General features: G+C 40.8%; 336 protein-coding genes, 10 tRNA genes, 1 other RNA gene and 2 pseudogenes (1 of these 349 cut by a window edge). 211 read left to right on the top strand and 138 right to left on the bottom strand.

Annotated elements, in window-relative coordinates; all coding sequences use genetic code 11:
• Positions 1–464 precede the first annotated feature (464 nt).
• From pheA to yciH, 3 genes are all read right to left on the bottom strand, one after another.
• Entirely contained in the window at positions 465–1,646 is a 1,182-nt protein-coding gene (gene pheA / locus ACKLNX_RS17745; protein ID WP_412973343.1) for a prephenate dehydratase, read from the bottom strand.
• 194 nt (positions 1,647–1,840) lie between these two features.
• Positions 1,841–2,647 (bottom strand): response regulator, encoded by an 807-nt coding sequence (locus ACKLNX_RS17740; RefSeq protein WP_412973342.1) that lies wholly within the window; start codon positions 2,645–2,647, stop codon positions 1,841–1,843.
• A gap of 23 nt (positions 2,648–2,670) precedes the next feature.
• Complete coding sequence (gene yciH, locus ACKLNX_RS17735; RefSeq protein WP_411695393.1) at positions 2,671–2,994, bottom strand: stress response translation initiation inhibitor YciH; 324 nt, start codon at positions 2,992–2,994, stop codon at positions 2,671–2,673.
• 172 nt (positions 2,995–3,166) lie between these two features.
• Between yciH and ACKLNX_RS17730 the strand changes: the two genes are divergently transcribed.
• The 19 genes from ACKLNX_RS17730 to ACKLNX_RS17640 all read left to right on the top strand — a co-directional run bounded on the left by ACKLNX_RS17730 (position 3,167) and on the right by ACKLNX_RS17640 (position 20,540).
• Positions 3,167–4,186, top strand: coding sequence for a Fe(3+) ABC transporter substrate-binding protein (locus ACKLNX_RS17730; RefSeq protein WP_412973341.1), 1,020 nt, complete (start codon positions 3,167–3,169; stop codon positions 4,184–4,186).
• A gap of 4 nt (positions 4,187–4,190) precedes the next feature.
• A complete protein-coding gene (locus tag ACKLNX_RS17725) occupies positions 4,191–5,834 on the top strand; it encodes an ABC transporter permease (RefSeq protein WP_412973340.1) in 1,644 nt (547 codons plus the stop codon).
• Positions 5,827–6,927 carry an ABC transporter ATP-binding protein gene (locus tag ACKLNX_RS17720; protein WP_412973339.1) on the top strand — a complete coding sequence of 367 codons (1,101 nt, stop codon included), beginning with the start codon at positions 5,827–5,829 and terminating at the stop codon, positions 6,925–6,927. The genes ACKLNX_RS17725 and ACKLNX_RS17720 overlap by 8 nt, the downstream gene beginning before the upstream one ends.
• 266 nt (positions 6,928–7,193) lie before the next feature.
• Positions 7,194–8,993: an aspartate--tRNA ligase gene (gene aspS / locus ACKLNX_RS17715; protein ID WP_412973338.1), complete on the top strand. Its 1,800-nt coding sequence runs from the start codon at positions 7,194–7,196 to the stop codon at positions 8,991–8,993.
• 3 nt (positions 8,994–8,996) lie between these two features.
• Positions 8,997–9,431: a dihydroneopterin triphosphate diphosphatase gene (gene nudB, locus ACKLNX_RS17710; protein ID WP_412973337.1), complete on the top strand. Its 435-nt coding sequence runs from the start codon at positions 8,997–8,999 to the stop codon at positions 9,429–9,431.
• A 3-nt stretch (positions 9,432–9,434) separates the two neighbouring features.
• Positions 9,435–9,971: a crossover junction endodeoxyribonuclease RuvC gene (gene ruvC / locus ACKLNX_RS17705; RefSeq protein ID WP_411695387.1), complete on the top strand. Its 537-nt coding sequence runs from the start codon at positions 9,435–9,437 to the stop codon at positions 9,969–9,971.
• A gap of 20 nt (positions 9,972–9,991) precedes the next feature.
• Positions 9,992–10,624 (top strand): Holliday junction branch migration protein RuvA, encoded by a 633-nt coding sequence (gene ruvA / locus ACKLNX_RS17700; protein WP_412973336.1) that lies wholly within the window; start codon positions 9,992–9,994, stop codon positions 10,622–10,624.
• Positions 10,625–10,671: 47 nt separating this feature from the next.
• Positions 10,672–11,682, top strand: a complete 1,011-nt coding sequence (ruvB, locus tag ACKLNX_RS17695; RefSeq protein ID WP_411695385.1) for a Holliday junction branch migration DNA helicase RuvB — start codon at positions 10,672–10,674, stop codon at positions 11,680–11,682.
• Between the two features lie 625 nt (positions 11,683–12,307).
• Positions 12,308–12,766, top strand: a complete 459-nt coding sequence (gene ybgC / locus ACKLNX_RS17690; RefSeq protein ID WP_412973335.1) for a tol-pal system-associated acyl-CoA thioesterase — start codon at positions 12,308–12,310, stop codon at positions 12,764–12,766.
• Positions 12,756–13,448, top strand: coding sequence for a protein TolQ (gene tolQ / locus ACKLNX_RS17685; RefSeq protein WP_411695383.1), 693 nt, complete (start codon positions 12,756–12,758; stop codon positions 13,446–13,448). Before ybgC ends, tolQ begins: the two co-directional genes overlap by 11 nt.
• 33 nt (positions 13,449–13,481) lie before the next feature.
• Positions 13,482–13,904, top strand: a complete 423-nt coding sequence (gene tolR, locus ACKLNX_RS17680) for a protein TolR (protein ID WP_411695382.1) — start codon at positions 13,482–13,484, stop codon at positions 13,902–13,904.
• A gap of 3 nt (positions 13,905–13,907) precedes the next feature.
• A complete protein-coding gene (gene tolA, locus ACKLNX_RS17675; RefSeq protein ID WP_412973334.1) occupies positions 13,908–14,756 on the top strand; it encodes a cell envelope integrity protein TolA in 849 nt (282 codons plus the stop codon).
• A 115-nt stretch (positions 14,757–14,871) separates the two neighbouring features.
• Positions 14,872–16,254: a Tol-Pal system beta propeller repeat protein TolB gene (gene tolB / locus ACKLNX_RS17670; RefSeq protein WP_412973333.1), complete on the top strand. Its 1,383-nt coding sequence runs from the start codon at positions 14,872–14,874 to the stop codon at positions 16,252–16,254.
• A gap of 32 nt (positions 16,255–16,286) precedes the next feature.
• Positions 16,287–16,862: a peptidoglycan-associated lipoprotein Pal gene (pal, locus tag ACKLNX_RS17665; RefSeq protein WP_412973332.1), complete on the top strand. Its 576-nt coding sequence runs from the start codon at positions 16,287–16,289 to the stop codon at positions 16,860–16,862.
• Positions 16,863–16,867: 5 nt separating this feature from the next.
• Entirely contained in the window at positions 16,868–17,698 is an 831-nt protein-coding gene (ybgF, locus tag ACKLNX_RS17660; RefSeq protein ID WP_412973331.1) for a tol-pal system protein YbgF, read from the top strand.
• A gap of 144 nt (positions 17,699–17,842) precedes the next feature.
• Positions 17,843–17,918 (top strand) — tRNA-Lys (locus ACKLNX_RS17655).
• A gap of 156 nt (positions 17,919–18,074) precedes the next feature.
• Positions 18,075–19,133: a quinolinate synthase NadA gene (gene nadA, locus ACKLNX_RS17650; RefSeq protein ID WP_412973330.1), complete on the top strand. Its 1,059-nt coding sequence runs from the start codon at positions 18,075–18,077 to the stop codon at positions 19,131–19,133.
• A 48-nt stretch (positions 19,134–19,181) separates the two neighbouring features.
• Positions 19,182–19,271 (top strand) — tRNA-Ser (locus ACKLNX_RS17645).
• Between the two features lie 375 nt (positions 19,272–19,646).
• Positions 19,647–20,540, top strand: a complete 894-nt coding sequence (locus ACKLNX_RS17640; protein ID WP_412973329.1) for a PEP-CTERM sorting domain-containing protein — start codon at positions 19,647–19,649, stop codon at positions 20,538–20,540.
• 99 nt (positions 20,541–20,639) lie between these two features.
• Here the strand turns inward: ACKLNX_RS17640 and ACKLNX_RS17635 are convergent, their stop codons facing one another.
• Positions 20,640–21,512 (bottom strand): LysR substrate-binding domain-containing protein, encoded by an 873-nt coding sequence (locus ACKLNX_RS17635; protein ID WP_411695375.1) that lies wholly within the window; start codon positions 21,510–21,512, stop codon positions 20,640–20,642.
• A 211-nt stretch (positions 21,513–21,723) separates the two neighbouring features.
• Here ACKLNX_RS17635 and ACKLNX_RS17630 point away from each other — a divergent pair, with 211 nt between their 5' ends.
• Positions 21,724–22,854, top strand: coding sequence for an S-(hydroxymethyl)glutathione dehydrogenase/class III alcohol dehydrogenase (locus ACKLNX_RS17630; protein ID WP_411695374.1), 1,131 nt, complete (start codon positions 21,724–21,726; stop codon positions 22,852–22,854).
• Positions 22,855–22,905: 51 nt separating this feature from the next.
• Positions 22,906–23,745 carry an S-formylglutathione hydrolase gene (gene fghA, locus ACKLNX_RS17625; protein WP_412973328.1) on the top strand — a complete coding sequence of 280 codons (840 nt, stop codon included), beginning with the start codon at positions 22,906–22,908 and terminating at the stop codon, positions 23,743–23,745.
• 95 nt (positions 23,746–23,840) lie between these two features.
• Here the strand turns inward: fghA and ACKLNX_RS17620 are convergent, their stop codons facing one another.
• The 3 genes from ACKLNX_RS17620 to ACKLNX_RS17610 all read right to left on the bottom strand — a co-directional run bounded on the left by ACKLNX_RS17620 (position 23,841) and on the right by ACKLNX_RS17610 (position 26,533).
• Positions 23,841–24,569, bottom strand: a complete 729-nt coding sequence (locus ACKLNX_RS17620; protein WP_412973327.1) for a sulfite exporter TauE/SafE family protein — start codon at positions 24,567–24,569, stop codon at positions 23,841–23,843.
• Between the two features lie 112 nt (positions 24,570–24,681).
• Positions 24,682–25,581: a LysR family transcriptional regulator gene (locus ACKLNX_RS17615; protein ID WP_412973326.1), complete on the bottom strand. Its 900-nt coding sequence runs from the start codon at positions 25,579–25,581 to the stop codon at positions 24,682–24,684.
• A 97-nt stretch (positions 25,582–25,678) separates the two neighbouring features.
• A complete protein-coding gene (locus ACKLNX_RS17610) occupies positions 25,679–26,533 on the bottom strand; it encodes a pirin family protein (RefSeq protein WP_412973325.1) in 855 nt (284 codons plus the stop codon).
• 338 nt (positions 26,534–26,871) lie between these two features.
• Between ACKLNX_RS17610 and ACKLNX_RS17605 the strand changes: the two genes are divergently transcribed.
• From ACKLNX_RS17605 to ACKLNX_RS17570, 8 genes and pseudogenes are all read left to right on the top strand, one after another.
• Entirely contained in the window at positions 26,872–27,465 is a 594-nt protein-coding gene (locus ACKLNX_RS17605) for an FMN-dependent NADH-azoreductase (RefSeq protein ID WP_412973324.1), read from the top strand.
• Between the two features lie 56 nt (positions 27,466–27,521).
• On the top strand, positions 27,522–27,965 hold the full coding sequence (locus ACKLNX_RS17600; RefSeq protein WP_412973323.1) for a DoxX family protein: 444 nt from the start codon (positions 27,522–27,524) through the stop codon (positions 27,963–27,965).
• Positions 27,966–28,207: 242 nt separating this feature from the next.
• Positions 28,208–28,837: a uracil phosphoribosyltransferase gene (gene upp, locus ACKLNX_RS17595; protein WP_412973322.1), complete on the top strand. Its 630-nt coding sequence runs from the start codon at positions 28,208–28,210 to the stop codon at positions 28,835–28,837.
• A 260-nt stretch (positions 28,838–29,097) separates the two neighbouring features.
• Entirely contained in the window at positions 29,098–33,102 is a 4,005-nt protein-coding gene (locus ACKLNX_RS17590; RefSeq protein WP_412973321.1) for a toll/interleukin-1 receptor domain-containing protein, read from the top strand.
• Positions 33,103–33,236: 134 nt separating this feature from the next.
• Positions 33,237–33,377, top strand: a pseudogene (locus ACKLNX_RS17585) (uracil phosphoribosyltransferase); the annotation flags it as partial.
• 321 nt (positions 33,378–33,698) lie between these two features.
• On the top strand, positions 33,699–34,664 hold the full coding sequence (locus ACKLNX_RS17580) for a hypothetical protein (RefSeq protein WP_412973320.1): 966 nt from the start codon (positions 33,699–33,701) through the stop codon (positions 34,662–34,664).
• A gap of 1 nt (position 34,665) precedes the next feature.
• Entirely contained in the window at positions 34,666–35,625 is a 960-nt protein-coding gene (locus ACKLNX_RS17575) for a M48 family metallopeptidase (RefSeq protein WP_412973319.1), read from the top strand.
• A 14-nt stretch (positions 35,626–35,639) separates the two neighbouring features.
• Positions 35,640–36,296 (top strand): RDD family protein, encoded by a 657-nt coding sequence (locus ACKLNX_RS17570; RefSeq protein ID WP_412973318.1) that lies wholly within the window; start codon positions 35,640–35,642, stop codon positions 36,294–36,296.
• Between the two features lie 151 nt (positions 36,297–36,447).
• On the opposite strand, the gene ACKLNX_RS17565 is transcribed toward ACKLNX_RS17570, so the two are convergent.
• Complete coding sequence (locus ACKLNX_RS17565; protein ID WP_412973317.1) at positions 36,448–38,352, bottom strand: propionyl-CoA synthetase; 1,905 nt, start codon at positions 38,350–38,352, stop codon at positions 36,448–36,450.
• A 278-nt stretch (positions 38,353–38,630) separates the two neighbouring features.
• Here ACKLNX_RS17565 and ACKLNX_RS17560 point away from each other — a divergent pair, with 278 nt between their 5' ends.
• Entirely contained in the window at positions 38,631–39,578 is a 948-nt protein-coding gene (locus tag ACKLNX_RS17560) for a DMT family transporter (RefSeq protein WP_412973316.1), read from the top strand.
• 154 nt (positions 39,579–39,732) lie between these two features.
• Here ACKLNX_RS17560 and ACKLNX_RS17555 read toward each other — a convergent pair whose 3' ends face one another.
• The 3 genes from ACKLNX_RS17555 to ACKLNX_RS17545 all read right to left on the bottom strand — a co-directional run bounded on the left by ACKLNX_RS17555 (position 39,733) and on the right by ACKLNX_RS17545 (position 43,742).
• Positions 39,733–40,515 (bottom strand): hypothetical protein, encoded by a 783-nt coding sequence (locus ACKLNX_RS17555; RefSeq protein ID WP_412973315.1) that lies wholly within the window; start codon positions 40,513–40,515, stop codon positions 39,733–39,735.
• The gene (locus ACKLNX_RS17550) at positions 40,515–42,335 is read right to left on the bottom strand and encodes a hypothetical protein (RefSeq protein WP_412973314.1); all 1,821 of its coding nucleotides are present in this window, start codon (positions 42,333–42,335) and stop codon (positions 40,515–40,517) included. The genes ACKLNX_RS17555 and ACKLNX_RS17550 overlap by 1 nt, the downstream gene beginning before the upstream one ends.
• Before the next feature lie 150 nt (positions 42,336–42,485).
• Entirely contained in the window at positions 42,486–43,742 is a 1,257-nt protein-coding gene (locus ACKLNX_RS17545; protein WP_412973313.1) for a DEAD/DEAH box helicase, read from the bottom strand.
• Positions 43,743–43,878: 136 nt separating this feature from the next.
• Here ACKLNX_RS17545 and ACKLNX_RS17540 point away from each other — a divergent pair, with 136 nt between their 5' ends.
• Positions 43,879–44,550, top strand: a complete 672-nt coding sequence (locus ACKLNX_RS17540) for a nitroreductase (RefSeq protein ID WP_412973312.1) — start codon at positions 43,879–43,881, stop codon at positions 44,548–44,550.
• Between the two features lie 177 nt (positions 44,551–44,727).
• Here the strand turns inward: ACKLNX_RS17540 and ACKLNX_RS17535 are convergent, their stop codons facing one another.
• Both ACKLNX_RS17535 and ACKLNX_RS17530 read right to left on the bottom strand, forming a co-directional pair.
• Positions 44,728–47,814, bottom strand: a complete 3,087-nt coding sequence (locus ACKLNX_RS17535) for an efflux RND transporter permease subunit (RefSeq protein WP_412973311.1) — start codon at positions 47,812–47,814, stop codon at positions 44,728–44,730.
• A 79-nt stretch (positions 47,815–47,893) separates the two neighbouring features.
• Positions 47,894–49,018, bottom strand: coding sequence for an efflux RND transporter periplasmic adaptor subunit (locus tag ACKLNX_RS17530; RefSeq protein ID WP_411693432.1), 1,125 nt, complete (start codon positions 49,016–49,018; stop codon positions 47,894–47,896).
• Positions 49,019–49,205: 187 nt separating this feature from the next.
• On the opposite strand from ACKLNX_RS17530, the gene ACKLNX_RS17525 reads away from it, so the two are divergent.
• Complete coding sequence (locus tag ACKLNX_RS17525) at positions 49,206–49,820, top strand: TetR family transcriptional regulator (protein ID WP_412973310.1); 615 nt, start codon at positions 49,206–49,208, stop codon at positions 49,818–49,820.
• A 68-nt stretch (positions 49,821–49,888) separates the two neighbouring features.
• Here ACKLNX_RS17525 and ACKLNX_RS17520 read toward each other — a convergent pair whose 3' ends face one another.
• Positions 49,889–50,356 (bottom strand): c-type cytochrome, encoded by a 468-nt coding sequence (locus ACKLNX_RS17520; protein WP_412973309.1) that lies wholly within the window; start codon positions 50,354–50,356, stop codon positions 49,889–49,891.
• A 261-nt stretch (positions 50,357–50,617) separates the two neighbouring features.
• Here ACKLNX_RS17520 and ACKLNX_RS17515 point away from each other — a divergent pair, with 261 nt between their 5' ends.
• Positions 50,618–52,021: an MBL fold metallo-hydrolase RNA specificity domain-containing protein gene (locus ACKLNX_RS17515; protein WP_412973308.1), complete on the top strand. Its 1,404-nt coding sequence runs from the start codon at positions 50,618–50,620 to the stop codon at positions 52,019–52,021.
• 56 nt (positions 52,022–52,077) lie between these two features.
• Here ACKLNX_RS17515 and ACKLNX_RS17510 read toward each other — a convergent pair whose 3' ends face one another.
• The 12 genes from ACKLNX_RS17510 to ACKLNX_RS17455 form a co-directional block, all read right to left on the bottom strand.
• Positions 52,078–53,160, bottom strand: a complete 1,083-nt coding sequence (locus ACKLNX_RS17510) for a 6-phosphofructokinase (protein WP_412973307.1) — start codon at positions 53,158–53,160, stop codon at positions 52,078–52,080.
• Positions 53,160–54,152, bottom strand: coding sequence for a 2-hydroxyacid dehydrogenase (locus tag ACKLNX_RS17505; protein WP_412973358.1), 993 nt, complete (start codon positions 54,150–54,152; stop codon positions 53,160–53,162). Before ACKLNX_RS17505 ends, ACKLNX_RS17510 begins: the two co-directional genes overlap by 1 nt.
• Positions 54,153–54,318: 166 nt before the next feature.
• Positions 54,319–54,759: a universal stress protein gene (locus tag ACKLNX_RS17500; protein ID WP_412973306.1), complete on the bottom strand. Its 441-nt coding sequence runs from the start codon at positions 54,757–54,759 to the stop codon at positions 54,319–54,321.
• Positions 54,760–54,869: 110 nt separating this feature from the next.
• Positions 54,870–56,393 carry a polysaccharide lyase family 7 protein gene (locus tag ACKLNX_RS17495; RefSeq protein WP_412973305.1) on the bottom strand — a complete coding sequence of 508 codons (1,524 nt, stop codon included), beginning with the start codon at positions 56,391–56,393 and terminating at the stop codon, positions 54,870–54,872.
• A gap of 88 nt (positions 56,394–56,481) precedes the next feature.
• A complete protein-coding gene (yjjG, locus tag ACKLNX_RS17490) occupies positions 56,482–57,156 on the bottom strand; it encodes a pyrimidine 5'-nucleotidase (RefSeq protein WP_412973304.1) in 675 nt (224 codons plus the stop codon).
• A gap of 348 nt (positions 57,157–57,504) precedes the next feature.
• On the bottom strand, positions 57,505–58,071 hold the full coding sequence (locus ACKLNX_RS17485) for a sigma-70 family RNA polymerase sigma factor (RefSeq protein ID WP_412973303.1): 567 nt from the start codon (positions 58,069–58,071) through the stop codon (positions 57,505–57,507).
• 12 nt (positions 58,072–58,083) lie between these two features.
• Complete coding sequence (locus tag ACKLNX_RS17480; RefSeq protein ID WP_412973302.1) at positions 58,084–58,926, bottom strand: mechanosensitive ion channel family protein; 843 nt, start codon at positions 58,924–58,926, stop codon at positions 58,084–58,086.
• 35 nt (positions 58,927–58,961) lie between these two features.
• Positions 58,962–59,198 carry a hypothetical protein gene (locus ACKLNX_RS17475; protein ID WP_412973301.1) on the bottom strand — a complete coding sequence of 79 codons (237 nt, stop codon included), beginning with the start codon at positions 59,196–59,198 and terminating at the stop codon, positions 58,962–58,964.
• 59 nt (positions 59,199–59,257) lie between these two features.
• Positions 59,258–60,727 carry an OmpA family protein gene (locus tag ACKLNX_RS17470; protein WP_412973300.1) on the bottom strand — a complete coding sequence of 490 codons (1,470 nt, stop codon included), beginning with the start codon at positions 60,725–60,727 and terminating at the stop codon, positions 59,258–59,260.
• Between the two features lie 215 nt (positions 60,728–60,942).
• A complete protein-coding gene (locus tag ACKLNX_RS17465) occupies positions 60,943–61,446 on the bottom strand; it encodes a MarR family winged helix-turn-helix transcriptional regulator (RefSeq protein WP_412973299.1) in 504 nt (167 codons plus the stop codon).
• A gap of 206 nt (positions 61,447–61,652) precedes the next feature.
• Positions 61,653–61,922 carry a hypothetical protein gene (locus ACKLNX_RS17460; RefSeq protein WP_412973298.1) on the bottom strand — a complete coding sequence of 90 codons (270 nt, stop codon included), beginning with the start codon at positions 61,920–61,922 and terminating at the stop codon, positions 61,653–61,655.
• Positions 61,923–62,109: 187 nt separating this feature from the next.
• Entirely contained in the window at positions 62,110–62,859 is a 750-nt protein-coding gene (locus tag ACKLNX_RS17455) for a ferredoxin--NADP reductase (protein WP_412973297.1), read from the bottom strand.
• 273 nt (positions 62,860–63,132) lie between these two features.
• Between ACKLNX_RS17455 and ACKLNX_RS17450 the strand changes: the two genes are divergently transcribed.
• The 3 genes from ACKLNX_RS17450 to ACKLNX_RS17440 are packed head-to-tail and all read left to right on the top strand — an operon-like array spanning position 63,133 to position 67,864.
• Positions 63,133–65,667: an efflux RND transporter permease subunit gene (locus tag ACKLNX_RS17450; protein WP_412973296.1), complete on the top strand. Its 2,535-nt coding sequence runs from the start codon at positions 63,133–63,135 to the stop codon at positions 65,665–65,667.
• Positions 65,668–65,682: 15 nt separating this feature from the next.
• On the top strand, positions 65,683–66,543 hold the full coding sequence (locus ACKLNX_RS17445; protein ID WP_412973295.1) for an outer membrane lipoprotein-sorting protein: 861 nt from the start codon (positions 65,683–65,685) through the stop codon (positions 66,541–66,543).
• Position 66,544: 1 nt separating this feature from the next.
• A complete protein-coding gene (locus tag ACKLNX_RS17440) occupies positions 66,545–67,864 on the top strand; it encodes a hypothetical protein (protein WP_412973294.1) in 1,320 nt (439 codons plus the stop codon).
• A 110-nt stretch (positions 67,865–67,974) separates the two neighbouring features.
• Here ACKLNX_RS17440 and ACKLNX_RS17435 read toward each other — a convergent pair whose 3' ends face one another.
• On the bottom strand, positions 67,975–69,273 hold the full coding sequence (locus ACKLNX_RS17435) for a sigma-54 interaction domain-containing protein (RefSeq protein ID WP_412973293.1): 1,299 nt from the start codon (positions 69,271–69,273) through the stop codon (positions 67,975–67,977).
• A 326-nt stretch (positions 69,274–69,599) separates the two neighbouring features.
• Between ACKLNX_RS17435 and ACKLNX_RS17430 the strand changes: the two genes are divergently transcribed.
• Genes ACKLNX_RS17430 through ACKLNX_RS17420 form a run of 3 tightly spaced genes read left to right on the top strand, consistent with a single transcriptional unit; the run spans position 69,600 to position 71,723 of the window.
• Entirely contained in the window at positions 69,600–70,475 is an 876-nt protein-coding gene (locus ACKLNX_RS17430) for an MBL fold metallo-hydrolase (RefSeq protein WP_412973292.1), read from the top strand.
• Positions 70,472–71,263, top strand: a complete 792-nt coding sequence (locus ACKLNX_RS17425; protein WP_412973291.1) for a sulfite exporter TauE/SafE family protein — start codon at positions 70,472–70,474, stop codon at positions 71,261–71,263. Before ACKLNX_RS17430 ends, ACKLNX_RS17425 begins: the two co-directional genes overlap by 4 nt.
• Positions 71,264–71,276: 13 nt before the next feature.
• On the top strand, positions 71,277–71,723 hold the full coding sequence (locus ACKLNX_RS17420; RefSeq protein WP_412973290.1) for a TIGR01244 family sulfur transferase: 447 nt from the start codon (positions 71,277–71,279) through the stop codon (positions 71,721–71,723).
• 70 nt (positions 71,724–71,793) lie between these two features.
• Here the strand turns inward: ACKLNX_RS17420 and ACKLNX_RS17415 are convergent, their stop codons facing one another.
• The 5 genes from ACKLNX_RS17415 to ACKLNX_RS17395 are packed head-to-tail and all read right to left on the bottom strand — an operon-like array spanning position 71,794 to position 76,079.
• Positions 71,794–72,357 carry a CBU_0592 family membrane protein gene (locus ACKLNX_RS17415; RefSeq protein ID WP_412973289.1) on the bottom strand — a complete coding sequence of 188 codons (564 nt, stop codon included), beginning with the start codon at positions 72,355–72,357 and terminating at the stop codon, positions 71,794–71,796.
• Positions 72,357–73,397, bottom strand: coding sequence for a substrate-binding periplasmic protein (locus ACKLNX_RS17410; RefSeq protein WP_412973288.1), 1,041 nt, complete (start codon positions 73,395–73,397; stop codon positions 72,357–72,359). Before ACKLNX_RS17410 ends, ACKLNX_RS17415 begins: the two co-directional genes overlap by 1 nt.
• A gap of 3 nt (positions 73,398–73,400) precedes the next feature.
• Positions 73,401–74,714, bottom strand: coding sequence for a hypothetical protein (locus ACKLNX_RS17405; RefSeq protein ID WP_412973287.1), 1,314 nt, complete (start codon positions 74,712–74,714; stop codon positions 73,401–73,403).
• Positions 74,714–75,613: an SDR family NAD(P)-dependent oxidoreductase gene (locus ACKLNX_RS17400; protein ID WP_412973286.1), complete on the bottom strand. Its 900-nt coding sequence runs from the start codon at positions 75,611–75,613 to the stop codon at positions 74,714–74,716. Before ACKLNX_RS17400 ends, ACKLNX_RS17405 begins: the two co-directional genes overlap by 1 nt.
• Positions 75,614–75,626: 13 nt before the next feature.
• Entirely contained in the window at positions 75,627–76,079 is a 453-nt protein-coding gene (locus ACKLNX_RS17395) for an SRPBCC family protein (RefSeq protein WP_412973285.1), read from the bottom strand.
• Positions 76,080–76,539: 460 nt separating this feature from the next.
• Between ACKLNX_RS17395 and ACKLNX_RS17390 the strand changes: the two genes are divergently transcribed.
• From ACKLNX_RS17390 to ACKLNX_RS17375, 4 genes are all read left to right on the top strand, one after another.
• Complete coding sequence (locus ACKLNX_RS17390; protein ID WP_412973357.1) at positions 76,540–77,919, top strand: M20/M25/M40 family metallo-hydrolase; 1,380 nt, start codon at positions 76,540–76,542, stop codon at positions 77,917–77,919.
• 181 nt (positions 77,920–78,100) lie between these two features.
• The gene (locus ACKLNX_RS17385; RefSeq protein ID WP_412973284.1) at positions 78,101–78,772 is read left to right on the top strand and encodes an alpha/beta fold hydrolase; all 672 of its coding nucleotides are present in this window, start codon (positions 78,101–78,103) and stop codon (positions 78,770–78,772) included.
• A 92-nt stretch (positions 78,773–78,864) separates the two neighbouring features.
• The gene (locus tag ACKLNX_RS17380) at positions 78,865–79,335 is read left to right on the top strand and encodes a DUF6265 family protein (RefSeq protein ID WP_412973283.1); all 471 of its coding nucleotides are present in this window, start codon (positions 78,865–78,867) and stop codon (positions 79,333–79,335) included.
• Positions 79,336–79,435: 100 nt separating this feature from the next.
• Positions 79,436–79,870: a hypothetical protein gene (locus tag ACKLNX_RS17375; protein ID WP_412973282.1), complete on the top strand. Its 435-nt coding sequence runs from the start codon at positions 79,436–79,438 to the stop codon at positions 79,868–79,870.
• Positions 79,871–79,939: 69 nt separating this feature from the next.
• Here the strand turns inward: ACKLNX_RS17375 and ACKLNX_RS17370 are convergent, their stop codons facing one another.
• The 6 genes from ACKLNX_RS17370 to asnS form a co-directional block, all read right to left on the bottom strand.
• Positions 79,940–81,673 (bottom strand): DUF4153 domain-containing protein, encoded by a 1,734-nt coding sequence (locus ACKLNX_RS17370; RefSeq protein ID WP_412973281.1) that lies wholly within the window; start codon positions 81,671–81,673, stop codon positions 79,940–79,942.
• Between the two features lie 17 nt (positions 81,674–81,690).
• Positions 81,691–82,155 carry an Lrp/AsnC family transcriptional regulator gene (locus ACKLNX_RS17365; RefSeq protein WP_411693465.1) on the bottom strand — a complete coding sequence of 155 codons (465 nt, stop codon included), beginning with the start codon at positions 82,153–82,155 and terminating at the stop codon, positions 81,691–81,693.
• 115 nt (positions 82,156–82,270) lie between these two features.
• Positions 82,271–84,418 carry a TonB-dependent receptor gene (locus tag ACKLNX_RS17360; RefSeq protein WP_412973280.1) on the bottom strand — a complete coding sequence of 716 codons (2,148 nt, stop codon included), beginning with the start codon at positions 84,416–84,418 and terminating at the stop codon, positions 82,271–82,273.
• A gap of 215 nt (positions 84,419–84,633) precedes the next feature.
• Complete coding sequence (locus ACKLNX_RS17355) at positions 84,634–87,822, bottom strand: efflux RND transporter permease subunit (RefSeq protein ID WP_412973279.1); 3,189 nt, start codon at positions 87,820–87,822, stop codon at positions 84,634–84,636.
• A 12-nt stretch (positions 87,823–87,834) separates the two neighbouring features.
• Positions 87,835–88,992 (bottom strand): efflux RND transporter periplasmic adaptor subunit, encoded by a 1,158-nt coding sequence (locus tag ACKLNX_RS17350; RefSeq protein ID WP_412973278.1) that lies wholly within the window; start codon positions 88,990–88,992, stop codon positions 87,835–87,837.
• A gap of 239 nt (positions 88,993–89,231) precedes the next feature.
• Complete coding sequence (asnS, locus tag ACKLNX_RS17345) at positions 89,232–90,629, bottom strand: asparagine--tRNA ligase (protein WP_412973277.1); 1,398 nt, start codon at positions 90,627–90,629, stop codon at positions 89,232–89,234.
• 215 nt (positions 90,630–90,844) lie between these two features.
• Between asnS and ACKLNX_RS17340 the strand changes: the two genes are divergently transcribed.
• The 5 genes from ACKLNX_RS17340 to ACKLNX_RS17320 all read left to right on the top strand — a co-directional run bounded on the left by ACKLNX_RS17340 (position 90,845) and on the right by ACKLNX_RS17320 (position 95,495).
• A complete protein-coding gene (locus ACKLNX_RS17340) occupies positions 90,845–91,264 on the top strand; it encodes a hypothetical protein (RefSeq protein WP_412973276.1) in 420 nt (139 codons plus the stop codon).
• Between the two features lie 446 nt (positions 91,265–91,710).
• Positions 91,711–91,971: a calcium-binding protein gene (locus ACKLNX_RS17335; protein WP_412973275.1), complete on the top strand. Its 261-nt coding sequence runs from the start codon at positions 91,711–91,713 to the stop codon at positions 91,969–91,971.
• Positions 91,972–92,080: 109 nt separating this feature from the next.
• Entirely contained in the window at positions 92,081–93,526 is a 1,446-nt protein-coding gene (locus ACKLNX_RS17330; RefSeq protein ID WP_412973356.1) for a sensor histidine kinase, read from the top strand.
• On the top strand, positions 93,523–94,113 hold the full coding sequence (locus tag ACKLNX_RS17325; RefSeq protein ID WP_412973274.1) for a hypothetical protein: 591 nt from the start codon (positions 93,523–93,525) through the stop codon (positions 94,111–94,113). The genes ACKLNX_RS17330 and ACKLNX_RS17325 overlap by 4 nt, the downstream gene beginning before the upstream one ends.
• Positions 94,110–95,495: a sigma 54-interacting transcriptional regulator gene (locus ACKLNX_RS17320; protein ID WP_412973273.1), complete on the top strand. Its 1,386-nt coding sequence runs from the start codon at positions 94,110–94,112 to the stop codon at positions 95,493–95,495. Before ACKLNX_RS17325 ends, ACKLNX_RS17320 begins: the two co-directional genes overlap by 4 nt.
• A 41-nt stretch (positions 95,496–95,536) precedes the next feature.
• Here the strand turns inward: ACKLNX_RS17320 and bioA are convergent, their stop codons facing one another.
• Entirely contained in the window at positions 95,537–96,817 is a 1,281-nt protein-coding gene (bioA, locus tag ACKLNX_RS17315; RefSeq protein ID WP_412973272.1) for an adenosylmethionine--8-amino-7-oxononanoate transaminase, read from the bottom strand.
• 140 nt (positions 96,818–96,957) lie between these two features.
• On the opposite strand from bioA, the gene bioB reads away from it, so the two are divergent.
• Genes bioB through bioD form a run of 4 tightly spaced genes read left to right on the top strand, consistent with a single transcriptional unit; the run spans position 96,958 to position 101,241 of the window.
• Positions 96,958–98,076, top strand: coding sequence for a biotin synthase BioB (bioB, locus tag ACKLNX_RS17310; RefSeq protein ID WP_412973271.1), 1,119 nt, complete (start codon positions 96,958–96,960; stop codon positions 98,074–98,076).
• On the top strand, positions 98,076–99,329 hold the full coding sequence (locus tag ACKLNX_RS17305) for an aminotransferase class I/II-fold pyridoxal phosphate-dependent enzyme (protein WP_412973270.1): 1,254 nt from the start codon (positions 98,076–98,078) through the stop codon (positions 99,327–99,329). The genes bioB and ACKLNX_RS17305 overlap by 1 nt, the downstream gene beginning before the upstream one ends.
• A 3-nt stretch (positions 99,330–99,332) precedes the next feature.
• Complete coding sequence (locus tag ACKLNX_RS17300) at positions 99,333–100,466, top strand: methyltransferase domain-containing protein (RefSeq protein ID WP_412973269.1); 1,134 nt, start codon at positions 99,333–99,335, stop codon at positions 100,464–100,466.
• Between the two features lie 31 nt (positions 100,467–100,497).
• Complete coding sequence (gene bioD, locus ACKLNX_RS17295; RefSeq protein WP_412973268.1) at positions 100,498–101,241, top strand: dethiobiotin synthase; 744 nt, start codon at positions 100,498–100,500, stop codon at positions 101,239–101,241.
• 133 nt (positions 101,242–101,374) lie between these two features.
• Here bioD and ACKLNX_RS17290 read toward each other — a convergent pair whose 3' ends face one another.
• From ACKLNX_RS17290 to ACKLNX_RS17280, 3 genes are all read right to left on the bottom strand, one after another.
• The gene (locus ACKLNX_RS17290) at positions 101,375–102,589 is read right to left on the bottom strand and encodes a diguanylate cyclase domain-containing protein (RefSeq protein ID WP_412973355.1); all 1,215 of its coding nucleotides are present in this window, start codon (positions 102,587–102,589) and stop codon (positions 101,375–101,377) included.
• A 4-nt stretch (positions 102,590–102,593) separates the two neighbouring features.
• Complete coding sequence (locus ACKLNX_RS17285; protein ID WP_412973267.1) at positions 102,594–103,283, bottom strand: hypothetical protein; 690 nt, start codon at positions 103,281–103,283, stop codon at positions 102,594–102,596.
• Positions 103,284–103,419: 136 nt separating this feature from the next.
• Positions 103,420–103,863 carry an SRPBCC family protein gene (locus tag ACKLNX_RS17280; protein ID WP_412973266.1) on the bottom strand — a complete coding sequence of 148 codons (444 nt, stop codon included), beginning with the start codon at positions 103,861–103,863 and terminating at the stop codon, positions 103,420–103,422.
• Positions 103,864–104,186: 323 nt separating this feature from the next.
• On the opposite strand from ACKLNX_RS17280, the gene ACKLNX_RS17275 reads away from it, so the two are divergent.
• Positions 104,187–104,795: a PEP-CTERM sorting domain-containing protein gene (locus ACKLNX_RS17275; RefSeq protein WP_412973265.1), complete on the top strand. Its 609-nt coding sequence runs from the start codon at positions 104,187–104,189 to the stop codon at positions 104,793–104,795.
• A gap of 100 nt (positions 104,796–104,895) precedes the next feature.
• On the opposite strand, the gene pepE is transcribed toward ACKLNX_RS17275, so the two are convergent.
• Complete coding sequence (pepE, locus tag ACKLNX_RS17270) at positions 104,896–105,600, bottom strand: dipeptidase PepE (RefSeq protein ID WP_412973264.1); 705 nt, start codon at positions 105,598–105,600, stop codon at positions 104,896–104,898.
• Between the two features lie 378 nt (positions 105,601–105,978).
• On the opposite strand from pepE, the gene ACKLNX_RS17265 reads away from it, so the two are divergent.
• The gene (locus ACKLNX_RS17265) at positions 105,979–106,452 is read left to right on the top strand and encodes a low molecular weight protein-tyrosine-phosphatase (protein ID WP_412973263.1); all 474 of its coding nucleotides are present in this window, start codon (positions 105,979–105,981) and stop codon (positions 106,450–106,452) included.
• An 8-nt stretch (positions 106,453–106,460) separates the two neighbouring features.
• Positions 106,461–107,450: a FecCD family ABC transporter permease gene (locus ACKLNX_RS17260; protein WP_412973262.1), complete on the top strand. Its 990-nt coding sequence runs from the start codon at positions 106,461–106,463 to the stop codon at positions 107,448–107,450.
• On the opposite strand, the gene glpK is transcribed toward ACKLNX_RS17260, so the two are convergent.
• Positions 107,430–108,920, bottom strand: a complete 1,491-nt coding sequence (glpK, locus tag ACKLNX_RS17255; protein WP_412973261.1) for a glycerol kinase GlpK — start codon at positions 108,918–108,920, stop codon at positions 107,430–107,432. The two genes, ACKLNX_RS17260 and glpK, sit on opposite strands and share 21 nt — an antisense overlap.
• A gap of 163 nt (positions 108,921–109,083) precedes the next feature.
• On the opposite strand from glpK, the gene ACKLNX_RS17250 reads away from it, so the two are divergent.
• From ACKLNX_RS17250 to ACKLNX_RS17240, 3 genes are all read left to right on the top strand, one after another.
• On the top strand, positions 109,084–110,724 hold the full coding sequence (locus tag ACKLNX_RS17250) for an FAD-dependent oxidoreductase (RefSeq protein ID WP_412973260.1): 1,641 nt from the start codon (positions 109,084–109,086) through the stop codon (positions 110,722–110,724).
• Positions 110,725–110,860: 136 nt separating this feature from the next.
• Positions 110,861–111,604, top strand: a complete 744-nt coding sequence (locus ACKLNX_RS17245) for an ABC transporter ATP-binding protein (RefSeq protein ID WP_412973259.1) — start codon at positions 110,861–110,863, stop codon at positions 111,602–111,604.
• 104 nt (positions 111,605–111,708) lie between these two features.
• The gene (locus tag ACKLNX_RS17240; protein ID WP_411693488.1) at positions 111,709–113,058 is read left to right on the top strand and encodes a class II 3-deoxy-7-phosphoheptulonate synthase; all 1,350 of its coding nucleotides are present in this window, start codon (positions 111,709–111,711) and stop codon (positions 113,056–113,058) included.
• A gap of 17 nt (positions 113,059–113,075) precedes the next feature.
• On the opposite strand, the gene ACKLNX_RS17235 is transcribed toward ACKLNX_RS17240, so the two are convergent.
• The 5 genes and pseudogenes from ACKLNX_RS17235 to ACKLNX_RS17215 all read right to left on the bottom strand — a co-directional run bounded on the left by ACKLNX_RS17235 (position 113,076) and on the right by ACKLNX_RS17215 (position 117,994).
• Positions 113,076–113,474, bottom strand: coding sequence for a hypothetical protein (locus ACKLNX_RS17235; RefSeq protein ID WP_412973258.1), 399 nt, complete (start codon positions 113,472–113,474; stop codon positions 113,076–113,078).
• An 88-nt stretch (positions 113,475–113,562) separates the two neighbouring features.
• Positions 113,563–113,787, bottom strand: a pseudogene (locus ACKLNX_RS17230) (DUF3820 family protein); the annotation flags it as partial.
• 24 nt (positions 113,788–113,811) lie between these two features.
• A complete protein-coding gene (locus ACKLNX_RS17225) occupies positions 113,812–115,599 on the bottom strand; it encodes an ABCB family ABC transporter ATP-binding protein/permease (protein ID WP_412973257.1) in 1,788 nt (595 codons plus the stop codon).
• Between the two features lie 67 nt (positions 115,600–115,666).
• Positions 115,667–117,298: a response regulator gene (locus tag ACKLNX_RS17220; protein WP_412973256.1), complete on the bottom strand. Its 1,632-nt coding sequence runs from the start codon at positions 117,296–117,298 to the stop codon at positions 115,667–115,669.
• Positions 117,299–117,490: 192 nt separating this feature from the next.
• Entirely contained in the window at positions 117,491–117,994 is a 504-nt protein-coding gene (locus tag ACKLNX_RS17215) for an ABC transporter ATP-binding protein (RefSeq protein WP_412973255.1), read from the bottom strand.
• A gap of 513 nt (positions 117,995–118,507) precedes the next feature.
• On the opposite strand from ACKLNX_RS17215, the gene ACKLNX_RS17210 reads away from it, so the two are divergent.
• Positions 118,508–118,825 carry a DUF2007 domain-containing protein gene (locus ACKLNX_RS17210; protein ID WP_412973254.1) on the top strand — a complete coding sequence of 106 codons (318 nt, stop codon included), beginning with the start codon at positions 118,508–118,510 and terminating at the stop codon, positions 118,823–118,825.
• Positions 118,826–118,919: 94 nt separating this feature from the next.
• Here ACKLNX_RS17210 and ACKLNX_RS17205 read toward each other — a convergent pair.
• Together ACKLNX_RS17205 and ACKLNX_RS17200 are read right to left on the bottom strand one after the other, a co-directional pair.
• Positions 118,920–118,995: transfer RNA gene (locus ACKLNX_RS17205), tRNA-Val, on the bottom strand.
• A 28-nt stretch (positions 118,996–119,023) separates the two neighbouring features.
• Positions 119,024–119,099, bottom strand: a tRNA-Val gene (locus ACKLNX_RS17200).
• 208 nt (positions 119,100–119,307) lie between these two features.
• Between ACKLNX_RS17200 and gltX the strand changes: the two genes are divergently transcribed.
• From gltX to ACKLNX_RS17160, 8 genes are all read left to right on the top strand, one after another.
• A complete protein-coding gene (gene gltX / locus ACKLNX_RS17195; RefSeq protein ID WP_412973253.1) occupies positions 119,308–120,717 on the top strand; it encodes a glutamate--tRNA ligase in 1,410 nt (469 codons plus the stop codon).
• A gap of 95 nt (positions 120,718–120,812) precedes the next feature.
• Positions 120,813–120,888: transfer RNA gene (locus tag ACKLNX_RS17190), tRNA-Ala, on the top strand.
• A gap of 137 nt (positions 120,889–121,025) precedes the next feature.
• A tRNA-Glu gene (locus ACKLNX_RS17185) sits at positions 121,026–121,101 on the top strand.
• Positions 121,102–121,244: 143 nt separating this feature from the next.
• Positions 121,245–121,320: transfer RNA gene (locus ACKLNX_RS17180), tRNA-Glu, on the top strand.
• A 96-nt stretch (positions 121,321–121,416) separates the two neighbouring features.
• Positions 121,417–122,343, top strand: a complete 927-nt coding sequence (dusC, locus tag ACKLNX_RS17175; protein ID WP_412973252.1) for a tRNA dihydrouridine(16) synthase DusC — start codon at positions 121,417–121,419, stop codon at positions 122,341–122,343.
• Positions 122,344–122,679: 336 nt separating this feature from the next.
• On the top strand, positions 122,680–123,456 hold the full coding sequence (locus ACKLNX_RS17170; protein ID WP_412973251.1) for a PEP-CTERM sorting domain-containing protein: 777 nt from the start codon (positions 122,680–122,682) through the stop codon (positions 123,454–123,456).
• A gap of 368 nt (positions 123,457–123,824) precedes the next feature.
• A complete protein-coding gene (locus ACKLNX_RS17165; protein ID WP_412973250.1) occupies positions 123,825–125,237 on the top strand; it encodes an amidohydrolase in 1,413 nt (470 codons plus the stop codon).
• Positions 125,234–126,526, top strand: coding sequence for an amidohydrolase family protein (locus ACKLNX_RS17160; RefSeq protein ID WP_412973249.1), 1,293 nt, complete (start codon positions 125,234–125,236; stop codon positions 126,524–126,526). Before ACKLNX_RS17165 ends, ACKLNX_RS17160 begins: the two co-directional genes overlap by 4 nt.
• Positions 126,527–126,661: 135 nt before the next feature.
• Here the strand turns inward: ACKLNX_RS17160 and ACKLNX_RS17155 are convergent, their stop codons facing one another.
• Positions 126,662–127,312: a TorF family putative porin gene (locus tag ACKLNX_RS17155; protein WP_412973248.1), complete on the bottom strand. Its 651-nt coding sequence runs from the start codon at positions 127,310–127,312 to the stop codon at positions 126,662–126,664.
• Positions 127,313–127,757: 445 nt separating this feature from the next.
• On the opposite strand from ACKLNX_RS17155, the gene ACKLNX_RS17150 reads away from it, so the two are divergent.
• The 3 genes from ACKLNX_RS17150 to ACKLNX_RS17140 are packed head-to-tail and all read left to right on the top strand — an operon-like array spanning position 127,758 to position 129,894.
• Positions 127,758–128,240 carry an RNA polymerase sigma factor gene (locus tag ACKLNX_RS17150; protein WP_412973247.1) on the top strand — a complete coding sequence of 161 codons (483 nt, stop codon included), beginning with the start codon at positions 127,758–127,760 and terminating at the stop codon, positions 128,238–128,240.
• A 1-nt stretch (position 128,241) separates the two neighbouring features.
• A complete protein-coding gene (locus ACKLNX_RS17145; RefSeq protein ID WP_412973246.1) occupies positions 128,242–128,886 on the top strand; it encodes a hypothetical protein in 645 nt (214 codons plus the stop codon).
• A 33-nt stretch (positions 128,887–128,919) separates the two neighbouring features.
• A complete protein-coding gene (locus tag ACKLNX_RS17140; protein ID WP_412973245.1) occupies positions 128,920–129,894 on the top strand; it encodes a hypothetical protein in 975 nt (324 codons plus the stop codon).
• 3 nt (positions 129,895–129,897) lie between these two features.
• Here the strand turns inward: ACKLNX_RS17140 and ACKLNX_RS17135 are convergent, their stop codons facing one another.
• Entirely contained in the window at positions 129,898–132,015 is a 2,118-nt protein-coding gene (locus ACKLNX_RS17135; RefSeq protein ID WP_412973244.1) for an EAL domain-containing protein, read from the bottom strand.
• 338 nt (positions 132,016–132,353) lie between these two features.
• Here ACKLNX_RS17135 and ACKLNX_RS17130 point away from each other — a divergent pair, with 338 nt between their 5' ends.
• Entirely contained in the window at positions 132,354–134,498 is a 2,145-nt protein-coding gene (locus ACKLNX_RS17130) for a di-heme oxidoredictase family protein (RefSeq protein WP_412973243.1), read from the top strand.
• Positions 134,499–134,578: 80 nt separating this feature from the next.
• Here the strand turns inward: ACKLNX_RS17130 and ACKLNX_RS17125 are convergent, their stop codons facing one another.
• On the bottom strand, positions 134,579–135,199 hold the full coding sequence (locus ACKLNX_RS17125) for an arylesterase (RefSeq protein WP_412973354.1): 621 nt from the start codon (positions 135,197–135,199) through the stop codon (positions 134,579–134,581).
• Between the two features lie 49 nt (positions 135,200–135,248).
• Between ACKLNX_RS17125 and ACKLNX_RS17120 the strand changes: the two genes are divergently transcribed.
• Both ACKLNX_RS17120 and ACKLNX_RS17115 read left to right on the top strand, forming a co-directional pair.
• A complete protein-coding gene (locus ACKLNX_RS17120) occupies positions 135,249–135,941 on the top strand; it encodes an ABC transporter ATP-binding protein (protein ID WP_412973353.1) in 693 nt (230 codons plus the stop codon).
• Between the two features lies 1 nt (position 135,942).
• Complete coding sequence (locus tag ACKLNX_RS17115) at positions 135,943–138,459, top strand: ABC transporter permease (protein ID WP_412973242.1); 2,517 nt, start codon at positions 135,943–135,945, stop codon at positions 138,457–138,459.
• A 192-nt stretch (positions 138,460–138,651) separates the two neighbouring features.
• On the opposite strand, the gene ACKLNX_RS17110 is transcribed toward ACKLNX_RS17115, so the two are convergent.
• Positions 138,652–139,263: a flavin reductase family protein gene (locus ACKLNX_RS17110; protein ID WP_412973241.1), complete on the bottom strand. Its 612-nt coding sequence runs from the start codon at positions 139,261–139,263 to the stop codon at positions 138,652–138,654.
• Positions 139,264–139,408: 145 nt separating this feature from the next.
• Here ACKLNX_RS17110 and ACKLNX_RS17105 point away from each other — a divergent pair, with 145 nt between their 5' ends.
• The 5 genes from ACKLNX_RS17105 (at position 139,409) to ACKLNX_RS17085 (ending at position 145,497) form a co-directional block, all read left to right on the top strand.
• Positions 139,409–140,338 carry an ABC transporter ATP-binding protein gene (locus ACKLNX_RS17105; RefSeq protein WP_412973240.1) on the top strand — a complete coding sequence of 310 codons (930 nt, stop codon included), beginning with the start codon at positions 139,409–139,411 and terminating at the stop codon, positions 140,336–140,338.
• Positions 140,331–141,560: an ABC transporter permease gene (locus ACKLNX_RS17100; RefSeq protein WP_412973239.1), complete on the top strand. Its 1,230-nt coding sequence runs from the start codon at positions 140,331–140,333 to the stop codon at positions 141,558–141,560. The genes ACKLNX_RS17105 and ACKLNX_RS17100 overlap by 8 nt, the downstream gene beginning before the upstream one ends.
• 43 nt (positions 141,561–141,603) lie before the next feature.
• A complete protein-coding gene (locus ACKLNX_RS17095) occupies positions 141,604–141,888 on the top strand; it encodes a hypothetical protein (RefSeq protein WP_412973238.1) in 285 nt (94 codons plus the stop codon).
• A 172-nt stretch (positions 141,889–142,060) separates the two neighbouring features.
• Positions 142,061–142,603 (top strand): hypothetical protein, encoded by a 543-nt coding sequence (locus ACKLNX_RS17090; RefSeq protein ID WP_411693507.1) that lies wholly within the window; start codon positions 142,061–142,063, stop codon positions 142,601–142,603.
• Positions 142,600–145,497, top strand: a complete 2,898-nt coding sequence (locus ACKLNX_RS17085; RefSeq protein WP_412973237.1) for a prolyl oligopeptidase family serine peptidase — start codon at positions 142,600–142,602, stop codon at positions 145,495–145,497. Before ACKLNX_RS17090 ends, ACKLNX_RS17085 begins: the two co-directional genes overlap by 4 nt.
• A 421-nt stretch (positions 145,498–145,918) precedes the next feature.
• On the opposite strand, the gene ACKLNX_RS17080 is transcribed toward ACKLNX_RS17085, so the two are convergent.
• Positions 145,919–146,809, bottom strand: coding sequence for a TIGR01777 family oxidoreductase (locus ACKLNX_RS17080; protein WP_412973236.1), 891 nt, complete (start codon positions 146,807–146,809; stop codon positions 145,919–145,921).
• Positions 146,810–146,815: 6 nt separating this feature from the next.
• A complete protein-coding gene (folX, locus tag ACKLNX_RS17075) occupies positions 146,816–147,181 on the bottom strand; it encodes a dihydroneopterin triphosphate 2'-epimerase (protein WP_411693510.1) in 366 nt (121 codons plus the stop codon).
• A gap of 215 nt (positions 147,182–147,396) precedes the next feature.
• On the opposite strand from folX, the gene ACKLNX_RS17070 reads away from it, so the two are divergent.
• Positions 147,397–148,446, top strand: a complete 1,050-nt coding sequence (locus tag ACKLNX_RS17070; RefSeq protein ID WP_412973235.1) for an AI-2E family transporter — start codon at positions 147,397–147,399, stop codon at positions 148,444–148,446.
• 35 nt (positions 148,447–148,481) lie between these two features.
• Here ACKLNX_RS17070 and ACKLNX_RS17065 read toward each other — a convergent pair whose 3' ends face one another.
• From ACKLNX_RS17065 to ACKLNX_RS17005, 13 genes are all read right to left on the bottom strand, one after another.
• Entirely contained in the window at positions 148,482–149,834 is a 1,353-nt protein-coding gene (locus tag ACKLNX_RS17065; protein WP_412973234.1) for an ATP-binding protein, read from the bottom strand.
• Between the two features lie 12 nt (positions 149,835–149,846).
• Entirely contained in the window at positions 149,847–150,524 is a 678-nt protein-coding gene (locus tag ACKLNX_RS17060) for a response regulator transcription factor (protein WP_411693513.1), read from the bottom strand.
• Positions 150,525–150,585: 61 nt separating this feature from the next.
• On the bottom strand, positions 150,586–150,852 hold the full coding sequence (locus tag ACKLNX_RS17055) for a PepSY domain-containing protein (RefSeq protein WP_412973233.1): 267 nt from the start codon (positions 150,850–150,852) through the stop codon (positions 150,586–150,588).
• Between the two features lie 178 nt (positions 150,853–151,030).
• Positions 151,031–151,903 (bottom strand): mechanosensitive ion channel family protein, encoded by an 873-nt coding sequence (locus tag ACKLNX_RS17050; protein ID WP_412973232.1) that lies wholly within the window; start codon positions 151,901–151,903, stop codon positions 151,031–151,033.
• Between the two features lie 67 nt (positions 151,904–151,970).
• The gene (gene arfB / locus ACKLNX_RS17045) at positions 151,971–152,387 is read right to left on the bottom strand and encodes an alternative ribosome rescue aminoacyl-tRNA hydrolase ArfB (protein WP_412973231.1); all 417 of its coding nucleotides are present in this window, start codon (positions 152,385–152,387) and stop codon (positions 151,971–151,973) included.
• A 72-nt stretch (positions 152,388–152,459) separates the two neighbouring features.
• Positions 152,460–152,759, bottom strand: coding sequence for a YciI family protein (locus ACKLNX_RS17040; RefSeq protein ID WP_412973230.1), 300 nt, complete (start codon positions 152,757–152,759; stop codon positions 152,460–152,462).
• Between the two features lie 31 nt (positions 152,760–152,790).
• A complete protein-coding gene (gene trpA / locus ACKLNX_RS17035; RefSeq protein ID WP_412973229.1) occupies positions 152,791–153,606 on the bottom strand; it encodes a tryptophan synthase subunit alpha in 816 nt (271 codons plus the stop codon).
• Positions 153,603–154,784 (bottom strand): tryptophan synthase subunit beta, encoded by a 1,182-nt coding sequence (trpB, locus tag ACKLNX_RS17030; protein WP_411693518.1) that lies wholly within the window; start codon positions 154,782–154,784, stop codon positions 153,603–153,605. The genes trpA and trpB overlap by 4 nt, the downstream gene beginning before the upstream one ends.
• Positions 154,785–154,823: 39 nt before the next feature.
• The gene (trpCF, locus tag ACKLNX_RS17025; protein WP_412973228.1) at positions 154,824–156,242 is read right to left on the bottom strand and encodes a bifunctional indole-3-glycerol-phosphate synthase TrpC/phosphoribosylanthranilate isomerase TrpF; all 1,419 of its coding nucleotides are present in this window, start codon (positions 156,240–156,242) and stop codon (positions 154,824–154,826) included.
• Positions 156,243–156,259: 17 nt separating this feature from the next.
• Positions 156,260–157,318: an anthranilate phosphoribosyltransferase gene (gene trpD, locus ACKLNX_RS17020; protein WP_411693520.1), complete on the bottom strand. Its 1,059-nt coding sequence runs from the start codon at positions 157,316–157,318 to the stop codon at positions 156,260–156,262.
• Positions 157,302–157,934 carry an aminodeoxychorismate/anthranilate synthase component II gene (locus ACKLNX_RS17015; RefSeq protein WP_412973227.1) on the bottom strand — a complete coding sequence of 211 codons (633 nt, stop codon included), beginning with the start codon at positions 157,932–157,934 and terminating at the stop codon, positions 157,302–157,304. Before ACKLNX_RS17015 ends, trpD begins: the two co-directional genes overlap by 17 nt.
• A complete protein-coding gene (locus ACKLNX_RS17010; protein ID WP_412973226.1) occupies positions 157,931–159,565 on the bottom strand; it encodes an anthranilate synthase component 1 in 1,635 nt (544 codons plus the stop codon). Before ACKLNX_RS17010 ends, ACKLNX_RS17015 begins: the two co-directional genes overlap by 4 nt.
• Positions 159,566–159,728: 163 nt before the next feature.
• The gene (locus tag ACKLNX_RS17005; protein WP_411693523.1) at positions 159,729–159,854 is read right to left on the bottom strand and encodes a hypothetical protein; all 126 of its coding nucleotides are present in this window, start codon (positions 159,852–159,854) and stop codon (positions 159,729–159,731) included.
• A 151-nt stretch (positions 159,855–160,005) separates the two neighbouring features.
• On the opposite strand from ACKLNX_RS17005, the gene ACKLNX_RS17000 reads away from it, so the two are divergent.
• The 11 genes from ACKLNX_RS17000 to purF all read left to right on the top strand — a co-directional run bounded on the left by ACKLNX_RS17000 (position 160,006) and on the right by purF (position 170,378).
• Complete coding sequence (locus ACKLNX_RS17000) at positions 160,006–160,860, top strand: PHP domain-containing protein (RefSeq protein ID WP_412973225.1); 855 nt, start codon at positions 160,006–160,008, stop codon at positions 160,858–160,860.
• Positions 160,860–161,480, top strand: coding sequence for an L-threonylcarbamoyladenylate synthase (locus ACKLNX_RS16995; protein WP_411693525.1), 621 nt, complete (start codon positions 160,860–160,862; stop codon positions 161,478–161,480). The genes ACKLNX_RS17000 and ACKLNX_RS16995 overlap by 1 nt, the downstream gene beginning before the upstream one ends.
• Positions 161,477–162,385, top strand: a complete 909-nt coding sequence (locus tag ACKLNX_RS16990) for a segregation and condensation protein A (protein WP_412973224.1) — start codon at positions 161,477–161,479, stop codon at positions 162,383–162,385. The genes ACKLNX_RS16995 and ACKLNX_RS16990 overlap by 4 nt, the downstream gene beginning before the upstream one ends.
• A 156-nt stretch (positions 162,386–162,541) precedes the next feature.
• Complete coding sequence (gene scpB / locus ACKLNX_RS16985) at positions 162,542–163,225, top strand: SMC-Scp complex subunit ScpB (protein WP_412973223.1); 684 nt, start codon at positions 162,542–162,544, stop codon at positions 163,223–163,225.
• Between the two features lie 16 nt (positions 163,226–163,241).
• Positions 163,242–164,141, top strand: a complete 900-nt coding sequence (gene rluB / locus ACKLNX_RS16980) for a 23S rRNA pseudouridine(2605) synthase RluB (protein WP_412973222.1) — start codon at positions 163,242–163,244, stop codon at positions 164,139–164,141.
• Between the two features lie 24 nt (positions 164,142–164,165).
• Positions 164,166–164,945 carry a tRNA pseudouridine(38-40) synthase TruA gene (truA, locus tag ACKLNX_RS16975; protein ID WP_412973221.1) on the top strand — a complete coding sequence of 260 codons (780 nt, stop codon included), beginning with the start codon at positions 164,166–164,168 and terminating at the stop codon, positions 164,943–164,945.
• Between the two features lie 199 nt (positions 164,946–165,144).
• Positions 165,145–165,999, top strand: coding sequence for an acetyl-CoA carboxylase, carboxyltransferase subunit beta (accD, locus tag ACKLNX_RS16970; RefSeq protein WP_412973220.1), 855 nt, complete (start codon positions 165,145–165,147; stop codon positions 165,997–165,999).
• A 53-nt stretch (positions 166,000–166,052) separates the two neighbouring features.
• Positions 166,053–167,393, top strand: a complete 1,341-nt coding sequence (gene folC, locus ACKLNX_RS16965) for a bifunctional tetrahydrofolate synthase/dihydrofolate synthase (RefSeq protein WP_412973219.1) — start codon at positions 166,053–166,055, stop codon at positions 167,391–167,393.
• A gap of 46 nt (positions 167,394–167,439) precedes the next feature.
• Positions 167,440–168,183, top strand: coding sequence for an SPOR domain-containing protein (locus ACKLNX_RS16960; RefSeq protein ID WP_411693532.1), 744 nt, complete (start codon positions 167,440–167,442; stop codon positions 168,181–168,183).
• A 169-nt stretch (positions 168,184–168,352) separates the two neighbouring features.
• Entirely contained in the window at positions 168,353–168,844 is a 492-nt protein-coding gene (locus tag ACKLNX_RS16955; RefSeq protein ID WP_411693533.1) for a CvpA family protein, read from the top strand.
• Positions 168,845–168,857: 13 nt separating this feature from the next.
• Positions 168,858–170,378: an amidophosphoribosyltransferase gene (gene purF, locus ACKLNX_RS16950; protein ID WP_411693534.1), complete on the top strand. Its 1,521-nt coding sequence runs from the start codon at positions 168,858–168,860 to the stop codon at positions 170,376–170,378.
• Between the two features lie 128 nt (positions 170,379–170,506).
• Here the strand turns inward: purF and ACKLNX_RS16945 are convergent, their stop codons facing one another.
• Positions 170,507–171,112 carry a Yip1 family protein gene (locus tag ACKLNX_RS16945; RefSeq protein ID WP_412973218.1) on the bottom strand — a complete coding sequence of 202 codons (606 nt, stop codon included), beginning with the start codon at positions 171,110–171,112 and terminating at the stop codon, positions 170,507–170,509.
• Positions 171,113–171,520: 408 nt separating this feature from the next.
• On the opposite strand from ACKLNX_RS16945, the gene ACKLNX_RS16940 reads away from it, so the two are divergent.
• The 10 genes from ACKLNX_RS16940 (at position 171,521) to ACKLNX_RS16895 (ending at position 184,630) form a co-directional block, all read left to right on the top strand.
• Positions 171,521–172,498, top strand: a complete 978-nt coding sequence (locus tag ACKLNX_RS16940; protein ID WP_412973217.1) for a hypothetical protein — start codon at positions 171,521–171,523, stop codon at positions 172,496–172,498.
• Positions 172,499–172,506: 8 nt separating this feature from the next.
• The gene (locus tag ACKLNX_RS16935) at positions 172,507–173,067 is read left to right on the top strand and encodes a LemA family protein (protein WP_411693537.1); all 561 of its coding nucleotides are present in this window, start codon (positions 172,507–172,509) and stop codon (positions 173,065–173,067) included.
• Between the two features lie 22 nt (positions 173,068–173,089).
• Positions 173,090–173,653: a sugar O-acetyltransferase gene (locus ACKLNX_RS16930; protein WP_412973216.1), complete on the top strand. Its 564-nt coding sequence runs from the start codon at positions 173,090–173,092 to the stop codon at positions 173,651–173,653.
• A 249-nt stretch (positions 173,654–173,902) separates the two neighbouring features.
• Positions 173,903–175,030, top strand: coding sequence for an aminotransferase class V-fold PLP-dependent enzyme (locus ACKLNX_RS16925; RefSeq protein ID WP_412973215.1), 1,128 nt, complete (start codon positions 173,903–173,905; stop codon positions 175,028–175,030).
• A gap of 255 nt (positions 175,031–175,285) precedes the next feature.
• Positions 175,286–176,401: an efflux RND transporter periplasmic adaptor subunit gene (locus ACKLNX_RS16920; protein ID WP_411693540.1), complete on the top strand. Its 1,116-nt coding sequence runs from the start codon at positions 175,286–175,288 to the stop codon at positions 176,399–176,401.
• Between the two features lie 13 nt (positions 176,402–176,414).
• The gene (locus tag ACKLNX_RS16915) at positions 176,415–179,798 is read left to right on the top strand and encodes an efflux RND transporter permease subunit (protein WP_412973214.1); all 3,384 of its coding nucleotides are present in this window, start codon (positions 176,415–176,417) and stop codon (positions 179,796–179,798) included.
• A complete protein-coding gene (locus tag ACKLNX_RS16910; protein ID WP_412973213.1) occupies positions 179,791–182,862 on the top strand; it encodes an efflux RND transporter permease subunit in 3,072 nt (1,023 codons plus the stop codon). The genes ACKLNX_RS16915 and ACKLNX_RS16910 overlap by 8 nt, the downstream gene beginning before the upstream one ends.
• A 141-nt stretch (positions 182,863–183,003) precedes the next feature.
• A complete protein-coding gene (locus ACKLNX_RS16905; protein ID WP_412973212.1) occupies positions 183,004–183,474 on the top strand; it encodes an FKBP-type peptidyl-prolyl cis-trans isomerase in 471 nt (156 codons plus the stop codon).
• A 41-nt stretch (positions 183,475–183,515) separates the two neighbouring features.
• Positions 183,516–184,301 (top strand): tRNA isopentenyl-2-thiomethyl-A-37 hydroxylase MiaE, encoded by a 786-nt coding sequence (gene miaE, locus ACKLNX_RS16900; RefSeq protein ID WP_412973211.1) that lies wholly within the window; start codon positions 183,516–183,518, stop codon positions 184,299–184,301.
• A gap of 80 nt (positions 184,302–184,381) precedes the next feature.
• Complete coding sequence (locus ACKLNX_RS16895) at positions 184,382–184,630, top strand: DUF3297 family protein (RefSeq protein ID WP_412973210.1); 249 nt, start codon at positions 184,382–184,384, stop codon at positions 184,628–184,630.
• 156 nt (positions 184,631–184,786) lie between these two features.
• Here the strand turns inward: ACKLNX_RS16895 and ACKLNX_RS16890 are convergent, their stop codons facing one another.
• Both ACKLNX_RS16890 and ACKLNX_RS16885 read right to left on the bottom strand, forming a co-directional pair.
• Positions 184,787–186,628: a methyl-accepting chemotaxis protein gene (locus ACKLNX_RS16890; RefSeq protein ID WP_412973209.1), complete on the bottom strand. Its 1,842-nt coding sequence runs from the start codon at positions 186,626–186,628 to the stop codon at positions 184,787–184,789.
• Positions 186,629–187,069: 441 nt separating this feature from the next.
• Positions 187,070–188,065: a GGDEF domain-containing protein gene (locus ACKLNX_RS16885; RefSeq protein WP_412973208.1), complete on the bottom strand. Its 996-nt coding sequence runs from the start codon at positions 188,063–188,065 to the stop codon at positions 187,070–187,072.
• A 259-nt stretch (positions 188,066–188,324) separates the two neighbouring features.
• Here ACKLNX_RS16885 and ACKLNX_RS16880 point away from each other — a divergent pair, with 259 nt between their 5' ends.
• A complete protein-coding gene (locus tag ACKLNX_RS16880) occupies positions 188,325–191,768 on the top strand; it encodes a toll/interleukin-1 receptor domain-containing protein (protein ID WP_412973207.1) in 3,444 nt (1,147 codons plus the stop codon).
• Positions 191,769–191,859: 91 nt separating this feature from the next.
• Here ACKLNX_RS16880 and ACKLNX_RS16875 read toward each other — a convergent pair whose 3' ends face one another.
• The 4 genes from ACKLNX_RS16875 to ACKLNX_RS16860 all read right to left on the bottom strand — a co-directional run bounded on the left by ACKLNX_RS16875 (position 191,860) and on the right by ACKLNX_RS16860 (position 194,920).
• Positions 191,860–192,288 carry a hypothetical protein gene (locus ACKLNX_RS16875; RefSeq protein ID WP_412973206.1) on the bottom strand — a complete coding sequence of 143 codons (429 nt, stop codon included), beginning with the start codon at positions 192,286–192,288 and terminating at the stop codon, positions 191,860–191,862.
• 308 nt (positions 192,289–192,596) lie between these two features.
• Positions 192,597–193,484, bottom strand: coding sequence for a hypothetical protein (locus ACKLNX_RS16870; RefSeq protein WP_412973205.1), 888 nt, complete (start codon positions 193,482–193,484; stop codon positions 192,597–192,599).
• A gap of 195 nt (positions 193,485–193,679) precedes the next feature.
• Complete coding sequence (gene lpxH, locus ACKLNX_RS16865; RefSeq protein WP_412973204.1) at positions 193,680–194,402, bottom strand: UDP-2,3-diacylglucosamine diphosphatase; 723 nt, start codon at positions 194,400–194,402, stop codon at positions 193,680–193,682.
• Positions 194,403–194,422: 20 nt separating this feature from the next.
• Complete coding sequence (locus tag ACKLNX_RS16860; RefSeq protein ID WP_411693550.1) at positions 194,423–194,920, bottom strand: peptidylprolyl isomerase; 498 nt, start codon at positions 194,918–194,920, stop codon at positions 194,423–194,425.
• A gap of 206 nt (positions 194,921–195,126) precedes the next feature.
• Here ACKLNX_RS16860 and cysS point away from each other — a divergent pair, with 206 nt between their 5' ends.
• Positions 195,127–196,515, top strand: a complete 1,389-nt coding sequence (gene cysS / locus ACKLNX_RS16855) for a cysteine--tRNA ligase (protein ID WP_412973203.1) — start codon at positions 195,127–195,129, stop codon at positions 196,513–196,515.
• A gap of 261 nt (positions 196,516–196,776) precedes the next feature.
• Here the strand turns inward: cysS and ACKLNX_RS16850 are convergent, their stop codons facing one another.
• Entirely contained in the window at positions 196,777–198,420 is a 1,644-nt protein-coding gene (locus ACKLNX_RS16850; RefSeq protein WP_412973202.1) for a LysM peptidoglycan-binding domain-containing protein, read from the bottom strand.
• Positions 198,421–198,533: 113 nt separating this feature from the next.
• Positions 198,534–199,301, bottom strand: coding sequence for a hydroxyacylglutathione hydrolase (gene gloB / locus ACKLNX_RS16845; protein ID WP_412973201.1), 768 nt, complete (start codon positions 199,299–199,301; stop codon positions 198,534–198,536).
• A gap of 186 nt (positions 199,302–199,487) precedes the next feature.
• On the opposite strand from gloB, the gene ACKLNX_RS16840 reads away from it, so the two are divergent.
• The 20 genes from ACKLNX_RS16840 (at position 199,488) to ACKLNX_RS16745 (ending at position 215,926) form a co-directional block, all read left to right on the top strand.
• A complete protein-coding gene (locus ACKLNX_RS16840; RefSeq protein ID WP_412973200.1) occupies positions 199,488–200,240 on the top strand; it encodes a methyltransferase domain-containing protein in 753 nt (250 codons plus the stop codon).
• A 303-nt stretch (positions 200,241–200,543) separates the two neighbouring features.
• On the top strand, positions 200,544–202,754 hold the full coding sequence (recQ, locus tag ACKLNX_RS16835) for a DNA helicase RecQ (protein ID WP_412973199.1): 2,211 nt from the start codon (positions 200,544–200,546) through the stop codon (positions 202,752–202,754).
• 427 nt (positions 202,755–203,181) lie between these two features.
• Entirely contained in the window at positions 203,182–203,871 is a 690-nt protein-coding gene (locus tag ACKLNX_RS16830) for a hypothetical protein (protein WP_412973198.1), read from the top strand.
• A gap of 65 nt (positions 203,872–203,936) precedes the next feature.
• Positions 203,937–204,356, top strand: coding sequence for a hypothetical protein (locus ACKLNX_RS16825; protein WP_412973197.1), 420 nt, complete (start codon positions 203,937–203,939; stop codon positions 204,354–204,356).
• 96 nt (positions 204,357–204,452) lie between these two features.
• Positions 204,453–204,824, top strand: a complete 372-nt coding sequence (locus tag ACKLNX_RS16820) for a hypothetical protein (protein WP_412973196.1) — start codon at positions 204,453–204,455, stop codon at positions 204,822–204,824.
• Positions 204,825–205,334: a hypothetical protein gene (locus ACKLNX_RS16815; protein ID WP_412973195.1), complete on the top strand. Its 510-nt coding sequence runs from the start codon at positions 204,825–204,827 to the stop codon at positions 205,332–205,334.
• Between the two features lie 110 nt (positions 205,335–205,444).
• Positions 205,445–205,726 (top strand): hypothetical protein, encoded by a 282-nt coding sequence (locus ACKLNX_RS16810; protein ID WP_412973194.1) that lies wholly within the window; start codon positions 205,445–205,447, stop codon positions 205,724–205,726.
• Between the two features lie 76 nt (positions 205,727–205,802).
• Complete coding sequence (locus ACKLNX_RS16805; protein ID WP_412973193.1) at positions 205,803–206,438, top strand: hypothetical protein; 636 nt, start codon at positions 205,803–205,805, stop codon at positions 206,436–206,438.
• 541 nt (positions 206,439–206,979) lie between these two features.
• Positions 206,980–207,579: a DUF3885 domain-containing protein gene (locus tag ACKLNX_RS16800; protein WP_412973192.1), complete on the top strand. Its 600-nt coding sequence runs from the start codon at positions 206,980–206,982 to the stop codon at positions 207,577–207,579.
• 107 nt (positions 207,580–207,686) lie between these two features.
• Positions 207,687–208,121, top strand: coding sequence for a hypothetical protein (locus tag ACKLNX_RS16795; RefSeq protein ID WP_412973191.1), 435 nt, complete (start codon positions 207,687–207,689; stop codon positions 208,119–208,121).
• Between the two features lie 97 nt (positions 208,122–208,218).
• A complete protein-coding gene (locus ACKLNX_RS16790) occupies positions 208,219–208,740 on the top strand; it encodes a DUF695 domain-containing protein (protein ID WP_412973190.1) in 522 nt (173 codons plus the stop codon).
• A 642-nt stretch (positions 208,741–209,382) separates the two neighbouring features.
• The gene (locus ACKLNX_RS16785) at positions 209,383–209,865 is read left to right on the top strand and encodes a hypothetical protein (protein ID WP_412973189.1); all 483 of its coding nucleotides are present in this window, start codon (positions 209,383–209,385) and stop codon (positions 209,863–209,865) included.
• A 483-nt stretch (positions 209,866–210,348) separates the two neighbouring features.
• A complete protein-coding gene (locus ACKLNX_RS16780) occupies positions 210,349–210,705 on the top strand; it encodes a hypothetical protein (RefSeq protein WP_412973188.1) in 357 nt (118 codons plus the stop codon).
• 64 nt (positions 210,706–210,769) lie between these two features.
• Complete coding sequence (locus ACKLNX_RS16775; protein ID WP_412973187.1) at positions 210,770–211,276, top strand: hypothetical protein; 507 nt, start codon at positions 210,770–210,772, stop codon at positions 211,274–211,276.
• Between the two features lie 74 nt (positions 211,277–211,350).
• Entirely contained in the window at positions 211,351–211,815 is a 465-nt protein-coding gene (locus tag ACKLNX_RS16770) for a hypothetical protein (RefSeq protein WP_412973186.1), read from the top strand.
• 110 nt (positions 211,816–211,925) lie between these two features.
• Positions 211,926–212,252 (top strand): hypothetical protein, encoded by a 327-nt coding sequence (locus ACKLNX_RS16765; protein WP_412973185.1) that lies wholly within the window; start codon positions 211,926–211,928, stop codon positions 212,250–212,252.
• Positions 212,253–212,341: 89 nt separating this feature from the next.
• Entirely contained in the window at positions 212,342–212,809 is a 468-nt protein-coding gene (locus ACKLNX_RS16760) for an OsmC family protein (protein WP_412973184.1), read from the top strand.
• 201 nt (positions 212,810–213,010) lie between these two features.
• Entirely contained in the window at positions 213,011–213,655 is a 645-nt protein-coding gene (locus ACKLNX_RS16755) for a hypothetical protein (protein ID WP_412973183.1), read from the top strand.
• Between the two features lie 5 nt (positions 213,656–213,660).
• On the top strand, positions 213,661–214,068 hold the full coding sequence (locus ACKLNX_RS16750) for a hypothetical protein (RefSeq protein ID WP_412973182.1): 408 nt from the start codon (positions 213,661–213,663) through the stop codon (positions 214,066–214,068).
• Between the two features lie 310 nt (positions 214,069–214,378).
• Entirely contained in the window at positions 214,379–215,926 is a 1,548-nt protein-coding gene (locus ACKLNX_RS16745; protein WP_412973181.1) for a hypothetical protein, read from the top strand.
• A 135-nt stretch (positions 215,927–216,061) separates the two neighbouring features.
• Here ACKLNX_RS16745 and ACKLNX_RS16740 read toward each other — a convergent pair whose 3' ends face one another.
• Positions 216,062–216,475, bottom strand: coding sequence for a GNAT family N-acetyltransferase (locus ACKLNX_RS16740; protein ID WP_412973180.1), 414 nt, complete (start codon positions 216,473–216,475; stop codon positions 216,062–216,064).
• A 182-nt stretch (positions 216,476–216,657) separates the two neighbouring features.
• Complete coding sequence (gene metG, locus ACKLNX_RS16735; RefSeq protein WP_412973179.1) at positions 216,658–218,769, bottom strand: methionine--tRNA ligase; 2,112 nt, start codon at positions 218,767–218,769, stop codon at positions 216,658–216,660.
• A 121-nt stretch (positions 218,770–218,890) separates the two neighbouring features.
• Here metG and apbC point away from each other — a divergent pair, with 121 nt between their 5' ends.
• On the top strand, positions 218,891–220,024 hold the full coding sequence (gene apbC, locus ACKLNX_RS16730) for an iron-sulfur cluster carrier protein ApbC (protein ID WP_412973178.1): 1,134 nt from the start codon (positions 218,891–218,893) through the stop codon (positions 220,022–220,024).
• Between the two features lie 108 nt (positions 220,025–220,132).
• Positions 220,133–220,732 (top strand): dCTP deaminase, encoded by a 600-nt coding sequence (dcd, locus tag ACKLNX_RS16725; RefSeq protein ID WP_411693570.1) that lies wholly within the window; start codon positions 220,133–220,135, stop codon positions 220,730–220,732.
• A gap of 1 nt (position 220,733) precedes the next feature.
• Here the strand turns inward: dcd and ACKLNX_RS16720 are convergent, their stop codons facing one another.
• Positions 220,734–221,417, bottom strand: coding sequence for a 2OG-Fe(II) oxygenase (locus ACKLNX_RS16720; RefSeq protein WP_412973177.1), 684 nt, complete (start codon positions 221,415–221,417; stop codon positions 220,734–220,736).
• A 136-nt stretch (positions 221,418–221,553) separates the two neighbouring features.
• Between ACKLNX_RS16720 and ACKLNX_RS16715 the strand changes: the two genes are divergently transcribed.
• A tRNA-Pro gene (locus tag ACKLNX_RS16715) sits at positions 221,554–221,630 on the top strand.
• A gap of 224 nt (positions 221,631–221,854) precedes the next feature.
• Positions 221,855–222,319 (top strand): DUF2721 domain-containing protein, encoded by a 465-nt coding sequence (locus ACKLNX_RS16710; RefSeq protein ID WP_411693572.1) that lies wholly within the window; start codon positions 221,855–221,857, stop codon positions 222,317–222,319.
• Positions 222,320–222,348: 29 nt separating this feature from the next.
• On the opposite strand, the gene modC is transcribed toward ACKLNX_RS16710, so the two are convergent.
• The 4 genes from modC to ACKLNX_RS16690 all read right to left on the bottom strand — a co-directional run bounded on the left by modC (position 222,349) and on the right by ACKLNX_RS16690 (position 227,130).
• Positions 222,349–223,458, bottom strand: coding sequence for a molybdenum ABC transporter ATP-binding protein (gene modC / locus ACKLNX_RS16705; protein WP_412973176.1), 1,110 nt, complete (start codon positions 223,456–223,458; stop codon positions 222,349–222,351).
• Positions 223,458–224,153, bottom strand: a complete 696-nt coding sequence (gene modB / locus ACKLNX_RS16700) for a molybdate ABC transporter permease subunit (RefSeq protein ID WP_412973175.1) — start codon at positions 224,151–224,153, stop codon at positions 223,458–223,460. The genes modC and modB overlap by 1 nt, the downstream gene beginning before the upstream one ends.
• A gap of 46 nt (positions 224,154–224,199) precedes the next feature.
• Positions 224,200–225,024, bottom strand: a complete 825-nt coding sequence (modA, locus tag ACKLNX_RS16695; protein ID WP_412973174.1) for a molybdate ABC transporter substrate-binding protein — start codon at positions 225,022–225,024, stop codon at positions 224,200–224,202.
• Between the two features lie 189 nt (positions 225,025–225,213).
• Positions 225,214–227,130 (bottom strand): methyl-accepting chemotaxis protein, encoded by a 1,917-nt coding sequence (locus ACKLNX_RS16690; protein WP_412973173.1) that lies wholly within the window; start codon positions 227,128–227,130, stop codon positions 225,214–225,216.
• 323 nt (positions 227,131–227,453) lie between these two features.
• Here ACKLNX_RS16690 and ACKLNX_RS16685 point away from each other — a divergent pair, with 323 nt between their 5' ends.
• From ACKLNX_RS16685 to ACKLNX_RS16675, 3 genes are all read left to right on the top strand, one after another.
• The gene (locus tag ACKLNX_RS16685) at positions 227,454–229,367 is read left to right on the top strand and encodes a M1 family metallopeptidase (protein ID WP_412973172.1); all 1,914 of its coding nucleotides are present in this window, start codon (positions 227,454–227,456) and stop codon (positions 229,365–229,367) included.
• A 116-nt stretch (positions 229,368–229,483) separates the two neighbouring features.
• The gene (locus tag ACKLNX_RS16680; RefSeq protein ID WP_411693578.1) at positions 229,484–229,675 is read left to right on the top strand and encodes a hypothetical protein; all 192 of its coding nucleotides are present in this window, start codon (positions 229,484–229,486) and stop codon (positions 229,673–229,675) included.
• A gap of 92 nt (positions 229,676–229,767) precedes the next feature.
• Complete coding sequence (locus tag ACKLNX_RS16675; protein ID WP_412973171.1) at positions 229,768–230,613, top strand: LysR family transcriptional regulator; 846 nt, start codon at positions 229,768–229,770, stop codon at positions 230,611–230,613.
• Between the two features lie 95 nt (positions 230,614–230,708).
• On the opposite strand, the gene ACKLNX_RS16670 is transcribed toward ACKLNX_RS16675, so the two are convergent.
• Complete coding sequence (locus ACKLNX_RS16670) at positions 230,709–230,936, bottom strand: hypothetical protein (RefSeq protein WP_411693580.1); 228 nt, start codon at positions 230,934–230,936, stop codon at positions 230,709–230,711.
• Between the two features lie 196 nt (positions 230,937–231,132).
• On the opposite strand from ACKLNX_RS16670, the gene ACKLNX_RS16665 reads away from it, so the two are divergent.
• Together ACKLNX_RS16665 and ACKLNX_RS16660 are read left to right on the top strand one after the other, a co-directional pair.
• A complete protein-coding gene (locus ACKLNX_RS16665; RefSeq protein ID WP_412973170.1) occupies positions 231,133–232,596 on the top strand; it encodes a RimK family protein in 1,464 nt (487 codons plus the stop codon).
• On the top strand, positions 232,586–233,824 hold the full coding sequence (locus tag ACKLNX_RS16660) for a GNAT family N-acetyltransferase/peptidase C39 family protein (RefSeq protein WP_412973169.1): 1,239 nt from the start codon (positions 232,586–232,588) through the stop codon (positions 233,822–233,824). The genes ACKLNX_RS16665 and ACKLNX_RS16660 overlap by 11 nt, the downstream gene beginning before the upstream one ends.
• 37 nt (positions 233,825–233,861) lie before the next feature.
• On the opposite strand, the gene ACKLNX_RS16655 is transcribed toward ACKLNX_RS16660, so the two are convergent.
• The 4 genes from ACKLNX_RS16655 to ACKLNX_RS16640 all read right to left on the bottom strand — a co-directional run bounded on the left by ACKLNX_RS16655 (position 233,862) and on the right by ACKLNX_RS16640 (position 241,121).
• The gene (locus ACKLNX_RS16655; protein ID WP_412973168.1) at positions 233,862–235,361 is read right to left on the bottom strand and encodes a tetratricopeptide repeat-containing sulfotransferase family protein; all 1,500 of its coding nucleotides are present in this window, start codon (positions 235,359–235,361) and stop codon (positions 233,862–233,864) included.
• Between the two features lie 254 nt (positions 235,362–235,615).
• A complete protein-coding gene (locus ACKLNX_RS16650) occupies positions 235,616–238,264 on the bottom strand; it encodes a TonB-dependent receptor plug domain-containing protein (RefSeq protein ID WP_412973167.1) in 2,649 nt (882 codons plus the stop codon).
• Positions 238,265–238,670: 406 nt separating this feature from the next.
• A complete protein-coding gene (locus tag ACKLNX_RS16645; RefSeq protein WP_412973166.1) occupies positions 238,671–240,359 on the bottom strand; it encodes a dipeptidyl-peptidase 3 family protein in 1,689 nt (562 codons plus the stop codon).
• A gap of 144 nt (positions 240,360–240,503) precedes the next feature.
• Positions 240,504–241,121, bottom strand: a complete 618-nt coding sequence (locus ACKLNX_RS16640; RefSeq protein ID WP_412973165.1) for a hypothetical protein — start codon at positions 241,119–241,121, stop codon at positions 240,504–240,506.
• Positions 241,122–241,272: 151 nt separating this feature from the next.
• On the opposite strand from ACKLNX_RS16640, the gene ACKLNX_RS16635 reads away from it, so the two are divergent.
• The 4 genes from ACKLNX_RS16635 (at position 241,273) to ACKLNX_RS16620 (ending at position 249,766) form a co-directional block, all read left to right on the top strand.
• Positions 241,273–242,541, top strand: coding sequence for a multifunctional CCA addition/repair protein (locus ACKLNX_RS16635; protein WP_412973164.1), 1,269 nt, complete (start codon positions 241,273–241,275; stop codon positions 242,539–242,541).
• A gap of 418 nt (positions 242,542–242,959) precedes the next feature.
• Positions 242,960–244,984: a putative bifunctional diguanylate cyclase/phosphodiesterase gene (locus ACKLNX_RS16630; protein WP_412973163.1), complete on the top strand. Its 2,025-nt coding sequence runs from the start codon at positions 242,960–242,962 to the stop codon at positions 244,982–244,984.
• 292 nt (positions 244,985–245,276) lie between these two features.
• The gene (locus ACKLNX_RS16625) at positions 245,277–248,657 is read left to right on the top strand and encodes a S41 family peptidase (protein WP_412973162.1); all 3,381 of its coding nucleotides are present in this window, start codon (positions 245,277–245,279) and stop codon (positions 248,655–248,657) included.
• Positions 248,654–249,766 carry an SMP-30/gluconolactonase/LRE family protein gene (locus tag ACKLNX_RS16620; protein ID WP_412973161.1) on the top strand — a complete coding sequence of 371 codons (1,113 nt, stop codon included), beginning with the start codon at positions 248,654–248,656 and terminating at the stop codon, positions 249,764–249,766. The genes ACKLNX_RS16625 and ACKLNX_RS16620 overlap by 4 nt, the downstream gene beginning before the upstream one ends.
• Positions 249,767–249,774: 8 nt before the next feature.
• Here the strand turns inward: ACKLNX_RS16620 and ACKLNX_RS16615 are convergent, their stop codons facing one another.
• Positions 249,775–250,254 (bottom strand): DUF1456 family protein, encoded by a 480-nt coding sequence (locus ACKLNX_RS16615; RefSeq protein ID WP_412973160.1) that lies wholly within the window; start codon positions 250,252–250,254, stop codon positions 249,775–249,777.
• A gap of 213 nt (positions 250,255–250,467) precedes the next feature.
• On the opposite strand from ACKLNX_RS16615, the gene ACKLNX_RS16610 reads away from it, so the two are divergent.
• The 3 genes from ACKLNX_RS16610 (at position 250,468) to ACKLNX_RS16600 (ending at position 256,892) form a co-directional block, all read left to right on the top strand.
• Entirely contained in the window at positions 250,468–252,054 is a 1,587-nt protein-coding gene (locus ACKLNX_RS16610) for an ABC-F family ATPase (RefSeq protein WP_411693592.1), read from the top strand.
• Positions 252,055–252,449: 395 nt separating this feature from the next.
• Positions 252,450–253,328, top strand: coding sequence for an ABC transporter ATP-binding protein (locus ACKLNX_RS16605; protein WP_412973159.1), 879 nt, complete (start codon positions 252,450–252,452; stop codon positions 253,326–253,328).
• A 9-nt stretch (positions 253,329–253,337) separates the two neighbouring features.
• Complete coding sequence (locus ACKLNX_RS16600; protein WP_412973158.1) at positions 253,338–256,892, top strand: ABC transporter permease/M1 family aminopeptidase; 3,555 nt, start codon at positions 253,338–253,340, stop codon at positions 256,890–256,892.
• 81 nt (positions 256,893–256,973) lie between these two features.
• Here the strand turns inward: ACKLNX_RS16600 and ACKLNX_RS16595 are convergent, their stop codons facing one another.
• Positions 256,974–259,109, bottom strand: a complete 2,136-nt coding sequence (locus ACKLNX_RS16595) for a S9 family peptidase (protein ID WP_412973157.1) — start codon at positions 259,107–259,109, stop codon at positions 256,974–256,976.
• Between the two features lie 229 nt (positions 259,110–259,338).
• Here ACKLNX_RS16595 and ACKLNX_RS16590 point away from each other — a divergent pair, with 229 nt between their 5' ends.
• From ACKLNX_RS16590 to ACKLNX_RS16510, 17 genes are all read left to right on the top strand, one after another.
• Entirely contained in the window at positions 259,339–259,860 is a 522-nt protein-coding gene (locus ACKLNX_RS16590) for a hypothetical protein (RefSeq protein ID WP_412973156.1), read from the top strand.
• Between the two features lie 100 nt (positions 259,861–259,960).
• The gene (locus tag ACKLNX_RS16585) at positions 259,961–260,305 is read left to right on the top strand and encodes a hypothetical protein (protein ID WP_412973155.1); all 345 of its coding nucleotides are present in this window, start codon (positions 259,961–259,963) and stop codon (positions 260,303–260,305) included.
• A gap of 461 nt (positions 260,306–260,766) precedes the next feature.
• Positions 260,767–263,205 carry a bifunctional serine/threonine-protein kinase/formylglycine-generating enzyme family protein gene (locus ACKLNX_RS16580; protein ID WP_412973154.1) on the top strand — a complete coding sequence of 813 codons (2,439 nt, stop codon included), beginning with the start codon at positions 260,767–260,769 and terminating at the stop codon, positions 263,203–263,205.
• Positions 263,198–265,009 (top strand): FHA domain-containing protein, encoded by a 1,812-nt coding sequence (locus ACKLNX_RS16575; RefSeq protein ID WP_412973153.1) that lies wholly within the window; start codon positions 263,198–263,200, stop codon positions 265,007–265,009. Before ACKLNX_RS16580 ends, ACKLNX_RS16575 begins: the two co-directional genes overlap by 8 nt.
• Before the next feature lies 1 nt (position 265,010).
• Positions 265,011–266,642, top strand: a complete 1,632-nt coding sequence (locus ACKLNX_RS16570) for a hypothetical protein (RefSeq protein WP_412973152.1) — start codon at positions 265,011–265,013, stop codon at positions 266,640–266,642.
• A complete protein-coding gene (locus tag ACKLNX_RS16565; RefSeq protein ID WP_412973151.1) occupies positions 266,635–267,306 on the top strand; it encodes a hypothetical protein in 672 nt (223 codons plus the stop codon). Before ACKLNX_RS16570 ends, ACKLNX_RS16565 begins: the two co-directional genes overlap by 8 nt.
• Positions 267,307–267,325: 19 nt before the next feature.
• Entirely contained in the window at positions 267,326–268,711 is a 1,386-nt protein-coding gene (locus ACKLNX_RS16560) for a hypothetical protein (protein ID WP_412973150.1), read from the top strand.
• Positions 268,712–268,795: 84 nt separating this feature from the next.
• Positions 268,796–269,362: a hypothetical protein gene (locus ACKLNX_RS16555; RefSeq protein WP_412973149.1), complete on the top strand. Its 567-nt coding sequence runs from the start codon at positions 268,796–268,798 to the stop codon at positions 269,360–269,362.
• 175 nt (positions 269,363–269,537) lie between these two features.
• Positions 269,538–270,461, top strand: coding sequence for a hypothetical protein (locus ACKLNX_RS16550; protein ID WP_412973148.1), 924 nt, complete (start codon positions 269,538–269,540; stop codon positions 270,459–270,461).
• A gap of 20 nt (positions 270,462–270,481) precedes the next feature.
• On the top strand, positions 270,482–270,889 hold the full coding sequence (locus ACKLNX_RS16545; RefSeq protein WP_412973147.1) for a hypothetical protein: 408 nt from the start codon (positions 270,482–270,484) through the stop codon (positions 270,887–270,889).
• On the top strand, positions 270,889–271,434 hold the full coding sequence (locus tag ACKLNX_RS16540) for a hypothetical protein (RefSeq protein ID WP_412973146.1): 546 nt from the start codon (positions 270,889–270,891) through the stop codon (positions 271,432–271,434). Before ACKLNX_RS16545 ends, ACKLNX_RS16540 begins: the two co-directional genes overlap by 1 nt.
• Before the next feature lie 36 nt (positions 271,435–271,470).
• Positions 271,471–272,061 carry a hypothetical protein gene (locus ACKLNX_RS16535; protein ID WP_412973145.1) on the top strand — a complete coding sequence of 197 codons (591 nt, stop codon included), beginning with the start codon at positions 271,471–271,473 and terminating at the stop codon, positions 272,059–272,061.
• An 18-nt stretch (positions 272,062–272,079) separates the two neighbouring features.
• On the top strand, positions 272,080–273,081 hold the full coding sequence (locus ACKLNX_RS16530) for a hypothetical protein (protein ID WP_412973144.1): 1,002 nt from the start codon (positions 272,080–272,082) through the stop codon (positions 273,079–273,081).
• Between the two features lie 173 nt (positions 273,082–273,254).
• The gene (locus ACKLNX_RS16525; protein ID WP_412973143.1) at positions 273,255–274,151 is read left to right on the top strand and encodes a tetratricopeptide repeat protein; all 897 of its coding nucleotides are present in this window, start codon (positions 273,255–273,257) and stop codon (positions 274,149–274,151) included.
• Positions 274,152–274,640, top strand: coding sequence for a DUF4253 domain-containing protein (locus tag ACKLNX_RS16520; protein WP_412973142.1), 489 nt, complete (start codon positions 274,152–274,154; stop codon positions 274,638–274,640). It begins immediately after the preceding gene.
• Between the two features lie 209 nt (positions 274,641–274,849).
• Complete coding sequence (locus ACKLNX_RS16515; RefSeq protein ID WP_412973141.1) at positions 274,850–275,404, top strand: molybdenum cofactor guanylyltransferase; 555 nt, start codon at positions 274,850–274,852, stop codon at positions 275,402–275,404.
• An 88-nt stretch (positions 275,405–275,492) separates the two neighbouring features.
• Positions 275,493–277,283 carry a putative 2OG-Fe(II) oxygenase gene (locus ACKLNX_RS16510; RefSeq protein ID WP_412973140.1) on the top strand — a complete coding sequence of 597 codons (1,791 nt, stop codon included), beginning with the start codon at positions 275,493–275,495 and terminating at the stop codon, positions 277,281–277,283.
• Positions 277,284–277,318: 35 nt separating this feature from the next.
• Here the strand turns inward: ACKLNX_RS16510 and ACKLNX_RS16505 are convergent, their stop codons facing one another.
• The 15 genes from ACKLNX_RS16505 to ACKLNX_RS16435 form a co-directional block, all read right to left on the bottom strand.
• Positions 277,319–278,575 (bottom strand): ABC transporter permease, encoded by a 1,257-nt coding sequence (locus ACKLNX_RS16505; RefSeq protein WP_412973139.1) that lies wholly within the window; start codon positions 278,573–278,575, stop codon positions 277,319–277,321.
• Positions 278,572–279,789 (bottom strand): efflux RND transporter periplasmic adaptor subunit, encoded by a 1,218-nt coding sequence (locus ACKLNX_RS16500; RefSeq protein ID WP_412973138.1) that lies wholly within the window; start codon positions 279,787–279,789, stop codon positions 278,572–278,574. Before ACKLNX_RS16500 ends, ACKLNX_RS16505 begins: the two co-directional genes overlap by 4 nt.
• Entirely contained in the window at positions 279,786–280,769 is a 984-nt protein-coding gene (locus ACKLNX_RS16495) for an HlyD family secretion protein (protein WP_411693614.1), read from the bottom strand. Before ACKLNX_RS16495 ends, ACKLNX_RS16500 begins: the two co-directional genes overlap by 4 nt.
• The gene (locus ACKLNX_RS16490; RefSeq protein ID WP_412973137.1) at positions 280,762–281,736 is read right to left on the bottom strand and encodes an HlyD family secretion protein; all 975 of its coding nucleotides are present in this window, start codon (positions 281,734–281,736) and stop codon (positions 280,762–280,764) included. Before ACKLNX_RS16490 ends, ACKLNX_RS16495 begins: the two co-directional genes overlap by 8 nt.
• 39 nt (positions 281,737–281,775) lie before the next feature.
• Positions 281,776–282,438: an ABC transporter ATP-binding protein gene (locus ACKLNX_RS16485; protein ID WP_412973136.1), complete on the bottom strand. Its 663-nt coding sequence runs from the start codon at positions 282,436–282,438 to the stop codon at positions 281,776–281,778.
• 402 nt (positions 282,439–282,840) lie between these two features.
• Entirely contained in the window at positions 282,841–283,710 is an 870-nt protein-coding gene (locus ACKLNX_RS16480) for an FAD:protein FMN transferase (RefSeq protein WP_412973352.1), read from the bottom strand.
• A gap of 123 nt (positions 283,711–283,833) precedes the next feature.
• On the bottom strand, positions 283,834–285,144 hold the full coding sequence (locus tag ACKLNX_RS16475) for a DUF3570 domain-containing protein (RefSeq protein WP_412973135.1): 1,311 nt from the start codon (positions 285,142–285,144) through the stop codon (positions 283,834–283,836).
• Positions 285,135–285,329: a DUF4266 domain-containing protein gene (locus ACKLNX_RS16470; protein ID WP_411693894.1), complete on the bottom strand. Its 195-nt coding sequence runs from the start codon at positions 285,327–285,329 to the stop codon at positions 285,135–285,137. The genes ACKLNX_RS16475 and ACKLNX_RS16470 overlap by 10 nt, the downstream gene beginning before the upstream one ends.
• Positions 285,330–285,412: 83 nt before the next feature.
• Positions 285,413–285,901 carry a TlpA disulfide reductase family protein gene (locus tag ACKLNX_RS16465; RefSeq protein ID WP_412973134.1) on the bottom strand — a complete coding sequence of 163 codons (489 nt, stop codon included), beginning with the start codon at positions 285,899–285,901 and terminating at the stop codon, positions 285,413–285,415.
• A gap of 58 nt (positions 285,902–285,959) precedes the next feature.
• Complete coding sequence (locus ACKLNX_RS16460; protein ID WP_412973133.1) at positions 285,960–286,655, bottom strand: heparan-alpha-glucosaminide N-acetyltransferase; 696 nt, start codon at positions 286,653–286,655, stop codon at positions 285,960–285,962.
• A gap of 4 nt (positions 286,656–286,659) precedes the next feature.
• Positions 286,660–287,367: a hypothetical protein gene (locus ACKLNX_RS16455; protein WP_412973132.1), complete on the bottom strand. Its 708-nt coding sequence runs from the start codon at positions 287,365–287,367 to the stop codon at positions 286,660–286,662.
• Positions 287,364–288,197, bottom strand: a complete 834-nt coding sequence (locus ACKLNX_RS16450; RefSeq protein ID WP_412973131.1) for a high-affinity iron transporter — start codon at positions 288,195–288,197, stop codon at positions 287,364–287,366. Before ACKLNX_RS16450 ends, ACKLNX_RS16455 begins: the two co-directional genes overlap by 4 nt.
• Complete coding sequence (locus ACKLNX_RS16445; protein WP_412973130.1) at positions 288,191–288,562, bottom strand: cupredoxin domain-containing protein; 372 nt, start codon at positions 288,560–288,562, stop codon at positions 288,191–288,193. The genes ACKLNX_RS16450 and ACKLNX_RS16445 overlap by 7 nt, the downstream gene beginning before the upstream one ends.
• Positions 288,559–289,935 (bottom strand): ATP-binding protein, encoded by a 1,377-nt coding sequence (locus ACKLNX_RS16440; RefSeq protein ID WP_412973129.1) that lies wholly within the window; start codon positions 289,933–289,935, stop codon positions 288,559–288,561. Before ACKLNX_RS16440 ends, ACKLNX_RS16445 begins: the two co-directional genes overlap by 4 nt.
• A 2-nt stretch (positions 289,936–289,937) precedes the next feature.
• Positions 289,938–290,603 carry a response regulator gene (locus ACKLNX_RS16435; protein WP_411693624.1) on the bottom strand — a complete coding sequence of 222 codons (666 nt, stop codon included), beginning with the start codon at positions 290,601–290,603 and terminating at the stop codon, positions 289,938–289,940.
• Between the two features lie 344 nt (positions 290,604–290,947).
• Here ACKLNX_RS16435 and ACKLNX_RS16430 point away from each other — a divergent pair, with 344 nt between their 5' ends.
• The 7 genes from ACKLNX_RS16430 to ACKLNX_RS16400 all read left to right on the top strand — a co-directional run bounded on the left by ACKLNX_RS16430 (position 290,948) and on the right by ACKLNX_RS16400 (position 303,204).
• Positions 290,948–292,273: a ribonuclease J gene (locus ACKLNX_RS16430; protein WP_411693625.1), complete on the top strand. Its 1,326-nt coding sequence runs from the start codon at positions 290,948–290,950 to the stop codon at positions 292,271–292,273.
• A 110-nt stretch (positions 292,274–292,383) separates the two neighbouring features.
• Positions 292,384–294,072: a D-lactate dehydrogenase gene (dld, locus tag ACKLNX_RS16425; RefSeq protein ID WP_412973351.1), complete on the top strand. Its 1,689-nt coding sequence runs from the start codon at positions 292,384–292,386 to the stop codon at positions 294,070–294,072.
• A gap of 277 nt (positions 294,073–294,349) precedes the next feature.
• Positions 294,350–299,002 carry an EAL domain-containing protein gene (locus ACKLNX_RS16420; RefSeq protein ID WP_412973128.1) on the top strand — a complete coding sequence of 1,551 codons (4,653 nt, stop codon included), beginning with the start codon at positions 294,350–294,352 and terminating at the stop codon, positions 299,000–299,002.
• 167 nt (positions 299,003–299,169) lie between these two features.
• The gene (locus tag ACKLNX_RS16415; protein WP_412973127.1) at positions 299,170–300,840 is read left to right on the top strand and encodes an AMP-binding protein; all 1,671 of its coding nucleotides are present in this window, start codon (positions 299,170–299,172) and stop codon (positions 300,838–300,840) included.
• Positions 300,841–300,977: 137 nt separating this feature from the next.
• Complete coding sequence (locus ACKLNX_RS16410; RefSeq protein ID WP_411693629.1) at positions 300,978–301,397, top strand: phosphate ABC transporter substrate-binding protein; 420 nt, start codon at positions 300,978–300,980, stop codon at positions 301,395–301,397.
• Between the two features lie 246 nt (positions 301,398–301,643).
• A complete protein-coding gene (locus ACKLNX_RS16405; protein ID WP_411693630.1) occupies positions 301,644–302,054 on the top strand; it encodes a phosphate ABC transporter substrate-binding protein in 411 nt (136 codons plus the stop codon).
• A gap of 10 nt (positions 302,055–302,064) precedes the next feature.
• A complete protein-coding gene (locus ACKLNX_RS16400) occupies positions 302,065–303,204 on the top strand; it encodes a porin (RefSeq protein WP_411693631.1) in 1,140 nt (379 codons plus the stop codon).
• 164 nt (positions 303,205–303,368) lie between these two features.
• On the opposite strand, the gene ACKLNX_RS16395 is transcribed toward ACKLNX_RS16400, so the two are convergent.
• A complete protein-coding gene (locus ACKLNX_RS16395) occupies positions 303,369–304,022 on the bottom strand; it encodes a dUTP diphosphatase (protein WP_412973126.1) in 654 nt (217 codons plus the stop codon).
• 357 nt (positions 304,023–304,379) lie between these two features.
• Between ACKLNX_RS16395 and recC the strand changes: the two genes are divergently transcribed.
• The 3 genes from recC to recD are packed head-to-tail and all read left to right on the top strand — an operon-like array spanning position 304,380 to position 313,991.
• Entirely contained in the window at positions 304,380–308,000 is a 3,621-nt protein-coding gene (gene recC, locus ACKLNX_RS16390; protein ID WP_412973125.1) for an exodeoxyribonuclease V subunit gamma, read from the top strand.
• 2 nt (positions 308,001–308,002) lie between these two features.
• Entirely contained in the window at positions 308,003–311,806 is a 3,804-nt protein-coding gene (recB, locus tag ACKLNX_RS16385; RefSeq protein WP_412973124.1) for an exodeoxyribonuclease V subunit beta, read from the top strand.
• Positions 311,807–311,810: 4 nt separating this feature from the next.
• Positions 311,811–313,991: an exodeoxyribonuclease V subunit alpha gene (recD, locus tag ACKLNX_RS16380; protein WP_412973123.1), complete on the top strand. Its 2,181-nt coding sequence runs from the start codon at positions 311,811–311,813 to the stop codon at positions 313,989–313,991.
• Between the two features lies 1 nt (position 313,992).
• Here the strand turns inward: recD and ACKLNX_RS16375 are convergent, their stop codons facing one another.
• Entirely contained in the window at positions 313,993–314,397 is a 405-nt protein-coding gene (locus ACKLNX_RS16375; protein ID WP_412973122.1) for a hypothetical protein, read from the bottom strand.
• 216 nt (positions 314,398–314,613) lie between these two features.
• Here ACKLNX_RS16375 and ACKLNX_RS16370 point away from each other — a divergent pair, with 216 nt between their 5' ends.
• Entirely contained in the window at positions 314,614–317,016 is a 2,403-nt protein-coding gene (locus tag ACKLNX_RS16370; protein ID WP_412973121.1) for a zinc-dependent metalloprotease, read from the top strand.
• Positions 317,017–317,019: 3 nt separating this feature from the next.
• Here ACKLNX_RS16370 and hemN read toward each other — a convergent pair whose 3' ends face one another.
• A complete protein-coding gene (gene hemN, locus ACKLNX_RS16365) occupies positions 317,020–318,402 on the bottom strand; it encodes an oxygen-independent coproporphyrinogen III oxidase (protein ID WP_412973120.1) in 1,383 nt (460 codons plus the stop codon).
• Positions 318,403–318,733: 331 nt separating this feature from the next.
• Here hemN and ACKLNX_RS16360 point away from each other — a divergent pair, with 331 nt between their 5' ends.
• From ACKLNX_RS16360 to ACKLNX_RS16345, 4 genes are read left to right on the top strand one after another with little or no spacing between them, the layout of a single operon-like run.
• Complete coding sequence (locus ACKLNX_RS16360) at positions 318,734–319,405, top strand: histidine phosphatase family protein (protein WP_411693639.1); 672 nt, start codon at positions 318,734–318,736, stop codon at positions 319,403–319,405.
• A 34-nt stretch (positions 319,406–319,439) separates the two neighbouring features.
• Positions 319,440–320,663, top strand: coding sequence for an acyl-CoA dehydrogenase family protein (locus tag ACKLNX_RS16355; RefSeq protein WP_412973119.1), 1,224 nt, complete (start codon positions 319,440–319,442; stop codon positions 320,661–320,663).
• A gap of 12 nt (positions 320,664–320,675) precedes the next feature.
• On the top strand, positions 320,676–321,734 hold the full coding sequence (locus ACKLNX_RS16350) for a phosphotransferase family protein (protein ID WP_412973118.1): 1,059 nt from the start codon (positions 320,676–320,678) through the stop codon (positions 321,732–321,734).
• 1 nt (position 321,735) lies between these two features.
• Positions 321,736–322,710 (top strand): NADPH:quinone oxidoreductase family protein, encoded by a 975-nt coding sequence (locus tag ACKLNX_RS16345; RefSeq protein WP_412973117.1) that lies wholly within the window; start codon positions 321,736–321,738, stop codon positions 322,708–322,710.
• A 109-nt stretch (positions 322,711–322,819) separates the two neighbouring features.
• Here ACKLNX_RS16345 and ACKLNX_RS16340 read toward each other — a convergent pair whose 3' ends face one another.
• Positions 322,820–323,218: a DUF3718 domain-containing protein gene (locus tag ACKLNX_RS16340; RefSeq protein WP_412973116.1), complete on the bottom strand. Its 399-nt coding sequence runs from the start codon at positions 323,216–323,218 to the stop codon at positions 322,820–322,822.
• Between the two features lie 215 nt (positions 323,219–323,433).
• The gene (locus ACKLNX_RS16335; RefSeq protein WP_412973115.1) at positions 323,434–324,198 is read right to left on the bottom strand and encodes an SDR family NAD(P)-dependent oxidoreductase; all 765 of its coding nucleotides are present in this window, start codon (positions 324,196–324,198) and stop codon (positions 323,434–323,436) included.
• A 287-nt stretch (positions 324,199–324,485) separates the two neighbouring features.
• Between ACKLNX_RS16335 and ACKLNX_RS16330 the strand changes: the two genes are divergently transcribed.
• Both ACKLNX_RS16330 and ACKLNX_RS16325 read left to right on the top strand, forming a co-directional pair.
• Entirely contained in the window at positions 324,486–326,612 is a 2,127-nt protein-coding gene (locus ACKLNX_RS16330; protein WP_412973114.1) for a 3-hydroxyacyl-CoA dehydrogenase NAD-binding domain-containing protein, read from the top strand.
• A 50-nt stretch (positions 326,613–326,662) separates the two neighbouring features.
• Positions 326,663–328,462, top strand: coding sequence for an acyl-CoA dehydrogenase C-terminal domain-containing protein (locus tag ACKLNX_RS16325; protein WP_412973113.1), 1,800 nt, complete (start codon positions 326,663–326,665; stop codon positions 328,460–328,462).
• 88 nt (positions 328,463–328,550) lie between these two features.
• Here the strand turns inward: ACKLNX_RS16325 and ACKLNX_RS16320 are convergent, their stop codons facing one another.
• Positions 328,551–329,450 (bottom strand): LysR family transcriptional regulator, encoded by a 900-nt coding sequence (locus tag ACKLNX_RS16320; protein WP_411693647.1) that lies wholly within the window; start codon positions 329,448–329,450, stop codon positions 328,551–328,553.
• A gap of 144 nt (positions 329,451–329,594) precedes the next feature.
• Between ACKLNX_RS16320 and ACKLNX_RS16315 the strand changes: the two genes are divergently transcribed.
• Entirely contained in the window at positions 329,595–330,038 is a 444-nt protein-coding gene (locus ACKLNX_RS16315) for a MaoC family dehydratase (RefSeq protein WP_412973112.1), read from the top strand.
• A 199-nt stretch (positions 330,039–330,237) separates the two neighbouring features.
• Positions 330,238–332,910 (top strand): TonB-dependent receptor domain-containing protein, encoded by a 2,673-nt coding sequence (locus ACKLNX_RS16310; RefSeq protein WP_412973111.1) that lies wholly within the window; start codon positions 330,238–330,240, stop codon positions 332,908–332,910.
• 167 nt (positions 332,911–333,077) lie between these two features.
• Here the strand turns inward: ACKLNX_RS16310 and ACKLNX_RS16305 are convergent, their stop codons facing one another.
• The 3 genes from ACKLNX_RS16305 to ACKLNX_RS16295 all read right to left on the bottom strand — a co-directional run bounded on the left by ACKLNX_RS16305 (position 333,078) and on the right by ACKLNX_RS16295 (position 334,390).
• Positions 333,078–333,584, bottom strand: a complete 507-nt coding sequence (locus ACKLNX_RS16305; RefSeq protein WP_412973110.1) for an alpha/beta hydrolase — start codon at positions 333,582–333,584, stop codon at positions 333,078–333,080.
• Positions 333,585–333,766: 182 nt separating this feature from the next.
• Positions 333,767–333,843: transfer RNA gene (locus ACKLNX_RS16300), tRNA-Met, on the bottom strand.
• A 244-nt stretch (positions 333,844–334,087) separates the two neighbouring features.
• Positions 334,088–334,390 (bottom strand): 4a-hydroxytetrahydrobiopterin dehydratase, encoded by a 303-nt coding sequence (locus ACKLNX_RS16295; protein WP_412973109.1) that lies wholly within the window; start codon positions 334,388–334,390, stop codon positions 334,088–334,090.
• Positions 334,391–334,839: 449 nt separating this feature from the next.
• On the opposite strand from ACKLNX_RS16295, the gene rimP reads away from it, so the two are divergent.
• The 6 genes from rimP to rpsO all read left to right on the top strand — a co-directional run bounded on the left by rimP (position 334,840) and on the right by rpsO (position 341,320).
• The gene (gene rimP / locus ACKLNX_RS16290; RefSeq protein ID WP_412973108.1) at positions 334,840–335,298 is read left to right on the top strand and encodes a ribosome maturation factor RimP; all 459 of its coding nucleotides are present in this window, start codon (positions 334,840–334,842) and stop codon (positions 335,296–335,298) included.
• Positions 335,299–335,348: 50 nt separating this feature from the next.
• On the top strand, positions 335,349–336,842 hold the full coding sequence (gene nusA, locus ACKLNX_RS16285; protein WP_411693653.1) for a transcription termination factor NusA: 1,494 nt from the start codon (positions 335,349–335,351) through the stop codon (positions 336,840–336,842).
• A 24-nt stretch (positions 336,843–336,866) separates the two neighbouring features.
• Positions 336,867–339,476, top strand: coding sequence for a translation initiation factor IF-2 (gene infB / locus ACKLNX_RS16280; protein WP_412973107.1), 2,610 nt, complete (start codon positions 336,867–336,869; stop codon positions 339,474–339,476).
• A 95-nt stretch (positions 339,477–339,571) separates the two neighbouring features.
• On the top strand, positions 339,572–339,967 hold the full coding sequence (gene rbfA, locus ACKLNX_RS16275; protein WP_411693655.1) for a 30S ribosome-binding factor RbfA: 396 nt from the start codon (positions 339,572–339,574) through the stop codon (positions 339,965–339,967).
• A 15-nt stretch (positions 339,968–339,982) separates the two neighbouring features.
• Positions 339,983–340,939, top strand: a complete 957-nt coding sequence (truB, locus tag ACKLNX_RS16270) for a tRNA pseudouridine(55) synthase TruB (protein ID WP_412973106.1) — start codon at positions 339,983–339,985, stop codon at positions 340,937–340,939.
• A 111-nt stretch (positions 340,940–341,050) separates the two neighbouring features.
• Positions 341,051–341,320, top strand: coding sequence for a 30S ribosomal protein S15 (gene rpsO, locus ACKLNX_RS16265; RefSeq protein WP_412973105.1), 270 nt, complete (start codon positions 341,051–341,053; stop codon positions 341,318–341,320).
• A gap of 81 nt (positions 341,321–341,401) precedes the next feature.
• Here the strand turns inward: rpsO and ACKLNX_RS16260 are convergent, their stop codons facing one another.
• Positions 341,402–342,127, bottom strand: a complete 726-nt coding sequence (locus ACKLNX_RS16260; protein WP_412973104.1) for a hypothetical protein — start codon at positions 342,125–342,127, stop codon at positions 341,402–341,404.
• A 290-nt stretch (positions 342,128–342,417) separates the two neighbouring features.
• On the opposite strand from ACKLNX_RS16260, the gene ACKLNX_RS16255 reads away from it, so the two are divergent.
• From ACKLNX_RS16255 to ACKLNX_RS16245, 3 genes are all read left to right on the top strand, one after another.
• The gene (locus tag ACKLNX_RS16255; RefSeq protein WP_412973103.1) at positions 342,418–344,769 is read left to right on the top strand and encodes a putative bifunctional diguanylate cyclase/phosphodiesterase; all 2,352 of its coding nucleotides are present in this window, start codon (positions 342,418–342,420) and stop codon (positions 344,767–344,769) included.
• 136 nt (positions 344,770–344,905) lie between these two features.
• The gene (locus ACKLNX_RS16250; protein WP_412973350.1) at positions 344,906–345,412 is read left to right on the top strand and encodes a type II secretion system protein; all 507 of its coding nucleotides are present in this window, start codon (positions 344,906–344,908) and stop codon (positions 345,410–345,412) included.
• A 66-nt stretch (positions 345,413–345,478) separates the two neighbouring features.
• Positions 345,479–346,246, top strand: a complete 768-nt coding sequence (locus ACKLNX_RS16245) for a substrate-binding periplasmic protein (RefSeq protein WP_411693660.1) — start codon at positions 345,479–345,481, stop codon at positions 346,244–346,246.
• 5 nt (positions 346,247–346,251) lie between these two features.
• Here the strand turns inward: ACKLNX_RS16245 and ACKLNX_RS16240 are convergent, their stop codons facing one another.
• The 3 genes from ACKLNX_RS16240 to ACKLNX_RS16230 form a co-directional block, all read right to left on the bottom strand.
• On the bottom strand, positions 346,252–348,933 hold the full coding sequence (locus ACKLNX_RS16240) for an ATP-binding protein (protein ID WP_412973102.1): 2,682 nt from the start codon (positions 348,931–348,933) through the stop codon (positions 346,252–346,254).
• Positions 348,934–348,972: 39 nt separating this feature from the next.
• A complete protein-coding gene (locus ACKLNX_RS16235; RefSeq protein ID WP_412973101.1) occupies positions 348,973–350,253 on the bottom strand; it encodes an ABC transporter substrate-binding protein in 1,281 nt (426 codons plus the stop codon).
• A gap of 425 nt (positions 350,254–350,678) precedes the next feature.
• Positions 350,679–351,587 (bottom strand): LysR family transcriptional regulator, encoded by a 909-nt coding sequence (locus ACKLNX_RS16230; RefSeq protein WP_412973100.1) that lies wholly within the window; start codon positions 351,585–351,587, stop codon positions 350,679–350,681.
• A gap of 149 nt (positions 351,588–351,736) precedes the next feature.
• Between ACKLNX_RS16230 and ACKLNX_RS16225 the strand changes: the two genes are divergently transcribed.
• From ACKLNX_RS16225 to ACKLNX_RS16215, 3 genes are read left to right on the top strand one after another with little or no spacing between them, the layout of a single operon-like run.
• Positions 351,737–352,228: a DoxX family protein gene (locus ACKLNX_RS16225; protein WP_412973099.1), complete on the top strand. Its 492-nt coding sequence runs from the start codon at positions 351,737–351,739 to the stop codon at positions 352,226–352,228.
• Positions 352,229–352,288: 60 nt separating this feature from the next.
• Complete coding sequence (locus tag ACKLNX_RS16220) at positions 352,289–353,254, top strand: glutathione S-transferase family protein (RefSeq protein WP_412973098.1); 966 nt, start codon at positions 352,289–352,291, stop codon at positions 353,252–353,254.
• Positions 353,251–354,054: a DODA-type extradiol aromatic ring-opening family dioxygenase gene (locus ACKLNX_RS16215; protein WP_412973097.1), complete on the top strand. Its 804-nt coding sequence runs from the start codon at positions 353,251–353,253 to the stop codon at positions 354,052–354,054. The genes ACKLNX_RS16220 and ACKLNX_RS16215 overlap by 4 nt, the downstream gene beginning before the upstream one ends.
• A gap of 152 nt (positions 354,055–354,206) precedes the next feature.
• On the opposite strand, the gene ssrA is transcribed toward ACKLNX_RS16215, so the two are convergent.
• Positions 354,207–354,564: a transfer-messenger RNA gene (gene ssrA, locus ACKLNX_RS16210) on the bottom strand.
• A gap of 217 nt (positions 354,565–354,781) precedes the next feature.
• Between ssrA and ACKLNX_RS16205 the strand changes: the two genes are divergently transcribed.
• Positions 354,782–356,005 (top strand): NADH:flavin oxidoreductase/NADH oxidase family protein, encoded by a 1,224-nt coding sequence (locus ACKLNX_RS16205; RefSeq protein ID WP_412973096.1) that lies wholly within the window; start codon positions 354,782–354,784, stop codon positions 356,003–356,005.
• A gap of 211 nt (positions 356,006–356,216) precedes the next feature.
• On the opposite strand, the gene smpB is transcribed toward ACKLNX_RS16205, so the two are convergent.
• The gene (smpB, locus tag ACKLNX_RS16200; protein WP_411693664.1) at positions 356,217–356,687 is read right to left on the bottom strand and encodes an SsrA-binding protein SmpB; all 471 of its coding nucleotides are present in this window, start codon (positions 356,685–356,687) and stop codon (positions 356,217–356,219) included.
• A gap of 117 nt (positions 356,688–356,804) precedes the next feature.
• On the opposite strand from smpB, the gene ACKLNX_RS16195 reads away from it, so the two are divergent.
• Complete coding sequence (locus ACKLNX_RS16195) at positions 356,805–357,236, top strand: SRPBCC family protein (RefSeq protein WP_412973095.1); 432 nt, start codon at positions 356,805–356,807, stop codon at positions 357,234–357,236.
• On the top strand, positions 357,236–357,595 hold the full coding sequence (locus tag ACKLNX_RS16190; RefSeq protein WP_411693666.1) for an RnfH family protein: 360 nt from the start codon (positions 357,236–357,238) through the stop codon (positions 357,593–357,595). Before ACKLNX_RS16195 ends, ACKLNX_RS16190 begins: the two co-directional genes overlap by 1 nt.
• Positions 357,596–357,652: 57 nt before the next feature.
• On the opposite strand, the gene ACKLNX_RS16185 is transcribed toward ACKLNX_RS16190, so the two are convergent.
• A complete protein-coding gene (locus tag ACKLNX_RS16185) occupies positions 357,653–358,465 on the bottom strand; it encodes a pyruvate, water dikinase regulatory protein (RefSeq protein WP_411693667.1) in 813 nt (270 codons plus the stop codon).
• 200 nt (positions 358,466–358,665) lie between these two features.
• Here ACKLNX_RS16185 and ppsA point away from each other — a divergent pair, with 200 nt between their 5' ends.
• Positions 358,666–361,041, top strand: a complete 2,376-nt coding sequence (ppsA, locus tag ACKLNX_RS16180; protein WP_412973094.1) for a phosphoenolpyruvate synthase — start codon at positions 358,666–358,668, stop codon at positions 361,039–361,041.
• Between the two features lie 127 nt (positions 361,042–361,168).
• Here ppsA and ACKLNX_RS16175 read toward each other — a convergent pair whose 3' ends face one another.
• Positions 361,169–361,384 carry a PGPGW domain-containing protein gene (locus tag ACKLNX_RS16175; protein ID WP_412973093.1) on the bottom strand — a complete coding sequence of 72 codons (216 nt, stop codon included), beginning with the start codon at positions 361,382–361,384 and terminating at the stop codon, positions 361,169–361,171.
• 250 nt (positions 361,385–361,634) lie between these two features.
• Positions 361,635–361,790 carry a hypothetical protein gene (locus ACKLNX_RS16170; protein ID WP_411693670.1) on the bottom strand — a complete coding sequence of 52 codons (156 nt, stop codon included), beginning with the start codon at positions 361,788–361,790 and terminating at the stop codon, positions 361,635–361,637.
• Positions 361,791–362,188: 398 nt separating this feature from the next.
• Here ACKLNX_RS16170 and ACKLNX_RS16165 point away from each other — a divergent pair, with 398 nt between their 5' ends.
• Positions 362,189–365,299 (top strand): FAD-binding and (Fe-S)-binding domain-containing protein, encoded by a 3,111-nt coding sequence (locus ACKLNX_RS16165; protein ID WP_412973092.1) that lies wholly within the window; start codon positions 362,189–362,191, stop codon positions 365,297–365,299.
• Positions 365,300–365,496: 197 nt separating this feature from the next.
• Here ACKLNX_RS16165 and ACKLNX_RS16160 read toward each other — a convergent pair whose 3' ends face one another.
• Positions 365,497–365,781, bottom strand: coding sequence for a hypothetical protein (locus tag ACKLNX_RS16160; protein WP_412973091.1), 285 nt, complete (start codon positions 365,779–365,781; stop codon positions 365,497–365,499).
• A 219-nt stretch (positions 365,782–366,000) separates the two neighbouring features.
• Here ACKLNX_RS16160 and ACKLNX_RS16155 point away from each other — a divergent pair, with 219 nt between their 5' ends.
• From ACKLNX_RS16155 to fusA, 4 genes are all read left to right on the top strand, one after another.
• Positions 366,001–366,897, top strand: coding sequence for a transcriptional regulator GcvA (locus ACKLNX_RS16155; protein ID WP_412973090.1), 897 nt, complete (start codon positions 366,001–366,003; stop codon positions 366,895–366,897).
• A complete protein-coding gene (locus ACKLNX_RS16150; protein ID WP_412973089.1) occupies positions 366,887–367,357 on the top strand; it encodes a DUF423 domain-containing protein in 471 nt (156 codons plus the stop codon). The genes ACKLNX_RS16155 and ACKLNX_RS16150 overlap by 11 nt, the downstream gene beginning before the upstream one ends.
• 2 nt (positions 367,358–367,359) lie before the next feature.
• Complete coding sequence (rlmM, locus tag ACKLNX_RS16145) at positions 367,360–368,490, top strand: 23S rRNA (cytidine(2498)-2'-O)-methyltransferase RlmM (RefSeq protein WP_412973088.1); 1,131 nt, start codon at positions 367,360–367,362, stop codon at positions 368,488–368,490.
• A gap of 168 nt (positions 368,491–368,658) precedes the next feature.
• Positions 368,659–370,743 (top strand): elongation factor G, encoded by a 2,085-nt coding sequence (fusA, locus tag ACKLNX_RS16140; protein ID WP_412973087.1) that lies wholly within the window; start codon positions 368,659–368,661, stop codon positions 370,741–370,743.
• A gap of 199 nt (positions 370,744–370,942) precedes the next feature.
• Here fusA and ACKLNX_RS16135 read toward each other — a convergent pair whose 3' ends face one another.
• Genes ACKLNX_RS16135 through ACKLNX_RS16125 form a run of 3 tightly spaced genes read right to left on the bottom strand, consistent with a single transcriptional unit; the run spans position 370,943 to position 374,886 of the window.
• Positions 370,943–372,964 (bottom strand): transglutaminaseTgpA domain-containing protein, encoded by a 2,022-nt coding sequence (locus ACKLNX_RS16135; protein ID WP_412973086.1) that lies wholly within the window; start codon positions 372,962–372,964, stop codon positions 370,943–370,945.
• 1 nt (position 372,965) lies between these two features.
• Positions 372,966–373,964, bottom strand: a complete 999-nt coding sequence (locus tag ACKLNX_RS16130) for a DUF58 domain-containing protein (RefSeq protein ID WP_412973085.1) — start codon at positions 373,962–373,964, stop codon at positions 372,966–372,968.
• Positions 373,965–373,974: 10 nt separating this feature from the next.
• On the bottom strand, positions 373,975–374,886 hold the full coding sequence (locus ACKLNX_RS16125; protein WP_412973084.1) for an AAA family ATPase: 912 nt from the start codon (positions 374,884–374,886) through the stop codon (positions 373,975–373,977).
• Positions 374,887–375,053: 167 nt separating this feature from the next.
• Here ACKLNX_RS16125 and pgm point away from each other — a divergent pair, with 167 nt between their 5' ends.
• The 5 genes from pgm to ACKLNX_RS16100 all read left to right on the top strand — a co-directional run bounded on the left by pgm (position 375,054) and on the right by ACKLNX_RS16100 (position 382,420).
• On the top strand, positions 375,054–376,697 hold the full coding sequence (pgm, locus tag ACKLNX_RS16120) for a phosphoglucomutase (alpha-D-glucose-1,6-bisphosphate-dependent) (protein WP_412973083.1): 1,644 nt from the start codon (positions 375,054–375,056) through the stop codon (positions 376,695–376,697).
• Positions 376,698–376,895: 198 nt separating this feature from the next.
• Positions 376,896–379,469, top strand: a complete 2,574-nt coding sequence (locus tag ACKLNX_RS16115; protein ID WP_412973082.1) for a glycogen/starch/alpha-glucan phosphorylase — start codon at positions 376,896–376,898, stop codon at positions 379,467–379,469.
• A 161-nt stretch (positions 379,470–379,630) separates the two neighbouring features.
• Positions 379,631–380,947, top strand: coding sequence for a putative bifunctional diguanylate cyclase/phosphodiesterase (locus tag ACKLNX_RS16110; RefSeq protein WP_412973081.1), 1,317 nt, complete (start codon positions 379,631–379,633; stop codon positions 380,945–380,947).
• A 41-nt stretch (positions 380,948–380,988) separates the two neighbouring features.
• Complete coding sequence (astE, locus tag ACKLNX_RS16105; protein ID WP_412973080.1) at positions 380,989–382,011, top strand: succinylglutamate desuccinylase; 1,023 nt, start codon at positions 380,989–380,991, stop codon at positions 382,009–382,011.
• The gene (locus tag ACKLNX_RS16100) at positions 382,001–382,420 is read left to right on the top strand and encodes an HIT domain-containing protein (RefSeq protein ID WP_412973079.1); all 420 of its coding nucleotides are present in this window, start codon (positions 382,001–382,003) and stop codon (positions 382,418–382,420) included. Before astE ends, ACKLNX_RS16100 begins: the two co-directional genes overlap by 11 nt.
• Before the next feature lie 6 nt (positions 382,421–382,426).
• On the opposite strand, the gene ACKLNX_RS16095 is transcribed toward ACKLNX_RS16100, so the two are convergent.
• From ACKLNX_RS16095 to ACKLNX_RS16080, 4 genes are read right to left on the bottom strand one after another with little or no spacing between them, the layout of a single operon-like run.
• Entirely contained in the window at positions 382,427–382,594 is a 168-nt protein-coding gene (locus tag ACKLNX_RS16095) for a DUF2897 family protein (protein WP_411693685.1), read from the bottom strand.
• On the bottom strand, positions 382,594–383,277 hold the full coding sequence (locus ACKLNX_RS16090) for a M15 family metallopeptidase (protein ID WP_412973078.1): 684 nt from the start codon (positions 383,275–383,277) through the stop codon (positions 382,594–382,596). Before ACKLNX_RS16090 ends, ACKLNX_RS16095 begins: the two co-directional genes overlap by 1 nt.
• Complete coding sequence (gene dapE, locus ACKLNX_RS16085; protein ID WP_412973349.1) at positions 383,274–384,404, bottom strand: succinyl-diaminopimelate desuccinylase; 1,131 nt, start codon at positions 384,402–384,404, stop codon at positions 383,274–383,276. Before dapE ends, ACKLNX_RS16090 begins: the two co-directional genes overlap by 4 nt.
• Positions 384,401–384,745, bottom strand: coding sequence for an ArsC family reductase (locus ACKLNX_RS16080; RefSeq protein WP_412973077.1), 345 nt, complete (start codon positions 384,743–384,745; stop codon positions 384,401–384,403). Before ACKLNX_RS16080 ends, dapE begins: the two co-directional genes overlap by 4 nt.
• 412 nt (positions 384,746–385,157) lie before the next feature.
• On the opposite strand from ACKLNX_RS16080, the gene ACKLNX_RS16075 reads away from it, so the two are divergent.
• Positions 385,158–386,228, top strand: a complete 1,071-nt coding sequence (locus ACKLNX_RS16075) for a patatin-like phospholipase family protein (protein WP_411693688.1) — start codon at positions 385,158–385,160, stop codon at positions 386,226–386,228.
• Between the two features lie 61 nt (positions 386,229–386,289).
• Here the strand turns inward: ACKLNX_RS16075 and ACKLNX_RS16070 are convergent, their stop codons facing one another.
• Together ACKLNX_RS16070 and ACKLNX_RS16065 are read right to left on the bottom strand one after the other, a co-directional pair.
• Positions 386,290–388,092, bottom strand: coding sequence for an EAL domain-containing protein (locus ACKLNX_RS16070; RefSeq protein ID WP_412973076.1), 1,803 nt, complete (start codon positions 388,090–388,092; stop codon positions 386,290–386,292).
• A complete protein-coding gene (locus tag ACKLNX_RS16065) occupies positions 388,089–391,868 on the bottom strand; it encodes a response regulator (protein ID WP_412973075.1) in 3,780 nt (1,259 codons plus the stop codon). Before ACKLNX_RS16065 ends, ACKLNX_RS16070 begins: the two co-directional genes overlap by 4 nt.
• Positions 391,869–392,047: 179 nt before the next feature.
• Here ACKLNX_RS16065 and ACKLNX_RS16060 point away from each other — a divergent pair.
• Positions 392,048–392,124, top strand: a tRNA-Val gene (locus ACKLNX_RS16060).
• Between the two features lie 223 nt (positions 392,125–392,347).
• Here ACKLNX_RS16060 and ACKLNX_RS16055 read toward each other — a convergent pair.
• Positions 392,348–393,397 carry a DUF3080 domain-containing protein gene (locus ACKLNX_RS16055; protein WP_412973074.1) on the bottom strand — a complete coding sequence of 350 codons (1,050 nt, stop codon included), beginning with the start codon at positions 393,395–393,397 and terminating at the stop codon, positions 392,348–392,350.
• A 346-nt stretch (positions 393,398–393,743) separates the two neighbouring features.
• Between ACKLNX_RS16055 and thrS the strand changes: the two genes are divergently transcribed.
• The 8 genes from thrS (at position 393,744) to ACKLNX_RS16015 (ending at position 401,561) form a co-directional block, all read left to right on the top strand.
• Entirely contained in the window at positions 393,744–395,660 is a 1,917-nt protein-coding gene (gene thrS / locus ACKLNX_RS16050; protein ID WP_412973073.1) for a threonine--tRNA ligase, read from the top strand.
• Between the two features lie 90 nt (positions 395,661–395,750).
• Entirely contained in the window at positions 395,751–396,296 is a 546-nt protein-coding gene (gene infC, locus ACKLNX_RS16045) for a translation initiation factor IF-3 (protein WP_412973072.1), read from the top strand.
• 112 nt (positions 396,297–396,408) lie between these two features.
• On the top strand, positions 396,409–396,606 hold the full coding sequence (gene rpmI / locus ACKLNX_RS16040) for a 50S ribosomal protein L35 (protein WP_411693709.1): 198 nt from the start codon (positions 396,409–396,411) through the stop codon (positions 396,604–396,606).
• A 23-nt stretch (positions 396,607–396,629) separates the two neighbouring features.
• On the top strand, positions 396,630–396,986 hold the full coding sequence (gene rplT, locus ACKLNX_RS16035; protein WP_297347645.1) for a 50S ribosomal protein L20: 357 nt from the start codon (positions 396,630–396,632) through the stop codon (positions 396,984–396,986).
• A gap of 233 nt (positions 396,987–397,219) precedes the next feature.
• Positions 397,220–398,200 carry a phenylalanine--tRNA ligase subunit alpha gene (gene pheS, locus ACKLNX_RS16030; RefSeq protein WP_412973071.1) on the top strand — a complete coding sequence of 327 codons (981 nt, stop codon included), beginning with the start codon at positions 397,220–397,222 and terminating at the stop codon, positions 398,198–398,200.
• A 25-nt stretch (positions 398,201–398,225) separates the two neighbouring features.
• Positions 398,226–400,613, top strand: coding sequence for a phenylalanine--tRNA ligase subunit beta (gene pheT, locus ACKLNX_RS16025; RefSeq protein WP_412973070.1), 2,388 nt, complete (start codon positions 398,226–398,228; stop codon positions 400,611–400,613).
• A gap of 4 nt (positions 400,614–400,617) precedes the next feature.
• Positions 400,618–400,911 (top strand): integration host factor subunit alpha, encoded by a 294-nt coding sequence (locus ACKLNX_RS16020; RefSeq protein ID WP_411693711.1) that lies wholly within the window; start codon positions 400,618–400,620, stop codon positions 400,909–400,911.
• Between the two features lie 44 nt (positions 400,912–400,955).
• Positions 400,956–401,561 (top strand): hypothetical protein, encoded by a 606-nt coding sequence (locus ACKLNX_RS16015; protein ID WP_412973069.1) that lies wholly within the window; start codon positions 400,956–400,958, stop codon positions 401,559–401,561.
• Positions 401,562–401,573: 12 nt separating this feature from the next.
• Here the strand turns inward: ACKLNX_RS16015 and ACKLNX_RS16010 are convergent, their stop codons facing one another.
• Positions 401,574–403,901, bottom strand: a complete 2,328-nt coding sequence (locus ACKLNX_RS16010) for a penicillin acylase family protein (RefSeq protein WP_412973068.1) — start codon at positions 403,899–403,901, stop codon at positions 401,574–401,576.
• A gap of 122 nt (positions 403,902–404,023) precedes the next feature.
• Between ACKLNX_RS16010 and nagZ the strand changes: the two genes are divergently transcribed.
• Positions 404,024–404,333: the beginning of a beta-N-acetylhexosaminidase gene (gene nagZ, locus ACKLNX_RS16005; protein ID WP_412973067.1), read on the top strand. 713 nt of this gene lie beyond the right edge of the window; 310 of the gene's 1,023 nt are visible here — the first part of the coding sequence; its start codon is at positions 404,024–404,026; the stop codon falls past the right edge of the window.

The raw sequence follows: 404,333 nt of genomic DNA, 5'->3' as shown, positions 1-404,333 counted from the left end.
TTTAAATTTTCGAAAGACGATTTTAATAAAGTATGGCAATATTGTGTCTTAAACATAGTGGATCTCTTATTTGTTTTTTGGCGAAAATAATAAGATCACAATCCACTATGTTTTTCAAATTTTTGGGGAGCCCTCAGTGCGAATGCAGGAACCTCCCAAATTACCGAAAATATTAAATATTCAGCTTTTTAACCAGCTGAAAAACTTACTTTTTTTGAGTTCATCACGTTATTTAAGGGGCTCCAGCCTTCGAAAAATACTGTTCGTTTAAGCAAATTTACTGAATTTCTCAATCTTAGCATTGTGTAATTAGACGGAGATTACTGCCTTCGCAGTAAAGACGAAGGGCTTTTGAACCTTAAACGAACAGTATTATACCTTCATAGGAATGACGTGTAACAGGTATTTTATTCACCTGTTGTACTCATAAACATACAATTCAGCGCTAAACAATAAACAATAAACTATTCCATCAACGCACTTACCGCAGCAACTTTCGTTGGACTTACTTCTTCAACAGGGTAACAGCCCAACACTTTGAAATAGCGTGTCATCCCGCGCAGCGCTTCCAAGGCATTTTGCATTGGGCCATCTGAAATATTACCTTCAACATCCAAATAAAACATTTCTTCCCACGGATTGCCCGTAATTGGTCTTGATTCTAATTTGGTCATATTTATTTGGTTTTCTTTCAACACCAACAATGCTTCGACTAATGCGCCGGGCTTTTGAACGGTTGACATGATTAATGTGGTTTTGGCTGGAACTTGCAACGGCACCTTCACTGACTCACTGGCCACTACAATAAAGCGACTATGGTTTTCTTTTTGATTCGCCAAGTTCGACTTGATTGCTTTCAAACCATATAAAGCGCCGCCAGCTTCACTGCCAATTGCAGCGACTTCACCTGATTGCAGTTCATTTACTATTATCATGGCGGCAGAGGTACTATCGCATGGCTTCACTTCTACATTGCCTAACTCAGCTAAAAAGTGACTGCATTGTGCGAATACTTGTGGGTGAGCATACAGAGTTTTAATCTTACTCACTTCAACACCATCAGCAACCAATAAAGCATGTTTAATAGGGTGGGTGAGTTCGCCCACAATGCTTAGGCGAGTGTGTTGAAGTTGGTCATAAACCTCGTTAATACTGCCAGACGATGTGTTTTCAATTGGTAGAACCGCAAAGTCGGCTTCGCCTGATTCTACTTTATTGATAATTTCTACGAAACTTTGGCAACCTATTTCAAGCAATTCCCCAGGGCGACGAGAAAAGTACTTTTGCGTTGCTAAGTAGCTGTAAGAGCCTTTGTCACCTAAAAACGCCACTCGATTAAGCGGTTTCTCACTTCCAGGATTCGCCCAGCGAGCAAGCATGGCTTGTTGGTTTAATACCGAATCTTCAATAATGACGTGAAATAACTGAGTCACATAATGCGGGTCTAAACCAACTTCCTGACCTTGTTTAATCAGGCGGACTAGCAGCTGCTCTTCTCTCGCTCGATCGCGTACGGGAATATGGTTCTTAACTTTCGTTTCGGCTACTTGATTGGTTAAGCCTTGACGAGTCGCTAATAAAGAAAGCAACTGAGAGTCAAGAGAGGTAATCTTTTCGCGAATTTCTTCAAGTTCTTGTTTGGGCACTTCAGCTCCTTTTGAGTAAACGCTTTTTGCCAAATGTTTGCTCACTAAAGCTATTTGGTACATGTGTTAGGGGCTGCGCAGAATCATACGAACTAACGCCCTATATGGGAATGTATGTAAGTGCCAGCGTAGTGTCAATGGATAAAAGGAGAAACTACCTAAATAATTCGAATTGAGGTGTTAAGTATCCTATTTTAACTGCCAGAACCTAATAATCTTACTAACATTGATTTTACTTCGTCTGATTCGAAAGGTTTATCACACAGCGCATTCACGCCAGTTTGCTGAATATTTGCCATATGAGCGCTACTCGAAGATTCAGAAGTCACCATAATAATCGGAATATGGGTTGTCGCGGGATTAAAACGAATGAATTCAGATAATTCTCGGCCATCCATTTCTGGCATGTTGTAATCGGTGACGACAAGATCGAATTCATTATCTTTTAATAAGGTTAAGGCTAGCGCACCGTTTTCGGCTTCCATAAATTTAGACAAGCCCATGCCTTCAAGTACACGGCGAATGTGATTGCGGGCTAGACGGCTATCATCAACAATTAGGACTCGCACATCTTGCACATCAAATAAATCTAGGTCGATTTCTTCGGTATTTAGCAATTGTAAACTGGCATTCAGTCCGCGGGATAGATGAATCGGTTCAAATGGTTTTGGCAAAATAGCGGCAACGCCAGCTTGCTTAAATTCGTCAATCTTACTAATGCTATTTTCACTGCTTACAAGCATAAACGGGATGGAGGCATGTGCTTCGTCGTTTTTAATAAACTTCAGAATATCTAAGCCACTTCCATCAGCTAAATACATTGTGCTAACAACCATATCTGCTCCGTGAGCTTCAATAGATGCCTTTGCTTGTTCGACTGTTTTGACAACGTCAACCGTTTGCACGTCTTCTGCTAACAGAATACTTTTAATGATTTTGCTTTGTGTATCGGACGGTTCGACCAATAGTATGTGCAAATCAGATATCGAAAGTTGATGCATTGTTTATTTTTCTCTTTAAATGCTTAGCCGCCAGCCAGTTTAACGCGTTTTCCTTTCGCTTCTAAAAGTTGCTTGAGTTTATCGCGAATATCACCTTGAATCTCTATGCTGAAGCCTTTTACTGCGCCACCGCAACCACATTGTTTCTTTAATTCTTTGCACAATGTTTTCAGTTCAGCTTCATTCATTTCAAGGCCGTCGATAATGCTCATGCCCTTACCTTTGCGTCCTTTAGTTTCTTTCCTTATTCTTACAATGCCATCGCCCTTTGGGGTATTTTGTAAGCTTTCATTTTCTTGTTTTATTCTACCTGTATCGGTCGAATAAACTAATCTTGAATCATTCATTCGATAAAACGCTACTTTCAGCCTAAATAATTGCGGAGAGTATATCCTATGGTCTTTCGCAAAGCTATTTTACACTTTTTAATCAATATTTGTGATCCCTAGTTGCAATTGAGAACTATTATCAATTAACATGTAACTCTTTATTAATTAAGTCTAGAAGGTAGGTAAAAAAGTGACGACATACATTTCTCGTTTGTTTGTTTTATTCTCGCTAGTTATTTTTTCGGCACAAAGCTTGAGCGCTGAGGTCAACGTCTATTCAGCTCGCAAAGAAGCACTGATAAAACCTATTTTGGATGATTTTACAGAAGCTACTGGTATCAAAGTTAACTTGGTAACGGGTGGAGCTGATGCGCTGATCTCTAGAATGCAGTCTGAAGGGCAGTTTAGTCCCGCAGACGTTTTAATTACCACAGATGTTGGACGTTTAGTAAGAGCCAAGCAAGTTGGCGTCACTCAGGTGAATGCAGATGAAACAATTTTCTCTAACGTGCCTGCATATTTGCGTGATGAAGATGCACATTGGACAGCTTTAACCTTACGTGCGCGCCCAATAATGTATGCAAAGGATCGTGTTAAGCCTGAGGCATTATCTACTATGCAAGCGTTGACTGACGAAGAATGGAAAAACCGAATTTGCATTCGATCTTCGAATAACATTTATAACCAATCTATGGTTTCAGGCATGATCCAAAACCAAGGAGAAGTTAAAACGCTTGAATGGGCAAAAGGATTAGTCGCCAATTTCGCACGCACTCCAAAGGGTGGAGATAGAGACCAAATTAAAGCCGTAGTAGCAGGGGAATGCGATATCGCTATTGCTAATACTTATTACCTTGCAGGAATGTTGAACGCCGACGATGAAGCAACACGCAAAGTTGCTGAGCAAGTTGCCGTATTCTGGCCAGATCAAGAGTCTATAGGCGCACATGTCAATATTTCAGGTGTTAGCGTAGCTAAACACGCGAAAAATGTTGATGCAGCAAAAGCCTTAATTCGGTTTATGCTAACTGATGAAGCACAAGCTTGGTATGCAGAAACAAACCATGAGTATCCAGTTAAAGTGGGTACAAAATGGAGTGAAACACTCAAAGCAATGGGCACGTTTAAAGCACAAGATGTATCGCTCACCAAAGTCGGTGAAACCAATGCAAAAGCACTCATGTTGATGGACAGCGCGGGATGGCGTTAATCGATTGATAAAAACGGCATTTAAAGGCTCAGCCTTTACTATATATTCGGTGTCGGCAGGCCTTCTTCTAGGCTTGCCGATTTTCGTTATATTTGTCAGTTTTTTCTCATGGGATAGTGCTATATGGCAGCATCTCTCTTCAACCGTATTACCAAAATATATTACAAATAGTTTAATCCTTGCGTTTGGTGTTGGTTTTGGGGCAACCTTACTTGGCACTTACTTAGCGTGGTTAATCGTTAATTTTCAATTTTACGGCAGGCGTTTAGTGCAATGGTTAGTGCTTTTACCGCTTGCGATGCCAGCCTATATTATCGCTTACACTTACACAGGTTTGCTCGATTTTGCGGGTCCAGTCCAAACATTTATTCGAGAAACATTAGGTGCTTCTGCACAAGGGTATTGGTTTCCTGAAGTTAGGTCGCTCAGCGGTGCGATTATTTTAATGTCTTTGGTGCTTTATCCTTATGTTTATATTCTTGCCAGAACTGCGTTCTCTGAACAATCTCAAAAGTACCGTGAAGTAAGTGAATTGGCCGGAGTTTCACCAACTAATCATTTCTTAAAAGTTGCTTTACCTTTGGCGCGCCCCGCAATAATGACCGGCGCGGCTTTAACTATGATGGAAGCATTGGCTGACTTTGGCACTGTTGAATACTTTGGGGTTAGCACTTTTACCACAGGGATTTATCGAACATGGTTTGGCATGGGAGATGTTAATGCAGCGTCTCAGCTATCAGGCTTCTTATGCTTATTTGTTTTTGCGCTCATCATGCTCGAAAAAATAAGCCGCCGCGATTCACAAAATTATTCTTCCAGGCAAGGAGAATCGGCGAAAGCAAAGCCGGTAACAGGCATTGTGGCTACTCTAATCTTGTTCCTATGTTGTCTTCCCGTTACGTTCGGTTTCATCATTCCATTTGCACAATTAGCGAGCTGGGCGATAAGTTATTCCGATTTATCGAGTTTGGCTGATTACCCTGAATATGCTTTCAATTCTGCGATGTTAGCTGGTATCGGGGCGGTCGTGATTGTAGGCATGGCGTTGTTGTTCAGTTATGCAAAAAGGCTTCAGCCATCAAAGACAGTCAGTGGGTTTATTCAATTTGTGTCTTTGGGGTATGCGCTTCCGGGCACAGTGATAGCGATTGGTGTACTAGTGCCTCTTGGCTGGCTTGATATCAAACTCAATATTTTTACGAACGCTTGGTTTGAGATGCAGCCGGGCTTAGTATTCTCAGGGACTATTTTTGCGCTTATTTTTGCCTATGCTATTCGCTTTATGAGTGTTGCGTTAAATAATACTGAAGCCGGTATTCAGCGTATAAAACCCAGTATGGATGAAGCTTCGATAGTGCTAGGCGATTCCCCCTTGCAACGTTTAAAACGCATCCATATACCTTTGCTAAAGGCGAGCCTTTTAAGTGCATCGCTGTTGGTCTTTGTCGATATACTCAAAGAATTACCTGCAACTCTTGTACTTCGCCCATTTAACTTCAACACGCTAGCAGTTAAGGCATTTGAGCTAGCGTCGGATGAGCGATTGATTGACGCAGCGCTGCCCTCAATTACGATTGTGTTGGTAGGCATATTACCCGTGATATTGCTCACCAAAACGCTTGATGGAATAGAAAAACGACATGCTTGAAATTAACGATTTATCGCTCAGTTATGGCGAACAAAAAGTACTGCAAAATATCTCGATTGAACTAGAGCAGGGCGAAATAGGCTGCTTTTTAGGTCCTTCTGGTTGTGGCAAAACGACTTTGCTTCGAGCGATTGCTGGTTTCAAGTCAGTGCAAGCTGGCAACATCTGTGTAAACGGGACTGTTGTCAGTGATACGAAAAAACAACTGCCAGTGGCGCAGCGTCGAATAGGTGTTGTGTTTCAGGATTTTGCTTTATTTCCACATATGTCGGTTTTAAAAAATGTGGCTTACGGACTAAGTAAATTAGCGAAAGCAGAGGCCTTAAAACTGGCGCAAGAAGCAATTAATTTAGTCGGGCTCAGCGAAGTGCAAGATAAGTACCCGCATGAATTATCGGGTGGACAGCAGCAACGTGTCGCGATTGCTCGTGCGCTGGCACCAAAACCCGATTTGCTGCTACTGGATGAACCGTTTTCTAGCTTAGACCCCGATCTAAGAGAGCGTTTGTCCAGTGAGATTCGAGATATCATTAAGAAGCAAAATATCACCGCTTTGTTGATCACTCACGATCAAACAGAAGCCTTTGCCATGGCGGATAAAATCGGTGTTTTGCATGATCACGAATGCAAGCAGTGGGGAACGGCTTATGACCTTTACCACGAACCGGCAACCGAATTTATCGCTGATTTTGTCGGAGAGGGCGTTTTCATTCCAGCAAAAATTGTCGCTTATGAAAATGATACAGATAAGTCAATTGAGCCCAGCAGTGAAAAACAATGGTGGCTTGAAACGCAACTTGGACGATTCCTCCTTCCTGATGAGTACCTTGAAAACAATACGTTTGCCTTAGGTGACACAGCAAAAATGCTAGTTCGTCCAGATGACTTAAGACATCAAGATGAGAGCGTTTTGAAAGCCACGGTCGTCGGACGTTCGTTTCGAGGTGCACACATACTATATTCTCTGAGGTTGCACGACGGTGCTGATAAATTATTGTGTTTAGCGCCAAGTCACCATGATCATAAAATTGGTGAGTCCTTCGGTATACATCTTGAGGTTGAGCACGTCATTTGTTTTACAATGGTCAATTGATGCACAACATTTTAGGCTAATCGTCCTTAATTCTCCATTATGCGAGGTTTTAAGTTAATTAGTTACCGAATATCTTGATTCAGCCGTTTAGTATCCCCATTGTTTAGTTTATAATTTCGCGCTTTCATCAGCTTCAACACCGAAGCTTGAACAATTCAGATTGAGCTTGTGAGTTCCTGATGCCGTTTTAAGGTAGGCAGTGAAAATTCAAACAAGCTTAGTATTACAAGTTACAAAACAAAAATAGCACTATTGGGATTAAGTTTATGCGCACAGATTACTGTGGAAATATCGATGCAAGTTATGCCACTAAAGAAGTCACACTTTATGGTTGGGTGAATAAAAGACGTGATTTGGGCGGCGTAATTTTTATTGATTTACGAGATCGTGAAGGCATTGTACAAGTTGTTATCGACCCAGATACGGCTGAAACCTTCGAACTTGCTTCCACACTTCGTAACGAGTTCTGTGTCGCTATAACGGGTTTAGTTAGATTGCGTCCAGAATCGCAAGTAAACAAAGAGATGAAAACGGGTGAAATTGAAATTTTAGGAAAAGAACTTTCTATTTTCAATAGTGCACCAGCTTTGCCACTCGATTGGAATCAAGAAAACTCCGAAGAGCAGCGACTTAAATACCGTTATTTAGATTTGCGTCGTCCAATGATGACTCAGCGTTTAGTATTCCGTTCAAAAGTTACTGCCGCAGTGAGACGTTTCCTAGAAGATGATGGTTTCCTTGACATTGAAACGCCTATTTTGACGAAAGCGACACCAGAAGGCGCGCGTGATTATTTAGTGCCAAGTCGCACACACAAAGGTCAATTCTTCGCACTACCGCAATCACCGCAGTTGTTTAAGCAATTGTTAATGATGTCGGGAATGGACAAATATTATCAGATCGTAAAGTGCTTCCGAGATGAAGATTTGCGTGCTGACCGTCAGCCTGAATTCACCCAAATAGATATTGAAACCACCTTCTTAGGCGCTGAAGGTGTAATGGCAATTACCGAAAAGATGATCCGTGGTTTATTCACCAAATTATTGAATGTTGATTTAGGCAAGTTTCCAACCATGAGCTACGCTGAAGCAATGCAGCGTTACGGTAGTGATAAGCCTGATTTACGTAACCCATTAGAATTAGTAGACGTTGATGACATCGTTAAAGATATCGACTTCAAAGTATTTAGTGGTCCGGCAAATGACGATAAAGGTCGTGTAGCGGCTATTCGTGTGCCAGGTGGTTCGAGCTTATCTCGCAAGCAAATTGACGAATACGGAAAGTTTGTAGGTATTTACGGTGCAAAAGGTTTGGCATGGATTAAAGTTAATGATTTAAGCCAAGGTTTAGAAGGTTTGCAATCGCCTATTCTTAAGTTTTTTGATGAAGCTAGTATTAAGGCATTGCTTGAAAAAACCGCTGCCCAAACTGGCGATATCCTGTTATTCGGCGCGGACAGTAAAACAATTGTTACCGATGCTATGGGTGCATTACGCTTGAAACTGGGTGAAGACTTTGAGCTTCTTGAAGGTGAGTGGCGACCTCTTTGGGTTGTTGATTTCCCAATGTTTGAAGAAGTTGATGGTCAACTTTATGCCTTACATCACCCATTCACGGCACCACGCGATAGCAGTATTGAAGCCTTGAAAGCAAATCCTGCTGCGGCATTGTCAAATGCTTACGACATGGTGCTTAACGGTGTAGAACTTGGCGGTGGCTCTGTTCGTATTCATAACATGGATATGCAAGCAACAGTGTTTGAGTTGCTAGGCATTACGGATGAAGAAGCGAATGAGAAGTTCGGTTTCTTACTTGAAGCTCTACGCTACGGCACACCACCTCATGCTGGTTTAGCATTTGGTTTAGACAGAATGGTCATGCTAATGACAGGCGCAGAATCAATTCGCGATGTGATGGCCTTCCCGAAAACCACAACAGCTGCATGTCCTTTGACTAACGCGCCAGGTTTCGCAAATCCAGCACAATTAGCTGAGTTATCTATTGCTACGGTTGTGAAAGAAGATGCTAAATCAGAAAGCAAAGAGTCAGAAAAAGGCACCGATTAGCCTATGCAGCTAAAACGTCCTGAGTCAGTCTTGGTTGTGATTAGAGATGAACACAACCAAGTGCTTATCATGCAGCGTGATGATGACGCCAATTTTTGGCAATCGGTGACGGGCACAATAGAGCAGGGAGAATCACCGTTGAACGCTGCTTATCGTGAATTAGCCGAAGAAACCGGTATTGTTTTACCCAAAGAACAACATCCAATTGTAGACTGTCGTCGAATAAACCAGTTCAAGATCCGTTCAGTATGGCTGCACCGTTATCCCTCTGGTACTAAATTTAACAATGAATATGTGTTTAGTGTGCAAGTTCCCTCTGGCTCACCTATTACCCTAACGGAACACACCGACTTTTCGTGGACGAGTAAACAAGATGCAATGCAACGTGTTTGGTCCGACTCTAACCGCGAAGCTATTGCGCAATTTGTGCCGGATTAAACCATGAGTATTATTTTAGGAATAGATCCTGGTTCAAGAATCACTGGTTACGGCGTTATCAAAGTCACTGGGGGTAAAGCTAGCTACTTAGGCAGCGGTTGTATCCGCTTAACTTCCGACGAGCTTTCCACACGTTTAAAACAAATTTTTGACAGCGTAAGTGAAATTATTACCCAGTTTTCGCCAAATGAATTTGCGATAGAGCAGGTATTCATGGCGAAAAATCCTGATTCAGCACTTAAACTAGGCCAAGCTCGCGGTGCTGCGATTGTTGCCGCTACCAACTTTGACTTGCCGGTGGCAGAGTATTCAGCAAGACAAATTAAACAATCGGTAGTGGGAACGGGTGGGGCTGACAAGGCTCAAGTGCAACATATGGTAACTAGCATTTTAAAACTAAATGCAACGCCCCAAGCTGACGCCGCTGATGCATTGGCTGTCGCTTTATGTCATATTCATACATCACAAAGCTTGATAAAAATGTCGGGCAAAACAGCAAGCAAAATTTCTAAGACCGTGCGCGGTCGTTTAAGAAGATAATAAGGCAGGGTAGCAATCCAATGATCGGCAGAATTCAGGGTATATTAATTGACAAAACGCCACCAGATGTCTTAGTTGATGTGAATGGTGTGGCTTATGAAATTCAATTGCCGATGACAAGTTTCTATCAACTTCCGAATATTGGTGAACTCGCGACAATCTACACACACTTTGTTGTGCGTGAAGATGCTCAGTTGTTGTTTGGCTTTTCAGATACTTCTGAACGTGCCTTGTTTCGTGAGCTAATCAAGGCCAATGGCGTTGGTCCGAAATTAGCGTGCACAATATTATCGGGAATGTCGGCGCAAGATTTCATTCAATCTGTGATCCATGAAGATGTATCGAACCTCGTTAAGTTGCCCGGTGTTGGTAAGAAGACGGCCGAGCGTTTAGTGGTCGAATTAAAAGACAAGTTAGAAAAACTGTCACGCTCCGATGCTCATTTTGATGCAGGTACAGCAGGTAGCGTTACTCCAAACCAAATTCAACGACCCGTATTGAAAGGGGATGCCCACGCTAAGAATGAGGCATTAAGCGCCTTGTTAGCCTTAGGATATAAGCCTGTTCAAGCCGAAAAAGTCATCAAGCAAGTTTATACTGAAGGGATGACAAGCGAGCAAGCAATTAGAGAATCACTCAAGGCGATGGTGTAATAGAATGAGTTTGACGATGAATAATAAAAAAATAAGCGAGAGTCATCATGATTGAAGCAGATCGTTTAGTGCAAGCGCTTGCGGATCCTGAAGATGAAGTCATTGATCGCGCCATTCGACCAAAGATGCTCAGTGATTACACTGGACAAGATCATGTGTGCGAGCAAATGGAAATATTCATTCAGGCTGCCAGAAATCGCACAGATGCACTTGATCACTTACTTATATTCGGTCCTCCAGGTTTAGGTAAGACAACTTTGGCGCATATTGTTGCAAACGAAATGGGCGTCAACATCAAGTCTACTTCAGGCCCTGTATTAGAAAAAGCTGGTGATCTTGCTGCTTTATTAACGAATCTTGAAGAAAATGATGTGCTGTTTATTGATGAAATTCATCGTTTAAGCCCTGTTGTAGAAGAAATCTTATATCCAGCGATGGAAGACTATCAATTAGATATTATGATTGGTGAAGGGCCTGCAGCACGGAGTATCAAATTAGACTTACCTCCTTTCACATTAATTGGCGCAACCACAAGAGCGGGTTCCTTAACTTCTCCATTGCGAGATCGCTTTGGTATTGTTCAGCGATTAGAATTTTATAATGTTGCTGATCTGAGCGATATCATTGAGCGCAGTGCATCTTACCTCAATTTGAAAATGGAAAAAGAAGGTGCGTTTGAAGTGGCTAAGCGCTCACGAGGCACGCCACGTATTGCTAACCGCCTGTTGCGCAGAGTTAGAGATTACGCAGAAATTAAAGCCGACGGTAACATTAACGCTGATATCGCAGGTAAAGCGTTAAATATGCTTGATGTAGATAATCAGGGTTTTGATTTTATGGATCGAAAATTATTGCTAGCCATCATTGAGAAGTTCATGGGCGGCCCTGTAGGTTTGGATAACATTGCCGCTGCAATAGGCGAAGAAAAAGAAACGATTGAAGATGTCATTGAGCCCTACCTTATTCAACAAGGCTTTTTACAGCGCACTCCGCGCGGTCGTATCGCAACTCAACATGCTTATTTGCACTTTGGTTTAACGCTGCCTAAGCGAGATTGATTTTATCTACTGAGTACTGCGTCATTCTTGCGAAGGCATAATACTGTTCGTTTAAGACATCGACCGTCATTCCTGAGGCGTCAGGAATCTCCTTGGAACCCAGAAAATTAGGTTTAAGGGTTGTTTTTAAAGCAAATCATTGTGTTCCAAGGAGATTCCGTCCTTCGACGGAATGACCAAGTTTATGCTCAACCGAACAGCATTATGGGAAGGCAGGAATCTGCTGTGTATATCGCACTATGTCTTTAATTTTAGATGATGTTGTGGGAGATAATTGCCTTTGCGGTAAATTTTAGACAAAAAAAAGCCCACGCAAAGCGTGGGCAAAACAACAAGTAATACGGAAAAAACCGTTTTCAGGGAACATAAATAAAGCAACACAACTAATGTGTAGGAACTATTTAAGTACGTGTATTATAGACTGATCGGATGAGACATCAAACGAGAAAAATTTTTGATATAGATTAGTTTTTCTAATGTTGATTTCTTGTAATTGTTTATTAAATGTTAAAATAATCACTTAACCTGTCTGCTCTTCGCAGAGTATCCAACAAAGTTCGTACTTACTGAATTTATAATGAATGATATTTTGCTATACAAAATCTAAGCTAAAAGGAGTTGATTTTTGACCAGAACTGAACCTTTTTCCATACCTATACGTGTTTATTATGAAGATACTGATGCTGGTGGTATTGTCTACCATACTAACTATCTTAAGTTCATGGAGCGAGCAAGAACTGAGTGGTTAAGAAATTTAGGCATAGAACAGCAAAGTTTATTGGAACAATCCATCGGTTTTGTCGTCAAAGACCTAACTATGAAAAATAGTAAGGCTGCTTTGTTCAATGATATGTTGAGTATTAGCTGCCAAGTAGTAGAATTAAAGAAGGCAAGTATGCTGTTTCAACAGCACGCTTATCGTGTGAATGATTCTGCCAATAAAAATAATAATATAACTACAACGAGTAGCGAAAGAGAACTACTTGTTAGCGCTGAGGTCAGAGTAGCTTGTGTCGATTTGGGAAAAATGAAACCCATCGCTATACCTGACTTTATATTAAGGGAAATAAAAAGTGACGTCTGAAATCTCCATCCTTAACTTGTTTTTAGAAGCAAGTATTGTTGTGCAATTTATAATGCTGTTGTTGATAACCGTATCGATCGTTTCATGGGCATACATTTTTCAAAGAAATGCTGTCCTAAAAGCGGCAACAAAGGAAATGACAACCTTTGAAGATAAGTTTTGGTCCGGTGCCGACTTAAACAAACTTTATCAAGAGCTATCCGCTCGTTCTAACCTGACTGGCTTACCGCTTATTTTTTGCTCGGGCTTTAAAGAATATGTGCGCCTGCGCAAAACGTCAGGAGCCTTAAGTGAAGCAATTATGGACGGCACGTATCGCGCTATGCGCGTCACGATGTCTCGTGAAGTTGATGAACTTGAAGCCCGATTACCATTCTTAGCTACGGTAGGTTCAATTTCTCCCTATGTAGGCTTACTCGGAACCGTGTGGGGGATCATGAATTCCTTTATCGCGCTGGGTCAAGTAAAACAAGCCACATTGGCGATGGTTGCTCCAGGTATTGCAGAAGCACTTATTGCAACGGCGATAGGCTTATTTGCTGCTATCCCAGCCGTTGTCGCTTACAACCGTTTCAGCAACCGCGTTGAAAAGCTTGAGAATGCCTACGGTAACTTTATGGAAGAGTTTTCAGCTATCTTAAACCGTCAGAATATGGCGTCCTCGAATCAACAGGTTCAGTAAGCTCAGCTTATTGTCTGAATAAGGACGAAAATCATGTTTATTAGAAAACGCAGAAAGCCCGTATCAGAAATTAACGTTGTGCCATATATCGACGTGATGCTCGTGTTATTGGTGATTTTCATGGCAACCGCAACGGCTGTTACTCAAGGTGTGAAAGTTGATTTGCCTAAAGCAGACGCTAAAACGATTGAGACAGACGAAGATGACATGTTGATAGTATCCATTAACGCAGCAGGGCAGTATTTTTTAAACATTGGCGACAACCCTGATGACGAATTAACAGGCGCTGATGTTGCTACGCTTGTTCAGGCTAAGTTGGCACAAACACCGACAATACCTGTTGTGGTGAATGGTGATGGCAAAGTCAGCTATGAAAAAGTAGTTGAGTTGATGGTGTTGTTGCAAAGCGCTGGCGCGCCGTCGGTAGGCTTAATGACAGATCCGAATAAAGTCTAGTTAATGAGTGCTGAAAACAAACCTTCGCCAAGCGACAAGAAAGTGAAAAAGCCGCTGACAATAAAGCAAAAATCATTTTTGATTTCCGGTGCTGTGCATCTATTTATACTAGTGTCATTGCTGGTGAGCTTTAAATTCACAGCCAAGCCGGTGGATTTGGCGATAGGAAATAAAGATACGCAAGCGCCGGTCATTATTGAAGCCACGTTTATCGACAGTAATGTGTTGGCGCAAAATAAGCGTGAAAAAGAACAAGCAGAAGCCGCAGCGAAAAGAAAGCGTGAGCTAGATGCAGCCAATAAACGTAAAGAATTGCAGCGTAAAAAACAAGAGCGTGAAGACGCAGAAAAAGCAAAGCGTAAAAAAGCAGCGGATGATAAAAAGAAAAAAGAAGAAAATGAGCGTAGAGAGCGCGAATTGCAAGAGCAAGCACGCTTAGCTAAAGAGAAAGCTGAACAGGAACGTTTAGAAAAAATTCGCCAAGAAAAATTAGCTGAAGAACGCGCAGCACAAGACCGAGCGATGCAAGAACAAATGCAAGCCGAGCAAGCTGAACGAAATGAACGTAGGCAACGCCAAATCTTATCTGAACTAGAAATTGCAATCAGTAAGATAAGAGCGCGTATTGAGCAAAACCTTATTCAAACAGGCAGTGTTGCGGGTAAATCATGTCGATTGCAAATGCGCATTGCTGCCAATGGTTTGGTATTAGATGCGGTAGGTACAGGAGATGATTCACTGTGCTTGACTCTTAGGTCGGCGGCACTAAGAGCTGGCACCTTGCCTATGCCAAAGGATAAGGACGTGAATGATAAACTAAGAGATGTCACCTTAGTATGGGTAAATGAATAGCTTCGCATGAAATTGACTATGTGAGAATGAATAAAAGACAAAGATTTAAAATAATAGACAAACTAATAACAATTAATTTTAACCACTTTTAACGACAACGGGACTATCTAAATTTATGTCGACTTGGATACTCAAATTAGCAAGAACACAGCTTCGTATCGCGGCTGTGGCTTTACTTTTTATCGGTGCTCATGCAAATGCAGCGACAACCGAGATCATTATTACCGGCGGCGTTGATTCTGCGCGCCCAATTGGTGTAGTACCTTTTAAATACATTGGTAATTCAACCTTGCCTGAAAACGTCAGTGATGTAGTGAAATCAGACTTACAGCGCAGTGGTAAGTTTAATCCTTTAAAACTGTCAATGATGCCGCAATTCCCAACCACAGACAGTGAAATTGACTACAAAGCATGGGCAGAAAAAGGCATCGACATGCTGGTCGTAGGTAGTGTTGAAACAACGGGTTTAAATAAGTATCAAGTGACATTTGAACTAATTGACGTTTTACGTGCCCAAGCAACAGGCGGCCAAGCAAAATCATTAGTGAATGGCCAACTAGTGATGACTCGTGATCATGTTATTGAAAAACGCACTAAAACAATTGATGGTGCTGACTTCAGGCAATACGCGCACATCATTAGTGATATTGTGTATGAAAAATTGACGGGTGAAAAAGGTGCTTTTTTAACGCGGATTGCGTATGTAAAAGTCTTAGATCGTGATACGAACCCAAAACCATTTAGATTGGTGATTGCTGATTACGATAATGTTAATCCAACGACTTTGTTGTCTTCACCAGAGCCTTTAATGTCGCCAACATGGTCGCCAGATGGCAACACTCTGGCATATGTGAGTTTTGAGAATAAACGCTCGCAAATTTATTTACAGGATATTTACACGACGAGTCGTACTCGTTTAACTGATTTTCCGGGAATAAATGGTTCGCCAAGTTTCTCGCCAGATGGGCGAAGACTAGCAATGGTGCTGTCTAAGGACGGGAACCCAGAAATTTATGTGATGGATTTACAAACGCGAAATTTAACGCGAATTACACGAAATCGTTCTATCGACACAGAGCCCTCGTGGACACCAGATGGAAAAAGCTTAATATTTACGTCTGAACGGGGTGGTAAACCGCAGATTTATCGAGTAAATTTAGCAACTAACCGTAAGAAGCGAATGACTTTTGAAGGTGAAATGAATTTAGGGGGAGCGGTTACGCCCGATAATTCGCAATTAGTTATCGTAAATCGCACAAGAGGCGATTATCATATAGCTAAACAAGATTTAACAAACGGTGACATGTTGGTGCTGACAAATACTTATCTGGACGAGTCGCCTAGTATTTCCCCGAATGGAAGTATGATAATATACAGCGTGTTGGAGAATGGAAAACCTGCTTTGGCATGGGTTTCTCTCGATGGGCGCTTCTCGTTTAAAGAACCAGTGGCTGATGGGGAGGTTAAATCTCCTAGTTGGTCGCCGTTTTTACTGTAGTTAGAATTTTTAAAATATAATAAGGAACTTGTATGTTCAACAAAAACACACTTAAAACACTAATGATTGTTCTGCCTTTAGTTACACTTGCGGCATGTAAATCTGGTCCAACAGAAGCTGAAATAGAAGCAGAAGCGAATCGTGCAGCTGAAGTTGCAGCACAACAAGCTGCAGACGCAAAAGCAGCAGCAGAAGCTGAAGCAAAACGCGTTGAGCTTGCTAAAGCAGCAGAAATGAAGAGACTTCAAGATCTTAAAGAAGAAGAAAAATCGAAGTTGATGAATCAAAACGTCGTATATTTTGACTTCGACAGAGCTTCAATTAAATCTGACTTCCACTCAGTATTAGATATGCACGCTGCATTCCTAGTGAAAAACCCTGGTCAGTCAATTGTAATCGAAGGTCACACGGATAACCGTGGTACGCCAGAATACAACATTGCTTTGGGTGAGCGTCGTGCTAAATCTGTAGAAACTTACCTAATGAACGCTGGCGTTAGCTCGTCACAAGTATCAGTAGTTTCTTACGGTGAAGAAAAACCAGCAGTTCAAGGCGGATCTGAGTACGCATTTGCTCAAAACCGTCGTGGTGTTGTGGTTTATCAGTAAGCACTATGATAAAACCAATTATTACAGTTGGTCTAATTAGTTTTACAGGCGCTTGGGCTTTTGCTCAAGCGCCTGTTGTCGATTTAAACGACCCAAAACAAGCTAATCAGACACAAACAGCTAGCACGCAAACGGTTACAGCTCAAAATACAACGCCACCGCTTATTGCAACGCCATCGGATGTCGAGTCACGCTTGCTTATTTTGGAGCGTAAAGACAAGAGTCGTGTAGAAGCGCAGCAACGTGTGCAACAGCAACTTGATACTCTGCAGTCTGACGTTGATGAGTTAAGAGGTTCAATTGAACTGCATAACCACCAATTAGAGCAGATCTTAGAGCGCCAACGTGAATTGTATCTTGAACTAGAGAATCGTTTTTCTAACTTGTCACAACAAACAGCGTCGGTAGGTAACTCCGTCGGTGTCGTTGCAACAAATACTCAAGCGACAGTGCCAGCGGGTCAGTCTGAAGAGCAGGCTTATCAGTCAGCAGTAAACTTGATCCTCAAAGATCGCAATTACGACGAAGCTATTCCGGCTTTTCAAACTTTTTTAAGCAATTTCCCAAGTTCGAGTTACACCGACAATGCACATTATTGGTTAGGTCAACTCTTGTTTAATAAACAAGATTGGGATGGCGCAAGAAAGCAATTTGAAAGCGTAGTGAATAATTTTGCTGAATCACCGAAACGTGCAGATGCAATTTTGAAGCTTGGCATGGTCGAAAAATCGGTCAGTAATAAGGCAAAAGCGAAACGATTGTTTGAACAGGTTGTTGCTGAATATCCTGATTCAACACCAAGTCGTTTGGCAAATGAGCAATTAAAAAGCTTGTAGTTTTTAAACTATGGGCTTTTTGCTCACTTTACATGCAGTTTTTTAATTAAATTAAATAAATTGCATTTAAAGGTTGCACCGCGTTTCGATTTCAGTATTATATGCCGCCGTTGAGGTAGATACGCAACGCAAGAAACGCAATTGGGGTCGTTAGCTCAGCTGGTAGAGCAGTTGACTTTTAATCAATTGGTCGCTGGTTCGAATCCAGCACGACCCACCACTTCTTTCTGTTATCTTCAGTTACATCCAAATTTCAAAAAACATAATTTCGCACTAAAACCCAAGCCTGTCTTATAAAATTTATTGCTGCAACTTGTGACCTTTGTATTGCACTGCGTTATACTACGCAAACGACAACAAATTACTTACATCGCATATGACCAACGCAGTACAAGCAGAACGTATTTCTTATCCATTCCCAGCAAAACCTATTCCGATCACTTCGGATTATGCTGAGCAATTGAAATCAGAAATCAAAATACTTCTTCAGCAAAAGAATGCCGTGTTAGTTGCGCATTACTATACCGATCCTGTTATCCAAGCCTTAGCGGAAGAAACCGGTGGCTGCATTTCCGATTCACTTGAAATGGCACGTTTCGGTCGTGACGCAGAACAAAAAACCTTGTTGGTTGCTGGCGTTAAATTCATGGGTGAAACTGCAAAAATTCTAAGCCCAGAAAAGACTGTGATCATGCCAACCCTGGAAGCAAATTGCTCATTAGACTTAGGCTGTCCAGAGAAAGAGTTTTCTGCTTTTTGTGATGCACATCCAGACCATACAGTGGTGGTTTACGCCAATACCTCAGCAGCAGTAAAGGCGAGGGCAGATTGGGTAGTGACTTCAAGCATTGCACTAGAGATTGTCGAGCACCTCGACAGCCAAGGTAAAAAGATAATTTGGGGCCCTGATCGTCATTTAGGCGCCTATATTCAAAAACAAACCGGTGCAGAAATGCTGATGTGGAATGGTGAGTGTATTGTGCATGATGAGTTTTCTGCCCAAGCTTTACTAAAAGCGAAGCATTTGCACCCAGATGCAGCAGTACTTGTGCACCCTGAATCGCCAGCTAGTGTGGTTGAAATAGCAGATGCGGTTGGTTCTACTTCTCAATTGATAAAAGCATCGCAAGACCTTCCTAATCAGAAGTTTATTGTTGCTACTGATAAAGGCATTTTTTACAAGATGCAGCAGTTGTCACCGAACAAGGAGTTTATCGAAGCTCCGACAGCCGGTAACGGAGCAACATGCAGAAGTTGCGCTCTTTGCCCATGGATGGCAATGAACGGCTTAGAAGCGATGAGAGACGCATTACTGAATCATGAAGGAAAAGAAATTTTCGTTGATGAATCATTGCGCCAACGCGCTTTAGTACCCTTAGATAGAATGCTTGGCTTTGCTGCCGAGTTAAATATGCAATTGAAAGGAAATGCGTAAATCAGTACTTGAAAGCTGCCAAGCTTTTACTTACTATACGCGCCCATTGGAGAGGTGGCTGAGTGGCTGAAGGCGCACGCCTGGAAAGTGTGTTTAGGGTTAAACCTAACGAGGGTTCGAATCCCTCTCTCTCCGCCAGATAATCACTGAAGCCCCGTATATTCGGGGCTTTTTTGTATCCTAACTTAAAAACTCACTCTGCTATAAAAAAAACACAGCTTTAGAGCCTAAATGAACGAGCCGTTTCTATATCAATTGCTTACAAATGTGCCTTTACAAAAACGCAGGATGAGAAACGCTGCAAGCCCAGAATCATTGTCAGGTTTTTTTACACAATCTATATTAAAGTACGTATATTTTTTTTAAATATCTGAAAATAATAACTAATTAATTTTTGGCTAGGTTCTTGCTGTCTTGCTTACAGGTATTAATGGATAAAATAAACCTAATTAATAATCAGTGGGTTGGTGACAATGATCACAAACTCAAAACAACAAACAAATGAGAGGACCTATGAAAATTACTAACTGCCTCAAAGTGGTAGCATTTTCGATGGCGTTTACAGCGTCATCTGCGTATGCAGGTATAATTAGTTTTGTCATAACAGCAGATCAAACCTTCACAGTGCCATCAACGGTAACTACATTAAATATACTCGCAATTGGTGGCGGCGGAGGCGGTGCTAACGGCCACCAAGGTGGAGGTGGAGCTGGTTATATTGCTTCTGGAAATTTTTTAGTTAACCCAGGAGATATGTATGCCGTTGTCGTTGGCACCGGTGGGTCTGGCGCTCAAACTGACCCAAATGGAAATAGTATTATTGGCTTAACGGCTGGAACGGCCTCTTCTTTCGGTGGTTTATTGGTGGCTAATGGTGGTGGCGTAGTTAGCGGAATAAACCGAGGCGGACACAATGGTAGCTCCGGTGGTGGTGCTGCATGTAATGCAGGTTCTCAAGGTGGCGCTGGTGGCTCTTTGGGCAGCAATGGCCAATCTTGCGTATCTGGTAATTCAATGCCTATTGGTTTTGGAACAGGTGATTACTCAGCAACATTAGCAAGGTTTTTAGATAACATTTTGTCAGCTGGCGCTGGTGGTGCTGGTGGAACTGGTACACATGCTGGCGGCGGTGGCGCTGGCGGTATTTTAGTTAATGGTACAGGACCGAATGCTGGAGATGGTGCTCAATCATGGAGTGGTAAAGGTGGAGCGGGCTATGGCGCAGGTGGCGGTGCTGGAGGATATAACGGTCAAGTTTCTGGGGCGCGAGTTGCGGGCGGTAACGGTGCCAATGGCCTTGTTTATGTTGAATACTCAGTGGCCGATATACCGGAACCTCAAGCTCTTGCATTGCTAGGACTGTGTTTGATCGGGCTCGTTTTCAGCCGTAAGAAGCTCACAAAATAAGAACTACATAATTACATTGAAAAACATCAACAATTTTGTTGATGTTTTTTTATGAACAAGAAAAAGTTCTATAAACTAAACCATCTAAAACATAAGAAGCTAGCTACCCCCCAAACCCTCAACCAAATAATCCACCAACAACCTAACCTTCGGCGACAAATGCCTATTATGCGGATAAACGGCCCAAATTCCCTCATCGGGCTCTCGGTAGTTATCCAATAAAGTAATCAATGCGCCACTTTCAATATGCTCTTGCACATAATAATCGGGCAGTTGCACAATACCGAGTCCTTTTAGGGCTGCATCTACCAAGCCTAGGCCACTGTTATAGCGCAGTTTTCCTGTTACTCGAATGTTGGTTTCTTTGCCTTCACCGCGAAAGTGCCAGTAATCTAAAGTGCCGAGTAAACAACTGTGTTTATTTAACTCCGACAAAGAATGGGGAATACCATGCACTTTCAAGTATGCGGGCGATGCACAAACATAATTGGTTCTAGTCCCTAGTTTTTTTGCCATCATCGATGAATCACGCAGTTTGCCAAGGCGGATCGCTAAATCATAACCATCCTCAATCAAATCCAATGTTTGATTGCTTAAAAATGCATTCACTTCAATATCACCGTATTGCTGCATAAAACTATTCACTAAGGGTAGGATTTGTTGTTCACCATAAGTTACCGGTGCAGTGAGTTTTATTTTACCTTGTGGCTTCGATTGTAAATTTGTAATGGCGCGCTCTGCGGCATCTAAGCCATCTAGCACCCCTCTGCAATGCTGATAAAATACACGACCTTCTTCGGTTAAAGACACTTTGCGGGTGGTCCTGTAAAACAATTTTGTATTGAGTCGCTTTTCTAATGCGCTGATCTGGCGACTTACCTGGGCAGTCGAAATCGCCATTTTCTTTGAGGCTAGCGTAAAGCTCTCATTTTCAGCAACAAAAACAAACTCGCTTATTCCATCCCACTGCATTATTGTTACCATTGTGTAAAAGAGATTTGACAAAATAGCATATTATCAATTTATGAGAAATAACTATAATTGAAATCATAGTGTAAAAAAGCAGCGAGTTTAGTACTACTTACAGCAAAGTGTAAAAATTCGTAAACTAATACTAAACTCATGACGTAACAGCATAATTAGCTTGTTAGATAGCTCCTCAATTACTAGGTAAAAATTAAGAATGAAAGATAAGTTTATTAAATCAAAAGCCGCTATTGCTTGGGGGCCTAAACAGCCATTATCTATTGAAGAAGTTGACGTAATGTTACCTCGTAAAGGTGAGGTGCTCATTAAAGTTATCGCTTCGGGCGTGTGTCATACAGACGCGTTCACTCTATCAGGCGAAGATCCTGAGGGCATTTTTCCAGTTATATTAGGCCACGAGGGCGGTGGTATTGTTCAACAAGTCGGCGAAGGCGTGACAAGTGTAGAAGTGGGGGATCATGTCATTCCACTTTACACGCCCGAATGCGGTGAATGTAAGTTCTGTTTATCAGGCAAAACCAATCTTTGTCAGAAAATTCGTGAAACCCAAGGCAAAGGTTTAATGCCTGATGGTACAACGCGATTCTATAAAGATGGTAAACCAATATTTCATTACATGGGCTGCTCGACCTTCTCTGAATACACAGTTCTTCCCGAGATATCATTAGCCAAAGTAAATAAAGAAGCGCCTTTAGAAGAAGTGTGTTTGTTAGGTTGCGGTGTCACTACAGGAATGGGTGCTGTGATGAATACAGCGAAGGTGGAAGAGGGTGCAACAGTTGCTATCTTTGGCCTTGGCGGTATCGGTTTATCAGCGGTTATCGGCGCGACAATGGCGAAAGCAAGTCGCATCATTGCAATCGACATCAATGAAAGTAAATTTGAGTTGGCTAAAAAGCTGGGCGCGACTGATTTTATCAATCCAAAAGATTACGACAAGCCGATTCAAGAAGTCATCGTAGAACTTACCGATGGCGGTGTCGATTATTCTTTCGAATGTGTCGGTAACGTGAATCTAATGCGTTCAGCTCTTGAGTGTTGTCACAAAGGTTGGGGCGAATCAATCATCATAGGTGTCGCTGGCGCTGGACAAGAAATATCAACTCGCCCGTTCCAGTTAGTAACTGGTCGCGTGTGGCGCGGTTCGGCATTTGGTGGCGTTAAAGGCCGCTCTGAGTTACCAGACTATGTAGAACGTTATATGGCGGGCGAATTCAAATTAAGTGATTTTATTACGCACACAATGGCGCTAGAGGACATCAATGAGTCCTTTGATTTGATGCATCAAGGCGAAAGCATTCGTTCTGTCATTCATTTCGATAAGTAGAAATTTGGGCTCTAGCATTAGCGTGCTTTTAAGATCCTCGAGAGGAGTTTTATGTCAATTGAAAATTTAAGTGCTAATAAGGTCTTCGGTGGCTGGAACAAACAATATAGCCACCAATCGACAACACTAAATTGTAAAATGCGTTTTGCCATCTATTTACCACCACAAGTTTCGAGTGGGCAAAAAGTACCAGTGCTGTATTGGCTTTCAGGCCTGACATGTACTGACGAAAACTTTATGCAAAAAGCCGGTGCACAGCGTATTGCTGCAGAACTTGGTATCGCTATAGTGGCGCCAGATACCAGCCCTCGAGGGGAAGGTGTGGCCGACGATGAGGGATATGATTTAGGGCAGGGTGCTGGTTTCTATGTGAATGCGACCCAAGCACCTTGGGATAGTCATTATAGAATGTATGACTATGTGGTCAATGAATTACCTGAGCTAATTGAGGCTTCGTTTCCTGTAACAGACAAACGTAGTATAAGCGGCCATTCAATGGGCGGGCATGGCGCTTTGACAATCGCAATGCTAAACCCGTCACGTTATTTGTCGATGTCCGCATTTAGTCCTATTTGCAATCCAATCACTGTACCTTGGGGCAAGAAGGCGTTTACCGCTTACCTTGGCAATCAGAAAGAAGCATGGCGTAAACATGACGCGAGTGAATTAATGCGAGAAGCCAAGCATTTTCTACCTGCTAAAGTGGATCAAGGTGGCGCGGATGATTTTTTGGATGAGCAATTAAAACCTGAGGTACTTGAGGCTGCAGCAAAGGCTAGCGACTATCCTCTAGAGCTAACGATTCATGAAGGCTATGACCACAGCTATTATTTTATCTCTAGTTTTATTGAAGAGCATTTACGCTTTCATGCTAATTATTTAGCGAAGTAAACTTTCGTGCGGCAGTCGTGATTAGGCGCCGCATTTTCCTCAATAATCAATAGTTCAAGACCCTTGCTACTTTGACAAATACATGAGATTTCTCGCTATTTAAAAGCCAGCCACAGTCCCAACATTAACAACAAATAATTCATTACTTTTAGAAACAAGTCCTTATCCAGTCCTTGGTTGATGCGTACTCCCAGCCAATTACCAACGATCGCTAATGGAAAGAAAGCTGCGGCGGTAAGCACCGTCTCAACGGACAACAAGCCGAGTGAAACAACGCCAACTAACTTCATTAAATTCATAATCGCAAAAAAGGCGGCTGCCGTTGCAACAAATTTAGTCCGAGCCAATTCGATGGCGGTAAAGTAGATGAGAAGAGGTGGCCCGCCAGCATGAACTAATGTGCTGCTCACACCTGAGCTTGCAGACATAACTACTGCGCCAATAGGGTTATTAATAAAATTTAACTTTAGTTGCTTCAAGAACAAGTTTTTAAGTGCGAATAGAATGCAAATAAGCGCAATAATAATGCGAAGATAATCTGAGTTTATGTATTCTATCAGCAAGTTAGCGCTAATGATCCCAATAGCCGCGCCGGGAATTAGTGAAGCCAATAAGCGCTTATCCCATTTTTTCCAGTAACTTCGAATGCTCATGGCATCGGCAATAATAAGTAGTGGTAACATCAATGTGATGGCTTCGACAGCGGAAAATTTAAACATTAAAAGAGGCACGGCAAACACGCCAAGTGCGCCAGCAAAAGCTGATTTTGAGATACCAATAAGCAAGACCACAATTGCTATGAGTAATATTGCTGAGATTTCCATTTTCAATTATGCCTTTTGTATTTGTTGAGCTAATTGCACTTTTGTCGATCTAGATATCGTGCTTTACTATTGCTCTTAATTTCCATTCAGGTATTTACTAAACAAACACCTTTTATGAATCAGGCAAATCCATGCACAACATTCTTAGTTCGCCTAAAAAGCTCTTGGCAACGGGGCCTAAGCAATCACCATCTTTGAATGTTAGATAAAGCTGAGCAGAACGTCTTGTATGCCCATCAAGTTCTAATGGTACTAATTCGCCACTCTTCAATTGAGGCTCAATTAAACTCAAGGGAAGCCAAGCGAAGCCCAACCCTTTAGTGATCATATCAATAGAGCTTTGAATGTGACTTACCGTCCACCGTTGCTCAGCCTTCAACCAAACTTCACTGGCTTTGAGTTTGTTAGTAAGTGCTGAATCTCTTACCACTATTTGTCGATGACTTTTCAGGTCTTCCAGTCGTAGTTTTCTATCAATGCTATGCAGAGGGTGATTTGGACTAGCCACTGCATCAAAGGCGATGTAGCAAAGGCTTTCGCTAAACCCAGTTCCTTTGGAGGAAGGCGATATGGCAATCTCAACTTTATCGTTCTCAAGCATCTCGTTAGCACCGCCCAGAATGGATTCAAACAGCTCAATTTGCACTAAAGGAAACTGCTTAGATACTTTTTCAAGCACTTGGTACAAAATGGAGCGCGGAAAGATTTCATCAACAGCAATTTTAAGTCTAGTTTCAATGCCTTGGCTTAGGGTTTCGCCAATGGCCTCTACTTTCTTTGCTTCTTCAAGCAAGTAGTTTGATCGTCTAAGTATCATCTCACCCGCTTCTGTAAGAACGGTTTTTCGTCCTTCAATAGAAAACAGTTTTACGCCAAGCGAGTCTTCTATTTTCCTAACAGCGTTATGAATACTCGATTGGCTTTTGTGCACACCTAGGGATGCCTGATTAAAACCACCAAACTCAACCACAGCATGAAACATTCGCCATTGTTCTAATGAAATTCTTAGCACTTGATGCTCCTGCGCTTATTGCTTTTATCACGTTGTTGTTAAAAATAGCCCTATAAGCTTAGTCAAAGAAGGGCAAACCGATTCCCCAGTTTAAGTTTTACTTAAGAGGGATAAACTCTCTATCATCACCCGGAATCGTTGGGAAGTTACCGTTCTTCCAATCATTCTTAGCCTGCTCCATTCTCTCCTTACTATAAGCTACAAAGTTCCAATGCAAATGCGGAACATGCTCAAACTGTTCGCCGCCTAATAGGATGAATCGACCTGACTCAAGCATGGTAATTTCATTATCGCTTTCATCTAAAAGGATAAACTCGCCAGCGCCATAGCTAACACCATTGACTTCTACTTTTCCGCTTATCGGAAATATTGCTGTTTCGTGTGTTGGGTGAGGCTTGGATATTTTGCTGCCTTCACTTGCCAGCACATCTATATAAAACATGGGTGAATAGCTTTTCACCGGTGAGCTCAAGCCATAAGCATCACCAACGATAAGTCTCATCATCACCCCTTCAAACATGCTGTGGGGCAAGTCATTTCTTTTCACGTGGGTAAACGAAGGCTCAATTTCAGTCATGTTCTCCGGTAAGGCAACCCAACATTGAAGGCCACTAATAGAGTGAGGATTAGCTCTTACTTCGAACGATTCCCGTTCGGAGTGAACAATGCCTTTTCCGGAAGTCATCCAATTAACGTCACCGGGAGAGATTTCAAGATTATTTCCCAAAGAATCGCGGTGCAGTATGCTGCCTTCAAAAAGGTAAGTCAGGGTAGACAAGCCAATGTGCGGGTGAGGTCTAACATTGATGCCTTGACCAGCAGGAATATCATTCGGCCCCATTTGGTCGAAGAAAATAAATGGACCTACCATACGCTTCTCTTGGTTGGGCAAAACACGCTTTACATGTAAGCCGCCAAGATCATGTTCAATTGCACTTAGAACTTTTGCCATGTTGAATTTACTCCTTTTGCATTAAAGATGCCTTGTGATTCTGCCTTTAAATAAATTCTGTATGGCGAATGACAAGCAATGAATGGGCTTAACAATGTGAAAGCCTACATGAGTTTCAAATTAGCATTCTTTTTAAGTTAACAATATTAGTAAAAAAGTATTAAGACAATCTTTTTTAAAGAATGTTATATCGAAATTAATCAATAGAAGCTGTTTTACTATGTTCTTATTTATCGAATGATTCGTGCTTATTATAATGATTTTGTTCTGTTCATGTTTATTCAATAATGCTTCACATCGTTTTCACAAACATATTTAACTTGGTATCCGAGGTAGCAATGAACAACATATTATTTATTAAATCATCTTTAAATGGTGATCAAGGTCACTCCAACATATTAGCTCAAGAGTTGATAGCAGAGTTGAATTCAAGATCAAATAACGCAGTTATTGAAAGAGATTTAGCAAAGGATAGCCTTACACATTTAACCCAGCAGGAAATGGGGGCATGGGCAACATCAGTTGAAGAGCGCAGTGACGACCAGCGCGAACTAGCAAAGGTATCTGATACTTTAATTGAAGAAATCAATGCCAGTGACACATTGGTAATTGGGATGCCGATGTACAACTTTGGCGTTCCTTCAAGCTTTAAAGCTTGGGCAGATAGAGTAGCGAGAGCAGGCGTGACATTTCGTTATACAGAAAATGGCCCCGTTGGATTGTTGGAAAACAAGAAAGTGATTGTTGTAGCAGCGCGCGGTGGCATTCACGCCGGAACCGAACGGGATTCTCAAACACAATTTTTAACCGACTTTTTCTCCTTCTTAGGATTAGACGACATATCTTTCTTATATGCTGAAGGATTGAATATGCCAAGTAAAGAAGAGAGCTTGTCAGCGGCACGAAAAGAGATAAATAACTTCAAGGTTTAACCATTGGAACTAATTGTTCATTACATAAATAATTAACAAAGATTAAGGAAATTAAAATGAAAGCATTACTTAAAAAATTAACTCAGTCAGAAACTGGATACGCAGCATTGGCCTTGCGTTTCCCAATTGGTATCATCTTTATCGCTCATGGTGCTCAAAAATTATTTGGCTGGTTTGGCGGATACGGACTTGACGGCACTGGGCAATGGATGGAATCAATCGGTTTAGCACCGGGCGTTCTAATGGCACTTTTGGCTGGTAGCGCTGAATTCTTCGGTGGCGTATTTATTTTACTTGGATTACTGACTCGTCCAGCTGCGATTGCGCTGGCAGGAACTATGATTGTTGCTATTTTTTCTGCGCACTTAAGCAACGGACTTTTTATGTCGAACAATGGTTATGAGTTTGGTTTAGCCTTACTCGCTGCAAGTGTATCGCTAGCATTTTCTGGTGCGGGTAAATTGGCGCTCGATAGTGTGATTTCTAAAAAGTTGGTTTAGTTTCCCGTAAGTTCAACTCCGAGTTTAGTGATTAATCTCGGAGTTGAATTTAATTAATTTGATTCGTTGACTTAAGCGGAAACGGGAAAGCAAAAGCAAACGAACTACAATGAGCGATGAAGTCTTTATCACCACCAAGTTATAAAATCCCGCTTTTCATAAACCATATTTGTCAGCTTCGCTAAATAGCAGTATCCTTTCCAACGTCAATGTTTTCAGTCATTCATCCCATAGGAATTATCATGTCAGTTTACGAAATAAAACACCCCCTTATTCAGCATAAACTTGGCCTAATGCGCTCGTATGGAATCAGTAGTAAAGACTTTCGGGAGTTAGCTAGCGAAGTTGCTAACTTATTAACGTACGAAGCAACGCGCGATCTTGAAGTCGAGGAAATTACCATTAAAGGTTGGGCGGGCAATAATATTCCCGTCAATCAGATTAAAGGGAAAAAGATTACAGTGGTGCCAATACTACGTGCGGGTTTAGGCATGTTAGACGGTGTTTTAAATTTAGTTCCGAACGCTAAAATTAGCGTGGTTGGTTTGTACCGCAACGAAGAAACTTTGGAGCCGGTGGCTTATTTCGACAAAGTGGTTAGCGATATTGATTCGCGCATCGGCCTTATTGTAGATCCTATGTTAGCGACAGGCGGAACGCTAATCGCAACGATCGACTTACTCAAATCAAAAGGTTGTGAGCATATTCTAGGCTTATTTTTAGTGGCAGCGCCTGAAGGAATTAAAGCGGTACAGGAAGCACATCCAGATGTGGATATTTATGTTGCCGCTGTTGATGATCGTTTAAATGAGCAAGGTTACATATTACCTGGTCTAGGTGATGCTGGTGATAAGATATTTGGGACGCGATAGGTATTACAATGGCCAAGATATTTGCAAGTACCATGCTGCATTTCACAATATCAGACAGAAAGGGCAGGCAATTGGTATCACAATGATTATATTGAAGTAGTTAGTTTAAATATAGATTGATTTATCGTTGTGTAGATTATAACTTAGGTAAAGTTCTAAGGTTATTTGCCTAAGAGTAATCACTGAATATTCAGTTGTAGGATACGGAAGCTTTATATTCAAGAATTCAGAGTTATTACAAAATAGTTGGTAGTCTTAAAATGGAATTTGAAGAACAGAACAACAGTGCACCTCAAGAACATTCCAATGAATACAAATACCATGCGTTTATCTCTTATCGCCATGCCGATAATAAAGAGCAGGGCAGACAGTGGGCAACTTGGCTGCATCAAGCCATTGAAACCTATGAAGTACCAAGTGACTTAGTCGGTAAAAAGAATGCCCACGGAACTACAATTCCAGCTCGCATTTATCCTATCTTTCGTGATGAAGACGAGCTACCTGCTCATGCAGATTTAGGTGCATCTATTGTTAGCGCATTGGAACAAACCAACCTTTTGATTGTGCTTTGTTCCCCAAGAGCCGTTGCTTCAACGTATGTAGCAGAGGAAATCGATTATTTCAAAAAGCTAGGCCATTCCGACCGCATCATTGCCGCCATGATAGATGGTGAACCTAACAGCAGTTGGGATGAAGGAAAACAAGCATCTGGCTTTTCAAAAGAAGATGAATGTTTTCCGCTTCCACTTCAATTTGAGTACAACACAGATGGCAAACCTACCGACAAAAGAGCTGAGCCCATTGCCGCTGATTTTAGGGTTAATATTAATGGTAAATCAGAGCAAGGTTTTACAACGCCTGCGGCATACCGAGAATACTTAAGTTCAGTTGCCTTGAAAAGCGACTATTCCATAGACAACAAGGCGATAGACAAGCTAGTAAATGCGTATCAAAAACAGATACATCTGATGCTTCTGAAAATTATTGCTGGGATTCTTGGTGTGCCTTTAGGGGAGCTTACTCAGCGAGACAAAGAGTATCAGTTGGAGCAAGAGAGGCTGAAGGCTAGGAAACTACGCCAGTGGTTAGCAGCTGTTGGAGTGCTTGCACTTGTTGCTATCGGCACGGGAGGCGTTGCATATAAACAGTCGAAAGCAGCATCAGAAGCAAACACACTCGCTTTAAACGCAAAGTTTGAAGAGCAACAAGCCGTTCAAAGGGCGAGTTGGTTAAGTGAAGATAGAAGAAAGCATAGAGACATTCTTGCAACGACTAAACAGGCTCTTGTGACCAAAGAGCTGAATCTCTTGTTTATTGAATCTAGTTTGGAAAACAAGGATATTGCCGGCTCGATAAAGACGCATCAGAAATATTACAGCTTGTCCTCACTACAATTATTATCCTCTTTGTTAATTACCAAAGAGCTTCACTCAACGCCAGTTATAGATAGATTAATAAATATAAATGAGATCTTTAGCAGTCAAACTGAGGTTGCCGCTTTTCTAGGTAAAAACTGGGGCAATAAAGAAGCCATGATAAAGCTCCTTACTATAATGATAAAGAGCATCGATGTCCCAAATGTGCAAAAGCAGTTGTACCTTGAGTCTCTTGATGTTCTAGATTTGCAAGGTTTACAAAATTTATTTACTGACATTATTGGTTTTGTTGCGAAAATTGAGTCAGATGAACTAATAAGTCGACTGAGTATCATTGAATTAATCATGCCAGTATATGAAGCGCCAAATTATGAAATGGCGATTTCAATGTTAATTGAGATGGAAGAGAAAAGTCAGCGCTCGGAAAAGGCTGATGATGTCATCTCCGGCCACGATATTTATAGAGCTCTTGCGACAGCAGCACCTGATTGGGAAAGGTCAATTATTGATTTTGTGCAGGACGGTAATTATAAAATAGATAAGAATAAACTCTACACTTTTATGAATACGCATCTAAGTCTTGCGGAGTATCCTGAAAGTGAAAAAGAGAGGTTTTATAGATCTCGTGATCTCATTGTTGAAAACATTGCTGATTCAACTGTTCCTTTGTTTAAACGAATACAAACGGGTAGGTACTTTCAGAAAAGTATGTCTAAAAATACTAAAGATTCGCAAGAAGTGAGTAAAGCGGCCACCTCTTACCAATATTACTTTGTAGGGAAAAATAATTTAGATAGCGATGATTGCCTTGTTATTATTTTTGCTTTTGACAAGAATAGTAATTGTAAACATGATTTCGATTACAAAGACCCTACTATTAAAAGCATTTTCCATAAAACAAACACCTTGAAAAGAACGACAGTATTTGTAAGAGGTAAAAGTGATTTTATTACTGAAAGTTATGCTCGTCTGTACATTTTTTTGAACCCTTCTTTACAACGAAATCATTTAGCAGTGAGTGAGCTAAATAGTGATGAAAACGGAAAGTCAGAAAAAGAACAACTAGAAATGGCATTTAACGCTTTTTATTATTTGTTGGATAGAAAGTTTACGCGCGCGCAACTGACCGGTTTAGAACAATTCAAAGAGATGCAAACCTATACCGTTGAAGAGAATAAGCTAGTTGATAACTTCGATATCAGAGTCGCAAAATATATTATTTCCTCATTAATTCAGGATGGGCTTTTTAAAAATGCTTTAGCTGCTATTGAATGGTTTAGCTCTCAATCAGAAATCGAGAATATGGAAACAGAATTAATCGAGTTCAAAGTTTTAGCACTCGCATTGAATGAAGAATATGAAATGGCAAAAGAGTTCGCACTAAAAACGGATACGAGTAGCTTTTTATTGGCAAAACGAGTCTTACTAAGCACTCAGTCATTAAATGAGAATCATAAAGAATTAGTTTCCTTATTCAACATATCAACAGAGGACGTAGATTCAGAAAAGGAAGTTAACCACGCTACGCTGATAGCCATTGGACTATATACTCGCTTAGAAAAAGTAACACAAGTTCGAAATAAACTGATAGAAATTAAGCTCGCTAAGATTGAGTTATTAAATAAATTCATTACGGGAAACGAATTCGATACACTTGGTTTTGAGCTCGACTTGGTTTCAACATATTTATCTGTAGGGGAATTACTCGCAATTAGTAATGATGAAGCACAGGCCTTACATAAGGTAAAACTTGCTGAAAAAATATTACTTAGTTTAAGTGATGAAGAGCTAAGAGAAAAAGATTCACAGATCTACTCTGAGTATAAACGTATATTTGACTTTGAATTGACTTACTTAAATAAAGAAGATGTTGTATCGCATCATAGTAAAATTGCGTTCACTTATTTTGTTGAAGGAAACAATTCTATAAAGAGAGCTGTAAAGGCTTCTAGTGAGCAGGATCAAACTGCAACAAGGCGCATGGAAAAAGCATATGAAACAGCCGAAGGCTCACTCGTTATCGCCCAAAGATTACTAAGAAATATGACAAATCTTGGGTTTTCAAATAGTACAAACGAAATAAACCGATATTACATCATATCCTACCAAAAACTTGGAGATATCCGCTTTGCTCGCAACGACTCGAAAACAGCATTAAGTCTTTACAATAAGAGTCTAGAACTGTTCAAAAATGAATTACAGCTTGACCCAAATCATAAGAACTACCCACGTGACGTGCTGGTTTTGTTCAATAAAGTACTGAAAACCCTCGTTTATGAAAATCGCTATTCTGAAGCACTTGGGATTGCAGACGAAGCGATTACAACTATTGTTAGCCGTGGGCAATCTGCAGAGTTTCAGAGTTTCTTTAGACATTTTGTACACGAAGCTGCAAGTATTAGTGATAAGAACGAGCGCCCTGAAGATGCTGCTAAATATTACCTAAGCTTTTTTGATGCTTTAAACATCAATTTAATCAATGCCGATGCTAACGAGAAAAACATAGCATTGATAAGAGAAAATGCTGAATACTACCTTGGTTGGTCATGGTATATGTTGCTTACCAAAGATGTTCGGGACGTATCTACAACGCTGAATAAAGTCATTCTACTATTGGATGAAAGTTCTGAAACTAGAATTACGCTCCATACTAATTTAGCTCATGCATACTTGTTATCAGGGAATTATGATGCAGCAAAATTGGTTTATGAAAAATTTAAAGGACAAACTGTAAGCGGTAGTAAAGTTTGGGATGACATTATTGTGGATGATTTTAAATCTTTACAAGAAAAAGGTATTCAGCATGCAGACTTCAATCGGATTTCACATGAAGTATTTGGCGTCGATATGAATAAAGCTGAAGAAAAACCTGCTGACGAGGCTGCATAAATATTTCACTTCAATTAGTTGGTTTGGTAGTTATTTCAGAGGAAATATTAAATTTCCCTAAAACATAGAAATAAGGTTTTTTAAAAGTAAATGTTTGGTCAGCAATGCGGTAATGAAGCCAGCACTCAAGTTTTCCTGAGGGAATTAAAGTGGTGCAGGAAGCGCATCCAGATGTAGATATTTATGTAGCCGCTGTTGATGATCGTTTAAATGAGCAAGGTTATATATTGCCCGGTCTAGGTGATGCGGGTGATAAGATATTTGGGACGAGATAATTATAGTATCGACAAGGTGCTACCTTTTATAAGCAAGGTTCACTAACGAAGACAGAAAATAGCATGTACTGTTTTGTTGTTTATCGTAATCTTATTGTACTTAAGTATCTTAATGATTCCATTACATAAGTCTGCGGAAATATTAATTGATTTATTAGGGTGTAAAATATAACTTAGTTAAACTCCAAGAGAAATTCGAAATGGTTGGTATTCTATGCTCAAGTGTATTTATCGAAACTAACTAATCAAACGTCCAAAGTAATAGTGAAGATGGGTAGTCTTAGATGGAATTTGAAGAGTAGCAAGGAAAATTATAAGCAGATGTTGTGTCAAAAATGCGGTAAAAAAAACAATACGGAAGAATTACTTTGTCCTTCATGCGGTTCGATTAGTAATACAAAAAATGAGAAAAACAAAACAAAAGCCGCGCATCACAATTCCACGGATAACATTGAAACGTCGCATTGTGTAGAGACACCTCCGCCGGTAACAACCATGCCTCCGCCATTACCAAAAATCACCGAGATGTCATCTACAGCGACGCTATCAGAAACTCAAACACCAGTACCAGAGCCTCCAGAATTAACAGCACCAATTCAACTAACTTCAGTGGATGCATCACAAATACAAACGTCCACAGAAAATCGCTCACAAGAATCAGCGCAGCCAATACAGCCACCACCATTAAAAATAACCACAAAAACAAAAGCGCAAACCAACGTAAAACCAAAATTCAAAAAAGTTAATAGCAAACTACTTATTTCTTTTTATCTCATCTCGGTACTTGGTACATTAGGCGCCTTCGTATCAGGCCAACTAACAGCAATTTTTGATCCAAGTGGCGAGCTTTTTGCTGTTGAATCTATGTTGTTCACAATCATTTATTTTCTATTTTATATGGCAACAATTGTGATTTTTTGTATTTCTTTGTATCGCGCTTGGGAAGTGCTTCAAAACACGACGGCACGAACTTCATCAGGACTAGCAGTAGGTTTGCTTTTCGTTCCAGTGTTCAATGTTTATTGGGTTTTTCAATCTCTTTGGGGCTGGAGTAAAGACTATCAATTGTTTACGACTTACCATGAGAAAGGCACGATGCCATATGTAAATAAGCAAATATTCTTAGCGCAATGTGTGTTGTTACCTATGTTAGCCATTCCTATAGTGAATAGCGTTATTACTTATTTTATCGTCCCCACAACCCTCATTATTATTTTTCAAATGAGCAAGGCGACGAATTTTATCATTGACAATAATTTAGTCGAAAATACAGAAGTGAATACCTGATATGGCTACTTTACATTGTGCAAATTGCAATTTCTCCTTTCCAGATACAATGCTTAAATGCCCTTCATGTGGCACTTCGCAAAATACAGCACATGATGTGCTTGAGCCAAACACCAAGTCAACGATTCAGACAAATATGCCGGATTTGCCATTAAAGAATCGTGTAAGCAAAAGCTCGTATAAGGCAATTCATGAAAATTCTAATACGCATAATCGACCCAAAATACAGCGTGCTCACCCTATAAAATGGTTAAGTAAGCCCGTTGTTTATTTTATTGTCATTGCATCATTTGTTTCCGTGCTGTTAATCATTAACGCTAGCAATGGCATCACTTCATACTTAGCTTCCATAACTAGCGTAAAACTTGAACGCTCTCTCAGTGCCCCCGTAGTAATGGAGTTAGAGAGAATCAGTGACAGTAATCAGACTAGCTATCGAATACAACAATTGGGACAATCACTTGTTTCGTCAATGTATCCGCGCTCCGAGTATGAATATAAATTTTATTTGCTGAACGATTCTGATTCACAAGCCTTTGCACTGCCAGGTGGTTACATTGTTGTATATCAAGGATTGTATGACTTACTATCCGAGGGCGAACTGAAAGGTGTCTTAGCCCATGAAATACAACACGTTGAGTTAAAGCATGGCTTGAAGTCATTGTATGCAGATATGGGCTTAAGTAGTGTGGTCACTCTTATATTCAGCGCTGGAGGGGATGTAGCTTTTCCATTAAAGACATTATACGCATTAAAGTACTCTAGAGGCCTTGAAACTGAAGCTGATTTATATGGGGCTGACCTACTTATCGAGGCAGGTATCAAACCGACAAATTTAGCTCATGCCCTGTCAAAATTGGGGCGAGCCTCTGGAACCGATGGTATGCCTGAATGGCTGAAGTCGCACCCAGAAATAGATACACGGATTAATAACCTAAATCAATACATTGCAACTAAATAAAAGAAGGAAATGTAATGAACATAAATGAGCATCAACAGTGGTTCTACTCAACAGGTGATGGCGAGAAACATGGGCCTGTAAGTGTGGAGCAAATTCAAGAGTTAGCCATCAGTTACAAATTGCCGAAAGAGACTACAGTCTTGTGGGCTGAAGGTTTGAGTGATTGGGTAAACATCGAAAACATTACCGGTTTAACAGCGAATGATGAAGCTATAGTTGATGCATCTAGTACACAGAGAGTACCGAATGCACCTGTTACCCCTCATGTAGTTGTGCACGAAGAGTCTGCAAGCGTTTATCCGTCTTTTTTCGCACGACTTGGCGCGTTCCTAATAGATATGGTTATCTGCAACTTAGGAATAGTTGTATTAGCTTTAGTAGTTGGAATTGGCAGTGAACAAATGCTAAACCTTATTGGTATTCTCATTGTTTGGCTTTATTTTTCATTACAAGAAAGCAGTGCGGCGCAAGCCACATTAGGTAAAAAATGGCTTGGTATGAAAGTGTGCGATGATGAAGGTAACAAGCTATCATTTTTACACGCAACCGGCAGACATGCTGGAAAGCTGCTATCAAGCATACTGTTAATTGGTTTTATTATGGCCGCGTTTACAGAAAAGAAACAAGGCTTGCATGACATCATGGCGAAGACCTTTGTCGTGAGCAAGTAAGAAAAGGTATTTATGAGATGAAAGTGCACTGATGGGTTTTACTAAATAGTATTGCCGTGCTTTCATAGCGTGGAATTAGCATCGTGCTTTCATCTCATGTCGTCGCATATTCAGCATAATGAACGACATTCTTCGTAGTTGCGTAAGCCTATCACTTATCTGCAATCGGTTTAACCAAGCCATTACTCCGCATAATTGCTTTAATTTCGTCAACACTGGCCGGATCGTCAATGGTCGAAGGCACAATGAAATCTTGATCCTCAGCAATTTGACGCAGTAATTTACGCAATATTTTACCCGAACGAGTCTTCGGCAGTCGAGGTACTACAATCGTTTGTTTTAAGCATGCAACAGCACCAATTTCTTTTCTAACCATACTTACTAATTCTGCTTGGAGGTCAGCTTCAGAAATCGTTGCGCCATCTTTCAACAGCGCTAAACCGACAGGTACTTGACCCTTTAAACTATCGTAAACGCCAATGACACTGCATTCTGCAACGGCTTCGTGCGCGGCCAAAATCTCTTCCATTTCGCCTGTCGATAGGCGATGGCCAGCAACGTTGATTACATCATCGGTTCGGCCCATTACAAATAAATAGCCATCTTCGTCGAAGTATCCTCCGTCGCCAGAGCAATAGTAACCTGGGTATTCAGTTAAATAACCAGTGGCGAAGCGATCGAAGTCACCCCAGATGGTCGCCAAGCAGCTAGGTGGGAGAGGCAATTTAATTGCAATTGAGCCCTGTGTATTTGCGGGTACTTGTTTGCCATTGTTATCCAGTATTTGGACATTAAATCCAGGAACTGGTTTCGTCGCTGAGCCTGGTTTAGTCGGTAAATTTTCGATTCCCACTAAGTTTGCTGCAATTGCCCAACCTGTTTCTGTTTGCCACCAATGATCAATCACAGGTTTGCCAGTCTTCTCTCTTGTCCAATCATAGGTTGGCGGATCAAGGCGTTCACCGGCCATAAAAATGCTTTGCAGGCTAGAGAGGTTATAATTAGCTAACAAACTTGCCTCGGGATCTTCTTTACGAATGGCTCTGAACGCAGTGGGAGCGGCAAATATTGCATTCACGTTATATTCTTCAATGACTCGCCAGAATGCACCTGCATCAGGGGTTCTGACAGGTTTACCTTCGTAAACTAAGGTTGTGCAACCGTGCAGCAATGGGGCGTAAACAATATAAGAGTGTCCAACAACCCAGCCCACATCTGACGCAGCCCAAAATACGTCGCCTGCTTGCATGTCGTAAACGGCTGACATGGAGTATTTGAGCGCTACAGCATGTCCTCCATTATCTCTTACAACGCCTTTTGGTTTACCTGTTGTTCCTGAAGTATACAACACGTAAAGCGGGTCGGTGCCTTTCACGCTAACACACTCTACTGTTTGCGCAGTTTTCACAGCTTCAGCCCAATCAATGTCGCGTCCATTTTGCATCTCAGCAATACATTGTTCACGTTGCAATAAAATGACTTTGTTGGGCTTGTGAGTGCTTAGCTTAATGGCTTCGTCAACCATTGGTTTGTATTCAATAATGCGGTTTACTTCAACACCACAAGACGCGGTAATGAGTAACTTTGGTTGCGCGTCATCAATCCGAACAGCGAGTTCGTGAGCTGAGAATCCACCGAAGACAACTGAATGCACTGCGCCTATTCGAGCCGCGGCCAACATTGCAACTACAGCTTCAGTAATCATCGGCATGTAAATTACAACTCTATCGCCTTTACTAAGACCATTAGCTTGCATCAAGCCTGCAAATCGTGACACTTTATCAAGTAATTCTGAGTAGCTAAATTGCATTTTTGATTCGGTAACGGGAGAGTCGTAAATCAGAGCTGTTTGCTCACCACGCCCTTGTTCAACATGATAATCAAGTGCCATGTAACAAGTATTCATTTCGCCATCAGCAAACCATCGTGCAATCCCATTTTCGTCTTCTGACAGAATCTGTTGTGGTGTTTGAAACCAAGGTAACTGGGCAGCTTTGTCAGCCCAAAAAGCTTCAGGTGAATCTATGGATGCTTGATATTCTGTTTGATAAGACATGCTGAGTTACCTTTTATTATAATTTCAAATGACCGTAGCAGTGGCATTCCTGCTTCCTATCACCAGCGCTATTGATTGAATGCGCTTTAATTTAAAACATAGACTAATGCAAAGTGATGCAAGGAGATATGCGACTTCAGTTTTACATTGTTATTCTCTCGTCCTTACTGAGCGGAAATGACTTAAGGAGATAATAAATAATTTCACCGCCCGATTTAGCAATTCATAAGACTATAGTCGAGTGTCCGAGACTCAAGAATGGCTCATACGTTTGTGAAATGCATGCTAGCATCAGAACATCCATTTTCACTCACGAGATGCTTGTGCTTCTTAAACTAAAACCCCTATATCCAATAATGTTTTTGCTTGTCTGGAGCGCTGGCTATGCCATGGGGAAATTAGCACTGGAATATACTCAACCCTTAAACCTACTGGCATTTCGCTTCTTCGGTGCATTTTTGGCGCTCACGCCTTTTGTCATTTTAATGCGATTGCCTATACCAAACTTTAAACAATCTTACGCGCTTATGGGCACTGGCTTATTCTTACATATTGGCCATTTTGGCAGTATTTATGTGGGGATGAAGTTGGGTGCTAGCGCTAGCATTATGGCTTTGTTTGCTGCTTCTCAGCCTGTTTTAGTGATTATTGCTAGCGCATTATTGGCTCGAAAAATTCCTGCGTGGAACATTTGGGCAAGTCTGTCTCTTGGCTTATTGGGAGCGATGCTAATTATTGGCGTGGATATGCAAGGAAATGAAGGTTACCTATTGGGCGCAATTTTAGGCTTTACCGCGGTGGTGGGCCTGTCAATTGGTCAAGTGATAGAAAAACAACGTAAATTGGGTGTTCATCCAATTGTGGCTACATGGATCCAATACGCTTTTGCCTCTGCTGTTTCAATTCCGATTGCGCTGATATTTGAAGGCTTGGTATTTGAGAGCACGCTACCGTTTTGGGGCGCGATTTCATTCCTTGTTTTGGGAAATTCTATTGTTGGCATTTTATTGATGTTTTCAATGGTCAGGCAGGGATCGATTGCAAAAGTTGCCTCGATCATGTTTATGGTGCCTGCTGTCGGCGCGCTTATAGCTTGGTTAGTCGCTGATGAAGTGCCTAAGTTATTAGCTATTCCCGGTTTCTTACTGGCTATGTTGGGAGCGCTTTGGACTAATCGGATAGCTAACAAAGCATTGATAAACAAAGCGCATCAAAATACTAACTAGTTAGCTTAAGTCGCATGGGTATAAGTCTTGAATCAATACGCCGCTATCTTAAACAACGACGCTAAGATTTTCAGCTTATCTTTTTAGCTTATCTTCTTAGCTATAATCTAAACCTAACAGCTTTACCGTGAAGCTATATCTAGACAAAATCAGCCTATATCGCCGCACTGCAATCTCCAACAATGTCTGTACCAAGCTGCTCCTTCATCTCTGAAATGATGCTTTCATTTGGCACGCTCATCCCATTTGCTTGAGATAGCAGGGCGTTTGTTTGACTTAGTTTATTGCAAGCGATATCGCGCAGATTAGCGTCTACTTGAGCAATAAAGCCATCGCTTAATTGATAGTTGGTAATGGCTTTTTTTGTAATAATGCCAGCAGAAAGAGCGGTTTTATATTCATCAAATATTGCTTGAGCTTCTGTTTGAAGGGGTTTTAAGGCTTCCGTATCTCTTGCTTTTTTCGCGGCTTTTATGCGCATTTCCAATGAATGCACTCTGTCGGTATTTTTATCAACCGATGAAAATAAAGGGATAAATGCAAGCATGCCGCAATGCACATTCATTTCTTCTATGCCTTTCTCGCTTTGACATAATTTATGACCTTGTGTGGAAAAATCAGAGGCTTTTAAAGTTCCTGATTGCCAAGCTGCGGTGGCTGAAATACGATAGAAGGCGATACGATTCTTAACATCGCTCTCTTCATCAGCGCGTTGTTTTGTCTCGATGGCTAAATCTTGAAGGGCTAAGCTCATGCTTTCTATAATCGCCAAATTGCTCACCGTCGTTTTATCATTTTCAAATTTTTCTCGCGCACTTTCCTTGGCGAAATAATGATTAGACAAGGCTTGGTTTGCTTCACTAATTTTCAATGCATTACAGGAAGCCAGCAAGAGAACGACCGGTAAAATTAATAGCAGTTTGATTTTATTAATCATTAGTTTTGTCCTTTTAGTAAGCCAATGACGAAGTCATCTGTTAGTTGCGGGACATCGAGGTTGTCCAATGTGTTTTCAAGCAAACGACGGAATATCACCAAGAATTCTTTGCTTCCGAATTTTTCGTGCCGAGTTGACATAAACACATTTATCTTCTTCATAACTTTTTTGATTTTGCTAATTTTTGCTCGGGCGGCACTGACATTACCGGAGCAAGCGCTTAATAGTATCTCCATAGTGTCGGCGAGCACCTGTCCGAATAAAACTGACTTATTGCCTTGAGTTGTAGCGAATTCTGCTGCGGCGTCTAACATTACTTTCATCAACTCGCCAGCAAGCACTTCTTTAGGGGGGTCTGGGTCAAGGTCGAATAACCTCATTGGATTCGTAGCTGCTTCTTGAGCCGCGACAGCGACAATTTTAAGCCAGTCATCGCTGCTTAGGAGTAATTTTTTATCTGCCGACATAGCGCTTGCCATGGCGACCACAAGTCCTGAGTAAACCTCTTTATCTTTGTGCACTAACATTGAGGGGGACTTACTCATTTGGATTAGCATTATGCGCCCATATTCAAATAACTGTGCTTCCGAGAAGACATCTTTGAGAGCGCCTTTTTTACCAATGATGGGAAGCATCGTATCCATCATATTGCTGAGAATGGCGGCAGAAGTTTGTTCCCAAGGTTTGTTATTGTCGGCAAATTTAGCGAGGTTCTTACTCATTGCTGCCATTGATACTTTCGCTAGATCAACACCCGTTTGCCGGTCAAATGGATACTCTGCTTTGCTAAGTACTCCAGCCATGGATGAAAATGCATCGCTGATAAGCTGTTCTTTTGCACTGCCGTCGTTGTCAAAGAATAGGGAAGGCTGTGTTGCCACAACTTCCAAACTGGCCTTGTAAAGGCTTACTAAACCTTGCTTACTAAATTGATTATCTAAACCAATTTCTTTAGCATTTACGAAAAGCGCCTTAGTGATGGCGCCAAGTGCCTTATCTGGAGCGAAGTCGGTGCCTAGGAATGCAGATTGATGCTCGGCTAAAGTATTTAGCAAAGCATCTGCCGCGGGGCCCATTAAAACGTTTTGTAGGGCTTCGAATTCAACAACCTGAGAGTCAGTGTCGAGTGGAAATGCTTCGGTCAATGGGTCAACCGTTGATTTGATGAGAGCGACCAAGTGATCTTCATTGGTAACCCAATTCGGGTGTTTTGCAATGGTGTCAAAGCCTGCTCTCAGAAGAATGCCGCTGAGCGTTTCTCGAACCTTATCCTTTGAACTTAGGTTGCCATCGTTTGGTAATTGATCGGCCAAGCTTTTGGCATAAGCTGAAATCAATTTTGCACCGTTTCCTCCGCCCACACTGCCTGTATTATTTCCCACGTATTCAAGCGCTACATCAGCGCCAACGAGTGCAATTCTAGCCATTGGACTTAGAGGTTGATTCCCTTCTTTCCATGTTTTTACCAATATTGCCGCGGGGCCGGTTCTACTCACCATAAAGGTTTTGCCTTTCTTAGCTTCAATTTGAGTAGCGAGGATCATCAAAGCATCAAGTGATTGCGCATCTTCCTTTGGTCTTGAGTATTGACCATCAAAAAACCAGTGCTGAGAATAAGGGGCATCATCGCCTCTAACATAGTGACGGTTATGTGCTAAGTTAAAGTAGTGATCAATTGATGCGGGGAAGTCTAAGCGTATTTGTTTTAGGTTTGGAAATAGAATGTCTTCGTTTCGAGCGGCTGCATCATATGCATCCATGCCACTTTTACCTAAACGAACAAGTGAATTAATTGCAAATATTGTTAGATCGATACTCATAGTTGTCATGCTCCATTTTAAACTCAATCGAATACACAACAACTTATACGTATAACTAACTCGAAATTTTAGATTATCAACTCTTTTGTCATTATTTAATTACAATACAACGATATATTCATTTTTTCCAATTGTATTTTTTATGTACAACTATTTTCTTCTTCGGCCTTTTCGTTTCTGTCCTTTTCCTTTGCGCTTAGATTGTTCGTCAGCCTCGAAGTTTCCGTATAGCTCATTAATATAGTCCTTTGCAGGTGATACTTTTACTGCGGGTTTACTTGGCTCAAAGCCAGCAAGAATTTCGCGCTTGAAATTATGTCCCGTAACACGCTCAATAGTACGCAGCTGCTTTGATTCATCTTCACAATAAAGACTAATCGCCAAACCTAATGTACCTGCGCGACCTGTGCGGCCAATACGATGCACATAGTCTTCAGCGACGTAGGGGAGATCAAAATTCACCACATAAGGAAGCTCATTGATATCAATTCCCCTTGAAGCGATATCAGTAGCGACAAGTACATTAAGCTCACCATTTTTAAAGCCTTCTAATGCGCCGGTGCGGGCATGTTGGCTTCTGTTTGAATGTATTGACTCTGCAGTAATGCCAGCACTTTTTAGTTCTAAGGCTAAACTATCAGCCCCATTCTTGGTTTTGCTGAAGACCAATACTTGTTGCCAATTATTGTTTTTGATTAGGTGAAGTAAGACCTCAGATTTTCGTTCCTTATCTACATGGTATAAATGCTGTTTTACTGTCTTGACGGTGCTGTTCGCGGATGACACTTCAAGTAGCACCGGTTTATCCATCATGCTTTTCGCGAGCGATTTGATGGCTTTTGAAAAAGTGGCTGAAAACATCAAAGTTTGTCGTTCACTCGGCAGTAAGGTTTGAATGTGGCGAATGTCATCGATGAAGCCTAAATCCAACATACGATCGGCTTCATCTAACACCAGTACTTCGAGATGCTCAAAGTTAACGGCTTTTTGCTTATACAGATCTATCAATCGTCCGGGAGTAGCAACAAGCACATCTAAGCCTTCTTGCAGCAGCGCTATTTGCGGTTCAATTCTTACACCACCGTAAACCGCGGTTGAGCGAATATTGAGTTGCTGACTATAATTCTGAACGCTTTTCTCAACTTGAGCTGCGAGCTCTCTGGTAGGCGTTATTATCAGCGCGCGCAGTAAATGCTTATTCGAATCCTGTGTTTTTGCTAGAAGATGCACAATTGGCAAAGTAAAAGCGGCCGTTTTACCTGTTCCTGTTTGCGCGATAGCGACGGTATCGCGTTGACTCAGGATCACCGGTATGGCTTCAAGCTGAATCGGCGTGGGTATTGTATAGCCTTGTTCAGCGACAGTCTGCAACAGTGCATCACACAAGCCTAAAGTGTCAAATGACATAGCCGAGCGTCCTTCAATATTTAGCTTAATTATTGAATATTATCAAAAAAAGCAATGGTAGATATCAATCATTAACTATTAAATCGAGTAATTGTAGTGTTTACTTAAATAAAGAAACTAACGACTTAAGGTCTCTATGAACTTTGCAGAATTTGCCGCCTCTCGAAAAAGTGTTCGAGGGTTTACTAAACAGCCTGTATCCAAAGAGCTTGTTGATAGAATCATCAATACTGCCAAGTGGGCGCCGTCATCTTACAACACGCAAACGTGGAAAGTGCATGCAGTCACTGGGGATGTTCTAGACAGAATACGTGAAGACAATACGAAGAATACATTAGCTGGAAAACCACATGTACGAGACTTTCCATACAAAGAAGATTACGAAGGCATACATCGTAAACGCCAAGTCGACGTTGCTATTCAACTATTCGAAGTAATGGGAATTGGTCGAGAAGATAAAGAGAAACGCATGGAGTGGATGATGAGAGGCTTCCGTCAGTTCGACGCACCTGTTTCTCTTGTGCTCACTTACGATAAATCTTTAGAGCCAGCCGGAATTACGCAATTTAGTTTGGGCTCATTAGCATACGGCATCGTCCTAGCTGCATGGGATCTGGGTTTAGGCTGTGTGATCAACGGTCAGGGCATTATGCAATCGGATGTAGTGCACAAACATGCCAAAATTCCTGACACTGAAGCGATTATGATCTGTATCGCCTTGGGTTATCCAGATGCAAACTTCGCTGCGAATGATGTGCGCTCAGTAAGAGCTGATAATGAGGAGTTTGTGACTTATCACGGATTTTAGTGATAGTCATTATTCTAGGTTCTTTTAAATCCCTAGTTGATGAGCAGCTTGCTAAAGAAGAGCGGTTTATAGAATAACTTGGCGAAAATACGGTACTTGTTCCGTCCTAAAAAAAAGCCGCGAGCATCAGTATCTGCTCGCGGCTTTTGTGTTTATTCTTGCTAATTAATAGATAGCTTACTTCGTAATCTTTTGAACCATTACAAAAAACATAGGCACAAAGAATATCGCTAAGAATGTGGCTGCGAACATGCCACCAATCACGGCGATACCGATGGCATTCTGTGAAGCCGCGCCAGCGCCATTTGATATAGCGAGCGGCGTTACTCCAAGTATGAAAGCCATTGATGTCATTATAATCGGTCTGAAGCGTTGTTTTGCTGCAATTGAAACGGCGCTTAATACATCTACACCTTTCTCAACTTGATCTTTCGCAAATTCAACAATCAATATGGCATTTTTAGCTGCTAAGCCAACGGTTGTTAAAAACGCGACTTGCAGATAAATATCATTTGGCAGTTTGAAAATAAAGGCGGCAACAACAGCACCTAGTATCCCCAGTGGAACAACCATGAGCACTGATATGGGCACTGACCAACTTTCATATAAAGCTGCTAAACATAGGAAAACGACTAAAATCGAGAGAAGGTAAAGTTGCCCAGATTGCGAACCTGCAGCCTTCTCTTCATATGAAAGACCAGCCCAATCAACACCAAAACCGCCGTTCAATTCACTCACCATGCGTTCCATTTCCGCCATCGCCTCACCTGTGGAGATACCTTGCGCAGGGTTACCTTGAATATTCACAGAGGATATACCGTTGAAGCGTTCAAGTTTAGGTGAACCGTACGTCCATTGCGTTGTAGCAAAAGCACTAAAGGCCACCATTTCGCCATTGTTATTACGCACGTACCATTTCTGTAAGTCTTCAGGCACCATTCTGTGCGCAGCATCAGCTTGCATATAAACGCGTTTAATTCGGCCGTTATCAATGAAATCATTCACGTAACTCGAACCCCAAGCAATTTGTAAAGCACTATTAATGTCGCTCAAAGGCAAGCCAAGCGCAGAGGCTTTTTCGCTATCGATATCTATCTTGAATTGCGCTACGTCGGATAGGCCATTAGGGCGCACACCGGCCAGTTTCGGATTTTGTGCAGCCATGCCTAACAAGCGATTTCGTGCATTCATTAAGGCTTCATGACCAGCACCAGTTCTATCTACCAGTTGCATGTTAAAACCGGTCGCATTGCCTAATTCTTGAATAGGCGGCGGTAAAATAGGGAAGGCGGTAGCATCCTGTATTTGCGAAAACGCACCGTATGCCTGGTTAACAATTGCAAAAGCACTATTGGAATCGTCTCGTTTATCCCAATCAACTAAGTGAACAAAACCCATCGCTGCATTTTGTGCTTGGCCTGCAAAGCTAAAACCTACAACGGTAAACATGTCAGACGTTATGTCTCCGTGCGTATCTAAGAAGAAATCTTCCGCTTGTTTTACCGACTCTAGAGTTCGTTGTGCTGTTGACCCAGGAGGTGTGCTTAAGAGCACAAAAATACTTCCCTGATCTTCACTAGGTAAAAATGAAGTAGGTAATCGAACAAAAATAATGACCATAACGCCTACAAGTGCACCGTAAATTACGAGATAACGCTTAACTCGCTTCGCGATGTGAGAGGCGGCTTGCTCATAGCCGTCACGACCTTTGTTAAAGCTTCTATTGAACCAGCCTATGAATCCTTTGTTACGATCTTTGTTTGGATCATGAGGCTTCAACAATGTAGCGCATAAAGAGGGTGATAGAACAATCGCTACCAGTACGGAAAAGCCCATTGCGGATACTATAGTGATTGAAAACTGACGATAAATCGCACCAGCCGAACCACTAAAGAAAGCCATCGGAATAAATACGGCAGACAACACGGCAGTGATGCCGACTAACGCGCCAGTAATTTGTTTCATGGATTTTTTGGTTGCCTCTTTAGGAGATAACCCTTCTTCGTCCATTATGCGCTCAACGTTTTCAACGACTACGATTGCATCATCAACAAGTAAGCCGATCGCCAAGACCATAGCAAACATAGTTAATACATTTATACTGAAGCCAAAAGCAAAGAGCACTGAAAAAGTGCCTAGTAAAACAACGGGTACCGCAATGGTCGGGATAAGTGTCGCTCGCCAGTTTTGTAAAAACAAAAGCATTACCAGAAACACTAAAATGACGGCTTCAATGAGAGTTTGAACAACAGATTTTATAGACAACTCGATAAACGGCGCTGTGTCCAAGGGATAAACTACTTGAACCCCATCGGGAAGGGTTGTCTTAAGTTCATCAACTCTTGCTTTAACTCTCTCTATAGTCTTTAGTGCATTTGCCCCAGTAGCTAAACTGACGGCCATGCCTGATGCAGGTTTGCGCTTATATCGCACTATCGTATCGTAAGACTCAGCACCGAGTTCAATTCTGGCGACATCTCTCACTCTAACCTGAGATCCATCAGTATTCACTCTTAAAACAATTCGCTCAAAATCTTCTACAGTTTTCAGGCGCGATTGTGCTTGTATTGTAGCGTTTATTTGCTGACCTTCAATTGAAGGCATACCGCCTAATTGTCCCGCGGATACATCCGTATTTTGAACCGTAACCGCATTCCGCACATCAACAGGTGTTAAGTTAAAACTGTACAGTTTTGCAGGGTCCAACCAAATTCGCATTGAACGCTGTGCACCAAATACGCGGACGCTGCCGACACCGTTAATTCTTGAAATGGGATCACGAAATTGAGACACCAACAGATCACTTAGATCATATTGGCTTATGTCTTCATTATCAGAATAAAAGCCAATAACAAGCGCAAAGGCAGCATTAGACTTATTAACCGTCACGCCTTGTTGTTGCACTTGCTGTGGCAATAATGAAATGATGCCTTGTACTTTATTTTGCGTTTGAACTTGAGCGATGTCAGGGTCGGTGCCCGGTGCAAAGCTCAAAGTAATGTTGACAGAATTGTTGGCGCTGCTGGATGAAAAGTAGCTTAAGTTATCGATGCCTGAAAGGCTTTGTTCAATAACTTGAGTAACCGAGTTTTCAACTGTTTCGGCTGATGCTCCGGGGTAAACCGCACTGATAGATACGGTTGGCGGTGCCACTTTAGGATATTGCTCAACTGGCAGAGAAGTAATTGCAAGCACACCTGTTAGCATTGTGATGATGGCAAGAACCCATGCAAAAACAGGGCGTTCGATGAAAAAGCCAGCCATAAATTGTCTTCCTAATTCTTTTGTAAAATGAAAATAAAAACCACACTGATAAGTATCATGTGGTGACTAGCCTAGCGTGTTATTTATTAGGTTTCCAAGGCTGTGGATTTACCACAACTCCGGGTCTGACTTTCTGGTAGCCACTTATGATGAGTCTCTCGCCAGACTCAATATCAGTACTAACAGCATAGTCTGAGCCGATGGATTTAATGGGATTTATTTTCTTAGCAACAACGACGTTTTTATCATCGACCAAATAGATGACTAAGCTACCATCTGCTTGACGCATGGTGGCGCGATGTGGGATCAAAACTGCTTCCTTTGCTCCCACATGCACTCTTGTTTTAACAAAGAGTCCAGGTAGTAAAATGCCATCTGGATTTGGCACTATTGCGCGTAGAGTCACGGCGCCTGTGCTCTGATCAATGGTGACTTCGGAAAATTTTAGACGGCCTTGATGAGCATAGAATTCATTACTCGTCTCATTGATTAATAGAGTTACCGGCAACTCCTGTATTTGTTGCATTTCTTTTCGTAGCTCAAGAATTGCAGAGCCAGATTCTTGCATATCAATATAAATGGGATCTAGCTGAGTAATTGAGGCAAGTTGCTGCGCTTGGTTGCTAGTTACCAATGCGCCTTCAGTCACATATGAACGGCTAATACGACCATCGATAGGCGCGTACACTTTTGTGTAGTCAACGTTAACTTGAGCTACGTCTACCTGAGCCTCCGCTACGCTGATTTTTGCGTTTGCTTGTTCGTTTTGTGCAATGACGTCGTCATAATCTTGCTGACTTACAGCATTTCTTGAGACTAGGTCTTTATAACGAGCTGCTTTAGCTTGCATCGTTTTCTGATTAGCTACGGCACTTTTAACATCAGCAAGGGCGCTGTTTAACTGCGCCTTATAGCGTGCATCATCAATTTGGTACAACTGCTGACCTTGCTTTACTTGCGCACCTTCTTCAAAGAAACGCTTGATAATAACACCATCAACTTGAGGACGAACATGAGATTGCCTGAAAGGTGTCACACGACCAGGTAAGTCCATCGATATCTCTACTTTCTGTTTTTCTAAAGTAATAAACGAGACGCTAGGTGCAGGCTGTTGCATTTGACCCTGTGGGCTCTTGCTGGCATCTGAACAAGCATAAACTGTTGTTAACAATGCCATCACGACGCAGATTCTAAATGAATTCATATGTAAACCTTGAGAAGAAAATGATTAGGCTGGACAAGCTCTAATTAATTGATTATCGTAATATACATACATGGATGTATGTTGTCAATTTCACTCGATTAGTTTGAAAGAACTTTTTTGAGCGGAATGACAAAAAAAGTATAATTACAAAGTGACTCAAACAGAAGCCTCGGAGCAATACGTAGTAATGAGAAAAACCAAAGAAGATGCGGACATTACGAAACAATCAATCTTGGACGCTGCCGTTGTCGTTTTCAGTGAGGACGGTGTTGCAAAAAGCTCTTTAGAAAAAATTGCAAAAAAAGCTAATGTGACGAGAGGTGCTGTCTATTGGCACTTTGCGAGTAAACAGGAAATTTTCGAAGCACTTCACGAGCAATTGCATACTCCCTTTATTCAAGTGATCACAGATGGTGTTGAAGCCGTTAGCGCGAATGCAATTACTCAGTTAAAGAAGGTCTGCACTGAAGTTCTTATCGATTTAGAAAAAGACGAAAAAAAGAAAGAAATAGCAACCTTGTTTTTGTTGCGCTGCGACTACTCGGGTGAATTTGCTCAAAGTAAAGAAAGATTTAATGAAAGAAAAAAGCTTAAATTAATTGCTTTATCGAAGTACTTCGATAAAGCAATTGAGCAGGGTGTCCTTCCCAAAAATACAGATTCAATGCTTTTGGCGATTGGCATAAGTGCTTATTTGCGTGGTATAGCGATTGAATACCTCGAGGATCCCGACACATTTTCAATGCAAGATAATGCAGCGAAATTAATCAGTATGTATTTAGGGAAGTTACAAACTGCTTAGTATGCAACTCCCATCTACCTATAAAACTGCACGTTAAAAGCGTCGAATAAACTGACTCACAAGCTAATTTAATTAAGGTTGTAATATTGCTGATATTGAGTGTAACGCATAGGCTTAACCTTATACTTCGGCTGTAAATACGTGACGATATCAATCAGTTCATTCACGGTCATAACATCATTGTAAATCGGCATTGCAGAAGTGCCGTCTGGGTTCTTTATATTATCGATTCCGATAGCCTGCCCAGCTATTTTATGTGAGGGATTGATGACTGAAGTTACCAGTTGCCCGTAAGTTTTTACAATCGACGAAGTCACGCCGAGTTGAATAGGTCTTTCAAACTCTTTCTTGACCGATTCGTCTTCAAAACCTTCAACGCTATGGCAAGCAACACATTTGTGTTTCTTAAACGCTAATTCACCTTTTACCGCATCACCCTTCGGTAAACTAAATCCCTTTGGAGAATCTGCACCCTGACTGCATGCAAAAAGCAGCGAGCTGCTGATTAGAATTGCTAGTAATAATTTAATGTTCATTTTGATTCCTTTAACTTGGTGTAAATGATTAAAAATGACGCACTTTCATCTTGACACTTTGAGCAAAACTTTAATTGACGCTGATCAATCATTAACCAGATTAGCTTTGAGCTGAATATGCATTTAGCACTACATCTCGCTCAACTAAATGCATTTGCGGCTAAATACGCTCAAACATCAAACATTGATACTAATCAAGTTTTACAAAAGGCAAAGGGGCTAAGCTGACGATTAATTAGTCAATTTAATTGGGAGCAAGTTATGGCAACGATTACTTTTCACGGCGGGGCACAAGAGGTAACAGGCTCTTGTCATCTCGTTGAATCAAAGCACTTAGGCCGCTTCCTTCTTGATTGCGGAATGCATCAAGGTGGCAGTTCAGTTAAGAGAGTCCAAGACGAGTACTTTGAATTTAACCCAAAGACTATAAAAGCTGTTTTTCTATCGCACGCTCATTTAGATCACAGTGGTATGTTGCCAAGATTAGTTAATCAGGGTTTTGAAGGTGTCATTTATTGCTCTGAAGCAACGGCAGGCTTGCTCGACATTATGCTGAAAGATTCCGCGAGCTTATACCACAGTGATTTGGCCAGAGAGAATATACGCCGAGCGAGAAAGGGAAAAGAAGCCCTTGAACCCCAATACACGGAAGAAGATGTAGAGGAAGCACTCAAACTGTGTAAGGGGAAACCATACAACCAGCGAATTGAGATAATGAATGGTTTGGAGCTCAGGTTTCAAGACGCAGGGCACATCCTCGGTTCAGCCATCGTAGAACTGTTCATTGAAGAAAATGGAGAGCAAAAGAAACTGGTGTTTTCCGGAGATTTAGGTAATAAGAATGCTGTCTTAATGAAGGACCCAAGTGTTATTAAAGAAGCCGACGTCGTGCTAATGGAGGGGACTTATGGTGATCGAAATCACAAGGATATTGAAAATACTCTGGCTGAATTGAAAACAATCCTTATAGATACACATGCGCGCGGTGGAAATATCATGATCCCCGCCTTTGCAGTGGGAAGAACTCAAGAGATCCTGTTTTACTTGGGGATGCTGCATAGTCAAGGATTACTAGATGATTGGCAAGTAGCACTTGATAGCCCTATGGCAATTGAGGTTACACGAGTTTATGACAGGTGGTTTCGCTCCTTGGATCAACAGGAAATACAAGAATCGACACCCAAAGCACATTCTATCTTGAAAGACTTTATACCCAACCTCTTTTTGGCTGTGAGTGTCGATGAGTCGATTGCGATAAACCGAATACAAAAAGGTGCAATTATTATTGCAGGAAGTGGGATGTGCACTGGTGGACGCATTCGCCATCATTTTAAGCAACGCATATGGGATACGCGAAATACGATTATATTTTGCGGGTATCAAGCTAATGGCACTCTCGGTAGGCTCTTAGTTGATGGTAAGACTCATATTAAAATGTTTAATGATGACTTTGCCGTTAAAGCAAAAATAGAGACGCTAGGTGGCTTTTCGGCTCATGCGGGGCAAGATGAGTTACTTGATTGGATTCGCGGTTTTGAGACCAATCCTTGCGTTGTACTAGTGCATGGAGAGCCGAAAGCTTTAGATGTTCTTAGAGCCAAACTATGGAGCGAGCAAAACATCAGGGCAAAAGTACCACGCATTGGTGAATCGATGGTGTTTTGATTTTAAAAAACCGATTGCGATGCTAAAACAGTCCTTCTTTAACACTTATCATAGCGCTAGAAAGACTGTGATGGTAAAACAATATCTGGGTCGCCAAAACTGATGCCTAAGGAAAGTGCGTTTCTCAAGGTCATATTGTCTAGCGGTATAGAACGCGCTTTGTTTGCTGCTTGATCAAGTGGAATGTCAGTCGTTTGATTGTTCCTCATTACGACCACTCGACCAAAGCGTTTCTCAGCGACAAGGCTTGCAGCTGCGCAGCCCACGTTACTGGCGAATATTCTATCAAAGGCAGTAGGGGAGCCGCCTCGTTGTATATGTCCTAGCGCTGTTGAACGTATTTCAGAATCAATTTTTTGTTCCAACTGCAATTTGAGCATATTACCAACACCACCAAGACGCACAGTATCAGGACTCGACATGATCGTTTCGCGCACTACTGCTTCTCCACTTTTTTGCATGGCACCTTCGGCCACGACGATAATTGAAAACTGCTTTTCACTCGCACGTAAGTTGCAAATTTTAGCAACTTCATCAATATCATAAGGAATTTCAGGAACCAGAATGACATCTGCTCCGCCAGCCATACCTGATTGCAACGCAATCCAGCCTGCATAGCGTCCCATCGTTTCTAGTATCATCACTCGCTTGTGTGATTGACCCGTTGTGCGCAAACGGTCGAGGGCGTCGGTAACAATCGATACTGCAGTATCAAAACCAAAGGTTTGGTCCGTTCCTGCTAAGTCATTGTCAATGGTTTTTGGGACACCAACGATATTCATCCCAATCTTCGAAAGTTCATTTGCGATAGACATTGTGCCATCGCCACCAATCACAACCAAAGCATCAAGCCCCAGCTTCTGATAGTAAGCAAAAACTTGAACACTTAAATCCTGTCCTTTGTAATTAAGAGGACTTGCTGAGTTGCTCGTGCCTAATATTGTGCCACCCGTTGATAATATGCCACTACATTGCGAGTAAGATAAGGGTCTAACGCGTTCTTCTATCAATCCTGCAAAGCCATCTTCAATCCCGATGATTTCAGCTTTGTAGTTAATAATTAAGTTTTTAGCGACCGCTCGAATGGCCGCGTTGATACCTGGGCAATCACCGCCACCGGTCAGAATTCCAACTCTCATTAAGCTACTACCTCATTTTCTAATATGCCATCGTGTTCAAAGCGACTAATGTTTGTAAGCGTGACTTGTGCAATTTTTAGCATAGCTTCTTTTGTGAAGAAAGCTTGGTGACTTGTAATAATCACGTTTGGGAATGTGAGTAGACGCGATAATTGGTCGTCTTGCAGCACAGTTGAAGAAAGGTCTTCAAAGAAAACGTCTTCCTCTTCTTCATAAACGTCTAAACCAAGCAAGCCTATTTTACCAAGCTTCAGAGCCTGAATAATGGCTTTAGTATCAATTAATTTGCCTCTACTTGTATTAATAATAGTCACGTCATCCTTCATTAACTCAATTGCTTCGTTGTCTATCAGGTGATGTGTTTGAGGCGTCAAAGGACAATGCAGAGAAATGATGTCTGATTGCTCAAACAGCCTTTCTAGCGGCACATATTGAACACCGGATTTAATGCATTCATCATTTTCAACAGGATCAAAAGCCAATACTCTACAGCCAAAGCCCTGCATTATTCGGATAAAGGCTTGCCCAATATTTCCTGTGCCAACGACACCCACAGTTTTACCATGTAGGTCGAAACCAATTAAGTTGTGCAAAGAAAAGTCACCTTCTCTGACTCGATTGTAGGCTCGATGTATTCGCCGATTCAAACATTGCAATAGTCCAACGGCGTGTTCGGCAATTGCGTAGGGTGAGTAAGATGAGACTCTTACGACCGGCAACGAAAGTTGCTTGGCACATACTAAATCAACATGATTAAAGCCGGCTGAACGCAAGGCAATCAATTCGATGCCTTTCTTTTTCAGAGCATGCAAAACGTCTGCATCTAGGCAATCATTGATGAATGCACAAACTACTGTTTCATCTTTAATCAAAGCAACTGATTCGAGAGCAAGGTGGGTAGGGTAGTAATTAATAATGTGGCCATGCTTGGAATTCACAGAATTAAAGAACTCTAAGTCGTATGGCTTGCTGTTAAAAAATGCAATCTTCACCATTGTATTCCTAAAATATAGAGTCGAAAGTTTTTAAAGAATGTTACTTAACATGAAAACGTAGCGGTGAGCTCAAAAACCAATGCTTTATTATAAGGCATTGGTTTCTGAGAAAGAAAAATAAGCTGAAATGAGTTGAGATTTCAGGCTTTGCGGCATGATTGACTTAGCTATCGTCATGTATCCTAACGGCTAGTACATCTTGCTTCACTCCGTGTAAAACAGCATTGGCAGTTGAGCCTAAAAGCACTTTAATGCCGCTTCTTCCATGAGTACCTAACACAATCAACTCAGCGTCTATTTCGTTGGCAATCTCTTTTATCTCATCCGCCGCATCGCCAAGTCTTAAATGGACATTTTCTTTGCTAATGCCAGACACTTCGGCAATAGTTTCTAATTCTTCTCGAGCTAGTTTCAATCGACCCGAATCATCAATAGCATTGTATTCCATACCGTATAAATAGGGTTGAATATAAACCGTTGGCATTGGTATATATGCCAAGCTGAGTTTATCAGGGGATTCACATACAGATAGGGCTTTTTTAATGATACTTTTATATTCAGCGTTAATATCAATGGCGACTAAAACACGTTTGTAATTACTCATAGGATCTGCTCCATTTCGCTTACTGTTAACATTTAGTCTTAACTACGACTTATTAAGTTCAATGTAACAGCTTAAAAAAAGAACAAGTTTGACCTGAGTCAAGTATTCGCTTATTGATTACCATGGCTATTGTTTAGATGATAAAGAACAACCTTATCGAAATCAGAACCTACGCCATTTGTATCGCCACTATTACCCGTATTATTTTGCGAATATGCGCCAGCTTTAAAATAATTCCATTCTTCTATTACATCATAGCCGCTAGATTCCTGAATCATATCAACGTATTGATGACCAATAATTGGGCCGTTCAAGTCACCACGACGAATAAGTACATCTATTCGAGGACCTTGTTGATTAATTTCATAGGAGAATACTTCTCCTAATTGAATGCCTTGTTCCGGATTGCTGGTATAGATTGCTTGGTTGTTTTCGTTAGTGTGACGAGGCCCCAGCACCATCTTCCAAATATCATCACTATTCCTAATTTCATGAGCGAAATAGATATAACCACGGTCATTGTTTGGGAATTTTTTAAAATATAGGCGAATGGGTTCGTCGTTATCGGCATGAATTTGGCCGATGATAACTCGGCCTGTGTGGGATTGGCTGCCACTCGTAGTGACATGGTCGACTTTAAGCGTGGCTTTTAGCAAGCCCCCACGACCTCCGACTTGGCGCTGAGGATCGGGTTGGTATCCCAAAATCCAATTGTTCTGATTGACGCCTTGAGTACTAATTCCTGTGTTGCCACGTCGCAACATTTCCCGTAGCTCTGTTCTAGTAAAACTAGTATTCGCTGAGGTTTTCGCCCCAAAGATAGTGGCAATAAATACCATGCCACCGTCCTCGGCAGTGTAAAAGTAGTCTTCATCTACAAAGCCGTCGTCTAATTCACGTTCGCTAGCACGCAATGAGAAGCCATCATCTGGGTCGGTACGTGGTGTATCGAGAGCCCAAGTTAACAAATCGAAATTCTTGCCTGGAGCAAGGCTTGGATCGAGATTAAACTGCGAAATATCTACATTCTGTGTTTGTATTGGCGCGGCACTGACGTCTAAGGGGCAGCCAAATACCGCAGCTTCTGTTAGCGCAGTTATATTATTTGTGTCGCTCCCATAGCTGGTAATACGAACGAAGCGGGCGACTGTATCTGGAACATCAAAGCGCTCAAAGGAGTTGGTGACTTTGCTTGACGTTTCATTGCTTAAAATGCTGGTAAATGTTTCTCCACTTTCTGACACGGCGATATCAAATGTATAAGCTTGCTGTTCGCCATTAAACCAAGCCATGCCAATCTCTTTTACCAAGTGACGGTAACCTAATTCTATGGTCACTTGAGCAGCACTTTCAGTTGTTTCCCAACGACTATTTTCACTTAAACTACTATCAATAATATTGCTGTCCACGAAATCACCTTGGGTCGAGTTTTCACTCGCGGTGCTTCTTAGATGAATAAAATCTAAACCTGAACAAGTGGTAACACTGTATTTCGGAGGGTATATTGGGTCGGCAATCCCTGGCGCGGGTGGCGGTTCAGGCGGTGTTGTGGGCGCCGGAGACGGAGCAGAGGAGCCACCACCACACGAAAATAATGCGGAAAAGCTTATACCTAAAATAATTAATCGAATCACAGCGCCTCCTTAATTCAACGCGAATAAACACCTTCGCAATCGATACTAATTGAATTTTAAACCCAAGACTAATTATTTAAATTGGGGACTAGATCCCAATAATTTCGTGCAACTCATCAAGATGACTAATCGTGTATGTGGGTTTAATATCAGAAGTATTGATAACACCCGGATGTTGCAACCAACAGGTATCAATTCCCATATTTTTACCACCCAAAATGTCGCTTGTGATGGTATCACCAACCATTAGGACTCTATCGTTAGAAGGATTACCCAGTAGTGACAATGTATGCTCAAAAATAGCTTTATGCGGTTTCGCAGAACCCACTAATTCAGATATTACGACATAATCGAACACGCCGTCTAAACCAGCGCGATGTATGCGAGTGCTCTGTAAACGGTGGAAGCCATTCGTCACAATCGCTAGTTTTGCTTTGCCTTTTAGTTGTGTCAAAAGATTTACAACGCCGGGCAAGGGTTCGCAAATTTGAGCCATTGCATCTAAAAATTCGTCATTTAATTGTTTGGGAGCAATATTTAATTTAGCTCCCCATTCTGAGAAACGCGTTATTTGTAGATAGTCAGAGCTTATCTCACCGTTTTGATAGCTGATCCAGAGTTTTTTGTTACTTTCTTGATAGTGTTCATAATCGGCTTGTGTAAAGTTGATGCCATATCGAGAGAAGACGACTTTCATTCCTGCCAAAATATCAAAACTAAATAATGTCTCGTCTGCGTCGAACAGCACAAAATCATAACGCATTTTACTTCCTATTTTATTGATTTGAATACGATTACTCTAAATCGTATTTCATTGTCAGGCATTATAAACACAATTTAATAATTAATAGTCGAATAAGCACAAAAAGAAGTTTAGAAATAATTGTGACGAATTGGCGGAAAGCTGCGTCTATACATATGAACACGAAAGGTTTTGGGGAACGTTAGGGCCATGGATGGCTCTCTCACTTTTTGCCAACCACTTCGAGAGCGTAAAAGACTAATGTATTGAAGTTCACACATTTACAATAGTACTAGAAGTGGTTGGTCTTTTATTGAGAACAACTTGATAAGCGGTGAATGCTTAGGCCGAATAAGTAGAAATGATCCGCTATTCGTGTTCGACCTTATCCAAAGCACGTTTGAATCGCATTTTAACAGCACTCAATTTTAATTCTACGATTTCAGCAATCTCACTAAACTCTAAACCACCTACAACTCTAAACACCACAATACTGCGGTCTTCAATGTTAAGCGTCTGTAACCACTTATCGATGATATGTTTACTTTCCTCAATAGTGTGTTCGTCTTCTTCTATTGGAACATGCTTAGCTTCGTCCAAATCAACAAGTTCTAATTGTTTTTTACGTAACTTTGTTAAAGACAAATTGTGGGCAATCTTATACACCCAAGTTTTGAAACTAGCGCGTTGTTCAAAACGAGCAATGTTATTGAATACATTGAACATAGCATCACTTACCGTTTCCTCGGCTTCCTCAATGGAACCTAAGTAACGATAGCAAACCTTCACAAGTGGTTTGTGGTAACGATGAAAAAGTACCTCATAGGCAGTTGTCACATAAGGCAGTTGAAGCTGTGCTAAACGCACCAATTCAGCATCATCAAACTGTGACAAACGATCAGAAACACGATTCTTATCGTGCTCCGTAGGCTTCATGTTTGAATGCCTCTACGGTTTGCTGGCTAGACGGGTTATCGTAAATTTTTTCGTGAGTAATTCTTGATTTGGAATGCTCAATTGCTCACCCTCTTTATTCTCGATAAGCGTATTTACGGTACTGACGACTACAACATTTCCGACAAAGTCGTCAAACTTGATCTCGTCACCGGGTAATAACTGCTCTCTCGCGTAAATTCCAGAGACGATGCTGTTGGCAATTGACTTTGTTCCTAAGCCCAATGCCAGAGCTAATGCGATGCCAAGGCTTGCGATTAGTACCGTAAAGATAGTGTTTAATAATTGAGTCTCTAGCTCTAATTGGCCAATCACTAAAGAGAACGTAATAAACAAAACCAGCATTTGCAGCACTCTACCTACCGCAGAACCGTATTCTACGCCTAGGTTATCCAAAGAAGCTGTGACTTGGTTTTTACCTGCGTTGGCAATAAATAAACCTAGTATCGTTATAGCGACTGCGCCGAATATTTTAGGTAAGTAGAGAACGAAGTCATCTAGAATGGCTGAGAATCGGTCAAGGCCGAGTGTATCTGATGCTGCAACAAGAATAATCAGCACAAAGAATAAATGAACTATGCCTGCCAATAGCTTCGATGGTGTCGCTTTGAAGCCAAAAACCTTAAGTCCTTTCTCAACTCCCAACTTGCTACACAGCGTATTAAATCCAATTTTTTCTATCAGCTTGCCTAACCAAGTCGTCACAAGTTTAGATATGTACAAACCAATTGCTACGACAATTATTGTGGCAATAAGGTTAGGTAAAAAACCGGCTATTTCTGTCCAAAATTTTGAGAGGGCGTTGCTAAAAGACTGTGTCCATGCGCTAATGTTCATTTCTGGCTCCAATATTTGTGGTGCTTAAGTTGTGCTTAAGATCTGCTTTTTTTGTGTTGTTGATGCAGTGAGAATCGTCGTTTTGCAGAATATGCAGATGCGCCAAATCCGAGAAATATAACCCAAACCCAGCCAACAAAAAGGCTAGCAATGTCTTTTGTTGCAACTACTCTCGCCGATTTTTTTAAGACTTTATCCAACGCTTGCTTGTCACTTTGTAACTCAGGTTCATCTGACCAAATGGCTTTAAGTTTGTCTTCATCGATACTCATACTATTCTCCAAATTACATTCAGAAAGACGGCCCATTTGCATGAGCCGTCTTTGTGCTACTACTTATTGACGATTAATATCTCTACGCGTCTATTCTGCGCGCGTCCCTCAGGTGTTTCATTGGACGCAACTGGTTTATCTTTGCCATAGCCGTTGAAAGTAACTTTTTCACCGTCAATTTCACTTACTTGGGTGATGAAGTTTGCGACAACTTCAGCTCTGGCTTTTGATAAAGCCAAGTTTAGCTCTGCACTGCCTGTCGAATCGGTATGACCCGAGACAACTATATTTGCATTAGGGAAGCGTTTAATAGCGTCAGTAATTTTATTTAGCATAATAAAGTTAGATGACTCAATCTCACTACCGCCAGACTTAAATGAGAAGCCTTGTGCGCGTATTAAGACGTTGTCACGCTGACGATATACCGTTGCTTCCTCTTCTGTGAACATCGATTGCACGGCAGCAAATCGCGCGTCGTCCGCTTTCTTAGCCGCAAGTTCTTTTTCACGTAATAGTTTCGCTTGCATTAAAGCTTCAGCCGAATCACGCTCTAGCTTGCTTGCTCGCGATTGAGACGCAGCAGTAATTTCTTGAATTTGGTCCTGCGCATCATTTAACTTAGCTGTTAGCATCTCGTTATTATTAACTAATACTGAAACCTGCTGACGCAAACCAGCTACAACTTCTTTGTTAGTGTTATTGAATTGCACAGCACTGTTCATTGGTGCTACTACTGAACTCAATTGTTCCTGATACCAAAGTATTTTTTGCTCTTCGTCAAAATCCGCATTGTCAAAGTAGGCATTGATATCTGCTATACCTTCGGCTTGCTTCACCAACCAAATAGCACGATTGGAATGAATGTTGGCCTTTGCTGTATCGGTTCTGTTCGCCTCTAAGGTATTAACGGCAAGTTTTAGCTCGTCTTTCGCTTGTGCAATAGTCCTAGGTGCAATGTCATTTAGATCTTCTTTTTCTGCTTTTGCAACAGCTTGTTGAGCAAAGCTCAGCATATTCTTTTTCAGTGCTTTCAATTCAATAGCTAAGTACTGATTTTTTAAAGCTTCAATGTCTTTCTTCGCTTTAGCTTCCTGACCAAACTCTAGCTGAGCGATCGCTTTAGAAAATGATTCTTCCGCATCTTTGAATTCTTCAGGTGCAACCGAAGCCGCGTTTACTTCAAGAGCCTTTTCGCGAGCTAAAAGCACTTCTTCAAAGGTATATTTCGCCTTGTTGGATTGGACACGAGCGGCCTTTGCACGCGCAACAGCTTCAACTGCTAATTCGCTTGCATCTGCTTTACCAGCCATTGCGTCTTTCATCGCATTTTCGTAAACGCGTTGAGCTTGCTTCATTTGCTCTGGAGCGAAAAACGCTAAATCATCGTTCTTTGCTTCTTCGAGTAATATGCTAGCTTCGCGAGCATTAGGGTATTTTGCAAAAACATCACTTTCACTAATAGATGTGCTAGATGCACAACCGCCTAATAAGACCATAGCTAAACTGATACTGATAATTGATTTTTTCATTTGTGTTGCTCCATTTCCTTGAGTGCCTAAATTGGCGATTGTTGATATAGACGACAGGAGCTACGAAAAAGTCACAAAACTTTATTGAATTACTTTTTTCTTGAAGTCGGAGGTAAATTTTCTGTTGTTAATATGAATGCAAAAGTTGGAATAAAGCACGCAAGGCAGAGTGAGGCTTTTAATGAAATGACGACAACTTAGAAAAAGCCGTTCTTTTACTTTTCTTTCTTAACTTTTGGTGTGTCTTTAGAAAGGTATTTTTTTAGTAAGGAGATAAAAAGCTGCTGTTCTTCTTCATTGAACACCGACACTATTTCTTCCTGTGTTTTGACGTGTTCTAAAATCACTTTCTCTATTAATTTTAGACCCTTTTTAGTTAAAGCGACATTAACACTTCGCTTATCGTCTTTTTTTGTTTTTCTTTTTACAAGCCCTTTCTTTTCTAATTTGTCGATTCGCGTTGTCATTGTGCCTGAGGTTATCAGCATTTGATCAAGCAATTCACCGGGAGAAAGAGAGTAGGGCGGACCTGCGCGTAATAAGGTGGCAAGAACTTCAAAACTAGCATCTGTCAGCTTCTGCTTTCCAGAGCTAAGGCATAGTTCATCATTAATTTCTTTAGTGGCTTGTTGTAATCGAGAAATGAGTGCCATTGGCTTAGTGTTTAAGCTTGGCATCGATTCTGACCATTGTTGGATTTTTTTCTGAACAGCGTCCATTGGGATAATTTCTACTCGTATCCTTTGTAAATAAACAAACTGCTTGTTTGTCTTCGTTCTAAGATTAATTGCTACCCATCAATCTTACTAAGCCTTTTTGTCAGTGTTCAGGAGCTAATGCGAATTTGCCACAATTAGCATAAAAGGCCTTCATTTTAGCTTTTGTCAATTGGCCAATAATGAATTGGCCAATTCATAAGAACCGATTAGGAACTTTGTTTTGGTGCTTTACTCTTTTTTATCTTCTTGTTCTTTTTTTCGGCCTTTTTTTTACTCTTAGTTTCAAAGGTCTCAATCGTTTCCTTCGCTTCGATTTTTTCTTCGTTAGATTTCTCTTTTTCTTGCTTAGCTTCAAGCTTTTTCAGTTTAACTATATCAGCACCGAGTATACGCTCAACTGATTTCCTACCGAGAATAGCAACTGGAGAGTAAGGGTATTTCTTTTTAAAAAACTTTTTGAATGCTTTTTTAATCATTGTTGTTTATTTACGCCTCCCTTAATGTCGAGTTAAGGTTTTCTTCAAAATTCCTATGTTGTCGATGATTTCCATCATTTTTAACACAGACTTATATTACTTTTGCATAAAGGTAATATGATTTTATCTTGATGTCAAAGTATTTCTTTCGGATCGCAAGTGAAATATACGTTCTATAGGTATGTTATTACCAATAACGTTCCATACTGATCTGTCCCGGTGAACGTCTAAGGTGCTTCTTCAGTCCAAACGCAGAGAGGGCTTCAACAGCATCCTTTATCATATCTGGATTGCCACACAACATAACTTGTGAGTTTTCGGGTTCAATCTTTAGACCGCAGTGCTTTTGTATGTCCCCACTTTGAAGTAATGATGGTATCCGTCCGTTAAGCCCCGTCGAAAAAACTTCTCTGCTTGTGATTGGAACGAACTTAAATTGCGATGGACGATGTTTCACTAATGCTTCGATATCTTCTAAATAAGCTAAGTCCTGTATTTTTCTGGCCGCGTAAACTAGGATAATATGTTGAAACTTATCCCAAACAGCTTGGCTTTGAAGTATCGATAAAAAAGGACCCACGCCTGTGCCGGTAGCGAGCATGAACAATAGTTCGCTTTGCGGCACTTCCTCGACGGTTAAGAACCCAGTAGCAGGAGACATCAACTTTAAGTCATCGCCCTTTTTAAGCAAATGAAGTTTAGGAGAAAGGCTACCATCAATTACGGGTACCGCCATAATTTCATAAAAGTCCTCATTGGGGGAATTTACCAGTGAGTATGGTCGCGACAATATCTGGCCTTCGGGGGTTGGCAAACCAATTTTGACGAATTGGCCTGCAGTGAATCCTGGAAAATCTTGACAAGTAAAGCGCAAACTAAACAAATGCGAATTCCAATCAATTCGTTCTATTATATGAGCGTCGAGCCATGCAGCCATCATCATCTCCATCATCTATAAACGTTAAATAGAAAGTACTATAGTTGTGCTAATTAATGAACCCTTTTTAAACGTTCAAGCAATAGACTTTTATATGTAAGTTTATGCTAAAGCTATTGTTTTTCATCTGAAATTGTAAGAATTTTACTAATCGTTATGCATAGTGTGTATGCAAGTACACGTATAAGGTTTAGACTAAATTGAAATATCCTGTCTCAACTGGCTTGATTATTGCCTTGTTAGAGTAACTCTTGGTTAAAACTAAAAGAAAACATGAAAAATATTGCTAAAAATTTGGTCCACTTTTGTACGCAAAAGCCTAAGACGGTTTACGCTATATTGGCTGTATTGGCCTTAATTTTTACAGCGCAAATACCGCGCATAAAAATTGATACCGACCCAGAGAATATGCTTGATGCGGAGCATCCTGCGCGTGTCTTTCATAACGAGGTGAAAACGCGTTTTGCTATGCATGACGCAATCGTGGTTGGCGTAGTTGATTCGAGCAACGAAAATGGTGTATTTACCCCTAATACACTAACTGACATATATGACATTACAGAGTCAATATTGTCAATTGATGGGGTCATTTCGGCTGATCTAATGTCAATTTCAACAGTCGATAACATTACGCAGTCAGAGCCGGGAACAATCCGTTTTGAATGGATGATGGATAAAGCTCCGAGTACTTTGGAAGAAAGTACTCAAATTCGTGAATATTTGGCCAGGCTCCCTTTGTTACAAGATACGCTTGCTTCAGAAAACGGCAAAGCGGCGGCTATTTACGTACCTATTAAAGATAAGAATGAAAGCTACAATATTGCAGAGAAAATACGAGCAGATATAGATAAATTAGATGGTGGAGCAAATTGGTACATCACTGGATTGCCTGTTGCTGAGGATCAGTTTGGATTTGAGATGTTTATCCAAATGGGAATTTCAGCCCCCTTAGCCGGAGTAACAATTTTCATCCTCTTGTTTTTCTTCTTCCGCAATGTCCCATTAATCATTGCACCAATGGTAGTCGCGATGGCTACAGTGATGATAACCATGGGCGCTTTAATTGGTATGGGATACACGGTTCATATTATGTCATCAATGATTGCCATCTTCTTGATGCCAATAGCTGTGGTAGATTCAGTACATATTTTGTCGGAGTTTAGTGATCGTCATAAACCGGGTGCGGACCTAAATGAAACGATAGAAGAAGTTGTCGGGCATTTGTTCACGCCAATGCTATACACATCAGTTACTTCTTCAGTAGGTTTCTATTCATTAATGCTCACGCCAATACCGCCGGTTCAGATATTCGGAGCCTTTGTTGGTACAGGTATCTTGTTAGCATTTATAATTACCATTACTTTTATGCCTTCGTACCTCTCACGCATGAATAGCGCATCTCTTGAAAAGCTTCAATTAGTCATGCACTCCCAACAAGGTGGAAGTCGCATTGCTTCACTTGCTAAACTCTTGGGTTCAATTGCCCTGAAGTTTAAGTCTTCACTGGTAATAGGCTTTGCAATCGTATTTGCGATCTCCGTTTGGGGTGTCACTCAAATTCAAATCAATGATAACCCTGTGCGTTGGTTTAAAGAGAGTCACGAAATTCGGGTGGCAGATAAGGTCTTGAATGAGAATTTCGCTGGAACATATGATGCCTATGTTGTGCTCAAATCCACTCATGCGCTAGTACCTGTTCAGGAATTGCTAACGTCAAACAAGCCTGAGAGTTTGAATGATTGGGCAGCCAAACAAGTGAATGAGCTCTCAGAGCAACCTTTGAGTGAGCAATATCAACAACTGTTAATCAATATAGATGACAAAATGTTTTCAGATATTACTGACCTCGAGAGCGAATATTTAAATGACTTATTAGTAACAGCGGAGTCAGCATTAAGCCAGTCCAAAGCGTTCCAATCTCCTGAGTTGCTGAGCTATATCGAGACTTTACAAACATATTTAAAAGACTCTGGTCTTGTGGGTAAGTCGAACTCCCTGTCCGATGTTGTGAAGGTAGTTAATCGAGAATTGAGAAGCGGTGATGAGAAAGATTACACGCTGCCTAATTCACCACAAGCTGTTGCACAAACATTATTACAGTATCAATCATCTCACCGGCCAGATGACTTATGGCACTTCGTTACACCTGACTACCAGCAAACGTTAATCTGGTTACAACTGACTTCAGGTGATAATCAGGATATGAGCAAAGTAATTGCCTTAGTCGACGAATTTGTAGGCCAACAAGCATTACCTCCCGGTATCGAGTTAGATTGGGCTGGTAAAGCTTATTTGAATGTAGTTTGGCAGGACAATATGGTGGCAGGCATGTTGGATAGTTTAATCAGCGCCTTTGTCATTGTTTTTATTATGATGGTGTTATTGTTCCGTTCCTTCGTTTTTGGTGCTTTAGCTATGCTGCCTTTAACGATTACCATTACGTTTATCTACGGTTTAATTGGTATTATTGGCAAAAACTATGATATGCCAATAGCGGTTCTTTCAGCGCTAACCCTTGGCTTATCTGTTGACTTTGCGATCCACTTCCTAGAAAGGGCGCGCGAGCTTTACATGCAAACCCAAGATGTAAAAGAAACCTTTGCTTTAATGTTTGATGAGCCAGCAACAGCGATTACTCGCAACGCCTTGGTTATCGCATTTGGATTTACCCCGTTGTTATTTGCTCCTTTGGTTCCATACATTACTGTAGGTATATTTTTAGCAAGTATCATGGCTATTTCAGCACTAGTGACTTTATTAATTTTGCCCGCGGTAATGAGCATGGCAAAACGAATTGTATTTAGATAAAAGAGGAAAGCGAAAATGTTAAAGAAAGTATTGAATATTGTGACCTTGAGCTTACCACTGTTAATCGCAATGCCTTTAAATGCACAAACGACAGACGTCAGTAAAGTAGCAAATGGTGACGAGTTGCCTAGTCTTGCATCTTCACAAAAAATTGATGTGGCGGAATTAGTGATTAAGGCTGAGAAAGCGGCTTACTATGCAGGCAATGATGGACGTTCCGATGCACGTATGATGATTGTTGATGCGCAAGGCAGAAAGCAAATGCGTCAATTTACTATTTTGCGCAGAGACATTGCAGATAATGGCGATCAACAAATGATGGTGTTTTTCTCACGACCTGCCGATGTTAAAGATACTGTATTTCGTGTTGAAAAGCGCACGAACCTCGCGGTTGAAGATGATCGCTGGCTCTACTTGCCTGCACTTGATTTGGTAAAGCGTATATCCTCTGGAGACAAGCGTACCTCATTTGTGGGCTCACACTTTTTCTATGAAGATGTTTCTGGCCGCGCAATATCGGAGGATAACTTTGAATTAATTGAGCAAACAGAAAGTGCTTATATTTTAAAAGCGACACCAAAAGACGCTTCAAGCGTCGAATTTGAACACTTTATAGTGACAATCGACAAAGCAACATATTTGCCTGTAAAGATCGATTTTTTCAAAAAAGGCAATGATAATTACCGCAGAGTTGAGGCTGTTAAAATTGAAGACATTCAAGGCTTCCCAACAGTTGTTCGTTCAAAAGTAAGTGATTTAACAAACGGCGCTTATACTTTGATGGAATTTCGCAATATCAGCTTCGATATTGGCTTAGGTGACGATGTTTTTTCAGAGCGCAGTTTGCGCAATCCTCCTCGCGAATGGTTAAACTAATATGAAGCAAGTACTCGCAGCGTTTTTTTCAGCGTTGATACTATCAAGCTCATTTGTACCAGTCATTGCAATCGCTCAAGAAGGTGATGAATGGGATATGGACGAGTGGGGTGAGGAAGAAAAAGTATCCTATCGATACTCAGGCTTTGTTGAATTAGCAGTGGGTACGCGGCTATCTTCTGACCCAGTTATCAGCACAGATAAAACACTGGCAGACTTAAGAGCACAACTGCAATTCGATAAAGATTTTGAAGCCTCGCGTTTTAAATTTACTGCCGACGCTTACTATGACGGAGTACTTGACCAAAGCAAAATCCAAATTCGTGAGCTAGCTTGGCAAGGCAGCTTGAATTCAATTATCGATCTAGGTGAATGGAGTCAGCAATTTGATATCAAAGTTGGCCAGCAAATACTAACCTGGGGAACGGGTGACTACGTTTTCCTGAATGATTTATTTGCCAAAGATTTTCAGTCCTTTTTTGCTGGAAGGGATGATGATTATTTGAAAGCACCATCCTTATCACTGAAAGTATCTGGCTTTTTCGACTTAGCGAATGTTGATTTTGTAGTGACTCCCAAGTTTATGCCAGATACCTATATCAACGGTGATTATTTTTCGTTCTTCTCGCCATTTGCGGGTATGAATGTCGCGCCAAGTTTTGATGTCACTTCGCCTAATAAACCTAGTTCGCCGGAATTTGCCCTACGCGTTTACAAAACGATCGGTTCTACGGAGTATGCAGGCTATGCTTATAAAGGCTTTCATAAATCTCCATCTAGTTTCACGACGCTTGGTGAACCCTATTTCGCCGAATTGAACGTATTTGGAGCAAGTGCAAGAATGCCTTTCGCAAGCGGCTTGTTAAACTTCGAATTTGCCTACTATGATTCAAGAGAAGATGAAAATGGAAGTGAAGCATTGGTTCCGAACAGTCAGACACGTTGGTTGATAGCCTACGAGCAAGAACTTATTAAGAATTTAACGGCAAGCGCTCAATTGTATTTAGAGCGAACCAGTGATTATGATGCTTTGATGCAAAATTCGCTGACGCCTGAATATGAGCCTAACGAGAACAGAGTCTTAGTTACTCAACGTCTTATGTACAGAGCAATGCAGCAAACCCTCACGTTAAATTTATTTAACTTTTATTCGACAAGTGACGAAGATGGTTATTTGAAATGGAGTGCTGACTATAGCCCCGTTGATCAATGGAAGTTATCCGGCGGCTTTAATCTGTTTTATGGCAAAGATAAATTTAGTTTCTTTAATCAATTTGAAGATGCGAGTAATGCTTTCATTCGGTTTAAGTACTTTTATTAATATTTGACTATTTGCATGTCAAAATTAAGCTGTCGATGCTTATAAACATAAGCGATAGATTGTCAACTAACGGAGACTTGAGCGCAGCTTAGTAGTGCTTATTCCTGAACTTACTCGTATTTTAAGCCGTGCTTCTGTAATTTTCGATAGAGTGTTCTTGTGCTGACATTAAGTTTGCCGGCTAACTCCTCAATGTTAAATTCTCGAGCATCGCACAGTCTTTTTAGGTAATTAGCTTCAGCTTCATCTAAACTAAGCACGTCACGTTTAGAATCATTCGAATTCGAAGTGGGTATGAATATTTGCTCGGGCAAATCTTGAACTTCAATGATGTCCTCATTTGCCAGCAGGGCAGCTTGTTCAACAATGTTTTTTAGTTCTCTAATATTGCCTGGGAAATCATATTCAGATACACGCTTTAAGGCTGCTTTGCTAAACTTTTTATGACGTAATTCGGATTGCTTTAGAAAGTGCAAAACTAAAGAAGCGATGTCATCTCTGCGTTCTGAGAGTGGAGGAAGTGAAATTGGAAAACCGGCAATTCGATAGTAGAGGTCCTTGCGAAATTGACCTGCATCCACAAGCTCCAATAAATTCTTATGACTTGCACAAATGAGCCTGAAGTCTGCTTTGCGTTGCTTTAAGCCACCGACAGTGCGATAGCATTGTGTTTCAAGTAAACGCAACAACTTAACTTGCATACTCAATGGTACGTCTGCGATTTCATCGAAGAAAACTGTGCCTCCGATGGCCACGTCAATCAAGCCTCGTTTGGCGTGCGTTGCTCCGGTAAATGCGCCTTTCTCGTGGCCAAATAACTCGGATTCAAAAAGGTTTTCATTTAAGCCCGTGCATTCAATTACGACGAAAGGCTTTTCTGCTCGTCTGCTCGACTCATGCAGTGCCTTTGCGACCAATTCTTTGCCCGTTCCCGTTTCGCCATGCAACAAAACCGCAATTTCAGATTTCGCTGCGCGATTAATTTTTGTGAGCATTGCCTTGAATGGCTCTGAGGCACCAATCATTTTGTTGGTTTCAGAATCTGCGGAAGCAAACTTAATTCTATCGAGAATTTCTAAGAAACCCATCGTTATGCCGTCTGCATCCTTGATGGGTCTCATGAGAATGTCACAATAAGTTTTGCCGCGCTCAGTATTATGTATATGGACTACGCTACTTGCCCTATCGGTTTGAATACAAGATTGAATAGGGCATTCCTCGCCATGCTTGTCACACGGAGATGTGTGCCCATGAGAAATTTCGAAGCACCGACTTTTGCCAATCATAACCTCATTTTCATAGGTGTCTCGATAAGCTTTATTGACGGCCAAAATTGTGTACTGGGTGTCAATAAAAATGGCGGGCCGCTCAACTGAGTTGATCATGGCTTGAATGACGGAAATATTCATAATGTAAATGCGAGTACTCTGACAAAGTTGACTCATTATGTGACAAAAATGACGCTAACTACAAGGCGTATTCAATGATTAAGTCAGTGATTTATTTATTTACTATGTAAAACAGTGTCTTAAAGTGCTGTAACTACTGGCACGACTATTGTTAGTAAATTAGTTAAGAGCAAGAGTAAACTGGCAAAAACGAGTTTAAAACTTAAGTAATTGAATTTACTTTACTTGTAAGTTCAAGGGCGACGATAAGCTCTTGTGTAGATACTAATTAATCTCAGTATTAATCGATTTGCATTTTGAATTGTAAAGCAACTGTGGAGTAAAAAATGAGTAAACTTAATATCCAGTCCTTCTTCGATCAAGCGACGCAAACAGTGACATATGTGGTGACTGATAAGGCAACATGTTCAACAGCGGTTATTGACCCTGTTTTGGGTTTTGAGCCAAGTTCTGGAAAGCTCACTTCAGAGAGTGCAGATAAGATCATTGCGTATTTAGATGAAAATGAACTGCGCCTAGAGTGGATATTGGAAACTCACGCTCACGCTGATCACATAACTGCTTCAAGCTATATCAAAGGCAAAAGAGGCGGACAAATAGGGATCGGTGAGCATATAAAAACGGTACAAGGCGCATTTAAAAAAATATTTAACTTACATTCGGAACTTCCTACGGATGGAAGTCAGTTCGACTTTCTATTTGAAGATGGTGAAATTATTAGTCTAGGACACTTAAATATTCAGGTAATGCATACTCCTGGGCATACTCCAGCTTGTGTCAGTTACTTAATCGAAGATGCCGCTTTTGTTGGAGACACTATTTTCATGCCTGATTTTGGTACGGCACGTGCAGACTTCCCAAATGGCAGTGCAAGTACCTTGTATCAATCAATTCAAAAAATATTATCATTGCCCGATCAAACTAGAATCTTCGTAGGGCATGACTATAAAAGCGACACCCGCGATGAATATGCGTGGGAAACGACAGTATTTCAAGAAAAACGCAATAATATTCATGTGAAAACGGGCACTAGCGAAGCGGATTTCATCCGCCGACGTGAATCTCGCGATGCAAATTTGCCAGTGCCAAAGTTGCTCTTACCTTCTATCCAACTAAATATTAGAGCAGGGAAGTTACCTGAAAAAGAAGCTAACGGTGTTTCCTACTTAAAGTTGCCACTTAATATGGAGTTCGGCGGATGATATTTGATCCAGCCATTTGGGTAGGCGCAATTCTGATGGGCTTAAGCTTAGGTTTGCTTGGTTCCGGCGGGAGTATCTTAACGGTTCCCTTACTTGTTTATATTGCTCATGAACCTGAAAAGATGGCGATTGCAGAATCCCTGATGATTGTTGGTTTAGTTGCCTTAACGGGCAGTATTTCTCAGTTTATGAAGCGTTTGGTAGATATAAAGCTTGTGATGGTTTTTGGGATTCCTAGTATGTTTGCAGCCTATTTAGGTGCGTATTTATCACAATTTGTGGGCGCGCAGGTTCAAATGTTGATATTTTCTTTTGTAATGCTGGGCGCTAGTGTTTTTATGTTAAAGCCTCTCAAGGCGCCTGAAAATTCAGAGAGTACGCAAAATGAAAAAACAAACTCTCATCTAAGCTCAAGTCAATATTTGGTATTGGTTGTCGCGGGTATATGTGTGGGGACCTTAGCTGGATTAGTTGGAGTCGGTGGTGGATTTTTAATTGTGCCAGCTTTATTACTGATTGCTAAAACAACTATGAGAAAAGCTATAGCGACAAGTTTATTCATAATAGCGATGCAAAGTTTTGCGGGCTTTGCAAAATATAGTTATTTGCTGAACACACAAGAATTTACTTTTAACCTGCCACTCATGTTCTTAGTGACTGCTTGCGCCATCGCCGGCGTTTTGGTCGGAGGAAAGATTGTAAACAAATTGCCGCAAGCTCGTTTGAAACAATTTTTTGGAGTGGCGCTCATTCCACTTTCGTTGTTCATACTATTTTCTAACGTTTAATTAAGGGTAATCTATGCCAAATAATCAAGCGAATCCTCAAAGCGAAAAAGTAATTACCATTACACCTCATTTTTCAGTTTCGGGTCAGATAACGGAAAGTACATTGGAAGCCTTAGCTTTGAAGGGGGTTGATACCTTAATCAATGTAAGACCCGATAACGAAAGCGAAAATCAAATGAGAGATAAAGATTGGCGGGCACTGGCTCAAAAATTTAAACTAAACTACGTGTTTATCCCGGTCATTTCCTGCCAATACACGCAACATGATGTTGAGCGATTCAAAGCAGGCTTAGCCTTGTCTTTAAATAGTGCGCATAGTTTGTGTCGCACAGGTACTAGAGCGGCTCATCTTTGGGCATTAGCAAATCAAGAGACAATGCCGTTTATTGAAATTGAAAAACGGTTGAAGAGTGCGGGCTACGATTTAGATAAAATTTCCAGTATGTTCAAAAAACATTGAGCCTTACATAGTAAAAGAGCTTCCCTTCGCGGAATTACTAATATTGTGCATCAACTCATCAACTCATCAACTAATCAATTAAATGAACTTCTTGGTAGCTTTTTACTATTCCTATCATTGAAACCAAGGCCCATGTTACCTCGAGCGAGAAAACGGGGTAGTTTGCCTCCAGCCATAGCTGCGGTAATAGTACCAATGCCGCATAAACGTTTACCGCTAAATACGCCCTTGAAGATATTCGTTTTGCAGAAAATAGAAAGTAACTTGAACAAAAAAAGTAAGCGGCAGACCAAGCTAAAATGTCGTAGAACTGAGTTAATTCTATAAATAAAAAAGAGCTTAGTACGCTAGCAAGTAAAATGCCGGAAAAGGCAAAATATGATTTTGCGTTAATTTTGATTGAATCCATTTTCACACCGCTTAACAACAATGCGCTAATGAGCATCCAAAAACCGTTGATAGCAGCAGCCTGCCAGGATGAGAGATATACCGATTGAACGGTTAACGACGTAGCCGCTATTAGATTACCTAAAAAGTAGATTTTAGGTCGCCACTGCTTCACTAGACTAATATAAGCATGATTAGCAAGGTACAAAATCGTACCAAACCAACCAACAATTAACATCAACATCATTAATTTAACTTTATGTGCATATTACGAACCATCAGCTCTTTGCCAACGTGTGGACCATTTAAAATAACAACTTTACTTGTCAGCATCATGTTGCGATTAATATTTGAATTCGTGTTTGGATTTCGAATTGCCTCGCTCCAATCGAGAACAACAACTTTTGTGCCTATTGGTAAAGTATAATTGCGATCACTATCTTCAAGGTCTTGACCTATTATCGCTGGAAAGCCTTCTGCGGGGATTAATTCCGCGACATCCGCATCGGGTGCTTTCACTGTTCGATTGTCCTGTGGAGTAGCATTACCATACTTTAATTCAATTGCTTTATTTAGTTTGTCGATAACTTTTTTACCAAAAGCAGTCTTAGGAGCAATAACATGGAATTGCTCCGTGTCTTGAATGCTTTGAATTGGACGGATAAGCTGTCTTTGATCTAAAAAGTAAGTGTTCAAAAGTGACTCCATGACTCCGCTCGCCATTGGCAGCACATCAATTTCTCCTTTCATCAAGGCAAGTAAAGCGGCCATATCCGATTCAAACTCTTTGGCTTCTCCGAGTAAACTATCAATATTTTCGCCATAACTATAGCCGACGACTGTACCGACTCTTAGTTTGTTTAACTCCTTGATTTGACTTAACTCTGTGTATTGACGATTGAAAAATAATCGAATTGAAATATTCACAATCGGTTTTGAAAAGTAAAATTGTTCTTTTCTTGCTTCAGTAATAAAGTATGGAAAAGAGATTGCATCTTTCTTCAATTGCATAAGAACAGTTGCATCTGTGTATGGTACATAGCGGAACTCGATATCAATATCCGCGTATTCACCGAGTATTTTTAGTGTTTTAGCAGAAGTGCCCAGTTCAGCACCTTTGTCATTAATGTAAGGTGCGAAGGTATCAACGTAGACAATGACTTTTTCCGAGTCTGTAACGTTGATGTTATTAGGTGAGTTATGAGCAAAACTGAAAGATGTATTGATTACTATAGCGAAAACAATACTGCTAATAATTGTGCCTATATAATTAATAGTCCGTTTCATCATTTATCCTTTTACCTTTTTATAGGTAACAAAAATTAAACCTGCAATGACCACTGCCGCAAAGAACATGGTATCCGCGGGTATATCTGCGATCATTGTTAAGAATTCTGAAGGCCCCCCGTCATTATGATCGAGTGTTGGATTGGCCATTGCTTCTCTGCTGAATTGCGTAATAAAGAAAAAGAAATCTAAAACCGTGAATAGGCTAATACCAATTAAAATATACTCAGTTTTCGAAGCACTTATTTTAGCTTGACGACTATCAGAATCATTTATCTTATCGGCACATAAATCGAGCATGGCATTACCATTGTCAACTAAACGCTCATACTCCCAACATGCAAAAATATCTTTAATTAACCAGCTCTTACGGCGAGTTAAATGCCTTAAACATTCATTGACAGACACCTGATGTAATTTAAGCAGAACACGACTTCGTTCCAATGCTCGTTTAGCTCGTTGAATTTCGCTTTCAAGTTTTTTGTTTTCCCCTTCAAAAGCCTGCTCTATCGCTTGCCTGACTTTTCGATTACATTTTTCTTGAGCGCTATAACAATATTGAGCCAGTATCAGGGTTTCAAGGCGATAATCATCTTTTTCAACGTTGCTTTCGTCGCCGTCACTACACTCTAAAATGACATACTTTAACCATGTAATAGACTCGCTTTTTTGACCCGAAAAAATTAGTTCTGTATCCTCGGGTCGATGCGTGTCTTCGAGCCACTCTTCAACAATTGCTTTACTTTCATTTTGAGACAATTGTTCGTTTGATAGCTGTATAGCACGAGAGGGCCAATATACTTTGCCAGTGCTTTCTTTAGCCTCAAAGATAGCGTTGGTGTCTGCAAGTTTTTCCTCAAGATTGTCTAATACTTGGTTAAATACTAATTGAGCTTTATTAAGAAGAAACTCAGTCTCCATTAAGGCTACGCGATCCAGTTGCTTAGCTGAATTAGCGGCTATGTCTGTGAGTTTTATCTCAGCAACTGCAATATGATTTGGAAACACATGAAAAACGACATCAACAAGCATTTCATTTTTGTTTGCAATTTTTGCATGCCAACTAAATAGCCTTAGAGTAGAAACGTCATCAGCAATTGATACGTACTCTGAGCCTTTGAAAACATCGCTAGCGCTTACTGATTCATTTATATCGTAACGAATCGCTGAATCTAATTGGCTCATTTTTATGAGTGTTGAAATAGAGTCAGGATTGTCTTGCGTTGAGCCTAACGGAAAGCCAAATTTAATATCCATAGGACAAATTGTCGTTATATTCCATGTTAGCTCATTTGCTTGTAGATTTATTTCAGTCATTAATTATCTCGGGTCTCATTTTTTTCTATTTTTCTTATGGTGAAGCCATCATGATCAGTTCGGTAATCGTCTTCCATTCCCATGCCCTTAATTTCTCTGCCTGCTAGCTTACTTAACCATTTTAAGGGCAGGATGCGCGAAGCAATATGTGCTCTGTTCGCTTGATTACCAAAAACGATACGCGCTTTGTTGCGCATAATTGAAGTAGCGATATGTAAGGCAATTTCTCTCGGCTCAGTTTTCAAGAACAACTCTTTGAACTTCTGACTTTTTTCTAGTCTTGTGATGTTGGTATTAATGCCACCAGGATGCACCAAATGTACTTGAACTTGAGGGTACACAAGTTCTAGCTCCGCTCGCAAGGCTTCGGTATATCCTCGAATAGCAAATTTACTTGCACAATAATCAGCGGTATTTGGTGGAGCAATCATGCCAAAAACACTAGAGACATTAACTAAAGCAGCCCAAGGACGTTTGCATAAATACGGAAGTGCCGCCTTGCTGCCATAAACCATGCCATAAAAGTTCACATTCATCACTCGATGAAGCAAGGCATCGTCAGAAGCCCATGCGGGCTGTGCCGAGCCCTCAATACCAGCGTTATTAATCACAACGTCTATCTGCCCGCAGTGATTATCAGCTGCCGCTAAATAGCTGTGCCAGTCATCTTTATTGGAAACATCGAGAACACAGGAGTACACAATCAATTTAGGATGCGTCGCCTTTAGTTTTTCAACGAGTGATATAAGTGCTGCTTCATCTATGTCGCAAAGTGCAAGCTTACTTCCGAGCTCCGCAAAGACAAGCGCCAAAGCTTCGCCAATACCTGAGCCTGCGCCCGTTACTAAAACGGTCTTGTTAGTAAAAAATGTGCTTAAGGAGCTTGATTGTGAAGGCATGGCGTCATTCCTCTTAAGCTTCGTCGTTGGGCATATTGTCAATAAATTTTAAAATACTGCCAAATGCACGCTGTCCGCCTTTCTGAATTTGCTTATCAAAATACAAATCACCTAAAACAGGAATAGGAATGTGTCCTTGCGAGCGCCAATGCACATGTGTTTTACCTTCAACTTCGCTGAGTTTTACTTCACCCAATTTGTGGTCGTAGGGAAGGGGCTTAGCATGGATGATTTTGTATCCAAGTAAAAACGGGGGCTCATAGGCAACGATTTCTTCATGTAACGTAGCACCAGCAGCTTTAATTTCACGAACAGCACCTACGCCATTAATATCCGTTGCACCTTGCTTTATTAAGCTCGACTTATCAATACCCTTAAATTGTGAGTAATTAGCATGATCGCTTAAAATCTTGAAAACTTCAGCGATAGGTTTATCAATTGTGCGCTCAACTGAAATAGAAAACATAAAATTCCTTGTTTTTAGCTTATTAGGGCATTACTGCAGCGTGCGTCATTACTGCAACGCACGTCATTACTGCAACGTGCGTCATTACTGCAACGTGCGTCATTACTGCAACGCACGTCATTACTGCGAAGGCAGTAATCTCCGTCTATCTACTTCGATGCTTAAATTGTTAAACTCCGTAAAAAGCTTAAACGACAATTATTAAGGGCAACCAAGTATCTTCAATTATTAAATTTTGTCATTAATTACAACCATAATTTGTATCACAAACTTTCCCCTAAGTTTAGTGAATATCTAGATAAATTAGGTTTAACGACTAGACAAAGGCGACATTCCTGTTAACTTTCACATATTCAAAGTAAATACTTAAAAGGAAAATTAAATGCGACATAACTTAGCGGGAGCTTTCGCTTCAAAAGTGCTACGAACAAGCATAACAATAAGCGCAACAATATTATTAATGAGCTGTGCCAATAAAGCGGAAGAAGTTGAAAAGCTTCTACCTCCTGTCGCAAGCACGCCAGCATTAGCACACGCATTGAATGTTAAGCAGAACAGTGAGCAAAGTAATTTGTCGTATGACATCGTTAAATCGCTCACAGTCGAAGTAGGCCCAAGAATCCCTGGATCGCAAGGCGATAAAGCCGCGGTGGCGTGGGCGGAAGCGAAGTTCAATGAACTCGGTTTTGACAAAGTTTATAAAGAAGCTGTAAGAGTGAGAAATTGGGAGCGCGGTTTTGCTGATGCTAAAGTTGTTTCTCCTTTTCCACAGGACCTTGTCATTACGGCATTAGGCGGCTCAATCGCGACACCAGAATCAGGGCTTGAAGCTAAGGTAGTGATGTATGATTCAATAGAGTCACTTGCGGCTGCGGACAAGGCTGAGGTTGAGGGTAATATCGTTTTCCTTAATACCAGAATGGAGCGTGACAAAGCTGGTCGTTTTTATGGCAAAGTCGTTCCAAATAGAGTGAATGGTGCGGTTGAAGCGGCAAAACAAGGTGCTCATGCTGTGATCATTCGTTCTGTCGGTACAGATAATTCCCGTTTCGCGCATACCGGTGTGATGCGTTATGACGATAAGGTTGAAAAAATTCCAGCAGGGGCAATTTCAACAGCAGATGCTGATAATTTGGAAGCAATGTTCAGTAGCCAGCAAGACATTATTTTGAACATTAATATGCAAGCAAAAGATGCAGGTTGGCAGACTTCTTACAATGTTATTGGCGAGTTTATTGGCTCTGAAAAGCCAGATGAAGTCATCCTTATTTCCGCTCACTTAGATTCATGGGACGAAGGCACTGGTGCATTAGATGATGGCGCAGGTGTTGGTATTGTTACTGCTGCAGCTAAATTGGTAAAAGAAGCCGTAGGTCAACCCAAACGCACTATTCGCGTAATCTTGTATGCGGCGGAAGAAATTGGTTTAGTCGGGGGATATCAATATGCTCGCACCAACAAAGATACGCTAGGCAATATCATTTTTGCGGCGGAATCTGATTTTGGAGCGGGGCAAATTTATCAACTTGATACACGTTTCAATGAAGCGGTCCGCAATGATCCTGCTGACTTATACGCAGCTTTAGAAGCGATGGGTGTTACTTTGGGTAACAACACATCAGGCGGTGGCCCAGATGTTTCTATGCTTCCGAATTATGGCGTGCCCGTTCTATCACTGAAACAAGATGGCACGTATTACTTTGATTTTCATCACACACCAAATGATACTCTAGACAAGATCAAACCCGAGGATATTCAACAAAACCAAACAGTTTGGGCCATGATAACGGCTTACATGGCGATGTCTGACTTTGATCCTCGCCCTGCACCGAAAAAGTAGTAGGCGCTGAGAACTGTTAAATGCAGAGCGCTTAGCTGAATGGAATACCTATGGTTGTATGGGTATTTTGCAAGCTAGGCGTTTTGTCTTTCTATTTAGACGAAACTTTTGCAAATAGCGACTCACCTTATCCAATTATTATTAGCCTTTAATCGAGTTGATAAAAAGCACAGAGGATTAAATGAACATTTTATTGCTGCCAGGCATGGACGGTACAGGGGTAATGTTCGAGCCTTTTGTTAAATCACTTCCAAATTCAGCGAATGTTCAAATAGCTAAGCTCATTCAAGAAAAGGATGTCAGCTTTGCAGAGCAGGCTAGTGCATTACTGAGTAATATTAAGAAAGATACGGTAATAGTCGGAGAATCATATTCTGGCTTAATTGCACATGAAATTGGCAAACTAGCACCAGACTCAGTAAAGCATATTGTTTATGCAGCAAGCTTTTTAGAGCCCCCATCTATTTTGGCTAAGTTCGGAAATCTGATGCCGAAAACTTTGCTCAATTATTCTTTATACCCAGAAACTGTTGTGAAAGAGATTTTGTTTGGTAAATATAAATCTAAATATTTAATGGGCTTATTTCGAAGAGCAATGTCAGACGTCCCATTAGATTTGTTGGAATTCAGAATAAAGCAGATAGCAAATTTAAAACAGCTTAAGTGCAATAGCGACATTCCCGCAACTTACCTTCAGGCTAAGCAAGACAAACTGGTCTCAGAAAATGCAGCGAAAGTTTTTAAAAAGGCTTATTCCAATCTTAAGCTTAAAAGGGTGGACGGTAGTCACTTTGTTTTGCAAACTAATCCACAAGAATGTTCGCGTGAAGTGCTAGCACTGGCTGCAAAATAAGGACAATAGTAGTGTTCAGAATTTTAGGTATAGTAAAACTTCAAGTGTAATAATGTGCTGTCGTTCTCTCTCAATCAATCGAGTAAAATGTAATGTTGAAAATAATGAGTTTATTGTCATTGTGTTTAGTTTTTCAAACTGCTCTGCACGCGAAAACTTGTGATACTCTTGAGTCATTGACCTGGCTATTGGGCAATTGGAAGTCTGAAAGTAAAGAATTGCAAATTAATGAGTCATGGAAGCAGTTAAGCAGCAACACCTTTGAAGGCTCGGCGTACACTTTTTCGATTGAAAAGAATGCAATCGTCAGTTCTGAAACTATACGATTAGTTGAAATGTCTGGTGAAGTCTTTTATGTGGTTAAAGTTGCCAGTAATGATTTGCCTATAGCATTCAAATTAACAACTTGCACAGCGGAAACTGCGGTATTCGAGAATTCACTGCATGACTTCCCTCAAAAGCTAAGTTATCACATGAATAAGGAGGGAAATGTTACTGTTTTTGTTTCAGGCGAAAAGGGTAAACGTTTCTCTATTGAATATATTGCTGGAAACGCTAGTTAAAAAACATAATATTTAGTTTTTTTGCTCCGTCGAAGCTTATTCTAATCAGTTATCATCGCCTCTCTGTGAGGTGGATTACACGCCAGTTGGAGGAGTCAGCATGAAGTCTTTCATTTTCAATTTTATTGCAGTTCTTGGTGGGCTAGTTATAGGCAGTATCGTGAACATGGGTCTTATTTCATTGGGAGGTGAGTTAATTCCACCGCCTATTGGGGCGGATTTGTCCTCAATGGAGGAGTTAAAGAAAGCCATGCCTTTATTTACAGCTCAGCATTTCCTTTTTCCATTTTTAGCACATGCTATGGGTACTTTATGTGGCGCGGCATTTGCGGCAAAAGTGGCGTCGACTCACAAACTAATAATCTCGCTTGTCATTGGTGTCGCGTTTCTAGCTGGTGGTATTATGATGGTGTTTAATCTGCCTTCGCCGATGTGGTTTAACGTTTTGGACTTAAGTGCTGCTTACTTACCGATGGCGTATATTGGCTATAAGCTAATAATGAAGAAAGACCAGCCTGAAGCTCAGAGCGCATAAGAGTTCGCCCAAAATCGCATAAACATCTATTTATCGTTTTGGGCAATCTATTCTTTTTACTCAATAACTTTAGTTATTAGTTTCTATCAACACTTCGCCAATTTTGATGTTCTGCCACTTCGAGGGTGTTAATTCCACCTCATGACTTTCCAAGAGTTGAGTAATATCAACATCTTCAGGCACTCGACTATAGATAACTTTACTTTTCCAGACATCACTTTCAGAGTAATACATAGTTGAGAAACTACTCCAACGCGCTCGCCTTAGGATCAAATATTCAGCCAGTCCGTCCTCATTCGCATCTATTTTTACAATGTGAACTTCATCTTTTGGGTCAGTGTAGATATCTCTAATAATGCTATCTTTTTTTAGCTCAGAAATAAGCTCTGGCGGCACATCATCCTGAGACGGCCAATATCGTATGACGTCTGCAGGAAGTCTGTGTTTTAAGGTTGGTTCTAATCTTTCTGCATACTTTCTGTCAATTAAGGCAAGCACCTCGGGGTGTTCATCGGCAATGGTAAGTTTAAATTCTTCAAGCGCCTGCTTACCTGGTTTGTGCAATTGATATACAAAATAATCGAAGTCGAAGTCTTCTAAGCTGACTTTTCCGTCATCAATACGAGCAAGCTGACTCGAGGCAGAAATGCTGTGGAAGTTCAGAATTGGGGATTGCACTATTAAAGAAAATATCAAAACAAATAGGCCCATGGCCACGTTTATTTTGCTTTGCGCTAGTAACCAATTATCACGTAATTTAATAATGCCAATGAAGTATGAAAGCGAAAACATGGCAAAAACAAACCAGATGACCAGTGCCCAGCAACGTTCTACCGTAAAGCCATATTGATCAATACGAAGCCATAAACCGTGAGCCGCAATGATGGAGTAAATAGGTAATACAGCCACGCCAATAATAATAGCTCGGTGCAAATAGACATTGTAAGGACGTTTGTCACTGCCTTCATGATACACGGCATTGACGAAAAATAAGCTTAATGCTTGAAGGCATAAAACTAAACCTGTACCGGAACCAGTTTCCCACAACTTTTCTAGCCCCGTGAATGGTAAGGTGGAAATAAAGCCAAGTGAAACGATCACGAGTAATGGAAGCAAGAACTTCATTAAGGTTTGTAAAATTGTAGCGGCTGTATCCACGGTATGAATGATATTACGAAATACATTGATGGCTAGCGAAGCTGAAAGGGTAAGGGCAGGTACCCAAAACCATTGGTTCTCTAATAGCTCTTCAAAAAGTTGAATGCCGAGTACGGAAAATAGCTTAGCGCCTAAAAACAGAATGGCGAAAAAGATGCCGCAGAACAAAGCGGTTTCAGCGCCTAAAACGAAGTTGCGCCAAGATTGTGTAAATAATCTCGCGTAAGTCATTTCAGTCTTGTTGGCAAAGCTCTTTATATATAAGGCCGCTTTGAAGCTTGCGACAATTCCACACAGCGTAAAAATAAACAGTAGGTTTCCTACGCGATTCGCTATAATTAATGAACCGACATAGGCGGCTAACGAGGCTAGCACGATACAAAATAGCAGTAGGTATAGTGCCACCTTTTTGTAATCATGTTTACTTGAAATAAGTATGAACAGAGCAGGGTAACTTAATACAAATACTATAATTGCGTACAAAGTCGATAGGCTGGTTGCGGGCCAAAGTTGAGCCTCAACACGAGTATAAACAAACGCAAGTAAAAGCCCTTGTATCAAAGCAATCAAGGCAATGTAACGCTTGGCTAGTTGAGCTTCTTCAATTGGCTTGAATTCTTTTTCGAACTGCTGGTCAGGAGTCATTATAATTCCTTTTAAGACTATAAGTGATTGAGCGGTAGTGCGGTTTTGTTTTTGATTTTTTCCATCGCAAAGCTTGATGTCACATCGCGTAACTCTATTCCAGCTATGAAACGTTTGTAAAAATGATCATATCCTTGCATGTCTGAAACTAAGACTTTGAGCATGTAGTCATATTCACCGCTGAGTCGGTAAAATTCAAGAACTTCGTCGAATGCGTCGACATGTTCGGCGAATTTCTTAAACCAGTTGGCGTCGTGTTTTGCGACTTTTACATGAACAAATACGGTTAAACCAAGGTTTAATTTCTCTGGCTGCAGGAGAGTGACTCTTTTAAGGATAATGCCCAATTCTTGCATTCGTTGAATTCGGCGCCAACAAGGTGTTGTCGTAAGGCCAACTTGTTCTGCAATTTCGGCAGTTGTCAGGGAGGCATCTTGCTGGATAATTCGAAGGATTTCTTTGTCGATACGGTCAATATTCATAGGCTATTATACTTAAAAAGCACACTTACTAGCATAATATGCTAAATGAAGTGTGCTTTAAAGCTAAAATATTGCGTTTCTTAGCCACTATCAAATGTTGCAATTTTGCAGTAACTTAGAACTTATAGGTCATGCTCAGGGTCGCATTCACAGGCTCACCGATGCTAATGTTGTTATCGTTGTGAGCAGTAGGGTAATAATCTTCATCAAATAGATTTTCGATATTCAACTGGACCTTTGTGTTCGCTGAAATCGTATAATAAACCGCTGCGTCAAATCGAGTGAAATCAGGCAACTCAACGCTGTTATTCAATGAAGCGTATTGTTCTGATTGGTGGATAAAGCCTAAACCGAATGCCCACTTTTCGTCATATTGATAATGATTCCAGACAGTGAACATAGTTTCAGGAACTTGAGACAATGTTCGATTAGCTAGGCTACCATCAACAACACGACCAGTTTCATCAGCATCTAACTTGCTATAGCCTGCATTGATTTGCCATTCATCGTTAATATAACCCAACAACTGCAATTCAAAGCCTTTGGTTTTTGTACCTGTAATTATCGAATTCTCAGGGTTGTTAGGATCCGTTACAGTTCCGTTCTCTCTGGTCACTTCAAATAAGGCTGTTGTGAAGCTCAATTTATCACTCAAGTTCCATTTTAAACCAAGCTCTTTGTTCTCAAACTCTTCAGGTGCAAGCGCTTGTGAGCTAAGAGATAGTGATAAGAATTGATCACCTGAACGGGGTAAAAACGATTTACTTATACTTACATAAAACGATAAATCTTCGTTAGGTTTATAAATCGCCCCAAGTCTTGGTGATGTTTCTGTATCTTTACGACCTAATATCCCGTTGTTACCGTCAGTTGCACCGTTGGCTGCTTCAATCGCGTCATTTACTTCAATATCAAAGCTGTCATAGCGTAGGCCAGCAACAATAATAAATTGCTCTGTTAGTTTGACTTCATCTTGCATGAAAAGAGAGCTAAAGCTGACGTCTGAAGCTCGGTCACGCACAAAGTCAGTAAAGCCGACATTGGGAATAACGACAGGGTCGCTAAATGGGGTAGTGATCTGGTCATCATTGCTATCTGCAAAAAGAGTATCACGGCGATTATTGCTTGTGTCTTGATTACCGTGCTCTGCGCCAATCAGCACAGTATGCTCTATGCTGCCAGTATCAAATTGTCCAACAGCATTTAATTGCAATATCAAGTTTTCACGCTCAGTAGCGTCTCTGTAACCATCCAAGGTTACTGTGTTGTTATCGCCATTAAAGCTGCTAGGGTAAATATTCTGATAAAGTTTATCGAAATCAGCATATTGTAAAGTTGTATTAATCGACCAAGATTCATTTAATTGGTGGTCAAGTCTGGCACGGATTACGTGAGCTTGTAATGTCGTTTGATTCAGCTCGGTAGAGCCAAAAAACGTCTCATCAACACCTTGTAATGGCTCGTTATTCAATGAGGGTATGCCGCGGTCAACTACTCTATCATCATCAATATATTCATAGGAGAGCACTAATTGCGTGACGTCGCTCAATGACGCCGAGTAAGTTGGGTTGATAGCAAAACGTTCACCATCATACTCATCACGGTGATTATCTAAATGTTCATAAAAACCGTTGATACGAATTGCTTGGTCGCTCGACAAGGCAACATTATGGTCAACACCAAGTACGGTATTTGCAAAGGTGTCGATATTCGCATTCAGCGTCGTAAAGTTTTCTTTTGTTGACGCAGTTTTGCTAACACGGTTAACAATACCACCACCGCCGCCTCTGCCGAATAGTAGGGCATTGGCACCGCGTAAAATCTCAACTCGTTCTAAATTGTATAAAGGGCGGAAATATTGAACGTCATCGCGTAAACCGTCTATGAAAAAGTCAGCCGTTGTATTTTGTCCACGAATGGTCATTTGATCTCTGTGGCCTTCACCTTGGCCTGTAGAAGCACCGGGTGTGTATTGAAGAATATCAGCGAGTGATTGAAAGCCTTGCTCTTCAATTTGCTCGCTAGTTACGACCGAGAGAGATTGGGGAACGTCTACTAGCAAAGTTGGTGTTTTTAGCGAATCAGCGTTTTGCTTACCGAAGTATGCTCCGCGCACAGTAATGCGTTCGATATCGCCCGCGGCAGCTGCCGCTAATGTGATTGGCGTCGTAGACGATAAATTTGCCGTATTTTCCGCAGCTTCAATAGAATTAGAACTTAACGCAGCAGTGACTGCAGTACTAATAAGTAATAGTTTAAACATGTATATAACAGCCCATTTCAATTTGATGAGCGCATGATATTGCATATGCAAATGAGAGTCAATCTCATTTGCATTAAGTTTTGGAGAATCTGACTACTTCTTACTTATTGCATTTAAATCTTCTAAAAATAAAAACCCAAAGGAGCAGGCACGCCGCTTCTTTGGGTTTTTTAAAAGGTGTTGTACTAGCTTTCCAACAGATTGCGTTTTTAATTTTATAAGGGCCTGTCGACCAAGTCATTGTTATTATCAACAAGGGGACTGCTTGATTTTGGCTTAATGATACGATTCTTTATCGCAGTATAAGGTCGACCAAGATCTAGCAAGATGATGTATAAGCAAGGCACTAATATCAAGGTGACTAAGGTTGCATACATAACGGCAAAGCCTAAGGCGACAGCCATTGGTATGACGAACGCAGCCTGCAAGCTAGTTTCAAACATGATAGGCAATACACCAGCAAATGTTGTAATCGATGTGAGTGTAATTGCCCTGAATCGAGCACAACCAGACTCTATAACAGCTTCGCGCACAGAATAACCTTCTTTACGCCGCTGGTTCACATAATCCGTCATGACCAAGCTGTCATTAATGACAACCCCCATGGCTGCAATGAGGCCAAACGTACTAAACAAACTTAGGTCGAGACCCAACCAAAAATGTCCCCACACAGCGCCAGTGAAACTAAAAGGAATAACCGACATTACGATTAATGGCTGGGCGTAGCTTTTTAATGGCACTGCGAGCAAGATATAAACCATTATCAAGCCAGCAGCTGCGAACATAATTTGTTCGGCATTTTGTTCTTGTTGTTCCTTAATATCACCACCCAGTTCAGATTTTACAGAAGGGAAGCGCTCTTTCATTTGCGGAAGTAATTTTTCTTTGACAGTTTTACTGACTTCACTTGGCTCTACCATTTGTTCGTCAATCGAGCCCCAGACATATACACTTCTATAGCCGCCTTCACGACGAATATAGCTAATGCCTGGCTTTTCAGACAATTCAACTATGTCACCAAGCAAAACCTCTTGGCCGGATGGGGTTTTAATCACAGCGTATTTTAACTCAGCAAAACGTTCCCGGGTGAATTGAGGATATCGCACCATCACTCGCACTTCTTCTCCATTTCGAAGAATTCGTTGGGCTTCGCCACCGTAGAAACTGGCGCCAACTTGGGACGCAATACTGGTTAAATCAAGGCCTAAATCGTAAGCAACCGGTTTCAATGCCATTTGCACTTCTTTACTGGCCGGATCAATGGTTGAACTGACATCAAACAAGCCTTTCTCTTCCTGCAATAAAGTAATGAGGTAGCGGCCAGCATCATTCAAAGTCGCAATATCGGGCCCAAATAATAAATAACCGAATTCACCGTCACCGCCACCACCATTTACATCGTCTCTAATGGTGAATGACTTCATTCCAGCAATGCTAGGAACCGCTTCGCGCCATCTTCTTGCTAACTCAAAGGTGTCGAATGGGCGGTCATCTTCTGCAACCAATGGGACCATAACTTGGCCTTCGGTTCTTCCATTGTTGTACACCAGTATGTCACCTACCATACCGCGGCCATATTCCTTGATTATCTGCTTGTCGACGTCTTGAATTACTTTTTCAATCGTTTTCAGAGCTTCAATAGTGGTCGCATCACTAACAGTTTCCGACATCTCAATTTGAATGCTAGGGAAGTCGTGAGGAACCTTAGGATTAGGAACAAAGCGCACATAATTGGCATTGATTAGACCAAGACTGATAAACAACATTGCAACGAAAATGCCCAGTACAGGCCAGCGCCATCGAATGCATCGAATGATAAATGGTTTGTATTTACCATTCACAAATCCAAAGTACGCATCGTTGAACTTTTTCCGCCAACTATCTTCTTTCAGTGGTTTAAAGTTAGTATGGGCAATATGTGCCGGAAGAATAAGTTTTGATTCGATCAAACTAAAAATTAAGCAGAATATAACAACGGCTGCAATGTTGAAAAAGAAGCCGCCTTGTGGACCTTCACCCATTGTAAATGGAGCGAAAACTGCAATGGTAGTTAACACGCCAAAGGTTGCAGGTGTGGCTACGCGCTTCGCGCCGCGTATTACATTTTCAATGCCACCACCTTTAGTTTCAATTTCGGTATAGGCGCTTTCTCCTATAACGATGGCGTCATCCACCACAATACCCAGTACCATAATAAAGGCAAACAAAGATAAGATGTTAATGGTGATCCCAAAAATAGGCATTAACATCATTGCGCCTAAGAAACAGACAGGCAGACCTATCATGACCCAAAATGCCAACTTAAATCGCAGAAACAGTGCCAACATCAAGAAGACTAAAATCGCGCCCTGAGCGAGGTTTTTTATCATCATATCTAGGCGACCGTTAAGGTAATAGGTCATATCGACAATTATTTCTATTTCAACTGATTGTGGAAGTGTTTTATTTCTGGCTTCTATATACGCTTTAACCGATTCTGCCACTGGAATTGCACTTTGTGACTTCGTTGCGCTTACTTGCATGGAAATGGCGTTCTTACCGTTATATTTGTAGTAACGTTCTCCTTCCGTAAAGCCATCCTTAATCGTGGCGACATCTTTCAGTAATACCTTTGAACCGCCAGCACCTATCTTAATTGGGATGTCTCTGAATTCTTCGCCGTTATAAAACTGATTTTCAACACGCACAGCTATCATGCCAGATTCAGTTCTAATTTGACCTGCGCTAAAATTAGCTGAATAACGTCGAATGGCTTGCGTAACATCTGTGATCGTCAAATTATACTTGCGCAAGACTTCGGGTCTTATTTCAATGGCTATCTCGTCACTTGGCGAACGCGCATTGGCAATTTGTACATTACTTAGTTGTAATATTTCATCTTCAATAAGCTCAGCAATTGGTTTTAGTTCAGCCAGAGGTAAGTCGCCCACCACAGACAACTCCATAACTTCTTGTCTAAATTCTGCCTGTGCAATATTCACTGGTTCCATCGCAGCAGGGAAGGTGCCGATACTATCAACTCTTGCTTTTACTTTATCCAGCACATCACTTAGTGACTCGTTTTGATGTATTTCCAAGGATACACGGCCACCACCGCGCCAAGAACGCCCAACGCTTTTCTTGATCTCAGTTATGTCCTTTAATTGTTCTTCAATTTTTAATACAATATTTTCTTCAATTTCTTGTGGTGAAGCACCAGGGTATTGCACCGATATATTAATGAAGTTAATTTCAAGATTTGGGAACATTTGACGTTGAATAGTAGCGTAACTAATCACACCCATTATGATTATAAAAACCATCAATAAATTAGCCGCAACAGCGTTGTTGGCGAAAAAGGCAATCAAGCCAGTTTCTTTTTCAACTTGCGGGGCTGGTGTATTCTTGTTGTTCGAATCAGTCATCTTCAGCCCTAATTATTTACCAGTAGAAATTGAGTTAGCACCCGAATTTGCAATCACTTTCACTGCCATCCCATTTTGTGGGTATTCCGGTAGCGTCATCACTAACTTGTCGTTTTCTTTTAATCCGCTCGATATATAGAAATACGAATCTTCCTGACGAATCACTTCAACTGCATGAGATTGCAATTGGTCATTTTCATCTAGTAACCAGACCTTCCTATTATTAACTAAGGTTTGTGGCACTTTAAAAACACTTTTTAGTTCTTTCCCTTCGAAGCTAACTTCAACATAAGTACCAAACTTTAAGGGAGGTAGTTTGGAGTTTAAGCTATATGGATCATCAACACGGATTACTAAGTGATTCATTCGAGTTGCTTGATTAACTACGCCAAGATCACGCTGTAGATGTGCTTCTCGAGAAATACTGACTAACTCTTTCGTTTTCACCATCGCGGGATTATTGTCAATTACGGCTGGTAAGAAAGGGCTATCAAACCCTGCTACTGGAAATATAATCTCGGCAACTTCAATACTGTTTATTTCAGCGACCTTCATACCCACAGTAACAAATTGACCCGTGCCTATTTCACGTGAAATGACGAGTGCGTCATAAGGTGCGCGAACGACACAGTTATTTAGGTCGCGTTGAGCTATGCGGTATCGGGCTTGGGCAGACTTTAATTGTGCTTGGGCATTGAGCACTTGAGGTTTGCGTAAATATAAGTCACTTACTTGATTAGCTGGCAAGTTTCGAGACTCTTTAATGGCGACTTGTTGTCTCGCTTGTTCTTCAATAAGGCTTGCTTCAGCAAGTGTCACTTGAGCTTCAGCTTGAAGTAGGGCTGCTTCATAAGCTTCTTTCTCAATGGTTAAAAGTACGTCGCCGCGCTTCACCAAACCGCCAGCGACAAAGTTCGGATGCCAGCTTTCAACTTCGCCAGACACTTGAGCTGAAAGAGTTGTTTTCTCAAGGGCTTGAACCTCGCCGAAACTTGAAATGGAAACTTTATGATCCATTGCATTAAGTCGTTGAAAACTAACTGACGGTCTAGTATCAACTTCTTCTTTCTTTTCTGGCTCTTTTTCAGTCGCCTCAATACCTTTCATAATGCCAAAGCCGCCAACCAAAATGGCTAAGAATATTGCGAATTTGATCCAATTACTTTTCATCTAAAACTACCCTAAGTTATTTGTTGCGATAATAGTACAAATGTATGTCTGATTTATGTGCCAAATGTAACGATTTGTAATGCAAGCATCCGGTGCATCAACTTATTATTTTACCAATTGATTGTAATAGGTACGAAAACGTTCTGGCGCTAGCTCACTCTCGAAAGCTCACATATCAAAAAGGCTTAATGCGTCTATAGCATTAAGCCTTCAAATTTTACTTTAGTGAAAACGCTACTTTAATATTGAGCGTTACCTGGTGTTCTTGGGAAAGGTATTACGTCGCGCACGTTCTGCATGCCCGTAACATACGCTACTAAGCGCTCGAAACCCAATCCAAAACCAGCGTGTGGTACTGTGCCGAAGCGACGCAGATCACGATACCAAGAATAATCTTCTTGATTCAGACCCATCTCTTCCAGGCGACGGTCGAATACGTCAAGGCGCTCTTCACGTTGTGAACCACCAATGATTTCTCCGATACCTGGTGCAAGTACGTCCATTGCAGCAACCGTTTTATTGTCGTCGTTAATACGCATATAAAACGCTTTAATATCTTTCGGATAGTTTTGCATGATAATTGGCGCACCAACATGTTCTTCCGCAAGATAACGTTCATGCTCAGACGATAAATCAACACCCCATTCAACAGGGAATTCGAAAGTTTTACCGCTGTTTTTCAAAATTTCGATAGCGTCGGAATAGTCCATACGAACGAATTCTGAATTCACCACGTTTTCTAGGCGACTGATGGCTTCTTTGTTAACACGCTGCGCAAAGAAAGCCATGTCATCTGGACGTTCTTCCAAAACGGCTTTGAAGACATATTTCAGCAAGTCTTCAGCGAGTTGTGCAACTGTCGCTAAGTCAGCAAAGGCAACTTCAGGTTCAATCATCCAAAATTCAGCAAGGTGACGACTAGTATTTGAATTTTCAGCTCTAAATGTCGGCCCGAAAGTATACACTTTTGACATCGCAGTACAGTAAGTTTCTACGTTCAACTGACCTGATACCGTTAAGAATGTTTCTTTACCAAAAAAGTCTTCTTTATAGTCAACATTGCCTTTGTCATCACGCGGGATATTCATCATATCAAGTGTTGATACGCGGAACATCTCACCGGCACCTTCAGTGTCAGACGCCGTTAAAATTGGCGTACTGATCCAAAAGTAACCCTGCTCATGAAAAAAGCGATGCACAGCTTGGGATAAACAGTTTCGAACACGTGTGACTGCACCGATGATATTTGTGCGAGGGCGTAAATGTGCATGTTCTCTCAAATATTCGATACTGTGACGCTTGGCAGCCATCGGGTATGTGTCAGGGTTCTCTACCCAGCCCACCACTTCAATTGACTGAGCATCAATTTCAATACTCTGGCCTTGGCCTTGAGACTGTTTTACGGTTCCAACCACTGACACAGAACAACTAGTTGTTAGACGTGTAATTTCGTCATAATTTTCTAGAGTATTTAGTGCGATCACCTGAATAGGGTCAAAGCAGCTACCATCGTGCACATTGATAAAAGAAAGTCCGGCTTTAGAATCACGACGGGTTCTTACCCAACCTTTAATTGTCACAGTGTCATCGACACCATATTTGCCAGCCAAAACGTCGGCGACTGGTGCATATGTCATATTTTTCTCCATGGGGAATGACTGGATTTCACTAATACGCTAATTGTTGCTAAAACAACCGACTTTGCGTTAAAACTTGTATAAAAAAAACACTAGTGTCAAAGTAAGTAAAGTTGTACGCAAATTGCGCGATATTAGAGAGTTCTCATTTAGTTCTCAATATAGCCGTTAAGTATACTTAACTATGCGACGGATAACAGTAGGCAAATTGGATTATGCGGGATATTAATAAAAAAAATCAGGCTGGAAGAGAAGGTGGGGCAGAACCATTAGGATTTGTTGATCGCCGACAAACGCCAGCAAGTAAAGAACCGCTTTTTCGTGTGATGGTAATTCTTAATGTAACCGCATGGATTACACTATTGGGCGCGCTCATACTTTTTCATTATGCACGCCCCGAATTTATTAGTGGGGTGCAGAAGTTTTGGGGTGTTGAGGGTCGTATATATTGGTCAGAAGAGCACGTGAAAAGTCTACTTGCCACCTTACAAGTTTGTTTAGGCTTGAGTTTAGTCTCTATGATATTGCGCCTCCGCCGAAATAGAAGGAAGACAGATAGCTTTGGTGTAAATCTGTTTATTCTTGCCGCAATTACTGTCATTAGTTTAGTGACAATATATACAACTATGACTTAAACGATTTTTCGCCTGCCATATTCACAGCTGCCAAATTCATGTCTGCAATATTCACGTCTACCATATTGACGTCTTCGATGTTCACGTCTAAACAGTGCACATCTAAAATTAAGGCTTACTTTTATTCGTTGAGCCTTTTACTTCGTTAATCAACCATAAGACTTTCCAATAGAAAAACCGGCCCTGTATGTAAATTGCGACAGTTGGTTTTTCTAGTATAAGCTATTGAAAATATTGTAATTAAAATGGCTAGAGTAAGAGTACTTGCACGCTGTTTGAAATAGTGTTTCTAATTCGCTTCATAATTCGCATCTAAATATTCAATGCATATTTTAAGTGCATGATTTAACACACTTAAAAATATTGGCTTGTATCTTGTATAGCTTAAAGTAGCTATTCAAATAACAAATAAAAAAGCGTCATAGCGCTAACATAGGATACAAACCATGGCTGATTTTAAAAAACTAATGAAAGTTGCGTTAACAATAATGTTAGTTCAAGGCATGTTGGCCTTAATTATTTCTTCTGCTGCAAACGCTCAAGAAAGTCTTTTAAGCACTCTCGATAACGACCTAGACGGGCTTATATCCTTGCGTGAGGCTGTGGGGCACAAAACCTTACTAGAGAATTTTAATAAAATAGACAGCAATGACGACGGCTATATTAGCTTAGAAGAATTAAGAGATAGCCAAATTACAAAAGGCTAGACTCTTGTCGCATCGTGTAGGCTTTATCTATGGCTCAATACAAGGATGAGTGAGCCTCTTTCATTCTGTTATCAATCTGCAACTATTGATGCATGCTTCATGCTATGTAATGCTGTGTGAAATTATCTTGAAAATACTTCGTCACGTGCAGATACGTTCTCTCAAGCAACTTATACTCGGCAGCTTTATTGTTGCTCTTGTGCCTTTGTTCACATTGCTGTGGCAAAGCCAAAGTGATTTAGCCCAACTGAATGATAATACGGTTAAAGAAACTCAATTCTTTGTCAGCACTGCTGGTACTATCCGTAACTTAGAAAGTATTGCACTTGATATTGAAAGGTTACTACGCCAACACTTTATCCTGCCCAATGCAACGCTGAAACAATTAAACGACGATACTCTCACCTTATTCCAAGAGCGCTTAGACCCATTCTGTCAAAAATTAAAAAGCTCTGATCCCTGTGGTCAGTTGCATCGCCAGCTAATACAGCTTGGCAATTACAGTTCAATGACTGACAAATTAGTGCTTGATGCTCATTTAGCGTCATTTCGAGTTGCGGTTGAAACCTTAAGTGATGACGTGAACGAGATCGTCAATGAACGTGTTTCAATGCAACAAGACTACCTATCCGAAATGCAGCAGAAGCAGGCCTGGTCAACCGCTATATTAGCTATCTTGTCGCTCATACTTATCATCTTTGCGACAAAATTGATTGTTAAGCCAGTAAGTAAGTTAAAAAGTATTATTGGTGCTATTGCTGAGAATCAAAATGAACTCCCCGCAAAATCCTCTTCGGGGCCAAGAGAATTAATAGCAGTAGAGAAAGATTTGTTTGCATTACATCGCCGTATTCAGCAACTTGAAAAAGTAAGAACAGCATTGTTAAGGCATGCATCTCACGAGCTAAAAACGCCACTTGCAAGCTTCAAAGAAGGTTGTGCTCTGTTAGCTGAAGAAATGGTTGGCTCTTTGAGTGAACCGCAGAAAGAAGTTGTCACGTTGCTGCAAGCTTCAACCACAAGATTAAATCTGTTGATTGAAAAGCTACTTGATTACAATGCCTTACTGCAACAAGCCGAACCTTCGATAGAAGACGTAGACAGTGCTATAATTATACAAGAGTGTTTGACTCAAAACGGCTTAGCGCTGAAGCAGTCTGGCTGTGTCATTGAGCTACATTTAAGTGAAGAAGCTAAAATAATCTCAAGTGATGCTGAATTATTTAGGCGCATATTGGACAACCTAATTTCCAATGCAATAGCCCACGGTGCTTTACATACCAAGATTTACATAAATATGTCGCTTGATGCCAATAATGTCATTCTCGATGTTGCAAATCATGGTAATCAAATTTCAGCTGATGCACGAGCGACTATTTTTGAGCCCTTCAAACGAGGCGATTATATGCGGAATGATAAAGTCATTGGTGCAGGACTAGGATTATCGATAGTCGCAGATTGTGCTCGTCTGCTAGGTGGCAATGCCACTATTGTTGACGTCGATTATGCTGAAGTTTGTTTTAGAATTAGATTACCTAAAAAGGATCTTTCGTGAAAATTCTCTTTGTGCTGTTAGTTATGCTATCTCTCTCGGGCTGTGAGTTATTAAAGCCTCTAAAAAGTGAGCCAAGCGAGGTCGTTGATATAATGACGAGCAAATACTGTGAAAGCGCAGAAACAATCGAGCGTTTTAGTGACTACTGCGAACTCGACACTTGGGCGGACAAACTTATTCTAGCTTCAACTATTTCATGGCCAGAAAGAAGTGAGTTGATTGATGCCCTGGGTCAGGATCCTCAATCCATTTTAGAGAAAGTGTTATTAAGCCAAGGGGAGGACACACCATATCGAAATCGCCTACGTGCTCAAAAGTGGATAGAAGAGTTGCAGACGATGACTGATAAATCAATGACCCAAGTTCTCGATATATTAATATTCCAACCAAGCCAACAGCTATTGGAGATGGAGTCTGCGATTACTATTCTAAGTAAGGTGAATGGACGCCAAGAAAAAACGATTACGGCACAAGAAATACAAATTGCTGAAAAAAATAAAGAGATAGAAGATCAACGCAAACAGGTTGAACAATTACTCGACATTGAAGCGTCGATGGTGAATCAGAATAGGATTGATAATAAATGATCACAAGCACTGCAGAAATCCCAAACTCGAACACTAGCCAAGTTAAAAACAAACCACGTTTGTTATTAGTCGAAGATGACGAAAACCTATTGCGTCTCTTAACCATTCGACTTCAAGGCGAAGGTTATGAGGTGACTTTTTCTGAAAATGCGACAAAAGCTTTGCGCATGATGTTTAACAATAAGTTTGATGTAGTCTTAAGCGATATTCGTATGCCAGGCTTAGATGGTTTGAGTTTTTTCGATGAAATTATTCATCGTTATCCTAATCTTCCAGTTGTACTTATGACGGCGCACGGCACAATTAAAGATGCGGTAGCGGCGACACAAAAAGGCGTGTTCGGCTTTTTAACGAAACCCATCGATCATGATGAACTAAGAAAAGTCTTATCAAGAGCAACACAAAAAAATACGACTAGTGACATTGGCGACTGGTGCAAAGATATTGTTACTCGTGCACCTGAAATGCTGAAATTGCTGCATCAAGCTCACCGCATTGCCGGTAAGAATGTGAGCGTGCTGATAAATGGGGCAAGTGGCACAGGTAAAGAGCTTCTTGCAAAAGCGATTCACAAAGCAAGCGAACGTGCTGATAAGCCCTTTGTTGCAATCAATTGTGGCGCTTTACCAGAAAACTTACTTGAGTCAGAGTTATTTGGACATACGAAAGGCGCATTTACTGGGGCAGTGCAGTCGTCCACCGGTTTATTTAGAGAAGCGCATGGTGGTACATTATTTTTGGATGAGATAGGTGATATGCCTACTTCCTTGCAGGTTAAACTGCTTCGTGCAATTCAAGAGCGCACGGTTAGGCCTGTCGGTAGCGCTAGCAACATCGATATTGATGTTAGGATTATTTCCGCCACACACAAAGATTTGCAACATGAAATGGAAGAGAATCGCTTCAGAGAAGATCTCTACTATCGATTAAATGTAGTGAACTTACGCATACCCTCACTCAAAGAGCGCTTTGAAGATATTCCACTGTTAACCGACTACCTGCTGAAGCAAAGTGCTGAAAGGCATGGAGTGAAAGTAACGCGTTTTGCTACTGATGCCCTGAATCGCCTGGTGACGAGTGATTGGCCTGGCAACGTTCGTCAATTAGTGAATGTAGTCGAGCAGTGTGTTGCGCTAACACATACGCCCGTTATTCCTCTTAGCTTAGTGGAACAAGCTTTATCTGAACTTTCTCAGAATTGGCCAACGCTTACGGAAGCAAGAGATTCATTTGAACACCAATACTTGAGTCGTTTACTACAATTAGCAGATGGTAACGTTACACGTGCTTCAGACTTAGCGGGTCGAAATAGAACCGACATGCATAAGTTGCTTAAAAAGCATGGTCTAAACGCTGCCGATTTTCGTGGTAATAAAGATTAAGTAACGAGTCCCTAAATAATTAAAGGGACTCAATTATGCTTCTAATTTGGATACAAGCTTTCAATCGCACAGCTTATCGCGCTTGTTAATTTACTTAACTGCTTAGCCTCAATGATATAAGGCGGCATGATGTATATTAGCTTTCCAAATGGGCGGATCCAAACACCTTGTTCGACAAATGTTTTTTGAATCTGAGCTACATTTACTGGCTGCTTCATTTCAACAACACCAATTGCACCAAGCACCCTAACATCCGCCACGGATTTGAATTTGCGCAAAGGCAATAACTCGTCTTGAAGTTGTTTTTCTATCTGCGGAATTTGATGCTCCCAATTCCCTTCAAGAATGAGATCAATGCTGGCATTAGCCACAGCACAAGCCAGTGGATTTCCCATATAAGTTGGACCATGCATAAACACGCCTGGCTCACCGACGCATGTTCCCTCAGCCACTTCATCAGTGCAAATAGTGGCCGCCATAGTTAAGTAGCCACCTGTTAGTGCCTTACCTAAACATAATATATCTGGGCTAATTTGAGCATGTTCACACGCAAAGAGTTTGCCTGTTCGACCGAAACCAGTGGCAATTTCGTCGCAAATAAGCAAGACATTGAATTCGTCGCATAGCTGACGACAAGCTTTGACGTACTCTGGGTGATAAAGTCGCATACCGCCCGCACCTTGCACGACTGGCTCAAGAATCAGGGCTGCTATTTCGTGATGGTGCTTTTCAAGGATATCGCGCATGGGCAATATATCATCAGCATTCCATGTTTGATTAAAATGAGTTTGCGGAGCAGGTGCGAAAAAATGTTCAATTAAGCTTTTTTGAAACAAGCTATGCATACCGTTGACAGGATCACAAACAGACATCGCCGCAAAAGTATCGCCGTGATAACCATTCCGTGGTGCTACTAATTTAGATTTTTGCGAACGTCCTTGGCAAGCCCAGTATTGCAATGCCATTTTGATGGCAACTTCAACGGATACTGATCCTGAATCCGCTAAAAATACACGATTCAAACCATCTGGTGTGATTTCAACGAGTTTACGACATAAATCGATAGCAGGCTGATGAGTAATACCGCCAAACATAACATGTGAAAATGTATCAATTTGCGTATGAGCCGCCTGATTTAATACTGGATTATTATAGCCATGAACTGCCGCCCACCAAGAAGACATACCATCGACTAAAATTTCACCACTCGCTAAAGTCAATTCTACACCTTTGGCTGCGACTACCTCGTAGCAAGGGAGTGGGTTAGTTGCAGAAGTGTAGGGGTGCCATATATGGCGTTTGTCAAATTCAATATTGTTCAAAGTTTAACCTGCTGTACAGTTTTTGGTTTTTGTAAAGTTGACAAGTTTGTCGGGGGGCATAGACTAGTGGACATAATAAGAATAGTAAACCCTATATGCATGATAATACGCTATAGAACCAATAAGGGAAATATCCACACATGAATACTTCTGTGCCTTCAGCAGCCGCGCTACATAATGAATTTGAACCCAGACATGACTGGACTATTCCTGAAGTAAATGCGCTCTATGCAATGCCATTTAATGATTTACTTTTTAAGGCTCAAATGGTTCATCGCGCACATTTTGACCCAAATTATGTGCAAGTCAGCACACTATTGTCAATTAAGACAGGCGCTTGCCCAGAGGATTGCAAATACTGCCCTCAAAGTGCGAGATACGATACCGGCCTTGAAAAAGAACGTTTGATGGAAATAAACAAAGTGATTGAGCGAGCGAAGGAAGCGAAACAGGCTGGCTCAACGCGCTTTTGTATGGGCGCAGCTTGGCGCAATCCGAAAGAACGTGACATGCCGTATGTTACCGATATGGTGCGTGAGGTGAAAAAGTTAGGTTTAGAGACATGCATGACCCTAGGCATGCTAACTCGTGATCAAGCTATTGCTTTAAAACGAGCCGGTTTAGATTATTACAATCACAACTTGGATACGTCGCCTGAGTTTTATGGAGACATCATTACAACAAGAACTTATCAAGACCGTTTAGAAACCCTTGATAATGTGCGTGAAGCTGGCATGCATGTATGTTCTGGCGGCATTGTGGGCATGGGCGAAACAGGCGATGACCGTTCTAGCTTGCTAGTTCAACTTGCTAACCTAGATCACCACCCAGAAAGCGTGCCAATTAATATGTTGGTGAAAGTTGAAGGTACGCCGCTTGATTCAGTGAAAGATTTAGAGCCTTTCGAATTTATACGAACTATTGCTGTTGCGCGCATTATGATGCCGCAGTCATTCGTAAGATTATCAGCAGGTCGCGAATCAATGAATGAACAAATGCAGGCATTGTGCTTCATGGCTGGCGCGAACAGTATCTTCTATGGTTGCAAACTCTTAACCACTTCAAACCCTGAAACGCATGAAGATGTTATGTTGTTTAAAAAGTTAGGCATTAATTCGCAGCAAACCAAAGACTATTCAGATGAAGCGTTTGAAGCAGCGTTAACAGAAGAGATTGCGCAGAAGCAAAATGAGTCATTGTATGTTGATGCTTCTGCAACAACTAACTCGAGTAAAAAAGCAGAGAAATCGATAAGCTAATGCCTTTTGATTTTATTACAGCGGCACTTCAATCAAGAGCCGCTGAGTCTTTGCTTAGAAAACGTGTGGAAGTTACCAATAATATCCAAGCGATTATTGAGGTTTCTGGTAAGCACTACATAAACTTTTCAAGCAATGATTATTTAGGCTTAAGTCAACATCAAGACGTTTTGCAAAGTTTTGCGGAAGGGTTGAGCTTATATGGTGCTAGTAGCAGTGCATCTTCTGTGGTCACGGGTTACTCTCGTGAGCATAAATTGTTAGAAGAGGATATCTGCGAACATACAGGAATGGAGAATGCCTTGCTCTTTTCCAGCGGTTTTGCGGCTAATCAGGCGCTTTGCCAAGGGCTATTTCAGACATCCACTCCAACTAACAAGAAACAAACAGACTTAGCTCGCAATGTGATAGTTGATAAGTTAATGCATGCATCCTTTGTGGATAGCGCCATGCAGCTAAGTCCTGAGAAAGACAACACGGTATTTTCACGGTTCAAACATAACGATATGGCCCATTTAGCAAGCAAGCTTGTTCCCAATTCAGACACATTAATTGTGACGGAAGGGGTCTTCAGCATGGATGGCGACCAAGGCGATATTCAAGGAATTCAGTCTACCATAAGCGCTCAAAAGTCAAAGGCTTGGCTAATGGTGGATGATGCTCATGCCATTGGTTTTATTGGCAACAATGGGATGGGGAGTTGTGATTTCGCAAGTACTGAAAAAAATAAAAAGATAGATATTTTAATGGGTACCTTTGGCAAAGCGATTGGCACTCAAGGTGCGTTTTTAGCCGGAACGAATGACTTGATTGAATACATGGTGAATTTCTCAAAACACTATGTTTACAGTACTGCGATGCCCGCAGCCCAAGCGCGTGCGACTAGAACAAGCCTCCAGATTATGCGTCAAGGTGTCGAAAGAGCGGCATTGCTTGAAAATATTTCCTTGTTTAAGAAGCTCGCAATCGAAGCTGGCTTGCCAGTTCTAAATGTAGATGGCCCGATTCAAGGTATTATCATTGGTGATCCGCTGAAAGCCCTAGCGTTGAGTGAGCACCTTAAAAGTTTAGGCATTTGGGTAAACGCGATTAGAAGCCCGACAGTCCCAAAAAACACCGACCGATTACGCATTACTATAAGTGCAATGCATCAAGTCAAGGATATTGAAGCGCTTGTGGATGCTTTGCGTATCAGTATGAGTAATATCATGGGGAAAGACTTCTCTGAGCAATCCAATGAGAAGGGGCTTTAATAAATGAATCTATTATCGGAAGATGTGATTTTGCATGATGTTTTGCCGGCTGATACTGCCTCGTCTGCAGATTCAGATGTAGATTTCAATGAACATAAAAAAGACTCTGCCGACGTATTGAACACTCTAGAAGCAGGCTCTCGTTCGGCTAACAGCAACCACAAAACACTTAATGACACTCAAACACTCAATAAACATCAAGTAGCAGATCACTTTTCTGCTGCTTCAGCCAGCTACGACCAATATGCTCAAGTTCAAAAGCAAATTGCTGAAGTTAATTTAGAGCTGCTTCAACAGTCAAACTTATCCAATGCAAAACAAGCCGTGGATCTAGGTTGTGGTACTGGGATCCACACAAAATCACTCGCCGCTTTATCAGAGCGTTGTCTGGCGATTGATATTTCACATGGCATGTTAACGGCAGCAAGAGCGCTTAATTTAAATTCGAAAACTGCACAGGATAACGCGATTCAATACTGCAACGGCGATGCGGATAACCTGCCTCTTAGTTCAGGCTCTATCGATGTGCTACATTCTTCGATGGCACTGCAGTGGTGCTCTTCGCCAGAGAGTGCTACACACGAAATCGTTCGGGTATTATCAAATAATGCTTCGGCACAGCTCGCTATTATGTTGGATTCATCTTTGGGCGAGTTAAAGAACGCTTGGAAAACTATTGGCCTCGAGCCTAGAGTAAATGAGTTTTTTGGGAAAGAACAATGGCTAAATGCAACGCAAGAAGTCGTAAATAAACAGAGAAAAGTTGATTCAAAAACACAATTTACGATTGAACATCAAACTCGACGCTTTGTAGAGTACCACAAGAGTAGCTTACATATGCTTCGCGCATTAAAGAAAATTGGCGCCGCGACAAAAACTGAGGGTGAAACACATGAAGACATGCAACAGCGCAATCCCTTCAATTCATCTGAGCAAGAATGCACAAAGAGTACATCAAAGCCTATCAGTAAACATGAGCTCAAATTACTTGATAATGAGATGCGCAAGCAACTAGACGAAAATGCCAGCAAAAACGCTCATATAAACAATGAAAACCAGCTAACTAAAAATTTACCTTTAACTTATCAGATTTTATTTTTGAACATTCAAAAACACACTAGAAGTGAAGCAAAGTAAACAATGAAACGAATTTAATGAAAAATAATCAATGAAAAGCATATTTATTACCGGAACAGACACCGATGCTGGCAAAACTTATGTCAGTACTTTATTACTTAAAAGCATCAACGATGCCGGCTTTAAAACGATTGGGTTCAAGCCCATTGCCGCTGGCTGTGAACAAACGCCGACAGGCTTAAGAAACGACGACGCTTTGAAATTGCAATCGGCAGCAAACGTCAGCTTACCTTATGAACTGATCAATCCAATTGCTCTCGCTCCGCCCATTGCACCGCATATCGCAGCGGCTCAATTGGGAAATGAGATTGACATGAACTTAGTGCAAACAACCTTAAACGATCTTCAGAGCAAAGATGCTGATGTTTTGCTTGTTGAAGGGGCGGGTGGTTGGCGTTTACCTATTTCTATACCATTATCTATACCAAAGACTTTGAATAATAACGTGTCATCAAGTGACGGTGTGAGTGCCAACAAAGAAAAGGTGAAATACCTATCTGACTTTGTGGCCGACAATAAACTGCCTGTTATTTTGGTTGTTGGTATGAAGCTTGGCTGTTTAAACCATGCGGCCTTAACACTCGAGCAAATTAAGCGGGATAATTGTCACCTTATTGGCTGGATTGCGAATCAAGTCGATCCCAATATGCAATGCTATGCGCAAAACCTTGAGTCATTGCATGCACTCCTTGATGCGCCCTTTATTGGTGAAGTAAGGCACAACCAAAGCGATATTACATTGCTTGAAAAAGACTTTGAACGCTTGTTTTCATAGGGCATATTTGAGTGATACAAGAGAGAGAATATTCTGATTCGGCGCTTTAGCAACTTCCTAAATTTAACTATGCGTTGCCGCATACTTTCTTGGTGAGGATTACAGTAAGGCTTATCTAAAATTCAAATAAACCTTACTCAATAGCTTCTCTTTGGTCTTTGCTAGTGGGGCTTTTAGCTAGTACGACTTTGTCGCGGCCTGTGTTTTTACCTTCGTACAAGGCTTCATCGGCTCGTTTAAAACAAGAATTCAATGTGTCCCCTTCGGTAAATTCTGCAACACCTACAGTTACTGATACTTTATTACCAATGCTTTTTGATAAAGTGACTCTTAATTTATCGTTAATTTTTTTACCAAGAAGCTGCCCACCTTCAATGGGCGTGGCTGGCAGCAAAATTAAAAACTCTTCTCCCCCCCAACGTGCCACTTTGTCTTGCTCACGTAACACCTGTCGCATGAGTGTTGCGCCTTCGGACAATACTTGATCTCCAAACTCGTGACCTAGCGTATCATTCAGATGTTTAAATTTATCAAAGTCAATAATCAACAAACAAAAGGGGGTATTGTTTAGTTCAAATTGTACAATTGATTCCTCAATAAACTCCATCATTCCGCGGCGATTTGGTAAACCAGTTAACATGTCTTGGTGTGCTAAGAGCTCGAGTTTTTCATTCACTTTAGCTAACTCATCTGTGCGCTGAGAGACCTTTTCTTCCAATGAGTGACTAAAGTTTTGTAGCTCTAGGTTTCTCTGCTCTAGAGTTTCCGACAACAATTCATTTTGTACACCTGCCTCGATGAATCGAATATATGTTAGGTAATTTTGACAAAGCACAAAGGCAACTAAGCCAAAGCTGACCATCAATGTGGTGTCAATTAAATCTAAATGGAAGAGAATGTCATTGAGCACTAATGCAAACAAAAACACAGTGCCCAACATTAAGAGGCGAGCTCCATTGCGATGGTGACGGACGGCCTGAATGAGCCCCCAAAAAACATATGGCATGATGATAATTGAAAACCCTTGGAAATAGGGTAGCGATTGACTAAACACCGCTGGTGGACTCAATAGAACCAAAAAGGACGCCGCAATACAGACAACATAAATAAGCGCCATTACGGATTTTTTATAGTCTTTCGGAAATGTCATGTGAAAATAAGCGAGCAAAAGAGGTGTGGTGGCGTAAAATGTTAAAAAGCTAATCCGAGCACTGGTATAAAAGGACCAATCAGCCAACCGCGAAATAGCTAAAACTTGGCTAGTGCCAATTTCTCTGAGGCCCAGCATGAGACAAGTAATGGCGATAATAATAGGTAAAGGATCGACTGGACGTAAGGTAAATTGGATGAGGTTAAATAAAGCAACAATTAAAAAAAATCGCCAACAAAAAAGCGGCTCGTATTATCAGTTGATATTGCTCTTGCTGAATATTTTGAGGTTCTCCTATTCGAAGGTAGCGCCACATTCCGCTAGCGTAATAGTCGTAATTAGATACTTGAACAGTAACAGAAAAGCTCTCTGAATTTGGCTGGAATAGAACGATATTGGAATTGTAACCCGGTTCAGATGTTTCGGCTGTTTCACCGACTCGCCCACCTTCAGACATCAGTTTGTCATCAATATATAAACGATAGGCGGTACCTATTGTGGGAATTTTTAGAGACAAGTTAGCGTATTTTTTGTCGGTGCGCACATTTAGGTGATAAGTTGCGAAACCTTGAGAAGCGACTCCTTCGCCATTATCTGGAGACCTAGTCCACACTTTCGGTGCTATAATAAAGCTAGGTTCAAGTCCAGCTTCCGCTACTTCTGCTGGCGTCAGTAAGTTCTGCCAATAAAACTCCCAATTTCCTGCAAGAGGGATAGAGTTTATCGACGATAAATCTACCTCGCTTAAATCAAGCTCACCTTTTACCGCTTTCGGAGCTGACTTATCACTCAAGGCGCTCGACATCATTGTGGAGACATTGAATAGGATAATTAACAAAGCACCTACCAACAAAGTTGCTGACATTCTCGGAAGGGATTGTTTTATGCTCATGAACGGGCCTTTTTAATCGCTAATTTATCGTTGCATCGCATATTTTTATATTTAATCCTGAGTTTTGCAAACTTAAACTCAGTTGAGTTTTAGTATTTTCTTTAGTACTTCTAAGCAGACGAAGAATTGCTGACACTTATTTGTTTTGAGATTCAGCAAACTCTTTAAAACTATTCATAAATTTTAATGATTCCTTTTTAAAGGCGCCGGGCATTAAAATCATCATCAGTTTCATCATTAATTTATCGCTTTTAAATTCAGAGTGAGCAATCCATCGAGTGCTTGAATTATCTATTTCAATAAACTCATTCTTAACTTCATTCCACATGCCTTTGGTTTCGTAAGTTCCTTCGAATCTTACTGGTAATTCTCTAACAGTGACAGTTTCAATGAGCTCGCAACTACTCTTTCCATGGCTAACAACAAATTTTGATTGAGCACCAACATGCCTAGGCTCGCCACTCAAGTGCTCAAAACTGACTAGATTTGGCATCCATTCCTTTAAATTTTCAGAGTTATCAAATAAAGCAATCATTTCGTCTCTGGTAGCGTTTACCTCAACTTCAATTTGATATTTCAAAATAGTCTCTTTCTGGTTTGTAATAGATATTTAACAAAGCAACTGTACATTACATCAACGGACTAAGTAAGATAAATTGGACTATTTCAACTATACCTAATTAAAGTCGGCATATAATAAGCAAGTGCTTAAGTAATCAATGTAGCTGTCTTCTAATGACTTTTAGATAATGCTAAATCCATCATTTTGACTGTCAGAAAAATTTACATTTACTAATTTCGTATTTTGTTTTTTTTTATAACGTTATGATAATTATAGGGTTACCTGTTTGGCTTATATATTGCTTACACTAAGTTGTGTTTTATTATTCGTGAGAAGTACCTATGAAAATAACTAAAATAAAAAGCATTGTGTTCTCTGCAATGATTCTACTACTGTGTAATAGCGGTTCTGCAATGGCTACAATTATTACGCTAAACGACATCCCTTTAGATTTCAGGTCTCAAGTTTTACCCTCATACAATGAAGGGGGCTATAACATTGCCGCAAGCTGCACTAACTGCTCAAATGTTTTCAGCACAGTAGAGGCAAATGCTGGCTATGGTGCATCAACAGCCGCAGTTGGATGGGGAGCAGCAGGCCGTTTTTTAGAAACTTGGAATACAAGTGTTGTCTTTAGAGTGACAAATATTGCTGGAAATCTATTTCATTTTAAGAGTTTTAATATGGGATGGTTTGACAACGATACAAATAATGCAAATTGGAATATTCGTGCATTCGACAGTTTAGGTAATTTGGTTGCAAACGATAGCTATATTGGTAGAGGAGAGTTCAATTTCAACTACTTATATGTCTCGTCAATAGAGTTGCAAAACAACGGCGGGTTTTCATCTTTCGATAACTTAAATGTTGAAGTGTCAGAACCATCGATACTTGCATTTATGGGCTTAGGCATAATAGGCATTGCTTTTACTAAGCGTTACAAAAAATGAAAAATACTTAACGCAAAACAAAAAAAACCGTTTCAGCTGAAACGGTTTTTTGTTTTTGTCTGGTATGTAGAATATAGAAACACGCATCCTAATCCAATAATTATAAATAAACCGAGATATCACTTCCCGTTGAAATCAGTTTTCTATCTGTTCCAATAAATACAACGCCATCATGCTCGCCTATAAGTGTCAGTTTGCTTCCTTCACGGAATAAAGCACCGCCTTCTCGAATACCTATGACAGGCACGTCAGGATACAAAGTACAAAATTCAGCTAAACGTTGATCGCGTGTTTCACCATTATGATTTGGGGCTACATAGTCAGTGTAATGCGGGTTTATTTGCGCATTAATAAAACCAAAAGTTGTAAAGCTTTGTGGCTGAATAATAGGCATGTCATTTGAAGTTTTGATGCTCAAACCGCATAAGTTTGAACCTGCGCTCCACCCGATGTAAGGCATACCCTCATAAACACGTTGTTGAATTGGCTTCAGCAAGTCTTGTTTGTATATTTCATTAAGTAGGTTGAAAGTATTTCCACCTCCAACCAACACAGCTTGTGCGTTTTGAATCGCAAGTTTCGCATCAGCATGCTCATGAATGCCAGTAATAGAGAGCTCTGGGAGTGCTTCCTGTACTTTTGCAGTATAAGCATCCCAAGAAACCGTGACACCGGCATAAGGGATAAATAAAACTTCCGACACTCCGTTCAAGTGGTTTTTTATCATCTCTTTAGCATGCGTTAAGTATGGTTCATCGTTTTGTCGGGAGCTGCTAAGCATTAGAACTTTAGTCAGTTCGTGCATATTGAATAGATTCCTGCTGGGTAATTATGAATGGGGATGTTAACAAGTGAACGCTTGCTTAACAATAAAGACGCGGTTTTCAACTTCAAGCATGTATTATTTAGATGGGGTGCCTTCATATTGTTTGAAAGGTTTTGAACAGAGTTTTGGGGGCTGTTAGCTAAGTTAGACAATACAAGGTGCTATCGAATAAGTTTAGTAAGACTTTTTGTTACCAAATTTAAGGCTTTAAAAATAAGTTTTTATTTATAACAATCATGAACTCTGGCATCATTCGATATAGTAAAGTTTGTGGGCAAGCCTCACTGACTTCGCAGAGAATGCTACTTTCGTTTTAATCGCCTAAATTTGTTTAGTTGAAATATAGGAATATCCTAAGTGTCTGAAAATAAGCCAGTAACCTCCGTACTATTTGTGTGCTTAGGAAACATTTGTCGCTCGCCAACAGCCGAAGGCGTTTTTGCCCATAAAGCCAAGGATTTAGGCTTAAATTTCAAGATTGATTCAGCTGGCACAGCCGGTTATCACGACGGCGCGGCACCAGACAAGCGTTCTCAAGATGTTGCTAAAGCTCGTGGTTACAATTTATCGCGTTTAAAGTGCCGCAAAGTAACAGAACAAGATTTTCATGAATTCGATTACATTCTTGGTATGGATGCAGCTAATGTCCGAGATTTAAAACGTAAATGTCCTGAAGAGCACCATGCAAAAATACAACTGTTTTTAGATTATGCCAACGCCGAGTTTGATGAGGTGCCTGATCCATACTATGGCGGCAAGCGTGGTTTCGAGCTTGTTTTAGATCTTATTGAAGATGCTTCAGATGGTCTTTTAAAAAGCTTAACAAAGTAAGTGTATCAATGAGTCAGCGAAACGCTATTTATTGGGCTCTAGTCATATTTTTTTGCGCAGTTATCGCGTTTATTTTTGCCGGCGGTAATGACTGGCTAAGCTCAGATATTGAGCTGCATATCTTTCTTAATATCAGACTACCTGTGCTGTTAACAGCGATTGCTGTTGGTTCCGCTATAGCAATGAGCTCAGGAGCTCTGCAAATTCTTCTTCGAAATCCCTTAGCTGACCCAAGTATTATTGGCATTAGTGCTGGAGCAAGCTTAATGGCGGCGATTGTGTTGCTTACAGGTAGCTTCGCTTTGATGCCAAGTGCATTGAATTCAATGTCCTATTACATACTACCCTTAGCCTGTTTTTTTGGCGCCTTACTTAGTAGTTTCATTATTTATGCCTTGGCTAGAAAACTACAAGCCTCGATAAGTGCAGTTATCCTAGCTGGCATAGGTATTTCTACTATCGCAGGGGCCATCATTGGCTGGCTTTTCATTTACGCACCTCCGCAATCAATTAAGAACTTGAGTTTTTGGTTGATGGGAAGTTTACACAATACCAACTTCACCAGTTTAGCCTTTGCGGTGCCTATCATCGTAGTATCGATGGCCTTGTTACTAGTTCAAGCAAAGCGCCTTAATTGGCTGTATTTAGGCACTACGGCAGCGCAGTTAAAAGGCTTAGACCCGCTAAAGTTCGAACGTAGAATTCTAATATTAGCAGCATTGTTGGTAGGGACCAGCGTTTCAATTGCTGGCAGCATCGCGTTCATTGGTTTGTTAGTGCCACACTTTGTTAGACATATGGTAGGGCATGATAATCGGGTTGTATTGTCTGTTTCAGGACTCATGGGTGCGACATTACTGATATTGACAGCGCTACTCAATGAATGGCTGTTTGATATGATTGTGCCAGTATCTATGTTAACCGCGAGTATTGGTGGGCCGCTATTCATCTATAGTTTGTTAAAGCAACCTAGAGCACTAGCCGCGGCTGAACGCTAAGGTCGACTCAACGGCTTTCTGCCACAATGACAACAGCTTTTTGCGAATGCCTTTGTCGATGCTTGGTGTGAATCGCTTCTCTATTTTTTTATGTGAAGCAATATCGTCTAAACTTTTATACAAACCTAATTGTAAGCCTGCTAAATAAGCAGCTCCTATAGCCGTTGTTTCCATGTTGTAAGGGCGTTCAATGTCAACCTGTAGCATGTCCGATAAGAATTGGCACAGCCAATCGTTCTCAACCATGCCCCCATCAACTAATACTTTAGAAGAGGCAATACCGTCGCTTTCCATTGCTTGTTGCAGATCATAGGTTTGATAACAAACGGCTTCTAAGGCCGCGCGAGCGAAGTGAGCTTGTGATGTGTCTCGAGTCATGCCGTATAAACTTGCTCTGGCGTGCGGGTCCCAGTGCGGAGCACCTAAACCTGCAAATCCAGGTACTAAAAAAACACCATGATCATAATCAAGTGATTCAGCCAGTACTTTACTTTCTTTTGCGTTTTTAATAACGCCAATTCCATCGCGTAGCCACTGTATATTTGCACCAGCAGTAAATATTGAACCTTCCAGCGCGTATGTCGTTTTCCCATTCAATGTATAAGCAATGGTAGTTAATAGTTTGTGTTTCGACTTGAGCGCTTCACTGCCCGTGTTTAAAAGGGCAAAGCAACCAGTTCCATAAGTTGATTTCAAATCACCTTGGGCAAAACAGCACTGGCCGAATAAAGCAGCTTGTTGATCGCCTGCAACCCCAGCGATAGGCAATGAAGCGGAAAACATGCCTGCTTCAGTCATCCCAAAATCATCTGACGATTCCAATACCTGTGGTAAAACACTGGAGGGCACATCAAACAGCTCAAGTAACTCAGGGTCCCATTTCAAATCGTGAATGTTGAATAGATTTGTTCTCGAAGCATTGGTTGTATCGGTGACATGTTTTTTACCACCAGTTAAACGCCAAATTAGAAAGGTATCAATGGTACCAAAGGCAAGTTTGCCAGCATTTGCGAGCTCTCTTGCTCCTTCGACTTCATCTAGTAACCACTTAAGCTTAGAAGCCGAAAAGTAGGGATCTAGCAAAAGGCCGGTTTTCGCTGCTACTTTGCTTTCCTGATCTTTGATGCTGTTACAAAATTCGGCTGTGCGACGGTCCTGCCAAACGATGGCGTTATAAATGGGCTTTCCTGTTTCCTTATTCCAAACAACGCTAGTTTCACGTTGATTTGTGATGCCTATTCCAGCAACATCTACGCCTTTTTTCTTGGCCTCATGTAAGGCTGCTTTGCAGGTCTCGAGAGTGGTATGCCATATCTCTTCAGGATCATGTTCTACCCACGCATTGTTAGGATAAATTTGTGTAAATTCTTTTTGTGAAGACGCTACCTTTGTACCATCTAATGCAAAGACGATTGCTCGTGATGACGTTGTGCCTTGGTCTATCGACAAGATCCCTGATGATGCAGACATATGCTCTCGCTTTTGTTGTATTGTTGATGAAGCTCTTGTTTACAAAAAACTTGTTCAAGGTAAGCTGTGCTTTAGATTAAGCAGTTTCACACAAGCTTGCAAATGGATTGCTAACACCATCGCATATTTGTATTGAATTACCAAAGGCCAGAGGTGCTAATTTATGATGCTCAGAGAAACAAATATTGAGAAACTTTCTGCGGAAGTGTTCGATGTATTGGTCCTTGGTGGTGGCATTAACGGCGCTGTGTCGGCTGCTTCGCTCTCAAGGAAAGGGGCGAGCGTTGCTATGATCGACAAAGATGATTTCGCAGGGCATACCTCTTCTAACTCTTCTAATCTTGCTTGGGGCGGTATTAAATATCTCGAAAATAACGAGTTTCTATTAGTCAATAAATTGTGTAAAAGCCGCAATCACTTGATGCGTAGCTATCCATCGACCGTGCAAGAGATTCGATTTTTAACCACCTTGCAAGTTGGTTTTCGCTTCCCGGCGTGGTTTGTTTTCATGGGAACCATTTTGTATTGGGTAATGGGGCGCTTCTTAACTCAACGGCCTACATTCATGTCATCGCAAAAAATCAAGAATGCAGAACCTGTTATTAATGTAAGCAATGCTCAAGGAGGCTTCGAATATTCGGATGCTTTTTTACATGACAATGATGCCAGGTTTGTTTTTAACTTTGTGCGCAGTGCGATGGATAACGGCGCAATCGTGAGTAACTATGTTGAAGCCAAAGGCAGCGAAAGAATCGATGGCATTTGGCACACGAAAGCACTCGATAAGGAGAGTGGGAAGGAATTTACTATACAATCAAAGTCGATCATTAATGCCTGTGGACCTCTCGTAGACAAATATAACGATGACATTCAACAAGAAACGGAACATTGCCACTTATTTTCAAAGGGCGTGCATTTAATCGTAAATAAGCTAACGAAAGAGGAAAAAGTTCTCGCATTTTTCGCATCCGATGGACGTTTGTTTTTTGTTATTCCAATGGGGCAGCGCACCTGCATTGGCACAACCGATAATCAGGTTGAAAATCCAGAGACATCGGTTACAGAAGACGATCGCGATTTCATTCTCGACAATGTGAATTCACTTCTGGATTTGGACATACCTTTGACTCGTGACGATATTATTTCGGAGCGTTGTGGTGTGCGTCCTTTAGCCGTAAAAGATAGCGGAGGTGAGGCTGATTGGGTTCAGTTATCTCGCAAACATGCAGTGGATGTGAATAAGGAAGATAAGTATTTAAGTATTTTTGGAGGCAAATTAACTGACTGTATTAACGTGGGCGAAGAGATTGCAGATCTAGTTGAAGATATCGGCATTCCATTGCTGTACAAGGATGCTATTTGGTACGGCGAATCGTCAGACGAGATAAAGAAAGAGTTTGAATATCGAGCCGAATTGTTAGAGCTCGATAAAATGACACCAGAATATAGTTCCGAAAAACTCACCGTAAGACTATGGCGCCGTTACGATATTCATGCCTTGCAAATTTTAGACGAAATTCAACGTGATCCGGCACAGGCAGAGCAACTCATGCGTAATGCGGAATACTTGCGTGCTGAAGTTCACTATGCCGCTAGGCGTGAAATGATCACCAAACTTGAGGATTTTTTACGAAGGCGCTCGAAAATTGAGATGGTGTTAAGAAAGACGGAGATCATAGATACGCCAGGGATCATTGAAGCTTGTAAAATCCTATTCGGTGAGCAAGCAGAAGAAAAGCGCAAAGAGTATGTGGATGCTGTGCTTAAAGACTATCCAGACGCGCCAGTAGCTCAAGCTAAATAAACCGTTAAACACTTCTTTCGAACAGTCGAAGTCCGCTCATATTCGCTAGACTTTGCTTGCTTTAGCTATGTTAAATAGACAAACTAGTATCCAAGCTGATGCAGCGCTATTTTATATTTTAGGATTTTAGTTCCAAATGTTATCCGTACAACACGTCACCGTTCAAAATCGTTTAAACAATATCAGTGTTGAAATGCACTCAGGTGAGTGTTGGCACGTGCTTGGGCAGAATGGGGCCGGAAAAACGTCACTATTTGAATTAATAGCTGGGCTTGAACGAGCAGATACGGGCACTGTTATTCTTAATGGGAGAGAAATTAACGAACTCTCAATAGCGGATATCGCCAACAAGCTTGCTTATTTGCAACAGCACTTTACATTGTCATTCCCACTAACAGTGCAAGAAACTCTTGAATTCTATACTGGTAATCACCTTGTCCCCAAGCTGATTGAGCAAGCCTTATCAATTACGCCATTGTTAAAGCGTAATCTTAATAATCTTAGTGGCGGTGAACAACAACGTGTTCACATTGCGCGAGTATTGATGCAAGTTTGGCAAGGCATTGAACAAGGGGATATTTTAATCTTATTAGATGAGCCCATTCAAAGCCTAGATGTAGTCTTCCAAGAAAAAGCTTTAGCGTTATTTAGGGAGTTGGCCACATTTGGGAATTTGGTTGTATTGAGCATTCATGATGTCAATTTATCGATTTCCAATTGCGACCATGTGTTGATGATAAAAAATAGCCGAGAATTGCGCTATGGGAAAGCGAAAACGGTTATGAGCGCAGAGAATATTAGCGAGCTTTACGACTATCGTTTTGAGGAGTTAGTAAACCAGCATAACTCAGACAAATTCTTTATTAGAAGCCCACTTTAAATAGCCTTATGATATGCTTACATCATCAATATTTGTAGCAAATAATTAGTCACGAACATCGATGAAAATCGAGCAGAAACGCTAATGAATTAAAAGGAAAAACCGTGAGTCAATGGAAACCAGATAGTTGGAGATCCAAACCGATCCTTCAGCAACCCACTTACCAAGACCAAAAAGCATTGAAAGAAGTGGAAGAAAAGCTAGCGAGCTATCCTCCCTTAGTTTTTGCTGAGGAAACGCGTCAACTGTATAAGCAGCTTGGTGATGTTTGCGAAGGGAAGGGTTTTTTATTGCAAGGCGGGGATTGCGCTGAATCTTTTGACGAATTTAACGCGCCCAAGATTAGAGATACATTCAAGGTTATTCTGCAAATGGCGATTGTGCTCACTTTCGCTGGACGTTGTCCGGTAACGAAAGTTGCCAGAATGGCAGGACAGTACGCCAAGCCACGCTCTGCAGACTTTGAAACTATTAATGGTGTGACATTACCCAGTTACAGAGGCGATATCGTTAACGGTTTTGATTTTACCGAAGCGTCAAGACAACCAGATCCAAATCGTTTGGTCGATGCCTATCATCGTAGTGCTGCAACTCTAAACCTATTACGTGCATTTGCCCAAGGTGGTCTGGCTGACTTACATCAGGTGAATCGCTGGAATATGGCATTCCTAGAGAGCAATCCATTAAAAGAACGCTATAAGGATATGTCAGATCGTATTCAAGATACCTTGGCGTTTATGGATGTCATCGGGATTAATGCTCAAAATAACAATTCATTGCATGAAACATCCTTGTTTACTTCACATGAAGCTTTGTTGTTGAATTATGAACAAGCACTAACAAGAATCGATACGCTTACTGGCAAGCCATATAATTGCTCTGCACATATGCTGTGGATTGGTGAGCGCACGCGTCAATTAGATCATGCTCATATTGAGTTTTTCAGTGGCATCAATAACCCGATTGGAGTGAAAGTTGGTCCGAGTATGCAAGAAGACGAGCTCATTCGTTTGATAGATGCTTTGAACCCTAATAATACTCCGGGTCGTTTAACACTCATTACTCGAATGGGGGCTAATAAACTAGGTGATAACCTGCCTAGACTGTTGCGTCGTGTAAAAGCGGAAGGTCGTAACGTCGTATGGAGTTCTGATCCGATGCATGGCAACACAATTACTTCATCTAGTGGATATAAAACACGCAACTTTGATGCGATCCTAACGGAAATAAGGCAGTTCTTCGATGCGCACAAAGCGGAAGGAACGCATGCTGGTGGCATACATTTAGAAATGACGGGGCAACATGTGACTGAGTGCACAGGTGGCGCGTATAAGATTAGTGATGATGACTTGTCGCAAGCTTATCAAACACAATGTGACCCGCGTTTAAATGCCGACCAAGTGTTGGAAATGGCATTCTTAGTTGCCGATCATCTCAAGTCTGCGAAAGTATAAAGAATTGCAGTACGTACCTAGGGCTCTTCATTGAGCCCTTTTTCATTGTGGTTATTGATAATCACAACGCGCTCTTCCTCGCTCAATATCTGGGTAAACACGGTAGCTCTTCTTAAACTGCGCATCTTAACCGACTTCTCCAACAGAGCTTCTTTGAATTGTTCAGGTTTATCAATCAGCTCAATAATGGACAACCAGGTTAAATAAGCGCCGTATTTCATTTGTTTTGCGGCGTAGCGCATTTCTATACGTTCACTTATCGGTGCTAATAAACTAGTATCAGCTAAACACTTTTCAGCCATAGCCTCATGCAAGGCAAGTATTTGGCTATCGATGCCACGGTCTTTCACCGGCACTTTATCATATTGTTTTTTGCGCTTTCTTTTTGCGCGATGAGGGCTTTGAAATGAACTCATATTAAAAACGGTTTTGATCGCGCTTTTTCATTGCGTTGATATCTTCTGGTTTTGCAAATGCGGCTTGGCTTTTGTGTCTATTCTCATAAAGTAGCGGCTGCAAAATGGGCTCTAAGCCGTTTAGTTTTATTTCATACATCGTTGCTAGCTGCTCTCCCAATTCACCATTTGGAAAGCCTTGTTTATGAAACCAAACGAGGTAGGGCTCAGGCAAGTTCAATAGTTTAGTGCCTGCATGTTTGCCAAAAGGCATCACTGTATTCACTAGCCTTAGTAAAGCCTCTTGGGATTCGCTACCAAAATCGATGTTCATTACTGATCCTCCATAAGAGCAATGCTATTTTTCATTCTTTTGTTGAGCTTGCCATAGTTTGGTATAGATACCATTTAGCTTCATAAGTTCATCGTGAGAACCTTGTTCCGCAATCATGCCCTGGTCCATCACAATGATGCTATCAGCATCAACAATGGTGGACAGCCTGTGTGCAATCATAAAGCTAGTATGCCCTTTTGCTATCTCACGCAGGGCACTGAGTATTGCTTGCTCTGATTGTGAATCAAGTGACGACGTCGCTTCATCAAACACCATTATAGGAGGTCGTTTGAGAATGGTTCTGGCTATCGCAACTCGTTGCTTTTCTCCGCCGCTGAGTTTCAAGCCTCGCTCACCAACTTGGGTATTACCTTTATCGGGTAAACGTGTAACAAAGCTATCTAAATGGGCTAGTTTAATGGCCTCTTCGATTTCTTGTGCACTTGCATCAGGTCGGCCGTAGCGAATATTTTCATACAATGTGTCGTTAAATAAGACCGTGTCTTGAGGCACTATTCCTATATGCTTGCGAACAGAGTCTTGTGTAAGTTGCGAGATGTCTTGCCCATCTATTTTTATGCAACCTTGTGTCGGATCATAAAAACGAAAAAGGAGTTTTACTAAGGTCGATTTACCTGCGCCGCTTTCGCCGACAACTGCTACTTTTGTGCCAGCCTTAATTGTAAAGCTTACGTTCTGTAATATCTGACGTTCTTTGTGGTAGGCAAAACCAACATTTTCAAAACTAATCTCACCCTTACTTACGTGTAGTTCATTCGCGTCAGCTTTATCGACAATGGCAGGTTGCTTCTCTAACAAAGTAAACAAGTTCTCAATGTTTGTCAGTGAACCTCTAATTTCACGATACACAAATCCTAAAAAGTTTAGAGGCATGAATATTTGCATAGTAAAAGCATTCACTAATACGAAGTCACCGATGGTCATATTGCCTTTGGCCACATTAATGGCGGCTAATGCCATCATCGAAGTCATCGCACCTGCGATGATAAACGCTTGCCCGCCATTTAAAGCGAACAAAGATAAACGGTTTTTGCGCCTCGCAGTTTCCCATTGCTCAAGGTCAAGGTCGTATCGCTTCGCTTCAAATTTCTCATTGTTAAAATACTTCACTGTTTCGAAATTAAGAAGGCTATCAATGGCACGTGAAGTACTGTTGTTATCAGCCTGGTTAACTTGTTTAACGTATTTAGTGCGCCAGTCAGTGGCTTTCATTGAAAAGAAAACATATAGAATAACTGACACAAAAATGACTATCGCAAAACTCGCCCCGTAGTTGTAAAAAAGCAGTCCAACCACCATGGCAATTTCGAGCAGAGTAGGGCCTATGTTGAAAATCATAAAGCGCATTAAGAAACTAACACCAGAGGTTCCCCTTTCGATATCACGCGATAGACCACCGGTTTGGCGTGATAAATGAAAGTCTAAGTCCAACCTATGTAAATGATTAAAAACTGTCAGTCCCAAGCGGCGCATGGCTCGCTCAGTAACTCGACCGAAAAGTGTATCTCTTATTTCGCCAAACAAAACATTCGCCAAACGCAAAACACCATAGGCAACGATGAGGCCTAGCGTGGCAGCCATAATTGCTTCTTGCGTTGTGTCTAAGTTTAGGTTGTCTACGGTGTGCTTTAATACGAAGGGAAGTCCAACGCTGGCAAGTTTTGCTGCTACTAAACATGCTATGGCTAGCCAAACGCGCATTTTGAATTCAGTTAAATATGGCCATAACTTGCTAAGCACACGCCAGTTGACAGGATCGTTATTCGCTTCATTAAATCGGGAAGGGCGCATGTTATTAAAGTACTACCTTTAGTCGCAGAGACAATATTTGAATTTAAGATAGTACTCGAAAACAGCGTTAAACGTTCAAAATATTACGCAATTTTCTATACTTTTGAGATTGTTCAAAATTCAGGTTTTTAAGATCCAATACATCTATACAACGACCAATTTGGGTAGAGAGTTCAGATATCGTGTTACCGACTTCCAATTTTGAAATAACATGCAACATGTTCAAAGCAATGGCTGTATTCTTAGGCATCAATGCCGACGCTTGTGAAAACACTTCAAAGGCTTTGCTGAAATTACCTGTGTTAAAGGCTTGCACACCTGCTTTATTTAACTCTTTCGGATTCAGTGTAATTTGTTCTTTTTCTTGTTTTTCTTTGTGTACTAACTTTGAGAATAAGGAAAGGTCGGAAAGTTGGTCATCAATATAGTCGTTGCGAGTTTGCGCTCTATCATCTAAGACCTTATAAAGGGCATTTGCATCGTCTTTCAAACCAATTTCATGAAGGGCTTTCGCTTTATCAACGAGCGCTTCGTCTGACATTAAAGAATTGTCTCTATTGAATTGATCGACAATTTGCAAAGCTTTATCGTTCTCATTTTGCAAATACATAATTCGTGCTTGCATCACTTTCACTTCATCGGCGTGTTCTTCTACGGAAAACTGCTTTTTCAACTGTGTGAGGAATTGTTTGGTTGCGTTCACAACGTCTTGCAATTGCTGAGGCTCTGCGGTCATTGCATAGTCAATACCAGCACGAACTGCATTTTTATAGAGTTGTGGTGACTCTTTTACAGAATTCTTGGCAAAGGCTAACATTCGCTTTGCTATGTCAAATTCTGTCTCGTGGTCGTGTGACAGTTTAGCTAATAACCTAACTGTGTTTTGACGCTGGAAGCTTTTGGGTGACAGCTTTGACGCCATTAATGCACTTTCCAAGGCATCTTCAAATTTATCATGCTTCAGATTTAGCATCGCTAAAAGCTCATAAGCTGCGGTCTTTGTGTCGCGCTTACATGCTAGATTAAGAATTTCTTTCTCTGCTTCAGCATCTTGATCTAAGGAAATGAGTGATTTTACACGTCCTATTTTAGCCCATGAAAAGGTCTGTATCTTGAGCATCGATTGATAAAAGTCGAGAGCATCGGCATATTCCTTCGCGAGTAAAAATAACTCACCTTTCGTTTTGAGTACAACGGAGAATATATCTCGATTGTTTTGATAAGAGAGTAACTTGTTCACTTCGGTTAGTGCGGCATTGTATTTTTGCTGCTCAATAAACTCACAGGCCTGACTCATTCTTTGCTTTCTGCGAAACAAACGGTTGATGCGTTTGGATAGCTTTTCCGCATTGACTGGTTTTGCGATGAAGTCATCTGGCGGCAAGTCGACAATACTTTGTACTATCTCGAAGCTAGTTTCATGGCTAGTAAAAATGAAACCTGTATCGTGGCTCAGTAACTTTGACTGTAGAATTTGTTCGTAAAAATATAAACCATCATGCTCAGTCTGAATGCTGTAGGCACAGATGATTAGGTCAAAGGGGAGTTTCTCAATGGCAAGCAGGGCACGGCTAGTTGATTCAACGTATTGAAGGTCGACAAAACCAATTTGCTCTAAGGGTGCTTTAAGATGTTCTTTTGCACTAGCCACATTATCAACAATGAGGATGCGCATCTTTGTGATGTCTGCAAGGTCCATTTATATCTACTACTAATTCTTAAAATCGAATTTATTTTTATTATCTAGCTAATATAACCGAATTCGCGCTGATTTAGTATGTATAAATAGTGAAGTAGGGCACTGGATGACAGGAAACAGTGCATATGAAGGTCGCACTATCTCCTGCCAATTCAGGATTTGCTGGGAACTCACCTGTTCCGAATATCTGTTTTACAATTCTATTGTTTTACCAGCAAACTTCTTAGCAAATCTATTGATAGACATGTCATTACAAATGATATTACTACGTTTCATATTGTGTTTTTCTAATGCAGCATCTAATCCTAGTACAACGGCGTCTAAACAGACTTGTGATTCTGCATTTTGATCCGTAACAAATCTAACGCGTGTTGTCTCATTCTCGTTTTGCTCTTTGATGTCAAATTCTTCTGCGGCAAGCTCTTCATTATTCGCTTGTTTAAGCATTATGTTCAGTAATCGAGATGCGCGTTGAAGCGATTTACCGTTACAGCTTAATTCTTCAGTAAAGCGATTGAAGTTTACGTCACTTTCTCTTACTAAGTTGTAGGTTGAATCCAAGCCCTGAGTTGCAGCGACGTAACAAACTTTGGACTCGAATGAGCTATCCGCTGGACGAAGCTGTAGGTTGTTTGCTGAAACCGATGATGTAAATGCGATTGAAGCGATTGCGAGTGATGTGTATAACGTTTTCATAATTATTTCCCAGTAATAATGTTCTGCAACAACATTTTTGCGTGATAAATACTACTGATTTAAAAACAAAAATCTATTAAATTTGTAATTAAATTACATAAAATTGCAATTTATATCTGGTTTTAACTGTATATATGTAATTTAGTTACCGTTTATTCACAATTATTCATTGGAATTAAACGAATATTAACATCGATCACAAGTTCATCGCTATTCTTTAATGCTCTATATTGTTGTTAATGTTGATTAAATGTTATTTTTATAGGTTTATTGTTTAACATTGAATTCATATTGCAGGTTATTGGTGTTTTGTAATAAAATTACATTTTGCAGATGTTTGATCAAATTTCTTCCGAATAGTTACTGACAATGTTGTTTTAAATTCCGTCCTTTACTCGCTCTTTTGAGCCGAGCGTTTATTCTGGGCGCCCTGAATGAAAAGTGATAACTATTACTGTCTATGTAAGTATATATAATATGTAGTTAAATAATGTTTAATTAGGGAGGCGTAAGATGCAAAAATTTTACAGCGATTATAATCAAGTAAAAGTGCGTCAAGTAAAATGTCTTTTAGACGATGCCGGTATTCCTTGTTTCGTTAAGAATGAATATATTCAAGGTGCTAGCGGTGAAATACCGCCACATGAGACTTTACCAGAAGTTTGGCTGGTAGATGACAGCTGGTTACCAAAGGCTAACGAGTTATTGAAACAAATGGAACAGGACTTGAGTGAGCATTCAGAAGAAGTGTGGCAATGCGAGAACTGCCAAGAAGCTAATGAGGGCCAGTTTTTAATATGTTGGCAATGCGAGAGCTCGCGACCTCAATGAATATTGTCATATAAGGAAGTTGTGGGCGCTATAATCGACTAGCAATAAGTTAATTGAGTTGGAGTTTCAGTATTGTTTTTTCATGTAGGGGAAGTGGTGGACGCTACTGGGCTTGAACCAGTGACCCTCGCCTTGTAAGGGCGATGCTCTCCCAACTGAGCTAAGCGTCCGATGTATCTGATTTTGTTAGAGTCGAGGTGGTGGACGCTACTGGGCTTGAACCAGTGACCCTCGCCTTGTAAGGGCGATGCTCTCCCAACTGAGCTAAGCGTCCATCTTGTCTAACAAGCTTACTGAAGTGTTCCTCGGTAAGTGGAGGCGTATTATAGAGTTGAGACCGAATCTGTCAACAGCAATTTAAAAAAATAATGCTGTTCGCTCAAAATTCGCCCAAATAAACCGTTATTTTCTTTAACGTGGCTTTTTACTGGCGGCATAAAACGGTAAACTACGCGCAATTCATTTTTCGGAAAAATATTATAATGACAGTGGTAACTCGTTTTGCTCCAAGCCCTACTGGCTATTTACATGTTGGTGGTGCTCGAACAGCACTTTATTCTTGGTTGTATGCTAAGAGTCAAGGTGGTGAATTTGTATTAAGAATAGAAGATACGGATTTGGAGCGTTCTACTGAAGAGGCAAAACAAGCCATATTAGATGGTATGGAATGGTTAGGCTTACATCACGACAAAGGGCCTTATTATCAAACCGAACGTTTCGATCGTTACAACCAAATCATCGACGAAATGTTAGAAAAGGGATTAGCGTACAAATGTTTTATGTCAGTTGCAGAACTTGACGCTATTCGTGAAGAACAAGAAAAGAAGGGTGAAAAGCCGCGTTACCCAGGTACTTGGCGTGACAAAACGGATCATCCGGAAGGCCAGCCTTACGTTATTCGATTCAAAAACCCACTAGAAGGTGAGGTGGTCATTAAAGATCACGTTCGTGGTGAAATTCGAATCTCTAATACTGAATTAGATGATTTAATCATTAAACGCACCGACGGGGCGCCTACTTACAATTTTTGTGTGGTAGTAGATGACTGGGATATGGGCATTACGCATGTTGTTCGTGGTGAAGATCACATAAACAACACGCCTCGCCAAATTAATATTCTTAATGCATTGGGTGCGCCTATCCCAGAATATGCGCATGTCTCTATGATCTTAGGGGATGATGGTAAGAAATTATCAAAACGTCACGGCGCTGTTAGCGTAATGCAATATCGCGATGACGGCTATCTGCCGCAAGCAGTGTTGAATTATTTAGTTCGTTTAGGTTGGTCACATGGTGATCAAGAAATATTCAGTTTGGAAGAAATGATTGAACACTTCAGCTTAGACGCAATTAGTAAGTCGGCGAGTGCTTTCAATACGGAAAAATTAAATTGGTTAAATGAACACTATATAAAGACACTTCCGGCGGAAGAAGTTGCACCGTTCGCTAAGTGGCACTTCGACCAACAGGGCATTGACTATAGTAACGGTCCCAGTCTTGAGAGTGTAATAGCTGTGCAAGCTGATCGCGTGACAACATTAAAAGAATTAGCTGAAATTAGTCAGTATTTTTATAGCGATTTTGAAGAGTTTGACGAGAAGGCCGCTAAGAAACATTTGCGTGTCGTGGCTAAAGAACCTCTGCAAGCAGTTAAAGAAGCTTTATTAGCTGTAGATGAGTGGTCACCAGAGAATATTCAAGCAGCAATCAATTCGACAGCTGAGAAATTAGAAGTGGGTATGGGAAAAATTGGTATGCCTTTGCGTGTAGCAGCGACAGGCTCTGGTAATTCTCCGTCTTTAGATGTGACATTAAACCTCATGAATAAAGACAAAATTGCTCAAAGAATAGACAAGGCGCTTATTTACATAGCAAATAGAGAAAATTCTTAAAAAAATCGTTGACATAATTAAGTCAGATGCCTAGAATGCGCCCCGCTGTCACGGAACTGTAGCAACAAACATAGCTCGCAGGTCCAATTGGACACGGGGCTATAGCTCAGCTGGGAGAGCGCTTGCATGGCATGCAAGAGGTCGGCGGTTCGATCCCGCCTAGCTCCACCAAGCTTTACGCTGGTTTGTCGTGATAGTAAAATCCAAATGTCGAAATTTGGTCTAGGTTGAAAGTATGGAGTCATCTTGTATGATTTAGTTCTTTCAACAAAAAACTATCGAAGCTTAGCTTTGATGAAAAGTTTTTTGTCCCCTTCGTCTAGAGGCCTAGGACACCGCCCTTTCACGGCGGTAACAGGGGTTCGAATCCCCTAGGGGACGCCATTTTCCCAGTGGTAAATTTGGGAGCAGTAGTAAAAAATCCAAGCTGTCGTGGCTTGGTCTAGGTTGGAAGAGTGGAGCATCTTATATGTCTTAGTTCTTTCAACAAAAAACTATCGAAGCTTAGCTTTGATGAAAAGTTTTTTGTCCCCTTCGTCTAGAGGCCTAGGACACCGCCCTTTCACGGCGGTAACAGGGGTTCGAATCCCCTAGGGGACGCCAATTAAAGAAACCACCCAATAGGGTGGTTTTTTTATATCTGTAATATAGTCATTACGAAACACGTCAAACGAAAACAATTGAGGCATACTTGTCGCTATGAAAATTGTACTAGCCCCTATGGAAGGTGTTGTTGATCACCTTATGCGAGACATGCTAACGCGTGTGGGTGGCTTTGACCTGTGTATTACTGAGTTCGTTCGTGTAGTAGAGCAGTTGCTTCCGCCTAAAACATTCTATCGCTTGTGCCCTGAATTGCATCACGGTGCAGTAACACCCTCTGGTGTACCAGTCAGGGTTCAATTGTTAGGCCAACACCCTCAATGGTTAGCTGAAAACGCAGTTAGAGCCGTCGAATTAGGTTCGCCTGGAATTGATTTAAATTTTGGTTGCCCAGCTAAAACCGTCAACAAGAGTAAAGGTGGAGCCGTCCTATTAAAAGAGCCTGAAACGCTTTATCAAATTATTAAAGCCGTTCGTGATGCTGTGCCAAAGGATCAGCCCGTTAGCGCAAAAATAAGACTGGGTTTTGAAGATAAATCCTTAGCGCTTGAAAATGCTGACGCAATTACACAAGCTGGCGCAGATCTATTAACTATTCACGCTAGAACCAAAGTTGATGGCTACAAGCCGCCTGCTTATTGGGAGTGGATCGCGAAAATTAAAGAAGTCACATCTATCCCGATTATCGCCAATGGTGAAATCTGGAGCGCAGAGGATGCAAAACTTTGTCAGCAGCGCAGTGGATGTGATGATTTAATGCTCGGCCGTGGTGCCTTAGCCATGCCAAACTTAGCTCAAACCATTAAATTGAACCATCAAGCAATGTCTTGGGATCAAACCAAAGAATTGCTTGTGTCATATTCGGGTTATGAAATCTATTCCGACAAAGGTAGGTATTATCCAAATAGAATTAAGCAATGGTTCAACTACTTAAAAAGACAATATCCTGAAGCGGAAACGATGTTTGTTGAATTGAGAAGGCTTAAGGACGCCGATGATATCATTCGGATGTTGTCAGCTTAAGTTTCCATTAGTTCGCAATCTGCTTTTAACTAAAACTATAATTCGCAGCGGGTTAGTGGGTCTATTTTGAGCTACTATTTTTGATTGCCAGCGCTTGGTGTTCAACTACACTGAGAAATTGTCAATAGCAACCATCGAATCACTAAGCGAGAGACGATATAAAGTGTCAGATTATTTTACAAGTATGTAAATATAAAATCAAAGAAGATGTCTAACAAATTGATTTTTATGGTTATGTTTTATTGGTCTGAAACTTGCTTTGGCATATTAGTATTTATTTTTATCTGTATTAAATACAATCCTTCTTAATGAAGCGGTATAAAAAGGAAAACTCAAATGAACAAAAAATTTATAAAGAGCTTAGTTTTAAGCTTCTCTCTAGCTGTGAGTGGTTTTGCAAGCGCTGGCATGATCCTATTTGTCGATGATACAAATGGAAAAGGGACGTCTAGTACATGGTTAAATAGCTTAGACAACCTAGGTTACTCCTACGATTTCGAAGTTATCGGTGTCAATGGAAACCCTCTCTCGGTGCTTGATAATTACGATGCTGTTATATGGTCTATTGGTGATCGAGCATACCAGAACTTAACTTCTCAAAATGTTTCCACGTTAAGCTCTTATCTGAACGCTGGGGGTAACCTTCTCTACGCTGGTGGACACAGCGTTTACCAAGAAGCTTTTGCAAGTAGCTTTATTTCAACTTATTTAGGGTTAACAAATTACCATTCTAATATGCCTTACTTTAACAATAACAGCGTTAGTACTGGTACCGGACACTCTATAACTAATTCTAATATTTTTGATTTACAAGTAATGCCCGGGCCAACGACACATGGTGGAACGATGATGTCAGCGTTCAATGTTAGTACTGCTGAAAGTATGATGACTTCACCGGCCGGTGGTCCATTCATTGCAGCAGTAAATGAAACAGAGATATACTCTGCAATGACTTGGGGCTTTGATCTGAATATGCTTGCTCAACAGGCGGAGCGAGAGCAGTTATTAGGTGATTCACTTGCATACATGATAACGCCAGTGCCAGAGCCATCGACAGTAGCTGTTTTTGCTTTAGCTTTATTTGGATTAGCTTTTCGTAAATTTAAGAAGTAATTTCAGGTTCAAAACAATCAAGCTTTTGAAAGCACTGACAATTTGGTTAGTGCTTTTTTATTTCTGGCCTCTTCAAAATTAGAAAATTACAGCTAAGCCTCCAAATAAACCATTGAAAAATTTATCCTGAAAGTAAATAGTCCTCATTCGCAACATTTTTTTCAATATTATTTGCTGAACAAACCTAATATTTGTTACTTCATTTTTAATAACATTTCTATATCAAAGTGAGTTTAATTAACCTAACTAACTCTGCTGGTATCACTATAATAAATAATCAAAATGTTGTAAGTTGATTGCAGTTTATAGTGTAATTTATTAGCTTTAATAACAATCAAACCTGTACATCTCATATGACAAGGAAAAATATGCTTAATACAAAATTAAAACTCGGACTTGCACTCGCAGTGACCGTTGCATTAGCAACTGGTTGCAGTAGTGACAAGAAAGAGGAAGAACAAAAAAGCGTTGCTGGCATCGACAAAAATCCCTTTCCAAGCACATATAAAAAGGTTGAAAGTAAACCTATCATTATTACAAATGTGACAATCCTAGATGGCGTGGGTAACAAAATCGAAGATGGTGAAATACTTCTGAAGGACGGAATTATTGAAGAAGTTGGTAAGAGTGTCAGTTCGCCATCAGGCGCAATTGAAATTGACGGAAAAGGGAAGTGGGTTACTCCGGGTATTATTGATAACCACAGCCACTTAGGCGTTTATCCTTCTCCGTCGACTCGTTCACATTCAGACGGTAACGAAATGACTTCGCCAGTAACAGCTGAGGTATGGGCAGAACATTCTATCTGGCCACAAGACCCTGGCTTTCAGCGAGCATTAGCGGGTGGGGTGACGTCACTGCAAATCTTACCAGGATCAGCAAACTTGTTCGGTGGTCGCAGTGTAACGGTGAAAAACTTACCAAATAGAACAATTCAAGACATGAAATTCCCAGAGGCGCCTTACGGTATAAAAATGGCCTGTGGTGAAAACCCTAAACGTGTTTATGGCAGCAAGGGTGGGCCAATGACTCGAATGGGTAATGTCGCTGGATATCGTCAAGCTTGGGCAGACGCCAAAGCTTATCAAACTACGTGGGCAGAATACGAAGCAGATTTAGAAGCTGGCGGTTCACCAAAAGAGCCCAAGAGAGATCTAAACCTAGATACTTTAGCTGGCGTTCTTGATGGTGACATTATCGTGCATATGCATTGTTATCGAGCCGATGACATGGGCACGATGCTTGATGTTATGAAAGAATTTGATTACAAAATTGGTACATTTCATCACGCAGTCGAAGCATACAAAATTGCAGATAAATTAGCGGAAAACAAAGTTTGTTCTGCAATGTGGACCGATTGGTGGGGCTTCAAGATGGAAGCTTATGACGGTATACAAGAAAATATTCCAATGGTTCATGCAGCTAAAGCCTGTGCAATTGTTCACTCTGACAGTGATCTAGGTATCCAACGTTTAAATCAAGAAGCGGCAAAAGCTTGGGCAAACGGTAAGCGTGCTGGCATTGATATCAGTCAAGCTGATGCATGGCAATGGCTGTCTGCGAACCCAGCAAAATCACTCGGTATTTTTGATAAAACGGGTTCGTTAGAAGAAGGTAAGAATGCGGATGTTGTATTGTGGAGTGCAGACCCTTTCTCTACATACGCTCAAGCTGAAAAAGTATTTATTGATGGTGCAATGGTATACGACCGCACTGATCCGGCGTCATGGCCTGTGAGTGATTTTGAGTTAGGACAAATAGCTGAAGGAGATGCGAAATGAGTTTATTTAAAAAAGTTGCATTAGCATCAAGTATTGCCTTAGGTCTTAGTTTAAGTGCCTCAGCTTTTGCAGAAAATATAGCTATTGTAGGCGCAAAAATTCACACAGTTTCATCTGCTGGTGTCATTGATGAAGGTACAGTACTCATTAAAGATGGCCGTATTCAGCAAGTTGTTGAAGGAACAACTGTCCCTAGCGGTTATCGAGAAATCGATGCTAAAGGCAAAGTAGTCACACCTGGCTTAATTGGTGCATCTACGTCTTTGGGTTTGGTAGAAGTGAGCTCATCAGCCGGAACGGTAGATGCAGGTGTAGAATCTCATGCTATTTCGTCTGTAGGCGCTGCGTTTGACGTGCAGTATGCTCTAAATAGTGGCTCAACGTTAATACCTATTACTCGCATTGAAGGCTTTACCTCTGCTGCTACAGGTTTACGTGGTGCTGGCAAACTATTCGCTGGGCAAGGCGCTTTCATTACGCTGGCAAGCACATATCAACCAGTATTGAAGGCGAAGGCGTTTATGCAAATAGATGTGAGCAATTCTGGTGCTGATAATAATGGCGGCAGTCGAGCTGCTCTTTGGGTAGCAATCAATCAAGCATTTGATGAAGCGAAGTTTGCGAAGTCATATTCGTTGAACCCAAGCGCTGACTGGCATGGCTTAACAACGATGGCTGACGCAAAAGCACTAATTCCAGTGCTTGATGGCAATATGTCCTTGATTATTAGAGCTGACAGAGCTGCTGATATTCTACAAGTAATGGCATTGAAAGAACGTTATTCAAATTTAAATATCGTTTTGGGGAGCGGCATAGAAGCATGGCGTGTTGCTGATGAATTGGCGCAACACAAAATACCAGTGATTCTTGATCCTGAATCTAATTTACCAGGTGGTTTTGATCAAGTTGGCGCGACTTTAGAAAATGCTGCAAGACTGCACAAGGCTGGTGTTACGGTTGTTGTTGGAATGAATACCCACAATATCCGATTAGCAACACAGCATGCTGGAAACGCAGTTGCCAACGGTTTACCGCATTCTGCAGGTATCGCCGCTTTGACCATTAACGTCGCCAAGCTGTTTGGTATGGACGAACAAGTAGGTAGCTTAGAGCCAGGTAAAGTTGCTGATCTTGTTATTTGGTCAGGTGATCCGCTTGAAGTCACAGAAGCCGCTGAACAAGTTTTCATTGGTGGTGAAGCAATTGACATGACATCTCGTCAAACTAAATTGCGTGATCGTTACCTCAAGCGAGATACCGAGAAACCAGTTGGATATACTAGACCTTAGACATCAGGATTCGATAGCTTGTATAGGGTCGATTTGAAATCTTAGTTTTGTGTATTGGCCCCTGAAGGTTTTGTCTAACTTTCTGGGGCCATTTTATTGTTATTCTACGCTCTTTACTTTTTTCGTTTCTATAAATTAAAAGTGATAAGTTGCACCAGCAAAAACTTGCGTATCCGCACCATCAACATCAAACTCGTGGCCCGAAACACCCACAACGAGTTCTAAATTCTCAATCTTGTTGTAACTGAGCGTTACGCCATAGTCGTTGTAAGCGTCATCACCATCGTCGTCAATACCAAAATGCCCAAAAAGACTGAAGTCTTGATTGATTTCATGCTGCAAATTAAGTTCGATATAAGTTGTACCTAAATCGACATCACGATGTAAATTGATGGTCGCAATATTGAAGCTTGCACCCACTTTGAATTCTGTAGAGCTATCGGTATCACCAGTATATTGATAATTCGTGAAAGAGAAATCCAGACTCAATTCATTATTAAGAGCCAAAACATAACCAGCATAAACATCAATTTCTAAACCGTCATCGCCACCACCAAAATCATACTGCGAGGCCCAAGCACCGGCGTATAGACCTGCAGTGTTCTCATAGTTGACTGCACCTTGAATTGCAAAATTACCGTCATTTAAATCGAAACCGCGCCATAGGTAATGGCTGAATGCACTTGCACTAAAGCTAACATCGTGTTCCGACTCATTTGCAAAGGTCTCTGCGGAGCTGAATGCACACACGACAACTAAAGGTGTGATTAATTTTTTTGAAATCATGTTTTGTATAAGCCTATATTAATAAAAAGGATACAGCGACGTTTAAACTACTCATCGGTAATTTCTCTGGATTATCCTTGTTTTTTCACTAATGTATATTTTTAAAACGCATCACATATTAAAAAAGCACGTGTTGAAAAAGTTACATGCTTAAAAAGTATGTGTTAATAAAAACCTATTGGTAAAGTAATTGTTGATAAAAAATGGACTTGAGCAATTTTTAGGAAGCTGGTGAACGAGTATTGTTTTAAATTCACGCTCGGCAACAGCATCAGCAGAAAATGCCTAGTCATAATTATTTTAAAAAAATGTAACGCTTTTGTTCGCTGTTTCGTCTTTATTATTAACGAGTCACAATTATTAGCATATGAACGAATATACAGGCTTTAGCCAAAATATAGAAAACAGCATATTAAAATTGGCTCAAGAAGGAGACAGGCTTGCCATGGAAAAGATTTATAACATGTACGCTTCCTCTTGCTTTTGTCTGGTTAATCGCATTATTGCAAATCAGACACAGGCTCAAGATATCGTGCACGTTGTTTTCGTGAAGGTATTAAATAATATTCAAAGTTTTAACTTTAAGGGCTCTTTTGCTGGATGGTTACGACAAATGACGGTTAATGAGTCAATTTCCTATATTCGACAACATGCGAAGTACTCAGCAGATATAGAGCTTCCTGAAGAGTTTGTGTCGAGTAATGTTTCTCAGTTTGATAGCAAGTGGTGGGAAAACTGCCATGATTTATCTAATTTGACTGAACAATTGACCGAAGAAGCGAGAGCAGTTTTGTTCTTACATGAAATCGAGGGGTATTCGCATAAGGAAATAGCGGCATTTTTTGATAAGTCTGAAAGTTTTTCGAAGCAGTCATTAGCAAGAACACTGCACTACCTTCAGAGAATAAACCAAGAAAAAGAGGTTTAGCATGCACCTTAGCGACCAACAATTGCAAGACATTGAAATCGATAGAAAAGATGCGCCGAACAATATGAAAAATAAGGCTAGCTTTATTGCGAAATTAGTAGAGTCAGAAAAAGCTGAGTTGCATTTAGCAGAATGCTTGGTTTGCCAAGAACGATTATCAAATTTGTCTCATTTCCGCCAAAAACTCTTTGACGATACTCACTGCGTACATCCAAAGCTTAATTGGTCTGCAATCGAAAATGAGCTTGATGTGAAAAGTACACGAACACAGCTGAGAGTGCTCAAGACAAAAATAAAGCATATTCAACTAACTTTCGTAGCCTTAGCAGCTACATTTCTTATTGTATTGTTTTACCCAAACTTGCATAAGCAAATGCATAGCCAAGAGGAGCAACAATTGAGAGCTCTAATAGAGGAAAATTATGCTTTGCAACAGGAGTTTACTTCAATAAAGCAAGCAAGTTTGAAGCAATTGATTTTGCTTAAATCAACTCAAATTAGTCTGCAAAAAATTGATCAAGAAATTCAACTTTCTTATTTGGATGATTTGACGATAGAAGAAAAAATTAACTTATGGAACGAGCGAAAGCATTTATTAATGAAATCACTCGAGGAAGATTCACAGCCGGCGTTGATCATAATTTAAGGCTGATAGGGAACTAATTTAATGAGGTGCGACATGATATATAAACAACTAATAAAAGCTAAATCACTTAATTTGCTTGCAGTATTAGTGTTGTTTTCGAGTGTTAGTAACGCGACGCAAACAACACCAGAATCAGAAGCGTTGATAGAAGAGTTAGTTAAACAAATTAGCTCAACAATGATTGCAGTTGTCGACGCTGAAAAGAAAGCAGGTAAAGACGTTAACGATTTACACATCACTTTAGATATTCCAGGTAAGCATTCACCTAACCTTGGTTTGATACTAAATGTAGATGACAAGAAGGGGTTTCGAGTACTTAATGTCACTCCGGGCAGTTTGGCGGAATCGTTAGAAATAAGGCAAGGAGATCTCATTGCAGCAATCAACGGAGTATCACCGGATTCAAGTGATAAGAAAGTTGTCTTTGCTGAGTTGGAGAATACCTTACCTGGCGACACCATAATATTTGATGTTTACAGAAACGGCGTAACCAAAAGGATAGAGGCTCTGGTTGAGGGGCAATACACACCTGCAATCAAACTTGAGATAGGTGAAAGTTCTGCAAAAAATGAACAGGAAAGTAGTGTAGAGGAACAAGAGGCTTCTGCATCTAATAAAATAGAGGATAACGAAACGCTGTCAGAGAGTTCAGTTTGCGGTGTGATATCAACATTTTTTAAGCCACCTGAAACGAGAAACTTATATTCCGTTTTTATTAGTCAGATTGGAGAAAGAAAAATTTTGAGTAGTAATACAAGCTATAAACTACCTCCTGGAAAACATGTTATTCGCGTACATGAAGCAATAGATGACCCATTTTTTAAACGATATACTCGTTCGACAGTGCACAGAGGTCAATTTTTAGATTTTGAAATTGAAGTGAAAGAAAATACCACTTATTACTTAGCTGCTGAGTTTAATCGAAATGCTAGGTTTAAGGAGAGGACCGGTGACTATTGGAAACCAGTAGTGTGGAGAGTGCGCGAAGATAGGCCTTGTGAACTATAAACTTCACTGCTGCCATGAGTCATCAGCTTTCCAAGTAGCGACCCATTCCGGTATGTCCGAAGCCGGCATGGGACGCGCAATACCATAGCCTTGAGCTAAATCGCAGCCCAATTTCAATAAAGCTGCTCCATGTTCTATAGTTTCAACACCCTCGGCAATTACTTCTCGTTTAAATGACTTGGCTAAGGCTATTACACCTTCCACTATAGCTAAGTCGTCAGAATCAATTAGCATGTCACGCACAAAGCTTTGGTCAATCTTTATTAAATTAGCAGGTAGACGTCTCAAATACGTTAAAGATGAATAACCTGTACCAAAGTCATCTAGCGCAAACTTAACACCTAAGGCCATGCAACTGTTCATTATGCTTGAAACATGAGTTACGTCATCTAAGGCCGATGTTTCTAGTACTTCTAACTCTAAGAAACGAGGGTCTACGTCAGGATGTGTATTCAACAATTTGGTTAATCGTTGTGTAAAGTCAGGAAGTTGTAATTGCACTGCAGCAATATTAACGCTAGTACTGACAGGAAGGTTTACTCCCACTTGTTGCCATTGGCCAATCTGAGACAGAGCCGTGTCTATAACCCACTCACCAATATCGATACTCAAAGGGCTATTTTCGATGATGGGTAAGAATTCAATTGGATTTAACAAACCACGTTGAGGGTGTTGCCAACGGATAAGAGCTTCAACGCCTATTACTGTTCCTGTTCGCATATTCACTTTAGGTTGGTAGTGGAGCACGAATTGCTGTTTATCCAGCGCTTTGCGAATATCATCTTGGCTCTCTCGCTGTACTTTAATTGCGTCGTCATGAGCAGTATCGAAGAAGTGATAACAGTTCTTGCCCGACTCTTTGGCGACATACATTGCTTGATCAGCATGGCGCATAAGAAGGTCGGCGTCGACATTATCTTCAGGGTAGAATGTGACACCAATACTAGCCGAAACATGCAATACCTTGTTATCAACAGTAACTGGCTGTGAAGCAGCTTGCAGTAGTCTTTCTAACACTGGTTTGCATGATGCAACATTGCTTAACTCTGTTAATACAGCAACGAACTCATCACCTCCAATTCGAGCCAAACTATCACCTTCACGCAGGGCTTTTTTCATTCTATGAGAGAGCTCAATAAGAAGTTGGTCTCCAACATTATGACCATGGACATCATTTACTTGCTTGAACCCATCCAAATCAAGGAAAACGACAGCTAATGATTGCTGGTTTCTACTGCATTGCAACATCGCTTGAGAAAGCCTGTCAGCTAAAAGGACGCGATTTGGTAAATTTGTCAAAATGTCATAATGAGCAATGTGTTCTAATTGCTTCTGATGCTCTTTTATCGAGGTAATATCAGTGCATAAAGTGACAAAGTGCTGCACAACTCCTTCTCTGTTATCCACCGCGCTGATTGTCATCATCAAGGGATAGGTTTCTCCATTTTTGCGGCGGCTCCAAAACTCACCATCCCAATATCCTTGAGCTTGAATTGTTTTCCCTATGTTCGTGTAGAATTCAGGAGGGTGTTGAGCTGAATACAACATTTCGGTGTGCTGTCCAATTAACTCTTCTGCGGAATAACCGCTTATATGAATAAAAGCATCGTTCACTTCGGTGATTTTGGTAGTTGCATCAGTAATCATGATTCCTTCATGAGCATGGGTGAATACACTTGCAGAGCGTTGTAGTTTTTCCTCTATTTGCTTTCGTTCTGTTATATCGTGAATTACACCAAGTAGGTAATAATTACCCTCGGCATCTTCGAATCGATTTTTCTTTGTGAGCACACGTCTAATCGGCATACCGCTCGCAGAAAGGGTTTCTTCAATTGTAATTTCTTTCCCTGACTCTAGTACTTCTCTATCTATAGAAAAAAAGCCTTCCATTTCGCTAGCCGGGAAACTTTCAGCAAGCGTGGATCCGATCGTTGCTTCTCTCTTAACATTAAAAAACTTGCAGAAGGCGTCATTTACGAGGACGAACTTAAAATCTTCATCTTTGACGAATATTGGATAGCCTGTATTTCTAAAGATAGCGCGAAGAAACATCTCATTATCAGGATCGAATTCTTCATTACTATTGTTCGGCCTTGCGCCTTTATGTTCTTCAGACGTCATTGCACATTTCCTAGTGAGGCAATTTATGCAAGTTAGGAATGTGTATAACATCCCGAGCAGAAACTGCTGTGAAACATGATATAAACTCTAACTCTGTAGGTTTGAATTTGTTCTCGCGGTTGTTTTTTCTGTCTTACTTAGAACACTACAAGTAAATCAATTTTTTTGCAATTTAATCGGATTGACACAATAAGTGGCTAACTCGGTGTGATTCAGCTTTTACTACCTAAAAACCGTTTCACCGCAAATTAAACACTAGCCAACGAAACTTACTGTGTGTTTGTTAGCATTTTTGATACAAATATTTTACATCATGTAAAAAACTTGTGAGCACTAAATTGAAATTAACTAAGCTTAGCCTTGTTGTATTGATAAGTACCCTGACAATAACAGCGTGTGGCGGCGGTGGTTCAGAGACTCCGGTGCCAGAGGTTCCTAGTACACCGCCAGCACCACCCCAAGAGCAACCAGAAGATCCCAAGACTGATCTCTCAAACATCCAAGCTTTATATGACAACACTACTGAATTGGAAGCGCCTAGCCGCTTCGTTCGTTCAGGTGGCGTTCTGGTAACAAGAATAGGTGATAGAGGCCGCGATAGGCATGCAAAGGACATCACTATTCAAGATCACTACGATCATTATCTTGCGCACTATTGGCAGTACCGAACGGCTCGTATTCAATTAGAAGATTATGTCCCATTGGGTCAAAGCCTCGTGCGAGCAACATTTATTACTGAAGCAGAACTAGGAGCGCGTGAGTTTCGTGTCTGGTTCTGGGGGCGAAATGCGACAGGTCAATTTCACTTTAATCCGCAAAAGGAAGAAGAAAAAGTAAACCCGAATGAAACTGGCGTAGTTTTTGTTGATAAAGGCACTTTTAATGACGACTTTGAGAAAGTAAGCGACCAAGGTATTCAGCATAGATACACCTTAGATATTGTCAATCAATGGCAAAATGGAGGCCAATTTCAGCCTGCGTTGCAGGAGGGAACTAATATGGAGTTTGAAGTCAGTCAGTTTTTGTTATCACCTCCTGCAGGTTCACGCCTTAACTATTATGGAACATCATTTGTCTATGTCATTGGAGAATTAGGCCTTGCGCCTTTTGAGTGGCAGCGCGGCGTGGAAAATCAGGGCGGCTCTAACGATGGCACGCCAATACCAGAACAAGGCCTTTTAGGTGGCAAGACGACTCTAGGCTATAACTACAGTGAAGAGCCGGCTGGCAGGTTCATGCAAATGGCGACTAATTTAAGCGCCAAAAATGCCCAAGCATTCGTTGAAGGCCGACGTGTTCATCACACAAACTTTGAAGATGGACGTCATGATGAAAGAAATGAAAACCCAATATGGCAAGAACAAGTAGGAAAAGCGGGAAATCGATACATCAACCATTCATGTGCCGCTTGTCATGTTAGAAACGGTAAAGCTTTAGTTAAAGATGTTGGTGACTCCTTGGATACTTGGGTGTTTTTAGTCGGTGATGAAGAAGGTAATCCGCATCCGCAACTGGGACGCGTTTTGCAAAGTGAGCAAACTGGAGCGGGTACTCACGAAGGTTCAGTCTCGCTTGGGCCTTGGACAGAGCTTGCTTCCGGCTTGCGCTCACCAAATTATGAGTTTTCAGGTATCACCCCAAGTCAGTTCTCAGCCCGTATTGCACCGCAACTAGTCGGTTTGGGTTTATTAGAGGCTGTGCCAGAAGACACAATCATAGAATGGGTTGATGAAAACGACGAAAACGATGATGGTATATCAGGCAGAGCTTCAGTTGTAATCGACCCTGTAACGGATGAAGAAAGATTAGGCCGTTTTGGTTACAAAGCATCTTCATTCAGTGTAAAACATCAAAGTGCGATAGCCTTGAATACAGACATTGGTGTAATGACCACTATGTTGCCAAGTCCTGATTGCGGTTCACAACAAACCGAATGTGGTGATTCAGGGGCAGAACTTAGTGATGTTGAACTAGATAAATTGGTGAAGTACCTGAGTTTATTAGGTGTCGGCGCAAGACGTGACTACGACAATAAAGTTGGTGAGAATTTATTTACCGATGCTGGCTGCGCACAATGCCATCGCCCAAGTATGACAACCAGTGAATTTCATCCTTTGGCAGAGTTACGCAATCAAACAATATTTCCTTATACAGATATGTTGTTACATGACATGGGCCCAGACTTAGCGGATAACTTGGCTCAAGGTTCTGCGTCAGGAGCTGAATGGAGAACAACTGCATTGTGGGGTTTAGGACATGCGCGAAGTGTTATGCTCGGTGACAGTAAAGCGAACGATACCATTTCGTTGTCAGGCAATGTGAATGACGTTAACCGTATAGGCTATCTTCACGATGGTAGGGCTCGAACTATAAACGAAGCTATTTTGTGGCATGGTGGTGAAGCAGAGGCAGCCAAAAACGAATATGTGAGCATGTCACAGACCGAAAAGGACGCTTTATTAGCCTTCTTAAATAGCTTATAAACAGCGTCCGGACGTTGTTAAAATTCAGTTTTTACATCTATCTATTTTAAACTGAAAAATAGAAGCCCAAGATTCTCTAGCTACTTCAGTATGGACGCTTCCAACTGCGGTTTAAGCAACTCAGCTATCATGGGTTGCGCTTCTGCAGTTGGATGAATGCCATCGTTCTGCATTAATTCCTTGTTTAATGCAATTTCTTCTAGAAAGAAAGGAATAAGCTTTAATTCATACTTAGTCGCCACATCTTGAAAAACTTGCATAAATAACTCCATATACCGGCGCCCATAGTTGGTGGGTATCTGCATTTCCTGAAGCATCACTTCAACGTTGTTTTTCTGAGCTAATTGAACCATTTGCTCAATATTAGCTCTTATTTTCTTTGGGTTGTGACCTTGTAATGCGTCATTTCCACCCAATTCAATAAGAAGGTGAGTGGGTTTATGCAAATCTAATAAACGCGGAAGTCGGGACAATCCACCATCGGTTGTGTCTCCGCTGATAGCCGCATTTACGACGGTGATGGCTTTGTTTTCGCGTTCCCATGCATTTTGTAACAAATAAACCCAACCTTGTTGTTGTGTTAGACCATAAGCGGCGCTTAAGCTATCACCAAGTACTAATAACTTGTACTCTTGTAATTTATGCTGATCTGAATGGCTATAAAAAGGGAATAAAAGGCATAATATTAATCCCACTTGCATAATTTTTACGGACTTTGAAAAAGAAAACACTATGACTACAGCTCCTGCAATGATTGAGACGAAAAGCGTTATAAAGAAAGTAAATACGAGCGAAGGTGAATTACAGATCCTTCATCCTATCAGCTTTACGGTAAAACCTGGTGAATCGGTTGCTATTATAGGCGCATCAGGTTCAGGTAAGTCAACTCTTCTTGGTTTGTTAGCGGGTTTAGATGAAGTTTCAGGTGGACACATCATGTTGGATGGAGAGCCACTACATGCTATGGACGAAGAGCAAAGGGCGCGTTTGCGCGGTGAAAAAGTAGGCTTTATCTTTCAGAGTTTTATGTTAGTTCAGAGTTTGACTGCTTTGGAAAACATAATGCTGCCAGCAGAAATTGCTGGTTTATCTGATCCAAAAAAACGTGCTCAAAAAATATTGGAACAAGTGGGTTTGGAGCACAGAGCGAATCACTTCCCTAATCAGTTATCAGGTGGAGAACAGCAGCGCGTAGCTATTGCAAGAGCATTCATTACCAATCCAAAAATATTGTTTGCTGATGAACCAACGGGAAACCTCGACTCAACAAATTCCACAAAAGTAGAAAACCTTCTGTTTGATTTAAACAAAGAATCGAACACAACCTTGGTGCTCGTCACTCACGACAATGAACTTGCACAGCGCTGCGAACGTCAATTGAGCATGCACGCGGGTGAGTTGACGGAACAAACAAAAACGCTAAAAGTTGTTTCTGGAGAATAGAATGTCAACTGTATTTCAATTAGCGTGGCGTTTATTCAAACACGAAGCAAAACGTGGCGAACTTACTATTATTGTTTTAGCTATCGTGTTATCGGTAGGCTCGGTGCTGTCACTATCTCTTTTCAGTGAACGATTGCAAGGTGCGCTAACTGAGCGCTCAGCAGAGTTTATCGCAGCCGATAGACAATTGCGTTCAAGAGCCGTGGTTGATGAGGAATGGATATTAAAAGCCGCTGACTTCAACCTCAATACGGCTTATCAAGTTAGCACTCGCTCGATGGTGTTTGGTGAGGAAGAACTAGCCTTATCGGATTTACGAGCCGTGGATGGCAACTATCCCTTGAAGGGCCAGATTAAGGTTGCTTCACAAGCATTTGGTGTTGCCGAAGCGACTGATGAGTCACCGCTGAAAGGTGAAGCTTGGTTAGATTCACGCCTCTTCCAACTGTTAGAAATTGAGTTGGGCGATAGCATTGATATCGGTGATGCCCGCCTCAAAGTGAGCAAAGTACTCAGTGAAATACCCGATGCTGGCTTTAGCGTTTTTAATACAGACCCGATTGTTTTGATGTCTGCAGAAGATTTACAACAAACTAACATCACAGGCCCTGGCTCTCGTGTGAGTTACAAGTATTACTTTACCGGCGAAACGACTGATTTAGATGATTACTATGATTGGCTGCGCCCTCAGTTGAATCGAGAGCTGCACCGCTGGACTTCAATTGAAGATGATGAATCTGCCATTGGGCGCTCGATTGCCCGTGCAGAACAATTCTTTTTACTGGCTAGCTTATTAGCGATTGTGCTTGCAGCAGTTTCTATTGCGGTTGCAGCACAACGATATAGTCAAAGGCATTTCGACCCTGTTGCTATTATGAAAACCCTAGGAGCAGGGAAGTCTATAGTGCAACGCATATACCTGCTACAAATTTGTTTCATTACTTTTTTAGGAATTTTGCTAGGAGTTATTGCCGGCTTCGTTCTTCAACAGGGCGTTGTAATGTTACTTGCGGATGTTGTTGAGGTGTCACTCGATGTGTGGCATTGGCGTCCACTAGCAATTGCGATATTTACTGGGATTGTATGTGCACTTCTCTTCTCGCTATACCCTTTATTGCAACTGTTTTCAGTGCCACCATTACGTGTATTAAGAAAAGATATCAGTACTACCTTATCGTCTAAGGCATTGCAATTTGCGACCTCTGGGATTGCCGTGTTTTTACTCATGTGGGTGTATAGCCAGGATTTAAAAATTAGCGCGATTCTATTTGTTTCGGGCATTATTCTCGTTGCTCTGTTGCTGGGCGTTACGCATGTTTTAATTATCATGGGGCGTAAACTAGGTAGCGGCAGTATGGGAGCGTGGACCCTTGCTTGGGCTCGTATTCGTCGCAGGGCGATGGGTAACAGCGTGCAACTCATTAGCTTTGCTATCACTATCATGCTCTTGCTGGTGGTGTTAGTAATGCGCAACGACATGGTGGCTCAATGGCGTGATCAATTGCCTGAAGGAACGCCAAATTACTTCGTATCAAATGTCACCGAAAGTCAACGTGCTGGTCTAGAAGAACAGTTTGCCAAAAACGACATAAGCACTGGTGGATTTTATCCTGTAGCTAGAGGTCGATTTGTCGCGATCAATGATGAGAAAATTCGAACAGAAGTGAGTAAAGAAGATGAAAAGGTTGCAGACGAGGGAAGGCAAGGCTTAGGTCGAGAAGCCAACTTGACTTGGAGCACTACCTTGCAAAACGGCAACAAGATCATTGATGGTGAATGGCTGGATGAATGGCAGGAAGGAGAGGCACTTCCACTTTCCATTGAGTCCGAAGTTGCATCGCGTTTGGGCATTAAGTTGGGCGATGAACTTACGTTTAACATCGGCAGTGAAGTGGTGAAAGCAACCGTTACAAGTCTCCGAGAAGTAAACTGGCAAACCATGCAGCCAAACTTTTTCTTTGTGTTACACCCTAAAGCTGTAGAAAACTTTTCAGCTACTTACATTACGAGCTTCACTTTGGATGAGTCGCGCAAAGCTGAAATAACCAAACTAATGGCGCCTTTTGCCAGTGTCACCTTGTTCGATATTGATGCCCGAATAAATCAAGTGAGAGATATAATCGACCAAGTCTCAATGGCTGTAGAGTTCATCTTGATATTGGTGCTTATTGCAGGTGGATTGGTCTTAATTGCACAAGTTCAGGCTAGCATGGATGAACGTTTACAAGAATTAGCGATACTGCGAACACTCGGTGCGAAGGGATGGACAATACGCTTTAGCGTAATCAACGAGTTTATTATTGTTGGGCTTGTTGCTGGATTAATGGCGGCCATTGCCAACGAGTTTAGTTTGTATATGTTACAGACCAATGTATTTAACATGGAAGCAGGCTTGCACTTCGAGTACTGGCTAATCGCCCCACTTGCTGGCGCTTTGACTGTAGGTATATTGGGCGCACTCGGCTGCTGGCGATTACTCAGTTTAAACACAAGTGAATTACTTAGAAAGATGGTTTAAGCGCTAATTCAACAAGAACTGATGGTTCAAGTAATGATGGCTCAAGCACTTATGTTATATAGTGCTTGGGTTTTGTCCTGGTGCTTAAATAACTATCGGCTCAAATGTTGAAGTGCCCGGCCACTAGGCACCTAGGCACTAAGCACCTAGGCACAAAGCTCCTAGGCACAAAGCTCCTAGCCTCCTAACATGTTACTTAGGACGAGAACGAGTAAACACTTCGCCTAAGCTTGCATATTGACTTGCACCAAGACGAGCAAGCGGATTCACTTTTAGCGCATCTACTTGGATACGGTTGTTGCTCTGATCGATAACTTTGTCATCAATGTAGATTTCTATAATTTCTACAAAAACTATCTGTTGTGGGGCTTTGCCCATTTGCTGAGTACTATGCACCTTGCACAAGTAAGCGATAGGGCAGTCTGCTATGCGTTTTAATGGCCAATTCTCATGTTTTATCAGTTTTATTTGGTTGGCTTCAACTTCACTTTCCGCATAGTTTAAGGTAGCCGCCGTCGCCGTGACTAGATCCGATTGCTGGACGTGTGCGATGTGTATCACACAAAAGGCGTCTTCAACTAAATTTGTCACTGTATCTTTGCTACTTCCATCGGGCTTTTTTCCCATTGACAGCATACACAATGGAGGATCGCTACAAACAGCATTAAAATAGGAAAACGGCGCAAGATTGAGTGAGCTATCGTCGTTTGTAGATAACACCCATGCAATGGGACGTGGTATTACCGTTTGTGTCATCAAGTGATAAACAGCCGTACTCGACATACCAGATAATTCAATATTCACTTTTCTATCCTTTTTGTAACAAATTGTTGTTTTACATCGATATTTCGATTCTAAGTGTATACTATGTAATGCAATAGGAGCCAGCAAATTAACTCGGAAATCTTGTAAAGAGAACTGAGAACACGCATAGAAAAAGGACTGCTACATGGAATTAGTTATAAGTCAGGTAAGTAAAAGTTATGCGAATGTCGTCGCAATAAATAACTTATCGTTTTCAGTAAGCCAAGGTGAAATTTTTGCCTTACTAGGGCCGAATGGCGCGGGGAAGTCCTCTATTATTCGAATGATTACAGGGTTCACCAAACCCGATTCTGGCAAAATTAACCTAGAAATAGATGGACAAGTGTATGATGCGATTCCATCCCATCAGCTTGGTTATTTGCCTGAAGATCGCGGCTTATATCCAGAAAAGTCTCTTCTCAAAAATATATTGTACTTCGCACAACTCAATGGCATGCACAAAGATTCTGCGCTAATTGAGGCAGATAAATGGTTAGAAAGCTTTGATTTGCTTGAACGTAAGAATGATCAACTAAAGTCGTTGTCGAAAGGCAATCAACAAAAAGTTCAGTTGATCACTGCCGTCATTCATAACCCGAGTTGGGTAATATTAGACGAGCCTTTCTCTGGTCTTGACCCAGTGAATCAGGAAAAAGTTGTCGACTTTTTATCAGAACTAACAGCTAAAGGTATGACGGTTATTTTAAGTGCACACCAAATGGCGATGGTTGAAAAACTGGCAAAACGCATTTTGCTCATGAACAAAGGCGAGGCTGTATTTTACGGTAACTTAGCTGATTTTCAGGAGCAAGAAGCAGGTCAAACGAAGGTTAGGGTAACATTTTCCGCCGATATTGATGAAAATCTTGCTACATCTATATTAGAAACATTCGACTATCAATGGTTAAACGAACGCAAACTTGAGATAGCACTTAATGTAGATCGTAGCCTAAATGACTTATTGGCTGATTTGCCTAAATTGGGCGAAGTGCTAAAGGTGCAAAGTGAACAGTTGGACTTGCATCAACTTTACTTGCAAGCAATTACTAAGCATGGAGTGCCTGCGCATGAATAATAATCATCAATCCCAGCAAAATAAAATGCGTCAACTTCGCTTGGTCACAACATGGGAGTTCATGCAGTTCTTTAAATGGAAGCAAGAGATTATTTCTAAGCTCATTATGGTGGGGATTGCTGCGATGGTGCTTATTTGGCAAAACGTCAAAGACGATAGTGAGCCAAGTTATCAGATAGCAATCATGGCTTCTAATTCGGAATATGCGTTGCCAGAAAATATCGGGCAATTTGTTTTTATACCCAGCACTGACTCGCTGGAGTCCCTCACGGGGCAGCTAAATGAGGATTCAGTTTATGATGCAGTTTTGCTGCAAGAAGTTGACATAAATGGCCAACGTAAAATAAGCATTTTTAGCCATGAAAAACTAGCCTGGCTAAACACACTTCAACAAACGCTTTCTAAGCACTACTCAATTACATTTGCTGAAAAACTAGGATTGAAAGAGCAACAACTCACAGTGTTAACTACGCCAGCTACTTTTCAACTTAAGTACATGGATGAGAGCATTAGAACAGACGACGGGGTTAGTTCTACAAGTGCTATCGCTATGATCATACTACTAACGATAGGTGTGTTTGCAGCGTTTGGTCAGCTCTTTGCCAGCGTGACAGGTGAAAAAAAGCAGCGAGTGACGGAGCAACTTTACTCCTGTGTGAGCGCGCAAACATGGATTGATGGTAAAATTTTAGGGCAGATTTTACATGGACTAAAAGCCATGACCAACAGCGCGATCACCGGTTTGCTTAGTTATGCCTTTTTCAGTGTCGTCATTAATAACCAAAGCCTTAGTCTCGCATTTATTAATTGGTCGCTACTTCCTTGGTTATTTGTCTTTGCATTAGCAGGCTTGTATTTATGTACCGCGTTTATGGCAGCCATTGCAGCCGCCATTGACGATCCTAACCACAGTGCGAAGACCAGTTTAATGCTGCTACCTTTAGTTCCCATGATTTTAACGTTTTTGAGCATGGACAGTCCTTCGGGCTGGGCTTTGAGCTTTTTGAGTTATTTCCCACTTACCGCATTTGCGGCTATGCCTGTAAGGATGTCTTTAACAGAAGTACCTATTTGGCAGCCACTCATTTCATTAGGTTTAATGCTTATCTTATGTTTTTGGGTGCGAGGAACCGCTGGAAGATTGTTTAAAATGGGCATGATCATGTATGGTAAGGAGCCCACGTTGAAGGATATGTTACGTTGGACAATAAAATCAGGCTAAGACTTGTACCACGCAGCTAACGCGATAAGAATGAGGAAGGGAAATGCACATAGATAAAGCTAAAAAACGAATTGCCAAGCAAGTAAAAAAGGGCGACAAAGGCTACCCTCGAATCACTCTAGAATACTTCGGAGAAAAGGAAGATTGCGCCAGTTCAGTGCTTGTTAGCTTCATTTTAGAAGAGGGCGCAGAGGTTCAAGAGCAACGCTTAGCAAGCCAGTCAGATGCAAGGGACGACGAAACCATTCAAACGACGTTAGTTAAAATTATTGAAAGAGCGGATGCTAAAACGGTAATTGAAGTTCCAGATGTGAGTGTCATTAGTTAATTACTGAAACTAGAGGCTCTAAAGGGAAGTAATAAACAAAGAGTGCCGATCCTGTGAGTTTAGGACAAATTCAAGCTATCGACTTCTTCTAAGTGCAGCGATCATAGAGACTGGTCGATAGCTTTGATTTGTTTTATACTCATCCATTGAAATTATTTGGAAATGGAATTCTATGAAATACGCAACTGTTTGCCTGCTTGCAATGTTTTTATTTGCTTGTAAATCAACCGTAGAAAATATAAAAGTCGACAACGACCTCATCACATCACCCGACCAGGGCTATCTCCTTATTGGCATTCAAACTAGTCATGACTTAAAGTCAATGTTATTGACAGGTCAAGCTGGAATTGAACTTACACACAAAGACTTATCAGCTGATGCTGACTATATCTTAATTAATCTGCCCGCGGGCGATTACAAGATAAGAAAAATTGACCTAAGTAAGTATTTTTACCTTTCATTTGATGAAGATCTCATTTGGGATTTCACAATTCAGGCAGGTAAGGTTAACTATATTGGACACTTAGAAATGTTCACACGAGGATATTACCGACCTTCTACCTATGTTGATTTAGTGAATAAATCGAGCCAAGCGCTTCAATTCATGCAAGAAAGCTACCCAACAATATTGAACAAACGCAGCCTTGTTTTTGGTGGTACTGGAAATGATGAATTCCTCACTTTTGTTGCTGAGCAGCAGGGAGAGACAGAATGAAGCACATTATCACTATCATATTTTTGTGCCTTGTTAACACCTCAATTGCTCAAGAAAATCACCTTTTTATTAAAGCTGAAGAATTGTTCACTGCAGCCGAACATCGCTCAGGACAGTTATCCCCAACAGGAAAATATTTTTCTTTCATACTACAAACAAAAGAAGAAGCTTATATCGAGCTTGTTGATATCAGTGAACAACGCATATTCTCGCTTGCCTCCATCGCAAAAGATGTGCGCCTACTCAATTTCACTTGGGTAAATAAAGATGTTATCTATTTAGAAACATCTTCAAAAAGAGGTCGGAACAAACAGACTTTGTTAACCTTTGAGCGCATAGGTAACGAATTTAAAACTAAAGCAGTTGTTTTGGAAAAAGGCTATCTGGTTAATATTTTGGCCAATGATCCCGTTAATGTCTTATTCGCAAAAACCGAGCGAATAAACTCATACACTATTCAACGACTTTACAAAGTAAGTGTTGAAGACCTAAAACGAAATGATTTTTCAAATGCTAAGCAAATAGATAAATCAAACAAAAACCTCATACGTTATAAATATGACGTCGCATTCAAGCGCGTATTTGGGGAGTTCTACTCAGATGAAACTAAGCTTGTTAGTGTTCAATACAGAACTTTAGAAAAGAGCAATTGGTTTCCTCTTTTCACTAAGCCAAATAAAGATGAGACGATTGAACCGGTTGGTTTTATCGGGCCAGATCGCCTTGCTGTTTTAACGAATAAAGAAAGCGATACAGTGGTACTACAAACCTTCAATATTAGCTCTCAAACCTTAGGCGACATTCTTTATGAAAACAGCAATAATGACTTGATAAATGCATATGTAACTGCTGATGGAAAGCTAAATTCAGTGGAATACTTTAAAAACGGCTTGCCCTTCAGAGAATGGCTAGGCGCGACAACCAATGAGATTGTCGAACGACTACGGTCGAGTTTTGAAAGCGGCTCTCCCAATATTATTGACGAGAGTTCAGAGTTTAAGCGTTTGCTTATTTTTGTTACAGGTGACGATAATGCAGGCGAGTACTACGTATACGACTATAAAAATGATTCAATGACCAAGATGGTCTCCGTGTATCCTAAACTGGATAAGTACAAATTTGCGCCCTCAGAATCGTTTAGTGTCGCAAACGAGGAGGGGGTTGAGATTGAAGCGTTTATTACACGACCTCAGGGTTACGATGCCAACGTGCTCTTGGTGCGCCCTCACGGCGGTCCCATCGGTGTTAGAGACAATAATTTATTCAATAGAGAAGTGCAGTTTTTAGCCAATCGTGGTTTTACTGTTTTAAGGGTAAATTTTAGGGGCTCTGAGGGCTTCGGAAAAAGCTTTAGAAAGAAAGGCGTCGGTCAATTTGGTCAACTTATCGAACAAGATATAAGTGCTGTTGTTGACAGTGTGCTAGCCAACAATAACTTCAATAAGGTGTGTGCTATTGGTGCCAGCTATGGTGCATATTCATCGATGGTATTAGCGGCTAAACACCCTGAAATTTATGATTGTGTTATCGCCTCGTTTGGTATCTACGACATTCCTTTGTTGTTCAATAGCACCAACCGCAACACGACTGATGAGTTTAGAGATAAAGTCGCTCGAGTAGTTGGTGAAAATAAGCCGGAAAATCAGGCTATATCACCGGTCTATTATGCACAAAAATTCAATATTCCTATTTTATTGATCGGTGGTGTATTAGATAGGATAGCGCATTACGAACACACAAATCGAATGCATTACATGTTGGAAAAACACAACAAGGACGTAAGTCTCGTTGCTTACAAGTATGCTGCACATGGACACCTAACTTGGTCTGAGGATCGTCACCAAGCAGCGTTAGAAGTTGATTTTTTACATCAGAAACTCAACATTCCTATTCCTGATATTGCTTTCGAGAATGATCATAATAAAGAAGCGTACGGTTATGACTTTACAATTTTATCGGAGTATCTCCAAAATGGAGATGATATTGATAAAGACCTTGAGCTTGCTGCCGAGTATTTGGTGAGAGCCGAACCGTTTGATTCTATGGAAGCAAGCTACTCGATGGGTGTGCGATATTTGTCTGGTGATAATGTTAAAGTTGACCATGCAAAGGGAATTGAATTACTAGAAAAGTCAGTGGCTGCCGGACACCCTAATGCGAAGTTTCGTTTAGGAACGGCTTATATGAATGGATGGTTTGCGCCAACTAATGATAAACGAGCCTTGGATTTGTTCACTCAAGTACAACAGCAAAGTGACGTACTAAAAGTAAAACTCGCCCTTGCTCAGCTACGATGCCTTGCAGAGGATGAGAGTGTGAAAGATGTTCAAGCCTGTGTTGATGAATTTAGGCTTATATCAAAACAGCTCATCAATAGAGAAGACGCGAGCTTATTCAGTCAGTCGCTTGCTCGAACACTTGTTAAGGATAATTACACTAAGCAAGAGCGTAATTTGTTGATTGGGCTGGTGACAGAGGCATACAAAATAGAGTCATTTGCCTTTGAGCTGTCAGTAGAAGACGTGGGTTATTTTGAATATATCAAAAGTGCTGTGTTCGGTAGAAAGGGAGAGCTTAACTATTTAACTAAGCCGAGCACAGGTGAACTATTGGCCATACTTGCCGAGGAAAACCTTTACCTTGGTTTCGACTTTGAAATTGAGTTCGGTAGCTTTCTATCTAGTTCCGAGATAACGATGATCTTGGTTGAATGGAAAAAATTTGATAAAGACGGGCAACTAGTTAGCATTAAGATTGAACCGATAACCGGAAAAGAATCAAGCACTTGGAATGATTATTTTAAGATTGAGAATGTTGAAAAAGGCTCATCTTATCAATTGAGTGTTTATGATGTTCATGGGAAGCGTCACTTTCAGCAGAAGTTTGTGCAATAGAGTATCGTTAGCTTGCTGTAAGTTTAACATTGCAAAATCCAAGTTATTTGGGGAGGTTATCGGCTTATTGAAACGATATTTTTTGGGAGAGCAATTTATCGTACCAAGGAGGCCACCGCCTTCGCGGTGGTGACAGTTTGGCGGTGGTGACAATTTAGCGGTGGTGACAGTCTCTCGAAATTTGCAGTCTCTCGAACTTTACGGTTTCGCGAAAGTGACAGTCTCTCGGTCGTGACACTCTCGAGGCGCTGACAGGTAGGAGTGGGGCATTCTTGCCTGTCAGTTTGAATCAAAGTTCCTACGAAGGAATACAGGTAAAACATTAAATATTAAATAAAATCGGTGCTTTGAGTTACTAACCTTAGCTCAATGATTCATCCTGTTTAGTTCAGTCACATTTCCTGTTTAGTTTAAAATAATGTCAAAGATCCAAATCCGCCAAAGCTTCCTTCAAAGTAGGAAACCCGAAAGAAAACCCTTCATCTATTAGTTTTTGTGGGATAACTTTTTGCCCATACAAAACTAAGTCTGAAGACTCACCCATTAGTGCTTTTATCGCAAAAGCAGGCACTCTAAAAATACACGGTCTTTCTAAGCGCCTCGCCAAGGCTAGTGAAAAGAAATGGTTGGTATTTGGGTTTGGTGAGGTAAAGTTATAGATACCTTTGGCCGCTTCAGTGTTTAACAAGTATTGAATGCCCTTCACCATATCTTCAATGTGGATCCACGGCATGAACTGTTTACCTGTGCCAATTGGACCACCTAGACCTAAGCGAAATGGCATGAGCATTTTTGCTAAAGCACCACCTTCATCAGATAGCACTACGCCTGTGCGCATAATGCACACACGAGTGTTTGCCTTTAAAGCAATATCCTCCCACTTTTGACAAACCTTGCGACTAAATTCTTCGTGAAAATCAGTAAATGTTTCATCTACGACAGTATCGCCCTGACGTCCATAAACACCAACCGCTGAGCCACTGATGAAGACGCTAGGTGCATCTTTGGCTGAATTAATCAATTCAACCAGTTGTGTGGTTATATGCCAACGACTCTGACATATCTGCTCTTTTTGACTGTCAGTCCAACGTTTATCGGCTATTGGCTCGCCTGCCAAATTGACGATAGCATCATACTCATCAACTGAAACGAGGTTTTCAGCACTTATACTTTTAACATTGTCACCTAATAAACGTATTGCTCGCGCTGGATCGCGACTTACGACGGTTATCGCATATTGCTTTTCTAAAGCTGCCACCAAATTGCGTCCAATAAGGCCCGTACCTCCAGTAATCAATATGCTTTTTGACATGTTACCTTACTCCTTTGAACACGATAATGAGAGCGAAACGGAATCAGAAAAACGAAGTGCATGGGGTTTATCAACTTCAGCTTCAGCGTAACTTACCCAAGGATGTTCAGCCGCTATATTCAATACATCGTGAGTTAATTTTTCAAGTAAATAAAAGCGATTATCCTCCACTAAACGGATGATGGCTTTAGTAATGGTTTTATAATTTAAAGCATGGTCCATTAAGTCCGAATCGGTAGCTTTTTTTGCATCGTAGTGAATAAGGACGTTTATCACTACATCTTGCTGATTCTTTATCTCATCTTCGTTAATACCAATATAGGTGCGAAGTCTCAAATTTTTAATTCTGATTGTGGCTTGATTCAGGTTCATTTGTTCAATATTTCCCTTTATTCTCTTCTACTGAAACTTTATATGTGATTGTTTTTAAAAAATTGTCATACTAAACAGGTATTTCAATTAAACTATCAACGATACTTATTCACTTGTCTACAAGCTTATTCATTTATAAAGCATTTAATTTAGCGCTTTATAAGTATAGACACTGAGATTGTTTCGCTGACAATTATTATTTTGGATAAAAAACTATGGATATAAAATCACCCATCGCTAAAACGATGATTGTTATGGCATGTGTCATAATCGTACTGGCTGGCATAAAGGCTGCGAGTGTGATTATGGTCCCGTTTTTATTATCCGCTTTTATTGCAATTGCTTGTAGCCCACTCATCAATTGGGCTAGCCGCTATAAAATTCCACGTTGGCTTTCTGTTACCCTAGTTATACTGATAATAATGATTATTGGATTTATGCTCGCTGGCTTAATTACTAAGTCACTCAGCGAATTTCGTTTGAACATGCCAGTTTATAGAGAACAACTAACCGATGAGTTTAGTTGGATTGTAAATAAACTAAATGTACTCAACATTAATATCGACAAAGAATTACTGCTAACCTATATGGACCCGGGAGCCGCAATGTCAGTAGCGACTGGCTTCTTAAGCGGTATGGGGAGTGCACTATCTAATCTCGTGCTCATACTATTGACGGTTATTTTCATGTTGTTTGAAGCCGAAAGTATGCCTAAACGCATCCATGTTGCGATGGCAGATCCGGACATGAAGATGACCCATATTGATCGTTTCTTATTATCTGTGAATAGCTATCTAGGGATTAAAACCTTGGTGAGTTTAGGTACTGGTATTTGCATTGCTATTTGGTTGTACATTCTTGGTGTAGATCATTTTTTACTTTGGTCTGTATTGGCTTTTATGTTCAATTTCATTCCAAATATAGGCTCCATAATTGCTGCCGTGCCTGCGGTATTAATGGCTTTTGTTGAGTTTGGATTTGCAAAGGCTGGGCTTGCTGGTTTAGGCTTTGTTGTTGTTAATATGGTAATGGGAAATGTTATTGAACCGCGCTACATGGGACGTGGCTTAGGGCTTTCTACCTTGGTTGTATTTTTATCCTTAATATTCTGGGGATGGTTGCTAGGTAGTGTTGGAATGTTGTTGTCTGTACCACTCACAATGGTAGTTAAAATAGCACTCGAATCACGAGAGGAAAGCAAGTGGTTAGCCGTTCTGCTGTCTAGCGACGATACTCCCTTGCTTGAAGCGAAGGACGAAAAATAGGCCTTCTAGTAGACAAGGTGAAAAGACGTTTAGCTTTATTTATTGGCACGAAGGTGGGGCACTTGGATGCGGAAAACGCTGCCCTTGCTCGCGTCACTTTCTATGTTAAGTTCTCCGCCATAACTTTCAAGCATATCAACAACTAAAGCGAGGCCAAGGCCTTGACCTTCAGAATAGGTATCTAAGCGTCTACCGCGTTCAGTTATGGCAGAAATGGCTGATGCTGATATCCCTTTACCGTCATCTATCACACTAATTGACGTGAGCTTTTCACCTTTTTCATAAACCACTTTTACAGAAGTTCTTGCGGCCTTGCATGCATTGTCGAGCAAGTTTCCGATAATTTCCATAAAGTCAGTCTGATCAATCGATACGGGGGCCGGCTGAGGCATCTCTAAGTCAAATGATAAAGATTTCTGCTGATGAATTTTACGCATCGCATCAAGAAGTGATTGGGTCACAGGAAAAACGTCGATACTGGGTAAAAAACCGACGACATTAATAGTGGCTCTTTTGAGTTGTCGTTTAACAATATTATCAATATGCAATACAGGCTCTTTTATATCTGAACTCAAATCTGCCTGGCCTAATATAACGCTTAATGGCGTTTTGATGCTATGCGCTAAGTCATCCAAACTCTTCTTGTAGCGTTCCCTTTGCTGTTTTTCACTATTGAGAAGTTTGTTAATGCTGTTTTGTAGGGGCTTCAACTCATGCGGGTATTCGTCATCAATGGTGTCTATTTTGCCTTCTTCAATTTCACCTATTCGCGCAATAATTTTTTGCATGGGCATAAAAACACTGCGCAGGGAAAGGGCGATTAGCCCAAGAAGAACAAGCCCCAATACCGCTATCCATCCCCACAATCTGTTGATGAATGTGCTTAACTCGCCTTCGTAAACATTCTTATTGTTGATTACTAAGAAGCTTACTTGTTCAAACTCACCATCAATAAAGAACTCTGCTTTTTTAGAAAGCGCAAAATGTGGATTTTCCTCATTAAAGTCAGTTAGGAAGATTGTTTCTTGAGGTGAGTGCCCGTCTGTTTGACGAAACAATAGGTTAAACATACTGGCATTAATATTGTTATCGATAGACGATTGAGATTGCCACACTTGTTGCTTTCTCCACTTAATCACAGCAACTAAATCAGACCCGGGTAAGTTTAAGTCTTCTACAAAAAGGCGGGGAGGCATAACAGCTTGGCCATCTTCAAACTCAAATTCTGAAATCATTGCGAAGGCGGTGGTCGAAAGCTCTTCTTTCTTTGCTTGTGTTAAGCTGCGTTCATAAGCGTTTTGCATCGACAATATGATGGCAGGGAAAAAGATCGCAACAAACAAGAAGCAGGTAAAGAAAATCCGTTGAGTAATCGACCACGTTTTCATTAGTTGTCTACTTTACTGCAAACTGGCATTGAGTCGGTAACCACGGCCACGCAATGTTTCAATTGGTTTAATGCTACTATCTTTGTCAATTTTGCGTCTAAGACGGCCCACAAAAACTTCTATCACATTGCTGTCTAAGTCAAAGTCTTGGTCGTAGATGTGCTCAACCATTTCTGTTTTCGACACCACTTTATTGGGGTTCATCATTAAGTACTCGATAACCTTGTACTCGTAAGCGGTTAATTCAATAGGCTGCTCGTTGACATACAACTGATTCGCACTTGTATCGAGTGACAGAGGGCCTTTTTGTACAATAGGGCTGGCTTGTCCTGCACTGCGTCGAATGAGAGCCTTCACTCTTGCTAGAAGCTCTTCGTGAACAAAGGGCTTGGTTAGATAATCGTCCGCACCGCATTCTAATCCTTTCACTTTTTCTTGCCAGCGGTCACGAGCGGTTAAGATAATAATAGGGCAGGTGATGTCATTCGCACGGGCGCGCTGAACTACTTCAAAACCATCCATGCTTGGTAGGCCAACATCAATAATCGCAAGATCATAGTCATATTCGTTAAGTTGATATAAGGCTTTTTCGCCATCGTCCGCAAGGTCGACACTGAACCCCTGTGATTGCATATATTGGTCAAGTTGAAGTAGCAATCTGCTATCATCTTCGACTATCAAAATCCGCATAAGTAACTCCGTTTAAAATTTTTGACATGCTGTGAAAAAGACATTTAGATAAAAAATGATCTTATTTGCGAATTTTCCCGGTTATTGCATCAACTTTGACATAAACAACACGCCCAGAGTCTTGGTAAATTTTTACTCTATAAACATTGCCCTTTAGTTCTACTTTCAGCACTTTACCAGCAACGGCTTTTTGTGCTTTTCGTGAGGCTTGTGATTCACTGATTATGCTCTGCTCTTGTTTAACTTTTGCAACAACAACGGGTACCAAGACCAATTGACTGGAAAAAATTAAGGTGACAGCAAGAAAGAAAGAACGCAAGGTGATCAAATTTTTTACCTACTCATTTGTTGATTAAACGGGTTTCGCTGTTTTAGCTTGTCAATTATGTCGTGTTTGGATGAACTCAAGCTGAATATAGACTTGCACATACCTAAAACAATGCCTTGGGCGATCGCAACATGATTAATGGGGCTACATTATCACGACATCCAATAGCGTTGAAGTGTCATTTTTCATTCGGCTGTATAAGGGTAAGTGAGCCATCTAAATGCACGTCACGTTGAGGGAATGAGATGACAACATTGTTTTCATTAAATAACTCATTTATTCGAAAGCGAATATTACTTCTGATATTGCGTAGTTGGCCTTCAATACTGGCATTAATCCAAAAGTAGACCTCAAATGCCAAAGAATTATCGCCGAAATCATCGAATACTACGACGGGCTCTGGTTCGTTTAATACTCCGTCTTGTTCGTTAACTGCTTGTGCGATTAGATCGCGCACTAAATTGCAATCTGAACCATAAGCTACGCCTACACGCACTGAAGTGCGCGCTCTTTGATCTATCAAAGTCCAATTTGTGACTGTATTTTCAAGTAATTTGCTATTTGGCACAAGTAAGTGAACACCATCGACACGTCGAATTCTGGTAGAGCGTGTGTTTATAGCCTCTACTCTACCTTTCACATTGTCGACTTCAAGGAAATCGCCAATCTTAATAGGTCGCTCCCACATTAATATCCAACCACTGATGAAGTTGTTAATAATGTTTTGTGCGCCGAAACCAACACCAATCGCAATGGCGCCAGAGAGAAAAGCGAAGGCCGTGATGGGGACATCTAAGAACTCAAGCGTTGTGATCGCTAACATTAAAATAGCGACAACATACAGAATACGCTTCACTAAATGCACTAAATCGGGCTGCACCCCTTTTTTAATCAAGCGTTCGGACGTTATTCTTACTGTTTTCCGAGTAAGGACAACACCTACAATTACGACAATAGGAATAAGTATTAATTGCCCTAGGCTCAATGGATGGTCAGCAATATTGAATAAATGGATATTGAAATAGTGTTTTACTTGTTCGATAAATTCCATGCTTTTTCTGTACTCTCGTTAGCTAAATCATTGGTGCTTGCAATTTGCTGGGCGTATAAGGAGGTATCTACATATCTATCTTTTTTCTGAGTTGTTTTTGAATACCACTTTTCGTTTTGCTATCCATTCGTTTTCGTTGTGAGGAGCGGCTGGGTTTTGTTGGTTTTCGAACGGGTTTTTCGTAGGTGCTTTCTTTAATTACTTCCACAAGTCGTTGGACCGCATCTCGCTTGTTTTGTTCCTGAGTGCGGTGGTTCTGGGCGCGTATTACGAGAACACCCTCGGATGTAATTCGAGAGTCGTTACTGGCTAGGAGTTTTGATTTTATCTTGTCTGGAAGTGAGGACTGCCGTATATCGAAACGCAAATATATGGCTGTTGCTACTTTATTAACGTGTTGCCCGCCAGCACCTTGAGCGCGAGTAGCTGACAAGCTGAACTCGCTTTCATCGATACTGATGTCATGTTTCACAAATATAGCCATATAATTTGAAATGTCTCTTTTTTGGTTTCAGTCTAAACCGAAGCTTTTATATATACAAAAAAGTACGCCTTTTTAGGGCAGCACTTTTTTGTAAGGTTTCACAGTGACTGATTTAAACACGCCAGATGTCACGTAAGGATCGTTGTCAGCCCATGCTTTAGCGTCGCTAAGGGATTCAAATTGCGCGATAATGAGTGAGCCGGTAAAGCCAGCTTCAGCAGGATCTTCACTATCAACGGCTGGTGTTGGTCCAGCGACTAAAATTCTTCCTTGGTCGACTAAAGATTGTATTCTTTCTAAATGTGCAGGTCGTGCTGCCATTCTTTTGTTTAAGCTGTTTTTAACATCTTCAGCATAAATAAGGTACCACATGATGTTTTTCCTTCTTCCATATTAAATGCGACTACTTCAACACCGTAGCCGCTTTCATGGTAATGACGAAGCTACTTAAGTCTTTCAGCATTTTTTCATTATCTGCCAAATTCGCTTCAATTAAATTCACCGTAGCGGAACCAGATATTGCACCCGCTGCGCCAGATTCAATCGCATTTCTGACTTGCTCAGGAGTACTTATTCCAAAGCCAAGTAAAGGAGGTGCAACTTCATATTGTGCTAGCTTAGCAATAAGTTCTGCTGCAGGGATTTCTACAGCGGTTTCAGCTCCAGTTACACCGGCTCTACCGAGTAAATATGTGTAACCATCTGACTTCTCGCCAATTGCTTGCAAGGTTTCGTTGCTTGCGTTAGGAGGAGCGATAAGAATTTGTTGAATATCGTGTTGCTTAGCAATGCTGATAAAACGGTCAGCCTCACGCAAAGGAACATCGGCAATCAAGATTGAGTCAACGCCAGCTGCAGAAGCGCGCTCGTAAAAGTCGTCGATACCGTTAACCAATACTAGATTGCTGTATAATAACAATCCAATTGGAACGCTAGGGTGTCTTTCACGAATTTCCGCCAAAATTTCGAAGCAGCTTTGTGGCCTAATGCCGCTACCTAATGCTCGAATACTCGCTTTTTGAATAGTGGGACCATCAGCAATTGGGTCAGAGTAGGGGATGCCTAGCTCTAACGCATCGGCACCGCTTTTAACGAGTTGGTCTATTATTGCGATTGATTGCTCTTTGTTTGGGTCGCCAATCATAACGAATGGAACAAAAGCACCTTCCTTTTTCGCCTTCAGGCTGGCAAACATATCTGCGTAGCGAGTTGTGCTCATAGGTTTTCTCCCAAAATGCTAGTCACATGAGCTAAGTCTTTATCACCACGCCCCGACAAGTTTACGACAATCATCATTTCTTCAGTTGCTTCATCAGCCATGTTTAATGCATGAGCAAGGGCATGCGAAGATTCTAGGGCAGGAATAATCCCTTCCTTTTTAGCTAGAAGCTGAAAGGCATTTAAGGCTTCGGTATCTGTAATAGCGACATATTCTGCTCGACCAGATTCTGCAAGAAAGGCATGCTGCGGACCCACTGCAGGATAATCAAGCCCAGCAGAGACTGAATATGACTCTTCAATTTGTCCATCTTGGTCTTGCATGATGTAAGTGAAAGCACCGTGCAGTATTCCTTTTGTACCAGTCACAATAGTCGCACCATGCTCTTTGGTATGAACACCTTTACCTGCTGGTTCAACGCCAATCAAACGCACCGACGGTTCATCGATGAAATCAGCAAACATACCAATGGCATTCGAACCGCCACCAACACAAGCGACAACAGCATCTGGTAAGCGACCTTCTTTTTCCATGATTTGTGCACGGGTCTCTTCACCAATCATTCGGTGGTATTCGCGCACAATTGTTGGGAACGGATGCGGACCAGCTGCGGTACCCAGCAAATAGTGTGCTTTGTCATAGTTTGCTGACCAGTCGCGCATGGCTTCGTTGACAGCATCCTTTAAGGTGCCTGAACCTGAATTAACTGGAATCACTTCAGCACCCATTAAGCGCATTCTAAAGACGTTTGGTGATTGTCTTTCAACATCCTTTGCGCCCATGTATATGCGTGCTTTTAAGCCCAAAAGGGCACAGGCTAAAGCGGTCGCAACACCATGTTGGCCGGCTCCCGTTTCTGCAATCACTTCGGTTTTACCCATGCGTTTAGTAAGCAAAGCTTGGCCAAGTACCTGATTGGTTTTGTGAGCGCCACCATGTAATAAATCTTCACGCTTCAAATACAATTTAACTAAAGGATTGGAAACGATATTGCGAGTCAGCGTCATCGCTGTGGGACGGCCGGCGTAATCCTTGAGTAAATCCATAAATTCTTTCTGAAAACTAGGATCTTCTTTTGCATCTAAAAATGCCTGCTCTAATTGGTCAAGCGCAGGGATTAATAATTCAGGGACATACATGCCACCAAAATCACCAAATTTACTATCTAACTTGTTCATTTTAATGCTCACTTCTTTTAATTTTAACGAAACAGTTTTCTAGTACGCTCGTAAAGCGCTAAATAAACTGCTTAGTTTGGATTCTGATTTTTCAGCAGGTGCATTTTCCACACCTGAATTTACATCTAATATTGCGACTTGAGTGTTTCTCGCCGCTTGGATATTGCTCGGGCTTAAGCCGCCCGCTAATATCAATTTGTGTTTTTGAGGCACATCCTCTAACAATCGCCAATCGAAGGACTCGCCTGTACCACCAACTTGTTCGCCTACTTTGCAATCAAGCAAGACTTTGTCGGCGACAGCCAATTTCGCAACTAAGGTCTGAGTTGCTAAGTCAGATAAATCAGATTCTGATTGTAGTACCGATTCGACGGCCCATATTTCACAAGACTCAGGTAGCAACGTGCGCAAAGTTTGCATGTAATCGATGGATTCATTACCGTGTAATTGCACTGCTGAAAGCTTGAGTTTACGTGCGTAGTCGGCGACCATTTCTATTGGGTTGTCCAAAAACACCCCAACGAACTTTTTACTAGTCGAAAGAGTTGTTATTTCTGTTGCACGCTCAAGCGATACGTAGCGCGGTGATTTAGTCGCGAATATCAGGCCCATATAGCTTGCAGGCGTTGCCATTACTTTCTGCGCATTCTCAACAGAATTAATGCCACATATCTTAACTTCGCCAAACACTAGTTTTTCTACTGCGTTGATCAAATTGGCTTCTGACATCAGTGCGCTACCAACCAAGAAACCATCGACCAATGGGCTTAATCGTTGTACTTCAGAATGCTTGTAAATGCCTGATTCAGACAGGATGACGCCTTTGAAGCCACTTTCTTTAATCATTGGAACTAAGCGTTCTGTTGTCGCCAAATCGGTGCTTAAATCGCGTAAGTTGCGATTGTTTATGCCGATAATGTTAGCGTCAAGTTTCAGTGCTCTTTGCACTTCTTCTTCATTGCTCACTTCGGTTAATACACTCATGCCTAGCTGGTGAGTTAAAGCATTTAACTTTGTGAATTGTTCGTCATCTAATACTGACAACATGAGAAGAACCGCATCAGCATTGTGATAACGTGCTAAATATATTTGGTACTCGTCGACGAAAAAATCTTTGTTAATAACTGGCTGCTTTACCCTTGAGGTAACATAGTCGAGATACTCAAATTTACCTTGAAAATACTTCTCATCAGTGAGTACTGAAAAGCAGGATGCGTGCGGCGCGTAGGCTTCTATAATTTCATCTAAATCGAAATTTTCTCGAATCAAACCTTTCGACGGCGAGGCCTTTTTGCACTCTAGAATGAAACTAGCATTAGGTGCTGCAAGGGCTGCATAAAAATCTTTATTACAAGGTTTTAATGTGTCGATGAAAGAGTGCAAAGGAAAATCAATTTTTCTTTTGGCAATTTCTACTTTTTTATCATCAACAATTGTTTCTAATACGTTTTTCGACACAATATTCTCTTACATCTTTAGTTAGGGTTAACTTGGCTTAACTGTGCAGCTTTCGTAATTGTCTGCATAGGTTGGCCTGATTCAATTGATGCCATCGCCATATCACAAGCTTCTGCATAAGTAGTCGCTAAATCGTTTAGCCTTAATAATGCCGCAGCATTCATCGCAATAGCTGCCGTATGAGCGGGTTTTCCACGGCCGTTAAATACATCTTCAATGAGTGCTTTGTTGAGCGCTGGCTCACCGCCTTCAATTTCACTTAAGGGATATTCACTTAAACCAAAATCTGCTGGTCTAACGTGAGTTTTTGTAATGATCCCGTTATTTACTTCTACAATTTGGCTCTCGCCGTGTAAGGCTAATTCATCTAAACCGCTGCCGTGCACAACATAGGCTTTTTTGTGACCTAGTTTTACCATCGTTTGCGCATAGGTATCTAACAATGCAGGTGTATATACGCCTAATAAACTGTGTGTTGGCTTAGCTGGGTTTGCCAATGGACCCAGTATGTTGAACAAGGTTCTTGTTTTTAATGCAAGGCGCACCGGCATCGCATACTTTACTCCAGAGTGATACGCAGGAGCGGCTAAAAAGCACAAGTTTGCTTCATCAAGACATTTTCGAGCTGTATTTGGGCTCATCTCCAAATTTAATCCAAAGGCGGCAAATAAATCTGAAGAGCCAGACTTGCTCGACACACTTCTGTTTCCGTGCTTGGCTACTTTTACACCACAGCTGGCTGCTACCACTGCGGCTGCACTCGATACATTAATCGTGTTATGACCGTCACCACCTGTGCCCACTATGTCGCTAAACTGATAGTCAGGACGAGGAAATGGTTTGGCATTTTTCACCATCGCTGATGCTGCACCAGCAATTTCATCCGTCGATTCAGATTTCATTTTTAGAGCAATTAATAATGCGGCTAATTCGACTTCAGCGACTTCACCTTGCATCACTCGGTTAAATACTGATTCGGCTTCAACGAAGCTCATGGATTCTTTCGCATAAACCTTTTCCAAGGCATTCAGAAAATCTTGAGAAGTAAAGTCAACTTGCCTATTTTGAGTGTTCATTTGGCTCAACTCCCGCTAAAATTTCGATACTTTGCATAAGCAATACGCTGCCATCACAGGTGAGTATTGATTCTGGATGAAACTGGAAGCCGAGCATTCTATCAGTTGTATGTAAAACTGCCATAACCAAACCGTCTATGTTAGCAATAACTTGTAGTTGATCAGGCACTTGAGTTGCTACTAATGAATGATAACGAGCAATAGAGAGAGGCTGATTTAGGCCAGCAAATATAAGCCTAGTCTCGGGGGTGTCACTATAGCTCATATGAGATGCCTTACCGTGCATTACTTCCGGCGCTCTAGCAACCACACCGCCATAAGTCTCAACAATCGCCTGATGGCCCAAGCAAATCCCTAATACGGGATACTTGCCGCGCACTTTCTTCAATAAGTCGGGCATGCAACCAGCGTCTGATGGCGCGCCAGGACCGGGTGATAGCATCAGTATCGTTGGGCCATTTTTTTCGTACTCTGCGAGTTTATTCAACACGGTAGTGGTATCAACCGTATTGCGATAAATCGTCATTTCTACCCCTAAGCTGCGAATTTCATCAACGAGATTGTAAGTAAATGAATCGATATTATCGATGAGTACTAGATTGATTTGTTGGCTCATACAGACTCTCCTTGTTGTTTCCCTTCTTCCTCTTCGCAAGTTCGGTCTGTGTCGACGCTTGGCGTATGTGCTGCAATAATTGCTGAAATGACAGCTTGAGCTTTAGCGCGCGTTTCGTCAGCTTCCGCTTGTGGAACCGAGTCGTTAACGACGCCAGCCCCCGCTTGAATATATGCCGTTTTTAGTCGAACAAAGGCGGAACGGATCACTATGCATGTGTCCATATCACCGTTTCCATTTAAATAACCTACGGCACCACCATAACTGCCGCGTTTTTGTTTTTCTACATTGCGAATGAGTGATGCTGCACTGACTTTTGGAGCGCCAACTAAGGTGCCCATATTCATGCATGCCTGATAAGCATGTAATGCATCTAAATCCTCACGCAGTTCGCCCACAACACGAGAGACTAAATGCATAACGTGCGAATAGCGGTCAACTTTCAAAAGATCTTTGACATGCCTTGTGCCTGCTTTACTTACTTTTGCGACATCATTTCGAGCTAAATCTACGAGCATGATATGTTCGGCTTTTTCTTTTTCATCTTGGCGTAAATTCAATTCAAGGCGGCTATCTAAATCGTAATCGATGGCACCATTCGCGCGCTTGCCGCGAGGCCGAGTACCTGCGATTGGATAGACTTCGACGACGTTTGTCTCTTTTTCATATTTTAAAGCCGATTCAGGTGATGCGCCGAACATCGTAAAGTCCTGATCATTTAAATAGAACATGTAAGGCGATGGATTCTGTACTTTCAGTTTCTGATAAGCAGCAAGTGGCGATGGGCAAGGTAAGCTAAACGAACGTGAAGGCACAACTTGGAATATATCACCATCCAAAATATGCTCTTTCAAGTTTTCCACATCGGCACAATATTCAGCGTCGGACTTATCAACGTTAAGCTCCAAATCTTCAATAAATTCAGCTTCTGAAATCTCAGAGGGAAGTGATGCCAATTGGTGTTTTATTTGTTCTAAACGTTGATGAATACTGAAATAGTGTTGAGCGACATGCGCACCGCTAAATACAGAGCCAATTATTTGTGTGTGCGCGTTCTGGTGATCGATGAGTAATAAAGTTTCGGCTAGGTAGAAAACATACTCGGGGCAGTTATTTGCACCAAATATTGCTTCTGGCAGCTTTTCGAATGTGCCGAGCAAGTCATAAGAGAAGACACCACCTAAAAATAATGCGTTTGGATGGTCACGTAGGGTTTGAATTTTTTCTGTGATAGTTCGCAATACATCAAACACACTCGCTTGTTTGAGGCGAGAATCCTCGTCTAAGTTTTGGTCCACTGGCGGAAATTCAAAACGAATATTATCTTCCGATACTTCTTGTGCCGAGTGGAATGGCTTCAGTGCTTCAATCAATAAGGGGAATACTGAGTAGCCGTTTGCTGATAGAGCTGTAATGGTCACGCTTTGGTCGTTACATTCTATGCGAATGGCAGCATCAATCAGTAAAAGGCTTTTTAGGTTTGCTTTACTATCAATTTCTGCTGACTCAAGTAGTAAGCTATTTTCCTTTCCGAGCGCCTGATACGCTAATAATGGGTCGGAAACATAGGGTCCATCGATAATGATACTTTCTACCTGACCAGGTAATTGTCCTAACTCTGCTAAACTCATTTATATTCTCGTTGTAATGCAATTGGAAACCGAACGAGCGGTTTCGATTTATTATTTTTTATTATTTAGATTTTTTTTATTTATTTTTCGGGCAAAAACGAATCAAAAAAAAAGCCCGTTAAACGGGCTTTAATATTGTGAAACGAACACGTTTGCACAGCCCTTAGTTGAGCTCGTGCCACCACCAAACATTCTTTTGAGCGCTATTCGCAGGAACTGCGGCACTCATATCTGCAAGCAATGCAGCATATTTTGTATTAACTGTTAGTGACTGAATCGTTTTTAACATGTTCTCTTAATCTTGTTTATTGATGCTTCGTATTTTCGGTAATCCGTATTTATACGATTTGCTTTCATGTATACTGCATAGAAGAAAACAAAAGCGTCTTTATGTCAAGCCTAATGACGGTTTTAGTTGTTATATTTAAGAAGAAAATGAATTGAAAATAGATTTACACAGTCATTCAACGTGCTCTGATGGAGCGCTAACACCAATTGAGTTGGTTCAGCGTGCACAACAAATGCAAGTGGACGTGCTAGCTTTAACCGACCATGACACCGTATCCGGTATTAATATCGCCCGTGAATACCTTGAAAACAGCAATATCAAATTAAATTTGATTGCAGGAGTCGAGCTTTCTACTTCCTGGCACGGCTTTGATATCCATATTGTGGGTTTGCAAGTCGATAAGGACTGTGACATTTTTTTGCAACGTCTAGAGAGTCAACTCGCTGAACGAGACAGACGTGCCGCGCGTATTTGCGAAAAATTAGCTAAGTGTGGACACCTTGGTATTTATGAACTGGCATTAGAAATCGCCGATGGTGCTCAAATATCAAGAAATCATATAGCCCGTGCATTAGTTCAAAAATCAATTTGTACGCATGCTCAACAGGCTTTTAGCAAATATTTGGGAAAGGGCAAAAAGGCGCACGTAACGCCGAAGTGGATTAGTATTCAAGATGCGATAGAATGGATACATGACGCTGGTGGACAAGCCGTATTAGCTCATCCCGGACACTATGATATGACCACAAAGTGGTTAAGAAGGCTCGTCGCTGAATTTGCAGAAAGCGGCGGCGATGCGATGGAAATTACACATCCAAATATGGCGGCGGATAAGAAAAAATTACTGCAGGGAATAATGTCTGACAATGCCTTACTTGCATCAGCTGGTTCAGATTTTCATTTCCCAAGCAGATTTACAGAATTGGGTCGACGTTTGGACCTACCTCAAACCGTTACACCGGTATGGCATAATTGGAATTTAGCGACATCTGAAGAGGGGCTTTAATGAGTCAGTTTTTTTACATCCACCCTGACAACCCGCAAGCTCGTTTAATCAAGCAAGCCTGCGAAATTATTAAGTCGGGAGAAGTGATAGTTTACCCAACAGATTCTGGATATGCGATCGGCTGCCAGATGGAAAACAAGAAAGCGCTGGAACAAATTTGTCGAATCAGAGATATTGGCAAAGATCATAACTTCACATTAATGTGCCGAGATATGTCAGAGTTATCAGTCTATTCAAGAGTCGATAATGCCGCATTTAGGCAGATTAAGAACAACACACCGGGTCCTTACACGTTTATCTTAAAAGCAACGAAAGAAGTACCAAAGCGTTTGCAAAATCCAAAACGCAAAACTATCGGTATCCGTGTGCCAAACAATCCTATTGCACTTGCCTTGCTTGAAGAGCTCGGTGAGCCCTTGATGTCGACTACCTTAATTTTACCTAATACCTCTATGGCTGAAACAGATCCTGAAGAAATCAGAGACAAGCTTGAAAAATTGGTGGGTTTGATTATTCATGGCGGCTATTTAGGTGAGGAGCCCACAACGGTCATTGACATGTCCGAAGGTAATACGGATATAATCCGAGTTGGAAATGGCGACCCTTCGCCTTTTGAATGAGCCAAAACGACACGCCGGTGGATATAGTAAAAGCTAAGTCAGAACTTACTCAAATTAAAGAGCAACAACCTCTCGCATTAGCCTTTGTAAATGGTGAAGCGCTGATAGAAAAGCCCGAAGACCTCTATATTCCACCTGATGCCCTTGAAGTCATTCTCGACAGCTTTGAAGGGCCTCTCGATTTATTGCTTTACCTCATACGCCGTCAGAAATTTGATATCGTAGACTTGCCTGTTCTACAAATTACCAAACAGTACATGGTGTATGTTGAAGTAATGACTGATCTAAAGTTGGAATTAGCCGGCGAATACTTGCTGATGGCAGCAATGCTAGCAGAAATAAAGTCCCGACTGCTCCTACCTAAACGCGATGATGCACCTGAAGATGAAGAAGATCCTCGCGCCGAACTTATTCGACGTTTAAAAGAATATGAGCAGATTAAGAAAGCTGCTGAAGAGCTTGATTTAGCGCCCCGAATGGAACGTGACAATTTTAGCGCTTCTGCACAACCAAGCGACAACGTTCAAGCAATAAAGCATCTCCCTAAAGTTTCCTTACAAGAAATAGCCTTTGCCTTTCATTCCGCAATGCAACGCGCACAGGCTTTTGAGCACCACCAGATTGAAAAAGAAGTTTTATCAACTCGCGAACGGATGTCATATTTGCTCCAGCAACTCAAGCATGACACCTACACTGAACTTTCAAGCATTATTAGCCTTTCAGAAGGGCGGGCTGGCGTTGTTGTCACTTTTATCGCTATTTTGGAATTGGTGAAGAGTGGATTGATAATATGTTCACAAGGTGAAGGCTCACTAGGGGAAAGTTCACAAAGAGAGAGCTCACAAGAAAGCGCTTTCACCCCTATATACGTTAAATTGGGCGAAATTGAATACGACGAAATTTGAAATTAGCTTATTGCACATAATTACCTACGTCGTTTACTTGAAAATAAGGTAAAATACGGCAAGCAAGTTTAGCCGTGCAAAGTCTTTCTATACGAATTGCCGAGTTTAATGCATAAAGCACGTGCATAAAATGAGTGCATATGGTGGATAATGTAGATGCAAAAAATAAATGAAACTCAACTTAAACAGCTGATCGAAGCTGGAGTTTTTGTTGCAGATAAAGCGCTTAGCATTGATGAGATGAAAACAACGTTTTTAAGCGATTTTAGCGTTTCAACGGCACAGATTAAAAAAGTGCTTGCTGAGCTTGAGTTAGATTATGCACCGCGTGGAATTCATCTAGTAAAAGTTGCAAGTGGTTACCGCTTCCAGTCTGATGAGGCTTTGGGTGTCTTACTAAGTAAATTGTGGCAAGAAAATGCACCTAAATACAGTCGGGCGATGTTGGAAACCTTGGCATTAATTGCTTACCGACAACCGATTACACGCGGTGAAATTGAAGAAATTAGAGGTGTTTCGGTAAGTAGCCATATCGTGAAATCACTGACAGAAAGAAATTGGGTGAAGGTAGTTGGACATAAAGAAGTACCCGGCAGGCCATCGCTTTTAGCGACTACCAAAACATTTTTGGACTACTTTTCATTGTCTACTTTAGCCGAATTGCCTTCAGCAGAAGATTTCGCAGAAAGCTTGGAGCAAGCTATGGCGGCTTCCGACATGAATGTTGAAGTGAGCTCTGAAGAAATAGGTAATGACAGCATTAGCGACAAGCAGCCAACAAATTCGAGCGTTGAGAAGCGCACAGAAAACAGTTCGTCTAACAACGAACAGCTACATTAAATAAAGTGAAGAAATTATGACGGATAGTCAAGAAACAGAAAAGTTACAAAAAGCCCTAGCCAATAACGGTATTGGTTCTCGAAGAGAAATGGAACGTTGGATCCAAGAAGGGCGTATATCGGTGAATGGCCAAAAAGCGACTTTAGGCGATCGTGTCGCGCTCACTGATCAAATTCGTGTAGATGGGCATCTTATCTCCCGCAGTAATGAAAAGTCGGTTTGTCGTGTCCTGATGTACAACAAACCAGAAGGCGAACTTTGCTCGCGCAATGACCCAGAGGGCAGAGCAACTGTTTTTGAGCGTTTACCAAAAATCGTAGATGATCGTTGGATAGCGGTTGGTAGACTCGATATCAATACGAGTGGACTTCTTCTGTTCACCAATGACGGTGAACTAGCGAATCGCTTGATGCATCCTCGCCATGAAATTGAACGTGAATATGCGGTTAGAATATTCGGTGAAGTGACACCTCAGATGCTCAGAGTTTTACAGAAAGGTGTTGAACTAGAAGATGGTATGGCCAAATTTACTCATATTCATGTGCGCCCCTCTGATGATGAAAGTCAAAATCAATGGTTCAACGTGACTCTTTCAGAAGGCCGAAATAGGGAAGTGAGACGTTTATGGGAATCTCAAGGCGTTCAAGTTAGCCGCTTGATGCGCGTTCGATACGGCAACCTAGATTTACAAAAGCGCTTACCTCAAGGCGCTTGGCTTGAATTAGACCTTGCAAGAGTTAATCAGTTGAGAAAGATGGTTCAGTTGCCAAATGAAACTGAAACGGTTTTAAATGTAAAAGAAGAAAAACTAGACCATGTTCGTCTCAATAGAATGCGTCGCTCAGTTAAAAAGCATAAGTTGAATAAAGCCGGGCAGGGCAGAAGACATTCTACTCAAACAAGAACTAAAAAGTAATTTGATTAAAGTGATTTTAAAACCATGCGAATAGCCTTAGGCATAGAGTATGACGGCTCCAAATATTTTGGATGGCAGCGTCAAAACGATTTCATCAGTGTTCAGCAAAAACTTGAAGAGGCCTTGGAAAAAATTGCGTTGGAGCCTGTGGCTGTTACCTGCGCGGGGCGAACCGATGCTGGAGTGCACGCAACTTATCAGGTCGTCCATTTCGATACGGAAGTTGTTAGGCCAGAAAAGGCATGGACGCGGGGCGTGTGCACTCATTTACCGAAAGACATCAGCGTTAAATGGGCAAAGTTCCCAACGGACGATTTCCATGCGCGATTCTCGGCAACGTCGCGACGTTATCGTTATATCATCTATAATCACCCTTTGCGTACGGCAATTTTAAATGCGGGTATCACGCATGTTTACTACCCTTTAGATGCAGATAAAATGCACGAAGCTGCACAGTGTCTTGTCGGATCAAATGATTTCAGCTCATTTCGTGCTGCGAATTGCCAATCCCATTCGCCAGTTCGCAGAATGGAAGAGATCACTGTCACACGAAAGGGAGACTATGTGATTGTTGAAGTGGCTGCAAACGCGTTTTTACACCATATGGTTAGGAACATCGTCGGCTCTTTAGTGCGTGTAGGCACCTCAGAAGAAACCGTGTCTTGGATGAAGGAGACGCTTGAGGCCAAAGACAGAAAGCTAGCAGGTACAACGGCCAGACCTAATGGTCTATACTTGGTTAATGTTGTGTATCCTGACGAATTTGATATGCCCAAGAGCCCGTTTGGCCCTATATTTTTGTAATAAATATATCGACATAAGTACTTCTTAGACCAGTTTTACTTTCGTCATTTCACAAATGTATGATTTAATGAGCGGCTAAGACTTGTCGAATGTCACTAAGAAAAACGAATTAAAGCGTCTAACGACTAAAAACGTTAGTGTTATCGCGAGCAAATAAGCATTAAAACGACTTGAAAAGAATTAATAATAGGAATGTTCAATGAGCTGGATTGAGAAAATACTTCCACGCACGCAGTCTTCAATTAAAAGTAATGTACCAGAGGGTATTTGGACTAAATGTGGTTCTTGTAATGCAGTGCTTTACAAAACTGAATTAGAAAAACAATTAGAAGTTTGTCCGAAGTGTGATCATCACATGCGCATCACAGCGCGTGCTCGAATCAATGCATTTTTGGATGCAAAGGGTCGTGAGGAAATTGCAGCTGATCTAGAACCTCAAGATATCCTCAAATTCAAAGACAGTAAAAAGTACAAAGATCGCATTACAGCTGCCCAAAAAGCAACAAATGAGAAAGATGCATTAGTTGTGATGAAAGGTACTTTGAACGGCATGCCAGTAGTTGTTGCTAGTTTTGAGTTTGCGTTTATGGGTGGCTCAATGGCATCTGTTGTGGGCGCGAAATTTGTTGCGGCGGTTAATGCTTGCTTGGAAAACAATACGCCTTTAGTGTGCTTTTCCACAAGTGGCGGTGCACGTATGCAAGAAGCATTGCTTTCCTTAATGCAAATGGCTAAAACCAGTGCTGCGTTGGCGAAGATGAGTCAAAAAGGTCTTCCATACATATCGGTCTTAACCGACCCAACAATGGGTGGCGTTTCAGCAAGTTTAGCGATGTTAGGCGATATTAATGTTGCTGAACCAAAAGCCTTAATCGGTTTCGCCGGTCCTCGTGTTATCGAGCAAACAGTAAGAGAAACCTTACCTGCTGGTTTCCAGCGCAGTGAATTCCTTATTGAGAAAGGCGCGATAGACATGATTGTTGATCGCCGACAGATGCGTGATAAATTGTATTCAGTGCTTTCAAAATTGCACCATCATCACCTTGCTAGCTAAAGGCTAGTAAATTTCTTTATAGTAGATTTATTTATAGTTGAAATGCATCGGTAATGAATAAAAACACAAGTCTATCTGATTGGTTGACTTATATCGAACAAGCCCATACCAAGGAAATTGATATGGGCTTGTCGCGTACTAAGGACCTAGTAAATCGTCTAAATATTGACTTCACAAAGCAGTGTGTTGTTACGGTTGCCGGTACAAACGGCAAGGGAACAACATGTGCTCTTATTGAACAAGTATGCTTGAGCGCTGGTCTTACCGTCGGTGTTTACAGTTCACCTCACTTAGTCAGTTTTTGTGAGCGTATTCGTTTGAATGGCGAGCAAATCTCAGAAGATAATTTATGCGATATTTTTTCAGCTATTGATACTAGCAGAAATACACCTGTCTCAAGTCCTATTGAACTCACTTACTTCGAATTCGCAACCCTGGCAGCGTTAAAGGCTTTCTCTGATCAAAAATTGGATGTCATTATTCTTGAGGTTGGTCTAGGCGGGCGACTCGATGCCGTCAACGTGATAGATGCAGATGTAGCAGTGGTCACAAGTATCGGACTTGATCATCAAGATTGGTTAGGAGACACAAAGGAAAAAATTGCGTTTGAGAAAGCAGGCATATTCCGAGCAAATAAGGCGGCTATTATCGGTGAGGAAAATCCGCAACAGTCGATGTTAGATCATGCGAATGCTATTGGTGCGACACTCGTCTGTAGAGGGACTGACTTTATCTTTGATGAGACAAGTAATTTGGTGAGCATTCAAGGACATGAATTTTCCACAGAAAAAGCTAAAATACCAAAGCAAAATGTGGCGACAGCATTAGCGGCGGTAAACGCACTTAGCAAATGTTTAATGTTGAACAAACTGTTTAGTCATGCCAATAGATTAGTTGATGGTAATCCTTTTATAACTTCGACCAACACTATTCAAAAAATTATTGATAACACCCAAGTGATGGGCCGTCACCATATATTGCGTCAGAAAGAAGAGGGCACTCATTGCGCAGTGATCCTTGATGTCGCTCATAATGAAGATAGTGCGCAACAATTAAGCCGCTTAATCAGAACTTATAGCTTTGATAAATGTCATATTGTTGCGGGTATGTTAAAAGACAAAAATATAGAGATTAGCCTTCAAGCATTTGTTGATATCAAAGCACATTGGTATTGCGCATCACTACCGACAAGTAGAGGGGCTCAGGCTACGCGACTCGCAGATGCTGTAAAACATGGCACTGAGCTAAATATACATTCGACAATTGAAGCATTTTATAATGTTGAAACTGCCTACAAGCAAGCCTTAGAGAATGCTCAAGCGGATGATATTATTTTGGTTATGGGATCTTTTTTGACTGTTGCGGCTGTTCTCAAATACCATGCTAGTGCATAATCACCAGTTAACTAACATTACTAATTAATTTGTTGAGGAATTTTCAGTGTCGAATGCGTTACAAAACAGGCTTGTGGGAACGGTTATCCTAGTAGCCGTGACGGTTATTTTTCTGCCTGATTATTTGGATGGGAAAAAGCAAACTAACACTGAAAGCTTCGTTGATTTTCCGCAATCAACATCAAATTTATCCGCTGTTGCACCCGATACCTTTCCTACAGAAGAAGTTGCGAATGCGACACGTCGAGAAATTGTTGTGGTTGAAGAAGAAGCGTCCGACGCACTTTTAGAAAAATCACAAAGCAATGACGGTGCGACCGATGGCATGGAAAACGGCAATAGCGACGATACTAATAACGACACTAGCAACGAAGTATCTGCTGCGAATGATAAAGCCGCTGAAGAGCGTCGAATTGCAGAGCAAATGGCTAAGAACGTTCAAGCTGCAAACAATAAAGACGCCAATACCAAAGATGCAAGTGAAGATAATTCATTAGCCAATCAAACTGTAGTGAAAACCGAAGCTGCAGGCGCGAATGATAATGCTGGCTGGGTAGTGCAACTAGGTAGTTTTGGAAATCAGAAAAATGTTAACGATCTAATACGCAAACTTGAAAAAGCGGGTTATCGTACATTCAGCAGAAAAGTGCAAACAAGTGCTGGTCGCTTAACTAAAGTCTTTGTTGGACCAGAGTTAGACAAAGAAAAATTAGATTTAGCCTTGCCTCACTTGAAAGAGACTACTGGCTTGACCGGTAAAGTAACTACATTTAATGTGGTCTCTGATTGAGCTAAAAAAGCATTAGATTTGTCGATTTTGTTATTGGACACAATGTCTGCTTCTGGTAGAATGCGCCGCAAATTAGAAAGCCCCTTTCATGTTGTCTAGGTCTATTTGGCTGATGTCAATTTTTTGAAAAGCTTATTGACAGAACTTCAACCTATGATGCAATTCTTATATGAACTGGTTTGATTTCACTATTTTAGGCATTATCGCCTTGTCTGCCGTCATCAGCGTCATTCGTGGCTTTGTAAAGGAAGCGATCTCTTTAGTCGTTTGGTTCTCAGCCTTTATCATTTCTAGTCAACTTTATCCACAACTTGCAAATTTTTTGACTCGTATTTCTGATGAAATGTTCAGGAATGGCGTCGCAATCGCTATCCTATTTATCTCGACCTTAATCGTCGGCGCACTTATCAATTATGTGTTTTCACAATTAGTTAAAGCAACAGGTCTCAGCGGCACTGACAGAGCGCTAGGCGCCGTTTTTGGTGCTTTGAGAGGCGTTCTCATTATTAGTGCTTTACTCTTCTTTATGGACACTTTTACGCCATTTGCCGAAAGCGAGTGGTGGAGTAAATCTATACTGGTGCCTGAATTCTCAGTCATTATCGAATGGTTTTTTGAATATGTGAAGGAAAGCTCTAGTTTTCTTTCTCCTACCGAATAAAAGGTAAGTTTTTATGTGTGGTATTGTTGGAATCGTGGGTAAAGGTCCGGTTAATCAAGACATCTATGATGCACTAACGGTGCTTCAGCATCGTGGGCAAGATGCTGCAGGTATTATGACAATAGATGACGGCATGTTTCATTTGCGCAAAGAGAATGGCTTAGTTAGAGACGTCTTTCGCACTCGCCATATGAAGCGACTGACAGGAAACGTCGGTATCGGTCATTGCCGTTATCCAACAGCGGGCTCGTCAAGTTCTGCTGAAGCACAACCTTTCTACGTAAATTCACCTTTCGGAATTGCTTTTGCGCACAATGGTAACCTGACCAATGCACACGAACTTCAAGCTGAAGTCTTCAGTATCGCAAGACGGCATATCAATACAACATCTGATTCAGAACTATTGCTTAATATATTTGCTCACGCCTTACAAGATGCCGCAAGTTTTGAAGTAAAGCCAGAAGAAATCTTTACCGCCGTTGAATCAGTGCACAAAAAAATTAGAGGTGCATATGCAGTGGTAGCAGCGATAATTGGTAATGGCATGGTGGCGTTTAGAGACCCATTTGGCATTCGGCCACTTGCACTCGGAAAGCGTCAAACAGAGCACGGTGATGAATACATGGTCGCTTCTGAAAGCGTAGCATTGGATTCAGTCGGCTTTACATTTGTTCGTGATGTAGCGCCAGGTGAAGCAATATATGTTAACGAAGCCGGTGAATTATTTACTAAGCAATGTGCGAAGAATCCAAAGACTAGCCCATGTATCTTTGAATTCGTATATTTTGCCCGTCCTGATTCCTTTATTGATGGTATTGGTGTTTATGCTTCACGCGTCAATATGGGCCGTAAATTAGGCGAGAAAATTGCTAGAGAATGGGCAGACCTTGATATCGATGTCGTTATTCCTATTCCAGAAACATCAATGGATGTTGCGCTGCAGATTGCGAATACCTTGGACAAGCCTTACAGACAAGGATTCGTTAAAAATCGCTATATTGGTCGAACGTTTATCATGCCTGGTCAAACCCAGCGCAGAAAATCTGTTCGTCGTAAATTAAATGCGATTTCATCTGAGTTCAAAGGTAAGAACGTACTGTTAGTTGATGACTCAATTGTACGAGGCACAACATCAGAACAAATTATTGAGATGGCACGTGAGTCTGGCGCAAACAAAGTGTATTTTGCATCGGCAGCACCTGAGATTCGCTTCCCGAATGTGTATGGTATTGATATGCCTTCTGCGAATGAGCTAATTGCTTATGGTCGTGAGATAGAGCAAATTAGCGAGTGCATCAAAGCTGATGGTTTGATTTTCCAGGACATCGCTGACCTTGTTGATGCCGTTCGCGAAGAAAACCCGAGCATTAGTAAATTTGAAACCTCTGTATTCGATGGTACTTATATTACCGGTGATGTTGATCAGGCTTATCTAGAGAGCATCGATAAATCCAGAGGAGAGAAAATTAAGTCGCCTGTAATTCAGGAAGAATTAAGTAATCTTGAAATGCACAACATGGGCTCTGCTGATTAAGCTCAAACTGGAGCTAAAAACTGAAACATATAAAAGCCCAGATTTAAAAAAATCTAAACACAAAAAAGCCCGCTTAACTGCGGGCTTTGTCATTTTACTGTTCTATTTACCGAACTGGGTATGCTTAATTACATGTACTGAGGGCCTACACCAACACTCCATAGTATTACTGAAGAGGCCATTAAAATAACAAGTAGAACAAGGCCACATGTCACTACAGAGCTGCTGTAAATAAAGCCTTTCTCCTCTGGTATATGCAACATAATTGGCACACCAGAATATAAAAGATAAACAGAGTATGAGAGGCCAACAAGTCCTACACACATAATAAACCATAGCTCTGGATAGAAAGCGCTAAATCCAGTCATAAAAATTGGTGTAGCGGTATAAGCTGCTAGCTCTAATGATTGTGTGTAAGTAGGGAAGGAGTCGAATGATTTTGCTAACTCGTTAATTAAAACCGCAAGTGCCACAACACCTATGATCAATCCAAAGTACATTGCGACGGCCATTTGCATCGCACTTTGTTGTGTTAGCTTAATTGTATCGGCAGTTGCACCAGCACCAATATCCCAACCTAAATGAGCAGAAGCATAATATGCCATGCCAGATGGAATAAGCGCTATGAGCATAATATGGCTTAAAGCGTAAAAATAAGATTCATGACGTTTATCAATTGTCTGCCATTCTTCCTTCGGGTGGGTATAAATACCCCATAAATGATTCAAAATCATTGTGACTCCTACTACAACAAGGTTGTTCTAAATATTAATTATGGCCTTGCAGCGCAGCCCACCGATAATAGCGCCAAGCAAGTTTACTTATTCTTCATCCTTAGGATGACAAAGTGACCTACATTACTTTGTTTGTGTTACCAAAAAGTTAATATTAATATAATTTATTAACATCACTTTAACAAGAGTTTCGCGTAAATGTATATCGGGGTCAAATACATGTCGGTGATTATGTTCTACTACGCTATTCATCAAGGCTATCAATAAGTAAAAATCATAAGCACGTACAGCAGAGCGTCTCATCATTTTGAAAACAGAAAGTAGAGACAAAGTAAGTATGCTAAGCAGAGTAAAGCGAGCTTGTGATATGCTTGAGCTTTGCTGTTGATTTATATGCAGAGAGGATTGATGGGACAAAATTCAAGAAACAAAGTGCTTAAAAACCATTTGGAAGAATTAAAGGCACATGCGATAACGGCAAAAACAGAACAAGATATTTCTAGAGTTGCGAAACACATTTCTGACTTCGCTAGGAAGAACAAATATCAATTTAATCATACGCTTACTTTTATTGGTATCGGCCTGGCAGTACTCGCTGTATTATTGAGTTTTTGGTCACAGATGGATTTGACTTACGAACAACGTATTTGGCTTAGGATCGGTAGTGGGCTTGTTGGCATTCCGTGCATCGTGATTATCTACTTACGCTTCGCATTAATTAAAAGAGTTGGCGATCAACTTTATGTGCGTTCGGTGGCCATCAACGCGGGTATAGAGAGAGATTATAATTTCGATTCTAAAGCCTATTGGAAAGAGTTAAGGCATATTTTTCCCTTGTTTAAATGTGGTGACGAGAGTCAAAGTATCACCAAACGTTATTTAGGTGGCGTTGACACAACACCGTTTACGCTTTTTGAATTCAAGTATGTGAAGGTAACAAGAAGCACTTCGACAGATAGTAAAGGTCGTACACGCACAACTGAGACTCGAAGCACGCATTTTAAATATGGCATGCTGGTGCAGTTTGATGACTTTAATTACTTAAGCATAAACACACGCCGCTTCGCGACAAAATGGGATTCAGCAAGTCGTTCGTTTAATAAATTATTTAAAGTAAGGTGTGCGTCTGAAATCCAAGCAGCGAAGTTTTTTGATCCGAAAGTGGTTTTAGGCTTTGAAGATAACTTCAGTTTCTTAAAGTCTATGGATGTAAATGCGAATTCTGTTGCCTGTTTGGAGTTACCTGATAGTGTTTTTCCAAGTCAGGTAAGAAAACCATCGTTACGCAATACAAATGATTTTGTGCAACAATTGCTCAAGCCCGCCAGAATTCCAATGTTGGATAGTGCGAAAAAACTGATACAGTTTATCAACGAAAACAAATAGGACTTAATATGATTGCTTCACTCATTATCGCTGTCGTCGTTATTATCGCTATCGTCATTTTATACAATCAGATTATAGCTAACTTAAACAGAGCTAAAAGAGCTTGGTCCGACGTCATCACCTACGAAAAGCTAAAGCAGGATGTTATTCCACAGTTAAGCGAACTAACTGAGAATTTTAAAGAATTTGAAAGTGATTTTATTCAAAAAGTCACTGCTCTAAGAGAATCGATTGACGATTTAGACGAAGACAAAATTGATGTTGAAGCTTTGGCTCAGGTAGAAACTAAATCGAAGGCGGTTTTTTCTTCATTTAAGGCTACAGCAGAGAGTTACCCTGAGTTAGGAGCAACTAAAATCGTTCAGGAGCTGATGGACGAAATTAGTGATAAAAATGAAAATGTGGCTGCCGCTATCACCATTTATAACCGAAGCGTCGAGCACTTTAATAACTCGATTGAAATGATCCCGTATAATCTTGTGAACAGTGCGTTTGCGAAAAAAGAACCGTTGCTTAACTTCCATCAGTCGGGGACCGTTGAGTCTTATGACTACAAGCCTAATTTTTAGTACGTTTGAGTAACAAGTGATAATGACGGTAAATGATAAAATAGAAAAACAAAAGATGATGATGGGGGAGGAATACTTTCCCAGTAATAAGCAATTGCAACGCGATCGCATGAATGCCAAGACGGTTTGTCATCAATTTAATCAACTTCCGCCGAGCGAATTTAAGCAAGGCATGAAGTTATTGAAAGGGCTTTTTGGTAGCACACAGTCATTTTGGATTGAACCACAGTTTTATTGTGACTATGGATACAATATTCATTTAGGTAAACAGTTCTATGCGAACCATGGATGTGTGATCCTTGATGGCGCTCCAGTGACCATAGGTGATGATGTTATGTTGGCACCAGGCGTGCTGATCTCAACCGCTACGCATCCACTAGACCCAGATAAGCGAAGAAAAGGTATTGAGACGGCTCATGCCATTACGATTGGCAACAGTGTTTGGATAGGTATGGGCGCAAAAATTTTGCCAGGCGTAACTATTGGCGAAAATGCTGTTGTTGGGGCAGGCGCTGTTGTAACAAAATCAGTTGCAGCCAATACGGTCGTAGCTGGCGTGCCGGCTGTTCCTATAAAGGAGCTATAGCAAAGGAGCTTCAGCAATGGAGTGATAGCAAAGTGAATAAAATAAAGCCGTTTCAAAAAAGTAATATTACCAGAGCGGCTGTCATAAAGAGGCTATGATAGTGTGAATAGTAATGAGCTATAAATAGCAGCAAAACACTAAGCAATATGTGACTAGGCTCTTCATAATATCTAATACTAAAATCGGCTTTACTCTCGCAGTTCAATATTCTCTAATAGATACTATATATTTACTTTACAAGGATAATTCATGCCCGGTTTATTAGCCGATATCGATCCTGATGGCTTGCTAGAATACTCTGTCGTCTTTACTGACCGCTCGCTTAACCATATGTCACAAACCTTTCAAAAAGTGATGAATGACATTTCTAGCACACTTAAGGAAGTCTACAATGCTGATGCCACAGTCGTTGTTCCCGGTGGTGGAACTTATGGCATGGAAGCAGTTGCACGCCAATTTGCACAAGATAAAAAATGTTTAGTCATACGCAATGGCTGGTTCAGTTATCGTTGGACACAAATTTTTGATATGGGCAATATTCCTTCTGATAGCATTGTCATGAAAGCTCGTAGAGTAGAAGAAGACTCTCAGGGTGCTTTTGCACCGCCGCCGATAGATGAAGTGATAGCGACAATTTTACAAGAAAAACCACATATGGTTTTTGCTCCGCATGTAGAAACATCCTCAGGCATGATCTTGCCAAATGACTATTTACAAAAGCTTGCTAAAGCTGTGCATTCAGTTGGTGGTTTGTTCGTGCTGGACTGCGTGGCTTCAGGAGCGATTTGGCTTGATATGAAAGACATCGGTATTGATGTGCTAATAAGCGCACCTCAGAAAGGCTGGAGTGCATCTCCTTGTGCAGCCTTAGTTATGCTAAATGACAGGGCTATTGTTGAGTTGGAAAATACGACAAGTTCCAGTTTTGCTTGCAACCTCAAACAATGGCACGGCATCATGCAAGCTTATGAAAACGGTGGTCATGCTTATCATGCGACCTTACCAACAGATGCCTTAACTAAGTTTCGCGATGCAATGTTAGAAACGAAAGCATACGGCTTTGACAAAGTCTGCGCTGAACAGATTGAGTTGGGGCAAAAAGTACGCGTCTTACTTGAAAGCAAAGGCATTAAAAGTGTTGCTGCGGATGGATTTAAGGCACCAGGTGTTGTGGTTAGCTATACATCTGATACTGAGATGCAAAGTGGTAAGAAGTTCGCCGCTCAGGGTTTACAGGCAGCAGCAGGTGTTCCCTTACAATGTGACGAAGGGCCTGATTACCAATCTTTTCGTCTCGGCTTGTTTGGTTTGGATAAGCTACATAACATTGACCGAACCGTTGCTAACTTAGCGTCGGTAATAAATAAGATCTTATAGTCACTTTACGTACTTCAACTCCACGCTACTTGCTCACGTGGTGTTGAAGCGCCTATATTCCATTCGAACTCCCTACCAATTTAACAAATCTACGAAAATTTAGGCAAATTCGCCAACTCATTTAGCGCGAACCATATGCCTCGTACTTGCAATAATCTTAAGTTGTTGAATTTTATGCTTATTTTAAAGTGGCACAGTCAATGCAATCCTTCGCGTATATGAATTAAAACAACAAGTTCAATCAAGGAACTGACCATGAATGCGCAAACTTCTCAAAATAAAACTGACTTTACGAGCAATAAATTTAAACTGGCAATTTTCGGGACTCTCCTGAGCACTGTTCTGTTACTGAATGGCTGCGGCCAAGCAGGAGCAAGCAAGGCCGAAGGAGCGGAGGCCGAAAAAGTAGCAGAGAAAGTCATTCCTATCCCAGTTGAAGTGGGGATGGTTAAAAAAGGAAGTATTTCTTCAAATTACACCACAACTGCGGTTTTAGAAGCAAAAGAAGAAGCATTTGTCGTAGGTAGAGCTTCAGGCATCATTGAACAGATAATGGTTGAAGAGGGCGACTACGTTGAGAAAGGTCAAATACTCGCTAAGTTAGAGCCTGAAAGATATGAGCTTAATCTAAGACGTGCTCAAGCAGATATGACAGGCATCGAAAAAGAACTGGCTAAAATCAATAAGGTGTATAACCAAAAATTAGTGAGTGATGACACTTACGATAAGATAACAGCACAATATGAATCGGCTAAAGCTACCTTAGCCTTAGCAAAGTTAGATTTAAAAGAAGCAACGATTGTCGCTCCAATCAGCGGTTACATTGCAGAACGAAATGCAAAAGTCGGTAACCTCACGGAGTCTTTTCAACGCGAAAGAATGTTTTACATTGTTCAGCAAAAAGAACTTTATGGCATCGTTCATTTACCTGAAAAAGAACTCTCAAAAGTACACAAAAATCAAAAAGCACGTCTTACAGTTACAGCCTTGAATGATGCAGAAATAAACGCATTTGTTGAACGAGTTAGCCCAGTGATTGACTCAAAAACAGGTACTTTTAAGGTGACGCTTCGTGTACCAAATGATGATGGCAAGTTGATGGCAGGTATGTTTACCCAAGTGAGCTTAAACTACAACACTCATGATAATGCGACGCTTCTTCCAAGAAAAGCAATGCTCGCCATGGATGATAAGGTGAACGTATTTGTAGTCGATGAAAAAGGTATCGCTAAAAAGATCGCCATCAAAACAGGCTATCAAGAAGGCAATTTTGTAGAGGTACTCGACGGTTTATTAGGAAATGAGACTGTCGTCATCACGGGTCATCAAAACCTTAAAGACAACGCAACTGTAGACATCGTTAACGGATAATAGGGAATTTATCATGAACTTAATTAATGTTGCAGTGAAGCGACCGGTTACCGTGTGGATGTTTACCTTGGCAGTGTTGTTGTTTGGTTTTGTATCGCTGTCACGCTTGTCCATTAACTTGCTTCCCGAGTTATCGTATCCAACGTTGACTATTCGTACTGATTATATTGGTGCTGCGCCTGGTGAAGTGGAACAGTTAGTCACTAAACCGATAGAAGAAGTCGTTGGTGTAGTAAAGGGCGTTCGTAAGGTCGTCTCAGCTTCGAAGGCCGAGCAATCTGATGTTGTACTTGAGTTTGAATGGGGGACTGAAATGGACATGGCGAGCTTAGAAGTTCGCGAAAAGCTCGATGTATTACTCCTCCCTTTAGATGTTCAACGCCCATTATTGTTGCGCTTTAATCCAAGTCTTGACCCAGTGATGCGACTCGGTCTTGGGGCTGTTTCTAGTCAATCTGAATCGGCTACGCCAGAAACTGACAATCAAACACAAACGGATGAACGTAGCTCTATTGCTATGGACATCAACGCCACAAAACGAATTAGAACTTACGCTGAAGAAGAGATAAAACGCAAACTAGAATCAGTCGAAGGTGTTGCATCAGTGCGCATCGGCGGAGGATTGGAAAACGAGATTCAGGTTCTGATTAATCAGCAACGAACCAGCCAACTAAACATACCCGTATCAGACATTATTCAACGTCTTAAAGATGAAAATGTGAACGCTTCCGGGGGACGAATAGAAGACGGCTCACAAGAATATCTAGTGCGCACTATCAACCAATTTGAAACGCTTGATGATATGCGTAATTTATTTATTGCAACTCGTGAAGGCAAATACATCAAATTGAATGACGTAGCTGAGGTCGTTGATTCATATAAGGAGCGTGATTCTATAACGCGCTTTAACGCCTTCGAAGGCGTCGAAATTGCGATCTACAAAGAGGGCGATGCGAATACCGTTGATGTGGCTAATGCCGTAGCAAAACAATTAGAGCGCATCCGCACTAGCTTGCCCGATAACTATGAATTGCAAGAAGTCTATGACCAATCGCAGTTTATCTCTAGTGCCATCAATGAAGTGAAATCTGCCGCTATCATAGGCGGTGTCTTAGCTATGTTCATCCTATACTTTTTCCTAAAAAATATTTGGCCAACATTGATCATTTCAATTTCAATTCCTGTGTCGATTATTGCTACCTTTAACCTTATGTATAGCTATGACATCAGTCTGAACATCATGAGTTTAGGTGGTATCGCCTTGGCAATTGGATTGTTAGTAGACAACAGCATCGTGGTGCTAGAAAACATAGATCGTCATAAGAAAAATAAAATGAATGCGCATGATGCCGCTGCGAAGGGCACGTCAGAAGTATCTATGGCAATTGTTGCATCAACGCTAACCACAATGGCGGTTTTCTTCCCCTTGGTTTTTGTAGAAGGCATTGCGGGTCAATTGTTTAGCGATCAGGCCCTTACCGTTACATTTGCACTTCTCGTTTCCTTAGTGGTTGCGTTAACACTCATCCCAATGCTAGCAGCCCGTGACAAAACCAATATAACTAATACTGTCGTTGAACCTGAACTAGATTTGGGTCCTCGTGTTAGTAAAAGTAAACCCACAGGAAAAGTGAAGCTTTTATTCTGGTACCTTGGAATGCCATTCAAATGGCTGTTCACAACTATTTTTTACTTTATTCCTTCCGTGCTTGTCGGTTTCGTAGTGTCAGTCTTTAGACTCATTAGCATCGCACTAACTTGGCTATTCAAACCCGCTTTGTGGATGTTTGATAAGATTTATGAAGTATTATCCCTCAGTTATTTCAAAGTGCTAGCGTGGGCGATGAAAGCTAGACTGGTGGTATTTTCAGCGATTATATCTGTGTCATTACTGTCACTTTTACTCATACCGCGACTTGGTATTGAGTTGATCCCACCCATGTCACAAGGAGAGTTCGACGTGGAAGTGACATTAGCAACAGGATCTCGACTAGAGACTACTGACAAGCTACTTTCAGAACTAGCTGCATATACTAAACAACAGCAGGGCGTTGAACGCACTTATTCTTTGGCTGGGACGGGAAGCCTAATGAACGCATCACCGGCTCAAGGCGGGGATCATTGGGGAAAACTCAATGTCGTCATGCTAAAAGATGCGAGTGTCGAGCAAGAACAACAAGTGCTTGAAGCAATGCGTGACTATCTAAGTAAAAAAGCCGGTGTACAGAGTAAGTTCGGTACGCCTGAATTGTTCAGCTTTTCTACACCCTTAGAAATTGAAATTATTGGCTATGACTTAGCTAATTTGAAGCGCTATGGCGATGTGTTGGCGGAGGAGTTAACAAAGAATAAACGTTTCGCAGATATTAAGAGTTCATTACAAAGCGGAAACCCAGAGCTGAAGATTAATTTTGATCATGCGAAATTAGCCCAACTCGGCTTAAGTGCGCCAAGTGTTTCTAAATTAATTGCTACTAAAGTCGGCGGTGAAATAGCGAGTAAATTTAGTGTCGATGACAGAAAAGTTGATATTTTGGTGCGCAATCAAATTCAGCAACGAAACTCAATTGCTGACATTGGACAGATCATTGTCAATCCTGGTGCATCGCCAGCTATTCCTTTGTCGGCAGTTGCTGACTTGGAAATGTCGATAGGGCCAAGTGAAATAAGTCGAGTTGATCAGGAGCGTGTTGTCCTAATTTCCGCAAACTTAGCTTATGGTGACTTAGGTGCAGCTGTTATTGACGCGCAAAAAGCTATCGATGAGATTAAGCTACCGATCAGCTTGCAAGCCAAAGTCGCTGGTCAAAGCGAAGAGATGAAGGCGAGCTTTGATTCACTTTATATCGCGCTAGCCTTGGCGGTATTTATGGTTTATATCGTGATGGCCTCACAGTTTGAATCATTCCTGCATCCATTCTTAATCTTATTTACCGTGCCGATGGCATGTGCGGGCTCTATTTACGGATTAGTGCTCACAGGCACCAACGTGAGCGTAGTAGTGTTCATTGGTTTAATCATGCTTGCAGGCATCGTAGTGAACAATGCAATTGTGTTGGTCGATAGAATCAATCAATTACGCGCAAGTGGTATACAGAAGAGCGAAGCCATTATTGAAGCGGCACAAAGCCGATTGCGCCCGATAATCATGACTACCTTAACCACAGTGCTTGGCTTATTACCTATGGCAATAGGGTTAGGCGAAGGTTCAGAGATAAGAACGCCCATGGCAATTACCGTTATTTTCGGTTTACTGTTTGCTTCGTTACTTACTTTGCTCTTGATACCGGTGCTGTATAGCTTATTTGACCGCAAAGAGTTCGAGAGAACTAATGAAAGCGAGAAGCAGGAGCAACACGTAACTACCATGCTTAGCGAGGAGCCAAACAATGGATAAGTTTGCACACGCCGGTGCTGTACTTGCGTCATTCGCCATACGTCGCCCTGTAACAATCACGATGTTGTTTTTCTCACTGCTGATCATGGGCTTAGGCGCGAGTCGTTATTTGCCCTTAGAAAAGTTTCCCGGAATAGATTTTCCAGAGCTTTTCATTCAAGTGCCTTATGAAGGTGCTACGCCAACTGAAATAGAAAAAATGATTACGCGCCCAGTGGAAGAGGCATTGGCGACAATGTCAGGTATCAAGCGTCTTCGCTCGTTTTCTAATGAGAATAATGCTCAAATTAATATTCGCTTCGATTGGGATGCGAATATCAAGGCAAAAAGCATAGAGGCTCGCGAAAAAATAGACGCTATTCGCCACTTACTACCAGATGATGTAGAGCGGGTCATGGTGTTTAAATTCAATCTATCGGATATGCCAGTGTTTCAGCTGCGCTTATCTAGTGACCGCGATATTTCGAATTCATATGACCTACTTGAACGTAATTTGAAAATGCCTATAGAACGTGTGAAGGGGGTTTCAAGAGTCGAACTTTACGGTGTCCAAAAAAAGCAAATATCCATTCGATTAGACCCAGATAAAGTTGCGGCCTTGCATGTAGATTTAGGCACGCTTGCGAGAAAACTCCGTGAAGCTAATTTTTCAATGACCGCTGGGCAGTTTTTTGACCTAGACCAAAAAATCACGGTTAACCCTTCTGGCGAATACAAGAGTAAAGAGGAAATTGCAGATCTCGTTGTGATGCGTAATGTTCGCCTAAGCGATATTGCTGAAGTGCAATACGAAACGCCCAAGGCAATAGAAGGAAGACACTTAGATAAAACTCACGCAATAGGACTCAATATTTTTAGAGAGTCGGGCGCCAATCTAGTAGAAGTTTCCGATGCGGTGATGGAAGAAATAGAAAAAGCAAAAAACAGTAATCTATTCAATGGCATCAACCTTTTCATCATGCAGGATGAAGCCACAAGTGTGACCCAATCATTACAAGACCTGATTAATTCCGGACTCATCGGCGGCTTATTGTCAGTGATTGTTTTGTATATATTCCTACGAAATTTAGCTACCACCTTTGTGGTTGTCTTGTCTGTACCATTCGCTATTTGTATTACCTTAGCTTGCATGTATTTTATGGGTTACACGCTCAATATCTTGTCATTGATGGGCTTAATGTTAGCCATCGGGATGTTGGTAGATAATGCGGTTGTTGTAACCGAGAGTATTTTTCAAGAACGCGAGAAGTCCGACAACATTATTGAAGCGACAAAAAAAGGCGTAGCCTCTGTCAGCCTTGCAGTTATTGCAGGAACGGCAACAACAATCATCGTATTTTTACCCAATATTGTTGGCGTGAAAGCCGAGTTAACCGTATTTTTAGAACATGTCGCTGTTTCGATTTGCATATCATTAGTCGCGTCTCTCATTATCTCCCAGACACTAATCCCACTTTTGACAACTAAGCTAAAAATCAAAGCGAAGCCGGTGCAGCAAAAGCCATCTAAATTAAAGGCCATGTATAAAAACGTACTCACTTGGACGATTACACACCAAAAAATCACCTCAGTAATCGCGATTGTTATCCTATTGAGCACAAGTATTCCTATGAATATGCTAAGTAGTGATGATGACAACGATAATAACCAAGAACGTATCTGGCTAAATTACGATATCCAAGGAAATTATAGCTTAGAAGAAGTAGAAATGGCTGTTACGAAAATGGAAGAATACTTGTATGCCAACCAAGAAAAATTCCATATCAAGCAAGTCTATAGCTACTACACCGCCGGTTTCGCCGTTTCTGGTATTACCTTGAATGAGAACCTGCCGGTTAAGTTAAAAGATCTAAAGAAAGAGATTAAAGAAGGCTTTCCATTATTTGCTAGAGCTAAACCCTCATTTCAATGGGACCAAGGCGCGGGTGGTGGAGTGCGATTAACTTTATTTGGTCAAAGCTCTGAAAACTTACTTCGATTAGCCAATCAAATAGTACCTGTGCTGGACAGCGTTGAAGGTCTAACAGATGTGAAAACAGATGTTGATGGCCAAGACTTTGAGCTGCAGCTCAGTATAGACAGAGACAAAGCGTTTCGCTTTGGTCTTAGCTCGAACGAAGTCGCGAACATAGTGAGTACAGCATTAAGAGGTTCAAATTTACGGACATTTAGAAGCGAAGTAGATGGCGAAATTAGTATCAAATTAATGTATGACGAGTCGCTACAAAGCTCCCTTGAGAAGCTTCGAAACCTCACAATTTTTAGAGATGAAACCCAGAACGTGACACTTGATATGGTGGCTAACATGAAGATCGCTCCACGTTTGTCGCAAATTCAACGAAGTTCACGTCAAACGTCACTTTCCATTGGTGGTAATTTGGAAAGTGACATTACCGTTGGTGAAGCTAGAGAACGCATAGAATTGATCATGCAAAACATTGAGCTGCCTTCTGGATATTCTTGGTCACTTGAAGGGAGCTTTCAGCGCCAAGATGAAGACCAAGCCATCATGTTAACCAATATGATGTTGGCTGTGATTATGATTTATATTGTAATGGCCGCATTGTTCGAATCCTTATTATTGCCAACTGCGGTACTAACATCGCTAATATTCTCTATAACAGGTGTATTTTGGGCGTTCTTGATAACCGGGAATCCAATGGGCGTGATGGGAATGATTGGTATGCTTATCTTAATGGGCATTGTCGTAAACAACGGCATTGTGCTAGTTGACCGCATTAATCAACTCACCAGCACAGGAATGAGTGTGCCTGATGCGATTATCGAAGGTTGTTTAAGTCGCGTTAGGCCCATACTGATGACAGTATTGACCACAGTGCTTGGTTTGTTGCCTTTAGCTCTGGGCGGCGCCAGTATTGGCGGTGATGGTCCTCCATACGCACCTATGGCTATTGCCATCATAGGTGGATTGCTATTTAGTACGATAACAAGTTTATTCCTTGTTCCTTTGTCTTACTTGCTGCTGTTGAAATTGCGTCGTGCAACGGTAGAAATGATCACTAATAGCAAGCAAATAGTATCTAAAATCATTAAACCTGCGTAATAACACCTACAAAGTTTTTCTGCTTCGCTAAGTCATTAAATTAGTGAAGCAGCAAAAACTTCTTAATTGCTCTCAATAGTCGCAGAATCTGTGGGATTGGAGTGATAGAATACCCACCTACCCAAATTTAAAGGACGAGTTATGAAGTTTGTTGTTTTGGCAGTTATCGTTGCTATGCTTGCATTTTTCTTCTTCAGAAGCGCAAATAATAAAAAGCTAGCTGCTGAAAATATTGAGATAGGAAAGCAGTTTCTAATCGAAAATAGAATAAAAGAGGGCGTTATTGAAACCGATTCAGGTTTGCAATATGAGGTTCTCAACAAAGGCGAGGGTAATGTTCATCCAAGCGCAAATTCAACAGTTGAAGTGCATTACCACGGTCTTTTATTAAACGACACTGTTTTTGATAGCTCGGTAAATCGCGGAAAATCTATCAGCTTCCCTTTAAATCAAGTGATAAAAGGTTGGACGGAAGGTGTTCAATTAATGGTAGTTGGTGATAAATTCAAATTCTATATTCCATCAGAATTGGCTTATGGCGATAGAGCAACGGGTAGCATTGAACCGGGCTCTTTGTTGATTTTTGAAGTGGAATTATTAGAAATTAAATAATTCAGCATCATTTGGACGTTTAATTGAGATTAATTAGTTTAATGAAGAATTTAAGTTTAAATAAAGAAGCAATCACAGAATTGCTTCAACCAATAGCATCGTTTTTACATACCGAAACGCCAGATGAATGGCTTGAAGAAGCAATTAAATCTGAAAATTTTCAAGTCTTGTTAATTGATCACTTAATTTGCGAGCTTAAGGCTTCGCAATCCGCGATGTTCCTAATCAGAAAGTATGCTTTAGACAAAGAGGGCGGTGACGCCTTACTTTCTTGGTTACAACCGTTTGAACAATATGTTTACAAACGCGAGGGTGACTGGCGTGAGCTACCATCAAAGAACAAATTATCGAAATCTATTATTCCGCGCTCAGACTCTAAATACGGCCAAGACTTAATTGATAAAATGGTTTTGTTAATCAAAGAAGAGCTTCATCACTTTTATCAGGTGCTAGAAATGATGGAGCATTACGGCATTGAATACAAAAGCATCACTCCCTCAAGGTACGCTAAAGGCATGCTTCGGCATGTTAAAACACATGAACCGGAAGGTTTAGTTGATAAGTTGATTTGTGGCGCTTATATCGAAGCACGCTCCTGTGAACGATTTGCGAAGCTGGCCGCGCACGTAGATGAAAAGTTAGGGGAGTTTTACATATCTCTTCTTCGTTCTGAAGCAAGACATTATCAAGATTATTTAGCGCTGGCTGAATCAATCAGTGGTACTGACATTTCAGAGAGAATTGCGTATTTTGGCAAGGTTGAAGCGGACTTAATAAATTCAAGCGATAGTGATTTTAAATTTCACAGTGGCGTCCCAAAACATTAGGTGTTTATCGCGCACACAGTCCTTGAGCGTACGCTTCATATTGCCTACAATGACGTTCTTTTTTAATAACGATTATCATTATGACTGACACTGATTCAAAACCCGAACTACCAGATAGATTATCAGGAAACTCTCGCAGCCCACATTATGTTGAAGAAGTTTTCCACCATAAGATTGGTATACGTTTAAATGGCAAAGAGCTAACCAATGTTGAAGAATATTGTATTAGTGAAGGCTGGGTAAAGATACCTTCACCAAAGTCTTTGGATCGCCGTGGCCAACCGATGCTAATTACTTTAAAAGGCGGCGTTGAGGCGTTTTATAGTTAATTAAGGCAATCCACTGATAACACACTGCCAACAGTATATCTACTTACGCCTAATACTGTTGGCTGTTTACTGCAAGAATTTTAGCATTCCAAACTCTCAGCAGCTTTTTACATACAGCTGCATTTTCGCTTTTCATAAATGAGTGCGTTCATACAGCTATATCTTGAAAATGCTTGCTTCTTTATGTAATGTTTTCGCTAGCTCTTCAACTTGCTGACTGGCTTTGGCATTATCTTGAGAGTCGGCCGCGACCTGATCACTGATGGTCCTCATACTAACAAGGTTTTTATCAACTTCAGTCACTACCGCTGATTGCTCTTCAACGGCTGACGCTACTTGAATAGTCATTTGTGCAATACCTGCCACGTCAGTCATGATTTCGTTAAGTACATCTTCTGTTTCTCTTGCCTGGCTTAGGCTACTAATACCCTGATCTTTACAATGGTTAACTTTGATAACAATGTCAGATGTTGTCGTCTGTAGTTCACTGATGATGTTAGTAATTTCCGCAGTCGATTCTTGAGTCCGCACAGCTAAGGTTCTGACTTCATCCGCTACTACTGCGAATCCTCTGCCTTGTTCACCGGCTCTTGCTGCCTCGATAGCTGCATTGAGTGCCAAAAGGTTTGTTTGCTCAGCAATCGCTTTAATAACCTCTAGCACAGAGTTAATACCATCACTCTTATCTTTCAGTTGAACGATATTATCACCAGCTTCGATGAGTTCAGACGACAGGTCTTCTATTTGCGCTAAAGTAATTGTGAGTTTATGCTTTCCTTCGTCTGCCTTAAGTGATGCTTTATCCGTTCTTTCTTGGGTGCTTTGCGCATTGCGTGCGATCTCTTTAGCCGTCATGCCCATTTCCGATACAGCACTAACAACCATATCACTCTCTTTCGCTTGAAGTTGTAAGCTCTCCGAGGTCTTCAAAACACTATTTGAAACAATAGACGTTGACTCCTCCAGTGCTCCAACCGTTTTATTTATACTCTTAATCAAATTTTGGAAATGAGACATAAAAATATTAAATTCTTTGGCTATGTCACCAATTTCATCGTCAGATTCTTCAACTCTTTGGGATAAATCATTACTTTGACGAATGGCAGAAATTCGACGTGAAAAACTTCTCAGAGGATCTAGAATTTGCTTAGCTACAACCATAACGGCACCAAAAATAATAATTGATAAACCAAGCGTGCCAATGACGCTGACAATATGATTGAAACTTCGTTTCGCTTCTACTTCCTCACTGATGCGAGGGATTTCGGTATTTAGATCTTTTTCTACAGTATGAATGATACTGCGCATTTCACCTCTTAAACCAGACTTGGAGTCTAATCCAATATTTTTAGAGATATTTAGAAAACTCTCAAACTCTGATACATAGGTCGCTAAAAGTCGTTTGCTGTTCGTATCGCTCAAGAGCTTATCAAGTTGTGCAGATACATCTTTAAGTCTTCCGACATATTTCTCGTCATTGCGCAGCATGAAGTCTTTTTCATGACGCCTCAAGGTAAGCAAGTAAACTTGTGCTTGCAAATTATTGTTATTAGCTAAGACTTCTTCGAGTTCATGCGTTGCTCTTCTTAACTTTCCGTAATTGCCCGAATCTTTATCCAAGCCTTTGTTTACAGACTCATTAACTAAAGCTTCAAACTTTAATCTATATTTTTCTATATTCGGTCCAATATTTGGGATTTCTCCTTCAGAAATACCAATCTCTGCCAAATCTAATTCAAGCGAGTTTAAAATCGGGTTTATTTGTTCAACTGTTGTATTAAATGAAGTCAGATACTTGGGATCCAAACGCATCAAAAAATCTTTTTCATTGCGCCTGAGTTGTAACATTAAGGATTCAATTTTCTGAAGCTCGCTATTAATTGAAACCATTTTGCTCAAACTGCTTTGATTGACGGTGCTTTGTACATAAAATCCTACAAAACCAACCAATACCAAAGCTCCAATTATTCGTAGCTTCTGTTGTATTCTTAGAGACATATTACAACCTTTTAATTTTATGCTTTCCGCAGATACTATTGTGTAGTCATTTTATTAATTTACTTAACAGCAATGATAAGCACGATTAACTCGCAAAATAGTAACGCACTTATTCGAACTTCGCATTCGTTTGAATTTTCGCAGTCAGAAAATCTGAAGCGGAGAGTCACTTTACTTGTCACGCATAGCTTGACACAGTCTTTATTTTTATCGGCTCAGTGGATGAAATCATGAGCTTCGATAGTAATATTAAGAGCAGCTCAATCACCAGTTAACCACATTTGTACTTTAGGCACTGATTCATAGATCAAACTATTAGCCTAGGTAAAGGAGTATTCAATAGCTTAATTGCACTTCTTACTTGCTGCATGCTATCCAACGCGCTTGTGAGGGAAGCCATATCGAACGCATCTGCACTGTTGTCATCACCCATACTTTCTATCAAGCGATAACTAATTTACGTCCTTTGGATTTTGCTTGGTAAAGTTTTACATCAGCACGTTTTAAGCATTCTGAAAGCGATTCATCCTTTTTAATTTGGGTAATACCTCCACTAAAAGTGATGCTTATAGGCGTAGAACGATGATTGAATATTTGTTTCTCGGTATCGTCTAGAATTGATTTTAAAAGAATTTTCGCATCTAATTTATCAGAATGAAAAAGCACCACGAACTCTTCTCCACCTATTCTGAAAACATTCTTGGCCCCCATATTCTCATGTAAAATTTCAGTGAGTTTTAACAGAATATAGTCACCTGAATCGTGGCCGTAGGCATCATTAATCTTTTTAAAATGGTCAATATCTATTAGGCCTAATGCGACTGTAGAGTTTGCCTGAATAACCTTATGAAAAATTTCTTTTAATGCTAAACGGTTATTTGCACCTGTCAGTGGATCTTTTAAGGCCAAGTTAATGACCTTATCATGTGCCACTTCCCTTGAAGTCTCATAAGTATGGGAAACGACCCAAACAACTGCGTATGTGAAAATGAAATTCACTACGAAAATGATGCTGACATCGGGTTCAGTCAAGTGTTTAAAATATATAACACTTGTTTGAATACATACGGCAACAAAACTGCCAATAAAACCTTGAGTTTTACCCAATAATAAATAGATGACAATGGGGAAGGTAAACGTCCAATAAACAATACCGGCTTGAACATCTTTTGCGTAGGTAATTAAAATAACAGTCAAAATGTAAGCATAAGGTATAAGAAAAAAATACCAGTACTTTACTTTTTTGTATTTAATCTTGATGCAAACGAAAATACAAACGAGGACCAACAAAATATCGAATACGCCCGCTACATAATCGTTTAATAAGAAAAGGTTAATTGCTCCAAGTAATAACCCTGCAATACTCAAAATAATACTCATATTTTTAAGTATTTTTAAACGAAATTGATACGTTTGATCAATTGCATTGTCTACCATTTAGAATATAACCTTTATATTTATTATTAAATAATATTTAACTGAAATGCTTATAAACTAACAATAACTTAAAATTGCCATTTTTTCATTTACTAATGAAACTATAAGTTAAGACCTCATTTATGTTTGGGGCGCTTCCACAAAGTGCTGTTATATTGGAATAAACCTTACTGCCGTGCACGGTTTGTTATAGCCTTTAGTGTTTGCTATAGTTTTCGAAGTTGCATAAAGCCTCCTCAAAGCGCGGAAGTGGAAAAGTATGGATACAGAAACTTTAGACAGGACCTATCAAGCTTTCATCAGTTATCGTCACGCTGACAATAAGATTCCTGGTAGACAATGGGCCACATGGCTGCACCAAGCAATTGAAACATACGAGATACCGGATGATTTAGTTGGCACGACCAATCAAAGTGGTGAAAAGATACCAAGTCGTATTTTCCCTATATTTAGAGACGAAGAAGAGCTTCCTGCTCACGCTGATCTTGGAAATGCGATTACATTAGCGTTAGATAATACTGAAACACTAGTAGTTATATGCTCTCCCAATGCGGTTCAATCTACTTACGTCGCAGAGGAAATTGATTATTTTAAGCAAGTAGGGAAATCCGATAGATTAATTGCGGCTATTATCGATGGCGAGCCCAACTGTAGCTGGGATAAGAGTAAAGAAGCATTAGGCTTTAAACCTGAGGATGAATGTTTTCCTATACCTCTCCAGTTTGAATACAACGAACAAGGTAGAACTGATAAAAAAGCAGAGCCCATCGCTGCTGACTTTCGAATAAATGAAGACGGTAGGCCGCAAGAAGGCTGGACGTCACCCGAAGCGTATCGTTCGAAATTGCTTGAACACAATTTTAGTAGGTCTGAAATTGAATCAAGAGTAGAAGCCTATTCCAGTCAGTTACATTTAATGAAGCTAAAAATCATCGCCGGTATTCTTAGGATCCCACTGGGGCATTTAACTAAACGAGATCAGGCTTACCAATTAGCGCAAGAAAAAGAACGAGCAAAGAAACTACGACAATGGTTAACTGCAATAGGTCTACTTGCAGTTGTAGCTGTTTCAACTGGGGTGTGGGCTTGGACCCAACGTCAAGTCGCGTTGGAAAATGAACGAGTTGCTGTAGAGCGACTGCTAGAAAGGCAAGTATCCGACGCTAACCGACTCACTAATGAAGCGATTGAGTATATAGATAACGGAAATGCCACTGCGGCATTAGAAAGATTAAACGATGCCATTCCCGAAAATATTTACAAGCCAGAATGGCCCATTAGTGATAAAACCGCGGCTGTTCTTAACCGAGCGATCGCAAAAAAGATAAACAGTGTCGTTATTGCAACTGATATCGACACTTTTTCCCTACTTAAAGTAATAGATGAGCGGCATTTGTTAGCTGTTTCGGATAAAAACCGAGTCGTTAAATATACAAAGCAAGGTGAATTGGTAAGTGAATGGACCTTCGCTCCTCAGATGCTTATGCACGTTACTCAAGACAATCAACGATTAGTCGGAGCTGCAATCATTAATAGAGAAGAGCCTACACCAGAAGGCGCTATTGCAGACACAAAATATGTAGATTACTTCGTTTCTAAGACCTTAGATTTGTATACAGGAGAAATATTAAATGAAATAGAATTAAAGTTAGACGAGCAATCTATCTCCTATAGCAATATATTCGCTAGCTTTTCTGAGGAGCGTATTTTCTCACCTGACGGAAGTCGCTATTTAGCCTACAAAGAAGACTACAGTGATGATAACACCACATATTCATTCGTCGTTATCGATACGAGCAGCGGTGAGTTCATATTTGAGGCCCCTATAAATCATTATCCTAGAAGCGTGTTGGCTATCGATAATGAAAACTTCGTTGTATTACAAACACGATACGCAGACGAAAATACGCCTTATTTAAGTCAATTAATTCATGTATCAAGTGCTTCAAATAACACAACAACACTATGGCAATCAAACGAAATGCTCGCTTGCCGAGATGGTAAATTGCAATCAGCTGCCGACGATAATAGAGCTGATTTATCTGTCAGCACCAGCGATCAATTTAATGCTATTGTAGCTATGTGGAAGCCAAGCTATAGCCAAGGACGTTTTTGTTTAAAAAGCTTTTCATTAGAAGATTTCAGTCAATCATCCTTGGTCGCCATTGACTATGCTGAAGACATTGAATTAAATAAAGCTGAAAAAGAAGTTTTAGACTCAGCCCTCACGACTCATCCATTATTAGTTTACAGCTTACCATCAGGCGATTTCTACGCAGCAAATAAATCACCGGTCAGTTCCGTAATTATGAGCAATGAAACCTATTACGCTGACGAGTCCGTTATTATTGCAAATAATCATTCATTTTCACCACCCGATGACGCTGGGCAATTAGAGCAATTAGCATTTGATGATGAGTTTGGGCAGTTGTGGTACGCATCTGTAGATAGAAGCATTCGTAATTTCATTTATCGGGGCAGCGAGCAGCGTTATAACATGGAAATATCTTTGTATAACAGCAAAGTATGGGTGCTTGACGACTCTATTATCGTGTTAGATGAAGAAGCTAAGGAGCTTAAAAATGGGCAATGGCAAAACACATTTTGGGTGATAAACCCTGAAAACTCTGATGGCATCAAGTCTTTTACAGTAGAAGGGATTGATCAATTTCCTAGTTTTTACTTGTATCCAAATAACGTTATTGCGGTCGCTAGCGTAGCTCCCGATGCCGAAGACTTAGATTCCTTTGGAAGTAAGCAAATAAATGTTAGCTTAATCGGCATAAACACAGGTGAATTGCTATACAGTTTTGATGTGAGCGATATGTTTAAAGAAGTACCCCCACACACCAAAAATCATATAGCACTTATCAAGGATAAACTTCTTAAGGTCATCGATATTAAATCGTTTGAACAATTGACTTATGACTTTCCATCTCAACAAACGCCATTTGAAGTGTTTACTCTAGAAGAAAGTATTGTGATCGCAGCATCCGATAAACCGAATGATCCAGACAACAGAGTAATTACTCTCTACAAGCTTTCGTCTGATTTGCAAGAATTACAAGTTTTAGCAAGTAAACAAGCTCAGTCGTTGCAAGTCATACCTATGAAACATAAACATTCTGCATTACTTGAATGGGACATTCGCTATGACAAACCGAAGGAGTTTCAAAAAATTAATGCGGATTTAAAGATGTTAGACATTGCTACGGGTTGGGAGGATAGTTTTGGTCAGGAATTTCTCCTTCCACAGCACTCTGATCATATATATGTTGTAACAGACTACAAATACGCACAGAAATTTGATTTTCAGGGGCAGTTGTTAAGTGAAACTATTACGCAAACTGATTGGTACAACGGGTTTCTTAGTTATGATACTAAATATTTGCTTTCCGATGACGCTATTTTACCGTTAGCAGGAAGCGATAACTGCGAGTTACTTAATAATGGAAACATTTCTGGGAGGATATTGCAGATATCACCTAAGTCTCAATTTTTAGCATTTTCTGACGCTAATAACACGTTCGTGTATGACCTAAATAGCTGCGCGATTAGCTATGAACTCCCTGTTGGCGCAAGCACGAGTAATAGTCTAGCAATATCAGATACTGGCGTATTGTATCTTCTTACTTCTCAAGGGCTGCAAATTCACTCTACAACTAACACCGTAGAGGAAAACGTCGCAATTTTGCGCAGATGACCTGAATAAGCTCTAATTGCTTTTAAGGGGGCACTTTCCTTCTTGTGTGTTGCAAAGTAAGTCAGCCATAGTTGCGTCTCTATACATGTTGCTATGGTTGATTAAAGATTGAATAACGAATGTGACATCGATCGGTATTGCTAAACTTGGGAAGCTGCTCAGTAGGTATGCAGGATTCGTTGACCTTGATATTGCTGGGTGAATGCATTAGCTCAATGATGGCATTCCCATCATCATCAAGCGATAAAATATTGGTAATGAAATAGTTTGATATTAAAGCCACGCTTTTAATCGGGCGAGAAGCAAATAAAAAGGTATCGGTTTCATAGACGATAAAACTTGGGTGACCCTCTTCGGCATAGCCTGTAATGATGTACTTGCCGCCTGTTGAAAAGTTCTTTACGAACACATGTGCAACATCACCCTTAATCGCCTCTAAAAAAACAAAACGGCCAATGTCGTTTTGGCGATAAAATACCACATCGTTCACGGGCATGTCAGGCGAAGCGGTGCTTACCACACACAATGAATCCGTGTAATTAGGTATAGAATGGCAACTTATAGGTAAGCTTGTTTGTTTCTCATTGGCGAGAACAAGGGTACTGAAAAGCAGAACGGTCGGCCATAAGATAATCCTCTTCAAAACGTGATAACCCTCATATTACCATCCTTACTATTTGGCATCTTGCAAAAAAGCCACGCGGCCCTAGTGATCAACAACAATCCAAATCACTATTACCATTAAAACTCGGGTTTACGGTGTGTCCATTATTGCAATTGCACTTGCAGATAAGCCGTCTTCACATCACCAGTAATTCGAAGCACTTGCTAGTGCTTTAGCATGATTTTATGTACTAATGTCTGTTGGTTAACTGCGAACGTTACGGTGTACTCACCCGCTGGTTGTTCGGAATTCTCAGGGAAAGGAAAGTTCACTAACTTCGCTGTACTTGCATCAAAACTGAATTTGCCAATCACTTTGCCTCTGGGGTTCGTCAATGTGGTTTGCACATCGGTGACTGGTTTTTTACTAAATTGCGGACGCACTAATAAGCGCTGAACACACACAAGCTCTGAAAAGCGTGGGGGCTGGCAGTATGTTGGGGTCGTATATATTTGTTTAATATAAATTGGGCTAGATAGGTCGTTTTCGAGCTGTTTTATTGTTTCTTGGAAAAGCAGCTTTTCGTCCGCATAAGCCATGATTTCAAGTTGAAGTTTATCTACTTGATTTTGCACTAATTGCTTTTCCGTATTTGCATTTCTTGCGGCTTCATTGGCAACTGTCAATTGTTCTTTCAAGGAAGCCATTTGCTTTGTTAAGAAATTGACTTGAACAGCATTGTCACTGCACTCTTCAGCACTGTATGTTTGAGATGTCGCAATTCGTTTTCTTTGTGCTGCTTGTTGCTCTGCTAATTCCAAAGCCGCGACTTGGTCGGATTTACATTGTTCTAATTTTTCGAGATTTGAATCGAGCATCGCTCGAGTTTGCATGATCTGACGTTGAACATCATCGCCAGATTCTTCTAAAAATTTATTTTGGGAAGCGAGCTCTGCCGCTCTTCTTTCGAGCTGTTTATTATTATCCAACAGGCTAATGACGTAGTCGGTATCGAATACATCTGCATTTTTGTCATCACCCATCACTAATACAGTAATTACGACTATATTAATAATCACCAGTACAAGGTACTTGATGCTGCGGTTGAACATTTGGGATGTCCTTATCTTTTCTTATTAGACGATAGCGGAAACAACCTTAATAACGCTTCATGAAATGAATTGTTTCAACACAACCCATATAGGAATGATAAAGATGAATGCGACTCTTTACAAACCTTTTAATGATTGATTCCGGATTAAAAGAAGATTTTGAGGATGTTTAGTTATGGTTTACTTGATGAAGCACTAAAAAACGCGGTTTTCTAGTGCAAGGCCTTCTTGGCCTGCAATCAAAATGCTGCCTTGATCATACCAATCACCCAAAACAATTCGAGTCATTCTTCTTTCTAGAACAGTAAACTCATGCACCGCGGGCCGATGTGTGTGACCGTGGATTAACAAGTCAACGTCATGGTGCTGCATAGCTAATTCAACCTCGCTTTGCGTAACATCCATAATGTCTGCGGTTAGCTGCTTTTGATTGTTCTTGCTTGTCTCTCTGCCATTTTTAGCGATTTTTTGACGGGTCTTTAATGGCAGCATTAACATCAATCTCGGCCACCACCAGCCTCGTGATTTTTTGCGAAACTTTTGATATTCAATATCTCTGGTACACAATTCATCACCATGCATTAGTAAAGCGCGGCGCCCATATAGGTCGATAACATGCTGTTCTGGCAGGATCGTCATTCCAGCTTTGTCAGCAAATGCTTGGCGAATTGCGAAGTCACGATTTCCGTGAATGAAGTAGATTGGAACACTGAGGCTCAAGGTTTTTAGTGCACTTGCTACACTCTCTGAGAAGGGGCTTATGTCATCGTCACCTATCCACACCTCAAACAAGTCGCCCAGTATATAAAGAGCATCAGCATGAATGGCTTCGTTTTCAAGAAAACGGAAAAGGCATTCGCTAATATCTTGTCGATCTGCACTTAAATGCAGGTCAGAGATGAAGTAGGTGACAGACATTGTTTTACCTAGGTTCGTTCTTATTCTTCAACGATTTCAGCTGATTCAATAATAACGTCTTCTAGTGGAACGTCTTGATGCATGCCCATGTTACCTGTTGCAACACCTTTGATTTTTTCTACAACATCCATACCTTCAACAACTTCTGCAAAAACGCAGTAGCCATAACCTTGTGAGTTTGCTGCAGTGAAATCCAAGAAGCCATTATCTTTTACATTAATGAAAAATTGCGCTGTTGCAGAATGAGGGTCATTGGTGCGAGCCATAGCAAGCGTACCCATTTTATTACTTTTGCCATTATCAGCTTCGTTTTCAATAGGCGCTTTTGGTGTTTTTTGCTCAAGACCCGGCTCAAAACCACCACCTTGGATCATGAAGTTGCTGATGACACGATGGAATATTGTACCGTTGTAAAAACCTTCTTCAACATAGCTTAAAAAATTCGCTACTGTTTTTGGGGCTGCGTCGGCAAACATTGCGATTTTAATGTCACCGTGATTCGTTTTTAAAATAACCATGTGTGTTTCCTTAAACTTAAAATTGAATTGCCGCAATGGTAGCGTAAAATGCAGGTAAGACCAACGAGATGCTAATGTTTTTAAGGTAAAGTTAAGAAAAGCTGACAAAAGCAGTTCACATTTAGAGTGTCAATGCTAGAATTCCACCGATCGAAACCTGCTACATAGCAAAACGAAACAAAATAACCATAAGGTAAGCTTAAAACATGCTACAGATTTACAACACTTTGACGCGCAAGAAAGAGCCCTTTACTCCCTTAGTTGAGAATAAGGTTGGCTTATATGTGTGCGGAATCACCGTGTATGATCTGTGCCATATGGGGCATGCTAGAACTTATTTGAGCTTTGATATTATGGTTCGTTATCTGCGTCATGCCGGTTACGAAGTGAATTATGTGCGCAATATCACAGATGTTGACGACAAAATCATTCAACGAGCAATTGCGAACAATGAAACACCCGATCAACTAACAGAACGCACAATAGGCATGATGCACGAAGACTTCGCATCTATAAATTTGTTAGAGCCTGATATTGAGCCTCGTGTGACCGAACATATGCCTGAGATTATTGATGTAATCCAACGTTTGTTAGACAAAAAGTATGCTTATCAAGCGCCATCAGGTGATGTTTTGTTTGATGTGAGTTCATATGAACAATATGGTCGCTTGAGTAAACAGGATTTATCTCAATTAAATGCAGGTGCACGAGTTGAAACAAGTAGCGATAAAGATGATCCGCTTGATTTCGTGCTGTGGAAATCCGCAAAGCCTGAGGAACCTAGTTGGGAGTCACCGTGGGGCAATGGTCGTCCAGGTTGGCACATTGAATGTTCAGCAATGAACCACAAACATTTGGGTGAACACTTTGATATACATGGTGGCGGCTCAGATTTAATGTTCCCACATCACGAAAACGAAATTGCACAATCCTGCTGCGCCTTTGATACACCGTACGTTAATACTTGGATGCATGCGGGTATGGTTCAGGTTGATGACGTTAAGATGTCCAAATCGCTGGGTAACTTCTTTACCTTGCGCGATGTTCTGAAAGTACACGATCCTGAAACCTTGCGTTTCTTCTTGATGTCGGCTCACTATCGTAGTCAGTTGAGCTATTCACAAGACAGTATATCTCAAGCAAAAGCAGGTCTTGAGCGTTTGTATACTTCGATGCGTGATGCGCAACCGAATATGGACGTTGATCTTGCTCTCGGTGGCTATTTGACCAGGTTTGAAGCGGCGATGAATGATGACTTTAATATGCCTGTGGCATTTTCAGTTTTGTTTGACGTTGCAAAAGACTTGAATAAAGCAACAGACGAAAGCACAGCTAATGATTTGGCAGGCGTATTGAAAAAGCTGGGTGGTATTCTTGGTATTCTTCAAATGAAGCCTACAGATTATTTGCAAGGTAATGTGTCTGGCGAAGCGGGTGATGAGTTTGCCGCTAAAGTTGAAGCCTTAATTGAGCAACGCAACACCGCTCGCGCTAATAAAGATTGGCCTGCGGCTGATGCTGCTCGTGATGGCCTGAATGAATTAGGTGTTGTTCTTGAAGATGGACCTGAAGGGACAACTTGGCGTAAAGCATAAGGTCTTATTCGGTCGTTCCTTCGTAGGAAGGAACCTCGTTTAAGCACCCGTCGTTCCTTCGCAGGAAGGAACCCCGTTTAAGCAACCATCATTCTTTCGCAGGAAGGAACCTCGTTTAAGCAACCGTCATTCCTTTGCAGGAAGGAACCTCGTTAAAGCAACCGTCATTCCTTCGCAGGAAGGAAGCTCGTTTAAGCAACCGTCATTCCTTCGAAGGAAGGAATCTCCATCAAACACCAGAAAATGCCAACTCTACCGCTACTACGTCTCAGTAACATCCACATATAACTTAAGTTTCTGTCCCGGCTGCAAATACTTTTTCCCAGCCAAGCCATTCCATTTTGAAATATCACTCACTTTCACATTAAAGCGATTAGCGATTCGAGATAATGAATCGCCATTTCTCACCGTGTAGGTGAGTTTGCGCATGATGCTATTATCAGTTTGTTGTTCGGAAACTTGATTCACCCAGACAACAAGTTCCTTACCAGGCATTAGTGGATCGCGGGGTGCCATGCCATTCCATTTAGCTAAATCTCTTATCTTCACTTTGTATGAGCGAGATAAGTCCCAAAAAGTATCGCCTTTCTGAACTTTGTGAGTAAGTTGGTAAGCGCCTTTCTTTTCCGCTTGTTTGCGAGCTAGTCTTTGATCTGCGGACAAGGAATATTCTTCCATACTCTTCAGAGCTATAGGCACTAAAAGGAAATCATTTGCATAAATCACATTGTTTTTCATGCCATTAATGCTTTGAATGACATCAATAGTCGTATTATATTTTTTTGCAATTAAACCCAAGCTTTCGCCAGATTTTACTTTATGTCGCACCCAATTTAATCGGTCTTCAGCATCGGTTTCTGCTAAGGCCGCTTTAAAGTCACTTGCAACTTGGCGCGGAACAACGAGCCTGTGAGGACCGTCCGGATCAGTAGCCCAACGATTGTAACCAGGGTTTAACGCATGTAACTCTTTGGTCGTTAAACCCGCTTTTGCCGCTGCAACGGCCAAATCAATTTGCGAGCCAACATCTACAATTTCGATGACGGGCTGATTACTAACGGTTGGCCAGTCAAACGATAGCTTTTCTTTGTTAGCTAGTATATCTGCTAAGGCGAGAAGCTTTGGTACATAAGCGCGTGTTTCTTTTGGCAGGTCGAGAGACCAGAAATCGGTTGGACGACCTTTGCGCTTATTATTGCGGATGGAGCGCATGACGCGTCCTTCACCACTATTGTATGCAGCAAGGGCGTGTAACCAATCGCCATCAAATAACTTGTGTAAACGTTGTAGATATTTGATAGCGCCTTCAGTAGATGCAATGACATCTCTGCGACCGTCATACCACCAAGTTTGCTTCATTCCGTAATGCTTGCCAGTGCCCGGAATAAATTGCCACATGCCAGCAGCACGGCCATGTGAATAGGCAAAGGGATCAAAAGCACTCTCAACGATTGGCAGCAAAGCTAGCTCAGATGGCATTCCCGCTTTCTCTAGCTCTTCAGCAATATAATATAAAAAAGGTTCAGCGCGCTTCGAAACACGTTTCATGTATGAAGGGTGGCGTAAATACCATGCTTTTTGATTGTTAACACGTTTTTCATTCGGAATATGAAAACTGAAGTTTTTTCTGATTCGGTCCCATGTATCGTGTATCTCAATCGGCGCAGGTACAGTGTCTTCTACAAGCTCTAAATCGAGAGGTTCGACTGGATGTATGACTGTTAATACACCATCTTCCGAGGATTCGCACATAGTAATGTCGGGATCAGCAGCAACACCGCAGGAAATTTCATCGTGCTCAGTTTCTAATGCACTTGATTCTTCTAATTTTGCTGAATTATTTTGCTCAGTTAACACACAAGCACTTAACATCAGCGGCAGCAATAAAGCTGTAATATATTTCATTCGTTCCTAATCTTTTGTTGCTTTCATCGTTTATTTTACAAAGCATCTCTGTGCTTATCGCTCGGTCTTTATGACCATTTTTGGACGCCAATCATAGCAAATTTCACTGTTGATTAGAAATTGTCCTTACAGCTTCTCAACGCTGCGAACACTTCGACGTCTGATTGAGTAGATAAGTTCATGATTTTTTCTATGTTTTGTTTTATTTCAGGGGCATCGCTTCGTAAGAAAGGATTAATCTTGTTTTGCTCAGCAATCGTACTCGGTAGTGTTATTTGAGAGTGACTGCGTTTCTCTTTAGCCCAAGAATGATATTCGTTTAGCGCTTGGTTGTTAGGGTCAACATGCGTAGCAAAGGCGAGGTTAGCCAAGGTATATTCGTGGGTGCAATATACTTTTGTTCGCTCGGGTAATCTTGCGAGTTTTTGCAGTGACTTGTGAAAGACTTCCGGAGTACCTTCAAACATGCGACCGCAACCTGCAGAGAATAAAGTATCACCACAAAATAAGATGTCTTCATTAAAATACACAATGTGGTCCATCGTGTGACCTGGCGTTTCCATGATCTGAAGCTCAACATTTGGTGCTTGCAATGAAAGTTTGTCACCTTCGCTCAAACCATGATCTATACCAACAATACTCGGGTTTTTAGGACCATAAACGATAGCATCAGGATAAGCTGCTTTTAAGGCCTCAATGCCACCGGTATGATCGTAATGGTGGTGAGTAATCAAAATATATGTGAGCGTTAATTGTTGCTCGTCCAATACTGATTTGACTGGCGTTGCATCACCAGGATCAACAACCATTGCATGCTTATCGTCATGTAAACACCAAATATAGTTGTCATTGAATGCTGGAATAGCAAAAATATTATTCATAGCCACTTCTTAAAACTCCTTCAATAATGGTATCGCTCACTGTTGGAATACGCTTGATGATTCTAAGTTTCAAGCATATTTGATACGACACTTAATTAAATTGTATTACGCTTGCAAAGCAATGTGCGTTCACTATAACCTTGCTACACTTTATTTTACTATTTTTCAGGAAGTAAACATTAGGTGATGCGGTCAGCGCTCAGTGATATCAAGCCCGAATATCCCAGTTCATGGTCGTCTTTAAGTCAAGGCGAGCAAATTCGTGCTGAGCTTGAAAATGCATGTGCGCCAATTGTAGAACGCTTTTTTGGCTATCACTTTGTGCGACTAGGTAGTTTAAGCAGTGATATTAACATATCCGCGTGCTCTATTAAGCATGTAGTGAATATCACGGATGCTGAGCATGAAAAAGCGAATGTCCGCGGTGTTTCAAGAGAATTACCTTTACAACAGAATTCAGTCGATGCTTTTTTGCTTGCGGCAGAGCTCGATTTTGCTCAAGACCCTCATCAAATTTTACGCGAAGTCGATCGAGCAATCACGGCTAATGGCCAGTTGATCATCGCAGGCTTTAACCCTTATAGTTTAGCTGGAGTGTTGAAGTACTTCCCAATCAACAAGGGAAACCTTTTACATCAGGGGCGTTTCTTTACTAGCGCGCGAATTAAAGATTGGTTGCAGTTGTTAGGTTTTGAAATTGTAGAGCAGGAGAATGTCATGTATTCGTCACTTTTTGCGGATACTCGCTTTTTGCCGGGTTCAAAAATACAACAATTTTGTAAGCGCTATTTACCCGCGTTTTCATCTATGTATATCTTGGTCGCTCGTAAGCGTGAAATACCCTTATCAACAATTAAACCAAAATGGAAAGTAAATAAACCGCGATTTGCTCCGGCTAGCGCTAGGATAGGTCACTCACAAGGCCGAGCGTCAAAGTAAAAGGAAGCTCGTCAAAGTAAAAGAAAGAACGTCATAGTATGTAATGTTGCTTGTAAGACAATTAAAGGCGTATTAGTGTGCCTGCTTTGTTGAATACCTTCGTACCTTACTTTGATTCTTACTTTGCTTAAGCTAATTGTTTTGCATAGCTACATAAAATGCATAGCTACGCAATTCGTATAGGTAAGTAAATTGCATAGCTATTTACAGCAACTAGCATCATAAACATCGTGTCAAAACGAATCACAACTCAGCGTTTATTAAAGCGAAATTAAACTAACCACGGATTGCACTTTAAGTCATATGTCATCGTCGAAGCCTAATCAAATACAAAATGCGCACCAAATCCTTAAAGATGTTTTTGGTTTTGATAATTTTCGTTCCACGCAACAACATATTATTGAGAACGTATTAGACGGGAATAACACCTTAGCCATTATGCCCACTGGTGGCGGTAAATCTTTGTGTTATCAAATCCCTGCGATCGTTTTTGATGGGCTCACAGTTGTTATTTCCCCCCTCATTTCGTTGATGCAGGATCAGGTTAGGCAACTTGTAGAATTAGACATTCCTGCTGTAGTGCTCAATAGCTCATTGAGTACAGAGGAGTATCAAGAAAATCTCGTAATGCTTAAAAACGGTGACATAAAGTTATTGTTTTTAGCACCTGAGACAGCCCTTCAGTCAAGTACCTTAGGATTATTGAAAACAATTGATATCTCTTGTATCGCAATTGATGAAGCGCATTGTATTTCAGAGTGGGGGCATGAATTTCGACCAGAGTATCGGCAACTTGATCAACTAGTATCTTGTTTTCCAAACGCGGTCACTATTGCGTTAACGGCAACAGCTACACCGCGAGTGCGTGAAGATATAAAACGCCAGCTAAATATCAGTCAAAACAGTGAATTCATCGCCAGTTTTGACCGACCAAATTTATACCTTGAAGTTGCACCGAAAGAATCAGCGTATCTGCAAACTAAAGCTTTTATTGATAAGCACGCCAAAGAATCAGGCATTATTTATTGCCAGTCACGCTCGGGCGTGGATGAATTGACCACAAAACTCAAGCAAGACGGCTATTCGGTGCTGCCTTACCATGCGGGTCTTAATAATCATAAGAGAGCACTGAATCAGGAAAAATTCGTGCGCGATGATATCGATATTATTGTTGCAACGATTGCCTTTGGCATGGGCATAAACAAGCCAGATGTACGTTATGTAGTGCATTATGATCTGCCAAAAAATATAGAAAGTTATTATCAACAGATTGGTAGGGCAGGACGTGATGGGCAAGATGCCGACTGTCTATTACTGTTCGGTTATGGCGATACTGGAAAGATTCGCTTCTTCATAGACCAAATGAATAATGAGCAAGAGAAGCGACTGGCCACCATGCATTTAAATCAAATGCTAGCATTGGCTGAAACTGAAGAATGTAGACGAGTACCTTTACTTCAGTATTTTGGTGAGCCAGAAGTGAGCGAAACTTGTGCAAAGTGTGATAATTGTTTAAGTGATGACAAGCAGAAGTCTGACTTAACGGTACCCGCTCAAAAATTTTTATCTTGTGTTCATAGAACGGGACAACGTTTTGGCGCAGCGCACATTGTTGATGTATTGCGAGGTTCGAATGCAGAGAAAGTTTTGCAAAACCAACACAACTTGTTGTCAACCTACAACATCGGTAAAGAACTGAATAAAAAGCAATGGATGACCTTGTCACGACAGCTCATTCAAAAGAAGCTGCTGCGTCAAGATGAGCAATTTGGAGGTTTGAAGTTAACCCAATTGGCAACAGATGTGCTAAAAGGAAAGGCGCCATTCTTCGCTATGCTACAACAGGCAACACCAGAGAAAACGCGCAAAGCCTCACAATCTGATGTGATTGGAAATACTGAGCTAGTTAGCATTCTCAAAACTGAAAGGAAGTTAATAGCTGATAAAGCCAATGTGCCACCGTACGCCATATTTGCTGATCGAAGTTTACAAGAAATGGCTTACTACTTGCCGCACTCTGAGCAAAGTTTATTGAAAATTCATGGTGTAGGCAGCGCAAAACTAGCTAAGTATGGCGATATATTTTTGTCTCTTGTCATCGATTTCTGTAAACAGCATGATTTACAAGAAATCGAAAACTCGCAAAGTGCTAGTCTGCAATCAAAGAAAGAAGTCACAAAATCCGTCAGCATTGGCAGTAAAACTAAGGAAGTTGTTGAAAGATTCGAGAGCGGCGAATCCATTGCAGAGCTTTCGAGTTCGCTTAAAGTAAAGGACAACACCATTTTCAACCATCTTTACAAATACGCTCAAGCAGGAAATAGCCTTAACAAACCTGAACGGATAACACAGGAAGTTGAGCTAGATGAGGCACAGATTGAAGAATGCCTTGTTGCATTTGATGCGCATGGTACGGAAAGACTAAAGCCAGTTTACGAAGCTCTGAGCGAAAAGTGCAGTTATGAGCAACTTCATTTGATGAGGGTTTTATATATTTGCAAAAGAAACGCGTAAACTGATAACTTTTAGTCACTCAGTTAGTGAATCACACAGTCAACCAGTTCAATCCCACAGTCAATCAGTCACTGACAAGGTGAGATTGAATAGAATTAATAAACTGTTTCACATATTCGAATTCCAGCATCCCAACTTTAATTAAACAAGCTGCCGTTCGTCTGAAGGACTGTCATAGTGATCTGCATTTAAAACAATTCAACATGTAACCTTGCTCAGATAAAACTTAGGCTCAGCGCCGTTTTGCATGCTGTTGTTACTATGCATGCATAGTAAACGCATAAAAATTGTAGAAATTGTCATCTAAAAAATAGTAAGCTATTGAAACTAAATGAGTAAGGAGGCTTTGTGTAATGAAATTATCTAGTGGTTACTATGCGGTCTTCGTGATAAGTTGTTATAAGCCAAGGTAAAGGTATGGAGAATCATGGAAGAAAATAAATTCTTTAAATTAATTTGGCGATTCAATGGACTGGTAATCTCGGTCGCTGGTGTTTTAGCCGTCGCTGTCCTCGTATTCGTAACGTATAAACTTTTTCAAGATGTTACTGGAGATAGAACCACCAGAAATATCGTAAATATTGAAGAAAGCTCTGAGGTAAAAGAAAATTGGAGGTTTGGGCAGTTATCGAAGTTTAATGATAACAAGACGTTAATGATCCCACTTTATTCAGACCAGTCGTTTGATCGGGCATACTTTAGTAAATCATCTAACTCGACTCGGAATTTTTTATTTATCGATATCGAGACGTCTGAAAAAAAATGGCTATTCAACCATACAAATTACCTAATTGAGAGTAGTGATAAACTACGATACGGTGATTTTAATTCTGACAAACCGGTGATTGCGATTCTGTATCAACTAGTTCAACTCGATTCGGATCAAGATAACCGTTTGTCAGCCAGTGACCTATCTACAGTGGCAATAACTAATCCGGATGGTTCGGGATATAAACAATTAATAAATGAACTAGAAAGAGTCGTGGACTATACTTTGTTGAATCAAACTGAATTGTTTCTTATATATCAAAAAGCTGGTATGTCTTACTCAACAATACTTAATCTAGAAAGCTTTGAAATGAGTAAAACTGAGAAGCTCCCAAAAGTTGGCTTATAACAAGATGCTTAACAGAGATTTGCAAGCTCACTCGTTAGCAAAGCGTTATGTGCTCAAGGAACCTGATGTATCACCAATATTTTGAAGACTGGGAAGTGAGGCCCGATTTCAAAAAGGAATTCATATCTCTTTGGTCTGGTTGGTTAGGTGAGGGTAACTTACACAAGCTGGACGAAGTTACTGAGAATGAATGGCAAAGGTTTAACCGGCTCTTAGTTTTACTCAGTCAGGATTATCCACTTCAGGAAGCCTTCTGTGCTAAAGAACAATTAGTGCCTATTGGGAATATAAGTTCTGCGCTCTCTAGCTACGACGAGGCAATGAACAAAGACGCTTCGAAATTCTCAAAGTTTGTAATTCCTGAACTCGATTGTGTTATTACAGAAGAATGGGATTATACCTATATCATTTGGTATAAAGATGAGCAGGCAATAACCAAATTAGCGCCTTACATAAAAGCGGCCAATCTATGTCATTTTTCGTAAACACACATAACAAAAACATCATGGTGGGAGCTTTACTCGCTGAAAAAGCGCTCCTAAAATCCCCATATGTTAAGCGTTATTTGCCTGTAGGGGTTTATGACTAAGGATGAATTTAGAATTATAGTCGAAGGCTCTTTAAATGAGGCGATTGACCAAGCTCGTCTGCATTTAAATAGTGACGTTCCGAAAAACAACATTCGATTAATTAATTTAAACGATGAGTTGGCTTCTGGTTGGGAAAATTCTATTGAGTTCCTAACCGAACATATGTTTATTGATGAGCAACGGATAAAGCCATGCGCCGATTTAATAATTGAAAGTTTTGACAAACACACTACAACAATCAGAGTTTATATTTCTGGACATGAAGCTCGGCAATTTGGGCTCAATTGGGCGAACGGGGTGGGGCCTTTTATCAAAGGTATAAATACCGAGTTAATAGATAAATATTCTCAAGGGAGTTCTTAGATGATTGGAGCGGCAAATAACAAAACCATGAAGTCGGACGTTCCCAAAGAGAGCGGGATAGCCGCTTATGGTAAGTGTTATATGTCATCCAAGGTATTTATGAAAATTTTTCTAATAGCTTTCTTTGTTCTCAGTTTCACTGCTCATGGAAAAGCTGACCCCAGCTTTGCATTCGATTTCCCAGATAGAAACTGCTTTACAGACGAAGTTAGAGTTAACATAAATAACCAGTTTGACGAATATAAGCATTCTGAGCTAGTTTTGAAGTTGCGTTTTTATTTGAAAATAAGAGCAAGCATAATTTCAGATAATGCAATCAATGCTCAGCGCGATTTAGATTTTGAAATGTTTTTTTTAATATCTAGGGTATTATCGAATGCAAAGGAAGCGGATAGAGATCTGATTTCAAAAGTGAGAGAGCAATTAATTCAAAGTCCTCTGGATAATAATGATGATCTTACACTGCGGATAATGGTTCCTTTGGATTCTTTTTTAGCTGATGCCATATAACAATCCAATCAACCGTACCCAAACTCGCTGGCTGGAGCTCGTTCCTCGCCAATTTAGCCAACAAGTTTTGGCCGTTTATTAAGGACGTTATATTCCTCGGAGGTAATTAGATGGATCGGGAAGATGGGAGCAATTTATTTCATGCTCTGGCGAGAATGGATTCGCCACTCAGTCGTACATGTGAGAAAGCAATAGATACCATCAAACATAATCCTTCTGCGACTGAGGACGAAAAAACTAGAGTTAAGAGTGCGGTCATGAGCTTGCTAAAAGGTAATCAGGAACTACATGAGTATTTGAGTAAAAATTTCCCCGAGTTTGATTTTACTAACAAGGGAAATGTTTTATTCAATCAGCTTAAAAATAAATACGATGGTAAATCAGGTGTTTGATTTGACAACGGAAAATAACAATACCATCAACCGGACACGGCTACGCCGCGCTGGTTATGGAAAGTGTTAGGTATACATGAATAATATTGCGTTTAATCTTCATATTGGCAATTTACTCAAGGCCAGATATTCAATATTTCTAGCGATCTTTCCTATTGGTTTAATGTTTCTTTCTTTTGTTCCAATTTGGTTATTAGCTGAATACCTATCAGTTTTTTTTGGAATTCAAGAAGGCACACCGATTAAAGACGCTGAAAATGGCTGGCTTTGGTTAAGTGTATTTTTGTCCGCTATGGTCGTGCTTATGATACTTGGCTATATTACTGGGTGGCTAATCAATGCTTTGCTCGCACTTGTTATTTTTAGATGGAGTCGTGAAAAAATTTACGCTGTTTATCTAAACTCTGACGTACCTAGTAGCTGGTTAAAAGATAGTGTTGTTGCAACCCCAACGGCTCACAAAAAAGATAAACTAGAGCAATGGCGCAAAACAAGAAAACAAGGGAAACTTAAATATATACTTAAAACCGGTGTTATAGGTTGGGGTTCATTCATGTATATTATCATGGCTGTGTTACCAGCCTTCCGCGGGTCAGAAGCATTAGGCTTTACCCTTATTTGGCAAGCAGCACTTTGGGCTACTGCGGGAGCTTTGTTTGGCGCGTTAACGTGGTATTTTTCAGAAAAACAGTACCTCAAGCATAGTGGTTAAAGTATACCTAACAAACAAATTATGTCAGGGACGCGAAAAAGCCGCGCCCCATATTTGAAGCGTTATGTGCTTGAGCGAGGATATTAATTGCTACCGGTAATAGTTACTGTTTGTCTAATCAGTCTAGTATTTATTGAATCGGGATTTCAAATATTCAAACGATTAAAACTCAGGGGGTTAATCTCCTTTTCTGCGTTAGTATTTATTATTTTATATTGTTACGCATATTTTTTTGAGGCTTCAGAATTTGGAAGGGAAAATAGGCTATTAAGTTTGTTGTTGGTAAACGCTATCGTTTTTGCAATGCCATTGACGATAATGTCTCTAGTAGTTGTTTTTAGTTCGGCGTTGTCGCAAAAATCTAGGCACGTAATTGCTGCTTTTTTGTCAATAGTGCTGGGGCTTGCTTTCCCATTTTTTGCTTTAATAATTGCATGTAGTGTAGGCTCAGATTGTATTTAGTCGCACATAACAATGAAATTCAAGCGGACATAGGCAAGAGCTGCCAACGCCGCTTAATTTAGTGTTAGAGAGCACAGGGATGATTCAGCAAGCGTTCGATAAATTTGGGAAGAACTCCTTTCAACATGCGATTTTCTATAGCAACGAAAACTGTTTAAGGTTTGAGTTGTCCGAAGGCGCTAAGCATGATTCTCATATTTCGATGTTCACAACAGCTTTGGAGCGGTCAACTGAAGTTATCGAAACTGTATTCGAAAAAAACAATGAACTATCAATCTGTATCTCTTTTGCCGGAGATTCTTTTCTATCAAATTTGTCTCAATTTCGTGAGCTACACCAGTTAGGAATCAAATTTCCTAAAGCAAGGTATATTCACAGTGAATGGGACGAAGATGAAGAATGGCATCGAAACTACGTATTCTTCAAAATCGCTAAAACCGAATTGCATAAATTACTCTTTGGTAAGTTGGCAAATGAACTAGGGATAAGACCATCATATTGGGTTGATGTTTACATATTTGATATTGAGTTAGGCGTTTTGGCTCATCCATATGACGATAGAGGTATGGATCTTGTGGGTAGCAATAAATTCATGCTTTCAAGAATATATAAACAGTTTTACAGTTGGCTCTTGAAGTATGATATTGGCATCATGAAGCAGTGGTTTGGTGCTCTCTAACAAGTTACTTTAAAGGACGCAAAACGCTTGGCTTGCGCTCCTTCTTCGCTAATTTTAGCCAAGCATTTATGCGCCCATTAGTAAGGCGTTATGCAACCCGAGGCGTAATGAGTAGAGTCAAATCAAAGGTTTTATTCGATGTTGTTCTGGCAACTATTTTCATTGTCCTTACCACGATCTATTTGGTATCTAATCGAACGGATGAAAATGTTGTAGATATTGACTTAACCGATAGTAAACTTTCATGCAAATTCAACGCAAGACATGAAAACTACTCAGGGTATTATCACCTCAATGGAGAAAGCTATTTTTCCTCTCATAACTACAGCTCATGTGATGAGTTTAAAGCATTGATGAATGGTAAAAATATTATTGGGAAGTACTTAAAATCCAACAATTTGTTAGTTGAACTTCGCGTTGGGAAAAGTTTATATTCTGAAAACTCTATAGGTATGCAAATTCTACAAGGCATATTTTTTGGTTTTGTTTTCTTTGCTATTTTACACAGGCCAATACACTGGCTTAGGTCAAAGGTTGTATAACAAGCCAATTAAGCGGGACTAAAAACAGTTTGCTGTTTTCGTTCCTCAACATTTTAGCAAACAATTTTTAGCCCCTCATTGGGGCGTTAGGAATAAAATGAAACTCAGAATATCCCAAATCTTTGTATTAGTCGGCCTGATGATTTCAGGTTATGTGGTAGCAGAGGAACAATGGTGGTCATACCTATCTGGTCAGGAAAGTGGCCCTAGCTCTACTCGTGTAGACTTGAGTTTCAACAAATTGGCTCCGGTCAGTGATTATCCATTTGTTGTGGTAACTGGCATAACCTATGAGAAACAGAATGCAGAAGGCCTTCCTAGTCCAAGTCAAGTTGATAGTTTAAATGCATTTCAGGAATCTTTGGTTGCTTACCTAGAATCAAAAATACCAATTAAATATGCAGGCACATTTACTTATCAAAATGAGCAATTGCATTATATTTACGTGCAAAATAAGGAAAAAGCAGAACAAGCTATAAATAGTTTTTACTCAACGTCATGCCAAGGCTGTAAACCATGTATAAATGTAAAACTTGACCCTGAGTGGGCGGGCTACAAAAACTTTCTATACCCATCGAAGCAAATAATTGAGTATTATGGCTTGGTAATCAATGAATAAATTCCTAACAAAAAGCTCCACCTGACTTTGTAATGTTTGCACCTTTCCTGCAGAAACACGCAGTAAAGTCGCCAACATTACTGCGCGCGGTGGGCTGGGCGTTAGGCGTCAAAGAATATGGCCATAGTTAAATGCTAAAACTCTACAAAATACTATTATTAACTGCTTGGCCAAGTTTTGCTTGGACAGCATTTGAAATGTACATCCTTACTTTAGGTGGTTCTCAAATGCTATTTTATTCAGTTATGCATTCAGCACCATTTATTGCCATAACCGTTTCAATTTCGGCACTATTTTTTGTAGGTTTATTCTTAACTAATATTTTCTATAAAGTATTCACTACTAATCTCGTCATAGAGCCCATAGTAATAAATTCAATTATTATTGCACAGCTCTTACATGTTAGTTTATTGTTTGGTTATGAGTATTGGGCGGTATCAATTTTAAGGATACCAATTTGTTTACTAGGTCTTTTTGTTTTGCTTTATGGCAGTTACTTTGTTCTCCGTAGAGTATTTGCGCCTAACAAGGCGTTCAAATGGACTTAGTAATTTTGTTACCTTTCCTGCAAAGACACTCAGCAAAGTCGCCAAAATCACTTTATCAGTTAACGCGGCGTTACATTTCTGTGGGGAAACGCTTTTGAAAAGTTTCATATTATTGATGCTGTTAATTTTTTCTTCAAGTGCATTGTCTTGCTCATGCTACAGCGAAGCTATAAGCTATGAAGAAGAGCTCAATAGGTACGATGCGATTTTTATGGCTTCAGCAATGAATGTAGAAAGGATGCCTGGTGACTGGAGTTCTGGTTTTTACAAAACAGAGATGAAAGTTGATAAAGTTTACAGAAACAAAGGTATACCTCGAACTGTGTTTATAAAAACAGCCTTGGAAAATAATTCTTGCGGTGGGCCTGCGCCAACAATACAGAGCCATTACCTCGTATTTGCACATAAAACCGATGATGGTATTTATGAGACGGGAGGTTGCAGCACGTTTATGAACATTGACCAAGTTAACTCAGAACTAAAATCAGCCAGCGCAGAAGAAAAGGCAGAGTGGCAATCTATGCTAGCAGATATTTGGTCTGCGTTAGGTAACCCAATCGTTATTTATGGCAAATGAAATATAGCAACTTCAATCAGGAGAAATACACTCGCTACGCTCGCGTTTTCCGCTGTTTAAAGCGTTATATTTCTTGTAGGCTCAATTGAAAAAGCGAATCAAATATTCAATAGCTATAATAATAGCTAGCGTCGTTGTTGCAATAGTCGCTCAGTTTGAGTTAAATTTTCTCTGCTATTTAGCTAATGGTCACTATGATTCAACGAAAATGATTTGTTTGGAACAGAATACTCATGAAGAATTATATTTTGTCACAAATAAGGTGTTTTATTTAATCTATGTATTAGTATTTTTTGCGTCAGCAATAGCGACAATCCAATGCATACATTTGTGGTTAACTAGAAAGGTGTAACAAGGTGGCGAAATATAAAAAACGCATTAAACCTGACTCCAAAAGTTGGGCGATTTTTTTGCAAAAAGCAAACGGCGCAAAATAAGCGCGCAACTTGCTTCGCAGTTTATGCAAAGCGTTAGGTGTCAGCGTTGAGATTATTTCTTTCGATTTTACTTAGTTGGCTAGTGGCGACCGTAATTCATTCAGCTGCATTTAAGTGGGACGGGATAGAGTTTTCTGTTTCAGATGTTCCTGAATTAATCCCCTTATTCCTTTTAACTGGTATTTTTATAGCTATATACTTTGTAGTGGTAGGCGGAACTGCATTAATTGTAATGCGCAAGCTTAGGTTTTATCGAAGGCGTAATTTTGTTGTGGCTGGGATTTTATGTAGTCTTCCAATGCTATTTTCAGGCGAAATAGAATGGCAGATTGCTGCGATTTTGTCAGGCGTACTTTCTGGTACTTTAATAGCTTTCGTGGGGGGGCGCGCAAATGCCACCTAACAAGAAATTTGAAGCGGACACTGCCAAGTGCACGCAGCGGCCCTTAAATTGGTGTTAGGTATACATGATTAAGTCTGTAGCTCTTTTCGTTTTGATAATGTTTAGCGCATGTATTCAAGCTGAACAGTTGGTTTTAAGAGTCGAGGTACTTTCTCAAGAGGGTACTGATTTATACATTGATTGCAAAGACTTGGCTGACGACCAAGTTTGTATTCCATTTCATTTTTGGTATATCTATACAGCTAAAATTTTAGATGTTGTTTCAGGCGATTATAGTTCTGAGAAAATTAGATTCGCTAGACTTCAGCATGGTGAGCGCATCGGTGATTCTTTGAAAGATGTATTTGTTGTTTTAGAAGACTTTGAGAATAAAACGAACTCTGAACAAATTGGTGCCACGGCCTATGCTTCGAGTTTTTCAGTGGTTGAAAAAGTTGTTTGTATATCTGACGAGATGAAATTGGCATTTGCTGATAAACTTGAGTTTACTCATGCTATCGATGAGAGTTCGTGCTTCTTTCTCCGAGATATAGATACGGTTGATGAATTGGAAGACAATGAAGATACCTAACAATAGCATGAAGACGGATTTGTCAGAAAAGCGCTGCCAAACCGCTTATTCAAAGCGTTAGGTTGCTAGGGAAGATGCTGCTAAATCATTGGACTCACGAACGAAAGCTGGTCGAATTCGATCCGGAGACAGGTCAGGCTAAGACGATAGTCTTGAGCACTGCCAAAAACACGGATAAACCTTGTTCGGGTTTTGCTCATAGCGAAAAAAGAATATTTGGCTCAAAAGTAAACTTTGCAATCTATAGAGAGGATGAGAACATAATTTTCTCTGCTGGTGAAAAAAGTTGGCTCACAGAAAATTCGGAAATAGAATTTAAACATTCGCAGCCTTTTCCTTTCATTTCAAAGTTTCAGATTGTTGAAAAAGGTGTTTGTACTTTTAGCATCTTGTATTCTCATTTAGCTAGATCACCATATTCGATTGTTGATGTTACCTACGACCAAATTGATAGAGACGCTGACTTCTATTTGGAGTTCATTACAGAAAACATACTTGATAAAGAGTGGCGTGCAATGGTTACTAAAGAATGGGCATAAAGCGCAACCTAACAAGTTTATTAAATATCGTTACGGCCAAAAAACGGCCTTCACTGGACGCGCAAAAAAAAGCGTCATTTATAAAAAGCGTTATACTTCAAGGAGGATAGATGAAGGCAATAGATTATTTTTATAAAAGCCCTCTTACTTGGCTTTTGGTTTTAAGTCTTTTACAGATCTGGGTTGCAGTCGTAATGAGCCCATCAGCTGAAAAGTTGAATAGAGAAAAAGCTGAGTATGAAGAGGTACTATTATTAGTGCACGATAAACCAGAGTTAGCCGACTATGTGAGCACTCAACATGAAATGTTGGAATATAAGAATGAAGTATTAGTTGCATTGACTGACCTGCAGAAATATCTAGGCGGTTTGTCAGCGATAATTCTATTATTGTTACTAGTTCTTGCTTACAGGAAGCTGAGGGTTAAACAGCAATGAAATATAACAAATACATAAACCGAACTTTGGCAATAGTGGCCAAAACCACTTATTGTAAGTGTTAGGCTACTTTCATAAACGGAGTTTAAATGTCAGAGTATTTTGCCAAAATCAATTGGGTTAGAGATGGTAATGAAAGTTATATTGATAACAAATATAGCCGAGGGCATAAATGGATTTTTGATGGTGGTGCAACCGTTCAAGCCTCTTCTTCACCTCACGTTGTTCCTTTACCTTATTCCGTTGAAGCAAATGTAGACCCAGAAGAAGCACTTGTTGCGTCTCTTTCTAGTTGCCACATGTTGTTCTTCTTATCAATTGCAGCCAAAAGAAGATATGTTGTAGATTCATATTTAGACGATGCTGTTGGTATTATGGAGAAAGATGGCGATGGTAAAATTTCAATGACTAAAGTTACACTTAGACCACATGTTCAGTTTTCTGGTGATAAAAAACCAACGATGGAACAACTTGAAAAAATGCACCATCAATCACATGAGCAATGCTTCATTGCTAACTCAGTTAAAACTGAAATTGTTACCGAAATCGTAGCCTAACAAGCTGTTAAACAAGGACAAAAAACAGTTGGCTTTTGCTCCTTCGTCGCTATTTTAGCCAACCATTTTTTGCCTGTTAATTTGGCGTTAAAGTATTCATGACTGAAGAGAAGCAGCGAAAAATGGCACTGAGAAAAGACTGCCAGAAAAACACAACTAAAGAGTAGCCGCGTAATGGCGGCGTTATAGGGCAAGGATACTATGAAGCACGGAGTTAAATTACTAATTATGGGTATACTTTCAATATTTGGCTCAAAAGCGAATGCTTCAGTAGAAGTTGATTTTTGGAAATGGTTTCAAAAGAATGAAGATATAATCTTCAACTTTGAAAAAGATACTGAAAATACTTTTGATAAATTATCTTTAGCTCTTGCTAAAGTAGATCCAGAGCTTACTTTCGAGTTTAGTCCTATTCGTGAAAACGGCAAAAGAGACTTTGTTATAAGCGCAGGTGGTATAAAAAACTCCTTTCCTTCGGTTGAATTGCTATTCGACTCAGCACCTGACTTCAAACAATGGACAATAGTAAAGTTTCGTCCGAGAAGAACTCCGCTAAATGACCTTACCTTTGGTGGTGTGTCAATTAAAGCGGATGATGTTTATTACAATATATATAAAGATGAAGACAAATTGGGCGTTGTTTTGTTTTTTGATCATTACAGCGATAAAGAACACACAGCATATGGCAACCTTGGTTTTCTATTTTTAGATGAAGCTATCGGTGAATATGACGTTGCAACTAAACTAGGTTTTATTGAATTTCATAGTAAAAGTTCAGAGCATTTTGATGGCGCTAAACCAATTAGAGGGTTAGCAAGTCAAGTTGATGAGTATTATGGTAATTAGTGATAATGCCGAATAATAAGCTGTTAAGTGCCAAGGGAGGCAAGGATAAATATCAGGCTAATCACATTCCAGTAGCTGAGAGGCTATTCAACCTAGCTTGGGGTGTTGGTCTGCTTGTTATTGCTAATGTAGGCTTTGCGGAACAATCGTTTCATTTACCCGGAAAAGGCCCTTCAAATGGCGTTACGCTTGAAGGTACCGCGCTTTGGATTTTCATAGCAGCAGCCGTAATTGGAGCAATAAACTTATTCATCACTATCGCTGACCATTACGACAAAAGAAATAACGAACATCGATATAAGCAAGCATCTCGTTTTTGCGTTTTACTTGGCGTAACACTAGCGATTTCCGCAGTTACGGTGCAATTTGTTAGCAACCAAAAAGAGCCGATAGTTATCAATAATGGCAGTTAACAACTTTTTGTAGACCTACATAAATTAGTCACACCCTCTCATATGAAAGCCATACTAGGATTTTGTCCATTTTTTTATTTGTAGATGGGTGATTAGCTGTTGGTGCACAGTAAAGATAAAACACCACGTGTAAAGAAGTGTAAAGATTTGTAAAGCTTTCAAACTTATCGGCCTTTTGGTTGACCTATGATGTGACGATGTCAGGTTCATGCTTGGAGCAAACCCGACATCGGATACTTACTTTCTGATTAATGGCTATACCGGTGAGGCATTAATCAAGGAAGTCACAGACTCAATCATAGGAAAAAAAATGAAATTCAATCAACAGAATAGTGAACAAGTGAAGAAAGGTTCACGAATTCAGACACGCGCACTAACGCGTTTTACTCAATTATTGTTAGTAACTCTTTCAATTACCGGTCTTGCAGCATGCGGCTCAGATGATTCTGAAGATTCTGATGGTTACATCAAACTATACAATGCCTCTCCCAATGCACCAGCTATATACCTTACGGTAGATGAAGACGTAGACGCTGACCCAGACGATGAAGTAGAAATTACATATTCGTCTGTTCGATTTGGTGAGTCGACCACCAACAAACAAATCCCAGCAAACACCTATACTGTCGAGTTAGCTTGGCAAGAGGAGGATAGCACCGCGCGAGCTGATTTGACCTTACTGAGTCAAGAAGATGTAAGGATTGCCGGTGACAACATTCACTTTGTAGTATTTGCAGGTGATATTCGCGCACCTCAAATATTAAGTTATGAAATCCCTGTTATTGATGATGATGAGGACGACGACTTGGACTTATTTAACCTTCGAGTTCTCAATATTACCAATGAAGGGGAAACCTATGATATTTATCTATCAGACTCAGATGAAACATTTAATGAAGCCCAATTAATTGGCTCATTTAGTCCAGAGGAACTATCTGAAAATCAAAAATTTGAACAATCTCAATACGTCTTTTATGCAACGCTAGCAGGCGAAACTGAAGTTGTTTACCAGTCGAGTGAAGTCACGTTTATCTACACTACTCAATATGTTCTCTCAGTGCGTGACAATACCGGTGTGGGCAGTGCGCCGATAGTGCTAGATTTGATCTCAGGCAACACCACCACAAATTTACCAGACGATGACTCTGAAGCTAGAGTTAGATTTTTTAATGGCATGCAAGCAAGTGATTTATTGCCCGATTACTCTGGAAGCGTCAATATTTATGCGAGCGCTGCGTCTACAGACCCTGAAATTACCGATCTTTCATCGAACCAGTTCAGCGTTTCCCTCAATAAAGATAATGGCGACTTTAGTGTCCGTTTAGTAGATGCGAGTACCAACGATAAAATGTTTTCTAATCAGCTATTGAGCTTACCTGAAAATACCTTCAAAACTATATTCTATTATATTCAAGAAGAAGCCGTAGACGAAGATGGTGATGGCAATGTTGATGAGAATGATGACGGTGTAGTAGATGCCTACAAGCCAATATTGCGTACCTTAGAAAGCGTTAATACAGATGGCAGCAGTATTTTTGAACATCAAATTAAAGTGGTTAATTTAGTTGATAGTCAAGATTTCACCAGAATAAAAGTGTACTTCGTTAAAAGTGATGAAATTATCTCGACGGCAGAATCGAATGCTTCTGTGGTCTTCGGAAATCAACAAACACTGTACCTCCGAAACAATACATATCAGGTTTTTGCCGTAGCTGAAATTGATGGTACTGATATTATATTAACGCAAGACGATTTAATCCTTGATGAAGACAGTGATTCACTGTTCTTAATTCTAACTGAGGATGCTCAAGTTGATAATGAGGTTAACATGCAATGGGAGTTGCAGACGCAGGATTAAAAACCTGTAGTTATTGAAGAGAATAAACTGATCCCCAGCGCTAAAACATTTGGCGCTGGGTTTTTCGCTTTACGAACTTCGCAAGAGGGAATAGTAAATTAAGGTGAAACCGACGTTTAATAGATACTTCCCATCTCACAGGTTTTTCATCATGTAATATCGACAACCTGTTTTCGGATAAGCTTGTTGTGTCCATTGCACTTGATAACCGTGTTTTTCATAAAACGGCTTTGCTTGAAAATTCAATGTGTCGAGTAAGACTTTATTGCATCCTCGTGCTTTTGCGGCTGATTCCATCTGAGCTAAAATTTGACTGCCAATATTTTGCCCACGTAAAGTGTCTGACACCCACAAGGTATTTATCATCAGCCAGTCACCGAATGTTCTTCCCGCAGAACCAGCAATCACATCACCGTTTTCATCGCATAACCTAACAGCAAGAGGCTTGCGTTCGCTGACTTCCCAATGTGCCCAATTGAATTCTGCAATTTTTTCATCCAAGAAAGAGACTAACTGTGGTTCAGGGGTTTCAAGTACTTCAATATTCAAAATCAATCCTATAATTTAACTCGTATTTCAAAGCTGAAAGTAAGGATACTCAACTTGCTGTTGTGTTCATAAGCTGACATGACAAAACGAGAGCATTTAAAATGCAAAAAGGGATCTCAGTGATCCCTTATTAATGCGGCATTGAGCAAGGCCAATCATTCAATTAGCCACTACATTATTTACTATTTAACCTTCATACCAGGTTGTGCACCATCGTGTGGCTCAAGAATGAACAAGTCGCTTCCGCCTGGTCCGGCTGCTAACACCATGCCTTCTGACATACCAAAACGCATTTTTCTAGGCGCTAAATTCGCCACCATAACGGTAAGCTTTCCTTCCAAATCTTCTGGTTGATAAGCTGACTTGATACCAGCAAAAACTTGCTTGGTGTCGCCGCCTAAGTCGAGTTCTAAACGTAGTAATTTATCCGCTTTTTCAACATGCTCGGCTTTTGCGATACGTGCTACTCTTAAATCAATCTTGGCGAAATCTTCAAAGCTAATTTCTTCTGCAATAGGATCACGCTCTAGTGGGCTCAAACCATCGTCTTTCATCACTTTAGCTTCTTTGGATTGTTTCTTTTCATTCTTAGGCTTTTCGTTTTTAGGCTTTTCAGCTTTTGCTGTGCCTAAGTTATCCTTTGAGTCTTCGATAATCGCATTCACTTTGTCCATCTCAACGCGCTGTAACAAAGCTTTGAATTTGTTGATTGGGTGACCAAGTTTCGTTTCTTGTGCGCTTGCCCAAGTGAACTCATCATTCAAAAATGCTTGTGCTTGCTCAGATAGCTTTGGCATAACCGGCGTTAAATACACGACTAATATTCTGAATAAGTGGATGCCCATTGAACATACGTCATGAGTCAAAGCTTGTTTGTTTTCATCTTTAACGGTTACCCAAGGCGCTTGTGCGTCGATATACTGGTTTGCCTTATCGGCTAGACCCATAATGTCGCGAATTGCTTTATGGTAGTGACGCGCTTCAATGTGGCTGGCGATGCTTTCGCTAGCAGTTTGAAACTCAGCTAAAAGTTCTGGGTTTTCAATGTTATCTGACAACTTGCCATCGAAACGCTTAGTGATAAAACCAGCACAGCGACTCGCGATGTTGACAACTTTACCTACAAGATCGGAATTAACTTTTAACACGAAATCTTCAAAGTTTAAGTCGATGTCAGTGACTGAATCATTTAACTTAGAAGCAAAGTAGTAACGTAAATATTCAGGGTTTAGGTGTTCTAAATAAGTTCTTGCTTTGATGAAGGTGCCTGTCGATTTTGACATTTTTGCACCGTTCACTGTCACAAAGCCATGTATGTTAACGCCTGTTGGTTTGCGGAAACCTGCGCCCTCAAGCATTGCCGGCCAAAACAAGCAATGGAAATACATAATGTCTTTGCCGATGAAGTGATACAGCTCAGTGTCGGTATCTTTCGCCCAGAATGGAGCGTCATCAAGGCCATTGTTGTTGCAGAAGTTCTTGAAGCTGGCCATATAGCCAACAGGCGCATCCACCCATACGTAAAAATATTTGCCTGGTGCATTGGGTATTTCAAAACCAAAATAAGGCGCATCACGACTGATGTCCCATTGCTGCAAGCCTTGTTCAAACCACTCTTCTAACTTGTTTGCCATCTCAGTTTGAATCGCACCTGAGCGGATCCAGCCTTTCAACATCTCTTCAAATTTAGGTAAATCGAAAAAGTAGTGCTCTGAATCTTTGAGAATTGGTGTAGCACCTGAAACCACGGAACGCGGGTTCTTTACTTCTGTTGGGCTGTAGGTTGCACTGCATACATCGCAGTTATCACCGTTTTGATTTTCAGCACCACAACTTGGACAATCGCCTTTAATAAAACGATCGGGTAAAAACATTTCTTTTTCAGGATCGTACAATTGACTTATCGTGCGCTTACTAATATAACCCGCATCATTCAAGCGATTGTAGACTAATTCACAAAGTTCCTTGTTTTCTTCGGAATGAGTCACATAATAGTTGTCATAATCTACGTGAAAATCAATCAGATCTTGATGATGTTCATCGCGAGTTTGTGCAACCATCTGTTCTGGCGTTATGCCTAATTCTTGAGCTTTAAGCATGACGGGAGTGCCATGTGCGTCATCGGCACAGACGCTGTAACATTCATGACCGCGCATTCGTTGGAAGCGAGTCCAAATATCAGTTTGAATGTGTTCCAATAGGTGACCTAGATGAATAGAGCCGTTTGCATAAGGCAGGGCACTGGTGGTCAGAATTCGACGCTTTGAAGCAGGTTGTGCTGAAGTAGTAGACATAGATTGTTTTTAGTCAGTTTCACAAAGTTATAAATATGCGCAGATGGTAGCCCAAACAAGGTTAATTTGCATTACGAAATTGCTTGTTTTGAGCAGTTTTACTGTGTTTAAGGAGTTAAGTGTGTTTTTTTCGAAAAGCAAACAAGAAAGAATTCATGAAATCGAACAGCAAATCGCTGATTTTTATTCCATTGCTACTCCTTGCGTCAATTCCGATGCTATTGTCGCATTGGGCAATCGGGAGAAGTTTGAAGCGGGTAAAAAGCAAACTATTGAAGTAAGTTTGGGGTTTACAGTAAAAAGCACGGCATCGGAGTTGTTAGACTTTTTGAAGCAACAACTAGCTCAACTTGCAAACTGTCAATTCGAAATCTCATACAATGTGCCAATTAGCGAGGCGAAACTGCCGCCTGTGCCAAATGTTAAGAATATTATTGCGGTGTCATCGGGGAAAGGTGGAGTAGGCAAGTCAGCAACTAGTGTTAACTTAGCTTTTGCTTTACAACAGGAAGGTGCTCGGGTGGGTATTCTTGACGCTGATATTTACGGTCCTTCAGTCCCTATCATGTTAGGTAATCCTAAAGCTCACCCTGATAGTGAAGATCAGCGCACGATGTTTCCATTAATGGTGGAAGGTGTCGCGGCTAATTCCATTGGTTATTTAGTTGATAGTGATAGCGCAGCCATATGGCGTGGACCGATGGCGACGAAAGCTTTGAAACAGCTGATATACGAAACTAAATGGCCATTGCTCGACTATCTGATCGTCGATTTGCCGCCTGGAACAGGGGATATACACTTGACCATTTCCCAGCAAGTGCCACTTTCAGCTGCTGTCATCGTAACGACACCGCAAACCATCGCTACGGCCGATGCAAAAAAAGGTATCGCGATGTTTGAGAAACTGACAATACCCGTATTGGGCATAGTTGAGAACATGAGTTACTTTGAATGTAAGTGCGGTGAAAAATCTTATCCATTTTCTCAGGGTGGCTCTGTCGCATTAGCTGAGCAACACAGTACTGAAGTGCTTGGAGAATTACCGCTAAGCAACCTCATAAGAGAACATGCTGATGAAGGCAAACCCATTGTCACTGCGCTACCGGAGAGTAATGTTAGTCAAATATATAAGAGTATAGCGCGTAAAGTATCGCTCAAAATTGCGACCACATTAAGGCCACATCAATTAACGAGAGAGCAAAGTAGCAAGGACGGTAAAAACAGTGTCAATATTCAGGTTGTAAATAAGACCTAGCATTGAGCGAATTGACTACTAATAGCCTGTTGCAACATGCACCAACAGTGATCATAATACAGGCCTGCAACTCTTCGCGATCGACAACATAGTTTGGGAAAATACAGCATGCGTTTATGTGACAAGGATATTTATAAGTATATTCAAGAAGGGAAAATTAAAATTGACCCAACACCTGATTATGATCAAATTAGCGGCGTCACGGTAGATGTTCGCTTAAGTAATAAATTTAGAGTCTTTCAAGACCATGCCGCTCCTTACATTGACTTAAGTGGTGAGAAGGAAAGCGTACAAAAAGCGCTCGACTCAGTGATGAGTGACGAGATTACGATTGCCGATGATGGTTCGTTCTATTTGCATCCAGGTGAGTTGGCCATTGCTGTTACTCATGAGTCAATTACATTGCCAGATAATATGGTAGGTTGGTTGGATGGTCGCTCTTCGCTCGCCAGATTGGGTTTGATGGTACATGTGACTGCGCATCGCATCGATCCAGGCTGGTCAGGTCAAATAGTATTGGAGTTTTTCAATAGCGGTAAATTGCCACTTGCGCTTAAGCCCAAAATGAAAATTGGAGCCATCAGTTTCGAAATATTAAGTGGCAGTGCTGAAAAGCCTTACAATGCTAGACTCGATGCCAAATACAAAGGCCAGACAGGCGCAATCGCAAGTCGCATCAGTTCTGACGATCAGAACGACAGAGACTAATTTACCTAGGCGGATCAACACGATCTGCCGAACTGCTGTTAATTCTGTACCAGCCAGCAATTGAATAACGATCACGCTGAGCTGGTAGTACTTCATGTGGAAATTCTTCACTAAGAAATATTGCTAAAGTACCCAGCGCAGGAACCACTTTTAAGCCCTGCAAATCTTGTTCATTCTGATATAAAACCAATTCTCCACCATCGTCAATTTGCCAATCTGAATTTAGATACGCGACTAAAGACAATACACGATTAGCCTCACCCTTAAATGCATCTAAATGACGTTTATAAAACGAACCCGCAGAATAATGAGCAAAGTGACTTTCAAAAGAAAATAGACCTAAAAATAAATGCTGGTTCAAGTAGCTTTGAAGCTGGCTTGTCCAGTCTAGCCATTGTGCACCAGCTTCGCTGTTCCCAGTAATCCAACATATCTCATCACGACGCACGAAATCATTGCGCATATGCTCAGTAGAGCGCCCAATTCCCGCCTCAATGAAAGATTGTGGAGACATTGACAATACTTGTGCTAATAAACGGTTAGATAAATCTAATGGCAAAGCAAAGGGCTGAATGCTGTAGCCTTTATGTGTCAGGTCATTGGCGACTTGAGCAAAAAGAGCTTGGTTTTGTTGATCAGCAAGTTGTGCAGTCGTTTGCAGTTGGTGAAGGTTTAAAACTTCCATTCGTTTTACTTTTGAATAAAAAACAGACTTTTACAGGTGATTGAGTGCTTTGACAAGACATATATGCGAGCAAACGCAGATTAAAACAAAAAAGGGTGGAATTATATTAAGTGATCAATATAATACGCGCTTCGGTCGGTGTGTGGCGCAGCTTGGTAGCGCACTTCGCTGGGGGTGAAGGGGTCGTAGGTTCGAATCCTATCACACCGACCAATTAAATCTTCAAGTCAGTAAGCCCATAAGCATCCTCTACCTATCTTCTTTATCGACAAAAACACTTGAGCAAACCTATCGTTACCAAAAGTCTGTGCTTGTTTGCGTTCGCAGGGTCTCTGCATATTTAAAAACGACAAATTTTATTTTCATTTCATTGCTGGATTGGCAGATGATATGCTTAGTAAAAGTAAATAAAACTTAACCAAAAAACTGAGACTTACGTGGAAGAAATTATTACGCCAAATGCTGTCGAAATTATTCAACTTGCCCTCGCTCCTATATTCCTAATAGTGGGCATTGGTACTTTGGTCAACGTTGCGACTGGCAGAGTTTCAAGAATCATTGATAGGGCACGTTGGTTTGAACAATTGGCTCGAACTCAACCTAGTCGTATTGACCGCCACGCCAAACGTGAAATCCGATCTTTGAAGAAGCGACTAAGGCTAGCGAATTGGACTATTAATTTTTTAATTGCCTCTGCCTTGACTATTTGTTTTGAAGTTTCCTTGCTGATGATAAATGGCTTAATTAGCGCCAGTTTAGATACCACAATCTTAGTCGTGTTTATGATAAGTATGTTATTTCTAACCGGAGGGCTTATTGCATTTTTCTTTGAAGTGAGTGTAGCCACAGCAAGCTTAAAAATTAATGCCAGTAGTTTTCAACAAATAGATAGTGAAGAATAGTCAAGCTCTTAGCATAAGTGCATAAATGACTAAGCTAAGATAGCAACGGATTTTATTTGAGCCCAAATAGTCATACCGACCATGAGAAATAGGTCATCAACTGATTTACGGGTGACTTGTGCCACAATTTCTGTGCGATTTACCTCAAGAGTGATTAAGGCACTCGCGCCATTTTTATCTACTTCAATGCCGGCAATGCGACCTTCAAGTCGGTTCAAGATGGTACTTTCTTTCTCGTCTTTTAAAGACAAACTGACATCGTTTGCGAGGATGCGTAAGCGGACTGTTTTACCGACGGTTTGCTTGTTGTCCTGTAAGTAAATTGTATTGCCTCCAAACTCAGCTCTCAGGAGGTGCCAACGTTCGTTTTTCTCAATAATTTTTGCATCAACGATGGTGCTCGTTTCTCGTTTATAGATTGATGGTAGCTCGGCGCTGGAAAATACCTCGTTGATTTCTCCTTGAATAATCACCTTTCCTTGATGCAATACGATAACGTGGTCAGCCAATTTACACACTTCGTCCGTGGAGTGACTGACGTATAGGATAGGGAGATGAAACATGTTTTGTAAGGCGGCTAAGTAGGGCAAGACCTCTTGTTTTCGAGCATCGTCCAATGAAGCAAGCGGTTCATCCATGAGTAACATTTTAGGCTTAATCAATAAAGCTCGTGCAATAGCAACTCGTTGCTTTTCACCACCCGATAATTGTTCGGGCTTGTGTCGCAACAAATGATGAATATCAAGCGCTTTAACGACCTCTTCGTAAAATGCTCTTTTAACTTTTTCGTGGCTACGCTTTACCGCAAACTGCAAGTTTTGATGCACATTCAAATGCTCGAATAAGCGGGCATCCTGAAAAACAAAGCCAATTTCTCGATCATAAGTAGGTACGTTTTGCTTTTCATCAAGCCAAATCCTGTCCTCAACTTTCAATTGACCTTGTACATTGTTCTCTAAACCGGCAATACAGCGAAGTAGGGTTGTTTTGCCACTGCCGGATTCGCCGAGGATTGCGGTGATACCCTGACTAGGAAACTCGCTAGAAACCTCTAATTCAAACACCTGAGATTCGCTATGCAAGCTAGCTTTTAGCTTCGCAATGATGGAGGAAGACACGGCTTTATTACTATTTATCATTAGCGTCCCACTCTAAATTTACTCGCGATACCACGTTTTTGAAAACTATAAAGCGATAGCAAGGCAATGAATGAGAACACCAACATAATCGCCGATAGTTTATGAGCGCCAGCGTATTCTAAGGCTTCCACTTTGTCATAAATTTGAATAGAAACCACTTGGGTTTCAGTTGGAATATTGCCACCGATCATCAACACAATCCCAAACTCACCCACGGTATGCGCAAAGCCAAGTATTGCTGCACTGATAAAGCCAGGCTTAGCTAAGGGAAGAATGACGTGGAAAAATGTATCTAGGGGCTTTGAATGTAAAGTCGCGGCAGCTTCTATCGGTTTACTACCAATAGCTTCTACCGCGTTTTGAATCGGTTGCACAACAAATGGTAAAGAGTAGAACAAGGAAGCGATGACTAAACCCCAAAAGGTAAAGGGTAACAATCCTAAACCTAGCTGTTCGGTGAACTGGCCAATAGGACCATTAGGGCCCATCGCAATTAATAAGTAAAAACCTAACACAGTTGGCGGTAATACAAGGGGAAGGGCGACAATAGCGTTGATCGGGCCTCTTAACCACGATTTGGTTTTAGCGAGCCACACGGCAATAGGTGTACCTATAATCAACAATATTAAGGTAACCGTAAAAGCGAGCTTGATTGTTAGCCAAATGGCGTTGATATCAGAATCGGTAAGTCCCACGCTTGTTCCTTGTTAGCAAAGCAACACTATTTGCTCCGTGCAAAATTTAATCAACGTTATAATGGTGTGATTGTATGATGTTTTTCGCTTCATTGCTTTTTAAAAATGCAAAAAATGCGATTGCAGCGGGATTATTTTCACCTTTATTGAGCAAAATCACATCTTGTTTGATTGGAGCATATAAATTGTTAGGAATTTCCCAGAATGAACCGCTTTCAGGTAATTGTGAATAGGAGATAAAGCCAATATCAGCATTGCCTGTAGCAACAAATTGGTAAGTCTGAGATATGCTTTCACCTAGCACCCATTTAACTTTGGTTTGCGCCTTTAAATTTAAGTTTTCAAGAACACTCAATGCCGCCAAACCGTAGGGCGCAAATTTAGGGTTGGCAAGCGCAACCTTCCTGAATTTGCCTGTTACTAAAATGTCGTCGGAACCATCAATAAGTGAAGCATCGGATGACCATAAAATAAGTTTACCAATGGCATAGGTAAAGCGATGACTAGCTTTGGCTTTTTGTCGTTTGATTAACTCTTCTGGTTTTGTTTGATCAGCAGAAAGAAATACATCATAAGGCGCACCATTGACTATTTGAGCGTATAGCTTGCCTGAAGCGCTATATGAGACGATCAAAGAGTGTCCGCTTTGTTTTTCGAACGCTAATGATAATTGTTGCATTGGCTTTATGAAGTTGGATGCTACGGCGATCCTAGCTTGCCCAGCCTTTTTATTCTTATAATTAACTTCGCTGGATATGAGCTTATCTTTATCACCAGCTTGAACCGCAAGGCTTGCTTGAATGAAGGAGGAAATGCAGATTAAACAAGTAAAAAAAGTCAGTTTTATTAGAGGTGTGATGTAAAGTTTCATGAATGACTTATTATCAAACTGCTTAGTTGTAATCTGAATAGCAAGATCATAGCAGTTTCTAGTATAAACTGCTTTAAAAATGAATGTTGTTATCACATGTGTAAGTGGGAGGCAGGTTCAATATCAAAAACTAAATGATTTAAAGGCGCTATATTGCGAGGCTTTCAGGCCTCGCAATAGCAATTAGTTCTATCGATGGTATTGCGCGATTAATTGATCGAGCCTTTCTGCAAGTGCATTTAATTCCATCGTTTCGTGAGTAATCTCTTTAACCTTGTCGGTGTTGGCACTGGCACTTTCCCTTATCTCCAACATATGGTCGTTAATCGTATCAATTGAATGACTTTGCTCTTGAACCAAGTTAGCGACTTGCGTGCTGCTTACACTTATTTTGTCGAAGAGCCCTTTATTCTTCATCGATATGTCTTGTGCGATTGCAATAGATGAAGATGAGGCTTGAGATTGTTCAACTATTTGTCCAATTTCATGTGTCGCGTTCGATGAAGACTTTTTCAGTATTTCCATGATGTTCTGAATTTCTTGTGTCGAGTCGGCGGTTCTTCTTGCAAGGGTTCTTACTTCATCAGCAACAACAGCGAAACCGCGGCCATGTTCACCAGCTCGAGCTGCTTCAATCGCCGCGTTCAAGGCTAGCAAATTCGTTTGGTCAGAAATTGCCTGAATCGTAGATAGTGCACCTGCAATAGTATCGGTATTGGTGGTGAGTGATTTAATAACATCAGCAACCTCATGTATTTTTTCACTTAATTGCTTCATGTCATTTTGTGAGTCATCAATGACATTGCGCATTTTCTCCGCGTTTTGAGATGCCTCTTGGTTAATATTGTTGGCATCTTTTGCATTCGATGAGGCCATGGCCGATTGACTACTCACATCATCCAGTGCTTGCGCTATTTTAAAGGTGCGTTGTGCTTCCGACTCCACATTAATCAAAGTCGCTTGGGCATCGTTTTCCAGTGTAATTGCTACTTTTCTTAAATGTTGTCCATTTTCAGCAATGTCTTTGAATACATGCTCGAGTTTATCCGCAAAACTATTGTAGCCATTGGCAACGGCGACAATTTCTTTTTGGCCTTCTGACGGGAGTCGATATGAGAGGTCTGCGTCGCCTTGCCCAAGGTTTTCGAACAAGGACGCTAATTTTACAATGGGTTTAGTCACTGATGCTGAGATAAAGAAAGCAACAACGGCGCCTAATAGAACAATTAATGCAGACCAAAAGAATATTCGCCACTTTGTTTGAGTAACCGTTGCAAACACTTCATTAGTGGGGACTTCAGCAACGACGAACCATTTCATACTTGGAATATAACCCAGTGCCAATAACAACTCTTTACCATCTCTTTCTACAGATACAACAGAAAACGCTTGCTTTGCTTTGAGCTCATCGTTGAATGAAAAATCGTAAACATCAGAAATATTTGTGTTGCTGCTGATAGCGCTATTGCTATTCAATTGAACTTTACCTGAGCCATCTACTAGGTAAACAAACCCGCTTTTTTCAATTTTAAAGTTCTTCAGCATAGTGACAACGTCTTCAAATGAGCGTGATGTGCCTGCTAAACCGCGGCCATCGACTTGTTGGTAGTTGACATATAAATCGACAGCGCTTGAATTTGGATCATCATAAACACTCACCGAGTAATCCTGATTACTTTTTGAATATGCAAAGAACCAACCGTCAGCATTGTCATCTTTCAAGACTCTTAAGAAGCCTTCATTATTCCAATATTTGGCCGTTTTTTTATCAGCAAATGATGCGCCAGATAAACTGTTTGTTGTCGCAACATTTTGCAGTTTTTCGACTAGCAATGTTTCTTCTTTGGGATCAAAACCGTTCTTAGCCCATTGCAATATAAAGGGGTCAGAAGCCACCATTGTTGCTATGGTTTGCATCTTGACGATGCCTGCGTTTATTTCGTTGGCGATGCTAGTGACCAGTGTAGGCAACTCTTTCTCTAAAACACGTTCAGAAATGTTGTTTTTAGCCGTGATAACGCTAATAGAACCTACAAGAATAGCAGTCACAACAATAAATAATGACAGCGCGAGAATTATTTTTTGCCTGATCGAAATATCTAACATAGAAAATTGAAACCTTATGAAATGAAGTGAATTTGCTCAGTGTTATTTAAAGCTGACTTACAATTCCCTATGTATCGGCATTGTTTGTTATTCCTAAATCCAAAGCTATTCATTTTTTACACCTAGTTTGGACTTGAAATTGAAGACTTAGCCTACCTAAACCCTGCATTATATCAAGTGAATAGTCGGTGTGAGTTTTTTTGTCGGTGGTTTTATGTCACACTCTTTCGGTCGTAATCATCTATAATAAATCATGGGTAAAACCCTATTTTTGAAAATAGAACAAAATATAACAATTCAAAATAGACAGATGGAACAAATAAATGAAAAACCTTTTTAAACTAAGCTCTCTAGCTTTAGTTGTCACTCTGTCGGCTTGCTCGCCGGTGGAAGAGACTAACTCGATAACAAACAATAATACGCCTAGTCAGATAGAAAGCGCGACTGTGACCGCCGACTCTGCCATTGACGTAAGTAAAGATTACCATTCTTATGCAAACCCTGAGCAAGTGTTAGTGACACACTTGAATCTTGACCTAACAGCTGATTTCACAGCTAAAAAGCTTGTTGGCAGTGTGCAAGTAGATGTTAAGCGCCAAGTAGAAAATGCAAATGAATTGATTTTGGATACGCGCGAACTCAATATTTTAAGCGTAACGAGTAATGGTAACCCGGTTTCGTTCGACTTAAAGCCAGCAGATGAGAATTTAGGTGCAGCTTTGCATATCAACTTACCTGATGATGCAGAAAAGCTAACAATCAATTATGAAACTTCACCGTCTGCTTCCGGCGCACAATGGCTAACACCTGCCCAGACTGCGGGCAAAAAGCATCCGTTCTTGTTTACTCAAGCACAAGCGGTTCATGCTAGAAGTTTTATTCCATTACAGGATTCACCTCAGGTACGAGTGACTTATAACGCAACCATCAGAACGCCAAAAGAACTATTGGCCGTGATGAGTGCCTCAAATGATCCTGATACTGAGCGTGATGGTGTATATGAATTCAATATGCCTCAACCTATTCCTTCATATTTGATTGCATTAGCCATAGGTGATTTACAGTTCAAAGCAATGGGGGAGCGCACAGGGGTTTATGCTGAACCTTCGGTTTTAGCCTCGGCTGCCGCAGAGTTTGAAGATACGGAAAGTATGCTCATTGCGACTGAAAATAAATATGGTCCATATTCATGGGATCGTTATGACTTGCTAATCTTGCCACCATCATTCCCATTTGGCGGCATGGAGAATCCTCGTTTATCTTTTATTACGCCGACTGTTATAGCCGGTGATAAGAGTCTTGTCTCTTTGATTGCTCATGAGCTAGCACATAGTTGGTCTGGCAACACAGTGACGAATGCAACGTGGCGTGACTTATGGTTAAACGAAGGTTTCACGACGTACTTAACCTACAGAATAATGGAAATGATTTATGGTGAAGATCGCTACAATATGGAAGCCGTTCTTGGTTATCAAGATTTGCAGGCTGACATAGCTTCATTAGAGCCAAATGATCAAATACTCGCAATCGATTTGCGCGGCAGAAACCCTGATGATGTGTTCTCAAATATCCCTTACGAAAAAGGGGCATTGTTCCTTCGTGAAATAGAGCACAAAATAGGACGAGATAATTTTGATAAGTTTCTATTAAGTTATTTTGAGCGTTTCTCGTTCAAGAGCATTACGACCGATCAATTTATCGCTTACCTAGATGAAACTCTACTGAAAGAATATGCCGACAAACTCGATAAAGCACGCATTCAACAATGGATTTTTGAGCCAGGTATTCCAGAAGGAGCACCAGTGCCTGATTCTGATGCTTTCGTTAAAGTTGATTCAGCAAGAGCGGCTTGGTTAGCAGGTGAAAGCCGCGCAAACACAATTAAAACTGATGACTGGACAGTTCATCAATGGTTGTATTTCTTGAATAACATGCCTGAACAGTTACACGAAAAACAGTTAAACGAGTTGGACAAAGTATTCTCACTAACCGCTAGTAAGAATAACGAAATTGCACACAGTTGGTTGATGATAGCGGTAAGAAACGAATATAAGCCTGCTTACGAGCGTTTATATGAGTATCTGACCAGTATTGGCCGCAACAAGCTGGTTAAGCCTTTGTATCGCGAATTGTCGAAAACACCGGATGGAAAAGCTTTTGCGAAAAAAGCCTTTGAAGAAGCAAAACCCGGTTATCACCCTTTAACTGTGCACGCAAACGAAGGCTATGTGAATTAGTCATGAAAGGGCAGTACTTTAATTAATAATTTTTGCCGTCACGGTGTAAATATTTTGTTGTACTTGTTGGGCTGTTTTTTTCTATTATGCAATTTCCTGATATTTGGCTAATTGTTATGAGTAAAGATTACAGATTTCGCAAAGAAGAAAGTGAAGATTTTGACCATCAAGATTGGATCGTAGGCAAGCAACGTGACGAAAGCAAAGCTGAACAGACTAAAGCTGAGTTGATGCGCAAAAAACGCGCTAGCAAGCAAATGGCTAATGCGCGAAGCAAGCACAGCGACGATAACGAAAACATGCATTAAGTCTGTTTTTTTACTGAGAAGATGCATTAAGCATTGCACTCAAGATGAAATTCACGATATAAACCAGTAATCATTTGATTACTGGTTTTTTTGTGGATATTAGATTTTTAACAACCTTTCTGGAAGTTGCGGAAACGAGGCACTTCGGACGAGCAGCTGAAAACTTGTATTTAACACAGTCTGCTGTCAGTGCTCGCATTAAATTATTGGAAGAATATTTTAATACCGCCTTATTCATACGAAATCGAAATAGTATTCAAATAACCCCTGCGGGTGAAAAACTAATCCCTTATGCTCAAGAGCTCTCTGATACAATTGCGAAAGCACGAAAGTCACTGGCGGAAGAGGAGTGCCAGCATATTAGTTGTGGCTCAACTCAAAGTGCCTATCTGTTATTCCTTTCGACACTTCTACCAAGCATGCTGTCGCAGTTTAATTCCGTTAGTTTTCGACATGAAATTGCGACAATAGAGCAAATCACACGGCAGTTGCACGAGCACAGTATTGATTTTGCACTCACTAGTTCGCAGGTTAAATCGGATGATATAGAGAGCACATTATTGTTTGAAGTCCCCTTGTGTATTTACCTAACGAATAGCCCAACGAGCGAAGTGATCAACGATATCAATATTGAGTGGTCTGCATCTGCCAATGAAAAAATCGCTAAGAAGTATCCAGAATTGAGAAAGGCAAAACTTCGAACATCATCCATTGATGTCGCTTTAACCGTGGCTAAAGCTGAGCCAAGTCGACTTGTTTTACCTGTAAAAACGCACCCTTTTTTGGACGACAATCTGAAGCAAAGCATTGCATCTTTTGATGCAAATGAGTTACCACAAGGAATTAGCGTGCCAGTGTACTTAAACCAGTTAAAGAATCAGAGTAATAGCGGTGTAGAGGATGTTCTTGTATTCATGAAAAAGGCTGTGAAGCCGTAAGCAGTAGCTAGAGTAACTGCACCTTACACGTTTTGAACGCATAAGGTGCAGAGAAGGCTGTTCAGCAATTATGCTGCTTACTTAGCGCATTTTGCTTATTTGGGTAGTTTAGTAATAGGCTGATAACCTTCAGACTCTAGTTCTTCGTTAACGCAATTTAGCAAAAATGCTTCCATGCTTAATTCGCCAGTTCCTTCGTCTTCAGCTACTTCCATACAATACTGTTTAAGTTCTTTAATCAATTCGATATCGGCAACAGGACGATCATCAGCGACGGTTGAAGCAGCAAACAATAAAGCTGCCACTAAAAATGTAAATTTCATAAAAGCTCCAGATCAACACAATAATTAATTTCGCTCAGTTTATGCGCGAATCAGGTAATTGCGAGTTAAATAAATTGTTCTTCAAGTACATTTTATTTCGTTCAAAAAACCGACTATTTATCTTGATATGCTACAGTTAATGTCTATATTTCGCGCGAACTTTAGCTTTTAATTTTAACGAATACTTGGAATAAAAATGATAACGACTTTAATCGTTGTTGATTCACCTAATGAATTCAGTCAATTAGATTTACGTGACTGCTTAGTAATTGATTTTGATAGATATTTGTCGGAGTTCCCGAAACGTGGGGAAGGCAAAATGCGTGTTATAAACTTATGCGCTACAGACAGATATTTGAGTAAGGGCTATTACTGCTCGCTATTAGCAGAGGCGAGAACACATAAAGTATTGCCAAGCGTAAATACGATCAATGACTTGATTATTGAAAGTCAGGAACAAGCATTGCAAATGAAAACCATTACCTTGCCGAAATCGCTGAGCGATGAAGTGCAAGATGGTAGTCACTGTGATGTGTTTTTTGGTACTACTAAATCTGCGTCTATGAGTGGCATTGCAAAGTTTGCCTTTGAACGTTTCCCAGCGCCATTCTTACGTGTTTCCGTTAGCAAGCAAACCAACGCAACGCAAATGACAGTTGGCTTCGGAGAATGGCAATCAGGCGCGGCTATGGATAAGACTGAGTTAGCTAATGCGCTACATGAGTTTATGTTGAAAACATGGCGAAGCAGCAGCAAACAAAAGCAAGCGCGCTGGGATATGGCAATTTTGTGCAATGAGCATGAAGCGACACCGCCAAGTGATGCTAAAGCTATCAAGAACTTTATTAAAGCCGCTAAGTTAGTGGGTATTAATGCTGAAGTTATCAACTCACAGCAAGCGGCTAACATTGGTCATTATGATGCTTTGTTTATTCGTGAAACCACTGCTATTAACCATCCAACTTATCACATTGCTCGAAAGGCAGAGCAGGAAGGCTTGGTAGTTATGGATGACGCAACGAGCATTTTGAAATGCTGTAACAAAGTGTTTTTGCATGACGCGTTTAGTTATCACAAAGTACCATCGCCGCGCAGTCAGTTTATTTCCGATAACGAAGATGCAACGTGTGAAAAGCTAGCCGCTGATTTTGACTTTCCTATGGTATTGAAGTTACCTGAAAGCTCTTTTTCGATGGGCGTATTTAAGGTAAAGGATATTGAAGAGCTTAAATTGAAGCTTGAAAAGATGCTTAACGAATCGGCATTGGTATTGGTGCAAGAATATATTTTCACCGAATTTGATTGGCGAATTGGAGTGTTGAATGGACGTCCTGTTTACGCTTGTCGCTATCACATGGCGCGTGGTCACTGGCAAATTTACAACCATGACTCGAAAACTAACACCTCAGGTGGCTTTGAAACATTGCCAACTTTTGAAGTGCCCAAGCCTGTCCTTGATGCGGCAATAAAAGCCTGCTCAATCATAGGCAAAAGTTTATATGGTGTAGATATCAAACAAGCAAACGGCAAAGTTTATGTGATAGAGGTTAATGATAACCCTAGTATCGAATCAAAAGTTGAAGACGTCTATTTAGGCAAAGAACTTTATATGATCATTATGCAAGAGTTTGCTAACAGGTTGGAAGCCCGTGGCCGCTAATAAAGAGAGTAGCGAAGCAAATCTATTGCTAAGGCTCGCGACTATCAAAGACCTAGATGTTTTGGAAGCGCTAGAGTTAAGTTGTTTTGAAACAGATAGATTATCTCGCCGCCGACTCAGCTTTTGGATTAAAGCTGAACACGGTATTTTGGTTTTGGCCGAAAAGGCCGGCGAGGTGTTGGCATATGGCTTAGTGATTCTGCGCAAAGGCAGTCGCTCAGCGCGGCTTTATTCACTGGCTGTGCGCGCAGAAGCAAGAGGGCAGAATATTGCCAGTGACTTGCTGTTAAAGCTAGAGGAACTGTCAGTAGAGAAGCAACGCTTGTTCATGCGCTTGGAAGTTGCGGAAGATAACTTATCTGCAATCAAAATGTACAAAAAACTGGGCTACCATAAATTTGGGATCTATCGGCATTATTACGAGACTGGGGCAGATGCCTTACGTTTTCAAAAGTCGATTCAGCAATCAACTGTTGCAGATAGCATGCGTTTTTACCCATGGTACAAACAGACAACCGAATTTACATGCGGCCCAAGTGCTTTGATGATGGCAATGAAGTATCTAAACAGTGATACGCGCTTTGATCAAACAACTGAAATTGATATTTGGCGTCATGCCACTACGATATTCATGACTTCTGGGCATGGTGGTTGCCACCCATTAGGCTTGGCTCTCGCTGCTCATGAACGCGGCTTTGAAGTTGAAGTTTATAGCACTCAGGTGAATGATTTGTTTGTTGATGGTGTTCGCAGTGAACATAAAAAATCCATTATGCGAATCGTAGAGCAAGGATTTATAGAGCAAGCCAGTGAATTGGGCGTGCAAGTTCATAAGTCTGAAATCTATATGAGCAAACTAGAAGAAGCATTGGCTTTGGGTTGGGGCGTTATTTGCCTAATTAGCACTTATCAATTTGACGGTAAAAAAGCACCCCATTGGGTAGCCATCACTCATGCAGATGAGCGTTGTCTATATTTGCACGATCCAGACGGGAGTGAAGGCTTCTATTCTGAATCTGGGGATCGCTTAGATGCATCTAATCGGGCTGATGTGGGCGAAAGTGAAGATATCGATTTGGACTATCAACATCTTCCTATTTTAAAAGAAGATTTTGCATCGCTGTCGGTGTTTGGTAAAAGCAAACTCAGAACGTGTTTAGTTGTTAAGCCAAGAACAGCTGGGCGAAAAACTGCTGGGCGAAAAACTGCTGGGCCAAAAAACAGCTAAGTCAAAAACGGCTAAGTCAGAAGCATTGCAATAGAGTTTAGTCTTCAAGACCATTCATTTTTAAAAGGGCGGCATAGTCACTGTGTCGTCCAACCGCTCGTTGATGCACCGGCTCTATCACTTGCGCTGAACTGAGCGTCTTCACAATCCTTGTCGATTGAGCTTCCTCACTATTGCTTGCTTGATTGTTCCAACACTGATCCTGATTCGCTAAACCACAAAAAGTTAAAACACTTTCAATGCTGGCTTGTGGTTTTTGAACCAGTGCTTCGTAAGTGATCTCAAATATTTGTTCTGGATATGTTTTGTGCCAATGCCGCATTAGATCACGATACTCTTTGTAGTAATCTGATAACTCTCTTAAATCACACAAGTACGGTTCGTTTACCGCAAAATGGTTTTTGAAAATGGATAAAGCCGTATCTTCAAACTGTCTACTAAGGTGTATTATTTTTGCATGCGGAAACAGTGCACGGATTAAGCCGATAGATTGAAAGTTAGCTGGCAGCTTATCAATAACAAATGGGCTCTTTAGTTGCCGTTTTAAGACCGCCTTCTCATATAGTTTAGCGGCATGCTGACACAATTCTATGCCACTCTCTGTACTCAGTTTTGACATAAACAGAGGGTAGGCTTCCTTGCAATGGTGAGTAATGAAATTCACTACTTGGTTCGCTATAATTGGCTGCTCACCCAAACTGCTCACATCAGAATGACGACAAAGTAGTTGCTCTAACAAAGTCGATCCTGTGCGTGGTAAGCCAAGAATGAAGATAGGCGTGAAACTAATCGATGGCTCATGCTCTTGAGTATCTAAGTGTATGTTCGCTTTGATTGCCTCAAAAAGAGGACGAAGGCCTTTCACTCTGTAATCACATAGGCTCAGTTGAATATCATTCGCTACTTTCCAATGCTCGAAAGCTTCGGATGGGTGTTTTTTTAACTCGAAGTAACGACCCAAGGCGAAATGAACAAGCATCTTTGTTTTTTGTTTATTTCCCTGTTGTTTTGCTAAAGCCTCGTTTATTGAAAGAAGTCCAAGGTGTGCTTCATCGAGATTTTTCAATTGACCAAGATTGAGCCGTAAAAGCCAAGCATAAGCATTGAGTAATAAGTCTTTTGAGAGCTCGATGCATTGCTCTGCTAATTCGTCAGCTTTTTGTAACTGTCCAATTTCTCTGTAGAAATTTGCCGATTTATAAAGCACCTCGGGATGTTTAGGAAACTGATTAAGTGCGAAGCTAATTACAGTTTTAACATCGGCAAGGGAGTTAACGCTCTCAAAGGCATCTGCTAAATTGAATAATGGAGCGTGCTCTTGAGGAAGCAACTGGCATGCTTGACTTAATTGCTGAATAGCTACATCAAACTCTTCAACATCTAAAAGTGCGGAACCAAAATGAAAGTAAATATCGCCACGTTGAGGCTGCATCTTTAGCGATTCAGAAAATAATGAAAATGCCGTTTGGTAGTCACCATGTTGGACTGCAAGTTGTGCATTTTCCAAGTTCCTATTGACTATATTTACTACATCCAATGCGATGAATTCCTTTGTTATTATTTCAAACGAGTGACCGTTTTAATTTACCAATATAAAAATGACCAATATCAGGTCACCCATATCTAACTGGCATCTTACGTAATTTTGCCACAGTTTTCCCTTGGTTTTCAGATAATGAAGCGAATTTCTTTCATCGCTTTAATCTATGTACAGTCTAAAAATATGTTGGCCGAGGACTAGACAAAAAAAAGGCCTTGTCAGTGACAAGGCCTTTACATGCTTTTTACTGCTTAGAAGCTATAAGTTGCTTGCAAGTAGTAGAAGCCGCCATTAAAACCAAACGGTGAAGTTTCGTAATATACGCCACCCCAGTTGTTGTTTGGAATTCCTTGAGAACTTGGAATATTAATGCGCTCTGCATCTTGATCGAAGATATTCTGTGCACCAGCTGTTAGTGTGAAATCTTCAGTTAGGAAGTAACTAAATTCGAAGTCAACTGTCACTGCTGCACTAGCAGTAATAGCAGTTGCATCGTAATCTACGTGAACACCTTGGTATTCGCCATAGTAGTTAAGACGTGTAAAGAATGAATATTCGTCCATGCTTTGTGCCCATGTTGCTGTAGCACGATGGTTAGGAAGATCTTCTTCGATACGCTTAACTTTAAAGTCACCAGTAATAGCACTAAATCTATCAACTTCAGTTTCGTTCCAGTTGTACGCTAAGCTAAAGGTTGAATTGCCACCCATTAACTCAGTTGCGTAGTTTGCGACAACATCGATACCTGTCGTTGTAGTATCAAAGTCGTTCGTAAAGAAACTAACTTGTGCCAAACCATCTACGTTCGGTACACCAGCAGCTTTCAAAGTTGCTTTGTTTGCTTCAGTTAGAACAATCTTTTCAGACTGGCTAATACGATCTTCAACTTGGATGTTGTAGTAATCTAGTGTAATGAATACATCACCTAGCGTATAAACTGCACCCAATGTGAAACTCTTAGACTCTTCTGGTGTTAGCTCAGTACCACCTAACTCAACTGAAATTGGGTTTGTTGGTGGTAACAAGGCTGAATCTACAAGTACGCCGCTGCTCAGGTTAGTTTGAACGTTACTGACGTTAGCTTGACCAACAGTAGGGGCTCTAAAGCCTGTGCTGTATGAACTTCTGAAAGATAAGTCATCAGTTGCGTGGAATTGACCAGATAACTTGAAGTTAGTCGTTGAGCCAAATGAATCATAGTCTTCATAACGAACTGCAACACCCATTAAGAAAGCTTCAGTAAATGGGATTTCAGTATCAAAGTATAATGCGTAGTTACGACGCGTTGAAATACCTTGGTCTGAAGGTTTGAAACCAGGGAAACCGTTTGAACCTACGCTGAAACCTTGGTCAAACAAAGGACCATTTTCAAATGAAGCTACATCACCAGCAATAACTTCAAAGCTTTCTTCACGCCACTCAAGACCACCAGCGATGTTTACTTCACTGTAAAGGTCAAAATCAAACTGCTTAACCATATCTAGGTTAAAGCTTTTCTCAAGTTGGATGTATTTACCTGGCGAGAAATCACGAGGTGTATCAGGACCCAAAGAAGAGTTTAAAGTATTGTAAATAAAGTATTGTGATTCATTTCGACCTACTGAGCCGCTGACATCATAAAACCAACCTTCAGCGAAGCCTTCTTTAATTTCGCCTTTAGTACCGATGGTTAATGACGTATCAGTGATGTTACCACCAAAGTTTGGCGTAAAACCTTCTGGAATGTTTAGGTTATGTGCGAAGCAGTTTGCCGCTGAAAGTTGACCTAGTGCTGTTGGATCTGGAAGACCATTTGCGCCAATTTCAACTACTGGGCAGTTTAATTGCTGCGCTAAACCATCTAAAGAACCTACTAGGATGGTTGGAGTTGCTGCATCCCATGCTGCTTGGCCTGTTGGATCATCATCACCTGGACGGTACATAGGTGTTCCATCTACGTTACGGACGATACCGCCATAAACGCCTGGGCGAGTTGTCGGGTTACGATAGTAGAATCCACCACGAACGTCACGCTCGGAGTAGTTACCAAACATATAGAATTCTTTGTCGTCACCAAGATCAAGGCCGACATTACCAAAAAGTGATATGTCGTCGTTTATTTCAGGTGAGCCCCAAATTTGTGCTGGATCTTCAACATCTAGGCCTGCGGCAGCGAATGCAGCAGCATCTGGACGTTGCACACTGCGGCTTGTTGCGTCAGCGTTTTTGTATTGAAAGCTTAAGTTAGCAAAGCCATCGCTTGTGAATGGCAGACCAACGTTACCTGATAATTGAGTTGTATCGCCATCACCTTCGTAATAAGAACCGTGACGAAGTGATAAAGAACCACCTTCAGAGCTATCTTTTAGAACGAAGTTCATAACACCAGCTATAGCATCTGAACCGTATTGTGCAGCAGCGCCGTCACGAAGTACTTCAACTTGCTTCAATGCAACGCTAGGAATAACGCTGATATCAGGACCTTGAGCACCATCGTTGATACCACCACCTAAGAAAGCGATAACAGAAGAACGGTGACGACGTTTACCATTTAATAGTACCAATGTGCTATCCGCTGATAAACCACGTAGGTTAGCAGGACGAACCAAAGTAGCGGCGTCACTAATTGGGTTTGTATGCACGTTTAAAGAAGGGACAGTGCCTTTCAATAATTCTAGCATGTCGGTGTTGCCGCCTTTAGATAACTCATCTCCACCGATAATATCGATAGGAACTGGCGAGTCACCAATTGAGCGAGGAGCTGCACGGCTACCAACGATGGCGATTTTCTCGACCATAGTGGCTTTCTTTGTATCTTCTTCTTGTGCAACGGCTGGTAATGCTAAAGTGAGCGACGCGGCGGCACTAGCGGCCAAACCTATACGAACACTTCTTGATAATAGAGTGAGGTTATTTTTCATGTGTAATCCCAAATATTGTTGTTGAATTTAAACCTGTTGCGTTATTTGATTTTATTATTCGCAATCTTTATTACAACGCTTGCTTAAACTTCAAATTCTAACGTTCGATTTTTAGGCGTTGTACATTAGATATACCGCGCTTAAGCCCAAATTACAATTATTTCAATACAAAATTTTCGTTGAATTCAGTTATTTATGATGGAGATTGCTACTAATTCATTACTGAATGTTTTTTCTACCTTTGAAGCGGCGTGGGCTATAGAGACGAATAAGTATAAAAAATACTATAGATTATGGTTTTTAAAAAAACTAACGAGCAAAAAAAAACGCCCTGTTTTTGGGCGCTTTTTATTTACTTATTAGTAGCTTAACTTGATGAAGCCACAGTATAGATTTAGCTTTTAGCTTACTTTAAGCCTAATACCTTTTTACCTTGTTTAAAGGTTATATCCACTGGTATTTGCGCATCAGATAGTTTTTGTAAGTCGGCAGCTAAATCCGGTTTAATCACACCCATAGTGTCAACTAGGTCTGATACACCTTCATAATCACCATCACCTTGTAAAACAAGAATTTTATTTGAAAGTGCGTCAATGGCTTTACCCATTTTATCGATATCAACTAAATAAAAGCCGTCTTCATTTCGCTTAAATGCGCCTTCTTGTTTGAAGAAGTTGAAGCGAACCATATTCGCCTTACCATGAGCACTTGATGCGCCGAAGCGGATAGAACGGAATATGCCAGCCATAAAAGTTACATAATAATCTTCTAATACGCCTTCAGTAATGACGCCTTTATCTAACAATTGGCGAACCATGTATAAACCTAAGATATCGGCTTTACCTTCTTCGAGCGCTGAGCCATGTTCTTTTAATGCTTGTCGAACGGTGCCTTCGCCATTCAATAAGTTTTTGATACCTAAGCCGTGGGCCACTTCATGGAACATAGTATTGCCAAAGAAGGCATCAAAAGTAATATGTTTGCGTTGTTGTTCAACAATCAATTGCTCGGATATTGGTAGCATAATATGGTCGAACTTGGCGCGCATGGCATTTTTTAACTGTAGTCGACGAGTGCCTTTTTGTAACTGAACTTCTTCATCATTAGGGAGGTTGATTGCTATGGTTTTACTTCCAGCGTTCGAATGTCCAGCATAATAAATTACGTCATAGGCATTGAGGTCGGCGTCGGTTCCCGGCATTTGTGCTTTGTAAGCAGCTTCTACAGGTAGGCCTTTTTGTAGTTCAGGTAAAAATGCAGCGTACTTAGCTAATTTATCACTCCATGATAGATCTTTGAGTAGCACGTAAGATTCAAATGCCGCTCTGTAACCAAACAACTGATCTTCGTATACTTCAATTGGCCCAATAACGACATCAATTGGGTTTGTTTTCATGTCCATCCATGCAAAATCTGAGGCTTGGTAGTTGTCTGTTACCAATGCTTCTGCACGCATGCTCAAATAATTTGCAAAACTACTATCGTCAGCGAGCTTTGATGCTTGCATAAGTAGGTCGGCTGCCTTTCTTAGTTCAGCCTTGTAAACGTCTGAATACTTCTTGCTTGTCAATTTACCATTTTCGTCACGCTCAACGATAGAATACAGACCTTCCTTATCTTCGAAACTTGCTGCCTCGAACTCTTCTTTTGTCATATCTGCAGGATAAAACTGGGCACCTTTAGATTTTTCTTCAACGCCAGATAGAAATGGCGCATCACCATTTAATCTGTCCCATGGACCATAATTGATATCTGCAAATTTTTTCACTTTAGGGTCAGCAATACTGTTTAAAAAGCTTTCTTTATCTTGTCCGTATGCTTGCTTCCAAAATAGATCATCCATAATGATAGAAGCATCTATGAGCAAGCTCAGCATTTCTTTCTGATTCGCTGTGTAAGAAGAAATATCTGCGGTTAATTCAACTGGATGATAAATGTCGAGTCTCGATTCATCGATAGTCAATGTTGGGCTGGTACTTTTCATATCAGTTGCTGGGCTTGTGTTCGATTCAGAACTTGGCTTTGAGCAACCCGTTAGGGAGGAGATGACTACTGCCGCGATGGCACTTAGAGCGACAACTTTAAATTTATGCATGGTTTATCCTGTTTTATTCTTATTTTAATGAGTAGGTTTTTAATGAGTAAATTCATGTGCAATGCGTTTGCTTAACGCGATAGCTAAATCTTAAGGTAGAACCTGAGGGAATTGCAAACGCAAGTGAGCTTGAATGCCGAACGCTTATTCAATTACCTCAACTTTATTTTCCGGAAAGATCACATTTGGGTCGAGTTCTGGGAACATCTGCCACAACATGTCTCTGTCTTCTCGAAGTCCTGAGCCGTCAAGATACTTCCAAGTGTTATTTCTTGTATCTTTTATTGCTACCATGAAACCGATAGTTCTGAATTGCTGTCCATTGACTTCCATCACGGATACACGAGGAACGATACTGATACGTTCTTTACCAGCTTCATAAAAAGGCCCAGGATCTTGAAAGTCGTTACTCAGCATTTTCACCCCAAGGGAATCTAATTGCTTTAAAGCTTCTACTGTAAAGGCTGTGAAATTTTCTTTACCTCCCAAAAGCGGAAAAAGGGCGGGGTGTGTTTTTTCAACAAAAATAGCAACGTCACCTGTTAACATAGCTGAAATCATCAATTCTATATCTGCTTTAATTTGTTCTTTCTCTGCATTTGTTGGTGAACTTGCTTGCGTCTCGCTGGCCGTGTTCATTGCTTTTATTTCAGCGCTGCTGTTTGATGACATCAATACAATGCTAAGAGTTAAGAATAATGCTGGGAGGTAGCTCTGATAAAAAGCATTTTTGTTAGAACGAAGAAATACAGCCGAGAACATGACAAAACCTAAGAAAAATTTAAATATTGAGAATACTTTTGCATAAATTTGTCAGAATTCAAACTAATTCTGTATAACTGTTTTATAAACATCCTGATATCATCTATCTCAACAACTATTACTATTTTTAAAGCTAGGAAACTGATTCACTATGCCGACCTTATCTTTTGAAGCCCCTGATGAATTGTCGCAGGTCTACCTTGTAGGTGGTGCCGTGCGCGATAAGTTGATGGGTGTTGCTAGTAAAGATAGAGACTTCGTCGTTGTAGGTGAGAGTCCGCAAAGAATGCTTCAATTGGGATTTCTTCCGGTTGGCGATGATTTTCCTGTATTCCTTCACCCTAAAACCAAAGAAGAATACGCTTTAGCACGCACCGAGCGGAAGACGGGAAAAGGGTATCGAGGCTTTGCCGCTGAAGCAAATGAAAACATTAGTTTAGAGGAAGACCTAGCGCGACGTGATCTTACCGTTAATTCAATGGCTATGGATAAGTACGGAACGATTGTTGATATCTACAATGGTCAACAAGACATAGCTGATAAAGTATTAAAACATACAACCTCCGCCTTCGAGGAAGATCCTGTCAGAGTGTTAAGGCTAGCTCGATTTTACGCGCGCTTTGGGCCTGAATGGCGTATTCATGAATCAACGAAGCAGCTGATGCAAGATATGTATCAAAAAGGTGAGTTGAGTCACTTAGTGGCAGAGCGTGTTTGGAAAGAAACAGAACGAGCGCTGATGGAGCCTTATCCGCATTTGTTTTTCGAAACACTTATCGATTTCGAGATCTTTCCTGAAATAGCCAATATGCGAGGTGTTGAACAACCGGTGCAGCATCATCCTGAGGGAGATGTTTTTGTGCATACGATGCTGGTATTGCAACGGGCTGCTAATTTGAAATTTGATTTACCTACAAGGTTTGCCGCTCTTACTCATGATTTTGGTAAGCCAGTAGCATTTGAAACCTTTGGCAAATTGCATGGACATGAGCAAATGGGCATTCAGGTGATAGAAACATTTTGTGAACGTTTGAAAGTGCCTAAAAAATTAGCAGAGCTAGCTAAGCTAACGAGTGATAATCATACCCGCTGCCATAAAATTCGCGAGCTAAAACCCAAAACATTACACGCGTTCTTAGTCGACAATATGAATGCGCTTAAAAACGAACAGCGATTCGTGCAATTTTTAGATGCATGCATGTGTGATTCTCAAGGGCGCGGCCCCACAATGGTCGATAAGGCATATCCTCAAGCAGATATTGCGAAGTCTTATTTGTCTGCTCTCAAAAAAGTTGATGCAAAACAAGTTGTCAAACATGCGATTGCGCAAGGGAAACAAGGAAAGCAGATTAGCGAAGCGCTGCGTGTCGCCGAAATAAATGCTATCCGCGAGCATCAATTACAATTCGATTCACATTAGTCAAGGTTTGTAGGTTTGCAACGGCACTACAAGACCTAGGTGTCGTTTTTAGTGCTTTAAAAAAAGACTATTTCTCTTAGCTAGCATGTATGTCTAGTATGCATGCTAGAAACTCAGAAACTCAGAAACTCAGAAACTCAGAAACTTAGAAACTTAGAAACTCAGAAACTCAAGACTTAAAGTATTAAAACTCACGATACTTCGTTATGAAAATGAATACTCTGATCGTGCTATTAGTTGCCTAATTGTTCGCAACATCTTTTATACTAAGTTAAATAAATACGCAAATTAAGTACTTAGCCTATAGTGTCGATAAACTATATTGTCGATACGTTGATGCAAAGTATCAAGAGTTGCCACATTAGCGCCGAAAGGCAGTAAACATTGCCCTCACTTATATAAACGGATTTGGAAAACAGTGATAAACGATAGTGAAGAAAAACTAAGTTGCCAACGCGATATAATAACCACGCTGTATACAGACAGTTTTGGCGGGTTACTTATATCCATGCTTTGTGTTTTAGTCCTGATATTTGGTTATCCCACTGAAGGTTTAATGGAGTTCAAATACGTTTGGGCCACTGCTTTTTTCCTCATCCTCATCTTCCGACTACTTGATTATGCCTATTGGTACAAAAAACTTAAAGGTTGTGAGTATCTACCAGCAAATACAAAATTACGGTTCATAGTTGGTGTTGCCAGTTCTGGGCTAATGTGGTCCGTATATTCGATTGTAATCTTCGAACACGTTGACATTATCGAATTAGCAACGACTGTTATATTATTCTCAGCCCTTGCCGGTGGCGGCGCAACGGTGCTCTCAGGTGATAAAAAACTAGCCGTTTTTTATACCACTGTGTTACTTCTGCCACTGTGTGTGTTGATGTTACTTAGTACAGACGAAAATCATAATTTACTCGGTTTTCTAGGTATATTCTTTACGCTTATTTTAATTTTTGCCAGCATTCGTTCGGCAAACTTCACTGCATCCACAATAGATTTAAAGAATAGAAATCTGTCTCTTGTAAAAGAGATGGAAGTAAAGAATAAGCAGATATCGGAAGTCAATCGAGTCTTAGAAGCTAAAGTCGATGCTCGTACCAAAGAAATTTTTGCGCTCTCAAACATTGATCCTTTAACAGGCCTGTACAACAGAACCGCGTTTTCAAGAAGTCTGGATGATATTTTAAGTCTTTGCCGCCAGGAAAATCGTAGTCTAGCCCTGCTGTTTGTTGATTTAGATGGCTTCAAATCGGTTAACGATACACAAGGGCACGCCGTTGGTGATAAGGTCTTGGTCGCTATTTCGCAGCGACTTGTTCTGATTGCAAAAGGACCCGCTCACATATGCCGATGGGGCGGTGACGAGTTCATTATTGTGATAGAAGATGTTACCTCGGATGAAGCGGTTGAGTTTGGTCGCGATGTTATTAAATCGCTGTCTCAACGTATACAAGTTGGAATGAGCAAAGTAAGTGTCGGTGCAACCATCGGCGTTGCGATGTTTCCAGAGCATGGCACTAAAGAGTCAGAATTAATTTCTTTGGCTGATACTGCCATGTATGTTCAAAAAGCCATTTCCAAATCCGATGTGTGCGTGTTCTCAGAAGAAATGCGTAAAACTCAGATTCGCGAACAAGAGCTTAAAGAAGGCTTAGCCGTTGCGCTGAGTAACAAAGAATTCCATTTGGTTTATCAACCGGTTATTGATAATGACACTAAAAAAGTATCATTTTGTGAAGTATTACTGCGTTGGAACTTGAACGGACAACTAGTGCCACCACAAGAATTTATTCCCATAGCAGAGCAGTTTGGTTTTATTCACGAAATTGGTGAGTGGGTATTACAAACCGCGTGTCATGAAGTGGGAGATTGGATATTTGATGAATCGGTTGACCTATCGGTCAATGTTTCGGTTGCTCAATTAATTCGTTCTGACTTCATTGACATAATTAAACGAGTATTAGAAAGCTCTGGCTTTCCGGGTCCTAAACTGCACCTAGAAATAACTGAATCGCTGTTTGCAAGTAATATGGAAACCATGCAGAAACAAGTTCATGAATTGCAAAAGTTGGGCATTAAAGTATCGGTTGATGACTTTGGAACGGGCTTCTCTTCACTCTCCCAACTTCAGAGCTTATCTGCTGATATCGTAAAGATCGACCGTTCATTTGTCGCAAGCATGGGAACGGGTGGTCAAGCGATTATTCAAGCCACTCAGTATATGGCAAATGAGCTAGGCTATTCCGTCGTGGCCGAGGGGGTTGAAACTAGAGAACAAGCAGATCAGCTTTCTAATATTGGTATCACATGTTCACAAGGGTTTTATTTCAGTCATCCCATGACGATTGCAGAACTGCCTAATTGGTTTGATGAGTTCAATGAGACCAAAACCTTAAATCACTTAGACGAGGAAAGCGGCGACGATACAGTAGACTCTTAGCATTCGTTTTGTCGATAAGGCCTATAAAGAATTTCAGCTATTATATGCCGGTAGCTTAGTAAATGACTATCAGATATATAATGCCGAGAAGGTATAAATTACTGAGATTAATTGGATATTCTCTCGCAAGGGCTTTATGCTAGATAAAAATTGTTGAAGGGCTGAATAAAAGGACGTATTCGTCTTACGGTAATCCTTCCTCATTGACTTAAGTGTCTTCATTCAATCATATTAATTAAAATGCAGAAAGAGCAATATTCTCTGCTGTTAAAAACTAAAAGCAAGGTAATCTATGAAACAATTCTGTCAATCTTCTCTGTCGAAGATCGTGCTTTTTTCAATTGGCTTCAGTGTCTTTTCAAGTCAAGTATTGGCTTCTGTAGACACTTCGAAAGTGGGCTATTTTCAGACGCCCAGCATCCATGAAAGCACGCTGGTTTTTGCTGCTGAAGGCGATTTGTGGCGAGTGAAGCACAGTGGTGGTTTGCTTTCGGATGAAGCTGTTAGATTAACGACGCATTCTGCGGAAGAGTTAACACCATTTATATCCCCTGATGGCACAGATATCGCCTTTTCTGCAAATTATGAAGGCACTACAGAAGTATATTTAACATCAGTAAAGGGGGGGGCGCCGAAGCGCATCACTTTTGAAAACAGCCGTGCACTAGTGAAGGGGTGGACTGCCAACGGTGATATTCTGTATGCAACTTCCACCACTATTACTGGCCCTGCTAACAGTTGGGTACTGAAAACGGTGAATCCAAGTACTTTAGTAATAAATAATATTGAAGTTTCTGATGCTGTGGAAGGCGTGATAGATGAGCAAGGGAAAACAATTTACTTTGTACAACACGGTCTGCAAATCTCCACCGATAATGCCAACCATTATAAAGGCGGAGCAACGGGTGAGCTTTGGCAATTTAATTTGGATAACTCGGGCGAGGCGAAAAAGCTAACTGAATTGCATGAAGGTTCAGTGAAAAACCCGATGTTGTTTAATGGTCGACTCTATTTTATTAGTAATCAGAGCGGCATAGACAATTTGTGGAGCATGACGCTAGATGGCAAAGACGCAGAGCCTGTTACCAAATATAAGGACTGGGGCGTGCGCAGTGCTTCAATGCATAATGGTAAGATTGCTTATCAGTTGGGGGCCGATATTTTCGTTTTAGATCTTGTTCAAAATAGCAGTGAAAAAGCAAAAATTGCTCTAACCTCCGACTTTCCTCAATTACGCGAACGCTGGATAGAAAAACCACTCGATCACCTTAGCTTTGGTTCTTTATCACCAAAGGCGGACAAAGTCGCACTGACTGCCCGAGGCAGGATCGCGGTGGTTGGTACTGACAAAAAAAGATTGATTGAATTAAACACCAGTGCTACTTCTCGAAATAGACATGCAATTTTGAATAACGACAATGAGTCAGTCTTTGCTTTCAACGATAACAGTGGTGAAAGTGAAATTTGGCAGTTTTGGTTAGATGGTAAAACCGAAGCTAAACAGCTAACAAATGACGGTAAAACATCGCGCTTGAGTATGTGGTTGTCTCCCGATGGGAGGAAGCTGGCACATAATACAAAACATGGAGAATTGTTTGTACTCGATATTGAGTCGGGAGAGAACCGTCTTATCCTTGATAACATAGGTTCAGGTTTAGAGACATTCAAGTGGTTCAAAGATAGCGATTCGATTGCGCTTGCTTACACTAAATTGCGTGAGGAAAGAACTTCGGTCGTATTGTATTCACTTTCCGAAAATAAATCAGAGACTTTGACTAGTCAGAAATATGAATCATATTCTCCAGCTTTTAGTGCCGATGGTTCGTGGCTTTATTTCTTATCTGATCGTAATTTTAATGCAAGCCCTAGCAGCCCGTGGGGCGATAGAAATATGGGCCCTGCATTTGATCGCACAACTGAAATATACGCAATAGCGTTGAAAGAAGACGCAGAATTTCCTTTTGCAGAACCTGAAGAAAATATTGATACAGAATCACAAGGCGAAGATGATTTAGAATACGATGCATCTGAGCAAGATGACGAATCTAAAGATGATGCTGATGCGGATACTGCAGGTGAAAGCACCAATTCAGATGAATTGTCAGTAATGGAAATTAATTGGGAAGGTATTCAAAAGAGACTTTGGAAAGTCCCGGTCAGCGCTGGTAACTATAGACAACTCAGCGCCAATTCTAGGTTCCTTTACGTTGTTGAGCGTATCAGTGAGCCGAACGCTAGGCCAAATTTGAAGTCCATTCGCATTAAAACGAGTCCTTCATTAAGAACCTTCACTTCGGCAATCGCTAATTATGAGCTTTCAAATGATGGTGAATCATTACTAATTCAAAAAGGCCGAGGCAGCAGCTCTTCAATGTATATCGTTGCCGCTGGAGCTGTTTTCCCAAGCGATGCAAGAGACAATATGGTGCATACTCAAGGATGGAAAATCCGCATTGAACCACAAAACGAATGGCGCCAAATGTTCAAAGATGCGTGGCTCATGCACAGAGACTCTTTATTTGACTCCGACATGCGAGGCGTTGATTGGCTTGCCACTAAAGCTAAATACGAACCTCTTCTCTCACGCTTAACTGATCGAAGAGAGCTGAACGATATATTCAAGCAAATGATGGGTGAGCTCAACGCTCTTCACTCACAAGTAAGAGGCGGCGATATTCCTGAGAATGATGATGTTGCGTCTTCATCAACACTAGGCGCGGCTTTCGTAGATTCGGATGATGGCGTTTTAATCTCACATATTTATCTGCATGATCCAGAATTGCCTGACGAAGCATCACCCTTAGCGCGTCCGGGTGTTGATGCTAAAAATGGCGATATTATTAAGGCGATCAATAATATCGCAATCACAACAGTTGCCGATTTAGTTAAACAATTGAAGTTCCAAGCGGGAAAACAAGTCTTATTAACTTTAGAGCGCGATGGCACGGTTATAAATACTATCGCGAAACCTGAATCCAGTCGCAGTGAAGGAAGCTTTAGGTATAAAAACTGGGTTTATTCAAATGCCACTAAGGTTAACGAAGAAGACAGCGAGATTGGTTATTTACATTTGTATGCCATGACGTCGCGTGACTTATCTACTTTCGTAAAAGAATTCTATGCTCAATATCAAAAGCAAGGATTGATTATTGATGTTCGCCGAAACCGAGGCGGCAATATCGACAGTATCATTATCGAAAAATTGATGCGAAGAGCTTGGTCCTTTTGGCAGAACACAAATGGTGACCGTTCAACTAACATGCAACAAGCATTTAGAGGTCACTTAGTCGTATTAGCTGATGAATTTACTTACTCCGATGGTGAAACTTTTACCGCAGGTATTCGTGCGCTTGAACTAGGAACGGTTATTGGTAAACAGACTGCCGGTGCTGGTGTTTGGTTGAGTGGTGGTAACTCAGTAGTGGATGGCGGAATGGCGCGTGTAGCCGAGTTCCCCGTATTCGCAATGGACGGACGTTGGATCACAGAAGGCCGCGGGATTTCACCAGATATCGAGGTGAACAATATGCCTCATGCTACTTATCTTGGTGGGGATGCTCAGTTGGAGAAAGCAATTTCTTATCTGCAAGAAAAAATCAAAGCAGAACCAATTCCTGCGTACGAAGCGAAGCCTTTCCCGAAAGTCCAACAAACGGCTGATGATATTAAATGAAGAAGGTAATTCTTCTTACCTTCGTTGTTTTAGGCCTATTGATAATGACTGCGTGGATGATGTCACCAGTCAGGCCGGTGGCTTGGATGCCTGATCCAGATGTGGGTCTCAGTGCACAATTCGGAGCTAATGAAAGGCTTTATGAACTCAATAACACTGCCTTGCAGAAGCAGTATTTGCAAGACGTAGGCGAGGGGCCTGAAGACATTGTAATTGGTGATGACGGATACTTATATACGGGTTACCAAGATGGTCGAATTGTTAGAGTTTTAGTAGAGGAAGTATTAAAAGTTTATCAAAACGAAAATGCCTCGACGACTGACATTCAATATGAGGAGTTTGTAAACACTCAGGGCCGTCCACTTGGATTGCGTTTCGATGCTCAAGGTAATTTGATCGTTGCTGATGCATTAAAAGGTCTTATTTCAATCGACAAACAGCGAAATATCAGTGTGTTGGCTGATGAATTTGACGGCAAGAAGCTGCTGTTAGTTGATCATCTCGACATAGCTGAAGATGGCACTATTTGGTTTAGCGATGCGTCTGCGCGATATGATATATATGGCTTCATGTATGACTTTTTGGAAGCAACATCTACTGGCCGCTTACTAAGTTACAAGCCTTCCACTGGCGAAACCGAAGTCAGAATGGATGGTTTATTCTTCGCTAATGGCGTGGCAGTCGCCCCTAATGATGAGTTTGTTTTAATCAATGAAACTGGCAGAGCGAAGATTCATCGTCTTTGGTTGAAAGGGGATAAAACAGGTTCTCGGGATATCTTTTTAGAGCATTTACCTGGGATGCCAGATAACTTGTCTTTTAAAGATGGGATCTTCTGGGTATCGCTAATCACATTAAGAGATCCTTTGGTTGAAGGTTTAGCTCAAAACACGTTTTTGCGCAGAGTGATAGGTGGATTACCCAAAGCAATGTTAAAAGCCAGCTCACATTATGCTTTCGTCATAGGTGTGACTTCTGAGGGCAAGGTAGTACATAATTTGCAGTCAAGCAAAGGCTATCAGAGTATTACCACTGCCACTGAACACGAAGGTCATTTGTTTTTAGGCTCACTGGCAAACAGTAGTATAGCCGTCGCTAAATTGCCATAAGAAGCGGCTTACTTTTTTGCGTCAGGGCGATACTTTTTGACCATACCTTGTAAAAAGTTTCTTAGTAGCTGATCGCCACATGCTTTGTAACTGCGGTGGTCAGGTTTGCGAAATAGCGCTGAAAGCTCGCCTTTACTAATCCTAAAGTTGGCATACTTCAACACTTCAATCATATCGTCATCACGATAAGACATCGCAATTCTAATTTTACGTAGCACATCGTTGTTACTTAAACGCTCATCGCCTTGCAAAATTTTTGGCTCAACGCCTTCTTGCTTTCCACGTCTCTTAATAATTAAGCCATCTAAGAAAAGTGAGATTATTTTATCACGGCAAAGAATAAAGCCAGGCTCTTCTTCTTTTTTCATGATCCTGTGCAGGTATTCAGTTTCCATTTCGTAACCGGCTAACTTAAATAAATCAATCGCAGAGCCATCGTTAAGTTTTAAGGCGAAGCGTATGCGGCGTAGAACGTCGTTGTGTATCATAGTTTGTCTGTCACGAATTGAAAAATGCGAGTATATACTAAGGCTTAGCAAGTTTATAGCGCTTATCAGTTTCTAAGCGCCTAAATCAAAGCGATTCATCGGCCGTTTGAGGTTTAATAAAAGGCAATAATCGTGTATAGTGCGCGCGATTTTCAACAATAGTGAAAAATACCATTTTTTCTCTATTACAATTCTATATATTCGGACACTTCTTTGATTACTACAGCTAACATCACCATGCAGTTTGGCGCTAAGCCACTTTTTGAAAATATATCGGCCAAATTCGGAAACGGAAACCGTTACGGACTTATCGGCGCGAACGGCTGTGGTAAATCTACCTTCATGAAAATCATGACTGGCGAATTGCAGCCTACCTCAGGAAATGTATCTATTTCTCCGGGTGAAAAGTTAGGAACGCTAAGCCAAGATCAGTTCGCCTTTGAGAATTTCTCGGTAGTTGACGCGGTTATCATGGGCGATGCTAAGTTGTGGGAAGTTAAACAAGAACGCGATCGTATCTACTCTTTACCAGAAATGTCTGAAGACGACGGCATGAAAGTAGCAGATTTAGAATCAGAGTTTGCTGAAATGGATGGTTACACAGCCGAAACAAGAGCCATTGAGCTTTTAGTTGAAGCTGGTATTGATGAAGAGTATCACTTCGGCTTAATGTCTGAAGTTGCGCCAGGCTTGAAGCTGAGAGTGCTAATCGCTCAAGCTTTATTTTCAGATCCTGATATTTTGCTACTCGACGAACCAACGAACAACTTGGATATCTACACCATTAAATGGTTGGAAGATGTTTTAAACCAACGTAAATGCACCATGGTGATTATTTCGCATGACCGCCACTTCCTTAATTCTGTTTGTACTCATATGGCAGATATTGATTTTGGTGAATTACGCATTTACCCAGGTAACTATGAAGCGTATCAAGCTGCAGCAGCCTTAGCGCAAGAGCAAATACATCGTGAAAACGATAAAAAGGCAACAGAAATTGAAGAGCTACAAGGCTTCGTAGCGCGATTCTCTGCTAACGCTTCAAAAGCAAAACAAGCAACTTCACGAGCAAAAAGATTAGAAAAAATTGAACTGACTGAAGTAATAGCTTCGAGTCGCCAAACCCCTTACATCACGTATAAGCAACATAAAAAACTACACCGTTTAGCGCTTGAACTGACTAATTTAAGTCACGGCTTTGAGGGCGAAACATTGTTCGAGAGTAAAGAAATACTCTTGGAAGCGGGTTCAAAACTGGCGGTCATTGGTGAGAATGGTGCAGGTAAAACGACATTCTTGCGTTGCTTGATGGACGAGTTGAAAGCGAACGGTGGTGTCGTTAAATGGTCTGAAAATGCTCAAATTGGTTACTGCCCTCAAGACAGTACCAAAGACTTTTCAGCTGACATTACGTTGTTCGATTGGATGTCACAATGGCGCACACCCAAACACGATGATTTAGCCGTTCGCGCAATACTTGGTCGCTTGTTGTTTACCTCTGACGATGTGAATAAAAAAGTTAACGTCTGCTCTGGTGGCGAAAAGAATAGACTCATGTTTGGTAAGTTAATGATGTTAGATGTAAACGTTCTTATTATGGATGAGCCAACTAACCACATGGATATGGAAGCGATTGAGGCACTGAACAAAGCCTTGAAAAACTTCGATGGCACATTGATTTTCGTGAGCCACGATAGAGAATTCGTTTCAACATTGGCAACCAGTATCATTGAAATAAAAGATAAGAAGCTGAACTACTTCCAAGGTAGCTACGACGAGTATGCTAGCCTCTCTCGCTAGTGTTTTTTGCTAGCGCCTTTCGCTAGCTTCTCTCATTAGGAAGCGTGCATACACAGCAGCTTAATAAAAACGGTCTTTTCCCATTGGGAATGACCGTTTTTTTATGTCCGAAACATTTAGAAACGAATTAGTCGTTTGACTCGACAGTAAATTGTTCAATTCCTAAGCTCACACTGTTAGCTTGTACTAATGCTAATTGTTTGTTGCTTAAAACGAAGGTTCGCTTACTGCAGCACATTGGAGCTTTTCTTCATAAAATAGAAAGAGTATGAATATGAAGCATGAATGAGGAGTCTGCATAAAGAGTCTGTATGAACTTATCCAGCGTGAACTAAATTTGCGCGAATGAAACCAGCGCAAACTGACACAAATAAAATGACAAGGAAGAGAGTGCAATGCTTAGTATTTCAGGTATCACAAAAACCTATGACAATGGGGTTAAAGCTTTAAATAACGTCAATATCACCATACCAAATGGCTTGTTTGGTTTACTGGGCCCCAATGGTGCTGGTAAGTCATCATTGATGAGAACGATTGCAACCTTGCAGCAGCCTGATGCCGGAACCATTACCTTTGATGGCATCGATGTGCTCTCACAAGCCAACGAGCTACGCAGACGCTTAGGTTATTTACCTCAAGATTTTGGTGTATATCCGCGTGTCAGTGCCTACGATTTACTCGATCACCTCGCTATATTAAAAGGGATTTCAAACAAAGCTGAACGCCACGAAGCCGTAAACGCTTTGCTGGCACACGTTAATTTATTTCAACATCGCAAGCAGGCTGTGAGCGGCTTTTCAGGAGGCATGCGTCAGCGCTTTGGGATTGCACAAGCCTTGTTGGGCGATCCCGACTTGCTAATTGTCGATGAACCGACAGCTGGGCTAGATCCCGAAGAACGTAATCGTTTTCATAATTTATTAGTCTCGCTTGGCGAAGATAAAGTCATCATACTTTCAACACACATCGTAGATGACGTATCCGAGCTATGTGCAGATATGGCAGTACTTGGTGCGGGCGAAATTCTTTTACAGGGTAACCCAATAGAAGTAACCAATAATCTCGCTGGAAAAATATGGCGAAAAACCGTCAGCATGGAAGAAGCAAAAGAAGTTGAGGCCAACATGGCCTTAATATCGAAACGACTGTTTGCGGGTCGAACCGTGGTGCACGTGATGGCCGATTCAGCGCCAGAAGGATTCGAATCTGCACCCACTAATTTGGAAGATGTGTATTTCTCCACTTTGCATAAACAACGCAATAGCGCAGCTTAAGGAAATATCATGTTTTTAAAAATGCTGTCTTTTGAGTGGCGTTACTACACCAAGCAACCCTCTTTCATCGTAACTTGCTTAGTCTTTTTCTTGTTACCTTATCTAGCAATGACGATCGATCAAGTGTCAATTGGTGGCGGCGGTAACACTAATTTAAATAGTCCATATGCCATCGCGCAAACGATGTTGATCTTTGGCTTGTTTGCCATGTTTGTTGTCGTTAACTTTGTTGCAAATACGGCAAGTCGAAATGACACGTCGATGATGGCAGAAATTGTCTGCACAAAGCCGGTGCCGCCCACTTCCTATCAGTTAGGACGATTCTTTGGGGCATTCTTAGTTAGTGTCACAGTATTCTCAATGGTGCCGCTTGCGCTTATTATTGGCTCACTTATGCCTTGGTTGGATCAAGAGAGGTTAGGTGATTTCTCTTTAAGCTACTACGCCGCTCCCTTTTTGATTTACTCCGTAAGCACTATCTTTGTGCTGTCTACCTTGTTCTACGCCATTGCCCTGCGATTCAGGAGCATCATGGCTGTTTATTTGACAGCATTGGGCTTGTTCATCATTTATATTGTTTCGGCCGCTATTTTTGATGAACCAAATCAACGACAAATACTCGCCTTGGTTGACCCATTTGGCCTGCGCACATTTGGAGAAGTTACAAGTTACTGGACGCCTTTTGATCGAAACACAACCACTGTTCAATTAAGCGAAAAGGTGCTGATCAACCGAGCTATTTGGATCGGCATTGGCGTTGCTAGCTTACTTGCGTTCGGCAGATTATTTTCGCCGTTGAAGCTAAAATCAAATAAACAAAAGAAAAGTAAAAACACAACTAAGATGGCAACGCCAACGGGCGGTTTGAGTAAAGCTAAATACCAAATGAATTCTGGTTTACAACAATTTATAGCCAGAACGAAATTTGAAGTGAAACAAGTGGTGTTTAGCCCCGCATTTCCTGTATTGATGTTGTTCTGCGCTTTTAATTTAATTGCTCAATTCGTTGATCCTAGGGGCTTTTACGGAGCATCTAATTGGCCTTTAACCCAAACGATGGTGCAACTGATTGAAGGCGCTTTTGGTCTAGTTAATATCATTGTCATTACCTACTACAGCGCCGAAGTAGTGTGGCGAGAACGCTCGGTTGGAATGGGGGACATTATCGATAGCATGCCAGTTGCAAATGCAAGTTACTGGTTGTCTAAGTTCTTGGCGGTATGCCTTGTTATTGTAAGCATCTTTGCCCTTGGTATGTTAGCGACAATATCGAATCAATTGATTGCAGGGTATACCAACCTTGATTTACTGCAATACATTGTGTCGCTGTTTTATTTTGCAGCGAGTAATTTGATCCTCTTGGTTGTGCTGTCATTCCTACTGCAGACTATGAGCCCCAATAAATATATCGGTATGTTGCTGTTCGTTGGTTACGTCTTTGTATCCATTGTCTTTAACGAGCTTGGAATTGAGCATAATATGTTCCAATACGGGCAAGCTCCCTTAATGCAATATTCTGATATGAACGGCTATGGTTGGACATTGACGACGCAAAATTGGTATTTACTGTATTGGTCTTCGTTAGCGATTGTATTGAGTATTGTCAGTTATGGCCTGTGGCATCGAGGTCCGCATAATGGTTTACGGTCCCGCTTTAAGCTATTGCCATATCAACTTGGCCGCGGTGGACTCACCGCTATTTCAATTTGTTTCTTGGTGTTTGTTGCTTCGGGTACGATTATTCATTACAACACGAAAGTAGTGAATGACTTCACTTCAAGAGATCAAAGCTTAGCCAAGCAAGAGTTCTATGAAAAAGAATTTGCGCAGTATGAAGATGCACCAGTGCCTGTGGTTACCTCGATAAATGCTGATGTCGCTATATTTCCAGATGCTCGGCGAGTTGAAACCATCACTAACATTGAGATTGAAAACCGTTCTGGTAAAGCAATTGAAAAGTTCCTTGTTAACCATCCTCGGTTTAGCCCCGTCTCTGAAGTTACCATTGAAGGTGGTAGCTTAGGGGGAAGAGATGTTGATTTTGATATTGCATGGTTTACTTTCGACACCCCTATGCTTCCTGGTGAAAAACGTAGAGGAAGCATAAGAGTTGTGCGTGAGCACAAGGGGTTTAAGGACAGAGGTGAAGATACGACCGTAGTACAAAACGGAACTTTCATTTCAAACTTTAGTTTATACCCTTCTTTTGGAGTGAATCAAGAGTACTATATTAATGACCAACATGAGCGCAGGAAAAGAGACTTACCACCGCCGCGCAGGGCATACCCGCTTGAAGATAGCAGTCGCTATAACGAGAGCTTTTTTGGCCCTCATGTAGCCCTTATCGATTTTAAAGCGACCTTATCAACCAGTATCGATCAACATGCTATCGCTCCCGGTTATTTGAAAAAAGAATGGCAGCAAGATGGCCGACGTTATTTTGAATATGAAATGGATAGCCCAATGGTTAACTTTTTTAACTTCATGTCTGCAAAATTAGAAGTGAAAAAGGAAATTTATAAGGGCGTCGAAATTGCGGTTTATTATCATCATGAGCATTTTTGGAATGTCGAGCGGATGATCGAATCCACAAAAGATTCATTGGATTATTTCACTGACGCCTTTGGTCCTTATCAGCACAAGCAGTTACGTATCATTGAGTTTCCGGGATATCGCAGTTTCGCGCAAAGTTTTGCGAATACGGTGCCATATTCGGAAAATATTGGGTTTATAACCGACTTAAGGGATAAGAAGGAAATTGACCCTGTTTATTATGTTACGGCTCACGAAGTTGCGCATCAATGGTTTGGACATCAATTGAATGCCGCAAATGTGCAGGGCAGTGCGGTTTTGTCTGAGTCGCTATCACAATATGCTGCCTTGTTAGTTATGCAGAATAAATATGGCGAAGAAAAGATACGCAAGTTCCTAACCTTCGAACTAGATAGTTATTTGCGAGGTCGCGCGAATGAGTATTTAGAAGAAATGCCAATGCTAAGAAGTGAAAACCAGCAATACATTCATTACAGGAAGGGTTCTGTGGTAATGATGGCCTTGCGCGATCGCATTGGTGAGGAAAATCTAAACCAGGCTCTGAAAGCGCTTATTTCTGAATACAAGTTTAGTGAAACGAAACAGCCAACCACGCTTGATCTAGTGCGGGTGATTAAGACCTTTGCACCTGAAGATACCCACGCATTTGTCGATGCTCAATTTAATCAAATTAGTTTATATGATTTGAAGATAATGGATACTGAATTAACACAGCAAGAGGGCAGTTCATACACCTTGGATCTAACCTTATCTGCCAAACAATTTGAAGCTGACGGCAAAGGTGAGGAGATGGAACAAAACTTCGATGATTATGTAGAAATCGTTTTGTTTAGTGAAGATCCAAATGACTTCAGTGTCGATAATGAAATTTTGTATCGAGAAAAGCATCGATTGACGACGGGTGAAAATAAATTGAGTATTAATATCAACACTGCTGATGCCTATGTAGGTGTTGATCCCTTTGTCAGGTTTATTGATAGAGACAGCAGAGACAATGTTAAAAAGCTTTAACTGGCTGAAATAAGAAGTGTGAAATTGAGAGAATAACGACCCCAACCAGTAAACGGGTTGGGTCGTTGATCTCATAAGGCTTTATTTGTTTTTGTACTTCTCAAACCAAGCGATTATATTCCCTACCTTTTGAATAAGGTGGCTTGGACGCGACGCAATACCATGTGAGGCGCCAGGAATTCTAACCATTGCAGAGTCGATTTGGCGTAAACGCAAAGCTTGATAATACTGCTCAGTTTCACTCATTGGCGTTCTGTAATCGACTTCCCCAGTTAACAGCATGGTTGGCGTTGTTACATTACCGACTAATGAGAGTGGCGACCGCTTCCACAGTTTTTCACTGATATTCCATGGCATGTCTTCCATCCAATATTGCGTGAAGAAAGGATAAGCGTCTGCTGTTAGGGCAAAGCTAAGCCAGTTGATAACAGGCTTGGCGACCACGGCAGCTGCAAAACGATTGGTTTTACCTATGCTCCATGCTGTTAATACACCGCCACCAGATCCGCCTGTGATGAATAAATTCTTATCATCAATAAAGCCTTTAGCAACCGTCGCATCAACAACGTCCATTAGATCGTTGTAATCTTCGGAGGGGTAGTTGTGATGAATGAGATTGGCAAAGTCTTCACCATATGACGAGCTGCCTCTTGGGTTAGACCACACAACAACGTACCCTTTTGCCGCCATCAATTGAACTTCCATACTAAACGCTTCTGAGTATGCAGCGTGCGGTCCACCGTGGATCTCAAGTATTAACGGGTATTTGTTACTTGCATCAAATCCTGGTGGGTAAGCAATCCATGCATCAATGTTCCGTTGATCGACCGATGAAACAACATCAATACTTTCTACTTTTGCCATAGCGACGTGAGCTAAAGCATCTTCATTCAAAGTGGTCAGGCGTTGTGGCGACTTTTTCTTATTCATTAGCGCAAGATCTGCAGGTCGCTGACTGTCATTTATGGTGTAAACAACTTTTCCTTTAGCCGACACGTCAAATTCACCAGATGTGTATGGACGCCCTAATGATTGTCCGCCCAATTTTGCGGGAAGCTCCTCGATTTTACCTTTTCGGTTTACGTAGGCAAGCTTGTTTTCACCATGATCAAGGTAACTGAAGTACAAACCCTTGCTATCACTTGACCATTGAACGCTGTCGATTTGGCGGTCGAGTGAAGGTGTTAAGGAAATTGCCTTTTTCTTTGTATTTAAGGGCTTTAACATTAACTGACTTACTTGGTAAGAGAGTTTTCTATCGTTCACCCATTGATAAGCAATATACTTACCGTCAGGACTGATTAATGGTGCCGCTTCAGGGCCAGAATCAACCGTGACTGCTTCAACATTTCCCGATGAAACGTCAACACGATAGATATTACTTTCATAAGGGAGTAGCTCCCAGTTTTCATCACGGTTAGCTGAGAAGTAAATAGACTTTCCGTCTCTAGACCAACTTAGTTGCCCACCATGATTAAAATTGTCACTTGTAAGTTGACGCGGTGTGCCACCCTCAGTAGATATAATATAAATTTGTTGGAAGCCCGGAGTATTAAATCCACCTCCATCGCTTCTGTATTGTGTGGTATCTATATACTTTGCTGTACCAGCCCAATCCGCGCCCTTCGGCATTTTAGGCATTGTTTTAAACAAGCCACTCGCTTCGCTTTCGGTGAACATGGTGAACGCAATTGATTTGCCATCAGGCGACCAAGATAAATTTGAAGGACTTGCTGGTAAGCTGCTGAGCTTAGCGACTCTATTTGATTGCAACCATTTAACGAATATTTGAGGTTTGCCGTCTTGCGTAGATAAATAGGCTAATTGTTCACCGTCCTCCGAAAAACTAGGAGCGTAGTAGCTGTTACCATCGGCTAATAGAGGGAGATGTTGATTAGTCTTTAGGTCGTAGGTCCACAATTGCACTTTTGTGCGATCATTCATAATGTCCATTGAACGACGCTCGTAGACTAGCATCTCTATACTAGGATGGAATGTAGGAGAGGCTGCATACTCTAATTCAAATACGTCCGCATAGTCTAAAACTAAAGGCTTGGAATCAGTTTGTTTACTGCTTTTGTTTTCATTGTCTTGCAACGCAAATACGTTGAGTGAAGCTATGCTTAATGTAGAAGCGAGGACTAGTCCTGATATTTGGTGTAGCGAACGTTTTAACGTTGACCTTTGTCGTTGGGATTGAATTGACCTAGTTATCATTATGCTTTCCTTAAAATGTGTCATCAATAGAATGAAGGTTCGTCAGTTTATTACAAACTCACTATTTCGTGTTCGATGAGCCTCGGGGAGGTGGTGACCTTAAACTTGTAATATAGACCTTAAGTGAAGGTTATTTCAAGCTTATTGCTCATCAGCTTTGAAAAACATGCCAAAGCTTTTCATATACAAATATATCTATCACTAGCAAATATTGTTCGAAGGATATCGGGTGCAAACACATACTCAAGCACTTATCACTCATGCTCAAGACCAAAGTACACAGGCAATGACAGAGGTTGCATTAGCCTTGTCTATGGCATTTTTTTCGCTTTTACTGCTAGCTTTAGTTTCGATTGGCGTACCGGATAGTCAATTTTCGATTGAGAATACGCACAAAGAAAGCGCTCAAGAAAAAATCACAGAAGCCGTGCCTGAATTCGTTTTGCGTGAGTCAGTTGATCTTACAAAAGAGCGTTCAGAGAATGTTAGTCAGAGGACGAGTCAAGAGACGAGTTCTAATCAAGACACGCAGTATGTTTTCTACTACAAATCGAAACTATATGACAAGAACCTTCAGCATACTCACATCAGCAAGTTAAGCAGTACACAAAAAACGGTAGTTGCCATGCCAATGGATACGGATGTTGCTCAGGCACTGGAGTTACAACAACGCTTCTCTGAATTTAATGTCACCTTGACGATAATGGATAAGGACTGGCTCGCCGCCTTTTCATCACATGAGACTTTATAAATCCACACACTATTTACTACTATGTGTCGCTAGCATCATTGCTATTGCGCTCGTCCTACTCAATGGGGCAATGTTTAGTGGGTTTATGTTTAATGGGTTTATGAGTAAAGATAGTAATCAAATTTACGGATTAAAATGGGATGAGCAATCAATTCCTAGCTTTGATGAAAAGCGACAGTTAATTGCCACATTGCAAGCGCTCAGGATGCATAATGTGACAAGAAATCAGCGTTTGAGTAGTTCTGTGGAGGCAGCAAATACTCAGCCTTTTTTCCTCAATGAGTTGACGAGTTCTGATAAGGCGCTTCCAATAAGCCAAGATTCAGCGAGTTCAATTGCGCCACTTAATCTCCCAAACCACGGTATTAACTCTTTCGTTCACATCAATGAAAGCACCGCCATATATGAGAAAGCAAGCGAGAAGCAATTACGCTACGGTTGGTGAGTTCGGCTACTGATTTTCGCTTTAAAAAACTCAGAAAAGCTAACTCAATTAGCGATAACAGTCCTTGCTCCTAACAAATACACACGCAATCCTTTTGAATACGCAAAATCGGCTTAAATATTGCAAAAGTTTTTATTGCAGATGTATACACTGCAGAGAATAACTAGCTATCTTTATTAATAAATGAGCAATGCTAAGGCTTCATTGCATGAATTACTAAACTCACACTTGTTTACACAGTGAGTTTAACGATGAGAAAAGCTTCTTTGAATGGCTGAGTTGAAAACTTAATAGAAAAGCTAAGTTAAGTTGAATAGCCAAGCAGAGAAGCAAAGCAAATAGCTACGAAGAGAAGTTAGGTAAAGAAGCAAAGCAGAAAGGCTTATTAGAAAGGTTGAGTAGAAAGGCTAATAAGAATAATGCCGCGCGTTGCACAATATTGAATTTTGGAATTGAATTTTTTGTTTAATAAGATTGGAAAATATGAAGTGAAGGGGCTGATTGCACAAGGTGCAAGCAGTAAGGTTTATCTTGCTCAAGATCCTAAACTTTCTATCGAAGTCGCCATTAAAGTCTTTAATACTCAGCCGCAAAACACCGATGTTCAGAACGCCGATGTTCAGAACGCAGAAATGCAAAACACAGTTGTTGAAAACGCAGTTTTTAAAAAAGAGACAACGCAAAACTCGCAAACGTTTGACGCAACTTTAGTGATTGACGAAAAAAGCCCGACACAGCAAATAAAAAAAGCTCTGTCGGATTTCGTAAGTGAAAGCAAAATTTTACATCAACTATCGTCGGCACCGCATATTGTCTCGTTTATGGAGTTTGATGTTACGGAAACGAATCAAGCTTACATAGTGATGCCTTATTACAAACGTTGCTTAGCTGACTTGCTTGGAGTAGACAATAAACTCAGCGTTAGTAAAACCTTATCAATAGCGTTACAAATATTAAGCGGTTTGTCTTTTATTCATGAAGTGGGTCTTGTTCACTTAGATATTAAACCCGCGAATATTTTGATGGACGATAAAGATCAAATCCAAATTACCGATTTTGGTATCTCCGTTTTCAAATCGGAATCAGGTGGCCAAGACAATATAAATAAGCAAGCATTCGGTGTCGGAAGTGCTAATTTTGCCAGCCCAGAGCAACTTACAGGTCTGGACAAGGTATGCGTACAAAGTGATCTCTATTCGGTATCTGCGCTCATTTACCGTTGTTTAACGGGTAATCACTTCAAACAAAGTAGTCCCTCAATTGAGGAAAACCTAATTATTCACCCTGAACTGAGTGCCGCACTTAAACTTGGCTTATCTGCTGATCCGGCATTGCGACCGACATCAGCTAAAGTGTTTTCATCCATGCTGCTTCAGGTTCAGAAGAAAATTGAAGCACAACGAGATCACGTCAGCATAGAAGCAGACCCAGATGCGACCCGCGTCTGGGAATCGCAAAATAAAGACCACGACATTGTTTCTCAACTGAACGAAGAAATTCAGAGCCTCTTATTAATAGAAGGGGAAGTAAATGATTCACACTTTTCTCGATTAGCACTTTTAGCGAAGGCAGAATTACATGAACGTTACAGCGATGAATGGTTAAGACAATATATAGAACAAACTCAATCGAGCTTAGCTCGCCAAAACAATAAATCTGCCGCATTATTCTTGTGGGTCGAACAAATTAATAATGAGATTGATGCTTTAGATAGTGCTCATTCAAACGAGTTGAATCTACAAGCGAAGCAAAGGCTAAGGTCTTTGGGAGTGTCGACGCTTGAATTAGCCGAGTGCGAAATAGACAGTATTCTTGACCGTAAATGGCCAGCCATAAAAGCAGAAAATATTTCTTCAGGAAGCAAGAAAAAAACCTTAAGAAGAAGTGCTGTGATTATTACCTTAGCAATGGTGATTTCGGCTTTTGCATTGTTTATAAACCAGTGGTTCTCTTCAGATAAAGACAACAATTTAAATCTAGTCGCTCCCCAATTAGCTAAGCCTGATTTGCCAAGAATTCAGCAAGCGAAACCATTGGTGGATGATGTGCCTGTTGAGCCACTTTATAAGGCAGTAGACAAAGTTGTACAAACTGGTTCACTTCTACCAATCAACCTTGATAAAGCACCGCAGTCTGAATTGACAGATAAGTCTTATACCATTGCTAGCATGGATCAAGCAGCGTCCGAAGACATCGTCGTCAAATTTAAATTGTTACCGGCTTTCCCTGCTGAATCTGCTGACCCTGCTGATAAAGACAGCGCTATTGCCTTACAGCCTAAGAAACGTATTCGAATGATGTCAATTGAAGTTACTAATCGTCTGTACATGGCATGTGTGGATGCGGGGAAATGCACAAAGGCTAAAAAGTTAACAACAGACCCCAGATACCATACGTTTTCATTACCTCAACATCCCGTAATTAATGTAAGTTGGTATGATATTACCGAGAAATTCATTCCCTGGTTAGCAGAGCAAACAGGTTCAAACTTACGATTGCCAACTAAACAAGAGTGGGAGTTTGCAGCCAGCGCATCTGAAAAAGAGAGAGACATGCGATTTTCGTGGGGGGCAAGAATGCAAGTTGGTAAAGCGCATTGCAAGAACTGTAACACTGGTTTCGCAATAAATACGACTCAAGCCGTCGCTAGCTACCCCGCGAATAAGTGGCAACTTTTCGATATGCATGGCAATGTGCAAGAATGGACGTCTACTTGTCCGGTATCAACAAGCTTAACAGGGGACAGCCGTTTAGAGCCTAGATGTGATCTAGCCATTGTGAAAGGAGGCTCATGGTTAAGCATGGCAAGTGAAATGAGTATTTCAATGGATGACTTCTTAAAGAAAACAGTTCGCTCACATACAACCGGTTTTAGGTTGGTCGAGGACGTTAATGATTAGAGCGTTAGCTAAGTTATTCATCATAGTATGCATGTGCTTTTCAATTTCGGTTTGCGCTGAAGAAGGGCAAGTTAGTGCGTCTCAAAAACGCTATAAATACCAACTCGATTTGATTGGCTTTACGCCGGATGAAGTTGATATCTTTTCTGGTATTGCTTTGTCAACAACTGATAACGTAAAGGCGACGCTGATTAAAGAAGAAACGAAGCTGCATTTTCTTAAGATATTACTGCCCACGAAAAGCATGCAGTTTGAACTTTCTACATCGGTTTCTCCAAGTCAATTTAGAGAGCAAATGTCGCGTTTATTTAATCGTATGGACGTAAATGTAGAAACTAAATTTATACAACAAGAAAACCTGTTTGAGACAACACGCGCACAATCACCATACACGGCACAATTGTTTGTATTGTGGTCGTTAATAATCATCTTGCTCTCAGGCACTTTTTTAGTTGTATTTTGGTCTTGGGTGCAATTTAAACTTAACCTATACGAGTCGGGTAATCAAAGCGAGAAGTGGCTGCGGCTTGTCAAAACATTGCAGCTTTTTCCTTTTCCATTTTTGTGCAGAGAAAAATGGCAGAAACAGCTACCACATTGGGAAAAGCGCATAAGTCAGGCCGATATTTGGTATGACAATGCGCATCAACTTTTAAAGAACCACGAGATTGAATCGGCAAATGTCTTCGTGAAAAAATCATTGGAAGTGAATGCATCCAATATAGCGGCTCAAGCCTTGGAATCTGCTATTGCAGAGCAATTATCAAAGCACCAAGTTATTGATGATGAACGGCAAAAGTTTAAAGGCTTAGTTACCGAAGCTGTTGAAATAGCGCAAGCGGGGAACCTATACAAAGCCTTGGAAAAGGCGTATTTGGCTTTGGCATTATGTCAAAGTCATGAATCGCAGAACCGCCCAGTGATTGATTTACAAATTGACTCAACGAAGAATTTAATTAAACGCATTTCCGCCAATAAAAGTCATCGATGTGCCGGGCTTAAATTGATCTCGAGCGATCAACGAGTCCATATTAACTGTGGTGACTCAATGCGTATTGGCCGCAGTCCCAAGAGCAACGACAAAACACAAAGCAGTGATAAACAAGGCACTAATAAACAAGGCACTAATAAACAAAACAGCATCGATCTAACCTTGCCTCAGGATACCTTGTCTCGTGTTAATAAGAGTATTGTCGTTTCACGAGAAGAGCATGGGTTTAGCGCTCGCGATATTGGCAGCACTAACGGATTGTGGTTGCAATACAAGCAGTGTGAAGCCAACAAAGCCTATTTTCTCAATGAAATGGATCAATTGCATTTAACGCCACCCGATGAAATAGGCAGCGTGGGTATTCAAGTAAGTCGAATCCTATCTAATAAGAGTATCTGTCTGCGCCTTTGTCAAAATGCGGTTTTGCCTAACATTAATCTGGACTCCACAAATAACTTTATCAATCCATCGGAGTATGCCGAGGATTGCTGGTATTTGAGTAATGAGACGTTTTATTTAGTATGCGCTTCAGACCACTATATCTGGTACAGCGAACTTGAATGGAAAGCGGCAAAATCACGCCATGAAGATAGCTCAGTGTCGAAGGAAGTGCTAAAACTCGATATGAAAGAGGGAGTATGGCTACATATCTTAAGCAATGATTATGAGGTCAAAATTAATGACGATAGAATAATTGGGCCCGTTCCTTTGCCCTTAAATAGCCAACTAAGCGTTAATGATTATCTAATCGACATCGTGTTAATTCCTGAACTCGCTATTGATAGCGAAGTCACTGAAATGTTGCGCGTCTAATATGATTGACTATGGAGTAAGCGCAAGCCTTCAAGCCGAATTTGAAATGCTTCGAGAGACGCAAAGCATAGAGTTGCAGGAGGATAATGCAGCTAAACAATACAGCTCTGGTAAAGAATACAGTTCTAATAAAAAATACAGTGCAAAAACGATAGATAAATTAGCCCAATACATTCTATGTAGGAATTATGGCAAAGCGTGCCTAGAACTTGCTTATTTGTGTTGGCCGATAGTTCGGCATCAGGAAAACAGCAAAGGGCTACTAGACTTCTTTTGGATTGATGAAGCGATATCGCCTCGGAAGTTCAGAGAAAGAATGCAAGGGCTAGCTCAGGCGGAATTGAGCGCGCCATTGGTTTCAATGAATGAAATTGGTTTAGTACTGAGTACAGGTCCTCAGTCATTTGTGATAAGCGCGACACGAGTCTCTTTATTAAGTGCCTTGTTAGAATTGATGGTGAGCAATATTAGCGGCGTATTAGAGGACATCGAAGCTCATCTTTCTAGTCCTGATAGCAAGTGTGTTAAACAACTAGCATCGCATCTGCAGAAAAAGCTTTATGCTTATTTAAAAGACCATTTACCGACGGCGAATATACAACAAAAATATCGATATATTCATCAATGGGTCAATAATAACGCGCAGCTTCGCAAATTAAATGATGATGATGTCTTAAACTTTTGGGTTTCAGCCATTGATGAAGAAGGCTATGTCAAATTCGAAACAGCCTTAGTCGATGTTGTGGATTATCAGTTTGCTGAGGAACAAGTAAAAGTAGGTCGAGCACTCTCAACTAGCCTTGTTGATTTTGATGATAGAGGTATTGATAGCACTGAAAGTACTTGGCTTTATGAAAGCGTCTTTGAATTGAGCGCAAACGAAATAACGTCACCAATTTGGCTCACTGAACAACCGAAATTTCTTAATAAGAAAGAGTACGCAGTTGTATCGCTTGTTTACGACTTGGGTGGCGGTGCATTGCAGTTTCCAATGTCCCATATGCGAGCAGAAGTGTTTGGGCAATGGCAAAATCTAATTATTCAACAAAGCAGAAATAAGACCCTCAAAGTAGTCGATAAGCCTGCGTTAGATTATGAGCTCTATTTGCAGGATTTAGAGGTGTGGCGAAAAAACGTAGTGAATACGCTATTAGCTTGTGCGTCTATTTTATATGAAGGTAAGAATGTGCAATGTATCAGTGTTCTGGCAAAAGCGCTTGAGTATGCACTTGAGACTCCTGAAAGTGATGCTTTTCAGCAGATGCTCAAACGTTTGATAAAAGCAGGTGGCAGCGATAAGACTGACGCGACCATACAATTTTCGGACATACGTCGCTGGGTTTTGCAGTCTCAAACCTTAAATGGCTTTTTCACTCTTGCTAAAAAAGCATTGGCAAAAAATAACAGAGTCGGTTTCAAAGGCGCTGATGATTATCTTGAACCGGCGATATATGAGGAAGGTGCCCAAGAGATCGCTAGAGCCCTCGATATGATGAATCAAATGACTAAGGCCATTAAGCTAAAACTTCAATCTAATACAACGGAGGAAGTAAGTCTCCATTCAATTTTTGACGCTGATCTTTTCATATTCAAAAATGAATTAGTGAAAAGGCATGGGTTAAAATATGAGTAATACAGATAGCGGAAACACAGGTAATGGAAATACTGGTAACGGCGATGATACTAATAATGGCTCAAACAGCCACAACAGGAGAGCGCAATTGTTGGGATCCAAACAAGCCTCTATCTTTACGGTTAAACAACAATATAGGCAGTTGACGGGGCGTGTTGTTGAGCAGGAGCAAAAAAACGCTGCCAAAGAGAACATGCGACCAGCGAAGACCACAAGCAAGGCGGTTTCATTCGCTGAATTAGTGCAGTGTGCCTGTTTCCCATTGACGAAAAAGTCAGTCATGGTGAAGAAAACCATTGAAAGCAACCTTGCTTTATTGACGCAATACGAATGGATCCTGCGTAAAATGAGTATCGCGCATAGTCTTGAACAGGTAGCAGCGAGTACTGAAATCAAGCTATTATCCAGAACGACGGAGCAATTTGATTTGCAGATAAAGCGGGATAAGAGTAACAGTAAGCAGGCGCAAGTATTACTTCGCTTAAACAACGTTAATGATGCTGCTTATCCTAAGGGAGTATTTTTGCATTGTGTTGCAGAGGAAAAGTTTGCAGTCATTCATTTTGCTAACGTATTAGATGGACAAGCGCAAATTATTGTTGAGGAAGAAAGCGCTACGTTTAGTTTGTTAACGAGTGCTAATACGAAATTGTATTTATGTTGAAGTCGGGGAGTGTTGGTAATTGCTAAATATCCACATATTTATTGCCACGAATAAAGGTCTTGTAGCAATACAAAACATCACCGATCTTCAAGATAATGCATTACAGTCAGTCATTACCATAAATGGCTCAACGGATTTGGCCACGGTAAGCCCAGCCTATCACCGCTTTGTCCAGAAAAGCACAGGCCTGATCCAACTTGAATTTGGAGGAGATAGTTTCCGAGCGAATATCTCTCGTAATATCGATCAAGGCATGAGTTGGCAGCTCCCATTTTATTTAGCACATTTAATCAAGGCCGAAGAAGTCGCTTCAGCAGTACATTCAACTGTTCAAATGCCCTCAAACGACAGCGCAAGAAACGACAGCACAAACTCCAGCAAGCAAGATACAAACATAACCAGCACGATAAGCCTCGGTCAAGGACAGCCACTACCAGGTGATGTTGTACTCATTGCGACTGGCCAAATAAACACATCCAGCGGGGCAATTGAGGCGGTCACTCATTTGCCCGAGAAATGCATCACCGCTTCAGCGCAAATTCGTTTATGGATGAAAAAAGGGATCTTAGTTGAGTTTTTCGTGCCAGCTTCCAGTGAAGTAAATTCGGGCGTATCCAAAGCAAACAAAGCGCAGATGCTGAAATTACTTCCAGATTTAGATTGTGCCATTTATCCGGTAATTGATACGCAGCAATTGAAGGAACATCTGCTTCAACTATTGCCTGTTCAAAACAGTGAACGTGGCCAAAATAAAGAAATGCCGCTCGAATCTATTGATGCTCTAACCGCGCCACTTGAAACTCATAAAAGTCATGCCGATGATAAAAGCCAAATTGTGATTTTACTTGAGAAGACTAAACGACACAAAAATTTAATCATTGTTTTATTGGCTCTCATATTTACATGGTTCATGTTAGAGCGGTTTGTATTAACAGGCACTTCTAATGAGCAAATGCGTTTTATATCGACCATTAAAAGTGGCCAGCATTGCGATGCCAATGCATCCTCACAAGTCATACGTGTGGGTGATCAGTATGTGACGAGAGTGCCCTCCGTTAGCTTGGCAAGCTCATGTAGCATGACATTAATCACACATGAGAAAACACCCCAGGTTTGGCTGGTGGCGGATACAAAAACACTGATTGAATTAAGCGCAATTGAAATAAATAAAGAACGGCACTGGACGATCCCATTGCCACAAAAGCAATTTGTAAACAGAGAATACTTACTTATTGTCACTGAACACTATTTAGATCTGGCTGATTTGGCAGCATTTAAATCTTATTTATCACGATTAGAATCGACACAAAAACCCTCGGTTGAGTTAGTTGCTGCGTTTTTCACTCAAATCGATGTTAACCCACAGTATGTGAGTCAACAGTTGCTTGTGGCTGAATCTCCTTAGAGTTTTTGTAAGCCATAGCCAATTCATAAAAAAATCGCCCTAATCATTTTATATCCCTTAGTAACATACTGATGGGAGTTTAAAATGAGTCTTAAGATATTAACGATACAATTCCGCAAAGTTGCGATTGCAAGCACCGTATTGATGTTAGCGGCTTGCAATATAACAGAGAGCAACAAAAATGAGATGGCTGCTGCAGTTCCAATAGCTAAGACCGAAATCGAGCGCAATAACATTGATCGTCTCGATTCAAATTGCTATTCAAAAGTAGTACAGCGTAAAAATAGCATAGGAAGTTCAGCCGATGCTGCTCAGCAACTCGCTTTGGCGAAGGCTGCAACTCGATGTATTGAAAATAAGTCTTTCTATCCTCAACACCCCGATAGTCAAAATGCGATGCAGCTAAGTGCATTGGCAGTTGTGAATTACATTAAAGCGGGTGAAACCCAATTGGCCGAACAAAGTTTGACGGGCTTCCGCAAACAATTTCCAAAACAAGACCTCTTATTTGCAGACTACACATCCTTCGTCGATACCGCAGTTGCTTTACTTAAATTTCAGACTTTGAGCGCACACGAATTACAAACACTCAATATTAATTCAAGTTTGCGAACCGAGTTGAAGCGACAACAATACTGGCTTCGCAATTAGTAAAAGGCTCAGGAATTAAGAGAAGGCTTCGCAATTAGTAAAAGGCTTAGGAATTAATAGACGGCTTCGCAATTAGTAAAAGGCTTAGCAATTAAAAGCTGGCTTCGAGATTGAAAACAGCCTTTGTAATTAAAATCAGCACTTCATTAATCATAAAGATTGAAAGGTTAAAAAGATGAAAAATTTAATATCAACATGCGCGTTTAAGCGTGTAAATAAAATGAAAGCAGATAACAGAGCTTCATTCTCGTCTACACACGTGTTTGCTTGTTTCTTTGTTTTATTGGCTTCATTTATAAGCACGGCCAACGCGACACAAGATTGGCAACCCGTGGCTTCAGAAACCTTAATAAAGTTACCCGCTAACTTGATTGAAAAACGCATTCAACAAGACTTTGAGATGTCGCCTTTAGCTAATCAACTGCTAAGCCTTGAAAGCTCAATTGCACAAAAAGGCGATAAAATTAAAGCACTACAAAGCTTGCTGGCTAATGCTGCGGAAACTGAGTTGATAGAAGAGCGCGTTAGTTTAGTGCAAATCAAATCGAGTTATCTAGATGACATGCAATTGAGCCAATCATTAAGGCAAGATGCTTTGAATAAAAAACAGTATCTATACGAAGATGTTTTGAGGAAGTTATTTCATCAGCAAAACTCTAGCGCAAACTTAGATATGCAAAAACTGAGAGCTAAGCAAGAGGAAGCGAAGAAACGTATGGACCGCGTTATCGCACAAGTTGATGCCACACTATTGAGTGACCATCTCGATAAGAAAAGCCCTTATGCTGATGAATTTGCCATGAACTTAGGAAAAATAGAGCAATTGAAACAGGCCATAAGTCAACATCAATCCTCGCTTGCACCTATGATCGATGGTGTTGAAGTGAGTGCGCAAGAATATGTAAGACAATTGCTTATGCAAGCTGCTAGCGACCAGTCCTTGCTTGACCAAGAAGCACTAATGATCAGTTATATGGCGAAGTTAGTCGCACTTGATGCGCAGTCAATTGAATTCAGATTGGCATACGAAGAAACCGAAGATGGTGAACTCATTAATAATTTTACAAAACCAAGCCAGGCAACTGACCTATTCCTATAGGCTAAGAGAAAGAGAAAACTATGAAAACTTTAATCAAGCTTTATCTAAAAATGACGTTCATCACTTTATTCATTTTTGGCACAAGTACGATCGTTTCCGCAAATGAATTATTTACCTTAAAAAACCTTGAGCGCGAACGGGCAAACTTAATATCTGATTTTTTGAACATAAATATAGATAGCCAGAAAAAACACCAGCGCTTGTTACAAAGACAGCGCCAACTAGCAGACATGGAAAGAATGGTATTGCGTGATGAGCGTTTATTAATGACTCAGTCTTCGATGGTTAAGAATGCATTTAAAGAGTATGACAAGACCTTCTTAGTTCATGCTGGCGCAGAGAATAATGTGAATGCGATGACTCAGTGGTTAACTGTGGTTAACGTTACCAACGATAGTGTGCTTAATGCGAAAGCAGGATATAGATAATGAATGCTGCAAACACAGATATAGTGACTGAGATCAGTGAAAAGGACATTAGCATTATTAGGGTTGAGAAACTGATCCCCATTATCTTCAAAATGTTAGGCGCTTCAGCCATCCTGCTCGCGCTAGCAAGTTACATGACCAATATGACGCTTATCGACTTACTGACCTACGTGGAACAAGTGTTTAGCTATGGCTTCTTGGTGCTGTTTTTCCCCTTAATTCTGTGTGCAACTTATGCCTTAGCACTGGTAAATAAAAGGCACCTTGGTGAAGCACAAAGAACGTTTTGGTTTGAAGTAGGACAACAAGCAGCAAATGGCATGTCTACGCTTGCACTGACTTTTACCTTGTTAGGGATCAGTGTTGGGATAGGAACATTGTCCAAACAAAGCTTAACACCAGATACCGTTAACGAGGTGATTGGGGTTTTGACTCAACAGTTCTCGATGGCCTTTATGACAACCGTTGTTGGATTGCCTGCAGCAACCCTGTGTCGAGCGTTACTTAGTATTAGCATGGTGAGACCTCAACTTAGGTCAAATTAATTTTTTCATGTACTGTCGAATTAAAGAGGTGAACTTATGACTTCAATCCGGAAAATAGCCTTCGTTATATTTAGCGTAAGCGCGTTCATATATTTAGTATTGCAAACCTCTTATGGTCAGCAATGGTTGAATAAAACAAAACATTCTTTAATCGCTGAGCCTGTGACTTCTGAACAATTGAAAATGGAGAGAATGAAAGCTGAGCATTTATTGCAAAATACCTTCGCAAAAATGATGAATGATAGTCAGCAAGCCAAGCAGCTACAACTATTACAAAGTCAGCTTGAGGAGACACAGAAACAGTTTTCTGAGCTTTCTGCTTTAATAAGAGAATCAGCTTATTTAGACCAAGTTGAAGGACGCACCATTGAAAAATCAGATACATCAATGATTAAGCAAGACCAAGACTCTACAAAACAACAAATGGCCACTGGCTTTGCTTCGACAGTTTCTGCAGTTACTCCTGTGTCTGGCGACAATGGCTCTTTAGCTGCAGTGCCAACAGAGAAAGCATCGCAATCGCAAAGCCAAACCGATGTAAGGCAACGTCTACTAGCACATCAAGCGCGCCTACAGGAAGTTGTACAACGCATGGAATTGACTGCTCTGCAAGCCATTAGCCGCTAGTAGAAACCTTATAAAACTATGATTATTCATAAAGCTCAGCAAACCAAGCTCATATCCAATGTAAAGTCCAATCTAAACTCGGTAATGGCTTTCGTGTGGCATTATCGAATGGGCTGTCTAATCATCGCTTTACTAACAGTTTGGCTTCTTGATGTTGTTTATGCTGCGAATGACACTCAAGAGCATGTCCCAAAAATATCCTTATCGCAAAAGCCGCAAGCGTTAAATAATTTAGTGCCAATACAGTTGCCTCCTGTACCGCAAATTAGCCAACATCAGATGGTAGATAGTTTTTTAAAGAAAGCTCAATCAGTTAATAAGATAGTGCCTGCCTCAAAAGCCAAAGGAGAGCCCAAAATACTATCACTTGAAAATGAAGCGCTGGCCACGGCAGCAGGTAATGACAACAATAAATTAGAAGCTAGAAAGGATACTAAAATGACAGCTTCAGCGGTCAACGAGCTTGTAGATCCAGAACAACAAAAAGCGGTTATGAAGCAGTTGTCAGAACTAGAAAACCACAATATTCAATTCCTATTGCCGAAGGGAAATACAGCTAAAGAGGCGTTCCTTAATCATATGTATCGATGTGAGAATATGCAATTTGGTGTTGTTACATCGCATAATAAACCTTACCAAGCGATTTCACATCGCGCAAAGCCACAGCAAACAGTTTATAAGCTGATGGTGCTATCTTCGAAGACAGTATCGAATAAAAAAATGGGAACGTCATTTCAAGCCAGTGAGCTATTGCGCCTGGCGCATGATTATCTGAGTTCTTACGAGCGTAATCTATTAACTGTTTACGGGCAGGGAAGTCGTGCAGTGCGTATTTTCCCGGTTGAACTAGATGCCAAGCTATCAGCACAAATTGCTATTCATCTTGGAAGTACCGAACTCAGTTCTTTTAAAGCTCAGTACTTCTTGCAAGGTTCTAGAGTGGGATTAAAGGGTATTAAATTAAACGATAAAACGATTGATGATGTATGGTTTATTTCGCCGGATGGGTGTTATATTTAACAAGAGTAAGTCGCCCAATGACATCTAAATTTTTGCTATCTAATTTGTTAGAACTTATAAATTTAGTGAAAATATGGAAACGGATGCATAAGTTCTTTACTATGTCGTAAAGGTACGGAGCTTACCTTATGCTCAATTATCCAATATAAATATTAATCACAAAGGATTTTTTAATGTTTACTCGTACATTCCTGTTTGCTCTATTGCTACTTCATGTTTCTGCCCTATCAGCTAACAACTTGGAAAGTGGCCTACATGCATATGCATCAAAAAATTATACTGAAGCGGCAAAGTATTTTAATGTTGCTGCAAAGCAAGGGAACCATGAGGCTCAGCATCATTTAGGATTGATGTATGCGGCTGGTTTAGGCGTGAGCAAAAGCAATTCAAAAGCATATGATTGGTTTTCCAAAGCGGCATCACAAAACCATCTTGAATCTAAATTTGAAATTGGGAAATTATTTTCTACTGGGCGCAAGAAAGAGGCGGCTTATGTGGTTGCGGCAGAGTGGTTTCTGAAAGCCGCGGAAGTAGGGCATTCAGGTGCACAATATTCTTTAGGTAACCTTTATTTTGATGGTAAAGGTGTCGAAAAGAATAATGAACTAGCATTTGAATGGTATCGAAAAGCTGCTGATTCTGGTCATCCCGCTGCACAGTTGAAAATGGCGACAAATACGGCCGATGTTCGTGAAAAGATTTTTTGGTATACCAAAGTGGCGGATCAAGGAGATGATAGAGCGCAGAAGAGTCTAGGTGATATTTACTTTAATGATAGATTGATAGAGCAAGATTATGCGCTTGCGCTTCAGTGGTATACAAAAGCAGCTAACAATCATAATGAAGGGGCATATCTGCAGTTAGGCAAACTTTATGAGTCTGCCACCCCCGATATTCGTGATGAAGACAAAGCAATCTATTGGTATCTTGAGGCTGCTGGCGCGGATATAAGTATTGGTGACTTTCACGCAGAACGCTTACTAAAAATTCGTTGTAAAACCAAAGCCCAAACGGAGCTGGAGGGAGTCTTTTTGAGATGCAAAAAAGAGAAGAGTGAATCGCTAGAGTAATTGCCACGAACTTTTCTTGGAAGGGCTAAATTTGCGGAAGCTATTTCTGTAATAATACCGGAAAAGAACTACAAAGCGGCACTTTTTCAAGTCAGGGAAAAGCTACCGAAAGGGACAATGGCTTTTGTCGGGACAACTAGAAATTTGTCTAAAGATGAGATCTCTGGTGTTGAGCTTGTTGTACTTATGTCTGATGATAAATTCGATATTTTGAGAGCAGCTAAAAGCGATGGCATTAACTACGATATAACCAACGAAAAAGTAATAGAAAAACTTCAATCTTGGGATAGAAAATACACTATAGACATATGGCAGGCGGAGACAGATACCATACAGATAACTGTAAAAGAGCTTCCGAAAGATCTTAAGCTGTTCGCCAAAGAAGTCTATGAATTTTGCCCCGATATTGTAGACCAAGGATCAGGTGAAATATCAGATATTAGTGATTATCTTCAGGCTGAAAAGGCCATTTACCTATGGTGGGACTGATGCCTTATAAACACCTTAGCAATCATGCCTGTCGCATCTGCGTCATAAAACGAAAAGCTATACGTAAGGTTTTGACTGATCATTTTTAAATCTGAACAAGATATCGTTGAAAAACATTTTTTCGTTTGCCAATACATAGTGTTTAAAAATAGCTCCTAAACTGCGCTTGCGATAGAATAAAATCAAGCAAAATAAACACTGGAGTAGTTTTGCAAATCGGATTAGTGCTAAGTGGCGGTAAGTCGTCAAGGATGGGAAAAGATAAGGCGGCACTTGAGGTCGGCGGTTCGACTATGTTAGAGCATAGTATGAGCTTGTTAAATTCTCTGAAGCTAGACAAGGTTGTGCTTAGCGGATCCGCGGAGGGCTTCTCAGATATATTCCCAGATAAAGGTCCTGTGGGTGGCATTTATTCAGCTATTGTGAATTTGTCGCTAAAAGAGGGGGATCTTGTACTAATAATACCCAATGATATGCCTCTCATGCGTTCTAATGTATTATCTCAATTATTAGAGCAGTCCTTGAATCATCAATGCACTTATATCTTTAAGCGACATCCCATGCCATTGTGTTTGTATATTAGCGACAACGTACTCGCGCAATGTCAGTTGTTAGAAAGTGTAAAAGGGATGTCAATCAAGCAATTAATTGAAGCTGACAAAGTTGGCGAGCTTGCTGTTAAAGATGAAAGTGTATTTACTAATGTGAATACACCACAAGAATTAGAAGACGCAATCCAGACTTTGCAGGAAATGCGTCCGTAGCGATTGACGATGGTAGCTTCATTCAGCAATTTATTGCAGTAACAGCGAACATCAATCGTGAGAAAACAATATTTAGGAAAAGAAGTTAATGACAATTCAATCACCCTTACTCAGCAATATAAGCTCAACACAGAAAAAGCTAGAACAGGCACCACAGGATTTTGCGCTCAGGCAAGAATTAGTGAACCTGCTTATTCAAAGTGCAGATATGCAACAAGCTTTAGATGTGATCCTTAAGGCATATGAACTGCATGGTAAAGATGATGCTGTGTTGTTGTTACATCTAAAATGGCTAATGCTTCAGAGGCAGTTTAGAGAAGCCAAAGGCTTATACGCTGACCTGTCTGAGCAAAGCTTACAAAACCCAAATACGGTATTTAATTATGCCTTTTGCCTTGATCAATTAAGGCAAACACGATTGGCTATCTCGGTTCTGCAGAAGTATATAAAAATGAACGAGGCGTATACGAAATGCGTCGATTTCTGTGCAAGGTTGTTGGATAAAACAGACCAATCCAAAGAAGCCTTAGCACTTTTAGATAATTTTAAAAACAGTACTGGCAGTACCGCACATAATTTGGTGATGACCAGAACGAATGTCCTACGCAGCATTCGTGACTTGAAGAGTGCCGAAGAGACAGCTGTTGTGCTTGATGAAAAGGATGTTCAATCGCTGATGTGTTTGGCGGGTTTACACTATGACAAACAAGATTTTGCGGCCACAATCGATGTTTTATGGCAGGTGATTGATCTAGAGATTGATAATATTGCTGCACATGAATTTTTAAACAAAGTATTTTGGGAGTGTAAAGACCTAGAAAACTTCCTTACCTCCTATGACAGAATGCTAGATCACATTCCAACCCACCTGGAAATGCAAAGTAGCAAAATTCAAATGCAAATTATTGCAGAGCAGTATGATAAGGCGCTGGAAACTTTAAATAAAATGCCAAGTGAGCTCAAGAGTCATCCAATGATCCTGCATCTCTCGTCGGTTATTTATACTAGGTTAAATGACGATGCAAAGGCGCAAGTCGCGTTAGATAATTGTTTGAAGATGGAACCACATAACCCAAGATTCTTGATTGATAAATCGGTTTATCATATTAAACAGAAGCAATATAATTCAGCTAACGCCTTGTTGCAGACCGCTACACAGCTTGAACCCTTTAACCAAGAAACATTAGCGTATTTGGCTTCAGTTTGGAAATTAGCTTCAGCGGAACATTATCAATGGCTCTATAATTATCAACACTTTGTAGACCAGCAAAATATTCAACAAGCCTTTGTCGAGCAAGTTGGTGAGTCAGATGCATGGCAAAACTTGGTTGAGTACTGCAGAGATTTACACGGCGAGATTAATAACCCACTTGATCAAAGCGTTCGCAAAGGTACACAAACGACAGGCAAGGTGCTATCGAGTGAGCATCCTTTAATGGATGCGCTAAAACAACAAATGAGCAATGCTGTTAAAGCTTACTTAAATAAATTGCCAACGGACCCAAATCATCCATTTCTGCAACGCAAGAGTGATGACTTTTATTTATCTGGCAACTGGTCAGTGCGCTTGCATGGCAGTGGACATCACGTAAATCATATTCACCCTAAAGGTTGGCTGTCAGCTTGTCTTTATATTCAAGTGCCAAAAAGCACTAACGCGAATGATCCTGACAAAAAAGGTTGGCTTACCTTTGGTCAATCGGGTTTAGATAAAACGGAAGAGAATTCGGTAGATAAGCACATTTGCCCAGAACCAGGGAAGTTAGTTATTTTCCCTGCCTATTTCTGGCATGGCACAGTGCCCACTGAGTTGACTGAAGATAAGTCGGGAGAACGTATCACTATTATTTGTGATATTGAGCCGCTTTACTCTAACTAATCACTCTAACTGAGCACTCTAACTGAGCATTCTAACTAATCACTGTGTAAGGCATCGATAGGATTCAACTTCGATGCCTTGATTGCAGGGAAAACGCCGAAGCCAACGCCCACAATCATACAAATACTAAGTGATAGGAAGATTGCTGGGATAGACCAGCTAACCGCCCAGCCAGAATAGAAACCAATAATTTCGGACAGAACAAGTCCAAAAACAATCCCTAGAATGCCTCCTAATACAGATATCGCGAAGCTCTCTGCGATAAATTGCTGCTTAATATCTTCCTGAGTGGCGCCAACGGCTCTGAGTAGACCAATCTCTTTGGTCCTTTCCATTACGTTTGCTAGCATGATGTTCATAATGCCTATACCGCCGACTAAAAGGGAAATGCCGGCAACACACGCCATTACAATATTGAATATTTGTTGTGTTTGTTTTTGTTGTTCAAGCAAAGCAGCGGGGATCACCAAGGTGTAATCTTCGAGACCACCGTGGCGAAGTTGAATTAATTGCTCAACGGCTTTCGACGCTATTACTGGATCGCTGGTTTTGGCAATATTTAGCTTAACGCTATCTAATTCACTGGTAAGTAGGTCGTTGGAAAACTTTTGAACGCTCGTGGAAAGAGGTAAGAATATTCTGTAGCGATCTCCTCCAATTTTGACGCCTTGAAATTCATTTTTATCACCCGGCGGCGGGCTCAACACACCCACAATTTTTAACCACACATGATTGACTTTCACGTACTGGTTTAGCATGTCCTCGGTGTTATTTGCCATTTCTGGAAATAATTCCATGGCAGCATCAAAGCCTAGTACGGATACTTGTGAAATTTTGTCGTTGTCACTTTTATTCAACAAGCGACCAGCCGATAATTTCAGATTGGCATGTTCGAAATAGCTCAGCGTTACACCAAGCACCTCTGCCTGAGACTTTCTGAAATCACTGTAAATGTCATGCACTTTTATCTTTTTGCTTGCGCTATAACCTTCTACGAAGGGCAGGGTAGCAAGAGCTGCGTTAATGTCACCCATGGAAAGGCCTAAACTTTCTTCCCTAATTTCGACGAGCTCCTCACTCGGGTATTCCTTGCTTTCAATAATAATATTGTAAACGCCCATGGAATCTATCAATTTTAAAGCCTGGCGCTCAGCACCTTCGCCTATATTTAACATTGCAATGACCGCACCAACACCAAATATCATTCCTAATAGTGTTAAGAATGTACGCAGCTTCTGGGCTGATAATTCCGCAATGGCATCCGCTAGCAGAACGCGATACTTCTTGATCATGATGGCTTCCCTGATGTGTTGGATTCTGGAATACTCAGGGCAATTACGTCACCTGCAGCTACGCCTTCGGTAATTTCAACTAAATATTGATTTTTTCTTCCACTAGTGACTTCGCTGCGAGAAAACTCAGAGCCAGACTTTAAATACACGTAACTCTTACCTTCGTCGTGATGAATGGCTTGTAGCGGCACCACTAAGCTTGGCTCTGGCTCTTTTACTAATATGTCAGCGCTGATTTTACGACCCGGCTGCATTAGCATTTTATCTTGCTCATCAAGTGAAACGGTTATTTCATAGTAGGTTACTGGGTTGCCTCGTTCTATTGAGCGGGGAAAGCCAGCCACATTATTTACCTTGCCAGTGAAGAGGCGTTCAGGGAAAGCGTCAAGACGAATATTTACTTTCTGATCGATGGCTAAGTCAATCGCATCATTCGCGAGTACGAATATGCGGGCTTGCATGTTATCTAAATTTGGAATGTTAGCTATAGGTCGACCTGGAAATACGGTTTGACCTACCGAAGGCTTTTCTCCGCGACGATCTTTTTCATAAATCAATAAACCTGAGTACGGCGCGACAACTTCAAGCTTAGATAAAGCTTGCTGATAGCGCTTAAATTTAGCGGCGTGGCCGCTGTTTCTGATGTTGAGAACAGCAGATTCACTTTCGTGTTGTTGATCAATGCTCGATTCTTTCCATTCTAAGAAATCATCTTTTGCCTCTAGGAAGTCTCTGTTCTGTAAAGTATCGATAATCTCTAGTTGAGAATATATGCGCAAGTCATCAATCGCAAAACGGTCAACAAAAGCAAACTCGTGTTTTACAAAAGTCTGATCTGACTCAATGTCTTTCTGCTGTTGGTTTTGAATGGCGTTGTTCTTACTCATATCTTGCTGAAGTTTGAGCATTTCCAATTCTTCTTCGCGGCTGTCTTTGATAATACGTTGGGCATCAAAGCGCGCAATGACATCGCCTGCTTGTACAATTGAGTTTTCTGGTGCGAGCCATTCTAGGGTCATAGGTTGATTGCCAGGTGAGGCGATCTTTTGCGCTTCCGCAGCTTCGATTTCGCCGAAAGCACTCACCGAAATATTAAAATCTCTCTCTTTTACCTGATAAGTAGGAATAGATGACTGCTCTTCCTCACAGGCGGCCAGAAAAGTAAGTGCCGCACACAAGCCAAGTAATTTAGTTAGTTGAGATAAATTCATCATACACTTCCTTGCGCAAGTTCAACGTTTGCTTTCATTCCGGGACGCATGATACCTGTGTCCATATCATCTAAAGTCACCCATGCATCAAAAACGACTTTCAAATTACGCTGTGATTTATTTCTGAAAGCTTTACCAATTTCGCTGATCGTGCCGTTAAAAGGACGCTCTGGGTAGGCATCTAACGTAACTTTCACTGCTTGCCCAATATTGACCATTGCCGTGTGCGATTCATCGAATTCAACTTTCACTGAGATCTTGTCCAAAGAAGGTAAGGTCATTAAAGTGGCCCCCATATAAACGGTATCACCCACTGCAGGCTTTTCGTCGTTCCAATTTAAATAAATAACCATGCCATCTTTTGGCGATTTGATGGTTAACTTCTCTAAACTGTCCTGTAGCTCCTTAACTCTTACAGAGCGATTATCAATGCGTGCTTGCTGTACTTTTTCATTGATCGCCATTTCTTCTTTGTGCTGTTCAACACGATTCTTGGCTTGAATATGCAGTTCTTTCGCAATTTTGAAGTCAGCTTGTTGCTTTTTGCGCTCTATTTGAGAACGAGAAGCATCGGTTATTTCGACCTTGCGCCGGGTTTTGTCCTCGTTCATTTTGGCTTCGGCTAAGTCGAGTTCCAAGTCTTTGAGCTTTGCTTCATTGTTGAGTTTACGTTGTTCTGCTTCTTTTACAGCTGCATCAAGGTCGCTTTTGCGCCCTAGTAAATCGTTACGGATAGTTTGCCCATCGAAGCGAAGTAATGTGTCACCGGGCTTAACGATGGCGTTCTCTCTCGCAATGTATTCAATCTTGAAACTCCACATACGTCTGATATTCGGGGGGCCAATTGTAATTTCCTGTAATGAAACCAACTCAGCAGGTGCTTTAATCACATTTTCTGTATTTGGCTTATAAACCTCATTGGTTTCACTACCACACGCGCTTATCAGGCAGATACTGGCAATAACAATTAGTGAATTACGCATTGGTCTTATCCTCACTGTTAGCTACGTGAATTCTGACACTCATACCTGGCAACAGATTGATGTCAGGAGTTTCGGTGAATTTGATAATAGCAGGGAAGTACGAACTCTTACTCCATTGAGCGCGTTTCTCAGATTGACTTGAAATAGATTCAATCTGCCCTTTAAAAGATCTGTTCGGGAATGCATCGATCACTAATTTTACGCTTGTCTTATCATTTAAATCGACGGCATCAATTTCATGTATCCATGTTTCTATCTGAAAATTGTTGGTGGCTTGCACATCCATGACCTTCCAACTCGGTTGAAGGTTGTTACCTGCAGCAATTTTTTGTTGCGTCCATGGATGCATCGAATAAGAAATTGGTCCTGTCATCGTAGCGGCTACGCTCATTTTGGCGAGTAAACCTTCCAGATATGCAATTTCCTCTTCGGTTTTCTGAATGTCTATATTCTTTTTCTGTAATTCAGTTTTACGCTCTTGTTCTGCTCTACGTAGTGCTTCCTCAGCCTTAACTTGCTCCAACATGGCGCGTTGCAAAGCAAGATCATATTGCCCTTTATCGTATTGACTTACATCGCTGGCAGGCACAGAGGCTTCAATCTGAGCTTTTTCAACGCGCATCACAGCAATCCTTAAGCTGCCTTGAGCTTCTTGGAATTTGCTGTCTTGTTCCATTTTAAGTTGCTCAAGCTCTAATACTTGGCGCTCTAAAGACTCAATGTTTTGATCAAGTCGACTTTGCTCGTTTGAGCCGTCAAATACAGCGATAATGTCGCCTTCATTCACGATCGTGCCTTCTTCCTCCATCCATTGAATTTGAATTTGCCATCGACTTGCTTGTGGGGCATTAACGACCTGTTTAGCAGATGAACTCACTTGGCCCGTTAGCACGAGCTCCGCTTTTACCGGATGGGCAAGGGCGAGTATTACTAAACCGATTAGTGAAAATGTTGTCATACTTTTCATCAGATTGAATTCCTTTGCATGCGAATTAAGGCCTGCATATTAATTAATTATCTTGCCATCTTTCATATTGATAGTTCGCTGCGCAAACGATGCGATGTCATCTTCATGAGTCACCATGACGATAGTTTGCCCAGCTTGATGTAGTTCAGTTAGCAAGTGCATGATTTCTTTTGATGTTTTACTGTCTAGGTTGCCTGTAGGTTCATCGGCTAGTATAACGCTTGGCTTGTTAATTAAGGCTCTTGCGATAGCAACACGTTGCCTCTGACCACCCGACATTTCATTTGGTTTGTGGTTTTTGCGATGACTTAATCCAACGCGTTCAATTAGGTCTAAGGCACGCTCATTCGCTTCTTCCGTGCTGATACTAGAATAACGAAGTGGAAGCTTGACGTTTTCAATCACGTCCAACTTCGGTAACAAGTGAAAGGTTTGAAAGATAAAGCCAATATGCTCGTTACGAATACGTGATAGCTCGTCGTCGCTTAGGCTCGCAACATCTTGATTGTCTAAAACATATTTGCCAGACGTCGGCGTGTCTAAACAACCGAGAACATTCATAAGAGTTGATTTACCACTGCCAGAACTGCCCATAATCGCGACGAATTCATTTTGTTTGATAGTCAGCGAAACGTCATTGATGGCAGTCACAGTTTCTTCGCCATTTTGAAACTGTTTTATGATGGAGTGAAGTTCAATCATCGTTTTCTGATACTTCCTTGTGTCTTGTGTTGTCTGATTTCATGTTAAATAAACAACTTAGATAGATAAGAAACTATCCAACTTTAATCTAGGTTGCGTCATATTATTGATAAACCAAATGTTGTCTATCATTTTTCTATTGGAACAGAGCTTTTACGTCGAGTAAAAGAAAAATGATTAATTTTTGTTAGAAAAGATTTCAAAGAAAAAAGAAAGCAGAAAAAGAGTGCAGTATAAAGAGCGCAGAATCAATATAGAAATAATGAGAATTATTATTGATGAAATTTGTTACTAATAAAATTCATTTGGAGTAGCTTGGTTTGAAGTTATAACTACACATTACATAAACTACACATTTTATAAACTACACATTTCATAAACAGAACATCACATAATGCATATCTACCAATAACACCAATGAGTCACACTTTGTTCTTTTAGAAATTGTTCGGCCTGATCTCCTTGTAATAAAGAGAGAGTTGCCATCAAGCCTGCTTGAACGCAATGCTCGCTTGCAACTGTTACAGAGCGGGGAGCGTTGCTAATAGGTTTACCCGTTTTCGGGTTTAAAACATGGGAATAACGCACATTGTCTCGCATTAGGTAACGATTAGCATCGCCACTAGTTGCAAGTCCTCCTTGGGCAATTCGGACTAATACTGTCTGATACTGAGTGGATAAACTATTTTTTGTACCTTCCTCAGCCAAGTCTTGAACTGGCATCTCAATGCCAACTTGCCAATATTGTCCTTTGGATTTTGGCAGCGTAACTTGGATGTCTCCCCCAAAATTAACAAGTACAGAAACAGCGGGCGCTATCTCTTTACAAATTTTCGCGACACAATCTACGGCATACTCTTTACCTATGCCACCGAGGTCAAGCTCGAAACCTAAGGGCATTTTGATTGTTTGTTCATCAAAGCTAATTTTATCCCATCCGATATATGGCATAAGTGCCTCAATAGCACTTTGCTGCGGAATATTATCTGAACCATCAAATTTCCAAACGCGCCTTAATACGCCGGACGTAAGGTCAAACATCCCATCGCTTAGTTCGTAACACGTATTGGCAAAAGTGAGCAGTTGAAACGTTTCCATATCGATAGCAGTTGAACGTCCTTGAGCATTATTAATGGCATAAATAATATTGTCATCGCGGTAGCGACTGTATTTTTTTTCAATGCGAAATGCTTCTGTGGCGGCATGCTCTATCAGCTTTCTTGCAAGAGATAGATTGTGGGTGTCTATTAATATTTCACATGGGCTAGCCATGCAAAAGAAGCTGCCGACGTAATGATCGTCGGCAGCCTTTATTTTCCAATTGGATAAGGGGTTTTTATCGCTCACGGCTGCCTTATCGCTCATGGCTGTTTTATCGCTCATGGCTGCCTTTTACTAAAATTTATAAGAAAATTGTAAGATAAAGGCTTTCACACTAGGATACAAATCTTGAGAAGCAAGAACGCCTATATCTTCATATCCTGCGTTCTTTGGATCTTGTTGATAGTACTCGGCTCGAACTCCCCACTCATGACCATTGTTCATTTTATGACCATATTTAAGTCCAACTGTAATAGCTGTCATCTCGCCAAGTCTATAGTCTGCAGAAGCGAAAGTAGGTAGCACTTCTCCCTCATTTAAATAGGGACGGTAAAAATCAGCTTCGCTTTGTTGATAGTAACGAAGATGAGGTTGAATGTAGTCCGACTCATTTAATTTATAGCGTAATCGAGAATCAATTGTGTGCGATTGAATTTCCCAATCATCGCTTGCAAAACGATAAGAAACATCAGCAACTGCGTTATCAAAAGCATATTTTGTTTGTGCATAAACACTATGTTTTGCTCTACTATCTGGACGGTTTTCATGCACAATAGATTGAGTTTCACCGTTCGAATTCACAATACTTAATAGCTTATATGGGTCATTCAAGTAGCCACTACTATTTGAGTAGCTGTAGTTTAACTGCACAAGCATTCTACGGTTGATCACCTGAGTAAGGCCAAACAAGGCATCAATTGTCGATTTATCGTCAGAACCGTCTATACGAGTTTGTTTAAAGGCGTCTTCAAAGGCCTCTTCACCAACTTCACCTGCACCAAATTGTCCTGTATCGACTACCATTGTTGATAGCGGAATAGGGCGGCCGCCAACAGGGTCGATGCTGTCAAATTGATACGACAAGCCAAATAAGGCAGTTGTGTTTTTGTTATAAAAATCACGTTCTGCCGATACGTTCGCACCAACCGATAAATAGTCGTACTCACGAGATATATTGCCGCCAAAATTTAAGCGCGTATCTTGCTGAATAGGCTGGCTCCAATTCGCACTTAATTGGAGTCGAGTGTCACGAAAAGTATCATCGAGGGGCAATTCATTGGGTGAAACTGTATATTGCCCATTACCCGATGGTCTTGTGAATGTCTGAGTTGATGGCTGTGGCACAGCGCCAGTTGCAGAAGCACCTGTGAGCGTGTCGACGACTATCTTAGTGTTGAATATGTGTTGGTCGCCAAAATCTTTACTTGCGCTAAATACACCTTCAAAAAGGCTGACACGATCGGTCTCACCGTAATAAAGGATTGCGGTATCAAATTTCCAATCGTTTTCTGACTTGGCTTCTTGAGCCTGAACGCCGGTATTCAACAATGTACAAGTTGCGCCTGCTAACAAAGTCGCAATTTTTTTCGATTTACTTAATTGCATCCACAACCTCCACCAGCAAACGAGCGGCCACCACTGGTCGCCTCTTTACTGAAGTAAATATGATCATCAAGACCTAATTCCACGGGATCAGAATTTAAAGCCATTTCATCTTTAGCGAGTAGGTCCCGCTCCCATGGTTGCACACCTAAATTTGCACATCCTCCTAATTGAGTTAAAGCAATCATGAAGAAAGCATAGAAGTATTTCTTGCGGTAGTGTCTCGTCGGTTTTGTCGCTGATTTATTTATTGTTTTCACTTTGATTGCTCCTATTCAGATAATAAAGCGATAATTTCTTTTTCGTACTGTGCTTTGTTTTTAATAAAAAAGCCTGTATGTGTTTTGCGCAAAACGCCTTTTTTATCAATTAAATAACTCGTGGGCATACCCAGTAACTCGTAAGCGGAAGCGACACTACCTTTGGGGTCCAATAAAATTTTGAAATGAGATGGGTAGCTTTTAAGAAACGCAGCAATTGAAGATTTGTCTTTGTCTAGGTTAATGCTAACGACTTCGAGCCCCTGCGCCTTATATTTTTTCTGCATTTGATTCATCCACGGAAAGGACGTGCGACAGGGCTTGCACCAACTTGCCCAAAAATCCAAGTAGACTACCTTGCCTTTAAAATCGTTTAGTGACACGGATTGTCTGTTAGAACGATAGTCATCAAGGGTAAAGTTGTGTGCGTTTTCCGCATGAACGAAAGTAGCACTGCATAAAAGAGGGATGAATAATAAAATGACTAAACTAGTTCGCATACGGCTGCTCAACTCTATTAAGGTGAACTCAGTGTAAAATGCGAAACTTAAGGAAATCTTAGCTAGAACTTAAATATGCTATAGCGCCAAAAATAATAAAAAACAAAGGTTGATGGACTAGATAAATAACTAGACTGTGTTTACCTGGCCATGCAATCCAAGCGTGTTTATTGAATTGTTTAAGAGGGTCATTTTTAAGAAACGATGTGGAAGCAAACCAAATACCAATGAATACAGTGCCTAACCATGGAAATAAACCAACATAGTCATTCGAATATCTCGGTAAGCTTTCACGAATATGAGTGAAAGGCCACAAGCTTGAAACCCAGTTCATGTTAAATATCATCACAATAAAAAGGCCGATGAGAAGGGAAATACGTGGCTTATTAGCAAAGTAAATACAGATAAGGCTAGCGACCGCAATAAAATGAAGAACACCGAAGTAGATATAATTTTGCGGCACAGTAAGCAATGACACTAGAGTGATAGCTAATGCACTCAATGAAATCTGGACAAGCCTCTTTGTGAATTTTCGCCAGTCTATTTCTCGTTTATATGATAAATGAAGGGATGCCCCTAAACAGATAAAAAATGAAATTAGTATAAGGTGCCGAAAACTTCTCCAACCATCACCATCAGGCGTGTCCCAATCAACGTATCCAAAGAACTTCAGATCGTAGATGAAGTGAAATATCACCATAAGCACAATGGCAAATGTGCGCAGCACATCGATACTAAATATTCGATTACTCAAACAACTAAAACTCCATCTCTAAGGCAAACCTTAGGGTATGATCACTTGAGTCACCATTCAAGCCGGCAATAAATCCTAGCTCCCATTTTAGTTGTTGTTGTCCATCAAAGCGTTTGATCCCCATAAATGCTGGTCCAATACCTAAGAAGCCCTTGCTTGAATAGATTTCAATAGCGGGCTGAATTTCAGGAATCCAGCGGTAACGGTATTTTAGTCGAAATTCGCCTTGTAATTTTTCTATAGAATCACTGCCCCAATTTTGTGTGATCAGGAAGTTAGTGGTTAAGCTTGTGCGACCAAACTCTTTTTCAGCAAGTAAACCAGCTGTCACTTCCCAGCTGTCCCTTTCATGTCCTTTTTCAAGTTCGAACAAGGCTCCCCAATCTGCCCAATATTCACCTTGGTCGGTTAACATCCAACGAGTTTCGACTTCATAAGAATGTAATCCAAAGTTATCTTCCTCGTCTCTTTCCCCAACAAGATAAACTTCAACCGTCACATATTCGGAAATCGCTTGGCCATATGCGAATCGCTGCAGGAGAGCATTTCCATCATCGTTTTTACGTGAACTAAAGCGCCACTCAAACTCACGCTCAAAGGGAAGAACATAGGGATGGTAAACCTTATCCACACCCTCACTGGCATTTGCGAAATTTGCAAGACTCTCTAAGAGAATGCAAATGACGATAATAATATGGACTGTGTGTTTCATTGAGCAACTCCGCGAGCCGTTTGTCTACCATAAGGGCTCTTCACTAGTAAGCCTAGGATGATGAAAGTAAAGAATGTTAAAGCCAGCAAATAGAGCAGTGTAGGTGTAGCGTCATATCCGAAAAGGACATGAAAAAACTGGCCAAATTCGCTTTTGTCTTCAACGAAATAATTCGTATTCCACAGGGGAAGTGATGACGATAGAACATCGATTTGCTGAAGTATGACGACAATGTTACTAAGTTGTGCCGACAAAAATAACGAAACGGCAAGCTGATATGGCAATACCTTATTTACATTCAAAAAGAGAAAGTAGAGTAGGTAGCTAATGCTAAAACAAATGCCTAAACCAACGCTTATTCCCGCGTAAACACTTGCATGCATGTTGCTCTGCGTGACTGATGACAAAAATACTATAAAGTCACTAGCATGGGGAATGACAATTAAAAATAGACTGAATGCGAAGCAAACTTGCGGGCGAATAAACCTTCTTTTACCAAATGCTAAAAGAACGCTGGCGACAAAAACACATGTTGTGAGGATGAGAAACACTTCGTATCCAACACCGTCGAATAGCATTCCTAACGATGGTCTAAATTGAGTGAATACGGCACTGAATAAAATACCTATAATAATGGCAAGCGTATAAGAAGCATGATGACCGAGTTTGTATGCCTTGGTGATTGGATTTTCTTTGTTACTAAGCTGTTTATTGAGTAGTTTTAAAGTGACCTCAGGCTTATCTAAGAAATGCCAAGCACTAATATATGAGTACAGAATAAATATTGCTAAGGTTTCTTCTATAAACAGTAGAAGGCTATTGATCAACATGCTTCACCACCTTCAATAGCTTTGCAATCCGTGACCACAATTTTTCCTTGCGCCGTTTCTGGGTGATACTCTCCAAAAAAGTAGTAGTTGCCTTGAGGCAAAGGACCAATAAACAAGACGGCTTTGGACTTTGCAAAAATTACTTTTTCTCGGTTAAGATCAAAACTATCAAATTCCTCGGGTGAAGGGTCGTGATTAATTATCACTAGTTTGATTTTGGTGTTTTCAGGAATAGTAATCGAACTGGGTTCAAAAATATGATTTTGGAGATTGATAGTCACTACATTTGATGCATCGGCATTCGCTATGCTCCCGCAGGTGCAGAGTAAAAAAATGAGTAATTGAGAATAGTATTTTACGTTCATGGTGATTGAATCACATCATCGACTATGGGGAACTCAACCCGAACTAGTAGCCCACCTAAGCTTGAATCCAAGAAAGTAAGGGAGCCACCGTTCGTTGCAAGTATTTGCGCCACAATAGTTAAACCTAGACCACTGCCTAGAATCCCCTTATTCACTGCGTCATCAGTACGATAGAAGCGCTTTAGCACGTTCTCACGCATTGAGTTTGGTATGCCAGGTCCCGAATCTTCGATTTGTAGAGTCACTTTGTGCTGTGTCTGACCAAGCTCAACTCGAATATCGCCTTGGTCTGGAGAATATTTAATTGCATTTGTTAGGAGATTTGAAATAAGGGTTTGCATCAAAAAGGGTTTTGAGAATACAAATTGACTCTCGCCTAATAGTTCAATGCTTTGCTGCTTTTGTTCAATTTGCGGATATAAATCACTAATAGCGTTTTGACATATGCAGAGCAAGTCGACTTTTTCTTTGTCTCGTTGAAGTAATTCAGGGTTCGTCTTGCTTAGCATTAATAACTGATTGACCGCCTGAATCATTCGTTCAACATCTTCTTGGAGTTTAGGTAGATCGCTATTTAAGTCATCAGAATTATTTTGCAGGTTATGCAAGTTTATTTTCATCACGCTTAAGGGAGTGCGTAACTCGTGAGCCGCGTGTGATACAAATTCGCGCTCACGTTCAAATGAGGAGCTTAAGCGAGAGAACAGCAAGTTCAGTGTATTGATAACAGGCTCAAGCTCTGTACTTCTATTGCTGATTATCAACTGAGACATATTAGTCGATTGGCGCTTTTGCAATTCATTCGATAGTTGTTTTAAAGGTGCTAAGCTTCTCGCTGTAATGAGGTATATAAGTAAGGCCAAAAATGGCATTACCCAAATAATAGGTTTTACCGCTGCTAGGATCATCTCTTCAACAATCAGGCCGCGCAATTTCCGTTGCTGTGCGACTAATATCCATTTATCACTTGCAAACTCTAATGAAAACAATCGCCAACGTTTACCTGAAAAGCTGACATCCGAGAAGCCTGGTTGCAATACTCCCATTAATTTCAAAGGGGCGTTTTCAGTGCGAAAAACACTGACATTATCGATGATGATTTGGTAAGCAAATTCAACATTGTTTTGATTGTTATTTGAGTATGCCTGTGGAGTGCTGTTTTGGGGCTTTTGGTTTAGGTGCTTATTACTAGTAATGACATCCCAATTCGATGCTATTGGGACTAGGCCTTGCGCAATTATCCTCAGCTCATCATCATATGTTCTGCTCGAAATGTCAGTACTGGAACGATAGCCTTGGATAGCTGCACTGAAGATAACGAGTGTTAAAGTTGAAATCAGTAATAGAGTAAGCTGTTTACTAATGCTATACATAATTACCTAGCTTGCTTTGGTACGCTATAGCCAACACCCCTAATAGTCTTAATAAATTTGTCAGGTAGTCTTTTTCGTAAGTTGTGGATATGTACCTCAATTGCGTTACTACTGACTTCTTCGCCCCATTCATACAGTGTTTGTTCAAGATGTTGCTTGTTCTGAATCCTACCATGATTTTCCATCAATGCTTTGAGTAACATAAACTCTCGTCGGGGGAGCTCAATTTTATCGCCATTTACATCTAGTTCATGAGAAGCGATATCTAGACAAACTTCACCAATATCTATTAGAGAAGAGCTTGCTGTACCGAATCGTCGCTCCATTGCTCTTAATCGAGCGAGCAACTCTTCAATGTCAAAAGGCTTAGCAAGATAATCGTCAGCTCCCGCATCCAATCCATCTATCTTGTCGGTAGTGGTGTCACGAGCAGTAAGAATAATAATAGCTAAGTTTGAATGTTTCTTTTTAGCTATTTTTAACAATTCAATACCATCCATATCCGGTAATCCCAGATCCAGGATCATCATCGCAAATTCATTGGTGGCTAGAGAATCTAGCGCACTTTTTGCGGATGCAACATGAGTAACCGCATATGCTTTATGACGCAGTGATTTACTGAGCTCTTCAGCTAGGCGGGCATCATCTTCAACGAGCAATAATCTCATAAATTCAGGTTTCTAATAGAGAATATTGTAATACTATAGCTGAATCCTTAAGTGAAGCTTAAGCTTTTATTGAGCACTTTATCCGAAAGTTAACGTAATAAATTTAATAAGTGCGCATTGGTCAACAACACATTCGAATACTTTTCTTGATGATTAGAGGTCTATGTTATGAATGTTTAACCAATAGCTATTGCTTGCACAAACGGGCTGTTTCAACTAACGGACTCTTTCAACTAGCGTATTCTCTAATTTAACGTGAGGTTTCTATTAACTATTTTCGAGATATAAGGCCATCTGACAAAGAATTATTTTTCCTACCTCTTGGAGGAACTGGAGAAATAGGCATGAATATGAATTTGTATGGTCACAACAATCAATGGCTTATGGTTGATTGTGGCGTAACGTTTAGAGCGCCATTAGATCGTGTAGATGATCAAAATCCGTCTGCAAAGCTGTTTGATATGGTCGCGCCTGATCCTTTGTTCATTGAAAACAGACAAGAAAACTTATGCGGAATTGTGATCACACATGCGCACGAGGATCACATTGGCGCAGTGCCAGCGTTATGGACTAAGTTCAAATGTCCCATTTATACAACGAGGTTTACCGCTGAAGTATTGCGCAGAAAGCTATACATGACAAATATCGCTGAACAAGTGCAAATAATCGTTGTTGAATCAGGACAAACCATTGATGTTGGTCCATTTACAATTACTTGGATGGCGATAACGCATTCCTTGCCCGATGCTCAGGCACTGTTCATACAAACCTCGGTAGGCTCTATATTTCACACTGCGGATTGGAAAATAGACTTTAACCCAATCACCGATGATGCATTTCAACCTGAAGCCTTCCAACAGCTTGCTAAATTAAAACCTACAGCAATGGTATGCGACTCTACGAATGCCTTACGAGAGGGATATTCAACATCTGAAGGCGATTGTGAATTAGGCCTCCTGCGCACGATACAAAAATGTGAGAACAGGGTCATTGTTACTTGTTTTGGTAGTAACGTCGCACGCCTAATTAGTTTAGCCCGTGTTGCCGCCAAAACTGGACGATACATGGCTTTGTTAGGGCGTTCGCTAGAAAATATGTACAGCATTGCTAGAGCAACTGCTTATTGGCCAGACGAACTTAAAATCGCTCATCGACGAGATATTGCTTACTTACCAAAACATGAAGTGTTGTTGGTCGCAACTGGGAGTCAAGGGGAAGCGCGTGCTGCCTTGGGAAGACTCGCTGCTGCAAATCACCCTGATTGTGAGGCAGAAAGTGGTGACACCGTTATTTTTAGTTCAATCACTATACCGGGCAATGAAAAAGCCATTGACAGCATGGTTGAAAAACTCAAGAGTAATGGGCTCAATGTAATTCAATCCAATGATTCTGAATTCACCATTCATGCTTCTGGACATCCCAACCAACAAGACTTGAGTGATATGTATGCTTGGGTCTCGCCGAAGGTTGCGATCCCTGTGCATGGTGAACCTGAGCATCTGAAAGCGAATGCATTAATCGCGAGAGCTCAAGGTGTACCAGAACAATTGCTTGGGCTTAATGGGGACTTATTTCAAATAGCCCCTAAGGTGAAATTAGTTGAGCGAGCGGTGAAAGTCGGTAGGATAGATATTACTGAAATTAATCAGTCCCTCAGAGCAATGAGATAAAAGCGAGAGCGTATAAAATTTATGATTGTGAAAATACAGTGGAGCTAGATAAGTACACGTTTAAATCAAACGCAAATAATCGCTTAACTAAGCCTGTTACGAACGAGCAAATTCTTGCAGAACTTAGCGGTCTTTTGTCAGCAAATGATATCAAAGCCGATCCTAGTACCAATGCCCATTTTAGAAAAGGTTGGCGCTCGGGCGGTGGCAGTGCGCTTTCCGTTTTATTTCCACAAAGCCTTTTGCAACTATGGCAATGCATCGAAGTTTGCGTAAAGTGCAATGTCATCATTGTCATGCAAGCTGCAAATACTGGGCTAACTGAAGGTTCTACACCTAGCGGCGATCAATATGACCGTCCAGTGATTGTTATTAATACTCTGGCGATTGATCAGCTTTTCTTGATCAACGCTGGAAAGCAAGTAGTCAGCCTCCCTGGCGCTACTTTGCATCAACTTGAACAGCAATTGACTAAAATAGGCAGAGCGCCTCATTCAATTATAGGCTCATCTTGTCTTGGTGCCTCAATTGTCGGCGGTGTCGCAAACAACTCTGGTGGGGCATTAGTGAAAAGAGGGCCTGCTTACACTGAGCTTTCAATATACGCACAAGTTAACGAGCATGGAGACTTATGTCTAGTTAATCACTTGGGTATTGAACTGGGCGATTCACCAGAGGAAGTTCTTAATAATCTTCAACATGGCCAGTTTGCACAAGAGTCAATTGTCGAAACAATTCGAATGGCATCCGATAAAGAATATGTTGAACGAATTAGAGATGTAGATGCTAATTCACCGAGTCGATTTAATGCTGATAAACGCAGGCTGTATGAAGCCAGTGGATGTGCTGGAAAGATAGCGGTGTTTGCGGTTCGCTTGGATACTTACCCTGTTTCAGAACGTGAGCAAACGTTTTATATCGGGACAAACAATACCAAGGAATTAACGGAACTAAGGCGGCGAATATTATCTACTTTTAAGCATTTACCAGAAGTTGGTGAGTATATGCATAGAGATATCTTTGATGTTTCGCAAAAATATGGAAAGGATACTTTTCTTAGCGTTCTTCATTTAGGTACTGCAAAATTGCCACGAATGTTTGCACTTAAAGGTCGCCTTGATGCATTTTTTAATAAACTGAGTTTTCTACCTTCATCTTTATCGGATAAGTGCCTGCAATTTATAAGTCGACTATTTCCCCAGCATTTACCCGATCGTCTGCTTCAATACCGAGAAAAATATGAACATCACCTCATTTTAAAAATGAGCGACCAAGGTATCCCTGAAGCCGAGTCGTTTCTATCGACGTTTTTCGCAAATTCAAAAACAGGTAGTTTCATGGTGTGTGACGAAAATGAATCTAAATGCGCCTATCTGCATCGATTTGCCGCAGCGGGAGCCGCACTTAGGTACCATACAATGTATGAAAAACAGCTTGGTGACGTTCTTGCATTAGATATAGCTTTACCCCGGAATGAACTAGATTGGTTCGAAAAGTTGCCGCAAGAAATAGATGAGAAAATAGATAAGAAACTCTACTACGGGCATTTCTTTTGTTATGTATTTCACCAAGATTATATTTTGAAGAAAGGTACAGATGCTGCGAAAATCAAAGCACAAATGTTGTCTTTGCTGAATAGCAGAGGCGCTAAGTATCCAGCGGAGCATAATGTCGGCCATCTTTATGAGGCTGAGTCAGATTTAAAGGCTTTTTACCAAGCATTAGACCCAACAAACACTTTCAATCCGGGTATTGGTAAAATGGAAAAGTCGAAACGAAATTGCGCGTGTTGTTTGTAGTCACGGCAACGGTTTTTTAAATCAAGGCTTTTGTGGGCTAACAGTATGATTAAACAAAACAATCAACGCGTATGAAATGCAATAAGAAAGTATATTTTGAATTATGACAAGCAAGGTCATTTCATATAGTCTACATCTTATACAAGTTGCGAACATTTTATCGTCAAAGCATCGCTTTCACTTTATATCGTAAACTTGCTTTTGAACTGACAATCAACCAAGGTAAATAACATAATTACGCCATGCTTAATAACACCCTTAGGGAATGGAAAAGTTGATGAGCTTGGGTAAATATCAGCTATTTAATGCTGTCGGCGCTCATCTTAGTAAAATTCCGAGACTAGTATTCGGTCTTGCGATCCTCCTCGTCATTTTTTCAAGTTTTACACATGCAAATACAAAACCTCTTTTAGATAACCCTCGTTTATTCCACTTAGATACTTCTAATGGACTAACTCAAAATACCATTTCAGACTTGCACATCGATTCCTCGGGCTTTTTATGGGTGGCAAATGAGGAAGGATTGAATAGATATGACGGTCATAAGGTTATACATGTGCAGGGCTCACACGGTCAGTTACTGAATAATCCAATCTATGATATTTTCGAAGATAGCCGTCAAAATTTATGGATAAGTACTGGTATAACGGGGGTGTATTTATTAGACCCACAAACCAGAGAAACAAAGAGTATTGTTGCTGAGCAATACTTGAATGATCCCGAATGGACACAATACGCTGAGAACATTAGTGAAGCTGAAGATGGTAATATTTTAATTGCTTCTAACCATCAAGTTGATTTATACAGCTACGAGACAGCTGAAACAAACACCTTATTTGTGCTGGGCGCTGAGGAAATAGAAAACAGAGATATTATTAGAACGGCATTCAAAAGTGGCGACATGCTGCTTATTGGCACATCCTCAGGTTTGTTAGCAAAAAATCTTGTCAGCGACCAAGTTTCAAGTGTCGAGTTTTTACCGAAAGATTCAAATGAATTTAACGATATCAATAGTCACAACGTCAAACAACTTAAAGAAATGCCGAACGGCCAACTGTGGATCGGAACTGTTAAAGGCTTGTATGCAATGCCTTTGGGAGCCTTAAAACAATTTGTCATTAGAGATTGGACAACACCATCATCCACCACTATAAATGCCACACACAATATTTGGAGCTTGCATTACTTTGATGACGAAACCATTTACATTGGCTCCGACAAAGGCCTTTTCAAAACGGATATTTCAGGTAGCCCTTTAACATTCCTATTTGAACCGCAGCAATACTTAGAAGAAATATCGGACAAAAGCATTAAAGCGATTGAAACTGATCAATATGGGAATGTTTGGTTTGGCTCCTATTTAAATGGTGCCATGTTTTGGACACCTCAAAGTACCTCATTTAAATCCATTTCTAACTTACTAAATACACAAGATGGCTATAAGCTCAGTCACAATAATGTACTTTCTTTATATCAAGAAAATGAGAAAACTCTGTGGGCAGGCACTACAAATGGTTTAAATAAGATAGATTTAACGACAAATGAAATTACGAGCTTTTTAAGCTCGAGTGTTGATACAAACATTTATGATCAATCTTATATCCTCCAAATTATTGGTTTAAACAATGGCGAGCTTTGGCTAGCTACAGGCAGTGGTCTGCGAATTTTTGACACCCACACATTAAAATTAAAAATACTTGAGAACTTAGACTCAGAGCAGAAGGTACTTTTTGACAGCTACTCATATGGCATCGCACTTCAGGGGAGCAAAACAATATGGTCACTGTCCGACACAGGGTTAATTCGCTTTAATACAGAAGATATGAAAGCTGAATTTATTGACCTGAGCAATGAAGATATCAATTTAGGGACTATTGATTCAATTCTCGGTTATGACATTCGAACTTCGAACTTAATGCTGAGTGGTGCAGGGGCTCTAATAGGAATTAATACTGAAACACTAAAACCAATGGTTCTGCACTCCATCAAGAAATCCGGCGCCTCTTTATCCATGATCCCCAACAGTTGGTTAAGGGATACTAAAAATAACTTCTGGCTCTCCTATGCCGGTAAAGCACTGTATCAATTAGATGGTAATGATTTTACCCAAATAAGCGAATACAACTCCGGAAATATACTACCTACTAATCTTATTTACGGTTTGGCACTGGATTACAAAGATAACCTCTGGTTTTCATCACATTCCGGCATACATGAGTTTTCCACTGAGACACTCGATATTTCGTCCTATCAATACATGCAAGGTGTGTCGGCATCTGAGTTTAATGATGGTGCTTTTACCATGTTATCCGATGGCCGTTTGGCTTACGGTTCAACTAAGGGAATTACGCTTTTTGAACCGAGTGAAGTATCAACGCTTCATAATAAAAAGTTTAGCACACCAATAATTACCGAATTGGAACTTTCATCAAGAGATTTGAGTTTGCCATTCACCAATCTAAACGATTCTGAAATCGTCCTAGAGCATAATGATATTGGACTAACGGTATATTTTTCCTCCTTGGACTTTAGTTCTGTTCAAACCGAACGCTTTAATTACCGGTTAATTAGCAACGACAAAATAATTAACTTCCCAGCTAAAGTTGCCGGTAAAATTGAGTTGTTTATGCTTAGCCCTGGAAATCATACTTTAGAGATTTTTGAGGTAGGGGGAAGCGACACATCTTCACAGACTGCTAAATTATTTATACGAGTCAAATATGCACCTTTGACGTCACCTTTGGCGTTGACAATTTATGCAGTGTTAATTTGTCTTATTATTCTTTTATTCGTCATGAGACGAAATCGAATTAGAGCTCATTTAGCGGCCGCTCATAACCAAATTGCGTTATATAATAACAGGCTAACCAGTGCATTAAAGGCAAGTAATTCAGATATTTGGGAGTGGTCTTCAAATAATCAAATAATAGAAACACGCAGATTAAAAAATGAATTAGGTTATAGCGATAGTGGCAATAGTGTTGACTTTGAAAAGCACTTATCACTTATCCATGAAGTTGATAGGCTTCAATATTTATCTGCTTGGCGACAGTTCATCAGAGGCGAAGAGGAACAGTTCGATAATACATACCGAATGAAGCACGCAAACGGTGAGTATTTGTGGTTTAGAGATGCTGGAAGTATTTCTAGTGTGGTTAATGAAGTCATTACTGTTACGGGAACATATACTAACGTTACGGATAGCGTCGCTTCCAAAGAACGCTTGAAGCTGTTTGGTGACGCATTTAAACATACACGCGATTGGGTACTTATTTTTGATAGAGATAAGCAGCCATTGGGCGGGAATCCGAGCTTCTACAAAGCGTTCAAAATTAATGAGGATACTGACTTTAGTGCTCAGCTGATGTATATCGTTAATAATCAAGATGGGATGAAGCACAAATTCCTCTCTAAATTAGCGACCTTAAAACCAGGGGAACATTGGAAAACTGAACTTGAGTTTGTCGTCAGCGGCAAAAAAATTACAACCCTTACTGATGTTAATGCCATTGCAGATGAGAACGATGAAAGATTAGTCGTGTACTACCTCGTAATATTAACCGATATTACAGAACAAAAAGAGGCGCAAACGAGTTTAGTAAGGTTGGCCAACTACGATGTACTAACGGGGCTAATTAACCGAACTCTATTGATAGAGAAATTAAAACAGGCAATTTTGTATGCACGAAGACACAGTACAAGTTTGTCCGTTATATTTATCGATTTAGATCGCTTTAAACCCATCAACGATACGTTTGGTCATCAAGCGGGTGACAAAGTCATTATAGAAATTGCGAAGCGCATAAAAGATAAACTTCGAGACAATGATATCGTGTCTCGATTAGGCGGTGATGAATTCGTTGTTGTGCTAGAAGAAACTCAAGAGATCCAGAGCGTAAACAAGCTTGTTGCTGAGCTATTAGTATTGGTTGAACAGCCTATTTTCTTAGGCAGTCACTCAGTGAGCGTCTCTGCTAGCGCGGGCATCGCAGTATATCCTGATGATGCACTCGATGCCGAGAGTTTATTAAGGAACGCTGACGTTGCAATGTACAGTGCAAAAGAGCTAGGTAAAAATGGATACCAGCACTTTACAGCGACGATGAATGAGAAAGTTCAACAGGATATGTTGCTGCAAAATAAGCTAAAAGTTGCAGTCGCTCGCGATGAATTTGAAAACTTTTATCAACCAATTATTGATACGCATAGCAAGAAAACTGTAGGTTTCGAAATGCTAATGCGCTGGCAAAGTGATAAGCAATTTATATCTCCGGGTGTCTTTATTCCTATTGCAGAACAGATAGGCTTAATCGTTGACATGACGATGAAAGCCATCGAGCGCGGTTTAGCTGATGTGGCTAGCTGGTATGAAAAGGGGTTTGAAGGTTACATGGCAATCAACTTGTCGGCAAAGCAATTTTCTACGCGACCTGACTTTGAAAAAATACTGCAATTGCTAGAAGAGCATTCGTTACCAAGCTCATGCTTGCGCTTTGAAATTACTGAAGGCTTGTTAGTCGATAATAACGACAACACCATGGACTACATGCAAGAAATGCGAGACTTAGGTTTCAAGATATCTCTTGATGATTATGGCACTGGTTACTCAAGTTTGCGGTATTTAAAAGATTTCCCTATTGATGTATTAAAAATTGATAAGTCATTTGTAGATGACATAAACGTTGATAAAGGAACCGAATCTATTATTGAGTCGACCTTGATTATGACTAAAATGTTGAATATGGATACAGTTGCGGAAGGTATCGAGACGAGTTTGCAAGTTGAGTATTTTGGTAAGACAAATTGCCGTTATTTACAAGGGTTCTACTTTTCAAAACCAGTTGATCAAGCACATTGTTATGAATTGTTACAAAAAGACTGGTCCAATAAGTTTGACCTCGAAAGTGAAAGTGCTAAATCGACAAAGTAAGCCTTATATACTGCGGTGTATAGTCCATTTTTATTGACAGTAAGTCTAACAAAGCAATCGAAGAAACAATAAATTCCTGCATCAATTATTCAAAAATTAGTTGTATATTCCTAGTATTCACGCATTATTAAAGCGATAAGAATAAATCTGAAAAGATAGGACGGAATATGCCTTTAGATAATGCCAACTTGATCCCAAAAGAAAATGTGGTTTCACCTTTATCAATGCTTTATAAGTGGGAAAAAGAAACGCCTGATTGTCATTACATGACGCAACCTACAGCAAATGGTGAATTAACATTCAACTGGGCTGAAACTGCCAGAGAAGCCCGCAAGGTCGCTGCCGCGCTAAAAGCAAGAAATTATCCAAAGGGCAGTCGCATAGCTATATTATCCAAAAATTGTGCTCATTGGGCTATTGTCGATCTTGGTATAATGATGGCTGGTCACGTGTCTGTACCTATTTTCTCCACGGCCGGCAAAGAAACCATTAGTTACGTGCTAGAACATGCCGATTGTCCTCTCATTTTCGTTGGTTTGCTTGATAACCCGCAAGCGCAAGAAGACGCCGTTCCTGCAACTATTGAAAAAGTTGGCTTGCCTTATCCTAATGCAGCTGGCACACCGTGGGAAGAGTTCACTAATGTAGCACCAATGGCTGAAAGTCCATTGCCAGATATGAATGAGATCATGACTATCATTTACACATCTGGTAGCACAGGACAACCAAAAGGCGTTGTTCATACTTATCAAACCATATGTTGGGCTGCTCGAAATTCATTGACCGCTTTATCGGTCGGCGAAGACGACCGAATTGTCAGTTATTTACCGCTCGCTCATATTACCGAACGCGTATTAGTTGAACTAGCAAGTTTTTATTCAAAAATGCAGATTAGATTTGTCGAATCCTTGGCTACATTTACTCGAGACGTGAAAGCGTGTCAGCCCACATTGTTTATTTCCGTTCCACGTTTATGGACAAAATTCCAATTAGGTGTATTAGCTAAAATCCCTCAAAAGAAGCTTTCGTTCTTGCTCAGTATCCCGCTTGTTGGGAAGAAAGTAGCGAAAAAAATACGCAATGAATTAGGCTTAGGCTCAGCAAGATTATGGGCTTCAGGTTCGGCGCCATTAGCACCAGCCACTATTGAATGGTTTCATACAATAGGCGTAGATATTTCGGAAGGTTGGGGAATGACTGAAAATGCTGCTTACGGCACCAGTAGTGTTCCTTTTAGAGTTGATAAAATTGGTTGTATCGGTAAGGCCTATGACGGCGTAACAGTTAGAATTGCTGAAGATGGTGAAATTCAAGTAAGCGCTCCATGCAACATGGTTGGTTATTACAAAGAACCAGAGAAAACAGCAGGTGTATTTACTAATGACGGCTTTTTACGAACGGGTGATAAAGGAGTGATAGACTCTGAAGGTTACGTAAAAATCACTGGCCGCCTAAAAGACATATTCAAAACAGAAAAAGGTAAATATGTTGCTCCCGCTCCAATTGAAGCAATGTTGATGGAAAACCCTATTGTTGAACAGGTTTGCGTTACGGGCACCAATTTACCTCAGCCAATAGCCTTACTTGTGCTATCCGAAGAAGCTCGAACTCACAATAAAGAAAGTATTGTTGAAAGTCTCAAAGCAACTCTTGAAGCTACAAACCTATGTCTTGAAAGTCATCAACGATTAGACAGAATTGTTATCTTCAAAGAAGAGTGGTCAATAGAGAACGATTTGTTGACACCAACCTTGAAAGTTAAACGCCATGTCATTGAAGAGAAGTTTAAGTCTACAATCCTAGGCAGCCATGATGACGATGTCGTTTGGAATGATTAATTAGCAATCCAATTGCTCAAAAAGGCGGCTTTAGCTGCCTTTTTTTTGTGCAAAAAATATAATTACGTATGTTAACTAATACATAAACGAGTGGTGAGAACAGTATAATGAACTTGTTGAATTATATTGGATAAAACATGATGAAGAAATTAGTGTTGGTTACTAGTCTTCTTTTTCTGATGGGTTCTTTTACTGTAAATGCATCACTCTCCATCGTAGTTAATAAAGCAAACGATGCTGAAATTGATGAAAAAACAGTGCAAAGGATATTCTTGGGAAAAGAAAAGAAGTTTAGTAACGGTAATGAGGCTGTTCCAATTAACTTAACTACTAACAATGCAGGACGAAGTGTATTCGACGAACAAGTATTAGGTCGAAGTTCTAGTCAAGTATCTGCTTACTGGTCCAAGCTTGTTTTTACAGGTAAAGGGGTGCCACCAACAGATGCTGCGAATGATGAAGCCGTTTTAGTGGCAATAGAAGCTGATGTTAATGCGATTGGATATGTAGACAGCGCTTCAGTGACTGATGCAGTAAAAGTCATTATGACGAAGTAGGTATTAAGTTAATAGGCTTAGGGTTGAATTAATCGTCAGCTAGCCGATAACAAAATTGTATACGGAGCGGTCTGCAATGGATCAGAGTTGTTGCTCCAAAATTAAACAAGTAAAGTCGAAAATGGATGAGCGGTTTCACTGAAAACAGGAAACGTCTGTGTCCAGTAATTTCTTATTGTTCGTTGAGTTTCAATCTGTTTTTAAGATTATTATTTTAATAATAAAAACCAAATAGGAAGCTCAATAATGTTGAAAAAAACGCTCTTAGCAGCAACCTTATTATTTGCCGCAAGCTCCGCATTAGCAGAACTTGTCGTAGTGGTAAACCCTGCAAATACAAATGCGCTAGATTCTAAAACCGTCCAACGTATATTTTTAGGTAAAGATAAGAAGTTTGCGGATGGCAATGAAACTATCGCGGTAAATCAAGGTGCAGACACACAAATTAGACAAGATTTCGACCAAGCAGTTCTTGGCAGAAGTTCAAGTCAAGTTTCAGCATATTGGTCAAAACTAGTATTTACAGGTAAAGGCATTCCGCCGAAAGAAGTAGCCAACGATGCAGAAGTAATTGATTTAGTGTCAAAGAATCTAAGTGTGATTGGTTATGTTGATAAAGCGTCTGTAACAGATGCTGTTAAAATCGTCGAAATGTAAGGACGTGAATATGAAAAATTTAAATAAAAGTTTATCGGTTGTTGCAGTTGCAGTTCTAGCAACATTTCAAGCACAAGCAGATCTTAGAATTAATGGTTTTGCTAACCTAACAGGTGGTATCACAAGCAGTGACGATAGCCTTTATGGTTATGATGATCGCGTGAGTTTTGGTTCACAAAGTTTGTTCGCTATTCAAGTTAGTGGTGATATCAACGACAAAATGACAGCTACTGGGCAATTGGTTGCGCGCGGTAATGATAGCTACGATGCGAACTTCGAATGGGCTTACATTACCTATCAAACATCAGATAATACGAGTGTTTCAGCGGGTCGACTAAGAATGCCATTGTTTAGATACTCTGCCTCTTTGGATGTCGGTTATTCTTACCACTGGGTTGTTGCACCGCAATCAATCTATGCGGTTCCGTTCAATAACATTGATGGTGTGCAAGTTGATTACTCTGGGTATTCAGGCGATTTAGAATATACATTCCAGGTCACCGCGGGAAAAATTGAGAATGAATTCACTCTAGGCGGCGCGAATGGTAACTTAGAAATTGATAATGTTATTTCATTAACGGGTGAGTTTACTTATGAAAATTGGAAATTCCGAGGTGTTTACGCAACGGCTAAAGCAACTTTCGATATTCCTGATTTAGATGGCCCTTTAAGTCTGTTGGCACAAATATCTCCAGAATTAAGTAATAAGTTGAACGCGAATGATGATACGGGTATTTTCTATGGTTTAAGCTTGGAATATGACTCTTATGATTGGTTTGTGGCTGCGGAAATGACAGGCATTAAAATTGATCAATCATTTTATCAAGATGAGAGTAACTTTTATATTACTGCTGGAATTCGCACTGGAAAATGGACTCCGTTTATTACTTATGAAAAGTCTGATTTAAATGACGGTCCTAAGTTTCTATCTGATATAGGTGGCTTCCCAGCTCCTTTCCAACCAGCATTAACACAGCTAGTTGTTGGCATCCAAATGCCTGCAATATCTGAAGATAATACTTTATCTGCCGGTGTTAGGTATGATTTAGATACAAATGTTGCATTGAAAGCGGATGTCGTTAAATTCACTAATGATATTAGTGAAGAAGAAGACACTTTGTTACGATTTGCAATCAACTACGTTTTTTAAACGTGTTTCATAGTGTAGCTGTATGAACAGCTGTACTTGGTCGCGCGATGGCTACTTACTCTGTAAGTAGCCATTTTTCGTTCTGGGGCATTATTCCGACTAGGTAATTGTTTGCTCTGGGCACTAATTGCTCTAGGCTCTAATTGCTCTAGGCAGTAACCAAACTAATTTGGATAGCGCTTTTCGAGCTCTTGATAAATCACGTCAGCGTAATTATCTAATTGACTGTTTGTTGAATCTAGTACTTCTACTAAATGTTCATTATCTTCACGTTGATCCCATATTTTAATATAAGTGCCTTCTTTATAACCGTGATCTTGTCTGAAGAAGTTTAGAATGTTTTTACCCACATATTGAGAAAATAGGGCATCTGAATTCATCTCAGCCTGTTCAACGATCTTTAAGAAAAGCGGCACATCAAAACGTTTAGCTATGCATAAACCAGCCATTAATTCTAAGTTTTCAACAAGTGTGGCGTTACTAAAATTAATCGTATTGCCATCAAAGGTCACTTCTGTGTGAGACTCAAGTAGAGATTTTGCAATGGCATCTGCCGCTGCATCAATATCGCCATTGTGCTGAATAATAAGATGCGATAATGCAAAATGCCAAATGTCTACTAATTCCATTTGTACTTGGGGTAAATCCAGCTTTTGAGCTTTCCACCATTTCCAACCGTGATGCTCTATAGCTTCGACTGATTCAATCATGGCAGCTCTTAAATAGCTATAACCCGCAGTTAACCATTGAGGGTTCACTTTTATATTCATTCCATCTTGGAGATTTAGCATGGTATTGAGTTGGGTGTTGGTTAACATCAATCTTCCTTTGTTTTTATATTGATTGAGAAGCTGCCTAGAGCTTGTTGATTTATGCGCACCACAACTTTTATCGTTGAATATAATTGGTGCAGTGAACGCAATGGTAATAAGCAGCGCTAGTGTAGCGCTTTAACTGCAGTTTTTATACTTTATTTGCTGCTAAAATTGGTGTTGCTTTGCAAAAAATCATCCCGTTATAAGTACGCTTATTTTATCATGTCCTAGTGTTAAGCTTTGCGTATTCGTGTCATAGTATATGCAATAATAGTTTACTAATAATAAGAATAATCAGCCTTGTTAACACTCTATCCTTCAAACAAATTAGAGCATTTAAGCTATCTTTTGCAAGCTGTTATGAGCAACAGTCAACAGCCTATATTGCAGCCAAAAACAGTTTTGGTTGAAAGCACAGGCATGCAACATTGGTTGAACCTGCAATTGGCTGAATATGCCGGCATAGCGATGAATATTGAATACCCAATGCCGACGCGTTACGTTTGGCAATTATGTCGCGATATTCTGGGGCATGACAAGGTGCCGATGCAATCCACCTATAAACGTGAAGTGATGCTATGGCGAATTGAACGCTTGCTAAACTCAGAGGCATTTAAACAACAGAATTTTGAGGCCGCCTTAATTGAATATTGGCAAGAGGAAAGTACCGCAAACGCCGAATATAAAAGAGTTAACATCAGCAGGTTGATTGCCGACACCTTAGAACAATATCTCATGTTCAGACCACAATGGTTGTTAGCGTGGGAAAAGGGCGAGTCTGTTGTCACAGGGTCAAGCAAGTCTCAACGTGGAGCTAATGAACAGAATGGTTCAAACAGTGAAACTGAATCTCTTTCTAAACTACAAGTTCAATCTCTATCCCTATCCCAACTTGAACAAGAGTTCGAACAAAGCAATGTCGTGCTGAAACATGAGGCTTGGCAACGCTGGATTTGGCGGGAGTTAGCAAAAGAAGAACCTAATCACCCAGTGAGATTGCAGTTACTTGCATTGGAGGCTTTAGAGAATAAGCGCGATGTCCTGCCGTCAGAAGTGTATTTCTTCGCTATAAACACGATGGCACCGCAAACCTTGGCATTTTTTAATGAAATAGCGAAGTACACACAGATTCACTTCTTCCATTTAAATCCCTGTGTCGATTATTGGGGGGACGCCGTTTCAGATCGCGCCTTAGCACGACAGTTACACCAAGGGAAAATAGATGCTTGGATAGAGCAGCAAGCTATCAATCCTTTGTTAAGAAACTTTGGTCAACAAGGTAAAGATTTATTTAATTTGTTGTCTCAATCGACGCACTATGAAATAAGTGCGTTTGATACTGAATACGAGAGTGAGAGTATCTCTTCGAGTTTACTGCACGATATTCAACTTGATATTTTGCAGGGGCAAACTGATAACGCGTCTGCAGTTTCCGAGACAAAAAGCGGCAAGTCTGACAATTCTGTTGTGGTCCGTTCCTGTCATAGTGCATTGCGAGAAGTGCAAGTATTGCATGACTACCTGCTCGAGCAGTTTAGTCTGGATGACAATATAAGCCCCCGTGATGTGTTAGTGATGTGCCCAGCTATCGAGAATTATTCTCCTTACATAGAGGCGGTATTTGGTAAGAGTATTACCGAGCTAAATACGTCTCAACAAAAACGCATTCCATGCACTATCGCTGATCGAAACCCTTTGGACGCAGATCCTTTGGTTTCGGCTTTCATGCAATTAATGAGCTTACCTGACAGTCGTTTCAATGTGTCAGAACTGCTTAGTTTCCTGCATCTACCTGCAGTTATGCATAAATATGACATTAATGATGCAGAGCTTGATTTATTTGCTTATTGGGTCCATCAATCAAACATTCATTGGGGTTTAGATGCTGAACATAAATCCATCATATTAGGCTTAGATAAAGCAAATGATGTGTTTACCTGGCATTGGGGTATGTCCCGCTTACTTGAGGGTTTCAGCCACGCAGACAATGACTTGTTAATTGATGAAACACTTCTAGCCTTAAATGAAATAGAAGGCCAGCTTGCCGTCACCTTTGGCAAATTGCTGCATGTTTTAGAAAAACTGGCGGGATATGGTCATTCTTTAAAACGCCAACGGACTATGGATGAGTGGAAAACGTATTTATTTGAAATGCGAGACAACTTATTTGATGCCAGTACGGTAGAGCAATACGCATCTCAGACAATTACTAAAACCTTGGGGCAGTTTTTTGAGCATTATCAGATGTCATCCTTAGACAATGTGACTGCGTCATCAGAGCGTTTATGGTCCTATCAAACTCTGCGCCAAGCGCTTCAAAATGCCTTTACTTCACCCGATAGCCAAAACCAATTTATGACCGGGCAAGTTACCTTCTGTTCTATGATGCCAATGCGCAGTATACCCTTCAAAATCATTGCGGTTTTAGGCTTGAATGACGGTGAATTTCCTCGGCAATCTAACTATGTTGATATGGATTTAGTCAATCACTTAGGAAGAGAAATTGGCGATCGGTCCAGAAGAGGGGATGACCGTTATCTATTTCTCGAAGCCATTTTATCTGCTAGAAAAGCGCTATACCTGAGTTATCAAGGAAAGGGTATTCGGGACAATAAAGTCAGAGAGCCAAGTTTAGTACTTAGCGAGTTTCTTGCGTATCTAAAAAGCCATCACGACTTCGACAATGTTAGCCAACAGCCTTTGCATCCTTTTAGTATTGAAGGATTTGTCAGTAATAGTGAGGAACATGCTAATACAGCAGAAATACAGCGCAACTACGATAAAGGTTGGTACCGGCTGATGTCTAGCTTACAAGGTAGTGAAGAAAGCCAAGGTGAAGAAAGTCGTGGTGAAGCTGGGCCAAATCTGAAAAAAGAAAGTGAGGAAGTAGAGCAAAGCGCTAATCTTACGCCATTGGCAAGCGAGACTGCTAAACAGCACATAAGAATGGACGATATGATTCGCTTCTTCAAAAAGCCACTTCAGTTCTTTGCTAATAACACTCAGGGTTTGTGGTTAGATGATATTCAATCAAACTTGTCTGACGTGGAGCCATTTAAAGAAGGAGGCTTGTCCGTCTATGCGATGAAAGCGGATTTTCTTGACTGTTTATTAGAATGTGAACATGCAGAATTGTCAGAGGCTGAAACGCAGAAGAGCTTAGATGATTTGAAGAAAAGCTTAATATTGTCAGGTCAGTTTCCTGACGATCCAAACACGGCTGTGTTAATTGATGAAACATCAGATTCTAGTTTGTTACTCGCAAATGAATTATCTAATTATATGTCCGATGACGCAATAAGTGGGCAGCTAGTGATAGATAACAATCATATCGACTTTAGTATCGAGCTCTCCAATCGCAATGGTGCTTTGGATTATAGCTTAAGTGGCAATAGTAACAGACACATTATTGGAGCTTGGATCAAGCATCTTATTGTTTGCGCACAGCAAGCAATCGAAGACAATGGCTTACAAGATGAAAATTCAGATAATTCAGATAACTCAGAGAACGCTGGCTTAATCACTCACACACTTTGTATGGTTAAAGATTCAAAGAAAAATGAAGTTTCAATAAAAACCATACAATTTACGGCGCTAAGTGCACAGCAGGCGGAAGAATATTTAGCAAGTCTAATAGACATCTACCAGCGCGGTGTAAAAGAACCCTTATTACTCTCACCAGATCTCGCAGAAAAGCTAATAACAGGCATAAAATCAGATAAAGAGTTTGAGCCCTTGGTTGCAAACTGTGATACCTATTTTGAGCATCCAGAAATTGCCAATCGATGGTCAGCATTTTTTGAAACAGGAAATTTTTCGTCACAATTTGTTGAAGATAAATACTTTATCCATTACTTCCCTAATGCTATCGAAAAAGATAGAGACACAATTCGCGACTTGTTGACCATTTATCAGCCGATGAAAAGACATATGGTCTTAAAAAAGAGCAATTCAAGTAAAACATCGGTAGGGAGGGACTAAGCATGGTTAAATCAGATCTTGGTTCTACGCAAGCTAATAGTTTGCTCCCTAAAAACTTGGATCCCCTAGCGCTAGAATTGAATTGCCGTCATTTGATCGAAGCAAGTGCTGGTACCGGTAAAACGTTTAACATCACTCGCTTGTATGCACGTTTAATTCTCGAGAAAAAATTGTCGGTGCAGGAAATACTTGTAATGACATACACGCGTGCAGCGACCGAAGAGATTAAGAGCCGCGTTGCAGCCTTCTTACTTGAAATCCATAACGAATGGCGCTCAGGCAAACCCTCTGAATTCACGCAAACAATGATTGAGCGTGTTGGTATAGATGAGGGGGATGCACTATTAACGGCGGCATTATTGTCTTTAGATGAAGCGTCTATCTTTACTATTCATGGTTTTTGCCAGCGGGTTTTAAAACAATTTGCGGTTTCACTTAACGCCGATTTGGAACTTGAGTTACTAACAGATTCGTCCGATTTGATTCTGGAAAGTGTGCAAGATTACCTGCGAGTTCTCAGTAAAAATGAACACGAGTTCGCCTTGCTGAGTTCTAAAAATTGGCACATTCCAGATAATTTCTTTAGTGAATTTAGGTCGGCAATTAGTTCTGATTTAACTTTATCAGAAGTGACTATGGCTGATATTGAGTTTGACGAATGCGAAAGCCTAAAGAAGCACATTCAGGAAAGTGCAGAGTTAATTCAAGAACTGTTTAATGATTTAAAAGCTAATAAAAGTATTTTCTTCAATGCCTCAGTTAATGGTCATAAAGACGAAGTTAAACGCTCGGCAGAATGGGAGGTATTAATCGATTGGTTCATTCCGGTATTAGACTTCATCGACAAGACGAGAGCAGGTTCAAAGCTAAATCAAACTAATATGAGTCATGAAGAACTCGTGCGGCTTTTAACTACCCCAGCGGAAATGGGTACGTTTACAAATGGTAATCGCTTTCGATCTTCTGCAGAATCTAAGGAATTGCTTGAGCCATTAAAGTTATTCCGAACAGATTTAAAAAAATCGCTCGATAAAAGCATAAAAAACCTTGAACAACGCGGACAGTTAGTTGAGATATTGTCGGTCGTTAAGCAAGGAATTTATAGCATTCGAGAGCGAATAGAGAAGGCGAAGCAAAAAGCCCATGTTGTCTTATTCGATGATCTCATCAGTGTTTTTGCAAATGCACTACAGAAACAAAGTACAAACCTAGTTGACGCTATTCGAAAGCAATTTCCAGTCGCCTTAGTTGATGAATTCCAAGATACAGATCGCCACCAATATCAAATTCTCGATTTACTTTATCCTAAGGCTGATAAAAATAGTCTTTTACTAATGATTGGTGATCCAAAGCAAGCGATCTACGGCTTCCGAGGAGGCGATATCTTTGTGTACCTCGCTGCCAAAAAAGATGCAGATTACATTTGGTTTATGGATACAAACTGGCGCTCTAGCTCAGACATGGTGCAGGGTTACAATCGACTCTTTTGGGGACACTCTCTGCAAGAAGAACAAGCGCGAGAAGTTTTTGGCTTTGATATTCATTATGAAAAAATAAACTCTACTGAGAAAGCAAAAGCGGCCGCTTCACCACTTTCCGATTCTCTGAATTCACGAGCGGCAATGACATATATGTTATCGACTGATGGCTCGCTAGAGGCAGGTTCGCCAACTAATTCAAAACGCAAAAAAGCGGAATTGGAAGAGCAAGTATTAGAATGGAGCTCTTTAGAAATATTACGTTTACTATCGGATGCTAAAATTGGCGATGAAGCTGTTGTACCGGCGGATATCGCCATTTTAGTGAAAGACAAGGTCGAAGCATCTTTGGTGAAGAACAGCCTTGACGGTGTCGGTCTCTCGGCAGTCTATTTGAGTGATAAAACGCCTTTATTCACAACGCCTCAAGCAATTGAGTTGTACCGCGTGCTCGATGCCATTTTACACAGCACTAACCGCTCAATATTGGTAGCTGGCGCTAACAGTTCGCTATTAAGTCGAGTTTTATTTAAAGATAGCAATGTCAGTGAAGCTCAAGCTCAACTTGCTGAATTGCATAATGACTTGATGCACCCTATGTGGGATAAGCTAGTCACTGCATGCTTTCAGTTTAAAGAGAAATGGCAAGAACAGGGTATTTTCAGCCTTTTATTGGGCTTGATAAAGGAGAATTATACTCCTGTGAATGCCGCTGAGCGCAGTTTAACGAATATGATGCATTTAGCTGAAGCGATGGCAAAGAATGCAGTCCTAAATAAGCTACCTGAGCAGCAATTAGCGTGGCTCAGTCATCAGATATTCGATCATGTTAGCGATGAAGAGATGCAATTGCGCTTAGAAAGTGACGCAAACTTAATAAAGATTGTGACACAGCATGGCTCCAAGGGGCTGGAGTACCCAATTGTATTTGTGCCTTTCGGGAATAAATATAAAGATCCTAGCAAAAGAAACACAAGCACCATTCAACATTTTAAATACCAAGATATACGAAATAAGCAAACGAAGTATCAGCTTGGTGCAACTCAATTGAGTTTAGATGAGTTTACTAAGCAAGAAAATGCTGAAAGGATGCGTTTATTATATGTGGCTGTTACGCGTGCAGAGCATCGTTGTTATTTAGGAATAGTGGACGATGTCAGTAATAGCGAATCAGCGTTAAATACTGCTCTTGGAATTCCAAGTGGCGTATTGAATGATTGTAAGGCACTAGATGCAGAGCCACATTCTTTATTACCTGTATGGCTAGAAACAGTTGATGAAAGCTCTATTGCTGATGTAAACGTGCGGCCGCAAGCACTTAATCAATATGAGATGCAAAGCGATATCATGTTGCCTGAATATGTAGATGCGACATTATCTCAGCGATCTGCATGGCTAATCAGTTCATTCTCAAATTTATCGCGCTTTCAAAGGAATAACAGTGTGGGTCATTATGACCTTGCACAGCCCAATCAAATCTCGTTGCACGCCATTGAATCGGCAAGTGAGCATTCGTCCATTGGTGTAGAACTTCCTAACGAGACACCACAGAGCAAATACGAAGACAAGTCAGCGATTAGGTATCAGCTTGAAAAAGGCGCAGATACTGGGAATTTGTTACACGATATACTGGAAAATGTTGATTTTACCGACCCAAATTGGGATGAATCCTCAAGTGTTGCATTGTCCAAGTATCATGCATTAAGTGAAAATGAATGCATTGCATTGTTTGACTGGTTAGAAAGCTGCCTCAAAACACCACTTAATAAGGACTTTTGTCTAGCTGAACTGGGGAAATCCAGCACCTTGAGAGAGGCTGAGTTTTATTTTCCTATGCCAAATTTAAAAGTGCGAGATGTCGCAAAGGTTCTGCATCAGTATCGACAACATGTTCAAAAGCAAAGAGCCTTGCTTGCTCTTCCAATTCACATGGCAGACATTCCCGAGCTTAGCGGCATGATGCATGGTTTTATCGACCTTATTTTTGAAAAGAATGACAAGTACTATGTTGCAGACTACAAATCGACGCATCTAGGAGATTCTTCAATAGAATATAGTACAGAGCATATGCATAAGAATAATCAGCAACATTTATACGACTTGCAGTACTTACTATATTCTTTGGCACTGCATAAATATTTGAAGCAACAATTACCAAACTACTCATTTGAAGAGCATTTTGGTGGTGTGTACTACCTCTATTTACGAGGTATGTCGCCAGATTTTCAGCTTGATGGTGAGTCATACGGAGTTTTCTTCGATAAAATAGAGCTTCAATTTATCCAACAGCTTGAAGAGTTGTTTAGCCCTGAAAAGCTGGAGGTTTAAAATCATGCTATTTTCACTTCCAAACAAATTGGTAAAAGAGATCGGATATGCGAGCTGCAGTGAATGTTTGTTTACTTTACAAGATGTGCAGTCTATTGATTATTACTTTGCTACAAACGCACTTACCAAGCGCTTTGAATCAGTACCGGAACATACTTTCTTTACTGAGCAAGACTCATTGTCTCAAATGTTTCATATACTCATTGCTCTCTCGTATTTCTTACGTCAGGGCCACAGTTGCCTGACTATATCTGCTATCGCAAAGCAAAGGTATTGGGCCGAGCTAGAGCAGGATCAGGAATTGATTTCCTCAGAAGAGAATGACAGAAATGCAAAGGATGGCTTTTTATTTATCGATGAAGAAAGGCTTCAGTTAATCATTCAAGACTTCTATGATATTTGTTCCGCTAGGAAGGATATTGTTTGGGAACATGGCTGTTTATATACGGCGCGTTATGCAAATTATGAAGATATTGTCGCAGCCTTTTTCAAGGAGCGGCAGAGTAATGAAACTTACCAGAACGCGATTTTACAAACATGTTCAAGCGACCTTTGGACCGCCTTATTCCCCAATAAATTGAATAAAAGCATTGACTGGCAACAAATCTCTGTACTGAATGGCCTATTAGCAAAAACGTCGATAATCAGCGGCGGAGCGGGCACCGGTAAAACCTATACGGTGGCAAGGTTACTGCTATCCTGGCTTTTCACTCAAGAACGCAATATGCCACGTAACACAAGGTTATTGCTAGCAGCCCCCACAGGTAAAGCTGCTCAGCGTCTAAATGAATCTATCCTTGGCGAGTTTTCAAATTTAATTAAAGCAAACGAAAGTAAAGCAAACGAAAGCCAACATTCACAAGTCGTATCCATCATAGAATTGTTGAAGCCAATGATAGAGGCGAAAACGATACACCGCCTATTAGGGCTTGGCATGCATGGTATTGAGCCCAGGTACAACGAAAAGAAACAATTGGATTGTGATTTTCTAGTGATAGATGAAGCCTCAATGATCGACTTGGCGATGATGGCGAAGCTATTACGCGCCTTACCCAAGGACGCAAAGCTAGTGTTGATAGGAGATGCCAACCAACTACCTTCGGTTGAAAGTGGCGGCTTATTGAAGGATTTAGTTAACCAAGATAATTGGCAAGAGGCCGCGCATTCAAATGATTTCTCTTGTGTTTATTCTTCTCAACATGCGCAAATACTGAATCAAGTCGTTTCGAGTTTCCCTATTGGGCCTGAAGAAGCGTTGTTGAGTAAACAGCCAGCAAGCCAGACAATTCAATATGATCACGTCACATTTCTGCAAAAAAGCATGCGTTCTCAAAGTGAAATAGGGAACATGGCAAAGCGCATTCTAAAAGGCGACGCTAAAGAATTTATAAAACATATTTCGGCATATAAAAGTATTGAATTCGGGTCACAAACTCGAAGCAATCAGAATGAACGTGAGCGAAATGAGCGTGAGCAAACTGCACAGCAAATGAGTCTAGCTATGAGCGATGAGGTCATTAGTTGGCATGAAGAAGCTTATACTCAAACAGGTGTATTAAAACCGGCCTTAATTGAACATATCGCGCAACAGTATGAGCCGATATTTGAAAGTAACTCAGCGCTTGAGGCAATAGCTCAATTGCAAAAATACAGATTACTCTCTGGTACTAAAAAAGGCCGTTTAGGTACGGAGTTTTTAAACATACAAATTGAACAAGAGCTACGTAAACGCTTCACTCATATCGATGCAGGCCATATGTATCGAGGTATGCCAATTATGATTGTGCAAAACGACTATCGTTTAAAGCTATTCAATGGCGATATTGGTGTAATTTGGTCTAATGACGAAGGTCAACTGCGTGCATGCTTTAATGACCCAGAAAATGCGTCACAGCATATTTCATTTAGTGTAAGTTCCTTGCCCGCCTTCGAATTGGTTTATGCAATGACCATACATAAAACTCAAGGTTCAGAATTTGCGCACGTGGATATTCTTCTGCCTAATTCATTGAAAGGGAGCGCTAGCGCACAAAGTGCTCAGCACTTGAGTAGAGAATTGCTGTATACAGGTGTAACAAGGGCGCAGACAAGTATTGGATTAATTGCAAATACAGCGGTTCTAAAAGCTTGTATTGAAAATACGTCAACTCGATTCAGTGGCTTAAAGAGAAAATTACTTAGCTAATTTAATTGTGGATTTTGATAATTTTTGCATGACCAGATGGCACACATAAGGAAAAGGTGAGAATTGTTTTTGATGCTTTTAGGTTTTGATTAACACTATGGATTCGCACTGTTTTAGAGAAAAATAATTGGTTTTGATGAACACGAATAAAGTGTTGAGCGGCAAAATATTGTTGATGATTTAAACAAGCGAGCTTTGTTAACTGTGAATAATCTATCCAACCGATAATTTGACTCGGATAAACGATGTTGTTGACCAAATTGCCTATATCTTCTCTAAACGTAAGGTTTGCGCCGAAGACAGGACGATCGGATAATACTATTTTTGAACTTTCGTCTGCAACCAAAGATAAAACTTGGCGATTAGACGTGTGTTCTAAGTTGTCATTAGCCTCTGAGTGGGGCATAGTTTCTCTCTTTCGAACACCGATAGTATTTTTCATTTACCAGTATTTAGAATTTATTGACTTGGCAAATGCTTGAATGAATAAACACAGTGGTGTTTTCTGCAATAGTAAGTGGACCTTAGTGTAGTGTAAATAAGCTCGCAAACTGATGATGCAGATCAAGCAATGATACAAATAATAGCAAGTTAACAACGAGAATTGTGGGAGTTGCACTAAATGGTTTTTACCAAATGGATTCAATCTGTCTTTTTAATCGCCTTAATAGCGAGTTCGCTTTTAGTCCAAGCACAAGAAAAATCAGAATTTCTAAAATCTAAGCAAGTCATGAATGGCTTTATTGATATCGTTTATTCTAATAGTGACGATAAGGTGTATTTAGCACTCGATGCAAAACAACTCAACCAACAAATATTGTTCCAAAGTAGTCTTCCACAAGGTATTGGCTCTAACGATATCGGCTTAGATAGAGGCCAGTTGGGGGAAACACGTCTCGTTCAGTTCCAACGTTTCGGAAATAAAGTATTGTTAAAGCAACTAAATACTGATTATCGAGCAAGCTCTACCAATATTGCAGAACGCCAAAGCATTGATGAAGCATTTGCTGACTCGGTGATTGCTGGCTTCGAAGTTGCCTACGAATCGAAAGGCAAAATTTATCTAGATTACACAACATTCCTATTTTCTGATGTACATGGCATCAGCGATACTTTAGAGCGAACAGGGCAAGGTTCTTATAAGCTTGACCCCGTGCGTTCAGGTGTTTATTTACCGAAAACGAAAACCTTTGAACGTAACACAGAGCTAGAGGCCTTAGTCACTTTTGCTGGCAACGCGAAAGGTGGATACATTCATCAAGTTACACCAGATGCGAACAGTGTCTCTGTGCATTTACATCACTCATTTATAGCACTGCCCGACGATGGCTATAAAAAGCGAGCTTTCCATCCCTATTCAGGATTTTGGAAGCATAGCTATTATGACTATTCAGCACCTTTAGATGCGGATATGGAACAGAAGTTTATTCCTCGTCATCGTTTAGCAAAGAAAAACCCTAACGCGGTTATGAGTGAAGCAGTTGAACCAATTGTCTATTATTTAGATCCGGGCATTCCAGAGCCAGTGATGACTGCGTTGCGTGAAGGTGCATTGTGGTGGGATCAAGCATTTTCAGCCGCAGGATACAAAAACGCGTTCCAAGTTAAGGTTCTGCCTACAGGAGCAGATCCAATGGATGTGCGCTACAACGTTATTCAATGGGTGCACAGAGCAACAAGAGGTTGGTCATATGGAAGTTCAGTGATTGATCCACGTACTGGCGAAATTATCAAAGGCCATGTGACGCTTGGTTCATTGCGCGTTAGACAAGACTATTTAATTGCCTTGGGGATGACCAGTCCATTTACCAAAGAGAATGGTGAAAAGGCAAATACCGATGCACAGTTAGAGATGGCTTTGGATCGAATTAGACAATTGTCAGCACATGAAGTTGGTCATACAATCGGTATCGCTCACAACTTCGCTGCCAGTGAAAATGACCGCGCCTCAGTGATGGATTATCCGCATCCTCTCATTACCTTAAAAGATGGCGAAGTTTCACTTGAGAATGCTTATGCCAAAGGTATCGGTGAATGGGATAAATACGTAATCGCTTATGGATATCAAGACTTCGCAAACCAAGATGAGAGTGAAGCTTTGAGTCGTTTGGTATCTGAAGCGAGAAAATCTGGTTTCCTATATAAGTCAGACCCTGATGCAAGAATTGCTAAACGAGCTTCAAGCGATGGTCATCTTTGGGACAATGGTAAAAGCCCAATTGATGAATTCAAACGAGTTAGTGAGCTAAGAAAATTTGCTTTGTCGCGCTTCGGTGCAAACTCATTGCCAGTAGGTGCTGACTTGTCATCATTGGAAGAGCGACTTGTGCCAATCTACTACTCGCACCGCTTCCAGCTAGATGCCTTGGTTAAACAGGTTTCAGGCGTGAAATACGAATATGAACAAAAGGAACCAAGTACTGCTTTGAAAGGGAACTCATTCGTTGAGGGAGACTTGCAATTGAAAGCCGCTGAATTAGTAGTGGATTCAGCCTCCGCAGACTACTTAGCGCTTGAGCAAAGCTTAGTAAAGTTGATAAACCCAAAAGCTTATGGCAGCAACCGCAATAGAGAAAGTACTAAGGGAAGAATGGGGATTGCCTTTGACCCAGTGAGTGCCGCTGAAGCCGCTTCTGCTTATTCACTAAGTAACTTACTAGAACCAGTGAGGTTGAATAGATTAGCTTATCAACATAGCACTGATGAAAGCATTCCTAGCGTACAAAAACTGATTAACCTAGTATTCGACCGACTCATTAAAACTCGCTCGCAGGATGTTCTTAACCAGCGTGTAAAACACGTCGCATTGAGCATTTTCTTCGATGTGTTAAAAGCAGAGCAGTTGTCACCTGAAGTTAAGTTAGCTATGCAGGCCGAGTTACTCAGCTATCAGAAGTGGCTAGAGAAAAAAGATCGCAGTACTCAAGGCAAAGTATTACTTAAATACATTGAGCATTACTGGACTACCAATGAATGGCTAGGTAGCTTTGCGCTTAAAGCACTTCCGCCAGGTTCTCCAATCTAGTTATTATATAACTCGGCTATAGCGCATTTGATGCGCTGGCTGAGTTAAATATTGGTCAAAGCTCATGCAGATATTGCGGACTAAAAGTCTTCCACGGTCCGCAATTTTGATATGAGTGTCACTGATATCGATAAGACCATCCGATGCAAATCCACTCAAATCACTAATTGAGCCCTCAAAATAATCATCAAACTGGATATCAAACTGTTCTGATATCTCGGCTTTATTGACTTGAAAATTACACATCAAGGAATGGATAACGGCTCTGCGTATTTGGTCATCTCGGTTCAAAACGAGGCCCTTTACTAAAGCCGATTTTTTCGTGTCGATTGATTTGTAGTAGCTTTGCAAGTCTTTATCGTTCTGCGCATACATATTTTCGATGCTACTGATTGAAGAGACACCCAAACCAAGCAAAGCATTATGTTGTTTAGGCGTATAACCCTGAAAGTTTCGATGCAAATGCCCAGACTCAAGTGCTTTGCTTAGCTCATCACTTGGTTTTGCAAAGTGGTCCATTCCAATAAATACGTAACCCGCAGTTGTCAGATATTCAATGCCAAGGCGCAGCAAATCAAATTTGGCATGGGCGTTGGGAAGCCATTCATCTTTTATCTTACGTTGAGCTGCAAACATTTGAGGCATATGTGCGTAGCTGAAAAATGAAATACGGTCGGGATCAATTTCGACGACTTTTTCCAAGGTCTGTAATAAAGTTTCTGCTGTTTGCAGCGGCAAACCATAAATCAAATCAAGGTTTATAGACGCAAACCCAACAACTTTGGCTCTCGCTACGAGTTGACTAATGAACTCAGTGCTTTGAACTCGGTTAATTTTTTCCTGTACTTCACGATTGATATCTTGAACACCAATACTCAGACGATTGAAACCGACATCAGCAAGGTCATCTACATAGCTTAGTTCAATCTCTCTAGGGTCGATTTCGATACCGGCTTCAAGCTCAGAATTGAAATTGAAGTTAGCCTGCAATGTTGACATAAGGCGAGCAAGTTGTGACTTGTCAAGAAAGCTCGGGGTGCCGCCGCCTAAGTGAATTTGTGTCACTGTGTAATTAGCAAACTGCTTGCCTCGGTGTTCAATTTCTTTAAATAGAAACTCGAGATACTGGTCTGCCTTATGTTTATGGCGGGTGACTATCTTATTACAACCACAGTAATAACAAAGAGAGTGGCAAAACGGTATATGCAAATACAGAGACAAATGCTGAGCACTTTGACCCGTAGCGTTTTGTTTTATTTGGAATTCAAAATCACGGTCAGTAAATTCTTCTTGGAATGAGAGCGCTGTAGGGTAGGAGGTATATCTTGGTCCTGCCGTATTATATTTATTCAGAACGTTTTTATCGAAGTACTCTAAAGTTGCCATGCTCTCATCTTCACTATGATTGAATTGATATGGAATTATAATGGCAGGCAACGGAGATAAAATTGATCTGGAACAGGTTTAACTGCGAAAAGCAAAAGCTCCGTGGGCGAATTTATTAGCAAGTGCTCGCAGTAATTATTCGCAGTAATTATTCGCAGTATTCATTTGAAGTATTCATTCGCGGTATTCATTTGAAGTATTCATTCGCGGTATTCACTCGCAGCATTCACTCGCAACATACACTTCATGAATAACCCTATATCACGACAAATAATTACCCATATGCATAGAAAGCACCTAACATTTTGTTAATTCAAATAAGGAACAAAAAATGGCTCAATTGTATCTGGTTCGTCACGGTCAAGCGTCCTTTGGTGCTGCAGACTATGACAAGCTGAGTGATATAGGACATCAACAATCAAAATTGCTTGGGCAGTATTTTGCACAACGCGATATTGTTTTTGACAACGTGGTCACGGGTGATATGCGAAGGCATAAAGAAACAGCAGCGGGTATCCAGCTCGGTGCTGAAACCGATATTCCAGTGATTACCGATGCGGGTTGGAATGAATTTGATTTCAATGCTGTCGTGGGGGCTTATTTGGCTGTTAACCCCGCGGCTCGACCTGCAAATGATGCGCCACGTGCCGAATTCTATCGTTTACTAAGAAATGCGATGTTCGCTTGGTCAAAGCAAGAAATTGGTCATGATTTATCGGAATCGTGGGAAGGCTTTACCTCTCGAGTGGCCGGCGCGGTAAGTAGAATATGTGAGTCAGAAAGTAAAAATGTGCTAGTGGCGAGTTCCGGTGGTGCGATAGCTATAACCATGATGCATATGTTGGACTTAAGCGTCGAGAAAGCGGTAAATTTCAATTTACAGATCAAGAACACCAGTATCAATCACTTCTTCTTCAATCGTGATGGTATTCAATTAAGCAGTTTCAATAATGTTGGGCATTTAGATTTGCCTGAACATAAATCACTTATCACCTATAGTTAAGTAACTAATTAGCCAGCTTTGGCATGGGGCAAATATGAACTTTGATTACACCGAAAAAACAAATGATTTGATCGCAAGACTGCAGGCTTTTATGGATGAGTATATTTATCCAAATGAGGCTACGTACCATGATTTAGTGCATCAATCAGAAAATCCATGGGTAACTCCTCAGTTAATGCATGACTTAAAGGTAAAGGCGAAAGAAGCTGGTTTGTGGAATTTGTTTTTGCCTAGTGAATACTTGCCTTATGGTGCAGGCTTAACTAATCTTGAATATGCTCCCCTATGTGAATTGATGGGCCGCTCACTATGGAGTTCGGAAGTGTTTAATTGCAGTGCTCCAGATACAGGTAACATGGAAGTACTAGCAAAATACGGAAATCCTGAACAACAAGAACGTTGGTTAACACCGCTTCTTAACGGCGAAATTCGTTCGGCATTTGCAATGACAGAGCCGGAAGTGGCATCGTCTGATGCAACTAATATTGAGACGTCAATTATTCGCGACGGTGATGACTATGTGATCAACGGCCGTAAGTGGTACACCAGCGGCGCAATGAACGAAAATTGTCGTATCATGGTTGTAATGGGGAAAACAGATACATCAGCGGCAAGGCACGAGCAACAATCTCAAATTTTAGTGCCAATGGATACTGCCGGCGTTACCATTGTTCGCCCAATGTCAGCTATGGGTTACTTAGATGAACCTGTCGGTCACGCAGAGGTCTTGTTTGAGAATGTTAGAGTACCTGCCAGTCATTTATTGGTAGGCGAGGGTAAAGGTTTTGAAATTGCACAGGGGCGTTTAGGGCCGGGACGAATCCACCATTGCATGCGCCTTATTGGATGTGCACAGCGAGCTTTAGATGAGGCATGTGCGCGAGTTGATGAACGAATTGCATTTGGTCAACCACTAAGCAAACAGCAGTCTGTTCGTGAAAGCCTAGCCAGTATGTATTGCAAAATTGAGCAAGCACGTTTATTAACATTAAAAGCGGCTGACCATATGGACAAGTATGGTAATAAGGTTGCTAAAAATATTATTGCAGCAATTAAAATTGTCGCGCCTAAAATGGCTTGTGAGGTGATTGACGAAGCTATCCAAATGCACGGTGCATTAGGAACTTCCCAAGATACAACACTGAGTGCTAATTTAGCATACGCTCGCACAATTCGACTTGCTGATGGTCCTGATCAAGTGCACATGATGCAATTGGGCGGAAACTTAGTTAAGCAGATGTCTGCTAACAATATTTGAGCAAAACAAATAATGAGTTTTGATATCACACCAAATCTTGCAATTCTTCAGGCATATTGCGACAGCCAAGTGCCTGAATTGGGTGCGCTTCTGAGCTTAGATAAATTTAGTGGTGGTCAATCAAACCCCAGTTTTAAGTTGTTAACTTCCACTGGTGAGTTTGTATTGAGAAGACAACCACTTGGTCGTTTGCTTAAATCAGCTCATGCAGTGGATCGCGAATATCGGATTATAAAAGCGTTGCAGGACACTAAAGTCCCAGTACCAAAAGCCATTCACCTATGTACTGACAACGAGATTATCGGTAGTCAATTTTTTATTATGAGTTATGTAGCGGGTGACATTTTTTGGAATGCGTCGTTATCAGATTTTGACGAAAGGCCTTGTTTTGGAGAATCACCAAACTCAAAAAGGGCTAAAATTTACGAACAGATGAATTTGGCATTGGCAAATTTGCACAGTATTAAGCCTGAGGAAGTTGGTTTGGAGAACTTTGGTCGTCCTGGTAATTATTTTGCTCGTCAATTAGATAGGTGGACTAAGCAGTACAATGCAGCGCAAACTCAAGAAAGTGAAGACGCAGTATTTTTGATGGAATGGCTAGGTCAAAACCTGCCAGATGACGATGGTCTAAGCGCCATTGTTCACGGAGACTTCCGTTTAGACAACATGATATTCACGCCAGATAGTCAAGAGCTCGTAGCTATTTTAGATTGGGAATTATCAACATTAGGCCATCCCTACGCAGATTTGGCATATCAGTGCATGCAACTGCGTTTACCTGCAAACATGGGTAATGTCCCAGGTTTAGGCGGAGTGTATCGAGAAGAGTTGGGTATTCCGACTGAAGAAGATTATGTTGCACTCTATTGCGAACGTGCTGGAATCAAAAGTATAGACAACTGGCAATTTTATATTGCCTTTAGTTTTTTCCGACTTCTTTCAATTGTTCAAGGAGTGGTAAAGCGAGGCAAGGATGGTAATGCTTCAAACCCAAAAGCACTGGAACTAGAACAACTTTTAAACCCATTATCAGCGCTCGCAGTTCGAGCGATTAAGGAAGAGTATTAAGATGAAAGCAATTGTATGTAATGAATTTGCCCCAGTTTCAGAATTAAAATTACAGGATATGCCTGAACCTGTTGCTTCAAAAGGCAAAGTCGTTATTGATATTGAAGCAGCTGGTGTCAACTTTCCAGATAGCTTGTTAGTGCAAGGTCTGTATCAAATAAAGCCTGATTTACCCTTTATTCCAGGTACCGAAGTTGCTGGCACTATTTCACAAATTGGTGAAGGAGTGCCTTATTTAAAAATTGGGCAACGTGTCATTGGAATGTGTGTATTGGGTGGTTATGCAGAAAAAGTTGAAGTGCCTGCAACGCACGTCATCCCAGTACCAGATGATATCCCACTGGAAGAAGCTTCAGCTTTGGTCACTGCACACGCAACAGCACACCATGCTTTAAAACAAAGGGCAAACCTATCTAGCTCAGATACACTTTTAGTCACTGGCGCGGCTGGCGGAACAGGTTTGGCTGCGATTCAAATTGGTAAAGTGATGGGAGCTAAAGTGATAGCGGTCTGCTCTACCGATGAAAAGTGTCAAGTTGCAAAAGAAAATGGAGCGGATATATGTATTAACTACACTGGCATAGATCTCAAAGCAGCCATCAAAGAACATACAAATGGCAAGGGTGTTGATGTTGTTTATGAATGTGTAGGAGGCGATATGTTCCATACTTGCTCTCGCAGCATGGCATGGAATGGACGTCTGTTGGTTATTGGTTTTGCTGGCGGCGAAATACCGAAGTTTCCTGTAAATTTAGCCTTAGTAAAAGGTTTCTCTGTTGTTGGCGTATTTTGGGGCTCATTTACACAACATCAGCCACAAGATTTCATGGCAAATATGAAAGAATTATTAACATGGTATGTTGAGGGGAAAATCAAAGTTGTTGTTGATGAACGCTTTGCTTTGGCTGATGCGGTTGATGCGATAAATAAAGTGACAGACAGGAAAGTAAAAGGGAAAGTCGTTATTAAACCTTAGTAAATAACAAGCTTAAAAAGAAAAGGCGACTCTATCGAGTCGCCTTTAATGACGAAGTTCCCTTCGTCGACCATGTTGAAACGGTTTCAAAATGGTTCTTCATACCGTATTAGATACGATCCTGAAGTGCTAGTGCAATGGGGTTGTCAGCAAGGCCTTGCTCAGCAAGCCATGCTTGAAGCGTTTTGCCATCACCTTCAGGTGATGCTAAATCTTTCTTTGGCATTTTCTTTACAAGCAACGTGCCAGCTTCAACCGCATTATTCAGTGCAGCAGTCCTGATCATGCTATTACCGTTGCATTTAATGCCCGTGTAATAATCTTTAAGCTGAAGCCTAAAGTCAGATCGTACTACTTTAATTTTTTTGCGTAGTTCACTTTTATCGTCCGCAACAACGATAGTACAGATATTAGCCAATGCCGATTCAATGTCACCTGCTTGAGAGGGAACTGAAAATAAAGCAAATGGTATAGCAGCTGCAAGTGCGTAAAGTTTCGTTTTCAACATGATATTTACACCTTTAAGTTAAATTGTTTGGTTAGGTCGAGAGCAAATATACTTGTTTGAAATTGATTGGTCAGTTAGCAGGCAAATACTAAAGTATGTGGTTTGATACCATATTTGTGGGTGACTTAATATAAAAGCCAATAAATTCAATGCATTGGCTTTTTGTGGGTTTTCTTTGATTTTTTGTATTTAATTATTGCTTTTCTCTGTAGCCCTTACCAGGCAGTGACTCCGCCATCTATTGCAATGGTTTGCCCATTCATATACGTATTGCCTGGTGAGAGCAACAATAGCATCACATTAACCATTTCTTGTGGATCACCAAGACGTTTCATCGGTGAACCCTTTGCCAACATGGCTCTTGCTTCTTCTGTATTTAAGCCCTCAACATTCATAATATTTGTTGGACTAAAGAAAGGGCAAACAGCGTTCACTTGAATATTATGGCGGGCGTATTCTACTGCCGCTGTTTTGGTTAATCCTGTCACAGCGTGCTTCGCGGCAACATAAGCACCTGCTTTAGGCGCACCACCTAGACCTGCCAAGGAACTAATATTTAGGACGTGTCCGTGACCCGATTTTAACATTGCGGGAATTTGATATTTCATTCCAAAGGCGACACCTTTTACATTTACAGCAAATTGACTATCAAATATTGCTTCGGTTAATTCATGTGTTGCAGCCATCTCATGTGCTATGCCGGCATTATTAACTGCTATATCTAAGCTACCAAATTGGCTAACAGCGAGTTCAACTAAGGACTTTGAGTTCATTTCGTCCGCAACATCACCAACCAAAATGTATGCTTTGTCGGGAAACGGCAAACTGGACTTGGTCTCTTCTAATCCTTCTTTGTTAATATCACTGAGGACCAAATTGCAACCACGTTTATTTAGCTCCAGAGCAAGCTTCTTCCCAAAGCCATTGGCTGCCCCTGTTATAATTGCGGTTTTATTGCTGAAATCTAATAAACTGTCCATTGAGTTTCCTAAAGTTAAATTACATGAAATAAGAACTGATTAAATTGTAGTATTTTCTGAGTATAATCTTCAGAAAATTGCCCCACTATTTTTAATTCAAATAGTTATCTATTGGCAGTAATACATTTCTCATATTTATAATCAGCGAATATATGCAGCGACGGTTATACAATTCGCAATCGCGAAACTAAATCAACCAAACTTATCAATCTATATAAAATCAATAAAGTGGGCTGATAGCGTCATATACCCTAATCTTCCAGTATCAGATTTTATTGGGAAACGTTATGTCGAGCGAAACTACTATAGTCAGTCCTGTAAGCTATGTTCAAGATCAGCAACTTGCTTTAATTGGTCTTAACAGTGTTCCTGTTAATGCGTTATCAAAAGCTGTCCGGGTTGGCGTGATAGAAAGCGTGAATAAGGCCTTAGCTGATCAAAACGTAAAAGCAATCGTGTTGCATTCTCATTTACCATTGTTCAGTGCAGGGGCTGATATCTCTGAATTTAGTTCCACTGACTTGTCACCCGTATTGCCTGAAGTATTAGACCTTATTGAACAATCAACAAAGCCTGTTATTGCTATTGTTGGAGGTAACGCATTTGGCGGTGGTTTAGAGTTAGCATTATCTTGCCATTACAGAGTCACGCACGCTAAGAACAAAGTAGGCCTGCCAGAAGTGCATCTTGGTATATTACCTGGAGCGGGCGGAACGCAGAGATTGCCTAGGCTTGCTGATGCTATAACGGCATTAGATATGATCGTCACTGGTGCACCGACACCAGTAACTAAATTAAATGGCGTATTTGACCTGATTGTTGATTCAGCAGAAGAATTGCAGGTTGCAGCAATGGAGTTCGCCAATACAGTTGTTGAAAAGCAACTGCCCGTTAAGAAAGTCTGCGATATTAAACTCGAAATGAATAGCGATACCCAGGCTTTGTTTGAACAGTACGCTCAAGGAGTGGCTGCAAAAGCACGTGGGTTCTTTGCTCCGGGTCAATGTGTGCTGGCAGTTCAAGCAGCATACACGCATGACTTTAAGGATGGACTAAAACGTGAATCGGAATTATTTATAGAGTGCATGGATACGCCTCAAGCCCGAGCACAACAGCATTTCTTCTTCGCGGAGAGAGCTGCAAGTCATGTTCAAGGAATTGCAAAAGATGTAAAGACCCGTGACATCAAACAAGTTGCTGTGATTGGAGCAGGGACAATGGGCGGCGGGATTGCGATGAATTTTGCGAACGTCGGTATTCCTGTTGTGATGTTAGAATTAAAACAAGATGCACTTGATAAAGGCTTGGCACTTATTCGTCGTAACTACGAAAACTCAGCGAAAAAAGGTAAGTTAAGCACAGAGCAAGTTGAAGAACGTATGTCACTGTTAACGGGTACAACAAATTACGATGATTTGTCGAATGCCGATTTAGTGATTGAAGCGGTCTTTGAAAAAATGTCAGTGAAAAAAGAAGTGTTCGGCATGCTAGATAAGGTATGTAAAGCTGGTGCTATCTTGGCCTCGAACACATCAACACTCGATTTAAATGAAATCGCCTCCTCTGTATCGCGTCCACAAGATGTAATCGGTTTACATTTCTTCTCTCCCGCGAATGTTATGAAATTGCTCGAAATTGTGCGCGGTGAAAAAACCGCAGACGATGTTATTAAAACGGCAATGGTCCTAGCTAAAACAATCCGAAAAGTGGGTGTGTTAGTTGGCGTGTGCTTTGGTTTCGTCGGCAATCGAATGATTGAGCCCTATGGTAGGGAATCAAACCGCTTAATGCTTGAAGGCGCAAGTCCAGAGCAAGTCGATCGAGTAATCGGCGAGTTCGGTTTCCCAATGGGACCTTTTACCATGGGTGACATGGCAGGCCTAGATATTGGTTTCTTTGTTCGAGAGTCACGCAGAGAGTTAATTGCTCATGATCCAAGTTACTGCATTGTAGCCGACAAGCTAGTTGCCCAAGGTCGCGTAGGTCTAAAAGCTGGGAAAGGTGCTTACCTTTATGAGGCTGGCAGTCGCAAGCCTATCCCAGATCCAGAGGTAATTGAAATTGCTAAACAAGAAGCAAAAAGACTGGGTATCAAGCAACGTGAAATTTCTGACCAAGAAATATTAGAACGTTGTATCTTCCCGCTTATTAATGAAGGTGCGGATATTCTCAAGGAAGGCATTGCGGCTAAATCTAGTGATATTGATGTTATCTACGTCTACGGTTATGGCTTCCCTGTATACAGAGGCGGGCCTATGCAGTATGCGGATGAACTTGGTTTAGCGTATATCAGAGATCGAATGAATTTTTATAAAGAATCACTTGGAGACTACGGCCAACATTGGTTTACGCCTTCAACCTTATTGGACGAATTAGCAGAGTCAGGAAAAACTTTTTCGTCAGTGAAGAAATAAATATTTAGTAACTGCGTTCAGCGGTTATTTAAGAGTAAAAAGAGGAAACTATGCAAAATTTTAAAGCACCACAAAGAGACACTTTATTCGTTACTAATGAACTACTTGGTTTTGAAGAACATTATCAACGTTTAGGTTTTGAAGATGCAAGTGATGATCTAGTTCGCGCAATCTATTCAGAAGCTGCTAAATTTGCCGAAAATGTACTAGCGCCAATTAACGCATCGGGTGATGAAGAAGGTTGTACGTTTAATGATGGTGAAGTAACAACACCAAAGGGCTTTAAAGAGGCTTATCAACAATATGTAGACGGTGGTTGGCCTTCGATGGCGCATCCCGTTGAATTTGGTGGGCAAGGTTTACCATATTCACTTGCATCCTCTATGGCCGAATGGTTCTCTGGTGCTAATCACAGTTGGGCGATGTACCCAGGCTTGAGTCAAGGCTGCATGGAAACTCTGAAAGCGCATGGTACCGACGAACAAAAGAAAATATACCTAGAAAAGCTTGTTGAAGGAAGCTGGACTGGCACAATGTGCTTAACCGAATCTCATTGCGGTTCTGATTTAGGCATGCTGAAGTGTAAAGCAGAGCCAAATGACGACGGTACATATAGTGTAACGGGTACTAAAATCTTTATCTCAGCAGGTGAGCATGATATGTCAGACAATATTATTCATATTGTTTTGGCAAGATTACCTGGCGCGCCGGAAGGAACTAGAGGCATTTCATTGTTCGCGATACCTAAGTTTAATGTCGATGCAGAGGGTAACATTACCGACCGCAACGCAGTTAAATGTGGCTCTATCGAACATAAAATGGGAATCAAAGCTAGCGCAACGTGCGTGATCAACTTCGACTCAGCCAAAGCTACTTTGATTGGTGAACCCAATCGCGGTTTAAATTGTATGTTTGTGTTTATGAACATGGCAAGAATAGGCACGGGTGTTGAAGGTTTGTCAGCTACTGAGGCGGCATTTCAAGGTGCCTTGGCCTACGCCCAAGACAGAACACAATTTCGTTCTATGACTGGGGTAAAAAATCCTGATGGCCCAGCCGATCCCATTATCGTTCATCCTGATGTTCGTCGCATGCTACTAACACAGAAAGCGTTTCGCGAAGGTAATAGAGCACTAGCACTTTATTGCATGCAATTAGTCGACGTTTCTCAGCATGATCAATCGCCAGAAAATAAACAGTTAGCAGAAGCTAAGCTTGCTTTACTCACACCAATTGTAAAAGCTTTCTTAACAGAAACTGCGCAAGAAACCACCAGTTACGGAATGCAAGTATACGGCGGACACGGTTACATTAAAGAGTGGGGCATGGAGCAGCTAGCTCGTGATACCCGTATTTGCACGATGTATGAAGGCACAACGGGTATTCAAGCCATTGATTTATTAGCACGTAAAATCATGGGCTCTAAGGGAGAATTACTAAACGTTTTTACTTCTGAGATTAAAGGGTACTGTGCAACTATTCGTGACAAGCAACAGTTCAACCATTGGTCAAATGCGATTGAATCCCATGTTGATGAGTGGTTACAAATGACTCAAGACATTGGCGTTTCTGCGGCATCCAACCCAGATGAGCTAGGCGCAGCTTCGGTAGACTACTTAATGTATTCTGGTTACGTTACGGTTGGTTATTTTTGGTTAAGAATGGCTGTCGTCGCTCAGCAAAAAATTGACGAAGGAAGCAGTGAAGTTGATTTCTACAATGCCAAATTACAAACTGCTAAATTCTATTTTGATAGGATGTTAACGCGCACTAGATCATTAGTTTCAGCCATCAACTCTGGCTCAGAAAACCTAATGCAGATGGACGCAGAGCATTTTTATCAAGGTTAATTGTTAACCAAGTAAATAATGGGCTTCTTATAAGCAACAAGAAAGACGAGCATGGCAACATACTCGTCTTTTTTATGTTTATTCAATATCAATGGTTGTAGGTTTTTGCTACTTCCATGATTTGTTCGCGCATCCAAATATGGGCGTGATCGTGATCCGCGCTTACATGCCAGTATAGGTAGTATTCAACGGGTGGAATTTCAAAGGGCATTTCATAAATAGCTAAATCATAGTGCTTCGCTAAGTGATAGGGAAGGCAGGCTATTAAGTCAGTTTTAACAATTGCACTAGGTACCGTCAAAAAGTGTTGGCCACGCATCACTTCTTTACGTTTCTTACCTAGCTTATCTAACTCGATATCAATAGGCCCTGCGCCTTTCTTGCGATGAGATACATTTATATGGCCTAATTCAAGGAAGGTTTCTAAATCCAAACCATTTTTAAGCATTGGATGGTTTTTACGAGCGAGCACAACGAAACGGTCTGAGGCGATTTTTTGCTTTAACAAATGTGGATCGGTAAAAGCTGATGCATCAGCAAAAAAATCGAGGCTGCCACTCGCCATCGCGGACACAACGTTAGTGCGGGCTATTTCGTAATTGGTCAATGTGATATTTGGCGCATTTTTCTGCAGTAAGGCCATGAGTCGCGGCATGATACTTACTTCCAATAGGTCTCTACTCGCAAAGTTGAACGCTTTGTGAGCGGTTGTCGGTTCAAATATGTGAGAGTCTTGAACGCTCTTGCGCAACAAACTGAGAGCATCGCGCGCGGGGCCAATAATATTTTGGGCAACGGGAGTGGGTGTCATGCTGTGTCCCGTTCTAACAAACAAAGGATCGTTCAACATTTCCCTGAGGCGGGCAAGAGAGTTACTTACTGCCGGTTGAGTAATACATAACACATCAGCTGCTTTGGTTAAGCTTCCTGCTGTGTAAATAGCATCAAAAACAGCAAATAGATTGAGATCAATACGATTCAAATTCATCTTATAATTATTTCCTATAATCCGATATTGTTATTTGTAATTCGACAAACGGGCTTAAATCTATCATTAATGTTACTACAAACATTGATTTAATTGATAGTATTAGTCTAAATCAATATGAAATACTAATAAAAAAGGATTGATATGGAATTTTCACAACTCAAAGTAGGCGATGAATTACCGCAAACACAATGGTTTAAGATCACTCAACAAAAAATTAACGAATTTGCTGTGGCAACAGGGGATCATCAGTGGATACACATAGACCAAGAGCGTTGTGCAAAAGAAAGCCCATTTAAGACTACCATTGCCCATGGTTTTTTATCTGCTTCATTAATGCCAATGATGTTCGAGCAAGTCATAAGCGTCGATCCAATGAAATTCACAATGCTCAATTACGGCATTGATAGTTTACGGTTTCTTGAGCCAGTGCGAGTAAATGACGAAATAAGATACCAATTTAAAGTTGCCGATATTGAGGATAAAGCGATGGGGAAACTATATAAAGTCGCAGCAAAGGTTGAGATTCAAGGTCGAGAAAAACCCGCTCTAGTGGGCACATTTTTGACTTTATTAATCGCTAAATAAGAGTATTTCGTAAATACCTGGTCTGACCATGCTTATCATGAATGATTACATATAAGTAACAATTCATTTACAAATAGATGGGCTAGCCCTACTATCAATTGACTATGGTTGCGATTTTTGGCTGTAGTCAATAATAATTGATAAAATAATCTCCGTTAATCTGGGCCCAGATCCAGTAATGCGGAATTTGGGGACCACTATGATATTTACAGCCAAAAAGTCAGCTATTGCTGCCTTTGTAGCATCTCAGTTACTCGCTTATCCATCTATTACACTGGCGCAAGAAGCTGAAGAAGACAAAGCAAAAGAAGTCGAGTTAATTCTAGTTACGGGGAGTTTTGTTCGACGCAGCGAAAATTTCGATTCACCCTCGCCATTAACGATTGTAGATAGTGTTGCAATTGATTCAATAGGTGCCAAGAATATTGGGGATATTACTCAAACTCTGACAATAAATACGGGGGCAGAAAATACCCCTGATGCATTTACGCAAAACGCCACGGCAGGAACATCTAATATTAACTTACGCGGCCTAGGAGTCGCTTCGACACTCATTCTGCTAAATAACAAACGCCAAGTAGTTAACTCACAGCCAAATAATGGCGGCGTTAATTTCGTTGATACTAGTTCGTTAGTGCCGATGATTGCTATTGGCCGAATGGAAGTTGTAAAAGATGGTGCTTCTGCGCTGTATGGTTCAGACGCTGTTGCTGGCGTAGTAAACTTCATCACAAAGAAAAACTATGAAGGCGCTTCAGTTACTTTGGATTATCAAGACGGCGCACATGGCAATAATAAAGAATATGTCGTCCAAGGTTTATGGGGGGCAACTGGTGACGATAGCAGTGTCATGGCTGCGATTAGTTATACTAACCGTTCTCCTATGTTCACTTCAGACCGACGCTTAAGTCGGCCTCAAGACGATACAAGTTCATTAGGTAATCCTGGAGCCTTTTTCATTTTACCTCCTATTACTGCCGCTCCAACACCAATTATTGATCCTGGTTGCGCAACCTTCGGAGGCTCACCAATATTATTAGCGCCAGCAGGCGTTGGACCAGGTGGGACTGACGTTGGCTTCTGTGGTTTTGATTTTGGTTCAACATATTCATTTGTTCCTGACGAAACGCGAGTGAATGCCTACATGAGAGGCACTTATAATATTTCTGATGACATTGAATGGATTTCGGAAGTGAGTTACGCACGAAACAGAGCAGAGCGTGGGGGCTCCCCGAGTTTTCCAATTTTGACCTTACCATCGATTCCTGCTGATCACCCTGATAACTTCTTCGGATTTCCTGTTTCCTTCTTCGGAAGGGAGTTAGGAAATGGTCAAGAAGGCGATCCAGCTAGAACTGAGTCTGATACTTTTCGTTTTAGCACAATGGTACAAGGTGAATTGGACGCAGGTTTTTGGGAAGTAAGCTATACAGCAGCCAGGAATGACTTTTATTTTACCGTGCGTGATACCTTAGCGCAGCAATTTCAAAACGCTTTGCGTGGCTTTGGTGGCGTTAATTGTGACCCAGTAACCGGCACAGCGGGTGAGGGCGGATGTGAGTACTTTAATCCATTCTCATCGTCATTTATTACACCGAATACACAAAGCGTTATTGACTCCTTCACAGCAAGACAAGAAATAGATTCTGAAGCTAATTTAGAAGTAGTCGAAGCCTTCGTTTCAACTGAATTGTTTGAAATGGACGGTGGTGCTGCTGGAATAGCCATCGGCGCTCAATATCGTTACCAGGATCTTACGCAAGATTATGATGACTTGTCGAATCAAGATCGATTCGCTTTTGTTATTGGTAACGCAGATATCTATGGCGAGCAAGATGTCGTCGCTTTATTTGGTGAACTTGCCATGCCCGTAACAGATGAACTGGATGTTCAAATAGCTTTGCGTTATGAAGATTACGGTGGCACTACTGGCGACACAGTCGATCCTAAGTTGGCGCTTTCATATAGGGCTTCGGATGACTTGTCTTTTAGAGCTTCTATTTCGACATCATTTAGAGCTCCTTCTATATTTCAGAGAGACGGTGGTGCAACATCATTGAATCAAATGGTTGACCCATTGACTGGTGGTGCAGCGTTCGCGGCAGCAAGAGCCAGCGGTAATGAAGACTTGGTGCCAGAAGAGTCAACGGCATTTAACTTAGGCTTCTCTGTTGAACCGATGGACGACTTGTCAATTGAGTTAGATTATTGGAGCTTCGATTTTGAAAATCTAATTATTCAAGAAAGTTTCCAAGCAGTATTGAATGCTGATCCGCAAAATACGACACGCGTTATTCGTGCAGGTGATCCATTAAACGGGCCATTACTACAAGTTAACACCACGTATGTAAATGCCAGTTCACTTAAAACATCTGGTTTAGATATGGTAGCAAGCTATAAAATTGAATCAGATCTGGGAACGTTTACGCCATCAATAACTGCGACTTATGTACTGGACTACGACCTTGTTGACCCACAAGCTGGCAAGGTTGAAGGAGCGGGGCTTCGTAACTTTAATAACATTGGTGTATCAAGCCCAGAACTGCGCGCAAATCTCGGTCTAAATTGGAAGACAGATGGTTATTCCGCGAATCTCTTCGCTCGATATATAAGTAGTTACGATGATGATCAAAACGTGGATGCAACAACCGGGAATTTCCTTGAGGTAGATAGCCATGTGACCTTCGATGCTCAGTTCAATATCGACCTTGGCTCTATGTTTGAAACAGAATCAAACTACGTATTAACCCTTGGCGGTATTAACCTAACAGATCAAGATCCACCGCAAGTATTTACTAATAGTGGGTTCGACTCGAAGGTTCATGATCCGAGAGGACGTCAGATTTATGCTAGGTTAGCGGTGCAGTTTTAGGCAGCGTGTAAATATTTTGTTTTAACCGAAAGGTCTTGCTTGCAAGGCCTTTTTTATTGACGTGAAATCAGTAGTGACGAAAACTACATACGATATCCATTAAGAACATAGAGCTTGCATTTTGGCACCGCGAAAATAATAAGCAGTATTTAACTGCCTTTATAAATTTAAGATTTTACTTTTAAAAATTGAGTGAGAAATAGAGCAAAAAGTTCGTTCACTTGCTCTAAAGAGCTATTTAGACGATGGTCACCATCTATTAAGTGTAAAGTGCACTTCGCTTGTTGCGCATATTTTATGGAGTTTTCTACTGGTATAATATCATCAGACCAACCATGTACAATTTCAAGTCTATCTATATTATTTGCGTATTCTTGCTGCGAATAATCACTGATATATAAAGCCGGCGCTAATAAAAAGGTTCCAAGTGGTGACGTTTTTTGTGCCGTTACTAAGGATACATAACCTCCCATGCTTGAACCAACTAGAATGTAAGGCGCTTTCTCACTCTTAATGTAAGCAGAGAGTTTCTTTGCTCGTTCATCAGGATCTAGCATGCCAGAATAATCAATACTGTCTATTTCAAAACCAAGCGCATTCGCCGTGTTTGCCAAATATTTGATTTTGCTGCCCCAAGGACCGCTTTCTTTGCCGTGAGAGAATATAACTTTCATTTTTGTACTTTGCTTTTAATTGAAAAAGTGAGGGTAGCATAGCTAATTAGGCTTTGCTTTGATGGTGCATTTGCCTATGTGATTGGATTCAGTTTTTATTGGCTGATGCTGATAGAGCATTTCTTAATAGATATTAAATCCCAAGCAAAAAAAAACCAACACAAAGTGTTGGTTTCTTAAGGTGGTTGCGGGAGCAGGATTTGAACCTACGACCTTCGGGTTATGAGCCCGACGAGCTACCAGACTGCTCCATCCCGCGATTGTTCTGGTTTGAGACTATCTTTCCCGTCTCAAGTGGTGCGTATTATACATAGCAAAAACTGCTTGGCAACCTTAGTTTTACAGTTTTATCAAAATAAATGCCAAGTGCGCAAATAACATGCAAAAATAGGCTTTTTTGTATTAAAACCAAGCAAAGTAAAATGCATTTCATTCAGTATTCGCAATTTAACACATTAAGTTTACTTCAAAATTCAAATTTGCTTATGTACTTGGACCGAACTTTATCGAAATGATTCCATTTTCTCAGCCAATTTAAAGTCTAATTCACTAATGCCGCCTGCATCATGGGTGGTTAACGATACGTCAACCTTATTGTAGACATTAAACCACTCTGGGTGATGTTTTAATTTTTCAGCCCAAATAGCGATCTGTGTCATCCATCCGAATGCACGTATAAAACTTTTAAACTTAAAGGTTTTACACAGTTTTTCGTCCTTAATTGCCCATTGATCTTCTTCAGGTAGATTGGAATTTAATTGAGCCAAAGAAGCGTTAACCTGTTCTGTTGTATATTTGTCGGGCATAAGATTATCCTCTGTTTAAAGTGTTATTAAGTAAGTGCTATTGCTCAAGTGCTATTGAGTAAGCGCTTTGATAACTAGCCGTTATTAAGCGCTATTATAGTAATGAAGCACAGATTGGTATAGCTTAGGGTAAATATCAAGTTATTCACTAAAATAAGCTTTCCCTTAGTAAAGTTTGCGTATATATAGCAAGGGAGTTATACTGTCCGCAAGTTTTGAGGCGGGCTCCCTGCATAAAGTTGAATTTAAGCTATTAATAGGGCTTACAATTTTTAGCAAAGTAGCGTCTAGGTCAAGCGTCTGAAGGGCTGTAGGCATTTCGGGCATTAACATGAAGTATTTGTGAACTCCGCTTGACCGGGGTTTTTTTGTATCTAGCGTTTAGTAAAATAAGCGCGATAGATTGAACTATGGGCTATATGCCCTTTTTTTGTTTCTGGAGTGTTAATTTGTCGCAACTTGAGCGAAAACTGACAGACATGCTAACGCCACCTGTTGAAGCCCTTGGTTTCGAATTGGTAGGTGTTGAGTTTGTGAGAGCTGGCAAGCATTCGATATTACGAGTGTACATTGACCATGAAAATGGTATCGATGTAGACGACTGCGCTGATGTGAGTCGTCAAGTAGGAGCCGTGTTGGATGTAGAAGATCCAATCACAACTGAATACAACTTAGAAGTCTCATCGCCCGGAATGGACAGGCCTTTATTTAAGTCTGCGCATTATGAATCGGTAGTTGGTGAAACGGTTGAAGTGAAATTATCGATGCCACAAGACGGTAGACGTAATTTTAAAGGACTTTTATTAAAGTGCGAAAATGACAGCATATTAATAAAGGTCGACAAAGATGAGTTTTCTTTGGCAATTGCGAACATAGAGAAAGGCAATTTGGTGCCAAATTTTGATTAACTATTGGGGAGTGTTTGCTCCGACTAGGAGCAATCTGTGAGGCTTATAAAATGAGTAAAGAAATTTTGTTGGTGGCTGAAGCCGTTTCAAATGAAAAACAAGTTCCAAGAGAAAAAATATTTGAAGCACTAGAGTTCGCTCTTGCTAGCGCCACTAAAAAGAAAAATGTAGGTGAAATTGAAGTTCGTGTTTCTATCGACCGTGAAACCGGTGATTTTGATACTTTTCGTCGTTGGTTAGTGATTGAAGACGATCAAGAGCAAGAAAACCCATATGCTGAAATGACTATTTCCGCTGCACAAATCGATGAGCCAGAAATTCAACTTGGTGATTATGTCGAAGAGCAAATCGAGTCAATTAAATTTGACCGTATTACAACGCAAACGGCAAAACAAGTTATCGTGCAGAAGGTACGTGAAGCTGAACGCGCTCAAATGATCGCCGAATACGAAGATCGTGTTGGTGAGTTAGTGACGGGTACAGTTAAGAAAGTAAACCGTGACAATGTCATTGTCGACTTAGGTAATAATGCTGAAGGTGTTATCTACCGCGATGATATGTTACCTCGCGAAACATTCCGTCCTGGCGACAGAGTGCGTGGCCTGCTATATGTGATTCGTCCAGAAGCACGTGGCGCACAGCTATATATTAGTAGAACTCATCCAGACATGTTGGTTGAACTGTTCCGCTTAGAAGTGCCAGAAATAGCAGAAGAAACACTTGAAATTAAAGCGGCGGCACGTGATCCAGGTGCAAGAGCGAAAATCGCAGTGAAAACTAATGATAAACGTCTTGACCCAGTCGGCGCTTGTGTTGGTATGCGCGGTTCTCGTGTTCAAGCAGTATCTGGTGAGCTAGGCGGTGAACGTGTTGATATCGTGTTGTGGGATGAAAATCCAGCTTCTTTCGTTGTTAACGCAATGGCACCTGCTGAGGTCGCATCAATTGTAGTAGATGAAGATTCTAAAACAATGGATGTTGCGGTAGAAGCTGACAACTTAGCGCAAGCTATTGGTCGCAGTGGTCAAAATGTTCGTTTAGCAAGTCAACTAACTGGTTGGGAACTGAACGTGATGACGGTTGAAGCACTAAATGCTAAGCACGAAGAAGAGAATGCGAAAGTATTAGGTGTATTCACTTCTGGATTAGACATTGATGACGATTTTGCATCAATTTTAGTCGACGAAGGTTTCACTTCGTTGGAAGAAATCGCTTATGTACCAGTAAGTGAATTATTGGCTATTGATGGTTTAGATGAAGAAACGGTTGAAGAGTTGCGCAACAGAGCGAAAGCTTGGTTAACAACTCGTGCATTAGCAAACGAAGAATCATTAGAAGCATCAGAGCCAAAACAAGAATTACTCGACCTTGAAGGCATGGACAAGCATGTTGCTTTCGTTCTTGCGAGTAGAGGCATTACTGATTTAGAAGGGCTTGCTGAGCAAGGCACCGATGAAATTAGTGATATTGAAGAATTAGACGAAGAATCTGCAGGCAAGCTTATTATGGCTGCACGTAACATCGTTTGGTTTAGTGAAGAATAGGTCAGCAGGGGGATAGTAAAGAATATGGCAGAAGTATCCATAGAAAAACTCGCCACAGATATTGGCACAACCGTTGATCGTTTGGTTCAGCAGTTCAAAGATTCTGGTGTAACGAAAGCCGCAGGTGACGTAGTTACTGAGGATGAGAAAAAAACATTGCTTGATCACCTGAGTAAATCTCACGGTGGAACAGGTATCGAAGCGCCTAAGAAAATGACGCTTCAACGCAAAACAACAAGCACGATAAGCTTAGGCAAGTCGAAGGCTGTTAAAGTTGAAGTTCGTAAAAAGCGCACTTATGTGAAACGCACTGATATAGAAGAACAGCGTTTAGCGGAAGAAGAAGCGGCAAGAGTTGCAGCTGAAGCGCAGGCGAAATTAGAAGCTGAGAAGCAAGCGGCGGAAGCGGCGAGAGCAGCGGCTGAAGAAAAAGTTGCTAAAGCAGCTGAAGCACGCAAAGCCCAAGAAGCTGAGCGCGCTGCTAGAGCAGAAAAAGCCAAGAAAGAAGCTGAAGAACGTAAGAAAAATGAGCCTACTTTGTCCCCTGAGGAAAAGAAAGCTCAAGAAGAAGCACGTTTAGAAGCCGAGCGTATCAAGAAGCAGCAAGAAGAAGAGATTCAACGCAAGCTTGAAGAAGATGCGAAAGCTGCAGGCGAAGAAGCTCGTAAACTAGCTGAAGAAAATGATAAGCGTTGGAAAGAAGAAGAAATTCGTCGTAAGAAGCAAGAAGCAGAAGACGTCCACCTTCATTCAAATCGCTATGCGCAAGAAGCAGAAGACGAGCAAGATATGCAAGTTGAACGCTCTTCACGCCGTCGCAAAAAATCGAAGAAAAATGCTGGTGAAGATCTTAAGCACGGCTTTAATAAGCCAGCTGCACCAGTAGAAAGAATTGTTAAGATTGGCGCAACCATTACAGTAGGTGAGCTTGCTAGCCGTATGGCTAAGAAAGGCACTGAAGTCATCAAAGCGATGATGAAAATGGGTGAAATGGCAACAATCAACCAAGTTCTTGACCAAGACACAGCTGTTTTAGTGATTGAAGAAATGGGCCATAAATATGAGCTTGTTAATGATAACGCACTTGAAGATGAACTAATCGCTGATACAGCGCAAGGTGATAAAGTCACTCGTGCGCCTGTTGTGACTATTATGGGGCACGTCGACCATGGTAAAACTTCATTGCTAGATTATATCCGACGCGCGAAAGTTGCTGACGGTGAAGCTGGCGGTATCACACAGCATATTGGTGCATACAGTGTTGAAACTGATAACGGCCGTATCGCGTTCCTAGATACTCCAGGACACGCCGCGTTTACCGCAATGCGTGCTCGTGGTGCGACAGCAACTGATATTGTTATCCTAGTTGTAGCAGCAGACGATGGTGTAATGCCACAAACCAAAGAAGCGGTTCAGCATGCGAAAGCAGCAGGTGTTCCTTTGATTGTTGCTGTGAACAAAATGGATAAAGAATCTGCGGATCCTGACAGAGTTAAAACCGAGTTATCACAACTTGAAGTTATCTCTGAAGAATGGGGCGGTGATCATCAGTTCGTTTCTGTATCAGCTAAAACTGGTTTAGGTATTGATGAATTACTTGAAGCGATTTCATTGCAAGCTGAAGTACTTGATTTGAAAGCAGTGGCTTCAGGCCCGGCTCGCGGTATCGTTATCGAATCACGCTTGGATAAAGGACGTGGCCCAGTTGCTTCAGTACTTATTCAAGAAGGTGAATTGAAAGCTGGTGACATCTTATTGTGTGGTGAAGAATACGGTCGTGTTCGAGCTATGCGTGATGAGCATGGACAAGAAATCACATTAGCAGGTCCGTCTACACCAGTCGAAGTACTAGGCTTGTCAGGCGTACCAATTGCTGGTGAAAACGCATTAGTTGTTCAAGATGAGCGTAAAGCACGTGAAGTTGCTGCGAAACGCCATACTAAACAGCGTGAAGTTAAACTAGCGAAGCAACAAAAAGCGAAACTAGAAAACATGTTCGCGAACATGGAATCTGGTGACGTTAGCGAATTGAATATCGTACTTAAAGCAGATGTTCAAGGCTCAATTGAAGCTATCGCTGAAAGCTTAGTTAAACTTTCTACTGACGAAGTTAAAGTGAACATCGTAGGTAGTGGCGTAGGTGGAATTACTGAAACTGATGCAAGTTTAGCAGCAGCTTCAAGTGCCATTGTTGTTGGTTTTAACGTTCGTGCCGACGCAACAGCGCGCCGCATGATAGAAGCTGAAGAAATTGATTTACGTTATTACAGCATTATCTATGAACTGATTGATGAAGTGAAACAAGCGATGAGCGGTATGCTTGCGCCTGAGTTCAAACAACAGATTATGGGTCTTGCAGAAGTACGTGATGTATTTAAATCACCGAAAATTGGTGCAATTGCGGGTTGTATGGTTACCGAAGGTGTCATAAAACGTAGCAACCCAATTCGTGTACTACGTGAAAACGTTGTTATTTACGAAGGTGAGCTAGAATCATTGCGTCGTTTCAAAGATGACGTACAAGAAGTTAAGAAAGGTATCGAATGTGGTATCGGCGTTAAAAACTATAACGATGTTAAAGTTGGCGACCAGATAGAAGTATTCGAAATCGTTGAAGTCAAAAGAGAAATCTAAACGACATCTTAGCGACAAAGAAACCAAGGACGGGGGCTTTTAGCCTCCGTTTTTTTCGTTATGCAATTAATGCGTAATTGAATGAGGAGAATAAAATGGCAAGAGAATTTTCTCGAACCGACAGAGTAAGCCAGCAAGTTCATAAAGAAATTGCGAGTATCTTACAAAATGAATTTAAACATCGTGAACCTGAAGTAGGTATGATCACTATATCAAGTGTAGAAGTCTCCAGAGATCTCGCTCATGCGAAAATCTATGTGACGTTCTACAACAACGATGAAGAAAAAATTAAAGACGATCTCGCCCGCTTACAAGATGCAAAAGGATTTATTCGTAGCATTTTGGCTAGGCGAATTCGTATGCGAGCTGTGCCAGCGGTGCACTTCTTCAGAGATGAATCGATTACCGAAGGTATCCGAATTTCAACACTGGTAAATCAAGCTCGTGCGAAAGACAACGAAAAATCCAATGATACGTCGGAAGATGAGTAGAGAATAAAGTAAAACATGGCGAGAAAAAAAAAGGGCAGAGCGATTAATGGCGTCGTTCTTGTCGACAAATACACCGGTGAGTCATCCAACTTTATTCTTCAACAAGTAAAACGTTTATACGGTGCTGCGAAAGCTGGCCATACTGGCGCACTCGATCCACTTGCAACAGGTATGCTACCAATCTGTCTTGGTGAAGCCACTAAGTTTTCACAATTCTTACTCGACGCCGATAAAACATACATCGTTACAGCAAAGCTTGGTGAGCGCACTGATACATCAGATTCTGACGGTGAAGTTGTTGAAAAAAGTGAAGTGAATGTGACTCGCGAAGATATAGACAATGCTGTTGAAGCATTTCGTGGGCCAATCAAACAAGTACCATCAATGTTTTCAGCGCTTAAACATCAGGGCAAGCCGCTTTATTTTTATGCTCGACAAGGAATGGTTATTGAGCGTGAAGCGCGCGATATCACGATCCATTCCTTAGATATCCTGCGTTTTGAAAACGATGAGCTAGACATGGAAATTTCATGTACTAAGGGAACTTATATACGTTCACTAGTTGACGATTTAGGGCAAGCATTAGGCTGCGGAGCTCATGTAACTATGCTTCGTCGTACTAAAGTGGCTGATTATCCGAGTGCGAATATGGTTACTGTGGAACAACTTCAATCACTCTCAGAAGATTTAGACATCGATCGTCAGTTCCGTGGTTTCGAAAAGCTAGACGCTTTGTTGTTACCTCCTGACACAGCTGTGGCTAACTTGCCCGCATTTTACGCAAGTGATTCAAGCATAGACCGCTTTTTGCATGGTCAAGAAATCCTCGAAGAGAACAACTTTGAAAGAAGCGCATTGATTCGAATTTATCGTAAATCAGATGAGCTGTTTTATGGCATGGCGGAAGTTGACGTTGCGGGTAATTTACAACCGAAACGTGTGGTTGTGTATAAAGAAAGTTATTTTGGCTAAAACCCTTGTGTATTATTACTTCACGGGTATAATACGCGCTCTTTTTGGCATGACTGAATTAGTGATCGGCATGCTGTTGTTTAAACTATCTATTTATTAATGGAGATAATTATGTCACTAACTACAGAAGAAATGGCAACGATCGTAGCTGAATACGGCGTTAAAGAAGGCGATACAGGTTCACCAGAAGTTCAAGTTGCTTTATTAACTCATAACATCAACAAACTTCAAGGTCACTTTAAAGATCATAAGAAAGACCACCATTCACGTCGTGGTTTATTGCGTATGGTTAGCCAGCGCAGAAAATTGCTTGATTATTTGAAAAGCAAAAACACAGAGCGTTACCAAGATCTTATCAAGCGTTTATCTCTACGTCGTTAATTCGACAGCTTAACGTTAGATATGAAAAAAGCACCCTAGGGTGCTTTTTTTTATGACTAAAGAAAGCTAAACAGATAGTTGTTAAACTGTCTTTTTAGCAATCTCTTGTAAAAGCGACTCTAAGTCAGATATTTTTTCCAGCAACGTTGAGTTTTTAGCTTCCAAATTCGTTACTTTGTTACTTAGTGCTTTCATTTGTGATATTTGATCAGAAACTTTTTCACCGGCTTGTTCTGCATTTACATTTGCTGCAAGAATATCATTCGCTTGCGTTGACAATTTCTCATTTAAACCGTTAATCCGGTTGAGCATTTGCTGTAGGTCACCACTTGTCTCGTTTATCTTGCTTTGTAAGTCTTTAAGATCAGAACTTAAGTTTGACTTTGTAGCATTCAAGCTTTTATCTAAGGTTTTTATTTCTTCTTGGTTACGTCTCCAAGCTGAAGCCCATAATTTGTCCATCTGGCCCCACAGTTCGTCTGTTTTTTCAGACAACTCACTTACTTTCACGCTTAACGCTACCGTTGAATTTCCCATTTCTTCATCAGTGGCTGATAATCGTTGCTCTAAGGCTTGAATTCTGCTCTCTGTATCGATAGCAAGCTCATTCGCTTGATTGAGTTGTGAATAAAGAAAAGCACAGCCCGCGCACGCGGCAATCGCGACAACGAGCGCTATAGAGGTAAGAATTTTCGCGCTGCCGCCGGTTGAACTATTCGTTTCGGGCTCAGAAACTCTTTTACCTATAGGTCGTCGTTCATCAACTTCTATATTGATTGGAGCGAAATCTTTATCATCTTTTGTCATGTCAGTGGTTTCTTATGGTATTTAACTTATGTCGTTATGGTAAAACAAAACTTCAAACTATTCATACATTAATTCACTCGTTTGACACAGTTTTAAACGAAATTCAAGGGATATTACGTATACAATTTGAGTGCTAAATCTGTACTTAAGGTATAGACAGCTATACTGCAATAACTTATATTGGCAAACAGATAATTAACTTATTGATATTCTATATGAAGTTGACCAGCAAAATATCGTTCACCTTAGGGATCAGAACGCTAATATTGGTATTGTTGCTAGGCTTCGTCATGTCTTTTTTACAGACCTATATTGATTTCAAAACACGCTCGGCAGAAGTAAATGCGTCAATTGAATCCATCATAGATGCATCAAGAGATTCCGCTAATAACGCGGTTTGGAAGCTAGATAATGATCTAGCTGCCTTAGTGATAAAAGGTCTCACTTACTTCAACCATTTCTCATATGTCGCGATTTTAGACGAACGTGATAACGTGCTTGCAGAATCTGAAATGAAGGAAGAAGAGCCAAGTAACAAAGTGCTCTCATTTTTTTTAGTTCCAAACATAAAAGAATCGATTATACCTCTCAGAAATTCGGCGCTGTCGCAAAATGGTGGAGACCAAACGAAAGCTGAGTCAGGTAAGATGCTGGTCAGAATTAATATACATTCCTCTTTGAACGATGTCTATGACAGGGCGATACGGACGTTTGTTATTTCACTTACCGGTTATATTATCATTTCATTTGCCTTAGTTTTGCTTTACCACCTAACTTTAGCGGCTCCACTTATGCGTTTAGCTCGAAGTTTTGAGCGAGTCAATACCTCTTCTATTACAGACCAGACTATTACAAAGCTTAAAGGGCACGAATCAGATGAGTTTGGTAAAATTATTGACTCAGCTAACGATTTGTTGGGTCGAATTGCGTCAGGTCAAATATTACTCACACAACGAAGTCAGCGTTTTAGGTTGATATTAGATACGGCGCCCTCAGTCATATACTCTTTAGATGATGAAGGTAAATTTGTTTTTGCAAACCGAGCAACTGCATCATTCTACGGACATTCAATCTTTGATTTAAAAGGAAAGCTAGCCTCAGATATTATCGGCCCCGTAGATCCTGCTCTAATGATTATTTTGGATGAGTTTTTAAGCGATAATTCACGACAATTAAATACTGTAGTGGACGCCTACGATTCACACAAAATGAAATGTGTCATGGAAATGTCCTTTGTGAAGTTCCACACCTATGATGGTCAGAGTATCTTGGTTGTAGGTAACGATGTAACGAAGCGAGTTGAAGCCGAGGACAAAATTGAAAGCTTAGCTTATTTTGATTCACTGACAAACCTGCCAAACAGAAACAAAGTTTATGATAGATTAAATTTCCCTGATCCATCTGTACCGAAAACGCAATATCAAGTCGCAATCTTAGCCGATTTGGATCAATTTAAACGTATCAACGATACTCTTAGTCATAGTGTTGGTGACCAGCTCATCGTTAAGCTATCTGAAAGGCTATCAGAGGAGTTTAAGGATATTGGTTTTATCGCAAGACTTGGCGCAGATGAATTCTTGTGTCACAGCGAACAACTCTCAGATAATCGAGTCATTGCAAACAGTGCTGCTGTTGAGTTAGCAGAAAGGTTAAGAAAGTGCATCAATAGAGAAATTGATATTGGCTTACATCGCTACAATTTGTCTGCAAGTTTAGGTGTGGTTGTGTTTAAACCTGGCTTTGAAACCGCTGATGAAATTTTACAGTATGCCGATACAGCCATGTACGAATCGAAGAAAGCAGGGCGTAACTGTGCAACACTATTCCAAGATCAGATGGCAACGGAAGCTGCGGAGCTTCTTAAATTAGAGCGCGACATTAGTTCTGCTATATTTAAAGATGAGTTCTTCTTCGTTTTACAGCCTTTAGTATCCTCAGCGACAATGCAGGTAACTTCGGCCGAAGCGTTAATCAGATGGAATAGAGACGATGTGATTGTGCCACCTGATGAGTTTATTCCATTCTTGGAAGAAAGCGCTTTAATAATTGATGTTGGCGATAAAGTACTCAGCAAAGTATGTGAATTCTTAGCAGAGTTGAAAAAACAAGGGCGCTTGGATAACTCCTTTAAAATAGCCGTTAATATAAGTGGTAAGCAATTATCTGAAGCCAGCTTTATTGAAAAAGTGACGACAGTGCTAAGAAAGTACCAGGTTGCGGGACATTATCTAGAGTTCGAAATAACAGAAAGTGTTGCTTTAGATAACCTTAAAGACACGATTAATAAAATTAACGAACTAAAACGGATTGGAATTAGTTTTAGTCTTGATGACTTTGGAACCGGCTACAGCTCGCTTAGTCATTTAAAAGATCTTCCTGTTGATAAGCTAAAGATTGACCGTTCATTCATCAATGATATCAACGTAGATATACAAGACGAAAATTTGGTGAAATCAATTATTCAACTTGCTGTTAATTTGGGTATTGTCACAGTTGCAGAAGGTGTAGAAACGAAACAACAAGTAGATTGGTTGAAAGAAAACGGAAGTATGTTATTGCAAGGATACTATTTTAGTCGACCCATTCTGCCAGATGAATTTATTGAAAAATTTCTTAGCCCAAGCCGTGGTGAAGATGAATAAAGGCTTCATCGCCTTTAAAAACAGTACCAGTAAGTAAAGATACATTGATGAAGCATCAATTACAATTAACACGCAAAATGAACATGTGGTCATTTTGCTATGATTTACACGACATTTGGGGACAATTGAATTGAATATGAAGCATGAAAACGGGTTTACCTTAATAGAACTTATTATCGTCATCGTTGTTCTTGGCATTTTGGCTGTAACTGCATTACCACGCTTTCTTGAGTTTTCTGAAGATGCTAACGCATCGGTGACAAAAACGTCAGGTGCTGCGTTTATATCCGCAGTAAAATTGACTAACGTGAAATGGAAGCTTGATGGTCAAGGAGCCGCAATCGACAATTACGATTTATTCGGTTCAGGCACAAATTTAATTGATGTAAATGCAGCTGGCTGGCCTGTTAAACAAGATCCAAGTGTGGAAGCATCACCTGTTTTAGATGGAAGTGATGATTGCGTTTCATTATGGAATGGCATTCTCAATAGTGGCAGCGTTACTGCTGCGCTAGATACCAGTGGTGATTTCCAAGCCACTTATGCAACCAACAATTGTACTTATACGATGGTTAATTCTCCCGATTATTCAGTGTTTTATAATTCAAATACAGGCCAAGTGATTATCGATAGCACGCTATAAGCTCGCAACTTACTAGCTTATAGTCGTCGCTATCAGTAAATAGATTGGCGTATTAAGTAGAGGACAATGAACAAAATTACTTTTATAGCCAATCTACTATTTGCGTTATCTCTCGTAATTTTTTCGCCTGACTCAAAATCAGAGTCGTTAGACATGTTCATTTGGGCGAATGATCTTGCGCCTATCATTTCACATGAAGACAGTGGGAAGACGAGGGGCGCAATAAGTGAATACCAGGGCGTTATGGTAGATGTATTGGATTCCTTACCTCACTCTGTAAAACCGCAAATAAACGTCATTCTCAGTAGCAGACGACGTGGTGAAAAAGAGCTATATGACGGAAATATTGATTTTACGATTCTATCGCCTAAATGGATAGAGTTTCCTGAGAAGCTCATTTTTACTCTGCCAATATATGTTCACAAAGAATACTTATACGCTATAAAAGCAATTCCAGATAAGAGCGTTGAAGCACTAGTCGAGGGTAAGCGAGTCTGCACTCGTTCAGGGTATCGTTATCCTGGGATTGCTCGTTTTATTGAGTCAGGCGTCGCCAAGCGTGTTGATTCCGAAGATGAACATGGCCAATTTAAATTACTATTTCGTGGACGCTGCGACTTCGTATTGACCAATGAATTCGCTGCAAATAAAGTGATCAATAAGAATAATTGGGAGGCAGTTGTCAGCGCTTCTAAAGTGATTATTGATCAAACTGGCTATACTTTGGCTTTTCATCCCAAACATCAGGCGTTCGTTGATATTATGAACAAACATATCGCACATTTACTTGAATCGGGTGAACTGGATAAGTTTATAACTCGACAAACTCGTTAAATAGATTAAGTTGGCACGATAAACTTGTTTATTGTGTCGATGACAGTTTCACGTTTAATTGGCTTGGTTAAATAGCTGCTCATACCACTTTCAAATGCAATATCAAAATCCTCTTTCATCGCATGAGCCGAAACGCCAATAATCGGAGTTTTGGTAATACCATTCTGACGGATTACTTTGGTTGCTTGAATGCCATCTAAAATTGGCATCTGAATGTCCATCAAGACTAGATCGTATTTGTCATCAGAAGTAAGCATGTCAACGGCTTCTTGACCATTGTTTGCAATCTCGCAGCTAACACCTAAACTTCGTAACATTTCATTCATTAATATCTGATTAATTTCGTTATCTTCCACCACTAGAAAATGCGCATTGAACTGTTGTGGTTTTGAAATTGGCTTATTCTGTTCTGCGATTTCATTTTCTTTTTCTTCACTTTCTATCTTATTCAAAGCATTGATGAAATGATTGATATCACGAATAGTGTATGGATGGCTTAATACAGGGCAATTCCATTTTCTAAGGAAGTCTTGATGGAGATTCAATGGATGCAATTTAGTGATGCATCCAAAACATATGCCATTTGCTTGAAGTGACTTGAATTCATCATTCAAAGAATTTGCATGCTCTATCGAATCAATATCAAACAAGTAAACAATGTTCTTTTTAACTTTAATAGAGGCAGGATCAAAATCTTTATTTGGCATATCCACTCTATTGGGCTGGATAATATTCAAATATTCTTTCACTAATAGCTGCGGTTCATTACAAACATAAACAAGATTTTTTTGAATATGCAGAAGCGAATCACCTACTGTCTCAGCAGACTCGTCAGTAAGTTCGAACGTACAAGTGAAAGTACTGCCAACATCAAGGTTTGATTCGGCTGTGACACTACCGTGCATTAAGGTAGTTAATTGTTTTACGATAGAAAGCCCTAATCCAGTTCCACCATATTTTCGGCTAGTTGAATTGTCACCCTGTGTAAAAGGAGTAAACACAGTACTCAATTTTGATTGATCCATACCAACGCCGGTATCACTAATTTGAACCTCGAGGGTAAATGCATCTTTTGTAGAGCTTTCTTTTCTGAAAAAAGAGATGCTAACTTTGCCAACATGCGTGAATTTAATAGCGTTATTTGTAAGATTTAAGATGACCTGTGAAATTCTCAATTGGTCACCTACAGCAGACGTCGGTAGTTGAGGATCTATAAATATTTCGACATTAAGTTGTTTATCAGAGGCTGGTATTATTGAAAATGAAGTCAAGGCATCAAAGAGCTGATTAATAGGGAAAGAGTTGTTCTCAATTTCGAGTTTGCCAGCTTCAATCTTAGAAAAATCAAGTATATCATTGATAACATTCATTAAAATCCGGCTGGATAAAGCAACTTTTTCCAAGTGACGCTTGGTTTTGTCTGGTAGTTCTTGTTGCAATGAAATATCGACCAAACCAATAATTCCGTTCATTGGCGTCCTGATCTCATGACTCATATTTGCTAAAAATATGCTTTTGGCAGCATTAGCTGTTTCTGCTTGATCTTTTGCTTCAGCTAATTCAAGGTTTAAGGCCAGTTGCTCATCATTCAATTGTTGAGATTTTTCTAGCAACTCTTTCGTTTGTTTATTTTTATTGTTAAACACCGTTGCAGCTCTAGCTAATTTTCCAACCTCATCATGTCTTCTAGCAAACGGTATATTTACGTTTTGAACGCCTTTTGTGAGTTCCTCAAATACGCTAGTAATTGCTCGCAAAGGCAGAAATATCCGGCTTAGCATAATAAATGCGATGATAATGGTTATGAAGATACCGAGTAGTGAAGACATTTTCATTCTAAATTGAGCATCATCAACTTTTGCTTGAATTTGAAGGTTAGTTTCGTCTGCTAATGTCGCCGATTGAGTAGCCATTTCACGTGATAAGTAGAGAAACTCGTTAGCAGAACCAGCCATTACTACATTAACTAAATAAACATACCCTTGAGTCACATTTGTAAGCTGAATAAAGTGCTGATTAATTTGTTCTATATCTCTGTTCAAAATTGCTTTTTCTTGAGAATAACCTTCCGTATTACTAATGAGTTTTTGCGCAATTATCAGTTTGTCTGAAAATTGATTTTTTAGTGTAAGACTTGGAGTAAGAAGATATCGGTATGCTAAGTTTTCGGCAGAATAAAAATACACTGGCAAAGCATCATTTACTGATGCCAGCTTTAAAAATGCCTCTTTATTAAGGGATTCTTTAATCGTATTGACTAAACCATCGCTAAAATGCAGATCACGTTGGCGTCGGCCTTCAACTACACTGATAAAATTAGTATTGTAGTCTTCTATGTGAAGCTGCATTGCTTTTATTTTACTTACAGCTTCCTCGGAATCTGAGCGTTCACGAATGCCTTCTTCAATTTTATTCAAACGGCTTTTAACCTGAGCCATTAAGTTGTCAAAACGGGTTATTGCTGAAGCACTGCCAGTATCTTTAAATATCAAAACTTGGCGTTGCAGATCTAGGACGTCTCTGGCCAGGTCTCGGACAGATTTCTCTTCAGTTACGGTTTGTTGGTAATTAGAAAATTGACTGATGAGCCTTGATTGATTGTGCTGCGCAAAAAAGATTTGTCCCAGCAATATCAAAATGAATATTAATAAGAAGAGAGCGATTTGCGCCTTTAACGAAAGTTTCATTATATGAAATATTGCCTTTTTTGATGACTAGGATAAGAACTAAGAACTAAGAAACTCATACCACTTTTCTAAGCTGTACTCATAAGTGGGCATAACTGTGTTCCAAACCGCGACATTTTCAAACCTTTTCTCGTAACTTCCACCGGTTCTTATGTCTCCTTTTTTAACGGATACTTTTCCATCGGTTCCCCGGAGATCCTCTAAAGCGGCTTTTCCTCCATACCAATAGTCATATTCGTTGCTCGAGAGAAACTGTTTTGATCTACTTGGATTAGAAATATAGTAACCTTGACGCGCTATAAACGCGCCAGCCCAGCCTGATAACCACCAATTCATGTATTCATAAGCGACATCTTCACTACGCTTAGTAATTTTGGAAGACATACACATAACACCATGCCAACCTCTATAGCCTTCTTTTGGAGCTGCGAAGGTAACAGGTACGTTTTGCCCATTCAATGCAGAGACCGCAGGCGAAAACATACTCTGAATAGAAACTCGGTTAGACTTCATGAAGCGAACGGATTCGGGTACGGAGGTCCAAAAGCCACTAAAATGTCCTTTCTGTTTTAAACCAATCAAGATTTGGAATAGCTTATCTAATTCTTGAACTGTCATAGAACCAATATTACCAAAGGTGATAAGGCCCTGCGCTTGAGCCGCTAATGCCAGATCAAACAAACCAATAGTTGGCGCATTAACTATGGCAACTTTGCCTCTGTATTTTTCATCCAATAGCCAGCCCCAGCTCTCGGTCTGGTAAGGAACGCCTTTTTCTATAACTGATGTGTTGTAACCAAATGAATCTACATTGTGTACGTAAGGGAGGTAACTAATACTATTCGTGTCGTTGTTGCTCAAACTACCGTCTTTTTGTATGTGCAATAGTTTGTAAGGTGCATCACCAGCACCGATTTTTGCTCGAGGCGTTACTTTTCCTGTTTTAGTGAGTGAGTTGATTTCGTCCCAGTAACTAATGCGACGCTTATCGATTGGCTTAATGCTGCCTGAGCGCCAAAGTACATTTATACTATTTGACCATTGTTCGTATAAATCGAAGCTATCCGGTGACATAGACCCTTTCTGTAAAACAGCTGCACTGCCTTTAGGCTCAAAAACTAGGTCTATGCCTAAATCATCAATTGCTTTTTTACGGAGTTCTTCTTGCAAGGTAACATGAGTACCTAATATTCTTAGCTTTGGTTTTTCTTTACCAATGGCAAAACTAGAAAAGGGCAGGGATGCGGAAGCTGAGCCGATTGCCGCAGCTTTCAGAAATTGTCGTCTCTGTTTATTTACAGTATTACTTTTCGTTGTCATAGTGCCTCTTCTTGGCCGTATAATTTACTCTGTAATCTATTGAACTCAATACAGTTTGACAGTGTAAAAATAGTAAAAGCATCGTTGTGTATAATACGCACGATTTCCAACTTTATCCACTTTATCATCAGTGATTTGAAGTTACTATTGCTACCAGTCTATTTGTTATAGGCATAAAAAAAAGACGCCCGAGAGCGTCTTTTTAGTATTGGTGGTGGGGCGGGACGCGGGTTTGGTTCCCACAATAGGAACTGAATTAGCCCCTCAATTGCTTGGGTAAGCTAATGCGGGTTTGTGCTTACGCAGGAGCTTCGGAACCCTGTTTCTCAGGAGCTAGCAGACGCTCGGTTGACAAGTGATTTCAGAAGTAAGAATGCTTCAATTTCCTTGAATGACACTCGGTCGTCGGTTTCACCAAGCTTTCATCAGTAATCATCCCAATAAGGAGGCTCTCCAAAATAAGAGCCAGTAAAATCGATAAAAGCTCGAAGCTTTGGTGCGAGCAATTTCCTATGAGGGTAGACTGCGTATAATCCCATTGATTCGAGTTCAAAGTCATTGAGCATAGTTTTGAGCTTGCCTTGTTTAAGTGCTTCTCCCACGATGAATGTTGGCTGTAATATATAACCTTCGCCTGCAATTGCAGCGGCCATCAAAATTTCCCCATTATTTGCAACTAACCCTGCTTGATTGTTCTGTGAATTGGCGCGCAATACCTTCATGAGAGAGTTGTCGGATGAACCGTAATCCATATAGCTGTAACGTAAGAAATGCGAGCTGTTCAACTGATCGGGCTGGCTTGGATTTCCGTGCTTCTCTATGTATGAAGGAGATGCACAAAGTACCAGTCTTACCGAGGCTAATTTTTTTGCAATTAAGGAAGAGCTTTTCAAGCGGCCTATTCTCAGTGCGACATCAATCCCTTCTTCAATGACATCCACTTTACGATCGCTCAACTCCAGGTTGATTCCCACTTCTGGAAACTGCTTTTTGAAATCTCGAATTAGTGGGGCAAGGTGTAACGTTGAAAAGGACACTGGCGCGCTAATATGAAGTAATCCTTTGGCGGAATTATGAAGCTCACCAAAGTGGTTCTCCATATCACGAACACTCTCCAGAATGTGCATGGCATGCTGTAAACACTGCTCACCTTCCTGGGTCAAGTGGACGCGCCGGGTTGTTCGGTTAAAGAGTCTCACTCCCAGTTGTTCCTCTAACTGAGAGACATATTTGCTCACGAGTTGATTCGATGTATCCAGTTTTTCAGCGGCTTTGGTAAAGCTGCCTAGTTCAGCCACGGTGACAAACGCTCTCATTGTTTCGAGTCGGTCCATTGATAAAGCCTAATTACAAACATTATGTTGATAATTATTCCACAATATCGCCATTTATTCATCATTATGTTGTTAGTAGTATGAATATTAACCTGATTGAGGCAGTGAGCGCGGTCAGCCATCACAAACGACTTAGAGAGGAATTAACGATGAACAAGCAAACTTTACACAAAGTATTGAAATCAGATGCAGGCATTGCTGCTTTGGCTTTAAGAGTACCGGTTGGGATTATCCTGGCTGCGCATGGCGTGCAGAAATTGTTCGGCTGGTTTGGTGGTTATGGTCTTGAAGGTACCGGGCAATGGATGGCTAGTATCGGATTGGAACCAGGGTATTTGATGGCCTTATTGGCAGGCAGTGCGGAGTTTTTCGGAGGTTTGGCCTTGATAGTGGGCTTGTTAACCCGACCTGCTGCTGCAGTAAGCGCGTTTACGATGCTTGTAGCGATTTTTAGTGTTCACTTTGAGCATGGTCTTTTCTTGGCAAATAACGGCTATGAATTCGCGCTAGCACTGTTTGCTGCGACCGCAGCAATAACGATTCAAGGCGCCGGTAGCTACGCGGCTGATAACGCAATCGCAAAAAGCATTGCTGGCAGTGATTCAGTCAATGCGCCAACGCACTTAAAGCAAGTTGCCTAGTGTTCAATAAATCATGCCTTCCTCTATTGCAGGGAGGCTTTTTTACGGAGGTATTCAGCCATGTTAGTCAATGGTGTTTGGCAAGAGAACTGGCAACCGGTTCAAAACAAAGACGAAAAAGGCCGCTTTATAAGACAAACTTCTTCTTTTCGGCATTGGATTACGCCCGATGGATCTCCCGGTATGACGGGTAAGGGCGGCTTTAAAGCAGAAGCGGATCGATATCATCTGTATGTTGCCTACATTTGTCCTTGGGCAAGCCGAACTTTAATGGCGAGAAGTCTAAAAGGTTTGGAGGAAGTTATTTCTGTTTCAGTGGTCAACCCGAAGCTAACGGATCAAGGTTGGCAGTTTGGAGGCTTCAACGGAAGTGATACTGATGAGCTAAATGGCGCGACCTATTTGCATGAGTTGTACACCAAAGTTGCGCCAGATTTTACGGGCCGAGCCACTGTTCCTGTTTTATGGGATAAGAAAACACAAATGATGGTGAACAATGAATCTGCTGATATTGTTCGCATGTTCAATACAGCATTTGTCGATCTGGTGGATTCAGGCCCTAACTTAGTTCCAGCGGAAATGGCGTCAGAGGTTGATGCGCTCAATGCATACATTTACTCGGAACTAAATAATGGCGTGTATCAAGCTGGTTTTGCATCATCGCAAGAAGCGTACGAAGAGGCCTTTGAGAAAGTGTTCGTTGCACTTGATTCATTGGAAGAAAGGCTGGCAGATGGTCGGCAATTTCTATTTGGTGAAGCACTCACCGAATCAGATATTCGTTTGTTCGTGACCTTGATCCGATTCGACGTGGCCTATCATGGGCTGTTCAAGTGTAATAGAAACATGATTAAAGACATGCCTAGGCTTAATGCTTATATGCATCGTATTTTGACGATAAAGGGTATTCAAAGTACGGTAAATATTGAGCATATAAAAGCAGGCTACTATTCGATAAAAGCGCTTAATCCCACAGGAATTGTTCCCGTTGGTCCTGCGCTTTATAAAAGTCAGGAGATAACATGAAATCGAAGCGAAACATCGTCTACATTTCTCATGGTGGCGGCCCCATGCCTTTGTTAGGGGATGCTGAGCATTTTGAAATGGTCGAGACTCTAAAAGAGATAGCTTCGACAGTGGGCAAACCTAGTGCGATACTGGTGATCAGTGCGCATTGGGAGGCGCGCTCGCCTACGGTCACTTCGGGAAAAAATCCTGGAATTATTTATGACTACGGTGGCTTTCCGAAGGAAGCTTATGCGATTCAGTACCCGGTACAAGGCGAGCCCGAGCTGGCGCAAGGTGTGGTGAGTGCGCTAGAGGGTAATGGCATTCAGGCAATACAAGATAAGCAGCGTGGATTTGATCATGGCTTGTTTGTGCCGCTTAAAATCATGTATCCCGATGCTGATATTCCATGTGTGCAGTTGTCGTTGGTTCATAGTCTTGATCCAGACCTTCACATAAAAATTGGTAAAGCACTGCAGTCACTCGAGTGGGACAACTTGCTGGTAATTGGCTCTGGATTTTCGTTCCACAATATGCGCGCATTTTTTAGCCCCAATTCAAAGGAAATACGTGAAAATAACATTACTTTTGATGAGTGGTTAACGGCTGTCGTTAGCGACAAAAGGTTGACAGAAAACATTAGAGAAGAGCGGCTTGTCGGTTGGGAATCTGCGCCGAGTGCCAGATACTGCCACCCTCGAGAGGAGCATCTGATCCCATTGCATGTTTGTTATGGCATGGCCACTCAACCGAGTGAGAAAACATTCAAAGCTGAAATCATGAAAAAACAATCCTCTATGTATTATTGGAGGTTCTAAGGCTGGTTGCTAAAGAAAGAGCACTCTTAAAGCTGTTTGAGGGCGAGATAGTACGCAACTTACAGCATCAGCCCTAAATTCCCGATAGTAAAGTTGCAGGTTAATAAAAAGCCCTAATGCCTGGTGGGGGCTCATTAGGGCTATTTACAAGATGGTGGAGCTGGCGGGAATTGAACCCGCGTCCAGAAAGCGTCAACCTTTGGTACTACATGCTTAGTTTGTCATTTGTTTAATCCTACAGACCCCGACAAACAGGGTTCCTTCGGACTGGCCTAATACTGTTTCGCGGTTCAACCTTAGACAAGTATCCCTCGCTAGGTCATTAGTATGACCTTCCGAACCTCAGCTAGTGACCAAAGCTTGAGTGGAAGGGCCTATGCAGGTTATTAAGCTGCTAGTGCGTAGTTTTCGTCGTTTGCGACTATTTTTTTGCGGCTTTTTAAAGAGGCCAGCCGCACCTCTGCATGCACCTCCAGCATCATTGAATCCTGTCGAATCCAGAGCAGCCCCGAGATAGACGTAGATTATAGCATGCCTAATGACAGAGAACAGCCATATTTCTTTCATTTTTAATCATTGAATATAAAAAACAAATAACTATTCAAACAGTTAAACGAAATATACTTTCTATAAGGCCTTTATAAGTCACAATTCACTAATGTGACTTGAATTAAATTCACATGGTGCCATTGTACACTCATTCACTATTTTAAAGCTCTATGACCAAATGAAAGCATTTACATCACTAAACCTACCGAATGGCCTTAAACTTAAAAATCGCTTTGTAAAAGCTGCGATGGAAGAAAACATGGCCGAAGAAAATCAGCTTCCCGGTACAGCATTAAAGAATCTATACGCGGCTTGGGCGAAGGGTGGCGTGGGTATGATCATTACTGGCAATGTCATGGTCGATAAAATGGCGATGACGGGGCCCGGTGGTGTTGCTTTGGATGCCAGTTCACCATTGGAACCATTTATAGCTTGGGCTGATATTGCGAAACAAAACAACACAACAGTCATTATGCAAATAAACCATCCAGGTCGCCAAGTGTTCAAGAAAATGGGAGGTAAAGTGTTGTCACCTTCAAATATTGCTTTGAATATGGGTAAGCACAGTAGCTTGTTTCAACAACCCAAAGCAATGTCCTCAACAGAAATTGAAGACGTGATCGCGCGCTTCACCATAACCGCAAAGCGGGCACAAGAAGCGGGCTTTGATGGTGTCGAAATTCATGCAGCACATGGTTATTTAATAAGTCAGTTTTTGTCACCGTTAACAAATGTTAGAGATGATCAATGGGGTGGTGAGCTGCAAGCGAGAGCAAGTATTTTATACGAAATTATACGACGCATTAGAGCAGAGTGTGGTTCTCTATTCATTGTATCAGTAAAACTAAACTCGGCAGATTTTCAGCGCGGCGGCTTTGATGTAGAGGATGCTATAGAAGTCGTGAAATACCTGAATACAATGAATTTAGATTTTATTGAGCTTTCTGGTGGTTCATATGAAGCTCCCGCGATGCAAGGTAAAAGCGGTGACGAGAGAACCCTAGCTAGAGAGGCCTATTTTTTGACCTTTGCTAAAGAAATTGCCCAGCATAGCCATATTCCCGTAATGACAACCGGAGGTGTTAAACGTTACTCGGTAGCTAATGAGGTACTTCAAAATGGAATGGAGCTTGTTGGTTTAGCGTCGGCTCTCGCTTTTAACCCGGCTCTAATCAACCAATGGACTGTCGATCAAGATATTCTCGGATTCATCCCCTCAACCTCATGGAAAGATAAAACACTTTCGGGCCTTGCCAACATGGCTTTGGTAAAACGTCAATTAAGACGTTTAGGAGCCGGAAAGAAGCCAAAGATCAACTCGTCGCCATTAATTACCTTGATCATGGACCAAGTCAGAGCGGCTAAACTCACTAAACGTTATCGAACTCAACACATTGATTAATGCGCGCTTCAAAATTTTAATATAGCCGCGCGCACTATTTAGGGGTGACTTGGAGGTAAGTATTTTATTTTGAGCTACATAGTGAACATGGCGTCACCCAGATTAGCTGGCACCACGCTTCATTCGGCGTCACGCAGCTAAGTCGGCGTTACGCTGCTAGTTCGCGTTACGCCATATTAATCTGTATGTTACGTTAACTCTAGTCGCATAATTACGCACTATGCTTCATCATACGCTCTTTCTGACGAGCCCAATCGCGATCTTTTACTGTGTCGCGCTTGTCATGTTCTTGTTTACCCTTCGCTAACTGAATTTCTAATTTCACCCAACAGGCCTTCCAATACATTGCAGTGGCAACAATCGTTAGACCTTGACGATCAAGGCCACCCATAAGCTCTTCTATTTCACGCTTTTTCAAAAGCAGTTTGCGCACGCGTGTGGGATCACTTATCACATGCGTCGATGCTTGGTTTAAAGGCGTAATACTGATATTACTGACATATGCTTCACCGTCTTTAATAAAAACGTAGCTATCAGTAATGTTAATTTTTCCGGCTCTTATTGCCTTAACTTCCCAGCCCTGTAACTGCAAGCCTGCCTCGAATTTATCAATAAAATGATATTCGTGGCGTGCTTTTTTATTCAGCGCAATGGTGTCATTTGTATTTTTAGATTTTTTCATACCGCTATTATACGTAGACTTATTTGTTTTGTCTTTATGTCCTTGATTTTTCGTCACGAAAACTATAAATATCATGTTAGAATATTGAAAAATTAAACCTGAGGTTGTGTTTTCGTAATGCCGAGTATTCAACGAAATGCATTAGTGGCCTATAGTGCCAGTCAAATGTATGACTTAGTTAATGATGTAGAACAGTATGATAGTTTTTTACCAGGCTGCATAAAAAGTGAAGTGTTAGAGAGTAGTGAAAATCATATGCTTGCTTCCATGGTGCTGTCAAAAGCGGGTGTTAAGCAAACCTTAACCACATCCAACAAACTGATTAAAGACCAAGCGATTGAAATGGATTTATCAGATGGGCCTTTTAAGTCACTTTCTGGTGGTTGGCGTTTCACTCCGTTGTCAGATGAAGCGTGCAAAATTGAACTGAAGCTCGATTTTGTGTTTTCGAATAAATTGATGGAAATTGCATTTGGTAAAATTTTTAATTCCTTGGCAAATAATATGGTTAACGCTTTTAGTCAACGAGCCAAACAGGTGTACGATTAATGTCAAAAACGATCAATGTTGAGGTGGTTTATGGATTACCCAAAAAGCAAAGTTTGCTTAGCTTTAAAGTTGCTGCAGATGCCTGTGTTTTAGATGCCATAGAATTATCAGGTATTCAAAAAATTCATCCCGACATTGATTTGAAAGAAAACAAAGTGGGAGTTTGGAATAGAGCCTGTAAATTAACTGACTCACTGAAAGAGGGTGATAGAGTCGAAATCTATCGACCACTTATTGCCGACCCTAAAGAAGTGCGTAAACGTCGTGCAGAGAAAGCAAAAGAAGAAGGGCGCGCAGATAAAGTCACTGGTGGTCGTCCTAACCCCATGAAAGCAGCTAAGACCGACATTAATGACTAACATTGGTATTAGCTAATAAATCAGTTCGAGATTAAATTAATAGACAAAATACTCAACCTAATACTTTCTTCTTTGCAAGCCGGTTGTTGCTAAAATCTTTGCTGATATCTCTTCAATTGAAAACTTAGTGCTGTTCAAAAAAGGAATTTTCTCTTTCCTATACAAATTCTCCACTTCCCGCAGTTCCATTCTGCACTGCTGCATAGAAGCATACCGGCTATTCGCTTTACGTTCAGAGCGTATTTGATGCAATCGTTTAGCGTCGATCGTCAGCCCAAATAACTTTTTCTGAAAACGTCTAAGTGATTGTGGCATTTTTAAAACATCTCCCATGTCATCTTCGGTGAATGGGTAGTTGGCGGCTTTAATTCCGTATTGTAATGCGAGATATAAACTTGTTGGGGTTTTGCCTGAGCGAGATACACCTACCAGAATAATGTCTGCTTCATGGTAGTCTTTCAGGTTTGAACCATCGTCATTCGCAAGCGCATAGTTTACCGCTTCAATTCTTATGTCATAGGTTTTTTCATGAATACTGTGAGTGCGATGTTTTTCTGGTTTGGAGGGCACGCCAATAACTTTTTCAAGTGGAGCTACGAATTGATCTAAAAAGTTGTAATTAATGCCTACTGATTCACTCATTAATTTTCGAATATCACTATTTACCATCGTATAAAAAACTAAAGGTCGTTCTCCGCTTTCTTCAAAATGCTCTTTGATTTGAAGTAACACGGTTTCAGCATGTTGTTCTGTTTCAACAAAAGGGATAGTAATATGTTGAAATTCTACCGGAAATAAAGACAGCAAAGCGTGCCCAAAAACTTCTGCAGTAATGGCTGTACCATCAGATATATAGAAAGCAGCTCGCACAACATCTCCTTAACATTGTTGTAAATTAATTACGAAATAAAATTAAATTTTACTTTAGTATTCATGACAATTTAGAATCCCTGCTGAGTATTTAAGACAGGAATTTAGTACTGTATATAAATGTTCGTAATTAATCATACCTTGTTACAACAAACCGTGACAAAACTTATCGGCAAATAATTTAGCTGGAGGCTTTAGCTGTGCAAGAATACGTACTTTGGTATCAAGAGTTAGGCATGGGCGATGTTAATCGCGTTGGTGGTAAAAACGCGTCATTGGGTGAAATGATATCAAACTTGTCAAACGCAGGGGTTCAGGTACCAGGCGGTTTTGCGACAACTTCACATGCTTTTAATCAGTTTTTAGAACAAAGTGGTGTTGAAGCTAAAATCCATGAGATTTTGGATGCACTTGATGTAGATGATGTGAATGCATTGGCAGAAGCGGGTAAAACCATTCGTCAATGGATATTAGATACGCCATTCCAAGCTGAATTGGAAGACGAAATAAAATCTGCATTTGTAACGCTACAGGGCGAAATGGGCGACGAAGCCTCATTCGCAGTGCGTTCTTCGGCTACAGCTGAAGATATGCCAGATGCCTCTTTTGCTGGTCAACAAGAAACCTTCCTTAACGTGAAAGGTTATGAGTCAGTGCTAGTTGCAATCAAGCATGTATTTGCTTCTTTGTTTAATGACCGTGCTATTTCCTACCGCGTACACCAAGGTTATGACCATAAAGGCGTAGCACTATCTGCCGGTATTCAGCGTATGGTTCGTAGTGACATGTCAGCTTCTGGCGTCATGTTTACTATCGATACAGAATCTGGTTTTGAAGATGTTGTTTTCATCACGAGCTCATTCGGTTTAGGTGAAATGGTTGTTCAAGGTGCAGTTAATCCAGACGAATTTTATGTACATAAACCCACTCTAAACGCAGGTAAGCCTGCGATTGTGCGACGTAATCTTGGTAGTAAATTAATCAAAATGATTTACTCAGACGATCTTGAGCACGGTAAGCAAGTCGAAATTGTTGATATCGACAAAGCCGATAGCATGCGTTTCTCGTTAACAGATGACGAAATCATGGAGTTGGCGAAACAAGCACAAGTTATTGAAAAGCATTATAAACGTCCTATGGATATTGAATGGGCAAAAGACGGTTTAGATGGCAAGCTTTATATAGTTCAAGCGCGTCCTGAGACTGTTCGTAGCCGCGAAGATATGCAAGTGATTGAGCGTTTCCAATTAAAAGGTGACGCAAGCAAAATCGTATGTGAAGGTCGTGCAATTGGACACAAAATTGGCGCAGGGAAAGCTAAAGTGCTTGGCTCAATCGCTGAAATGGACATGATTGAGGCGGGTGACGTGCTAGTTACCGACATGACAGACCCCGATTGGGAGCCAATCATGAAGAAAGCATCTGCGATTGTAACTAATCGTGGCGGCAGAACCTGTCATGCTGCAATTATCGCTCGTGAAATGGGTATTCCAGCTGTTGTGGGTTGCGGCAATGCAACCGATAGCATAGAAACAGGTGATGCAATTACAGTCAGCTGTGCTGAAGGTGACACAGGCTTCATATACAACCAAGAGCTTGATTACGAAGTAATTACTTCTCGTATTGATTCAATGCCGGATTTACCGCTAAGTATCATGATGAATGTGGGTAATCCTGATCGTGCGTTCGACTTTGCAAGGTTGCCACACGAAGGTGTTGGTCTTGCTCGTTTAGAATTTATCATTAACCGTATGATCGGCGTGCATCCAAAAGCATTATTAAACTTCGATCAGCAACCAGAAGAGTTGAAGGAAGAAATCTCCGAAATGATCGCGGGTTATCCTTCTCCAGTTGAATTCTATATTGAGAAGTTGGTTGAGGGCATATCGACGATAGGTGCAGCATTCTCACCGAAGAAAGTCATTGTGCGTATGTCTGATTTCAAATCAAATGAGTATTTTAACTTAGTTGGTGGCTACCAATACGAACCAGACGAAGAGAACCCAATGTTGGGCTTCCGAGGTGCCAGTCGTTATATCTCTGAGGACTTCAGAGATTGCTTTGCACTTGAATGTGAAGCTATTAAACGTGTTCGCAACAAGATGGGATTAACTAATGTGGAAATTATGATCCCATTCGTAAGAACATTGGAAGAAGGTGAGCGAGTTATTGAGTTACTTGCCGAGCAAGGCTTAGTGAAAGGGGAAAACGGCCTACGTATCATTATGATGTGTGAGTTACCTTCAAACTGTTTACTAGCTGACCAGTTCCTCGATATTTTCGATGGCTTCTCGATTGGCTCGAATGACCTCACTCAGCTTACATTGGGTCTCGATCGCGACTCTGGTCTTATTGCTCACTTATTTGATGAAAGAAACCCAGCGGTTAAATCATTACTTGCGATGGCAATCAAGGCAGCTAAAGAAAGAGGAAAGTATGTGGGGATATGTGGCCAAGGCCCATCTGACCACGAAGACTTTGCTGCTTGGCTAGTTGAACAAGGCATTGATTCAGTTTCTTTAAACCCTGACACTGTGGTTGAAACTTGGTTATACCTTGCTGAAAAGCATGCTTAAAGGCTAAACACTAAAAAAGGCTACATTATGTAGCCTTTTTTGTGCGAACTCGTTACCGCCTGTCAACATTGCGCCAAAGCTATCTGCGATTTTTTGACAGCTTCTTTTGATGAGTGGGAATGCTTCTTTACTTGTATTTGCGATTTAGCAAAAATAAATCTAATTTGCTTGCTACACGCGACATCGTTCGTTGAACTTTGTTCAGAAAGCGGCGAGCAAATATAAAATCCATGCTCAATAGGACAAGACCACCAAGAACAAACAGTATTGAACCAGGGATGAGTGTGAACACAACGCCGACTATGACTAGGGTGGCACCTGCAATCGCTCTGACTAATTTCATGCTTTCACCTTTTCAGTAATGAATTTGCAAAGAATGTATTTGCAAACAATGTATTCGCAAACAAAGTGCTACTTAAACAAACTCACGTTAAATAGGACAAGCTTACGTTTAAAGCATAGCGCAAAGATAGGTGATGATGTGTGTCAACATGTTACAAATTGTTAGGTAGAAAGCATTTACTAAAATTGCGGATAAATGACTGCTCAGCGTTTAATCATGCTGCTGGCACTACCTGAATAATTTTGCGTGATTAGCTGCTTTTTTGCTCTTCTTGTATGAGTTTGTATAACTTCTTAGTTTTAACAACATCACAGCCCATAGAGCGTTCAACTTGCTTTCTACCAAGGAATGCAACTGGTGCATAAGGATGACGTTTCTTAAACATCTCTTTTAATAATTTTTTCATTGTGTACTCCAAATATTTTGTTGCGCGCTTCAGGTTTCTTGTCCCTAAAATTCATTGTCGTATTGCGGCAACAAGGTTTTTATTCCTCTTGGTTAACTTTTTCGACTGTTGAAGTATAGCCTATATAGGTATTAATTACCATATGTAAATTGAATTGATTTTTTAGGGAGTGCTGATTCTACTGGCTTATAGCAAGTATAGTTGTATTTTGGGTGTCAGAAATACCACCAATTTGTCATAACGCGGCATTTTCACGACAGAACTTTCTTAGGAGTTCGAAAGTATTTACTGTGATGAATATTAAGTTTGGAATAAATAGGATCTAAATGGTTCTTAAAGCAACTAGAGCATTGAGCTCGTTAGCTATATAATGACAGCCCGACTAAAGGAGAGCCTTGTTGACCGAATTAACTGCTGTTTTAGATTCAAAACTATCGAACGAATTGCCTTTGTTGGAGCCAGAAAGTGCGCTACATCAAGAAGTACAGGAATATATTCATGAACTAGAGGGTTCCAGCTACTCCGGTGACATCGAAGTAAGTTACTCAAGCAGATTGGCTGTTGCGACAGACAACAGTATTTATCAGCAGCTACCGCAGGCAGTATTGCACCCAAAGTCTACCGACGATCTAAGTCTCATTACGAAAATTGCTAGTTCAAAGACTAGCGTTACGTTCAGTGCGCGTGGAGGCGGTACAGGTACAAATGGCCAGTCGCTTACTCCTGGCATAATTGTAGACACTTCACGTTACATGAATAAAATCCTTGAGCTAAATTTAGATGAGGGATGGGTAAAGGTAGAGTCTGGAGTTGTGAAAGATGCTCTTAATGACTTCTTGCGTCCTCATGGTTATTTTTTCTCCCCTGATTTATCAACCAGTAATCGTGCGACAGTTGGAGGTATGATAAGCACAGACGCTTCTGGACAAGGTTCGTTGGTGTACGGAAAAACAAGTGATCATGTGCTTGGCTTAACGTCAGTTTTAGCAAACGGCGATATAATTTCAACACGACCAATGAGCTTAGAGGTAGCAAAGGAAAAAGCCAAGCATTCAGATAGTCTCGGTCTTATATTACGTCAGATAATTCAAACGTGTGTGCAAAAACGCTCGCAAATTATTGCAAAGTTTCCGCGTCTAAATAGGTTTCTAACTGGCTATGATTTGGAGCATGCGTATAACGAGGATGAACAACTAATTGATGTCAGCAGGCTGATTACAGGTGCTGAGGGCTCGCTTGCTTTTGTTGCAGATGCCAAACTAAACATTACGAAGATCCCTAAATATACAGCCCTTGTTAACGTAAAATATGATCTCTTTGAATCAGCATTGCGTCATGCTCCAAGTATGATTGCAGCGCAAGCTACCTCAGTTGAAACTGTCGATAGTACCGTGCTCAATATGGCAAGAGCCGATATCATTTGGCATAGTGTTTCTGGCTTGATCACAGATGTAGAAAACAAAACAATGCTTGGTCTCAACATGGTTGAATATAACAGTGATGATCAAGCTGAAATTGAAGCTAAAATTGAACAGCTCTCACAACGTTTGCAAACGGCCATTGAATGTAAAACCGATGGTGTTATCGGCTTTCAAGTGACTTATGAACGCGCTGAAATAAATAAAGTTTATGCTATGCGCAAAAAGTCTGTTGGGCTTCTAGGTAAAACGAAAGGACCCAAAAAGCCAATCGCCTTTGCGGAGGACACCGCCGTTCCACCAGAGAATTTAGCTGACTTCATAATGGAGTTTCGAGATTTGCTCGATAGTCATGGTTTAAAGTATGGCATGTTCGGCCACGTGGATGCGGGCGTGTTGCACGTTCGTCCTGCGTTAGACTTATGCGACATTGAGCAAGAAAAACTTGTTAATCAAATTTCAGATCAAGTCGTCGCGCTCGTTTCAAAGTATGGCGGATTGATGTGGGGAGAACACGGTAAAGGTTATCGAAGCGAATATGCTCCAGCGTTTTTCGGAGAGGAGTTATTTGCGGAATTACGTAAGATAAAATCGGCCTTCGATCCATTCAATAAAATGAATCCGGGAAAAATTTGTACGCCAAGTGATTCGTCTGCTGAGTTGGTCAAAGTATCTGATACCAAACGAGCCACTTTTGATCGTACAATCCCAATCGCTTTTAAGAATGAGTTTGAACCGGCGATGAGCTGCAACGGAAACGGCTTATGTTTTAACTATGATGTGTCTTCACCTATGTGTCCATCCAGTAAAATCACTCATGATCGCAGGCATAGTCCCAAAGGTAGAGCAGGGTTGATTCGTGAGTGGTTGCGCCTTTTAAGTAAGCAGAATATCGATACTTCGCAACTGAGCTATCTCCAATTCAAAAGTAGTTGGATAAGCAAGTTAGCTAATTCAAAAACGAAAAAACTCGATTTCTCTCATGAAGTATTCGAATCAATGAACGGCTGCTTAGCTTGTAAGTCGTGCTCAAGTCAGTGTCCTGTCGGTGTTGATGTACCTGACTTTCGGGCCAAGTTTTTATCAATCTACTACAGGCGTTATACGCGCCCTTTAAAGGACTATTTTGTTGCCAACGTAGAGCTTTTAGCACCAGCTATGGCTAAGCTTCCTCGTTTCTTTAACTATTTTCTTGATTCTAAGATTGTGAAAGCGGGAATAAAAAAAGTCATTGGTTATGTTGATGCACCTTTGCTTTCTTATCCGACACTTGCAGACAGAGTGAAAAGTATTAATTGTAGTGCCGACCTGAATACCTTAAATCGACTTAGCGAAGCTGACAGAGCTAACTACCTTGTTATCATTCAAGATCCCTTTACTAGTTTTTACGATGCGCAGTGTGTTGAGAAATTGATTAAAGTGGTCGAAGCTCTGGGTTTTCATCCCGTTCTTCTGCCTTTTTCTCCTAATGGAAAGGCTCAGCATGTTAAAGGCTTCCTAGACAGATTTGAGAAAACAGCAAGGACAACATCCGCAATATTGAATAAAGTTGCAGATTTTAAGTTGAGCATGATAGGCGCGGATGCATCCCTAGTTTTATGTTATCGCGACGAGTACGCGAAAATTTTAGGTTCTGCTCGCGGAGACTTCAGAGTGGACACGATCACAGAATGGCTTGCTACCTTATCCAGTGAGCGTATTTCTGCACTTGTAAAAAACCAAGATTCTCTTAAACAAGGTAGCTCAGAGGTAAGGTATCAATTGCTTGCGCATTGCACGGAAAAAACGGCTTTACCTAAAACTGAATCGCAGTGGCAGGATGTTTTTTCTCTGCTAGGTTTAAACTTGGAAATAATGCCCGTTGGCTGTTGCGGAATGGCGGGAACTTATGGCCATGAAGTTGAGCAGTTAGCAAACTCTAAAGGAATTTACGATTTAAGTTGGTCACAACCAGTTAAAAAAGCACTTGAAAGTAACAGTAAGATACTAGCGACAGGCTATTCTTGCAGAAGCCAAGTAAAACGATTTGATAAAGAGCGTCCGCAGCATCCCATTGAAGCTATTTACGATGTAATGCTCAGAGAGCGGTAAACGATTTTAGCTTCTAGACGAATTGGATATTCTTCAGTTTTAAAAGTACAGCGAAGCGCTCAAACACGCAGCTTTGTTCTTGAATCATATTTGTGGTGACAGTTGTTTAAACTAGTGAAGAGGGTTTAACAAGATTTGAGGGAATAAGTTAATAACACGGGAAGCAAACAAACGTTCACTTCCCGCATTAATAATGATTATTCTTCAGATTCAACAAGTTCTGTTGAACGAGTATCGTTGCTGCGAGCGAAGAAGCGTGGTTTTGGCATGTATGGTTTTTGAGCCAATAAGTCTTTCACTTCAATGCTAAAGTCAGTTTTTTCAACACTTAAGTCGTGTTTTGCTAATGACTCTTTAATAAGGGCCATCGTTTTTGCTTTGTCAGTCACTAGGTCCATGTGCGTTTCGTTTTTTGCATTTACTGTCCCTGTAAATACGGTCAATGCCAATAATGTAAATATTGGTGCTTTAATCGTTTTCATCATTTTGCCTTAATTTAATTGGTTGCTTTATTGCAGTTGTTGTTAATGAATTATTAATGCACTGTAAATAACTTATTCCTTTAAAATACAATGCACTATTATTACTAACTGGAAGTGATTTTAGGTCACAAATTAGTAAAAATATAATGATTAAATTTCTTGATATTAATTAGAAAAACTAATGTATAATGTGCTCGTTAAAATGACTGGATAATATTAATGGCAAAACGACTACCTCCTTTAAACGCCCTAAAAGCCTTTGAAACAGCGGCGAGGCATTTGAGTTTTACGAAAGCAGCAGAAGAGCTATTTGTTACTCAAGCTGCCGTGAGCCATCAAATAAAATCATTAGAAAGCCATTTATCTACAAAATTATTTCTTAGACGCAACCGAAAATTACTTCTGACCGAGGAAGGGCAGTCTTACTTTATGGAACTAAGAGAGATATTTTCCCACTTACAAGATGCTACCGAGCGATTGCTTGCGTTGGGCTCGAAAGGAGCTATCACGGTGGCTGCACCACCCAGTTTTGCGAGTCAGTGGTTGGTATCGAAGATCAGTCAATTTTCTATCAGCCATCCAGATATCGACGTTCGTATAAAAGCTGTTGATCTTGATGATGGCTTTCTTGATGAATCGATTGATGTGGCCATTTATTATGGGAAGGGCACTTGGCCCCGTGTAGATGCAGTCAAGTTACATGCTGAATATCTTACTCCAATGTGTTCACCATTATTGTTTCAACAAGATAAACCTTTGGAAAAGTTAGCTGATCTTAAAAAGCACGTCTTGCTGCATGATAGCTCGCGCTCGGCGTGGAAGAACTGGTTAAAACAACTTGGTGTTAATCAAGTTAATGTTAACCAGGGGCCGATGTTTAGCCATACAATGCTTGTATTGCAAGCAGCAGCACTTGGTCAGGGCATTGCATTGTCAAATACCTTACTTGCTAAACCAGAGATAGATTCGGGTCGTCTCATTTGTCCTTTTGAAGAGAGTATTGAAAGTAAGGATGCATTTTATTTGGTGTGTCATCCAGGGCAGGCTGAAGTTAGCAAAATACAATTATTTACAGATTGGATGTTAGAACAAGTAGAAGGTGAACATGGACACTAGTGCCAGCAAGCAAGAACGACATGAAAAAACGCCTCATGAAAAAGTAGCTTCTGAAAAAGTAGTGCATGAATTTGTGAACAAGATGCCGAAACAAACTAAAATCGCGGTGCTATTTGGCGCCGTATATCTTTGTTTAGGGATAATACTCGGTGCATTCGCAGCACATGGCCTGAAAGCCTCTCTCAATGAATATCAAATGGCAGTGTTACAAACTGGCGTTAAATACCAATTAATTCATGGCCTTGCATTAATCGTACTCGGACTTTTATATTCCATTTATAGAAAACGTTTGTTCTACATCGCGAGCATCTGCATCATCATGGGCGTCTTTCTGTTTTCTTTTTCTCTTTACGCGATAGCGTTACTGAGTCTTTCTGGATTAGGGCTCGTTACGCCCATAGGTGGTGTATTTATGATTGTTGCTTGGTTAATCACAATGTATGCAGTGGTGAAGGATTAAAAATGCAAAGCACTACTATTAAAAAAGAGTCTAAAATTGCTAGCAAATCGATGCTGTTTTACTGTCGCGAAGGCTATGAAGCCGATCTCGCTGCGGAACTAGAGCAACTCTCTGCTAAACAACAAATCTATGGTTACAGTCAATTTGTTCCTAATAGCGCTATCGTGCATTATCACTTTTATCAGGAGTTAAGTACGCAGCAACAATATGTCAGTTTCCCGCTTTCAGATTGTATCTTCGCACGACAGCGACTTTGCAGTATTGGGAAAGTAGAATTAACGGATGCTAACGACCGCATTACCAGTATTATTGAGTATTTGAAAGACAATACGGAGCTAAGTGATTCATGCTTAGGCGACATATACGTTGAGCATGCGGACAATGAAAAGGGCAAAGAAGTCGCTAAGTTCTGTAAAAAATTTACCGTTCCCTTGCGTCAAGCATTGCGTCGAGAAGGGTGGTTAAGTAAAAAAGCCCATTCAGGACTGCCATACATTCATTTAGTATTTTCAGATAGCACTGAGTGTACGCTTGCTTTTTCTTATCCAAAAAATCGTCACTCTCAACCATTAGGCATTACTCGCCTGAAATTCCCAGCAGAGGCACCGAGTCGCTCAACGCTTAAACTTGAGGAAGCGATTCAGCTGTTTATGTCACCGGCACAGCAAGCTCTGTGTTTGCAAAAAGGGATGACAGCAGTCGATTTAGGTGCTTGTCCAGGCGGTTGGACCTATCAACTCGTGACACGAGGCATTCATGTTGAAGCCGTTGACAATGGCGCGATGGCAGAGTCATTAATGGCCACTGGATTAGTTTCATACCAAGCAGCTGATGGTTTCAAATATCAGCCTATTGACGGACATGTCGACTGGCTAGTGTGCGATATGATTGAAAAGCCTGAAAGAGTGTCAGAATTAATGACTCAATGGTTATGCAATCGGAAAACGACGAGTACGATTTTCAATTTGAAACTACCAATGAAGCAACGATTTCAGATTGTCAGCACTTTGCTTGCAAAAATGTCGACTAGCTTAAATGAGCGCCAGATCGAACATCGAATTAGTGCAAAACATCTTTATCACGATAGGGATGAAATTACTGTTTTAGTATTGACGGGAGCTCATTTAATATAATTTATTCAATGGCTTAACCATCATGTTGAGCCTTTTTTAGTAGACCTTCGCACCTTTGCTTTTAGCATTTCATGAATTCTTTTTAAAGAATCTTATGAAAAGAGTGTAATTTACTCGCAAAAATCTATATAATCCGCCCCGATTTTTTAGAACCTATAAAGTGGAAACATGTCAGAATTATCTCATTACAGAAACATAGGTATCTTCGCGCACGTAGATGCGGGCAAGACGACCACAACAGAACGAATTTTAAAACTTACCGGTAAAATCCATAAGACCGGTGAAGTGCACGATGGTGAATCAACCACTGACTTCATGGAACAAGAAGCTGAGCGCGGTATTACTATTCAGTCTGCTGCGACTACATGTTTCTGGAAAGACCACCGCATGAATATCATCGATACTCCTGGACACGTTGACTTCACAGTTGAAGTTTACCGTTCATTGAAAGTACTTGATGGTGGTGTGGGTGTGTTCTGTGGGTCTGGCGGTGTTGAGCCACAATCAGAAACAAACTGGCGCTACGCAAACGAATCAGAAGTTGCACGTCTAATCTTCGTAAACAAGTTAGACCGTATGGGTGCTGACTTTTACCGTGTTGTTAAGCAAGTTAAAGACGTATTGGGTGCAAACCCACTCGTTATGGCTTTACCAATCGGTATTGAAGATGACTTCGTTGGTATCGTTGATGTTCTTGAGAAAAAAGCATACATCTGGGATGACACAGGTCTTCCTGAAAACTTCGTAATTGAAGATGTTCCTGCTGACATGGTTGATAAAGTAGAAGAGTATCACGAACTACTTATCGAAACTGCTGTTGAGCAAGATGACGATCTAATGATGGCGTACATGGATGGTGAAACACCTTCTATTGCTGACATCAAGCGCTGTATCCGTGAAGGTACTCGTAAACTTGATTTCTTCCCAACTTACTGTGGTTCTGCATTTAAAAACAAAGGTGTTCAAAACATTCTTGACGCTGTTGTTGATTACTTGCCAGCACCCGCTGAAGTAGATCCTCAAGATCTAACTGATGAATTCGGTGAGCCAAATGGCGAGAAAGCGATTGTTTCTCCATCTGAACCTTTCCGCGCTTTGGCGTTTAAAATCATGGATGACCGTTTTGGTGCACTTACCTTTGTACGCATCTATTCAGGCGTAATCAATAAGGGTGATACTATCCTTAACTCATTCACTGGTAAAACAGAGCGTGTAGGCCGCATGGTTGAAATGCATGCAAATGACCGTACTGAATTGAGCAAAGCTCAAGCTGGTGACATCATTGCTATCGTTGGTATGAAAAATGTTCAGACTGGTCACACTCTTTGTGATCCTAAACACCCTTGTACACTAGAGCCAATGGTTTTCCCTGAGCCAGTAATTTCAATTGCTGTTGCTCCTTCAGACAAAGGTTCAACTGAGAAAATGGGTATTGCAATCGGTAAAATGGTTGCTGAAGATCCAACGTTCCAAGTTGAAACTGACGAAGATTCAGGTGAAACAATCCTTCGTGGAATGGGTGAACTTCACTTAGACATTAAAGTAGACATCCTTAAGCGTACTTACGGTGTTGATTTGACTGTTGGTAAGCCACAAGTTGCATACCGTGAAACTATCACGAAAGAAATTGATGATTCTTATACGCATAAGAAACAGTCTGGTGGTTCTGGTCAGTTTGGTAAAATTGACTATAAAATTCGTCCAGGCGAAGCGAACTCAGGCTTTACTTTCGTATCTAAAGTTGTTGGTGGTAACGTTCCTAAGGAATTCTTCCCAGCAATCGAGAAAGGCTTTAAGGGCATGATGGCTGAAGGCGTTCTAGCTGGCTTCCCAGTATTAGACGTTGAAGTAGAATTATATGACGGTGGATTCCACGCTGTCGATTCATCTGCTGTTGCATTTGAAATCGCTGCTAAAGGCGCTTTCCGTCAATCAATTCCGAAAGCAGGTCCACAGTTAATCGAACCAATCATGAAAGTTGACGTGTTTACGCCAGACGACCATGTTGGTGATGTAATTGGTGACTTGAACCGTCGTCGCGGTATGATCAAAGATCAAGAAGCTGGTGTGACAGGTGTTCGCGTTAAAGCTGACGTACCACTTTCAGAAATGTTTGGTTACATCGGTACGCTTCGTACAATGACTTCAGGTCGTGGTCAGTTCTCTATGGAGTTCTCACACTACAACCCTTGCCCAGCAAACGTTACTGAATCCGTAATCGAAGAAGTTAAAGCGAGAAAAGCTGCTAAGTAATTAGCGCTTTTGCTGTAATTAATAAAAAACCCAGCAATTGCTGGGTTTTTTTTACTTAAAATAAACTGAAATGCTGACTCGAAATTTAGTACTTGATTGATATTTTAATAATATCTATGCCAAAAGGTTTTTGTAAAGAAGCCACCATCGCAAAGGAAAAAGTGGTCGTTTTTATATGAGGGGGATACAAACTAAAGCTTTAAGTATCTGATTTACTATGTTGGTTCGTCAATGCTGAGTGAATACTTAACACATGTTTTTGTAGGCGACTCTTCAGTGTTGTAAACGGCAACCGTTGCTCAACAGATGCGTACTTCCATTCGTAATATTCTTTAACGATAAACTCAAGCGCGGTACTAACTTGCTTAGGAAGCTCGGATTCAATTCGTTGGCTAAACTGCTGCAGTGTCTCGTTCTCAAGTCGATGTAATTCTTGTCTTTCAAACATCTTGAAAAGCGTTTCAATCCATTTTGACTCTTCACCGGGTTTTGGTCCACGTTTCGGAATAAACAATAAGGCAATGAATAAACCAATTACGACAAAACTGCCAATCAGTGCATAAGTAAAAGACTCAGCCTTCATGTTTCCAAAAATCTTTTTTAGTAAGGATTTCTGACTTTCTTGATCATAACTTAAGATTGATTGGTCCCAAGTGTGGTCTATCTTGGCCATTAATAAACGTAACTCATTGAATAAGGCATATTCTTTTAAGTTCGTTAGTGAAAAAGGCGACTCAGCTCTAAATTCCTGCCTATTTTCAACTAGGCTTAGTAAGCCTGACACCACTCTATTCGGTGCTACAACCGCTGTAGGGTCAATTCGCATCCAGCCATTTTCGTCATCCCATGCTTCTACCCAAGCGTGAGCATCATATTGATGCACGCTGATGACATTAGACGATTGCACTTCACCACCTTGATAACCAGTGACAATTCTTGCAGGAACGTCAGCTAAACGCAGCATATATGTCAGGGCCGATGCATAATGTGAACAAAACCCTGATTTATATTCAAACAAGAATTGGTCGATTGGTGAGCTCTGCATTAGGGGAGGGCTGAGCGTGTAGCGAAAATTTTGATTTGAAAATGTGCCAACGAGCTTATTCATTTTTTCTATGTTTGACATTGATTCATCAATGTTGGTTTTTACAAAATTGACTGTCTCGGGGTTACCAGAATCGGGTGTCTGTAAATAGAGTGATAAGTCATCATAATCTTTGTAGATATTTAAAGGTTGGTCGACGAATGATTTCACCGCATACATGCCTTGACTATACAATGGTGTATTGGCACTTAGTTGATATTGTGTATTGCTGGTAATCTTCTGTGTAGATAGTCCCTGAATTAAAATAGGGATGTCCAAAGAATATAGCCAGTTCGTTGATGTTGGCTGTGCAATGACAACATAGTCAAGGGACTCACCACGAAACTCAAGAGAGTCAGGGCCACTCTGACTTTTTTCTTTCTCTGCAATCGACCACGTTCGACCATCAAAGTGATCTAGAACAATAGCTCGCCAATAGCGCTCTTGTGGGAGGGGAACTCGCCCGCTAAATTCAGCTCTGAAAACAAGCTCATCTGACTTAGCAAGACTGGCAATATTACCTGGTGTCATTTTTTCAGATAAGCCGGTTTGGTCTGATTTGTTAATTGGCATTTGCCATAAGGGAGAGAGCTTTGGGGTAACAAAAAATAGCAAACCGGCGATAGGAATGGCTTGTAATAAAAGGATGATTGTATGCTTTGAATAGGTTTTCAGACCTGTTTCTTTAATCTTTATAGCGTGCAATACGCAAAACATAAGAATGATCAGTGAGGCATAAAATAAACTATATAATAAACTTTGATGAAATATGAGACCACATGCGACTAAAAATAACTGGATAGAAGCGACCATTTGGTAGTCGCCAGAGTGATGCAAATTCAGTATTTTTAAACAGCAGGCTACAACCAGCAAGTTAATCATTGTATTCAACAAACCATAATCACGTGCTAGCCAAACGAGAATTGAGATACATAAAATCGCCAGCAAATTTAGTATGGAATTCTTTAAAGGAGTACTAGTTCTCAACGATTTGTAAAATGTGATGCAGAAGGAGCACGCACAAAGTACGAGCACCCAGCCCATCAGGGGATCTAGTAGAGATATCACTAAGGCGGCGAATGTGCCCAAAGTCGTAAATGACGCTATCTTTTGATTGAAGACTTTTGTTCTTTGCATATTAAGACTGACCTTCTGCTTTTGGGTCAGTGCCATGCATACTTTGCTTGTGGCGATAAAGCGCGAGTGCTTCTAAGCATTGTTCTTGATGCTGAATACCTGTACTTGGCATAATTTGTTGGCTACCAATTGAAAAGCCAAACAGCGCATCTTGCTTACTTAACTCCAAAATTTGATAGCAAAGCTCCCCTAAGGTCTGTTCAACATCGCCGTTGTAGTAGTCGTTGAAGTTTAACCAACCAGAGATTGCGGAGCGTTCACTAAAATCTTTGCTCAGTAGACCTTGCCCTTTTGCAAAGTGCTTCCACGAAACATGATGAATAGGGTCTGAATCTCGGTATGCTCTAATTCCTTGTAAATCTTCGGTGGTAACCGTTATACCGGTTTGACTTCCGCTTTTTCCTTTTGATTGCTGCTGCCTTAGCTTTAAACTGCATGCGATAGGACTTGGAAAAACAAAAAAATTATACGGAACAAGAAGATGTGTCCAGCATTTAAACAAACCAAAAGGAAAAATGCTTTCAACTGAAACGCGATCTAATTTGTGTAAACCTCTCTTATAAGGCGAAATAGTAACGAGATTTTTACCTTTTACCAAATACTCGTACATCGGTTTAGTCTTACTATAAATTGCGATATTTGATAAAGAGTGAAGTGAGGATCTGCTTGCTTTGTGGTTCAAATCTACTTGCATTTCCACCTGTTGGTTGGCAAAGAAATTATCGATAGGTCTAAAACCAATGTGATATTGAACAAAACTAGCATAGCTGTGAAATAATGAGAGTAGCAAAAGTGCAAAGACGAAATAGCAAAACATCAAGATAACGTTGTTTTGGTAGTTTGTGCCTAAAATAAATAGGCATGTCATTAAACCTAAAATAGCCCAGCCAAACCGGGTGGGTAAAATAAAGGTGTTATTTACATCCATCTGATAGGCGCTACTAGCTGGTATTCGTTTATCTAACCATCTATCGATTCGCGCTTGGGTCCAGGACTTCATAACAACATCCTTAGGCGGCAATAGGATCGACTTTTTTCAATAACTGTACACTGAGCAAATTCGCATTTTGTGCATATTGATCTTGCCCGCGAAGTCGATGTTCGGTAACTGAAGGCAAGATCATTTGCACATCTTCTGGGATCACATAAGTTCGGTCGTGGATGAAAGCAAAGGCTTGGGCGCAATGATATATGGCTTTTGATGCTCGCGGCGATAATGCATTAGGAAACTCTTGGTTGTCCCTTGTGGCATTCACCAACGCTAAAATGTAGTCAACAACAGCCTCACTCACAATTACTTCATCTACTTGCTTTTGTAAGTGAAGAAGTTTTTCAGTGTCAATCACTGAGGTATTGACTAAGCGGTCATCACTACTCAATAACATGGCCTTTTCAGCTTCAAAATTAGGGAAGCCTAGCGATAACTTCATGGTAAAACGGTCAATTTGTGATTCCGGTAGGGGGTATGTTCCTGACTGAAATAATGGGTTTTGTGTCGCGATAACAAAAAAGGGGCTTGGTAATTCATAACTCTTACCATCTATTGTTACTTGGCTTTCTGCCATCGCTTCAAGTAAGGCACTTTGAGTTTTGGGGCTTGCTCGGTTTATTTCATCCGCTAATAGAACCTGGTGGAAAATAGGACCTGCATGAAAATTAAATTGATGTGTGTCGGGCTCATATATATTGACACCTAACATATCAGCAGGCAGTAAATCAGAGGTGAATTGAACGCGCGCATAATCCATGCTTAGAACCGATGCTAAACATTGGCTTAATGTAGTTTTACCCATTCCAGGTAGATCTTCGAGAAGTAAGTGGCCTTTTGCCAACAGGCACACAAGAGCGAGTTGAATTTGCTCATCTTTACCTTTAATTTTTTGCTTAATGGCAGCAACACAGCTTTCAATATCTTTACGCATCTGAATTCATTTTTCGCCGTTTTAAATTTACTCTATTACCTATACTTAAGAGTGTAATGGATCTTGTCAAAAACTACCCCCGTCAAAATAATACCTATGTATGTATGTTTTACGTTCAATAAAAGGTAGTATATTTAGTAATCACTACTAGATTATTAAGGAATCATATGAGCCTCCACGCCATGGCCGGTAAGCTTGCTACTCCAGATATGCTTATAAACGTTGCACGACTAATATCAGATTACTATTCTTTTCATCCATCAGTAGAAATAGCTCAGCAAAGAGTGAGTTTTGGCACATCCGGCCATAGAGGTTGCTCCAGCTTGATCACCTTTAATGACATTCATATCGCTGCCATTTCTCAAGCACTTGTTGAATACCGAAACGCAAATGACATTACAGGACCAATATTCATTGGTATGGATACTCATGCACTCTCTGAAGCGGCGATTACGACATGCATTGAAGTGTTAGCGGCTAATGAAACTAATATCGTTATTCAAGAGAATAATGGCTTTACGCCAACGCCGGTGATTTCACATTGTATATTAAGCTACAACAAGGGACGTACGAGCGCTTTTGCAGATGGTATTGTGATTACGCCTTCTCATAATCCACCTAGTGATGGCGGCTTTAAATATAATCCGCCGCATGGTGGTCCTGCTGACTCAAATGTCACGAATCAAATCCAACAACGCGCAAATGAGATTATTGCAAATGGATGTCAGCAAGTCAGAAGAATGACAATCTCAAAGGCAATGCATTCAAGCCATGTAAGCACAATAGATTTTGCCACTGCATATATTGATGACCTAGACCAAGTCATCAACATGAAAGTAATAGCTGATGCCAAACTTAAACTGGGTACTGATCCATTAGGTGGTTCAGGAATTCATTACTGGGATCGTATTGCGGATAAGTACGCACTGGATATTGAAGTTGTCAATAAAAGTGTAGATCAACAATTTGGTTTTATGCATTGCGATAAAGATGGCAAAATTCGCATGGACTGCTCATCAGCTAGCGCTATGGCTGGTCTAATCAAACTTAAAAGTAAATTCGACTTGGCTTTCGGAAACGATCCCGATTTTGATAGGCACGGCATTGTGACTCCAACAGCGGGCTTAATGAATCCAAATAACTATCTTGCCGTCGCAATTAATTATCTTTACCAGCACAGACCACAGTGGTCTAGCAAGATGAGTGTCGGTAAGACATTAGTTTCTAGCAGCATGATAGATAGAGTTTGTGCGAATTTGGGGCGTGAAATTAAAGAGATGCCTGTAGGCTTCAAATGGTTTGTAGAGGGCTTAAGCAATCAATCTATCGCTTTCGCTGGCGAAGAATCAGCGGGCGGCATTTTCCTTAGACAAGATGGTAGCCCTTGGGCAACCGATAAAGATGGCTTTATTATGTGCCTACTAGCTGCTGAGATGACAGCAGTAGTAGGTGAGGACCCATCGAAGCAGTACGAAAAGCTTACCGAGGTGCATGGCACGCCTAGCTATACTCGAATTGATGTGGCTGCAACGCTGGAACAAAAAGCTGCCTTATCGAGTATGACAGCAGAGGTAGTGACAGCTACTCAGCTGGCTGGCGAGAAAATAACAAATGTTCAAACCCATGCTCCAGGGAATAATGCCGCTATTGGTGGTGTAAAAGTAAGCACAGAAAACGGCTGGTTTGCTGCAAGGCCATCGGGAACTGAAAATGTTTATAAGATTTATGCTGAGAGTTTTCTTGGTGATACACACTTACAGCAATTAGTAAAAGAAGCTGAGGAATTGGTGAGTTCAGTTTTGAATAAATAGCCTGATTGTTAAGTTTTGTGATAGCTCGTGTTAATAAAATGTAAACTTATTGCGAATTTGTCAGTTTCTTAGTTAAAAATTCTAATAAGTTAACACTGCATTAACATATGCATACGTTTTCATACGATTTAGCGTGGTTTTATCTCACTGCCTGTAATAAAATTACAGGCAGTTATTTTCAATATAAGAGATCAAATTATGGCATCTTCCAATAAAGCCAAAAGTACAGTTTCAAAAACTTCTTCAACTAAGGTTACATCTTCAAAAGTAGCCACAACGAGAACAAGTACTCGTAAATCATCAAAAGCAAAAGTAAGTGAGACTTCTGCAGCATCGTATTCAAAAACAGAGATTAAAGAAGCGATTGTTAAACATCTGCATTCCACTTTAGGAACAGATGAAAACAAAGCGAACAATCACGCTTGGTGGAAAGCTACTAGTGCCGCAATGCAGGAGCTTGTTCTTGAACGTTTGCGCACCACCCAAAAGACGCATTACATAAACGATACTCGCGCAGTTCACTATTTTTCTGCTGAGTTCTTAATGGGGCGACTGTTATCCAATAATCTTCATAACTTCAATTTATTTGAAACTGCTGATGCTGCTTTGAAAGAGCTCGGTGTAGACTTAACAGACGTGCTTGAAGAAGAGCCAGACATGGCACTTGGTAATGGCGGCTTAGGTCGTCTTGCAGCATGCTTTATTGATTCATTAGCGACAATGGAGCTGCCAGCGATAGGGTATGGAATACACTATGAACATGGCTTATTCCGTCAAGAAATAAAAAATGGTGCTCAAATTGAACGACCTGACAGTTGGAGAGATTACGGAAACCCATGGGAAATATGTCGTCCAGAGTCTATTCAAGAAGTGCCTCTTTATGGTTATGTTGAAACCAAATATGGTGAAAACGGACGCGTTCAGAAAGAATGGCATCCGGGCAATATCGTAAAAGGTGTTCCTTGGGATATCCCGGTTGTAGGCTACGGCGCAAAAACCGTCAATGTTCTTCGTTTATGGCAGAGTGAATCTTCAGACTACTTTAACTGGGATGTATTTAACTCAGGTGGTTACGTAGATGCTCAGCGCGAAAACATTCAATCGGAAACGATTTCTAAAGTCTTGTATCCAAATGATGAAACCGAAGCAGGCAAAGAGCTTCGCTTAATTCAACAGTACTTTTTCTGCGCATGTTCTTTAAAAGACATTATTCGTCGTTATAAGCGCGCCCACGGAGATGATTGGAGCCGCTTTGCAGAACAAGTCGTTATACAACTTAACGATACGCATCCTGCAATCGCGATTCCCGAGTTAATGAGAATCTTGGTTGATAGAGCTGAGCTAGATTGGGATACTGCTTGGGGTATTTGTTCAAAAACATTCGCTTATACTAATCATACTTTGTTGCCCGAAGCTCTAGAGAAGTGGCCAGTAAGAATGATTGAAAAGATCTTGCCGAGACATATAGAGATCATCTATGAAATTAACCATCGATTCTTATCGCTTGTTGAGAAAAAATGGCCAGGCGATAATGTGATGAAGTCTAAACTTTCTATCATTGAAGAAAGCACTGAGAAGATGGTGCGTATGGGCAATCTATCGGTCATTGGCTCATTTGCGGTTAATGGTGTTGCTGAAATTCATTCTCAGTTAGTGAAAGAGAATTTATTCCCAGAATTTGAGGCACTTTGGCCGGGTAAATTAACTAACGTTACCAATGGTATTACGCCACGTCGTTGGTTGAAAGCGTGTAATCCATTGCTCTCAGAACTGATTGGTAAAAAGATAGGAAACGATTGGCCATCAGATTTGAAGCGTTTAAATAAGCTATCTGAGTTTGCTGACAATAAGACCTTCCAGAATCAGTTCATGAAGGTAAAACAGAAAAACAAAGAAGCACTTGCCGCTGAAATTAAGCATCAAACCGGTATTAGTGTGGATACAAAAGCAATCTTTGATATTCAAATCAAACGTTTGCACGAATACAAGCGTCAGCATTTGAACTTACTCCATATTTTGGCCTTGTACAGACGTGTCTTGGAGAACCCTGATTACGATATGCATCCTCGTGTCTTTATCTTTGGTGCTAAAGCGGCTCCTGGGTATACATTAGCGAAAGATATCATCTATGCGATTAATAAAGTTGCTGAGAAAATCAACAATGATCCTCGCGTTAATCAGAAGATAAAAGTAGTCTTTTTACCTAATTACCGTGTCTCTTTAGCGGAGAAAATGATTCCGGCTGCAGATGTCTCACAACAGATTTCTACTGCTGGCAAGGAAGCTTCAGGCACTGGTAATATGAAATTAGCATTAAACGGTGCAGTGACAATTGGTACTTTAGATGGTGCAAATATTGAAATTGCCGAGGAAGTAGGCGAGGAAAATATCTTTATCTTTGGTATGACCGTGACAGAAGTCACTGAACTGTCAAGGAAGGGTTACAATCCATTCGATATTTATTATCAAAATAAAGAAGTGAAGGCGATTCTTGACTGGTTAGATAGCGATTACTTCACGCCAGGTCAACCAGGTGCCCTATCTAGTTTGAAAAATAGTATGTTGTCTGGCGGCGATCCTTATATGTGCTTGGCTGATTTTGAGTCATATAGCGAGGCCAACAAAGCGCTTGATGTGGCTTACAGAGATAAGCAAAGATGGGCTAAAATGGCTATTTTGAATACGGCGAAGATGGGCAAATTTACATCAGATCGCTCAATTGCAGATTATGTTGAGAGAATTTGGAAACTGACGCCGTGTGAAGTAAGTTGAAATAATTCGAATAAGCTGAGATTATGAAAAAGAGCCAACGTAAAGTTGGCTTTTTTTTCAAAGATTTCACAAAGTTGGCCGATATGCTGTATGATATTTAAACAATTAGAGCCCGCTAGCTTATCGCTCATTATTTTTATTTTTCGGTACTCATTTTTTTTATGGTTCAAAAGCATCAATCATTGACAACCTTGTCCAATCGCTATCATTTTATTGACATGATTGAGGCCGTTGCAGCATCACAACCACATTTCTCAATCATGCTAGTTGATGTAATGCGTTTTTCCGATGTGTCTTCTGCATTTGACCACAAAGCGGGTGATGAGATTCTGCTTCAAATTGTTAACCGTATTCACGAGATATTTGGTCACGATTTAATCTTAGGGCGGATTAGTGGTGATATATTTGGTCTTGTCTTTGAAGGTCGTCACACGGAAGCTGCAATGCAGGCTAAGTTTCAACATTTAGTCGAACACTTTAAAACGCCATTACATACAAATGATACTGCGTTTATTGCTGACTTTAATGTGGGTATTGCCAGTCGCACGAAATCAAAGCTCTCAGCAACAAAACTCATATCTCTAGCTGAGGCAGCTTTAAAACAAGCCAAAAATAATAAACATCAAAATTATAGTTTCGTAAACGACAATGAAAGCTCTGTTACGGGTCGTGGCCTTGCTCTTAAAGCTGACTTAACTAGAGCGCTCAAAAACAACGAATTAGAATTATATTTTCAGCCTAAAGTAAACTTAGATACCCTTGAGATTATTGGGGCAGAGTGCTTACTTCGATGGAATCACCCCTTAGATGGTGTGTTATTCCCCGGTACGTTGATTGAGGCTGCAGAGTCCTACAATATGATGAATGAACTTGGTCATTGGACGATTTCATATGCATTAGAGAAAGCAGGGGAGTTAAACAAACTCGGTATTAACTTACCTATTTCCATCAACTTATCACCAAGTCAATTATATGATGTAAGCCTTACTCGTTTATTGACGACCTCCATTCAAAAATACTCTTTGCAAGCAAAAATGATCGAGCTTGAACTGACTGAGGATGTCGCATTATCGAATTCACTCATGGTCAAGCGGCAATTAGACGAAATCCGAGCGATGGGTATTATGGTTTCAATGGATGATTTCGGTAAGGGCTATTCTAATTTGTCCTTTATCCGAGACCTCAATTTATGTGCTATTAAAATCGATAAAACTTTTGTTATGGAACTTCAAGAAAACCCTGTAAACAAGGCCATTGTTGAAGCGACAAAGTTAATTTGTGATGCCAAAAACTGTGAAGTAGTTGCTGAGGGAATCGAAACAATTCAGCAACTAAATATTCTTAAAGAGTTAGGCATATTTAGTGGGCAAGGTTTCTTATTTTCTCCTGCCGTTAAGTTTGAATCATTTATCGAACTTTGTAAGGTAGGCGACTTCCAGCAATTATTACTAGATAAAATTAAATTGTCAGCTAGTTAATGATATGATTCTAGGGTGTTTAATTACCCTTATTAGCGGACATGTTAACAAATCCAAAAAACTTCCTAGAGCGTTCAAGATTTTCTCCCGAAAGCATAGTAAAAAATCAAAGTTTTAAGCTTAAAAATGGCACCAAAGTAGAGATTTGCTGTCCTGGCATTATCACGTTTGAGCCTACTACAGCGGCGCCTAAAAAGTCGATTTTATTATCTTGTGGTGTTCATGGGAATGAAACTGCTCCAATTGAAATTTGCGATAAGTTAGTTGATGAACTGCTAAGTGAAACAATAGTAAGCCAACATAGATTAATGTTTATTTTCGGAAACCTGCCCGCTATGAACATAGGTGAGCGTTTTGTTGAAGAGAACCTAAACCGCCTATTTAACGACTCTGAAACAAGGGATAATGTAGAACAAATTCGTGCGCAAGAAATAAAGCAGGAAGTTAAACGCTTTTTTGAAGCTGATGTAAATAAGCCAAAATCTCATGCCGAATCCCAACGAATTCACTATGATTTACACACGGCGATCCGTGAATCCAAGAATGAGAAATTTGCTGTGTATCCGTTCTTACATGGCCACCCATATGACAAGAATCAATTACGTTTTCTATCTGCTTGTGCTGTGAACACAATATTGCTCTCGCAAACACCAACATCAACTTTCAGTTACTTCACCTCACTAAACTATTGCACGCATGGTTTTACCGTTGAACTTGGAAAAGTAAAGCCTTTTGGTGAGAACGATATGGCGAGTTTTAGTCATGTAGTTAGAATGCTTGAGCAATTGATAACAAAACCAGAGCCTGATTTACCAACCCTCAGCGAGTGCCCACTTGATATTTACGATGTTAAGCAGGTTATTGATAAGCACAGTCCTCAGTTCACGCTTCATTTTGCCGACAATATTCCTAATTTTACGGACTTCAAGAAAGGGACCTTATTAGCAACGGATGGAGATATTGAATATCGCACACTAGAGGATGGGGAAGCCATTGTATTTCCAAATGCTAATGTTGCTATTGGTCAACGCGCTTTACTAACGGTGGTGCCCTGTGAAATTTAATCTGGATGAACGTTTGGAAAGTGATAGTCATTTTGTGTTTGCATTACCCCTCTCTCAGGTGAGGCTGATCAATGACAATCAGTTTGTTTGGTGTGTGCTAATCCCTGCAGTTGATAATGCTAAAGAAATTATTGATCTTGATGAAGGACAACAAAAACAACTTTGGCAGGAGTCTGCAACACTCAGTAGGGCATTAAAAGAGGGCTTCACCCCTGATAAGCTAAATGTGGCTGCAATTGGAAATATTGTTTCGCAATTACACGTGCACCATATTTGTCGCTATAAACATGACATAGCCTGGCCATCACCGGTATGGGGGAAACAGGCGATGATTTCTTACACGGATGAAGATCGCACAGTCCTAATTGTAAAATTGCAGGAATTATTGAGAGAACAGAGCGAGTTCTAGTTAAGATTAAATAAGGCTAGATGGTTCGTCGTCATCGTCTTTAGGTTTTTCTTTCTGGGATGCCTCGAACTCTTCCGAAAAATGGAATGGCTTTGATTTCAGCAACGCAGTGATGGTGCTGACAATAAAAGCCAGCACCACAACAATTATAGTAACGACAAGCCAAGTACTCATTACATTCCTTTATTTAATGTATAACGCTCAAAAAGCGCATTGAGCTGCAACAATACAGTATCTAAACCTAAAATACTCGATTCAATGAGTTGTTGTCGAAGTAAATCAACAGAAAATGAATTTATAATTTGTTTAGCAATTGGAATATATGATAAATGCCAAGGTTCAGGAGCAACACCGCCTCTGTATTCGAAATAGGGGCGCGCGAAACCAAATTTTGAGGCATTGTTGTGCAACCAAACTGCGAGATCAGCGCATGGTCCATTTCCTTCATATTCACTGGTGACAAGCTCAAAAGGTTTCCCACAATCTTCTACTCGCTTGCGATCGTATACATCAAAATCGGTTCCCCAATGATGACGACTTCCCCCCGGTAGAGCAGACCATAATAAAATAGCATGAAGTTTTGTTTCATCGTCTAAAACGCTGGTATCTAAAACTTCACCATCAAGCGTGTTTAGTTTGAGTTCACCGTTCCACTTTCTATTCCAAATACTAGCCTGTCGTTCAAAACTTCGAAAAGTACTCACCAGTTGCAGATCGTGTCCATCTAGGCTTGCTGCTTTTTGCATGTCGAGGTAAGCATCCTTGACGATTGGAAGCAGTTTATGTTGATTGTCTGCATTGACGACATTAACTACATGCTTGTTGTTTAAACCGAGTACTTGTTGTGGTGAAATCATGTTAAAACTCGCACTAGGGTTGCATAGTAAATATTTTCTAATGCTTTCAAGTTTTCAATGTTTACACACTCATTCAGTTTGTGGATCGTTGCGTTTTCTGGACCAAGCTCAATCACTTGTGCACCAGTTGGTGCGATGAAGCGGCCATCTGATGTGCCACCTGCAGTAGATAATTCGGTATCAATACCAGTCACTTCTTTTATGCTGTCCACAACCGCATCCACGAAGAAACCTCGATCAGTCAGAAATGGTTGACCATTGAATGTCCAATGGATCTCATGTTCGACATTGTGTTTATCTAAGACCGCAAGCACTCTTTCAATTAGCTCATGGTCGCTTACTTCCTTAGAGAATCGGAAATTAAAGCATACTTCAACTGTGCCCGGAACGACATTTCCAGCACCTGTACCAGCGTGAATATTTGATACTTGGAAACTGGTAGGAGGAAAATATTCATTTCCTTCATCCCATACTGTAGACGCTAGCTCGGCTAATGCCGGAGCGATAGCATGAATAGGATTTTCTACTAAATGTGGATAAGCTACATGCCCTTGTACGCCTTTTACAATAAGGTCGCCGGTCAATGAGCCGCGTCGTCCGTTCTTTACGACATCCCCCGTTTTTGTAGTACTAGAAGGCTCACCAACAATGCAATAATCAATCTTTTCGTTTCTAGCCTCCAGTGTATCAATCACTCTTGTAGTGCCGTTGATAAAAGGGCCTTCTTCATCACTGGTAATAAGGTATGCGATAGAACCTTTGTGTGTCGGGTGATCCTTCACAAATCTTTCAGTGGCACACAACATAGCGGCTAAACTACCTTTCATGTCAGCCGTGCCGCGACCATAAATAAAGCCATTCTCAATAGTTGGTTCAAAAGGAGGGTGTTTCCATTTAGCTGCCGGTCCTGTAGGCACTACGTCGGTATGACCCGCAAAACAAAAAACAGGCTGTTGATTACCTTTGCGAGCCCACATGTTCGTAGTATCTTCAAACACCATCGTTTCCTGCTTGAAGCCAAGTGGTGACAGAATGTCTCCCATATAGTCTTGGCAGCCTTCATCCTTAGGTGTTATCGATGGGCGTGAAACGAGTTCGATGGTTGTTTGTATGACATCCCGCATTATGCGAATACCTGACTATAACTTTCAGCATTAAAACCAATATGATAACTGTCACTATGTATTAATATGGGGCGCTTAATCATGGCAGGAAATTTAAGCATGAGTGCAAGTGCAGATTCTTTGTTAATCGTGTTTTTTTGTTCATCACTTAATTGCCTATAAGTTGTGCCACGTTTGTTTAACATAGTTTCCCAGCCAAGTACTGACTCTGTCTTAATAAGCCAGTTCTCATCAAGACCATCTTTTCGATAATCGTGAAATTGATACTCAAGCTTATTTGCTTCTAACCATTTCTTCGCTTTCTTTATCGTATCGCAATTGGGGATGCCGTATAGCGTAGTCACTTTTTACAATCCTTTTATTTTCTAGTTTATTGAATGTTCTAAGTTAGTTGAATGAACTTACTTTATTTGTAGACCTATTTGGTCATTTATTGCTCTGAAAAATTACGCTTAACTATTTGTGCTTTAGCTCTCAATTATAGGAAGAATAGAGTGAATAAAAGCTCCTCATGAAAGTGTTTGTTTTGCCAAGCTTATTTTCTGTTATCCACTAAAGTTGTGGATAACCTTGTGTGCGACTTCTGCCTAAGTGTATAACGCCATGTTTTAAATAGTAAATATTAATTGGCTATAATACGTGCACTTAGTTTATTAATTATAAAAACGACAGCTTGAGCACTGTATTTAAGGGCGTTTTTGTTGCAAACTGTGAACATCATAATTGTTCATACTGGAAAAGGAAGATCAGACTTTCATGTCATTACTTAACATCTATGCTGGAAGTGTCGCACTTAAGCGAATTAAGGAAGAAGGATTCCATGCAAACTTATTTGGTGGCTTCTTAGGCGCATCTGGTGGTCCTAAATGGTTTGTTTTGGCCGGTTTAGACAAGATAATCTTTCCTGAGTTTCTTGATGCGAGAAAAGGAAGTATCGATATCATGGGAAGTTCGGCAGGGGCTTTTCGTGCAGCTTGCTTAGCACAAGGTGATCCGGCTGCAGCGATAGACAGGCTTGCAAACAATTATGCGAAAACTGTTTATACGGAAAATCCGCAAGCCAAAGAGATCACGGAAAAAGGCTATGATCTCCTGTATAGAATGCTTGGTGACTCTGGCATTTCAGAGGCTTTGAATTCAGATAAGAAAAATGTGCACTTCTTTGTGCAGCATTGTCATGGCTTAGTCAGCTCGGAAAAGAAAGCTTCGCAGCTATTAGGACTGTCCATTGCTGCAGCTAAAAATATGCTTAAGAGAAAGTCGATATCGCGTCAGTTTACTCGTGCCGTATTTTCGACGAGGCAAAAAGAAGGTTTATTTTCAGATCCATATAATTTCCCTACTGATTTTTATACACTTAATTCAGAAAATTTCGTGCCTTCACTTATGGCCTCGGGCTCTATTCCCGTCGTTTTGGAAGGGATTAAAGATATACCGAATGCTAAGCCTGGTATGTATAGAGATGGTGGTATTATTGATTATCACTTTGATCTCGCATTTCAACAGTCAGATTTAGTGCTGTATCCTCATTTTTATGACACACCAACACCAGGCTGGTTTGATAAAAATGTGAAAAGTAGACAGTGCCACGAAAGTAGCTACGAAAATGTAGTTATGTTGGTTCCTAGTCAGGAATTCATCGCTAAATTACCTTACTCAAAAATACCGGATAGGCAGGATTTCAAAGATATGGCTGCGCAACAGAGGATCAGTTATTGGCTAGAAGTCATTAAGCAGTCTGAGAGCCTAGCTGAGGAATTTATCAGGCGATTACAATGCGTGGATATCATCGATACGATTAAGCCAATACAGCTATCTAGAAAGTGAATGTGCAAGAATAAGAGCAAGTGATAGAGGACTATCTATCACTTATATAACAAGGTTTTGATTAAGGCCTAAAATTCGATAAATTTTCTGGGTGATGATCGTAGTAACCTTGGTAATAGTTAATGTTGAGCTTCTTCAAAATATCAAGAGACTCCATTGTTTCTACGCACTCGGCAATAACCATTATTCCCTTCGCTTTTGCAATACCAGCAATAGACTCAACCATTTTTTGACTGATATCATCCTTATCTATATCGCGCACAAACATGCCATCTATTTTTACGTAGTCAACGGATAGCTTCTTCAAGTATTCATATGAGGAAGTACCTGTTCCGAAGTCATCTAAAGCAAATTTAAAGCCCAGTGGTTTGAGGGAACTGATGAATTCCTGCGTACTTTCTAAATTAGAGATAGCGGAAGTTTCTGTTATTTCGAAGCATATTTGGGATGGTCTTGCATTGAATTCGCTGACGTATTGCTTAATCAATTCTGCGGCGCTCGATTTGGCAATGAAATCACCTGATAAATTAATTGAAAACTCTACATTGTCAGGCATGTCGGCAATGGCAACAAATGCTTTGCGCAAAACCCATTTATCAATTTCAGTAATAATGTGAAACTTTTCAGCAATAGGGATGAATTGTCCAGGCGGCTTTATCTTTCCATCAATACCAATCAAGCGGATAAGAAGCTCTATTTTTATCTCTGACTCTTCAACGATAGGCGTTACTTTTTGGTAATAAAGAGTGAAGTTATCGTTTTCGATTGCTTGATGAATAAGCGGAATTATTCGCATTTGTTGATGGGTTTTATCAATGTGCTGCTTAGTATAATTATAAACAGATAATTCACTACCACCTTTACGTTTGCTTTCAAAACAGGTTCGCTCAGCGATACTCATCAAATGCGATACCGAATCGATACTTGCATCTAACTCGACTAAAGCTGCACTCAAGGAGTGTTTAAACGCTTCTTCACCCCATTCAAATCGATAACTTTCAATTGCTTCTTTGACGGCTGAGGTACGACGAATAGCGTGTTCTAATGTATCAATAGTAAACAAAACTGCAAACTCATCGCCACCCAAGCGAGCAATAATGTCATCCTTAGAGAAAAGACTGCGCAACAGGTCTGCGATCTGTCTCAGTAATTCGTCGCCAGCTATGTGACCACATGTATCGTTGATGACTTTAAACTGGTCTAAATCAATAAACAAAAAGTAGTAGTTCGCTTCCTTCGTCAGCATCCTATCTAATACTTTTTTGACTTCGGTTTCCATAGATGTTCGGTTGAACATACGAGTCACAAAGTCATAATTAGATAAATAGCTTAACTTGTCTTGAAGACGCCTTCTTTCATCAATCTCACGGCGTAGATTTACATTGACCGAAACTAATTCCTTTGTCCGATCGGCAACTTTTTGCTCTAGGTTTTCATTCACGCTCTCTAACATTGCATTTGCGTGATTTAATGACTCGACGAGTGTACCTAAAGTTAGGTGAGTATTAACTCTGGCAATTAATTCTTCTGGGCGCACAGGTTTAATAATATAGTCGACTGCTCCTACGGAGAAAGCCTCGCTAATATCTGTTTCGCTGCTGGTTAAAAAGAGAATGGGTATATGTTTATTCTTAGGATCAGCTTTTATGGTTCGACAAACTTCTATGCCAGACATATTTGGCATATTTATGTCTAGAATAATTATATCTGGATTTTTTGCTTTGATGATATCTAGCGCGGTTGCTCCAGACGTTGCGATAAGCATCTTCGCGTTTAGCGGTTTTAAGTGACTGACGATGACATTTATATTCGTAGGATCATCATCCACTGCTAAAATACTGAACTGGTCAAGTTTATTAATCATAGCTTCCCTTCGATTAATGTTTTGGTTTTTTCGTAGTTAAATTCTTCCAATGCATTCACTATATCATGAAGTTCCAAGTCTTCAATGTGTACTTTTGATATTCTAGATAGTTCATCTACTAGCTCAAAGGGAACTAATTCACTATTGTCTACCAAGGGTTTAATTTCACTTAGAACCACTCTTAAGGGCCGCATACTTTGCGAATCATTGCTTTTACTACTGTTGATATCAATTATTTTATTGATATCTAAAATAGTTTCTGAAATAGCACGATTAAAGCGTTCGAGGTCGGAGGATGTTAACTTATTGTTTTTGATTTTGTCTTCTAGTTCTATTGTTAATAAGTAGACTTTATTTAAGCCGATGTTACCCGAACTACCTTTGATAGTATGAAGTTTAGTTTTTAATACGTCCATTTCTGCGCGGGTATTTGGGAATGAGAGGGTGATATTTCCGTGATGTTTTTGGAACAGTGCTAAGCTTTTTAAATAGATACTCGGTTGATCAATAAGAACTGGAGGGGGCGAATTACGATCTATGGTAAGCAAACTCTCAGGAAAGATGATTTTTTCTTTCAAATCTTTACTTTTTTCATTATGGCTGAAGTTTGTAAAATCAAGAAGATGAGCTGGTGTTAACTTAAAACCTGCTATCAGTGCTTTTTGCAGCGAGACGGCATCAATGGGCTTTGGAACGTGATCATTCATACCATGCAGTAAACACTTCTCTCGGTCTCCTTTCATTGCATTTGCTGTCATTGCAATAATCGGAATATCTTTATAACGCTCGCCAGCATGACCTTCCCGAATCTTCTCCGAACATCTGTAACCATCGAGGACAGGCATTTGACAATCCATTAATATCAGAGTGTAGGGTTGATCAATTTCACTATTTAATAAAGCTTCAAGGGCTATGCTGCCGTCCATAGCAACACCGTAATGCAAGCCAAATTTTTTCAGTATACCTTCAGCGACTAATTGGTTGACTTGGTTGTCCTCAACAATCAGCACTTTGTTGTATTTAGGCCACTCAATAAGCTCAATGGGCTGCTCTTCGCTATACGAAACGAGCGTGTTCTCTGTCACAAAATCGCTGTTACGCGACAATAAAGAGAGAGTGTTAAAGAGTTCCGTGATGCCGATGGGTTTCATAAGACACGCATCGAGGCCTAATGTGCGGTACTCATTCAGTGGCATTTGCAGCGCCATTGAACTCAACATCAGAATTTTTACATTCTTGTATTGCTCCAGTAATTTAATATCAGAGACAAGAGCAAGACCGTCTTTATCAGGCATATTCATATCGGTAATGATTAGGTCTAGTTTGAGAGGTTCTGCATTCAGTTTTTTGAGTGCTTCATCAGCGCTACTTGCTAAAATTACTCTAAGCCCCCAATTTGTAAGTTGATTCGTTAAAATATCCCGATTTGTTTGATTGTCGTCTACAACGAGAACTTGCCAATTGTTGATATTCGAGTGAGGGAGTGGCTTTTCTTTTAACGAACTCGTTTCTAAGTCAAGTCTGAAGCTAAACGTACTTCCTTCATGAAGCGTTGAGAAAACGTATATTTCCCCACCCATCAATTCCACTAAACGTTTTGAAATAGCAAGGCCTAAACCCGAGCCTCCGTAGTTGCGCGTTGTGCTGTTGTCAACTTGACTGAATGAATCAAAAAGGTGTTCAAGGCTTTCCGATGCAATACCAATTCCTGAATCTTCAACGCTGCATTCTACTTCTGTTATATCGCCTTTCTTAACGGCTCTTGCTCTAACGACAATTTGACCAAACTCAGTAAATTTTATGGCGTTATTAATTAGGTTCGTGAGTACTTGGCGTATTCGAATGGGGTCGCCTTTTACCATTGACTGCTCGACAGCTGTGACATCAACAATAAGCTCAACACCTTTTTCATCACTGCGAACTGCGAGAGTTTGAACTATTGTTTCTACTTGATGAGAGAGGTTGAAATCAATTGATTCAAGTTCCAACTTTCCTGCTTCCACTCTAGAAAAGTCGAGTATGTCATTGATAATCGTTAAAAGGGTAGAGGCACTGTTTTTTGCAATTTTCAATTTGTGGGTCTGATCAGAATCTAATGTCGAATCTAACAGGAGGTCAATCATACCGAGTACACCGTTCATCGGCGTTCTAATTTCGTGAGACATTCTTGCTAGAAACTCACTTTTGGCATTGCTAGCCTCTTGAGCGCTTCGTGTCGCATTCATCATTGCTTCTTCGAAGCGTTTTCTATCTGTAATATCTCTACAAATACCTAAAATACCAGCTTTATCCTGACCTCTATAGTGAATTAAGGTTTTCCGTGTTTCAAACAGCAGTTTATTTCCTTTCATGTCAACAGTAGGGCGTTCGATAATGTGTGCTATTCCAGAGGCCAACAACTTATCATCATCTTTAATAAAAAAGTCTGCATCCTCTTTTGGGAAAAGCTTTGAGTCACTCTTACCGACAATTTCTTCCTGTGATAAGCCTGTTAAATTAGCAAACGATTGATTGACGAGGACATATCGACCTTCACTGTCTTTGCAAAATATTGGGTCAGGAATACTATCTAATATACTTTGTAGTGTGGCTTTTTCACTTTCCAATAAAATGGCTGTTTGCTCTAAATCACAAGTACGGCTAATTACCGTATCTTCGAGGGCATGAGCTGCTTTTCGTAGTTTTCTATTCGTATTGTTTGAAAGTACCAATAATATGACGGACATGCTTAGGGCAATCCCAATATTGACTGCAACAAGCGAAATGATCGTATTTTTAGATTTATTAAATGGAATATTTGCTTCGGCAAAATCAAACTCGGTAGCAATGCCTAGTTGCATTTCGGGAATCCAGCGCCAAGTTCCAATAACTTTTACGCCTCTATAATCAAGATACCCATTTAAATTTTGTGAAGACTCAAATTGAGTAATACTTTGCGCCATAGCGGTTAGTTGATTTGGGTATTCAGACCAAGGTTCAGGCACAACCAAGCTAAGTCTCAATACTTCTGATTCATTTTCTTTAAGCCTCTTCATTTTGATTCGGCTATCTTTAAATCGAGAACGCGAAACAATCATTCCTTCTTTATTGATGATGTAAGACTCACCTGATTTACCCAGTCGACCTAAAGACATAATCTCGGACATTTCATTTTCAGCGTCGTGTGAAGAGACTATTAAAGCGATAACTTTGCTCTCATAATAAATAGGGGCGACGAAGAATGCGAGCGCGCTAGTTTTCCCTTGCTGATTTGAAACAAGCATGGGTGGAATAAAAGAAACCTTCCCATTTAATGCCTCTTTCAATAGTTGAGGATACTCTTTAGAAATTTGGCTTTGATTGGCTTTTACATTTTCCTGATTTGAATATAAGTAAAACCCTTCAATGGTAAGTAAGTGGTACTCCGCATGAGACTGCACAGTTTTAAGTGAATTTAGATATAAATCAGCGACGTTTTGATATTCCGTGAATCCCTCCAAGTCCTTATTTTCGTATGACTCATATAAGTTCTGTGCAATTGATTGGACAACTTCATTTTCGGCCAACCTTAATAACTCGGATTTTCTTTGTTCGGACCAATAATTTAAAGCCGCTTCAGTCACATTCTTAATAGCATTGAGAGACGCTTCATGTTCAGACCGGATGCTTGCTTGGATCCTGTCAATAGCGGCATTCGTTAATCCGATAGTTAAGATTGCGAACATGAATAGGCATAGAACAATAGAAACGATCCGTTTTTTGTTAACGCCTGCAATGACGGGGCTTTTATCAGACAACTTGGATTTCCCTAATGGTCGCAGCATAAAAGTTTGGTAGTAGAATGATTAATTCAACCACTCCATTTTAAGGTTTCATTAAAATCAAAATTAATTACAAAAAGCGCTTGCGCAATTTTAGATGCATCGTTATTATACGCGCCGCTTGAGTGGGCGTTCAGCTCAAAAAATTAAGCAATACGACTATAGCTCAGTTGGTTAGAGCGCTACCTTGACATGGTAGAGGTCCCCAGTTCGAGTCTGGGTAGTCGTACCATCTTTCCTTAAGCTTCTCTTCTACTGTTTAGCTGACTTATTCACGCCAATCTAAACAGTTATTAACTTATAAGCGTACTTTCATCGCATCAAAAACTGCTAGCAACTTTATAAATATACATCAAAAAAACACGCTGACAAATTAGTTTGTGCAAACGCTAATCTAAACACTATTATCAACTTAATTTAAATGCTAAAAGCCACTTTAATCTTATTCACTCGCATTAATCACATTTTTTAAAAATGACTTGCCACATTTTAACGTGCTCGATAACGGTTTTTTGATACTCAGTGAATTCGGCTTGATTATACTTTGCGATGACAGCTTTTATTGGCGATGGTAGGTGACGGTCATTGCTCAACTTTTCAAATTCTGGCTTCAGCAGGTAGTGATAGTGGTTAATCTGTGAGCCAATAGCTTGCACTTCTTGTGCGAAATACAAAGTGAATACATTGCGAATTATTTTTAACTTTTCTTTATCTTTTCTCGTGTTACACGTAAAACCAACTTGCCAGTTTGATATATCGACAGTCATTTGTTCTAAATACTTTTGAACTAAGCTTTGTGAACGCCATAAGCGCGCATATAAACGGTGTGACTGGACTGATTGTAAACTAGTTTCCATCTCTGCCAAATTGAGTTCTGGCTGCTCTTTCATTCCAATCAAGTTTCTTAAATCAAATAAGCTTTGTGTAAAGTTGTCATCTTCATTACCGTCAATAAAGCCACTCGATTTACTAAGGGCTATGTGAAACTCCTTGCTTTGGGTAATCATGTTGCTCCAATTGAGCGGGTAATGCTTACTTTTTTGTTCCAGCCAGTCCTGCATTTTGGCTCTTAATATTTCGTTCGAGCTTGTGCTAGTATTCTCTATGCAGCTTTGTAATCGCTGAATTAATTGCCACTCGTATTTGAGCCTCATTGAAGGTAATTGAGTTTTCCCCAATGCTGTATTGCGCTCTGCTACTAGTTGTTTTATCCCACAGCCCTCAATCGCATAAAACTCTCTCATGTTTATATTCAAATCTGGGATAGTAATGAGCAAAGAGTTTTTATCTGGGAATGTTAATGTGGACTTGATCGCTATTTGTTTAGGTTCAAGCTCTAACACCCTGTAAATACGCTCATGGTACTTTTCTAAGGCATTGGGCAATGCTTGGTTGCGCTGACACGATTGCAGCGATAACAAAGACAATATGAGCACAAATCGCTTGAGAGAGTTTGAATAAATTAGGAAGGGTATGTTCACGTATTTCTCTCTTTTTTGAGTCATAAAATTCAATTCAACATAAATTATGGGATGAAACGTTACTACTTTTTCAGCTCTAGTAGCGAAGGCAATCGATCAACTTATGGCTGATATCCATTAAAATATTGCTAAACGCTGATTTTATTACATGTTTCTAATGCATAAACCTGAGTTAATAATTGCATATTTGACTGTCATATCGGTATAATTTCGTTTTTTTGTATGTGGCTATCAATAATTTCGATTCGCTCACATTCAGTCGAGTTCAGTGGTTTTTTTAATAATATTGCCACTGTTTTTTATTTTACGTCAATTAAGACAAATTATATCAAGTGGCACATCGTAGGTGTCACCACTGTTAAGGATTTTTATGCCAGTCATTACTCTTCCAGATGGAAGCCAGCGCAGTTTCGAACAGCCAGTTTCAATTGTAGATGTCGCAATGGATATAGGTCCCGGCTTAGCTAAGGCTACTATCGCAGGCAAAATTAACGGTAAATTAGCCGATGCATGCGACATGATCAACAATGATGCGACATTGCAAATAATCACCGCTAAAGATGATGAAGGTTTAGAAATTATTCGCCATTCGTGTGCGCACTTGATTGGTCATGCAATTAAACAGCTTTACCCTGATGTAAAGATGGCGATTGGCCCCACAATTGATAACGGCTTCTACTATGATGTGGACCTTGAACAAGCTTTAAACCAAGAAGACTTGGAAAAGATTGAAAAACGCATGATGGAATTAGCAAAAACCAGCTATCCAGTTATTAAAAAAGTAGTGAGTTGGCAGGAAGCCAGAGATACGTTTGAGTCGCGCGACGAAATGTACAAAATACAAATCCTCGACGAGAACATAGATAAAGATGACAAACCTGGTTTGTATCATCACGAAGAATATGTAGATATGTGCCGTGGTCCACATGTACCCAATATGAAGTTTTGCCAGCATTTCAAACTGATGAATGTCGCTGGCGCATATTGGCGCGGCAACAGCGATAATAAAATGTTGCAGCGCATTTATGGCACAGCTTGGGCTGATAAAAAGCAATTAAAAGGCTATTTACAACGTTTAGAAGAAGCTGAAAAGCGTGACCACCGTAAAATTGGTAAAACACTTAATTTATGGCACTGGCAAGATGAAGCACCAGGTATGGTGTTTTGGCATAACGACGGTTGGACGATATACACTGAACTTGAAAAGTTCGTTCGTCAAAAGTTACGTGATTATGACTATGATGAAGTGAAAGCACCTTTGATGATGGACCGCACGCTTTGGGAAAAATCAGGGCATTGGGACAAGTATGCTGAGAACATGTTCACAACCGTCTCAGAAAAACGTGAATATGCAATTAAACCGATGAACTGTCCTGGACATGTTCAGATATTCAATCAAGGCTTGAAATCATACCGTGATCTACCATTGAAGATGGCTGAGTTCGGTTGCTGCCACCGCAATGAGCCTAGTGGTTCTTTGCACGGCTTAATGCGTGTTCGTGGTTTTACGCAAGATGATGCGCATATTTTCTGTACAGAAGATCAGGTATTAGACGAAGTCAGCAAATGCATCAAAATGGTTTATAGCACCTATGCTGCTTTTGGTTTCACTAATATTGCAGTGAAGTTGTCAACTCGACCAGAAAAACGAGTGGGTACTGATGAAGATTGGGACAAGTCTGAACGAGAACTTGCGCAAGCGCTAAAAGCGAACGATATCGAATTCGAATACTTGCCAGGTGAAGGAGCTTTTTATGGGCCTAAAATTGAATTCACATTATATGATTGTTTAGAGCGAGCATGGCAGTGCGGTACTATCCAGCTTGATTTCTCAATGCCAGGCCGTTTAGGTTCAACTTATGTAGCTGAAGACGGAGAACGTAAAACGCCAGTGATGATCCACAGAGCTATTCTTGGTTCATTGGAACGTTTTATCGGCATACTCACCGAGGAGTTCGCTGGTGCGTATCCTTTATGGTTAGCTCCGACTCAAGCGGTTGTTGCCAATATTACGGATAGCCAGTCAGAATATGTGAAAGAAGTTGTAGCGCAGCTTAAAGCTGCAGATGTTCGTGTGAAGTCTGATCTAAGAAACGAAAAAATTGGATTCAAGATTCGCGAACATACACTGCGTAAGGTACCTTACTTTATCGTTGTAGGTGAGAAAGAAAAAGAAGCGGGTTTAGTCGCTGTAAGAACACGTAAAGGTGTTGATTTAGGCACTATGCCAGTGTCCGATTTAGTCAAACTTTTACAAGATGAAATTAAAAGTAAAAAAATTCCATAGCAGGAATTGAAAATATAGGTATAATATGCCCGATTCGAGGAGCTAACACACAAAAATAGCTTCTCGGTTTCTTATAATGTTTTGGAGGAAATGCAAATTAAAGGCGCTAATAATAAAGCACAGAGCGACAAAGCTCGTATTAATGATGAAATAACAGCCACTGAAGTAAGATTAATCGGCAAAGACGGTGAACAAGCAGGAATCGTCTCATTATCCGAGGCTCAGGGAATCGCTGATGCAGCAAATCTGGATCTCGTAGAAATTAGCCCGAACGCAGCTCCACCCGTATGCAAAGTAATGGATTACGGGAAGTTCTTATTCGAAAAGAGTAAAGAACAAAAAGAACAGAAGAAGAAACAAAAGCAAATTCAGGTCAAGGAGATTAAATTTCGCCCTGGCACTGATGAAGGCGATTACCAGGTAAAACTGCGCAACCTGCGTCGCTTTTTAGAAGGCGGTGATAAAGCTAAAGTAACGATTCGTTTCCGCGGACGTGAAATGGCTCACCAAGAGATCGGTATTGACTTACTAAAGCGTGTTAAAAGCGATTTAGAAGACATTGCTAATTGCGAGTCTTTCCCCCATAGGGTAGAGGGTCGTCAAATGATCATGGTGCTTGCCCCACTTAAGAAGTAGTAATGGTCTAAAGTAGGTTAAGCTGCACACTTAATCTCACCTTGCTGCTAAACATAAACCACTAACAGGGTCTGCAACCTAGTTAGAAATTAAACAATGCGGAGTTTTAGCTATGTCTAAAATGAAATCCCACAGCGGAGCAGCCAAGCGTTTTAGAAAAACAGCTTCAGGTCGTTTCAAGAGTAAACAGTCTCACTTGCGTCACATTTTGACCAAGAAGAGTTCTAAGCGTAAACGTCATCTACGTAATAAGAAATTGGTTCACACTAGTGATACCGCTCTTATCCAACGTATGTTGCCGTACGTATAACCTTAGAATTTGGAGATTGAATAATGGCTAGAGTAAAACGCGGTGTAGTCGCACGCGCACGTCATAAAAAAGTATTAAAGCAAGCTAAAGGTTATTACGGAGCTCGTAGCCGAGTGTATCGCGTTGCGGTACAAGCGGTAACAAAAGCGGGTCAGTATGCATATCGTGACCGTCGTCAACGTAAGCGTCAATTCCGTCAACTATGGATTGCTCGTATCAATGCAGCTTCACGTCAAAACGGATTGTCTTACAGTCGTTTCATCAATGGTTTGAAAAAAGCATCTGTTGAAATCGATCGTAAAATCCTTGCTGACATCGCTGTACACGACAAAGTGGCATTCACTGCACTAGTTGAAGCAGCAAAAGGCGCATTAGCGTAATTCATTAACAAAGCTGGCGTAAGCTGGCGAGTTTAAGTTCTTTTTGAGAAAGCGAGCAGGATGCTCGCTTTTTTGATCCCGCAATAAAATCGTAAAAACCACCAATAATCCACATTTTTCTGCAAAAACACTGCGTAAAAGCGAGAAAAACCGTGTAAAATGCTAGGTTTACAGAATTAGTTTGTGCTTAACAAAAGCCAGAACAAACCCCCAACGTTCAAAAAGAGGAAGTAATGGAGCTTCAAGCCATCATAGAAGAAGCACGTTCAGCCGTAGAAAGTGCTAATACCCCAGCTGAATTAGACGCGGTTCGTGTCGCCTATATGGGTAAAAAAGGTAAGATAACCGACCTAATGAAAGGTTTAGGTAAGTTATCGAACGAAGAGCGCCCAGCTGCAGGTCAAAAAATTAATTTAGCCAAGCAAGAAGTTCAAGGTTTAATTAACGCTAAGATTAAAGCACAGCAAGAAGCAGAGCTGAACGAAAAGCTTTCTGCGGAATCTGTTGACGTGACACTTCCAGGGCGTTCAAAACAAGTCGGTAACCTTCACCCGGTAAACAGAACAATTGCACGCATAGAAGCATTTTTTGGCGACTTAGGTTTTGAAGTGAAAACCGGTCCTGAAGTTGAAGATGGGTTTCATAACTTTGATGCACTGAATATCCCTGCGAATCATCCTGCTCGAGCGGACCACGATACTTTCTATTTCAATCCAGATGTCATGTTAAGAACACAAACGTCTGGTGTTCAGATACGCACGATGGAAGCACAGAAACCACCTTTGAGAATTATCTCACCCGGAAGAGTGTATAGAAATGACTATGATCAAACTCACACGCCTATGTTCCATCAAGTCGAAGGACTAATGGTAGACAAGAAAGTGAGTTTTGCGGAATTAAAGGGAATTTTGCATGATTTCCTTAACCACTTCTTTGAAGAAGAAATGACAGTCCGCTTCCGTCCTTCTTATTTTCCATTTACTGAGCCATCGGCAGAAGTTGATGTGATGAGTAAAGATGGAAAATGGTTAGAAGTATTAGGCTGCGGCATGGTTCACCCTAATGTACTTAAAGCCGTTGATATAGATCCTGAACAATACACAGGCTTTGCGTTTGGCATGGGTGTCGAGCGTTTAACTATGTTGCGCTACGGCGTAAATGATTTGCGTGCATTCTTCGAAAACGATCTTCGTTTCCTCAAGCAATTTAAGTAAGACAGAATTAGATAAGAGCTTAATAATGAAATTCAGTGAACAGTGGTTAAGAGAGTGGGTTAATCCTGCAATATCTACAAATGAGTTGTCAGAGCAATTGAGCATGGCAGGCCTTGAAGTTGACGATGTTGCAGCAGTAGCGGCAGAGTTTTCTGGCGTAGTTGTAGGTGAAGTTGTCGAATGTGGACAGCATCCAGATGCCGATAAATTACAGGTTACAAAAATAAACGTTGGCGGTGACGAGCTACTCGACATCGTTTGTGGCGCACCAAATTGCCGTTTAGGCATTAAAGTTGCGGTTGCAATGGTAGGCGCAGTCTTACCGGGCAACTTCAAAATTAAGAAAGCGAAATTACGTGGACAGCCTTCATTTGGTATGTTGTGTAGCTTTTCCGAACTAGGCATGGGCGATGACCATAGTGGTATTATCGAATTGCCTGCGGACGCAACAATTGGCGAAGACTTCAGAGAGTATTTAAACTTAGATGACAAGAGTATCGAAGTCGACTTAACGCCCAACCGCGCAGATTGCCTTGGTATGAAGGGGATCGCTCGTGAAGTCGGTGTATTGAATCAATTGGACGTCACTGAACCAGTATTTGAACCTGTTAAAACGTCAATTGAAGATGTTCGAGGCATTCAACTAGCAGCTCCTGAATCTTGCCCACGTTATTTAGGGCGTGTTATCAAAGGTGTTGATTTATCTCGTCCTAGCCCACTGTGGATGCAAGAAAGATTGCGCAGAAGTGGCACTCGAAGTATTGATGCAGTGGTCGACGTGACTAACTATGTCTTACTCGAGCTGGGCCATCCGATGCACGCCTTTGACAACAATAAACTATCAGGTGATGTTGTTGTGAGAATGGCTGAAGAAGGCGAGAAACTAACCTTACTCGACGAAAATGAAGTAAGTTTAAAAGCAAACACCTTGCTTATTGCTGATGCAGAGAAAGCATTGGCAATGGCTGGCATATTTGGTGGCTTACATTCCGGTGTTACCTCATCGACTAGCGATATATTCTTAGAAAGTGCATTCTTCGCTCCAGATGCAATTATGGGCAAAGCTCGTCAGTATGGCTTGCATACAGATGCATCTCATCGCTACGAACGTGGTGTTGACCCTTCATTGCAGTTACAAGCAATGGAACGAGCAACTCAGCTCTTAGTTGAAGCTTGTGGTGGTAGCGCAGGACCTATTGTTGAAGCTAAAAGTGAAGAGCATTTACCTAAAGCACGCTCAATTACATTGCGAGCATCAAGACTTAAGCACGTGTTAGGTATTGATATAGCTGCAGACAGAGTTACTGATATCTTAAATAGACTTGGTTTGAATGTCACTGTCATTGACGGTGCATGGGAAGTGATTGCACCCCTGTATCGCTTCGACATGAACATAGAAGAAGATCTAATAGAAGAAGTCGCCCGTGTATACGGTTACAACAATATTCCAAATCAAGCGCCTGTAGCTAGCTTACAAATGCGCGAAAGTAGCGAAGCAAGAATTAGTACTTATCGTTTTAAAGACTTACTAGTTGATCAAGGCTTTCAAGAAGCGATTACATATTCTTTCGTTGACCCTAAGAAACAGGCATTAATGTTTCCAGATATCGAAGGATTAGTTTTACCACATCCGATATCAGCGGATATGTCTGTTATGCGCGTTAGTCTATTACCAGGTCTTTTATCTGCATTGTCATATAACTTAAAGCGCCAACAAAGTAATATTAAATTGTTTGAAACTGGGCTGAGATTTATGCCAGATTCAAACGAAAAGTCTGGTGTTCAGCAACAAGAAATGATTGCCGGAGTCATGTCGGGCAACATTGCAAATGAACATTGGTCGATTCCATCAGCCGGACTTGATTTTTTTGATGTAAAAGCAGTTACAGAAGAACTGATTGGATTGGGAATTGAAACCCAAGACATTGAATTCAAGGCTGAAAAGCATTTTGCGTTCCATCCAGGTCAGTGTGCTGGGGTCTACAAAGGTGATAAATGTATCGGTTTTGTAGGTGCAATACATCCTAAATTAGAAAAAGGGCTAGGTTTGAACGGTAAGACCTTTGCTTTTGAGCTAGAATTGGTTAGTATTTCAACAAGATCCTTGCCTTGGATCAAAGCAATTTCTAAATTTCCAGTGAATCGAAGAGATATTGCTGTTACAGTAGATGAAGTTGTCGATACAGGTAAGGTATTAAAATGTATCGAAAAACTTGGCGTAACCGATTTAATTGACCTAAACTTGTTTGATGTTTATAAAGGTAAAGGTATTGAGCCCGGCAAGAAAAGCTTGGCACTTTCAATTTGGTTACAAAACTCAGACCGAACACTAGAAGATTCAGATATACAAAAATCTGTCGATATAGTGGTGAAAGCGCTGGAAGATAACTTTAGTGCATCTTTGAGAGATTAATCGAATGGCATTAACCAAAGCCGAAATGGCTGAACATTTATTTGAAAAGTTGGGTTTAAACAAAAGAGACGCAAAAGACCTAGTCGAAGCGTTTTTTGAAGAGATTAAATCCTGTTTAGAGGCTGGTGAGCAAGTAAAGCTTTCCGGCTTTGGTAACTTTGATCTGCGCACCAAAAATGAGCGCCCAGGTCGGAACCCAAAAACGGGTGAAGATATTCCTATCAAGGCCCGCAGAGTCGTTACTTTTAGACCAGGTCAAAAACTAAAAAGCCGTGTTGAAAACGTTAAACTTGACTAGTTAGTCAGAGTTAACGAAGGCTAACAGAGGCTACTTTTAAAAAAATGTATTGGTTTAATGCGACTAATATTGTGAAACGCTCGCTATACGCGGGCGTTTTCGTCTGTTTATTTGGGTGCCAACCCGAGAGCTACGAACAAAACCCTAAGCCAAGCGATCCCTTACCTCAGCAAAGTGAGTTACAGACTCCTTTACTCAGTTTAGATGAGTTGCTGAATGCTGATGATTTTCAAGCTGGAATAAAGCTGGCAGTAATCAATGAAGATAGTGCAGCACTGGAGGACTGGCAACAGCAATTGTTGGCAGCGGCGAAAGAAGTCCGACTATCGCAACGAGATTTAAACAAAATCAGTGGTAAGCAGGGCTTAATGTTCATTCAGTTTGAAGCGAAAAAACAGTTGTTTCATGACGAGTTTGTTGAGCGCTTCATGCATTTCGAAAATATCGATGATCTTATCGAAAAATATCCTTATTTAACCGGAGTGCATCAACGAGCACTTTTACTCATAAGTGAACGAGATAGAGCAATACAACGGGCTGCTAAATTGCTTGCTGATGATGGCCTCCAAGGCGATGCCGTCAAGGAGGCTAGAGCACAGTGGCGTGACTATATGCTTAGCAGTGGAAAGCTTTCAATCCTGAAAAACTGAGTATTTAAAACGCTATTTTTGCTCCGCTTTGATAGTTATCGTATGTCTTGCTTCCCCTGGCAGCATTGCTGTGTTTTTACCTTCCGCATATTGCATAAAGCCTGCATCGTAGAATTCAGACAAGGGGTGACCAGATTGACCACCGGGTAGTGTTAATATGCCGTTTTCCTCATTACCTGGCCGCACTATTAAGCGTTGTGAGGCGCCAAATTTCTGTGCTTGCACTGCAGGCATATAACTATCCCCAAAGCCTTCAACTTCAGGCATGTTCAACAAGCCTGCTAATGGGCCAAGCTGTGCTGCGAATGGGTGCTGAATCTGAAGTTTGTTAACCTCACCCCATTCAATACCTTTCAGCGTTTCTGGGTTGGCATCATATTGTTTAACTAATTTACTCTTAGTTTCTTCATAACTCGCTATTAAGAATTCGTCATATGAATCAAAACCTAAAGGTAACCAGCTTTCCGCCTCTTTATCTAATAGTTGCCAAATGGCGGGTTCAACGCTACGTAAGGCACTACCTAGTGATAATTGACTGCTTTTTACTTCGTTGTATATTGGCGCGAGCAGTGAGTTAATTACAGTAGAGCGATAACGACGGGATAGGGTATAGCCTATTGAGTCCGCACACGCGCAATTGTTCCATTGTTGAAGTATTTGAATGTCATTGCTATATTTATCTGCTTGTTTACTTAGCACTTCAATCAACTTGGTATGCCACGGTAAAATAAATCTTGCTTCATTATCTAACTGAATGTCGTAGAAATCTTGCTCAGAAAAAGACTGAAGGGCAAATAGGCGGTCACGAATTTGTAAACCCCTTGCTCCAACCGCATATCCTCCGTCGCCATAACGTTTAAAATCTGAAGCTGAGACAACACGAGCGTTCGCTGTCCATAAACGTCCATGACTAGGGTTGATGAAACTCGGAAGGTTTGCTTCTTGTTGTAACCAAAGTGGTGAATAATCTGCTTCGTCTATCGCATACAGAGTTGGTGTTGTTCTTGCTGTTACCGCGCCGATTGGACGCCACCCAGCATTCCCTTGGGCATCAGCTAACATGAAATTTTGCACTGGAATGCCAACTTTGTCAGCTAGGCTAAACGCTTCCTCTAAATTTGAGGTATGAGCCATTTCACCCATATACATGTTTACCGCATAATCTTGATGCGCAACCCATGCCAGAGCATATTTTTTGCCTTCCATAGAACGAACGGGGCCATACTGACTCATCTCAATTAGAAATTCTTCTTCACCATCCTTCAACTTTATAGTTTCCGTTAAGGTTGTGGTTGGCGTGTCATCTGATAATCTAATCCAGTCAACGTTATCTAAGTTGGCATTGGTAAACCCCCAAGCGATCTTCCCATTTGAGCCAACAATAATGATGGGAGTGCCGGGAAGGGAGACCCCAGTTACTTTGATCTTATCGTCATTAGAGACATAGTTTAACTGTGCACGATACCAAATAGGAGGTACGCGCAAGCCTAAATGCATATCGTCGCTGACCATTGCGCTTGCGGTATCTGTTAATGCGCCAGTAACAGCCCAATTATTGCTGCCTATATCGAGTGGTTCAGAAATCGCGTTGTAGGATAGCAAGTTTGTTTGTGCATTTTCGCTTGAATCTGAGTGTGCTGTTTCATTGTTTAAGTTTGGAATGTCTGTTGGTGAACTACTGACAATACTGCCATCCAAAGCCGCTTGATAAGGACTAGGCATATTCAAGAAGTTGAGTAAACCGTAACCATACTTTTCTAACATCAGAGTATTGACAAGATCTCGTTCAACTTGGCTACCTTGTAAATCAATATACATGCTGTAACTAACCAACAAGCTATCCTCTGGAAGCCATGCCTTGAATTCAGTGCTGGTTAGTAGATATTCAAATGGCTTTGCAGTGTATTCACTTACGGCTAAATTAACGCCTTTAGCATAGCTTTCCAAAAGTGCCTGTTGACCCTTCGGTAAGTTAAAAAATGCTTTTTTTGCTCTTTTACGAAATTGGTGGAAGCGTGCTTTTTTGTCCATGTTCAATGCAATGTTGCCGACAATCTCAGAAAGTTCTCCGGCTGCACTGCGACGTAGTAAGTCCATTTGGAACAAGCGATCTTGTCCATGGGCATAGCCTAATGCGAACACAGCATCTGAATGTGATTGTGCATTAATGGTCACTGCACCAATTTCATCCCTTGTTATGACCGTTTGATTATTTACCCAGGGCGAAGAAAATTCATTATCTAAAGAGGGAAGGCTCGCGAGTAGCGTAAAATAAACAATGATAAATGCGAGAGCCGCCAAGGAAAATAAGACAATAAATAGAGATTTGATTAACTTCATTTGTTTTTCTTTTTATGTTTAAGCTTTATGATAGTCAAGGCTAAGGGAATCCAACTTAGCTTACAAGTTTTATCCGGCTCGAATTAAGTTATTCGTCTATCTTTTTAATTGAAAGGAACATTATGTCACCCGTTATTCTTGATGTGAACAGCTTCGAACTTGCTCCTATTGAACGTGAAATGCTGCAACATCCGCTGTGTGGTGGTCTGATACTGTTTAGCCGTAACTATGCGGAAAAGGCTCAGTTATCTGCTTTAATAAAAGATATTCGCCGTACAGTAAAGAAACCTTTTCTTATTGCTGTTGATCATGAAGGGGGACGTGTTCAGCGATTTCGAGACGGCTTCACTCAAATACCAGCAATGTCTAAGATAGAAAAGTATGAAGTGACGCAACAGGAGCAATTTCGTTTGGCGAATGCAATGGGCTTTT

It is taken from the genome of Glaciecola sp. MF2-115 (genome assembly GCF_047250385.1).
Classification (GTDB): Bacteria; Pseudomonadota; Gammaproteobacteria; order Enterobacterales; family Alteromonadaceae; genus Glaciecola.
Note: the sequence above shows the minus strand (reverse complement) of the source record. Positions and strands in the feature narration are given on the sequence as shown.

Bases quoted from the DNA above. Each gene is read 5' to 3' on its own strand.
- aspS (WP_412973338.1), top strand. From the start codon at position 7,194: ATGCGCACAGATTACTGTGGAAATATCGATGCAAGTTATGCCACTAAA.
- ACKLNX_RS16190 (WP_411693666.1), top strand. From the start codon at position 357,236: ATGTCAAAAACGATCAATGTTGAGGTGGTTTATGGATTACCCAAAAAG.
- ACKLNX_RS16945 (WP_412973218.1), bottom strand. From the start codon at position 171,112: ATGATTTTGAATCATTTATGGGGTATTTATACCCACCCGAAGGAAGAA.
- ACKLNX_RS16860 (WP_411693550.1), bottom strand. From the start codon at position 194,920: ATGGTTATTTTAAAAACGAATCACGGTGACATTAAAATCGCAATGTTT.
- ACKLNX_RS17460 (WP_412973298.1), bottom strand. From the start codon at position 61,922: ATGATTAAAAAAGCATTCAAAAAGTTTTTTAAAAAGAAATACCCTTAC.
- dusC (WP_412973252.1), top strand. From the start codon at position 121,417: ATGAAAATTGTACTAGCCCCTATGGAAGGTGTTGTTGATCACCTTATG.
- arfB (WP_412973231.1), bottom strand. From the start codon at position 152,387: ATGGCTATATTTGTGAAACATGACATCAGTATCGATGAAAGCGAGTTC.
- ACKLNX_RS17320 (WP_412973273.1), top strand. From the start codon at position 94,110: ATGATCACAAGCACTGCAGAAATCCCAAACTCGAACACTAGCCAAGTT.
- ACKLNX_RS17135 (WP_412973244.1), bottom strand. From the start codon at position 132,015: ATGACGTCTGAAGAACATAAAGGCGCAAGGCCGAACAATAGTAATGAA.
- ACKLNX_RS16230 (WP_412973100.1), bottom strand. From the start codon at position 351,587: ATGGACCGACTCGAAACAATGAGAGCGTTTGTCACCGTGGCTGAACTA.
- ACKLNX_RS16885 (WP_412973208.1), bottom strand. From the start codon at position 188,065: ATGGTAGACAATGCAATTGATCAAACGTATCAATTTCGTTTAAAAATA.
- purF (WP_411693534.1), top strand. From the start codon at position 168,858: ATGTGTGGTATTGTTGGAATCGTGGGTAAAGGTCCGGTTAATCAAGAC.
- ACKLNX_RS17365 (WP_411693465.1), bottom strand. From the start codon at position 82,155: ATGAATATTGACCGTATCGACAAAGAAATCCTTCGAATTATCCAGCAA.
- ACKLNX_RS16370 (WP_412973121.1), top strand. From the start codon at position 314,614: ATGGTTTTTACCAAATGGATTCAATCTGTCTTTTTAATCGCCTTAATA.
- trpD (WP_411693520.1), bottom strand. From the start codon at position 157,318: ATGAACACTCAAAATAGGCAAGTTGACTTTACTTCTCAAGATTTTCTG.
- ACKLNX_RS16870 (WP_412973205.1), bottom strand. From the start codon at position 193,484: ATGTTCAACCGCAGCATCAAGTACCTTGTACTGGTGATTATTAATATA.
- ACKLNX_RS17300 (WP_412973269.1), top strand. From the start codon at position 99,333: ATGAATCTATTATCGGAAGATGTGATTTTGCATGATGTTTTGCCGGCT.
- ACKLNX_RS17360 (WP_412973280.1), bottom strand. From the start codon at position 84,418: ATGTTTAAACTATTACTTATTAGTACTGCAGTCACTGCTGCGTTAAGT.
- ACKLNX_RS16110 (WP_412973081.1), top strand. From the start codon at position 379,631: ATGGTTCAAAAGCATCAATCATTGACAACCTTGTCCAATCGCTATCAT.
- ACKLNX_RS17475 (WP_412973301.1), bottom strand. From the start codon at position 59,198: ATGAGTATCGATGAAGACAAACTTAAAGCCATTTGGTCAGATGAACCT.
- thrS (WP_412973073.1), top strand. From the start codon at position 393,744: ATGCCAGTCATTACTCTTCCAGATGGAAGCCAGCGCAGTTTCGAACAG.
- ACKLNX_RS16755 (WP_412973183.1), top strand. From the start codon at position 213,011: ATGAAGCACGGAGTTAAATTACTAATTATGGGTATACTTTCAATATTT.
- upp (WP_412973322.1), top strand. From the start codon at position 28,208: ATGTCAGTTTACGAAATAAAACACCCCCTTATTCAGCATAAACTTGGC.
- rpsO (WP_412973105.1), top strand. From the start codon at position 341,051: ATGTCACTAACTACAGAAGAAATGGCAACGATCGTAGCTGAATACGGC.
- ybgF (WP_412973331.1), top strand. From the start codon at position 16,868: ATGATAAAACCAATTATTACAGTTGGTCTAATTAGTTTTACAGGCGCT.
- ACKLNX_RS17540 (WP_412973312.1), top strand. From the start codon at position 43,879: ATGAACTTTGCAGAATTTGCCGCCTCTCGAAAAAGTGTTCGAGGGTTT.
- ACKLNX_RS17225 (WP_412973257.1), bottom strand. From the start codon at position 115,599: ATGCGCCCTTCCCGATTTAATGAAGCGAATAACGATCCTGTCAACTGG.
- ruvB (WP_411695385.1), top strand. From the start codon at position 10,672: ATGATTGAAGCAGATCGTTTAGTGCAAGCGCTTGCGGATCCTGAAGAT.
- ACKLNX_RS16015 (WP_412973069.1), top strand. From the start codon at position 400,956: ATGTATTGGTTTAATGCGACTAATATTGTGAAACGCTCGCTATACGCG.
- ACKLNX_RS16685 (WP_412973172.1), top strand. From the start codon at position 227,454: ATGAAAAACCTTTTTAAACTAAGCTCTCTAGCTTTAGTTGTCACTCTG.
- ACKLNX_RS16195 (WP_412973095.1), top strand. From the start codon at position 356,805: ATGCCGAGTATTCAACGAAATGCATTAGTGGCCTATAGTGCCAGTCAA.
- ACKLNX_RS17145 (WP_412973246.1), top strand. From the start codon at position 128,242: ATGCACCTTAGCGACCAACAATTGCAAGACATTGAAATCGATAGAAAA.
- ACKLNX_RS16505 (WP_412973139.1), bottom strand. From the start codon at position 278,575: ATGATCAAGAAGTATCGCGTTCTGCTAGCGGATGCCATTGCGGAATTA.
- ACKLNX_RS17285 (WP_412973267.1), bottom strand. From the start codon at position 103,283: ATGAGCATAAAACAATCCCTTCCGAGAATGTCAGCAACTTTGTTGGTA.
- dcd (WP_411693570.1), top strand. From the start codon at position 220,133: ATGCGTTTATGTGACAAGGATATTTATAAGTATATTCAAGAAGGGAAA.
- ACKLNX_RS17355 (WP_412973279.1), bottom strand. From the start codon at position 87,822: ATGACTGATTCGAACAACAAGAATACACCAGCCCCGCAAGTTGAAAAA.
- ACKLNX_RS16225 (WP_412973099.1), top strand. From the start codon at position 351,737: ATGAACAAGCAAACTTTACACAAAGTATTGAAATCAGATGCAGGCATT.
- ACKLNX_RS17560 (WP_412973316.1), top strand. From the start codon at position 38,631: ATGCATGCTAGCATCAGAACATCCATTTTCACTCACGAGATGCTTGTG.
- rluB (WP_412973222.1), top strand. From the start codon at position 163,242: ATGACGGATAGTCAAGAAACAGAAAAGTTACAAAAAGCCCTAGCCAAT.
- ACKLNX_RS16955 (WP_411693533.1), top strand. From the start codon at position 168,353: ATGAACTGGTTTGATTTCACTATTTTAGGCATTATCGCCTTGTCTGCC.
- ACKLNX_RS17435 (WP_412973293.1), bottom strand. From the start codon at position 69,273: ATGAATATTTCCGTCATTCAAGCCATGATCAACTCAGTTGAGCGGCCC.
- ACKLNX_RS16245 (WP_411693660.1), top strand. From the start codon at position 345,479: ATGAACAAAATTACTTTTATAGCCAATCTACTATTTGCGTTATCTCTC.
- pepE (WP_412973264.1), bottom strand. From the start codon at position 105,600: ATGCACGAACTGACTAAAGTTCTAATGCTTAGCAGCTCCCGACAAAAC.
- ACKLNX_RS16220 (WP_412973098.1), top strand. From the start codon at position 352,289: ATGTTAGTCAATGGTGTTTGGCAAGAGAACTGGCAACCGGTTCAAAAC.
- ACKLNX_RS16420 (WP_412973128.1), top strand. From the start codon at position 294,350: ATGAGCTTGGGTAAATATCAGCTATTTAATGCTGTCGGCGCTCATCTT.
- rlmM (WP_412973088.1), top strand. From the start codon at position 367,360: ATGCAAAGCACTACTATTAAAAAAGAGTCTAAAATTGCTAGCAAATCG.
- modC (WP_412973176.1), bottom strand. From the start codon at position 223,458: ATGATAAATAGTAATAAAGCCGTGTCTTCCTCCATCATTGCGAAGCTA.
- ACKLNX_RS16750 (WP_412973182.1), top strand. From the start codon at position 213,661: ATGCCGAATAATAAGCTGTTAAGTGCCAAGGGAGGCAAGGATAAATAT.
- truB (WP_412973106.1), top strand. From the start codon at position 339,983: ATGGCGAGAAAAAAAAAGGGCAGAGCGATTAATGGCGTCGTTCTTGTC.
- ACKLNX_RS16240 (WP_412973102.1), bottom strand. From the start codon at position 348,933: ATGAAACTTTCGTTAAAGGCGCAAATCGCTCTCTTCTTATTAATATTC.
- ACKLNX_RS17565 (WP_412973317.1), bottom strand. From the start codon at position 38,352: ATGTCTTATCAAACAGAATATCAAGCATCCATAGATTCACCTGAAGCT.
- ACKLNX_RS16235 (WP_412973101.1), bottom strand. From the start codon at position 350,253: ATGACAACGAAAAGTAATACTGTAAATAAACAGAGACGACAATTTCTG.
- ACKLNX_RS17550 (WP_412973314.1), bottom strand. From the start codon at position 42,335: ATGAGTATCGATCTAACAATATTTGCAATTAATTCACTTGTTCGTTTA.
- ACKLNX_RS16260 (WP_412973104.1), bottom strand. From the start codon at position 342,127: ATGACAAAAGATGATAAAGATTTCGCTCCAATCAATATAGAAGTTGAT.
- ACKLNX_RS16650 (WP_412973167.1), bottom strand. From the start codon at position 238,264: ATGAAAAATAACCTCACTCTATTATCAAGAAGTGTTCGTATAGGTTTG.
- infB (WP_412973107.1), top strand. From the start codon at position 336,867: ATGGCAGAAGTATCCATAGAAAAACTCGCCACAGATATTGGCACAACC.
- ACKLNX_RS17100 (WP_412973239.1), top strand. From the start codon at position 140,331: ATGAATAATAATCATCAATCCCAGCAAAATAAAATGCGTCAACTTCGC.
- ACKLNX_RS16465 (WP_412973134.1), bottom strand. From the start codon at position 285,901: ATGCGAACTAGTTTAGTCATTTTATTATTCATCCCTCTTTTATGCAGT.
- ACKLNX_RS17485 (WP_412973303.1), bottom strand. From the start codon at position 58,071: ATGAAGCCTACGGAGCACGATAAGAATCGTGTTTCTGATCGTTTGTCA.
- folC (WP_412973219.1), top strand. From the start codon at position 166,053: ATGAATAAAAACACAAGTCTATCTGATTGGTTGACTTATATCGAACAA.
- ACKLNX_RS16565 (WP_412973151.1), top strand. From the start codon at position 266,635: ATGAGTAATACAGATAGCGGAAACACAGGTAATGGAAATACTGGTAAC.
- astE (WP_412973080.1), top strand. From the start codon at position 380,989: ATGTTAACAAATCCAAAAAACTTCCTAGAGCGTTCAAGATTTTCTCCC.
- ACKLNX_RS16605 (WP_412973159.1), top strand. From the start codon at position 252,450: ATGCTTAGTATTTCAGGTATCACAAAAACCTATGACAATGGGGTTAAA.
- ACKLNX_RS16440 (WP_412973129.1), bottom strand. From the start codon at position 289,935: ATGTATAGCATTAGTAAACAGCTTACTCTATTACTGATTTCAACTTTA.
- ACKLNX_RS17210 (WP_412973254.1), top strand. From the start codon at position 118,508: ATGCAAAAATTTTACAGCGATTATAATCAAGTAAAAGTGCGTCAAGTA.
- ACKLNX_RS16760 (WP_412973184.1), top strand. From the start codon at position 212,342: ATGTCAGAGTATTTTGCCAAAATCAATTGGGTTAGAGATGGTAATGAA.
- ACKLNX_RS17245 (WP_412973259.1), top strand. From the start codon at position 110,861: ATGTTATCCGTACAACACGTCACCGTTCAAAATCGTTTAAACAATATC.
- cysS (WP_412973203.1), top strand. From the start codon at position 195,127: ATGCTACAGATTTACAACACTTTGACGCGCAAGAAAGAGCCCTTTACT.
- ACKLNX_RS16820 (WP_412973196.1), top strand. From the start codon at position 204,453: ATGACTAAGGATGAATTTAGAATTATAGTCGAAGGCTCTTTAAATGAG.
- ACKLNX_RS17410 (WP_412973288.1), bottom strand. From the start codon at position 73,397: ATGAAACGGACTATTAATTATATAGGCACAATTATTAGCAGTATTGTT.
- ACKLNX_RS17395 (WP_412973285.1), bottom strand. From the start codon at position 76,079: ATGTTTTCTATTTCAGTTGAGCGCACAATTGATAAACCTATCGCTGAA.
- ACKLNX_RS17405 (WP_412973287.1), bottom strand. From the start codon at position 74,714: ATGACTGAAATAAATCTACAAGCAAATGAGCTAACATGGAATATAACG.
- ACKLNX_RS17340 (WP_412973276.1), top strand. From the start codon at position 90,845: ATGCGGGATATTAATAAAAAAAATCAGGCTGGAAGAGAAGGTGGGGCA.
- pgm (WP_412973083.1), top strand. From the start codon at position 375,054: ATGAGCCTCCACGCCATGGCCGGTAAGCTTGCTACTCCAGATATGCTT.
- recQ (WP_412973199.1), top strand. From the start codon at position 200,544: ATGTCATCGTCGAAGCCTAATCAAATACAAAATGCGCACCAAATCCTT.
- ACKLNX_RS16495 (WP_411693614.1), bottom strand. From the start codon at position 280,769: ATGCGTAATTCACTAATTGTTATTGCCAGTATCTGCCTGATAAGCGCG.
- ACKLNX_RS16625 (WP_412973162.1), top strand. From the start codon at position 245,277: ATGAAACAATTCTGTCAATCTTCTCTGTCGAAGATCGTGCTTTTTTCA.
- ACKLNX_RS17090 (WP_411693507.1), top strand. From the start codon at position 142,061: ATGAAATACGCAACTGTTTGCCTGCTTGCAATGTTTTTATTTGCTTGT.
- ACKLNX_RS16395 (WP_412973126.1), bottom strand. From the start codon at position 304,022: ATGTTAACCAACACCCAACTCAATACCATGCTAAATCTCCAAGATGGA.
- pheS (WP_412973071.1), top strand. From the start codon at position 397,220: ATGGAGCTTCAAGCCATCATAGAAGAAGCACGTTCAGCCGTAGAAAGT.
- ACKLNX_RS17065 (WP_412973234.1), bottom strand. From the start codon at position 149,834: ATGAAAACGTGGTCGATTACTCAACGGATTTTCTTTACCTGCTTCTTG.
- ACKLNX_RS16330 (WP_412973114.1), top strand. From the start codon at position 324,486: ATGTCGAGCGAAACTACTATAGTCAGTCCTGTAAGCTATGTTCAAGAT.
- ACKLNX_RS17525 (WP_412973310.1), top strand. From the start codon at position 49,206: ATGAGAAAAACCAAAGAAGATGCGGACATTACGAAACAATCAATCTTG.
- ACKLNX_RS17050 (WP_412973232.1), bottom strand. From the start codon at position 151,903: ATGGAATTTATCGAACAAGTAAAACACTATTTCAATATCCATTTATTC.
- ACKLNX_RS17375 (WP_412973282.1), top strand. From the start codon at position 79,436: ATGAAGTCTTTCATTTTCAATTTTATTGCAGTTCTTGGTGGGCTAGTT.
- ACKLNX_RS16600 (WP_412973158.1), top strand. From the start codon at position 253,338: ATGTTTTTAAAAATGCTGTCTTTTGAGTGGCGTTACTACACCAAGCAA.
- ACKLNX_RS16095 (WP_411693685.1), bottom strand. From the start codon at position 382,594: ATGAGTACTTGGCTTGTCGTTACTATAATTGTTGTGGTGCTGGCTTTT.
- ACKLNX_RS17640 (WP_412973329.1), top strand. From the start codon at position 19,647: ATGAAAATTACTAACTGCCTCAAAGTGGTAGCATTTTCGATGGCGTTT.
- bioD (WP_412973268.1), top strand. From the start codon at position 100,498: ATGAAAAGCATATTTATTACCGGAACAGACACCGATGCTGGCAAAACT.
- ACKLNX_RS17570 (WP_412973318.1), top strand. From the start codon at position 35,640: ATGAACATAAATGAGCATCAACAGTGGTTCTACTCAACAGGTGATGGC.
- ACKLNX_RS16535 (WP_412973145.1), top strand. From the start codon at position 271,471: ATGACTTCAATCCGGAAAATAGCCTTCGTTATATTTAGCGTAAGCGCG.
- ACKLNX_RS16940 (WP_412973217.1), top strand. From the start codon at position 171,521: ATGGGACAAAATTCAAGAAACAAAGTGCTTAAAAACCATTTGGAAGAA.
- ACKLNX_RS16375 (WP_412973122.1), bottom strand. From the start codon at position 314,397: ATGCCCCACTCAGAGGCTAATGACAACTTAGAACACACGTCTAATCGC.
- ACKLNX_RS16555 (WP_412973149.1), top strand. From the start codon at position 268,796: ATGAGTCTTAAGATATTAACGATACAATTCCGCAAAGTTGCGATTGCA.
- ACKLNX_RS16255 (WP_412973103.1), top strand. From the start codon at position 342,418: ATGTCTTTTTTACAGACCTATATTGATTTCAAAACACGCTCGGCAGAA.
- ACKLNX_RS16510 (WP_412973140.1), top strand. From the start codon at position 275,493: ATGACAATTCAATCACCCTTACTCAGCAATATAAGCTCAACACAGAAA.
- ACKLNX_RS16305 (WP_412973110.1), bottom strand. From the start codon at position 333,584: ATGAAAGTTATATTCTCTCACGGCAAAGAAAGCGGTCCTTGGGGCAGC.
- ACKLNX_RS16810 (WP_412973194.1), top strand. From the start codon at position 205,445: ATGGATCGGGAAGATGGGAGCAATTTATTTCATGCTCTGGCGAGAATG.
- rpmI (WP_411693709.1), top strand. From the start codon at position 396,409: ATGTCTAAAATGAAATCCCACAGCGGAGCAGCCAAGCGTTTTAGAAAA.
- ACKLNX_RS16770 (WP_412973186.1), top strand. From the start codon at position 211,351: ATGCTGCTAAATCATTGGACTCACGAACGAAAGCTGGTCGAATTCGAT.
- ACKLNX_RS17260 (WP_412973262.1), top strand. From the start codon at position 106,461: ATGAGTCAGCGAAACGCTATTTATTGGGCTCTAGTCATATTTTTTTGC.
- ACKLNX_RS16995 (WP_411693525.1), top strand. From the start codon at position 160,860: ATGAGTCAGTTTTTTTACATCCACCCTGACAACCCGCAAGCTCGTTTA.
- ACKLNX_RS16635 (WP_412973164.1), top strand. From the start codon at position 241,273: ATGCCGACCTTATCTTTTGAAGCCCCTGATGAATTGTCGCAGGTCTAC.
- ACKLNX_RS16925 (WP_412973215.1), top strand. From the start codon at position 173,903: ATGCCCGGTTTATTAGCCGATATCGATCCTGATGGCTTGCTAGAATAC.
- recC (WP_412973125.1), top strand. From the start codon at position 304,380: ATGAGCAACAGTCAACAGCCTATATTGCAGCCAAAAACAGTTTTGGTT.
- ACKLNX_RS17740 (WP_412973342.1), bottom strand. From the start codon at position 2,647: ATGCATCAACTTTCGATATCTGATTTGCACATACTATTGGTCGAACCG.
- ACKLNX_RS17600 (WP_412973323.1), top strand. From the start codon at position 27,522: ATGAAAGCATTACTTAAAAAATTAACTCAGTCAGAAACTGGATACGCA.
- tolB (WP_412973333.1), top strand. From the start codon at position 14,872: ATGTCGACTTGGATACTCAAATTAGCAAGAACACAGCTTCGTATCGCG.
- lpxH (WP_412973204.1), bottom strand. From the start codon at position 194,402: ATGTCTGTCACCTACTTCATCTCTGACCTGCATTTAAGTGCAGATCGA.
- ACKLNX_RS16435 (WP_411693624.1), bottom strand. From the start codon at position 290,603: ATGAGATTATTGCTCGTTGAAGATGATGCCCGCCTAGCTGAAGAGCTC.
- nudB (WP_412973337.1), top strand. From the start codon at position 8,997: ATGCAGCTAAAACGTCCTGAGTCAGTCTTGGTTGTGATTAGAGATGAA.
- ACKLNX_RS17305 (WP_412973270.1), top strand. From the start codon at position 98,076: ATGCCTTTTGATTTTATTACAGCGGCACTTCAATCAAGAGCCGCTGAG.
- accD (WP_412973220.1), top strand. From the start codon at position 165,145: ATGAGCTGGATTGAGAAAATACTTCCACGCACGCAGTCTTCAATTAAA.
- ACKLNX_RS16345 (WP_412973117.1), top strand. From the start codon at position 321,736: ATGAAAGCAATTGTATGTAATGAATTTGCCCCAGTTTCAGAATTAAAA.
- ACKLNX_RS16410 (WP_411693629.1), top strand. From the start codon at position 300,978: ATGATGAAGAAATTAGTGTTGGTTACTAGTCTTCTTTTTCTGATGGGT.
- ACKLNX_RS17635 (WP_411695375.1), bottom strand. From the start codon at position 21,512: ATGCAGTGGGATGGAATAAGCGAGTTTGTTTTTGTTGCTGAAAATGAG.
- trpB (WP_411693518.1), bottom strand. From the start codon at position 154,784: ATGAACAAGTTAGATAGTAAATTTGGTGATTTTGGTGGCATGTATGTC.
- fusA (WP_412973087.1), top strand. From the start codon at position 368,659: ATGTCAGAATTATCTCATTACAGAAACATAGGTATCTTCGCGCACGTA.
- ACKLNX_RS16475 (WP_412973135.1), bottom strand. From the start codon at position 285,144: ATGCAATTAAGTAAATCGAAAAAAATTGCGACTTTGTTAGCAGGCGCA.
- ACKLNX_RS17005 (WP_411693523.1), bottom strand. From the start codon at position 159,854: ATGTTAAAAACGATTCAGTCACTAACAGTTAATACAAAATATGCTGCA.
- ACKLNX_RS16570 (WP_412973152.1), top strand. From the start codon at position 265,011: ATGATTGACTATGGAGTAAGCGCAAGCCTTCAAGCCGAATTTGAAATG.
- ACKLNX_RS16935 (WP_411693537.1), top strand. From the start codon at position 172,507: ATGATTGCTTCACTCATTATCGCTGTCGTCGTTATTATCGCTATCGTC.
- ACKLNX_RS16775 (WP_412973187.1), top strand. From the start codon at position 210,770: ATGATTAAGTCTGTAGCTCTTTTCGTTTTGATAATGTTTAGCGCATGT.
- ACKLNX_RS16540 (WP_412973146.1), top strand. From the start codon at position 270,889: ATGAATGCTGCAAACACAGATATAGTGACTGAGATCAGTGAAAAGGAC.
- ACKLNX_RS16830 (WP_412973198.1), top strand. From the start codon at position 203,182: ATGGAAGAAAATAAATTCTTTAAATTAATTTGGCGATTCAATGGACTG.
- ACKLNX_RS16665 (WP_412973170.1), top strand. From the start codon at position 231,133: ATGATAACGACTTTAATCGTTGTTGATTCACCTAATGAATTCAGTCAA.
- ACKLNX_RS16150 (WP_412973089.1), top strand. From the start codon at position 366,887: ATGGACACTAGTGCCAGCAAGCAAGAACGACATGAAAAAACGCCTCAT.
- ACKLNX_RS17500 (WP_412973306.1), bottom strand. From the start codon at position 54,759: ATGAGTAATTACAAACGTGTTTTAGTCGCCATTGATATTAACGCTGAA.
- ACKLNX_RS17125 (WP_412973354.1), bottom strand. From the start codon at position 135,199: ATGCAAGTGGGATTAATATTATGCCTTTTATTCCCTTTTTATAGCCAT.
- ACKLNX_RS16805 (WP_412973193.1), top strand. From the start codon at position 205,803: ATGAATAATATTGCGTTTAATCTTCATATTGGCAATTTACTCAAGGCC.
- ruvC (WP_411695387.1), top strand. From the start codon at position 9,435: ATGAGTATTATTTTAGGAATAGATCCTGGTTCAAGAATCACTGGTTAC.
- ACKLNX_RS16850 (WP_412973202.1), bottom strand. From the start codon at position 198,420: ATGAAATATATTACAGCTTTATTGCTGCCGCTGATGTTAAGTGCTTGT.
- ACKLNX_RS17415 (WP_412973289.1), bottom strand. From the start codon at position 72,357: ATGATGTTGATGTTAATTGTTGGTTGGTTTGGTACGATTTTGTACCTT.
- tolR (WP_411695382.1), top strand. From the start codon at position 13,482: ATGTTTATTAGAAAACGCAGAAAGCCCGTATCAGAAATTAACGTTGTG.
- ACKLNX_RS16450 (WP_412973131.1), bottom strand. From the start codon at position 288,197: ATGTTGATCAATAGCCTTCTACTGTTTATAGAAGAAACCTTAGCAATA.
- gltX (WP_412973253.1), top strand. From the start codon at position 119,308: ATGACAGTGGTAACTCGTTTTGCTCCAAGCCCTACTGGCTATTTACAT.
- nadA (WP_412973330.1), top strand. From the start codon at position 18,075: ATGACCAACGCAGTACAAGCAGAACGTATTTCTTATCCATTCCCAGCA.
- ACKLNX_RS16915 (WP_412973214.1), top strand. From the start codon at position 176,415: ATGAACTTAATTAATGTTGCAGTGAAGCGACCGGTTACCGTGTGGATG.
- ACKLNX_RS17095 (WP_412973238.1), top strand. From the start codon at position 141,604: ATGCACATAGATAAAGCTAAAAAACGAATTGCCAAGCAAGTAAAAAAG.
- ACKLNX_RS17385 (WP_412973284.1), top strand. From the start codon at position 78,101: ATGAACATTTTATTGCTGCCAGGCATGGACGGTACAGGGGTAATGTTC.
- ACKLNX_RS17545 (WP_412973313.1), bottom strand. From the start codon at position 43,742: ATGTCATTTGACACTTTAGGCTTGTGTGATGCACTGTTGCAGACTGTC.
- yjjG (WP_412973304.1), bottom strand. From the start codon at position 57,156: ATGCGTTATGATTTTGTGCTGTTCGACGCAGACGAGACATTATTTAGT.
- ACKLNX_RS16175 (WP_412973093.1), bottom strand. From the start codon at position 361,384: ATGAAATTAGTCAGAGCGATTGCAGGTGCCACCCTAGTCATAGTCGGC.
- trpA (WP_412973229.1), bottom strand. From the start codon at position 153,606: ATGAGCACAACTCGCTACGCAGATATGTTTGCCAGCCTGAAGGCGAAA.
- miaE (WP_412973211.1), top strand. From the start codon at position 183,516: ATGAAGAATTTAAGTTTAAATAAAGAAGCAATCACAGAATTGCTTCAA.
- ACKLNX_RS16920 (WP_411693540.1), top strand. From the start codon at position 175,286: ATGAATGCGCAAACTTCTCAAAATAAAACTGACTTTACGAGCAATAAA.
- ACKLNX_RS16680 (WP_411693578.1), top strand. From the start codon at position 229,484: ATGAGTAAAGATTACAGATTTCGCAAAGAAGAAAGTGAAGATTTTGAC.
- ACKLNX_RS16335 (WP_412973115.1), bottom strand. From the start codon at position 324,198: ATGGACAGTTTATTAGATTTCAGCAATAAAACCGCAATTATAACAGGG.
- gloB (WP_412973201.1), bottom strand. From the start codon at position 199,301: ATGAATAATATTTTTGCTATTCCAGCATTCAATGACAACTATATTTGG.
- ACKLNX_RS17555 (WP_412973315.1), bottom strand. From the start codon at position 40,515: ATGATTAATAAAATCAAACTGCTATTAATTTTACCGGTCGTTCTCTTG.
- rbfA (WP_411693655.1), top strand. From the start codon at position 339,572: ATGGCAAGAGAATTTTCTCGAACCGACAGAGTAAGCCAGCAAGTTCAT.
- ACKLNX_RS16500 (WP_412973138.1), bottom strand. From the start codon at position 279,789: ATGATGAATTTATCTCAACTAACTAAATTACTTGGCTTGTGTGCGGCA.
- ACKLNX_RS17530 (WP_411693432.1), bottom strand. From the start codon at position 49,018: ATGAATTCATTTAGAATCTGCGTCGTGATGGCATTGTTAACAACAGTT.
- ACKLNX_RS17275 (WP_412973265.1), top strand. From the start codon at position 104,187: ATGAAAATAACTAAAATAAAAAGCATTGTGTTCTCTGCAATGATTCTA.
- smpB (WP_411693664.1), bottom strand. From the start codon at position 356,687: ATGAAAAAATCTAAAAATACAAATGACACCATTGCGCTGAATAAAAAA.
- ACKLNX_RS17105 (WP_412973240.1), top strand. From the start codon at position 139,409: ATGGAATTAGTTATAAGTCAGGTAAGTAAAAGTTATGCGAATGTCGTC.
- ACKLNX_RS16170 (WP_411693670.1), bottom strand. From the start codon at position 361,790: ATGAAAAAATTATTAAAAGAGATGTTTAAGAAACGTCATCCTTATGCA.
- ACKLNX_RS17590 (WP_412973321.1), top strand. From the start codon at position 29,098: ATGGAATTTGAAGAACAGAACAACAGTGCACCTCAAGAACATTCCAAT.
- ACKLNX_RS16815 (WP_412973195.1), top strand. From the start codon at position 204,825: ATGATTGGAGCGGCAAATAACAAAACCATGAAGTCGGACGTTCCCAAA.
- ACKLNX_RS16415 (WP_412973127.1), top strand. From the start codon at position 299,170: ATGCCTTTAGATAATGCCAACTTGATCCCAAAAGAAAATGTGGTTTCA.
- ACKLNX_RS17605 (WP_412973324.1), top strand. From the start codon at position 26,872: ATGAACAACATATTATTTATTAAATCATCTTTAAATGGTGATCAAGGT.
- ACKLNX_RS16155 (WP_412973090.1), top strand. From the start codon at position 366,001: ATGGCAAAACGACTACCTCCTTTAAACGCCCTAAAAGCCTTTGAAACA.
- ACKLNX_RS16720 (WP_412973177.1), bottom strand. From the start codon at position 221,417: ATGGAAGTTTTAAACCTTCACCAACTGCAAACGACTGCACAACTTGCT.
- ACKLNX_RS17520 (WP_412973309.1), bottom strand. From the start codon at position 50,356: ATGAACATTAAATTATTACTAGCAATTCTAATCAGCAGCTCGCTGCTT.
- ACKLNX_RS16115 (WP_412973082.1), top strand. From the start codon at position 376,896: ATGGCATCTTCCAATAAAGCCAAAAGTACAGTTTCAAAAACTTCTTCA.
- ACKLNX_RS17610 (WP_412973325.1), bottom strand. From the start codon at position 26,533: ATGGCAAAAGTTCTAAGTGCAATTGAACATGATCTTGGCGGCTTACAT.
- ACKLNX_RS16320 (WP_411693647.1), bottom strand. From the start codon at position 329,450: ATGAATTTGAATCGTATTGATCTCAATCTATTTGCTGTTTTTGATGCT.
- bioB (WP_412973271.1), top strand. From the start codon at position 96,958: ATGAATACTTCTGTGCCTTCAGCAGCCGCGCTACATAATGAATTTGAA.
- ACKLNX_RS16745 (WP_412973181.1), top strand. From the start codon at position 214,379: ATGAAATTCAATCAACAGAATAGTGAACAAGTGAAGAAAGGTTCACGA.
- ACKLNX_RS16670 (WP_411693580.1), bottom strand. From the start codon at position 230,936: ATGAAATTTACATTTTTAGTGGCAGCTTTATTGTTTGCTGCTTCAACC.
- ACKLNX_RS17235 (WP_412973258.1), bottom strand. From the start codon at position 113,474: ATGAGTTCATTTCAAAGCCCTCATCGCGCAAAAAGAAAGCGCAAAAAA.
- ACKLNX_RS17215 (WP_412973255.1), bottom strand. From the start codon at position 117,994: ATGAAAACGTTATACACATCACTCGCAATCGCTTCAATCGCATTTACA.
- ACKLNX_RS16205 (WP_412973096.1), top strand. From the start codon at position 354,782: ATGAAAGCATTTACATCACTAAACCTACCGAATGGCCTTAAACTTAAA.
- ACKLNX_RS16840 (WP_412973200.1), top strand. From the start codon at position 199,488: ATGCGGTCAGCGCTCAGTGATATCAAGCCCGAATATCCCAGTTCATGG.
- folX (WP_411693510.1), bottom strand. From the start codon at position 147,181: ATGAACCTGAATCAAGCCACAATCAGAATTAAAAATTTGAGACTTCGC.
- ACKLNX_RS17060 (WP_411693513.1), bottom strand. From the start codon at position 150,524: ATGCGGATTTTGATAGTCGAAGATGATAGCAGATTGCTACTTCAACTT.
- ACKLNX_RS16990 (WP_412973224.1), top strand. From the start codon at position 161,477: ATGAGCCAAAACGACACGCCGGTGGATATAGTAAAAGCTAAGTCAGAA.
- ACKLNX_RS17220 (WP_412973256.1), bottom strand. From the start codon at position 117,298: ATGGACCTTGCAGACATCACAAAGATGCGCATCCTCATTGTTGATAAT.
- ACKLNX_RS17515 (WP_412973308.1), top strand. From the start codon at position 50,618: ATGGCAACGATTACTTTTCACGGCGGGGCACAAGAGGTAACAGGCTCT.
- ACKLNX_RS17165 (WP_412973250.1), top strand. From the start codon at position 123,825: ATGCTTAATACAAAATTAAAACTCGGACTTGCACTCGCAGTGACCGTT.
- ACKLNX_RS17115 (WP_412973242.1), top strand. From the start codon at position 135,943: ATGTCAACTGTATTTCAATTAGCGTGGCGTTTATTCAAACACGAAGCA.
- infC (WP_412973072.1), top strand. From the start codon at position 395,751: ATGCAAATTAAAGGCGCTAATAATAAAGCACAGAGCGACAAAGCTCGT.
- ACKLNX_RS16905 (WP_412973212.1), top strand. From the start codon at position 183,004: ATGAAGTTTGTTGTTTTGGCAGTTATCGTTGCTATGCTTGCATTTTTC.
- ACKLNX_RS16055 (WP_412973074.1), bottom strand. From the start codon at position 393,397: ATGACTCAAAAAAGAGAGAAATACGTGAACATACCCTTCCTAATTTAT.
- ACKLNX_RS16070 (WP_412973076.1), bottom strand. From the start codon at position 388,092: ATGATTAATAAACTTGACCAGTTCAGTATTTTAGCAGTGGATGATGAT.
- fghA (WP_412973328.1), top strand. From the start codon at position 22,906: ATGTCAATTGAAAATTTAAGTGCTAATAAGGTCTTCGGTGGCTGGAAC.
- ACKLNX_RS16125 (WP_412973084.1), bottom strand. From the start codon at position 374,886: ATGCGTAAAGATATTGAAAGCTGTGTTGCTGCCATTAAGCAAAAAATT.
- ACKLNX_RS16800 (WP_412973192.1), top strand. From the start codon at position 206,980: ATGATTCAGCAAGCGTTCGATAAATTTGGGAAGAACTCCTTTCAACAT.
- scpB (WP_412973223.1), top strand. From the start codon at position 162,542: ATGCAAAAAATAAATGAAACTCAACTTAAACAGCTGATCGAAGCTGGA.
- ACKLNX_RS17080 (WP_412973236.1), bottom strand. From the start codon at position 146,809: ATGTCAAAAAGCATATTGATTACTGGAGGTACGGGCCTTATTGGACGC.
- ACKLNX_RS16550 (WP_412973148.1), top strand. From the start codon at position 269,538: ATGAAAAATTTAATATCAACATGCGCGTTTAAGCGTGTAAATAAAATG.
- ACKLNX_RS16485 (WP_412973136.1), bottom strand. From the start codon at position 282,438: ATGATTGAACTTCACTCCATCATAAAACAGTTTCAAAATGGCGAAGAA.
- ACKLNX_RS16455 (WP_412973132.1), bottom strand. From the start codon at position 287,367: ATGAAACACACAGTCCATATTATTATCGTCATTTGCATTCTCTTAGAG.
- nusA (WP_411693653.1), top strand. From the start codon at position 335,349: ATGAGTAAAGAAATTTTGTTGGTGGCTGAAGCCGTTTCAAATGAAAAA.
- ACKLNX_RS16315 (WP_412973112.1), top strand. From the start codon at position 329,595: ATGGAATTTTCACAACTCAAAGTAGGCGATGAATTACCGCAAACACAA.
- ACKLNX_RS16690 (WP_412973173.1), bottom strand. From the start codon at position 227,130: ATGTTAGATATTTCGATCAGGCAAAAAATAATTCTCGCGCTGTCATTA.
- ACKLNX_RS17380 (WP_412973283.1), top strand. From the start codon at position 78,865: ATGTTGAAAATAATGAGTTTATTGTCATTGTGTTTAGTTTTTCAAACT.
- ACKLNX_RS16545 (WP_412973147.1), top strand. From the start codon at position 270,482: ATGAAAACTTTAATCAAGCTTTATCTAAAAATGACGTTCATCACTTTA.
- ACKLNX_RS17040 (WP_412973230.1), bottom strand. From the start codon at position 152,759: ATGTGGTACCTTATTTATGCTGAAGATGTTAAAAACAGCTTAAACAAA.
- ACKLNX_RS16340 (WP_412973116.1), bottom strand. From the start codon at position 323,218: ATGTTGAAAACGAAACTTTACGCACTTGCAGCTGCTATACCATTTGCT.
- glpK (WP_412973261.1), bottom strand. From the start codon at position 108,920: ATGTCTGCATCATCAGGGATCTTGTCGATAGACCAAGGCACAACGTCA.
- ACKLNX_RS17465 (WP_412973299.1), bottom strand. From the start codon at position 61,446: ATGGACGCTGTTCAGAAAAAAATCCAACAATGGTCAGAATCGATGCCA.
- ACKLNX_RS16825 (WP_412973197.1), top strand. From the start codon at position 203,937: ATGTATCACCAATATTTTGAAGACTGGGAAGTGAGGCCCGATTTCAAA.
- ACKLNX_RS16360 (WP_411693639.1), top strand. From the start codon at position 318,734: ATGGCTCAATTGTATCTGGTTCGTCACGGTCAAGCGTCCTTTGGTGCT.
- ruvA (WP_412973336.1), top strand. From the start codon at position 9,992: ATGATCGGCAGAATTCAGGGTATATTAATTGACAAAACGCCACCAGAT.
- ACKLNX_RS17470 (WP_412973300.1), bottom strand. From the start codon at position 60,727: ATGAAAAAATCAATTATCAGTATCAGTTTAGCTATGGTCTTATTAGGC.
- ACKLNX_RS16090 (WP_412973078.1), bottom strand. From the start codon at position 383,277: ATGATTTCACCACAACAAGTACTCGGTTTAAACAACAAGCATGTAGTT.
- ACKLNX_RS17440 (WP_412973294.1), top strand. From the start codon at position 66,545: ATGAAGCAAGTACTCGCAGCGTTTTTTTCAGCGTTGATACTATCAAGC.
- ACKLNX_RS16310 (WP_412973111.1), top strand. From the start codon at position 330,238: ATGATATTTACAGCCAAAAAGTCAGCTATTGCTGCCTTTGTAGCATCT.
- ACKLNX_RS16795 (WP_412973191.1), top strand. From the start codon at position 207,687: ATGAGTAGAGTCAAATCAAAGGTTTTATTCGATGTTGTTCTGGCAACT.
- ACKLNX_RS16895 (WP_412973210.1), top strand. From the start codon at position 184,382: ATGACTGACACTGATTCAAAACCCGAACTACCAGATAGATTATCAGGA.
- ACKLNX_RS16130 (WP_412973085.1), bottom strand. From the start codon at position 373,964: ATGAAGTCCTGGACCCAAGCGCGAATCGATAGATGGTTAGATAAACGA.
- asnS (WP_412973277.1), bottom strand. From the start codon at position 90,629: ATGACATATGCACCAGTCGCCGACGTTTTGGCTGGCAAATATGGTGTC.
- ACKLNX_RS17010 (WP_412973226.1), bottom strand. From the start codon at position 159,565: ATGAGTTTAGCAGAGTTAGGACAATTACCTGGTCAGGTAGAAAGTATC.
- ACKLNX_RS16135 (WP_412973086.1), bottom strand. From the start codon at position 372,964: ATGCAAAGAACAAAAGTCTTCAATCAAAAGATAGCGTCATTTACGACT.
- ACKLNX_RS17425 (WP_412973291.1), top strand. From the start codon at position 70,472: ATGATATTTGATCCAGCCATTTGGGTAGGCGCAATTCTGATGGGCTTA.
- ACKLNX_RS17370 (WP_412973281.1), bottom strand. From the start codon at position 81,673: ATGACTCCTGACCAGCAGTTCGAAAAAGAATTCAAGCCAATTGAAGAA.
- ACKLNX_RS16765 (WP_412973185.1), top strand. From the start codon at position 211,926: ATGAAGGCAATAGATTATTTTTATAAAAGCCCTCTTACTTGGCTTTTG.
- ACKLNX_RS16585 (WP_412973155.1), top strand. From the start codon at position 259,961: ATGAGTAAAGATAGTAATCAAATTTACGGATTAAAATGGGATGAGCAA.
- ACKLNX_RS16075 (WP_411693688.1), top strand. From the start codon at position 385,158: ATGTCATTACTTAACATCTATGCTGGAAGTGTCGCACTTAAGCGAATT.
- ACKLNX_RS16400 (WP_411693631.1), top strand. From the start codon at position 302,065: ATGAAAAATTTAAATAAAAGTTTATCGGTTGTTGCAGTTGCAGTTCTA.
- ACKLNX_RS17400 (WP_412973286.1), bottom strand. From the start codon at position 75,613: ATGCCTTCACAATCAAGCTCCTTAAGCACATTTTTTACTAACAAGACC.
- ACKLNX_RS17155 (WP_412973248.1), bottom strand. From the start codon at position 127,312: ATGATTTCAAAAAAATTAATCACACCTTTAGTTGTCGTGTGTGCATTC.
- yciH (WP_411695393.1), bottom strand. From the start codon at position 2,994: ATGAATGATTCAAGATTAGTTTATTCGACCGATACAGGTAGAATAAAA.
- metG (WP_412973179.1), bottom strand. From the start codon at position 218,769: ATGTCTACTACTTCAGCACAACCTGCTTCAAAGCGTCGAATTCTGACC.
- ACKLNX_RS16880 (WP_412973207.1), top strand. From the start codon at position 188,325: ATGGATACAGAAACTTTAGACAGGACCTATCAAGCTTTCATCAGTTAT.
- ACKLNX_RS17070 (WP_412973235.1), top strand. From the start codon at position 147,397: ATGGATATAAAATCACCCATCGCTAAAACGATGATTGTTATGGCATGT.
- ACKLNX_RS16490 (WP_412973137.1), bottom strand. From the start codon at position 281,736: ATGAAAAGTATGACAACATTTTCACTAATCGGTTTAGTAATACTCGCC.
- ACKLNX_RS16470 (WP_411693894.1), bottom strand. From the start codon at position 285,329: ATGATTGCTTTAACTCAATTAGGAGGATGTGCAAATTTAGGTGTGCAA.
- ACKLNX_RS16790 (WP_412973190.1), top strand. From the start codon at position 208,219: ATGAAACTCAGAATATCCCAAATCTTTGTATTAGTCGGCCTGATGATT.
- ACKLNX_RS17535 (WP_412973311.1), bottom strand. From the start codon at position 47,814: ATGGCTGGCTTTTTCATCGAACGCCCTGTTTTTGCATGGGTTCTTGCC.
- ACKLNX_RS17445 (WP_412973295.1), top strand. From the start codon at position 65,683: ATGTTAAAGAAAGTATTGAATATTGTGACCTTGAGCTTACCACTGTTA.
- ACKLNX_RS16160 (WP_412973091.1), bottom strand. From the start codon at position 365,781: ATGAAAACGATTAAAGCACCAATATTTACATTATTGGCATTGACCGTA.
- recB (WP_412973124.1), top strand. From the start codon at position 308,003: ATGGTTAAATCAGATCTTGGTTCTACGCAAGCTAATAGTTTGCTCCCT.
- ACKLNX_RS16640 (WP_412973165.1), bottom strand. From the start codon at position 241,121: ATGTTCTCGGCTGTATTTCTTCGTTCTAACAAAAATGCTTTTTATCAG.
- ACKLNX_RS16525 (WP_412973143.1), top strand. From the start codon at position 273,255: ATGTTTACTCGTACATTCCTGTTTGCTCTATTGCTACTTCATGTTTCT.
- hemN (WP_412973120.1), bottom strand. From the start codon at position 318,402: ATGGCAACTTTAGAGTACTTCGATAAAAACGTTCTGAATAAATATAAT.
- ACKLNX_RS16910 (WP_412973213.1), top strand. From the start codon at position 179,791: ATGGATAAGTTTGCACACGCCGGTGCTGTACTTGCGTCATTCGCCATA.
- ACKLNX_RS16250 (WP_412973350.1), top strand. From the start codon at position 344,906: ATGAAGCATGAAAACGGGTTTACCTTAATAGAACTTATTATCGTCATC.
- ACKLNX_RS17120 (WP_412973353.1), top strand. From the start codon at position 135,249: ATGATTGAGACGAAAAGCGTTATAAAGAAAGTAAATACGAGCGAAGGT.
- ACKLNX_RS17580 (WP_412973320.1), top strand. From the start codon at position 33,699: ATGTTGTGTCAAAAATGCGGTAAAAAAAACAATACGGAAGAATTACTT.
- ACKLNX_RS17620 (WP_412973327.1), bottom strand. From the start codon at position 24,569: ATGGAAATCTCAGCAATATTACTCATAGCAATTGTGGTCTTGCTTATT.
- ACKLNX_RS17350 (WP_412973278.1), bottom strand. From the start codon at position 88,992: ATGAAAAGTAATTGGATCAAATTCGCAATATTCTTAGCCATTTTGGTT.
- ACKLNX_RS17150 (WP_412973247.1), top strand. From the start codon at position 127,758: ATGGAAAAGATTTATAACATGTACGCTTCCTCTTGCTTTTGTCTGGTT.
- rplT (WP_297347645.1), top strand. From the start codon at position 396,630: ATGGCTAGAGTAAAACGCGGTGTAGTCGCACGCGCACGTCATAAAAAA.
- ACKLNX_RS16430 (WP_411693625.1), top strand. From the start codon at position 290,948: ATGAATATGAATTTGTATGGTCACAACAATCAATGGCTTATGGTTGAT.
- ACKLNX_RS17390 (WP_412973357.1), top strand. From the start codon at position 76,540: ATGAGCTGTGCCAATAAAGCGGAAGAAGTTGAAAAGCTTCTACCTCCT.
- ACKLNX_RS16295 (WP_412973109.1), bottom strand. From the start codon at position 334,390: ATGCCCGACAAATATACAACAGAACAGGTTAACGCTTCTTTGGCTCAA.
- pal (WP_412973332.1), top strand. From the start codon at position 16,287: ATGTTCAACAAAAACACACTTAAAACACTAATGATTGTTCTGCCTTTA.
- ACKLNX_RS17250 (WP_412973260.1), top strand. From the start codon at position 109,084: ATGATGCTCAGAGAAACAAATATTGAGAAACTTTCTGCGGAAGTGTTC.
- ACKLNX_RS16405 (WP_411693630.1), top strand. From the start codon at position 301,644: ATGTTGAAAAAAACGCTCTTAGCAGCAACCTTATTATTTGCCGCAAGC.
- modA (WP_412973174.1), bottom strand. From the start codon at position 225,024: ATGAAACTTTACATCACACCTCTAATAAAACTGACTTTTTTTACTTGT.
- ACKLNX_RS16445 (WP_412973130.1), bottom strand. From the start codon at position 288,562: ATGAACGTAAAATACTATTCTCAATTACTCATTTTTTTACTCTGCACC.
- recD (WP_412973123.1), top strand. From the start codon at position 311,811: ATGCTATTTTCACTTCCAAACAAATTGGTAAAAGAGATCGGATATGCG.
- ACKLNX_RS17170 (WP_412973251.1), top strand. From the start codon at position 122,680: ATGAACAAAAAATTTATAAAGAGCTTAGTTTTAAGCTTCTCTCTAGCT.
- ACKLNX_RS16215 (WP_412973097.1), top strand. From the start codon at position 353,251: ATGAAATCGAAGCGAAACATCGTCTACATTTCTCATGGTGGCGGCCCC.
- ACKLNX_RS16595 (WP_412973157.1), bottom strand. From the start codon at position 259,109: ATGATAACTAGGTCAATTCAATCCCAACGACAAAGGTCAACGTTAAAA.
- ACKLNX_RS17430 (WP_412973292.1), top strand. From the start codon at position 69,600: ATGAGTAAACTTAATATCCAGTCCTTCTTCGATCAAGCGACGCAAACA.
- ACKLNX_RS17455 (WP_412973297.1), bottom strand. From the start codon at position 62,859: ATGGCTGCATGGCTCGACGCTCATATAATAGAACGAATTGATTGGAAT.
- ACKLNX_RS16890 (WP_412973209.1), bottom strand. From the start codon at position 186,628: ATGTCTCTAAGAATACAACAGAAGCTACGAATAATTGGAGCTTTGGTA.
- ACKLNX_RS16010 (WP_412973068.1), bottom strand. From the start codon at position 403,901: ATGAAGTTAATCAAATCTCTATTTATTGTCTTATTTTCCTTGGCGGCT.
- ACKLNX_RS17160 (WP_412973249.1), top strand. From the start codon at position 125,234: ATGAGTTTATTTAAAAAAGTTGCATTAGCATCAAGTATTGCCTTAGGT.
- ACKLNX_RS17330 (WP_412973356.1), top strand. From the start codon at position 92,081: ATGCTGTGTGAAATTATCTTGAAAATACTTCGTCACGTGCAGATACGT.
- ACKLNX_RS17140 (WP_412973245.1), top strand. From the start codon at position 128,920: ATGATATATAAACAACTAATAAAAGCTAAATCACTTAATTTGCTTGCA.
- tolA (WP_412973334.1), top strand. From the start codon at position 13,908: ATGAGTGCTGAAAACAAACCTTCGCCAAGCGACAAGAAAGTGAAAAAG.
- ACKLNX_RS17575 (WP_412973319.1), top strand. From the start codon at position 34,666: ATGGCTACTTTACATTGTGCAAATTGCAATTTCTCCTTTCCAGATACA.
- ACKLNX_RS16645 (WP_412973166.1), bottom strand. From the start codon at position 240,359: ATGCATAAATTTAAAGTTGTCGCTCTAAGTGCCATCGCGGCAGTAGTC.
- ACKLNX_RS16620 (WP_412973161.1), top strand. From the start codon at position 248,654: ATGAAGAAGGTAATTCTTCTTACCTTCGTTGTTTTAGGCCTATTGATA.
- ACKLNX_RS16020 (WP_411693711.1), top strand. From the start codon at position 400,618: ATGGCATTAACCAAAGCCGAAATGGCTGAACATTTATTTGAAAAGTTG.
- ACKLNX_RS17015 (WP_412973227.1), bottom strand. From the start codon at position 157,934: ATGAGCCAACAAATCAATCTAGTACTCATCGATAATATCGATTCATTT.
- ACKLNX_RS16355 (WP_412973119.1), top strand. From the start codon at position 319,440: ATGAACTTTGATTACACCGAAAAAACAAATGATTTGATCGCAAGACTG.
- ACKLNX_RS17510 (WP_412973307.1), bottom strand. From the start codon at position 53,160: ATGAGAGTTGGAATTCTGACCGGTGGCGGTGATTGCCCAGGTATCAAC.
- ACKLNX_RS16350 (WP_412973118.1), top strand. From the start codon at position 320,676: ATGAGTTTTGATATCACACCAAATCTTGCAATTCTTCAGGCATATTGC.
- pheT (WP_412973070.1), top strand. From the start codon at position 398,226: ATGAAATTCAGTGAACAGTGGTTAAGAGAGTGGGTTAATCCTGCAATA.
- ACKLNX_RS16530 (WP_412973144.1), top strand. From the start codon at position 272,080: ATGATTATTCATAAAGCTCAGCAAACCAAGCTCATATCCAATGTAAAG.
- ACKLNX_RS17720 (WP_412973339.1), top strand. From the start codon at position 5,827: ATGCTTGAAATTAACGATTTATCGCTCAGTTATGGCGAACAAAAAGTA.
- ACKLNX_RS17450 (WP_412973296.1), top strand. From the start codon at position 63,133: ATGAAAAATATTGCTAAAAATTTGGTCCACTTTTGTACGCAAAAGCCT.
- ACKLNX_RS16325 (WP_412973113.1), top strand. From the start codon at position 326,663: ATGCAAAATTTTAAAGCACCACAAAGAGACACTTTATTCGTTACTAAT.
- ACKLNX_RS17630 (WP_411695374.1), top strand. From the start codon at position 21,724: ATGAAAGATAAGTTTATTAAATCAAAAGCCGCTATTGCTTGGGGGCCT.
- ACKLNX_RS16575 (WP_412973153.1), top strand. From the start codon at position 263,198: ATGATTAGAGCGTTAGCTAAGTTATTCATCATAGTATGCATGTGCTTT.
- ACKLNX_RS16930 (WP_412973216.1), top strand. From the start codon at position 173,090: ATGACGGTAAATGATAAAATAGAAAAACAAAAGATGATGATGGGGGAG.
- ACKLNX_RS17085 (WP_412973237.1), top strand. From the start codon at position 142,600: ATGAAGCACATTATCACTATCATATTTTTGTGCCTTGTTAACACCTCA.
- ACKLNX_RS16480 (WP_412973352.1), bottom strand. From the start codon at position 283,710: ATGGCTAGCCCATGTGAAATATTAATAGACACCCACAATCTATCTCTT.
- ACKLNX_RS17480 (WP_412973302.1), bottom strand. From the start codon at position 58,926: ATGAACATTAGCGCATGGACACAGTCTTTTAGCAACGCCCTCTCAAAA.
- ACKLNX_RS17335 (WP_412973275.1), top strand. From the start codon at position 91,711: ATGGCTGATTTTAAAAAACTAATGAAAGTTGCGTTAACAATAATGTTA.
- ACKLNX_RS16615 (WP_412973160.1), bottom strand. From the start codon at position 250,254: ATGATACACAACGACGTTCTACGCCGCATACGCTTCGCCTTAAAACTT.
- ACKLNX_RS17420 (WP_412973290.1), top strand. From the start codon at position 71,277: ATGCCAAATAATCAAGCGAATCCTCAAAGCGAAAAAGTAATTACCATT.
- truA (WP_412973221.1), top strand. From the start codon at position 164,166: ATGCGAATAGCCTTAGGCATAGAGTATGACGGCTCCAAATATTTTGGA.